Here is a 370,914-nt window from a genome sequence, read left to right as displayed (position 1 = left end):
ATGTATGGGCCCGGCTGCAAGTCGTGAGCCCGCACCTTCATCTATCGGGGAACAGCCACCTCCTGCGCTATCGCTGATCGAGGTAACTCGCTCCCGCCATTACCCCATGTTCCTTCACATCCAGCGATTTGCCGGTTAGCGTAGCCGAATGGATGTGCTGGATTGGCTTGCTCGCTGGTATGAGGCGCAATGCGATGGCGACTGGGAGCATGGCGTAGGCCCTTCAATCGGCACCATCGACAACCCCGGATGGTCCGTTAAAATCGACCTGACTGGAACGGATTGCGATGGGCGTGTCCTCGAACGGACCACGCATAACTATGAGCATGAAACCGACTGGTGGACCTGCTGGACGGAAGGCAACGTCTTCAACGGAGCTGGTGGCCCCCTTCACCTTCGATCGCTCTTAGAAGCGTTCCGAGACTGGACCACGAACGTCCGTTAATGGGCGACAGGGGACCCATGAGCGGGACTCGAACCCGCCAAACGCTACGATCGCTCGCTGCGCCCGCTCCGACAGCGTCAGGGCCGCGACGAACTTACCTAATGCACGAACATCCGCAATCGGGAAACGTCTCGCCAGCCTGAACGGCGATAAATGGGCGTTAGCTGCCTCTACCGGCGAGTGCCATTCGTTTGTGACCCGACCTATATCAAATCGTCTCCACGATGACGAAATACTGAAATATTCCGTTTTCTCCACAATCACTTACGACCGAAAAGCTTCTCCAAGTCGCTGCGTCGGAGAAGTACCCAGGTCGGGCGGCCGTGGTTGCACTGGCCGGAATGCGGGGTGACCTCCATTTCGCGGAGCAGCGCGTTCATCTCGGTCACCGACAGGATCCGCCCCGCGCGGACCGATCCGTGGCAGGCCATCGTCCCCGCGACCGCGTCGAGCCGCTCCTTCAGCGACAGCGCCTCGTCGAACGCCGCGAGTTCGTCGGCGAGGTCGGTGACCAGCCCCCTGGGGTCGCTCTGCCCGAGCAACGCCGGCGTCGCGCGGACCAGCATCGCGCGCGGGCCGAAGCGTTCGAGGTCGAGGCCGAATTCCGACAGCTCGGCCGCACGGGCTTCGAGCCGGTCGCAGGCCGGTTCGTCGAGCTCGACGACCTCGGGGATCAGCAGCGCCTGGCTCGCGACCGTCCCGCCGCTGAGCGCCGCGCGCATCCGCTCCAGCACCAGGCGTTCGTGCGCGGCGTGCTGATCGACCAGGATCAGCCCGTCCTCGGCCTCGGCGACGATATAGGTCTTGGCGACCTGGCCGCGGGCGACGCCCAACGGAAAGCTGGTGGCGCCGGGCGGCGGCGACCAGGCCGGCTCGGCGCGGGCCTGCGGCGGCGCCGAGAAGAAGGTCGGGCGGTGATCGCGCACCGATCCACCCAACGCCGTCACCCCAGCGAAGGCTGGGGTCTCTTGAGCGAGGTCGGTCCCTTGCGGCGGGAGACCCCAGCCTTCGCTGGGGTGACGATCCGTTGGCGTTTCCGGCTGCCACATCGCCAGCGCCGCCTCGGGCGCGCGCTGGCTACGATGCCCCGCCCCGTCCAGCGCGCGGCGCAGGCCCGACACGATCAGCCCGCGCACCATCGCCGGATCGCGGAACCGCACCTCGGTCTTGGCTGGATGCACGTTGACGTCGACCTGGTCGCTCGGCACGTCGAGGAACAGTGCCACCACCGCATGCCGATCGCGCGGCAGCATCTCGGCATAGGCGCCGCGGATCGCGCCCATCAGCAACCGGTCCTTCACCGGCCGGCCGTTGACGAACAGATATTGATGGTCGGCGATGCCGCGATTGTAGGTCGGCAGGCTCGCGACCCCGCCCAGCACCAATCCCTCCCGCTCCATGTCGATCGCCACCGAATTGTCGGCGAGCGCCCGGTCGGTCAGCGTCGCGACGCGCCCCGGCCGGTCCTCGACCTGGCTCGCCGCCAGCACCCGCCGTCCGTCATGCTCGACCGTGAACGCGATATCCGGCCGCGCCATCGCCAGCCGGCGCACCGCGTCGAGGCACGCCGCATATTCCGCCCGCGCCGATCGCAGGAACTTCCGCCGCGCCGGCACCCGCGCGAACAGATCCTCGACCATCACCCGCGTCCCCGGCGGCAGCGCGGCCGGCCCCTCGCGCGTCACCACGCCGTTATCCACGGTCCGCGCCCAGCCCTCACTCCCGCGCACCCGGCTCTCGATCGTCAGCCGTGCGACGCTCGCGATCGACGGCAGCGCCTCACCGCGGAATCCGAGCGTTACAACCGATTCGATGGCTTCGTCGGGCAGCTTGGAGGTGGCATGCCGTTCGAGTGCCAGCGCCATGTCGGCGGGAGTCATCCCGCAGCCGTCATCGGCCACTTCGATCCGCAGCGTGCCGCCCTCCGACAGCACCACCGCGATCCGCGTCGCGCCCGCATCCACCGCGTTTTCGACCAGTTCCTTCAACGCGCTGGCGGGTCTTTCCACCACTTCACCGGCCGCGATACGATTGACCAGATGCTCGGGAAGGCGCCGTATTGACATGGGTAATGGTCTAGACCAAGCGACGGCATCCCGCGAGCCGCAAATGCCGAGGACCCGGTGCTTACAAGCCGCGGACCGCGTGATAATCTGCGATGTGCGTCGCCGATACGGTGGCAGGTTACGGGATCTTGATTGAATGGCCTTCTACTCGCGTTTCTTCAAATTCATGAGCCATGACATGGCCATCGATCTCGGTACCGCGAACACCGTCGTCTATGTGCGCGGTCGCGGGATCGTGCTGAACGAGCCGTCGGTGGTCGCGGTCGAGACGATCAACGGCGTCAAGCGCGTCAAGGCGGTCGGCGACGACGCCAAGATGATGATGGGCAAGACCCCCGGCAACATCGAGGCGATCCGTCCCTTACGCGACGGCGTCATCGCCGACATTGACGTCGCCGAGCAGATGATCAAATATTTCATTCAGAAGGTGCACGGCCCGCGCAAGTTCGCGCGCTGGCCCGAGATCGTGATCTGCGTGCCGTCGGGCTCGACCAAGGTCGAACGCCGCGCGATCCGCGATGCCGCGTCGAACGCCGGCGCGTCGCAGGTCTGGCTGATCGAGGAGCCGATGGCCGCCGCGATCGGTGCCGACATGCCCGTCACCGAGCCGATCGGCTCGATGGTCGTCGACATCGGGGGCGGCACCACCGAAGTCGCAGTGCTGTCGCTCCGCGGTCTCGCCTACACCACGAGCGTGCGCGTCGGCGGCGACAAGATGGACGAGGCGATCGTCAGCTATGTCCGCCGCAACCACAACCTGCTGATCGGTGAAGCCACCGCCGAGCGGATCAAGAAGGAAGTCGGGATCGCCAAGCCGCCCGAGGACGGCATCGGCATGATCATCCAGATCAAGGGCCGCGACCTCGTCAACGGCGTGCCCAAGGAAATCCAGATCAACCAGGGCCAGATCGCCGAAGCGCTCAGCGAGCCGGTCGCGACGATCGTGGAAGGCGTCCGCGTCGCGTTGGAGAACACCGCACCTGAGCTGGCCGCCGATATCGTCGACCAGGGCATCGTCCTGACCGGCGGCGGCGCACTGCTGCAGGGGCTGGACGAGGTGCTGCGCGACGAGACCGGGCTTCCGGTGACGGTCGCCGAGGACCCGCTGACCTGCGTCGCGCTCGGCACCGGCCGTGCGCTGGAGGATCCGCTGTTCCGCGGTGTGCTCATGAGCGGCTAAGACACCGCCGATCGGCCTAGAACGAATTGGCATTGCGCCGGTTGGCCTGCGGGGACGGTCCCCGCTCGCTACCGGCGCGCAAGGACGAGGGGACGGGCGCATGGCGCCAACCCGCGACCGCCGCACCGGGTTTTCCCGGCGGCGGCAATATAGTGTGTTCATGGGCTATGTGCTCGCCATCGCGGGCGCGGTGTTGGGCGCGGCCTTGCTCGTCGTGTCGAGCTTCAACCCACCGGCGTTTTCGGCGCTGCGGATGACGGTGGCTGGCGTCACCACGCCGGTCTCGTCGGCGCTGGCCTGGGTCGGGTCGGGCGTCGCCACGGTGCCACAGGCGGTCGGCAGCTATTTCTTCGTCCGGCAGGAAAACGCCACGCTACACGCGGAGGTCGATCGCACCCGCGCGCTGTTGATGAAGGCGCGGACGATCGCCTACGACAATCGCCGGTTGCGCACGCTGCTGGCGGTGCGCGACCGCGCGGTGAATCCGATCGTCACCGCCCGGCTGGTGAGTTCGACCGCCGCGAGCGGGCGCCGCTATGCGCTTCTCAACGCGGGTCGCTGGAGCGGCGTACGCCCTGGCATGCCGGTGCGCGGACCCGATGGGCTGATCGGTCGGATCGTCGAGACCGGCCCCAACGCCGCGCGGGTGCTGTTGTTGACCGATCCCGACAGCATCGTCCCCGTCCGCCGCACCCGCGACGGCCTTCCCGCGATCGTCGCGGGGCGTGGCGACGGCATGGTCGACGTCCGCTCGGTCAACGCGACCAACGTCAAATTTGCCGCGGGCGACCTGTTCGTCTCGTCGGGCATCGGCGGAATCTATGCTCCCGGCGTGCCGGTGGCGCGCGTCATGAAGGCGGGGCAGGATTCGGTCGAGGCGCGCACCTTCGCCAATCCCGACACGCTCGATTTCGCGCTGGTCGAGGGCAGCTTCATGCCGATCCCGCCACGCGCGCCGACGCCGGCACCGGCGCTGCCGTGAACGCGCAACCCAATACCGTCGACTATCGCCCGTTCGCGCCGACGCTGGGCGCCCGCCGCGCGCGCGCGATCGCCGCGGGCACGGTCGTCGCGGGATCGCTCGCGACGATCATCCCGGTGGTCGCGACGATCCCGATCCTGCCACCCTTGGGGCTGGTCATGCTGCTCGCCTGGCGGTTGCTCGCCCGCTTCGCGTTCAAGCCATGGGCGGCAGCGCCGCTCGGATTGTTCGACGATCTGGTCAGCGGTCAGCCGCTCGGCAGTGCGGTCCTGCTATGGTCGCTCAGTTTCCTCGCGATCGACCTGCTCGAACAGCGCCTCGTCTTCCGCGATTACTGGCAGGACTGGCTGATTGCCGGCGGGCTGATCGCCGGCGTCATCATCGGCGGTCGTTTCCTGGCGCTTCCGGTCGGTGCGCATGTCGATACCGTGCTATTGGCGCAGATCATGGTCTCCATCCTGCTCTTCCCCCTCGCCGCAAGGATCGTCGCGCGCGTCGAGCGCAAGCGAGGCGAAGATTGAGCGACCGTAGCCGCGTCGTGACCGAGATGTCGCAGGCGTACAGCTTCTCGCGCCGTGCCTGGTTCCTGGGCGCTGCGCAGGGCGCGGTCGGGCTGATGCTGGCCGGCCGGATGGCGTGGATCTCGGTCGCGCAGAACGAACGCTATACCTCGCTGTCCGAAAGCAACCGCGTCAACATGACGCTGCTGCCGCCGCGGCGCGGCTGGATCGTCGACCGCCACGGCGTGCCGCTGGCGAACAACCGCACCGATTTTCGCGTCGACATCATCCCCGATCGGCTGCGCGACAAGGATCGCGTGCTGGCGCTGCTCGCTCGCCTGCTGCGGCTGCCCCCCGAGGAGATCGAGCGCGTACGGATCGATCTCGACCACGCCTCGGGCCTGCAGCCCGTACAGGTCGCGCAGAACCTCGACTGGGAACGCTTTGCCGCGGTCAGCGTCCGTCTGCCCGAACTGCCCGGGATCGCGCCCACACGGGGCTTCGCGCGCGCCTACCCCGCCGGCGCCGCCGTCGCCCACCTGACCGGCTATGTCGGCGTCCCCAACGTCGAACAATATAAGAAGACGCACGATCCACTGCTCGTCACGCCGGGCTTCAAGCTCGGCAAGGACGGGCTCGAAAAGATGCTCGAGTCCGATCTTCGCGGCGTCCCCGGCGCCAAGCGCGTCGAGGTGACCGCGCGGGGCAAGCTCGTCGCCGAACTCGCGACCCGCCCCGACACCCCCGGTAAGACCGCGCGGCTGACGATCGACGCCGGGCTGCAGGATTATGCCGCGCGACGCCTGGGCACCAATTCGGGCTCCGCGGTGGTGATCGACTGCCGCACCGGCGAGATGCTGGCGATGGTCTCGATGCCCGCCTACGATCCCAACAGCTTTTCCGACGGGATCAGCCATCTCGAATGGCAGATGCTGAGCGACGACGATCACGTGCCGTTGATGAACAAGGTGACGCAGGGGCTATATCCACCTGGCTCGACGGTGAAGCCCATGAACGGCCTCGCGCTGCTCGAAGCCGGCGTCGATCCGCACGCGCGCGTGTCGTGTTCGGGGGCGATGCGCGTCGGCACCGGCGTGTTCCACTGCCACAAGAAGAGCGGGCACGGCGCGCTCGACCTCAAGAACGCGATCATGCAAAGCTGCGACATCTATTTCTACGAGATGATACGCCGCCTGGGCTATGACCGCGTCGCGCCGATCGCGCGGATGGTCGGGCTCGGGCAGAAGTTCGAGCTGCCCTTCTCGACCCAGCGCTTCGGCACCGTTCCCGACAGCGCGTGGAAGCTCAAGAAGTACAAGGATACCTGGACCGTCGCGGATTCGCTCAACGCGTCGATCGGCCAGGGCTATGTGCTCGCCAATCCGCTGCAGCTTGCGGTGATGGCGTCGCGGATCGCCTCGGGCCGTCACCTCCGCCCCAGCATCCTCGCTTCGCAGGTCTTCCACGATGCGCCCGCCTTGCCGCTCCAGTCCGAAAACCTCGCGATCGTCCGCGACGCGATGTTCGGCGTCGTCAACGGCGGCGGCACCGGTGGCGCGGCGCGGATGCTGACCCCGGGCGTGGCGCTGGCGGGCAAGACCGGCACCGCGCAGGTCCGCCGCATCACTATGGCCGAACGCCGCTCGGGCGTGCTCAAGAACGGCCAGTTGCCCTTCAAGTTGCGCGATCACGCCGTGTTCATGGGCTTCGCCCCCGCGGACAACCCGCGATACGCGATCGGGATGGTTTTGGAACACAACGGCCACACCGTGCGCAACCTCGATTCCCCGCTGATCGCGCGCGACATCATGACCTATCTGTTCGACCGCGACCGCGCGATGGCGTCGCTGGCCGAAGGCGAGAAGAGCTGGGGCGGCGACATACCGACGCGCATGGCCGCCACGGCGTCGACGTATCGCGCCGCCCAGGCCCCGCCCCCCGCCGCCAGCGCAACCAAGACCGATGCGCTGGTGCCGAGTGACGCCCCCGCGGTCGAACGCGCCACCGACCAGGCGAACGCGAGCCAGGCCGCGCTCGTCACGCCCGGCAACACCGTCGCCGAAGACGGCACCACGGACCGCGAGCCATGAGTTCCAGACTTGTTCCCGAACCGCTCGCGCGGCTGCCGTGGAAGACGCTGTTGCTGGTCGTCGCGATCGGCCTGTTCGGCCAGGTCGTGCTCTATTCCGCCGCCGGAGGCTCGCTGAAGCCCTGGGCGCTATCGCAAGGTATCCGCTTCTTCGTGTTGCTCGGGGGCGCCATGCTGCTCTCGCGCGTGCCCGAGCGGGTGTGGAAGGACGGCGCGCTGCCGGCCTATGCGATCATCACGCTGTCGCTGCTCGCGGTCGAACTGCTCGGCAAGGTGTCGGGCGGCTCGCAACGCTGGCTCGACCTCGGCTTCATCCGCCTGCAGCCTTCCGAATTCATGAAGCCGGTCATCGTGCTCGCCTGCGCGAAATTCTACGACATGCTGCCGCCGGGCGAAACGCGCCGGTTCAGCGCGATCTGGCCCGCCGCCGCGCTGATCGGCGTGCCCGCGGCGCTGGTGATGCTGCAGCCCGATTTGGGTACCGCGCTGATGATCTGCGCGGGCGGTGCCACCGTGATGTTCCTCGCGGGCATCCCGTTACGGCTGTTCATCGGCGGCGCCTTGGCCTTCTCGGTCGCGACGCCGCTCGCGGTTAATTTCCTGCTCCACGACTACCAGCGCAACCGCGTGCTGATTTTCCTGGATCCCGAAAGCGATCCGCTCGGCACCGGCTATCATATCAGCCAGTCGAAGATCGCGATCGGATCGGGCGGGATCTGGGGCAAGGGCTTTCTGCAAGGCACGCAGAGCCACCTCGACTATCTGCCCGAAGGCCACACCGATTTCGTCTTCGCGACGATGGCGGAGGAATGGGGGTTGGTCGGCGGCTGCCTCCTGATCCTCGCCTTCCTGCTGGTGATCCGCTGGGGGATCGACGTCGGCCAGCGCGCGAAGGGCCGCTTCGCGCGCCTGACCGCCGCGGGCCTTGCGACGACGATCTTCTTCTACGTCGCGATCAATCTGTCGATGGTGATGGGTCTGGCACCGGTGGTCGGCATCCCGCTCCCCTTGGTCAGCTTCGGCAGTTCGGCGCAGATGACGGTGCTGTTGTGCCTGGCGATCCTGATGTCGATCGACCGCCAGAACCGCAAAACGACGGATTGGTGACAAAAAGGGGTTGCACCCGCCGCTCGGCCTGCTAACAGCGCGCTTCCCCGGGAGACGGGGCGCCACACCAGCGGCGCCACCCAGACCGCCCCGGTATGGACGCATAGCTCAGTTGGTAGAGCAGCTGACTCTTAATCAGCGGGTCCTTGGTTCGAGCCCAAGTGCGTCCACCATCCATCACAATGAAAACTAACGACTTTCTTAGTGGCGGAGCTTTGTTCTCCCGACATGTTCCGACAGGGCATTCCGACAAATGCCGTCACAGCACCCCCGCACAATATCGGTGCCGACGCCTTATCGCTCCTCTGAGGCTTCGACGATCGGTGCTTTACGGCAGGCGCTGGGCTGGCATATTGGCGACTATGAGCCGCGCCGATTTCACGCTGACCTACGACGGTCCCGCACTTCAAAACCATGAAATGGATGTGCGTGAGTTAGCACCGGCGATGCTTGGTGTTGGCGAGTTGTTCGATGCTATGAACCTCCTCCTCAACGGCGAGACTGCCGAGGTGAAGGTGAATGTTCGAGCTCACGAACCCGGCTGCTTCAGCGTGGTTTTTGATATCGTTCAGGGCTGGAAAGACGGTGCCATCGCGCTTCTCTCTGGCGACCTGGTTACATCCGCGATCAATCTGAAAGAGCTACTGCTTGGCGGCGCAGGGCTAATTTGGTGGATACGAAAGCACCGAGGGAAGACCCCCGATAAGGTTGAGCGGCTTTCCGGCAACATGATCCGCGTCACTTACGGGGATGAGTCGTTCGATGTGCCGCTTGAACTGCTGCGCCTGTATCAGGACCTCGCCGTTCGCTCAGCGCTTGAGAAGGTCGTACACAAACCGCTTCAGGCGCCCGGGATCACCTTGGTAGAATTCGGAGCGCGTAGTCTACCAGATCAGCGGGTTACCGACGATGACGCGGAGGCGTTTCGAACACCAGAAATTCCAGAACGTATACTTGTGAAGGATGTTCGGGAAGCCGCGTTCTCGATCGTCTCGCTCGCCTTTAAAGAAGACAATAAATGGCGCCTTCATGACGGCTCCAACGCGGTAAGCGCTGTCATCCGCGATGAGGAGTTCTTGGCACGCGTCGATCGGAACCAGATACGTTTTGCGAAAGGCGACGTTCTAATCTGCGAGGTCGAGTTCACCCAGAAGCAAACGGCCAAGGGCCTAGTTACTGAAAATATCGTGACGAAAGTTAAGCAGCACATAGCGGCTCCCCGTCAACTTAGCCTGCTGCCTGATCGCTATTTGGACGACCACAACTTACCCTGAGGGCGCATCTCAAGGACGCACAATATCGATCAGATGAGCGCGCCGCGCCACACCGATCCGTCGAGCCTTCTCGGCATTCGCCTTGTTGTAGATCCGGGTAACCGCCAGCGTCTTGTGCCCCGACACCGCGCGCACGTCGTCCTCACCAGCATTGCCGATCTCGGTGATACCGCCATGCCGGAACCCGGTGAACGTCATCGTCTTCGGTAAGCCGGCCTCGTCGCAGATCCTGCGATGCACCGACGACATGCGGCGTTCCTTGTACTTCTGCCCGCTGCGCTCCTCGAGCACGATCACCTCCGCATTGGCGGCGACTACCTCGCGCGATCGGGCAAGCTCCTCCTCCAGCTCAGGATAAAGCGACACCGTTTCGGGTTTCCCGTCCTCACCTGGCACGACGATCGACAGCGGCAACGTGACCGGATTGCCCGTCTTCGACTGAACAAGGCTGATGTCTTCGCCGGGCCGGTAGCCGGCCCACTCGATGCCGCGGTGCTCCTTGCCGTCCGGATCTTCGAACCCGAAGGCATCCCACACGCGCTGGCAGCATTCGAAGCATAGCGCGGCCGCGGTCGCCATCGACTGGAACCCAAGCTTGCGTGCTGTCTCGCGGTAGAGGTCGTACTCCGCCCGGCTGGTCGCGCGGTTGCCCTTACCGGCCGTGCTGGACAGCCCCATGCCCTTGAACGGGTTCTCCTTCACGCCGGTGACGCGGTGGTGACGCGCTGCCCAGGTCCAGACGAGCCTGCAGACCTGCATGGCGTAGGCCGCCTGTCGGTCGCCCTTCTCCTTCAGCTTCTGATAAAGCTTGTCAGCGACCGTCGCGTCGACCTTGGATGCCATGCGCTTCCCGAGCGGCGGCTGGCCGGCCTTCGTCTCGAACGCGACGAGCATGTCCATCAGCGCCTTGTAGTCCTTGCGCGTCTTCGCGGTGTTCTTGGTGAAGCGCTCTTGCTCGCGGTACCACTGGAACAGCCACGCGACGCTGCCCTCGACGATGCGGGCCTGCCCCATCTCGCCAGTCCGCCATTCACGCAGCGCTTCGTTCAGTGCGTCCCCCTTCGCGTGCGCCTGGGACAAGTCGGTGCCGAGCGGGGTGGATATAACCGGGCACGCCTGCCCGTGCCGCATGGCCGGGGTCAGTTTCCCCGTCTTCGGATCCTTCGTCGGTCGCGCCCACGGCGGCAGCTCGAAGTAATAGCCCGTCTTGCCGCCTGCGAGCTTCATCGGCCGGACGTATGCCGGCAGCCGCGCGATCGCCATTAGTCGAACTCAATCGGGCTATCGTCCGCCGTAGCGCCGGAGAACAGGCTTTGCACGGCTGCGTCCAGCGATGAGCGGGCGGCGATTGCGGCGCCACGGGGACCACGCAGGCAGAAGCGAACGGTACCACGACGCTCCCACTCGCGCAGCTGAGCCTCGGCAACGCCGGTGTACGCCAGCGCCATCTCGCGGGTCATCGCTACAGGCCAGTCGGGCAGCCGTTCCAGAGCAAGGCCCATCAGCAAAAGCTCCTGTATGTTGGGCCGCGGACAAAGAGGCCAACTGGGGCATCTCGGGCTGACCCGCGCGCTCGCTGGGCTATCACGAGACCCACAGCGCGTCAGGAGCCTCAATGCCGTTCCACCGGTGATCCAGCCACGATGAGGCCCGTGCGCCGTTCGCGGTTTCAAAGAGGCTGAAGACCGCGTGCATCGCCTCGTTGCCCCCCAGGATCGCTAGCGTTTCGCCAATGACCCACGCGGCATAGTTGATACCGGTCGCGCCATCGTCGACGCTCTCCAGCCGGCTGCGCATCGGTTGAGCGAGAAGCTCACTGACATGGACTGCTCGAAGGGGTGCGACGGGCTTCTCTGCCTGCAACTGCATCGCGCGGTGGAAGAGCTTTCCTAGCCGGTCAGCGATCGCTCGGGCCTGTTCGGAGTTGAAGGTCATGCCGCGATCCTCGCTGGCGCGCCGGGAAAGGGCACGACCCGTTCGCCGCCGTCACCGTCAGGGCCAGGATGCCCCTGCCCTTCCCAGTCGCCGCAGAACCGCGTCTCGTGGGTGGTCGGGAACATCGAGACCGGAAAGGCGGAGTTGCCTTGGACGACGATCGGAGCGTGCGCCTGGCAGGTGCCGGTATCGGCAGGCGCCGACGGGTCTCGGCTTGCGTTCGACAGCCGGGGGCCCATCCGCTTCCACCAAACGCAGGTCGCGCAATTCTGCCCGGGATGATCCATCAGCATGGCACCGCTCCCTGATATTCGCCGCACGCGTGAGCGCGGTGGACGTTGGGGAACAGCGACGCGATGTGACCACTGTTGCTGCGCGTCATCCGTGGTGGCCAGCGCCGGCAGATGCCAACCTGACCGAGCGGCTCAGCCACTGGCTGAACGGTCGCATCGCACGCGGATTTCGCGGTGAAGTGGGTACAGGACGAGCAGGTCATGCCCCCTGCTCCGCGAGGTTCACGCCGCCGATGCGGGCGAGGTCTTCGATCGCGCCCCAGGCCATGCGGTCGTACATTCCTGACAGGCGCAAGCCGTCGATGAACTTGGGGTCAGCCGTGTTCGAGATCGCGAGATCTGACCAGTCCGCGCCGACCTGGTGCATGAAGGCAACGCGGAGCTTCGCCAACACGCCTTCAATCGTTGTCGCCCTGGCGTTCAGCAGAGTCATCTCGGCAGCGTCGGCCCGATCAAAATAGGCGTCTTCCTGATCCTGCGTCAGATCAACATTGGCGGTCGTCTCGAACTCCAGCCGTCGACTCGCGAAGGCCGCCAGCATCTCGGCGTCGGTCTGCAGGAAGGCGCCGTGCCGCCCGAACCGGCGAGCATCGCACATCATCTGCTCGATCACCGCGTCGGCATCCTTCAACTGTCGGTCCTGCTCCGCCGAGAATATCTTGAGCTTGATCGCCAACTCGCTCGGCCCCGGCGCGGGCGCTAGGTAGAGGCGAAGCTTGGCCTCGTGTTCCTGCATGCACAGGTCGTCATAGCGGCTCTCGATCTCCGGGTAGTCGACAGCCTCGATCTCAGCGCTGGCCGCAGCGTCGCTCCTGAAGTCGTAGCCGTCGGGCCACTTGTCGCGAACGGCGCGGAAACGCGCGTCGGCGGGTTTGACCATCTCCGAATAGAAGCGGTCCCGATCGCTTCGCACGTCCTCATATCGCGCGTACGCACGCTGCCACTGGATCAGCGGCCCCCGCATGTAACGGTTGTAGCCCTCCATGCTGACCACCGTACTGCCGCCTCGGTCGGTACTGTCCTCGCCGCGGGCGAAGCTGAACGCGCTCGTGATCGCGCCGCCGATCGGCAGTGAGAACGCGCCCTTCGACTTCGACAACGCCCAGGCCCGGGTGCTCAACTCGCCCAACAGGCCGGCGATTGGGCAGAATGACGATAGGTCGGCACTAAGCCCCTTGGCCAAGGCCTCCAGCGGAAAGCCGTTTTCGGCGCTTTCGATCTCGAACGGGCCGAAGCCCGAGCAGTCTGCGGCCTCGATGCCCGCAAGGAGCGCGCGGAACATCATATCGTGCGCGTTCTCTGTAGGGGCGGCCGCTACCGCACGGAGCGCTAGTTCGCTCGCTTTGCAGCGTATCGCACCCTCCTCGTCGCTCTCATAGAACGACGAAGCGTGCGAGGCCGTCTCACCCCATCGGAGGAACGCGGTGTACATGCGCGGACACAGCAGCTCCCGTGCCTTCTCGATCAGCGAGCAGGTCATGCTCTGGATCAGCTCGACGTCGACGGACGCATGGATCGCCAGCTCGTCGAGCGTGGCGTTGGGCGTTTCCGCCGGCAGCTTCGCCATCGCGTCGCTAACGGCGACCGCCGCTTCGCCAGCGATGAAGGCGACCCGAATGTTGGGGCGCGGGGTCAGCGCCGTCGTGGACGTGAAATCGATGTGCTTGAGCTGGGTTGCCATGTGCGTTCTCCTACGAGGGCGCAGGAGTGCGGCAGAGGCTGGCGAACCGAGCGTGCTTTACGGGCCTGCACAGCTTCTTCGGCCCGCAGGCGATCAGCTGATATACGCCATGTACGCTTTTGGTTATACGCTAGTCAAGCGTTCTAGCGTATTTGATCGACGGCATGAGGTCTGCATGGGAGAGAATGGGATTTACAGATATGACCTCGCCGCGTGGAATGACGATCCGCGCCTTGGGACTGAACTGATCGATCTGAATTTCCTCGTCATGAAGAAGATACAGGCGGCCGAGAATCATTCCCCCGTCGAGGTAGCCTTCATTGATTACGCTAACCAAGACATCATCACCCGGCTTAGCGGGCGTTGAGCGGTCGAAAAATAGTACTTCCCCCTCTTCATAGCGCGGCCACATGTTACCGACAGTTACGTAAAATGCGCTTACACGCTTTGCCTGAATGCGCTGATTCGAATCCCAGTACGCTGTCTCAAGAGGCTGATCATACATAACAAAAAGAGGCACTTCCAAGCCGGTCTCGGACCTAACAGTAGAGTCAATCCGCCGAGTCTTATGCAGTATAACGTACTTACTCGCCTCGTAGTTATGGTGAGATAGATCAGCCAACATTTTATCTAGAACCGTCCCAACATCTGCCAGGGCCAGTATCTCGTGTTCCTCGATTGCCGGCTCTCCCAAACCGACGAACGCCTTCGCCAATCTGTCAGCGACGCTGCGTTGCAGCCGATCAGGTGCATAGCTGCCCCTAAACAGCTTCTGTATTGAAGATGCTCCTTGATACCCTGCTTTATCGGCGATCTGAGCGAGCGAAAGCCCGCTTCGCGCCTTCAGCGAGATCAATCGGTGGCCGATGGTAGGTTCCGTAGACACGATAACTCCTAGAGAGCCTTGACCGCCATACGCTTCGAGGCGTACGTATAGCGTATGGAAGCAAGATCGATAATTAGGCTGTTCGGCGGCATTCGTCCAATGGCGCGAGCGCTGAGGCATCGGTCTCCGACGACCGTACAGGGGTGGAGAAACCGAAACCTTATACCTGCGAAGCATCAAGCTCACGTACTGGCACGCGCAAAAACTGCGGGCCTTCCGCTGATCGCGGCCGACATTATCCCCGATGTAGATTTCGGCGATGAGCACGTCCCCGGGTCCGGGACGTGACTTGCGGCGTGACCCGGCCCCTGCCTTCGGACGGCATCAAACTGTCGCCATTCACGCTCGATCAGGAAGCGCGGGTGCGCGAGATCGTCACGCAGATGGACGGCCAGCTGCTCGATAGTCGACTTCCGCAAACGCTGCGCGACGAAGCGATAGCTATCGTCGAGAGAGAAGGTCCTCAACGCCCTGCCAGAACGACTCCAGCCGGTCCTGTATCTCGTGAATAGTTTCCTCAACATGCGGGCCGGCGTCGGCAGCTGGGTTTCGGAGCATGGATCCGATGTCTTCCCGCTGTTCATGGGACAACCTTCGCGCCGTCTCGACCGGGTTCGGCGTGCCGTTGGCTATGAAATTCGACCACAAGTTCGTTGTGACGGCCCGCAGCGCGATCATATCCAACTCGAGCTTTGCCAAGCGATCTTCCATTATTCACCCCTTCGTGCGCGTCTCGACAACCGCACGATAGCCGGAAGGGGTCGGGTCGCAAGCCCGACCCCGGAGGGGCGATAATGCTGACTTCAGTCATTCGACGGCACCGTGGATCGAACGACGTCCACGATGTGGTCCATCAGCTCGTAAGCGGGTCCGTCGAGCATAATGCAGTTCAACTCCTCGAAGTTGTCGAGGAAGCGCCGGATCACGTCGTTCGGCACGTCGGCGAACCGCATCGCATCGACCATCGCGGCGATCATGTTCGCCACTGCCATCAGCGTGATCCGGTTGTCCTGCCGAGCGCGTTTGTCTTTCACCATGCTGAGGCTTTTGCCGCATGAACGCACCGTACATCCACGGACGCCGCCGCACGTTCTCCGCGTCTGCCGCGGTCGATACACAGAACGCCGTCATCACCTCGATCAAGACCGAGGATGCCGCGACCTGGACCGACATCGGCCGGGTGTTCGGCAAGTCCGACGATCGCGCCGCGGCGTATGCGAACACTGCCTCCCCTATCGACCTGCCGACGTTCCTCGCCGGCTGCCACGAATGGGGCGGACGGTTCGCGGATCCGCTGCTCGCGCTGGCTGGCGGGCGCTGGGCCGATGCCGGTGCCGTCTGCAGCGGTGACGAAGCTGCAGCGCTGACGATCGCGAACCTACTACCAGCGATTATCGCGATCGAGGCGGATCAGGTCACCGAACCGCGCGAGCTGATGCCGCACGAAGTCCTGATCCGCCGCGTGAATGCACTGACGTGCGTCTGGCTCGAAATGATCGCCGCCGAGAAGGGACGTGCACAGTGAGCCGGTCGGTCGAACGCGCCGAGCGTGACGCCGCCTTCCGTCGCGCGGTCGACGAGGCGAAGCAGCGCTACAACATCAGCGACATCGTTGCCCGCACCCGCAAGGTCACCCGGGCCGGCAAGAACGAGAAGCGGGCGCTGTGTGCCTTCCACAACGAACGCACGCCCTCAATGCAGCTGAACGACGCCAAGGGCACCTATCACTGCTTCGGCTGCGGGGCGTCCGGCGACCTCGTCAGCTACGTCATGAAGACCGAGGGCATCGGCTTCATGGACGCGTTGCGCTGGCTAGGTGCAGCGAGCCTGCCGGGCGTGGATCCGGCGCAGCGGGCAAAGGCGGCAGCGGAGGACGAGGCCGATCGTCAACGCGCCATCGATCGCGCACGCGACGTCTGGGTGAAGGCCCGCCCTGCCCCCGGCACCCCGGCCGAGGTTTATCTCCGCAGCCGCGGCATCACGATGTTGATCCCGCACACGATCCGCTTCGCGATGACACCAGCCTGGTACGATGACGACAGCGGCGAATGCGGCCCCGATCTGCCCGCGTTGGTGGGTGCGGTCGTGGACGGCAACGACCAGCTGATCGGCCTGCAGCGCATCTTCCTGAGCGACGGGGGCCGCCAGAAAGCGCGGATGGACAAACCCAAGCGCAGCCTCGGGCGCGTGAAGGGCGGCGCTCTCCGGATCAATTCCGATGCCGACAGCGTCGATCACGAGCTTATCCTGACTGAGGGGCCGGAAGACGGCCTGAGCATCGCGCAGGAACTCGGCGCCGAGGTATGGGTCACACTCGGCACCGCAATGATGCCGCACATCGATTACCCGCCGCGGATCATCACGATCCTCATCGCCGGGCAGAACGATGCAGCCGGCCGGACTGCGGTCGCCGCTGCCGAGGAAGATTTGCTCGAACGCGGCTTCGATACCCGCACGATGTGGCCCGCTGACGGGTTCAAGGACTGGAACGACCAGCTCCGAGGCGTCCGCGCATGAGCGGCTCGTTCCAGGAGCAGTTCGCAAAAGCGGAGCCTGCAAGCCCGCTGTACAACGTCGAGGCCGAGCTTGCCTTCCTTGGCGACCTGCTGGCGAACAACCGCCTGATCGACGAGGTCGCGGATCGGTGCCGGCCGGGCGACTTCTCGGTACCGCTTTACGGCCGGATCTACGGCAAGGTGCTGGAGCAGTCGTCCGCTGGCGGCGCGGTCGATGCGGTCACGCTCGCCCCGCACTTCACCGACGATGGCGACTGGCCCCGCGCCTATGCGAAACTGGCGGCCGCCGACCTGAACGCCGGTCCGCGGGCACGCACCAAGGCCTATTTCGAACAGATCACGATGCTGTCGAGCCGGCGCCGCATGGTCGCCGGGCTGCAGGACGTCATGGCCTCGGCGCGCGACCTGACCGTGACGCGGGAGGAGCTGGTCGCCAACGCGGACGAGGCCGTCGCTGAACTCGCCGAACAGACGATCACCGCGCAGGCCTCTGTCGGCGACTATGCGCAGATCGTCATCGACAGCTTCGGCAAGCCAGTCGTGGGCGTGCGTTGCGGGACGATCGGCTCGCTCGACGGTGTAATCGGGGTGCTGCGCCCGTCGAACATGATCGTGGTCGGTGGTCGCCCGGGCATGGGCAAGACATCGCTGGTCACGTCCTACTCGATCGGCGCGGCCGGCCTCGGGCACGGCGTCCTGATCTTCTCGCTCGAGATGAGCGCGGATGAACTGACGCGCCGCATGATCGCCGACATGACGTTCACGACGCGTGGCGGTGTGCCTTACGAGCATGTCCGCGACGGCACGGTGCGGCCGTACGAAATGGATGCCGTCATGTCCGCCAAGACGCGGTTCGACGAGCTGCCGATCGAGATCAACGAAACCTCGGGGCTGACGCTCGCCAAGCTGATCCGCCAGGCGCGCACGCACAAGCGTCGGCTGGCCGCCAATGGGCAGAAGCTCGAACTGGTCGTGGTCGATTACCTCCAGCTGATGGCGCACAGCCGCAAGGGCATGTCGCCATACGAGCATGCAAGCGAGGTGAGCGTCGGGCTCAAGCAGTTCGCCAAGTCCGAAGGGCTCGCCGTCATGGCCGTCGCGCAGTTGAGCCGGGACGTCGAAAAGCGTCCGGACAAGCGGCCGATGCCGTCGGACCTGCGCGACAGTGGGCAGATCGAGCAGGACGCCGACGTGATCCTCTTCGTCTACCGCGAGGAGGAATACCTCAAGCGGCAGGAGCCCGACGACCAGTTCGGGCCAAAATACGAAGCCTGGCGCACGGACATGGAAGCCGTGCGCAACAAGGTCGAGTTCCTCGTCCCCAAACGCCGCAGCGGCCCGTCAGGCAAAGCCCTGGGCTGGTTCTTCGGCGCGAACTCCGCGGTGCGCGGCAGCGAATTCTACAGTTCCAGAGAGGGTGCATAATGGCGCGTATTCGATCGATCCATCCCGGCCTCTGGACCGACGAGACCTATGTCTCGCTGTCGCCCTTTGCCCGGCTCCTGTTCCTCGGCATCTGGAACGAGTGCGACGACATGGGGTCGTTCGAGTGGTCGCCGGTGAAGCTCAAGATGCGGCTGTTGCCGGCCGACAGCGTCGACGTTGTGGCTATGCTCGAGGAACTGACCGAGGCACGTTGCATCATGGCCTACGAAGCCGGGAGCAAGCGCTACGGCGCGGTTCGGAATTTCTGCCAGTACCAGCGTCCCAAGAAGCCGAATTCCGTGCACCCCCAGACGGACGCGGTTCGGAACTGGGTGAACGTCAAAGCCCGTTCAGCACGCGATGGTGGGGAACTAGGTACCGCATCAGACTCCTTGGGTGGGGAACTGACACCCCCTTCAGCGCCATCTAGTGGGGAACTGCACCCGCCTTCAACTAGGTCGAGTGGGGAACCGGTGGGGAAGCGGTTCCCCACCGGTGGGGAAAAGTCTCGCCAGAGGAAGGAGGGAGGAGATAGTTCCGTTACTAACGTAACGGGCGCAGCCGCGCCGCCTGCGGATCCGAAGAAGGCGATGTTCGACGCTGGCGTGGCCCTGCTGGGAGAGGCAGGACTGGCGCAGAAAGCCGCCCGGGCCCTGATCGCGAAGTGGCTCCACGGCCATGGCGACGTGGCGACAATGGCGGCGTTGGCCAGCGCCGCCGGCCGGGCTGACCCGGTGTCGTGGATCGAGGGGCGCTTGCGGACTAAAGTGGCGTCGGACGACGAGGCGTCCGCTGCGAGCCGTGCGACCGCCGAGCGATACCGGCGGATGGCGATCCCAGGCCCGCCCACCGAAGCCGAGCCGTTGCGGGCACTGGCATGATCGCGATCGCCAATGCCCGTGCTGGGGTTCGCTTACGGGGCGCTGTCGGGCCGTTCGTCGGAGCCGCCGATCGAAAGGCTGTCCGCCGCGTCGTCGAAATCACGAGCTTCGCCCGGGATCGAGTCCGGGGTGTCATCGCTGGCCGCGTCGGTATCCTCAATGCTGGTACCGCCCGGGGAGAGCCCTTCCTCGGTTTCGATGTTTCCATCGACGTACGGCTCGCCCGTCGTCTCGCGTTCGATGTCGGTGCTCGGGTCGGTCGGCATGGCATGCTCCTGTCGTTGCTCGCGCCCAACGCACTGGCCGTTCATTCGAGCCGGCTGGACGAGGAACCCGAGTACCAATCGGCTTTCGTTCCATCTATGTTCCGCAAAACCGGTAAGCAGGCGATAATGAGAATACCCCGAGCAGCAGCGGAGCGCGTCCCGGCCGGCGCGCGGATCGTGAACATCGAGCGGATGTCGCGGGCGTTCGTGAAGTACCACCTGGACGACGGCCGCGCGTTGCACCGCTTCACGCGGGAAGAACCGCATGCGACCCCGCATGATCACCCCTGGTCGTTCGAGACCGAGATCCTCGATGGCGGTTACGTGGAGGAGGTCTTCACGTTCGACGAGCATGGCTGGCGCGGAACGCTGATGCACCGGCTTCCTGGCGAGACCTACCGCGTCGATGCGACGCACATCCATCGCATTGTGGAGCTACCGTCGGGCGAATGCTGGACCTTAGTTCGGGCTGGCCATCACGAGCGCCACACGCGGTTCTGGCGGTTCGGCGACATCGTTCAATCGCGGGCATGGCATGAGAGGAGGTGGACGCAACATGAGTAAGCAGAGCACTGCGCGCGCGGCGAAGGCGAGCACGAAGATCAAGCGGGTGCCGAAGTCGCCGGCCGCGCGGATGGCAGAAGCTGTGACGGCGAAGGGCGAGGCGATCGGGGCGCCTGCGATCCAGGTTGCCCGCGGCATGCACGCTATCGTCGATGTGCCGCTGCGCGACGCGGGCCGTGTGGTGACCGAGCATACGCTGATCAACAGGGGTGGCACGCCGATCGCCCGCTGGAAGGCGGCCAAGCTGCTGTCCGATAGGCAAGTCGCAGCCATCGACCACTGCGAAGCGCTATGGGCGCGCCTGGGCGGCAAGGCTCTGGTGATGGATCTGTCTCGGATACCGGGCCGAGGGAACGGTAAGGGCAACGGCTGGTCAGAACAGGAGGCGCTCGACGACCTGAAGCGGATCAAGGGCTACTTCCCCGCGAAATGGTGGTGCGTGTTCGAGAACGTCTGCCGGTTCGACGAGGCTGCCGGGTTCGCGGGGTCGGCGCTGACCGAGTGCCGTAACGATCAGGTCACGGCCGCGCGCACTACGGTGCAGTTCGTGGCGGACATCATCGCGATGAAAGAGCGATTGAGCAGTTGACGCCACCACCCCCGCAAGGTATGCAAATGACCAGTTGTTAGAGCCGCGCCCGCAAGGGTCTGCGGCTCTCTTCGTATGTGGAGCGGGAGGGCGTCATGTGACCGCGCCCGTGATCACCGAACGACTTCGCGGGCGGGCTGGCCAGCAACAGCGCAAGCGCCGCCTCGCGCGCACCTCCGGCTTGTGCGAGCGGTGCCAGTCTCGCGGCCGCGTCACGATTGCCACCGTCGTCGACCACATCGAACCGCTCGCGCTTGGTGGCAGCGACGAGGACGAGAACACCCGCAACCTGTGTGACCCCTGCCACCTTGAGGTGACAGCAGAGCAGTTCGGCCACGAGAAGCGGGTGGGCTTCGCCGCAGATGGCCTCCCTACTGACCCAGATCACCCTTGGCGCCGCGCTGCGGGTTGAACAGGAAGGGAACATTTGTATGGTGAGCAGGTGATTTTGTTTGAATTCACCTGTCCACACTGCGGGCGTGCTGCTTCGAGGAACTACCGCGGCAGTGGGCCCCGACCGTCTCTTTGTAGCAACGCCTGCAAGGTAGCGGCCTGGAAGGTGCGCCATCCTGACCACAGGGTGGCTGAGCTGACAGCGCTGCGAGAGAAGTCTGCAGCTGAAGCTGCTGCGCGATCGTGCAGTTGCGGGCTGCCGCTGTCGCTTCACCAACGCAAATGGTGCAGTATCAAATGCAGACGATCTAACCAGGTGGCCGCTAAGTCTTGCCGGTCGTGTGGTATCGAGATCGCCAAGAACGCTCAACGCTGTGATTCCTGCCGTTCCATCAGTGCTTCCATCAACCGGTTGAAGCGTCGGCGTTCCCCATCGGCGCGGGCCGCGAAGTCAATGCGCAAAGCACTCCAGCGCGGGTCAGTAGCGGGCGCAGAGCGGTTTGATCCAGTCGCGGTTCTCTCTCGCGACCGGTGGAAATGCCATCTCTGCGGGCGTGCGACGCCACAGAGGCTGCGGGGCACGTACGATGATAGGGCTCCCGAGCTCGACCACATCGTGCCACTTGCTCGCGGCGGCAAGCACACCATGGCAAACACCGCATGTGCGTGCCGGAGGTGCAACATCGTGAAGGGCGCGCGGCCCTTGGGGCAGCTTCGGCTCCTCGGCTGATCACGCCGACCTAAGCCTACCTTGGGGGGGTAGGTTAAAGTCTGCGGGGATGCCGACGGCCACCGACGTCAACATCGACTTTCATTGCTAATACAGGATTTGCTCCATGGCCCGTCGCCAGCGCATCGACAGCGCGGCCGGGGCGGTGGCGACGATGGCCGCGGCCGCGCGCGACCTCTCGCCGCCCGATCATCTTCGCATCCGGAAAGGCGATATGCCGTTCTGGGACAGCGTGATCTCGGAGAAGCCGAAGTCCGAGTGGACCGAGTCCGATTTGATCGTCGCAGCCAACCTGGCGCGCGCCATGGCGGATGCTGAGCGGGTCGCCGGTTACGCGGTGGTCGGCGGCGGGAACATCAACCAAAAGAAATTGCTCGAGACGATCGAGGTCAGCGATAAGCTCGCGCGCCGGATTGTAACGCTGCGCCGAGCGTTGGGCTTGGATAACCGGGCGAAGAACGGCGAGCAGCGCGACGTCACCAAGCGCCGCGGCCACGCCGACGAAATCGAGCGAGGCCACAACCCGATGGCGAACGACGGGGACAGCCTCCTGGCGAGGCCTGCCGGTAGCGCGTGACCCGCGGCGAACGCGTCATCGCGTTCATTCATCGATATTGCATGGTTCCCGAGGGCAAGCTGGTCGGCAAGCCGATCCGCCTCGAAGAGTTTCAGCAGCGTTTCATCTTGGAGGTTTACGACAACCCGGTCGGCACGACCGAGGGCATTCTCTCGATCGCGAGGAAGAACGGCAAATCCGGTCTGATCGCCGCCATCCTGCTCGCGCATATCGCCGGGCCGGAAGCGCGGTTGAACAGCCAGATCGTCAGCGGCGCGCGGTCGCGGGACCAAGCGGCTCTGGTGTTCAACCTTGCCGCCAAAATGGTGAAGATGTCGCCGGATCTGGACAAGCTTGTCCGCATCGTGCCTTCGGGCAAGAGGCTGATCGGGCTGGCGCTCAACGTCGAATACCGCGCGCTCGCTGCGGAGGGCTCAACCTCCCACGGTCTCTCGCCGGTGCTCGCCATCCTCGACGAGCTCGGCCAAGTCCGCGGCGATCACGACGACTTCGTCGAGGCGATCGAGACGGCGAGCGGCGCATACGACGACGCGCTGCGGCTGATCATCTCGACGCAGGCGCCGACCGATGCCGACATGCTGTCGGTGAAGATCGATGACGCGCGGCGCTCGAAGGATCCGAAGATCGTCTGCCACGTCTACGAGGCACCGGCGGACTGCGATGTTCTTGACCCGGATGCTCACCGAGCCGCAAATCCGGCTCTCGGTACGTTCCGCTCGCATAGTGAATTGCTCGCGGCTGCCGAGAAGGCGTCCCGCATGCCGTCCGCTGAGAACGGATTCCGGAACCTCTACCTCAACCAGCGCGTAAACCGGTTCTCGCCGTTCCTGGCGCCGGGAGTCTGGCTCGCCTGCAATGGCGCGACCGAGGATGAGGCGTTCGCCAAGGGCATCGTGTTCGGCGGCCTCGACCTCGCCGAGACGACCGACCTTTGCGCGTTCGTGCTGATCGCGTTCTGGATGGGCAAGTGGCACGTGCGATGCTGGTTCTGGAAACCGGCGGCCACCCTCGAGGATCACGCAAAGCGGGACCGGGTGCCATACGGGCGCTGGGCGAAAGAGGGGTTGCTCGAAACAACCCCGGGCGTCGCGGTCGATTACGAGTTTGTAGCGTTGAAGATCGCCGAGATCACGAACGGCATGAACGTCGGGCGCATCGGGTTCGATCGCTACCGGTTCAAGACGCTCGAAGTGCAGATGCAGAAGCTGGGCATCACCCTGCCCTTCGAGCCGTTCGGTCAAGGCCATGTGTCGATGGCGCCGGCGATGGACTCAACAGAGATCGCGTTCCTGAACGGACAGGTGCTGCACGGCGCACACCCTGTCCTGACCATGTGCGCCGCGAACGCGGTCGTCGAGAAGAACGCGGCGGGCGACCGGAAACTGAACAAGGCGAAGTCGACCGGCCGTATCGACGGCATGGTTGCTCTCGTGATGGCGATGGGGGTTGCGATGCTAAACAACCCCGGTGAGACCGTCGATGACTGGCTTGCGAGCCTCGCCGCATGACGCGTCGCTTCACGATCGAGTATGGCAACGGCGTGGCCGAAGCCGAGCGGGCAATGGCTTCGGAAGGGAAAGACATCTTGCCGTGGCGCGGCGGGGCAGCGTCGACGGAAAACGGCTCTAATTTCGTCACCAATCAGGTGACCGTTGCCGATATGCGAGACGCCGCGTTAAGCGGTGGGCAAAGCGCTCTCGGTCTCTCGGCAACCTGGGCTTGCATCAACCTGCTTGCAGGTACGATCGCGAGCCTGCCCCTAATGGTCTATCAGACCGACCGCGCTGGGATTCGCTCGGTTGCCCGGCAGCATCCGCTCTATTTCGTCCTCCACGATTCGCCCAATTACGATCAAACGGCCGTGGATTTCTGGGAGTACATGGCGGCTGGGATCGAGTTGCAGGGCAACGCCTACGCCACGATCGAAAAGCGCTTTAACGGCGACGTGTTCTCTCTGACGCCGATCCGGCCGGACTGCGTGACCGCGCGCCGGCTGTCGTCCGGCGCGATCGAGTACGAGTGGACTGTCGCTGGCGTGCGCCAGGTAAAGGCTGGCGATACAGTGCTGCATATTCGCGGCCCGCTCGGCGACGCCCTATCGGGAATGTCGACTCTGTCCGCATGCCGCGGCGCATTCGACGGCGCACTGTCAGCGGATAGCGCTGCGTCGACAATGTTCAGGAACGCTGCGCTACCGAGCGGGGTCCTCAAGAGCGACAAGGATCTCAATGCCGAACAGCGTCGGCTTGCGGAAGCGCTGCTGCAGGAAAAGTTCGTTGGCGCGCTGAATGCCGGCCGCCCGATGCTGCTCGATAAATCGCTGTCCTGGCAGCAGCTGACGATGAGCCCAGGCGATGTTCAGATGCTCGAAAGCCGCGGCTTCAGCGTCGAGGAGATCGCCCGCGTGTTCGGCGTACCTCCTCACATGATCGGGCACACAGCGAACAGCACGTCGTGGGGTACCGGCCTTGAGCAGCAGACGCTCGGCTTCGTGAAGTTCTCGCTGCGGCGCCGGCTGAAGCGGATCGAGCAAGCTCTCGAAAAGCAGCTTCTGACCGCCCGCGATCGGGCAAGCGGCATAACGATTGAGTTCAACCTTGAGGGGCTGCTGCGCGGCGACAGCGCTGGTCGCTCCGCCTTCTACAAGTCCGGCCTTGGCGACGGATGGCTGACGATCAACGAGGTTCGCCGGCTTGAGAACATGCCACCAGTTCCGGGCGGCGACGTGCCGCGGATGCAGATGCAGAACGTACCGATCACCGAAGCCGGGCAAGATCCTGCGGGAGCAACAACATGAACGCTTTCGACTATAACCTCGAGGTCAAGGCGATTGCCGATGACGGTGAGATCGAAGGCCTCGCCATTTCCGTCGGCACGCTCGACGAAGGCAAGGACATCGTGGCGCCAGGCGCAGTCACCCGCGCGCTGGCTGGGCGCAAGTCGCTACCGATGCTGCTGTTCCACGACCACAAGCGGCCTGTCGGCGTGTGGAACACCTTCCGCGAGACGAGCGATGGCTTGGAGGTGAAGGGCCGGTTCTCATCCAGCCAGGCGGGGCGCGAGGCGCGCGAGGACGCACGCAGCGGCGCGCTCGGCGGACTATCGATGGGGTTCCGCACGCTTCGCCACAAGTTCGAAGGCAAGGCCCGGCACCTCCTCGACTTCGCACTCGACGAGATTTCGCTTGTGACCGTGCCGATGAATCGGCTGACGCTGGTCTCGTCCGTCAAAGATATCACGGGGCTCGGCGACCTGCCGAGCCTCCCACAATTTGAGGACTTCCTGCGCGAGGCAGGGTTCTCGAAGACGCAGGCCTCCGCGATCGCGGGCAAAGGCTTGGCCTCTCTGCTCCGGGGTGAGCCCGGCAGTGAACCCGCGGCCGAATATCTGGCCGCACTCGGGGCGCAGCTTCGCGCCTGATCTCACCCCTTTGGGAGTAACGACATGACCACCGAAACCAAGACGGTCGCCGAGCTGGCGAACGAGACCAAGACGCTTGTCGAGCGCAAGTTCGACGAAGTGAAGGCTATCGCCGAGCGCGCCCTCGGCATGGCCGAGAAGGGCGAGACGATGAGCGCGGCCGACAAGGCTACCGCCGACGAAGCCCTGACCACGGCCAACGAGGTCAAGAGCCTGCTGACCGAGCTCGAGCAGCGCGTCGCCGCAGGCAAGGCGGACGAGGCTGTGCGCCAGAGTGCGGGCGAGCGCTTCGTCAGCGCAGACGAGTTCAAGTCGTTCGCAGGTCAGACCCGTCCCCGTGGTCGCGCGATCGTGGAGGTGAAGGATATCACCTCGCTCACCACGGATGCTGCAGGTTCGGCTGGCGGTCTGGTAGCCCCAGACCATCGTGGTCTGCAGGTTGAACTTCGCCAGCGCCGTCTGACGATCCGTGCGCTGCTGGCCCCTGGTCAGACCACCAGCAACCAGATCGAATATGATCGGGAGAAGCTCTTTACCAACGCCGCAGCGCCGGTCGCCGAGGGCGCGCTCAAGCCTCAGTCGGAACTGCAGTTCGACGATGCCACCGCCAATGTCCGAACGATCGCCCACTGGATGCGCGCGTCGGTTCAGATCCTGGCTGATGCCGCGGGCCTCCGATCGATCATCGATCAGCGTCTTCGTTATGGCTTGGCATTCGCCGAGGAACAGCAGCTTCTCAACGGCTCCGGCACCGGTCAGAACCTTCTCGGCCTTGTCACCGCAGCCACGGCGTACGCGGCGCAGGGCGGCCTGGCGGCAACGACACAGGTCGACACCGTCCGCCTGATGATCCTTCAGGTCGCTCTCGCTGAATACCCGGCGAATGGCGTGGTGATGAACCCGATCGACATGGCCGCGATCGAAATCTCCAAGGATGCCGCCGGCGGCTACATTCTGGGAAATCCACAGGGTACGATTCAGAAGACCCTCTGGGGTCTGCCGGTCGTGGAGACGCAGGCAATCGGTGTCGATAAGGCACTGGTCGGCGCCTTTGATCTCGCCGCGCAAATCTTCGACCGTCAGGATGCAACGATCGAGGTGTCGACCGAGGACCAGGACAACTTCGTTCGGAACAAGGTCACGGTCCGCGCAGAGGAGCGGTTGGCTATGGCGATCTATCGCCCGCAGGCGATCGTTTATGGCGACCTCGGCCGCGTTGCCGGCTGATTGTCTCGGGGGCGGTTCGCCGCCCCCGTTTTCGCGAACACCGTCCGCGACGTTCACGAAAACGAAGGAGGCCGTAATGAAAATCAATGCCATTCTGCTGAAGCCGCTAGACGGTTTAGCACCGGGTTCGCCTCGGCAGTTCGATAAGGTGGACTTCGATCGCCTCAAAGATCTGAGCGCAGTTCGCGAGGCGGGCGATGCCGATGCCCTCGCAGATGCGAGTGACGAGGATGCGCAGTTGCTCGAGCAGTTGCGAGATCCGGCGAAGGGCGCTGCCATCATCGCCAGCATGAAGGCGGCGTTCAAGGACCTCCAGTCCAAGAACGAGTTCATCAACGACGGGATGACCACTATGCGGCAGTCGCTCCAGGAAGCCGAGAGCGCTCGTGATGCGGCAATCACCGAGCGCGACGCTGCAATCGTGGATCGGGACGCTGCCCGCAAAACCGCCGAAGAGCTGAAGTCTCAGATTGCCGCGATGCCGCAGCCGGGTACCAAGTCCGAGCAGGCGCCGGCAAACAAGATGGCCAGCGCTCCGCATAACAAAACCGCCAAGCCATAACCCCTTCGCCGTCGGCTGCCCCCTTGCCGACGGCGGACCCCTTTCAAGCGAGGTGATGTATGGCAGAGCCGATCACGCTCGCTGAAGCGAAACAGCACCTCGACGTCGTTCGTGACGACCAGGACGGCATGATCGCCAACATGATCACCGCTGCGCGCGAGTGGGTCGAGAACTATACCGGGCTGTCGTTCAATGGCGATGCGGTGACGCAGACATTCCGGTGCTTCCGCGGTGGAATCGCGCTGCTGGTCTGGCCTGCCGACGACAATGCCGAGGTGACGGTCGCATATCTCAACAGCGCAGGCGAGCCCGTCGAGGTAACCGGCGCCCGGCTATGGCGAGCCGCTAAACCGGCGCGGCTACTTCCTCCCCTGGGTGGGACATGGCCCACCGATGCGGACGGATCAATAGCGGTGACCGTCACTGGCGTCCCGTTCTCGCTGAAGGCAGCCATGCTGCTGCTCATCGGCGACCTCTATGGGCAGCGGGAAGAAACTGCGGTTGGCGTCAGCGTCCAGGCAACCGGCGCCGTCGTCAATCTCTGCCATCCCTATCGTATGCCGGTGATCGGCTGATGCGCGCGGGCCGCCTCGACCGCCAGATCGGCATCTGCAAATACGGGATCGTCACGAACGAAGGCGGCGACGATGTCGAGGGCTTCGCTCCCGCGCTCGCCGTTGCAGCCGGGATCAAGCACCTCCCCGGCGCCGAGCGGCTGCAGTCCGCGGAGAACGCCGCGATGGCGCCGACCGTGTTCTTGATCCGGTGGTCGCCCGACCTCGACCCAGACGCGCCGACCGGGATCAACCCGAAAGACCGGATCGAATATCCCGTTGCGTCCGGTCGCTTTTTGAACGTCACAAGCGCAATTGAACTGGGACGGCGCGATACGATCGAGATCGCGGCAACCGGGGCGGCAGACTGATGGCAAATCGCACTGTCAAGGTTGAGGGACTCCAAGAGCTTGAGGCAGCCCTCGCTGACCTGCCCAAGGCTACGGGCAAGGCGGTCCTGCGGCGTGTTGCACGACAGGCGCTGGTTCCCTTCGACGCAGCGTGGCGGCGCAACGCCAACGCGCATCGCCTGACGGGTTCTCTTGAGGAAAGCGGGGGCATCGGCACCAAGCTGACGAAGCGGCAAGCGCGGTTGAACAAAAAGCGCGAGGGCAAGGCCAGCATCGAGATGCACGCCGGGCCGAACGATCCTGCTGCTATCCCTTCCGAGTACGGGACAGTCGACCAACCGGCTCGCGCGTTTGGCCGGCCGGCCTGGGCGACGACCCAGGATGAGGTGCTGGACATCGTGAAAGCCGAGCTCGGCCAAGCGATCGCTGCAGCAGCGTCGCGCATCGCGCGCAAGAACGCGAAGCTCCCGGCGAAAGGCTGATCCATGTCGATGACCGCTGACCTGCGCGATCGGTTCAAGGCGGCCGGCGTGGCTGGCGGCAGGGTCTATCGGGACGTTCGCCCGCAAGGCTCCGCCATGCCCGCCGTCCGGATGCAGCAGGTCAGCGATATCGTCGGCGATCTGATGAAGGGCGAGAGCCTGCTGCGCGAGACTCTGATCCAAGTCGATGCCTTTGCATCCAGCAGGTCGGAAGCCGACGCGATCGCGGAAGCCATCGCTGCGGCACGCCCGGCGAAAGAAGTCGTAGGCGGCACCGACTTCCGCCGGATCTTCATCGACGGTGGCGACACCGACAGCGAAACCCCGGCTTCCGGCGGCACCATCTACCGAACCCGCATCGATCTCTTGGTGTGGCACCGACCAGCAAGACAGGAGGACTGACCATGGCAGACGTTCCAGCCGTACAGAATATCGAAGACGCGGACCTGGGCGATGGCTCGGAGTTCTGGCTGGCTGCCGCCAACGGCGACCTGCACGAACTCGCGATGGTCACCGAAGTGCCCATGCCGCAGGAAGAGACGGACCTGATCGAGGTCACGCACATGAAGTCGCCCAACCGGCGCAAGGAGTACATCTCCGGCTGGAAGGATGGCAGCGAGAGCGACGTCGTGATGAACTATGTCCCCGGCTCGCCGACCGACATCCTGATCCGCGAGGCACGCGACGCCGGCGATCGCCGCGCGTATCGCGTCGTCCTGCCGACGGCGGACGGAACCTGGGAGATCACCGGCTTCGTCATCGTGCGTGCCTATGCGCCGAGCAACCCGCTGAACGATCGCCGCACGGCCACGATGACGGTCAAGTTCACCGGCGTCGAGACTCAGGTGGCGGGGTCGTAAGATGGCGACGCCGAATGGGGTGGTGACCTTCGAGGTCGACGGCGAAGCCCACACGCTGCGCTATGGGATCAACGAGCTATGTCGGCTCGAGGACCGCCTGCAGATGGACGTGACCGGGCTGGCTGCAAAGATGGCGGCGGGGCTGAATATGCGGACGCTGCGTACGATGTTCGCCTGCGGCATGCCGGGCGACGTTACCGACGACGACGCGGGCGCGTTCATCGACGGGGTCGGGCTTCAGCGAGCTGGCGAGCTGGTCGGCGAGGCGATGCAAGCGGCGTTCCCGAGTGCGGAGGGAAAGGCCCAGAAGCCGGTGAGGCCGGCGAAAGTGGCGGCTGGGACTGGCTCGACCTCCTAAGCCAGTGGTGCCGGGAAGGCTTCGATCCTGAAGCGTTCTGGCGCCAGACGCCGCGGACATTCCACGCGGCCATGAAAGGGCGGGGTGACGCAGCCCAAGCCCGGCACGACGAAGCGATCGCACTTGCCTGGCACGTCGAGGCCATTGGCCGGTCCGACCCGAAGAAGCCCCTGCAGTCCCTCAAGAGCCTTCTGGCTCGCCGGGCGGCTCCAGCAAAACCGCAGTCCAGCGTTGAGATGCTTGCGGTCTTTCGGACCTTCCAAGCAGCGGGCGCGCCGATGACAATACGGAGGGTCGCATAGCATGGCAGCAGCAGCGATCGGCGCCCTCAGGGTCACGCTCGGAATCGACACGGCCGCGTTCAATGATGGACTGAACATCGCCCAGAAGCGCATGACCGCGACGGGCAAGAACTTCCAAGCGATCGGCGGAAAGATTGCCACTGCCGGCGCGGGCATGACGGCGGCTATCAGCCTGCCATTCGCCGCGCTGGTGAAGTCCTCGATCCCGGCTGCTGTAGAAAGCCAGCAGGCGCTTGCCCAGGTCACCGCTGCGGTCGCGAGCATGGGGGCTGCATCGGGGCGCAGCGTCGCGCAGCTGCAGGAGCAAGCCGGCGCGCTGCAGAGCCTGTCGAACTTCGATGACGATGACATCCTGAAGTCCGTGACAGCCAACATGCTGACCTTCGGCAACGTCTCTGGTGAAGCGTTCGATCGTGCACAGCTCGCCGCGATCAACCTCTCCGCGCGCATGGGCACTGACCTACAGTCCGCAGCCCTCATGGTCGGCAAGGCACTCAACGATCCGGTCAAGGGCCTGAGCGCTCTGGGCCGCGCCGGGATCCAGTTCACGGCGGACCAGAAAGAGCAGATCAAGGCCATGGTCGCGGGCGGCAATGCTGCTGGCGCGCAGGCGATCATGCTGCGCGAGCTCGAGCGCCAGTTCGGCGGCGCCGCGAAGGCGCAGCGCGATGCCACGCCAGACGCCGCGATGCAGGAGCAGTGGCGCACGCTTCAGGAGAACATCGGCGCCGTCGCGCTCAAGGTAATGCCGCCTCTATTGAGTGCTGTGACTTCGCTTGCCACCGCGTTCAATAATGTCGACCCGACCGTTCAGACCTTCATCATCGGCGCCGTCGCGGTCGCCGCTGCGCTGGGTCCTATCACCGTCGGCATCGGCGGCATGGTTTCCGCGTTCGGCTTGGTGCTACCCGCGCTTGCGCCGGTCGCGACATTCCTGACCGCGGTTCTCATTCCCGCGGCGATTGCGACGGCGCCGGTATGGGCCCCGATCGCGCTGGCGGTAGGCGCAGCTGCGGGAGCGTTCGCGTTGCTGGTCAAATATCAACCGCAGATCGATGCCTTCGGTGTTGCCGTCGTGACCAGGATGAAGGCCCTCTACGATGGCGTGAAGACCTGGCTCTTTGACAAGCTCAACGTGATCTTCGACAGCGTCCGCGCGAAAGTCTCGGGTGTCGGTGACGCCTTCTACAAGCTGTGGGATCGGGTCGTCGGCCACTCGTATGTGCCGGACATGGTCGATGCGATTAGCAATCACTTCGAACGTCTCGACGACGTCATGGTCAACCCGGCGAGCGAGGCTGCGGCAGCGACCGCGGATGCGTTCAAATATATGGGCGAAGGCATCAACCGCAGCCTGGCCAACAGCATCGTCAACATGCGCGGCGCGAAGGACATCCTCAAGGGCGTCCTCAGCGAGATCAGCCGCGCGCTGGAAGAAGTGCTCGTCCAGAAAATGGGCGGCGGCACTGGCGGGCTGGGGGGAGCTATCGGCAAGATTTTGGGCGGCATTCTCGGCGGTCAGACCGGTTCGCAGTCCGTGGATATGTCGGGCTGGGGCGACCCGGGGACCATCCCTATGGATACAACGGGCAGCGGGGTGCAGCTGCCGGGGTTCGCCACGGGAGGATCGTTCCAAGTCCGTGGGATGAGCGGGGCGGACAAGAACATTCTGCAGCTGAATGGCCAGCCCATCGCGCGAGTATCGCATGGCGAGACTGTCGGCATCGGCCGCGGCGGCAGCGTCCCAAACGTGACGCAGCATATCACGATTCCTGGCGGGGTCGACCTGATGACGAGAACCGAAGGGTACCGCGTCGCCGGCGCCGTCAAGGATGCGACGATGATGGCTATCGCAGATCAGCAGCGCCGCCGTGGTTGATATCGCATGGCCCGCCGACCTCGCTCCGTATCGGGTGATGTTCTACCTGCAGCCGCACGTCGGCGGATCGGAAAGCCCGTTCAGTCGCACGACCAAACGCTACGGATTGTCCGCGCCGCGGTGGGTCGCCAGGCTGACTTTTCGCGGGGGCTATGACGGGATTCCGGCGCTCCATGAGCCGGGCGGCTTTGGCCCGCGGTTGGACTCCCTGATCGCCGACCTCGACGGCGGGCTCAACGTTGCCGTGTTTCACGACTTTCGCCGCCCCCGCCCTGCGCGCCCGGTTACGGCCGCACAGGCGTTGACGTTCGATGCAGCCGCAACAGGCGCGACCAGCGTCACGGTCCGCGGGTTCGCTCCGTACGCGATCGCCTTGAGCGCGGGCGATTATGTCGGGGGCGACGGTCGTCCGCACCTCACGTCGCTCGCAAACACGCTGTCTGCGGGCGGGACCGTCAACGGCGCGGGCGCGATCATGGCCGACGCCACGGGTGCAGCCGTAATCGGCGTGCGTCCACACATATCGGCCCCCATCGCTGCTGGCGCGATGCTGCAGTGGCCGGTCACCGGCCGGTTCGAGCTGACCAGCGAGGATGCGGGCCAGAACGAGACCGAGGTCGGCGCGCTGACAGAATACACGCTGGATTTTGTGGAGAAGCTATTGTGAGCATCCGCGACCTTCCTCCCGTTCTGGAAGAGGAGTTCGCGCGGGACTCTTTGCGTCCGTTCATCGGGGTGCATATCGACCTTCCCGACCCGGTCTTCGCTGTCACCGGCAATGCGACGATCCGTTACGCCGGGGAGGAGTGGACTGCGATCGGCGGGCTCGGCGCGATCGACACCGTCGGCGAAGGGACGGACGGTTCCGCGGTGGGCGTGAAAGCCACGCTATATCAGGTCCCGGCAGAATTCCGCGACGATGTCGCCGACCAGGCAGTGCGCGGCTGCCTCTACGAGCTCTATGTTGGCGCCCTCGATCCGACGTTCAGCGAGGTGCTGGGCTTCAAGCAAATCTGGAAGGGTCGCCTCGACTCCTACGACATCACCGACGCCGGCGATTCGATCACGGTGAGCGCCGGCGGTGAGAGCCGAATGCGCGACCAGCGGCGTCCCGCAATCCGGCGCTTCACCGACTGGTGGCAGCAGCGGCGCCACCCCGGCGACATCACGTTCCAGTACGTCGCGCGCATGGTCGAGGTTCCTATCCTGTGGGCCAAGGCGAAACAGGCGGCCGTCCTGTGACGAGTCCAGATTGGGCCCTGCACTGCGGCGACGGGTGGCGGGAGCATGTTCTCGCCACGTCCGGCTTCGATATTTGCTCAATTGTCGGGCCATCCCCGCGGCGGACGCGCGACTGGGTCGCGATGATGCGCGGTCTAAACGCACGGGGAATGTCCGGCGTGATCAGCGCCGTCCATGGTCCGCCGAGATCCACCCGGCAAGCGATGCGCGGCGACATCGTCCGGCGTGGGTGGGCGATCGGCGTGTGCCGCGGCGACAAGGCCGAGTTCTTCGGGGGGCGGATGGTCTCGATGGCTGATGCCGATGAAGCTTGGCCCCATGCCGTGAAACCTGCGCGGCATGGGTAAGGTGCTGAAGATCGTCGCGGTGATCGCGGTTGCCGCGGCGATCGCCTATTTCGCGCCAACGATCGCGGCCGCCTTCCTTGCTTCGACGGCAACGGCGGCGACCACGGCGGCGGTGACCGCGGCCGTCGCGGCGACGCTCGCGATCGCGGCGAGCGCGGCGATGACGCTGCTTGCTGGGCGGCCGTCGACATCGGCAGCGACGCCGGGCGTGTTCCGGCAGGCGCTCTCGAACAGCTTCATCATCTACGGAAAGCGCCGCGTCGGGGGTCTGCTGATCTTCTTCCACCCGATTGGGAAGGATTACCGTTATTTCGTGGTCGCTGTTGCGGGGCATCGCTGCAGGGGCGTCACGCGCTGGTATCTGGGGGACGAAGAAGTCTCGGTAGATGGGGCCGGGAAGGTCACGACTGGCACCTATGCGAACAACGCTTGGCTGTGGTTCGCGCGCGGCACCGAGGACCAGGTCGCGAACGCCACGTTTGTCGCCGAGACGCAGGGGAAGTGGACCGCCAATCACCGCGGCCGCGGTACGGCGCTGATCTATGCCAAGTTCAAGATGGTCGATGCGGTCGTGCAGGCTGGCATGCCGAACATCACTGCGGAGGTCGAGGGCAAGGACGACATCCTCGACTATCGCACGGACACTCGCGGCTACACGCGCAACGCCGCGCTGATCTTCTACGACTGGATGCTCCTGCCCCGCGAGGAGGGGGGCTTTGGCGCGTACCAAGACGAGATCGACGAGGACTGGGTCGCCGCGCAGGCGAACGTCTGCGACGAGGTATGCGCGCTTCCCGGGGGCGGGACTGAGGCAAGGTACGAACTCGACTGCTACATCACCACCGGCGCGGCGCCAAGCGAGGTGCGCGACACGCTCGTGACCTGTTGCGCAGGGTCTTTCACATATTCGGGCGGTAAGATGCTGATGCACCCCGGCTATTACGTGCCGCCCTCGGCGACGCTGTCCGAGCGCGACCTAGCCGGCGCGATCAACGTCCCTGCCCTGCTCGCCGGCGACCAGATCGCGACGGAAATGACCGGGACCTACATCGACCCGGATAATCTGTACCAGCCGCGCGACGTGCCCACCCGGTTCATTGATAGCGACGAGGTCCGCCAATCCTCGATCGACTTGCCGCACATAACCAGCGGGACGCGCGGGCAGCGGATCCTCGAGATCGCGCTGCGCAAGTCGCAGGCGGAACGGCGCGTCATCTGGCCGATGAACATCGTCGGTATCGGGATCGCCACTCTCGATACCGTGCAGTTGGCGACCGCGCGCTATGGCCTCTCGAACTATTCGTTTCAGGTGGTGAGCTGGGGGCTGTCGCAGGACTTCTCGGTCGTGCTGCAGCTCGAAGAGACCAGCCCCGACATATTCGAGTTCACCACGGATATGTATCGAACCGTCGGCAATACTGGCGTGCTGGTCTCCGCTGATCCGATAGACGGCAACGCGGACTATGCCGCCACGGCGGGCAGTGCCGCCTCAGCTGATACCGCTGCAGCTGCCGACACATCGGGCGCAGTGAGCAACGGCACGATTACCTACACCCCGGCGCAGATCAAGGCGCTGGAAGACCGCATCGCGGCGCTCGAGCCCTAAAACCGGAGAATGTGAATGGGTATTGCAGCACGCCTGCCGTTCGCGGCGCGGCGCAACGAAGCGCGCGGTTGGACGATGCAGTTCGTCGGCGTCGACTGGAGCGCATCGTCATTTCGCGCGCAGGTCCGCTTGAGGGGGGATACGCCGGGCCCGCCGCAGATCGCGCTCGGAAACGTTACGGTTGCGAACACCGAGGGTCTGCGCGTTGTCGGGGTGGCCTACGATGCAGGTCTGCCCACGACGACGGTCGCGGGCTATCTCTCCAAGGAGACGATGAGCAGCGCTGCCAAGCTGCCCTATGGCGGCGAGGCGGGAGACGATAGCCTCTTCGAGTGGGGCGTCCAAATCGACGGGATCACTCGGATCGTCGGTCCGTTCTGGGCCGTTGCCTCACCGATCGACAGCGATTTGGCTCCGCTCGCGCGTCCGTCCTCGGGCGGTACGAACACCACTGCGCCGGGGAGCTTTTCGAACGTCGCGCTTACAATCGCGCAAGAAGATGTTGTGCGCGTCAGTATCGATGGCGCCGAGCTGCTGACGCCGTACCTGGTCGCGGCCGAAAGCCTGTCGCAAATCGCCACTGACGCGCGGATCGCAGCCGAGGCGATCGCGAAGTACCGCGTCAGCGCGGCTGCCGGACAGGCGGACCCGACGATCCCGGTCAACGAGGGGTTCTCGGTTTCCGATGGCGTCGGCGGGTTCATCTACTACCGCAAGACTGCGGGGCAGCCGGTCGAGATCGGCCGTAGCGTCAGCCTTGCGGCGATCGCCGATACTATCGCGAATAACCGGCGCGCGGTATTCACCACCGCGGATCAGCCGGGCCTTCTCGAAAGCGAGATCGGTGATCAGTGGCTGTCGCCTAGTGGCACGATCTACGCCCGCAATGCGGGCAACGGTATCACGATCAGCGGTCATGTCCTGATGATCGGCGGGCGCGTCCCTGTCCTGCCTTGGTCCCGCGCCCAGAGTCAGCCGCTTGAGACGATCAACGCACGCCTTGATGCCATTGAAAACGGAGCTTCCTGATGCCTTACGACACGTCCCCCACCATCTATAACCCGGTCGCAGGCGATAACGGCCCTGGTATCCGCGCGCTGATCACGTCGGGCAAGCGATGGATCCAGATCAATGCCCCCGCGATGACCCTCGACACGCGGATCGACATGCTCGACGCGGACGGCAACCCCTCGGATTATCTGTGGATCGAACCCGCCCCCAGCATCGACAAGGTCATTATCGACACCACCGGCATCGGTCGTGATCCGGTACAGCCGACCAACCCGAGCTATGCGGGGTTCGAATACAACGGCAAGTTCACACCCGCCGGGTATCTGTCGGCGGATGTCGCTACCGGCGACCTTTCCATGACGGTCAACAACGGCGCCCTCTATGCGGTGGGCGCCTGGGTATTCTTGTCCGACGCATCGACGAACCCTGGCGTGACGCTCCAGCCGCTCGATGGCACCGTGGAGATAATGCAGGTCGCCGGCAAGACGGGCAATGTCCTGACCGTCGACCGCCCGTTCAAGCGTGCGCATGTCGCCAACACGATCGCTGCGCTGACCACCCCGATCCGCGGGCTGAAGTTTTCAAACCTGATCTTCACCGGCAATTCGAAGGGCGGCATCCACGCGCACTGCTCGTTTGGCGGCTTCTTCGACAACATCACGACGCAGGACTGGCGGGGCGGCTACATGCTCCTGCTGGACCTTGGCGGTCGCGACAACACGGTCGCCGACTGCTTCTGCACCGGCACCGAGGCCGGGGGACCGGACGACCTGGAAAAGACGACGTGGGGCGTGGCGCTGGAAGGGCAGGACAGCAGCAAGACGTACCGCTCGGGCGGCACGCTGTGCGGCACCGGCCTGACGATGAACGCCTGCATCGACACGGTGTCGTACGACTCCATCGCCTACCAGTGCAACGTAAACGTCGGCATCTACACCTCGAGCATCCGCACGTATTTCATTCAGCCTCAGACGACGAACTTCATTGCGCTCGACACGTATGTCGAAGCGGAGTCCGCGACGCAGGATTGCGCGATCATCGGTCGGAAAGAGTATTCGGTCCCAGCGATCGAGGGTGAGCAGCAATTCCTGGACCCCCGCGATCTCCCCGTCGACGGTCTCGCTGCGACCGATCGCGTGCTGGCCTTTGATGAGAACGGGCTCGGCAAGCAGGTTCCGAAAAACCGGCTCGTGACGGTCGAGGCAGACGGCACCTATTCTGCCGAGGTCTTCGAGATAAAGAGTGTCAACGACGTCGGTGGGAACCTCCGGGCGAGCAATACCGGTCATAGCTGGCTGGTCGGGATGCTTGGCGTAGCTGGCGCCAACGATTTCGTCATCTACGACCTGACGCGCGGGGTGCAGCCGTTGCTGATCGACGGAACGACGGGCGCCATCAAGATTGCGGTGACTTTCCAGGCGCTAAACGGTGGGGTGACCGACCTTGGCGCCAGCACGACGCCGTGGAAGGACGCCTATCTGAACGGCTTCTGCTACACCGGGACCGGCGTGAAGGTCGCAACCTTGCAGGTTCTGGGCGCGCGCAAGGGGGGCTGGGCGGTGGACACCGGCACCGCGAAACGCACCACCAACGCGACCTATGCCGCGGGGGCGACCCTGACGTTCAGCGCAGCCTATGTGCAGTCTGAGCAGACAGCGGTTGCGACCCGGCTGGCCGAGGTTGAGGCGGCCCTTCAGAGCGCCACGCAGACGATCAAGGCGATGAAAGACGACCTGCATTCCAGCGCCGGTCATGGGCTGTTCGGCGCGTGACCGCCCTCCGCGTCGCTTTTCACGAAACCTCCGCATGGACCACCGGGAGATTGCACATGGATAACGGTGTGTCTGCGAGCGCTGCCGCCCCCGCCGAAGGGGCGTGATCTAAACCCTTCCATCTTCGGAGGCATCAATGATCGACAGCAACTTCGCGGCGCCCGCCGCGCAGGGAGACGAAGCATGACTTCGACCGCAACCATCAATTACATCGGCGACGCGATCAGCGCGGCGTCGAATGCCGGCGCGCTGGCACCCCCGTCGCTGGCGGACAATCCAGGGCTGCTGGCGTGGAACCTGTTCGTCATGACCGCGGCTGCGTGCCTTGGGCTGATGATGGCGGGCAAGCAGGCTCGCCGTCTCTGGGCGACGCGTCGCATCGATCACCCGACCGATCCAGTTTCGATCTATCGCATCATGATCCTGCTCGCGGGCTGTGCGGTTGCTAGTCGAGGGTTCGCTGAAGCGGTCAGCCTCTGGTCGTGGAGTTCGGGCGATGCCGACACCGTCGCGCGCGTTGCGCAGCTGAAGCGCTGGCTCGACCCGATTTCGGTCGGTTGCGGCTTCGCCTGGATGGCGCTGCACGTTCTCGCCGAACCTGTGATCGAGTTCCAGCTGCGCAGGCATCCTCTCCCGGTCGACATGTGGTCGCGCTGGCCCGAATTGCGGCGGCCCGTGATGGTCCTCGGCGTCTCCCTCCTGATGGCGGCAGCGGCCGTAGGTTTGCGGTAGTGCGCGAGGGCGCCGTCGCTGCCGCCCCGGGGCTGTCCGTCCCGGTGATTTGGTCGTTCCTCGGCTACTCTTTCCCCGCGGGCTCCATGGTCGTGGGTCTGCTTTTCTGCCTCATGGTTCGCCTGTTCATCACCCTCGACACGCCCGGCCCGAAGCGCTGGCTTCTCGACGGCATCGTGACCGGTATCGCGCTGCTCACCACGGCCGTTTGGATCGCAGAGCATCAGGTTGATCTATTTGCTGCGCTCGGCACTGGCGGCGGCTGCGGGGCGGTCGGTGCGGGTATCATCAGCTTCTTCAAGCGGCGCGGGCAGAGCGCGATCGACGCGCTCGAGGCGGCCTTGCCCGGCAAGCCCGCGGTCCCGCCTGAGATTACTGCCGCCCTGCGTGAGCTCGACAAGCTGAAATAACGGCCCGCCCTGGGTGCGATCCAAGAGCGGGCCGGGCGACACACGTTGGGAGCGCGTCGCGCCCGTCTGACAACACAGCCACGCCGCAATAGTTCAATCTGAATAAAATTGTGACGACAGCGCGAAAGCTGCCGCGCGGCGCCAACTCGACGACTTGAAAAAAATGGCCCGCCCCGTCGAGGGGGGGTAGGCGAGGCGGGCCAGTTCAGGAGTGGCAAGGGGAATACCTGCCACGCTTGAACGTACCGAGTCGCCGCGATCCTGCTTTAACTTGAAGTAACGATATGACGAACGGCATCAGAGCCGGCGTTGCTTGGCCATGTGCCTGCGAATAGCAAGCCTCCAGCTGCAACAAGTAGCGAAACGCCCCGATCGCTCCGTGTGACACTCGTGTGTCGCGATCGGGGCGCCGAGCGAGCGTCAGGCCTGCTCTTCGCGCCCCCCGGCAACACAGACTATTCCAACTTCGGAGAAAGACAATGACGAAGGCATCGATGCCGGCGTGGCTTAGTCATGCCACGTCCCTTATCGGGACTCGCGAAGCTGCAGGCGCGGCGAACAGCGCGACTATCATGGGCTGGGCGAAGAAGCTCGGCACCAAGGTGCTGGGCATGGTCTACAACGCGGACAGTGTGCCGTGGTGCGGGCTGTTCGTCGCCACCTGCCTTGCTGAAGATGGCGTTCCGGCCGCGCCGATCGCGGTGCGCGCGAAAGCATGGGCAACGTGGGGGCTGCCGCTGCCGGCCGACCATCTTGCGCCCGGTTGCGTCCTGGTCTTCGAACGGCCCGGTGGCGGTCACGTCGGCTTCTACGTCGGCGAAGATAAGGCCAGCTACCACGTCCTGGGCGGCAACCAAGGGGACAGGGTCAGCATCATGCGACTGGAAAAGTCGCGGTGCGTCGCTCGGCGCTGGCCGTTCGGCCGTCCGATCATCGGAAAGCCGAAGATGATGACCGCGATCGCGGGCGTCCCCTCATCTTCGAACGAAGCATGACCCGGGCGGCAGGCTTCGCGCTGCTGCGCCGGTTCTGGTGGGCAGTGCCTATGATCGGCCTGCTCGTCGCGCTCCATTTCACCCGAGAGACGCTCGCCGATCGGACAGCGACGCTGAAGAGCGAGCGGAGCGCCTGGACCACGGAGATCGCCAAGGCGGACGCGCTACGCGTCGAAACGGAGAAGCGCTTCGCGACCCAGCAAAGCACGGCACTGACGACCTTCGCGGACCGCCTCGCGAACCGAGAACCCATCATCCTTCGATCCACTGACACCGTGAGGACCTATGCGCAAACTAATGCTGGCCGTGCTGCCTGCCTTCCTGCTGACCGCGTGCGCGGCATCGACGCGCTCGACGCTGAGCTATTCGCCGACGATCCCGACCGTGCCGGTGGAGGCGACCAAGCCGTGCACGGCAACGCCAGTACGCCGGCAGGCGGACGGTAGCGCCAATGCGGCGGATGCCGAGGGATCAATTCGAGATGCCCGAGCCGATCTCACCCTTTGTGACGTGCGCCGCGCCCTAGCCGTCGACGCTTGGCCCCGCTGACCTCCGCTATCCTTGGAAGGAATCAAATGTCCCGTTCTCGATACCCGCGGGTCTTCGGCTCGCCGGCCGCCAAAGCGCAATCTCGTGCCGCGGTTGCGGCAACGCCCACGCCGACCCCCGCCGCATCGCCGACCAACGTCGCATCACAGCCGGAGAATAAGTAATGGCTCGCTCACGTTACCCTCGCGTATTCGGCTCGGCCGCGGCTATGGCAGCGTCTCGCGCGGCTTTCGTCGCTACTGGCGGTGTCGATCTAACGCCCAGCCCAACGCCGACACCCGCTCCTACGCCCGCCAAGGGAGCGCCCGCGACGGTTCAATACGCTGGTGACAATGCGGTGCTGAGCAACTCAACCAGCTTTAGCGGCTGGGGCGGCAATGACGGTTTCTCCCAGATCAGCTGGGTCCGTACGAGCGCCTTCCACGAGATGAAGACGGTTGGCTTCCTGTTGGGTAACGGCCAGCTGAGCCCTGGAGATCCGTACGAACTGACCAGTTACGGCAAGGTGGACTACCGAGCTGGCGCGCTCATCATCAACGGTATCAATGTGCCCGTCGCGCTGACCACCGGCACCACGCAGTTTGGCGACGAAGTCCTGCTACAGACATCGCTTGTCCCGGCGAGCTCGTTCGGACCCTATGTTAGCCTGCCGCCTGCCACGCCCGTCGGCATCGCTATACTGGTAGCGAACGTCAACAACACGCGCGGCTGCTTCTCGACGTACCTGACCGGCCAGAGCAAGCAAAAGCTTGCTGGCACCGAGGACGGCAAGGGGCGCTCGTTCCTCTTTCCGTCCGCTAGCAACGCCGGCTACAGCATCGCCAACGCGAAGGCGTACAGCTCGCTGCCGGTCCCGACGGGTGCGACCGAGGTCAAGATCAACGGCACGTTCTTCATGGGCCTCGTCGGCGAGGCCGTGGCCTGGTCGCAAACGGCAGCCAGCAGCGGCATGATGGTCGCTGACAGCATCGGCGCCAACGGGATCGGCAACTACCTGTACGGTTGGAACACCGATCGCCCGTTCCCCGGCATTCAGACCTATGCTTCCTCGTCGCGCGGCTTCCAATGGCAGGATAACAAAGGCGTCTCGGTGCTTCGTGAGAAACTTGCCGCCTATGCCGACCGCATCGACTTTGAATATGGTGCGAATGATTTCCACGGCGAGCTTGGTGAGGCGAGCCTGAAGGCAAGCCTGACCGCGTGCGTAAACAAGCTGCGACCGAAGGGCCCGCGATTCTTTTATGCCATGCAGGCCCTGCCCCGGGTCAACAACGTGCCTATCCTGTCGGCGAGTGTGACCGGCACTACCTGCACGCTGACCGTACCGGCCGACGTGGTGCAGCGCATGGCAGTCGGGATGACGATGAACGTCAGCACCTACACGACCATCGCCGCCAGCGTGCCATATGCGGTCGACAACGTTGCGATCAGCGCGATCAATATCGCGGGTAACACCGTCAGTTACGACAAGCCGGCGAATACGCCGACTGCACCTTTCACGGTTGGCGGGACGTACGGCAATCCGACGCTCTACAACATCAGCGACAACTTCAAGTCCGACGTGTTTATGTTCCCCGATAGCGCCGACTTCATGCCGGGCGGCGCGCGCCTGTCGTACAATTCGACTGGTCTCGACGGGCTGATCGCTTCAGGCGTTATCGACGGCAAGATCGACACTTCAGCCGTCGTCCATCCGACTCGGCCGACCATGTGGAAGTCTAACTATACGGTCCCGGGGCTGAACGGTGACGGCGTCGTACGCTACATGTGCGGTGATGGCACCCATCCGAACGCCTTCGCCATGGATGCCGCCATGTCGATCGAGCGGTCGAATATCGCGACGCGGCTGGGCGGGTCGTCGCAGGATTTGCCGGAAAACATCGTTCCACCAACGTACACGTCGTCTGGCGCCTATGAAGTAGGTCAGACCCTAACCGGCACGAACGGTAGTTGGTCGCTCAACCCGACGGCCTTCGTTTATACGCATCGCCGCACGAACGATTCGGGCTCGACGTTCACCGACATCGCGGGCTCGACCAGCATCAGCCGCATCTCGTCGGCAGCCGATGCGGGCAACCAGCTACAGTTCGGTGCCAAAGCGGCTGGCGCGACGGATTATGCTTGGTCGGATCTGACGCCTGTGATTGCGGCGTCGGCGAAGCCGCTGCCCGTCTTTGCGACCCCGCCAAGCATCGCGACCGACGGCAGCCCGCAAGCCGGTGAGACCGTCACACTGGTCGGACCCACGGGCACCTTCGACGGCTATGTGCTCAACCTTCGCCGGGAGGGCGTGAACGACACCGCGACGGTTGCGGCCGGGCCTTACGTCCTCAAGTCGACCGACGTTCTGACGACCTTCGAACTGCGCGCTGTAGCTACCCGCGACGGCGTTTCGGCCGCATCGGTCTCGGCGAACATTGGGCCAATCCAGGTCGCGGCAGGCGGCGCAACCGTCGCCTTCGTAGACACGTTCGTAGAGACCGCGAACAAGGCGCTAAACGCCCACGTTCCGGACAGCGGAGGGTCATGGCGCAAGGCTCCCCAGTTCATGCCCGACGGTACGACCTCGCTCTGGGGGGCGTCGGGTACGTACGCCGTGATTAGTGGCACGCAGGAGCTTTCGCTTAGCGGCGTGACGATCCCACATCTGGCAAGCGTCGTGCCCACGAGCGCTAACTTCGACCTCGAAACCGTCTTCATTTGGAAGTCGGCGGTAGTTTCGCGTTGGCGGATGATCTTCGGTCTTCGTGCCGAAGCCACCAGCAAGGAATATTACGCGGTCGAGTACAACTACAGCACGAAGAAGTGGGGGATTACCCGCACCGACGTCGCGGGCACTGCGACGATTCTCGCTACCACCGTCGATACCTTCATCCCGACCGTGGGGCAGGCATATGCCTGGAAGCAGGAGACCCGCGGCGCCACTACTACCTTCTTCGTCGATGGCGTCGCGGTCTGCTCGGTGACCGATGCAGCGTGGTCGCCGGTGGGCCTGCCTGTAGGCCTCTACACCGGCACCAACAACGGGCAGTTCAAAAGCCTTTTTCGGCTTACCAACCGTTGAGGAACCGAAAGTCCGCCTTGGCCTAATTAGTGCGGCGAGGTCGAATTAGCCGCACGATTGGCCTCGATTTTCTTCTGTCGAGCATCGCGATACGCGGCTGCCTTCTGCTTCTTGGCCGCCTTCTGAACACCTTGCTGGGCATGATAAGCGTTGGCTTTCGCCACCCGCCGTTCGCGAGCTTCTGATGCAACGCGCTTTTCTTCGAGGTTGCGGGCCTTCGACGCACGTTGCTGAGCACGTATAGCCTCTACCTTTGTCGCCGCTCCAGCGTTTGCTGGGGCATTTTGCGCAATGGCGGGCGATATTGAAAGCAGCATCGTGGCAGCAATAAGAAGGGTTCGACGCATATAGTTCTCCGCATGTTGAGAGACATTAACGCGGTGCAGACTATGCCGATCCGATGAACACAGCCTGACGACGTTCTCAGTCGTTCGCGGTGTCACCTACACTGACGGAAAGGACGTGGATTACACGGCATTGCGCACCACGATCCCAAGGCGCCACTATAACACCATCCGACCACACAGCAGTCTGGGCTATCGACCTCCGGCGCCAGCCGCGGCGACACCACCATTGCCGGCCTCCGGCTCCGCTTCGCTCCACCTACGCTCGGCAATGGCGGCGGAGACCACAATGCACTAACTAACTGCCCGGACCACCCCGTGGGGGCTACTCACTGGCTACCGGAGATAATTGCCACATACTTGTATCATTTTGAAACGGTCACCCAGAATCTGAATGACTACAGAAGGGCAAGCCGACGCTTACCCTTCTGTAGCATCATTATCGATTTCAATTCGTCGTAAGAGTTATCGAGTAGGAAAATGTGTCGCCGGTTTCCTTAATTGAAAAGCTATATCGTAGCTTTACCCTTTGGCCGCGCGTCAACCCAGACGTAAGCTCAAAACCTACCACTTGCCCCGCTGAGACAACTGCGCCGTTTTTGAGATTCCGAATCGACACAGCAACTGACGACCCCGGGGTTAAGTTCTCCGCCTTAACATCTTGTATCGTAAAGTCACCGCCACCAGCGGCAAGACTAAACTTCCCGATGGTGTAGGGTGTGCAATTTGTTCCTAGGCAAATCAGCGATGTATTTTCAGCAGCGGTGTAGGGTAGTTTTGCCAGCCGGCTTTCATTAGTAAAGCTGTCAGTGGTGTAAAGTGCTAGTATTGGGGAGACTGACGTAACCGCCGTAATGGCTACGGTATCAGGGACGCTGTCGACAACGCCATCATTAACGATCAGCGTGGCAACGTAGGTACCCGCCAAATCGGCAGTAAAGTTGGTAGCTGCCAGCCTCGTCGTTGTTAACGACGCAGTGCTTCCGGCCGGCTTCGACGTCAGATTCCAAGCGTACCTGAGAGGGTTTCCGTTGGCGTCACTGCTACTAATTCCGTCCAGCGCAACAGTAGATTGGGTGACTACGGTCTTATCTTTTCCAGCATTAGCAACAGGCACGGAGTTTGAACTACTCGACGTGATTGTCACGCTATCGACGGCGCTTTGCTCATAGCCATCGTTGACAATAAGCCTTAGAACGTACTTGCCAGCTACATCCGGAGTAAAGGTTGGGTTGGCGATGTTTCTATTAGACAAAGTAGCTTGGCTACCAGTGGGCTGAGAATATAAGAACCACAAATAGATTAGGCCATGCCGATCGGCATCGCTACTGGCGCTACCATCAAGCGTTACTGGAACACCATTACTGACATTTTGATTCGGGCCAGCGTTAGCTACCGGAACGGCGTTGACAACCGTAGCAGTGATAGTGGCATCGGCAGGCGCGCTATCAATCTTCCCATCGTTAACGATCAGAGTGGCGACATACGTCCCGGTAACATCCGCCGTGAAAGTTGGCTTCGCGTCTGTAGAAGACGATAATACCGCACCGCTACCCGTTGGTCGTGACTTAAACGACCATTTGTATGTCAGCGGATCGCCATCGGCATCAACGCTATCGCTAGCGTCTAGGGTTACGAATGCCGTCGTTAATACGTTCTGATTGCGGCCCCGATTAGCCACCGGCGTAGCGTTGATTGGAGCGGGCGCAGGGGCCGGGGTCGGCGTCGGCGTTGGGGCTGTAACTATTGGTATATCTGCGCTGCTAGTACTGTCTCCGCCACCGCATCCTGTGAGCAGGATAGCCAGCGACAAACCGCCGGATAAAACATGGTTTTTTGCTCTTAACATACTTAACGCCCCCCTAATAGAAGCCGCCCTGTATCGGATCGCCTGGAGGTCCGATAGCGCACAAATCCTGTTCCCAGCACGCACCCGGTGCGAGTTCAGCTAATGCTCAAGCGGCCTTGCCAAGCGCATCCGCTTAGCGAGCCGCAATCAAATTAATGACCATCCTCGCCGGCCACAGGCGAGCGGGGGTTCCGTGCCATGGACACGGTAACCGACCGAAGTAAGCTCCGTCACGCAGGACTGACTAGGCGCGCTCCAAGCAAGTTGCGGTCAACGGCGCTCGACCCACTAATCTCGCACCCCCGTCGGCTTCCCGAAGTAAGCCGACAGCGTATCGTGACCGCGCTCGGTGAGGGCACGCGAAACGCCATCGCTCATGAAATTGACGAGGTAGCCGGGCCGGCGGCTCGCTATCCGCCGAAGACCCGTAGCCTTGCGCCGCGTTCCCCTTTCGTTCCACATGAGCGGATGCGGAAGCACGACCGAATCATCGTCGATCTATCGATGCAGATCCTGCGCGAGGCGGTCGCTCGGTCGAAAGCCGAAACCGTCGCGACCACGGAAGTGCGCTTGGCGCTACGCTGCCTCCTACCTTACTGCCGCGAGCGCTGGCCGTTGATTAATTTCTGGCACGGGGCAGCGCGGCCGGATCACTCCCGGTTCGCGAACGTCCACCCTTGTTTCAATGGGATATGGCGACAGCTGAAAGACGCCAGCGCCTACGACGGACCGGCGTTCTAGGCTCGCTGCGTCGTAGTGGTGGAGATTGCTCCCCGCGGGTAAGCCTTGAAGCTATAACCAAGCTTCGACACGTGAGACCTGATCGCGCATTGGGTACGCCCCAGCGTCAACGCTAGCATCGGAGCGCGCGCGCCCTTGCGCAGCATGCGTTTTAGCTTGGCGTCATCCTCGGCGGTCCATATGCGCGGCCCAATCACGTGCCATTCTCCGAAGAGTTCGTGTGGAAGTCGGAAGTTGGTCCTGTCCTGCCGCTGGAACAAGGTGGAACGGTTGGGTTAGTTAGCCGATTGCCCGTTTTTGCCTACAATCGCATCGACAGCAGCCGCAATCCGGCGCCAGTCCTCGACGGCCGCGCGGTGTTCAACCACGTCACCTAGCTGCGAAATGATATAGTCGGCCGCGCCCGCACCGTGCTGCTCGACGATCTCGGCGGCAGTTTGCCAGATCGCGCGTTCGGGTAGGCGCATGGCCTCAGTCACTGCTTGGGAAGTCCTCGGCGAAGCTGATCAGCGCGTCGAGGTCGTCCGCAGTGAGGCCGCTTTCCTCGTCGATCGTCTCGCCGTGGTTCCAGGTCGCACGGAGGGCCTTCAGCCGGGCGACAGCGTCGTTGAGGTCGGGTGCCCGATCAGCCATCGTTAGTCCTTCGCAGTGATCGGCACGGACGCACGACCATAGCGGCGCGCTGCCTCGTCGATGCTCAGCGTTTCGATCTGCCTCTGCTGCCGGGTCGCATACAGATGACGCAGGATCAGCCCGAGGTCATCCTCTGTAAGGTCGTAGCCTTCTTCGATCTCCACGCCTTCGCGGAGCGACTCGACCCAAGCCGCGAGCCGGTTGCACGCGGCGCCCAGGGCGGGGTCCGCGGAGTCGTCAAAAGGAGCCATCTGAGGAGCCTATGCTCACCCGCGCGATTCGGGCAAGGTGACTCCATGGACGAGCTGACTACCTCCATCGTCGGGATCGACTTCCCCCACCCCGACAAGAGCCAGAGCAACAGGCGCATGGAGATCATGCTCTGCGCGCCCGGCGACCCGGTTGAGCTGCGCCCCGAAACCAAGAACGAGCACGACAGCAACGCGATTTCCGTATGGTCCGAGCGCGGGGTGCAGATAGGCTATATCAGCGCCGAGCGGGCGCCGCTGTTCGGGAAGCGGATGCAGGTCGGCGAGGTCGCGGCGGTGTTCCAGGGGCTGGTGCATAGCGGGGCCTATATCCGACTGCGGTTCGGAGGCGGGCTCCGCACCCTGCCCCCAGCACGGGTCGAGCAGCAGCGGGCGCCGCCCGCCCCGCGGTCAATGCGCGCTGGGACGCGACCGGTGTTCGATCCGCACGCGTTTTATCCGGACGAAGAAGGTCCAGAGTTCGGAGCCTAATCAGTACAGCTTCATAGGAAGACCATGGAAACCTAGCGCATGAAGGGAAGGAGCAGCAGCGTCCAGAGGGCGAGACTGACCGGCAGCACCATTACGACCCCCCAGTTCAGCTTCGCGTGATTCATCCGAGGCGAAGAATGCATTTGCGTGGCCATCAGCTCTCTCCTTCTGGCCGGGCTTTGCTCCGGTCCTGTCATTGACTGTCCTATAATGAGACATAACGCCTGTTTTTGCGTCTAATCAACGGGCAGGACACACTTTTTTACAACCGACATGTCCGATTGATGGAACCATTTCAGGGGCGCCCCCCCTCGGCCATGCCGGCTGCTGACTTGGTAGGTGAGCAGCGCTACGTTACTCCCCGCTGGCGCGTTCTATCTGGACAAGGAAGGGCCGGAGTTTGAGGCTTAACGGCTGCCAATTTGAACGCCAAGACGGGTGTGGACGTCACTGTTGCCTACCAAGACCGCCCAGCCATTACCTTCCAGGCGTTCGACCGCAGACCATCCGTCCGGCGAAAGTGCGTTCACCCGAGCAAGTTCAATCCCCGATGCAGCAATGGTACTGATTGCAAAGCCGTCTTGGTTACGGTGAAACAGCGCGAAGTCATCCGGGGCGCCGAAAGCAATGTGTAGGTCGGAGAACTTATCTTGAAACGCGGGCCATTCAGACATTTGCATTTCTTTGATGACGAACATGGGTGGTCCTTCGTGTAGTTCGTCTGCAGTTGAGCGCTTTTCGACTTCTATGTCACGAGGTTTGCCGCTCACTGCGGCGGTGGTCGGACGATCATGCGCGGTCGTCGAACGTAGGGCCGCGCGGCCGCACTATTCTGACATCGCTGAGGCCCACCTGCTGAACGCCGCGACGGCCGCGCAGCTGACCCTTTTTCGCACGGGCTGCCGTTCCGACAAAGGAGCGGCCGCCGAGGTGGAGCGACTGGGGTATGAAACGTGAACTTGTCGGAAAACGCGTTGAAATCAAACAGGTTCCCGCTGACTCTTAATCAGCGGGTCCTTGGTTCGAGCCCAAGTGCGTCCACCATTTTATCTTTGCGAATTAAGAACATGGGTTATCCTGGGCGGCGTCGGTCAGCTAAGGTTTGTCGCTGGGTAACCTCTGGGTAGCAACCTCTCGCGAGCTTTTTTGCGTCCGGGCGGCCCAACGGCGCCCGGAACATTTCGGGTCCGCCGGTGCAGAAGTCGAAGCCAGCGGGCGTTTCCGCCCGCTGGCTGACGTCCTCAGATTTGCGCCAAGCCTCCATCGGTGAACAGCTCGCTGCCCGTCATGAAGCTGCTATCCGGCGATGCGAGGAAAGCCGCCGCCGCCGCAACTTCCGACGGCGCGCCGACATGCCCGATCGGCGTGGTAGACCCCATCTCGATCATCGCGTCGCGACCAACGACCTCAGCCGCCAATTCGGTCAGCGTCGGTCCAGGGGATAGGACGTTGACGCGGATACCCGTGCCGCGCAGATCCTGCGCCCAGCTTCGCGCGAGGTTGCGAACAGCCGCCTTCGACGCGCTGTAGATGCTGAACGCGGGCGTTCCCATCACGCCGGTGGTCGAACCCGTGAGAATGATCGAACCACCCTCGCCCATCAGCTTCAGGCCCTTCTGCACGGTGAAGATCGTGCCCTTCACGTTGATGTCGAAGGTCGCGTCGTAATGCTCCGGCGTGATCTCGGTTAGCGGCACCAGCGCACCGGTCCCGGCATTGGCGAACAGGATATCGAGCGTGCCGCGCTCCTGCTTCACCGTATCGAACAGCCGATCGAGATCCGCGGCATCGGTTACCGATCCCGCCACCGCACGCGCATTGGCGCCGAGCGTGGCCACGGCCGCGTCCAGCTTTTCCGGCCGTCGGCCGAAGATGTAGACGAACGCGCCTTCCTCGATGAAGCGCTTCGCGGACGCCAAGCCAATGCCCGTGCCGCCGCCGGTGATGATCGCGGTCTTGCCTTGTAGTCGGTTCATACATGCCTCCAGTTGTTGGTTGCATGAAACTGGCGCGGGACCTACCTATCGACAAGTATGCACCTTTAGGTAAGTATCTAGAATGTCCACTGAGCTTCGACCCATCGCCGCCGAGCCTGCCCCGGTTGCGCCCGCCTTCACCTGCGGCCTCGACGCGACGCTGAAGATCATTTCCGGCAAATGGAAGCCGCTCGTCCTGTATTTCCTGTTGCGCGGGCCGACGCGCTACGGCGAGCTCAAGCGCGCCGTGCGCGACGTCAGCGACAAGGTGCTGATCCAACAATTGAAGGAGTTGGCAGCCGACGGCGTATTGCGCAGAAACGACTACAAGGAGGTGCCGCCACGCGTCGATTACACGCTGACGCCGCTTGGCCAGAGCCTCGCCCAGGCGCTCGAGCCGTTGTGCACCTGGGGCACCGAGAACATGGCCGAGATGCAGAAGATCTTCGTCGAGCGCGATGACTGGATTCGCCAGAAGCACGCCTAACTGCCGTCGGGCAGACCAGCGAGACGACGTTGCGGATACGTCGCCAAGCCGCGCTGAGCGGCCTGATCTTCCGATCCTAGATCGGGGAGCGTGGCTCGTCTGGCAAATGACATCAACCGGACACATGTTCTGGTGTAAGGTGCACACGTGACGCGATGCGTCGAAGTGGAGATAGCCATGTCGCTCGTCGTAAACGGAAAAGCCTTCGCAGGACCGGTCGATCCGCGGGTGTCGCTGCTGGATCATCTGCGCGAGACGCTGCACCTGACCGGCACTAAGAAGGGCTGTAACCAGGGCGCATGCGGGGCGTGCACCGTGCTGGTCGACGGCGAGCGCATTCTCTCGTGCCTGGCCCTCGCGGTGCAGTATGACGGCCGGCAGATCACGACGATCGAGGGCCTGGCCGAGGCCGGGACGCTGCACCCGTTGCAGACGGCGTTCATCGAGCATGACGGCTTCCAGTGCGGCTATTGCACGCCGGGGCAGATCTGTTCGGCGATCGGCATGGCGGCGGAGGCGCGTCGGGGCGTACCCAGCCATGTCAGCGCCGACCTCGCCGCCGACGTGATCCTGACCCGCGACGAGATCCAGGAGCGGATGAGCGGCAATCTGTGCCGCTGTGGCGCGCATAACGGGATCATCGATGCGATCCGGGCGACCTTCGAGCCGGAGATGGCCGCATGACCCCCTTCAGCTACGCGCGCGCCGATACGGTGGCGGATGCCGTGCATCTCGGCGCGGGGGCGGCCACGGCCTTCCTCGGCGGCGGTACCAACATTGTCGACCTGATGCGCGAGACGGTCGCGCGTCCGGAGCGGCTGGTGGACGTGACCGGCCTGTCCAAAGCGATCACCGCGACGGCGGATGGCGGGCTGCTGATCGGCGCGGCCGCGTCCAATACCGCGGTGGCCGAGCATCACGCGGTGCGGACGCGCTACCCGATGCTGTCGCGCGCCATATTGGCGGGCGCATCGGCACAAATCCGCAACATGGCGACGGTGGGCGGCAATGTGCTGCAGCGCACGCGGTGCACCTATTTCTACGACACCGAAGGGTCGCGCTGCAACAAGCGCGCCCCCGGCACGGGATGCGATGCGCGTGACGGTTTCAACCGCATCCACGCGGTCCTGGGCGCATCCGATTCCTGCGTCGCGACGCACCCGTCCGACATGGGCGTCGCGCTGACCGCGCTGGAGGCGATCGTCCATGTCGAGGGACGCGACGGTACCCGGACGCTGCCGTTCGGCGACCTTCACCGCCTGCCCGGCGACCGGCCTGACCTGGACACGGTGCTAGCGCCGGGCGAGCTGATCACGGCGATCGCGCTGCCGCCCCTCGGGTTCGCGGCGCAGTCGACCTATCGCAAGGTTCGCGATCGGGCGAGCTATGCCTTCGCGCTGATCTCGGTCGGGGCCGCGCTGGAGATGGATGGCGACCGGATCGGCGACGTCCGGATCGCGTTCGGTGGCGTCGCGCACAAGCCGTGGCGCGCGATCAAGGCGGAGGCCGCCTTGCGCGGCGGCCCCGCTACCGACGCCGCCTTCCGTGCGGCAGCGGCCGCGGAATTCGCGGACGCCCGCCCGCTGCGCGACAATGTGTTCAAGCCCGCGCTGGCGGCACGAACATTGGCCGCGGTGCTGGCCGACCTCGCACAGGGACATGTGGCATGAGCATCCTCGACACCGCGAAGCAGACGGCGCAGGGCCTGGCCCAGGGCGCGATGCAGAAGCTCGTGCCGCTCGCGCCCGACAGCTCGATCCCCGGCGGTCGCCCCGATCCCCTGATCGCGCACAAGCACGGGCTGATCGGTACGCCTGTGTCGCGGCGCGACGGCGCGCTCAAGGTGATCGGCGAAGCCGCCTTCGCCGCGGAATTCCGGTTCGAGCGCATGACCTATGCGGCGCTCGCCTACGCGACGATCCCGCGCGGACGGATCAGCGCGATCGACAGTGCGGCGGCCGAGGCCGCGGCGGGCGTCGTGCTGGTGATGACGCACCGGAACGCGCCGCGGATGAACACGCCGGGCGTGTTCGGCTCCTCGCCCACCGCGGTCGGGCCCGCCGACCTGCCGATCCTTCAGGATGACCGCATCCACTGGAACGGCCAGCCGATCGCCTGCGTCCTGGCCGAGACGCAGGAACAGGCCGATCACGCTGTGTCGCTGCTCCGCTTCACCTATGCGGAGGAGCCGTCGACCACGAGCCTGGCGGATGCGAAGGCGAACGGCATCGAACAGGGCCTGTTCATGGGCCAGAAGCTGCTGAACGAGATCGGCGATGCCGAAACGGCGCTCGCGGCGGCGCCTCATGTGGTCGATCAGACCTATCGTACGCCGCGCCACAACCATAATCCGATCGAACCGCATGCCGCGACGATCGCGTGGGTCGACGGCGAGCTGGTGATCCACGACGCGAGCCAGATGGTCACCGCGCAGGCGCAGACGATCGGCGAGGTCTTCGATCTCCAACCCGGTCAGGTCCGTCTGACCTCGCCCTATGTGGGTGGCGGCTTCGGCTGCAAGGGCCTGTGGGACCATCAGATCATCGGTGCCGCCGCCGCGAAGCTGGCGGAGCGACCGGTGCGCATCGCACTGTCGCGCGAAGGGGTGTACCGCGTCGTCGGCGGACGAACCCTGACCGAGCAGCGCGTCGCGATCGGCGCCACCGCGGATGGCCGGTTCGATGCGCTGATCCATACCGGCCTGTCGGTCATGACCCCGCACAACAACATGCCCGAGCCGGTCATCCTCGGCACCCGCGCGGCCTATGCCTGCCCCAACATCACGCTGCAGGTGGAGGTGGCGAAGATGAACATGCTCGCCAACACCTTCATGCGCGCGCCGGGCGAGGCGGTCGGCACCTTCGCGCTGGAATGCGCGATCGACGAACTCGCGACCGACCTGGGGATCGACCCGGTCGAGCTGCGGATCCGCAACGAGCCGGACAAGGACCCGACATCGGGCCTGCCCTTCTCCTCGCGACATATCGTCGAGGCTTGGCGCAACGGCGCCGATCGCTTCGGCTGGTCCGATCGCAGCGCCACCCCCGGCGCACGCCAAGACGGCGAGTGGCAGGTCGGCATGGGCTGTGCGACCGGCACCTATCCCTATTACCGGATGCCAGGCGCACAGGCGCGCATCACGCTCAGCCGCGACGGTGACGCGGTCCGCGCCAAGATCGAAGTCGCGGCCGCCGAAATGGGGATGGGCACCGCGACCACCACCGCCATCGTCGGCGCAGAGCGTCTCGCACTGCCGATGGACCAGATCGAGGTCGGCTACGGCGATTCATCGATCCCCGGCGCGATCATGGCGGGCGGATCGCAGCAGACGGCGGCGATCGGCGCCGCCGTCATCGCCGCGCACAATGCGCTGGTGGCAGATCTGCTCAAGCTCGCCGGCAATGATTCCCCGCTTGCCGGCCTGTCGGCGGACGAGGTGGGCAGCGAGGACGGCGGGCTGGCGAAGCTCGACGATCCAACCCGCCGGGAAAGCTACGCGTCGATCCTGTCGCGGGCCCAGCGCGACACCGTCACGGTGACAGAGGCGGCCTCCCCGCCGCTCGAGCTGATGCACTGGTCGATGCACTCGCACAGCGCGATCTTCTGCGAGGTTCGCGTCAACGCGGTGACCGGCGAAACCCGGGTCAGCCGCATCCTCGGCTCGTTCGATTGCGGCCGCATCCTCAACCCCAAGACGGCCCGGAGCCAGTTCCGCGGCGGGATCATCATGGGCCTGGGCATGGCGCTGATGGAAGAGACGCAGTTCGACGAGCGCAACGGCCGCATCATGAACCCTAGTCTGGCCGAATATCATATGCCGGTGCACCTCGACGTGCCCGAGATCGATGTCGTGTGGACCGACATCGCGGATCCCCACACGCCGATGGGCGCGCATGGGATCGGCGAGATCGGCATCACCGGCGTGGCGGCGGCCGTCGCCAATGCGGTCTACAACGCCACCGGCAAGCGGGTTCGCGATCTGCCGATCACGCTCGACAAGCTGATGTAGCCCGATTGAATTGCGGCATACGGGCGCCGTGACGCGGGTGCGGTCGTTCGCCCCTGTTTTCAGCACGCCAAGTTCGGTCGTCCATTCATGTCGGCGCCGAGCATCGTCTGGAAGTTCCGTGGGTTGCACGCTCACAATGCGATCTTGGAACCCGCCAGCACGCCTTCCATGCGCGCGTCCACTTCCCGCTTCGTCTCCCTCTAGGATGGCAAGGTATCGAGCAGCCGCTGCTGCCACGCCGCAAGGTTCGGATATTCGGCGAACGGCACCTTGGTGCGCGCCGATTGCGAAAACGGCGCCGCAATGTCGATGTCGGCCAAGGTCAGATGATCACCGACGATGAACTGCCGATCGGCCAAATGCGCGTCCAATACCTTGGCGACGGCGCGGATATTGGAGATTGCCAGTTCGACGATGCTGGGATTCTCTGGCTTGTCCATCAGCCGGTTGGCGACACGCTGGTTGAAAAGAGTGGTCGCGAAGATGCGCCACTGCTCGCCCGACCAGAACATCCACTGCAAGATCTGATGACGTTCGGCTTGGCTGATGCCGCCGCCCACGCGATAGCGGGAAATATCGGAGCAACCTGACGGCGCGATCACAGGGTCGGCGCCGATGACAGGCGTCGTCCACAAGGGGTGCCCCGTGAAACGCTATGCCTTCCTCCTCCCGCTCGCGCTCGCCGCGCCTGCGATCGCCCAACAATGGCCCGACGGGCCGCCGCCACCCGCCGAGTTCATCGCAGCGCGCGAGCATGAACGTGACGATCTGGCGCTCGTTCTCGGGCTCAGCCCGCAGCAACGCCCGGCGCTTGCAAGCTTCCTCGCAGCGGAGGCGCCGCCCGAACAGCCGATGACCCGCCCCGATCCGACGCAAGGTTTCGAACAGCGGCTGGCGGACCGCGAACAACATCTGCACGCGCGCGAGGCGGACGAGGGCAAGCGCATCGCGGCGGCCCGCACATTCTATGCCGCGCTCGACAGCCGGCAGCGGCTGGTGTTCGAGGCGGTGATGCGGCTGCGTGGCCGACTAGGCGGCCCGCGTCCGCATGGGCCGCCCCCCGGCCACGGTCCGGATCAAGACTGAAACCCGCGGCGCGGCGTGATTGCACCACGCCGCGCTACGCCTGGGCGTCAAGCCGCGACGACCTCGGGCAGGAAGACATAGCCGTTGCCGCGCACCGTCCGGATCAGCTCGGCGCGGTCATAGTCGAGCAGCTTACGGCGTAGCCGGCTGATGTTGACGTCGATCGTCCGGCCCCGCGACGTGCTCTCCTCGCGCCCGGAATGCTCGATCATCGCTTCGCGCGAGTGGATCGTCTGCGGCTGGCTGACAAAGGCGCTGAGCAACCTGAACTCGCCGTCGGTCAGCCGAACCATCGCACCGTCGGGCGCATGCAGCACGCGCATGCGGACGTTGAGCGTCCAGCCGGCGAACGCATAGGTTTCGACCTGCATCGGCACTGTGGGCGCGGCCGCGGCCACCTCGCCGGCGCCGAGCCCCCCGCCCCGCCGCCGCAGTACCGAGCGGATCCGCGCGAGGATTTCGCGCGGGCTCGACGGCTTGGTCACATAATCGTCGGCGCCCAGCTCGAGCGCGACGACCCGGTCGACCTCGCCCGCCAGCGCGGAGAACATGATCACGCCGGGTGCGTCCCCCGTCTGCGGCAGCGAGCGCAGGACCGACAGGCCGTCCTCGCCGGGCATCATCATGTCGAGCACGATCAGGTCGCACGGCCTCTGCCTGAGCCGTGCCCGCAGCGCCGCGCCGCTGTCGACCGCTTCCGCGCGCAGGCCGTGATCGACGAGGAACTCGGTGAGCAGTTCGCGCAAGCTCGGATCATCGTCGACGATGATGATCCTTGCGCTTTCGGCGGCGACCGGATCGCCACGGTAACGGGGCGTGACGGGTTCGGACGCGCTGGTCTGGTTACTGATCATGTCCGGGTCATGCACCGCGTGTCTTTCCGTAATATGTCCGGACATCGCCATGCAGGGCGGGCCACGCAGGACGGGCCAGGGAGCGCGGAAACCCGATGCCGTCGTACGATCCCGAAACATCGCGCACACATTGCTGTGATAGGACAGCCCAATGAACAGCCCGATTCCCGATGTGACCGGCACGACCCTGCTCGTCGTCGACGACGACCATGCGATCCGCAGCCTGCTGGCCGAAAGCCTCGGCATGCATGGCTACCACGTCCGGACCGCCGCGAGCGCGCAGGAAATGGACACGGTGCTGGCGCACCATCCGGTGTCGTTGATCCTGCTCGACGTGATGATGCCCGGCGAGGATGGGCTCGCCGCGTGCCGGCGCCTCAGCACCAAGAGCGGTCCGCCGGTGGTGATGCTCAGCGCGCTCGGCGACGAACCCGATCGCATCTTGGGACTCGAAATCGGCGCGAGCCATTATCTGTCCAAACCCTGCAGCCCGCGCGAGATCCTCGCGACGGTCCGCGCCGCGCTGCGCGAACGCCGCGGGCCTGGCGAGCGCGAGGCGCAGGTCTTCGCGTTTCTCGACTGGCGCGTCGATTTCAGCGCGCATGAGCTGCTCGATGGCGACGGCACCCTGATCGACCTGACCGACGGCGAGTTCGCGGTGCTGCGCGCCTTTGTCGAGCGGCCGCGTCGCGTCCTCGCGCGCGACGCGCTGCTCGAAGCCGCGCGCGGCCCTGATACCGACGCGTTCGACCGCGCGATCGACGTCCAGGTCAGCCGGCTTCGGCGCAAGCTGCGGTCGCGCGGCGACGAGATCATCCGCACGATCCGCAACGAAGGCTATTTCTTCGTACCACGCGTGGTCCGCACGTGATCCGGGCACGCTCCTGGCCACTGTTCCTGCGCATCTTCGCGCTGATGCTGCTGACCGTGGTGCTGGTCCAGCTGCTCAATTTCGCAGCGGTGGTGCTGATGCCGCCGCCGACGCCGGCGATCTATTCCACCAACCGCATCGCCACCGTGCTGCGATCGGGCACCGACCCGACCGGTCTGCTCGTCGTGACGCTGTCGCACGAAGCGCCACGCGCCGCGGACGATCCGCGCGACCACCGGCTGGCCAAGATGATCGCCGCCGATCTGGCCGTACCCGCGACCACGGTGACGGTCGAAGGACGTCGCTATGGTCCGCCACGGACGGTCGGCGCGTTCCGCCCGCCGATGCCGATGCCCATGCCGATGCCCGGACCGCAAAAGTCGTTCGCGCTCGACAACGGGCTGTTCGGGTCGTTCTCGGTTGCACTGAAGGTCGCACCAGGCACGTGGCGCGTGGTGCGACCGGCGGGCGGCATAACCGGCCCGTGGCGGTTGCGGATCATCCTGTGGTTTCTGGTCGCGATCGCGGTGGCGGCGCCGATCGCCTGGGCGCTCGCGCGGCACGTGGCCAAGCCGATCGGGGTGTTCGCCGCCGCCGCCGACCGGCTCGGGCGCGATCCGCGTGCCGAACCCGTGCCGGTGCGCGGCCCCCCCGAGATCGCCGAGGCGGCCAACGCGTTCAACGTCATGCAGGGCCGGCTCAACCGCTATGTCGAGGATCGCACGACGCTGATCGCGGCGGTCGCCCACGATCTCCGGACGCCGCTGATGCGCCTCTCGCTGCGGCTCGAAAAGGCGCCCGATGCGATCCGAGTCGCGAGCGAGGAGGACATCCAGGAGATGAGCCACCGGATCGGCGCGGCGATGGCGTTCGTCCGCGACATGACGCGCCATGCGAGCCGTCAGCGCCTCGACCTGCGCTCGCTCGCCGAAAGCATCACCGACGATTTCGCCGACCGCGGCGCGCAGGTGACCCTGGCGCCGGGCACGCCACTGACGATGGAAGGCGACGGCCCCGCGCTGAAGGCGGTGCTCGCCAATCTGGTCGACAATGCGATCAAATATGCCGGCAACGCCGCGGTACGCTTGTCGCGCGCCGACGGCTTCGTGATCATCGAAGTCGCGGACGACGGCCCCGGTCTGGACCAATCCGACCTCGACAAGGCGTTCGAGCCCTTCTTCCGCGCCGAGCGATCGCGCAACCGCGACACCGGCGGCATCGGCCTGGGCCTCGCCAGCGTCCGCGCCGTCGCGCGCGCCCATGGCGGCGACGCCGAAATCGAGAACCGGCCGGAGGGCGGGCTGCTCGCCCGCGTCACCCTCCCCGGCTGATGACCTAACCCAGCATTCCCGACACGATCCACCGTCGGCTGTGCGCGGACTTGATGAGCGCCGCGCCGCAGCACCGGCACGCCGACCGCTGGATCACCTGCCCCGCCACATCCCGATGCCGCGACCGCGGCAGATGCCGCCCCAACGCGCAATCGATCGTTCGTGCTGTCGGCATCCGGCGCTCCCCTGCTTGGTCGCAGGAGGCTTGGCAGGCGAAGTTGTCCGCCGTGTTTCCGAACGCGAAACCCCCGCCGGCGATGATCGACGATGGACGAAGACGTGCCTTGCCCGTTTGCGGCGCCCCTCCCCAAAAGCGGAAGGGCAAGGAGGGTGGATTGCAGACGGTCCGCTTTCGGGCCAAGCCACGCAAAATTAAGCAGGATCAAGGGCAGGGGATGTTCATCCGTTTGAGAGATGCCCTTCTGTGGGCAAGCGCGATTAGCCTCTATCGTCAGAAGCGCTTTGATAAGGCTATCGTCCGACTAAGCAATATGTCGAAAGGTAGCAGGAATTACTTTGAATATAATGCATTGTTTGCTACAGTAAGCCTCATACTTGGACGCAGAGATGAAGCGCAGCGCCTATTCGTCGTTGCCCTTCAAAATAGTAAGCCCCGAAATCCATCGCATGGAGAATACATCGAAATCTATTGTCAATACTACTTGAACTCGATCAACGGCAACGAGGGGGCTAAGGTCATATCTTTGGAGAAGGCGTTGCGCACGCGTGCGCCGTCGCTAATCCGTGGGTGGCTTCCCCTCTCTTAATACAAGTTTGATCGGCTGGTTTCAGGTTCTTCTTGCGGCGTCGGCAACGACCACTTCTGGGCGCTAGCGGCCATCCTCACGCTTCAAGTCGGCCAGCAGGCCAACAAGCTGCTGCCTCCGTGAGGGTGCGTAATCAGGGTACTTTTCGCGAATGTCGTCGTCGTCAGCCCAATAGCTCAGCCCATGCCATGCTCTACGTTCAGCACCTCGCAACCCGGCAGGATCCGCGATCGCGGCGTCAAGGTCGCCGTTCGTCACGTCGCTGCCAACGATAACGCGCTGAAGGCAGTCGATTAGGAACGTGCGAGCATCGGTCATGTCCAGCAACGTGCCTCAACGCCGACGGCCCGGCAATCTCCGCTATCGGGATCAGGAAACAACCCAGCTAGGCCCGGGTATGGGCGTTAGCCGTAACTTCACGCTGTCCTACACGCACGCGTTGCGCCAAGCCGGTGCCATGGCCCACCGCATGCCCCCTTCCCTGCCCGACCCATCGCCCCCGCAGCGTCGGCTGGGGACGCAATCGGGGGGGGGGGCGCAGCGTGAAGTTCCTCAACTTCCGATTTACCCCCTGCCGCGACCCGGGGCGTGCGACGACGTGCCGCCGACCCCGCGCCGCGGACACGCGGAGAGCTGCGGGGTGGACCCCGCCGCTCTCGGCCTCAGAACTTGACGCTCGTGCTCATGAAGAACGCGCGGCCGTACGGGTCGTAGGTCGACGGATAGGTGTTCGCCTGCTCCTGGTTGTCGCCCAGGATTGGCGGCCTCTTGTCGAACAGGTTGTTGACGCCGAACGACCAGGTGAAGCCCGGCTTCACCTCGAACGCCGCGGTCAGATCGAAGTAATTGTACGCCTTGATCTTTTCGACCGCATAGGTGGTCGTGCTGTCGTCGTCGTTCACCGCCGACAGGTGGCGATACAGCACCGACACCGTCATCGGCCCGGTCGCATAGGTCGCGCGGCCCGACAGCCGCCACTTCGAATACGGATTGCCGCAGGTCACGCCGAACTTGCCCGCGCAGTTGAGCGTCAGGTCGGGGATCGCCGCCACCGGGTTATAGTCGAACGCGATCAGCCGCGTGCCGCTGAAGCGCAGGTCGAGCCGGCTGGTGTCGTTGCCGAACGCGCCGAAGCCGAGTGCGGTGGTGTAGCGCGCCTCGAAGTCGACCCCGCGGGTCTTGACGCCGCCGGTGTTGGACAGCGCGTTCTCCGCATCGGTGATCGCATAGCTGTTGGCGTCGCGCGGCAGCGACGAGCAATAGCTGGTGTTGTACGGCGTGTAGTTGTTGGTCGCATCGCCGAAGCACGCGCGGATCAGGTTCGCGGTACCCGCGGTCGAGATATAGTTGGCGATGCTGATCTTGTAGTAATCCGCGGTGAACGAGAAGCCGCGCAGGAAGCTCGGCTGCAGCACGATGCCCGCCGTATAGGTGTCGGACGTCTCCTCGCGCAGGTTCGGGTTGCCGCCGTTGATCGTCTGGATCTGCGTGCTGCCGCCGTCATAGGCGGTGCCGAGCAGCGCCGCGGGTACCCCCGACGCGAGGCAGCTGGCGTTGAGGTTGGTGTTGGTGACGGCCACTGCGGTCGTGCACGGATCGGTCGCGGTCGGGAAATCCTGCGACGCCCCGCTGTACAGGTCGTTGACCGTCGGTGCCCGCACCGCGCGCGAATATTGCCCGCGGAAGCTGAAGTCGCGGATCGGCGACCAGACCGCGCCGCCCGAATAGGTGTTCACCGACTTCGCCGCGGTCGAATAATAGCTGTAGCGATACGCGCCGTTCAGTTCGAGCCGGTGGAAGAACGGCTTGTCCGCCAGCAACGGCACAGCGACCTCGGTATAAGCCTCCTTAACGTCATATCCGCCGCCGAGCCCTTCGCCGCCGTTGAAGCCGACGACGTCGCCGCTGCTCAGCGCGAAGTCCGGATTATAGCTGCCGTGTTCCTTGCGATATTCAGTACCGAACACGATCCCGACGGGTCCTGCACCCAGATCGAACAGGCTCCTGTTCGAGATCGACGCGCTCGCGACCTGTTCGCTGATCGTGCTGGTGTTCTGCGTCGGGATCGAGATGAACGACGCGGCCGCATCGCTGATGTTGCCCGCGCCGAAAATGTTCAACGGCACGCAGCCGTTGCTGGTGTCCGAGCAGACCAGGTTGCCGCTGGCATCATAGGTGGTCCTGAGCGCCTGCAGCACGCGGCTGCGCGAGACGTTGCCGGTCTGTGTCTCGACCGACCGTGTCTTTGAATAGCTGTAATAGGCGTCGTAGTTCCAGCCGCCGCCGATATCGCCATTGGCGCCGAGCAACGCGCGATAGGCGGTATTGTCGGTACTGGAGATGCGTGCGCCGACCTCGGTCAGGCGGCGATAGATGGTCGAGGTGACGTAGCCGTCGCCGTCGGTGTCGAGGCCGCCGAGCAGCGCGCGCGAGCTGGGCGACAGGAACGAGGAATCAGCGTCGAGCTGTACCGATCCGGTGAACGGCGTCGGCGCGAGCTGGTTCTTGACGCGGTTGTTGATCAGCTGCCCCTCGGCATAGACGTTGAACGCGCTGCTCACCTCGTAGTTGGTCTGCGCGCTCATCAAGAAACGCTTCTGCGGGACCTGCAGGTAATTGGAGGGCGCATAGTTGTAGGCGTCGGTCGCCGAACTGTACGGCGTGTAGCTGCCGTCGGTCTCGAACTTGCGATTGACGCCACCGATCGCGAAGCGCGTGCCCTCGATCGATCCCGATCCGCCCGCGATCAGCCCGCCCGCCCCGTCGTCGACCAGCGCCTGGCGCGAATAGTCGCGGCTGCCCTGCAGGATGCCGTCGCGCTTGGTATAGTCGAAATAGAGCGTCGCATTGCCGCGACCGTCGGCGAAATTGCCGCCGAGCAGGATGTTGCTGTTGAACGTCCCGCCGTCGCCCTGCTCGTTGATGCGATAATTGGCATTGACCTGAACGCCGGTGAAATCCTTCTTCATCACGAAATTGACGACACCCGCAACCGCATCGGACCCGTACACCGCGGACCGGCCACCGGTGACGATATCGACGCGCTCGATCAGCCCGGCCGGAATGGTGTTGAGATCGACGATCTGGCTCGAATCATAGGCGACGTACCGACGGCCATTGACCAGCACGAGCGTCCGCGTCGAACCCAACCCGCGCAAATCCGCGGTCGCCACGCCGCCGCCCGGGTTGTTGGATGCGCTGGTGACGCTGGGGACGAGCTGCGGCAGGTCCTTGACGATATTCTCGACGTTGACCTGGCCCGACAGCGCGATCTCCTGCGAGCTCACCACCGAGATCGGCGACGCCTGATCGAGCTGCAGCCCGCCGAGGCGCGATCCCGTGACCACGATCGCGTCGTCTGCAGCGGGGGCCGCCTGATCCTGCGCGCCGACCGGCGTCGGATCGGTCTGCGCGAGCGCCGGCGCAGCCACGCCGAGCAAAAGCGTAGACGCCAAAAGACGCGTTCGAAAATCGAGATGCATGCGCTTACTCCCTGAGCCACAACCGTCAGTATTGCGGTCGATGAATGCGATACGGATCGGGTCCGTCGCTCAGGTCTGCAGTCGAGCCGGGCGTTCGACAATCGTTAATACGTCATGGAAATGTCATCATCTAACCCTGTTGTATAGTCGACACTCTTTGATACCGATTATATCCCAACGGTGACTTTCACGCGCTAAAAGGAAGCGGCGCTGTATCACCCGAACGCGACCCGCAGCGTCTTCGGGCGGATCGCGCCGGCCGGCGGCACGAATGGCGAGACGAGCGTGCCGCGCGAACGCGGCTGGAGCCCGAACGCGATGGTCCAGCGCTGGCGGATGGCGGAGTAGCCGCTCCCGTCGCTCATTGGAACGTCGCCCCCGCCGCGAGCGCCTTGGTCGGGCTGAGCCCCTGCTGTTCGAGGAACTGGTTGAGACCCGCCACCAGGTCCTGCGCCGCCGCACTGGTGAGGACGATACGGCCGACGACGACCCGGTCCACCGACGGTGGCTGGCGCGCATGATCGCACCGCGCGCTTTCGAGCGTCAGCACGATCACGCCGTTGAGGTTCGCCAGTCCCGCAAAGCCGGTCGCGAAGATCTCCGGCGCGAACGGGTTGTCGATCAGCGCGGGCAAGGCTGGTGCAGGATCGGGTTCGGACGCTGGAACGCCCTTGATGGCGACACGCATATGCTACTCCTTCACGCAGGTGCGCACGGCAGGGTGGTGCGCGGCATCCTCCCTGATCGCGCCGAATGTCCGGGACATTTCCCCCGATCCACTGCGCAGACACATCGAAGCTCCGCCCGCCGCCGTGTGTCCGCACTGCCATGCGACGGACATACGGGAACATTCCAGGGAAACATCGCGCCGCGAAGGGCCTCCGCTCACCCCGGAGACGCAGGCATGACATTCGACTTCAGCGCTGGACCCATGGCGCTCGCCATGATCGGCCTCGCCGCCCCGGCACAGGCCGCGCCGCCGACGACGGGCACCGAGGCCGCAGCGCGCGTCATCAAGACCCTGCGCGTCGAAGGCGCACAGCGGATCGAGCCCGAAACGGCGCTCAGCTACACCAAGCTACGCGTTGGCATCGCTTATACGACAGAGACGCTCGACCAGGCGCTGAAGGACCTACAGGCCAGCGATCTGTTCACGGATTATGCGATTTCGGGTGTGGCGGACGGCAACATCGTGCTGCGCGTCCGCGAGAATCCGATCATCAACCGCGTGATCCTGGAGGGCAACAAGGCGCTGAAAGTCGACAAGATCACGAAAGAGATCAAGCTCGCCCCGCGCCAGATCTTCACGCGCACCGCGGTGCGTCAGGATATCGCCCGGATCATCGAACTGTATCGCCGCCAGGGGCGTTTCGCCGCGGCGGTCGATCCCAAGATGGTCACCCTCGACCAGAACCGCGTCGACGTGGTGTTCGAGATCAACGAGGGGCCGAAGTCAAAGGTCCGCCAGATCAACATCATCGGCAACACGGTGTTCTCCGCCGACGCAATTCGCGGGCAGATGGCGACCAAACAGGCGCGCGCGTTCCGATTGCTGTCGTCGGCAACCAGCTATGATCAGGATCGGCTGAGCTACGACCAGCAGAAGCTGCGCCAATTCTACCTGACGCAGGGCTACGCCGATTTCCGCGTGACCTCTGCGGTCGCCGAACTCACGCCGGACAAGCGCGACTTCATTATCACCTATGTCGTCGAGGAGGGGAAACGCTACAAGTTCGGCGACGTCACGGTGGACAGCCAAATCCGCGAGTTCGACAACACCAAGCTCGCCGCGACCCTGCCGCTCAAGAAGGGCGACTGGTACAACGCCAAGCTAGTCGAGGACTCGGTCGACTCGCTGAGCCAGACCGCGGGGCTGTTCGGCTACGCCTTCACCGAGGTGAACCCGGAATTCCAGAAAGACGCCGATACCCTGACGATGGGGATCAACTTTAACATCGCCGAAGCCAAGCGCACCTTTGTCGAGCGCATCGAGATCAACGGCAACACGCAGACCCAAGACAAGGTCGTCCGCCGCGAATTCCGCGTCGCGGAGGGTGACGCGTTCAACAGCTTCCAGGTCAAGCGCTCGCAAGATCGGATCAACAGCCTCGGCTATTTCCAGGACAAGATGGAGATCAAGCAGACCCCCGGATCGGCGCCCGACCGCGTCGTTCTCGACCTGCCGCTGCAGGAGAAGTCCTCAGGCGAGCTCCAGCTGTCCGCGGGCTATTCGAGCCTGGAGAAAATGATCCTCTCGGCCAACATCACGCAGCGCAATTTCCGCGGGATGGGTCAGGAGCTGCGCGCCGGGATCAATTATTCGAGCTATTCCAAGTCGGTCAATCTTGGCTTTACCGAGCCCTATCTGTTCGACAAGAACATCGCCCTCGGCGGCGACATCTTCCGCCGCGACTATAGCTCGTACAGCAGCACCGGCGACACCGACAGCAACACTTACGAACAAATCTCGACCGGCTTCCAGCTGCGCGCGGCGGTCCCCCTCAACGAATATTGGTCGGCGACCACGCGCTATGGCTTGTCCTATGACCAGGTGACGCTCGACCCCGACACCTATTACACCAACGGCACCTGCGACGCGGCGCTGGCGGGCCAGTATCTGTGCGACGCGGTCGGCAACCGCTGGACGTCGTCGATCGGCTATTCGCTGGTCTATGACAGCACCAACAGCCGGTTACGACCGACCAAGGGCAGCAAATTTTCGCTGAGCCAGGATTTCGCGGGGCTCGGCGGCGACACCAAATATCTGCGCACCACCGCCAACGCGTCCAAATATTTCGATCTCGGATCGAACTTCATCGCGACCGCGCATGCCGAAGGCGGTTACATCAAGGGCCTCGGTCAGGACGTGCGGCTGACCGATCGCTTCTATCTGGGTGACCCCCAAATGCGTGGATTCGATATCCGCGGCGTGGGCCCCCGTGTCACGCGGACCTATTACGACACCTCTACGATCCCCGCGACGCTGTCAGCCGACAGCAGCAGCAACACCCAGACCGCGCTCGGCGGCACCGCCTATTACCAGGCGCGGCTGGAGCTCGAACTGCCGATGGGGTCGGGCGCGCGCGAGTTGGGATTGAAGCCTTCGATCTATATGGACGTCGGTGCGGTGTTCGGCGGCACGTCGCCGACGCTGACCGACACCTGCGCCACGGCGATCGCGGCGGGTACGGCGTGCGTCGCGGGCACCCGGCAATACACCAACAGCGCGGGCGAATTGCTGTACCTGGACAGCACCGGCGCCAGCACGACCGTCAATACCGGCACTGCCTACACCTATTCCCTCGGGACATACCGCGAGACCTATTCGGGCAATTCGCCAAGCCCGCGCCTGTCGGTCGGCATCGGGGTCAACTGGACCTCGCCGTTCGGCCCGCTGCGGCTCGACCTGGCGAAGGCGCTACTGAAGGAACCTGGCGACGACAGCAAACTGATTACCTTTAACATCGGCACGCAGTTCTGATCGCGTCACTGATACAAAGCCGGACATATCGCAGACATGGCCCACGTCCACCGGCCCCACCCGAGCGGCGTGCAGGACGCCGCGTTATTCGGGGCAAGTTACATGGGCATAGTATCGTTCAAGCGGGCGCTTTGGGGCTGCTCCTTGTGCATCGTGGCGTCGCCGGCGTCCGCGCAATCGACCAGCACGCGCGACTTTGACGAGATCGTGATTACCGGCAAGACCGCCGACGCCGGGGTGGGCGGGGTGGTGTTGCCGGCCACGTCCAAGGCCAAGGTCGCGCTCGACGCCACCTTCATCCAGCACGAGACGCCGGGCCAGTCGATCAACGACACGATCAACATGCTGCCGGGCGTCAGCTTCCAGAACAACGATCCCTATGGCTCGGCCGGCGGCACGCTCAGCATCCGCGGTTTCGACGGCAGCCGCGTGTCGCAGATGTGGGACGGCTTCCCGCTCAACGACACCGGTAACTACGCCATCTATTCGAACCAGCAGCTCGATCCCGAACTGATCGGCCAGGTCACCGTCAGCCTGGGCTCGACCGACGTCGACAGCCCCAGCGCGTCGGCCACCGGATCGACGGTCAACTACACCACCCGCATCCCGTCCGAGGATTTCCATGTCAACGTCGCGGGTTCGGCCGGCGACTATGATTTCATGCGCGTCTTCGGCGTCGTCGACACCGGCGTGTTCACCAAGTTCGGCACGCGCGCGTTCATATCGGCGAGCAAGTCGACCAACGACGTCGTCTTCACCGACGCCGGCAAGATCGACAAGACGCAGATCAATGCCAAAATCTATCAGCCGATCGGCAGCAACGGCGACTTCATCTCGCTCGCCGGCCATTACAACCGCAACATCAACAACTTCTTCGGCTCGGTTCCGCTCAGCAACACCGGCGTCAACGTCGGCACGGGCTCGGGCAACCGCTTCCCGCAGACCAAGGACGAGCGCTTCTACGATGTCGGCAACTGCGTCAGCAGCGCCGGCGTGGCGTGCGGCCTGACCGCCTATGACTATCGCTACAACCCGTCCAAGACCGCGAACCTGCGGCTCAATTCGCGCTTCACGCTTTCCGACAAGCTGACCGCGACGGTCGACGCGGCCTATTCCCATACGCTGGCCAATGGCGGCGGCACCGCGACTGCACAGGAGGGCTCGACCACGATCGGCGGGCAGTCGGTCGCCGGCTATGTCGGCAGCACGCCCTATTTCGGTGGCGTCGACCTCAACGGTGACGGCGACACCCGCGACGCGGTCATCGTCAGCGCGCCGAGCACGACCGAGACCAACCGCTATCTCCTCAACCTCGGCCTGCGCTACGACTTCAGCGATACGCAGACCGTTCGGGTCGGCTACAGCCTCGATTACGGCCGCCATCGCCAAACCGGCGAGCTGACCACGATCAACGCCAATGGCCTGGCGACGACACCGTTCCCCAGCACCGACGCGCTGCTCGATGCCACCGGCACGGCGCTGCAGAAGCGCGACCGCTTCTCCAAGGCGATCCTCAACCAGGGGTTCGGCGAATATCGCGGGCGCTTCTTCGACAGCAAGCTGACCGTGACGGGCGGCGTGCGCGTTCCGTTCTTCAAGCGCGACCTGACCAATTATTGCTTCACGACCAGCGCATCGGGTGCGCTGATCTGTTCGGGCCAGAACGCAGCGACCGACGCGATCATCGCCGCCGCCTACCCGAACTATCAGGGCCCGCAAAACCGCGTCTTCGACTATAGCCGAGTCCTGCCGAGCGCCGGCGTGGTTTATCAGATCGCCGCCCCCTTCGCGATCTTCGGCAATTATTCGAAGGGCATGCAGGTGCCGGGCACCGACAATCTCTACAATGCCTTTTATTATGCGCCGGGCACGACCGGCGCCAAGGCGGCGAGCCCCGAGACCACCGACAATTTCGATCTCGGCCTGCGCTATCAACAGGGCCGGTTCCAGGCCCAGGCCTCGGGCTGGTACACGGTGTTCCACGACCGCCTGGCCTCGTCCTACGATCTCGAGACCAACACGACGATCTACCGCAACCTCGGCACCGTCCACAAATACGGTGTCGACGGGAGCATCAGCTACCGCCCCGTCGACCAGCTGACGCTCTACGCGTTCGGCTCGTACCTGAAGTCGAAGATCCTCGACGACGTCCAGGCGACGGCGACAACCACCTACCTCACCGCCGGCAAGCGCGAAGCGGGCGCCCCCAACTACACCTTCGGCGGCCGCGCCGAGGGCGATGCCGGCCCGGTCCGGATCGGCATCGAGGCCAAGCGCACAGGTGCACGCTACGTCAACGATCAGAACCTGCCGGTCGTGATCGGCGGCGTGCAGGTCTATGGGGCGAAGGCGCCGGCCTATACGCTCGTCAATCTCGACGCACGCGTGTCGCTCAAGCCGCTCGGCCTGAACGACCAGACCTTCCTGCAGCTGAACGTCACCAACCTGTTCGACAAACTCTATGTCGGCGGCTTCAGCGGCACCAGCGCGACCAACGCGCTGACCTATGCGCAGATCGGCGCGCCGCGCGCGGTGTCGGCGACCTTCAACATGGGGTTCTAACGCCACGGGGGGTGGCGATGCCGCCCCTCGTTTCCATCGGTCGTCGCGTCACATCATCCGGGGGCGGTTCTCAACGCACCGCGGGAAGATGACGATCGAGCCAGGTGGCGAACAGCTGCGACCATTGGCCGCACGGCTGGTCCGGCCGCCCGAGGCCGAAGCCGTGACCACCCTCTTCGAACAGATGGAGTTCGACCGGGCGTTTGGCCGCCTGCAGCGCGCGGAGCATGATCATGCTGTTCTCGACCGGCACCGCGCCGTCGTCGAGCGCGTGGACGAGGAAGATCGGTGGCGTCTGCGCGGTCACGTGTTGCGCCGGCGAACGGCGCGCGATCAGATCGGCCGTCGGCGCCGGTCCCAAGAGGCGAAGCGCGGACTCGGGATGCGTGACCGGCGCGGTAACGCTGATCACCGGATAGATCAGCCCCATCGCTGCAGGCCGCGCGGCCAGCGCATCGGTGGCGTCGCGCGGTCGATACACCGGCTCAGCGAACGCCGTCGCCAGCGACGCGCCAAGATGCCCGCCCGCCGAGAAGCCGACCGCCGCGACGGCCTCCGGATCAAAGCCGTACCGCTTGGCATTCGCCCGAATGACGCGCACCGCGCGCTGCGCATCCTGTAGCGGCACATCGTCGCGCCCGACCCAGCCTTCGTCGGGCAGGCGATAGGTCAGCACGAACACGGTGTACCCGCGCGCGGTCATCGCTCGCGCGATATCGACGCCTTCGTTGAGGATCGAGACGAACGTGTAGGCGCCGCCGGGAATCGACAGCAGCGCGCGGCCGTTGGGCTTCTCCGGCCGGAACACGCGCAGCATCGGCCGGTCGATATTGCGGACCCAGGGAGCAGGATAACCGGCGGGAAGCGGCTTGGCGCGGAAGCCGCCGGTCGGCGGTCCATCGGGCCATAGAGGCAGGTGTTCTGCATCCGTCCAAGCGGCCGGGATCGGCGGCAGCGTGGGTAGTTGCTGCGCGCTCGCGGCGACCCCCAGGCTCGCCAGACCCGTTGCGCCGGCGATAAACGACCGGCGGCCGATCCGCGTGTCGGAGCTTGGAAAATCGGTCATGCGCTACCTTCGCTTGTTCTCCGGGTCAGCGACCGTGACGCGCAACCGGCTGCGGAGCAAGCCTTCGCCCCTAACCGGCTACAATCGATCGCGCGGCGAACGCATTGCAGCGCTGTGGCCAATCTCAGTCGCTGAGCCGCGATCGCGTCAGCGAGATGGTGACGATGAGGCCGGCGTCGCTCCAGTCATAGTGGATCGTTCCGCCCAGGCTTGCAACGCTGCGTCGCACCAGCTCGCTGCCGTAGCCGCTGGGTCCGCCGGGTGCTTCGACCTCGGGCCCGCCGCGTTCCAGCCAGGTCACGACGATGCTGTCGCCGCTGGTCTCGCTGCTGACGTCCAGCGTGCCTGCCGGCGCGGACAACGCGCCGTACTTCATCGAATTGGTCGCAAGCTCGTGAATGACCAGCGCCAGCCCCGTCGCCGAGGTCTCGCCGACGCCGATGCGCTCGACTGCAACCCGGATCCGTCCCTTGAATGCGCCGAGGTCGTCATAGGGCGCCAACAGGATCGACAGGAGATCGCCGAGCAGTGCCGCGCCGCCTTGCCCCGACGAAAGCGGACGAACCAGGTCGTGCGCGCGGCCGAGCGCCGCCAGCCGGCCCGTCAGATCGCGCGCCATCTCACCAATACTGTCGGCCGATCGCGAGGTGAGCGCGGTCAGTCCCGACGCGATGCCCAGCAGGTTCTTGACGCGGTGGCTCATTTCGCCGGCCAGCAGCTCATTGCCCTCCTCGGCCTGCTTGCGACCGGTCACGTCAAGGAAGATGCCGAACATGGTCCGATCGACGATCCCGCTGTCGTCGCCTTTCCCACGCGCCGCGATCCACCGAACCTCGTCGCCGACGAGGATGCGGAAATCGGTTTCATAGGCGCCGAGCATCGCGCGCGTCGCGGCGAACGCGTGGCGCACGCGATCCCGATCGGCGGGGTGGATATGCGACGATAGTTCTTCGAACGTCACCGAATCGCTCGGCGCGATCCCCCACAGTTCAAACCCGCGCTCGTCCATCACCAGTGTGTCGTCGTCGACGTTCCACGCCCACAAGGACGCACCGGCCGCCGTGACGGCGAGCCGCATGTGATCCGCCGGCCATTCCGAGGTCTGCGGTTGCTTGCCGGTCATGCGATCCATTCCCTTGTTCGACTGGTCTCGGCTACGTGGCGCCGTCGTGCCGCGTTGGCAACGTCTCGCGGCAATCCGCATCCGTTGCAAAGCGCGTTCCCGTCGCGCCGGCCAGTCGAATGATCAGTGGCGGCAGCCGCCGCGCTCCCCGGTGCCGGGGCGACGTCGACCTTCAGCGTGCATCGACAGCGCCTCCCTCCCCTGCACGATCGCTTCGAGAAGGTCGCAGGCTGACGGGCGATACCCGCCTCACACCATTAGATGCCCGTCGCGTAAAGCGCGTGATGCGTCAGAATGAAGAGCGTCCGCCCGTCGCTTCCGCCAACCACGAGTTGCAGCGGCCGATCGGGGACGTCGATGCGACGGAGTAGCGCACCATCGGAGGCGTAGACGAAGACCTGCCCGTTGGCGACGTACAGCCGGCCCGCTGCGTCGCGCGCCACGCTCTCGCCGCCGCGCTCGGCGACGACTTTAAGGTCGGTAACCCGGCCATGATCGCCGACCACACCGCTATCGGTGCGGTTCTCCGATTCGTTGGTGAGGACGACGCGGTCGCCAGGTTTCGCCGCGACGAAACCATGCGCGTCGAGCGTGTCCGACCAACGCCAACCCTGGTGATCGTCCGGCCCCTGATTCCACACGCGGAACGCGGGCAGCGCCAGCGAACCGTCGGGCGAGACATAATCCTGCGGCTTGGCCTCACCCATCTTCTGGGTGAAGAAATCCGCCATCGTCGGAAACTGATAGGTCGTTGGGTCGATGCGATCGGCGAATTCGCCGTTCGCCCACACGTTCACCGGCAGCACCGTCGCCGCAGTGCGCCGCGGTTTCGACGGTGTCGGTAGAATGACTGACACTTCATCGGGTTTGGCCGGGTCGATGCTGAACACGGTGCCGTCGCGCCCTGCCGACGACAGGACCAGCAGCTTGCCCGAACGGTCGACCGCCAGATTGACCGCGTCGAGCGGCGCATCGGCGACGATCGACAGCCCCTCCGCCTTCGACCAGCCATGGATGCGCTGGAACTCGCGGTCGATGAAGTACAGCTTGCCCGCCGCATCGACAGCGCCGCCCGCGATCGAATAAAAGCCGTCCGCGAGTTTTTCGACCCCTGCCGATACCGGAACGCCCGACCGCGTTGCCGCTACTGCTGGTGCCGCCGGCACATCGAGTCTCGCAAATTCGCGCTCGCGCACTTGCTGTTGGCGCGTCACGTCGAGGATCGCATTCTCGAACGGGTATTTGCTGGCGCGCAGATATGTGCCGCAGCCCTTCGCGTCGCAACTCGCGAAGCCGCTCTCGGCGTTCACATGAACGTTGCGGAAACGGATGTCGCCCGACGCGTAGAGCTTGATCGCGGCATCCATCGGTTTCGCCGAGCGCGTCACGCGGTAGCCGTGATAGTTGGCGAACAGGATGTTGCGGGAATGGCGCATTTCGGTCGAGATCGCGTTGACGCCATCGCGCACCTCCTGCTCGGTCTGCGGCGCCAGGAACTCCCAATTCTCGACATGGTCGAGTACGATTTCGGCGCGATAATGATGCTCCGCCGACAGCTGGTACACATGCCCAGGCGTCTTGGTGTTCGACACGTAGAAGCCGGCCGATGCCAGCGTGTTGGGCGACCACAGTGCCGCGAAAGTGCCGCCGCCGCCATCGGTCACCCAGATGCTCGGATATTGCCCGTCGAAGCGCGCGCGCGGATCGCCGAAGCCGATCGGGCTGCCCTTGGTCAGCACGGTGCCGCCGCCGCCCTGGATCTTGACGTCGTTGACCATCGACGCCGCGCCCGCCTTCCACAGCAGCGCGGTCGCGCGCGGGTTCACCCCACCGGTCCACAGCCCGAGTCCGGAGACGATTGCGTCGCCGCCCTTGGCGCTTTGCAGCAACGCCTTGGCGCCGCCGACGCCCATATAGGCAGGCGTCTCGTCGGGTAGATAGAGGTGCGTCAGGCTCGGATGCAGCGCGATCAGCACGCTGTCGGGGCGAAGCTTCAGCGTATCGGTGACGCGGTAGCGACCGGTCGGCAGGTAGAGCACGCGGTGCGTGTCGATCGCGCGCTGCAGCGCGGCGGTATCGTCGGTGGCGTCGTCGCCCTTGACGCCCAGGCTGCGGACGTCGACCCAGTCGCGCACCGGCGGCAAGGCGCGGATCGCCGGCTTGGGGCGTACCGGCAGGCGGCCGAGTGGCGCCATCGCAATGTCGGTGGCATAATCGCCGATCGTACCGAGACCGGTGAGTTTCAGGCCGTAGGAAAAGTCGCTGACACGGTAGCGCGCGCCTGCCCCCGCGATCGTCTTGCCGCTGTCGCGGAAGCGCACGAAGGTCGGGGTGTTTGCCGCGACCGCATTGTCGAACCCGATCTGCGTGAAGACGCTGTTTTCCGCCGACACGACGACGCCGGCTTGGGCGATATTCTCGAACCGGACGTCCTTGCCCCAGAGCGAGTCGGAATAGCCGCGATCGATCTCGATCCCGACCGGCGCGTTGCGGAACGCGACGTTGACCAGCGTCAGGTCGACCTCATGCTCGCGGATCGCCGCATCGCGCTGGCCGTCAAAGTCGGAGTCGATCAGCGTGAACTGCCACGCCGGCGAGGTCTTTTCCGAGACGATGCCGTAGCGGCCACCGAAGAACTTCAGGTCCTCGAATTCATTGCCCGCCTGATAGACGCCCGCGAGCCCCGAGCCGATATGGAAGTCGGCGTGGCGGATATAGCCGTGCTGCGCGACGCGAAACCGCACCGCCACGGCGCCGGCATTCCCCGCGCCGATGCGGAAATCGACGTTCGACAGCGCCGAGTAGAAGGTGCTCGAGGTCGCGTCGAAGATGCTCGGGTCGAACGGCACGCTGGTGGGTGGCGGCACGGGAGCCTTGCCGACGCGGTACTGGTCCTCGCCGGTGAAGCTGACCATCGCAGCGACGCCCGATCCGAACCCCGCGCTGTTGTCGCCGAGCGCGATCTCCGGGCGGGTCGGCCCGACTCCGAAGATCCGCACCGCGGAACGCACGAAGATGGTGCGGCTGATCCGGTAGCGGCCTGATGGCAGGAACACCACACCGCCATGCCCGCCCGCCGACGCCGCATCGATCGCCTGCTGGATCGCGGCGCTGTCGTCGGCACGGCCGTCGCCAACGCCCTTGACCGTCACGGCACGAGGGTCGCTGGGCGCTGTGCGATAGACCGATGTCGAGGCGGCGAACGCCGGCACGGGCAACAGCAACGCTGCGCCGCCCAGCAACCATGATGCGCGCATCACTGCGCCTGCAACGACAGCGTCTCCGCGACGATCGCGGCCTGCGTCCGGTTGTGGACGTTCAGTTTGCGCATCAACGCGGTCATATGGACCTTCACGGTCGCCTCGGCGATGCCGAGATCGTAGGCGATCTGCTTGTTGAGCAGTCCCGAATGCACTCCCCGCAGCACCTTGATCTGGGTCGGCGTCAGCCGCGGCGGGGCCAGCGCTGGCGCTTGCGCGGGCAGCGATCGGCTGGCCTCCGATCCAATCCGTTCCCCGGTTCCTCCCATGGTCATCCTCCTCTGTTCCGAGTGGTCGCGTAGAGCGACGCGGGCCTCTGGATATATTGGTCCACTGACCCGGTTGGTCCGGATTCGGTTGGACAGGTTTTGAGTATGGCGCGCCGGTTCAGGGCCAATCAAGCCATTTCTGTTGCGATAGTGAAAAAACCTGTCGTACAGATACAGCCGTGGAACCGGGCGGCGCACGCGTCGCCGGAGTGAGAGGATGCCCATGGCGATCGAGGAGCGGCTCGCGGATCGCGCCTATACGGCGATCGTCCGCATCATCACCGAGAACGATCTCGCGATCGGCGACCGATTACCCGCCGAAGCGCAGCTGGCGACGATGTTCGGCATGTCGCGCACCATCGTCCGCGAGGCGCTGGCACGGCTCGCCTCCGACGGCATCACGCAGGCGCGGCGCGGCGCCGGCTCCTATGTCAAACGCCGCCCGTCCGAACGACTCGGCACGCACATGTCGATGGACGCGTTGGCGACTACGCTCGGCACTTATGAGGTTCGGTTCGTGCTCGAGGCGGAGGCTGCGCGGCTCGCTGCCCAGCGCCGATCGCACCACCAGATGGACGTGATCGAACGGGCGCTGGAGGCGTTGCGCGCCGCGCTGCTGTCGAACGCGCCGGCGCATGACGAGGATTGGCGGCTCCACCGCGCCATCGTCGACGCGACCGCCAATGCGGCCTTCCTGCTCGTGATCGACCAACTGGAAGACGCAGTGATGGGCATTCTGCGCGCCGGAGTCGACATCTCCCGGTCGCGCCCGCCCGAGGCGATCAAGGCAATGATGGACGAGCATGACGCGATCGTCGAAGCGATCCGCGCGCAAGATGCCGACGGCGCGGCGCTGGCGATGCGCTGGCACCTGTCGCAGGGGCGCAAGCGGCTGATGCCGTAATACCGTCGCGCTCAGGACGCGACGGTCGGGCACACCCAGGCAAGCACGTCCGCGCACAACGCTTCGGGCGTGTCCGCGCCATGCAACGTCAGCGCGCACTCGTTCGCCGCCGGTCGCTCGAGCGTCGCCAACTGGCTGTCGAGCAGGCTCGCCGGCATGAAATGCCCTGCCCGCGTCGCCAAACGCTGCGCGAGTTCGTATGGCGCGGCATCCAGCAGCACGAACCACAAGGGCACGTCGGCGGCCGTCTGCAAACGTTCGCGGTAGCTGCGCTTCAGCGCCGAGCAGGTCGCAACCGCGATGCCGCCCTTCCCAGCCGCGCCGATCGCCGCGCCCAGCCGATCGAGCCACGGCCAGCGGTCCGCGTCGTCGAGCGCCAGCCCAGCCTTCATCTTCGCAACGCTTTCGGCTGCGTGATAGTCGTCGCCCTCGATCGCGGGACATTGGAGATGCTGGGCGAGGTGGGCCGCGAGCGTCGACTTGCCGCTGCCGCTGACACCCATCACGACGATCGCGCGCCCGCCGATCTTGTTCCGTCCTGCCTTCACCGATGCCCCTCGACCTTCGCTACGGCCGGGTGGCCGTCTCGCGCTGCGCCGCTATCGGGCGTCGCATGCAGAATGGCCACTACGACCTTTGTCGCTGTCGCCGGGGCCTGTGCCCTTGCACACGCCATAACAGCGGCCTGAACGCGGGCGCCGAATGCGACGATGGTCGTATATGATAACGTGACCAGACTTGGGTAGAACGCGTCAACGAACGACGCGCGGCTGGCCGGCCTCCTTGGCGGACTGCGTGCAAACGGGGATGGACGATGGGCATACGAGTCGGAATTCTGCACGCGGCGGCACCAAGCCTGGCGGTTCTCGCCTTCGCCATGGCCTGCGCGCCAGCGACGGCGCAGACCGCACCATCGCCCGCTCCCGAACCCGTCGCGCCTCAGCCGCAATCGCCTACCGAGGACCGCGCGGCGGCGGCGCCCGACATCGTCGTCACCGGCACGCGCATCACCTCCAGTGGGTTCAATGCACCGACCCCGACGACGGTGATCGGCGAGGAGCAGATCCTCAAGAACGCCCAGCCCAACATCTTCACCGCGATCGCGCAGTTGCCGGCGCTACAGGGCTCGACCGGCACCTCGACGGGCACGTTCAGCACGTCGAGCGGCACCCAGGGTCTCAGTTCCTTCTCGTTGCGCGGTCTCGGCCCGATCCGCACGCTCACCCTCCTCGACGGGCAGCGCGTCGTCGGCGCGAACGTCACCGGCGTGCCCGACATCAGCATGTTCCCGCAGCTGCTGGTCAAGCGCGTCGACGTCGTCACCGGCGGCGCGTCGGCGTCCTATGGATCGGACGCAGTCGGCGGGGTGGTCAACTTCATCACCGATACGCGGTTCAAGGGCTTCAAGGCGAACGTCCAGGGCGGCATCACCAACTATGGCGACGACCAGCAGGCGCTGGTCCAGGCGGCGTTCGGCACCGCGCTGCTCAACGACCGGCTGCACCTGATCGTCAGCGGCGAATATGATCATGAGGACGGCGTCGGCCCGGGCGATTTCGGCACCGATCTCGCCGGCGGCCGAAACTGGTACCGCGCGTCGACGCTGGTCAACACCGGCCAGGCCAATAACGGCCTGCCGCAGTTCAACTATCGCGACTATGCGCAGCCTTACCAATATGCGCTTAACGGGCTGATCAACAACGGCCCGCTGCAGGGCATCGCGTTCGACCGGAACGGTGCGCCGTTCAACTTCAACTATGGGTCCGGCGGCCGACCGACGGGAACCGGCGGGGTGACCGGCTGCTACCCCGGCAACAGCTTCTGCGTCGGCGGCGACCTGTCGGGGGCGCCCGGCTCGGGCGCGTCGCTGAAATCGTCGATCGAGCGGCTCAACGGCTTCGGGCGCATCGGCTTCGATTTCGCGCCCGACAACGAAGCCTATGTCACGGTCAATCTGGCGCAGGTGAAGACCAGCAACCAGCCGAGTCCCGGCTATAATCGCCCCAATCTGACCGTGCAGTGCGCCAATCCCTATCTGCCGCAGCTGATCCGCGATCGCTGCGCGACCGCAGGCATTACTCAGTTCAATTTCGGTACCAGCAACGGCAATTTCCCCGATCCGCTGGTCCAAACCGACCGGCGCCAATATCGCTTCGTCGGCGGACTGAAGGGGCGGTTCGATCTCGGCGGCACCCCTTGGAACTACGACGCCTATTACGAGCACGGCATCACGCTCGCGCATATCGACGTCGACAACACCGTACTGCAGAACCGCTATGTCGCGGCGACCAATGCGATCACGCTCAACGGCGCGATCGTCTGCGCCGACGCCGCCGCCCGCGCAGCCGGGTGCCAGCCGATCAACATCTTCGGCGGCGCGCAGCCGTCGTCGGCGGCGCTGGCCTATGTCACCCCCACCAATGGCCCGCTTCAGCGCACCAAGCTGACGCAGGACGTCGCCAGTCTCAACGTCTCGGGCGAACCGCTCGATCTGTGGGCGGGGCCGCTCGCAATCGCGTTCGGCGGCGAATATCGCCGCGAATATTACCGCGTCCACGGTGACCCCTATGGCGCCGGCGTCACCGCGGTCAGCCCGAACAGCGCCGCCTATCCGGCGGATCCGTTGCTCAATTCGGCGCTCGGCAGCAACTGGGCTGCCGGCAACTACAAGAACGGCACCGGCAAATACGAAGTGTACGAAGGGTTCCTCGAGGCCAATCTGCCGCTGTTCAAAGGCGACGGGATCGGCAGCGCAAACCTCAACGGCGCAGGGCGCGTGACGCATTACAGCACGTCGGGGACGATCTGGGCGTGGAAGGTCGGCGGGACCTGGGACACGCCGTTCGACGGGATCCGCCTGCGTGCGGTTACCTCGCGCGACGTCCGTGCCCCCAATTTGTCCGAGCTGTTCGCCGCGCCGACCGTTACGACGCTACCGAACTTCACCAACCCCTTCCCCCCGGGCGGCGGCGTCCAGGCGTTCCAGAACACGGTCGGCAACCCTGACCTGAAACCGGAAGTCGCGCGCAATACCGAGGCCGGGATCGTCCTTTCGCATCCCTCGTGGCTGCCCGGCCTGGGGCTGTCGTTCGACTATTACAGCATCAAGCTGAGCGGCGTGGTGTCGACTCTGTCGGCGGACCAGATCGTCCGGTTCTGCTTCGAGGGCAATCAGGCGTTCTGCGGCGGCTTCGTGCTCAACAGCCCGACCCAGGGCGGCAATTTCATCAACGTCCAGCCGTTCAACCTCGCATCGTGGAAGACCAGCGGGTTCGACATCGAGGCGAGCTACGCGTGGAAGGCGCCGCTGGGCCTGCCCGGCACCTTCACCCTCCGCGCGCTCGGCACCCATGTCCGGGAGTTCCTCGTCAAGGCGGGGATCGCCGGGGTCGCGACGGTCGATCAGGCGGGCGCCAACACCGGCAACACGCCCGACTGGAAATGGCTGGCGACGCAAAGCTACGACACGGACGTCTTCAGCCTCAACCTCCAGGAACGCTGGTTCTCGGACGGCGTGTTCGGCAATCAATATGTCGTCTGCACCACCGCGTGTCCGGCGTCGACCGCCAACAACCCGACGATCGACTACAACAAGATGAAGGGGGCGTTCTATCTCGACCTTGGCGGATCGGTGACTCTCAACCGACAGGTCACCATGTTCTTCAAGGTCGACAACCTCTTAGACCATGATCCGACGCCTTCGCCGCAGACCAATACCGGGCTCGACGTCAATCCGGCCCTCTACGACACGCTCGGCCGAATCTATCGACTCGGGCTGCGTGCCCGCTTCTGATGAACGCGCTGGGTTAATCGCGAAAACACTGTCTTCGGTACAAGAATCTGTAAAGAGTATTGGACAGTGACGTATAACGAGTGGCAAAAGGCGCGCTACAACGACGGTTAGTCGAGAGGAGCAAGGCATGGATTCGGCATCGGTACACAGGTTTGGTACGATTGTTTCCCTGGCGGCGGCATCCGCACTGGCGTTGACGGCGTGTTCGAAACAAGCCGCAGACGAACCCAAGACCGCAGAGACCACCGCTGCGGCGCCTGAGGCCGCGACGCCCGCCGCGGCTCCGACCGCCGTGGCCGCGGCGGCACCCGCTGCGGACAATGTCGATACGATCAGCGGCGTAAAGTACGCGAGCTACACCGGGGATGCCGCCAAGGGCAAAACCGCGTTCATCACCTGCCAGACCTGCCACGCGATCGATGCGGGCGTGAACAAGATCGGCCCGTCGCTGCACGCCGTGGTCGGGCGCAAGGCCGGCACGATCGCCGGGTTCAACTATTCGACCGCGAACAAGAACAGCGGGATCACCTGGACCGAAGAAAAGCTGTTCCAGTATCTCGAATCGCCGCAACGCGTCGTTCCCGGCACGAAGATGGTCTTCCCGGGCATCCCCGATCCGCAGAAGCGTGCGGACGTGATCGCGTATCTGAAGTCAAACGCCTAACTTAGGGACCCGGCGGCGACGTCCGCCGGGTCATCGTTTCGTCCGCGCCAAATCGGCAAGGTGGACCGGAAACGACAAGAGCAGCGGCAGCGCGATCCAGGGCCACGCAAGCCCGATCAGCGCAGCGCGCACCGCAATCAGCATGAGCACGCCCGGACCGAGACGCAACACGGCGTCGATCGCGCGCCATCCCATGGCGATCAACGCCACGAACTCCACGCCGATCACCAGCAGCACGATGTCTACCGCATGCCCGCTGGCAAATAGCCAGGTCAGGAAAACGGCCCGTTCAGTTGGACGATGGTGACGTTCAGATATCCGGCGAACGCGACCCATGCCAGATAGGGCAGCAACAGCAGCGCCGCAGTTCGCGACCGCCGGCCGCCTATCGCCACGAGCGCCGCGACCGACAGCCACAGCGCGACGACCTCTATCGCGGCCCAGTCGGGCCGGTGAAGGCGAAAGAACAACAGACTCCACAGGATGTTGAGGAACCCATTGAGCGCGAACAGGCCGAGCAGCCATTCGCGCTCCCGCCACGACGGCGCGGCGAGCCAGGCGGCGACCCCTGCGAGTGCGGTGAACGCATAGATCGCGGTCCAGGCGACTCCGTACGCAGCGTCGGGCGGTGCCCAGTCTGGCTTGACGAGCGCCTGATACCAGGCACCGGTATCGGTGATCGTCGCTCCGAGCAGCGCGACGATGCCGGCCAGCATCGCAGCGATGAAGATCGGGAAGATCCAGACTCGGGTCATGCGGCAGTCTGCAACAAATGCCGCATGTCCTTGACGAAGATGCGGGCATAGGCGAGCGGCCGGGCGTAGATCAGCCGCTTGTTCATATAGGCGTGCCAGGTCAGATGCTGGACGTCACGGTCGGCACACATCGCCACGAACCGCTCGCGTCGGCGGTCGTTGCGATACCAGAAATACTGCATGACCCGCAGGATCCCGAAAACCAGTCCGTGCGCGCGCATGAACGTCCGCCGCGCCTGGCGCAACGCACGCGGATTGCCGGTCACCAGGAAAGCTTCAGCGGCGTCGGCTGTGTGGCTAGCAGACACCATTGCGTAATAAATCCCTTCGCCAGAGGCCGGCGCGACCACCCCCGCGGCATCGCCGGTGACGAGCACGTCGCGCCCATTGTCCCACCGCCGCCGCGGCCGCAGCGGGATCGGTGCGCCTTCGCATCGGACGGTTTCGCACGCCGCAAGTCCGACTTGCTCGCGCAGCCGTGCGGTTGCGTCGCGCAACCCAAAGCCCTTGTCCGCACTGCCGACTCCGACGCTCGCGGTGTCGCCATGCGGGAAGATCCATGCATAGAAATCGGGCGACAGCGCACCCTGATAGAACACCTCGCACCGATAGCGCTCGACGGCTGGCGGCAGGCGGATCACCTCATGATAGGCGAACACGCACGGCATCCTTTCGCCTGCGCCCAGGGCGGCACTGGCCACGCGCGAGTTAGCGCCGTCCGCCCCGATCACGCAGCGCGCGCGGACACGGTGTTCGGTACCGCCGCGCGTTTCGGTATAGCAAACCAGCGCACAGCCATCCGCGTCGCGTGCGATACGCTCGAACAGCCCGGTGCGTCGCTCGGCGCCGGCCAACGCCGCGCGCGTGCGCAGCCATTCGTCGAACGATTCGCGGTCGACCATCCCGACAAAGCCACCCTGTCCGCTCGGATCGACCGGCATGTCAACCGTGCGGTTGGACGGCGCGACCATCCGCGCGGACGTCGCCCGGCCGACGATCAGGTCATCGGGGATCGCAAAGTCGCGGATCAGCCGCGGCGGGATCGCGCCGCCGCACGGCTTGATCCGGCCCCCGCGATCGAGCAGCAACACCGATCGTCCGCCGCGCGCGAGTTCGGTCGCCACGGTCGCACCCGCGGGGCCACCGCCGACCACGACGCAATCATAGGTCACGTCGTCACCGTTCGCGCCCGCATCGCACCGCGGTCGCGCGCAGGGGCGCGCAACGCGAGCGCCGCGGCGGCGAGGAACAGCAGCGATTCCACCAGGAACACGATCGTGAAGGTCGCGCCGGTCGATCCGATCCAGGCGCGGCCAAGATCGACGCCAACCGCGCCGATCAGCCCGCCGAGGCCGAATGCGATCGCCTGCGCCGCGCCCCACACCCCCATCCGCATGCCTTCGCGCCCGCCCCCGCCGACGCCGCCACGCTCGCCGCCCCCCGCCAGCGCCATCATCGTGCCGATCGCCGCTACCGCGAACACGCCATTGGCGAAACCCAGCAGCGCGACGTTGGCGGCAATCGGCCACCCCGCGCCCATCTGCGCCGCGAACGCCAACCCCGCGAGAGCGCAGGCCGAGCCGATGCAGCCACCGACGATCCAGTAGCGCAACCGTGCCGCGGCGCGGCCGCCGAACGCGCTGCCACCGATCCCGGCGAGGATCATCCCCGCCAGTACGCCGCCATGCTGGACGCCGGACAACTGGGTCGACTGGCCCGGCGTGAAGCCGAACATCAACCCGGCAAAGGGTTCGAGGATCAGGTCCTGCATCGAATAGGCGAGCATCGAGAGGAACACGAACGCCGTGAAGCGCCGCGCCTCGGGGTCCGTGAGCATCGCGCGCAGTGCAATGCCGAACGACTCCTGATGCGGTCCGTGTTCGGGCATGGCCATGCGTGGCGCGCGCCCCTCGACGCCCCAGACCGCGAGCGTCGCGACGAGGACCGCGGCGCCCGCCACGCCGCCCGCGACGATCGCCAGACGCCGCAGCGAAAACGGGTCGATCAGCGCCCCCGCCACGCCCGCGGTGATCGCGATCCCCGCGACCATCATGATCCAGGTGATCGCTGCCGCCGCCGCCCGGCGTTCGGGTGCGACCCGCGTCGCCAACAGCGCGAGCAACGACGTTCCCGCCGCGCCGACACCCGCGCCGATCATCGCATAGCCGAGGATCGCCAGCGGAATCCCGACGACCGACCCCGCCGCCAGCAGCGCAACCGCATCGACCGCCAGCAGCGCGCCGAGCGCGAGCGTGCCCATCCCGATCACGATCCACGGGGTCCGCCGCCGGCCCCGATCCGATCCATGCCCCCATGCCGGCCGCGTCAGTTGCACCGCATAATGCCACGCGACCAATCCGGCGGGCAGCGCCGCCGGCAGCGCATATTCGACCACCATCACGCGGTTCAGAAGCGATGTCGCCAGCATCACGATCGCGCCGATCGCGCTCTGCACCAGACCCAGTCGGGCGATACCGAGCCATCCGAGGGGGGTATCGGTCACAGCCCGGCCACGCCGCCCAGCCCGAACGCCGACGCCAGCATGCCGAGCACATACAGCGTCGTACCCGTCGCATTGTACCAGGGCGTATTGCCCAGCGGGTCGCGCAACAGCCGCCGCATCAACATGAGCTGCCCCACCAACATCAGCCCGACGACGCCCCCAATGAGCCGGTGGTCCCAGTGCACGAGCAACAGGATCACCGCGACCTGTGGTAGAGCCATCACGATGCACGCGACTCGCGCGGCGCGATCGACCCCCAGCACAACCGGCAACGACCGCAGCCCCATCGCGCGATCGCCCTCGACCGCCTTGAAATCGTTCAGCGTCATGATGCCGTGTGCGCCGAGACTGTAGAGCGCGAGGACGATCAGAACCGACGTGCCCGGCCACGCGCCGGCCATCACCGCCGCGCCGGTAAACCAGGTCAGCCCCTCATAGGTCAGCGCGACGACCGCGGGGCCCCATAGACCGCTGACCTTGAACCGGAACGGCGGCGCGCTGTAGCCCCACGCGCACAGCAGCCCGAGACCGGTGGCACCGAACACCAGCGGGCCGGTCGCCCAGGCGACAATCAGCGACAGCACCGTCCCCGCGATGGCGATCCACAACCCCCAATGGCCGGCAATGCGCCCCGACGGGATCGGCCGGTCGGGCTGGTTGATCGAATCGACATGCCGATCGAACCAGTCGTTGACGGCCTGGCTGGTGCCACAGACCAGCGGCCCTGTCAGAAGCACGCCGGCTATGAGGAACGGCCAGCGCTCGGTGATCGGCACGCCCGACGAGACCACGCCGCACATGAACGCCCAGATCGGCGGGAACCAGGTGATCGGCTTGAGCAGTTCGAGGACATCGCGGGCCGCAGGCAGCGGCGCGACGATACCGGGAGCTGACGACCGATCCATACATCAAAGCTAAGACACGACACTGTCGGGCGTCAAATAAATTAGACGGTTTCCCGAATTGGCAACGCGGTTAAGCGGTTGGCGCGTCCGCTCAGCCTTCGCCCGAGACCAGATTGCCCAGGCCGTGCCGGTGCAATTTCGAGTATAGGCTCTGACGGCTGACCCCCAGCACCTCCGCCGCGGATGCGCGGTTGTCGGAGGTGTAGGCGAGCGCCGCTTCGATGCAGAGGCGTTCGATCAAGTCGGTACTCTCGCGGACGATATCCTTGAGCGACATCCGCCCGACCAGTTCCGTCAGCTGTTCGACCGATCGTGGCGTGCCGCTCACCGCGATCGGTGCCTCGCGCAGCCGTCGGCCGACATGGCGGATCGTGAAGCCGTAGCAGTCGCTGCCCGCCATCGGCGCCACCACGCCAGATACCTCGATCTCAGCCTGGGCGCCGGCGGTTCCGCGCAGGATCGTCGCGACGTTGCGGACCGATCCGTGCTCACGCAACTGCGCGACGATCAGTTCGAGGTCGATCCCCGGACGCCCGAGCCACGCGCTCAGCCGGGCACCGACGACGCGGTCCACCGAGGGCATTTCCGCCAACTCGACAAACGCTGCATTGGCGGTGAGGATGGTCAGCTCGCGGTCGACGAGGACGAACGAATCGGGCATCCGCTCGACGACGTCGCTGAGCGTCGCGTCGTAGCGATGACCCGCCACGGCCTGCTGCCCCGCGCTGAGCTGAAGGATCAGCAACGGCTGCCGCGCCTGTCGAAACAAGCGTGCCGATATCCTGACCTGGTCCGCGTTTTCGGCCAGCCGGACGGTAATCGGCGCGAGATCGTCGGCCGCTTCCGCGGCGCCCAGATAGGCGACCAAATTGTCGCGGTCGCGCGCGTCAACGGTCGACGCGACCGGGGCACTTACCAACGTTCCCTCGGCGGCGTCCAACAGGCGGTGCGCCGCCGGATTGGCTTCGCGAATACGACGCGTGTCGGCATCGACGATCAGGACGGCATCGGACGCCATGTCGAACAGCAACCGATATCGCGTCTCGGCCTGACGCAGGCGGATATAGTCGCGTTCGAGCGACTGCTGCGTCTGCAACAACCGCTGCTGCATCGCGGCAGCCCCGCGCATGTCGCGGCCGACGGCGATCAACCGGTCGCCATCGCCAAACGTCATGATCAGATACCGGACGGGCACATCGCCACCGGCCGCGGCGTGGTTGACCTGCCGCCATCTCGGCGCCTCGGCGGATTGGGCGTCCGAAAGCATGCTGCTGACCTTCGTGCGACTCTCGCTGGTCATGGTATCGGCCCATGCTTCACCGATCCACCCGGTGAAGCCATGATTGGCGAGTTCGCCCTGCGATACCGCGACATCGATAATCGTGCCGTCGGTGCTTAGAATGAACGTCACGTCACCGACTGCGGCGAGTAACGATGCAGCCGCGCTCGCCGAGAGCGCACCGGGCACGGTATCACTCCTGGTAAAGCCCGTTCTAGCGGACGAGGCGATCAGCGTGTTCATCGACGGTCGTCGCGCTCCAATATAGTCTGGTTAGCTGGAGACCGCCGACTCCCATTCGCGCTGGCGGACGAGCGTTCCGGCAATCTCAAGCGCAAGTCTTGCATCGGGCGCCGTTCCGTCGGCACCGACCTGGACGGCCAGTTCGGGGCTCCTACTGAAAATCCTGCCTCCGACCATGATGCAAACCTGCGGGTTCGGAGAAACGTTCCGCAGTGCAACAATGAGCGACGTGAGCGGGCCGATATGGGAGTCGCGACTGATCGTCAATCCGATCATGTCGAACCAGCCGTCGGCGGCCGATTGGAGCAGATCCGCGCCCTCGGCGCTGTCGATCCGATCCGTCAGCCACCCGGCCCGGCGGAACACTTCATCGATAACCACCGTACCGAAGCTGTGCTGGTCGCCCGGCATCGACGCGAACAACGCGCGATGCCGGCGGCCCGCGCTGACGCCGTCCGACGGCGCGCGGCTCGCGATATGGTGGACGACCTCTTGCAGCCGCCAGAGCCCCATCGTCACGTCGACGAAGTCGCAGCGATCATCCTCCCAGAACTCGCCGAGCAAGCGTGCGGTCGGCGCAAGGAGATCGACCATCACGGTTTCGGCGGTCACGCCGCGCTCGAGGATATGCTCGACATGCGCCAGCAACGCATCCGCGTCGATCTGCATCACCAGCGGCGCCAGTGCCTCGATATCGCTGTCGTTGATCAAATGCGTCTCGCGCGCCGACCAGCCGTCGTTGCCGCCCACCGCATGTGCGGCCATCAGCCTGGGAATAATCTCGCCTTCAATCAACGCCGAGAGCGACCGCGCATAGTCCTGCGCACCGCGCCGTTGGAAGGCGGAACGATTTGTCTGATTATTCGAAGAGTTACGCGCAAGGCGGGAGTCGCCGAACTGTTCGGTGTCGCTTGCCCATTGGGTCATCGCAGCCATTACCAGCTCTCCCCAGCCTGGTCGACACACGCATATTTACTGGTCGGTCCGACAGTTATTCTGGAACCGGCGACTCGCAACGTATCCGGGTAGAACCGATCTGGCAACCATCGACCGACGCCCCGAAAGCACGGCCTGTGTCACCCGTCATGGACGTCAAATAATATTGACACTCTGCAATCGCTGGGCTTACTCTTCGGTCAATTAATCGAGCAGGCGGAAAGCGATGCGGGTGGGGAATGCTTCCTTCGCGGAAAGACAGAACGGGGCGCCGCCGCTCTATACGCCTGAGCAACGCCGCCGCCGCGATTCGTCCCGCTGGACGTTGGTCCAGGGCATTCTCGCACCGATCCAGTTCCTGATCTTCCTGGTCAGTCTCGTGCTCGTGCTGCGCTATCTGGCCACCGGCGACGGCGCGGGCGCGGCGACGGTCTCGATCGTCATCAAGACCATCGCGCTCTACGCGATCATGATCACCGGATCGATCTGGGAGAAGATCGTGTTCGACCGGTGGCTGTTCGCGCCCGCCTTCTATTGGGAAGACGTGTTCAGCATGCTCGTGCTGGCGCTGCACACCGCCTATCTGATCGCGCTGATCGGCGACCTCGGCAGCGAGCATGGACGGATGCTGCTCGCGCTCGCCGCCTATGCGAGTTACGCCATCAACGCCACGCAGTTCCTGATCAAGCTACGTGCCGCGCGGCTGCAGGCGGCGGCACCCGGCATGGCGGTGGCAGGGTGACCCCGGCGCTGCCCGCCGCGCTCGGGTGCGATGCCCCCGTGCTGCGCGAACGCGGGCAGCGCGAGGTATTTTGCGGGCTCACCGGGATCATCTGGTTGCACCGGAAGGTGCAGGACGCGTTCTTCCTCGTCGTCGGGTCGCGGACCTGCGCACATCTGCTGCAATCCGCAGCCGGCGTGATGGTGTTCGCCGAACCCCGCTTCGCCACCGCGATCATCGAGGAACGCGACCTTGCTGGCATGGCCGACTGCAACGAAGAGCTCGACCGCGTCGTCGACCGACTGCTCGCCCGCCGGCCCGAGATCAAGCTCCTGTTCCTGGTCGGCTCGTGCCCGTCGGAGGTGATCAAGCTCGACCTGTCGCGCGCCGCCGCACGGCTTTCGGTCAAGCATGCCGGCACGACCAAGATCCTCAATTATTCGGGCAGCGGGATCGAGACCACCTTTACCGAAGGCGAGGACGCCTGCCTCGCCGCGCTGGTCGCGGATGCGACCGCGGACACCAGCGGCGTGCCCAGCCTGATGATCGTCGGCGCGCTGCCCGACGTCGTCGAGGACCAGTTCCTGCGGCTGTTTGCCGAACTCGGCATCGGCCCGGTCCACAGCCTGCCCGCGCGGCGTGCCGCAGCGATGCCGCCGGTCGGACCGCAGACCCGTTTCCTGCTCGCCCAACCTTTCCTCGGCGAAACCGCGCGTGCGCTCGAGGATCGCGGCGCGACCCGGCTCGATGCGCTGTTTCCGTTCGGCGCGGAGGGCACCACGCACTGGCTGCACGCCGCCGCACAGGCGTTCGACATCGACGAGATGCACTTCCGCCGCACCATCGCGCCGGGCCGCGAGCGCGCCAAGTGCGCAATCGAACACAGCCGCACCCGGCTCGAGGGCAAACGCATCACCTTCCTGCCCGATTCGCAGCTCGAGATTCCGCTGGCGCGGTTCCTCGCCACCGAGCTCGGGATGCAGCCGGTCGAGGTCGGGACACCCTATCTCCACCGCCGCCACCTCGCGCATGAACTGGCACTGCTGCCGCCGGAGACGCTGCTCAGCGAGGGCCAGGACGTCGACAAGCAGCTCGACCGCGTTCGCGCTGCACGTCCCGATCTCACCGTCTGCGGCTTGGGCCTCGCCAATCCGCTCGAGGCGGAGGGGCTGACCACCAAATGGGCGATCGAGCTCGTCTTCTCGCCGATCCACGGCTTCGACCAGGCCGGCGATCTCGCCGAACTCTTTGCGCGCCCGCTGCGGCGGCGCGATGTGTTGAGGGTCTGATGCAGCTGACCGTCTGGACCTATGAGGGGCCACCCCATGTCGGCGCGATGCGGATCGCCACCGCGATGGAGGGCGTGCATTACGTGCTCCACGCGCCGCAGGGCGACACCTATGCCGACCTGCTGTTCACAATGATCGAGCGCCGCGACAAGCGCCCGCCGGTCACGTACACCACGTTCCAGGCGCGCGATCTGGGCAAGGATACCGCCGAACTGTTCCAGCAGGCGGCGCGAGACGCCTATGCGCGGTTCCAGCCGCAGGCGATGCTGGTCGGCGCATCGTGCACCGCCGAGCTGATCCAGGACGATCCCGCCGGCATGGCCCAAGCGATGGCGCTCCCCTGCCCAGTCATCCCGCTCGAGCTGCCCAGCTACCAGCGCAAGGAGAACTGGGGCGCGGCCGAAACCTTCTACCAACTCGTCCGCACCCTCGCCGACAAGACCGCCCGCCCCGCTCCGCGCGAAGGGCGTCGCGCGCGCGCCAATCTGCTCGGTCCGACGGCATTGGGCTTCCGTCACCGCGACGACGTGATCGAGATCACCCGGCTGCTCGATACGCTGGGCGTCGATGTCCATATGGTCGCGCCGCTCGGTTCATCGCCCGCGGACATCGCGACGATCGGCGCGGCGGATTTCAACGTCCTGCTCTACCCCGAAATCGGCGACACCGCTGTGCGCTGGTTGGAGAAGACCTTCGGCCAGAAGACCGTTCGCACCGTGCCGATCGGGCATGCCGCGACGCGCGACTTCATCGCCGAAGTCGCCGCGCTGGCCGGTGTCGATCCAGCCCCCGCGCTCGACACGTCCAACCTGCCCTGGTGGAGCCGTTCGGTCGATTCGACCTACCTCACCGGCAAACGCGTGTTCATCTTCGGTGACGCGACTCATGCGATCGCCGCGGCACGTGTCGCGCGGGACGAACTCGGCTTCGAAGTGGTCGGGCTGGGCTGCTACAACCGCGAATTCGCCCGCGATGTCCGCGACGCCGCGGCGCTCTATGGCGTCGAGCCGCTGATCACCGACGATTATCTCGCGGTCGAGGAGGCGATCCAGGCGCTGCATCCCGAACTCGTGCTGGGGACGCAGATGGAGCGCCACATCGCCAAGCGGTTGCGCATCCCCTGCGCGGTGATCTCGGCGCCGGTCCACGTGCAGGATTTCCCCGCGCGCTACAGCCCGCAAATGGGGTTCGAGGGCGCCAACGTGCTGTTCGACACCTGGGTGCATCCGCTGGTGATGGGGCTGGAGGAGCATCTGCTGACGATGTTCCGCGACGATTTCGAATTCAGCGATGCCGCCGGGGCGAGCCATCTCGGCCACGGCTCTTCCCCTCTCCCGGTTTCGGGGGGGGGCGAGGGTGGGCTCAGCGCCGCCTCGACCGATGCCGTCGAGGAAAGCGTAAGCCCGCCCCCCGGCCCCCTCCCGCACGCGGCAGGGGGCGTGTGGTCGCCCGAAGCCGAGCGCGAGCTTTTGAAAATCCCGTTCTTCGTGCGCGGCAAGGCGCGCCGCAACACCGAGAAGTTCGCGGCCGAGCGCCAGCTCGCGACGATCACGCTGGACACCCTCTACGACGCAAAGGCGCATCATGCCCGCTAGCGCACCCCCACCGGCCCCGCTTCATGTCGTGATCGTCACGCTCGACAACCATTTGTCGGGCGCAGTCGAGCGCGCGGCCGCACGGTTCGCCGCCGACTCCTCGGGGATTACGGTCGGCTTCCACGCCGCCGCCGACTGGGACCGCGAACCCGGCGCGCTCGATCGCTGCACCGCCGACATCGCGCGCGGCGACATCGTCATCGCGACGATGTTGTTTCTGGACGATCACATCCGTGCCGTCCTCCCCGCGCTTACCGCGCGCCGCGAAGACTGCGCGGCGATGGTCGGGCTGATGTCGAGCAGCGAAGTCGTCAAGCTGACCCGGCTCGGCGACTATCGCATGGATCGGCCCGCAAAGGGCCCGCTCGCGCTGCTGAAACGGATGCGCGGATCGACCAAGCCAGGCGCATCGTCGGGCGCGGGGCAGATGAAGATGCTGCGGCGGCTGCCCAAGATGCTGAAGTTCATCCCCGGCGCCGCACAGGACGTCCGCGCCTATTTCCTGACGCTGCAATATTGGCTGGCGGGCAGCGACGACAATGTCGTCGGGATGATCCAGGCGCTCGCGAGCCGCTATGCCGGCCATGCCACCCGCCCCGATGCGCCGCACGATTATCCCGATGTCGGCGTTTACCACCCCGCGCTCGCGGGCCGCATGGCCGAGCAGGTCGACGCGCTCCCGCGCAACGACGGCGCGCGGGGTACGGTCGGCGTGCTGATGCTGCGCTCCTACCTGCTCGGCCGGGACACGGGGCATTATGACGGGGTGATCGCCGCACTGGAGGCCAAGGGCCTGCGCGTGATCCCCGCGTTCGCGAGCGGGCTCGATTCGCGCCCAGCGATCGAGCGGTTCTTCATGGCCGACGGCAAACCGGTCGTCGACGCGGTCATCTCGCTCACCGGGTTCAGCCTGGTCGGCGGCCCCGCGTACAACGACGCCGAAGCTGCAGAGGCGGTGCTCGCGCAACTCGACGTACCCTATGTCGCGGCTCACCCGATCGAGTTCCAGTCGCTGCAGCAATGGGGCGCGAGCCGGCAGGGCCTGTTGCCGATCGAGGCGACGATGATGGTCGCGATCCCCGAACTCGACGGCGCGATCCTGCCCAGCGTGTTCGGCGGCCGCGCCGACGGATCGGAGCCATGCACCGGGTGCGGACGTCACTGCACCTTCCCGCAATCGGGGCTGACACGCGAGATGCAGTCCTGCCCGGAACGCGCCGAAGCGCTGGCGGCCAAGGTCGCCCGGCTCGTCGACCTGCGACGCTCCGCCCGCGCCGATCGGAAAGTCGCGGTCGTGCTGTTCAACTTCCCTCCCAATGCCGGCGCGACCGGCACCGCGGCGCATCTTGCGGTGTGGGAGTCGCTTCAGGCGACGCTCGCGAAGCTGGCCGCCGAAGGCTATGACGTCGACGTGCCCGCCGACGTCGACGCGCTGCGCGACGCGGTGCTGCACGGCAACGCCGCGCGCTACGGCGCCGACGCCAATGTCCATGCGCGCGTCTCCGCGGACGATCATGTCCGTCGCGAACCCCACCTCGCCGCGATCGAGGCGCAATGGGGTCCGGCACCCGGCAAGCAGCAGAGCGACGGCGGGTCGATCCAGGTCCTCGGCGCGCGGTTCGGCAACGTCTTCATCGGCATCCAGCCCGCGTTCGGCTATGAAGGCGATCCGATGCGGCTGCTGTTCGAAGGCCGATTCACCCCGACGCACGCGTTCAGCGCCTTTTATCGCTGGCTCCGCGAGGATTTCGCGGCGGACGCGGTGCTGCATTTCGGCACGCATGGTGCGCTCGAATTCATGCCAGGCAAACAGGCCGGGCTCAGCGCCGATTGCTGGCCGGAACGGCTGATCGGCGACGTTCCCAACCTCTATCTCTACGCCGCCAACAACCCGTCCGAGGGGCTGATCGCCAAGCGCCGTTCGGGCGCGACGTTGATCAGCTATCTGACGCCGCCGCTCGCCGAAGCCGGACTGTACAAGGGGCTGACCAACCTCAAGGCGTTGCTCGAACGCTGGCGGTCGTCGCCCTCGGACACGGAGCGCGCGACGCTGGAGCCGATGATCCGCGAGGCGGCCGAGGCGCTCGATATGGTGCCGTCGCACCACGAAGAACGCGTTCCGGAGTTGGCTTCCACGCAGACACTGTCGACGATCGGGCCACGCCACGCCGCCGAAGCACAGAACGCTTGGGACCTTACCGCCCTGTCGGCACGACTCTACGAAGTCGAACGCGAACTCATCCCGCAAGGTCTGCACGTGCTCGGCGACCCGCTGACCGAAGAGACGCTCGCGCAGCTGATCGCGGCGGGTGCCGACCCCCTGCTCACCCCCGCCAATGCCGAGCTCGACGCGCTCGTTCACGCGCTCGACGCGCGCTACGTCCGCCCCGCGCCCGGCGGCGACGTGCTGCGCAACCCCAAGGTGCTGCCGACCGGCCGCAACGTCCACGGCTTCGATCCTTTCCGCATCCCCGGCAGCTTCGCGGTCGCACAGGGCACCGCGCAGGCCGAGGCGCTGATCGCGCGCCACCTCGCGAGCGGCGCGGCGTTCCCCGAAACGCTAGCGATGGTGCTGTGGGGCACCGACAACCTCAAATCCGAAGGCACGCAGGTCGCGCAGGTGCTCGCGCTGATCGGCGCGCGGCCGCGCTTCGATGGCTATGGCCGGCTGTCGGGCGCGGAACTCATACCGCTCGACGAACTGGGGCGGCCGCGGATCGACGTGGTGGTGACTCTGTCGGGGATCTTCCGCGACCTGCTGCCGCTCCAGACCAGGATGATGGCCGAGGCAGCGTGGCTCGCCGCGAATGCCGACGAACCGCTCGACCTGAATTTCGTGCGCAAGCACAGCCTGGCGCATGTGGAGCAGCATGGCTGCGATCTCGAAACCGCAGCACTGCGGATCTTCTCCAACGCCGAGGGCGCGTATGGCGCCAACGTCAACCTGCTGATCGACAATGGCGCATGGACCGATCCCGACGAGATCGCCGAGGTGTTCGAACGGCAAAAGGGCTATGCCTATGGCCGCAGCGGCAGCCCGGCGCGACACCCCGACCTGTTCAAGGCCGCGCTCGCGGGGGTCGATCTCGCCTGCCAGAACCTCGATTCGGTCGAACTCGGCGTTACCGATATCGACCAATATGTCGACGCGCTGGGCGGGATCAGCCGCGCGATCACGCGCGCACGCGGCACCGCAGCCCCGGTTTACATCCTCGACGCGACGCAAGGGCGAACCAAGGTCCGCACGCTCGGCGAACAGGTCGATCTCGAAACGCGCACGCGGATGCTTAACCCGCTCTGGTACGAAGGCATGCTCAAGCATGGCTTCGAAGGCGTCCGCAATATCGAGGCGCACGTCACCAACACGGTCGGCTGGTCGGCGACGACCGGCGATGTCAGCCCCTGGGTCTATCAGCGGATCAGCGAGACGTTCGTGCTCGATCCGGCGATGCGCGATCGGCTCGCGACACTCAACCCCAAGGCGTCCGCACGCGTCGCCAACCGGCTGATCGAGGCAAGCGATCGGCAATTCTGGACACCCGATGCAGACACGCTCGCCGCGCTGCACGCCGCCAGCGACGAGCTCGAGGATCGTCTCGAGGGCGTGATCGCAGTGGCCGCATGAGGAACATATAATGGCTTTGCTCGATCCCCCCGTCCGCACCCGCGACAGGCTTGGCCTAGACGGCGATGGCAGCGTTCAGGTGCAGCTCGACCCGGCCGATCGCATCGGCAATGCGAAGGTGTTCGCGGTCTATGGCAAGGGCGGGATCGGCAAGTCGACCACCTCGTCCAACCTGTCCGCCGCCTTCTCGCTGCTCGGCAAGCGGGTGCTACAGATCGGCTGCGACCCCAAACACGACAGCACTTTCACGCTGACCAAGAAGCTGATGCCGACGGTCATCGACGTGCTCGAAACGGTCCAATTCCACGCCGAGGAACTGCGCCCCGAAGACTATATGTTCGAAGGGTTCAACGGCGTGATGTGCGTCGAGGCCGGCGGTCCGCCGGCGGGCACCGGCTGCGGCGGCTATGTCGTCGGGCAGACGGTCAAGCTGCTGAAACAGCATCATCTGCTCGAAGAGACCGACGTCGTGCTGTTCGACGTGCTGGGCGACGTGGTGTGCGGCGGGTTCGCCGCGCCGCTCCAGCATGCCGAGCGCGCGGTGGTGGTCGCGTCGAACGACTTCGACAGCATCTTCGCGATGAACCGCATCGTCGCGGCGATCAAGGCGAAGGCGAAGAATTACGACGTGCGGATGGCCGGCGTGATCGCCAACCGATCGGCCGCGACCGACGAGATCGACCGGTTCAACGCCGCCACCGGCTTGAAGACGTTGGCGCATTTCCCCGATCTCGATGCGATCCGCCGCAGCCGCCTCAAGAAATGCACGTTGTTCGAGATGGAACAGACCCCCGAGGTCGCGGCGGTCTGCGAGGAATATAAGCGTCTCGCCGCAACGATGTGGGCGGGACTGCCCGCGCTCCAAGCCGAGCCGATGAAGGACCGCGACATCTTCGAATTCCTGGGGTTCGAGTAAGATGACGACGGCCACCTACGCCCGGTTCCGGTCCGACCTCGAGACCTATTTCGACCGTACCGCGTCGAAGACCTGGGAACAGTTGACCTCGGACGCGCCGGTCAGCGGCATCCGCGCCACCGTCCGCGCCGGGCGTGATCGGATGCGCGACACGCTGCTCTCCTGGCTCCCGGCCGATCTCACTGGCCGTCGGTTGCTCGACGCCGGCTGCGGTACCGGCGCGCTGGCGGTCGAGGCAGCACGACGGGGAGCCGAAGTGGTCGCGATCGACGTCGCCGGCAGCCTCGTCGATATCGCGCGGACGCGTGCGCCCAAGGGGCTCGCGATCGACTGGCGCGTCGGCGACATGCGCGACCCTGCGCTCGGCCGGTTCGACCATGTCGTGGCGATGGACTCGCTGATCCATTACCCCGCGTCTGATATCGTCGATGTCGTTGGCACGTTGGCCGATCGCACCGGCGGATCGATCGCATTCACCTTCGCGCCGCAGACGCCGCTGCTGATGGCGATGCTCGGTGCCGGACGGCTGTTCCCGCGGAGCGACCGATCGCCGGCGATCCTCCCGGTCCGCGACGCCCGGCTGCGCACGCTGATCCAGGCCGCGCTGCCCGATGCACGCCTCGGGCGCGACCAGCGTATCTCGGCGAGCTTCTACACCAGCCACGCGCTCGAGGTGCTTCCCGGGTGAGCGACCTGACCGCCCTGAAGGCCTCGCTGGCCCCACGTGCCAAGACGGAGCCCGCCTCGCCCAAGCTCGTCGCGCTGCGCACCGGCACGTTCTGGAACCGGCTCGGCAGCCGTTTCCTGCCCTTCGCCGATGCCGCGACCGAGAATCTGCCGCTCGGCCGCATCCTCCGCCTGTCGCTGTTCCAGGTCTCGGTGGGCATGGCCGCGGTGCTGCTGACCGGCACGCTCAACCGCGTGATGATCGTCGAGCTCCGCATGTCGGCCAGCCTGGTCGCCGCAATGGTATCGCTGCCGTTGCTGTTCGCGCCGTTGCGCGCGCTGATCGGCTTCAAATCGGATCACCACGCGTCGGTGCTGGGCTGGAAGCGCGTCCCCTATATCTGGTTCGGCACGCTGTTGCAGTTCGGCGGGCTGGCGATCCTGCCGTTCGCGCTGCTGGTGATGACCGGCGGCGGGACCGGCCCGGCCTGGGCCGGCCAGATCGGCGCGGCGGTCGGGTTCCTGCTCGTCGGCGCGGGGATGCACACGACGCAGACCGCGGGGCTCGCGCTCGCGACCGATCTCGCGCCCGACGATGCGCGCCCGCGTGTGGTCGCCCTGTTGTACGTGATGCTGCTCGCCGGAATGATGGTCAGCGCGATCGTGATCGGTCGCCTGCTCGCCGATTTCACCCCGACCAAGCTGGTGCAGATCGTCCAGGGCGCGGCGATGCTGACGATGGCGCTGAACCTCATCGCGCTGTGGAAGCAGGAGGCGCGCAATCGCAACCCGGAAGCAGCGCGCGCCCCCGCCCCCGCATTCGGTGACGCCTGGGCGCAGTTCATCGCCCGCCCGCGGACGATGCGGCTGCTGGTCGCTGTCGGGCTCGGCGCCGCGGCGTTCAGCATGCAGGACGTTCTGCTCGAACCCTATGGCGGGCAGATCCTCGGGCTGTCGGTCGGCGCGACGACCTCGCTGACGGCCCTGTGGGCGGTCGGGATGCTGAGTGGCTTCGCGCTGGCGGCGCAGCGGCTCGCAGACGGCGACGATCCGCACCGTCTCGCCGGGTTCGGTGGGGTGTTGGGAATCGCCGCGTTCCTGTGCGTAATCTTCGCGGGTGCGCTGCCCGCGGTCACCCTGCTCGCGATCGGCGCGACGCTGATCGGGTTCGGTGGCGGGCTGTTCTCGGTCGGCACGCTGACCGCGGCGATGGCGATCGCCGATGAGGAGCGCCTGGCCGGACGCACCGGTCTGGCGCTCGGCGCCTGGGGCGCGGTGCAGGCGACCTGCGCGGGCCTGGCGATCGCGCTGGGCGCGTTCGCGCGCGATATCGTGTCGACCGCCGCGGTGGCGCGCGATCTCGGCGCGACGCTGGCCAGCCCGCTGACCGGCTACGCCTTTGTCTACTGCGTCGAGATTCTGCTGCTGCTCGGCATGCTCGTCGCGCTCGGCCCGCTCGTTCGCGGCAGCGAACCGCGTGCTCCAGTATCGCCGGTGCGGTCGCGCTTCGGCCTCAGCGACTTTCCGATCTGAAAGGGACCATCATGAACCCGCAAATCACGCCCGGCATTGATGTCGCCCTGTTGGTCTTCTGGGCGTTCGTGCTCTTCTTCATCTGCCTCGTCTTCTATCTGCGGCGCGAGGATCGCCGCGAGGGCTATCCGCTCGAGGACGAGACCACCGGGCGGCTCGATACCGTCGGGGGTCCGCTGCACACCGCGTCGCCCAAATCCTTCCTGCTGCCGTTCGGCCACGGCCGCGTGTTCGTACCACGCGCGGAAGATCGCGAGCCGGTCGACATCGCCGCGCGGCGCACCGATCGCTTCGCCGGCGCGCCTTACGCTCCCACCGGCAACCCACTCGCCGACGGGATCGGACCGGCGGCCTGGGCCAATCGCGCCAAACGCCCCGATATCGATATGGAGGGCCATCCCCGCATCGTGCCACTCTCCGCGGCGGCCGATTACACAGTCGCCGCTGGTGATCCCGATCTGCTCGGCTGGCCGGTCGTCGGCGCGGACGGCGCGGTCGCGGGAACGGTGGAGACGCTGTGGATCGATCGTGCAGATCGGCTGATCCGCTATCTGCAGGTCGATGTCGGCGCGGGGTCGGTACTCGCGCCGATGATGATGGCGACGGTCGAGCGTGGCGCCCGGCGCGTCGTCATCGATGCGCTGCTCGCCAGCCAGTTCGCCGGCGCGCCGCGGATCGAGGCCAGCGACCAGATCACCTTGTACGAGGAGGAGCGCGTGCAGGCCTATTTCGGCGGTGGCTATCTCTACGCCACGCCCGACCGGCAGGAGCCATGGCTGTGACGGAATATGACAATGAGCCGATTCCCGGGCTTCCCGGGCTGCTGCCCCCGGGCGAACGCATCCTCTGGCAGGGTCGGCCCGACCGCCAGGCGCTCGCGCGCGCGGCATTCCATACCCGGTTGGTGACGGTCTATTTCGCGCTGCTCGCGCTCTGGGCGCTGTCGAGCGCTGCGTTGCAAGGGATCCGTTCCCCGGCCGATCTGACCGGCACCGCGATGACGATCATCGCTGGGATCGTCGGCGTCGCGCTGCTCCATCTGCTCGCCTGGGGGACCGCGCGGACGACGATCTACACGCTGACCAACCGCCGCATCGTACTGCGGATCGGCATGGCGCTTCCCAAATGCATCAACCTGCCGCTCGCGCAGATCGGCTCGGTCGACCTCGCGATGCGCGCTGACGGACTGGGCGATGTCGCGTTGGCGATCACGGGGCGGCAGCAACTCGGCTATATCGCGGTGTGGCCGCATGCCCGGCCGTGGAAGGTCGCGGCGCCGCAGCCGATGCTCCGCGCGCTGCCCGACGCCGCCGATGTGGCCGCGCTCGTCGCGCGCACCTGTCTCGACGTCCAGGCCGACGGGGTGCTGACCCAACCCGACCCCATCGCGGCGCCGTCACCCGTCTTTGCCGGAGCGCAGGCGGCATGAGCGGCACGCACACCGATATGTTGCCGCGCGGGACGCTGATCAGCGCAGGCGCGCTCGTGCTGTTCGCGCTCGCCGCCACCACGATCGTGCGGATCGCCGATATCCCCCCCGCCGCCTCGCCCACATTGCTGCGCGAACGGGCGCATATCACGCCGGTGCGGTCGCGTGCCCTGCGCTTCATCGACCGCGCCGATGGCGCCGTCGTGATCGCGGACGTCGGCGGCGCAACCGCGTCGGTGATCGCACCCGGCCAAGAGACCGGCTTCATCCGCGGCGTGATGCGCGGATTGGCGCGCGAGCGGCGGGCGCGCGGCATCGGCGACGGTCCACCGTTCACGCTCACGCTGTGGCGCGACGGCGAGCTGTCGCTGGTCGATACCGCCACCGGTCGCGCGATCGAGCTAACGGCCTTCGGCACGACCAACCGCGCGACCTTCGCCGCGCTGCTCGATGCGAAGGGACCGACCGCATGACCGCGCTGCTCCGCACCCGGTTCGACACGCCCTGCCGTATCCAGATCGAGCATAGCGACGAATTCCTCTGTGCGCATGTCGAGCTCGCCGGCGACGTCGCTATCGGCCCGGGTGACCGTGTCCGCGTCCACGGCGCACCGATCCGCGTGGCGTTCGGCGAACGTCGCGTGGTCGAACGGCTCGCCACGGTCGAGCGTGCCGGGCTTGCCGGGCGGCTGTGGACCAAGTTCGCCGGGCATTTCGCGATGGCCGAACTTTACGAGGTCAGCTTTTCGGATCGGACGACAGTATGAACGCGATCACGCCTTTTACCGCCGACACGCTAGCCATCGCGCGTCAGGATACCGTGCTGTCGCCGCGCTTCTACACCACCGATTTCGCGGCGATGGACCGTATCGACGTTGGCCCGGTCCGCGCCGAATGGGATGCGCTAATCGGCGAAATGGCCGCCGATCCCAACCGCCTGCACTTCAAGCGCACCGACGCGTTCGACGGCGTGATCGAAAGCCTGCCGGGGGATCTGCGCGCCGAATTCACCGACTTCCTCGTCAGTTCGCTCACTGCCGAGTTCTCGGGTTGCATCCTCTACGCCGAGATCGCCAAGCGCGTCACCAACCCCGACATCAAGCAGCTGTTCAAGCTGATGAGCCGGGACGAAAGCCGTCATGCGGGTTTCATCAATGACACGCTGAAGGATGCCGGCATTGGCGTCGACCTCGGCTTCCTCACGCGGACCAAGAAATATACCTATTTCCGCCCGAAATTCATCTTCTACGCGACCTATCTCAGCGAGAAGATCGGCTATGCGCGCTACATCACGATCTACCGCCATCTCGCGGCGCACCCGGAGCTTCGCTTCCATCCGATCTTCGACTGGTTCGAACTCTGGTGCAACGACGAGTTCCGCCACGGCGATGCCTTCGCGATCCTGATGCGGACCGATCCGAAGCTGCTGCGCGGAGTAAACGCGCTGTGGATCCGCTTCTTCCTCGTCGCGGTCTATGCGACGATGTACGTCCGTGATCACAACCGCCCGGCGTTCCACAAGGCGCTCGGCATCGACCCGACCGACTATGACGCGCGCGTCTTCACGGTCTGCTCGGCGATCACGCGGCAGGTCTTCCCGGTGGTGCTCGATACCGATGCGCCGCGTTTCCGCGCCGGGCTGGAACGGATGCGCCGCATCGCCGGCGGGATCGACGCGGCCAAGGCGCAAGGCGGGATCGTCGGCGCGGTCAAACGGATCGGGCTGATCGGCGCGGCCGCGGCCAGTTTCGCCTGGCTGTACCTCACCCCGGTCAAGCGCAACACCGCCCCCGCTTCGGTCCGCCTGGTCCCGGCTTGGTGACTCTTCCCCCGCTCCTCTTCGCGCTGTTGATGTGGTTCATCGGAACCGCGGCGGTGGTCTGGCTGGACAGCCGGCCGGCGCACACGTTTCGGACCAGCCTGATCCTCGCCGGCACTGTGGCGATCGCCGCGATCGGACTGGTCTGGGCGAAGGCCGGCGATACCAGCGCGAGCGGCGCCTATGTCGGGTTCGGCGCGGCGATCGTGATCTGGGGCTGGCACGAAATGAGTTTCCTGATGGGGCATGTCGCCGGACCCAACCGCGCCGAATGTCCGTCGGACGCGGTCGGCTGGGCACGCTTCAAGGCGGCGACCGCGACCGTGATCCACCACGAGCTCGCGATCGCGGCGACCGCGATCCTGTTGTTCGCTGTGACCTGGGGCCAGCCCAACCAGGCCGCGCCGCTCACCTTCTTGCTGCTGTTCGTGTTGCGTGTGTCGGCGAAGTTCAACCTGTATCTGGGCGTACCCAACCTCAGCGACGAGGTGTTTCCGGCGCATCTGACCTATCTGAAAAGCTATTTCCGCACGCGCCGCATGAATGCCCTGTTCCCGTTCTCGATCCTGCTCAGCAGCGGCATTGCCGTTTGGGCGTGGACGGCGGCGGAAGCCGCGCCGGCGGGCAGCGGTGCGTCGGCGAGCGCCACCTTGCTCGCTGGGCTCGCGGTGCTCGGCGTCGTCGAGCATCTGTTCCTGGTCCTGCCGCTCCGCGACGCGAAAATGTGGCGCTGGGCTTCTTCATCCACACGAGCGGCCAAAGCCGCCATCACCGACTGACGGGGAGTTTGCATGAATTACGAGGCATTTTTCGAATCCGAGCTGACCACGCTCAAGGATGACGGCCGCTACCGGGTTTTTGCCGAACTCGAGCGAAAGGCCGGTGCCTTCCCCGCGGCCGAGCAGTTCCTCGGCGAACAGACCCGCCCAGTCACCGTATGGTGTTCGAACGACTATCTCGGCATGGGTCAGCATCCGGACGTGCTCGACGCGATGCACGCAACGCTCGACCGGTGCGGCGCGGGCGCGGGCGGCACCCGCAACATTTCGGGCACCACGCACAGTCATGTCCAACTCGAGGCCGAACTCGCCGATCTGCACGGTAAGGAAGCGGCGTTGCTGTTCACCTCGGGCTATGTCTCGAACTGGGCGGCGCTCGGCACGCTCGGCGCGCGGCTACCCGGCTGCGTGATCCTGTCCGACGCGCTCAACCACGCCTCGATGATCGAAGGCATCCGTCACAGTCGGGCCGAGGTGCAGCAGTTCACGCACAATTCGCCCGAGGATCTCGACCGGCGATTGGCGTCACTCGATCCCGCATGTCCCAAGCTGGTGGCGTTCGAAAGCGTCTATTCGATGGACGGCGACATCGCGCCGATCGCCGAGATCCTCGACGTCTGCGAAGCGCACGGCGCGATGTCGTATCTCGACGAGGTCCACGGCGTCGGCCTGTACGGCCCGCGCGGCGGCGGCATCGCCGAGCGCGAGGGGCTGATGGACCGCGTGACCGTGATCGAGGGGACGCTGGGCAAAGCGTTCGGCGTGATGGGCGGGTATATCGCCGCGTCGGCCGCGCTGTGCGACTTCGTCCGCAGCTTCGCCAGCGGCTTCATCTTCACCACCGCGCTCCCGCCCGCGCTCGCCGCAGGCGCCACCGCGAGCATCCGGCATCTGAAGACCAGCCAGATCGAACGGACCCGCCAGCGCGACCGCGTCGCGAAAGTCCGGCGCCAGCTCGACGCGATGGGCATCCCGACGCTCGACAATACCAGTCACATCATCCCGATCATGGTGGGCGATGCGCACAAGTGCAAACGGATCAGCGACTGGCTGCTCGAACATCACGGCATCTATGTCCAGCCGATCAATTATCCGACGGTCCCCGTCGGCACCGAACGGCTGCGGCTGACCCCGTCGCCGGTCCATACCGATGACGACATCGACAAGCTGGTCCGCGCGCTGAGCGAAATCTGGTCGCAATGCGAACTCGCCCGCCGCGCGATGGCGGCCTGAACGGGGGTCGACGCACCCGTCGTCGACGCCCCTTCCAGCGGGCAAGGGCTCGCACCCGATCCTCATGCGGACGGGTGCGATGCACCAGGGGCTTAACAGGTGGCAGCAACGGACCTCTTCGCCTTCACCCAAGACGAACGCGGACCTCGGCCCCTCGCGGCGCGCTAGTGCCCGATCAGCCGGTGCAATCGCCATCGGCCGTGTGCGACCACCGCGACCACCACCGGCACCGTCGCCGCGACCGCGAGATCGTGGCGAACGCCCGGCAACGCGGACAGAAGATACCCGACCAGCGCGACGAGATAGTAGCTGATCGCGACGACGGACAATCCCTCGACCGTCTGCTGCAGCCGCAGCTGCACCTTGGCGCGCGCATCCATCGAGAGCAGCAGGTCGCGATTCTGCTTCGACAGCGCGATATCGATCCGCGTGCGAAGCAATTCGCTGGTCCAGGCGGCGCGCTGCGACAGATCCTCCAGCCGCGCGGAAAAGGAATCGCAGGTCCTGACCGCGGGCGCCAGCCGCCGCTCTGTGAAGTCACCAAGCGTCTGGTATCCGCGCACCGCGCCGATCCTCAAACTGGCCAGCCGGTCGGTGCTAAGCTGTGCATAGGCCCGCGTCGCGCTCATCCGGTAGCGCGTCTCCGCGACCAGTTGCGCCAGCTGCGCCGACAGGAAGGTCAGTTCGTCGAGCAGCTGGTCGTCTTGTGACGTACGTTCCGACACGGCGAGCGTGAGCTGCGCGAGCCGCGTCTCCAGCGCGCTGACACTCGGGGTCAGGCGCTGTGCGAGCGGCAGGCCGAGCAAGGCCATGTTGCGGTAATTGCCCAGCTCCTGCAGCCGAATGACGAGCTGCGATGGTTCGTCCCGCTCGAGACCGCGATCCTGCACCAGCAATCGTCCATAGCCATCGCCGTTTAACCGGAAATCGGAGACGATCCGCGCGGTCCCGTCGGCGACGTCGCACAGGATCGTCGCCTCGGGCGAGAACCAGGCTGCGATCTCGGTCGGTAGCGGATCGGTGACGTCGCGGCTGACCGCGATCTGCGTAGCGCGGATGACGCTGCCCGGCATCTCCGCCAGCAGCGTCGGCAGGATGGGATCGAACACGGCGGGATCGAACGGCGCGTCGAAGGCGCCGGGGCGCAGCAGCGTATAGGTGGCGAATTCGGTGTGCCGCTCCCAGACGAGCGTCATCGCGTCGAACGCGATGACGCCGTATTTCTCCGCGATCGGCACGATGACGCGCGCCGCCTCAGCCAAGCCGATGACGTGCCGCCGCGCCGCTTCCGCGGCCTCTTCCTCCAGCACGGTGACGATCTGGACCAGCCGGCACGGCGCCGCGAACCGTGGCAGCCGCCGCAGGTGCATTTCCTCCGACAGCGCCGCCCGCAACGCGTGATTGCGGATCGTCACGTCGCGAGACACGCGGAGAACCCGGTCCGCGCCGCGATCGGCGCGGCCGGGGTCATTTGTTGTCGGTCATCGTCGCAGGCTTCGCAAAGGCGGCAGGCACCGCGGTGGCCGCGCCCGCGCCACCCTCCGGAATCGCCGCCGGCATCGCGCCACCCCACAGGATCGGCGCCTGTGCGATCATGCTCACCCCGCCCAGCGGCTTCGAAAGCCCCTGGTGGCAGGTCGTGCAATTGACCTTGTACGGGTCACCGTGCGGGCCCTTGCGGTTCGCCGGGAACACCGCCTGCAACGAGCTGATATAGTTCGTGTTGATGTCGCGGACCATGCGGATGCCGTAATAGGCGGTCCCGCGCTGCGCCCGGCTGAGGTTCCAGGCGCGGAACGACTGGCTGTTGTGGCAATAGGTGCAGTTCACCCCCAGCGCGGTGCTGACGTGCATCATCAGGCCATAGGATTGCTCGGCCGCCTTGATCGACACGATATGATCCGCGTTCGGAAACGCGCTGGCGCTCGCGACCCGCACCTGCGCGCGTCCGTTCAGATATTGCGCGAACGGGTCATAGGGCAGCGACGAATAGCCGACATTCTGGTTCGGCGAGTTCTGGCCGTGCTTGTTACGCAGGATCGTGTTGGGTTCCACCGTCCCCTCGGCATTCGCCCATTTATACTCGGGCACCGCATTGCCGCGGTGGCAGGTATAGCAGGTCACGCCGGTCTGCTTGACGTGGCTTGCCCAGCGCGAATTGATGGTCTGCGTCATCTGCAGCATCCGCCGCGCGACGACCTTGGTGTATTTCTCGTCGGACGCCATGTTCTCGGGGTTGTGGCAGTAATTGCACCCCTGTTCGGGCGGTGCGACCCACTGGTTCATCTCCGCCATCAGATGGTCGAACCGCTCCTTGCTGAGCCCCGCCACCACCTTGACGTTCTGGTAGCTCTGCCCCGCGGTCGGGCCGCCATCGGGTGGCAGCGGATACGGCGCCGGCGGGATCACGGCGGCCTTCGCGATGCTGCTGACATCGACGATCTGCTCGAGTCCGGTGCCGCGATACCCGGTCTGTGTCGACTGTTTGGCGCCTAGCTCGCAGCCTGCGAGCATGATGGCGCCGCTCAACGTGGCGATCGTCGCGACGCGGTTCATTGCGATGCTCCCGGCAGAGACGCCGGGTCGATCACGCCGGTGCTCGGGTAACTGGGTGCATAACCGTGCAGGATCGCCCAGAGATACCAATTGTCGACCACCGTGCCCGTCAGCAGGATGCCGATCGCGCCGGTCAAGGGCGTCAGCACCGCGAACCACCAGGCCCAGCGATGGATCGATTCGGCGGTCGCGTTGAACCCCATCGTCCAGCGCCAGAACAACGCACCGCGTTCGAACGCGGTGCCCCGATCGACGATTTGTTCGATCTCGCGTTCGCTGCCGTAGCGGCCGGTGGCGAGCACCGTCGCGCCGTGCATCGCGAACAGCATCGTCGATCCATAGAGGAAGACAATCGAGAGGCAGTGGAACGGGTTGTAGAACAGATTGCCGTAGCGGATCGAGAACGCCGCGGTCCAGTCGAGGTGCGGGAAGATGCCGAACGGCACCGCCTCGGCCCAGCTGCGCATCAGCATCGGCCGGATGAAGCCGAGCGTGATGATCAGGAAGATCCCCGCACCGAACGCCCACGCGACATGGGTCCCCATGCCGAGCGCACGCGCCCGCGCAAAGGTGCGGACCCACCACAGGATCAGCGCGCTGGTCATGAAGAAGCCCGCCATCTGCCACCAGCCGCCCTGCGCGAGCGGGACGAGCATCTGGAAGCCCCATTGCGGGCCCGGCGGCTCGAGCGCGAGCCAGGGGAGCTGCCGGACGAACTGGATCGGATCCCAGCCGACGCTCGCGAACATGTTGAGCCCGATGATCTCGAACGCGGTGAACGCGCAGATCAGCGACGCGATACCCAGCTTGCCGAGATAGATCGGCCCGATCTGCGCTGCGCCGAGCTTGCCCGCCCAGTAGTTGTAGCTGCCGTTGCCGATCCGGCGGAAGCTGCCCGGGGGCAGTAGCGGCCCCGATTCGAGCGGCCCCCGCAGCTGCACTTGCGTGAAGATGTTTTGATAGCGTGCCATCGTACCCCCCTCAGGACCAGATCGGCAGGTTGAGCCACCAGGTCCACCATTCGGGCCAGCCGCGCGTCCACAGCGGCCCCGAGATGATGATGCAGATCGCGCTCCAGAACCCGGCACTGAGCGCCAGGAACAGCCCGAGCCGGTGGATGCCCAACGTCCCGATCGAATAGCCGATCGTGTCGCGGAAGAACGCGTCTTCATATTCGGGCGACTTGACCGTCTCGCCTGGCCCGGGATTGACCGCCGACAGCACCAGCGCGCCGTGGAAGGCGAGCGCGCCGCCGGTGGTGAAGAAGAAGCTCACCGCGATCATGTGCGCGGGATTGTAGTGGAAATGCAGATATTGGTAGCCGGTGTTCGACACCCAATCGAGATGGCTGAAGATGCCGTAGGGGAAGCCGAACCCCCAGGCGCCGAGCATCCATGGGCGGATCACCACCAGCGACACATAGGCGAAGATCGCGAAGCCATAGGCGAAGGGCACGTGATACCCCATCCCCAGCTTTCGGCAGATCTCGACCTGCCGCAGCGCCCAGGACACGAACGCGCCGATCGCGCAGATCGTGATGACCTGGTAGAATCCCCCTTCGCGGAGCGGTGCCAGACCGAGGCCATAGCTGATATCGGGCGGCGCGATGCTGATCAGCCACGGGTTCCAGCTGTTACCCAAAGACGCGTCGTAGAAGATCAGCGCGGTGCCGAGCGACGCGCAGATCGCGGTCATTACGCCGAAAAACCCGACGTAGAAGGGACCGACCCAGAAATCGAACAGGTCGCCGCCGATCAGCGTGCCCCCTCGCACCCGATATTTTCGCTCGAAGCTCAGCAGCGCCATGGCATCTCTCCGCCGCCCGGCACATACCAGGGGCTCTCAGGTCGTTGTCGGGGGGCGAGACCCAACGATCTCGCCCGCCCGTAGCCGCGTCCGCAGCGGTTCAGGGGCCGCCGGGCGTCGCCGGCGCGGTCGCCGTCGTCGTCTTGTGCGGGCCATCGAGCCAGTTGAACCGGTCGGTGCTGAGCAGGATGAAGTGGATCAGCAGTGCAAGCACCAGCAGGAAGATGAACAGCGCGGTGAGTGAACGCCGCGGGTCGAAGATCAGCCAGATTCTCCACATGATGTGGTTCCTCTCTTTATAAAGAATTAGGGGTCGAGACAGCCGGACTTAAAGCCAGGGCCGCCAGTTCCAGACCAAGAAGTGCGCGACGATCGCGACCACCGTGAAGATCAGGAAGCTCATGATGAAGAGCTTGTGAAATTCCTTGGCCTCTTCGGGCGTGAGATAGGTTCCCGGCCCCATCTTCTCGTCTCTTTCTCTCAGGTCGCTCATGTCTACGTCTCCCTTGTTCCCGGCGAGGACAGGAGCGTAAAACACCGCTCCCTGCATCCGCGCGGGCCGAATGCCCGCGTGGATATGGTGGCCCGCAGCGATCGGCTGGCGATCGCGCGGAAAAGGCGTGCCGCGGTCACGATCCGCGGCTTTCGAGAATGGCGAGCGCGAGGCGCTCGGGGGTGACCGACGCCTCGCCGGCCCGGCGCGCGTCGCGCTCGGCGGCGTCGCGGATGCGCTTGGCCATCGAGATCCGCACCAGCACCGGCGCGCGCTCGACCTCGGCGTCGAATTTGGTCTTGGCCTCGTCGTCCCACGCGACCTCACGCTCGATCCGTGCCGGAGTCGCCTCGGCCTGGTCGAGCTGACCGGCGAGCGGCAGGATGTGGAAGAGCGCGTCGAACAGCGCGTTGCACACTTCCTGGATCAGATAGGTCGCACCCGCATAACCCATGAACGGCGTGCCGGTATGGCGGCGGATGATCGCGCCGGGGAAACTCGCGGGGATATACACCCCGCGGGCGCCCGCTTCGGCCATGTACATGCGTTCGTTGAAGCTGCCGAACACGATGAGCGGCGGGTTGGTCTTGATCGCGTCGATCACCGCCTGGTTGTCGGGCTTGACCCCGGCGGTGCGGGAGAAGGCGAAATGACAGGGCAGGCCCATGTCGGTCTCAAGGAAATTGCGGATGCCGCGTGCGTAGGTGTCGGTCGCGACGATCCCGAAGCTCGCGGTGCCGAAGAAATCCTGCGTGACCGAGCGCCACAGGTCCCAGATCGGCTTGATCGTCGTATGTTTCTCGCGTTCGATGAACGGTTCGGGGTCGAGCCCGAGCAGTTCGCCCAATTTGCGCAGGAACAGGGTGGTGCTCTCGAGCCCGATCGGCGCCTGCAGATACGGGCGCTCCAGTGCCTCGCACAGTCCGCGCCCGAACTCGCGGTACAGGCAGACATTGACGCGCGCGTCGGCGAGTTTGCGGACATCGGCGAGATGGCTGCCGAGCGGGAACACCATGCCGATTTCGGCGCCGATGCCCTCGACCAGCCGCCGAATCTCGGCGAGATCGGACGGCATGTTGAACGTACCGTACATCGGGCCGATCAAATTGACCTTGGGCCGCTCGCCGTCCTTCAGCTCGCGCAACGGCGGGACCTTTTTCGGCCCGAACTGCGTCCACAGCCATGTCAGCGCGCGGTCGCCCGATTGCCATTGATCCTCGTCGATCGTGCGCGGCAGGAAGCGCTGGATGTTGGTGCCCTCGGGCGTCACCCCGCCACCGATCATCTCGGCGATCGATCCGGTGACGACGACTGCAGGCAGATCGGGATCGAGCGTCGCCCAGGCGCGCTTCATCGCGCCCTCGGTGCCGTCGCGGCCGAGCTCCTGCTCGCCGAGACCCGTGACGACGATCGGCAGTTCGTGCGGCGGCAGCGCGTCGGTATAATGCAGCACCGACGTGACCGGCAGGTTCTCGCACCCGACCGGGCCGTCGATGATGACCTGCAGCCCCTTGATCGCGGTGAACGCGTAGACTGCGCCCCAATAGCCGCCGGCGCGGTCATGATCGAGGACGAGAGTCATGTCCCCACGCTCTCTTCCGCCTTGGCGGCGGCGATACGCTTGGCGGCATATTTCGCCTTGAACTCGGGCCGATCGACCGGTGTGTGATCCCACACACCGGCCGTGGACCCCGCCCCAACGCCGTCGAAAAATGTGCTCATCCGATCGAACCGCGCCTGATTGGCGAGCGCCGCATTGACCACCAGCGCCAGGCTCCCCGCCCCCGCCGGCCCCATCAGCGGACGCGCCGAGATCAGGTTCGTGAAGTAGAGTGCCGGAATAGCCTTCTGCTTGGCATACTGGACCACCGGCGTCGTGCCGATCGCCAGATCGGGACCGAATTCGTCGACCGCCGCCAGATCCTGTTCCAGGCTCGCGCGATACTGGACGCGAACGCCGTGCGCTTCGAGCCAGTCGCGGTCCGGGTCCGACCACACCGTCCGCGGGCAGGCGGTACCGACATAGGGCACATCGGCGCCGCTCTCGATCAGCAGCCGCGCGACCAGCAGTTCGGAGCCTTCATAGCCCGACACCGTAATCCGCCCGGTTATGGGTCGGGCGGCGAGCGCGCCGCGGATCGCCGGGACGAAGCGGTTCTTGGCCGCATCGACCTTTGCTTGAGCGATACCGCATGCCGCGCCGATCGCGTCGAGCCACGCCGCCGTCCCCTCCGCGCCGACCGGCGCCGAACCCACCACCGTCCGCCCCGCCGCTTCGAACTCGCGGATGCTGGCGGTGTAGAACGGATGGATCGCCGCCACCGCGGCGCAATCGAGTGCGCTGTACAGCTCGCGCCATTCGCGCGTCGGGACGACCGGACCCGCCGCAAGACCCAGCGGTTCGAGCAAGAGCCCGATACCCGGCGGGTCCGCAGGGAACATCTCGCCGAGCAGCGTGACGGTCGGACGATCGGGGCGCTGTTTGGGTGCCGCGACCGGACCGGTCTCGGCCTCCTTGCGCGCATAGGATAGCATCGCGCCGGCCAGCACGTCCTTCGCCTCCGCATGCGTCGGCACGCCGAACCCGGGTACGTCGATGCCGATCACGCGGACGCCGTTGATCTGGTCGGGCAGCAGCTGCAGCGGCACTCCGCTGGCGGTCGGCACGCACAGGTTGGTGACGACGATCGTGTCGTACAGCGCCGGATCGGCGATCTGATGCACCGCGTCGCGAATGTCTTCGAACAGCTTGCCCGTGACCAACGTCTCCGACGAGAAGGGCACATAGCCGACGCTGCGTTTGGCGCCGTAGAAATGCGACGTGAAGGTCAGCCCGTAGACGCAGCAGGCCGAGCCCGACAGGATCGTCGCGGTACGCCGCATCCGCAGCCCGACGCGCAAGGAGCCGAACGCCGGACACATGGATTGCGGCTGGTCGTGCGGGCCCTTGGGATAATCGGCGTCGTAGCGCGCGAGCACGTCGGATTTGCCGGCCAGCTCCGCGGCTTCGCGCAGTGTCGCGCCGTTCGAACACCCACCTGCTTCTGCGCCGACGACCGATGGCGTCAGGTCGATCCGGTCGCGATCGCGGATGGGTGTGTCGACCTCCACGATCAGACCGCGTCGTACACGATTTCGAGGGTCGGCTTGGGCACATAGGCCACGCCGCGCATGTCCGCCTGGGTCGCCGGCCGGAGCGTATAATCCGCCCCAGTGATGTCGGCCGAGAACAGCGCCAGCAACCCGTCCTGATCGAGGGGCGTCGGCCGCAGCGGCGGCGCGGTCGCGACATTCTCGGCGAGTTCCTCGAACAGGCTCGCCCATTGGCTGTCGGGCTTGCCGATGATCTGGTAGTTCGCGCTCTTCTTGCGGATATCCTCGTTGGCGGGGATCGCGCAGAGCACCGGGATGCCGACGGCTTCGGCAAAGGCGTTCGCTTCGCCGGTGCCGTCATCCTTGTTGAGGATCATGCCCGCTACGCCGACATTGCCGCCCATCTTGCGGAAATATTCGACCGCCTTGCAGACGTTGTTCGCGACATAGAGAGACTGCAGGTCGTTCGACGCGACGACGATCACCTTCTGGCACATGTCGCGCGCGATCGGCAGGCCGAAGCCGCCGCACACCACGTCACCCAGGAAATCGAGCAGGACGTAGTCGAAGCCCCATTCGTGGAAGCCGAGCTTCTCGAGCGTCTCGAACCCGTGGATGATCCCGCGACCGCCGCAGCCGCGGCCGACCTCGGGCCCGCCCAGCTCCATCGCGAACACCCCGTCGCGCTGGAAGCAGACATCCTCGATGCCGATCTCTTCGCCGGCCAGCTTCTTCTTCGAACTCGTCTCGATGATCGTCGGGGTCGATTTGCCGCCGAACAGCAGCGATGTCGTGTCGCTCTTCGGATCGCAACCGATCAGCAGCACGCGCTTGCCGTGCTGCGCCATCATGTAGCTGAGATTGGCCAGCGCGAAGGATTTGCCGCTGCCGCCCTTGCCGTAGATCGCGATGATCTGCGTGTCCTTGGTGATCGGCCCCGTATGAACCGGATCCGGCTCGGCGTGCGCCTCGTCGCGCAGCGGTCCTGGATCGAACAAGCTCATAGCGCCCTCCAGTCGAGAACCATTTTCAGACAGGCGGGATCGGTAAAGGCCTGCGGATAGGCGTCGGCGGCCTGCACCGCGGGCCGCGCGTGGCTGATCAGCCCGTCGAGATCCAGCAGTCCGGCATCGATCAGGCTGAGCGTGGCCGTAATGTCTGCAGGGGTGAATTCAGCGGAGATGCGCATCCGTGCCTCGCGCATGAACGCGGTCGGAAATGCGAACGACAGACGGTCGTAAAAGCCCGCCAGCACGAGCTGTCCGCCCTTGGCGAGCCGTCCGAACGCCGTGTCGAGGATATCGCCCGCACCGCTCGCGTCGCAGATCACCCTATAATCGCGCCGCGCGTCGTCCGACGGATCGACAACGTCATAGCCGAAGCCGTCGCGCCGATCCGGGTTGGTTTCCCACACCGTCGGAACGCCGCCACCCAGCGCGATCGCGATCCGGGCGATCAGACGCCCGAGGATGCCGTGGCCGACGATCAGATCGGGTACGCCGCCAATCTCGATCGCGTGGTGCGCGGTCGCCGCCAGCGCGATCAACACGCCGTTGCGCCCCAGCGCGGCGTCGATCGGCACCGCGCGCGCCCCCGGCAGGATCACGCGGCGGGCGCTTCCCCCGAACAATCCGCGCGCCCCGACATAGCAATTGGCGCCGGGTACGAAGACCCATTCGCCGATCCGCCCGCGCGCGTCGGCGCCGGCATCGACGATCCGCCCGACCGACTCATAGCCGGGCACCAGCGGATACCCCATGCCCGGAAATTCCGGCATGCGCCCGGTCCACAGCAGCTTCTCGGTGCCCGAGCTGATCCCGCTCCAGTCGACCTCGACGCAGACATCGGCGTGGGTCATCGGGTTGAGCGCCAACGACCGCAGCGCGAGCCGTTCCGGTGCTTCCAAGATGACCGCCACTGCGTCCATGCGCTCGTCCCCTACGACGTCGGATCCTGATGACCCTTGAGGCGTAACCTGATCCAGACACTTTAGATTGTCAACCTGAATGGACAGTTCACCGTGTCGCGATAATGGCCCGGGTGGTCAGCGGCATCGCCGTGCGCAGCACGCGCGACTGGGAAAAGCCCGCGCGCCGCAGCATCGCGCAGATTTCCGCGGCACTGCGCGGCCGGCCCGATCCCATCGCCAGCAGATAGAATCCGAAATAGGCATCGCCCGCCGACTCCGCGCCGCGCGTCTGCGCCATCGGTTCCGCGATGAACACCCGCCCGCCAGCCGGCAGCGCGGCGTGGATGCGCGCGAGCAACGCCAGCGCCGGGGCATCGTGGTGATCGTGCAGCACCCGGATCAGCGTGATCAGATCGTATCCGCCGGGCAGCGAATCGGCGAGGAAATCCCCCCCCACCAGCGTCGTCCGATCGATCAGACCCGCCGCGGCCAATTGCGGCCCCGCCCGCGCCACGACCGCGGGAAGATCGAACAGCCCGAGGGAGAGGCCCGGCACCGCCGTACCCACCGCACGGAGGAACGCCCCCTCGCCGCCGCCGACATCGAGCATACGCCGATGGCGGTGGAACGCGTAGGACGCGATCGCCTGGTCGGCGACCAGCGGCTGCGACGCCGCCATCAGCGCGGAATAGTCGGCAACGTCCGGCTGTTCGCCCTGCCCCGCCGATTCGGCGTACGGCCAATGCCGCGAGAGCGCACCGCCACCGCCGCCGCGCCGGAGCAACGACACCGGGTCCGCCAGATCGGCATAGAGCAGGTGATGATGCGCGATCATGTCGCAGATCCCGCGATTGCCGAGCAGCGCCGCGCCGTCGCCGCCGAGCGTCCAGTCGCGCCCCAGCGGTTCGACCAGCTTCAACGCCGCCGCCCCGCGCAACAGCCGCTCGGCCCCCGCCAAGGGCAGATCGAGCCGCGCCGCGATCGTCACCGTATCGCGCGGGCCGTCCGCCAGCAGCGCCAGCAATCCGGTTTCGACGCAGGCGAACAGGATCTGCGAATAGGTGAAGCCCGCGACCAGATCGAACAGTCCGCGCGCCCGCCGCCGCGCGATCGGCCGCGTGAGCGGAAAGCGCTGCGCGAACCGCTGGAACCGGGGGGACATGAGCGTGCGGTTGCGCCACCCCCGCCAATGGGCCCGCCACCCGGTTGCTGCGTGATCGAACAGATTCATGTGTCAACATTTGTGGACAGGTGTTAGCATCGCGTCAATCGGAGGATGCCCGTGGCGAACGACGGCGTGGTGGTGATCGGAGCGGGCGTCGGCGGATTGGTCAGTGCCGCGCTGCTCGCCGCTCGCGGTCACGCGGTCACGCTGGTCGAGGCGCAGGCCGGCCCGGGCGGTAAACTCCGCGATATCGCCGTCGAGGGCGCGGCGATCGATGCCGGCCCGACCGTCTTCACGTTGCGCCACATTTTCGACGAGGTCTTCGCCGCCTGTGGCGATTCGCTCGACCGCCATCTGACCCTGCACCCCGCGGCGACGCTGGCGCGCCACGCCTGGGGCGATGCGCGGCTCGATCTGTTCGCCGACCCGGCGGCCAGCGAAGCGGCGATCGGCGACTTCACCGGCGCCGCCGACGCGCGCGGCTACCGCGATTTCCGGCAGGAGGCGAAGCGGCTGTTCGACTCGCTCGACCGGCCGTTCCTGCGCGGCACCCGACCCGATCCGCTGACGCTCGGCTGGCGGATGGGCGTGCGCGGGTTTGCCGACTATCGGACGCTCCGGCCCTTTACCTCGATGTGGCGCGCGCTCGGCGGCTATTTCCGCGATCCGCGGCTGCAGCAGCTGTTCGGCCGCTACGCCACCTATTGCGGGTCGTCGCCCTTTGCCTGTCCCGCCACGCTGATGCTGATCGCGCATGCTGAGGCGAGCGGGGTGTGGCTGATCGAAGGCGGGATGCACCGTCTCGCGATCGCGCTGGAGGCGCTGGGCCGGCAGAACGGCGTCCGCTTCCGCTACGGCGCACCTGTGCGATCGATCGAGATCGCGAGCGGCCGTGCGACCGGGGTTGTGCTCGACAGCGGCGAACGCCTCTCCGCCTCCGCCGTCGTCTGCAATGCCGACCCCGCCGCAATCGCGTCCGGGCGCTTCGGTGCCGCGGCCCGTCGCGCGGTATCGTCCGTCCCCCGCCCCCGCAGATCGCTCAGCGCGATGGTCTGGACCGGTCACGCCCGCGCCGCCGGCTTTCCGCTGCTGCGCCACAACGTGTTCTTCTCGCGCGACTATCCATCAGAGTTCGCGGCCCTCGCCGCCGGCCGGCTCGCCGACTCGCCCAGCGTCTATGTCTGCGCGCAGGACCGCGCCGACGGCGACCACGCGCCGCGCGACCGCGAGCGCGTCCAGATCATCGTCAACGCGCCGCCCGTCGGCGACGGCACAGGCTTCACCCAAGGGGAGATCGCAACATGCACACGGCGAATGCTGGAGGGCGTTTCGCGGGCGGGGCTTTCGCTGGATCTGGCGCCCTCGACGATACTGACGACGCCTACCGACTTCGACAGGCTGTTTCCGTCGACGGGTGGGGCCCTTTATGGACCGGCCTCGCACGGGTGGGCGGCGTCCTTCCGCCGCCAGGGCAGCCGGACGCGGATCGCTGGGCTCTATTGCGCGGGCGGGAGCACGCACCCCGGCGCGGGCGTCCCGATGGCGGCGCTTTCCGGCCGGCTAGCCGTCGACTGCCTGCTCAGGGACCGCGTTTCGACGTCCGTGTCGATGCCGGCGGTTATGCCTGGTGGTATGTCGACGCGACCAGCGAGGACGGTGCCCACGGGCTGACGATCATCGCGTTCATCGGCAGCGTCTTCTCGCCCTATTACAAGCTCAGCGGCCGCGGGAACCCCGAAAACCACTGCGCGATCAACGTCTCGTTGACCGGCCCGCGCGGCAGCGCCTGGGCGATGACCGAACGGCCCGCGCACCGCGTCCACCGCGGCAAGGATCACTTCGTCGTCGGCCCCAGCGGCGTCCGTTGGGACGGCGATACGCTGGTGATCGAGATCGCCGAGATCTCCGCCCCCCTGCCCTACAAGGTGCGCGGCACGGTGCGCGTCCGGCCCGAGATGATCGGCACCACCGCCTTCGCGCTCGACCCCGCCGGCCGGCACCGCTGGCATCCGGTCGCGCCGCGCGCGCATGTCGAGGTCAAGATGACGCATCCCGGCGTGCGCTGGTCCGGCCCCGGCTATTTCGATTCGAATTTCGGCGACGAGCCGCTCGAGGCCGGGTTCGACGACTGGCACTGGTCGCGCGCGCACCTCAGGTCCGACGTCGCGGTGCTGTACGAGGGCCGGCGGCGCGACGGCACGCCGTTCGATCTGGCGCTCAAGTTCGACGCACAGGGCCGCTGGCACGACGTCGTCCAGCCCGCCCCCGCGCGGCTGCCGCGCACCGGCTGGCTGATCGATCGCGCGACCCGGGCGGATCCGGGGCATGATCCGCGCGTGATCAAGACCTGGATCGACGCGCCCTTCTACGCGCGCTCGGCGCTATCGACTCGGCTGTTCGGCGAGGATGTCCGTGCGGTCCACGAAAGCCTGGCGCTCGGCCGCTTCCGCTCACCGATCGTCCAGTCGATGCTCCCCTACCGGATGCCCCGCGCGGTCTGGTGAGGTGCGATCAGTTGAGGAGTCGTCCGCCTCGGCCGCACGCTGCCGGTCGCGCGCGATCTCGCGGTTGACCGATATCAGCTGCCACACGCAGAACAGCACCACGGGAATGCCTGCGATCGCCAGGTCGAACAGGCTGAAATAGTCGCGCATCATCGCTCTCCCGCGAACCCCTGGATGATCCCGGCGACCAGCTCGGGCTGTTCCTCATGCGCCAGATGCCCGAGCCCCGCGAGCGTCTCGATCCGCGCCCCGCCGATCATCGCCGCCGCTTCGCGCGCATTCGACAGCGGGATCGCCGTGTCCGCGGTGCCGTGGACCAGCAGCAGCCGCGTCTGAACCCGCGCCAGATCGCGCTGCAACGCCGGCAGATCCCAATCCGCCATCATTCCGATCGCACCGGCGCAATGCGCCGAGGTCGCGAACAGCATCTCGTACCACCGCGCGCCCTCGGCATCGATCCGCGACCCGGTGCTGCGCTGGAGGAACCGCGCGGTCTCGCCAGGCACCCGCGCCATCCGCGTGAACAGATGCGGCGCGAACGGATTGACGAACAGCGCCTTTGCCAGCGTCGGGAACAACCGCGCCGCGAGCCCCGGAAACGGAAGCAGCGCCGCGCTCAGCCCGACGATCGCGTCCGGCGTCGCGCGACCGTCCAGCGTCATGCGGATCGCGATCGCCGCCCCCGCCGAATGCCCGACGATGATGGTCGGTGCGATCTTCAGCGCCTGCAACAACGTGCCCGTAGCGCGCGCCATCGCGGTCATCGACAGCCCGTCGACCGGGCGCCCGGTGGTGAAGCCGTGTCCCGGCAGGTCGACCGCGACGACGCGGAACTGCGCCGCGAGCAACGGCGCCAGCGCGCGCCAGCTGTGGGTCGCCGCGCCCGTCCCGTGCAGCAGCAGGAGCACGGGCGCATCCGCAGGCCCGAAGCTCTGGACATGCCAGCGCATCCGTCCGCTCGTGACGAAGCTGCTCTGCGCGCGGTTGGGCCAGCCGCGGCCCTCGATCGCCCAGCGCGGCGCGCTCATGCCGGCTGCACCGCACGCACCGCGGCGTGCATCGTCGCCGCGTCGGCCCGCGGCAGCGGCAGGTAGCGCGCGCCCATCGCGGTCGCCAGCGCCGCACCCTCGGGCCCCGGTCGCGCCGAAATATCGACGAACGCGCCGGCGATTCCCGCCAGCCCGATCGCCTTCGCGGCGTTGGTCGCGTCCGCGGTAGCAGCCGATCGGACCGCGCGCCCATCGGCGGCGATGTTCGCCCGGCCGTCGGTCAGCATCACGACGAACGGAGTCCGCCCACGCTTGCGCTCGGTCTCGGCGAGATCGTGCGCCGCGCGGAACCCCGCGGCGAGCGGCGTACCACCGCCACCGGGCAATTCGGCCAATGATCGCCGCGCGCGTGCCAACGACCGCGTCGGTGGCAGCAGCAGCTCGGCGACGGTCCCGCGAAACGCGATCAGCGCCACCTGCGCGCGCTTCACATAGGCGTCGGCCAGCAGCAATTCGACCGCACCCTTCGCCTCCGCTAGCCGCGCCAGCGCCGACGATCCCGACGCATCGACCGCGAAGATCGTCACCGCCTCCGCGCGCGTCTCGAACCGGCGGATGCGCAGATCGTCGCGGCGGATCGTCACGCGGCCCTCACCGCTCTGGCCCTGCGCGGCGCGCAGTTTCTGCCACGGTGCCGCGGCGCGCAGCGTATCGATCAGACTAAGGCGTCGCCCGCCGCCCGGCATCCCGGCGCGCGCCGCCATCGGCCGGCCGCGGACGCCCGATTTGCGCCGCTCGCCCGCACCACGCGCGTCGCTCGCGCTCGCCCGTCGCGCGCCGCCCTCCGCGATCCGCGCGAGCACGTCCTTCGGCAGCGCCGCGAGCACCGCGGCGAGCACCATGTCCTCGATCGGGCCGGTTTCGCTCTGCTCCTGGTCGCCGGCATCCCCGTCCGAAGGCGGCGGCGGTGGCGGCGGTGGGGCCCCCTCGGCATCGTCGGCAGCCGGCAACCGGGTCGCCCGCGGCGCCAGGACGAGCCGCGCCGCCAACAGGATATCCGCCTCGACCACGCCATCCCGTCCCGCCAGCCGGGCCGCCGCCCGCGCCGCACGGAGCGCGAACTGCGGCGCGCGTGCCGAGTCGATGCCAAGTGCGCCGGCGATGGAAACCAGCGTGGTGATCGGATCGCTGTTGTCGCCCATCCCGTTCCCCGGCGAAGGCCGGGGCCCAGTTGGGAAGGCTGGTGTAGCGAAGGCTCGTCCTTCGTCACCATCGTCCCCCACCTGGGCCCCGGCCTTCGCCGGGGAGCCGCCTCGCGCCGCCTCACTCCACCGCACACCACCCAGATCCACGCAGAACGCCAATCGCTCCGCCAACCCCGCCGGCGCGCGCTCTTCCGCCTCGATCCCGTCATCCAGCGCCACCAGCGCGAACCGCGCCTCGGCGCGCACCGTCACGCCGTCCCGCTCGGCCACCACTGCGCCGGTATCGATCACCGCCGCCAGCCGCCCCGCGACTGCGTCCGACAGCCGCTCGGCCATCGGCACGACGACGACACCGCCATCCGCCTCTGCCAGCAACCCCGTCCGCGACACCGCGGACCCGCGCGCCAAGGTTGCCGCAAGATCGATCCCGCCGAGCAACCGGTCATCGTCGATATGCGCGGGCATCCGCCGCATCGGTGCGTTCGGGGGCAATCCCGCGCGCAGTTCGGCGATCACCGCGTCGCGCAATTCGCCCCCGCCGCGAAGCACCATGCCCCCCAGCAATGGGTCGATCGCGCACAGCCGTGCCGCCATCAGCGCGTCGGCAAGCGGGTCGGGCGTGTCTTCGCCCGCACCGGTCACGCCGCCAGTTCCTCCAACGCGCGCTCGATCCGCACCGTCGACCCGGTCTCGTCGAGCACGCTACGTCGCAACCGGTGGCGCAGCGCTAGCGGCGCGACGCTAGCGATCTGCGCCTCGCTCACCACCGTTTGGCCCTCGAGCGCCGCCAGCGCACGCGCCGATCGCATCAGCGTCAGCTCGCCGCGCAGTCCATCCGCGCCGACCGCCATGCACAGCCGCGACGCGAAGGTCAGCACAGCATCCGGCACCACCACCCCCGCCAGCGCGGCGCGCCCCGCCGCGATCCGCTTCAGCGTCTTTCGCTCGGCCTTGCTCCAGGTCTCTGCAAACGCCGCCGGTTCGCGCTCGAACGCGTCGCAGCGCTTCAGGATCTCGACCCGCTGCGCGAGATCCTGCGGCGTGCGCACATCGACCGACAGCCCGAACCGGTCGAGCAATTGCGGCCGGAGTTCGCCCTCTTCGGGGTTGCCGCTGCCGACCAGCACGAACCGCGCCGGATGCCGCACGCTCAGCCCCTCGCGCTCGACGACGTTCTCGCCCGAGGCCGCGACGTCGAGCAGAAGGTCGACGATATGGTCCTCGAGCAGATTGACCTCGTCGATATACAGGAACCCGCCATTGGCGCGCGCGAGCAGCCCCGGCTCGAACGCCTTCACGCCGGCGCCCAGCGCGCGTTCCAGGTCGAGCGCGCCGACCACGCGGTCCTCGGTCGCGCCGAGCGGCAGGTCGACGAACGGCACCGCCACCTTGCCCGTCCGCGGCGTGCCGTCCTGATAGCCCGCCGCGCTCGCTGCGATCGGTGGCAGCAGTGCCGCGAGCGCGCGCACCGCGGTCGACTTGCCCGTGCCCCGGTCGCCGAACACCATCACCCCGCCGATTCGCGCGTCGACCGCGGCGATCAGAAGCGCGCGCTTCATCTCGTCCTGACCAACGATCGCCGAAAAGGGGAACGACATTCGCACGCGCCATGTGTAACACGCGTTGGACACACGACAAGATGGACAATGCCATGTGGATGCCGATCTTCGTCGCAGCGGGCGTTGCAGTGGCCTTGGGGGGAGTCGGGGGGCTGATGACGCCGATCGGTCCGTGGTACCGCGATCTTCGCAAACCCAAACTGCAGCCGCCCAACTGGCTGTTCGGCCCCGCCTGGACGTTGATCCTCGGGCTCGCCGCCTGGTCGGCGGTGCGCGCCTGGAACGCCGCGCCCGACGACGCGACGCGCACCAAGGTGATCATCCTGTTCTCGGTCAACGCGCTGTTCCACCTCCTGTGGAGCCCGCTCTTCTTCCGCGCGCAGCGACCCGACTGGGCGTTGGTCGAGGTCGTGTTCCTGTGGGGATCGCTGGTCGCGCTGGTCGTCGAGCTATGGCCGATCTCGCAGTTCGCCAGCCTGTTGATCGTGCCCTATCTTCTCTGGGTCAGCTTCGCCGCATGGCTGAATAGCGCGATCGTCCGGCTCAACCGCCCCTTCGCCTGAATTTGGTTCCGTCGCCCAAGCGGCGTATACTGTGCGAATACAAGAAGGAACGGCACACGACTCGATCTGGAGAGCTGATGATGGCGACACTTCCGGACACTGTATCCCTCCCCGCGACCGAACTCCCCGAGATCCGGCGAATTGGGACAAGCGACCTGAACTGGGCGCTCGCGGAGGGATGGAAGGATTTCCTAACCAAGCGCGGCGACTTGATCGTCATCGGCCTGCTCTATCCGGTCATCTGCCTGGTCGCGGCCTATGTGACGTTCAACGACCCGCTTCTCCCGCTGTTCTTTCCGCTGGTCGCCGGTCTGTCGATCCTCGGCCCCGCCGCCGCCTCGGGCTTCTACGAACTCGCGCGTCGCCGCGAAGAGGGTCGCGACGCCAGCTGGTGGCATTTCCTCGATCCGCTCAACGGCCGCAGCCGGTTGCCTTTAGCCCTCCTCACCGCCGGGCTCGCGGTGCTGATGATCGGCTGGCTGATCGCCGCCTACGCGGTCTACGACCTCACCTTCGGCGCCAGCGCACCGTTGCAGATCGGCGACGTGTTCGGTCGCCTCTTCACGACGCGCGAAGGCTGGATGCTGATCCTGCTCGGCAATCTGGCCGGCGCGCCGTTCGCGATCGCGACTCTCGTGTTCGCGCTCGTGTCGTTCCCGATGGTCGTCGACCAGCCCGTCGACGCCGGCCTCGCGATCCGCACCTCGCTCGCCGCCGCGCGCAAGAACCCGCGCGAGACGTTCGGCTGGGGCGTGCGCGTCGTCGGCCTGCTGCTCCTTGGGCTGATCCCGCTCGCGATCGGCCTCGCGGTCGTGCTGCCCTGGCTCGGCTATGCGACCTGGCACCTCTACACCCGGCTGGTCGTCCGGCCCTAGGTCGAGATCGTCACCTTGGCGTAACGCGGGTTGAGCAGGTGCGTGACGAGCAGCGCCAGCAGATACGCCACGCCGCAGGCGATGAAGAACGGCTCGTAACTCCCGACCCGGTCCAGCAGCACACCGAGCGACTTCGAGGCGATGAACCCGCCCGCCGCGCCCGCGAACCCGCCGAGCCCGATCAACGTGCCCTGCGCATAGCGCGGGAACAGATCGCCCGGCAGCGCGAACAGGTTCGTCGAGAACCCCTGATGCGCCGCGCACGCCAGCCCGATGAACGCGACCGCGATCCACACGTTGCTCGCCTGCGCCGCGAACATCACCGGCAAGGCGAACAGCGCACAGGCGAACATCGCCCGCTTGCGCGCCCGCCCCGCCGCGACCCCGCGCTTCAGCAGGTGCGACGAATACCAGCCGCCCGCGATCGCCCCGACATCCGCGAGCATGTAGATCGCGACCAGCGGCGGCCCGAAATTCTTGAGGTCATAACCGTAGCGGGTGTGGAAGAAGTCCGGCAGCCAGAACAGGAAGGTCCACCACACCGGATCGATCAGGAACCGCCCCGACATATACGCCCAGGTCTGGCGATGCCGCACCACGCGCGCGAACCCGGCGCGGCCCACATCCTCCTGCGCCTCGGCCTCGATATAGGCGCGTTCCTCGGCGCTGATCCGCGGATGCTCGGCCGGCTTGCGGTAGAACCGCCACCACGCCGCCAACCAGATCAGGTTGAACACGCCGGTGACCAGGAACGCCCAGCGCCAGTCGAGCAACAGCCCCGCGACCAGGAACGACACCAGCAGCGGCGTCACGATCGCGCCGACATTGGCGCCGGCGTTGAAGACGCCGATCGCCAGCGCGCGCTCCGACTTCGGAAACCATTGCGACGCCGCGGCAAGCGCGGACGGATAGGTCCCCGCCTCGCCCAGCGCGAGCGGGATGCGCGCGATCGCGAACCCGGTGGTCGTCGTCACCAGCACTTGCGCGAAATGGCCGAGCGTCCACATCCCCATCGCGAGCATGTACCCTAGCCGCGGACCGATCCGATCGATCAGCCAGCCGAACGCCAGGAAGCCGACGCCGTAGCAGACCTGGAAATAACCGGTGACGTCACCGTATCCCGAATTGGTCCAGCCATAGAGCGCGGTCAGCTGCGGCTTGAGCACGCCCAGCACCAGCCGATCGATGTACGACAGCACCACCGCCGCGAACAGCAGCCCGCAGATCACCCAGCGGATCCGCCCGCGGGGCCGGGTCACCGCCTGGAGGGCCGCCTCGCCCCCGGCATGCGCGGCGTCGGTGGTGCTCACCAGCTGTGCATCGTGCCGTCTTCCAGCCGGTTCACCGGCAGGTAGGCACGCGTGTAATCATAGCCCTTGGCGAGCTCTTCATCGATATCGACGCCCAGCCCCGGCGCGTCGCCCGGATGCATCATGCCGCGCTCGAAGCGATAGCTGTGCGGGAAGACCGCATCGGTCTCGGGCGTGTGCCGCATATATTCCTGGACCCCGAAATTCGGAACGCTGAGATCGAAATGCAGCGCCGCCGCCATGCATACCGGCGACAGATCGGTCGCGCCATGGCAACCGGTGCGGATCTGATAGAGATCGGCCAGCGCCGCGATCCGGCGCAGATGCGTGATCCCGCCGGCATGCACCACGGTCGCGCGGATATAGTCGATCAGCTGGTTCTGGATCAGCTCCTTGGCGTCCCAGATCGAATTGAAGATCTCGCCGACCGCGATCGGCGTGGTGGTGTGCTGGCGGATCAGCCGGAACGCCTCCTGGTTCTCCGCCGGGGTCGGATCCTCCAACCAGAACGGACGATACGGCTCCAGATCCTTGCCCAGCCGCCCCGCCTCGATCGGCGTCAACCGGTGGTGGATGTCGTGCATCAGGTGGACGTCCCACCCCAAAGCCTCGCGCGCTGCCTCGAACAGTTCAGGCACGACCCGCAGATATTTCTCGGTCGACCACACCGCCTCGGTCGGCAGATCCGAATCGGCGGGCTCGTAGAAATTGGGGTCCTTCGACACGCCATAGGTCGATGCGATCCCAGGCACGCCGCATTGCAGCCGGATCGCCTTATAGCCCTCAGCCTGGTATTTCAGCGCCGCCGCGATCGTGTCCTCGATCGACACGCCGTTGGCATGACCATAGACCATCACCGCATCCCGGCTCGCGCCGCCGAGCAGCTGGTACACCGGCAGCCCGGCGATCTTGCCCTTGATGTCCCACAACGCGGTGTCGACCGCGGCGATCGCCGACATCGTCACCGGCCCGCGCCGCCAGTATGCGCCCTTGTAGAGATACTGCCAGATATCCTCGATCCGGTGCGCGTCGCGCCCGATCAGGCACGGCACGACATGCTCGCTCAGATAGCTGGCGACGCTCAGCTCGCGGCCGTTGAGCGTCGCGTCGCCGACCCCGGTGGTGCCGTCGTCGCAGATGATCTTCAGCGTGACGAAATTGCGCCCGGGACAGGTGATGATGACGCGGGCGTCGACGATCTTCGGCATGGTCGGGCCCTCAGACGATATCGAGAATGGCGGTTTTCAGGGTCGCGGAGTCCGGCCCGACCATGATGTGGAACTGCCCCGGCTCGACCGTTTCCCGCATATCGATGTCCCACAGCGCGAACGCATCCGGCCCCAGCGTGAAGGTCACCGTCCGCCGCTCGCCCGGCGCCAGCGTGACCCGCTCGAACCCCTTCAATTCCATCACCGGCCGTGCGACCGACGCCACGAGGTCGTGGACGTACAGCTGCACGACCTCATCGCCCGCCCGCGCGCCGACATTGGCGACATCGACCGCAACGGTCACCGATCCGGCGCGACCGATGCTCGCCGCCGACAGCCGCGGCGCGCCGATCTCGAACTTGGTGTAACTGAGCCCGTGCCCGAACGGGAACAGCGGCGTCGTCTCGGAGAACAGGTAACCGCGCTGCGTCGACGGCTTGCGGTTGTAATAGAACGGCACCTGCCCGACTTCGCGCACCACCGTCACCGGCAGCTTGGCGCCGGGATTGATCCGCCCGAACAGCGCCTCCGCCATCGCGGTGCCGCCCTCCTGTCCCGGATACCAGCATTCGAGGATCGCGTTGGCGTTCGCGACGACATTGGGCCAGCTCGGCGGGCGGCCGTTGATCGCCGCGACGATGATCGGCTTGCCCAGCGCCTTCAGCGCATCGAACAGCGCATTCTGTTCGCCGAGCAGGTCCAGCGTCGTGCGGTCACCGAGATGCGTCTTGGCGAATCCCTCGCGGCTGGTCTGTTCGGTATCGCCGATCGCCAGGATGATCGTATCGGCGCCGCGCGCTAGCTCGACCGCCTCGGCGATCAGCGCGCGATTGCGCACCGGATCGCCCAGCAGCACCTCGTCCGCTGCTCGGTCCTCACTCTGCGTGATGAACACGCCCTGCGCATGGACGATCTGCGCATTGTTGCCGACCAGCGCGCGCACCCCTTCGAGCAGCGACACGGTCTGCCGCGGCGGCGCCGAATAGCCGCCCAGCCGCGCGACTGCGGCGTTGGGCCCGATCACGGCGATCCTGCCCTTCACCGCCAACGGCAGGGTGCCGTCATTGGTCAGCAGGCACATCGATTTCCGCGCGGCATCCAGCGCCAGCGCCCGCGCTTCGGCATTGCCCGTCAGCCGCGCCGCCACCCGTGCGTCCACCATCGACTGTTCGAACAGTCCGGCGCGGAACTTCAATGCCAGGATCCGCGCGCACGCCGCATCGACCGCCGCAATCGGCACCGTCCCAGCGCGCACCTGCGCCGGCAACGTGCGATAGGCGATGCCGTCGGGCAGCACACTGTCGACGCCGGCATGCAGTGCCATCCGCGCCGCCTCGTTCACGTCGCGCGCGACATGGTGGATCGTGGCCAGTTCCTCGACCGCGCCGTAATCGCTGACGACCGCGCCCTTGAACCCCCATTCGCCGCGCAGCACCTCGCCGAGCAGCCAGTGGTTGGCGTGGCTCGGCACGCCGTCGATCTCGTTGTACGACGGCATCACCGCGCCGATCCCGGTCCGCGTCACGACGGCGCGGAACGGCGGGAAGAAGCTTTCGCGCAGCTCGCGCTCGCCGATCGGTGCAGGCCCGATATTGTTGCCGGCCTGCGGCTGCCCGTGCCCGGTCATGTGCTTCAGCGTCGCGAACACTTTCCCCGGCTGCAACGTCCCGCTGTCGCCCTGCAGCCCCTCGACCGCGGCGACGCCCATCTCGCCGCACAGATACGGGTCCTCGCCGAACGTCTCCTCGATCCGGCCCCAGCGCGGATCGCGCGCGATGTCGACGACGGGCGACAGCGCCAGATGGCTGCCATGCGCGCGCACCTCGCGGCCGATCACAGACTGGCCGCGCCGCATCAGGTCGCGGTCGAACGCCCCCGCCATGCCGATCGCCTGCGGGAACATCGTCGCGTCGGGCGCCATATAGCCGTGCAGCGATTCCTCGTGGAAGATCACCGGGATGCCTAACCGCGTGCTGTCGCGCGCCCAGCGCTGCACCGCGTTGACGAACGCGATCGTCCCCGCCGATCCGCGGAACCGCGCGCCGGTGCCGCCCGCCACGGCGTCCACCGACGGGGCGCCGCGCAGATCGGACGGCCGCGTGACCTGCCCGAACCCCGCCGGATACGCCGCGCTCGCCTTGACCGGATCGAACTCGACGCCGCCGGTGCGCATGACATCGGCTTTGGTGCCCCAGAGCGAAATCGTCTGCGCGACCTTTTCTTCCAGCGTCATCCGCGCCATCAGGTCGCGGACCCGCAGGTCGACCGGCGCGCTCGGATCACGGTAGATTTCCCGCGGTGTCGCGGCGTGCACGACGCCCGGTGTCAGCGCCATGGCGGACGCGGAACCGAGCCAGCGCAGCACGTCGCGCCGGGTCGTCGCGAGTCCATCGTGTGAAGTAGCCGGCACCCCAATCTCCCCTCGTGCAGCGCGGCATTGCTGTTGATGCCGTCGTCGTGATAGCGATAACATGTCGGACGAACGATCGCGTTGTCAATGCGAAGCCGACGCGGAGGATGGCATGATGCCGGCACTACGCCAATGGATCGCCGCGGCCGCGGCCGGGATCGTGCTGACGGGGACGGGCGCGGCGCGGGCCGAGGACGGCTACGACCTGTGGATGCGGTACCGACCCGTCGCCGCCACGCAGGCCTCGGCGTCTCGAATTCATGCCGGCGCGATCGACATGCGCGGCGATTCGCCGACGCTGAAGGTCGCCGCCGCCGAACTTCGCCGCGGCATCGCTGGCCTTTCGGCGCGCGCGGGCGCTCCCTCCGTCAGCGGATCGGCGATCGTGCTGGCCACCGGCGCTGACCATGGCGTCGCGGCCCTGCGCCTACCGCTCGCCCCGCTCGGCGACGAAGGCTATCTGATCCGCTCGGTGACGCTCGGCGGCCGCCCCGTCACGCTCGTCACCGCGAACACCGATCGCGGCATCCTCTACGGCAGCTTCGCGCTGCTTCGCCATCTCCAGACCGGCGGCAGCCTCGACCGCGTCGATCTCACCTCCACGCCGCGCGTGAAGCTGCGCGTGCTCAACCATTGGGATAATCTCGATGGCGTGGTCGAGCGCGGTTATGCCGGCCAGTCGCTGTGGGACTGGTGGCCGCTCCCCGATTTCCGCGACCCGCGCTACACCGATTACGCGCGCGCCAACGCCTCGCTCGGGATCAACGGCACCGTCCTCAACAACGTCAACGCCAAGGCGGACAGCCTGAGCGCGCCGTACGTCGCCAAGGCTGCGGCGCTCGCCGACGTGTTCCGGCCCTATGGGATCAAGGTCTATCTGTCTGCGCGCTTCTCCGCACCGATCGAACTCGGCGCACTGAAATCCGCCGACCCGCTCGACCCGAAAGTCGCCGCCTGGTGGAAGGCCAAAAGCGACGAGATCTACCGCGCCATCCCCGATTTCGGCGGCTTCCTGGTCAAGGCGAACAGCGAAGGCCAGCCGGGCCCGCGCGACTATCACCGCACGCACGCCGACGGCGCCAACATGCTCGCCGCCGCAGTCCGCCCGCATGGCGGCATCGTGATGTGGCGCGCGTTCGTCTATGCCGAGACCGACCCCGAGGACCGCGCGAAGCAGGCCTATACCGAATTCAAGCCGCTCGACGGCAAGTTCGCGGCGAACGTCATCGTCCAGGTGAAAAACGGCGCCATCGACTTCCAGCCCCGCGAACCCTTCCACCCCCTCTTCGGCGCGATGCCCAAGACCCCGTTGATGATCGAATTTCAGATCACCAAGGAATATCTCGGCTTCGCCACCCACCTCGCCTATCTCGGGCCACTGTTCGCCGAGACGTTAGCGGCTGACACCATGGCCAGGGGGGCGGGATCGACCGTCGCCAGGCAGCTGTCGGGAATCGCCGGCGTCGCCAATATCGGCCGCGACCGCGACTGGGCGGGCTCCACCTTCAACCAGGCGAACTGGTACGCGTTCGGCCGCATGGCCTGGGATCCGACGCTCAAGGCCGACGCGGTCGCGCGCGAATGGGCGGCAATGACCTTCTCGCCCGCGCTCGTCACGCCCGTCGTCGCGATGATGATGGGCTCGCGGGAAGCCGTGGTCGATTACATGACCCCGCTCGGCCTCGCGCACCTGATGGCGACAGGCCATCACTACGGCCCCGGCCCCTGGATCGCGGACCTCGCCCGCCCCGAATGGAACCCGGTCTATTACCACAAGGCCGACGCCGCCGGCATCGGCTTCGACCGCACCGCCACCGGCAGCAACGCGGTCGCGCAATACGCGCCTGGCGTCGCGCGCGTGTTCGCCGATCCGTCCACCACGCCCGAGCGCGACCTCCTCTGGTTCCATCACGTCGCTTGGACGCGGTCGATGAGCTCGGGTCGCACGCTGTGGGCCGAAATGGTGAATCGCTACGATGCTGGGATCGCCTATGTCGCCGGGATGCGCAGCGACTGGGACGCGTTGCGCCCGCAGGTCGATGCCGAGCGCTGGACCAAGACCGCCACCTATCTCGCGGTCCAGGAGCGCGAGGCGCGGTGGTGGCGCGATGCGAGCCTCGCCTATTGGATGTCGATCAACGGTCTCGCGCTGCCCGCGGGCGCCGCTCGTCCGGCGCACGATCTGGCGTGGTACAAGGCGCAGAGCTATCCGCATGCGCCGGGCAATCCGAAATGACCTTACCACCACCGCCCCCTTGCGAATGGGGCGTCAGCAGCGCTACTGGTAGCGCTAACGACAACGATAACGGGCGGGGATCATGAGGCACTGGCCGACGGCAGCGGCTCTGGCGGGCTTGCTGGTTGCGGGCGCGGATGCGCGCCAGAGCCCGGCTGCGCCGCCCCACTGGATCGCGAGCTGGGGATCCTCGCAGATGATCCCCGAGGGCGAGAACGTACTTCCCGCCGACCGCGCGAGCGCGGTGACTTTGCGTCAGATCGTGCGGTTGTCGGCGGGCGGTGACCGCGTCCGCATCCGCCTGTCCAACGCGTTCGGCATCCGCCCGCTGCCGATCGGCGCCGCGCATCTCGCGCGGGCAGCAGCGCCCGGGACGCCCCGGATCGATGGCGGCACCCGGCTGACCTTTGCCGGCCGTGCCGACGCGGTGATCCCCGCCGGTGCCGAACTCTACTCCGACCCGGTCACGATGGCCGTCACCCCGGGTCAGGACATCGCGGTCAGCCTGTATCTGCCCGAAGCCGCCACACCGCAGACCGGCCACCCCGGCGCTCGCGCCACCAGTTTCACGCTGAAGGGCGATCACGTCGCCGACGCCACCCTGACCGGCGCCGGCCCCACCACGCGCTGGTATGCGCTCGCCGATATCGAGGTCGTCGCACCGGCCAGCGCCGGGACGATCGTCGCGATCGGGGACTCGATCACCGACGGCTATGGTGTGAAGCCCGAGCGCAACACCCGCTGGACCGACGTCCTCGCCGAGCGCCTGCGCGGCAGTGCCGCGACGCGCGCGATCGGCGTCGTCAATGCCGGGATCGGCGGCAACCGTATGCTGCTCGACGGGCTCGGCCCCAACATGCTCGCGCGTTTCGACCGCGACGTGATCGCGCGCAGCGGCGTGCGCTGGACGATCGTGCTCGAGGGGATCAACGATCTTGGCGTGCTGACCCGCGAGGCCCGCGCGACGCCCGCGCAGCATGCGGCGCTGGTCGCCCAGCTCAAGGCCGGCTTCACCCAGGTCGTCGCGCGCGCGCATGCGCATGGCATCAAGGTGATCGGCGGTACCGTGATACCGTTCGGCGGCAACGATTACTATCATCCCGGCGCCGAGACCGAAGCAGACCGGCAGGCGGTCAACGCGTTCATTCGCACCTCGGGCGTGTTCGACTCGGTGATCGATTTCGATCGGATCATGCGCGATCCCGCGCATCCCGACCGGCTGACGCCCGCCTATGATTCGGGCGATCACCTGCATCCGTCCGAAGCGGGGTATCGCGTCATGGGCACCGCGGTCCCGCTGACGCTGTTCGCGCGCGGCGGCACTCCCGTAATCGGAGCGAGCGCACGCGTGCCCGTGGTCCCGCAGCCCGACACGCGGCCGGCGATCGCGCTGACCTTCGACGATATCCCCGCGCACGGCCCGCTCGCCCCCGGCCAGTCGCGCACGGACGTCATCCGCGGCATCGCCAGCGCACTCGCGGCAGCCAAGGCACCCGCCTTCGGCTTCCTCAACGCCGGCTTCGGCCTCGACACGCCCGACGATTCGGCGCGCGCGATCGCGGCGTGGCGCGCCGCGGGCCTACCGCTCGGCAACCACACTTATGCGCACGGCAATCTCGACGCGACCGGCGCCGCCGGCTTTGCCGCCGAGGTCACGCGCAACGAAGCGCCGCTCGCCGCCGCCGCCAAGGGCACCGACTGGCACTGGTTCCGCTACCCGTTCCTGTCGGAGGGCAGCACGCCCGCAGTCCGCGAGGCCGTGCGTGCGACGCTGAAAGCCCGCGGCTACCGCGTCGCCGCGGTGACGATGAGCTTCAACGATTTCAACTGGAACCCGGTCTACGCGGCCTGCGCCGCCAAACGCGACACCGCGGCGATCACCCGGCTCGAAACCTCTTTTCTGTCCGCCGCCCGCACCGCGGCGGAAGCAACGCGCGCGCGCGCCAAGACGCAATTGGGCCGCGACATCCCTTACGTGCTTCTTATGCACGTCGGATCGTTCGACGCGCACATGATGCCGCGCCTCCTCGACCTCTACCGGTCGATGGGCTTCCGCTTCGTGACGCTGGCAGACGCCGAGTCCGACCCCTATTATGCCGCCGCGACCGATCTGTCGCGGCCCGGGCCGACGCCGTCGCTGGCCGGCCCGCCTGCCACCCCCGCCCCCGCCGGTCCACCCGCCGGCCTGTGCGCCTGAACGGAGCAACAACGTGACCCACATCTTCGACCCCGCCGACGCGCTCGGCACCGACTGGCGCAAGGGCCGCTGGATCGGCCGCATCGACCGCGGCGACGGCCCCACCCCGGTGCTGATCGCCGATGGCATCGTCATCGACATGGCGATGGTCGCGCCGACCGTGGCCGAACTCGTCGCGATCGGCGCGCTCGATCCGCAGGCCGGTGAACCGATCGGTGATCTGGCGGAGCTCGGTCTGTCGACCGAAGCCACGCCGCGGCTGCTCAGCCCGATCGACTTCCAGTCGGTGAAGGCGGCCGGCGTCACCTTCGCCGTCTCCGCGCTGGAACGCGTGATCGAGGAGCGCGCGCGCGGCGACGCCGGCGCTGCCGCAGAGGTCCGCGCGCGTATCGAGGACCGCATCGGCGGCGGCATGGCGCGCGTCGTGCCCGGGACCGACGAGGCCGCGGCACTCAAGGCGGCGCTGATCGACGAAGGTCTCTGGTCGCAATATCTAGAGGTCGCGATCGGCCCCGATGCCGAGATCTTCACCAAGGCCGCCCCGCTTTCGACCGTCGGCTGGGGTGCCGAGATCGGCATCCGCTCCGATTCGACCTGGAACAACCCCGAGCCCGAAATCGTCCTGCTGGTCGATCCTGACGGCAAGGCGATCGGCGCGACGATCGGCAACGACGTCAACCTCCGCGATTTCGAGGGCCGCTCGGCGCTTCTGCTCGGCAAGGCCAAGGACAACAACGCGTCCTGCTCGCTCGGCGCGTTCATCCGGCTGTTCGACGACGGCTTCACGATGGACGACGTCCGCCGCGCCGAAGTCGCGCTGCGGATCGAGGGCACCGACGGCTATATCCTCGACGGCAGCAGCTCGATGAGCCAGATCAGCCGCGATCCCGAGGAACTCGTCCGCCAGGCGATCAGCGAGCATCAATATCCCGACGGCTTCGTGCTGTTCCTCGGCACGTTGTTCGCCCCCACCAAGGATCGCGACGATCCCGGCCGCGGCTTCACCCACAAGGTCGGCGACACCGTATCGATCGGCGCGCCCGGGCTTGGCCGGCTGATCAACACCGTGACCACCTCGAAGGCGGCCGCGCCCTGGACGTTCGGCGCGGTCGCGCTGATCCGCAACCTCGCCGCGCGCGGCCTGCTGTCCGCATGACCCTGGAGACCCAAGTGACCGCCATCTATCCCTCGCTGCGCGACAAGCGCGTCATCATCACCGGCGGCGGATCGGGGATCGGCGCCGGCATGGTCGAGGGCTTCGTCGCGCAGGGCGCGCAGGTCGCGTTCGTCGACGTTGCCGAAGCCGATAGCCACGCGCTCATTCAACGCATCTCGACCGGCGCGCGCCATGCGCCGATCTTCCAGCGGCTCGACCTCACCGATCTCGACGCGCTCGGCACCACCTTCGCCGACCTGATCGGCAAGCTCGGCGGCGTCGACGTCCTGATCAACAACGCCGCCAACGACGATCGCCATACCATCGCGGAGGTCACGCCCGCCTATTGGGACCAGCGGATGAACGTCAATCTGCGCCACCTGTTCTTTGCAGCCCAGGCGGTGGTACCGACGATGAAGGCGGCCGGCGGCGGCGTGATCGTCAATTTCGGGTCGATCAGCTGGCACCTCGCGCTCGCCGACCTGATCCTCTACCAGACCGCCAAGGCCGCGATCGAGGGCTTGACGCGCAGCCTCGCCCGCGATCTCGGCCGCGACAAGATCCGCGTCAACGCGATCATCCCCGGCAACGTCCAGACCGCGCGCCAGGAGAAATGGTACACGCCCGAGGGCGAGGCCGAGATCGTCAAGGCGCAGTGCCTCGATGGCCGGATCCAGCCCGCGGATATCGCCGCGATGGCGCTGTTCCTTGCGTCGGACGATGCGCGGATGTGCACCGGGCACAATTACTGGGTCGATGCCGGCTGGCGGTGACTCGATTGGCGGGGGGACGATCGGCCACGCCGATTGCACCCCCCGCCCCCTTGGCCTATAGGCCGCGCCTATCCCGGCCCCGGCTCCGCTATCTCCCGCGGCTGTCCGGGGCCGCTCACTTTCAGGGGACCCGCTTATGGCTCGCCGCCGCCAAATCTACGAGGGCAAGGCCAAGATCCTGTACGAGGGTCCCGAACCCGGCACGCTCATCCAGTATTTCAAGGATGACGCCACCGCGTTCAACGCGCAGAAGAAGGGCACGATCAACGGCAAGGGGGTGCTCAACAACCGCATCTCCGAACATATCTTCACGTTGCTCGATCATATCGGCGTGCCGACGCACTTCATCCGCCGTCTCAACATGCGCGAGCAACTCATTCGCCAGGTCGAGATCGTGCCGATCGAAGTCGTCGTCCGCAACGTCGCGGCGGGCTCGCTGTCGACGCGCCTCGGGATCGAGGAAGGCACCAAGCTGCCGCGCACGATCATCGAATATTACTACAAGGACGACGCGCTCGGCGATCCGATGATCTCCGACGAGCATATCGCCGCGTTCGGCTGGGCCAGCCAGGAGGAGATGCACGACATCGCAGACCTCGCGATCCGTGTGAACGACTTCCTTTCGGGCCTGTTCGCCGGGGTCGGTATCCGCCTGGTCGACTTCAAGCTCGAATTCGGCCGCATCTTCGACAACGACTATGGTCGCATCATCCTCGCGGACGAAATTTCCCCGGACGGCTGCCGGCTGTGGGACATGGAGACCAACGAGAAGATGGACAAGGACCGCTTCCGGCGGGATCTGGGCGGCGAAGTCGAGGCTTATCAAGAGGTTGCACGCCGTCTTGGCCTGTTGCCCGAAGGTGGGGACAATTCGGTGCTCGACCTCGAAAAGCACCGCAAGAACCGGGGCAAGTAAATGAAACTCAAGGTTTTTGTTACACTCAAGCCCGGCGTCCTCGACCCCCAGGGCCGCGCGATTCACCACGCGCTCGGTTCGCTCGGCTTTGCCGGCGTCCACGATGTCCGCCAGGGCAAGCTGATCGAACTCGAGGTGGCCGACGATACCGACGACGCGGCGATCGATTCGATGTGCCGCAAGCTGCTCGCCAACACGGTGATCGAGAATTACCGGGTCGAGCGCGCATGAAGACCGCGGTCGTCGTCTTCCCGGGGTCCAACTGCGACCGCGACATCGCGGTGGCACTGGCATCGGTGACGGGCGTCAAGCCGGTGATGGTCTGGCACGGCGATACCGAACTGCCCGCAGACATCGGCGTCGTCGCGGTCCCCGGCGGCTTCTCCTATGGCGACTATCTGCGCTCGGGCGCGATCGCGGCGCGCTCGCCGATCATGCGCGCGGTGGTCGAGGCCGCGGACAAGGGCCTGCCGGTGCTCGGCATCTGCAACGGCTTTCAGGTGCTGACTGAGGCGGGGCTGCTGCCCGGCGCGTTGATGCGCAACCAAGGACTGAACTTCGTCTGCCGCGACGTCGCGCTGACCGTCGAGGACACCGGATCGGTCTTTACGGCGCGCTACGCCGCGGGAGAGCGGATCGTCGTCCCCGTCGCGCATCATGACGGCAATTACTTCGCCGACGCCGAGACGCTCGACCGTCTCGAGGGCGAAGGCCGCGTCGCGTTCCGCTACGCAAACGGCGTCAACGGATCGGCCCGCTCGATTGCGGGTCTGGTCAACGATGCGGGCAACGTGCTGGGCATGATGCCGCACCCCGAGCGCCGGGTCGAAGCCGCGCATGGCGGTACCGATGGGCGTCGCCTGTTCGAAGGTTTGCTGGAGACCGTCGGCGCCTGATCGCGACGAACGGCGGACGCTGCTCTACAGCTTCCGCCGCTGTCCGTACGCGATCCGCGCCCGCCTCGCGATTGCTGTGAGCGGGGTCAAGGTCGACACCGTCGAGGTCGCGCTTCGCGACAAGCCCGCCGCGTTGCGGACCGCGTCTCCCAAGGCGACCGTCCCGGTACTCGTCATCGACGACGGCCAGGTCATCGAACAAAGCCTCGACATCATGCGGTGGGCACTGACGCAGGCCGATCCCGAAGCCTGGCTGGATGGCGACGACGCGGCACTGATCGCCACCAACGACGGCGCGTTCAAACACCATCTCGATCGCTACAAATACGCAGCTCCTGCCGACCGCGACGGGCATCGTGACGCCGCAGCCGCACTTCTCGCCCCGTTGGAGACCCGGCTATCTTGCCACGCCAACCTTGCGGGCGATCGTCGCACGCTCGTCGACATGGCACTCCTACCCTTCGTACGGCAGTTCGCACAGGTCGACAGCGCGGCGTTCGCCGCATTGCCTCTCCCCGGCCTCCACCGCTGGCTCGCGCGGCACCTGGCCTCACCGCTGTTCGAGCAGGTCATGGCACGTCCCGCAGCTTCGGCCCATCCGACGCCACGGTGACCCTGGCGCATTGGACCGGCGGTCGCTCTGGACCCGCCCGCGTGCGCGCTACATCGGACCGGGGATGCCGGGGGGCTGGAGCGAAGACCTGTGTTCAAGACGATGTGGAATATGCCCGCCAAGCTGTTGCGGACTAACGACGATGCCGATGACGCGCCGGTCGCCACCGGGTCGCTGGAAGACATGATCAAGACCGCCGAAGCGATGGGTGCGGAGGAAGCGCAGGGCCTGATCATCGCCTGCGTTGGCCGTGATCGGCCGATCACTTGGCCCGAAATTCGGGATCTCCGCCACGCCACGGCCGACGCGGCAGAGGAACCGCAGCCCGCTTCCGTCGATTATTAGCCAACGGTCCGGCCCGGACCGACATAAGGATCGACCATGACCGAAGCGACCTGGGGCGACGCCACCAAAACTCCCGATATCGAATGGACGATGAGCGCGTCACTCGCCAACGTCGTCCGCGGCGGTGAAGACGTTCCCGAAGTGACAAATCTGCAAGCTGCGGTTCGCGCATGGACCACGCTCGATCCCGCCCACCGTGATCAGGCGGTTCTAACGCCGGAACGCCCGATCCTGTTGGACGGTGCGTCCGTGCCCGTGTTTCACGGCGAAGCCATCGCCGTGCTGGTCGAACGCCTTCCGGGTTAAGGTCGCAACCGTTCGGTGATGCGCGCGAGCAGGCCGGGACGGCGCGCCTGCTGATCATGGAACCGTGCGCGATCGGCAGCCGCACGGCGATAGAGCGCATCCAGCCGCGCCTCACCATACATGTCGGAAAGGCGTGGCGGTGAATGATCCAGACGTGCAGGCATTTCCATGTTTCCTGGTTAGGACGCTCGATCGAAAACGGATGAAACCGCAACCGATCGTCAAAGGAACACGGTTCACCCCCCTTTCGTTCCGGCCATTGCGGTAAACGGAGCGTAAATAGTTTGCGAGAGCCCCGCCCGACCTAACGGAGTTTGTCTCCGTCGAGATGTAGGTCGCTCCGCATCTCATCGGGGGTTCCAACCGCGCTCTCGTGCGCGCTGGCCGTTGCGGACGTCGGCAGCAACGAGTCGAGCCGGCGGCGCAGCGACGCCTCGAAATCCTCCTGCGCCCGCGTCGTGGTCCGCGTGACGATGATGTCCTTGGCGATCGCGTCCTTGATGCGGGCAACCGCGGGATCGTCGATCACTCCGGCCTTGAGCAATTCGGCACACAGCTGCACGAACCCGACCGCGGTCGCGTGCGCGCGCAGTCCCACCAGGCCCAGCGTGTCGTGAAGCTTGCGGGCGTCGGCCTTGTCGTCCCAGTTGGTCATCGTCTCTCTCCACGCGGTAAGCCGCTTGTCGTTTCGCGGACTGGCATTGGCTTTACGCCTCGGCTAGGCACCCGTCATGGGCGAAATCGATAGGCTGGTTCCATCGGGAATCATTGAACAATGGGTCTATCACTTGCGACGCCAGCGCGCGCGCGCGGCCGACGCAATCTGGCTGATCGATCAGGGTTACACGATCCACGACGGCAAGAACGGCGTACCAACCTGCGACGCGACCGCACGCGTCCGCGCCGAGCATGAAACCGTGATCTGCGAAGTGAACGCGCTGTTGAAGCTGTATGACGGCATCAACCTGGGGCAGGACATCGGCGAGACAGTGTGAGCATGATGCGCCAGGCCGCGACACTGCTGACCATCGACACGACCCGGCAAGGTCTGGTCGACGTCAGCGGCCGGATCACCGGCTGGGTTGCAGCACAGGGGTTCGAGACCGGCCTGCTGACGGTATTCTGCCAGCACACCTCGGCATCGCTGCTGATCCGGGAAAACGCCGCGCGCGAAGTCCGGACCGATCTGGAGGCCTATTTCGCGCGGATCGCGCCCGAATCGCCCGGCTACGCGCATGACGACGAGGGTCCGGACGACATGCCCGCGCATCTGCGGACCGCGCTGACCCATGTCCAGCTCACGATCCCGCTCGTCGGCGGCGCGCTCGCGCTCGGCACGTGGCAGGGCATCTACCTGTTCGAACACCGCCGCCGACCGCATCGCCGGACGCTGGCTCTGCATCTAATCGGTGAATGATTCTTTCTGAACGGGAGCAAACCTGTTCATCAACCGTTCCACCATTGACGGCTAATACAAGGCGTTTCGCCGCATTCGCCGCGAACGGAGACGACACCCATGTTCACCAATTTTGGTCGCAAGGTCGCGCTGGCAGCGCTGGCGTCCGGCACCTTGCTGGTCGCGGGCTGCGCGACGGAGACCACTTATCGCCCCGCCACCGGCCAGGGCTTCTCGCGTACCGGCTACAGCGATCGCCGGATCGAGGCGAACCGCTTCCTGGTCAGCTTCGCCGGCAACAGCGTCACCTCGCGCGACACGGTCGAGCGGTACCTGTTCTTCCGCGCCGCAGAGCTCACGCTGCAGAACGGCTTCGACTATTTCCTGATGGCAGACCGCGACACCAACCTGCAGTCGCGTACCTATTCGACTCCGGGCCTCGGCGGCGGCTTTGGTGGCGGGCTCGGCTATGGCGGGTTCGGCGGGTACTGGGGTCCTTCGTGGCGCTATCGTGGCGCGGGCTTCGGCTGGCGCAGCTGGGATCCCTATTTCGGCGGCGGCTTCGGTGGCGGCCCATGGGGCAACGACTTCGATATCCGCACGATCGATCGCTACGAGGCAACTGCCGAGATCGTGATGCGCAAGGGTCCGATCCCACGCGACAACATCCGCGCGTTCAACGCGAAGGCGGTGGTCGACAATATCGGGCCGAGCATCGTGCTACCGAAAGAGCGGCCGTAAAACCCCTGTCATGCTGAACTCGTTTCAGCATCCACCGTGTCACGAGCGATATCGCCCGAGGACAGGTGGACCCTGAAACGAGTTCAGGGTGACGAAACAGAGAAGGCCGGGCGCCCTATCGGGTGCCCGGCCTTTTTCATGTCACACCGCGCCGTGGCAGTATTTGTATTTCTGGCCCGACCCGCACGGGCACGGCGCGTTGCGGCTGACGACGCCGGCCCATTCCGCCGGGTCCGTCCCGAAATCGCCCTGCGGCTGCGGGATCTGCAGCGGCGGCATCTGCGACGTGATGTGGCCCATCGTCCCCCCGTCGACATCGTTGGTGTCGTCCATCCCCGTGAACGGGTCGAAATGCGTGGTGATGAAGTCGGGCAGCTCGGGCAGGCCGACCGGTGCCTCCATCTGGAACGACGCGTGTGCGATAGTCTTCGTCACTTCCTCGCGGATCGCCTCGAGCATCCGCTGGAACAGGCTGAACGCCTCCTGCTTATACTCGTTGATCGGCGTCTTCTGTGCGTACGCCCGCAGATGGACGACCTGGCGCAGCGCGTCGAGCGTCGCCAGATGCTCCTTCCAGTGATGGTCCAGATTCTGCAGCAGGATTGATTTCTCGACCGAGGTCCAGGTCTCGGGATCGAGCGACGCCGCCTTCTCCGCGACCATCGCATCCGCTGCTTCGAGCACGCGTGCCTCGACGACCTCGGGATCGATCGACTCTTCCTTCAGCCACTCGTCGACCGGCGGCTCGAGGTTGAGGATGTCGGCAAGCCGCTCCTTCATCCCCGCGATGTTCCACTGCTCGGGATAGGAGTTGGGCGGGCACGCCTCGCCGACGATGACGTTGACCGTCTCCGCGCGCATATCGACCACCACGTCGCCTACCGTCTCGGCATCCATGATGTCCGAGCGCTGCTCGTAGATCACCTTGCGCTGTTCGTTCATCACGTCGTCATATTCGACGACCTGCTTGCGGATGTCGTAGTTGCGCGCCTCGACCTTCTTCTGCGCGGTCTCGATCGCCTTGGACAGCCACTTGCTGCCGATCGCCTCGCCATCCTCGATATTGTTGCGCATCATCTTGGCGAACAGCGTGTCCGGGCCGAAGATACGCAGCAGATCGTCGTCGAGGCTGAGATAGAATCGCGACAAGCCCGGATCGCCCTGACGACCCGAACGCCCGCGCAGCTGGTTGTCGATGCGCCGGCTCTCGTGGCGCTCGGTGCCGAGCACGAACAGGCCACCGGCGGCGAGCACTTCCTGCTTCTCCGCCTCGATCTCCTCGTCGATCCGCGCCGCGACTGCAGCATAGTCGGGCGTGCCCTCGATCAGGTCGGGATGCTCGTCGAGCATGCGGAATTCGAGGTTCCCGCCCAGTTTGATGTCTGTACCGCGGCCCGCCATGTTGGTCGCGATCGTCACCGCCGACTTGCGCCCGGCCTGCGCGACGATGTGCGCCTCCATCTCGTGGAAGCGCGCGTTCAGCACCTTGTGCTCGACCTGCTCGCCGACCAGGAACTCGCTCAGCAGCTCGGACTTCTCGATCGACACCGTACCGACCAGCACCGGCTGGCCGAGGTCTGCGTGATGCTTGATCTTCTTGGCGATCGCGCGGAACTTGTCCGCGGTGTCCTTGTAGAACTCGTCCTCCTCGTCGACGCGCTTTACCGGCACGTTGGTCGGGATGGTGACGACGTTGATCTTGTAGATGTCGTAGAATTCCGCCGCCTCGGTCGCCGCGGTGCCGGTCATGCCGCCGATCTTGGGGTACATGCGGAAATAGTTCTGGAAGGTGATAGAGGCCATCGTCTGGTTCTCGGGCTCGATCGCGACGCCTTCCTTGGCCTCGACCGCCTGGTGCAGGCCGTCCGACCAGCGCCGGCCGTCCATCATGCGGCCGGTGAACTCGTCGATGATGATGACCTTGCCGTCCTTGACGATGTAGTCGATGTCCGACTTGAACATCACGATCGCGCGCAGCGCCTGGTTCAGGTGATGCACGACCTGCGTGTTCTCGAAGTCGTAGAGGTTCTGGCCCTCGAGCAGCCCTGCCGCCTCGAGCATCCGCTCGACCTTCTCGGTGCCGTCCTCGGTCAGGATGATCGTCTTCTGCTTCTCGTCCTTGTCGTAATCGCCGGGTTCGAGCTGCTTCACGACCGCGTCGACCTGGATATACAGCTCGGACTTGTCGTCGGTCGGGCCCGAGATGATCAGCGGCGTCCGTGCCTCGTCGATCAGCACCGAATCGACCTCGTCGACCACCGCGAATGCGAACGGGCGCTGCGTCATCGACGCGCGTTCGTACTTCATGTTGTCGCGCAGGTAATCGAAGCCGAACTCGTTGTTGGTGCCGTAGGTGATGTCGGCGGCATAGGCGGCGCGGCGCTGCTCGTCCGACAGGTTGGGGATGATGATCCCGATCGTCATGCCCAGGAAGGTGTAGACCTGCCCCATCCACTCGGCGTCGCGCGCGGCGAGATAATCATTGACCGTGACAACGTGGACGCCGTCGCCGGGCAGCGCGTTGAGATAGGTCGCGAGCGTGGCGACGAGCGTCTTGCCTTCGCCGGTCCGCATCTCGGCGATCTCGCCGCGGTGGAGGACGATGCCGCCGATCATCTGCACGTCGTAATGCCGCTGGCCGAGCACGCGTTTGGCCGCCTCGCGCACCGTGGCGAAGGCTTCGGGGAGCAGGTCGTCGAGAGTCGCGCCGTTCGCGAGCCGCTCGCGGAACTTCACGGTCTGCGCGGACAGCTCCTCGTCGGACATCGCGACGAGCGTAGGCTCGAACCCGGCGATCTGCGCGAGGATCGGGTTGAGCGACTTGACGTAGCGGTCGTTGGACGAACCGAACAAGGATTTGGCGAGGCCACCGAACATGGGCAATTTCCTGATATGCAAGGGCGCGGCCGCGGCGTCGGGCCTGCGCGAGAGACGATAAGGGACGGTCGCGGACGCGCTATTCGCGCCGGCGGGTCGTCCAGATCGCGATGGTCTTGAGCACCGGCACCGACATCGCGGTCGCATCCGCCAGCGATGCGAGCGAGGCCAGCGGCGCGGCCGGCCGCTGCGTCGCGCTGGCGATCGCCGCCTGTCCCGCCTGCGCGGCGACCATCGCCTGCGCGACCGCCTGCGGCGCATCCGCCCGACGCACGCCCGGCACCGCGCCGGTCAGCGCGGACAGAAGTGCAGACAGGAGAAGCAGCAGGTTCAAATACGGGTCCGATGCAGATTGCCTGCGCGGACATAGGGAGTAGCGCGGGGATCGTCCAACCGAAAAGGCGGCGCGGTGAATGGAGGGGCTTAGTAATCAAGCGGGATGGCTTCGGTACAAACCCCACCCCGGCGAAGGCCGGGGCCCAGTTGGGAAGGTCGTCGTAACGGAGCGCTGACCGTCGTCACGACTGTTCCCCAACTGGGCCCCGGCCTTCGCCGGGGTGGGTCGTGAAGGCAAACAGTTCGCGCCTCGCATCGTCGTTGCCGGGCACCGAACCCGTTTGCCTTAGCGCCGGCCCGCGCTAACACCCCCAGCAAATCCGGAGCCTACACCATGTCAGACCGTTCGCCGCTCGCCCTCCCCTTCCCGCCAGCCCCCGCCATTGCCGGCGCCACCCCGCACGTCGCCCGCGCGCACTACAAAGCCTGGGACCGCTGCGACCTGACCTTCGTCACGCTCGACCCCGGCACGACGGTCGCCGGCGTGCTCACGCAGAGCAAATGCCCGTCCCCCGAGGTCGAATGGTGCCGCGCCGCGCTCACCCTCGGCACCGCGCGCGCGCTGGTGGTCAACGCGGGCAACTCGAACGCCTTCACCGGCAACCGCGGTCGCGCCGCGGTCGAAGCGATCGCCGCGCGCACCGCCGCGCATCTCGGCTGCCAGCCCTCCGACATATTCGTCGCATCGACCGGCGTGATCGGCGTGCCGCTCCCGATCGACAAGGCCGAAGCCGGGCTCGACGCCGCCTTCGCCGCGACGCCCTGCAGCTGGGAAGACGCCGCCACGACGATCATGACCACCGACACCTTCACCAAGGGCGCGGTGACGACCGCCGTGATCGGCGACCGGACCGTCACGCTGGTCGGCGTCATAAAGGGATCGGGGATGATCGCCCCCGACATGGCGACGATGCTCGGCTTCATCTTCACCGACGCCGCGGTCGAGCCCGCGTTCCTGCAAGCCGCGCTGTCCGCCGCCAACGCGCCGAGCTTCTCGTGCATCACCGTCGACAGCGACACCTCGACCAGCGACACCGTGTTGGCGTTCGCGACCGGCAAGGCCGGCAACGTCGCGCTCGCCGACGACGAGAGCGTCGGTGCCGACGCCTTCCGCGCGGCGCTGGCCGATTTGTGCCATCAGCTGGCGATGCTCGTCGTCCGCGACGGCGAAGGCGCACAGAAGCTCATCGAAATCCGCGTCACCGGCGCCGAAAGCGACCGCAGCGCACACCGCATCGCCAAGAGCATCGCCGACTCCCCCCTCGTCAAGACTGCGATCGCCGGCGAGGACGCCAATTGGGGCCGCGTCGTCATGGCCGTCGGCAAGGCGGGCGAACCCGCCGAACGCGACCTGCTCGCGATCCGCTTCGGCGAAACCCAGGTCGCCGAGGGTGGCCTGGCGGTCACCGGTTATGACGAGGCACCCGTCGCGGCGCATCTTAAAGGTCAGGAGATCGAAGTCGGCGTCGATCTCGGCCTAGGCGAGGGCCGCGCGACCGTCTGGACGTGCGACCTGACGCATGGCTACATCTCGATCAACGCCGACTATCGAAGCTAGTCCTGCGGGTTCAGTGGTCCCAGATCCTCGATGGAAAGCAGCTCGTCGAGCACGATCAAGCCGGGGCTCATACCGAGATGCCCGTAACCGGCAAGCGTGGGACGGTTCATGTCACGCGCTTGTCGGCCGACAAATCTCACCTTGTACCCGTGTCCATAGACATACCCTCGTCCAGTAAAGCCGGGCCGTTCGAAAGATTTCAATGGGTTCTCGGTGTTGAACCACGGATAGGCATGTCGGGGATCGACGGCACTGAGCGTGGTCGCGCCTTCGACGAACGCCTGTCCTTCGAAGTAATCGACCCATATGCCCTCATAGGTCCGAGGCGGTTGCAGATCGACACAGAAGCGATCCCCCAACCCGACGATCACTTTGGTGTCGCCATGCATCTCGACCCGATGGCACGGATTGGGGGGCACAGACGGCGGCGGCGCTGCCGCCTGTAGCAGCAGCGCCAGTAGCATTAGGCCAGCTCACCCTCGAGCCAGGCCTTCAACCGGCCCTTGGGCTCGGCACCGACCTTGGTCGCGGCGGGGGCGCCGCCCTTGAACAGGATCATCGTCGGTATCCCGCGGACGCCGTACTTGCCCGGCGCGTCGGGATTCTCGTCGATGTTGAGCTTGGCGATCGTCACCTTCTCACCCAGCTCTTCCGAAATCTCTTCGAGACTCGGCCCGATCATCTTGCACGGGCCGCACCATTCGGCCCAAAAATCGACCAGCACGGGACCGTCGGCGTTGAGCACGTCGGTCGCAAAGCTGGCATCGGTAATCTGCTTGGTCGCCATTCGAATTCTCCTTGGTTGTACGCAATCTAGGGGCCGGGTGTCCGCTGCTCAACCACCGAGCCGCTAGCTTTGCTCCGCCTCGCGATAGTGCGGCTTGTGCGCCGCAAGCAGATCGGCCGGCAGGTCGAGCAAGATCGGCCCCGCCGTATACAGCAACGCCGCCTGGATCGCCCGGTCCGGAAAGATCACCGCCAGCGCCGCGACATAGGCCGCCATCTGTCGCACGTGGTAGTCGGGCAGCTCGGACAGGTCGCGGGGTGCACGGCGCCCGGTCTTGAAGTCGATCACGCGCACCCGGCTCGTCTCGATCAGCAGCCGGTCGACCGTCCCTGACACCACCGTCCCGTCGCCGAGCGTCGCCGCGATCGGCGCCTCCGCCAGCGCGTCGGCGCCGAACAGCGCGGCAAAGCGCGGATCGGCGAGCACCGCGATCACGCTGCCGGCGATGTCCGCGCGCGCCGCGGCATCGGCGACGCCGCCGGCCTGCGCCAGCCAGCGGTCCGCCGCCGCCGGCCGGTCGGCCGCAGCCGTCGCGGGCAAGCGCTCGAACAGCGCATGGATCAGCCGGCCGCGTTCTGCCGCGGCGCGCATCGCGGGGGTCGGCGGCGGATCGGACACCGCATCCTCGCCCAATGCAGATGGCGACAGCGGGCGCGGCGGCCGTGCTTCCTGCGGCGCCGGGCGACGCGCCCAGTCCGGCAGCGCCGCTGCGTCGTCTCTAACGGCCCGGCGCCCGGGCTTTGCGACGATCTCGGGCTGCGCCTCGCTGCCAACAAAGGTCCGCTCTGCATCGCCAGCCGACAGCCCCAACGCGGTGAACGCGCGATCGGCGGCGGCATACCAGCTCGACTCCGGCGGCAAGCCCTTCGCACGCGGCCCCAGCGCGCCGGCAATCACCAGCCGCTCCTCGGCGCGGGTCGCCGCGACGTAGAACAACCGCCAATGCTCCTCCAGCTCGCGCCGTTCGGCCGCGCTAGTTACGGCGTCGAGCGGTCCGCCCCGCTCCGCGCTGCGCGGCCGGAACACCGGGATCGGCGCGTCACCCGGCTCGGGCGACCATTTCAGGATCGATCGCGGCGCCGCGGTCGGGTCCGCGGTCGCATCGGCCAGGATCACCAGCGGTGCCTGCAGCCCCTTGGCCCCGTGCGCGGTCATCACCCGCACCGCGTCGAGCGGCGCGGACGGATCGCGCACGATCTCGACATCGCCGCGGTCGAACCAGTCGAGGAAGCGCTGCAGCGACGGCGTCGTCGTGCTCTCGAACGTCAGCGCGGCGTTGAGCAGTTCCTCGATCGGATCGCGCGCCTCGGTCCCCAGCCGCCGGATCAGTTTCCGACGCCCGTCGAGCGGCCCCGACAGCAGCTCTTCGAGAAACTGGTAGGGCGTGGCGATATCGGCGCGCGCGAGCATCGCCAGCAACGGCGCCAACCGTTCCGCCGGCTGCGTGCGCCCCAGATGCCGCCACAGCGGCCCCGCCTCGCGCGGCGCGGCGTGCATCAAATCGTCCTGCGTCCACCCGATCAGCGGCGACACCAGCAGCGACGCCAGGCTCAGATCGTCCTCGGGCTGCAGCACGAAGCGGATCGCCGCGAGCAGATCCTGCACCGCCAGCGGCGCGTTCAACCGCAACCGGTCGACCCCCGCGACCGGCACCCCTTCCGCATACAGCCGCGCGACGATCAGCGAGGCGAGGTCGCCGCGCCGCTTGACGAGGATCATCACATCCTCGGGCCGCAGCGGCCGGCCCTTGCTCTCGAGCATCAGCCCGCCGTCGATCCAGCGCTTCACCGCGCGCGCGATATCGACCGCGAGCTTGCGCACCGCATCGTCGACCCAGCCCTCCTCGTCCTCCTCGCTCCCGCCCGCCGAGATCGCGGGCCAGATCGTCACGCTGCCGGGGCCCGGCACTTCGCTCGCATGGCGCTCGACCGGGCCGTCGATGCCGAGACCGGGCTCGCCGATCGCCTCGATCGCAGCATCGACGAATTCGAGTACGGTCCGCGTCGATCGGAACGAATGCGTCAGCGACAACCGCGCGAGCGGCAGGCCGCGTTCGTCGATCGGCCAGTCGTCATCCCCCTCGGCTTCGCGCGCGCGCTGGCTGAAATAATTCTCGGCCGCCTGGAAATTGAGTGGGTCAGTGCCCTGAAACCCGAAGATCGCCTGCTTGTAATCGCCGACCGTGAACAGCGTTCGCGTCGCCGGTGCGTGGATGCCGCGCCCGACGAAGAACTCGTCCGACAGCGCGCGCACGATCCGCCACTGGTGGCCGTTGGTATCCTGCGCCTCGTCGATCAGCAGATGCTCGGTGGCCTGATCGAGCTTGTAGCGCACCCATTCGCCGATCCCGGGCTGATCGAGCAGCGCCACGGTGGTGGCGATCAGATCGTCGAAATCCACCGCCCCCGCGCGCCGCTTGGCCAGCGCGTAAGCCCGCGCATAATCGCGCCCGACCTCCAGCGCATCGGCCAGCAGATCGGCATAGGCGGCGCGCTCGATCATCGACAACACGTCGGAACACGCCGCCCCCAGGTCGGCGGCGAGCACTTCATAGTCCGGATCGGCGTCGATCAGCTTCTTCGACGCTTTCCGCGGTTCGCCCTTGCCCGTCAGCACCACGCTGGCGAGGTCCTTCAGCGCGGCGGTGCGATCCTCGGCGGCGAGCCAGCGTTCGACCGTCGCGGCATGCCCCTGCCCCGTCGCGGTGCCCCAGGCGCGGTTCGCGGCCGCGATCCGCCCGATCGCGTCGAGATCGAGCGCGTCGCACCATGCCGCCGCCGCTTCGTCGATCGGCCCGGCGGGCAGCTCGAGCGCGCGCCGCAGCCACGGCTGGATCCCGCTCGGCAGCGCCTCCAGAGCCGGCAACGCACGCGCGCAGGCGAGCAGGAACCCCTCCGCGCCCCCCTCGCCCATCCGCAGGCTCAGCCGCCCGACGATCTCGATGGGTCGTTCTCGCCCGTCGCGCTCGGCATCCGCCAGCAACCCGGCGAGTGCCTCGCGCGCCAGCCCCGCCTCCTCGCGCGCTTCCAACGGTCGGAACCCGGGAGTCAGCCCCGCCTCGACCGGGAACGCCGCGAGCAATCCCTGGCAGAATCCGTGGATCGTCTGGATCCGCAAGCCCCCTCCCGGCGCGTCGAGCACTTTCGCGAACAGCGTCCGCGCGTAATCCTGCTGCTCGGGCGTCCCGCGCTCGCCCAGCGCGGTGAGATCCTGGAACAGTGCCGGCCCCGGCATCCGCACCCACGCCGCGAGCCGCCCGTTGATCCGCTGCGCCATCTCGGCTGCACCTGCCTTGGTAAAGGTCAGGCACAGGATCGCGCTCGGATCGACGCCGCGCAGCAACAGCCGGAACACCCGCGCCGCCAGCACCTGCGTCTTGCCCGTCCCCGCCGACGCCGACAGCCAGACATGCGCGGCAGGGTTGCTCGCATCGGCCTGCGCGCCCTTCAGCCGTGGCAGCGTGGCCAGCGTCTCAGCGGTCACGGCCATACCATTCGTCGCGGCGCATCAGCTGGTCATACTCGGCATAGGGGGCATATTCGGGGACGAGCTTGGCGGTGAACGCCGCATCGCCGGTCAGCCAATTGCCCGCGACCTCGGTGAAATTGTGCGCGGCGACGGCGGTGAACTCGGCGGTGGGGATCCGCTCGCGCTTGCCGTCGGGGTCGACCGGGGTCGCGATATAGCCGAAGCCGTCCTTGGCCTTGCCGAGCGACCAATATTCGAACGCGCCCGCGGTCCCGCGGACATCCGCGAACCCGCCCCGCTCCGCGATCAGCCCGAGCAGCCCGAGCTGCAAACTGTACCCGGCGCGCACCGCGGTGGCCGACGGCGGCTTGCCGGTCTTGTAGTCGATCACCGCGATCCGGCCGTCAGGCAGCGTGTCGACGCGGTCGTAGCGGCCCGACAGCTTCACGCCGGCGATCTCGATCGCACCCTTGCCCTCGGCGCTGGCGATGCTGCGGCCCTCATCGGCCTGTGTGCCGACCGCGCCCGCAATCCAGTCGATCGCCTCCAGCAGCCGCGGCTGCCACAGCGCGCGCATCATCGGGTGGGTCCGCTCGTCGGCGAGCATCGCCACCGCGCGCGGCCGGAGCCGGTCGAGCGCGCAGGCATCGAGCTTCCACCATTGCTCGAGAATGTCGTGCACCGCGGTGCCGCGCCACGCCGCGCTCGGATCGGCATCGACCGGGTCGAGCGGCATCAGCCCCAGCACGCGCCGCGCATAGAAAGCGTAGGGATCGGCCTTCAGCCGGTCGACCTCGGTCACCGAAATCGCCTTCGGCCGCAGCAGCGCGGGCGGCGACGGCGCCGGGCGGTCAGCGGGCTCATGCACTCCCGGCGCATCGAGCGAGCGCGTCCAGCCCTCCAGCGCGGTCGCGCGCTCGAACCGGTCACCCGCCAGCGCCTGCAGCCGCAGCCACAGCCGCGAGGCGAGCGCTGGCGACTTCGCATCGCGCCGCGCGCGCGTGACGATCGCGCGCGGCGCGCCCAGCCCTTGCGCGAAATCATGCGCGGCAGTGCCGACGCCGCGCTCCAGCCCCGGCAGCCCGAGCTCGGCGCGGATCCGCGGCGCCAGCCACGGGTCGGGCGCGGGCCGTCCGGGCCAGACGCCTTCGTTGAGCCCGCCCAGCACCATCAGGTCGGCAGTCTGCAACCGCGCCTCGATCAGGCCATAGATGGCGAGCCGCGGATGCCCCCCCGGCGGCGGCCGCACCGCAACCTCGTCGAGCAAGGTGCGCAGCAATTGCGGCAGGTCCACCGGATCGACCAGCGGCGGCCCGAGCGGCGCTTCGAGTTCGAGATCGGCCAGGAACTGCGCCGCAGCGCGCCCTGCGGGACCCGACCAGAGCGCGTCGCCGCACAGCGAGGCGGCGGTTTCGCGGAGCGATGCCAGCAAATCCCCCAGCGGCTGCGGACCGCGTTCGAACGTAGCGGATATCAACGTCAGTAGTTCGGAACTGCCCTCCCACCAGGTCGCAGCGGTTCCCCGGCGAAGGCCGGGGCCCAGTTGCGCAGGTCCCCCAACTGGGCCCCGGCCTTCGCCCGGGAACCGCTTACCCAGATGCTCCGTGATCCCCTGCAACCCCGCCGCCGGCCGCGGCCCCCGCAGCGCCCGATCCAACGCCCGCGCCCCATCCAGCCAAGCCAGCCGCTCCTCCCCATTCCGCACCAGCGGATGCTTGAGCAACGCCAGCAGCGCCAGCGGCGCAAACCGCTGCGCCGCCGCCTCGGCCAGCGCGAGCAGCAACGTCCCCGGCGGCAGGATCGCCAGCGGCCGCCCCGCGGAATCATCGATCGTGATCCCCCAGCGCCCCAGATGCGCCGCCACGCGTCGCGCCAGCGCGCGGTCGGGCGTCACCAGCGCCGCGGTCTTGCCCGGGTCCTCCAGCGCCCCGCGCAGCGCCAGCGCGATCGCCTGCGCCTCCTCCGCCGGGGTCGCCAGCTCCGCGACCGTCACGCCGGTCAGCCGCCGATCCTCCGCGCCTATCCGCGTCCACTTCCCCGTAAAGTCCGCCGGCGCCAGCGCATTGGCGATCGCGCGACCGCGCACCGCGCCGGCGTCATGCCCCCCGCCCTCGCGCCACGTCACCACCTCGCCGCGCGCGACGCCCATGCGTTCGAGCAACAGCTTCATGTGGAACTGCGGATGCGTCTCGATCGAGCGCCGCGTCAGCCCCGCCGCGTTCGGCGCATGCGGCCCCAGCGCCTCCCATTCCTCGTCGGGCAGCGCGAGATCGAGCCCCGCGAACGCCACCATCCCGCGCGGCATGTCGGCCACGCAGCGCAGCAGCCGCGCCACCGCGGGCGCCGAATCGGTGACCCCCGCGGCGCAGACCAGCCCGGCGGGCGGCGCGCTCCGCCAGCGCCGCTCGAGCCGGTCGAGCAACAGCGCCCGCCTGGTCGCCGCATCGATCCGCCCGATCCGCGCCAGTTCGGCCGGCCAGCGTTCGAGCACGACCTCGAAGGTCGACAGCGCACGCCGCCAATGTTCGGTGAGCTCGGGCCCCAGATCGATCGCGCGCAACCGCGCCGGCGCGACCTCCTCGACCAGCAGCTGATCCAGCGTATGCGCCAACTCCCCTGCCAGCCGCACCGCCTCCGCGGTGTCGATCGGCTGACCCGCACGCGCGCGCTCCTCGGCGACCAGCCGCGCGAGGATCATACGGCGCTGATAGGGCGGCACCGCGGGCAGCGGCGGATCGTCGGCGGGGTCGAGTGCCGCCCCGACGCTCTCGCCCAGATCCGGATCGCCCAGCGGCACCAGCCGCGGCAGCACCAGCCCGCCGCCGCTCGCGCGCACGAACGCATCGGTCACCGCGCGCACCGCACGGTTGTTGGGCAGCAGCACCAGCGCGCGGGCCAGCGCCAGCGGGTCGGCCCCTGCGCGCCGGATCAACCCCGCCACCAGCGCATCGGCAAACGCCCGGTGCGCCGGGATCGTGCAGAGCGCGGGTCCGCGCCCTACGGCCCCGGCTTCAGCCATCGGCGAGCATCGCCTCGGTCTTGGGGATCGCCCCCGGGGTGCCGACGTCGAACCATAGCCCCTGATGCACCTGGCCGAACGCACGACCCGCCGCGATCGCGCGGTCCCAGAACAGGTTGGTCGAGAACGGCCCCTCGGGCCAGTCGACGATCACCCGCGGATGGAGGATCTGGATCCCGGTATAGGCGAACGGCGCGACCCGACCGGGCTTGCGTCGCCCGGTGATCCGCCCCGCCGCATCGAGATAGAAGTCGCCGACGCCGCCATGATTATGCGCGCGCGCCAGCGGGACCATCAGCAGCAGCGCGTCCATCGTCGCATCGTCCCAGCGCGACGCCAGCAGCCGGATCGCGTCGACCGGCCCGTCGATCCACAGATTGTCGCTGTTGACCACCAGCACCGGCGCGTCGCCGAGCAGGTCGCGCGCCTTCACCAGCCCCCCGCCGGTTTCCATCAGCCGCCCGCGCTCGTCCGACATCACGACCTCGATGTCGTCGAACCGGCCGGTCAGATGCGCCTGAAGCGTGTCGGCGAGGTAATGGACGTTGACCACCGCGCGCGCGATCCCCGCCGCGCGCAACCGATCGAACACGTGATCGATCAACGCCTTGCCGGCCACCTCGACCAAGGGCTTCGGCCGCGTCGCGGTCAGCGGCCGCATCCGCTTACCGAGCCCGGCCGCCATCACCATCGCGGTCCGCGGCACGTCGCCCGCGGGAATCGGGCGGATCTTATGCTGCAAGCTCATGCCGACAATACCAGCGGGTCGCCACGCAGCGCGGCGGGCACGTTCGCGTCGAACCAGCGCGCGACCGGCGCCATCACCGGCTGCGCCAGATCACGCTCCAGATATGCCCAGACCCGCGGACACAACGTCGGATAGCGCGGCTTACCGTCGCGCTTCCACAGCCGCGTGAAGATACCGAGGATCTTCGCGTTCCGCTGCGCGCCGAGCACATGATAGGCGCGCAGGAAATCCTCGTCCGCATCGGTCGCGGCCCGATAGCGCGCCAGCATCGCCGCCTCGACCGCCGGGTCGACATCGCGCCGTGCGTCCTGCAACAGCGAGACGAGATCGTACGCCGGGTGGCCCGCCAGCGCGTCCTGGAAATCGAGCAGCCCCAGCGACCGCTCCGGCCCCACCAGCATCAGATTCTCGGCATGATAATCGCGGAGTACCGTCACCGGCTCGGCGGCGATCGCGTGATCGAGCACCGCGTCCCACGCCGCGTCCCAGCCGTTCCTATCGGGCTCGATCCCGACCGCAGGGCAATACCAGTCGACGAACAGCGCCGCCTCGCGCGTCAGCACCGCACGGTTGTACGGCTTGAGCGGCCCCGCCGCATGGCGACGCAGATCGACCAGCAGGTCGACCGCGGGTGCGTAGAGCGACAGCTCATCCTCGGGCGCCGCGTCTGCCGCTTCACGCAGCCGGTCGTCGCCGAAATCCTCGAGCAGCACGAGCCCCTGGTCGAGATCCGCGGCCAGGATCGATGGCGCCGCAAAGCCGCGCGCGACCAGCCATTCGGCGACCGCGATGAACGGCCGCGGATCCTCGTGCGGCGGCGGCGCATCCATCAGGATCGCCCGCCGGTCGTCGGCGACCGCGCGGAAATAGCGGCGGAACGACGCGTCGCCCGCCACCGGCAGGATCTGCGCATCGGCCCAGCCGTTGGCGTCGAGAAAAGCGGCGGCGCCGGGCGGCGGGATCATGTCGGCCATCGCCGCTCCCAACCCGTCGGCACCCGCGCTGTCAAGCCGCGTCCACCGTCCGGCGTGATCGTCAGGGTCAGCGCCAGTGCATGTGGCCAATAGTCCGGCCCGGCGCGCTCGGGCCATTCGACGAGTAGCAGCGAGTCGGACGCCGCCTCGTCGAGCCCGAGTTCCTCGATCTCGTGCGCGTCATCGATGCGGTAGAGATCGACATGCAGCACCGGCATCCGCACTTCCGGCGGCGCATAGGGCTGCACGATCGCAAAGCTCGGCGACGGCGCCTCGCCCGCCAGCCCGAGCGCCGCAAGCAGGCCGCGCGCGATGCTGGTCTTGCCCGCGCCAAGCGTGCCCTCCAGCGTGATCACATCGCCCGGCCGAACAAGTGTCGCGAGATGCGCACCGAACGCCTCGGTCGCCTGCGGATCGGCCAACCGTATCATGCGCCCCCACCCTCCCCGTGCTCCTGCGAAAGCAGGAGCCCAGGGTTACAAGGGCCAACGCATGCGACTCCTGGACTCCTGCTTTCGCAGGAGAACCGCACGCGTATCGACGCCACCCTCATCGCCGCGGCAACTCGACCGTGATCAGCGTCCCCGCCCCCGGCTCGGACACCAATTCGATCGTCCCGCCATGCGCCTCGACGAACTGCTTCGCCAGCGGCAGCCCCAATCCCAGCGCGCGGTCGCCGATCGGCTTCGACTCCGCGAACCGATCGAACGCGTGGAGCACCGCCTCGGCGTCCATCCCCGGCCCGTCGTCCGACACCACGATCCGCGCCGCGGTCGCGTTGCCGTCGGTGTGGAGCAGCACCCGCCCGCCATCGGGCGTCGCCGCTACCGCATGCCGCAACAGATGCTCGACCACCTCCTTCAACCGCCGCTCGTCGCCGCTCACCCGCCCCGTCGAGCGCGCCACCTCCACCGCGAAGTCGAGTTTGCGCCGCTTGGCGGACGGCATGATCGTCTCCGCCGCCGCGCGCACCGTCGTCGCGAGGTCGATATCGGCGCGTATCAGCGCCCCACCGTCCGCCGCGTCGCGCGTCAGGTCGAGCACGTCGTCGACCAGCAACCCCAGCCGCTCGACCGATTCGAGGATCGCCTCGACATAGCTCGACGCCTGCTTGGTCATCTTGCCCGCATAGCCACCGTGCAGCATCTCGGCGAACCCGCTGATCGAGGTCAGCGGCGTGCGCAACTCATAGCTCATGTTCGCGACGAACGCGGTCTTCACCCGGTCGGCGGCCTCCAGCACCTCGGCCCGCTCGCGCAAGCTCTCCTCGGCCCGCAGACTGGCGGTGATGTCGAGCATCGTGAACAGCGCGTTGCCGTCGGGCAGCGGCACGCCCGCGAACTCGAAATGCCGCCCGTCGGCGAACGCCACCCGGCCGCCGCGCTGCTGGCGCCCGGCGGTCGCCGAATGGACCAGCTCGGGGAACAACGCGGCATCGGCCGGCGTGACCAGCTTCGATGCCGCCGCCGCCGCGAACGCGTCAACGCGCGGGTGCGCCGCCAGGAATTCCTCCTCTAGCCCCCACACCGCGCGGAACCGGTTGTTCCACAATTGCAGGCGCCCATCGGCGGCGAATACGCCCAACGCCTCGAACAGATTGTCGAACGTCGCCGTCCGGACGCGCAGCAACGTGTCGCGCGCGCTCGCCAATTGCACCTGCTCCGTGCGATCCTCGAAGATCAGGAGCAGCCCCCCATCCGGCAACGCCTGCGCGACGACGCGCAGGTGCGTCCCCCCGCGCAGATGCCAATTCTCCTCGATCGCGCCGCTCGTCTGGACGAACCAGCCGCGGCGTTCGGCCTTCCAGCTGGGGAAGTCGCGCACCTCGGGCAACCGTTCGGCCTCGCGCATTCGCTCGAGAACGCGGTCGAATTCGGGCCGGTCGGCGAGCCATTCGGGGCGCATCGCGAACATCCGCCGGAACGGCTGGTTGCAGAACACCAGCCCGCGGTCGCCCCCGAACTGCGCCACCCCCGCCGACAGCCGGTCGAGCATCGCGCGCTGCGCCTCGGCAAAGCGCTTGGCGCCCGATCGCGCCTGTTCCAACTCCTCGATATCGACCGCGAACCCGGCGACGCCGCCGGTCGGCAGCGGCACGTCGTAGATTTCGAGCGAGCGCCTGGCGCCGTCGATCGTCGCCGGCAGCACCTGGTGATGCGGCCGTCCCGCCTCGCGCGCCGCCGCGGCCCCGGCCAGCGGCCCGCCGCGGCCCGATCCCTCGACCAGCTCGAGCCCGCGCGCGACGACGTCCGCCGCGCTACGCCCCTCGACCGCCTCCACATAGGCCGAATTGACCATCGTCAGCCGCAGATCGGGCGCGCGGTACCACATCGGCATCGGCGCCGCCTCGATCAGCCCGGTCAGCGCGTCATACGCCGACCCCAGCCGCGTGGTCTCGCCGCTCAACCGCGCGATCTCGGCTTCGCTGTCGGTCGCATCGAACGCCCACAGCAGCACCGCCCCGCTCGCACCCATCGTCCCCGGCGCGCGCGCGCCGCGCAGCGTGATGGCGCGCGTCGATCCCACCGGCCGCACCGCGCGCACGAACCCGCGGCCCGATCGCTGCGCCACGCTGACCGCCGCGGTCACCGCGGCAGCATCCTCCGCCGACAGTCCCGAGTCCTCGCCCGCGAGTTCCGCCAGCGACCGCGCCGGCGTCGCCAGCCCCAGCCAGTCCGCCATCCGCTGCGCCATCTCGACCCGCCCGTCGCCGCGCACGATCGTGACCAACGCAGGCGACGCCTCGACCAGCGCGGTCAACTGCGCGTTGGCGTCGAGCGCAGCCTGCGCCGCGGCCTTGGCGCGCAGCCCGACAAACGCCAGCACCGCGCCCCCGACGACCAGCGCGAACAGCACCACCCCCGCGACGATCGCGGCACCGGTCCCCAGGACCATCATCAAACACCCGCCTCCGGCTTCATTCGCCCTGTCTAGGCGCAAGCCCCCCGCGCGGGGAAGCCATCGCACGCGAAAAGGGCGGGCCCGGCAAACCCGGACCCGCCCATTTCGCGAATGTCACATGCTGTGACGCCGAACGCTTACAGCTTCACGGTCGCGCCGATGTACATGAAGCGACCGACATTGTCGTAGATCGCGTCGGCGCCATTGCCGAGCAGTCCGTAGGGCGGACGCTTGTCGGTGAGGTTGTCGACGCCGCCATAGAAGGTCATCCGCTTGTCGACATCAACCGACGCGCGCAGCGCGTGATAGACGACCGACGGGTAGTAGACGCGATCGGCATAGTTGGGATCGAGTGCCGGAACGCCGTTGGTGTCGTGTTGGGCTTCCCAGTCGGTGATCGACTGGCGACCGATGTAGCGCAGCTGATAGCCGAGCGTGACGGGACCGCGGGTGTAATCCGCCGATGCGTTGAAGCTGTAGACCGGGTCACCCAGTTCACCCTTCACACGCTCCTTTTGCGCCGGGTTGTCGAGGTACGGATAGTCCGTCCGGTCGCGAACCCAGGTGCCGATGAAGCGCAGTGCCAGCTTGTCGTCGCCGAACACGCGATGATTGTACGACACGTCCAGATCGATCCCCTTCGCCCGTAGCGCGGCGAAGTTCACCGTGCTCTGCAGCAGCGCAGTCTGCGCGAACTCACCGTTCGCCTGGCGCGGGTTGATCAGGCCGCAGAACTGGTTGGTCAGCGACGCCGCGTCGTAGCAGGCATCGAGGATGGTCTGCGCGTCGACTGCGGCAATGACGTTGCTGATCTTGATGTCATAGTAATCCGCGGTGATCGCCAGGCCAGGGATGAACGACGGCTGGACGACGACGCCATAGGTCCAGCTGCGCGACGTCTCCGCCCCCAGGTTCGGGTTGCCGCCCGACAGGAATTCGGTGCTGCCGCCACGCGCCGCGTTGTTGATGAAGTTCGCGGGGACGCCTGCCGCGGCGCAGTTTGCAACGCGGGTGGAGCGGCCTGTGTTGATGAAATTCACGTCACACGGATCGTTGAGCAGATCGAAGTTCTGCGATGGCGACGAATAGAGATCGCTCAGCGTCGGCGCGCGGACGGCCTTCGCGTAGCTCACACGGAACTTGATGTCGCGCACCGGCGCATACAGCGCGCCCGCGTTCCACGTCCAAACCGTGCCGGCCGAACCCTTGTAATCCGCGACGCGGACCGCGGCGTTGGCGGTCAGCTCCTCGGCGAACCGCATGCCCTTCAGCAGCGGCAGGTTGATCTCGCCATAGGCTTCCTTCACCGCGAACGAAGGCGGGTTGAAATCGGGGATCGCGTTCAGGAAGGTCTGGCCCGACTTGACCAGTTCGTCATAGGCGTAGGACGCGGTCTCGCGCCGATATTCGCCACCCAGTGCGAACTGCACCGGGCCACCCGGCAACTCGAACAGCTGCGAGCTGTCGCCGACGACGTTTGCGGTCACATCGAATTCGGTCGCCTTGCCGGTGCGATGCGAGGTCGTGTTGATATAGTTCAGCGCGGCCTGGTTCAGGACGCCGTCGCCGAGCACGTTCAGCGGAACGCAGTTCGGATCGGTAACGGTCGTCTGGTTGATCCGGCAGACGATCGTGCCCGCGCCGTTCCGCACCGTGTCGACCGCGTTGTAGAAATTCTGGTTGATACGGTTGTTGTAGAAGCTCGAACGCGTCCGGAACTCGCCATAGTTGACCGAGAAATCGTACTTCCAGTCGTCGTTGAACGTGCCTTCCGCACCGCCGACGATCCGGTAGGTGTCGCGGCGATCATATTCGTCGCGCGTGCCGAAATCGTTGTTGTTGCGGTTGAGACGGAAGAACTGCGCTCCAGCGGGCAGCAGCGACCGGATCGTCGCGGCGTCGCCCGGCTGCAGATACGGGTTGTCGAACGAGATCGGAATCCCGATCGTCTGGCGGCTGAAGCCACCGATCGCTGCGCGGCGGATCGGATTGCCATCTGCGTCCTCGTCGGCAACCGTGCCCTGCTCGCCACCCTGTGCGAAGGTCGGCGTACCCTGGTTAAAGCTCTCGACGCGAACGAACTTCGCCTCGATGAACGGCTTGAACGCGTCGGAAACGTCGTAATGGCCAAGCAGGTTCGCGACGTAGCGCTTAAGCGACGGCTGCAGCGTACCGCGGTCGTTGAGGATACCACCGTCGCCGCCGCTGTTGTTGTTCGAGCCTGCCGGACGGAAATCGGTGCCGTAGTTATACTCGTACAGCGCCCCGTTCGGGTTGAAGCCGAACACGCGCGGATAGCCGTTGGCCAGGCAACCGGCGGCGACCGATGCCGAGTTGCACGCGCCGATACCCGCGCCGTTATAGGCGATGAAGTTGCCGCCGTTGTCGTAGCCGAAGCTGTGGACGTTGTTCAGGAAGGTCCGGTTCGGAATCGTGTTGTCGAGCGACGGGCTGTCGACCAGCTGGAACTGATTACGGCCGGTATAGGCACCGGTCAGCTCCGGACGATCCGAGAACGTGACCAGGTCCGACTGGTTGTATTCCAGGTTCAGCGCGATGTTGCCGCGCCCGTCGGCGAAATTCTTGCCGAAGGTGCCGCTCAGCCGATAGGTGCCGTGGTCACCCTTGTCGCTGACGCCGCTCTGCGCGTTAAGCGACAAACCTTCGAAGTTGCGCTTCAGCACGAAGTTTACGACGCCCGCCATCGCGTCCGAACCGTACACCGCGGACTGGCCACCGGTGACGACGTCGACGCGGTCGATCAGATCGGTCGGGATGGTGTTGGTGTCGACCAGGAAGTCACCTTCGGACGAGGTGATGTGACGACGGCCGTTGACCAGCACCAGCGTGCGCGTCACGCCCAGCCCGCGCAGATCGAGGAAGTTGAGCCCCGACGTGCCGATATACTGGGTCGAGCTCGCCTGGCTGTAGGTCGAGCGCAGCGACGGCAGGTCGTTGAGCACGTCGCCAACGGTAACTGCACCGGTACGCGTCAGATCGGCCATGGTCAGCGTGGTGACGGGGGCAGGCGAATCAAGCGTCGGCCGCGCGATGCGCGAACCCGTCACGACGATCTCGCCGCCCGCGTCGGGTGCTTCGGTTTGTGCGACAGCACCGGTCGTCGTGGTCGAACCGATTGCGGGATCCTGCTCGCCACCGGGAGCCTGGGTCTGGGCGTCGACCGGCGCGGCGGTCTGTGCGGCCGCCGGAGCAAGCGATGCGAGAACGAACGCCGCGGACGACGCGGTAACGAACAGTCCGGACTTACGGACGGAAATGCCAACCATGTTTATGTAACCCTCTGAACCACCAGCTTTGATGGCGCCGGAAGGACACCTTTCCTGTCTGGTTTGCAATGACTCGGATTAAATATTGCAGGGATGTGTCATTGTTGCATCACACGAGTGGGCAGAAAGGACCGCTTAGGATCGGCAAGGCGCTCCTTCAGCACGAAAAAAGGGCCGCGCCTACCTTCCGGTAGACGCGGCCCTTTCGCGCGACGATCGCGTTAGCGATCAGTAGCGGTAATGATCCGGCTTGAACGGGCCTTCGACCGGCACGCCGATGTAACCGGCCTGCTTCGACGTCAGCTGCGACAGCTTCACGCCCAGCTTCTCGAGATGCAGCATCGCCACCTTCTCGTCGAGATGCTTCGGCAGGACGTAGACTTCGTTCTTGTAGTTCTCGCCCTTGGTCCACAGCTCGATCTGCGCCAGCGTCTGGTTGGTGAACGACGCCGACATCACGAACGACGGATGGCCCGTCGCGCAACCCAGGTTCACCAGGCGACCCTTCGCCAGGATGATGATCTGCTTGCCGTCGGGGAACTTCACCAGGTCGGTGCCCGGCTTCACTTCGGACCACTCATAGTTCGACAGCGCGGCGATCTGGATCTCCGAGTCGAAGTGGCCGATGTTGCAGACGATCGACATCGGCTTCATCGCCTTCATGTGATCGGCGGTAATGACGTCGGCGTTGCCGGTCGCGGTCACGAAGATGTCGGCGCGGCTGACCGCCTCCTCCATCGTCACGACCTCGAAGCCCTCCATCGCCGCCTGCAGCGCGCAGATCGGATCGACTTCGGTGACCATCACGCGCGCGCCGCCGTTGCGGAGCGACTGGGCCGAACCCTTGCCGACGTCACCGAAGCCGGCGACGACCGCGACCTTGCCGGCGAGCATCACGTCGGTGGCGCGACGGATCGCGTCGACCAGCGATTCCTTGCAGCCGTACAGGTTGTCGAACTTCGACTTGGTGACCGAGTCGTTGACGTTGATCGCCGGGAACGGCAGCTCGCCCTTCTTGGCGATCTCGTACAGGCGGTGGACGCCCGTGGTGGTCTCTTCCGAAACGCCCTTCAGGTTCTTGACCGTTTCGGTGAGGTAGCCGGGCTTCTTCGCGACGAACGCCTTCAGCGCGCGCTGCATCTCGACCTCTTCCTCATTCTCGGGCTCGGGCATCGTGTGACCGGCCTCGAGCTTGGCGCCCCACAGCGCGAACATCGTCGCGTCGCCGCCGTCGTCGAGGATGATGTTCGAGGTCTGGCCCTCGACCTCACCGTCCCAGGTGAAGATGTCGCCGACATAGTTCCAATAGTCTGCGAGGCTCTCGCCCTTGATCGCGAACACGGGCACGCCGGTCGCGGCGATCGCGGCGGCGGCGTGGTCCTGCGTCGAGAAGATGTTGCAGGTCGCCCAGCGGACATCGGCGCCGAGCGCGGTCAGCGTCTCGATCAGCACCGCGGTCTGGATCGTCATGTGCAGCGAACCGGTGATCCGCGCGCCCTTCAGCGGCTGCGACGGACCGAATTCGGTGCGGAGCGACATCAGGCCGGGCATTTCGGTCTCGGCGATGTTGATCTCGGCGCGGCCGAATTCGGCCAGGCTGATGTCGGCGACGACGTAATCGGTCTTCGCAGGTGCAAGGGTGGTGGCCACGATGGGTCTCCTGGAATTCATTATCGGCGAGCCTCATGCCCGTGCCGGATGCCGCGTCCCTTAGGCGAAGGGACGCTCCAGATCAAATATAAAGATATCTTTATATCTCAGTTCTCCCGCCAAAGTGGGAGCCCAAGAGTTCCAAAAGCGGCGCGGCGTAACCCTGGCGCCCCGCCTTCGCGGGAGAACGGTCAGGCCGTCCCGGTCTGCGCCACTAGCAACCGCGGATCGACCCCGGCCGCTGCAAACGCATGCGTCCAGCGGTCCTCGGCATCGGTATCGAACAACAGTTCGGTATCCCCCGCGACATTGAACCATCCGGGCCGCGCGAGTTCGCCCTCCAGCTGCCCCGAGTCCCATCCGGCATAGCCCAGCGCGACAACCCAGTCGCTCGGGCCGTTGCCTTCCGCAATCGCGCGCAGCACGTCGACCGTGCTCGACAAGGCCCAGCGCCCGGCGACGTCGGTCGTCCCCTGCCCCGCCCAGTCGCGCGAATGCACGACGAACCCGCGTCGCGGATCGACCGGCCCGCCAAAATGCACCGGCGCATTGGGAGCGTCGCCCGGCGCGATTTCGAACTGGTCCAGCAAGTCGTGGAACCCCAGGCCCTCGATCGTCGCGCCGATGCCGATCCCGATCGCGCCGGTCGCGTCATGACTGCACATGGCGATCACCGCGCGCGCGAACCGCGGGTCACTCATCCCCGGCATCGCCAGCAGGAACTGTCCCGACAGATAGATCGCGTTGTCCATCCCCGGCATATAGCCTGCCGCGCCCGCACCCGCCACGCTTGAAATATCCACGCGGCGCGCCGAGGTACGGTGCCGCCGCCGGCAACCGCGCGGCGAACAGGAGAATTTCCATGACGATCAGCGTCGGCGACCGGCTTCCCAACACCATCCTAATCAAAGCGACCGCGGACGGCCCCGACCAGGTCGATACCGACGCGTTCTTCAAGGGCCGCAAGGTCGCTCTCTTCGCGGTCCCCGGCGCGTTCACGCCGACCTGCTCCGCCAAGCATCTCCCCGGTTTCGTCGAGAAGACCGCCGAGCTGAAAGCCAAGGGCGTCGACGAAATCGCCTGCACCTCGGTCAACGATCCGTTCGTTATGGGCGCGTGGAGCAAATCGGCGGATGCGGGCGACATCACGATGCTCGCCGACGGCAATGGCGAATTCGCGAAGGCGGTCGGGCTCGACTTCGACGGCTCGCAGTTCGGCATGGGCACGCGCAGCCAGCGCTACTCGATGCTGGTCAACGACGGCGTGGTCGAACAGCTGAACGTCGAAGCCCCCGGCGAGTTCAAGGTCTCGAGCGCCGAGCACCTGCTCAGCGAGATCTAACCAAATCCTCCCCGCCACGGGGAGGTGGCAGCCATAGGCTGACGGAGGGGGCGCTCGGCACACGCAGCGCTCGCGGCGAGCCCCCTCCACCAGCTTCGCTGGTCCCCCTCTCCGTGCCGGGGAGGAGACGCCCGTCTTGCCACCGCAACATCCCCCGCATAACACTGCCCGATGACAATCGCATCCGACCTCGTCGCCGAACTCGACCGCCTCTACCGCGCCTCCGTCGCGCGTCTCCAGACCGCACTGGCCGCCTATATCGCCGACGGCACCATCCCCGATCCCGCCGCGCGGACCGACGGGTCGTTCGCCTATCCCGAAATCCGGCTCACCTATGCCGGCGGCGTCGATCGCCCCACCCCGCTGCGCTCGTTCGGCCGTCTCGTCACGCCGGGCGACTACCGCATAAGCGTCACCAAGCCCGCTTTGTTCGCCGACTACATCACCGAACAGCTGACCCTGCTGATCGAGGATTACGACGTCACCGTCGAAGCCGTCGAAGGCCGGCAGGAAATCCCGTTTCCCTACGTCATCGATCCCGGCCACGCGCTCAGCCTCGACGAAGTGTCCGCAACCGAACTCGCACGCTTCTTCCCCGCCACCGAGCTCGCGCATATCGGTGACGAAATCGCGGACGGCCTGTGGGTCGCGCACGACGAGACCCGCCCGCTCGCGCTGTTCGACGGGCTGCGTACCGATTTCAGCCTCGCCCGCCTGCGCCACTATATGGGCACCCCCGCCGAACATGCACAGCGGTTCGTCCTGTTCACCAACTACCACCGCTATGTCGATGAATTCGTTCGCTGGGCCGGGTCGCAGCTTGGCGAGGGGAGCCGCTTCACCAGCCTGTCGGGCGCCGGCGGCATCACCATCACGAGCGGAGACGACATCGACAAGATCGTCAGCGACAGCGCGTGGCGTCGGCACCAGATGCCCGCCTATCACCTGATGGCCGACGACCGCACCGGCATTACCTTGGTGAATATCGGCGTCGGCCCATCCAACGCGAAGACGATCTGCGATCACCTGGCCGTGCTGCGTCCCGAGGCATGGCTGATGATCGGCCATTGCGGCGGCCTGCGCCCCAGCCAGCGGATCGGCGACTATGTCCTCGCGCACGCCTATCTGCGCGACGACCATGTCCTCGACGACGTGCTGCCCCCCGAGATTCCGGTCCCGGCGATCGCCGAAGTCCAGGTCGCGATGGCCAAGGCCGCCGAGATCGTCTCCGGCCAATCGGGCGAGGAGCTCAAGCGCCGCCTGCGCACCGGCACGATCGTGACCACCGACGACCGCAACTGGGAACTCCGCTATTCCAAATCGGCGCTCCGCTTCTCGCTCTCCCGCGCCGTCGGCATCGACATGGAATCCGCGACGATCGCGGCGCAGGGCTATCGCTTCCGCGTCCCCTACGGCACGCTGCTCTGCGTCTCCGACAAGCCGTTGCACGGCGAGTTGAAGCTCCCAGGCCAGGCCAACCGCTTCTACGAACGCGCGATCAGCGAGCATCTGCGGATCGGTATCGAGACCTGCGAACAGCTCCGCCGCGAAGGCGCGAAGCTGCACAGCCGCAAACTCCGCGCATTCGACGAGCCCCCGTTCCGGTAAACCGTGGTACCGTCATCGGCATCGGGCGGCTAACCAGTTGACGGCGGAGCGGATCGGGGGATGATGCGCGCTGCACCCGGACTCATCTCGCAGGAGCATTTCATGGCCGATACGCCCGAGACGCCGACTCCCGACGCCCCGAAACCGCGTCGGCGCGCGGCGCGCAAGACGCCCACCCCAAAGCCGCCCAAGGCCGTGCCCGTGGCGACGAAACCTCCCGCGGACACCAGCGTCGCGCCCTCCAAGGGCGCGACCGCCAAACCCGTCGAAGCGGCGGCGAAACCCGCGGCACCCAAGGCCGTCAAGCCGCGATCGTCCAAACGCGGCGCGCCTCGCGTCAAGCCCGCGGCCGCGCGCAAGACGCCGGTCAAGACTCCGCTGGAGCGCGCCACCGACAAGATCGGCGGCAAATGGGGTGCTGCGGTGGTAGCGGGCGGCGTCGCTGCGGTCGGGGCCGCGGCGGTCGGCGCGCTCCTGGCTCTGCGTGGCAGCACGCCCAAGGCCCCGAAACAGCCGTTCGAATCCGAACCCAAGGGCGCGCACCAGGCGGACGGCACCGACTCCTCGGCCTCGTTCGAAGCCGGCATCGCCGACGAAGGCACGATCCCCGAATAACGCATGGTCTGACGCGAAGGCGGGAGTCCGGGAGCCGCAGGCGCTCACTGTCAGGGCCGGACAACGTCCAAAACCGTTCGTGCTGAGCGAAGTCGAAGCACTATGCCGCAACCGCGATGTCTGGCTGCGACAGGTCCCCTTCGACTACGCTCGGGACGAACGGGAAGAGGGCATGCCCCCTCCCCCTCGGCGAACAGCCGCTACCGCTCTAGCCGAAACGTCACCGTCAACGTCACGTCCGTCGAGACCGTATCCGCCGTCGCGTTCATCGGCAGTCCGAACGACTTCAACATCTGCCCGATATAATCCACCGACCCGATATCCTGCCGCTCGCTGATCGCCGCCAGCGTCACGCGACCGAGCCCCAGCGGCCCGGCATAGGCATCCGCCTCGGTGCGCGCCTTGGCCAGGGCCTGTTGTTTCGCCGTCCGCTTTGGGCCGGCATCATCGATCAGCACGGGCGTCACCAGATCCGACGGCTTCGCATCCGCTGCCTTCAACGCCGCAATCACGCGCGTCGCGGTCGCGCGGTCCGGTGCGTCGAACGACAGACCGGCGTTGGCGCCGACTTTCGGGCCGGTCGGCGCGTCGACCTTCCCGGCTGCAGCTTTGTCGTCCTTCGACGAACCCAGCAGCGCGGTGAGATCGCTATTGCATTCGCTCGCGGTCCGCGTCGCCATCAGGCCCGCCACCATCGAGGTCAGCGACGGCTTCTCCATCCCCTACGCCTTCCGCGCTCCGATCGCCGTCACCGACTGATCGATCGCCGCGGTCTTCTGCGCGAGCAGCCGGTCCGCCTCGGCCTGCGTCGCGGCACAGGCCAGCACATTGCCCGACACGCGATACGCGGTCGCCGGGGTCTCGACATGCCCCGAGGCGACGATCTCGACCGTCACCGGCGTCGCACTCGCCGCGGCCATCCCCGCCACGGCCAAAGACCCCATTACCATCCCTGCGGCCTCCCTTTGTTCTGAACGTCGAGCCACGCCTTCAGCGGCGCGAAATACTCGACCAGCGCCTTGCCCGACATCTCGCGGCTGCCGGTGAACACCTGCAACGCGTCCGGCCAGGGCTTGGACTGCCCCATGCTCAGCATGGCATTCAGCTTGGTCCCGACCGCCTTGTCGTCGAAGAACGAGCAGCGATGCAGCGGCCCCTTCCACCCGGCCTGGTCGCACGCCGCCTTGTAGAACTGGAACTGCAGCACCCGCGCCAGGAAGTAGCGCGTGTACGGCACCGCCGCCGGGATATGATATTTGGCGCCCGCATCAAACTTGGTCTCGTCGCGCGCGACCGGCGGGACGATCCCCTGATACTGCAGCCGCAGCTTGTCCCATCCGGCCTGATAGCCCGTCGTCGGGATCTGGCCCGAGAACACGCCCCAGCGCCATTTGTCGACCATCAGCCCGAACGGCAGGAACGCGACCTTGTCCATCGCCTGGCGCAGCAGCAGCCCGATATCCTTGTCCGGGGTCGGCACCTTGGTCTGGTCGAGCAACCCGATCTTGACCAGATAGTCCGGCGTGATCGACAGCGCCACGGTATCGCCGATCGCCTCATGGAAGCCGTCATTGGCGCCGTTCTTGTAGAGGAAGGGCTGCTTGTTATAGGCGCGCTGGTAATAGTTGTGGCCGAGCTCGTGATGGATCGTCACGAAGTCGTCGGCGTTCACCTTCGTGCACATCTTGATCCGCAGGTCGTCGACGGCATCGACGTCCCAGGCCGAGGCATGGCAGATGACCTCGCGGTCCGCCGGCTTGGTGATCTGCGACCGTTCCCAGAACGTGCCGGGCAGCGCCGGGAAGCCGAGCGACGAGTAGAACGCCTCGCCCTGCTTCACCATCTTCACCGGTTCATAGCCCTTGGCCTTGAGCAGGTCGCCGACGTCATAGCCGACATTGCCCGCACCCGCAGGCGCGACGATGTCGTAGATATTGCCCCATTCCTGCGCCCACATATTGCCGAGCAGGTCGCTGCGGATCGGCCCGGTCTTCGATTGCACCGCGTCGCCGTACTTCGCGTTCAGCTTCCACCGGGCATAGGTGTGCAGCGCCTTGTACAGCGGCTCGACCTCGAGCCAGATCTTGTCGGTCAACGCCGCGAACGCCGCCGGGTCCATGTCATAGCCGGAGCGCCACAGCGCCCCGACATCCTTGTAACCCAGCTCGCGCGCGCCTTCGTTGGAGATCGCGGTCATCTTGGCATAATCGCCGCGCATCGGGGCGCCGACGTTATCGTTCCAGCTGATCCACATCTCCTTCAGCTTGGCGGGATCGCGGCTCTCGCCCATCGCCGCCTCGATGTCGGACCCGTTGATCGGCTTGCCGTCGAGCGTGCCCTTGCCTTTGCCATAGGCCGACGACATTTTCGTCGTCAGCGTCGCCAGTTCGTCCGACGCACCCGGGCGCGTCGGCGCGGGCAAGGTCAGCCCGCCGCGCAGCAGGTTCAGCTTGCGCTTGGTGTCATAGGACAGCCCCGGCAGGTTGGCGTATTTCGCCGCACCCAGCGCGTACTTCACCGCCAGATCGGTCGACTTCGCCCCCGACTTGGCCGCCAGTGCATCGGTATCGTCGGTGATGTAGGTCGCGTTGACCCACGCCATCCGCGCCGCATCGACACCGTCCGCAGCCAGCGTCTTCTCGGCCTCGGCGACATAAGCGTCGGCCTCGGCAACCGTCGGCTTGGTCTGCGCGGACACGGCGGAAGCGCCGAGCATCGCGCAGGCGAGCGCGATCGTCGAAACGGTGAAACGAACCATCATTATCCCCTTATAATATCTTCAGAGTGCGGCGCCCGCATGACGCGGTCAAGCCGCGAGAAAGTCCGCGATCGCCTGCCCGAGCTCGGGCTTCACGACCGCGCTCATATGCCCGCCCGGCGTCTCGACATAGCGCCCGTCGGGCAGCGCATCGGCCAGCTCCTTCGCCGATCCATTGTCGAAATCCTCCGCGCCGCACACCACGAGCGTCGGCTGCGCAAAGCCCTTCACGGTTTCCAGCGGGGTATCCGCGAACGTCTCCAATATGCCGAGCAACGCGACCGGATCGCCCCCGGTGGTCTTCAGGAACGCTTCGACCAGCCATTCGGGCGTCCCGCGGACATGCTCGCCGAGCCGGGTCAGGATATTGCGGAAATGCCCGCTGCGCCGGTTGGTCTCGGTCAGCCCCTCCAGCCCCATGCCCGAAAAGATCACCCGCCGCGGGCTGGCGCCAGTCGCCAGCATCCGCGACGTCGTCCGCGCGCCCAGCGAATAGCCGCCCAGATCATAATCGGTCAGCCCCAGATGCGCGACCAGCGCATGCCCGTCGCGGGTCAGCGCATCCTTTGGATACGCCGCCGCGTCGTGCGGCCGGTCGCTGTCGCCATGTGCGCGCAGGTCCGGCATGATGACCCGGAACCCCTTGGCCGCGACCTTGGCGGCATGGCCATATCTGATCCAGTTGGTCTTCGCATCGGACAGATAACCATGGATCAGCACCACCGGCCGCCCCGTGCCGATCTCGTGCCAGGCGATCCGGGTGCCGTCGAAACTGTCGAAATACTCAGTCGGGTAGTCTGCCACGGGTTTCGATCCACTTGGCCACGATGGGCGCGTTGTCCTCGGTGCGTGTCGTGGGCAGGCCGGTCGTGTCAAGCCAGGCGGCATGCCAGCTCTCGACCCCCGAATGGCTGACCGGCACGAAGCGCGACGGATCGTCGAAGCTGCCGACGGTCAGGTCCATGCCCGCCGCGTCGGGCCGCTCATAGGTCAGCGGCGTCCCGCACGCCGAACAGAAGCCGCGATCGGCGAAGGGCGAGGACGCGTAGCGATCCGGCTCGCGCGTCGTCCAGGTCAGCGCGCTTTTCGCGACGCCCTTGAACGCGATCGACACGCCACCGGTCGCGCGCTGGCACATCCGGCAATGGCAGAGATAGGCGCTGTCGTCGTCGATCTCCACGGCATAGCGCACCCGCCCGCACTGGCACCCGCCTTCCATGGTCGTCATTGCCACCCCTCCCGCGCTCCGTCACCCCGGACTTGTTCCGGGGTCCATCCACCGTGCCGCACATTCGATAGCTGAGAGTTTGCCAACCGGTGGATGCCGGAACAAGTCCGGCATGACGAAAGATTACCCCAGCGCCGTCTTCAACAACTCGTTCACCACCGCCGGGTTCGCCTTGCCACCCATCGCCTTCATCGTCTGCCCGACGAAGAACCCGAACAGCTTGTCCTTGCCGCCGCGATAATCCGCCACCTTGTCGGCGTTCGCCGCCATCACCTCGGCGATCACCTTCTCGATCGCGCCGGTATCGCTGGTCTGCTTGAGCCCACGATCCTCGACCACCTTGGCGGCACCGTCGCCGGTCTCGAGCATCACCTCAAATACCTGCTTGGCGAGACTCCCCGACAGAGTCCCGTCGGCGACCAGCGCCAGCAATTCCGCTGCCTGCGCCGGGCTGACCGGCGAATCCTCGATGCTCCGTCCCAGCCGGTTGAGCGCACCGAACAGCTCCGAATTTACCCAGTTCGCCGCCGCCACCGGCTTCGCACCGGTATCGAGCAGGGCATCGAACCACCGCGCCGCCTCGACCTCCGCGGTCAGCACCGCGGCGGCATAGGGCGTGATCCCGAGCGACTCATACCGGCGACGCTTGGCGTCGGGCAGCTCGGGCAGGCTCGCACGGCATTCCTCGAGAAACGCGTCGTCGAGTTCCAACGGCAACAGATCGGGATCGGGGAAGTAGCGGTAATCATGCGCATCTTCCTTCGACCGCATCGACCGCGTCTCGTTGCGGTCGGGATCGTAGAGCCGCGTTTCCTGCTGGATCTTGCCACCAGCCTCGAGCACCTCGACCTGCCGCTTGGCCTCCTGCTCGACCACCGCCATCACGAAGCGCACCGAATTGACGTTCTTGGTCTCGGTCCGCGTGCCCAGTTCGTCGCCGGCCTTGCGCACGCTGACATTGACGTCGGCGCGCATCGATCCCTCTTCCATATTGCCGTCACAACTACCGACATAGCGCAGGATCGATCGGAGCTTGCGCAGATAAGCCCCTGCTTCAGCAGGAGAAGCCAGGTCCGGCTTGCTGACGATCTCCATCAGCGCAACGCCCGACCGGTTGAGATCGACGTACGACTGGGTCGGATGCTGGTCGTGCATCAGCTTGCCCGCGTCCTGCTCGACATGGATCCGCTCCACCCCGATCCGCTTGCCGGCCGCATCGGGGTTCTTGTCGTCCAAGCTGATGTCGATCGCGCCCTCGCCGACCAGCGGGTGGTACAGCTGGCTGATCTGATAGCCCTGCGGCAGATCGGCGTAGAAATAGTTCTTGCGGTCGAACCGCGACCACCGGTTGATCTGCGCCTCGATCGCCATGCCGGTACGCACCGCCTGGCGGATGCATTCGCGGTTCGGCACCGGCAGCATCCCCGGCATCGCCGCGTCGACCAGGCTCACCTGCGTGTTCGGCTCCGCGCCGAACGCGGTCGCCGCGCCCGAGAACAGCTTGGCGTTCGACGTCACCTGCGCATGGACTTCCAGGCCGACCACGACCTCCCATTCGCCGGTTTCGCCTGTGATGCGGTAGTCGCTCATATCCGGTTCCGATGATGAATATAGTTGATCGCGGTCAGGACCGCGTTGCTGCCCAGCAGGCCGACGACCCAGCAGGCCGACAGGATGCGAAGGATCGCGCCTTCGAACCCCATCGCAATCGCCTCGTGGTGCGCCGCCGCCGCGGCAACGCCGGCAAAAAGCAGGAAGGTCGCGCCCAGCCGATAATCGCCGCGCAGGATCACGCTGTTGCCGACGCACAGGCACAGGATGAACACTGCAAGCCCCAGGAAGAACCACGCCAATGCGCGCTGGTCGAACGGGTGGTTGTCGATCTCCGACAGCGACACCCCGACATAGGCACTCAGGATCGCCCCGAACGCCACATTCAACGCGGTCTGCGCCTCGCGCAGGACCTCGACGTTGCGAGCGGCGAAGGCACGATTGCCTACCACCAGACGTCCGGCCGCGCGACGAAGCCGGCGCGTTCCTCGATCGCCAACCCGGCGTTGAGCACGCCCTGCTCGTCGAGCGGCTTGCCGATGATCTGGAGCCCCAGCGGCAGGCCGTGGTGATCGAGGCCACCCGGCACCGACATCGCCGGCAGGCCCGCCAGCGACGACGGCACGGTGAACACGTCGTTGAGGTACATCGCGATCGGATCGTCCGACTTCTCGCCCAGCGCGAACGCCGCCGACGGCGCGGTCGGGGTGAGCAGCACGTCGCACTTCGCCCAGGCCTGTTCGAAATCGCGCGCGATCAGCGTCCGGATCTTCTGCGCCTGCGTGTAATAGGCGTCGTAGAAGCCGGCCGAGAGCACATAGGTGCCAATCATGATCCGCCGCTTCACCTCGGGGCCAAAGCCATCGGCGCGGGTCGCCGCATACATGTCCTGCAGTCCCGCCCCCGCGGGCAGGTCGCGGATGCCGTAGCGCACGCCGTCATAGCGCGCGAGGTTCGACGACGCCTCGGCCGGCGCGATAATGTAATAGGCCGGCAGCGCATATTTGGTGTGCGGCAGCGAGACCTCGACGATCTCCGCCCCCGCATCCCTCAGCCAGGCGATGCCCTGCTGCCACAATGCCTCGATCTCCTCGGGCATGTTGTCGACCCGATATTCCTTGGGAATACCGACCCGCAAACCCTTGAGATCGCTGGAGAGTCCAGCTTCCCATACCGGCACATCAAGCTTTAGCGACGTCGCGTCCTTGGCATCGAACCCGGCCATCGCCCCGAGCATGATGGCGCAATCGCGCACGTCGCGCGCCATCGGGCCGGCCTGGTCGAGGCTCGACGCGAACGCGATCGTTCCCCAGCGCGAGCATCGGCCGTAAGTCGGCTTGATGCCGGAGATGCCCGTGAACGCGGCGGGCTGGCGGATCGACCCGCCGGTATCGGTGCCAGTCGCGCCCGGACACAGCCGTGCCGCCACCGCCGCCGACGACCCGCCCGACGAACCGCCAGGCGCCAGGGCCGCGTTGCCGCCATCGCTCCGCCGCCACGGCGAGATCACGTTGCCGAACGCGCTGGTCTCGTTCGACGAGCCCATCGCGAACTGGTCCATGTTCAACTTGCCGAGCATCCCCGCGCCCGCAGCCCACAGATTGCCAGAAACGGTCGACTCATAGGTCGGCGTGAAGCCTTCGAGGATATGGCTCGCCGCGGTCGTCGGCACGCCCGCGGTGCAGAACAGATCCTTCATGCCGATCGGCACGCCGGCCAGCGGCTTCAACGTCTCGCCCGCAGCCCGCGCCGCATCGGCGGCATCGGCTGCCGCCAGCGCATGCTCCGGCGTCTCGACAAGAAACGCGTTCAACGCCTTGGCAGCGCTGACTTTTGCGACGAACGCTTCGGCCACGTCGCGGGCCTTGAACGCGCCATCGCGGACGCCGTCGCGGATCCCTGCGATCCCCAAGTCGGTAAGCTCGGTCATTATTCGATCACCTTTGGCACGGCGAAGAAGCCGTGTTCGGCCACCGGCGCATTGGCCAGAACCTGCTCGCGAATGCCGCCATCGGTGACGACATCGTCGCGCAGGCGCAGCGTGTTGTGGATGACCGCGGTCATCGGCTCGACGCCGGTCGTATCGACCTCGCCCAGCATCTCGATCCAGTGGAGGATGTTGTCGAGTTCGGGCGCCATGATCGCGGCGTCCTCCTCGGTGATCGCGATGCGGGCTAGGCTCGCGATCCGTTTCACGGTTGCGGTATCGACTGACATGCCGCCCGGCTAGCACCGCCGCCCGCGCAGGCGCAACGCTTTTGGCGCGCGGCTCTCATCGCCACGGCCCGTTCTCCCGCGAAAGCGGGAGTCCAGGAGTCTCGGACGCCGTCCCCGGCGACCCTGGGCTCCCGCTTTCGCGGGAGAACCGCGTACGGTGCGTGCGATGGGGGGCAACGACGATTGCAACGCTCCCACGCTTGCGGCACGGAATACCGACAGCATCCGAAAGTCCCGCTTGGCCCGCAAATTCCTCTATATCGTCGCGACGCTGATCGTCCTCGCGATCGCCGCCGCCTTCGCCTATCGCCTGTTCGGCACGCAGTTGATGCGGATGGCGATGGTCCCGGGCGAGGCGTTCCGCGACCAGCCCAGGGTCGCCGCGGCGATCTACGAACGCCCGGTGATGTGGCTGGCGCGCCCCGACAAGCTCGGCAACCCCGCGCTATGGACGCCCGCCGGCTACACCCCCGGCAAACCCGGCACCGGCGCGGCGATCTTCTTCATCCACCCGACCTCGTACATCAGCCGCGATCACTGGAACGCGCCGATCGACGATCCCGAAACCAATTCCCGCGCCGAGCTTTTCCTCCGCGGCCAGGCGAGCGCGTTTAACGCCGCCGGCGACATCTGGGCGCCGCGCTACCGCCAGGCGACGTTCGGCGCGTTCTTCACTAGCGTCGCCGACAGCGAACGCGCCTTGCAGCTCGCTTACAGCGACGTCACCGCCGCATTCGACGTCTTCCTCAAACAGGCCGGCAATCGCCCGATCATCCTCGCCGGCCACAGCCAGGGCGCGCTGCACCTGACCCGCCTGCTGCGCGACCGCGTCGCCACCGATCCGAAACTCGCGCGGCGCATCGTCGCCGCCTATGTCGTCGGCTGGCCAGTCTCGCGCGTCACCGATCTCGCCCGCCTGGGCCTGCCCGAATGCCGCCAACCCGCGCAGACCCGGTGCATCCTCTCATGGCAGAGTTTCGCCGAGCCCGCCGACCCGTCGCTGGTCGTCGACGCGTACGACAAGACCACCGGCTTCGACGGCCGCCCGCGCGATCACACCCCGATGGTCTGCACCAACCCGATCCTCGGCCGCCCCGACACGCCGGCACCGGCGTCGCTGAACCTCGGTACGCTCTATCCCTCGAAGGACCTCGGCACCGCGCAGATCGTGCCCGGCCGCGTGCCCGCCCGCTGCATCGACCGCGGGTTCCTCGCGATTGGCGAGGCGCCCGATGTCGGACCCTATGTCCTCCCCGGCAACAATTATCACGTCTACGATTACAGCCTGTTCTGGGCGAACGTCCGCGCCGACGCCGACCGCCGACTGGCGGCTTTCCGATGATCACGCTGTCCTCCGCGCAATTCCGCAACGCGCTGCCGAACGGCGGTCGGCTGATCGGTCTCGACGTCGGCACCAAGACGATCGGCACCGCGCTCTGCGACGCCGGCTGGAGCTTCGCCAGCCCCGCCACGCTCGTCCGCCGCACCAAGTTCCAGAAGGACAAGGCGGCGCTGGTCGATCTGATCGCCAAACAGGCGGTCGTCGGCCTGGTCATCGGCCTGCCGATCAATCTCGACGGCAGCGAAAGCCCCCGGTCGCAGTCGACCCGCGCCTTCGCGCAGAACCTCAAGGACCTGAGCTATCCCATTCTGTTATGGGACGAACGCTGGTCGACCGTCGCGGCCGAGCGCGTGCTGATCGAACAGGATTTTAGTCGGGCCAAGCGCGCCGACCTCATCGACAACCATGCCGCCGCGCATATCCTGCAGGCGGCGATCGACGCGCTCGTATCGGTCCAGATCTAGCGCGCCACCCGGTACAGCGCCGACCGACCGTCGGTCCACGCCAGCCGCAGGTCCGACGCCCTGGCCGCGCCAGGCGGAAAACCGATCGTCCACACATAGTCGAAGGCCGCGCGCGGGAAGCGCGCGATCGCCACCGCGAAGTTGGAGCCGATATCGGCGCACCGCGCGGGCAGCACCTGCTGCGACGGGTCGACGAGATACGGCGCGGCTTGCGTATGGCGGATCCGCAGCAACTGCTGTCCCGGCAGCGCCCATTGCCCGTTCACGAACGCGTCCCGGCGCACCACCGCGATGCTGCCGAGCTGGTCGCGCCGCAAGTCCGACCACGCGTCCGGGCACGGCCTGGCGATCAACGACAGCACTGCCGCACCGCGCGGGATCGACTCGACCGCCGCCAGCTCGCGCTGCTGCTCGGCGGACCGCTCGGCGAAGCTCACGGTCCCGCCGAGCAGCCGAACTATCAGCACCGCCAGCCCGACCGCTGCGAGCGTCCGGCCGAACCGCAGCTCGCCCCGCGCCGGCGCGATCGCGACGATCGCGAGCATGACCGCGGCGGGCGCCATCCGCATGTCGACATAGGCCCCGCCCATCAGCAGTCGCGGCAACGCGACGAACGCCGCCAGGCACAGCATCGCGGGCCATCCGAGCATCGGCGCGAAGCCGAGCGCGCGACTACGCGCGCCGACGTACAAAATGCCCAGCAACGGCACGAGCGAGAGCAGATCGAACCACTGCCAGCGATCGCGCAGCATCGCTGTGACCCACAGGATCTTGACCGGAATGTTGAACCAGTCGTCCGCGCCCAGCGCCGCCCCGCCGCCGCCCAGCATGAAGACGATCGGCACCGTCAGCGACGCGCATTGCGCACCCGCGCCGAGCACAGCCGCCCCCCAACTGCTGCCACGCGCGCGCAACCGCGCCAGTTCCGCGCCGCCCGCCATCAGCCCGAACATCCCCCATCCGAAGCTGTGCGCGATCCACAGCACGCACGCGATCGGCACGAACACCGCGGCGCGCACCGCGAACCGTTCCTGCCGCCCGAGCCGCACCCACAGCGCGAAGGCGCAGAACGCCAACCCCTGCGACAGCGCGAAATTGACGAAGCCGAACTGGAACGGCCAGGCATAGACCAGCGGCAGCGCGAACAGCGCGGTCGGGGGAACGCGCCCATGGACCTCGCGCGCCATCCACAGCAGCCCGCCCGCGGTCATCACCGGGATCGCGATCACCGCCACTTTGGTCGCGGGCTCGAGCCCCAGGATCGCCGCCAGTGCAGGGACGAGCAGGTCCATCCCCAGATTGGGGATCAGCGCCCAGTGATAGTCGTAATAGCGCTGTAGATCGGCCGATCCGGCGAGCGCGGTCGCGATATGCCAACGCGCCATATGCCCGGGCAGGTCGGAAAGCGGCGGCAGCGCGGGCCATAGCAACGGCACCGCGCAGGCGAGCGCCAGCGCCACCGACACCCATTGCCGTTCCCACCAGTTCGATTCTGTCTGCACGCCGTCCCCCTGTCGTAGCCACCCTGCCACCCACCGCCTAACGACGGGTTAACCACGCGGCACGCTTGCCCGTCGCGCGCGCGGCCGCTACCGCGCCATTTTGATGCGCATGTCCGACCACCGCCCCGCCACCCTGATCAAGGGCGGCGCCGTCTTCCCGCACCGGCATCTGACCGGGATCGACGGGCTCCAGCCGCACGAGATCGCGTTCCTTCTCGACGAAGCCGAGACCTGGGTCGAGGCGAACCGCACGCACGCCACCCCCGACAAGCGCCTCGCCGGCCTCACCCAGATCAACGCCTTTTTCGAGAATTCCACGCGGACTCTCCTGTCGTTCGAGATCGCCGGCAAGCGGCTCGGCGCCGACGTCGTCAACATGCACACCGCGCAGTCGAGCGTGAAGAAGGGCGAGACGCTGATCGACACCGCGATGACACTCAACGCGATGCGCGCCGACGTCATCGTCATCCGCCATATGAGCTCGGGCGCGGTCCGCCTGATCGCGGGCAAGGTCGACTGCCCGGTGCTCAACGCGGGCGACGGCCGCCACGAACACCCCACGCAAGCGCTGCTCGACGCGCTGACGATCCGCCGCCGCAAGGGCAGCATCGCCGGCCAGCGCGTCGTGATCTGCGGCGATCTGCTCCACAGCCGCGTCGCGCGCTCGAACATCCTCGCGCTGACCGCGCTCGCCGCGGAGGTGCGCGTCTGCGCCCCCTCGACGCTGATGCCCCCCGCGATCGAGCGAATGGGCGTCACCCCGTTCACCGACTTCGACAAGGCGCTCGACGGCGCCGACGTGGTGATGATGCTCCGCCTGCAGAACGAGCGGATGGACGGCGCCTATGTCCCCTCCACGCGCGAATACCGCCTCCGCTATGGCCTGACGCTCGATCGCCTCGCGCGCGCCGCACCCGATGCGCTGGTAATGCACCCCGGCCCGATGAACCGCGGTGTCGAGATCGATTCCGCGGTCGCCGACCATGCCCGCTCGGCGATCACCGAACAGGTCGAGATGGGGGTCGCGGTCCGCATGGCCTGCCTCGACGTGCTGACCCGCAGGGCCCGCGGCGTGGAGGGCTGGGCATGATCCGCGCCTTCCTCGATGCAGAACTCGTCTGCCCCGTCGCCGGCGTGTCGCGCGGCGGCATCCTCGTCCGAGACGGCGTGATCGTCGCCACCGGGCTGTTCGACGTCCCCGCCGACGCCGAAACGATCGATTGCGGCGGCAAGACGCTCGCACCCGGCATCGTCGATCTCGGCGTGTTCGCGATCGACCGCGCGGCGTTCCGCGCCGGCGGCATCGTCCGCGTCGGGGTGATGCCCGATCAGTCGCCGGTGCTCGACGACCCCGGAATCGTCCAGCGCGCCGCGCTGATCGGCAAGCCCGATCTCTGGATCCACCCGATCGCCGCCGCCACCCGCGGTCTGGAGGGCCGCGACCTCGCCGAAATGGCGATCTGCCTGTCCGCCGGCGCGCGCGCGGTCGGCACCGGGCGCGGCTGGATCGCCGATTCGGGGGTGATGCACCGCGTGCTCGCCTATGCGCGCGACCTCGACGTCGCGGTGGTGGCTCACGCCGAAGATGGCGGGCTGACTGCCGGCGCGGTCGCGACGTCGGGCGAGACCGCCACACGGCTCGGCCTGCCCGCCGCCCCCGCGATCGCCGAAGCGCTGGCGATCGCCCGCGACCTGATGCTGGCGGAGGAGACCGGCGCCCGCCTCCATATCCGCCAGGTGACCACCGCCGCCGGTCTCGACCTGATCCGCGCGGCCAAGCGGCGCGGCGTCGCGGTCACCTGCGGCATCACCCCGGCCTATCTGCACCTGTCCGACATCGCGGTCAGCGATTTCCGTACCTTCGCGCATCTCTCGCCGCCGCTGCGCGGCGAAGACGATCGCCGCGCCGCTGTCGCCGCGATCGCCGACGGCACCATCGACGTGCTGGGCTCGGGCCACGACCCGCACGGCCCCGAGGCGAAGCGCCTGCCCTTCGCCGATTCGAACGCCGGCATGGCGGGTGCCGAAACCCTGCTGTCGCTCGCGCTGATGCTGGTCCGCGACGAGGCGATCACCCTGCCCCGGCTGTTCGCGCTGCTCGCGCGCAATCCGGCGCTGGTGCTCGGGCTCGACACCGGCACGCTGGAGGTCGGCAAGCCCGCTGACCTGCTGCTCTACGACGCGCAGGCGCCTTGGCAGATCGTCGGCGACGCGTTCAAGGCAAAGGCCGGCAACACCCCGTTCGACGGCCTGCCGGTGCAGGGCAAGGTTCTGCGCTTGTGGAAGGGCGGCCGCGAGGTCGCCTAGGCGGTCAGCGCGCCGCCAGCTGCATCCCCGGCTTGCGCAACCACTGCGCCATCTGGTCGCCCGCGCCCATCCGGACGAAGCAATCGCCGCCCTTGGCGCGGTACTGGCGGCACACCGAATCGGCATCGGCCCGGCTGAACCCGCCCACCGATAGGCGGTAGAATTCGTCGCCCTTCGTGCGGAACGTCATGCCATTGGGCGAATGACCGGCAAACTGCGCGAACCGGCGCGTCGCACGGCCCCACGCGTCCTTCGCTACCCCGGCATTCTCGAACGCGCCGAGCTGGACGTACCAGGTCCCGGTCGCCGGCTTGCGCCGCGCGGCAGCGAACATCGACGCCTGCTGCGCCAGCGCGACCTTCGTCACGCCCGACGGACGCAGCAGCATCGTCGGCACCGCCTGGACGACTTCCTGTCGCGGTCCGAACGTCACCTTGGAAAAGCCCGCCGCAGCGGGCGCCTCGGACGCAACGACCGGCGCCGGCACGATCAGCGGCTCCGCCGCCGCCATCGCGACGGGGGCTACATCCGGCGCGACCTGGACCGGCGCGTTGAGCGCGAGTGCGACCGGCCGCCCGCCATCCTGCACCGCGCGCACGCCGAGCAACCCGGCCACCTGGTCCGACGCCGTCGCCGGCTGGGCAAAGCGCGCCCATTGCTCGAGTCGCGCGTCGACATCCGCCGGCGCCATGTCCGCGGCCGCAACGACGCGGGCCGACGGCCACTGCCCCGTCAGCGCAAAGCTCAGCGCCAAATTCTGCCGGATCTTGGGCGTACTCTCGGTCGATCGCGCCAGCGCGGTCAGCACCGCAATGCCCCCCGCGGTATCGCCCGCCAGCGACAGCGCGAGCCCGCGGTCGCCCGCCGGAATCACCGCCTGATACGTCGCCAGAGTCGCGCGCGCGCCCTGCCAGTCGCCGGTCGCGACCTGCGCCAGCGCCAGGTTCAACGCCGCCTTGCCGTTGCTCGGCGACAGCGCCAGCACGTCGGCATAGGCCTGCGCCGCCGAGGTGAAGCGGCCGCCCTGCATATAGCTTTGCGCGAGCAACTGCCGATACTCGGTCGATCGCGGCATCGCCGCGACGGCGCTTTCGGCAAAGCCGATCGCCTGCGCGTCCTGGTGCTTGGCCAGCGCGGTCTGTGCGCGACCCGCGTCGCGTGCCGCGCTCGTTTCCGCGACCGCGCCCGCGCGATCGCTGGCGGAAGCGACGCCCCCGCCGTTCGCCGCACACCCGACCATCGGTCCGCCCAGCACCAGCGCCGAGACCGCCGAAATCACAATCTTGTTCGTCTTCATCGGAAAAATCCTCATGTCTCCGAAACCGCGGGCTCCGCCGGGGGCAGCTGCGCGACGAGCGCATCCACCTCGGGCAACGACAGCAGAAAGGCATCCAGCGCCTGCGATACCAGCGCCTGCGATGAGCGCTTGGTGAGCGCGCTCGCCAGCCGCAGCTTCAGATGGCGGTCGGCATCCAGGCGCAGCGTGAACGCGGCCTTGCGCCCCTTGGTCTGCGTGGCGCTTTCGCGACCGATCCGCGCCGCGGTAGCGACCGAGACGGGACTGACCGCGACCTGGCGGACGGGATTCGCAGTGCGTTCGATCTCGGTCGCCAGCGCCGCGCGCTCGACCAGTACCGGCGGAACCGGCGCGGCCGACCGTTCGGCCCCCATGTCGTTCCACCCAAGATCGTCGCCCGGACCGTACGCACTGCCGAGTGCTTGCGGGCGCATCGCCGGGCGTGCGGAACCCTTGCGCGCGAGCAACGCCGATGTCAGCGACGCCATGGGTTTGGGCTCGCTCATCACACCACCCGGCGTCCGAAGCCGCCCGGCGCGCCGCGCTGCCCCATCGCCGTGGCGGCGGGCACGCTGAACACGGTGCGGCGAAAATTCTTCTCCAACCGATCGCAGACATAGGTCCACAGCGCCTCGATCTCGGCGGTGCCCTTGCTCCTGGCGTCGATCTCCATGACCGTGCGGCCGTCGATCATCGACGCGGCGAAGTCGGTGCGCTGGTGGACCGTGATCGGCGCGACGGTGCCGTGCTGCGACAGCGCAACGATCGCGTCGGAGGTGATCCGCGCGTTGGGCGTCGCCGCATTGACGACGAAGATCAGCGGCTTGCCCGCGCGCTCGCACAGGTCGACCGTGGCGCCGACCGCGCGCAAATCGTGCGGGCTCGGCCGCGTCGGCACGACGATCAGTTCGGCGACCGCGATCACGCTCTGGATCGCGACGGTGATCGCCGGCGGCGTGTCGATCATCGCCAGCTTGAAACCCTGTTGGCGCAGAACCTCGAGATCGGCGGCAAGCCGCGCGACGCTGGTCTGTGCGAACGCCGGCGTCTCCGCGGTCCGCTCGTTCCACCAGTCGGACAGCGATCCCTGCGGGTCGATATCGATCAGCACGACCGGGCCCTGTCCGGCACGCTCCGCCTGCACCGCCAGATGGCCGCACAACGTGGTCTTGCCCGACCCTCCTTTCTGCGATGCCAACGCCAGAACGCGCATAGTGCCCCAAACTCCCCTCGATCGATCAGGGGAATGCCATGCGCAGGTCTAAGGACTGGTTAACGCCGCGGGCCCGGCAAACATGGTAAATGAATCCGTGCCTTCTCCTTTGCGTTCAGGCGCCAAGCCCGGCATGATGCGGCGATAGACGGTTTTTGGGGTGGACGATGCGGAAGCGGATTTTGGGCGCGGTGGCGCTCGGACTGATGAGCGCAGCGATGCCGGCCGGCGCCGACGTCAAGGCCGGCGTCGACGCCTGGGCCAAGGGCGACTTTACCAAGGCCATCGCCGAATGGCGCCCTCTCGCCGTCGCCGGTGACGCCGATGCGCAGTTCAATCTAGCACAGGCCTACAAGCTCGGGCGCGGCGTTCCGGTCGATCCCGCGCTCGCCGAAAGCTGGTTCCGCAAGGCCGCGCTGCAGGGCCATGAACAGGCGCAGGACAATTACGGGCTGGCGCTGTTCCAGTCGAACAAGAAGGCCGATGCGCTGCCCTGGCTCGAAAAGTCCGCCGCGCGCGGCGAACCGCGTACCCAGCTCGTGCTCGGCACGATGCTGTTCAACGGCGACGGCGTCGCGCGCGATTACCCGCGGGCCTATGCGCTGATGACACGCGCATCGGAATCCGGTCTGCCCTCGGCATCGCAGACTCTGGCGCAGATGGACCAGTATATTTCCCCCGCCGACCGCGAGAAGGGCACCGCGCTCGCCCGCCAATATGCGGCGCAGACGCAGGTCCCGTCCGCTGCACGCGACGCCGGCGGTCGACGCTCGACCGTTTCGGACGTGCGCACGACCCCGGCGCCGCGTCCGACGACGGCGCAGAACAGCGGACTTCCAATCCGGGTGCCACCGCCGTCCCACCCGGCGCCTAGCGCGAAACCGGCCCCCGCTCCGAAGCCTGCGCCCAAGCCGGCACCCAAACCCGCCGTCGCGTCGGGCAAATGGCGCATCCAGCTCGGCGCGTTCGCCGATCAGGGCAACGCCCAGTCGCTCTGGACGCGCGTTCGCGGCAAGCTCGGCGGCGCACAGCCCTATTACGTCAAGGCCGGCTCGGTCACTCGCCTGCAGGCCGGGGGCTTTGCGTCGAAGGTCGCCGCGACCCGCGCCTGCGCCAACGCCGGCACACCCTGCGTCGTCGTCGCCCCCTGACTCGCGGCGGTCCGTAGTCCCGCTCTACGCGGGGGACCGCGCTACAATCATTCGAGCACCCACTCGCTACGCGCGATCCCCTGCGCGTAGAGCAACGCGGTCAGGTCGCCATGATCGACCCGCGCCGCCGCGGCCTCGGCGACGATCGGCTTGGCGTGATACGCCACCCCCAGACCCGCCGCGCGGATCATCGCCAGGTCGTTCGCACCGTCGCCGACCGCCAGCGTCGCCTCGATCGCGATGTCGCGCGCCGCCACCGCCGCCTCGAGCGTCGCCAGCTTGGTGTCCGACCCGACGATCGGCTTTGCGACCGTGCCCGCCAGCCGGCCGTCCGCAATCCGAAGCACATTCGCAATCGCACGATCGAAGCCGATCTCCTTGGCCACCGGGTCAGCGAACCGCGTGAACCCGCCCGACACCAGGATCGTCACGCATCCCCGCGCCCGCATCGTTCGCACCAGCGCCTTCGCACCCGGCATGATCGTCACCCGCTCGGCCAGGCACCGCGCGATGTCGCGCTCGTCGAGCCCCTTCAGCAACGCCACCCGCGCATCCAGCGCCGCCTCGAAATCCAGTTCGCCGCGCATCGCGCGTTCGGTGATCTCGGCGATCTGCGGCTTGATCCCGGCATAATCGGCGAGTTCGTCGATGCATTCGACCGTGATCATCGTCGAATCCATGTCCGCGATCAGCAGTGCCTTGGTCCGCGAGAAGCTCGGCTGCACCACCACGTCGGTTCCCGCGAACGCGCCCTCCAGCGCGACCCGAGCCGCATCGGGCGCCATGCCGAAGATAAGATCTGCCGCGACGCCTTCGTCGATCCACCCCTGGGCGCCCGGCGCGCAACCCGCCGCGGCGAGCCGGTCCATCGCGCTGGAAATATCGCCCGCGTCAAGCGAACCGGATGCTATCAACGTCGCGATGAACATGGTTTTCTCCGACCGTCCCAGGGTCGCGCTCATCGCAGGGCCGACCGCGAGCGGCAAGTCTGCGCTCGCGATCGACCTCGCCCGCGCCCACGACGGCGTAGTCATCAATGCGGACTCCGCGCAGGTCTATGCCGACCTCCGCATCCTGACTGCGCGCCCCTCGCCGCAGGAGGAGGCCGAAGCCCCGCACACCCTGTTCGGCCATATCGACGCTGCCGACACCCGATACTCCGCCGCCCGCTGGGCCGGCGAAGCGCGCGCCGCGATCGACGCCGCGCTCACCCAAGGCAAGCTCCCGATCCTCGTCGGCGGCACCGGCCTGTATCTGCGCACGCTGATCGACGGCATCGCGCCCGTGCCGGAGATCGATCCAGAAATCCGCGCCACCGTCCGCGCGCTACCGGTGGCCGAAGCGCACGTCGCCCTCACCGTCGAAGACCCAGCCGCCGCCACCCGCCTGACCGCCAACGACACCACCCGCGTCGCCCGCGCGCTGGAGGTGGTCCGCGCCACCGGCCGCACCTTGGCCGACTGGCAATCCGCCCTCACCGGCGGCATCGGCGACCGCATCGAGCTGCGCGCCGCCATCCTGCTGCCCGACCGCGCCTGGCTGTTCGACCGCATCGACGCGCGCGCCACCACGATGCTCGACACCGGCGCGATCGACGAAGTCGCAGCGTTGCTCGCCCGCGCCGACCTGCCCGCCGAAGCGCCCATCCGCCGGACGATCGGCGTCCCCGAAGTCGCCGCGCTCCTGGCGGGCACCACCGACCGCGAAGCCGCGATTGAGGCCCTCCGCCTCGTCACCCGCCGCTACGCCAAGCGCCAGTACACTTGGTTCCGCAACCAGCCCCCGCCCGCCTGGCACCGCCTCACCGACCCGACGCAGCTGCAGCAATTCGCAACTAAATTACATTAGCCAGCCTTGACGCGCATTATAGATACGGGTAGCCGCAGCGACCGCAGGGCTGTAAGGACAGCCGACACCATTTGAAGGACGCATGACATGGCCGAGAAAAGCGGAGCCGATATCCTGGTCGAGGCGCTGGGCGATCTCGGCGTGGAGGTCGTCTTCGGCTATCCCGGCGGCGCCGTCCTGCCGATCTACGACGCGCTGTTCCGCGCCAATGCCAACGGCTCGCGGATCAAGCACATCCTGGTGCGCCACGAACAGGCTGCCACGCATGCGGCGGAGGGCTATGCCCGCTCGACCGGCAAGCCCGGCGTGGTGCTCGTCACCTCGGGCCCCGGCGCGACCAACGCGGTCACCGGCATCACCGACGCACTGATGGATTCGATTCCCATGGTGGTGATCACCGGCCAGGTCCCGACCGGCCTGATCGGTACCGACGCGTTCCAGGAGGCCGACACGGTGGGCATCACGCGCCACTGCTCGAAGCATAATTATCTCGTGAAGGACCCGGCCAAGCTCGGCAACGTCATCCACGAGGCGTTCCACATCGCCACCTCGGGTCGCCCCGGCCCGGTCGTCGTCGACATCCCCAAGGACGTCCAGGTCGCGACCGCGCGCTACGCCAAGCCGGGGCCCATCCAGCACAAGACCTATCGCCCGCAGGTGAAGGCCGACCAGGCGCAGATCGAACAGCTCGTCGATATGCTCGCGGCCGCCGAACGCCCGATCCTCTACACCGGCGGCGGCATCATCAATTCGGGTCCGGCGGCGTCGCAGCTGCTGCGCGAACTCGTCCGCATCACCGGCGCGCCGGTGACATCGACGCTGATGGGTCTAGGCGCCTATCCGGCGAGCGGCGAGCGCTGGCTCGGCATGCTCGGCATGCACGGCACCTATGAAGCCAATATGGCGATGAACCAGGCGGACCTCGTCGTCGCGCTCGGCAGCCGTTTCGACGACCGCGTGACGGGCCGCCTCGACGCGTTCAGCCCGAACTCGCGGAAGGTGCATATCGACATCGACCGCTCGTCGGTGAACAAGACGGTGCGCGTCGACCTCGCGATCATCGCCGATGTCGGCCATGCGCTCGAGGACATGGTGCGGATCTGGAAGGCGCGCCAGCATCCCAAGCCCGACATCGCCGAATGGAACCAGCGCATCGCCGGCTGGCGCGACCGCAAATGCCTCGACTTCCCGGAGACCGCCGAGGAGATCGCACCGCAGCGCGCCATCCGCGCGCTGTGGGAGGCGACGCACGCCCGCAACCCGATCATCACCACCGAGGTCGGCCAGCACCAGATGTGGGCGGCGCTCTATTACGGGTTCGAACTGCCCAACAAATGGCTGACCAGCGGCGGTCTCGGCACGATGGGCTACGGCCTGCCCGCCGCGATCGGCGCGCAGCTCGGCAACCCCAATGCGTTGGTCATCGACATCGCCGGCGAAGCCTCGATCCAGATGAACATCCAGGAGCTCGCCACCGCCGCGCAATACAGCCTGCCGGTCAAGATCTTCATCCTCAACAACGAATATATGGGGATGGTCCGCCAGTGGCAGGAACTCACCTATGAGAGCCGCTATTCGGAGAGTTACAGCGATTCCCTCCCGGACTTCGTGAAGCTCGGCGAGGCCTATGGCTGGAAGGGCATCCGCATCGAGACAAACGACGAGCTCGACGCCGGCATCGCCGCGATGCTCGATCATGACGGCCCGGTGATCGTCGACTGCCGCGTCGCGAAGCTCGCCAACTGCTTCCCGATGATTCCGTCGGGCGCGGCGCATACCGACATGATCCTGCAGGCCAACGAAGTCTCGGGCACGATGGACGACGAAGCGAAGGCGCTGGTTTAATGACGGCAATTGCTCCCCTCCCTGAAAGGGAGGGGCCGGGGGTGGGTCGACGCCCGCGCTACGGCCAGCCTGGTGTATCCAGTCACCGTACCACCCGGACCATACCCACCCCCAACCCCTCCCTTCCAGGGAGGGGAGGAAGATAAGATGCACATCACCACCGCCCCCACCGAGCGTCACACGCTCGCCGTCGTCGTCGACAACGAACCCGGCATCCTCGCCCGGATCGCCGGCCTGTTCACCGCGCGCGGCTACAATATCGAGAGCCTGACGGTCAGCGAGATCACCGCCGACAAGTCGGTCAGCCGGATCACCATCGTCACCTCGGCCTCGGCCGCGACGATGGAGCAGATCCTCGCCCAGCTCGACCGCCTTATCCCGGTGCACAGCGTCACCGATCTCACCGCACTCGGCCCCCATGTCGAACGCGAACTCGCGCTCGTGAAGGTCCGCGGCACCGGCGACCACCGGATCGAGGCGCTCCGCCTCGCCGACGTCTACCGCGCCCGCGTGGTCGACGCGACGACGTCGAGCTTCGTGTTCGAGGTCACCGGCGGCCGCGAGAAGATCGACACCTTCGTCAGCCTGATGGCCGAAGTCGGCCTGATCGAAGTCGCCAGAACCGGCATCGTCGCGATCGCACGCGGCAAAGAGGCGGCGTAAACCCATCCCCCCACCCCCCGTCACCCCGGACTTGATCCGGGGTCCCGCTGTCTTTTCGGCGGGAGAAGCGGGACCCCGGGTCGAGCCCGGGGTGACGAAAGAAGGAAGACCAGAATGCGTGTCTATTACGATCGCGACGCCGATCTGAACCTCATCACCGACAAGAAGATCGCGATCGTCGGCTATGGCAGCCAAGGCCACGCCCACGCGCAGAACCTGCGCGATTCCGGCGTCAAGGACGTCGCGATCGCGCTGCGCGAAGGCTCGGCCACCGCCAAGAAGGCGATCGACGCCGGCTTCGCGGTCAAGTCCAACAAGGAAGCCGCCGCCTGGGCCGACATCGTCATGATCCTCGCCCCCGACGAGCATCAGGCCGCGCTGTACGCCGACGACCTGCACGACAACCTCAAGCAGGGCGCGACCATCGCGTTCGCGCACGGCCTCAACGTGCATTTCGGCCTGATCGAGCCGCGCGCCGATCTCGACGTGATCATGATCGCGCCCAAGGGCCCCGGCCACACCGTGCGCAGCGAATATGTCCGCGGCGGCGGCGTCCCCTGCCTGATCGCGATCCACCAGGACAAGAGCGGCAACGCGCACGACATCGGTCTCGCTTATGCCAGCGGTGTCGGCGGCGGTCGTTCGGGCATCATCGAGACCAATTTCCGCGAGGAATGCGAGACCGACCTGTTCGGCGAGCAGGCTGTGCTCTGCGGCGGCATCACCCACCTGATCCAGGCCGGGTTCGAGACGCTGACCGAAGCTGGCTACGCGCCCGAAATGGCCTATTTCGAATGTCTGCACGAGACCAAGCTGATCGTCGACCTGCTCTATGAGGGCGGGATCGCCAACATGCGCTACTCGATCAGCAACACCGCCGAATATGGCGACATCACCACCGGCCCGCGGATCATCACCGAGGAAACCAAGAAGGAAATGAAGCGCGTCCTCGCCGACATCCAGTCGGGGCGCTTCGTGAAGAACTTCATCCTCGACAACCGCGCCGGCCAGCCCGAGCTGAAGGCCGCGCGGAAACAGGCGCTGGCGCATCCGATCGAGAAGACCGGGTCCGAACTGCGCGCGATGATGCCGTGGATCGGGAAGAACGCCTTGGTCGATAAAGCGAAGAACTGAGTCGCAGCGCGGGAAGCGCGCAAGCGCAACCTCGCGCAAGACCGGCCGGCGCGACGGAGCCCGCCCACAGGGCGCGGCTTCGCCGCGTCCGACGGGCGGGCGGAGACGTAAGCGCAACGCCCGCCCCTCCCGTTCCCCGCGCAGGCGGGGGTCCAGAAGCCACGAGCGGCGCCCGCCACCCTGGACTCCCGCCTTCGCGGGAGAACAGCAGTTGCCGACCATCAAAATTCGTCACCCCAGCGAAGGCTGGGGTCTCCCGGTTAGCGCACACCCCGTCACCGCAAACCCCACCCCGGCGAAGGCCGGGGCCCAATTGGGAACGCCGGTTACTGACCGCGGTCCTTCGTAACATCGACCTTCCCAATTGGGCCCCGGCCTCCGCCGGGGTGGTATACAGCGCCGCAGATCCCCGCTGCCCTCCACGCTCCGCCTATGCCAGCCTTCGCGAAGGACCGCAGCACCGCCGCCCTCGCACCCGGTCCGCCCCCGCGCTCGGCCGCCCGGAAAAGCGATTTCGAACGAGACGTAGCATGAAGTTCGACAACTTCCGCGCGACCGACTCGGCCGATCCGAAACGCTCCGTTGCCACATCGACGTTTGACGCTCGCCCCCCGCTCGGCCAGCATGATCTCCATCAACAGGGAGACTCCAAATGCGCCTGATCCTCGCCACCGTCCTCGCCGTCACCGCCGCCCCGCTTCTCGCCCAGACCGTCCCCGGCACCGCCGACAAATCGCGCGTCGCCGCCGGCACCTATGCCGTCGACCCCAACCACACCCAGGTCACCTGGCAGGTGAACCATATGGGGTTCTCGATGCTCGAGGGTCAGCTCGGCGCGTCGGGCGGCAGCATCACGGTCGATCCCGCCAAGCCCAACGCCACCAAGGTCGAGGTCGACTTCGCGATCGACCAGCTGTCGGTCACCGCAGCCCCCTTCGCGAACCACCTGAAGTCGAAGGACTTCTTCGACGCCGCCACCTATCCGACCGCCAAGTTCGTCTCGACCAAGGTCGTCGCGACCGGCGACAAGGCGACGATCACCGGCAACCTGACGCTGAAGGGCGTCACCAAGCCGGTTACCCTCGCCGCGACCTTCGTCGGGGCCGGCGCCAACCCGATGAACAAGAAGCTGAACTTCGGCTTCCGCGCGACGACCTCGATCAAGCGTAGCGACTTCAACCTGGGCGCCTATGCCCCGGTCGTGTCGGACCGGGTCGACCTGACGATAAACGCGGCGTTCGCCGCGCAATAAGCTTTCGTTCCCCCGCGAAAGCGGGGCTCCAGGGGTCGCGAGCGCCTGCGCGCGTGACCCTGGGCTCCCGCCTTCGCGGGAGAACAACGAACTAGACAACCCCCGCGCCACCGCGATAGGGGTTTGCGCAGATGACGCGTCCGCTGCTCTCGCTACGACTTACGCGCCCTTAGGCGCGTCACCGTTTCGCGCGCCCGCTATGGCGCGCCCCGCGCCTAAGGGCTGACCACCACTCCCGAATACGAGAGACCGGCCATGCTGCGCGACCCATCGACCAAATACCGACCCTTCCCGCAAATAGACCTGCCCGACCGCCAATGGCCGTCGAAGATGATCACCCAGCCCCCGCGCTGGCTTTCGACCGATCTGCGCGACGGCAACCAGGCGCTCATCGACCCGATGGACGCCGAGAAGAAGACCCGCTTCTTCGACCTGCTGATCAAGGTCGGGCTGAAGGAGATCGAGGTCGGCTTTCCGTCCGCCGGCGCAACCGAATTCGATTTCATCTCCGGCCTCGTCCAGACCGGCCGCATCCCCGACGACGTCCTGATCCAGGTCCTGACGCAGTCGCGCCGCGACCTGATCGAAACGAGCTTCGCCAGCCTGAAGGGCGCCAAGGCGGCGATCGTCCATCTCTACAATGCGGTCTCGCCCGCCTGGCGCAAGATCGTGTTCGGTATGGACCGCGCGCAGGTGAAGCAGATCGCGATCGACGGCGCCAAGGTGCTCCGCGACGAGGCCGCCAGGCAGCCAGATACGCAGTGGCATTTCGAATACAGCCCCGAGACCTTCTCGACCGCCGAACTCGATTTCTCGGTCGAGGTCTGCGAGGCGGTGATGGACATCCTGCTGCCCACGCCCGAGCATCCGCTGATCCTCAACCTGCCAGCAACAGTCGAGGCGGCCAGCCCCAATGTCTATGCCGACCAGATCGAATGGTTCGGCCGGCATATCCGCAACCGCAACTCGGTCGTGATCAGCCTCCACCCGCACAACGACCGGGGCACCGGCGTCGCCGCCGCCGAGCTCGGCCTGATGGCCGGCGCCGACCGCGTCGAGGGCTGCCTGCTCGGCAATGGCGAACGCACCGGCAACTGCGACCTCGTGACCGTCGCGCTCAACATGTACACCCACGGCGTGGACCCCAAGATCCACTTTGACGACATCGACGAGATCATCAACACCGTCACCTATTGCAACCAGCTGCCGGTCCACCCGCGCCATCCCTATGCCGGCGACCTCGTCTTCACAGCGTTCTCCGGGTCACATCAGGACGCCATCAAGAAGGGCTTCGCAGCGCAGGAGACGAAGAACGACCCGATGTGGGAAGTGCCGTATCTGCCCATCGATCCTGCCGATCTCGGCCGCAGCTACGAGGCGGTGATCCGCGTCAATTCGCAGTCGGGCAAGGGCGGCGTCGCCTGGGTGATCGAACAGGACAAGGGGCTGAAGCTGCCGAAGCGCCTCCAGGCCGATTTCAGCCGCCACACCCAGGCGCTCGCCGACCGCACCAGCAAGGAGCTCGACGCCGCCGACATCTGGGGCCTGTTCGAGCAGACCTACCTCCCACAACCCACCGACCGCTTCGTCCTGCGCGACTATGAGGAACGCGGCCAGGCCGGCCAGCGCGTCTTCGTCGGTCGCGTCGCGGTCGACGGCGAAGAGCGCTCGATCTCGGGCCGGGGCAACGGCCTGATCTCCGGCGTGGTCGCCGCGCTCGGCGAGAGCACCGGCCCGAACCTCGACGTGGTGGACTACAACGAACACGCGATCGGCCACGGCGCCGACGCGCAGGCCGCCGCCTATGTCGAATGTCGCACCGCGGACGGCCGTACCGTCTTCGGCGTCGGGATAGACGGCGACATCGCCACCGCCTCGGTCCGCGCCGTCCTTAGCGCCGCCAACCGCACTCTTCCGTCATCGTGACGAAAGTCAGGATCCAGGGTTACGAACGTCAATACCCGTAACCCTGGATCCCGGGTCAAGCCCGGGATGACGGGGCGGTTCGGACGATCTCGCACCCGACCCCGGCATCGGGATACACATCGGTCTTCATCGTCCGCACCCTGATCCGCCGCACCCGAGCATCCGCAAGGCACAGCGCCGCGATCGCCTCACAGAGCGTCTCCTGCAACGCGAACCGCCGCTCCGCCAGCGCCAGTACCCCCGACCGCACGAAGTCGTAATCCAGCACCTGATCGATCGCATCTTCGAAAAGCGCCTCCGGATACGCCACGGTCATTTCGACCGACACGACCACCGGTTGCGGCTCAACCTCGTGCGGATGGATCCCCAGCCGGATCATCACGCGCAGCGAGTCGAGGATCGTCGTGAACTCAGCCATGCCGCGCCTCGAACATCACGTCGCGCGGGCTCGCCATGAACCGCTGCCCGCAATCGACGAACAGGTTCTGCCCGGTCACACCGCGGGCGCCGATCAGATACGCGACCGTGTCGGCGACCGCATCCACCCCGACGGGCCGCTCGAGCAAATTGCGGCACGCCACCGCGGCGAACTCCGCCTCGGTCTGGTCGCCGCTCGGCAGCGTCAGCCCCGGCGACACCGCGTTCACCCGCACCCGCGGCCCCAGCGCCTGCGCCATCATCCGCGTCGCGCCGTCAAGCGCGACCTTCGCGCAGGTGTACGAGAAAAAGTCGGGGTTCAAATTCGCGACCTTCTGATCGAGGATATTGACGACGCTCGCATCCGCCACATCGTCCTGTCCCGCCAATGCCGCCGCGAGCGCCGCGGGCGCGCCGCAATTGATCGCCGCCAGCTCCATGAACAGCACCGAATCGAACGCCTCGGGCCGGTCGAACGCAAATCGGGACGCCGAGTTGACCAGTCCGTCGATCGGCCCACCGATCGCCGCTCGCGCCTGCGCGAACAGATCGGCGACGCCGTCCAGATCCTGCAGATCGCCGACGATCGTCGCCGCGCGTCCCCCGGTGGACACCACATCCTCCGCCAGCGCGGTCGCCGCCGCGTCGTCATGCCCGGAGTGGATCACCACCGCATGTCCGTCCGCCGCCAGCCGCCGGACGATCGCGCGGCCCAGCCGTCGCGCGCCGCCCGTCACCAGGACGGTTCGCGTCAAGCGCGCCGGCCCATCAGCGCGAGCACTTCCTTGCGGCTGCGCTCGTCGTCGCGGAACACCCCCATCATCCGGCTCGTCGTCATCGTCACGCCGGGGGTGCGCACACCCCGCGCGGTCATGCACGCATGGCTCGCCTCGATCACCACCGCGACGCCCAGCGGCTTGAGGTTCTCCCAGATGCAGTCGGCGACCTCAGCGGTCAGCCGCTCCTGCACCTGCAGCCGCCGTGCGAAGCCGTGCAGCACGCGCGCGAGCTTCGAGATGCCGACGACATGGTTGCGCGGCAGATAGGCGATGTGCGCCTTGCCGATGATCGGTGCCATATGATGTTCGCAGTGCGACTGGAACGGAATGTCGCGCAGCAGCACGATCTCGTCGTAACCGCCAACCTCCTCGAACACGCGGGCGAGATGCTGTGCCGGATCGTCGTCATAGCCCGCGCAATATTCCTTCCACGCGCGCGCCACCCGGCGCGGCGTGTCGCGCAGGCCCTCCCGCGTGGGATCGTCGCCCGCCCAGCGGATCAGCGTTCGGATCGCGTCCGCGACGTCGCTCGGCACGGCGATCTTGCCGTCGGTATCGATCGTATCGCCGGAATCGGGCGAAGCGGTATGGGACATAGGCAACTCCGGATCGGCTTAGGTCAGCCGCTCGGCGTGCCAGCGGACGTGATCGGCCATGAAGGTCGAGATGAAATTATAGCTGTGATCATAGCCCGCCTGCATCCGCAACGTCAGGTCTATTCCCGCCTCAGCACAGGCGGTCGCCAGCAATTCGGGCTTCAACTGTTCGGTCAGAAAGCCGTCGGCTTGCCCTTGGTCGATCAGCAATTCGCGAACCCGCGCGCCGCCGTCGATCAGCGCGCAGGCGTCATACGCTGCCCATGCCGTCCGGTCCGTCCCCAGATAGCCCGACAGCGCCTTCTCGCCCCACGCGCAGTGAAGCGGCGAAACGATCGGCGCGAACGCCGACACGCTGCGGAACCGGTCGGGATTGCGCAGCGCGATCGTCAGCGCGCCGTGTCCGCCCATCGAATGCCCGGTGATCCCCTGCCGCGTCATGTCGACCGGAAACTCCGCGGCTACAATCGCGGGCAGCTCGTCCTCGATATAGCTGCGCATCCGGAAGTTCGCCGCCCAGGGCTCCTCGGTCGCATCGACATAGAAGCCCGCGCCCTGGCCGAAATCATAGGCCTCGTCGTCCGGCACGCCCTCGCCGCGCGGGCTGGTATCGGGTGCGACGAACACGATCCCCGCCTCCGCACACGCACGCCGATACTCGCCCTTGTCCATGACGTTGGCATGCGTGCAGGTCAGTCCCGACAGATACCACAGCACCGGCAACCGCGCGCCGTCGGCATGCGGTGGCACATAGACCGCGAAGGTCATGGTTGTGCCCGAGACGCTGGAGGCGTGACGGTACACGCCCTGTGTACCCTCGAACGCGCGGCTGGTGGAGACGGTCTCGATCGCCATCATGACACCCGGTGCAGCGCGCAGAGCTTGTTGCCAGCGGGATCGCGCAGATACGCCAAGTACAGCCGCCGCCCGCCGCTTGCCTCGCGCACGCCCGGCGGTGCTTCGCAGGCGGTGCCGCCATGCGCCAGCCCGGCGGCGTGCCACGCATCCGCCGCCTCGGTCGACGGTGCGGCAAATCCGAGCGTACCGCCATTGGCGTGCGTCGCAGCCTCTCCGTCGATCGGGCGCGTCAGGAGCAACCGTCCCCCGGCATGCGCGTAGATGACCCGGCCCCAGTCGTCGACGACGCCCGGCGCCACCCCCAGCGCGCCGAGCGCCGCATCGTAGAACGCCTTCGATGCCGCGATATCGTCGGCGCCGAGCATGACATGGCTGAACATCGAATGCCCCTCAGTAGATCACGACGGAGCGGATGCTCTCGCCGGCATGCATCAGGTCGAAGCCCTTGTTGATCTCGTCAAGGGTCAGCCGGTGCGTGATCATCGGATCGATCTGGATCATGCCGTTCATGTACCAGTCGACGATCTTGGGCGTATCGGTCCGCCCGCGTGCGCCGCCGAACGCGGTGCCGCGCCAGTTGCGTCCCGTGACCAGCTGGAACGGCCGCGTGGAAATCTCTTTGCCCGCCTCGGCCACGCCGATCACGATCGAGGTGCCCCAGCCGCGATGGCAGCATTCGAGCGCCTGTCGCATCACAATCGTGTTGCCCGTCGCGTCGAAGCTGTAGTCCGCGCCCCCATCGGTCAGCGCGACGATATGCGCGACGATATCGCCGACTTCCTTCGGGTTGGCGAAGTGGGTCATGCCAAAGCGACGACCCCAGTCCTCACGGTCGGGATTGATATCGACCCCGACGATCATCGCCGCACCCGCGAGCTTAGCGCCCTGAATCACGTTCAGCCCGATCCCCCCGAGCCCGAACACCACCACGGTGTCGCCCGGCTGGACCTTCGCGGTATGCACCACCGCGCCGACTCCGGTGGTCACGCCGCAACCGATATAGCAGCTCGTGTCGAACGGCGCGTCGGTACGGATCTTGGCGACCGCGATCTCGGGCAGCACGGTGAAGTTCGAGAAGGTCGAGCAGCCCATGTAGTGGAAGATCGGCTGGCCCTTGTAACTGAACCGCGTCGTCCCGTCGGGCATCAGCCCTTTTCCTTGCGTCGCGCGGATCGCGGTGCACAGGTTGGTCTTGCCGCTCAGGCACGACTTACACTGGCGGCATTCGGGCGTGTAGAGCGGGATGACATGATCGCCGACCGCGACGCTGGTCACGCCTGCGCCGATCTCGCGCACGATCCCCGCGCCTTCGTGCCCGAGCACGCTCGGGAACAGCCCTTCCGAATCAAGTCCGTCGAGCGTGTACGCGTCGGTGTGGCAGATCCCGGTGGCCATGATTTCGACCAGAACCTCCCCCGCCTTGGGCCCTTCCAGGTCGAGCTCGACGATTTCGAGCGGTTTTTTTGCTTCGAAAGCAACGGCTGCACGGGTTTTCATGAGGTCGGGTCTCCTGGCTTTGCGCCTGATGCCGCCTACCCGTGCGTTCTGCAACCGTGCCATCCGCGCAATCAAACCCGGTCTTGGCACTTTCAGTAATGAGTTCAAGGAGATGACCCGATGACCAAGGCAAAGGACGACGAACCCAAAAAGGGCGACACGGTGACCTGGAACAGCCACGGCGGCACCGCGCACGGCAAGGTCGTGAAGAAGCAGACCAGCGATACCACGATCAAGAACCACACCGTCCGCGCCTCGAAGGACGACCCACAGTTCATCGTAGAGAGTGACAAGGGCGGCAAGGCAGCGCACAAGGCGGCGGCGCTCAACAAGGCGTAACCATACGCGCCCGTGCGAAGGGGCATGCGGCGCGAACAGGAAGGACTGCTTATGGCTACAGCTCCCAAGACCGGCGGCATCCATGCCCCCGTCCAGCCCTCACCCGAACTCGCCGAGATCGTCGGCAAGGACAAGCTGCCCCGCAGCGAGGTGATCAGCAAGGTGTGGGTCTACATCAAGGAGCACAACCTCCAGAATCCCGAGAACAAGCGCGAGATTCTGGCGGACGAGAAGCTGAAGAAGGTCTTCGGCCGCGACAAGTGCACGATGTTCGAGATGAACAAGTACATCTCGCAGCACGTCAAGGCGTAAGCCTGCATACGTCGCAAGCGGCGGCGGCGCTCTGCGTGACGCCGCCGCTTGATCGACCCACCCGGCCGGACTAGACCCGCCGGTGGATGCCCCCGTAGCTCAGCCGGATAGAGCGACGGTTTCCTAAACCGTAGGCCGCGTGTTCAAATCTCGCCGGGGGCACCAGCTTTTTGCCTGATTTCGGGCGCTTCGGGCGCTGTGTGACCGCCGAACTGGCGCGCCACCCTTGTACACTTGCTGGTACGTTATGAACGCCGTTGACGACGGCATCACCCGCTGCAAAAAACACGCTTTTCGTTAGCAAGAAGCGCGTCCCGCCGTCCGTGTGACGGGAACAGGGCGGGACGCTAAAGGTACGCGATACTCAGGCGATGCCTCTGCCTGCACTATGCCGACCGCCGCTGAATCGCTTATGAACCGAGTCGTGCCCTGGTAACCGCGTCGATGGGGCAACGACACTATGTTCAGTCATGCACGCCTACCGCTCGGCCCGCCAGGCGCTTAGCGCGCGATCGAACGCCGCCTGCTCGGTATCGAGCATCGTCTGCGCCGCGCGTAACGCCACGTCCTGCTCGCGTTCAAGCGACCGCCGCTCGCGCGCCAGGGCGGCCTCGCGTTCGGCGAGCGCGCGCCGCTGCTTGCCGTGCTCTCGCTGTACCGCCTCCAATGCCGCCTCGGCGTGTTCGACGGCCGTACGCGTTGGCTTTGGCCGCGGTTTGGGCCGGGGTTTAGGGGCCTTGGGCGCCGATTTTGGCTCGTTCGCGGCGTCCGCTGGGATTGGCCGGGTCGGCTTGCGATCGGGCAGCGACGCAATCTGTTCGGCCGCGCTACCACGCGACCGCTTGATCACGACTCCCGGGGCCGCCAGTGGCGCGGCGGTCAATTCGGGATCGGTCACCAGCTCCGCAATTCCCCGCGCGAACAGATCGTGCTCGCTGCCCCAAGCCGCCAGCGCAGCCTTCTGGCTCGGCGCGGCGACATAGGCGTCGTGGAACCCCGCCGCGGTGCGGTACACCTTCAGCTTGGCAGCGCGTGCCATGGTCCGCTAGCGGGCCAGTGCCGGACGCAAGGAATCAAGGCTGGCGACGATCGTATCCGTCATCGGATCGGGGCGGCGGCGTTCCGCTCGTCCGTACGTCGCCCCACCCGCATCAACAGCGCGTCACCGGTGGAATGGCACGGCGGTGCGACAGGACCGGGATGCGCGCCCGCACATCCGCCACCCGCGCCGGATCGATCTCCGCAAATCCCAATCCGGGGGCCTCGCCGAGATCGAGCAGCACATCGCCCCACGGGTCCACCACCAGCGAATGGCCATGCGTTGCGCGGCCGTCGGCATGCACGCCGGTCTGCGCCGCGGCCACCACGAACGCGGCCGATTCGATCGCCCGCGCGCGCAACAGAATCTGCCAGTGCGCCGCACCGGTCGGTCGCGTGAACGCGGCCGGGATGGCCAACACGGTCGCGCCAGCATCGCTCAGCGCCGTGTAGAGCCCGGCAAACCGCAGATCGTAACAGATCGACGTACCGACGATGCCGATCGGCGTGTCCACCGCGACGGCCACGTCGCCGGCCGCATAGGCCGCGGATTCCCGCCAGCTTTCGCCGGACGGCAGGTCGACGTCGAACAGGTGAAGCTTGTCGTATCGCGCGCGGATCATGCCCGCGTCGTCGATCACATAGCCGCGGTTCGCCAGCAGTCCGTCGTCGCGGCGAATCGCGATCGATCCCAGATGAACCCAGATACCGCCCGCCGCCGCCGCAGCCCGGACAGCCGCCAGGACGGGATCGTCATCTTCGCCGAACAGGTTCGGCGCCGCCCGCGTCCGATCACGGTCGATCAGTCCCGCCATCTCCGGCGTGAAGACCATCTGCGCGCCCCCGGCGGCGGCGGCCCCGATCGCGTCGACCAGCGTTGCTGCATTGACGGCGGGATCGATCCCGCTCGTCATCTGGAGCACGCCGATGCGCATCAGCCGAGCAGGGGGACCAGGCCACCCCTAGCGTCGAGCGCGGCCAGATCGTCCGACCCGCCGATGTGCTTCCCGTCGATGAACACCTGGGGCATCGTCATGCGGCCGCCCGACCGCTCGACCATCTCGGCCTTTTTCGGGCCGCCCATGGTGACGTCGAACTGCTCGGGCGTGACGCCCTTCGAAGCAAGAAGCTTCAGTGCACGGGTGCAATAAGGGCAGAACGCTTTGGTATAGATTTCGACTTTGGCCATCGCGCGGAGGTGAGGATTGCCGCCGGGCTTGTCAATCGTCCGTCGCCGAAAGGACGCGCGCCCAGCACAGGATCGTCACCGACGCCGCGCCCGCACGAAGCAGCACGCGGGTGCAGGCGTCCGCCGTTGCGCCGCTGGTGTAGACGTCGTCGACCAGTACCACCGCCCTGCCCCGTAACCTGTCGCGCGCGCCTGCTGTCGTCGCGAAAACGCCCGATACCGTCTTTGCCCGCTGCCGCTTGCCGAGCCCCCGCAGCGGCACCGTCCGCCGCGTCCGAACGAGTACAGTCCGGTCCTCGGGGACGGCCGACAGCCGCGCCAGCGCTTGCGCGATCAGCGCCGCCTGGTTGAATCCGCGGGTCCAGATCCGCCAGCGGTGCAGCGGCACAGGAACCAGCAGATCCGCCTCTGCGGGCATCAGCCGCAGCATGTGCCGCGCCATCGTTTCGGCGAACGCGATCCTTCCACCATATTTCAGCCGCAGCGCCAGGTTTCGCGCAACCGGACCATAGGCCACCGCGGCGCGCGCACCGGCGTGGCGTGGCGGCTCCGCAAGGCACGATGCACATAGCGCACCCTCGCCGCGATCGAACGGGAACGGCACATTGCAGGCCGCGCACCAGGGCGGCCCAAGGAATCGAAGGCTGCTCCAGCACGCGCCACAGAATCGGTGATCGTCCGCGACCGGCACGCCGCACCCCGCACAGCGGGGCGGCAACGCGAGCGCTATCAATCCCTGCAACGGTCGCGCGCGCACCCGGCATTCCCCCTGCTCCGCCTGCAACCCCTTGTCGCCAAAGCCCGCCCGCGGCACAAGCGCACCCGTGGACACCCCCAACATCTTCGACCGCGCCGCTCGCAGGCATCGCCGCGATCGTGCAGTGCCGGATTATGCCGCGCACGACTTCGTCCGCGCGACGATGCTCGACGGGATCGCCGAGCGACTGGACGCCGTCACGCGCGATCTGGGCGATATCCTCGATCTCGGCTGCTTCGACGGTGCGTTCGTTCCGCCGCCCGGCGCGCGCGTCGCCCGGTTCGATCCCGGTTTCGCCTTCGCGAAAGCCGCTGGCGGCGTACAGGGCGACGAAGATCGGCTTCCGTTTGCGGACGCCTCGTTCGACTGTGTGATCAGCGCAGGCGTGCTCGACCAGGTCAACGATCTGCCCGGCGCGCTGGCGCTCATTCGCCGCGTGCTGCGCCCGGATAGCCTGTTCCTCGGCGCGTTCATCGGCGCTGGCAGCCTGCCAGCGCTCCGGTCGGCGCTTCGCGTCGCCGAGAGCGAACGCCCGGTCGCGCGACTCCATCCGCAGATCGACGTGCGCTCGGCGGGCGACCTGCTGATGCGCGCGGGCTTCACGCTGCCGGTCGCCGATGTCGAAACGCTGAACGTCGGCTACCGCGACATCGGGCGGCTGTTCGGCGACCTGCGCGGCATGGCGGCGTCCAACATACTGGTCGGTCGTCATCCGCTGGGAAGGGCGGCGCTCTCCGCGCTCGCCGAAAGCTTCGCCCAGGCGGCGGACGAACGGGGACGGACGCGCGAGCGGTTCGAGATCATCTTCCTGACGGGCTGGTCGCCCGACGACTCGCAACCCAAGCCCGCGCGCCGTGGCAGCGCGGTCGCCTCGCTCGCCGACGCCTTGCGACGCTAGCTGATCAGTCCGTCGCCCTGCGCGTCGCGCGCCAGGATGCGTCCCATTGCGTCGAACAACGCGTCCATCGCCACCGGCTTGAATATGACGTCATCCGCGCCCGCCGCCATGCACCGTTCGCGCAGGTCGGGGGCGATATCGGCGGTAACGACGATGATCGGCACGCTGGCCTTCCGATCGTCTCTGGCACGGATATGTTCGATGGCCGTAATGCCATCCATGCCCGGCATCCGGAGGTCGACGAGCACCATCTCGAAGTCCTGATCGGACAGGATCTGCAGCCCGATCTCCGCGCTTTCCGCTTCGACCATCGTGGCGCCGGCGACGTCCAGCATGTCCTTGACGACACGCCGGTTCATCCGGTCATCCTCGATGAAAAGGACGTTCAACGACCGATCGCAGTACGGTGAGAATACGGTTTCGGATGCGTAATCATATTGGTCGCATACGCCTCATGCAGCCCGAGACACAAGGTCCGGAATTGCATTGTTTTCTGAAACTGAACGAGAAAACATCGCAGCAACCAACGCCGCGCCGGAAACCGGTTTGGCAACGATCCGGTCAACGCCCGTTGCCAAAAGCGCGCGCCGCTCGACGTCATCCGCAACCGGCCACAGCAACGTCAGGTCGACACCCGCCCTAGCGCCGGCACCGGCAATCGCGCGGAGTTCCGCAGTGCTGTCCCCACCCGCGCGCACCGTTGCATCATCGATCAATACGCGTGCAACGCTGCCCCGGTTCAGTCGGTCCAGCGCCTCGGCAGTGGTGCTGGCGAAGACCACCGGACCGCCATGCGGCGCTAACAGCGCACCGAACATGCTCCGCGTGATGGGATTGCGATCGACTACCAGCGTCTCCCATTTCGGGCCGGCGTTTCCCGACTCGGTGGCGGCGGCGGACAGGGTCAGCGGCAGCAGTAGCGTGAAGGTTGCTCCTGCGCCCACGACGCTGCCGACCGAGACATCGCCGCCCATCGCCCGCGCCAGGTTGCGACAGATCGAAAGGCCGAGCCCGGTGCCGCCGAATTGCCGTGTCGTCCCCGCATCCGCCTGACGGAAGGATTCGAAAATCTCCTCCAGCTTGTCGGCGGAAATGCCGATCCCGGAATCGGATACCGCGATCCGCAGCATGGCGTTCTGGAGGACGTCCACCGACAGCGACACCCGCCCCTTCGGCGTGAATTTAAGCGCGTTCGACAGCAGGTTGAAAACGATCTGCCGTACCCGTGTCGCATCGCCGAGGATCAGCGTCGGGCACTCTGCGAGGTCGACGTCGAACGTGAGCCCCTTTGCGCGCGCCTGTTCCTCCCACATCCGCGCCGCGTCGACGATCGTCGCGCGCAAATCGAACGGTGCCGATTCGATGGTGAGATTGCCGGTTTCCATCTTCGCCACGTCGAGAATGTCGTCGACCAGCGCCCGCATCGTCAAACCGGCGCCATGCACCACGTTGAGCCGATCGCGGATCGCAGGTCCAAGCTTCGCATCGGCCAGCATGACCTCGGTCATACCGAGAATTCCGTTCAGCGGCGTGCGGATTTCGTGGCTGGTGGTGGCCAGGAATTCCGTTTTCGCCGCCAGCGCTTTACCGAGCGCGCTGTTGGTGATCGCCAGATCCGCGTTGGCCGCGGCAACCTTGTCGCGGCTCCGGCGAATGGTGAACAGCGCGACTGCCAACATCGCGATGATGACGGCGACCGTGCCGGACGCGCCATAGAAGACATACCGCTGCGTCCGCGCGCGTGCGCGTTCGAACGCGATGCCGCGTTCGAGCTCGTCCGCTTTGAGTTGGCTGATCTTCAGTTCCTGGTTTGCGAAATCAAACCGCGCGCCCATCAGCGCGGTGCTCGAACTGGTTGCAACCTTGGTCGTAGCATCGTCGAGCCGCTTCAGCGCCTGAAGGTGCGCAAGCGCGGACGGCAGATCGCCGACCTTGACGAAAGCGTCGTACGCGGTCCGGTGCGAATCGCGTAGATCGACACCTGTCTTCGTTAAGTCCAGCCCGGCAAACGCTTGCTTAGCAAGCAGTACTGCCCGTGGTAGGTGACGACGTTGCAGTGCGGACTGAGCCGCTAGCGCCACCAGAATACGTCTCAGATTGGCCGAATTGGGGTCGTTTGCGAGGGTGAGGCTCTTAGCAATTCTCCGATCTGCTAAATCTAGCCGCCCCTTAGCGAGGTCGACTCTTATGATATTGGCTAAAATAGACGCCACCACCAACGGACTGTCTAACTTTGTTGCCAGATTCAGAGCATGGTTGAACTGACCAGCTGCTTGGTCGTACTTTGATGTGTCGATATATGCCAGGCCTCGATTATTGTATATCGAAATGGCTAGATTTGGGTCTGACTTATAGACGTCGAGCGCCTGCTGATAATATCGGAGCGCCGTGTTTTGGTCCATTGCCTCTGAGTAGAGAACGGCGATAAAGACGAGCGCCATGGCCTGCCCGCGAGTGTCGCCGATGATCCGGTAGATTTCAAACGCAGCCTGGTAATCACGCAGGGCATCGCCAACGATCCCAGCTGCGCCGTCGATACCGCCACGCGACAGCAGAATATCGGCGTGGAGTTTAGTGCGTGGCGCCAATTTCACGACACTAGCCAGTGCCATGGTGATCGGGGCGCGGGCACGAACCGTATCGTTCGTTCGCAAATAGGCCTCTCCCTGTAACCACGAGGCAGTTGCCTCCGCGACGCCCCGCGCTTTTGGATCGCGAATCGAGCCTGCCAGTCGCTGCGCCTCCTTCGCCATTAATCGCGCGGCATCGGGGTCCGCGAGCATGACGGCCTTCGCATCCGCGATCGTTTGTTCGGCCGTGACCTTAGCGAGTTGCGCAACCGACAGTGAAGGCGCGAAGGCAATCGCGGCGAACGCCAAGTACAAGGCGGACTTAAAATACATCTCTCAGCCCCGGTTCCAGACGGACGCAAGCTGTTTGAACGGGGCGCGGAGATCGCCGGAATCCGGCAGATGCGCGTCGGAATCAAGGAAATGTAAGAGGGCGTCGATGTTGATCGGGCGGCTGATTAGGAAGCCCTGGATCATGTCGCAGCCCATGACCGACAGCAGCGCCATCGCCGCGGGCGTTTCAACCCCCTCGGCGACCACCTCCATCTCCAGCGCATGCGCAAGGTCGATGGTCGACCGCACGATCAATGGATCGCGGTTGGAACTGGTCAGCTGGGTAACGAACAACTTGTCAATCTTGAGCTCGCGCGCAGGCAGCTGTTTGAGATAAGCGAGCGACGACAGGCCGGCACCATAATCGTCGATGGCGATGGTAACGCCAATGTCGGCAAAGACCTTCAGGTGCGCGATCGCGCTTTCCGGGTCTCGGATCACCGACGTTTCTGTAATTTCAAAACCCAGCCGCGCGCCGCTTTCTTCAACGAGTGCACACACCGTGCGGACGAACCGCATGTCGGCCAGGAGCCCGCCCGCGATATTGATGAAAATGCGCAGATCGTGGCCGCGGTCCGCCAGGCGCTTTTGATCGAGGATGGATTGTCGAATCGTCCACAAGGTCAACGGGACGATGTCGCGCGACTGCTCGGCCATGGGAATGAAGTCGCTGGGTAGCACCAGTCCCCGATCCGGGTGCTGCCAGCGTACCAGGGCTTCGACGCTGGTCACCTCCTGCCGGCGCAGATGGACCTTGGGCTGGTACTGAAGAAACAATTCCTCGTTCTCAATCGCGTCGGCCAGGTCACGCGCCAGGGCGATGCGGTCGTCCGAGGCAGTAGCGTTCGCAACATCCCGCGAGACCGCGAATCTTTCGATCCGTGCGTCGGCAAGCGCGCGCTCTGCCTCTTCGACAAGCTGCACATCGTCGCTGTGCCCTGCCGCGGCCGCCGCTGCACCGACCAGCAGCCGAACACGGTGGGATTCGCCATCGATATCGAAGGGAGTTTCGAACGCGAGTTCCAACCCAGCTACCGTCACGTCAAGCGACAGCCGCGCGTCGCTTTCGAACACAATCTCTATCAGGTTGCGGCCAGCTACCATCGTGCGTGCGTCAGGCAGCGCGCCCCGAATTCTCGACGAAATATCGCCAATGATTACGTCTGCACGCTGGCGACCCAGATGGCGGCGGAGAGCAGCGAAATTGGCGATCTCTGCGAGGATCACGAACTGCCAAACCGGTTGGGCGCACGGGGCCGCTATTGTCCCCAAAGCAGCGCCCGCCGACAGGCGATGCGTTTCACCGGGCACGCCCCCGTCCGACAACAGTCCGAAATTCGCGCGCGAAGCCTGCCTCATGCTGTCGGCGATTAACGCGCGTTGCTGAAGATACCCTTAAGGCTCCCTGCTCCAGCGCGAACAGACGTGGTTAACCATTTCATATCAGTATTGTTTAACGAACCGTTAACTGTTAATCGCCGGAGGCATCCGCAAGGGTGTGAAAATAAGGGAGCAAAACATGCTTAAGTTCATTCTGGCTCTTGTCATCGGCGTCGTAATCCGCCCTTGGTGATTGACTAACGTCGGTCCGGTCGATGCCAATTGACGCTAACACCGTCCGTGGCGGCGGCCGGGCCGACACTTGTCGCGAATCGCCACGACGGCGCTTGATAGATCGACCCATTTAGGGCGAATCAGCCGCGGTCATCTTGGTTACTGTTTTGTGACGAGCTTTAGCTGGCGAACTCAGACGGCGGCGAAATCTTAGGAAGCACGCGCTGGCGGTCCTAATGATGACTCAAGTTCAACCTGCCCGACCGACTACCGGAGTTTCGAACCGGTTCAGGGTTCGAAAACCGCATGGCGGCCGGCACGCGACCAAGCCGCAAATCCATGACGTCGAGCGCGTAGTTTTGGTTGGTCCGCCACGGCTTGCGCGCCCCCTGCACGGGCAGCAGCGCCTTTGCCCGTTGAACATAGCCCGACGTAAAGCGGATCAGCGGCTCTGTCCGCATCGCGCTGTCGTCGTTGCGCGGCGTCGCTTGTCGGAGCGTGCGTTTACGCATGATCGTGAGCAGCCGGCAGACATGGATCGCGGTGAGCTCTGCCTTCAGCGTCCACGATGCGTTGGTATAGCCGAACGCGGTCGACAGGTTCGGCACCCCGTCGAACATCATGCCCTTGTATTGCAGCCGTCCGGACAGGACGATCGGTTGCCCGTCCAGACTGAGCCGGATTCCGCCCAGCAGCTGCACGGACAAGCCGGTCGCAGTCACCACGATATCGGCCGCAAGCGCGGCGCCCGACGCTAGGGCAAGCCCACCGCGGGTGAACCGCTCGATCCGGTCGGTAACAACCGAGGCGCGGCCCGCGCGGATCGAGTCGAACAAGTCGCCATCAGGAACCAGGCATATGCGTTGGTCCCACGGATCGTACTGCGGCGTAAAATGCGTCTCGACATCGTAATCAGGCCCGAGCTGCTCGCGCACCATGGCGATAATGCGCTTGCTCACCATCCTCGGTCGCGATCGTGCCAGACGGTAGAGCGCGATCCCCGACAGCACGTTCTTCCAGCGCGTCAGGCGATAGGCCGCGCTCGCCGAAAGCCGTGCAGCGAGCCAGTTGGCGATCCGGTCCTCGGCGGGGCGGGCGACGACGTAGGTCGGCGACCGCTGCACCATCGTCACATGCGCGGCGGTCCTCGCCAGCGCCGGAACCAGCGTCATCGCGGTCGCGCCACTGCCGATAATTACGACCTGCTTGCCCGAGACGTCGAGGTCATCCGGCCAGAACTGCGGATGAACGATCCGCCCGGCAAAGTCCGCGACGCCCGGGAATTCCGGCGTGTAGCCCGACGCATAGTCGTAATAGCCCGCACACATCGACAGGAACGTGCAGGTCATCGTGACGGTCGCGCCATCGGGCCCGGTCGCGCTCACGGTCCATCGCGCATCGTCGGTGGACCATGCCGCCGCGGTTACCTGGTGCCCGAACCGGATCTTGCGGTCGATGCCGTGTGCATGCGCCGCCGCCTCGACATAGGCCTTGATCGCAGCGCCATCCGCGATCGCATTCGGCTTCGTCCAGGGGTGAAACGCGAACCCCAACGTATGCATGTCCGAATCGGACCGTACGCCCGGGTAGCGGAACAAGTCCCACGTCCCGCCCATCGCCGCCCGCCCCTCCAGAATCGCATAGCTGCGGTCCGGGCACCGGGTCTGGAGATGATAGGCCGCGGCGACGCCGGAGATTCCGGCGCCGACCACGATGACGTCGACATGCTCCACGCGCGCGGCTCTTCTACTCAATAATCCTTCGAATAGCGCAGGCTCGCGTTCGATCCGCCGGCACCGCCCGCCGAAGACAACAAGCTCAGCGCCTTGGTCAGCGCAACCTCGAGCTGGGTCGACGTGAAGCCGCGCGCGTCGGTGACGATCTCCACATAGATATTGTCGGTGATGTACTTGCCAGCCGCCAGGCTCGTGCCCTGCCCCGTCGCCTCGTCGGCGCCGACGATCCGCAACCGGTCGAACCCGGTCGCCGAACGCAGCTTACCGAGCGGGTTCAAGCCACCGCCGCCCGACCCGCGTAGCGAATTGAGCGCAGCGGCAAGCTGGATCGCTTCGGTCGCGGACAAGTTGGTGGGGTTCTTGCCGAACAGCAACCTGCTGAGCACCTCGTCCTGCGGCAGGACCGGCGTCGATGTGAAGGCGATCTGCGGGCGCTGGCCGGTGCCGGTGACCAGGATCACCGCAGTGATGCCGTTGACCGTCGTCGTCGCGGTGATGTTGATGTCCGGATCCGTCAGCGCGCCGCCACGGAAGCGGACCGTACCCCGTGTCACCTCGAAACGCTTGCCTGCAAACGAATAGGCGCCCTTCACCACGTCGAGCCCACCGGTGATGACCGGGGCTGCCGACGTCCCGCCGATCCGCATGTCCATCCGCCATTCCGAATCGAGCCCCATGCCCGATACGAACAGCTGGTTCGGCGCGCGGACCCGCAGGTCGAGCTTGAACAGACCGGTCGGTGCCGGCGCCGGACGATCGGTCGGCCGGGGCACGCGAATATCGCTCTTGCGACGAACGCCCGTCAGCTCCGATACCTCGGCCTGACCCTGCCGGATGATCTCGTACCGCGCCTCGGGGATCTGAAGATCGCCCTGGATCAGCCCACCGTTCGGGCCGTTGGTCAGATGGATCGTCCCGGTGGTCGTCGCGCTGATCGCGTCGCTCTTGGCGAGCTGCGCATTGTCGAGCGTCGCACGGATATCGATCGGGAAGCCGCTCGCGGCTGCCAGACCGATCGACCCGGTCGCTTGGACCGTACCGTCGCCGGCCTTGGCGTTCAGCCGCGTGATCTCGAACCGCGCATTGTTGAACCGACCCGCCAGCTGCATCCGCGACAGACGCGTGCCGTAGGTTTCGTTGTCGTAGGTCAGATTGTCGGCGCGGATCAGACCGTTGAGCAGCGGCGCCTGCAGACGCCCCGAGAAATCGGCGGCAATCGCGATCGGTCCCGACAGCTGCTGATTCGGGATCGCCGCAAAGCTGAACAGCACTGCCGACGGCCCATTGTAGCGAATCCCGCCCGACAGCGGCGCCGCCATCAAACGCTGACTCCACGACGCGCCGGCACCCAGCGGCCGCAGGTTGGCGACCATCCGTCCGACGACGGTGGGTCCGCGGCGGACGAGGGCCCGGCCGATTCCGCCGTCGGCGCCAAGCGTGCCGGCGAAGACGATGTCGACCGGGTCCGAAACCGCGGCGAGCCCCGATCGTGTGAAGTTGGTCACGGTCACGCGCGCGTCGGCGACGGGAACGGCGTTCGCGTTGGCCTGTGCGAAGTCGACGCTGCCCGTCGCCTGCCCGCCGATGCCAAGGCTCGGCATCAGCGCGCTCAACACCGACAGGTCGAGCTTGTCGAGCCGCGCCTTGGCATTGATCCCGCGGCCATAACTGCCCGCCAGTCGGACCGATCCGCCATTCGCGCCGCCGAAATCGACGCGCGTCGGCGCCAGCGTGTACACGCCACCCGCCGCACGGATCCGCGCCGGGTTCATCGTGCGGAACGCGATCCCGTTGGCCTGCCCCTGCAGCGCTGCGAGATAGTCGTTCGGGCTCAGTTTGGCGTTGAGCGCGACGCGGAACGGCACGCCGCTCGACCCGGTCGCCACCGCCTGCGCAGTCCCACGCCCGCCGACATAATTGATTTTCGCCCGCGCGGCCGAGAGCACCACTTCACCATAGCGAAGGTCCGCGACCTGCGCGTCCGCGACGATCTGTGGCGTCGGTGTCAGCACCGCACTGGCGGCGATGATCGCGCGTCCGATCGTAAAATCGACCATACCCGGAATCGTCGCGCCATTGGCGCGCGCGGCGACGTCGGCACGCTGATAGCCGCGCTGATTGGCCAGGCGGACATTGCCCGACAGGCCCTGTCCCGCAAACGTCAGCGCGCCAGCAAAAGGCCCGGCCGCAGTCTGGACGACCCGCCCGCGGGCGATGATGCCGGCAAACACGACCCGACGAATGTCGACCGCGAGCTGATTACCCGGCGTTACCAACACATCGGCGGTGAACGGCCCGTAATTGGTCCCGCCACTCGCGGTGACGGCATACGCCCCGCCGCGACCAACGATCCGTGCGTTGAGATTGACGAGCCCGACGCCGACGCCGGGCCGTGGTGCACGCAGGACGACGACCGGCGCGGTCGAACTGCCCGTAACGCGCGCGGAGAGCGGCCCGTAGACGGCCGAATAGGCATCCGCGTTCACCAGCACCGCGCCCGTAGCGGGATCGAACCGGCCATCGCCGCGCGTGATGCGGAATTGTGGCGCGTTCATCCGCAGATTGCGGAACGTGACGATCCCCTCGGGGCTGTACGCGATATCCGACCGGACGATCGCGTTGCCGCCCAGGAAACTGCGCGCGCCTTCGTTGAACAGCTGCGTGGTCTGCGCGACGACACGGCCGACAATGCCGAAGCCACCATTGGGTCCGGTGACCAGCTTGGCGTCCGTGGTCAGGTTCAGGATGCCGATGCCGTCGACGCGGTAATTGTTGACCCGCCCCTTGAGCGCGCCGGTGTACCGACCGGTGGCCATGTTCGCGACGACGATGGCGGTCGCGTCGATCTTGTCGGAGCGGATCCGCAGATTGTCCGACATGATGTTCGGCATTGCGATCGCCAGATCGCCTTGGATTCGGACATTGGTGGTCAGCCCGCCAACGGCGGCGTTGAGCCCGGTGACCCGCGCCGCGCGGGCATTGAGTGGCACCAGAATGCGATCCGCATTCACCCGCGCCAGACCTTCGGCATAGACATTCTCGACCGTGGTCGTGCCAAAGCCGATGGTCGCCGCGCGGACCTTATAGTCGACCGTCGGTGTCGCGAACGCGCCGTCGAGCACGAGCCGCGCGGTGACGTCGCGACCGCGCAGGTTGGGGGCGATCGCACCCGGGGTCAGCAGCTTGGCGTTCACGGCGAAATTGCCAAAACGGCTGCTGGCAAGATCGAGCAGGCCTCCGGCATCGACCGCCAGCGCGTCCGACTTCAGCGTCATCCGCGTATCGGCCTTGCGGTCGTTCAGCGTCGTATCGATCGCAACGTCGAGCTGCGGCGCGGTGAGCCGTTCGACCGGCCCCTCGAGATAGAGGCCAGGCCGCGTCGGCCCACGCACGGTGATATGCCCGTCGGTGGCGGTCAGCGCGAGGTTGGCGAGCTGCCCGCCACCCAGCGTCGCAACAGCGTTACCGCGCCAGGATTTCCAGCTGCCGCGCCCGTCGACGGTCGCGGTCAGCGGTTCCTTCAGCGCACCCATCGTGGCGACCACGCCGCCAACCGGTGCGACCAACCTCGCCCTGACGTCGAGCTTGTTCTCCGCGGGCACCGCGTCGAGCTTCAGCGTCAGCGTGTCGCCGCCGGCGACGCCCGGCCCGATCAACGCAGCCGCGTTTGTCGTCAGCTGTGCGCGCTTGTCGGCAATATGCACCGCGCCGTCGATCTTCACGATATGCGTCGCGCCGGTCACCGGCTTGGCGATCACGAACCGCGCGATCTGCAGGCGGTTCACGTCGATATCGAGATCGGGCAGCAACGGCGCGTTCGGATCGGTCGGTGTCTGGTTCAGCACGGGGCGGCGCTGCAGCGTGACCAGCGAGGTCGACAGCGAGCGCACGTCGACATGGTTGCGCGCAAACGCGAACGGCCGCCAGTCCACGCTCAGCTTGGGGCTTGTCAGGAAGACGCCCTTGGGGTCCGACACGCGAACGTCGCTCAGCGTCATTGCGCCATAGATCGATCCGTCGATCCGGCCGACCTTGATGTTCAGACCCGATTCGGTCGTGTAGCCCCCGATCTGGTCCGCCACGAGCCGCCGGCCGGGATCGGTGTTGATCCCGAACAGCACGATCAGCAGCAGCGCGACGATCGCGAGAACGGCGATGCCGATCCACTTCAGGATCCGCTGCCATAGTGGCGAGTGAACGACGCCGGCCTCGGTCTGGGCCTCGGCCGGATACGTATCTTCGGCCATCAGAATGCTTGCCCGATCGAGATATAGAGGGCGACCTTGCCGTCACCCTTGCGCGGGTTGAGCGGTGTCGCGACGTCGAAGCGCAACGGCCCGAAATTGGTATAGAAGCGCCCGCCGATACCGGCACCAATCTTGAGCGCGCTCATGTTCGGCGTGCTGCTTTCGTAACTGTTGCCGGCATCGACGAACGGCACGATGCCGAAATCGCCGAACCGATAGCGCGCCTCGAGCGCGAATTCGTTGAGGCTGCGACCACCCACCGGGTCGCCGTTCGGATCGAACGGCCCAAGGCGCTGATAGCCATAGCCGCGCACCGATCCGCCGCCACCGCCATACAGGCGTCGCGACGGCGCCAGGTCGTCTCGCGCGATTCCCTGGATCGACGCCGCCTTGGCGCGCCCCGCAATTACCAGGCTCTTAGACACGGGATAGTAGACGGTGCCTTCGATCTGCGCGCGCACATACGGACTGACCGACCCCTGCACCGAGGTTTCGGGGCTGACGTTCAACCGCAGGCGATAGCCCTTGGCAGGGTTGAGCAGACTGTCCGACCGATCGAACAGAACCTGCGTCGGCAGCGCAACGATGCCATAGGTCCGCCGAACGTTTTCGCCTCTGGTAAAGTCGAACACGCTCTCATTCGTGCCGACCAGTTCGCCGCCATAATAATAGGTCAGCGTCTTTTGCCAGATCGGCGTGGAATCGTAGCTCCAGCGAACGCCGAGCGTACCGGTGAACGCGCTATAGGCGTCGTAGCTGCTGTGGTTGGCCGACGCGATGACGTTGAAGGTGCGGTCGCGTTTGCCGGCATTGGCGCGGCGGAAGGTGGCGGACGCCCCCTGCTCCTGGGTGCCGGCGATCACCGAACCGATCAGCGCGCCCTCGGGCGGGAACAGGTTCCGGTGCGTCCAGGTCGCCTCGGCGCGAAAGCCCTGTCCGGTCGAATAGCCGGCGTTGCCTGCCAGCGTGCGTGCCGGCCCCTTCGACTGTCGCACCAGCAGATCGACCGCTTCGGTGCCGTCCGCGTTGACCTGTCCGGTACGGACCGGCTCCACCGACACGGTCGAGAACAGCGCAGTGCTGACCAGCGCATCGCGAAGATCGTCCGCCAGCCGGTTGTCGTAGAGTTCGCCCGCCTCGAACCGCGGGAAGACGTTGAGATGGTCCAGATCGAACACCGCATCGCCTTCGGTACGCAGCCGTCCGAACGACGACCGCGGCCCGGTGTCGACCGGCAACGTATAGGCGCCCGTCGGGGTCTGGTCGTCGAGCAGGATATCGCGGTCGCCGACCTTGACGAACGGGTAGCCGCGCTGCGGCAGGACGAGGCTGAGGTTCGCCTCGGCCCCCTGGATACGCTCGGCCTCGATCGCATCGCCGACTTTCAACGGCAATTGCGTGCGGACGAGATCGGGCGGCGTGGTCGGCCCCGTCTCCACGGTCACGGACGACAGCGTGTAAAGGCGTCCGGGCTGCGCACTGACCGTCGCCTTCAAACGCCCGGGCGTGCCGGGCACGGTCTCGATCGTGGAGATCGCGGCGGCGTCATAATAGCCGATCGACTTCAACAGCCGAACCGCGAGCGCTTCGTCCTCCTTGGCGCGTGCGGAAACCTGCGTGGCGTTCGCCGCCTTGCCGTCGCCTTCGCGAAGCGCGGACAGCGCCTTGTAGCGGGCTTCGAGCCCGTCACCCGCCTTGTCGAGGCCGACGATCGCCGAATCATAGCGGATGTCGGGTGCGTCCGTGTCCTTGATGTCGGCAGCGGTCTGTAGCGGAACGGTGTCGTAGCTGGCGAGCGGGGTCAGCGGCTGGGCGAGCTGCGGATCCTGCGGACCGAGGGGTGGCAGTACGTCGCCGGATGCCGTCGTCGCGGACTGGACCGCCGTGGCGGTCGTCGCTGCCGGTGCGGCTGATGCCGCAGCGCTGGGCATGGCCTCCAACGGAGCGTCCAGGTCGCTCGACAATGGCGGCAGCGCGCTGTCGAACTCGGCCTCGGACACGATAGGGGTGTCCCCGCGCGGATCGGTCGCCTGGCTGGCGGCTGGTCGATCTTCGGGTTTGGGCGCGGTCGGACCCTTGGCCGGTGCAGTGCCCGGTTTTGCAATCTGGGCCGTGGCCGGCGACGACGCCGCTAACGCCAGGGCGAGCCAAACATGCCGGTTAGTCGAAGATGCCACGCTAGACACGATCCCTTGAAACGGGCGCGATCGTGTTCGACACACCCCCATCACCAAGGGCAACGCACGAAATGTCGTTCTAGTTCAACCCCTATTTACCATCAGACGCACCCGATCATGCCCCCGACGGGGACAATGATCGTATCGTGACCGGGGCGGTCGATCCTGAGCGAGGCGGGCATCACCGTCGCTCCCTGTGCCAGATCGCCGCGGGTCGTGATCGTCATGTCCAGCGTCGCCGTCACATCGCCCCCGCGATATTCGGTGACCGCGGCGAACCCGAACCCGCCCGCGCCGGACTGCGCCGTACGCGCATAGTCCTTCGTCTTGCCGTCGACGGCGATTCGCAACTGCGCAGGGTCCGCCCCCGCCATCGCCACCAGCACGCGCGTGCCGGACACGTTCCAAAGATAGGCGGCACACCCCTTGGCCGGCAGCGCTTGCGTGCCGATCGCCCCCAGCGACCCGCTGTCGATCATCGTCGATGGTCCGGCCGCCTGAAGCGCAAGCGCGAAGAGAGTATAGATCATGACGGCAGAGCTATCATGAACAGCCACGCCGGATAAGCCGCGATCGCGAGCAACGTCCCGAACGGCAACGCGGTATCCGCGGCAACCGCCCGCCCCCGCATATGCGCCGACAGCGCCACGCCCAGCCCGACCATGCTTGCGATCAGCAGCACGGCGGGCAGCATGGCCCAGCCGAGCCAGAGCCCGAGCGCACCGAACAATTTGGGATCCCCGCCCCCCATCCCGTCGCGGCCGCGGAGGCGACGATAAGACTGGGCGATCAACCACAGGGACCCGAAACCGATCGCGCCGCCGATCGCACGGTCCGCCAACGCCGGTCCGAACACCAGCCCCGATGCCGCCCCCGTCACCGCCAGCATTCCGGTCAGCCGGTCCGGCAACCAGAAGCACATCGCATCAAGCGCTCCGAGCGCCAGCAACAGCCAACCGAACGCCGCGCCCGCCAGCGCGATCGGCCCGGCGACCATCCAGCCTGCCGCCGCACCGATCACCAGCCCGAGCAGTTCGATTCGCCAATGTGCCTGAGGGATGGCCTGCCCACAGGTTCGACACCGTCCACGCTGTACGAGCGCGCTCACGAGCGGCACGAGTTCCCCCGCCCGCAGCGTCGTTCCGCACGAATCACACGCCGACCGCCCCCGCATCACCGAGCGGTCGCTGCTCCACCGCAACACCAGCGCTGCGACGAAGCTGCCGATGATCGCGCCGAGCAGTCCCAGCCCGAGCGCCCAGACCAGCCGGTCAGACACCGGTCTTGCGGATCAGATAGCGGTAGACGCCGAGCAGGTTGATACCGAACAGCACGGTATTCTGCGTGCCCAGCGCGAAATCCTCGGTCAGCCAGGCACCGGCAAACCAGCAGATCGACGACCCGACGAAAATCACGAATCCCCATCCGGTCACGCGGCGCCCGTAGTCGAGCGATACCATGAACGCGGCGAGCATCCCCGAGATCGACGCGGTCCATTTGAGGACGTTGATGAGGGTTTCCATGACGCGTCCCTAGCGCGTCCGCGCCGGTTTGTAATGGCTGCGACCGGACACGAAAAAGCCGGATCGTTTCCGACCCGGCTTCCCCCGCTTCCTCGCGGAAATTCCTGGTGCACCCAGAGCGATTCGAACGCCCGACCCTCAGATTCGTAGTCTGATGCTCTATCCAGCTGAGCTATGGGTGCAGTGGAGGTGCGCTCTTAGAAGGGGGTTTCGAATCGCGCAAGTGCGTTGCGTCGAAAAGTTGACGCGCATAGGACACGGCGCATGAAACAGACGCTCTCGCTGCTCGCCATTCCGCTCGCCCTCGCCGCGTGCGCGGGCGACACCGGGGTGTATCCATCGCTCGCTGCCCGCCCGGTGGAGAAACTTGGCTTCGGCGAGCCTGAGGTCAAGCCGGTGATCGCGGCGGCCGATCCGGCGCTCGACGTGCAGATCGTGCAGCTGGCGACCCGACTGGACGCGATCGCGACCGGGTTCGCGAAGGACGCGCGCGCGGCCGAAGCCCTTGCCCGGGCCGCGCGCGGCGGTGCGGTCGGCAGCGATCCGTGGCTGACGGCGCAGGTGGCGCTGGCTGGGCTGGACGATTGGCGAGCGCAATCCTCGGCGCTCATCGGCGATATCGAACAGAGCGCAACCGACCGCGCGGCGAAGCTCGAACCGGACTATCCCGCGCTGACGGCATTGCGTGACCGCGCCAGCGCCGAGGCCACGCGGCAAGGCACGACGATCGCGCGGATCCAGGCCACCCTGCCAGCCGCCTAGGTTTTGAGCAGCGGCAGGATCGTCGAATAATCGTCGGTCCAGCCGCCAAAGCCCTTTCTGCCCGTCAGCGGTTGCCAGCCCGGATCGGCTGCGGTCAGCGTCGCGATTGACGCGGGCGTGCGCGACAGCGCGATCCAGTCCGATCCCGACGCATGGTCCCCCTCCAACGTCGACGGACGATAGCGCATCTGCGTTGCCGTCCAGCCGCCCTCGCGCGCTGCCGCCGCGACCACCGGCGTGAGGTTGATGAACCGGTTCGAGATGTGCACCAGCAGCAGGCCGTCGCGCGCCAGGACCCGGCCATAGGTCGCGAACGCCTCGCGCGTCATCAGGTGCATCGGCACCGAATCCGAAGAGAACGCATCGAGCGCGAGCAGGTCGAGGCTGTCAGGGGCCTCGCGACCAAGCGTGATCCGCGCATCCCCCAGCCGGATGACCGGATTGGGCAGACAGGTCTTCAGGAAGCTAAACTGGCCGGTATCGCGCGCGATTCGAACGACGGCCGGATCGATCTCGTAGAAGCGCCATTGCTGGCCCGGCCTCGCGTAACAGGCGAGCGTCCCGGTGCCCAAACCGACGACGCCGACGCGGGCATTCGGGCCGTAGAGCCGATCGAGCGCCGCCATCGCCCGTCCGACGCCCGAACCGCGTGCGTAATAGGTCGTCGGCGTGGTCTCGCGCGCAACCGAGCCGCGAAGCTGGACTCCGTGCACCGTCGTGCCGTGATCGAGCTCGCGTACCCCCGGCTGGTCGCGAATCGTATAGACGCCGAAGTAACTCCGCACGCGCGCGCCGCCCTGCGCCGACAGCGCGATCGCGCGATAGCCGCCGAACAGCATCAGCGCGCCGGCGAGCACCACCACATAGGGTCGGCGCGCACCGATGGTCGCAAAGCCGATCGCCGCGACGACGATGAAAACGAGCCCCTGGCTCTCCTCGCTGAACAGTCCGTTCGGCTGCCCGATCCGCGACCCAAGCATGATCGCGAGGATCAACACGATGACCCCGAGCGCGACTGCCGGTCGCAGCCCGGGCTGGGCCCAGAACGCGCGGACATGCTGAGTCAGGAACATCTGCGGGACCAGCATACCCGCGGCCAGGATCAGCAGCGGATATTCATAGGTCCAGTCGAACACCACGGGCGCCACCAGCGCGGCGAACACCCCGCCCAGCGCACCGCCCGCCGACATCGCAAGGTAGAAGCCGGTGAGGCGATCGGGGGCGGGCCGTATCCGGTAAAGCGCGGTGTGCAACGCAACCGAGATCATGAACAGCAAGGTCAGCGCGATGCCGGCGTTGAGAAACGGGCGCTCGTTATAGCCCCCGATGATCACGCCGCCGAACAGCAGGATCGTGACCGGCGCGATGCGCGTGAGGAAATCGGCGAGGTCGCGGTTGGCGGCGAACGCGACGGTGAAGCTCAGCAGATACAGTCCGAGCGGCAGCACCCACAGCAGCGGCATCGCGACGATGTCGGTGGTGATGTAGGTCGACGTCGCCAGCATCAGCCCTGAGGGCACCAGCGCCAGCGCGATCCAGTGGAGCACGCGCGCCGGCCGTGCGGGCGGGCTGGTCGCGGCCACGTGATCCGCCGCCGCAGTGCGCGGCAACCGCGTCGCGCAGGCGAGCACGAACAGGATCAGCGCGATATAGCCACCGCTCCAGAGCAGGCTCTGGCTGCGTGTCGCCATCAACGGCTCGACCAGAAGCGGATAGGCGATCAGCCCGGCAAAGCTGCCGAGGTTCGACGCCGCGTACAGCGCATAGGGGTCGCCGCCGCCGCTCGCGGCGCTGAACCAGCGCTGGATCAGCGGCGCCTGCGCCGAGACCGCAAAGAACAACGGCCCGATCGACAGCCCGAGCAGCCACGGCACCCAGATTGCGGGGTGGGCGGTCGCGGGCGGGTCCATCGTCATCAACCCGATCGGCAGCCACAGCGCTGCGACGCCGAGCACGCCGAGATGGATCGCCGCCTGCGCGCGCGGCCGGACCCGATCGAGCCAATGCGCATAGGCATAGCCGGCGAGCAGCAGCGCCTGATAGACCAGCATCGCCGAATTCCACACCGCCGGCGCGCCACCAAGCCGCGGCAACGCCATCCGCGCGACCATCGGCTGCACTAGGAACAGCAGGAACGATCCGGTCAGGATCGTCGCGACGAACAGCACGCGGGACCACCGCGGCATCAGTCCGGCACCAGCACTGCGGATGTCAGGCATTCAGCAGCTTTGCCGCATGCGCCGCGTGATAGGTCAGCACCCCCGAACAGCCCGCGCGCTTGAACGCCATCAGCGTCTCCAGCACCATCGCATTGCGGTCCGCGGCGCCGGCCGCAACCGCAGCCTCGATCATCGCGTATTCGCCCGAGACTTGATACGCGAACACCGGCACCTCGAACGCCTGGCGGACGCGGACGACGATGTCGAGATACGGCAAACCGGGCTTGACCATGACGGTATCGGCCCCCTCGGCAAGATCGAGCGCGACCTCGCGCAGCGCCTCCTCGGCGTTGGCACTGTCCATCTGATACGTCTTCTTGTCGCCCTTCAGCAGGCCACGGCTGCCGACCGCATCGCGGAACGGGCCATAGAAGGCGCTGGCGTACTTCGCCGCATAGCTCATGATCTGGACGTTATGGTGCGTACCCGCTTCGAGCGCGGTGCGGATCAGGCCGATGCGGCCGTCCATCATGTCGCTCGGAGCGATGATGTCCGCTCCCGCCGCCGCCTGGTTGAGTGCCTGGTGGACCAGCATGTCGGCCGTCGTATCGTTCACGACATAGCCTGCGTCGTCGACCAGCCCGTCATGGCCATGACTGGTATAGGGGTCGAGCGCGACGTCGGTCAGCACGCCGACCTCGGGCACCGCATCCTTCAGCGCGCGGATCGCCTGGCACATCAGATTGTCGGGGTTGAGTGCCTCGCGGCCGTCTTCGGTGCGGCGGCCGGGTTGCGTGTAGGGGAACAGCGCGAGGCACGGGATGCCCAGATCGCGCGCTTCGCGACCGCGCGCGACGATCTGATCGACCGACCAGCGCGAGACGCCGGGCAGCGCGCCGATCGGTTGCTCGACGCCCTGCCCTTCGCAAACGAACAGCGGCCAGATGAGGTCGGCGGGAGTCAGCACCGTTTCGGCATGGAGCCGCCGGCTCCAGTCCGTCGAACGGGTGCGACGAAGGCGAAGCGCGGGGTAGCTAGCGGACATGGTCAGGCTTTTGCGGGATGCCGAATGGTCATGCAAGTGTTACGCGGCGGCGGTACCGGTGCGAAACCGCGCGTCGTGCGTTAGGGGGCCTATGCCAGACACTCAGATCACGTCCGCCGCGCTCGTCGTCAACGCCAAGTCGCGGAAAGGCCAGGCGTTGTTCGATCGCGCCTGCGCCGCGATGGCGGACCTGCCCTATCCGGTCGACGCGCACGCCGTCGAGGATCCCGACGACCTGGAAGCGACGGTGAAGCGCGCGCTCGCCAAGAAGCCCGATCTGCTGATCCTGGGCGGTGGCGACGGGACGGTCAGCGGACTGGTCGACCTGATGGTCGGTCACGACGTCATCCTGGGGGTGCTGCCGCTCGGTACCGCGAACAGCTTTGCGCGCACGCTCGGCATTCCATTGACCATCGAGGGTGCGGTCGAGGTGATCCGCAACGGTGCGCCGAGACGGATCGATCTCGGCATGATCGACAAGGACTATTTCGCCAATTGCGCCGCGATGGGGATGAGCCCCAAGATCGCCGAGACGGTCCCGCACAACCTGAAGAAGGTGCTCGGCCGCGTCGGTTATCTCGGCTGGGCGGCGTATCAGTTCATGCTCTTCCGCCCGTTCACGCTGATCGTCGGCGAGGGCGACGATGCGGTGCGGATGCGCGTGGTCGAGGTGCGGATTTCGAACGGGCCCTATCATGGCGGCACCGAGCTGGTCGACGCGGCGTCGGTCGATTCGGGCGAGATCGTCGTGCAGGCGGTGATGGGCAAAATGAAGCGACGGCTGGTCAAGAACTGGGTCGCGAGCGTCCTGCGCCACGAATCGCGCCATGAAGAGGTCCGCGACTTCCGCGGCAAGAGTATCCGCGTCGACACCATCCCGCGGCTGCCGATCTCGATCGACGGCGAGGTGCTGGCCAAGACCCCGGTCACCGCGAAGATCGCCGCCGGGATCATCCGCGTGATGGCGCCTCAACCCGAGGGCTGAAGCCGGCCGGCCGGCTCGGTCCCGGCGGGTTCGACGATCGGCTGCGGCGGTTCGCGGCCGGGGACGACCAGCGAGCCTTTTCGCCAATCGCCGTACCGGTAATAGCCGACCGCCATGATCAGATTGGCCACCGATCCGGCGGGGAAGCTCCACCAGATCGCGTCGGAGTCGAGCCAGCGTTGCGCCACGAGCGCGAAGCCGATGCGGACTGGGTACATCGACACGAACAGGAACAGCAGCGGCATCAGCACGGCGCCGTTCGCCCGCACCGTCGAGAACAGCACCATCGTCGCGCCGAACACGATGAAGTTCCAGCTGGCGATCAGCTGGATATGCCGCGCGATCGGCAGCGCGGGGCTGGTGTCGGGCACGAACAGCGTCATCACCGGGCGGTCGAACAGGATGACGGCCAGCACCATGACGCCGGTCAGCGCGATGTTGAAGATCAGGCCGTATTTCGTGATGTCGCCGACCCGGTCCCAGCGCCTCGCGCCGATATTCTGTGCCGCCATCGAACTGACCGCGGCGCCGATCGCCATCGCGGGCATCTGGATATAGGTCCAGAGCTGCTGCGACACGGCATAGGCCGCGGCCGTATCGACGCCGAGGCGGTTGACGAGGCCGACCATCGTCAGCCCGGCGGTCGACATGACCAGCATCTGCGCGCCCATCGGCAGGCCCTTCCGGACGATCGTTCCGGTCAGCGCGGCGGACGGGCGGAGGTAGCGGAGCTCGATGCCGCGGAGGCGGATCGGCAGGTCGCGGGCATAGACATAAACGATGACGCCAAGCAGCGCGACATGGTTGGCGATCAGCGTCGCCGTCGCGGAGCCGGCGATCCCCATCCGCGGGAACGGGCCGATGCCGGCGATGAACAGCGGATTGAGGCCGCTGTCGAGCACGACGCTGAGCACCATGAACCACAGCGGGGTCATCGAATCGCCCGAGCCGCGCAGGCCCATCATGATCAGCACCATCAGCATCGATGCCGGTAGGCCGAGGAAGATGACGCGCAGATAGGCGAGCGCGAGCGGCATCGCGTCGCCGGGGGTGGCGAGCAGATGCAGGATTTCGGGTGCGAAAATCCAGCCGAGCACCGCGATTACCACCGCGCCGCCGAACACCAGCCCGACCGCCGATCCGAACGCCCGGCGCGCGCCGTCCAGGTCGCCGCGACCGAAGCTCTGGCCGACGAGGATCGTCGCGGCCATGCCGAAGCCGAACACTGCGCCGAACATCAGGAACATGATGATGTTCGCGTTGGACGTCGCCGCCAGCGCCCCCTCCCCCAGATAGCGCCCGACCCAGATCGCGTTGATCGAGCCGTTGAGCGACTGGAGGATGTTGGACCCCAGCGTCGGGAGCGCGAAGGCGAGCAGGGTGCGGCCGATATGGCCAGTGGTGAGGTCGCGCTTTGGTGCCACGGGGCGGTCCTGTTGCTGTGCGGGGCCGCGAGTCGGGACGGCGGAAGTTGTCGAAGTTGTCGCTACGTCCGGGCGGGAATGGGGTTCCGGGGGGAGATTGCCGGCAGGGTCGTCGGGGAAGAGGTGGAGCGCATCATGTGGGGATGGTGGCAAATTTGGGGGCTTTAGGACAGGGGAAAATCGCCGTGTTTACCTCAGTCATGCCGGACTTGTTCCGGCATCCATGGTTCCGCACACTCACGGGCGGTTGAGTTCGCGGAACGATGGACCCCGGAACAAGTCCGGGGTGACGGGTGGGAGGACCGACCCCTCCCATCCGTCACCCCAGCGTAGGCTGGGGTCTCCCGTTTGGGGCAACCGCTGCGACACGAACGGGGAGACCCCAGCCTTCGCTGGGGTGACGGTGAGGTGGGAGGGGAGCTTACCCCAGCCGCCCGAGCGCCGCGTGGAGCCGCGTGGCTTCCTCGGCCTTGTCGGCGTGGTCGGCCTTGGCTTTCTCCACCGCTTCGGGCTTGGCGCGTTCGACGAAGCTGGCGTTGCCGAGACGGCCCGACAGCGCGTCGCGCTCCTTCTCCGCGGCAGCGATCGCCTTGGTCAGGCGGGTGCGTTCGGCGTCTAGGTCGATGACGCCTTCGAGCGGCAGGACGAAAGTGGCTTCATCGACCACGACCTGCGCGGCACCGCCCGATGCCTCGCCGTCGGCCTGCGTGACGCGGGCGAGACGCGCGAGCGCGGGTGCCTGGCGTTCGAGCCGCGCCAGCGTCGCCGCGTTCGCGTCGCGGACATGGAGCGGCAGGCGCGCGCCCGGCGGCACGTTCAGTTCGTTGCGCGCGGTGCGGATCTCCTGGACCAGGCGGATCAGCCAGTCGACTTCCCTGCTCGCCTCAGGATCCATCGAGCGCGCGTCGGCCATCGGCCATTGCGCGAGGATCAGGTCATGCTCGCGCTCGCCCATCGCGTGCCACAATTCCTCGGTGATGAACGGCATGAACGGGTGGAGCAGGACCAGGATCTGGTCGAGCACCCAGCCGGCAACGGCCTTGGATTCCTCGTCGATCTGGCCGCGTTCGTCGCCGACCATCTGGGGCTTGATGAGCTCGAGATACCAGTCGCAGAAGCGGCTCCAGACGAACTGGTAGATCGCGTTGGCCGCGCCATCGAAGCGGTAATCGGCAAGCGCGAGGTCGACATTCTGGACGGTCGCGATGGTCTCGGCGATGATCCATTTGTTGACCGCGAGCTCGGCGCGGGGCGCCTCCAGCGTGGTGCTGGCGACGATGCCGTTGGCCTGGGCGAAGCGCGCGGCGTTCCACAGCTTGGTCGCGAAGTTGCGATAGCCCTCGACGCGCTTCTCATCCATCTTGATGTCGCGGCCCTGGCTCTCCATCGCCGCCATGAAGAAGCGCAGCGCGTCGGCGCCGTAGCGGTCGATCAGGCCGAGCGGGTCGACCGTGTTGCCCTTCGACTTCGACATCTTGGCGCCATCGGCCGCGCGGACCAGGCCGTGGAGGTAGAGCGTTCGGAACGGCACATCCTTCATGAAGTGGAGCCCCTGCATCATCATGCGGGCGTTCCAGAAGAACAGGATGTCGAAGCCGGAGATGAGGACGTCGTTGGGGTAGCGGCCGTTTAGCGTGTTCCTAAGCCCCTCCCCTGAAGGGGAGGGGTTGGCTCCATCCCACCCCAGCGTCGCAAACGGCCATAAGGCGCTAGAAAACCACGTGTCCAGCACGTCGGGATCGCGCGTCAGGGTCACCCCCTCGCCTGCCTGGGCCTGCGCTTCGGCCTCGGTTTCCGCAACATAGGCGGTGCCGTCCGGCCCGAACCACGCCGGGATCTGGTGCCCCCACCAGAGCTGCCGCGACACGCACCAGGGCTGGATGTTCTCCATCCAGTTGAAGAAGGTCTTTTCCCAGGTCTTGGGGACGATGTTGATCGCACCGACGCGGACCGCTTCGATCGCCGGCCTCGCGAGCGTGTCGGCGTCGACATACCATTGGTCGGTCAGCCAGGGCTCGATCACCACGCCCGAGCGGTCACCATACGGCGTTTGGATCGTGCGGGGTTCGGCGTCGTGCTCGACGCCCTCCTTGTCGATGTGCGGGATCAGCACGCCGTCGGCCTTGAGCTGCGCGACCACCGCCTTGCGGGCCTCAGCGGTGGTGAGGCCGAGGAACGCGTCGGGGATCAGCCCGTCGGCGACCTGCACGATGCGTGCCTTGGCATCGAGCATGTTGAGCATCTCGCCCGCCTTCATGCCGGCGCGCTTGCCGACCTCGAAGTCGTTGAAGTCGTGGCCGGGCGTGATCTTCACCGCGCCCGAGCCGAGTTCGGGATCGGCATGCTCGTCGGCGACGATCGGGATCGGGCGGCCGGTGATCGGCAGACGGACCATCTTGCCGATCAGCGCGGTGTAGCGCGCGTCAGACGGGTTCACCGCGACCGCCATGTCGGCGAGCATCGTCTCGGGCCGCGTCGTCGCGACCTCGATATGGCCCGACCCGTCTTCGAGCGGATAGCGCAGGTGCCAGAAGCTGCCCTTGATCTCGCGCGTCTCGACCTCGAGGTCGCTGATCGCGGTGCCGAGGCCGGGGTCCCAGTTCACGAGCCGCTTGTCGCGGTAGAGCAGGCCCTGTTCGTGGAGCGCCACGAAGACCTTCACGACGGCCTTCGAAAAGCCCTCGTCCATCGTGAAGCGCTCATTCTCCCAGTCCATCGAGCAGCCGAGGCGGCGCAGCTGCTGCGTGATATCGCCGCCGCTCTCGGCCTTCCACTCCCAGACCTTTGCGACGAACTCGTCGCGGGTGAAATCGGTGCGCTTCTGCTGAACAAGCGCCATCTGCCGCTCGACCACCATCTGCGTGGCGATGCCCGCATGATCGGTCCCGACCACCCACAAAGCATCCTTGCCCTTCAGCCGCGCGTGGCGGGTCAGGATGTCTTGCAGCGTATTGTCGAGCGCGTGGCCGATGTGCAGCGAGCCGGTGACGTTGGGCGGCGGATTGACGATCGTCCAGGGCTCGGCGTGCGGACGGTCGGGCCGGAACGCGCCGGTCGCCTCCCAATGCGCGTACCAGCGCGCTTCGATGGAGGCCGGGTCGAAGGTTTTGGGGAGTTCGCTCATGCCCGCCGCCTTAGCGGGCGGTGGGGCGTGAGGCCAGAGGGGCGAGTGTCACAAACGCCCCGTCATCCTGGGCTCGACCCAAAATCCAGGGTTACAAAACGGAGCGCTTGGGGCTCTGGATCCTGACGTTCGTCAGGATGACGGAAGAAGGTAGGCCTATGCCTGGCCGGTGATCTTCGCGATTTCCTTGGCGACCATGTCCTCGACCATGCCGGGGACGTTGGCGTCGATCCATTCGCGCAGCATCGGGCGGAGCATCTCGCGGACCAGGCTTTCCAGCGTACCGTCGCTCGAAGGCTCGGGCTTCACCATCATCCGCGTCAGCGCTTCCAGCGGCGCGCGCGCGGCGGCGGCGGTCTGGCGCGAGACGATCGGCTCGGCCTCGGACGCGACGGCGACCGGTTCGGGCGCGGGCTTGGCGGCGCGGGGGGGCGTACGGTCGACCATCGGCATCGGATCGCTCAGTTCGAGGATTTCGTCCTCGTCCATATCGTCAAGGTCGATGGGGAGGTCGATCGGCTGCGGAACATGGGGAGTCGCGCGCGAATTGCGACGCTGACGGCCCGGCATCGTGTCGCCTTCCTCGGCGATGATGCGTTTGATCGACGAGAGGATCTCCTCCATCGACGGCTCGGCGCTGATATCCCCCATGCGCAACGTCCCAAATCCCTGGCCAGCGCCCTTATTGGCGGTTCGGCGATGCCTCACCTGTGGTCAGCGCGGGGCTTCTGTCAACCGGGCTGTCGAGCAGAGAGTCCTGCGGCTTGCGCACGACGGCGTCCTGCGCGGGCGTTTGGTCGGTGCGCGTCGCGACCGGTACCGGCTCGCCGTCCCCGCCCCAATCCCAGATCTTGCGGCGCACGCGGTTGTAGTTGGCGACCGGATCGTAGAGCACACCACCGTCGAGACCCAGGTCGCGCGCCTCCGCCTCGCCCATCGCCGCGAGCAGCGCGAAGCCCGCGACATAGGCGTCGCGGCGCGCGGTGACGAGCGTGACCTGCGAGTTGAGCAGCTCCTGTTCGGCATTGAGGATGTCGAGGATGGTGCGCGTGCCGACGCTGTTCTCGGCGCGCACGCCCTCGAGGCTCAGCTTGTTGGCGTTGACCGCGGTCTCCGACGACTGGATGACCTGCTCGGACGAGCGCCACACCGCATAGGCCGATCGGGCCTGCGCGATGACGTTGCGTTCGGTGGCGGTGACGTTCTCGATCGCGCGGGCACGCAGCGCCTCGGCCTGGCGGACCTGCGCTGCCGGACGGCCGCCCTGGAACAGCGGCAGCGTCAGCGACAGCCCGGCCTGCACCGCCTTGTTGGCGTTGGGCGTGCTGCTCGCGCCGATGCCGCCGCCGCTCGGCGGGATCGAGTTCAGATAGTTGGTGTAGCTCGCACCGCCGACCGCGCTGATCTGCGGCAGTCGGCTCGCGCGCGCGACGCCGATGTCATAGCGGGTCGCGTCACGTTCCTTGGCGGCGGCGATCAGCACGGGGTTGTTCTCGATCGCCTCCGTCACCGCCGAGGCCGGGCTGTCGGGCAGATGCGGCAGCGTCGGCGGGGTATCGAGGATCCCCGCCGGGGTGCCGACGAGCCGGACATAGGTTTCCCGGCTCGAGATCAGCTGCGCCTGCGCCGACTGCAGCTGCGCGCGGGCGAGCGCGAGCCGCGCCTCGGACTGGGCGACGTCGGTGCGGGTCAGGTCGCCGACCTGGAACCGGTCGCGGCTGGCCTGCAGATTGACGTCGAGCACGCGGACGTTCTGCGTGTTGAGCCCGACGATCGCCTCGTCGCGGATCACGTCCATGTACGCGGCGACGACGTTGGTGAAGAGGTCCGCCTCGGTCCCGCGCAGCTGCGCCCGCCCCGCTTCGACGCGCGTCTTGGCCGCGGCGACCGAATTGCGGACCTGGCCACCCGAGTACAGCGGCACCGACACGTTGGCGCGCGCGACGCCCTGGCGCGCGGGCGCAAGGAAGTTGTTCGAGGCGTTGACGACGAACTCGCTATAGTCACCGGTCGCGTTGACGGACGGCAACCCCGCCGCGCGCGCGATCGCGACGTTCTCGTCGGTCGCGCGCTGCTGCGCACGCTGCGCGGTGATCGTCGGGTTGGTCGTATAGGCCTTGAGCAGCGCCTCGCGCAGCGTCTCGGCGGATACCGACGTCCCCCAAACGGTCCCCGGCAGGATCAGCGCGCTGGCCAGCAGCGTCCGGCGAATGGCAATGCCCCCCAGCATCGGATCAGAACCGGAACGGTGACGGGCGTTCGAAGCCCGGCAGGATGACGCAGTCGGTATCGACGAACGGAGTCAGCCCGAACCCGCCCTCGGTCCGCCGGCCTGCAGCCAGCCGGACGACGCCCCGCTCGACGATGCCGGCGACGACCCGGCCACCGGGCCGGACCTGCGACACCAATGCGTCGGGCATCTGCTCCAGCGCGCCGTCGACGAACAGCACGTCATAGGGCGCGCCGGCGGCATGGCCCTCGTCCAGCGGTCCCTCGACCAGCTCGACGTTGTCCATGCCGGCGAGCGCGTCGCGCGCCATCGCGGCGAGCGCGGCGTTGCTCTCGACCGCGACGACGTGCGCGACGATCCCGGCCAGCACCGCCGCCGTGTAACCGCTCGCCGCGCCGATCAGCAGCACGCGGTCGGTGGCGGTCAGATACGCCTCGGTCAGCAGACGCCCGGTCGCGATCGGCAGGTTCGCGCTGCGCCCGCCCCCCAGCGGGATCGCGGAGTCGCGGTACGCGAGCGCGCGGACGTCTGCGGGCAGGAACGCCTCGCGGGGCACGCGGGCCATCGCCGCGACGACGCGCTGGTCGCTGACCGCGTTGGGGCGCAACTGGCTCGCGACCATCGCATGGCGCATCGCCTCGAAGCTGGTGCTGTCTGCAGCGACGGAATCTAGGATCGTAGTCATGGGGCCATCCTGTCGCACAACTGTTTTAGTCATGCAATACACTTGTTGATGGTCCGAGGTGTATCGCGGTGCGGCGCGCACGCCAAGCGCGAGACGCGTCGAAATCGGGCGATCGGCGGCAATTCCGCACCAGAGCAAGGTGGTAAGGCGCCCCGCCCGCCCGTGTGACACCGAGATGCCTCGGGCGGAGCGCCGAGGGTGCACGTGGAAAACCCACGGCAACACCTCGGAACCGGCCCTAGCACCGACCGCGCAGCGCCGCGCCGACAATGCGACGTGCTGATGCAGATGGTTGCGAAGCCGCGGCGCCCTCATTAGCGCCACCGTCGTGACCCAATCTGCTTCTGCCGCCTGGACCGTGCCGCGGCCCGGCCTTCGCATCGTCAAACGCGGTGACGTGCCGATCACGCGCGTGCAGGTCTACGGATCGCGGTGCAGTGGGACCAATCTGGTGACGCGGACGATCGAGGCGAATCTGCCGTCGGTGACGATCACCGAGGCGTTCGGGTTCAAACACTGGTTCGTGCCGCGGCAGAGCGTGTTCGAGAAGGATACGCTGGTCGTCGTCGTGGCGCGCGACGCGTTCGACTGGGTGCGCAGCCTGCATCGCCAGCCCTGGCACGCGCACCCCGAATTGAAGGCCCAACCGTTCGACGCGTTCATCCGCAGCGCTTGGCACAGCTATTGGGACGAGCATTTCGGGCATATCGAACCCGGGCATCCGATGCTGGGCACGGAGATGCTGCACGAGCGCGATCCCGAAACCGGCGAGCGATTCGCCAACTGCATCGCCAAGCGCACCGCCAAGCTGCGGCACTGGGCCGCGCTGACGGACCGCGCGCACAATGTCGCGCTGATCGGGTATGATTCGTTCGCGCGCGATCCGGCGGGATTCATGCAGGCGTTGGCCGAGGCGGCGGGGATCGCAGCGCCGGAGACGTTCGCCGCGATTACCAGCTACAAGGGGCAAGGGCACGAACCCTATCGCCCGACGCGATACGCCGATCTGACGGCGGCGGACGCGGCGCATATCGAAGGTTGGCTGGATCCCGAGATCGAAGCCGCGTTCGGGTTGAGCGCGCGGTATGGGGATCGGATCGACCGCTGACCTTGGCTTAACGTCACCCCGGCGGAGGCCGGGGCCCAGTTGGGAAGACCCTAGTAACGGAAGACGATCCGTCGTCACGGGAGTCCCCCAACTGGGCCCCGGCCTTCGCCGGGGTAGTGGTGTCTGAAGGATTCGATAGGAACAAGTTCGGAGTGACGGAGTAGGTGGCGAAACCGTCCGTACTGCCAACGGACCTGGAGCGCATGACCTTGGACGACCGCCAGAAACCGATCACCTTCTTCATCCACCATCAAGGCCGCGGGCATGCGAATCGGGCAATGGCGATCATCCGCGAGCTGCCCGCCGGTCGTCCGGTCACGATCCTGACCGCCAAGCCGTCGCTGTTCGACGGGTTCGATGGCGAGATCACGATCGTCCAACTGCCCGACATGATCGGGGCCCCGGTGCCGACTCCGGGGCTGTTCGCGCAGCCGACCCCGGAGGTGATGCACTGCGTGCCCTTGGGCGTCGCGCGGACGCGCGCGACGATGCGGACGATCATCGACCATCTCGACGACGTCGATCCGGCGCTGTTCGTCGTCGACGTCTCCGCCGAGATCGCGTTGCTCGCGCGGATCGCGAGCGTGCCGGCGATCAGTATCAGGATGCATGGCGATAGGCTCGATCCCGGCCATCTTGGTGCATACCAGGCGAGCGTTGGATTGCTGGCGCCGTTCGAGGAGGCTCTGGAACAGGACGACACGCCCGACTGGGTGCGCGCGAAGACGTGTTACGCGGGCGGGCTCTGCACGACCGTCGACGCGGTGCCGACGCGCGCGGAAGCGCGGGCGAAGCTGGGGCTCGATCCCGACAAGGAGATCGTCGTCGTGCTGACCGGCGGCGGCGGCGCGGGGACGCCCTATGCCCCGCTGACGATGGCGGCGCGCGCGGTGCCCGACGCACTGTGGCTGGTGCTGGGGCCGGTGCATCGTGAGGGGCACGAGACCGATTTCGGCAATCTGGTCGAGCTCGGCTGGGTGCCCGGCGTCACCGACCATATCGCCGCGGCGGACGTGGTCATCGCCTCGGCGGGCGACAATACGGTGCACGAGATCGCCCGTGTCGGCCGACCCTATGTATGTGCGCCCGAATGGCGCTATTTCGGCGAACAGACGCGCAAGGCCGAGCGGTTGGCAGAACTCGGCGCGGCGGTGGCGTTGCCGGCATGGCCGGGTGCGCTGGCGCCTTGGCGTGGGATACTCGATGCGGCCAAGGCGCTCGATCCCGCGGCGCTCGCCGACCTGTACGATGCCGATGCGGCCAGCGTGGCGGCGGCGTATCTGGACGATCTGGCGACGTCGCTGTGGTCAGCTGAATAGAATGGTGTCGGGCATCCGCGACGCGGCGATCTCGCCCGCGTCCGGATGCCGCAGCACGGTGATCGTGTCTGCGTCGATCCGGATCATCCTGCGCTCGACGAACTGACCGAGCCAATAGTCCATGCACCAGCGGCCCCAGGTCGCGCGGAACAAGGTCGCGTTGCGCAGGATCGCGTCGAAATGCTGATAGGGCGGCACATGCACCGCATGATGTTGATGGTAGGCGCGCGCGCCGCCGACCCAGACCATCGGAACGCCTGCGCGTTCGAGCCGTGCGGCGAAGTCGGTCTCCTCCGCGCCGTAACCGACATAGCGCTCATCCATCCCGTCTGCGCGCCGCCAGTCCGCCGCCGACAGCGCGAACGACAGGCCCCAAAGCTCGCCATGGTTCGGCGTCGGGCGGATTTCGTCGGGTGCGATGGCGGGCTTGGCGGGGTGGCGTACGCCGATCGCATCTAGGTGCGGGGCGTCGATACCCCCGGAGGTCGCACCGGCGGGCAGATAGAACACCTCGCCCAGCCGAACCCCCTGCCCCGCCGTGTCCGCATAGCGCGCGATCAAGGTCGGCGACGGGATGCAGTCGACGTCGAGGAACACAAACGTTTCGCCCGAGGCCGCTTCGGCGGCACGATTGCGAGCTGCGGCGAGCGGCATCGGATCGCCCGGGACCATGACGGTCCGCACCGGGAACGGCGTTGCCGGCAGGTCGGCGTGCGGTTCGTCCTGCATATAGGCGATGACCAGCTCGTCCGGCGCCTGCGTCGCGGCATTCAGGCCGGCGATCAGGTTGACGAGATGATCGCGTCGCCCGCGCACGATCGTCAGGACACTGACCGTCACGACGCCTTGGCGCTTGTCCCGCGGAAATGCACCACGCCCTCCAGCACACCGCGCGCATGGTGTCCGACCGCGACGTAGCCGTGCGCGAGGTCGGCGCGCGTGCCGAGATCGTCCGAATAATTGCCCACGATGATCGCGTGGCGCGCAGATCGCAGCATCTCGATATCGTTGCCGCTGTCGCCTGCGACGATCACCTGGCGCGGCGTCAGGCCGAGGCGGCGGCGGACATGCTCGACCGCGGTGCCCTTCGACGCCGCATGCGGCAGCACGTCGAGGTAGCGACCGTGGCTCTGGATGATCGAACAGCTATGCCCGTGCGCTGCGAGCAATGCGCGCACGCGCTCGCCTGCCTGACGGTCGCCGCCGGCGAAATAGCTGAGCTTGAAGCGTCGCTGTTCGAGCGCGGCTTGCGGCATCAGCCGGGCTTGATCGGCGATCAACGCGGCGACCGCATCACGATCCCAGCCCGCTGCGATGATCGCCTCCCATTCGGCGTCGCGATCGTACACCGCGCCGCGATACGCGCGATAATAGATTTCCGAGCCGACCGAGGTGATCAGGATTTCGGGTCGCGGCGCGTCATGCTGACCCAACACCGTCAGCGCGCTGTGGAAGCTGCGCCCGGTCGCGATCGCGAACGCGACGTCGGTCTGCGCGCCGCGCCAGGTCGCGAAATCGCCGACCGATTTCGCACAGCCGAGCAGCGTGCCGTCGATGTCGGAGACGAGCAACAGGTCGGGCTTCGCGGTCGCTGGCGCAACGCCGCCGACAACCTCCGCGAGCAGCTCAGCATAGAGCGCGACGTGGCGATCCCAGTCATAAGCCTTGATCGCGACCGACCCGGCCGCGGCATAGCGATCCCACAACGCGGGATCCGAGAGGATCGCGTCGAGCGCCTGCGTGATCGCATCGGGCGAGCGCGGGTCGACGAGGATGCCGTTGCCGCACGTCTCGACAATGTCGTTGGGCCCACCGCTGTCGGTCGCCACCACCGGAAGCCCGCTGGCCGCCGCTTCGAGCAGCGTCAGCCCGAACGGTTCGTTGAGCGCGGGGTTGGCGAATATCCCGCGATGCGCGCGCGCGTGGGCATAGATCGCGGCGACGTCGTCGGGGCGGTGGCTCTTCGGGTAGGCGACCTTCCCGTAGAGATCATACCGGTCGATCAGCTGCAGCAGCTCGGCCAGATTGTCGCGGATTTCCGGTTCGAGCGTGGTCAGGTCGTCGCGCGTGCCGGCGAGAAGGACGAGGTTCGCCTTGGCCTGCAGCGCCGGCGACTGGCCGTAGGCATGCACCAAAGCCGCCAGGTTCTTCTTCGTCACCGGCCGCGCGATGGCGAGGATGACGGGCTTGGTCGGATCGTCGAGGAAGCGGTCGATCGTCGCCTCGACCCGCGGGTCGCGCGCGCTGTCCGCGAACTGCTTCAGGTCGCTGCCGGGCGCGAAGACGCGGATGCGCCCCGGATCGTACGCGTCATAGCCGGCATATTGCACCTCGGCCTCGTCGCGCGACGAGGCGATGATCGCGGCGGCGTTGGCGATCGCCTCCTCCTCGATCGCGATCCGCCGGTCGAGCCCGTCGGTCTCAGGACAATCACCGTCGAACGCCGCGCGCTTCACGCGACCGAGCGAATGCGCGGTGAAGACATAGGGGATGCCGGTCCGCTTCGACACGCGTGCCGCGACCAGACCCGCATCGGCATAATGCGCGTGGAGCACGTCCGGCCGGCGATCGAGCGCGTCGATATGCGCGACCAGCGCCTCGATCAGGCTGTCATGCTCGGTCCACAGCGCTTCCTTGACCAGATAGTCCGCGGACGCGGTCGCGAGGCGGATGATCCGCGTCGTGCCGTCGATCGTCTCGACCGGTTCGGCATAGCATTCGGCATAGGCGACGTGATGGAAGGCGCGCGTGACGATCTCGATCCGGTCGATCGCCGGATTGCGGCGGCTGGCGGTGACGAGGTCGAGCAGATAGCGGATATGGCCACCGGTATCCGCGGTCAGCCCATATTCCACGTCCGTGGCACGCAGGCAGCCCTGCAACGCGATATGCAGGACGAACACGCAGCCTCCGTTCATGGGAAATTCACGAACGGAACCGCCGCGGGACAGTCGGGGTTCCCTCAAATGACATGAAAAACCAAGCTATTGATGTAGATCATCGCGAATCCGGACCGCCGCTGACGATCGGTTTGCTCACCTGGGCCTACCCGCCCGAGAAAAGCGGCCTGTCGCGCGCGGCGCGCGAGATCGCGCAGGCGCTGGCGCAGGCGGGACACGACGTGCGCGTGTTCACGATGGACCGGCGGGACCGGACAAACGACGGCGCGGTCGAGGTGATCGGCTGCGGCGTGGGCGAGCACTCGGGTCCCGCACGACTGCGCAAGCTGGCCGGGATCGGCCACGCCGTCGGCCCGCTCGCGTTCCTCCGCGCGGTGCGCGCCGAGCATGCGCGGCGGCCATTCGATGTGATCGAGGCGACCAACTGGTACGCGCCCGGGCTCGCGATCGCGCTGCTCGGCCCCGCCCCGCTCGTCACGCGCAACTCGACCCCGGCGGCGACCTCGGCCGCGACCGTCACGTCACTGCGCGACCGGCTCGACCGCGGCGTGGCCATCCTGCTCGAACGTTGGTCGGCGCGCGCCGGGATGCTGATCTCGAACACCGCGCTGCATGCCGAGAAGATCGCCGCGCTGTACCGCGTGCCGCGCGAAGGGCCGCGCCATGCGGTGATCGGCCTCAGCCTGCCCCCGGAGATTACCGCGCGAGGACAGGCGGCGACCTATCCCACCGGTACCCCGGTCGAGCTGCTGTTCGTCGGACGCGACGAGCATCGCAAGGGCTTCGACGCGCTGCTGGGCGCGCTGGCGATCCTGGCTGAAGACGCCGAGGCGGGCACGCTCGATCCCTTCCGCCTGACGATCATTGGGGTCACGGACGACGCGGTCGCGCATCTGCCGCCCGCAGCCCGCGTGCTTGCGCGCTGCTATCACCGCGTCGACGAGCCGCGACTCCACGACCTGCTCGCCGCCACGCACCTCGTCGTCGCGCCATCGCGCTACGAGAGTTTCGGGATCGTCTATCAGGAGGCAATGATGTTCGGGCGGCCGATCGTCGCCTGTGCCGAGGACCCGAGCGCGCGGCTGTTCGTCGGCGGTAGCGGCGCGGGGTTGCTGGCGGCGACGTGCAGCGGGCCCGATCTGGCCGAGCCGTTGCGCCGGCTGATCCAGGATCCGGCCGCGCGCGCCGCGCTGGCCGCGACCAGCCGCGCCGCATCGGGGCAGTTCACGCGCGAGACGCTCGCGACGCAGACCGTGGCCGCCTATCGCACCGCGATCGGATCGAAGGGTTCGAGCAGCCGCGTCTCGTCCTCGGGGCGCCCCGCTCCGGCCGACATGCCCTCGTAGATCCGCGTCCGCGCGCGGACCCGCTCGCCGTCGAGCCGGTGGAGGATCGTGCCGGCCAGCGCGAGCGAGCTTTGGGGGAAAGGAACGACCGGGCGTTCGTGCACGCGGCCCTCGAACCGGATATCGCCGCGCGTCAGCCGGTACTGGATGTCAGGATAGAGCGCCGACTGCGCACCATCGACGATGTTCCGCCGCGGCAGGCCGAGCGCGCGCAGTCCGTCGCGATCGGCCCCCTCCACCAGCCACCCGAGTGCCGCGAGCAACGCCGCATCGGGTCGTTCGTCGGCGTCGAGCTGCAGCACCCAGCGCGTTCCCGCCAGATCCTGCAGCCGGTTGCGCTGCGCCGCGAAATCGCCCTCGAGCGGATGCGCATGGCCCGACACCCACGGCACCCGCGCGACGATCGGCGCGAGGTCGTCGGGCGTGCCATCGATCAGGATCGTGATCCGCGCGAACGGGCCGCGGAGCGTGGTGGCGAGATCGACGACGTCGTCGACATCCGCCGGCCGCGCCATCACCGCGAGGCCGACATCATGCGGAACGCTGGCGGCAAGCGCCGTCGTCGCCACCGCAGGCCGCCCGTCGGGGACGAGCCCCGGCGACACGGCATGGCCAAAGCGCCACGCCGCGTTGCGGAGCCCGGCGCCGTCGAGCCGCCACCCCTCGGGCGGATCGCCCGCGAGGTCGACAGTGCCCGATGCGAGCCGGGTCCTCACCTCGCCTGCCACCCCAAAAAGGTCCGAAAAGTCCCGCACGATCAGCCGGCAATGGCTGCATTCGGGCCAGGCGCGGTCGAGCCAGTCGGCGTTGCCGCAGATCGGGCAGCGAGGGTGCATCAGGCTTCGGTCCAGTCGAACGTCAACGGCGCCTCACGGAAGGCGAAGCGGTCGAGATGGCTCGACACCACGTCGCGCATCCGCGCCACGTCGCCGTCCTCGGGCACGGTCAGCGCGACGTCGAGCGTCTCGCCGTGCGCGCGCAGGTCGAGGACGGCGCCGCCCGGGAAGGCGATGCGGCCTTCCTCGGGGGTGAAGTTGACCTCCATCTTGTGGCTCCAATGCTTGGCGAGCTGCTGGAGGTATTTGCTGGCCGACTGCGTCGGCACGTGCGCGACCGAGACGCTCATTTCAGGCGCTCGATCTTCTGCGCGACCTCGTCGATCAATGCCGTGACCTGATGCAGCGTCTCTTCGCTGACGTCGCCGCGCGCCATGCGATGCTGCAGCACATGACGCAGATTCCCCACCGCGCGGCGGATCGACGCGCTGTCGGTGCGCTCGGACTCGGCATTGAGCGCCGCAAGCCGTGCGAACAGCGCCTCGACGGTCTCCTGCTGCTCGGCGAGCATGGCCTGCCCCTCATCGGTCGCCGCGAAACGCTTCTTGGCGCCTTCGGACTGTTGCTCGGCAATCAGGTTCATCTCGTCGAGCAGGGTCAGCGTGGGATAGACGACGCCCGGGCTCGGCGCATAGGCGCCGCCGGTCATCGCCTCGATCTCGCGGATCAGGTCATAGCCGTGGCGCGGGGTGTCGGCGATCAGCTTCAGCAACACGAGCTTCAGCTCGCCGCCGTCGAACATCCGTCGGCTGCGACCGCCGCCGCCGCCAAAACCCCCGCCGCCAAAGCCGCCACCGAAACCGCGGCCGAAACCGGCGCCGAAATCGCCGCCGAAACCGCGACCGTGCTCGTGCCGGCCGCCATGGCGTTCGCCGCCGCGGATTTCCCAGCTCATCGAAAACGGGCCGCGCTCGAAATGGCCGCCCCGGGGGCCGCATCCGCGGGTGTGTTTGTCAAACATGTGCAGTCCTTTTGTGTATCACGATATCCTGAAGATATATCTTAAAGCGTTCGAGTCAAGATGCAGTGAAGATATATCTCAGCCGTGTCTGGCGCCCGTGGCTGAGGCCTCGCGACGGTGGGCCCCCTCCCCGTTCCGGCGAGAATGCGTATATCCCGCTCATGGTCGACACACTTTTTGACAAGAACGCGCCGCGCCCGCTGGCGGAAGTCTTGCGTCCGCAACATTTGTCCGAGGTGATCGGCCAGGAGCAGCTTCTCGGCCCGAACGCGCCGTTGCGTCGCATGATCGACGGGAAGCGGATGGCGTCTTTCCTGCTCTGGGGTCCACCAGGCGTCGGCAAGACGACGATCGCCCGGTTGATGGCGGACGAGGTCGGATTCAATTTCATCCAGCTTTCGGCGGTGTCGACCGGTATCGCCGACCTGCGCAAGGCGATCGCGACGGCCAGCGCGCTGAGGGGATCCGGCGGACCGCCGACCGTCGCGTTCATCGACGAGCTGCACCGGTTTTCCAGGCCGGTGCAGGACGCGCTGCTGCCCGCGGTCGAAGACGGCACCATCGTCCTGATCGGCGCGACGACGGAAAACCCCAGCTTCAGCGTCGTTTCCGCGCTGTTGTCACGGGTCAAGGTCTACACCTTGAGCCGCCTGTCGCCCGCGGATCTGATGAAGGTGATCGCCCGCGCCGAGACCTATGCGTCGCGGCCGCTACCCTTGACGCCGGATGCGCGCGAGGCCCTGGTCGCGATGGCGGACGGCGATGCACGCTATCTTCTGGGGATGTGCGAAGAGATCCTCTCGCATGAGCAGGATGTCGAAATCGACCGGACCGCGCTTGCGGCGCTGATCCAGCGTCGCGCGCCGCTGTACGACAAGGGCCAGGAAGAACATTTCAACCTGCTCAGCTGCTTTCACAAAAGCTTGCGCGGCAGCGATGTCGACGCCGCGATGTATTGGGCCGCCAGGATGCTGGCCGGCGGGGAAGACCCCGCGGTGATCTTCCGCCGTCTGGCCTGCGCGGCGTCCGAGGACGTGGGGATGGCCGATCCCAACGCCATGGTCCAGGTCGTCACCGCATGGCAGGCGTTCGAACGGGTCGGCCTTCCCGAAGGGCGCTTGTTCCTTGCGCAGGCGATCAGCTACGTCGCCACCGCACCCAAATCGAACGCGTCCCATGTCGCGTTCGATCGCGCCACCGCGCTGGCGCGGAAGACGGGTTCGCTTCCCCCTCCCAAGCACATCCTGAACGCGCCCACGGCGTTGATGAAGGATCTGGGCTACCATGCGGGCTATCAATACGACCATGATCAGCCCGACGCCTTTTCAGGCCAGGAATTCTATCCCGACGAGATCGCGCAAACCCATCCCGATCCCTTGTATGTCCCCAATGAGAGGGGCTTTGAACGCGACATCAAGAAGCGACTGAAGTTCTGGGCGGCGCGCCGGTCTTCCGAACGCTAGGTCGGCAAATATTCGCAGCCGAGCGGAGGGGTTCGGTGGCCGACGCCGGACCGCCGGGCGGTCAAACGTTGTAAATTCGAACTTATGCGGTAACTCTGGCGCGAAGTTCGGGGTCGGCCGTGAAGGCCAGAAGGGTTTGCATGTCGGGTCAGGGGCCTGCGTCACAAGTTTGGCAGCCGGAACATCTTCGCCTCGCCGTCGAGGCAGCCTGTGTCGCTCTGTGGTCGTGGAACGTCGAGACCAACCATTTCACGATGGACGAACAGGCATTCGACCTATGGGGCCTGCCGTGGGCGGCTGCGGTGGGGTTCGAACAATTGTCCGCGCATATCCACCCGGCCGACCGCGACCGGGTCCGCGCCGCGTTCGAGGCGACGCGATCCGTCAAGGGATCGTTCGAAATCGATTTCCGGATCATGGTCAGCGACGTCGTCCGGTGGGTTTCGGCGCGGGGGCAAGGCGCGGACTCGGGCATTCGCGACGACACCATGTTCGGTGTCTTCCTGGACGTCACCGGGCGAAAGCAGGCCGAGGAAGGCAATGAGCTGATGGCCGGCGAGATGAGCCACCGGGTCAAGAACCTGCTGTCGCTGGCACTCGGTCTGACGAATATGACCTACCGCTCCGCCGCGACCACGCGCGAGATGCTGGATGGCATCACTGGCCGGCTTACTGCGTTGGGGCGGGCGCATGACCTGGTCAGGCCTTTGCCCGGCACCCAGGGGCGGTCGGTGCTGCTGGGCGACCTGTTTTCCATCCTCTTGTCCCCCTATGACGATCAGGACGCGTTCTCGGGGCGGATCCGGGTCGCGGTGGCGCGAATGGGCGTCGGGGAAGAGGCCGCGACGACGCTCGCGATGGTGATCCACGAAATGGCGACCAATTCGGTCAAGCACGGCGCACTGTCGTGCAAGGAAGGCGTGCTCAACGTCACGACCGAGGTGGACGACACCTGCGTGGTCCTGACCTGGGCGGAGACCGGCGGTCCGGCGATAGAGGCGGCGCCGGCATTGACGGGTTTCGGCAGCAGGATGGTCGAACGCAGCGTGACGCAGCGCCTGGCCGGTGCGTTGCACTATGACTGGCAGTCGACGGGTCTCGTCGCGACGCTGACGATGCGGAAGGACCGCCTCGCGCTTTGACCGCCGGAGCACGCCTGTGAACGACTGGGATTCGGTCGCCGCCTTTGCCCTGTCGCTGCCGGACACCGAGGCGTCGACTTCGTATGGCCAGCCGGCGATCAAGGTCCGCGGCAAGATGTTCGTCAGCGCGGGGCACGAGGATGGCAGCTTTCACGTCCGCAGCCCGCACGCGGAAAAGGCGGTGCTGATCGAGACCGATCCTGCGACCTTCTGGCAGACGCCGCATTATGCGAGCTGGCCGGGGCTGCTGGTGCGCTACGGCAGTTCGGATCCACACCGCGTGCGGGTCGTGATCGCGCGCGCCTGGTGGGATCAGGCCCCCGCGACTCTCCGCAAAGGCTATGGCGATCGCCCCTGACCGGTTTACCCGCTTCGCCGCGATCGACTGGTCGGGTGCCAAGGGCGCGTCGCACAAGGGGATCGCGCTGGCGGTCTGCGCCACCGGCGACGCGGCGCCCCGACTGATCGCGCCGCCGGGCCGCGCCTGGTCGCGCACCGGCATCCACGACTGGCTGGTCGATCAGGCCGACGACGCCCTGCTCGTCGGGCTCGACCTCTCGGCGGGGTTCCCCTTCCTCGATGCGGGTGCGTATTTTCCGGGGTGGGCGAACAGCCCGGCGGACGCGCGTGGGTTGTGGGCCCTGGTCGATACGCTCGCCGCGGACGATGCGGATTTCGCCGCCGACGGCGTCCTCGCCGATCCGGATATCCGCCGGCATTTCCGCCAGCAGCGCGATTGCGGCGATCTGTTCCCGGGCGGCGCGGGTCGGATGCGCGTGTGCGAACACGGCCAGCGCGCGATGGGGCTGTCGCCCACCAGCGGCTTCAATCTGGTCGGCGCCGCGCAGGTCGGGAAGGCGAGCCTGACGGGCATGCGCGTGCTGCACCGGCTCGGCGGCCGGATCCCGATATGGCCGTTCGACCCCGTCCCCGGCGCCGGCGCCGTGATCGTCGAGATCTATACCACCATCGCCGCGCGCGCAGGCGGGCTCCGCGCCGGCCTCAGCAAGATGCGCGACCCCGCCGCGCTCGATTCGGCGCTGGTCACGCTCGGCGCGCAGCCGCACGTCGCCCTCGCGCGCTACGACGACCACGCCACCGACGCGATCCTGACCGCCGCCTGGCTCCGCGCCAACGCTTTACACCCGAATTTATGGCAACCCCCCGGCCTAACCCCCCCCATCGCACGCACCGAGGGCTGGACATTCGGCGTGCCATCGGTCACCAACCGCCCCGCGCCGGCTTAGCTCAGTTGGTAGAGCACCTGATTTGTAATCAGGGGGTCACGGGTTCGACTCCTGTAGCCGGCACCATTCATGGATGTCGAAGGACGACCAGCGTGGGGGTCGCAATCCCCCCTCACCGCACCCTGACGAACTTGAGCGTCAGGCGATCGCTCTCGCCGATCCGTGCATATTGCGCGCGGTCAACATCCTTCAACTGGTAGGTCGGCGGCAGCGTCCAAACGCCCTCCGGATGATCGTGCGTGTCCTTGGGGTTCGCGTTGATCTGCGATTCGCCGACGAGCCGGAAGCCGGCAGCCTGCGCCAGCCGGACGATCGTCGACCGCTTAATATAACCGCTCGATTTTTCGCGCGCGCTGTCCATATTCTCGGGCAGTCTGTGATCGACCACGCCGAGCACGCCACCCGGCTTCAGCATATCATGAAACGCCTTGAACACGCGGCCGGCCACGGCCGGATCGTCCTGCATCAACAGGTTATGGACGTTGCGGAACGTCAGTACCACGTCGGCGCTCGCCGCGGGCATCGTCGACGCGCCCGTGTTGAAATCGATGGTCTGGACCTGCGTGGCGCCATATTGCGCGGCCTTGCCCGCCAAGCTGGTTCGAACGCGATCGGCCTGCGCGGTCGGCACGGCGGCGACGTAGTGACCGTTCGCCTTCATCATCGGTGCCAGAATCTCGGTGTACCACCCGCCGCCGGGAATGAACTCGACCACGGTCTGGGTCGGCTTCACGCCGAAGAAGGCCAACGTCTCCGCCGGATGCCGATAGACGTCGCGCGCGCGATTGGCGGGGGTCCGAGCGGTGGACGCCACCGCGGCGACGATGTCCTTCGATGGGCGCACGGACTGGGCGGCGCCCGCACTCCCCACAACCGCGATACAGGCCAACGCGATGATCGGTCGAAGCATGATCGAAACTCCTTCTGGGCGACGGTGGCGACCATGCCCGGCAGATCGGGCGCCGACAACGCCTATACCGCAGACGTGCCGAACGGCGCTCGCGCCGCGCGGCCGCCGCCTGCCCGATCACGGCGCGTTCAGGAGGGGTGTAGCCCGGGCTTGCCGCGCTCGGACGTGAAGCTGGCGTGGGTCGACAAGACGCCGCCGCGGGTCGCGACGGTGTCGAGGATCTTGAGATCGCCACGCCACAGATCGCGACCGACGTCGCACAACACGTAGCCGCGTCGATCGACCAGCGCCTTGAGATGGGGATTTTCCGCACGCGACGACCGCGTGTAATCGTCGTCCTCGCCGACCCCGTCCGCGCCCGAGCTGATCGAGGTCGCGAGATATTCGCTCGACACGATCTTGCCGGTGCCGTGATCCTGGATCAGGTCGCCTGCATAATGACGGTGCGCGTCGCCGCTGACCGTCATTACGTTGCCGGGGCAGCGCGCGTCGATATGGCTGAGCAGGCGACGGCGGCTGTTCATATAGCCCGACCATTGGTCCATCGAGAACAGCTGATCGGGCTGACCCGCCTTGTGATAGCCCAGGTTCATCAGGCAAACCTGCTGCGCGATGAGGTTCCAGCGTGCCCTGGACCGGTCGAGGCCCTTGAACAGCCACGCCTCCTGCGCCGCGCCGGTGATCGTGCGGTTCTGGGCAAAGGCGTCGGGGCCCTGCGCGCTGTCGCGGTCGCCATAGACCTGATCGGACCGGTACTGGCGGGTATCGAGGAAGAACGCGTCCATCAGGTCGCCGAAGCGCGCGCCGCGGTACATCTGCATGTGCGATCCGTCGGGCATCGACGAGCGGCGCAGCGGCATATGTTCGTAATAGGCCTGCATCGCCATCGCGCGCCTGGTGCGGAACACGGCGGGCGCGGTATCGTCCTGATCGGTGTCGCCCGCCCAGTTGTTGTCGACCTCGTGGTCGTCGAAGCTGACGAACCACGGTGCGGCGGCGTGCGCGGCCTGCAGGTCGGGGTCGGTCTTGTACTGGGCGTAGCGCTTGCGGTAATCGCCGATCGAATAGATCTCATGACCGAGATGACGGCGGATCAGCGGCTTGGTCTTGGCGTCGCGCGGCGGCTCGCCACGGTCGCCGCCCTCGTAGATGTAATCGCCGTAGTGGAACACGAAGTCGATCGGCTCGGCGGCGATGTGGCGCCACGCGGTGTAATAACCCTGTTCGTATTGCTGGCAGCCGGCGACGGCGAAGCGGACACGGTCGAGCGGCGCGCCCGCCGGCGGAAGGGTGGCGCCGCGCCCGGTGGCGCTGCGCTCCCCGCCGCACGAGAATCGGTACCAATAGGGTCGCGCGGGCGCGAGACCCGCCAGTTCGACATGGACCGAATGCGCCAGTTCAGGATGCGCGATCGCCTCGCCGCGCTGAAGCACCTGGCGGAAATCGGGATCGCCCGCGACTTCCCACCCCACCAGAACCGGCGCCATCATCATGCCGCCATCGGGTTCGAGCGGCAGCGGCGCGAGCCGCGTCCAGATCACGAAGCCTTCCGCATCCGGATCGCCCGACGCTACGCCCAGCGTGAACGGCGGGTTGGGGAAGCGCGGATCGGCGATCAGGTTGCGCGGGCGGATCTCGGCGGCGCTCGCGCGCCACGGCAACAGGCCGGCGGCGGTCAGGCTACCGAGCGCGGAGAGCAGATAGCGGCGATCGACTTCGTACATCGGTGTCACTCCGTTCAGCGCAGCATGAGGTTGTAGAACGTGCCGCGATCATAGTCGTCGATATCGCCGACATAGCGCTGTCGGTCGTCGACCAGAACATCGGGCTGGTCGTTGACCACGTCGGACGCCTGTGTCGACGACCTATGATCGATCGATGACGAGTTTATGTCAGCTTTGCTTGGCTTTCATGACGCCGTACCGTGTTACCCCGCAAAGCGCGTACCGTCCTGACCTTCGGGCGTTTTCTCGGCAAGCAACCAGCGACGCGTATGCAGTCCTGCATCCATGCGCCGAGCTTTGAGCGGGGACGTTCACCAAACTGTCTTACAAATCCAATCCTACCGTCACAAACCGCGCCTAGCGACACCTTCGGCAAGCAGGGGGCTTGCTTCGGGGAACAATCGACATGCTCATTTATTTTGGACGGCCGCGCGCCGCCGTGCGTTCGTTCAAGGTTTTGGCATCGCTGGGCGCCGCGCTCGGCGCGCTCGCGAGCAGCCAGGTCTATGCCCAATCCGCCGGACAGTCCGCCACACCGCCCGCTCCCAGTGCGGAAGCCGCTGACCAAGCGGTGGTGGATAGCGACATCGTCGTCACCGGATCGCGCCCGATCGCCGAATCCGAAGCCTCGGCGCTGGCGATCCAGCGCAAGTCGGATTCGCTGGTCAGCGTCGCCGCATCGGATTCGGTCGGCCGCTTGCCCGACCAGAACATCGCGCAGGCCGCCGGCCGCCTGCCCGGCGTCGCGGTCGAGCGCGATCAGGGACAGGCGCGTTATATCAGCCTGCGCGGCGCGCCGAAGAATTGGACGACGCTGTCGTTCGACGGCATCAACATCGTCAGCCCCGAAGGCCGCGACGCGCGCTTCGATTCGATCCCGTCGGCGATCGCGTCGCAGATCATCGTCTCCAAGGCGGTAACGCCCGAAATGCCCGGCGAAACGGTAGCGGGCAACGTCAACATCATCACGCGGTCAGCGTTCGACTATCCGGGCGCGCACTTCGCAGGCAAGGTCGGCGGCGGCCTGGCCGAACTGGGCAACCGCACGCAGGTCGAGGCGTCGGCGGTCGCATCTGATCGGTTCAACGTCGGCGGCGGCGAACTCGGCGTGCTCGTCGCGGGCAGCTACTATCAGCGCGACATGATCACCGACAATTTCGAGAATGATTACGAGCGCGTCGCGCAGGACACGCGCCCCGGCAGCGGATCGCGCTTCTGGGTCGCCGAGACCGAGAACAAGCTGTACCGCCTGACCCGCAAGAACTGGTCGGTCTCGGGCCGGCTCGACTACAAGCCCGATGCGGACAACACGATCTCGCTGCGGTCGATTTACACGATCTTCACCGACGACGAGGCGCGCGACAACTATCGTTTCGACCTCGACGACCGCCAGTCCGACCTCGTCGCCGGGACGGCGGCGTGCGCGACCACGGTCAACACTGCGCCGACCACCACCGGCTACGCCGACGTCTGCACTGGCAACACCCCGCAAAAGGGCACCATCTACGGCGTCGACATCCGCCAGCGTTCGACGCTGCGCGCGTTCCGCCAGTCGATCTTCACCAACACGCTGGCCGGCGACCATAAGCTCTCCGACGGCTGGGCCCTGAACTGGGCGGCGAACTATACGGAATCGAAGGATGACCGCTCGGTCACCGGCGAAGTCGCGTGGGACAGCCCGAGCACGCGCACGCTGCGCCCGACAGTCAGCTACGACTTCACCGACCCCAATCGCTCGAGCCTTGCGCTGTTCACGACCACGCAGTTGGCGAGCCCCACGCGCTATACCGCGGGCACCGCGGTCACCGCGATCGACACCTTCACCAAGCCGGCGTCGTCGTTCACCGTGCTCGACGCGGTCGACACCACCAAGGCCTATACCGGCAAGATCGTGCTGGCGCGCGAGACCGGCTTCGCGGGCGGCGACGCGGTGTTCAAGGTCGGCGGACAGTTCGACCAGCGCACCAAGACCGCGGACGAGCAGCAGATCCTGCTCACCACCGCCGCGCAGTTCGCGACCATCGGTCTGCCGACGAACTTCAACCAGTTCACCGGCAGCGAGGCGTTCCAGGGCGCACTGCCGATGGGGTACACGTTCCAGTATTTCGATACCGACAAGATGGCGGCGGTGTCGAAGGCCGCGCGCGCGAACTTCGCGTTCACGCCCAACACCGCCAACAATTACGAAGTGCGCGAACAGGTCTTTGCGGGCTTTGCGATGGGCACGGTGCGCTATGACTGGGGCTCGATCCTGGGCGGCGTGCGCGTCGAGCATATCAAGAACACCGGCAAGGCGATCGCCACCGTCGGCACCACCACCGGTCCGGTGCAGGCCGGCTCATCGCAGACGATGGTCTTCCCCAGCCTGCACCTCAATTTCGACGTCGACGACAGCAAGAAGCTGCGGCTGTCGTTCAACTCGGGCGCGGCGCGCGCCGATTACGATCAGCTCCGTCCCAACGTGGTCATCAACGACAGTGCGCAGGCGATTTCCGGCGGCAACCCCGCGGTCAAGCCCGAGCGCGCGTACGGCGTCGATGCCTATTTCGAATGGTATGTCCGTCCACAGGGGTATCTGATGGCCGGGTTGTTCTACAAAAAGATCACGGACGTGCTGTACACGCAGACCCGGACCTTCAACTCGACCGCGCTCGACACCAGCGGTGTCGACCGTTCGGGCTATACGTTCACCGGCATTACCAACGGTGGTGAAGGCCGCCTGTTCGGTGCCGAAGTTGCCGCGCAGTTGCAGCTCGACCCGTGGACGGCCAATCTGGGGCTGCCCGACTGGATGGGCGGGCTCGGACTCTCGTCGAACCTCACGCTGAACGACAGCGAGATCACCAAGCCCGCGATCAACGCGATCCCCGCGCGCAAGATGCGGCTGCCGGGAACGTCGGACGTGGTCTATAATATCGGCGGCTATTACGAGAAATACGGCGTGTCGTTGCGCGTCCAGTATCAGCGCCGCAGCGCCTGGCTCGACAGCGTCGCCGACGACCTGACCGACGCCGGCGACACCTATTGGGCGGCCGACGACGAGATGGACATCTCGGGACGCTATGCGATCACCAAGAATTTCGAGGTCTATTTCGACGTGCAGAACGTGCTCAACCAGCCCGGTCGCCGCTATGCCGATCCGGCCAACCTGCTGACCGCAACGGGCACGCCGACCGAGTCGATCGATACGCAGACGATCGAGTGGGAGCGGTTCGGCCGCCGCTACTCGGGCGGCATCCGGGTGAACTTCTGATGCGTAGGGCTTGCACCACCTTGCTCGCGACGGGCCTGCTCGCGGGCTGCGCGGCCCTCGATCCGGCGTCGGTCGGCACTGCACCGATCGTCACGGGCAGCGTCGTGGCGCGCGGCGAGACGGCCGCGGTCGGGACGCTGAACGCCGACGCTGCGGACGACCCCGCGATCTGGCGCAACCCGCGCGACCCGGCCGCCAGCCTGATCGTGGCGACCGACAAGCGCGCCGGGCTCCACGTCTACGGACTCGACGGCACCGACCGCTCGTTCGTCGCCGAAGGCCGCCTCAACAACGTCGACCTGAAGGACATGGGGGGCGCCGGGATCATCGTCGCCGCGAGCGATCGTGCCGACAAGACCGCGGCGATGCTGGCGCTTTATCGCCTCGACCCCAAGACCGCGCGGCTAACCCCGCTGGGCAAGCTGCCGGTCGGGGTGGGTGAAGCCTATGGCGCGTGCCTCTACCGCGAGGCGGGCAGGCTCTATGCGTTCAATGTCCTCAAGGACGGTACCGTCGTGCAACTCGCAATTCAGCTGACGGGCGCTGCGCCAACGGGTACGGTGGTGCGCACGCTGAAGCTCGCGACCCAGTCCGAGGGCTGCGTCGCCGACGAGCGGACGCACCGCGTGTACATCGCGGAGGAAGACGTCGGCGTCTGGCGGTTTGACTCGCGCGCCGCGGGACCCACCGACGGCCACAAGATGGCCGACGCCGACGGCAAGGCGATCGTCGCCGACACCGAGGGGCTGACGCTGGCCGCCGAGGGACGCGACGGCGGTTATCTGATCGTGTCGAGCCAGGGCGACAACGCGTACGCGGTCTACAGCCTGCGCGACGAACGCTTCGCCGGCCGCTTCCGCATCGCGGCGGGCGCGTTCGGATCGACCGAGGAAACCGACGGGGTGGACATCGCGATCGGCGCGTTCGGGCCGAACTATCCCGGTGGCCTGTTCGTCGCGCAGGACGGCCAGAACGCGCCGCATGGCCAGAACTTCAAGCTCGTCGCGTGGCGCGACATCAAACGCGCGCTGGGACTGCGGTAACGGATCCCGCTTCGCTCGCAACGGCGAAGCGTGGCGGAAAACGCTATCGGGGCGCGTCGTAAGCCGGCATACCGCATCGGCAAACGGAGCATCGACATGTCCATTTCCCTCTACGACGCCGTGGTCCCCTCCAATCTCCAGATCCTCGGCGCGCTGGACCGGATCATGGAAAAGGCCGAAGCGTTCTGCGAGGCGCGCGCCATGGCGCAGGAGGCGCTGATCGACGCGCGCCTCGCGCCGGACATGCAGCCGCTCGGCTACCAGGTGAAGTCCTGTACGGTGCACTCGATCGGCGCGATCAAGAGCGTGCCAACCGGGCGCTTTTCACCGGATTCGAGCGCCTGGCCGACCGATTTCGCGGGGCTTCGGGGGATGCTGCAACACGCGGCCGCCGAACTCTCGGCGCTCGATCGGAACGCGGTCGAAGAGCTCGCCGATGCCGATACGTGCTTCGTGCTCGGAGAGCGGACGCTGCCGTTCACGGGCGCGAACTTCCTGCTCTCGTTCTCGCAGCCCAATTTCTACTTCCATGCGACGACCGCGTACGCGATCCTCCGTGCGCAGGGCGTGGAGCTCGGCAAGCGCGACTTCATAGGGACCCCGCGTATCAAGCGGTAGCTGAGCCCGAATTAGCGCGTTTCATCCACCGCCGAGGACAGCGGTCGTCATCTCCGGCTTCCGGCCTTTCCGGGGCGCGAGCGGCGGACCGCCGCCGTGCGGCTGTTCGCCGAATCCTCCTCGACCAGCTTGCGCCAGCGCTGGAGGCGCGCGGGATCGAGGTCGCCGCGCGCCAGGGCGGCCTGGATGGCGCATCCGGGTTCGTCGGTATGCGTGCAATTCGCGAACCGGCAGTCGCGTGCCACATCGGTGACGTCGTCGAATATCTCGGTCACGCCGGACGCCACTTCAGACATCTGGAGCTCGCGTATCCCGGGCGTGTCGACGAGCCAGCCGCCCCTGCCCGCCCCGATCGCGAGGCGATGCATTTCGCGGACGGTGGTCGTGTGACGGCCCTTGCCGTCATCGGCACGGACCGCCTGGGTAGCGATGCTGTCCGATCCGGTCAGCGTGTTGACCAAAGTGGACTTGCCGACGCCGGACGATCCGACCAGCGCGACGGTCTCCCCGACGCCGCAATAGCCGGCAAGCCGGGCGGCGAGCGTCGGATCGCGACCGTCGACGAGTTCGACGCGCAACCCGGACTGCAGCGCGCGCGCCGCGTCGACGAAGCGTTCGGGCGTGGGCGTCAGGTCGGCCTTCGTCAGGACGAGCACCGGACGAACGCCGACCTCGCGCGCGAGCACCAGATAGCGTTCGATGCGCGCTACGTTGAAATCCTGATCGCAGGACGTGACGACGAACAGCGTGTCGACGTTCGCGGCGAGAAGCTGGGTCCGGCGATCATCGCCGGGCGCAGGCCTTTTGAACAGGCTGCTGCGATCGAGAATGCGCACGAGGCTTCGGCTGTCGCGGTCGATCAGCAGCCAGTCGCCGACGGTGGGGCGATCCTCCGCGCCGCCCGGCACCGGGAGGCTCGACGCGATCGAGTCCGTGAAGCCGTCGCCCGAGACGGTCACCCGTCCGCGATGGACCGACATCACGCGGACGGGCAGGCAGTCATGGTCCTGCTCGGCCGAAACCTGCTCGCTGAACCAGGGTCTCCACCCGAGCTGGGCCAGATCGGGACTGAACGGTTCCATCACAGCATCAGCCGACCTCGGGCTCGCCCGACGGGTCCGCATCGGGCGAGCCATGCTCCGCCGCGCGCTTGTCGGCCTTGGCGAGCGCCTTCTTTGCGGACTCGGCCGCCTTGGTCTTTTCGCGCTCGCGGCGCTCGAAATCATAATTGGGTTTGCGGGGAATGACGGTCGCTCCTGCGCTAGGGGTTTCGGGTCGAGATCGCGCGCGACCTCGACCCGGTTGGCCCCGGCTACACCGATCCGTCGCCCGCGACTAGGCTAGCGCGAACGGTGCGCCGGACGCACGCGCGTCAGGGCCGATCGCGCGTCAGCGGCGCGACTGCGTCCTTGCCGAACTGCATGATCAGTTCGCTGATCTGACGCGCCTGCGCCATGCTGCGCTCGCCCTGCTGACGCAGATAGTCGCCCTGGATCTTGAGGACGTCGGACAGGTCTTTCGCTTCCGCCGCGGCGCGCATCGCCGCGAACGCCTCGCGCGCATTCTTTTCCGCCTGTTCGATCATCGTGATGCCGATCGCCGAACCACCCTTTGCGACCTGTTCGCCGGACGCCTTCATCGCCTCGGCCGCACGCGCGGCGGGGTCGGCGATGCGTTCGGAAAAGGCTTCGCGCGCCTTCGCTGCGCCGTTGCGGATCGCGTCGCCGACCTCCTCGGCCGCGGCGGTGCCGTCATCGATCGCGCTCTTCATACCGTCTGCCATGCTTCAGCTCCTCTCTGCCCCGGCCTTTCGCCGGCGGTAACAGGCGTCATACACCCGGCGGCCGCGATTGCGTATCCGGCTTTCAACCACATCGGTTTCGTCGATTGGCAAACAGCCCTTTTGCGGTCGGGCAAAGCGCGATACGCGCCAAGCCGAACGACCGCGCATCACCGTGCGGCATGATGAGGATAGCAGCATGACCGGTGACAGCATCAAGCAGGTTTCGGACACCGACGAGACCGGCGGGACGAAGGCGGTGCTGGGCGCGCAGACTCTGGAACGCGGGCTCGACCTGCTCGAACGCGTCACGCATGATCCGATGCCGATCCTGGAGCTGATCCGCCAGTCGGGGATGAACCGCGGCGTGGTCTATCGGCTGGTGGCGGCGCTGACCGCGCGCAATTACCTGACTTTGGCCAGCGACGGGCGTTTGCGCGGGGGCAGCAAGCTGCTGCAGCTGGGGCATTCGACGGCGGCCTATACCGACATCGTGACCATCGCCAAACCGCACCTCGATGCGCTTGCGATACAGACCGGGCTCAGCGCGTTCCTGGCGCGCCGCGAGGGCAATTACTCGGTCCATCTGCTGCGCGCGGCAGGCACCGAGCGGCTCGCGGTGACGACCCAGCCGGGGACGCGTCGGCTGCTGCCCGAAACCGGGCTGGGCAAGACGCTGATGTCCGACGACGCGCCGGCCGCCGCGGCGAAGATCGTCAAGCTGGTAGACCCGCGCTACCGCCAGGCGGGGTTGGAGGACCAGCTGGCGCGGGTGCGCGAGGCCGGCGTGCTGCTCCAGATCGGGTCGGCGCCCGACCACATCAACTCGGTCTGCGCGCCGGTGCGCAACGCGACCGGGCAGATCATCGGCGCGATCAACGTCGCCGCCGCCGCGCAATATCTCGACGACGCGACGATGCTGCAGATCCAGCCGCACGTCGCCGAGGCGGCGCGCGCGATCAGCAGCGAACTGGGCGCGTACCCGGCCTCACCGCAATAAGGGAACGCTCCGGCGGAAGGCCAAGGTCCAGCGCATCCTCCAAGCGTCGGCGCGAAACGGGATTGGCCACGCAGCATCTTTGCCGTACTGCGGGCGCTCGGATCGTGGCCCAGGCCGCGGTCCGAATGATTGCGCCGGTGCCCCGCAAGGGGCTTAATTGCGGAATGCGGTGCGGACGGGGTTCCCGTCCAAAGCCGCGGCTGTCCCTGCAACTGTAAGCGGATAGCGAGACGGGCACGTCCGGTGATCACACCGGACAGCCACTGGGTCCACCGACCTGGGAAGGCGCCTGTCGAGCATCGACCCGTGAGCCAGGAGACCTGCCGGCGCTGTCGCTCATGCTGTGGTCCAGGGGATGGCCAGGGCACGGATAGTTTTCCGTTCGAGCGACGAGCAGTGCGGCCGGGGCCGCAGGCGGGAGGCGGTGCAGCCGGACGTTCGCGTCCGTTCGGCTGGGTCGATCCCGGTGTTCGCGCTTGCGAGAATGGCCCCAGTCGCATCGTCCGGACGACGCGGGGGGACTATTCATGAAGACCGTTTTCATTTCGCTGCTGGCACCGATGGTGTTCGGCGCCGCCGCCACGCCTGCGCTCGCGCAGAGCGATCCGACGCTTCCGACCCGCGACGCGGAGGGCAATGTGATCGTCGTCACCGCCTCGCGATCGGGCGACGGCACGCAGATCCGCGACCTGCCCGCGTCGATCACGGTGATCGACGACGAAACGCTGCAACTGCGCCAGACGCGGATCCTGTCGGACGTGCTGCGCAACGTGCCCGGTGTCGCGGTCAACCGCGTCGGCGGGGTCGGCGGGCTGACCCAGGTCCGGATCCGCGGCAGCGAGAGCAACCATGTGCTCGTGCTGATCGACGGCATCGAGGCGTCCGACCCCTATCAGGGCGAATTCGATTTCGGCACGCTGATCGCCGACCAGGCCGCCAAGGTCGAGGTGCTGCGCGGACAGCAGTCCGCATTGTACGGCTCCGACGCGATCGGCGGCGTGATCCAGTACATCACGCTGACCGGTCGCGAGGCGCCGGGCAGCAGCGTGCGCGCCGAGGGCGGATCGTTCGGCACCGCATCGGGCAGCGCGCGCGTGGCGGGCGCCAGCGACACGATCGACTACGCGCTGTCGAGTTCGCTGTACCGCGCCGACGGGACGCCGACCGCGCGCGGCGGCACGCGCGATGTCGGGTCGACCAGCATCGGCGCCAGCGCCAAGGCGAGCTGGACGCCGTCCGCCATGTTCAAGCTGACCGGCGTCGGCCGCTACAGCTATACCGACGCGCTGAGCAACAATACCGCGCTCGACGGTCCGCTGTTCGGCTACACCGTCGACAGCCCGGGGGTGCATTACCGCAACGACGCATTCTACGGTTTGGTGCGCGCGGACCTGACGCTGGCCGACGGCCACTGGACCAACGCGCTGACCGGGCAGTTCGCGGACACGACGCGCAAGAGCTACACCGATGCCGGGCTCGACTTCGGCGACACGGGGCAGCGCTACAAGGGGTCGTTCGAGAGCAGCTATCGGCTCGACACCGGTCGCCTCGTCAGCCGGATCACCGGCGCGGTCGATTTCGAACGCGAGCAGTTCCGCAACACCACGCCGTCCGATTTCGCGTTCCAAGGTCGCCGCTCGACCGAGAATTGGGGGTTCGTCGGGCAATATGAAGGCACGATCGACGCGCTGACCGTCGGCGCCTCCGTGCGGCGCGACGAGAACAACCGGTTCGACGACACCACCACCTATCGGCTGCAGGCCGGATACCGCCTGCCGTTCGGCCTGCGCGCGCGCGGCGCGTACGGTACCGGCGTCAAGAACCCGGGCTATTTCGAGCTCTACGGCTATTCCGACGGCCGCTATATCGGCAACCCGAACCTGAAGCCCGAAAAGTCCAAGGGGTGGGAAGCCGGGCTCGATCAGGAGATTGCGGGCGGCCGTGCGACGATCGGCGCGACCTATTTCGACAGCAAGCTCGAGAACGAAGTCTATACCGACTATCCCGCGCCCGACTATGTCGCGACGCCCGCCAACCGCGACACGCTGTCGCGCCAGCACGGCGTCGAGGTGTTCGCCTCGGCGCGGCCGATCGACCAGCTGCGCTTCGATCTCGCCTATACCTATCTGCACGCGCGCGAGGACGGCACGGTCGAGGTGCGGCGGCCGAAGCATATCGCCAGCGTCAACACGACGGTGTTCAGCGCGGACAAGCGGTTCTCGGGCACGCTGACGGTGCGGTACAACGGGCGCCAGGACGACGTCGCCTATACCGATCCCAGCTATTTGCCGGTACGCGTGTCGCTGCAGGAATATGTGCTGGTCAACCTCAACGCCGACTATCGGCTGAGCGACCGCCTGTCGGTGTTCGGGCGGATCGAGAACCTCGCCAACGAGCAGTATGAGGAGGTGTTCAGCTTCGCGACGCCGGGCCGGGCTGCCTATGGCGGCATCCGGGCGAACTTCTGAAACGGGAGCAGAGTGATGGCGATACGGACCGACGAAGAACACAACGCGAAGATGGCGAAGATGAAGGTCGCGCACGACCGCATCGTCGCAGGCAAGACGCAGGAAAAGGGCCTGCTGATCGTCCATACCGGCACTGGCAAGGGCAAGACCTCGGCGGCGCTCGGCATGGTGGTCCGCGCGATCGGCCACGGCATGCGCGTCGGGGTGGTCCAGTTCGTCAAGGGCGCGTGGGCTACGGGGGAGAAGCCGGTGTTCGACCGCTTCCCCGATCTGGTCGAGTTCAAGCCGATGGGCGAAGGCTTCACCTGGGACACGCAGGACCGCGCGCGCGATATCGCGGTGGCGGGCGAAGGCTGGGACGAGGTCAAGCGGATGATCGCCGATCCCGCCTACAAGATGGTGGTGGCGGACGAGCTCAACATCGTGCTGCGCTACGACTATCTGCCGCTCGACGAGGTGCTGGCGGTGCTCGCCGCCAAGCCGGCCGACAAGCATGTCATCGTCACCGGCCGCAATGCGCCGCAAGCGCTGATCGACATCGCGGATCTGGTCACCGAGATGACGCTGGTGAAGCACCCGTTCCGCGAACAGGGCGTCAAGGCGCAGGCGGGGATCGAATATTGACCTACCGCGCCCGGTCCGCCGCGCGCACCTGCGCCGCCAGCATCGCCACCGCGCGTGGGAAGTCGGGCGTGCCGCAGACCGTCAGCGCCTGCGGGATATAGAGGTGGCGGGATGCGGGCACCGCGGCATCGAGCACCGGATGGTGCAGCGCCGCGGTCCCGCGATCCGACCCGGTCTGCACGCCCGTATCCATCACCAGAAAGGCGGGACGCGCCAATGCCATTTCCTCCAACGATAGCGTCGACAGCGCCGGCCGGCCGAGCTTCGCCGCCAGGTTCACTAGTCCCACGCGGCGCAACATGTCGTCGGTTAGCGTGCCCGATCCCGTCAGATAGCCGCTGCGCTGGTAATAGGCGGCGACCCGCCGGCGCCCCGGCAGCGGGCCGACCGCGGCCAGATCGCGGCGCATTTTCGCGATCAGCCGGCGCCCGCGATCGGGATGGCCGACCGCATCGGCGACCGTCGTGATCGCCTGCTCGATCCCCGGTACGCCGTCGCCCCACGGCAGCGCGACCATCCTGACACCGCGCGCCTTCAGCGGCGCGAGCACCGCGCTGGTCCGGAACGGCGCGCCGATGACGAGATCGGGGCGCAGCGCCATGACCTCCTCCGCGCTGCGGTGCGTGAACGGGAAGGCGCGGGCACGGACCGCGACCGACGACAGCTCCGGATCGCGCGCCCATTCGGTCAGCGCGGCGATCTGGCCGGGGTCGGCGAGCGCGACCAGCAATTGGTCGGCGCACATGTTGAGCGACACCACGCGCTTGGGCATCACGGGCGGACGCGGGGGGGGCGGCGCCGCCCCGAGCAGCGCGAGCGCCGCCACGCCGATCAGACACCTGCCCCGCACTATGTTTCCTCCGTCAACGCCGCTATCGATCCGCACTGCGCCCGGGACATGCCCGTGACGGGCCCGACAGATCCGGACGCCCTAGCCGTGCCGAAATCCGCCCCCGCGCGCAATGCTGCCTGGATGTTTCCGCTGCTGGTGACGGTGTTGCTACTCTCCGGGTTCGCCTCACTGCTGCTCGGTCCCGCCAAATTGTCGCCGACCGCGTTGTGGCAGGCGGTGACCGGTCAGGGTGACCCGATCGTGCGCGCGATCCTGTGGCAATTGCGGTTGCCGCGCGCGGTGCTGGGGTTGCTGATCGGCGCGATGCTGGGTCTGAGCGGGGCGTCGATGCAGGGCTATCTGCGCAACCCCCTCGCCGATCCCGGCGTGCTGGGGGTGTCCGCCGCGGGGGCGCTGGGCGCGGTCGTCGCGATCTACTGGCAGCTGGCGGTGGTTCATCCGGTCGTGCTGCCGCTGCTGGCAATCGTCAGCGCGCTGCTGTCGCTTCTGCCTCTCGCCTGGCTGTCGCGCCGCGGCGAGAGCACGCTGAGCCTGATCCTCGCGGGGATCGCGATCGCGACACTGGCGGGCGCCGGGATCAGCCTTGCGCTGAACCTTGCCCCCAACCCGTTCGCGGCGATGGAAATCACCATCTGGTTGCTCGGCAGCCTTGAGGATCGGTCGTTCGGCGACGTCTGGATCGCGTTGCCTTGCGTCGTGATCGGCGCCGCGCTGCTGCTGTGGGACGCGCGCGCGCTTGACGCGCTGTCGCTCGGCGAGGATGCCGCGCGGACGCTCGGCGTCGATCTGGCGCGCGTCCGGCTGCGACTGATGCTGGGGATCGCGATCGGGGTCGGCGGCGCGGTCGCGGTGGCGGGCAGCATCGGTTTCATCGGGCTGATCGTGCCGCATCTGGTCCGCCCGCTGACCGATCGCAGCCCGTCGGCGGTGCTGATCCCGTCGGCGCTCGCCGGGGCCGCGCTGCTGACCTGCGCCGATCTGGGTACGCGGCTGATCCCGACTGCGACTCCGCTCAAGCTCGGCGTGCTGACCGCATTCCTCGGCGTGCCGGTGTTCATCCATTACCTGCTCAAGGAACGCCGCCTGTGGTGACGCTCGCCGCAGACGGCCTGTCGGTCAGCCTGGGCGGCACACGCGTGCTTGACGACGTGACCGTCTCGCTCGGCGCCGGTGCGTTGATCGGAATCGTCGGCCCCAATGGCGCGGGCAAGTCGACGTTCGCGCGCGCGCTGCTGGGGCTGGTCGGGGTCGATGCAGGTCGGGTCACCGTCGACGGCGCGGATATCGCCGCCCTGCCCCGTGCCGAGCTTGCCCGGCACATCGCCTATCTGCCGCAGACCTATGCGTTGCACTGGTCGTTGTCGGTCGAACGGCTGGTCGGGCTCGGGCGCCTGCCGCATCTAGGCCCGTTCTCGCGGATCGCTGCCGCCGATCAAACCGCGATCGACGCCGCGATGGACGAGACCGGCACCACACATCTTGCCGGCCGCACCGCAACCGACCTGTCGGGTGGCGAGCGGGCGCGCGTGATGCTGGCGCGGGCGCTGGCGACGGGCGCTTCGGCGCTGGTCGCCGACGAACCGCTGACCTCGCTCGATCCCGGCCACCAGCTCGAGGTGATGGCGCTGCTGCAGGCCCGCGCGCGGGCCGGCGCGCTGGTCGTCGTGGTGCTGCACGACCTGGGCATGGCGGCGCGGTTCTGCGATCGGCTGCTGCTGCTGGACCGCGGGCGGTTGCGCGCGGACGGGTCGCCCGGGGACGTACTGACCGATCGGGCCCTCGCCGAGACCTATGCGATCACGGCCTGGCGCGGCGAGATGGCCGGCGAGCCACTCCTCGTGCCGTTCGGGCGCGTGCGGCCAGGGTAGGCCGGCGCAGGACCCAACTTACGCGCTGGGAGTTGGGTCGCTACACCGGATATCCTTCCGACCCTTCCTACCGGAAAGACATCTCATGGCGATCGCGCGACCCCGCGTCGAAAACGGCGGGCTCATCCTGTTCCTTGCGCTCATCACGATCGGGCTCGCGCTGGTCGTGTCGAGCTTCGTCAGTGCCTTGTTATGGGCGGCGCTCGCCGCGTTGCTGTTCCAGCCGCTGTTCCAGCGCCTGCTGACGCGCTGGCCCGACCGCCGCAGCACCGCCGCCGCAGTCACGCTGCTGATCATCACCGTCGCGGTCGTGATCCCGGCGATCATCGTGACCAGCCTGGTCGTCGATCAGGCGGCGGGGGTCTATACCCAGATCCGATCGGGGCAGATCAACTTCGCATCCTATTTCGAACAGGTCCACGACGCGCTGCCGCAGCGGCTGCAGCGCATGCTGGATGGCGCCGGCTTCGGCAGTTTCGAACGGGCGCAGTCGCAGATCTCGCAGACCGTCAGCAATAGCGCGAGCCTGCTCACGCAGCGGGCGCTGTCGATCGGTGCGAACGCGGCGTCGTTCGTGCTTGTGTTCGGCGTCGGGCTCTACGTCACCTATTTCCTGCTGCGCGACGGTGAGCATATCGGCACCGCGGTCGTCCGCGCGCTGCCGCTCGAGCGCAACGTCGCCGAACGCCTTGCCGACAAGTTCGTGATGGTGGTGCGCGCGACGATCAAGGGATCCGGCGTGGTCGCGCTGGTCCAGGGCGCTCTGGGCGCGGTGACGTTCTGGATCGTCGGGCTGCCCGCGGCCTTGCTGTGGGGGATGATCATGGCGATCGCCGCGCTGCTGCCGGCGATCGGGCCGACGATCATCTGGGCGCCGGTGGCGATCTATCTGCTCGCCACCGGCGCGATCTGGCAGGCGGTGGTCGTGATCCTGTCGGGCGTGCTGGTGATCGGCCTTGCGGACAATATCCTGCGGCCGATTCTGGTCGGGCGCGACACCGGGATCCCCGACTGGCTGGTGCTGGTGACGACTCTGGGAGGGATCAACCTTGTCGGGCTTAGCGGCATCGTCGTCGGCCCGCTGGCGGGCGCCTTGTTCATCACCGGCTGGCAGATCCTGACCGAACAGCGCGAAGCCCGCGCCGACGAAGCCCTTCCCCCCATCCGAAGCGACGACCGATGAAGACCGTCACCTTCCCCGGCGGCGAGACCGTCCCCGCACTCGGCCAGGGCAGCTGGATGATGGGCGAACAGCCGGCGCGCCGTCAGGCCGAGATCGCTGCGCTGCGCGCCGGGGTCGAGGCGGGGATGACGCTGATCGATACCGCCGAGATGTACGGCGACGGCGCGTCCGAAACGCTGATCGGCGAAGCGCTCGGTGCGGTACGCGACGATATATTCCTGGTCAGCAAGGCCTATCCGCAAAACGCGTCGCGCGCGCGCCTGGCCGCGGCGTGCGAGGCGAGCCTGAAGCGGCTCGGAACCGACCGGCTCGACCTCTATTTGCTGCACTGGCGTGGATCGGTGCCGCTGGCCGAGACGGTCGAGGCAATGGAAGCCCTCAAGCGCGCGGGCAAGATTCGCCATTGGGGGGTCAGCAACCTCGATACCGACGACATGACCGAGCTGGTCGCCGCGGGCGGAGGGGGCTGTGCGACCGATCAGATCCTCTACAATCTCTCGCGTCGCGGGCCCGAACATGATCTGCTCCCGTGGCTCGCGGTGCGGCAATTGCCGGTGATGGCGTACAGTCCGGTCGAACAGGGGCGGCTGGTAAGCCACCCTGCGCTCGCCCGCGTCGCGAAGGCGATCGGCGCAACTCCGGCGCAGGTGGCGCTCGCCTGGGTGATGCAGCGCGACGACGTCATCGCGATCCCGAAAGCCGGCACCGTCGAGCACGTCCACGAGAACCGGGCCGCCGCCGATCTCGTCCTGTCCGAAAGCGATCTCGCCGCGCTCGACGCCGCGTTCCCGCGCCCGCGCCGCGGGCCGCTGGAGATGCTGTGACGCCGGCCTATCCGACTACGCCGGACGGCCGCTATTTCGTCGTGCGCGGGCGGCTCTGGCGCTGTGCCGACCCGGCGCTGGGCGAGGATCGCCGGGCCGAACTCGTCGCCGCATTGATGCAGGCGCGCCGCGCCGTCGGCGTCGCGCTGCGCGCGGACGATCAATCGGCGTTCAAGATCGCGCGGGCCGACGTCAATCGTGCGAAGATCGCGCTCGGCGAACGCGGTCCGGTGTGGTGGAATGACGGCGCGCCCGACGTCAATCGACACATGGTCGCGAACACGCCCTATGCGGGGTGGTTCGACGCGCTCGGGGGCATCGATCGATGAACATGCTATCCGCACGTGCGGCTTGCCCTTAGACGCGAGGGATGGACCGCGCGGGAGATCGAGGCCGCTACAGGCTGAAGCGCAAGGGCCGGATGCCCGCGTGGATGACAGCGCTGTGGCGGATCGGGCTCGCCGCGGGGCTGATCACGATTGCGCTGCTCGGCCACTGGTTCGACCGCGACGGCCTGCGCGACAATGTCGATGGCGCGATCAGCTTCCTCGACGTGCTGTATTTCACGATGATCACCGTCACCACGGTCGGCTATGGCGACATCGTGCCGGTGACGACGCAGGCGCGAATGTTCGACACCTTCGTGGTGACGCCGGTGCGGCTGTTCGTCTGGATCATCTTTCTGGGGACCGCGTATGACTTCCTGCTCAAGCGCGTCTGGGAGACCTGGCGCATGACCGTGATCCAACGCCACCTGCATCGTCACGTCATCGTCGCGGGCTATGGCACCAGCGGCGCCGAAGCCGTCGAGGAACTGATCAAGCGCGGCGCGGTGCCCGAAACCATCGTCGTGATCGACAGCCGCGCCGCCGCGCTCGAGGCCGCCGAAGCGGACGGTGTGACGGTGATGCAGGCGGACGCGACCCGCAACGCCGCGCTCGAAGCGGCGCAGGTCGCGCGCGCCAGCGCAGTGATCGTCGCCGCCGGCCGCGACGACACCTCGATCCTGATCGCGCTCACCGCGCGCGGACTGGCGCCGGGCGTGCCGATCAGCGTCGTGATCAAATCGCACGACAACGAGGCGATCGCGCGGCAGGCGGGTGCCGACACGGTGATCAACCCGACCAGCCTGGCGGGCGTGCTGCTCGCCGGGTCGACGCACGGCGCGCATATCGCGGCGTATCTCGCCGACCTGGCCTGCGCCGATGGCGAGGTCATCCTCCACGAACGCCCGGTAGCGCCCGACGAAGTCGGTCGCGCGCTGGCCGACATCCGCACGGGCCTGGGCCACCGAATCTACCGCGGCGATCGCGGGTTCGGATTCTGGGAGGCGGAGACACACGTGCTCGAGGCCGGCGACGTCATCGTCGAGGTCGTCCGCCGGGAGGGCGCCGCGTAGCGGAATTTGCCGCGGCGCCGCAACAGCGTGGCACTTCGCGACCGAGCCCGCTAGGCGGACGCATGACCGATCGTCCTGCCGCCGCCGCCCTCCACCGCAACGAGTTCGTCGCGTTCGTCGCCGCGCTGATGGCGGTGAACGCGCTGGGGGTTGATCTGATGCTGCCCGCGCTCGCCGATATCGGGCGCGACCTGGCGGTGTCGGCGGCGAACCACCGGCAATGGGTGATCACCGCCTATATGCTCGGGTTCGGCAGCGGACAGCTGGTCTATGGCCCGCTCGCCGATCGCTTCGGACGCAAGCCGATCCTGCTCGTCTCGCTGGTCGGGTTCGTCGCCGCGAGCATCTTCGCCGCGAGTTCGGCGACCTTCGCCGCGCTGCTCGGCGCGCGGATGTTGCAGGGCCTGATGTCGGCGTCGACGCGGGTACTGGCGGTCGCGATCGTCCGCGACTGCTATTCGGGACGCCAGATGGCGCGGACGCTATCGGTGGCGCAGATGATCTTCTTCCTCGTACCGATCCTCGCGCCGACGCTGGGCCAGGGGCTGCTCGCGTTCGGGCCGTGGCGCTTCATTTTCTACGCGCTCGGCGCCTTTGCGGCGTTGGTACTGGCCTATGTGATCACGCGGCTGCCGGAGACGCTGCCAGTCGAACGCCGCGTGCCGCTGTCGATCGCGTCGCTCAAGAACGGCTACCGCTTGACGCTGACCAACCGCTATTCGGCGGGCTATGCACTGGCGGCGTCGCTGACGTTCGGCGGGATCATCGCGTTCGTCTCGCTGGCGCAGCAGGTGTTCGTCGACGAATTCGGTGCGGGCAAGCATTTCACCTTGCTGTTCGCGTTGTGCGCCTTCTCGATGGGGTGCGCGTCGTTCGCCAACAGTCGACTGGTAGAGCGACTCGGCACCCGGCTGATCTCGCAATCGGCGGTGCTGGCGCTGATTGCGCTGTCGGTCGCGCACCTTGGCGTCATCGTCGCCGGGATCGAATCGCTGCCGAGCTATATCGTGTTCCAGGCGCTCAGCATGACGTGCATCGGGCTGTGCGGGTCGAACTTCGGCGCGATGGCGATGGAGCCGGTCGGGCATATTGCGGGTGCCGCGTCTTCGGTGCAGGGGTTCATCACCAGCGTCGGTGCGGTCCTGGTCGGATCGGCGATCGGCCAATCCTATAACGGCACGACTCTGCCGCTGGCGGTCGGATATCTGGCGATCGGCATCGCGGTGCTCGGCATCGTCTACGTCGTCGAGGGCGGTAAGCTGTTCCAGCCGCGGATGGCGGCATAGAGCGGGCGCCCCGATCGACGGGGCGCCCGTAGTGGTGCGCGGTTACATGCCGCCCATCGTACCCATGCCCTTGCCCGCCTGGAGCTTGGTCGCGGCGGCGAGATGCTGCTTGACGATCGGTACCGCGGTCTTGGCGGTGGCGCGCAACGGCGCCTGGTCGCCGCGCGCGGCATAGCTGGAGTGCAGATCGAGCGCCGCCTGATGCGCCGGCACCTGCTGCCCCAGATACACGCGGTCGAAGTCCGCGGCCGGTGCGTTCTGCAGTTCGGTGATCGACGCGGTTGCACCGGCGTCGAGCGTCGGCGGCGGCGGAGTCAGACCGGCCTTCTTGGCGGCGCGCATCGTCGCGGCCGTGGTCGTCTGGTGATGCTTGATCAGCATCGTCGCGAACTTGCGCACGGCGGGGGTCTGCGACTTCTGCAGCGCGATCTGGCTCGAGTTGATCTCGTACAGATCGCTCCTGCCCGCCGCCATCACATACGGCATCGCCGATGTCTTGGCTTCGGCGGGCGGCGGCGGCGGGGGCGTCTGCGCGACCAGCGGGGTTGCGGTGGCGGCGGCCAGGAACAGGCCAAGATATTTGATCGTCATGTCGGTTCTCCTGAAGATATGTGGTCGATCAGCGTGGGGCATGGCCCGTGACTGCGGCGATCGAGCCGTCGGGGTTCCGGCCCTCGCGGCCGAGCGCTTCGTCCTGTTGCGCCTGCCTGATGGTGTCGCGGTCGCCCTCGCGCGCAGGGGGCATCGCGACATCGGCGATGCCGCTGACGTTGGACGAACCGTGCAGCGCCGCCGCGATCTCGGCGTCAAACTCACCACGCTCGATCGCGGTGCGCATCGCCTGAAGATAATCGGCGAACCGGTCGGCGGGCACGAAGTTGGTCGTGAGGCCACCGATCGTCAGCGGCGCGCCGTTGCGCGTTACCGGCGAGAAGGCGACGTGATCGCCATCGCGCGCGAACCACAGGCCGGTCCGCATGCCCTCGGTCGCCCAGCCCTTTTCGGCCAGATGCAGGTCCTGCAGAACGGCAGCGCGTTCTGCGACGGGATCGGCGGGCGCCTGCGTGCCCATCATGACGGACTTCGCGCCCTTCAAAAGGCCTTCCAGGGTCATGGATCGTCTCCGGATGTCGGGCGAAGGCGGGAGGCGGGTCGCAACCCGCCTCCCGCCGTTGCTCAGCCGATCTGCTGGTTCTGCGCGCCGCTGTCGGGGCGGGCGGGCCCCATCACCGGCTCGTCGCCGAGCGGTTCGTTGCGGAACACGGTGAACTCGCCCTTGCCGTCCATCGTCGGACCCGAGGTCCAGCGACCTTCGGGGAAGGTGCCGTCGACCGAGGTCGCGTAGAAGTTGTAGTTGTTCTGCTGGTCTTCCATGTCCTGCGGGAAGCTGTTGGGGATCGGAAGGTTCATGGCTTCGGCGCCCAGTTCCTCGATCACCGCCAGCCACTGCTGCTGGTGCATCGTGTCGCGCGCGATCATGTAGTGGAGCATCTTCTTCATGCCGTCGTCTTGCGTCGCGTTGAACAGCCGGACTGCGAGCACGCGACCGGTGCTTTCCGCCGCGACGTTGCAGTACATGTCGGCCGCGACGTTGCCGCTGGCGTAGATGTGGCTCATGTTGAACGGCACGCCGTCCGAATCCATCGGCATTGCCGCCAGCCCTGCCGACAGCAAGTTCTTGTGGATGATGCCCTCGATGCTCTGGCGGGGGTTCTCGCCGCCCATCACAGCGCCGACGATGCTGTCCTTGACGCCTTCTTCTTGCAGCGCGGCTGGCGCCTTGTCGAGATTCATCGCGACCGCGGTCGCGAGCATTTCGATATGGCCGATCTCCTCGGTCGCGGTGTGCAGAAGCATGTCGCGGTACTTGGTGGTCGGCGCGCGGTTGCCCCACGCCTGGAAGAAATACTGCATGCAGACGCGGATTTCACCCTCGACGCCGCCGATCGCCTGCTGGAGCATGCGCGCGAATGCCGGATCCGGGTTCGTCACTTGTACCGGATACTGTAATCTCTTGTCATGATAATACATGATTTCGCTCCGCTATTCGTGAACATCGCCGAACGACGATGGCCCCGAAACGCGTCCGATCTCGAATACGTTCAAATGTTATTGCCGCGTTTAATTCAGGTTAAACAGTATTCGCCTGCGCACTATTGGCGCAGCCCTACGCACGATCCGCAATCATATTAACATACCGCAAAGCGACGGGATAAATTACTATATCCAGTCGTTGGCCTGTCAGTTGCGATGAGGATTCCTGCTCGGCCACCCCCGGCAGCGCGCGGCGCACACGGCGTCGATGGAATGCTCCATTCGCTTGCGGAAGGCTGTATTCCTTGAGGATTCACCACCTGAATTGCGGTACCTGCTGCCCGGTCGGCGGCAAGCTGTTCGACGGCTACAGCACCGGCGTGTCGGCGCATCTCGTTTGCCACTGCCTGCTGATCGAGACCAACGACGGTCTCGTCCTGATCGACACCGGATACGGGACGCAGGACAATCGCCGACCGCAGGAACGCCTGTCGAAGTTCTTTATCGCGTTGAACCGTCCGCAGTTGCTGCCGGAGGAGACCGCGCTGGCGCGTGTCCGGCAGTTGGGCTTTCGGCCCGAGGACGTCCGGCATATCGTCGTTACGCATCTCGACTTTGATCATGCGGGCGGAATCGAGGATTTCCCCAACGCGCGGATCCACGTGACCGCGCGCGAGAAGGAAGTCGCCGATGCACGCCGTGGCGGCGCGTTCGTGTCGCGCAAACGCTATCGCCCGCAGCAATGGGATAGTGTGGAGAACTGGTCGCTCTACCCGCTCGGTGGCGGCGAGCGCTGGTTCGGCTTCGACGCAGTCCGCGATCTCGAGGGGCTGCCGCCGGAAATCCTGCTGATCCCGCTCGCGGGCCACACCTGGGGTCATGCCGGCATCGCGATCCAGGACGATGACGGTCGCTGGCTGTTCTACGCCGGCGACGCCTATTTCCATCACGACGAGGTTCGCGGCGAGCGCCGGACCTGTCCGCCCGGGCTCAACACCTATCAGCGGCTAATGCAGGTCGACGCCGAAGCTCGGATGACCAACCAGCGCCGCGTGCGCGCTTTGTCGCTCGACCACGGCGACGCCGTTCGGCTGTTCTGCGCGCACGACCTCGTCGAGTTCGAGGCGTTCGCAACGCCGCTGTCGCGCCCTGCCCGTGCGCTTGGCTAGCACCCCGCGACACGAGTCTTTCATTGTATTTTCAGTATCATGACAAGGAGAAGTATCATGGCTACCTATTCCCCCGACGTCCTGCAGTCGGTCTTCATCACCGGTCTGAAGAACGTGCACGGCGTCGAGCACCAGGCGCTGTCGCTGATCGACCGCCAGCTCGACCATCTGACCAACTATCCCGAGGTCGCGGACATGCTTCGCAAGCATCGCGTCGAGACCGAACAGCAGATCGACCGCGTCCAAGAGATTCTCGCTGGGTTTGGCGAGAGCCATTCGGTGCTGAAGGACGCTGCGCTGTCGCTGACCGGCAACCTGGCTGCAATGGCCCATGTGTTCGCCCCCGACGAGATCCTGAAGAACAGCTTCGCGAACTTCGCGTTCGAGAATTTCGAGGCTGCGAGCTACACCTCGCTGATCACGCTCGCCGATGCGGGCGGCTTCGCTAGCGCGACGCCGCTGCTTCAGACCTCGCTGACTGAAGAGCAGGCGATGGCGGCGTGGATCGAATCGCACAACGCGGCGCTGACGCTGAAATATGTCGAGCGTCGGGCTGCGGGCGAAACCGCCAGCCACTGAGCGTCGTCACGGCGCCGCGGCCCCAAGCCATCCGGCATGGGGGTCGCGGCGCCATCACGAGACCGTAAGCGCGAAACCAGGAGCGTGCCATGTTGGCGATGAATTACCGCGGGCCGTATCGCGTCCGCGTCGATGCGAAACCGATGCCCAAGATCCTGCATCCCGAGGATGCGATCGTCCGCGTGACGCGGTCATGCATCTGCGGATCGGACCTGCATCTCTATCACGGCATGGTCCCCGACACGCGGATCGGCACGACGTTCGGGCATGAATTCTGCGGCACCGTCGAACAGGTCGGGCCCGAGGTGCGCAACCTCAAGATCGGCGATCACGTGCTCGTGCCGTTCAACATCGCGTGCGGCAAATGCCATTTCTGCCAACAGGGGCTGTTCGGCAATTGCCACGAATCCAACGCACAGGCGACCGCGGTTGGCGGCATTTTCGGCTATTCGCACACCGCGGGCGGCTATGATGGCGGCCAGGCGCAATATGTCCGCGTGCCCTATGCGGATGTCGGCCCGATGGTGATCCCCGACTGGATGGACCATGACGACGCTGTGCTGCTGACCGACGTCGTACCGACGGGATACCAAGCCGCCGAAATGGGCGGCATCCAGCGCGGCGATACCGTCGTCGTGTTCGGCGCAGGACCGGTCGGGCTGATGGCGGCACGGTCTGCTTGGCTGTTCGGCGCGGGCCGCGTGATCGTGATCGATCATGTCGAGTATCGGCTGGAGTTCGCGCGCAAATTCGGTCCTGCAGAAGTCTATAATTTCCGCGAGATCGACGACATGGCGGTCTTCATCAAGAAGCAGACCGACTCGCTCGGCGCCGATGTCTGCATCGACGCGGTCGGTGGCGATGCCGCGGGCAGCGCGATCCAGACTTTGTTCGGCACCAAGCTGAAGCTCGAGGCGGGCAACGCGATCGTGCTCCACTGGGCGATCAACTCGGTCAAGAAGGGCGGGATCGTCTCGGTCGTCGGCGTCTATGGCCCGACCGGCAACATGGTGCCGATGGGAAATGTCGTGAATAAGGGCATCACGATCCGCGCCAACCAGGCGTCGGTGAAGCGGTTGCTGCCGCGGCTGATCGAGCATGTCCGCGCCGGGCACATCAACCCCAAGGCGATGATCACCCACCGCGTTCCGCTGGCCGATATCGCGGACGCCTATCATATCTTCTCGGCAAAGCTCGACGGCTGCATCAAGCCCGTGCTGTTGCCGAACGGCGCGTGAAGGAGACCTGGTCGTGAGCAAGGAACTGGTCGATACGGCAAAGATTCCCGGCTGGGGCGTCGATGCCGATCCGGGCAACAACCCGACATATCCGATGCGGCATATCGAAGATCAAAAGGACCGCGGCCTCACGTGGCAGCGTCCGGCGTTGCAGGAACCGAGCGTCGAAATCCTGCGCTCGATCGAACATAACCGGCTGCCCGCCGTGCTGGGTACCTCGACCCCGCCGAGCGGGCTTAGCGGGATGATCCGCCGCTTCGCGTTTCGCCGCAGCGAATCTGACTGGTGGCATTGGCTGTTGCTGATGGGCGCAGACCGGATCAATGTGGTCGAGGGCGTGATCGACGATCTCGGGCATGGGAAAGTGCCTAACATCCCGGCCGAAATGGGCGCGCGTGCCGAATGGCAGCATAACAAGACCGGGCTGGCGAAGAAGGTGGCGGTCGTCGGAGGGCTGTCGCTTGCGGTTTTCCTGCTGTTTCGTGGTCGGGGCGGTCCGGACGCGGCAACCGGTAGCGATCAGAAACTGATCACCGCCGATACCGCGGAAACCGCGCTCGGCGGCGCGCTTCGGCGGCCCTGAGCGCTGTTACTATAACCGTCACCCCAGCGAAGGCTGGGTCTCCTGGGCAGGTCATCCGGCCTGAACCGCGAGATCCCAGTCGTCGCAGGGATGACAGGGGGGGCGGGCCGACGGCTCCCGACTAGAGATCCTCACCTCTGCCGACACCCGGTAGAGGGCGTTATTGCGGCAACAGCCTCGGGAACTCTTCGGGCAGTTCGCGCGCGAGGAAGCCGACGGGGCCGCGATCGGTGGCGACGCGGCGCCCGGCCTGGCCGTGCAGCCACACGCCCCAGCCGCTTGCCACCAGTGGTGCCGCACCGCGCGCGGCGATTCCGGCGATCGCACCAGCTAGCACGTCGCCCGATCCGCCCGTCGCCATACCGATCCCGCCGCCGCCGTAGTGAAGCTGGTCACCGTCGGGCGTCGCGATCACGGTATCGCTCGCCTTCAAGACCGTGATGACGCCGTAGCGCCGGGCGATGTCGTCGGCGATCGCATCGGGATCGGCGTCGACCGCTTCGATATCGAGGCCGGTCAGCGCCGCCATCTCGCCGTGATGCGGGGACGCAATCAGGCGTCCGCGGAACCCCGCCAAGGCCTTGGCATGGTCGCGGATGCAGGGAATCGCTGCAGCGTCGAGGATCAGTACCGTCTGCTCGGTGGCGAGCGCTATCACTAGACGCAGCAGCGGCGCCGCCGCCTCCGGCTTGCTGATCCCCGGGCCGATCACGACCACGTCCGCGCTTTCGACCGACGCTTTCAGCAGCGCGGGCACGCACGGACCGATCTCGCCGTCGTCCTGCACCGGCAGGCCGATGACCGCCGCCTCGGGCACGAGCAGACCCAGCATCGCGGTCGCGCTCTCAACCGTCGCCAACTGCAGCTTGCCCGCCCCGGCGCGGAGCGCGGCTTCGCCGGTCAGGCGAACCGCGCCCGGTACCATCGTCGATCCGCCGATCACCAACACGTGACCGCGGCTGTTCTTGGTGGTGGCGCGGCCATGCACCGGCGCCGGGTTTGCCGCGATCCAGCTGCTGTCGATCTGGACTGGCGCGGTCATGCCCCGACCGCCTTGGTGCCCTCGGGTTCGGCGGTCACCGCGACCGCGCCCTGATCGAGCGGCGTCGTGATATTGTAGCCGACCAGCGCTAGCCCGCCGTCGCGCCCGATCGACGGATCGAACCGGTATTCGGTGATCGAGCAATTCGCGACATCGCCTTGCGCATCGATCGCCACGATTTCCTCCTCGGTCATGTTCTCGATGATGTAGCGCAGGCACAGCACGACGACCTGATGCGCGACGATCATGACGCGGCGCCCGGCGTAGTGCAGTGCAACCGTGTCCATCAGCGAGCGGAGGCGGAAGATCACGTCGCACCAGCTCTCGCCACCGGGCGGGCGGTGGTAGAATTTGCCGAGCAGCCGGCGGAACTCGGCCTGTTGCGGCTCGAGCGTTGCGACCCCCGCGGTGGTCAGGCCGTCGAGGATCCCGAACTCCTTCTCGCGCAGCCGTTCGTCCATGCAGACCGGCCCCTGATCATCGGCGCCGCCGCCGGCATCGCGGAACGCCTGCGCGGTCGCCTTCGCACGCGCATAGGGCGACGCGAGCAACACGTCCGGCCGATCCGCCGCCGACCTGGCTGCGAACCATGCGCCGAGCGCCCGCGCCTGGGCTTCGCCGCGCGGGGACAGCGCGATATCGACGTCGCGCGCGTCGAGTACGATGCGCTCCGCACCCTCCGCATTCGCGGCATCACGCGCGACATTCCCGGCGCTCTCGCCGTGCCGCACGATCCAGAGTCGGCTTGGCCAGCGCGCAGCCGTCACGCCCGGTCGACCCGTGTTCGGGATGATCGCGAGGTCATGGGATGGTTCTCCGTGAGTGTTGCAATCGACGACGGCGGTGATCCGACCGCTCCGGATGCGCAGCGATCGACGAGGGTTGTGAGGCGATAACGGTCCTCCCCTCGCCGCGTTGCAGGACGTTGCTCTGGATCAACATCATCGAGGCCCCCGGCTTTAACGAAAGGGGCTCCGGCCAGTCACCGCGGACGCCTCTCCATAGCGACTGCCCGCCCGCACCGTTCGGCGACGAATTCTGGTGGACATGCGCAAGGACTGGGATACCGTTAGCGCTATCATAATAAGAATATGGAGGATGACTGGTGGACATTACGCGCCGCGACGGATTGGGAATGCTGGCCGGGCTCGCGACCGTGGGCTGTTCGGTCAGTGCCAGATCGCTGGCCCGATCTTCACCCACCGCGCCACGCGGGGCGGCCGCGGGGCTGAATGCGCTGGCGGCCACCAAGGGCATGCGACTGGGCTCCTGCTTCGGATTCGGCCAGCCCGGTGCGGATCGCGGATCGTTTGCGAACCCGGCCTATGCAGCGCTGCTGAAGCGCGACTGCGGGCTGCTCGTCGGCGAGAACGAGATGAAGTGGCAGGCGCTCCGCCCCAGCGCGACGCGTTTCGACTTCGCGCGGTTCGACGCGATGATGGCGTGGGCGACCGCCAACGCGATGCCGGTGCGCGGCCACAATCTATTGTGGCACCAGCCGAAATGGATGCCGCGCTGGGAAGAGACGCATGATTTCGGCGCAACCCCGGCGCGCGCCGCGGCGCGGCTGCTGGTCGATCACATCACGACGGTCTGCCGCCGCTACGGCACGCGGATCGGGAGCTACGACGTCGTCAACGAGGCGGTGAACCCTGCGGACGGAACGCTGTACCAGACCGCGCTGTCGCGGGCGATGGGGGGCCCCGAGCCGACCCTCGACCTCGCGTTCCGCACTGCGCGCACGGTCGCCCCGCACGCGCAGCTGGTCTATAACGACTATATGAGCTGGGAACCCGGCAACGCCACGCACCGCGCCGGCGTGCTAAGGCTGCTCGAGGGGTTCAAGGCGCGCGGAGTCCCGGTCGATGCGCTCGGCGTGCAGTCGCACCTGATCACGCAGGGGACGGATACGCGCGCGACGATCGCCGCGCTAAATGGCGACTGGCGCCGCTTTCTCGATGCGGTGACGGGAATGGGCTACGGGCTGGTCATCACCGAGCTCGACGTGCGCGACAACGGGCTGCCCGCGGATATCGCGGTCCGCGACCAGGGCGTCGCCGATTTCACCCGCGGCTATCTCGACCTGATGTTCGCCTATCCCGCGGTGCGCGACGTGCTGCTATGGGGGATGACCGATCGGTACAGCTGGATCGAGGGTTTCGAGCCGCGGAAGGACAAGGCGCGGCGCCGCCCGTGCCCCTATGACGCGGTGTTCAAGCCCAAGCCGATGCATGCCGCAATCGCTGCGGCGTTGACGGCAGCGCCTGCGCGCGCATGAATTCACCCCGCCCCGCCTTGCCGCCAGAGCAAGGGGGGCCAACACAGGAGAGGAAGAATGAAGGGTTTGTTGATCGCGGGCGCAATGCTCGCAAACGCCACCATAGCCGCCGCTCAGACCGCGCCGGCGCCGGCGCCGGCTCCCGCAGCCCCTGCGACGAAAGCCGCGCCGAACGTGCTCGACCGCGCGGTCAATACGCCGGGCACGAACTGGTCGATCTACGGCGCGGGGCAGACGTCCAAACTCGGCACGACGCAGGGCGTGCCGGGCAACCAGGCGATGCGGGTCACGGTGGCCGCCAAGGGCGCGAACGCATGGGACGTCGGCGCCCAGTCACCGATCCAGAAGGCGATCGGCGCGGGTGACGCAATCCTCGTCGCGGTCTATCTGCGCGCACCGCAGCTGAAGGACGGCGAGACCACGTCGATCCCGTTCCTCGGCGCCAACGAGAAGGCGGCACCATACGCAATGGTGATCGGCAGCCCGGTGATTATCACCAACAGCTGGAAACTCTATTACGCGTCGGGCAAGACCACGCGGGCGTTCGCCGCCGACACGGCCAACGTCGCCGTGCATCTGGCCGCGGCCAAGCATGTCGTCGAACTGGGGCCCGTGTTCGTGCTCGACTTCGGACCCGATTACGATCCCGCCAAGCTGCCCAGAAACTAACGGTGCGCGGCGTCACTGGCCCCGCCTGCCTTGTCATCCGGGCCCGGGGCTCCCGCTCCCGCGGTCCAGCAGCGGGACCGCGGATCACGTCCGGGGTAACGACGGACATCATGGCCTACCCTTACCATCATCACGCCGCAGAAAGCTCCTCCTGATGCCCTTCCCCCTTCTCCTCGCCGCCGCGGTGATCAATCTCAACCAGCTCGGTTTCCGCCCGGATGACCCCAAGCACGCGATCGTCGCGGATGCGGCGACGCGCCCGCTCGACTGGGTCGTGGTCGACGACGTCGGCAAGACCGTATTGTCGGGGCGGACGACCGTCGGCGGCGACGATGTCGCGTCGGGCGACCATGTCCATGTCGTCAGCTTCACGGCGCTCACCCGCCCAGGAACCTACCGCCTGCGTGTCGACGGAACGGACAGCGGCCGCTTCCGCGTCGGTCGCGACGTCTATGCGCCGCTCGCGAAGAGCGCGCTCAACTTCTTCTATCAGCAGCGCGCCGGCACGCCGATCGAGGCGCGCTGGGCGGGAGCGCGCTGGGCGCGCGCCGCGGGCCACCCGCACGAAATCGCGGCCTGTTTCTCGGGGGCTGACGAAAAGGGCAATGTCTGGCCCGGCTGCCCGTACACGCTCGACGTCACCGGCGGCTGGTACGACGCCGGTGATCAGGGTAAATATGTCGTCAACGCCGGCATCGCGGTGTGGACGCTGCAGAATCTGTACGAGACCAAGCTTGCCCGCCGGGTGTTCGCCGATGGTCAGGCGCGGCTGCCCGAGGCCGGCAACGGCCGTGACGATCTGCTCGACGAGGCGCGCTGGGAGGTCGAATGGATGCTGCGGATGCAGGTCCCCGCGGGCACGCGGCTGTCGCTCCCGGTCGGCCCGCACGATCGCTCGGATAAGCTGACGCTGACCCCGGTCGACGCCGGCGGCATGGCGCATCACAAGGTGGCCGACGCGCACTGGACCGCGCTGCCGACCGCGCCCGCGGACGACAAGGAGCCGCGGCTGCTCTACCCGCCCTCGACCGCGGCGACCCTCAACCTCGCCGCGGTCGCCGCGCAGGCCGCGCGGCTGTGGAAGCCGATCGATCCTGCGTTCGCCACGCGCTGCCTCGCCGCCGCGCGCGCCGCCTGGGATGCCGCACAGCGCAACCCCGCGGTCTTTGCGGCGCAGGGCTTCACCGGCAGCGGCGGATACGGCGACGACACGCTCGACGACGAACGCGCCTGGGCCGCCGCCGAACTGTTCGCGACCACCGGCGAGCCCGCCTATCGCGCCTTGCTGCCGACTGGGCCGACCGGCGAACCTGGATGGGGCAGCGTCGCGCCGCTCGGCACGGTCACGCTTGCGACCGCAAGCGGAGTCCCGACCATGATCCGCGACGGCGCACGCGCGGCGATCGTCGCCGCGGCCGACGGGTTCCTCGCAGAAACCCCGCGCACCGGCTACCGCATCCCCTATGCGTCGCAGCGCTATGGCTGGGGGTCGAACTCCAACATCCTCAACCGCGCGATGCTGCTGGGCCTCGCGCAGCGCTTCACCGGCGATGCGCGCTACCGCGCCAGCGTGGTCGACGCCGCCGACTATGTTCTCGGCCGCAACCCGCTCGGGCAATCCTATGTGTCGGGCACCGGGTGGAAGCCGCTGACCAACCCGCATCACCGCTTCTGGGCGCACCAGCTGGCGGCCGCCTCGCCCCCGCCACCGCCGGGCGTGCTGTCGGGCGGACCCAACAGCAGCGCGATGGTCGATCCGATCGCGCTGAAGCTGAAGGGAAAATGCGCGCCGCAACGCTGCTGGGCGGACGACATCAACGCCTATGCGCTGAACGAGGTCGCGATCAACTGGAACGCGCCTCTGGTCTGGGTCGCCGCCTATCTGGACGGCGACTGACGTTCAGCGCCGCTGCAGCGACTTCAGCAGATAGCCGCGGATGCGTTCGGTGCGCTCGGGGCTGGCGGGTCCCAGCACGCCGCGTGCGGGCACGGGCAAGTGGTCGCCCGCCGCGGTCGCCTCGTCACCGAACACATAATGGTCGAACCACGCGCGCCAGCCCGCTTTCTCAGCCGCGGGCCGGTCGCGGACCGCCATCATCGCGTGCACCATCGCATGGAACGCCGACACGGTCGGATCGAACGCCCACCAGTAGTTGCACAACACGTTGAGAGTCCCGAACGCCTGGACGTGGTGCCACCAGATCGCCGGGATGAAGATCGCGTCGCCCGGCCCCAGATCGGCGACCAGCGCATGGCCAAGCGCTTCGGCATAGCGCGGATAGCGGTCGAGATCGGGGGCGAGCGGGTCCACCATGCTCGACGGCGGGCCCGCCAGCGTCCGGTCGAGCGGGCCGAGATACAGGTTGCCGACCTGTTCGGGCGGGAACAGCGTGAAGCGGCGCTGCCCGGCAACCACGCACGCCAGGTTGGTCGATCCGTCGTAATGCGTCGCGGTCTGTGATCCGTTGCCGATCCACAGCCGCGGCGTCGCATCCCCCATCGGCAGGTCGAGCGGGTTCGCCGCCGCCCAGCCGGGCAGATGCTCGGGTGCGGTGGCGGCGTTCGCGTAGAGGATATGCCGCTCACGTTCCGGCACCGTGGAGAGCCGCAGCAGCTCGCTCAGCAACATGCCCAGCGGGGCCTGTTCGCGGTGGAAGTTGAACCCCTCCAGATTGTCACCGCGATAGAAGAATTTCCCGCCGAATTCGGGGCCGCCGATCAGCACCTCCATCGGCTTGCCGCCGTCGCCGAGGCTCGCGAGATACGCGGCGGTGGCGCGGTCGCCGGCCAGCCCGGCGCGCACGCTGGCCCAGTGCGCAACCTGCCCGCGCAGCACGATCGGTGTATCGCGTGGCGCGATGTCGGCCGCGAACGTCGCGGCGTCGACAGCGTCGCGTTCCGCGACGCGCGCATCGGTAGCGGCGGGATGATCGATCTTCATGCCAGCGGGATATCGCAGCCCGCGGCCCCACGCCATATCGCGCTTCTCCACCGATCCCGAATCATCGTCAAAGCCCGATCTCATCGAGTGCCGAAGTTAGTTCTTCGCTTATCGCTGCGTTTTCTTTCGGCGTGAGCCGGTTCAGCACCGTTTTGACGCGCTGCTGCCCGACCTGCAGCGTCTTGTGCCGGACCTCGCGGATCTGGTTGGTCCGCCACGACCGGCTTTCGCCGAGAAGCGCGGCCCATTTGGCCTCCTCAGCCGCCAGGATCGCCAGCGCGAGCCGCAAGCCGTCGCGGCGGCCGCGGGCATAGTCGTCGGATGCGTCGGACGTCCCGGTTTTGCTTGCCATGGCGCCGCATAGCGAACCTGCTCCCCGCATCGCAAACCCTATCGCGTGCCGTCGCGCACCGTCTCCATCGCCACGAAGGTCGACGTGCTGGCCACGTGCGGCAACGCGGAGATCTTTTCGCCGAGCACGAACCGGTAGCGGCGGATGTCGGAGGTGCGGACTTTCAACAGATAATCGAAGCTGCTCGCGATCATGTGGCATTCCTCGACCTCCGGAATGCGCCGGACGGCGGCGTTGAAATCGCGCAGCGCCTGCTCTCGCGTGTCCGACAGCTTGACCTCGGTGAAGGCGACGTGATCGAGCCCGAGCCGTTCGGGATCGATGACCGCCCGGAACCCGCGGATGACGCCGGTATCGATCAAGCGCTTCAGGCGAACCTGCGTCGGCGTTTTCGACAGGCCGACCCGTTCGGCAAGCTCGGTGACGGTGATCCGTCCCTCGTCGGCGAGCACCGTCAGGATAGCACGGTCGAACCGGTCGATTTCACTACCAGTGACGTCATTCGTGGAGTTTTTGTCTACCATGGCGGCGCATATACCGCAGGATTCCACTCCATGCCGCCATTATCGGTCGGATCGACTTGCACCGACGTGATATCGCGTTGCCATGACATCGCCCCTGCCCTTCGCCGGCTTCGCCCCCGCGCTGCGTCCCGCAACCGACATGCGTGCCGCGATCACCGCCGCCGCTCGGGTCCCCGAGCCCGTCTGTGTGCCGGAACTGGTCGCCGCGGCGACCCTGCCCCCCGGGACGACAAGCGCGGCGGCCGAGACCGCGCGCGGCCTGATCGAGCGGCTTCGCGCGAAAAAGTCGCGCGGTGGCGTCCAGGCGCTGGTGCAGGAATATGCGCTCAACAGCGAGGAAGGCGTCGCGTTGATGTGCCTCGCCGAGGCGCTGCTGCGCATCCCCGACACCGCGACGCGCGATGCGCTGATCCGCGACAAGATCGCTGGCGGCGACTGGGCCGCGCATCTCGGCGACGGCCGCTCGCTGTTCGTCAACGCCGCGACCTGGGGGCTGATCGTCACCGGCAAGCTGACCGCCAGCGCCGATGATCGCGGGCTGTCCAAGGCGCTCACCCGGATGGCGGCGCGGCTCGGCGAACCCGTGATCCGCCGCGGAGTCGATCTGGCGATGCGGATGATGGGCGAACAGTTCGTCACCGGCCAGACGATCGACGAAGCACTCGCGCGCGCCAAACCGCGCGAGGACCGCGGCTTCGGCTTCTCGTACGACATGCTCGGCGAGGCGGCGACCACCGCCGCGGACGCCGATCGCTATTATGCGGATTACACGCAGGCGATCCACGCGATCGGCAAGGCGGCGGCACGCCGCGGACCCTATGCGGGGCCCGGCATCTCGATCAAGCTGTCCGCGCTGCATCCGCGCTATTCCCGCGCCCAGGCGGCACGGGTGATGACCGAGCTGCTGCCGCGCGTCCAGGCGCTCGCGGCGCTCGCGCGCGGCTATGACATCGGCTTCAACATCGACGCTGAAGAGGCGGACCGGCTCGAGCTTTCGCTCGACCTGCTCCAGTCGCTCGCAGAGGATCCGGCGCTAGAGGACTGGGACGGCCTCGGTTTCGTCGTGCAGGCATACGGCAAGCGCTGCCCGCTGGTGATCGATTTCGTCATCGACCTCGCACGCCGGACGGGCCGCCGGATCATGGTCCGTCTGGTCAAGGGCGCCTATTGGGATGCCGAGATCAAGCGCGCGCAGGTCGACGGACTGAGCGACTATCCGGTCTATACGCGGAAAATCTACACCGACATCGCGTACATCGCCTGCGCGCGAAAACTGCTCGCCGGGCGCGATGCGGTGTTCCCGCAATTCGCGACGCACAACGCGCAGACGCTGGCGACGATCTACCAGATGGCGGGGCCCGACTTCGCGTTCGGCGACTATGAGTTCCAGTGCCTCCACGGCATGGGCGAACCGCTCTACGACGAGGTCGTCGGCGCCGACAAGCTCGACCGCCCGTGCCGCGTCTACGCGCCGGTCGGCACGCACGAGACCCTGCTCGCCTATCTCGTCCGGCGCCTGCTCGAGAACGGCGCGAATTCCTCCTTCGTCAACCGCATCGCCGATCCGGCCGTGCCGGTCGCGGAGCTGATCGCCGACCCGGTCGCGATCGTCGCGGCGATGCCCGTCCCCGGCGCGCCGCATGAGGCGATCGCGCTGCCCGCCGCCATCTATGGCGCGCGACGCAACTCGACCGGGCTCGATCTGAGCGACGAGGCGACGCTGGCGATGCTGGCCGGCGCGCTCGACGAGAGCACACAGCGCGACTGGACCGCCGGGTCCGCCCCCGGCGACGCACAGCCGGTCCGCAACCCCGCCGACCGCCGCGACATCGTCGGCCATGTCATCGACATGAGCGAAGACGGCGCGCGCGAGGCGGCGCGACGCGCCCGTGCAGCGTTCGATGCGTGGCGCCTGGTGCCGCCCGGCACGCGCGCCGCGGTGCTCGATCGCGCCGCCGACCTGCTCGAGGGTCGCATGCCGATGCTGCTCGGGCTGATCATCCGCGAGGCCGGCAAGTCCGCCGCCAACGCCGTCGCCGAAGTGCGCGAGGCGGTCGATTTCCTGCGCTATTACGCCGCCGAAGCCCGGCGGACGATGGATACCGGGACGCGCGCGCTCGGCCCCGTGGTCTGCATCAGCCCGTGGAACTTCCCGCTCGCCATCTTCACCGGGCAGGCGGCGGCGGCGCTGGTCGCGGGCAACACCGTGCTTGCCAAGCCCGCCGAGGAAACCCCGCTGATTGCCGCCGAAGCGGTTCGCATCCTCCACCAGGCGGGGATCCCGAAGGATGTCGTGCAACTCGTCACCGGCGCAGGGGCGATCGGCGCCGCGCTGGTCGGCGCGCCCGAGACCGCGGGGGTGATCTTCACCGGCTCGACCGACGTCGCGCGGCTGATCCAGCGGCAGCTCGCCGGCCGCCTCTCCGCCGATGGCACGCCGATCCCGCTGATCGCCGAGACCGGCGGGCAGAACGCGATGATCGTCGATTCCTCCGCGCTGACCGAACAGGTTGTCGCCGATGTGATCGCTTCCGCATTCGACAGCGCAGGCCAACGCTGTTCCGCGCTCCGCCTGCTGTGCCTGCAGGAGGACGTCGCCGACCGCACGCTCGCGATGCTCAAGGGCGCGATGCAGGAGCTCGCCGTCGGCCGTACCGATCGCCTCGCGGTCGATATCGGCCCCGTGATTACCGCCGAAGCGCGCGACGGCATCGAGGCGCATATCGCCGGGATGCACGCCGCCGGCCGTACCGTCGACCGGCTCACGCTTGGGGAGGATACCCAGCACGGCACCTTCGTCGCGCCGACGATCATCGAACTGCGCGACATCGCCGAACTCGACCGCGAAGTGTTCGGCCCGGTGCTGCACGTCGTCCGCTACCGCAGCGGCGAGATGGACGCGCTGGTCGGCGCGATCAACGCCACCGGCTATGGCCTGACCTTCGGCCTGCATACCCGGCTCGACGACACCATCGCGCGGGTCTCGCAGCGCATCGAGGCGGGCAATCTCTACATCAACCGCAACGTCATCGGCGCGGTCGTCGGCGTGCAGCCATTCGGCGGGCGCGGCATGTCCGGCACCGGACCCAAGGCCGGTGGCCCGCTGTATCTCACCAAGCTGGTCGCCAATCCGGAACCGGAGCTGCCGTCGTCGTCCGCCGTGGAGGACCCGGCGTTGAAATCGTATCTGACCTGGCTGGAGGCGCAGCGCGATCTCGCCGCGGTCCGCGCGTTGCAGGACATCGGTGAGCATTCGAAGCTCGGCCACGAGATCACGCTTCCCGGCCCGGTCGGCGAGCGCAACCTCTACGCGTTTCGCCCGCGCGGGCGGGTGGCGCTGTCGGCGCAGACGGTGACGGGTCTGCGGATCCAGCTCGGCACCCTCCTCGCGACCGGGAATGACGCGGTGGTCGCGACCGCGGTGTCGGGCACGATCCGCGACCTGCCCGACGCCGTCCGCGCGCGCGTGGTGATCGCGGAGGATCCGCTCCGCCATGACGGGATCGCCGCCGCCTTGGTCGAGGGCAGTGCAGAGCGTATCGCGGACGCGTCGCGCATGCTTGCCGAGCGGCCCGGCGCCATCGTCTCGCTGCAGTCAGCCTCTGTGGATGCGTTGCTGACGGGCGATGGCTATTGCCTCGACTGGCTGCTCGAAGAAGTGTCGACGTCGATCAACACCACCGCGGCGGGCGGCAATGCAAGCCTGATGGCGATCGCCTGAGCCCATCCTTCGAAATCAGGCGGACCCAAGCACGGGGTCGCGACGTTCAAGCGGCTCCCAAAATCGGATCGGATCGTATGCGTTTACTTGTCGCAGAAAGCGAACCCCCAGAGGCGCGCGAAAAGCGCCGCGACAGCGTCGGCCGGAGCTCGGGCGAGACCTATATCGACATGCTCGGCGAGCTGGTGCCGGGCGCGTCGTGCGACCGGGTCAAGCCCGCAGATGCGGATGGCGAACCGATGGATAGGGCCGCGATCGAACGCTACGACGCGGTGTTCCTGAGCGGTTCGCCGTTGCATGTGTACGAGGATACGCCGCAGGTCGCGCGCGAGATCCACTTCATGCGAGAGGTGTTCGCGTCCGGCACGCCGTCGTTCGGGTCGTGCGCCGGGCTTCAGGTCGCCGCCGCGGCCGCCGGCGGCAAGGTCGGTGCGATGGGCCACCGGCGCGAGATGGGGTTCGCGCGTAGGATCGTAGCGACCACGGCAGGCCGCGACCATCCGTTGCTCCGCGGTCGTCCCGCCGCGTTCGACGCGCCCGCGGTGCACAGCGACGAAGTCATGACGTTGCCGCCGGGCGCGATCCTGCTCGCCGGCAACGCGGTGACCGCCGTGCAGGCCGCCGAGATCCGCTTCGACCGCGGCGTCTTCTGGGGGGTGCAATATCATCCCGAGCTGTCGCTGCACGAAGTGGCGGCGGCGCTGCGCCGCGAGGCGGACGACCTGCTCGACCACGGCTTGGCGCGTTCGCGGGGCGACATCGAGCGTATCGCCGCAATGGTCGACGCGCTCGACCGCGAGCCCAACCGCGCCGATCTCGCCTGGCAGCTGGGGCTCGACGCCGAAGTCACCGACATTGCGCGCCGCCGGACCGAGCTCAGCAACTTCCTCTGCCATCTGGTCGAGCCGACGATGGCGGACCGCGGCCGCGCGTCACGCGCGGGACTGGACACGCTTGCGGCGTAACGGCGCGTCGCCTTGGCGGTTCAGGCTTCGGCATCCTCGACCGGTGACTCGATCGCCCAATAGGTCGCGTAGCGTTCATGCGCGATGCGATGATAAGGGATCAGGCGGACCGGCCGGTTTGCCGCCGACGTGACGGTGAAGTCCAACGGACCGCCGCTCGGGCGGATGCGCTGCGCGATCGTATCGGGGCGCCCGGCCAGCGTCGGTACGGCAAAACGCTGCGCGTTATAGTCGCCATATTTGCGCTCGTTGACGACGATGTCGGCGACGGGGGCAAGGCCGTCGCGACCGAGCTCGCCCGCCAGCACCAGCGGACCATAGGTGAACGCGACGATATCGGGCGCCGCGGGCGCGCTTTCCGCCGCGACCTCCATCGCCAGCCGCAACTCCACCGCATCCCCGGTTCGCCACGTCCGAGCGAGCGTGAGGTATCGCCCCGGATCGGACGACCGCATCGCCTCGACGCCGTTGACCAGCACCACCGCGGTGCGGCTCCATTGCGGATGACGCAGCTTGAGGGTCGCGCGGGTCGGCCGCTCCAGCGTCCAGCGCAGCGTCGTGGTCGGCGCGTCGGGGAAGGTCGTGGTCTGCGTCAGCAACGCACCCTTGTCCTTCCAGCGCACAGAGGAAGGCACGAACAGGTTCACGTACAGCGAGTCATCGTCGTGGAAGTAGATCGAGTCGCGATATTTGACGTGGTTTTCCATGCCGGTGCCGGTGCAGCACCAGAACGAATCTTCGGGCGTGTGATAGAGCTTCATGTAGCCCGGCCGCCCACCTTGGAAATAGGTCGCCATGCCGCTGTCCGGGTCCTGCGACGCCAGGATGCCGTTGTAGAGCGTGCGTTCGTAGTAATCGGCATAGGCGGCCTGCGGATCGTTCAGGAACAGCGCGCGGGTCAGCTTGAGCATGTTGTGCTGGCAGCACGTCTCCGACCCCTTCGCGGAGAACACGTGATCGGCGAAGTTCGCCATCGGGAAGAAATGCTCGTTGTCGCCGTGCCCGCCGGTGGCGAACGACCGGGTCAGCGCGACGGTCTTCCAGAAGAAAGCCGCCGCGGCGTGATATTCTGGTTTGCCAGTGATCTCCCACACCCGTTGGAAGCCAACGAACTTGGGCACCTGCGTGTTGGCATGCATGCCGTCCAACGTGTCGCGGCCGTCGGCCAGCGGCGCCATGATCGCCTTGTGCGAGAAGCGCTCGGCGAGCTGGCGATAGTCGGCGTTGCCGGTCATGGCGTGGAGATCGGCGAACACCTCGTTCATCCCGCCATGTTCGGTGGCGAGCATCGTCTCGAACTGCGCGTCGCTCAACGGCCGCGTCGCCACCACCGCCCAGTCGGCGAACCGAAGCAGAACCGCTCGCGACGCGGCACTGTCGGTCAACAGCACCGCGTCGCGCAGGCCGGCATAGATTTTGTGCAAAGTGTACCAGGGCACACCGGTGATTTTGTCACCGCGCAGATGTGCCGCGACCAGCGCCGGCCCATCCGGGAACGCACAGACCAGACCCGACTTGGCGGCCGCCTGGCACGTCGCCAGCTCGCGCGCGATATAGTCGATCCGCGCCTTGAACCGCGGATCATGCGTCGAACGCCACGCCAGCGCGCAGGCGGACAGGTAGTGACCCAGCGTATGGCCGTGGCAGTTGATGTCGGCCCACAACTGCTCCGATTCCCAACCGCCATAGACCGGCGCCTTGGGCGTCAAACCGGCGTTCACGCGGAAATTGTGGAGCATCCGATCGGGCTGCAAGCGCAGCAGATACGCCTCAGTCTTGCGCTGCGCGTGCAGGAAGGGACCACCGTCCAGCGAGACATCGGCCATGTCGAACGCGCGCAGTGTCGCAGTCGGGCGGTCCGCCGCACCGTCTGGCGTGCGCGCGTAGAGAGTAGTCGGCGCGACGATGGTGGACCCGGCCAACAACGCGCCAGCGCCAGCGCTGGCCAGGAGTTCGCGACGGGAATGTCGAGCATCAGGGCGTTTGGTCATATGATCTCGCCATATCCTGTCTGAGTTGGATCGTGATCCCTGGCCTGTTGGCGGCCGTGGCGGTTGCACTGCACAACAGCGCCGCGACGATCGTCCACGTCATCGGCCGCTCAGCGCAGATCGAGTACCAGCACCGACTTCGCCGGTAGCGTTAGCGTGAGCGTCCCGCCTGCCACCTGCGCGCCGGTGAACGGCTGCGGCGTCACCACGTCCGGCGCGTCGAAGCTGTTGTGCGCGTCCATCGCCGTGCCGGTGATGATCCGCCCGGCGGCCTGCGTCGCCTGCAACCCGGTCATCGCCACCGTCACCGGCATCGCGCGATTGGGGTCGAGGTTGACCAATGCGACATGCACCTGCCCCGCCGCATCGCGCACCGCCGACGCGCTGACTGCCGGCACCGCCACCTCGTCCTTGTGATACCAGGGCGAGGTCAGCGTGATCGGCAGCGAGGTCGCCCCCTGCCACGGCTTGTAGAGGTCATAGACCCAATAGGTCGGCGTCTTCACCATCCGCGCGCCGTCGGTCAGCAGCATCGCCTGAAGCACGTTCACCATCTGTGCGATCGCCGCCATCTTCACCCGGTCGGCATGATGCGCGAAAATGTTGATGTTGAGCCCGGCGACCACCGCGTCGCGCAGCGAATTCTGCTGTTCGAGGAAACCGGGGTTGGTGCCCGGCGTCGGATCATACCACGTGCCCCATTCGTCGACCGCGAGCATCACGCGCTTGGCGGGGTCGTATTTGTCCATGATCGCCGAATGCTTGGTGATGAAGGTCTCCATCTCCAGCGTGTGTGACATCGTCGTCGCCCATTCGCGCTCGGGGAAGCCCAGGGCCGCGCCCTTGTCGCTCCAGTTCTTGTCGCGGGGCCGCGTGTAGTAATGCAGCGCCAGCCCGTCGATATTCTTGCCGGCGATACGCATCAGCGCATCGGTCCATTCATAGTTCGAATCGCTCGGGCCGCTCGCGATCTTGAGCATCGTGCCGTTCGCCGACTTGGCGAACTGCGCGTATCGGTTGGTCAGGTCGGCGGCATATTCGGCGCGCATGTTGCCGCCGCAGCCCCATAATTCGTTGCCGATGCCGAGATACTGGACCTTCCACGGCGCGGCATGACCGTTGCGCTCGCGCTCCTTGGCGAGCACCGTCGTGCCCTTGGCGGCGGTCATGTATTCGACCCACTGCGCAGTCTCGGCGGGCGGCGCGCTGCCGACGTTCGCCGAGACATAGGTGCTGGCGCCCAGTCGCTCCATCAGCCCGAAATATTCATGCGTGCCAAAGCTGTTGTCCTCGTTGACGCCGCCCCAGTTGGTGTTGACCTTGGTCGGTCGGCTCTTGGTCGCGCCGATGCCGTCGCGCCAATGATATTCGTCGGCGAAGCAGCCGCCGGGCCAGCGTACCATCGGCACGTTCACGGCCTTCAACGCCGCGATCACGTCGCTGCGGTAGCCGCCGTCGTTCGGAATGCGCGATCCCTTGCCGACCCAGATGCCGCCGTAAATGCCGTGGCCGAGATGCTCGGCGAACTGGCCGAAGACGTCGCGGTGGATGACGGAACCGGGCTTGTCGGCGCTGAGCGTCGCGGTGACCGCAGGCGCGGCGGCCTCTTGCGCCATCCCCGGTGCGCCGAGCGCCGTTCCCGCCAGCATAAGCGGCGCGAGCCGGAGCAGGCGCGGCATGCGCCCCCATGACGGAACGGACTTTGGCTGCGCGTTGCGATTCCCCACGGTCATGCTCTCCTGCTCGCGCGCTTGTGCGCGGTCATTGTCGTCAATGACTTGTAGGAGTAGTTAAAACCGCGCCCGCGTCAACCGGCGTCCGGTTCGGCGTGATCCGTTCGACACGGCGGCCCCACGCGATTTTCGTAATCGACCCCGCGAGCAGGTGGCGCGACCGAATGTTAGCGCTATAACGAATGGGAATCGGGCGATGAAACCATGCTCGGACGCACCAGAGAGGACCCACATGGCGGCAAAATCCGCAATCTGCCTGATCGCATCGCTGCTCGCGAGCGCGGCCCCGTCGACGGCCCAGACCGTCGCGCCCGTCGCGCCCGTCGCGCCGGAGCTGACGTTGAACGCCGCCGGCTATTACGAAGCGCCAGCCGCCAATGTCCTCGTCTTTTCAAACTGGTATGACGGGCTGTTCGCGGATTCGAAGATCAGCGGCGTCGAGATCATCCAGCAGGGCGCGCGTATCGCGACCAATGGCGATGTCCGCCTGTCCTCGACTCCGGGCCAATGGGACGCGATCGGTCGACTGGTCGACCGCAAGGTCGATGCCGCCACCGGTGCGATTACGGTGACGCTCGAATATCCCGCCTACAACTGGACCTATCGGGTGCGGTCCGAAAAGCGGGGCGGTGCGGTCGCGGTCTCGGTCCTGCTCGATCAGCCGGTGCCCGCCGCGCTCGCGGGCAAGGCGGGATTCAACATGGAATTCCTGCCGGCAGCCTATTTCCACCACAGCTATATGGCGGACGGCAACACCGGCACCTTCCCGATCTACCCCGCCGACGCGATGACGATGACGTCCGAGCGCAACGCCGCCAGCGGCCGCGCCGAGGGGCCGGGTGCCGAACCGACCGCCATCGCCAAGGGTAGCCGCTTCGTGCTCGCGCCAGAGGATCCCGCGCGCCGGGTGACAATTCGGTCGACCGCCGAAATGCAGCTGTTCGACGGCCGCAACCAGGCGCAGAATGGCTGGTTCGTACTCCGCTCGCTGCTGCCCGCGGGCAAGACCGGCACCGTGCTGGAATGGACGATCCAGCCCAACAGCGTCCCCGGTTGGCTGCGCGCGCCGGTGATCGCGCATTCGCAGCTCGGCTACACCCCCGCCGCGCGGAAAGTCGCGACGATCGAGCTCGACCGCAACGATCGCCGCGTGCAGCCCGCGCGACTGCTCCGCGTCGGTGAGGACGGCAGCATGACCCCGGTCAGGACCGCGCCGGCGAAGCGCTGGGGCGACTATCTCCGCTACAGCTATATGCAGCTCGATTTCAGCGCGGTCCGGACGCCCGGCACCTATCTGCTCGAATATGGCCAGACCCGCACCGCGCCGTTCCGGATCGCGGCGGACGCCTATGCCGGCGCGTGGCATCCGACGCTCGACGTCTATTTCCCGGTCGCGATGGACCATATGTTCGTTAACGAAGGCTACCGCGTATGGCACGGCGACGCGCACCGCGACGATGCGCGCCAGGCGCCGGTCAACCACGAGCATATCGATCTCTATGCGCAGGGGCCGACCACCGACACCAAGTTCAAACCGGGCGAGCATATTCCCGGCCTCGCGGTCGGGGGCTGGTTCGATGCGGGCGATTACGACATCCGCACCCAGTCGCAATATCAGGTGATCCGTTCGCTGGTCGACAGCTGGGAAGGCTGGCACCCAATGCGCGACACCACGTCGATCGACTGGGCGCGCAAGAAGACCGAGATGCACGTGCCCGACGGCACGCCCGATCTACTCCAGCAGATCCGCCACGGCACGCTGCAGCTGGTCGCGCAGTTCGACGCGGTCGGCCATGCGATCCACGGCATCGTCGAACCCGACGTCGCGCAGTACACGCATCTGGGCGATGCTTCGACCAAGACCGACGGCCTGATCTACGATCCCGCGCTGAAGCTCGGGGAAGAGCGTGACGGCCGCAGCGGGACGCCCGACGATCGCTGGGCGTTCACGACCAAGGCATCCGCGCTCAACTACGGCTCGATCGCCGGTCTTGCCTCGGCATCGCGCGCACTGGCGCAGATCGACGCTGCGCTGTCGAAGAAGGCACTCGCCATCGCCACGCGTACCTGGGCCGAAGAACAGTCCCATGCGCCCGACACCTACCAGCATGGCAACACCACGGGCGGGCCGCTGGAGGCGGAGAAATTCTCGGCGGCGGTCGAGCTGCTGCGCTCGACGCGCGATCCGCAATACGTGGCCGCGGTCCAGGCACTCTGGCCAGCGATGGAAAAGAGCTTCGCGTCCAATCTGCGCGATGCGGTCGCCGCGATCCCGTTCATGCCGGCGAGCTACCGCGAGGCGATTATCCCCGCTGTCCGCGCCTATGCCGCCGCGACCGAGACCGCCGCCAAGGCCAACCCGTTCGGCGTGCCGATCACCACCGGCGGCTGGGCGGGCAGTGGCACCGTGCTGGCGACCGCGCTCAACGCCTATACGCTGCACAAGGCGTTCCCGGAGATCATGTCCGCCGAGCCGGTGTTCCGCGGGCTCGAATTCCTGCTCGGCCATCATCCCGCGTCCGACGTGTCGTTCGTCTCCGGGGTCGGCACGGTGTCGAAGGAAGTCGCCTACGGCAACAACCGTGCCGACTTCTCGTTCATCGCAGGCGGCGTTGTGCCGGGCGTGCTGGTCATCAAGCCAGACTTCCCCGAGAACCATGAGGACTGGCCGTTCTTCTGGGGCGAGAACGAATATGTCATCCCGGAGGGCGCGATGTGGATCGAACTCGCGCAAGCGGCGCAGGAACTCGCCGGGATGCCGGCACAAGGAGTGCCGCCAAATGAAGACGATCGTCGGAACCGCCGCACTTGGCCTGCGGGGTCTCGCAACGGCCGCTTCGGCCAGTGACGGACCGCGCTTCAGCCGTTTCAGTTACGATGGCCATGCGCAGGAACAGGTGAAAGTCGGCCAGGGCCAGTACCGCAACCCGATCCTGTCGGGCTATTACCCCGACCCATCGGTGACGCGTCGGAGACGACTATTATCTCGTGCTGTCGTCGTTCGCGCACTACCCGGGGCTGCCGATCTTCACGTCGAAGGACCTGGTGAACTGGACTCAGATCGGCAACGCGATCGACCGGCCCGAACAGCTCGACTTCACCGGCATGCGCACGTCGCAGGCGGTGTTCGCGCCCGACATCTCGGTCCACGACGGCACCTTCTACATCGTCAACACCTGCGTCGAGTGCAAAGGCAATTTCGTCATCACCGCGAAGGACCCGGCGGGCCCCTGGTCGAACCCGATCTGGCTGCCGTTCGAGGGGATCGATCCGTCGATCTACTGCGAGGGCGACAAGGCCTATATCGTCAACAACCGCGCCCCGAACGAGACCCCGCGCTACGACGGCCACCGCGCGATCTGGATCCAGGAATATGACTGGCGTGCCGGCAAGATGGTCGGCGAGAGCACGCAGCTGATCAACGGCGGCGTCGACCTGTCGAAGAAGCCGGTCTGGATCGAAGGCCCGCACATCTTCCGCAAGGACGGGTACTATTACCTCACCGCCGCGGAAGGCGGGACCAGCGTCAACCATTCGCAGGTCGTGCTGCGGTCGAAGACGTTGCTCGGGCCCTATATCCCCTATGCCGACAACCCGATCCTGACGCAGCGCGACCTCGACCCCGCGCGGCCCAACCCGATCACCTCGTCGGGTCATGCGACGTTGGTCCAGACGCAGACCGGCGACTGGTACGCGACCTTCCTCGCGGTGCGGCCCTATGAAGGCGACTATTACAATATCGGCCGCGAGACGTTCCTGCTGCCGGTGACGTGGAAGGACGGCTGGCCGATCATCTTGCCCAAGGGCCAGGCGATCCCGTTCGTCGGTGCCAAGCCGAAACTGCCCGCGGGCGCGCCGGGCCCGATCCCGACCAGTGGTGATTTCCGCTATGTCGACGCATTCGACGGCGCAAAGCTCGGGCTGCAATGGGTCGGTGTGCGCACGCCCAAATCGCCGGTGTACCGGCTCGATCGCGGCGACCTCGTCCTGAACCGCGGCACGCCGATCGGCGATCTGTCGGGGGCGCCCGCCTTTGTGGGACGGCGGCAGCAGCATCACGTCGCAACGATGTCGACCACGGTGCGCTTCACGCCCGATCGGGACGGCGACCGTGCCGGACTCGCAGCGGTGCAGAGCGACGCGAACTATCTGTTCTTCGGCGTCACGCGGATTGCAGGCAAGCCGGTGATCGCGCTCTACACCACCAACCAAGGCAAGGAGCAGCTGGTCGCATCGGCGCCGGCCACCGGCGCCGGACCCGTCACGCTGACGATCCGCGCGACCGGCGGGACGATGGCGTTCGATTACCAGAACGGGCGCGGCAAGACGACATTGGCGAAGGACGTCGATGCGCGGTTCCTCAGCACCAAGACCGCCGGGGGGTTCGTCGGTACGCTGGTCGGCCCCTATGCCTGGGTCCGATGATCCGCGCTCGCCATAGCGCACGGCGTGACGCGGCGACTTTCGACATTCCACCAGTGATGGACCGCTGTTAGTCTCCCTTCTGGGGAGCGCGCGCATGAAGAAGCCAGTGTCGGATCAGGTTCCGTTGCCGGGAGCCCCACCCGAGGTCCCTCGCGTGCCCCGTGGCACCGGACGACGCCTCCACGGCGCGATCGCGCACAAGCTCGGCACGGCGATCCTGTCGGGCGAATATGTCCCCGGCGACACGCTTTCGGGCGAAGTGGCGTTTTCCGAAGCGCTCGACGTATCGCGCACCGCCTACCGTGAAGCCGTGCAGGTGCTCGCTGCGAAGGGGCTGGTCGAAAGCCGACCGAAGACGGGAACGCGTGTGTTGCCGCGCGACCGATGGAACCTGCTCGACCCCGACGTGCTCGCCTGGGCCTTTGCCGGCGAGCCCGACATCCATCTGGTTCGCGGGCTGTTCGAACTGCGCGCGATCGTCGAGCCCGCCGCCGCTGCGCTGGCGGCCGAACGCCGCGACCGTGCCGATCTGGCCGCGATGAAGGATGCACTGGCGGCAATGCGTCACCACACCCTCGCGACGGAGGCTGGGCGCGCGGCGGACCGCGAGTTTCACAATGCGGTGCTGCACGCGACGCGCAACGACGCGTTGATCGTGCTGAGCGCCAGCATCGGTGCCGCGGTGAGCTGGACCACGCAGTTCAAACAGCGCGCGCGGGCGCTGCCACGCAACCCGATCCCGGATCATGTCCGGGTCTACGAGGCGATCGCCGCTGGGGATGCAATGGCGGCGAGTGCGGCGATGCGGATGCTCGTCGATCTCGCGCTCGACGATACCCGGCTGGCGATGACCCGCTAGCTCAGCGCGGCATCCTGCCGCGAGCCCTTGCAGGATGGTAGCGCTATCGATATCGTCGAGCAAAAGAACGATACGATGGGAGAGCGATGATGGAATTCGGGTTCCGCATGAACGCAGTTCGTCGGTGGGTGGGGCACCCGCTTTTGTGCCTGTCCGGCCTCGCGATCGGTATCGCAGCGCCGGCTCTGGCGCAGACCGACGCGATGGCCCCGATCGCCACGCCGGCGCAACCCGGCGCGATCGCGCTCGGGACCGGCAAACTGCCCGGCGCGACCGTATCCGAAGCCTGGCACAGCCAATATGGCAGCGTCTTCACGCGCAACGTCACCGATGCGACTTTGACCCCCTTCCTGCCCGATCCGGCGAAGGCCAACGGCACCGCGGTGATCGTCGCGCCGGGCGGCGGGTTCCGTACGCTGTCGATGGAGAATGAAGGCTGGGACGTGGCACGCGCGCTCGCCGCCAAGGGGGTCGCCGCATTCGTGCTCAAATACCGGCTGAACCAGACGCCGCAGGATCTCGCGACGTTCGCGAAGCCCGCTCCGCAGGGCGCGCCGATGCCGCGGCCTGATCCCGCCGCGATGATGGCGGGGCTCGCGCCGCAAATCGCAGATGCCCGCGCGGCCTTTGCACTGGTGCGCAAGCGGGCGGGCGAATGGCATGTCGACCCCAGCCGCATCGGCATGGTCGGCTTTTCGGCGGGCGCGATGCTGACGATGGCGACGACGATGGCTGGCCAGGACGCCAAGCCGGCGTTCATCGGCAACATCTACGGCCCGCTGGCCGCGATGACGGTGCCGGCCGACGCGCCGCCGATGTTCGTCGCACTGGCGGCCGACGATCCGTTGTTCGGCAATGGCGGGTTCGGGCTGATCGACAGCTGGCGCGCCGCCAAGCGCCCGGTCGAGTTCCACCTGTTCGAACAGGGCGGCCACGGTTTTGGTATGTACCCCAAGACCACCACCAGCACCGGCTGGTTCGATGAATTCGCGCGCTGGATGACGATGCACGGCTGGATCAAGCCGGCGCAGTAACGCCTGATACGCTTGGCCGCCGGACGGCTGCGCCCATGGGCGGGAACGGTCGGCGGTAGCCCCGCGACGCGGATGATGGACCTTATATCGCTGGGCGTCCGCGCCTAGATGACGGTCCATGACCAGGATCCTTCTCGCAGGCGCCACCGGTATGGTCGGCTCGGCGGCGCTGGCGCTGCTGCTGGCGGACGACCGTGTGACGCGCGTGGTGGCGCCGACGCGCCTGGCGCTGCCGCATCACGCTAAACTGCTCAATCCGATCATGGACAGCAGCGGCATTCCCGAAGAGGCGGAGTGGTGGGCGGTCGACGGCACGATCTGCGCGCTGGGGACGACACGCGCCAAGACCCCCTCGCCCGCCGCCTATCGTGCGATCGACCATGACTATCCGTTGGCGATCGCGGCACAGGTTCGCAGACACGGCGCGACGCGGTTCGCGCTGACTTCGTCGATGGGTGCGGATCCGCGATCGCGGTTCCGATATCCCCGCATCAAGGGCGAACTCGAGGACGCGATCGACTTGCTCGACTTCGCGTCGCTGACGATCGTGCGACCGGGCGTCCTGGGGGGCGATCGCCACGAGTACCGGGCGGGCGAACGGATGATCGGTGCTCTGCTGCGGATCGCTGCGCCGATCCTGCCAACCGCCGCGCGGGTCAGCCCCGCGGCGACCGTCGCCGCCCTGCTAGTCGAGGGGGCGCTCACCGGAACGCCGGGTCGGCACGTCGTCGGGTCCGCGGCGATCGCCCGCGCGAGCGCCGCTGCAGGAAGCCGGCCGAGGTGACGCAAATCGGCTGACCCGGTTCAGCCCTGCGCGACAGGCACCGCGGCCGTGTCGTCGTTGGATTCCGACGACCCCAACGCCTCGATCAGCATGGTCCGGACGTCGACGCGCGCCTTTAACCGGGCGGCGAGCAGCGCGGTGCCGCTGATCTTGCGCTGGACGAACAGCGTGTCGACCGGGGGCACGTGCCAGGTGTCGCGGTCGGCGGCGATCGCCAGCCCCTCGTCGCGCAGCACGCCGACAAAGGCGCGATCGCCGAAGTCGAACGGCCCGCTGCGGTTGAGCTCGACGAGGATAACGTCGATCATCCGATCGATCAGCGCACGGTGCCTCGCGACGGCCGCTTCGCCGAGGAAGCCGACCGCGATTGCCGCCTCGCGCACCGCGTCGCGACTGCCCGACAGCCCGGCGAGCAGCAACCGGCGATACCCGTCGACGGTCACCGGTTCGACCACGCGGCTGGCCCCGAAATCGAGCAGCACGAGTTTGCCGGTCGCGGGCTGATAGCGGTAATTGGCGAAATTGGGATCGGTCTGCATCAGCGCGAACCCGAACAGCTCGCGCAACACCAGCGCGATCAGCGACTGCATCGCTGCGTCGCGGATGTCCTGCTCGGCGTCGACCAGCGTCTCGATCGCCACGCCCTCGACGAAGCTCATCGCCAGCACGTTTGCGCCGCTGAACTCGCGGTCGAAGGTCGGCACGACATAGGACGAGCTGTCCGCCAGCAACGCGCCGAACCGGACGAGCTGTTCGCCCTCGCGGACATAGTCGGCTTCCTCGTGCAGCTGGCGTTTGGCCTCGGCGAGCAGCGCGGCGATATCGAGCGTCTTGGGCAGCACGCCGGAGACGCGCAGCAGCGTCGCGACATTGTCGACATCCGCGTCGATGCTTTCGCGGACGCCCGGATACTGGACCTTGATCGCGAGGTCGCGGCCGTCATGCGTGCGGGCGCGGTGGACCTGCCCGATCGAGGCGGCGGCGAGCGGGCTCGCATCGAACCGCGCGAAGCGACGCCGCCAATCCTTGCCCCAGTCGCGCGCCAGCACCTGCTGCAGCTGCGCCGGCGGCATATGATGCGCGCGGTCGCGCAGCCTGGCAAGGATCTGTGTCAGCTCGGTCGGTAGGAAGTCGCCGGAATCCATCGAGATCATCTGCCCGAGCTTCATCGCGGCGCCGCGCAGGTGCGACAATTGGTCGGCGACGCGGCCGACATTGGCGGGCGTCAGCAACAGCTCGCTCATCCGCGGCCGCTGGCCAGTGGCGATCCGCCGCGCGCCCTCGGCGACCACCCCGCCCGCGACTCCGCCTGCGAGCCGGCCGAACACGCCCAGCCGGGAGAGCCGCCCGCTCGGGACGGCCCGGCCGCGAGAATCGGCGTCGCGTGAATTCGAATCGTCGGTCATGCGAGCGCGCCTAGCACAAACCGCTGCCTGGAACGCGCCCGAACGATGACATCGCGGCGGCTGACCTACAACCTGCGCGGCGCATTCCCATCACTGTTCCGCTAGGAGCCCGCTATCCGGACGTCACCGCGCCGAGGAACCGTCTCTGCACCGAAGAACAAGGTGATTTCGCGGCTTGAGGTCACACGCGTCGCGACCGGCGAGGTCGTCACGCTGCTGCGCCTCGTCCGTACGAAGAAAGCACCTATTCCGCGGGCCTTCGCTTCCCGTTCTGAGCCGTGCCAGCGACGCGCGCTAGGGGTTATCCCCTATAGCGGTGCGGACGCCCGCGGCGCACGAGCCCGGCAGCCGGTCACGGGATCGGCGAGCTTTCCGCACACGGGCGGCGCGGGAGCGTCTCCGGTGGTGGCGGGACGTGGGCGGAGAACGCGTGTGCAAAGTCCCCTTTCGACCGAGCAGGTATCGGCGCTGCACGCTTATTGGCGCGCCGCCAATTACCTGTCGGTCGGACAAATCTACCTGCGCGACAACCCGCTGCTGGAGCAACCGCTGACCCTTGCGCACGTCAAGCGGCGCCTGCTCGGCCATTGGGGAACAACGCCGGGAATCAACTTCACCTATGTCCATCTCAACCGGCTGATCGTCGAACATGATCTGGACATGATCTATGTGATCGGACCGGGGCACGGCGGCCCCGGCCTGGTAGCGAACGCGTATCTCGAAGGGTCGTATACCGAGCATTATCCCGCGATCGAGCGGAACCGGAGCGGCATGGAGCGCCTGTTCCGGCAATTCTCGTGGCCCGGCGGGATTCCGAGCCATGTTTCGCCCGAAACGCCCGGATCGATCCATGAAGGCGGCGAGCTCGGCTATTCGCTGGCGCACGCCTATGGTGCGGCGTTCGACAACCCCGACCTGATCGTCGCGTGCATCGTCGGCGACGGCGAGGCCGAGACCGGCCCCCTCGCCGCCAGCTGGCACAGCAACAAGTTCGTCAATCCCGCGCGCGACGGGGCGGTGCTGCCGATCCTGCATCTCAACGGGTTCAAGATCGCCAATCCGACCATCCTGGCGCGGATCGGGCACGACGAGCTGACGCACCTGCTGCGCGGCTATGGCCATGAACCCTATTTCGTGGAGGGCGACGATCCCGAACGGCTGCACCACGCGATGGCGGCGACGCTGGAATCCGTGCTGCGCGACATCCGGGCGATCCAGGCCGATGCGCGCGCCGCGGGGGACCGTCCGGTCCGGCCGCGCTGGCCGATGATTGTGCTCAAGACCCCAAAGGGCTGGACCGGACCGAAGATCGTCGACGGTCTGCCGGTCGAGGGAACGTGGCGCGCGCACCAGGTGCCGATCGCCGACTTCGCCAAGCCCGAGCATCTGCAGCAGCTCGAAGACTGGATGCAGAGCTATCGCCCGGCCGAGCTGTTCGACGCCGACGGCAAGGTTCGCGACGCAATCTCCGACCTCGCCCCGACCGGGCACCGGCGGATGAGTTCCAACCCGCATGCCAATGGCGGCATCCTGCTGACCCCGCTGGCGCTGCCCGACTTTCGCGACTTCGCGGTGCCGGTCACCGCGCCGGGCGCGGTCGAGGCCGAGGCGACGCGCGTGCTCGGCCAGTATCTGCGCGAGGTGATGCGGCTCAATCTCGACCAGCAGAATTTCCGCGTGTTCGGCCCCGACGAAACCGCGTCCAACCGGCTCGACGCGGTCTATGACGTGTCGGGCAAGGCGTGGATGGCCGAGATCGAACCGGTCGACCTGAACCTGAACGCGACCGGCCGGGTGATGGAAGTGCTCAGCGAGCATCTGTGCCAGGGCTGGCTAGAAGGCTATCTGCTGACCGGCCGCCACGGCTTCTTCTCCTGCTACGAAGCGTTCGCGCACATCGTCGATTCGATGCTCAACCAGCATGCCAAATGGCTCAAGGTCAGCCGGGCGATCCCGTGGCGCCGGCCGATCGCGTCGCTCAACTATCTGCTGACCTCGCATGTCTGGCGGCAGGATCACAACGGCCTGTCGCACCAGGATCCGGGGTTCATCGACCAGGTCGCCAACAAGACATCGGATATCGCGCGGGTCTATCTGCCGCCCGATGCCAACTGCCTGTTGTCGGTTGCCGAGCACTGCCTGCGCAGCCGCGACTATGTGAACCTGATCATCGCGGGCAAGCAGCCCGAATGGCAGTGGCTCGGGATCGACGCGGCGGTGCAGCATTGCGCCGCGGGCGCCGGAATCTGGCACTGGGCGGGGGTCGACGACGCGGATCCCGACGTGGTGATCGCCTGCGCCGGCGACGTCCCGACGATCGAGGCGCTCGCCGCGGTGATGCTGTTGCGCGACTATGTGCCCGACATCCGCATCCGCTTCGTCAACGTCGTCGACCTGATGGTGCTCGAGCCGCCGCACGCGCATCCGCACGGCCTCGCCGATCATGCCTTTGATGCACTGTTCACGACCGACAAGCCGGTCGTCTTCGCGTTCCACGGCTTTCCCGCGTTGATCCACGCGCTGACCTATCGCCGGACCAACCACGACAATATCCATGTTCGCGGCTACAAGCAGGAGGGCACGACGACGACGCCGTTCGACATGGTCGTGCTCAACGATCTCGATCGTTACCGGCTTGCGCTCGACGCGATCGAACGCATCCCGCGCTTGGCGGATCAGGTGCCGGTAGCGCGCAACCGCTATTGGGCGACGATCGAGCGGCACAAATTGTACATCGCCGAACATGGCGAGGACCTGCCAGAGATCCGCGACTGGCGCTGGTCGGCGTGACGGGTGCGCCGCCAACGATCGTCCTGACGTTCAATGGGGGCTCGTCCTCGCTCAAATTCGGACTGTTCGACGTCAGCGACGACACCGCGACACCGCTGCTGACCGGCCAGATCGAGACGCTCGGCGGAGACGCCGTGCAGCTGCGCGCGACCGACGCGCGGGGGCAGAGCCTGGCCGATCACCGGCTGGAGGACGCCGCGCCGTCGACATGGACCCAGCACGTCGTCGACCTGCTCGACCGCGCCGCGTTGCCGGACGCGCAGGTGATCGGGCATCGGCTGGTTCACGGCGGTCCGCATCTGTCGGCGCCGGTGCGCATCGACGACGCGGTGCTGCACCGACTGGAGGCGGCACGGGGCTTCGCGCCGCTGCATATCCCCGAGGCGCTGGCGACGATCCGCGCCGCGCAAGCGCACTTTCCCGATCGCCCGCAAGTGGCGTGTTTCGACACGCACTTCCACGCAGCCATGCCGGCGGTCGCGAAGACGCTGCCGATCCCCGCGATGCTGCGCGACACGGGTCTGCACCGATACGGCTTCCACGGCCTGTCCTGCGAATCGATCGTCCGCCAGCTCGGTGCCGACCTGCCCGAGCGGCTGATCATCGCGCATCTTGGCAACGGGGCGAGCGTTACTGCGGTGCGCGGCGGCCGGTCGGTCGATACCAGCATGGGGCTCACCCCGACCGGCGGGATCATCATGGGGCGGCGCAGCGGGGACCTGGATCCGGGGCTGCTGCTGCATCTGATGCGCGAACATGGCTACACCGCCGAGACGCTCGAGACGCTGCTCGATCATCAGAGCGGCCTGCTTGGGATTTCCGGGATCGACAGCGATATGCGTCGCCTCAAGGAGGCCGCGCCGACGCATGCGGAAGCACGGCTGGCGATCGCGATGTTCTGCCGCGCGCTCGGTAAGACGATCGCGGCGATGGCGCATGTGCTGAGCGGCGTCGACCTGATCGTCTTTTCCGGTGGGATCGGCGAGCATGATCCGGGCGTCCGCGCGACCGTGGGCGCGGATCTCGCCTGGGCCGGCGTCACGATCGACGCGGCGCGCAACCGCGGCGGCGAGGGACGGATCAGCGCCGATCATTCCGTCGTCACGGTGCGGATCGTCCCCGCGCAGGAGGACGCCGAAATCGCCCGCCATGCCGCGCGCGTGATGACGTGCGCTGCCGAACGGATCGCATCGTGATCGCCGCCGCCCCTGCCCCCGCGGACGTCGCCGGGCTGAGCGCCGCGGAGGCCACCGCCCGGCTGGCGGCCGACGGCCCGAACGAGATCACGCGCGCGACGCGGCGGTCGCCGTTCCGCATCGCGGTCGAGGTGCTGCGCGAACCGATGCTTGCGCTGCTGCTCGGCGGGGGGCTGCTGTACCTGCTGGTCGGCAATCTGACCGAAGGGCTCGTGCTGTTCGCGTTCGCGAGCTTCTCGGTCGTGGTAACGATCGTCCAGGAAAGCCGCACCGAACATGTTCTAGAAGGGTTGCGCGACCTGTCCGCCCCCCGAGCGCTCGTCGTCAGGGACGGCGTGCGCGTACGCATAGCCGGGCGCGACGTGGTCGCCGGCGATATCCTGGTGCTCGACCAGGGCGACCGGGTCGCGGCCGACGCGGTTCTCCTCGAGGCCGAGGATCTGCAGGCGGACGAATCGCTGCTGACCGGCGAATCGATGCCGGTGCGCAAGACTGCCGCGCCGCAGACGGACCTGCCGGTCGCGGCGCCCGGGGGCGAGGACCAGCCGTTCGTCTATGCCGGGTCGATGGTCGCGCGAGGCTCCGGGATCGCGCGCGTGATCGCCACGGGCCCTCGCAGCCGGCTGGGCGCGATCGGGCGGATGATCGCGGACCTCGATCTGGAGCCGCCGCGGCTGCGACGCGAGACCGGCATGATCGTGCGGCTGTGCGCGTTCGGCGGACTGGCGATCGCGACATTGGTGGTGATCGGATACGGCCTGACGCGCGGCGATTGGGTGGCCGCGCTGCTTGCGGGGATCGCGATCGGCATGTCGTTGCTGCCCGAGGAATTTCCGGTGGTGCTGACCGTGTTCCTGGCGATGGGCGCGTGGCGGATCGGGCGCGTCGGGGTGCTCACGCGCCGCGCCGCCGCGATTGAAACGCTGGGCTCCGCGACGATCCTGTGCGTCGACAAGACCGGCACGCTCACCGAAAACCGGATGGCGCTGGTCGCGCTGTGGCGCCCTTCGGGGGAAACCGCGACGCTCGACGGACCGCGCGGCATCACCGCGCCGTTCCAGCAACTGGTCCGCCACGCGATCCTCGCCAGCGCCCCCACGCCGGTCGACCCGATGGAGATCGCGCTCTACGCTGCCGCCGCCGACATCGGCGCGGACGGCACCCGTACATTGGTCCACACCTATGGATTGCGGCCCGAACTGCTCGCGATGGCGAACGTCTGGGACACCGCCGAGCCCGACCTGCGGATCGCCGCCAAGGGCGCGCCCGAAGCCATCGCCGCCTTGTGCCACCTGACGTCCGCCGAAGCGACGGCGATGGATGCGGCCGTGGCGGCGATGGCCGCGCGCGGCATCCGCGTGCTCGGCGTCGCGCAGGCATCGACCAACGACCGTACCCCTGCCGCCTCGCAACGCGCCTACGCCTTCACGTTGCTGGGGCTGGTCGGGCTGGCGGATCCCCTGCGGCCGAGCGTTCCGGCCGCGGTCGCCGAGTGCCGTTCGGCGGGAGTCCGGGTGGTGATGATCACCGGCGACCATGTCGCGACCGCGCGCGCGATCGCGCACCAGGCCGGCATCGCCGACGGTGCGGTGCTGACCGGCCCGGATCTGGAGGCGCTCGACGATGCCGCGCTGATCGCGCGACTGGAGGACGTCACCGTCTTCGCGCGCGTCCAGCCCGAACAGAAGCTGCGCATCGTCACCGCGCTCAAGGCGCGCGGCGATGTCGTCGCGATGACCGGCGACGGGGTCAACGACGCGCCGTCGCTCAAGGCCGCGCATATCGGCATCGCGATGGGCAAGCGCGGCACCGACGTCGCGCGCGAAGCCGCCGCAATCGTGCTGCTCGGGGACGATTTCGGTTCGATCGTCGCGGCGATCCGACTGGGCCGCCGGATCTACGACAATATCCGCAAGGCGATGGAATTCATCTTCGCGGTGCACGTGCCGATCGCCGGGCTGGCGCTGTTGCCGCTCGCATTCGGCCGGCCGCTGCTGCTTGGTCCGATCCACATCGCGCTGATCGAAATGATCATCGACCCGGTCTGCGCGCTGGTGTTCGAGGCGGAGCGCGAGGAAGCCGATATCATGCAGCGCCCGCCGCGAGACCCCGAGGCCAAGCTGTTCAACTGGCGGATGATCGGCTGGAGCGTGTTCCAGGGCGGGCTCGCCTTTGCCGTCGTCGCGGTGGTCTGGGGCGGCGCACTCCGGCTCGGCTATGCGGAGGACGCGGTGCGCGCGCTGGCCTTCTACGCGCTGATCGCGCAGATCGTCGCGCTCATCCTGGTCAATCGGGCGTTCGACAGTTCGCTGATTCACGCGCTGTGGGGCGGCAATCTGGTGCTGCGCTATATCCTTGCGGCCGTTGCCGCGATGCTCGCGTTGGTCGCGACCGTGGCGCCGCTGCGTCGGCTGCTCGACTTCGCGCCGCTCGATATTGCCGCGCTGGCGGCGGCGCTCGGATCCGGCGGTCTGCTTCTCGTTGGTCTCGAGACTTTGAAGAGGGTCGCAGGCACGCGACATGGCGGAACGGACCGCTATAGTCCCCAGGTGCAGTGAGGACCCGATCGCATGCGGAATTGCTTATGACGCTTCTGCTCGAACTCGCGGTCGCCACGGTGATGGTGGCGTTGACCGTCGGGCTGCACCTGATCGGAATCGCGGCGTTGCTGGTCGTCCTGCGTCATCATCGCGCGCGGACCGGCCCGGGTAGCACCATCGTGCGCGACGGCATGGGCATCGTCGCGGCGGCGGCCGGGCTGTTCGCGCTCCATGCGATCGAGATCTGGGCCTATGCGCTGTTGTACATCGCCATCCACGCCCTCCCCGATTTCGAGACGGCGCTGTATTTTTCCACCACGACCTATGCGACGATCGGCTATGGCGACGTCGTGTTGCCGCGCGGCTGGCGGATCCTCGGCGCGATCGAGGGCGCAAACGGTCTGATCCTGCTGGGGTGGTCGACCGCCTTCTTCGTCGCGGTGGTTAGCCGGATCCGGTTTCTGGAAATCGAAATGGGTACCCCGAGTTGAGTTCGACGCACTCGCCGGCCGCGCCGTTTGCGCTGTTCGTCAACAGCACCACCGACCGCGCCTTGTTCCTGCTCGACTGCGACGGCGTCGTCACGACCTGGAATCAGGGGGCCGAGCTTCTCACCGACTGGCGCGCGGACGAGATCATCGGCCAGCCGATCGATCGCCTGTATCCGCCGATGGACGTCCGGCGCCGGGTGCCAGCCGCCGATCTCGCCGCCGCGCGCGCCGAATCCACGGTCCGGCACGAGGCGTGGCGGATCCGGCGCGACGGGTCGGAATTTCTGGCGGATTCGACCCTGGTCGCGCTGCGCGATGCCGACGGCACGCTGCAGGGCTATGGTCAGAGCGTCTATGACGTCACCACGCGGAAAGCCGCCGAGGGCGCGCTCGCCGACAGCGAGCGGCACGTCCGCTCGATCCTGGCGACGATCCCCGATGCGATGATCGTGATCGACGAACGCGGCACGATGCTGTCCTTCAGCACCGCCGCCGAGCATCTGTTCGGCTATGACGAAGCCGATGTCGTGGGGCGGAATGTCAGCATGCTGATGCCGAGCCCCGATCGCGACCGGCACGACAGCTACATGGATCATTATCTCACCACCGGCGACCGGCGGATCATCGGCATCGGCCGGGTGGTGGTCGGCGCGCGGCGCGACGGCAGCGAATTTCCGATGGAACTCTCGGTCGGGGAAGCCAGCAGCAAGGGGCGGCGGATCTTCACCGGGTTCATCCGCGACTTGACCGAGCAACGCCGGAGCGAGCTGCGGCTGAAGGAGCTGCAGTCCGAGCTGATCCACGTCTCACGGCTGAGCGCGATGGGCACGATGGCCTCAACTCTGGCGCACGAACTCAACCAGCCGCTGACCGCGATCGCCAACTACATGGAAGCCAGCCGCGACCTGCTGCAAGCGCCCGACGGGGACAGCCTGACGCATGTCCGGCAAGCGGTCGCGGAATCGGCGCGCGAAGCGCTGCGGGCCGGCGAGATCGTCCGCAAACTGCGCGATTTCGTGACCCGCGGCGAGGTCGACCGATGCGCGGTGGATCTGAAGACCTTGATCGAGGAAGCCTGTTCGCTGGCGCTGGTCGGCGCGCAGGAACGCGGCGTGCGGGCGTTCTTCGCCTTCGAAAGCGGCGCGACTCACGGTCTGGTCGACCGGGTGCAGATCCAGCAGGTCGTCGTGAACCTGGTCCGCAACGCGGTCGATGCGATGTCGGGATCGCGCGTTCGCGACGTCACCGTCTCGGCGCGGGACGTCGATGGCGAGATGGTCGATATCGCGGTCGCCGACACCGGGCCCGGCATCGACCCTTCCCTGCTCCCACGGCTGTTCGCGGCGTTTGCCACGACCAAGGAACGCGGCATGGGGCTTGGGCTGTCGATCTGCCGCACGATCGTCGAGGCGCATGGCGGCCGGATCTGGGCAGAGCCACGTCCCGGCGGTGGCAGCGTGTTCCACTTCACGGTTCCGCGATCCACCGCGGACGCATAGCGCGCGGGCCAACGGACGATGCGACCACCCCGGACCTTTACGTAACGACCTGCGGCGGCGGTGCTGGCAGAACGGCGTTTTGCGACACGTGGTACCGATGACCGAGCCCCTTCCCCCCGCCCCCGTTCGCCGCCCTCGCGTGGTGCTGATCGACGACGACGCGGGGGTGCGCCGGTCGCTCCAGCTGCTGCTGCACTGGCGTGGGTTCGACGTGCGGTCGTTCGGCACCGCAGCGCCGGTGCTGAGCGCGCATGCGGCGGACGACACCGACGTGCTGATCACCGACTATCTTCTGCCCGATAGCGACGGCATCGCGGTGCTGGAAACGCTGCGGGGTCGCGGCTGGCGCGGCCGTGCGATCCTGATCACCGCGTTCCCCTCGGCAGCGCTGATCGAACGGGCACGCGCGAGCGGTTTCGTCGCGTTACTCGAAAAACCGATTCAACAGCATGCGGTAATCGCCACGATCGGCGTACTGCCGCGGACTCCGTAACACTACCGATGTCGAGCGCCCGCCGCGCGGCTTAGCATGGCAACACTCACCAGGAGGTTGTCATGAAGAACATTCTGCTGCTCGCGCACGACGATTCCGGGCAGGAAGCCAGGTTCCAGGCTGCCGTCGACGTCTGCCGCGCCGTCCGCGGTCATCTCGTCTGTCTCGACGTAACGATCATGCCGACCTTTGCAGGTGGAGAATATGCCGCCGGGTTCGGCGGCGCAGCGCTGCTCGCCGAGGAGATCGACAGCGAAACCGTCAACCGCGCGCGACTGGACGGCCGCCTTCAGCACGAGGACGTGCCGTGGAACTGGATCGAAGCCACCGGCGACCTAGTCGCCTGCATCAAGGACGCCGCCGGACTCGCCGACCTGATCGTCGTCAATCGGCAGCTCGACGACTTTGCGGTGCCCGACATGCGCGGAGTCGCGGGCGAACTGGTGCTCAAGGCGGGCCGGCCGATCCTGGCAGTGCCGCCGACGCTCAAGCGGTTCGACCTGTCGCGCGCGCTGGTCGCCTGGAACGGGTCTGCCGCGGCCGAGGTGGCACTGCGCGCCGCGGTGCCGCTGCTGCGGCTGTCGGATGTGGTGACGCTGATCGAAGTCGACGACCGTTCGGTCCGCACACCCGCCGAGAACGCCGCAGCCTATCTGTCGCGCGAAGGGGTCGCGGCGACCGTCGACCGCGTCACGCCCGTGGGCAGGGAGCACGCCGCGGATGTGATCGTGCGGCACGCCGCGCACGGGCATGCGGGCTACATCGTGATGGGCGGTTTCGGCCACCCCCGCTTCGTCGAAGCGCTGATCGGCGGGACGACGCGCCACCTGCTGACGCACAGCCCCGTGCCGCTGTTCCTCGCGCACTGAGAACAGGCAGGCGGCGCCGGCGGGCAATTCCACGCGACACAATACAGGAGGCGGAGATGGTGGCATGGCGATCGGTGATGTACCCTCGGACCGCGGCTTTGCGATGAGTGGGGATCGACAGATGCCGGACAGGGTCGCGACCATCGGCCCACGCGCGCTCTCTCATGTCATCGTGCTGGGCCACCCGGACCCGACCAGCTTCAGCCATGCGGTGGCCGAAGCGTATCGCGACGCGGTACTCGCATGTGGGCAAAGCGCGATCATCCGCGATCTCTATGCGATGCGGTTCGACCCGCTGCTGCAATCGAGCGAGCGCCCCGGACGGCGCGACTATGCGCCGGGAGGCGATATCGTCCCGGAGCTCGACCTTGTCCGCGACGCCACCGTCATCACGCTGGTCTACCCACTCTGGTACGGACTGCCGCCCGCGATCATCAAGGGTTATGTTGACCGCGTGCTCGGCGCAGGGTTTTCGGCGCGCGACATCGTCTCCGGAGCGTCGCACCGGCTCCTGCAGGGCAAGCGCCTGACGAGCTTCAGTTCGTCGGCGTCGACCCGTCCCTGGCTTGAGGAACATGGCCAATGGGCGTCACTCCGCCAGGCGCTCGACACCTATCTCGCCACGATCTTTTCGCTCGAAGAAGGCGGCCATGTCCATTTCGACTCGATCGTCGAGGACGTGTCCGCCGAGTATGTCGGGCAGTGTCTGGCCGACGTCGAGCAGGCCGCGCGCCAGACCTGTGCCGCGGTGCTCAGCGAATGGCACGCGCGCGAGAAATATGCGCTGTTGAGCGCGCGGTCGCTCTGATCCGGACCTGCTGTCGGCGGCCTGCGACGGCCGCCTGCTCCGTGGCGCAACGCCGCCACGGAACGCTTTGGACTATCGCCGCGGGGGCGCGTAATAGGAGAGGCGCAGGACAAAGCTCCGGATTGGTGGCACGACGGGGGTGGCACTATCGGGACAATGGCCGGCTGCGTCGCGGGGACTTTTGACGCCCGCTATCGAGACCAGGGGCGGAGTTGGCAGATGGACGATCGCAGGCTGATCCATATCATCGACGACGACGACGCCATCCGGCGCTCGGCGAGCTTCATGCTCAAGACGTCGGGATTTGCGGTCGAGACCTGGCCTTCGGGCGTGGCGTTCCTGAAGGACGCGCGCCATGCCGAAACCGGCTGCGTGCTTCTCGACGTCCGGATGCCCGACATGGACGGGCTGGACGTCCAACAGGCGATGAACGATCGCGGCATTGCGATGCCCGTGATCATCTTGACCGGGCACGGCGATATCGCGATCGCGGTCCGCGCGATGAAGGCCGGTGCGGTCGAGTTCATCGAAAAGCCGTTCGAAAAGGCAGTTCTGCTCGCCGCGATCGCGACCGCGTTCGAGCGCCTGGACCGCGCCGAATCCCAAGCCATGCGGGCGGCGGGCGCCGCGCTGGCGATCGCGGGGCTGACCGTTCGCGAACGCGAGGTCCTCGACGGTCTCGCGCGCGGATTGCCCAACAAGACCATCGCCTATGATTTCGGCATCTCGCCGCGCACGGTCGAGGTCCACCGCGCCAATATCATGACCAAGCTTCACGCGCGCAGTCTGTCCGACGTGCTTCGTACCGCATTCGCCGCGGGCCTTGGAAAGGTCGACGCCTAGGCTCGGGGAAGATACGTATTCTGTACATGGCGGCCGCCGGGCAGGCTGCCGCAATGAGCACGAGGAACCTGGTCGTCGACGGCCATCCCGATCCCGACCGTGACCGCTGCGTCGCTGCATCGGCAGACCCGCGCGGCGGTTTTCGTGCCTTCCTGAAGCTGCTCGGGCCCGGCCTGGTCACGGGGGCCGCGGACGACGATCCCAGCGGGATCGGCACGCACAGCCAGGTCGGTGCCGCGTTCGGCTATGGCCTCGCGTGGACCTTCGTCCTCAGCTTTCCGCTGATGGTCGCGATCCAGCAGATCGCCGCCGAGATCGGCCGAATCACCGGCGCCGGTATCGCGCGCAACCTGCGACGGCATTATCCGCGGCCGATCCTGTGGTTCATGGTTTCGCTGCTGATCGTCGCGAACGTGATCAATTTGGGCGCGGACCTCGGCGCGATGGGGGCCGCGTTGGCGCTGCTCGGCGGCGGGAACGGTGCGCTCTACACACTCCTGTTCGGCATCCTGTGCATCGTGTTGGAGGTCGCGCTCAGCTACCCGCGCTATGCCGCGATCCTCAAATGGACCTGCCTGTCGCTGTTCACCTATGTCGCGGTCGTCGCGGTGGCGCAGGTGCCGTGGTCGCACGCGCTGCGCGCGCTGGTGGTGCCCGAATTGCAGTTCAACGCCGCCTACGCGACCGCGGTGGTCGCGATCCTGGGCACGACGATCAGCCCCTATCTGTTCTTCTGGCAGGCCGGTCAGGAGATCGAGGAGCAACACCGCCACCACGCCAAGCCCCTGTGCCTGACCGCGAAGACCGCCGGTCCCGAACTCCGCCGCATCCGCCTCGACACGCTTGTCGGCATGGGGTTCAGCACCGTCATCTCGCTCGCGATCGTGTTCGCGACCGCGGCGACGCTGCATGCCAGCGGGGTGCGCGACATCACGACATCAGCGCAGGCCGCCGAAGCGCTGCGGCCGATCGCGGGCGACTTCGCCTTCGCGATGTTCGCGGCCGGGATCATCGGCACGGGCTTGCTGGCGGTCCCGGTGCTCGCCGGATCTGCCGCCTATGCGGTGACGGAAATGGCCGGAATCGCCGGTAGCCTCGACGCCAAGCCGCTGTCGGCGCGGCTGTTCTACGGGACCATCGCAGCGACGACGCTGGCCGGCGCATCGTTGAACGGAATCGGGATCGATCCGGCCAAGGCATTGTACTGGGCAGCGGTCGTCAACGGTGTTCTGGCGGGCCCGTTGATGGTGGTCATGATGCTGATCGCGCGCAACCGCCGCGCTATGGGGCAGCTGACGATATCGCGGACGCAAACCGTATCGGGATGGGCCGCGACGGTGGTGATGATCGCGGCGTCGGCGCTGTTCCTCGGGTTCGTCGTCACCCAAGCGCGCTGACCGCGCCGGCTTGCTAGCGCGGGTAGCCGATCGACGCCGCGGCGTTCGGCGCGTCGCGCAGTTGCAGCAACAGCCGCCCCGAGGGCGCCCGCGGCACGGGAATCGTCGTGCCCGCGAAACCATCCGGCACCCCGATAGCAGGCACGCCCGATGCGCCGGTCGATACGCTTTGCAGCAGGAACAGATCGCCGCCGCTCAGTACGCAGGACTCGCCGGCGCAGGCGAAGGCGGTCAGCGTCGGCAGGCGGACCAGCGTCGCCAGCGGCATCCAGTCGCCGGCAACCCCGTTCTCGACGACCCGATAGGTCAGCGGACCGTGCGCCGAACCGCCGAGCGCCTCCTCGGGCACGAACGTGGCGATCGCCACCGCGGTATCCTGGAGCCGGACCGGCAGCGTCTTGGCCACGGCCGGGTCGAGCGCGCGAATCTCGACCTTGGTGTCCGCGGTGAACCGGGTTCCACCCTGTGCGCGGATCGAAAAGCTGAGCTTGGCGGAGTTCGGCACGGCATCGGGCGCGCCGAGCGAGATCGGGACAGCGACCGCGCCTGCGGGCTCGACCGATTTGGCGATCAAGCTCGCGGCCGGGCGGGCGGCGGCGATCCTGGTCTTCAGCGGCACCGTCCGCCCGTCGGCCAACGTCACCGTCGCCTGATCCTGCTGCCCCGGCCGCAACGCGCCCACCGCGCCCTCGTCGGTGGTCATCACGAGCCGATCCGCCAGCCCGGCGCGCCCCAACGTCTGCGGCCGGAACGTCACGCCGCCAAGCGTCAGCGTCGCGACCTGATCCAGCCGCGTGCCGACCAGCACGCCCTCGCGGTCGCCGGCATGCAGATCGAAGCTCGTCAGGCGGCTGCCCTCGGACAGCGCCCGCAGCGTCAGCCGCTGCGGCTGGTCCGCGCCGTAGCTGCGCACCAGCAGCGTGACCGGACCCGGCGCGATACCGGTCAGGGGCACCTTGAGCGCCAGGCGATCGCCCTCCTGCTCGGCGATCGTCATCGGGGTGCGCGCGCCGTCGCGCTCCAGCGATACCTCGGCCACGCAGGCCGCGGCGCCGCCGACCAGCGTGACCGGGGTGTCACGGCCGACCACCAGCGGCGTCGTGTCCGCGAGACGCCATGCCGCGTCTGTCGTGCCCGCCAGCCGGAAACTCGGCCCCTCGAACGGGGTGAAGCCCCATAGCCCGTGCAGCGTTCCCGTCGCGCCCGGCCCAAGCGTCGCCGGCGTCGCCATCGTCGCGACGACATAGCCCCCTTGCGCCGCGTCCGCGACGACGGGGAATTCCAGCGTCTGCCCGTCCTTGCCACGCACGCGCAGCGCGACCTGCCGGGCGTAATCGGTCGCGAACAGCAGCGGGGCGCCCGCCACCGCAAGCAGCAGGTTCGGCGTATAGGCGCATAGCGCGCGGCGCTCGGTCGCCTCGACCGGCGGCAACGCGGGCGGTGCCACCGGGGGCAGAGCGGCGACGAGCACCGATTGCGGCTTGCGGAACGACGGCACCGTGTTGAGCAGCAACTCTGTGGTCGCGCCGCGCTGAACGCTTAGCGCGGGGATGAACTGCAGCTGCGCCGACTGGAACGCGCCGAGGATCCGCGCGAGATCACGGACCACGCCGATATACGGGCTGTAATAGCCATAGCCGCCCTGCGGCGTGCCGCTCAGCTGAAGCGCGATATCGGCGGGCGCCCCCGCCAGCGTTTGCGCGATCGAATTGGTCTGGCTGTCGGCGAAGACCGCCACGTTGCTACCCTGAGTCAGGCAGCCAGCGCGCGTGTCGGGCTGGCGTTGCAGGCAGGCCGGATCGGGCTTCACCCCGAGCGTCGTGGCCAGCTGCGGCGAGACGGCCGCTGCGCCGGCGGCATCGCGCTGGCGCAGCGCCTCGGCGAATGCGCTGAGCCGGGCGCTGCCGAGCATCGCCTGGTTGAGCTCCTGCGACGCGCGCACGAACGCCCCCGGCTTGCCGCGAATGGCGCCGGAAACCGCATCGACCGCGCCCTTCGTATCGGGCACCAGCAATGCCAGGACTTGCTGCGCGCCCTCGGGCACGACCGCGACGATGGTCGCCTTTTTCGGTTTCCAGCTCTCCGCCTCGAACAGCCAGTCCTTTGGCGGCGGGTTGGTGGCGCCGCGCAGGAACGCGAGCACGAGCCGGTAGCGCGCGCCCTGCTGGCGCGGCAGCTCGACCGCGACCGTGATCCGGTCGCCGGTCGCGAGATCGGGCACCTGCGACAGCGGCAGGGTCACGCCACCGCGTGCCACCGACGCACGCAGCACCGGTCCGGCGAGGTCGAAATCGCTGGCGGCTGCGGGCGACGCGACTGCGACCGAAACTGCGACCGCCACCGTAGCGAGGCGCGCGACACCGGCGCGCGACAACCAGCGATGGATGGCCGGGGAGATCAGGGAAATGTCCACGCGGTCCGTCTAGTCGCCTTTGCAGCCGTCGCAAACTCCGTGGCCGGAGTCGGCACCGCTCCTACGACGCGCGAGGGCATCGGAAAGCGGCGTCAGGCCTCCGCCAACCGCTTTCGGAACAGCGACTTGATCAGCCGATCCTCGAGGATCCGCCCGATGACATACAGCGCGGCGAAGATCCCGGCGAAGACATAGGCGGGCGTCGGCGACGGCTTCTTGTCCTCGTCCTTGTCCTTTTTCTTGCCCGGCGGATCGGGTTCGGGCGCGCCCAGCGCCTTGTCGATCGGGTTGAGCGGCACGACCTTCTTTTTCTTCGCCTCTGCGGCCTTCTTGGACTTTTCGCTCGCCTCGGGGGGCTTCTGATGCTTGCCGATCTCGATCGTCAGCTGCGCGATGCCGAGGAACAGCAGCGGCGCCAGGAAACAGAACAACAGCGCCCGGCTGAACAGAGTGTAGCGCAGCACCGCTCCGGCGACGCCGTTCTCGATTCGAAGCACGCCGTGGTCGAAGATCGCCATCCGGTCCTGCGCGGCCTGGTCCTTCTTCTCGAACGTCAGCATTCCGTCGGCGCGTTCGTGTCTCGTGCCGGTCTCGCGGAACAGCGGATCGAGCCGGTCGAAGGCCTCTTCACGCGACTGCCCTGCCGCCAGCGGCACGCTGCCCCGGACGTGCCAGATCCAGTCGATAAGGTTTGGCGTCATGCGGTCACTTTCGGGGGCGCCATGCGGTCGCGCGGACCGTAGGATGGGCAGACGATGGGATGCACGTGGGGCGGCGCCGGTCACTCGGCAGGTACCGCCGCGCCCATAGGCTGCCGCGAAAACCGCTCCCTCAGCGCCTTCCAGGCTTCGGTGAAGGGATAGGTCATCGTCTCGCGCACCGACATACGGCGCCCGCCCTCCATCCCCAGCAGTTCGGCCTCGCCATCGACGCAGGTGCCGAACAGCCGGTCGATGATAACCCAAGTGTTCGAATAGTTGCTGCGGCTTGCCTCATAGTCGCGCGAGTGATGGACGCTGTGATGCTCGGTGGTGTTGAACAGGAAGCGCCACCAGCGCGGCGAGTTGAAACGGACGTTGATGTGCTGATAGGTGCCGACCGCCAGACCGAAGCTGCCCGCGAGCAGCGCGGCGCGGGGCACGAAATCGAAGAAGCCGCCCACGCCGAGCCCGATCAGGAACAGCTCGACCGGATTGCCCACCGCGCCCTTGTTGACGTTCAACTGGGTGATGTAGTGGTGCGGCGCATGGGTCAGCCACAGCGGATGCCAGTTGTGCATCCCGCGGTGCATCCAATATTGCCCGAAATCGAACAGTAGCGAGATCGTCAGCGCCTGGACGAGCAACGGCAGCCCGGTGAACCAGGCGAACTTCTCCCAGGCGAGCGCGTGCTGGACGGCCTCGATGATCGCGCCGTCGCCGACATAGCTGTCGATCAACCGGATCACGGTGAAACCCAGCCCGACATAGAAGAGGTCGGTGGTCACCTCCTTCCAGGTCAGCCGCCAGCTTTCGTGGCGCGGGGTCAGCCATTCGAGCCCGAGTAGCAACGCCCTGAAGCCGATGCCGATGCCGATCGCGGTCGAGGCCTTGGCGATCGAATTGGGCGCGTAGAACCAGAACGCGATTAGCGCGAACAGCATCGTCGGCTGGAACCAGGTAAAGAACGCCACCTTCAGCGGGCTGCCCTCGACCTTGGGGATGTTTTCCCAACCCACGGTGACGGGGGAGTCCGCCCCGATTATCCTGTTTCCTACGCGAACGCCTGCCATCTTGTCCCCGCGAAGTCTGTGTCGCGGTACAAAATGGCCCAAATTGCTGCGCAGCGTCATACGTCATCGGACGTATACGGCAGGCGCGTTGCGCGCCGGGGGTGCGCGGCTAAGGTATGCGGCTTGAGCGTCCTGGAGTTGGTTATTTGGTTCACCGCGCGATCTTGCCCGACACGACATTCGCCAGCCGCGTCGACTGGAACCTGCTGCGCACCTTCGTCGAGATCGTCCGCGCGGGGGGGATCGGCGCCGCCGCGCGCAAGCTGAACAAGCAGCAGCCGAGCATCAGCGCCGCGTTGAAACGGCTGGAGGAGCAGGTCGGCGTCCAGTTGCTCAACCGATCGTCGGTCGGCGTCGAGATGACTCCGGCGGGCAACGCGGTGCTGGGCCTATGCGAGGAGATGCTCGAAGCCGCGCGGATGGTGCCGCACCAGGTCGCGCAGGCGACCAAGCGCATCGAGGGCATCGTCCGAATCCAGCTGATCTCGGCGGTGACGTCACCCGAATTCGACGAGGCGATCGCTAGTTTCCACCGCCGCAACCCCAATATCCATATCGAGATCCGCGTGTCGCCGTGGCGCGCGGTGCTCGACGCGCTGGAACATGGCGAGGCCGAGATCGGCGTCGGCTATGACAGCAACGCGCGTAGTAGCCTGGTCTACGAACCGCTGTTCGTGGAACACCAGCAGATCTACTGCGCGCGCAGCCATCCGCTGTTCGGGCACCGCGTAGCGCGGCTGGGCGAGCTGAAGGACGAGGGGTTCGTGCTGACCGGCGAAGACGAGCTCGACACGATCACGCGGCTGCGCCGGCGCTATCGGCTCGGCACGAGAACGACCGGTCATGCCGAGGATATCAACGAGGCGATCCGGTTGATCACGCTGGGTGTCGGGATCGGCTTTCTACCCGTCCTCGCCGCGGCCGATGCGGTGGCGAAGGGGCGGCTGTGGCCCCTGCTCCACGGCGATGACGAGCCTGCCTATGACATCTTCCTACTCGCGCGCGCGGACCCGTCGCGCGACACCGCGACGCAACTCTTCCTCGACGAAGTCACCCGCAGGCATAGGGCGCAACGCAGGGCATAGATTTTATCTATGTCTTTCATCAGAATTTTGTCTCTTCATCGATGATTCCTGCCACGGCAACGTCCGTCACAGAGGTCGCGGCCTGATCTGCCCTGCCGATAAACCCGTCTACGCGGGGGTATCGGACGCGCATTCAGGGACGTGCCCGAGTGATTAAGGGGCTTGCGTGATGGTGTCTCGACGGTGGCTAAACGGCGTTGCAGCGGCCGCGGTCCTGCTCGCGCTCGGCGGGTGCGGCAGCGGCAAGCCCGCCGGATCGGCGACCAGCGCCGAGGGCGCGAAGACCGAGTTCGCGATCGGCTGGTCGATCTATACCGGGTGGATGCCTTGGGCGTACGCACAGCAGTCCGGCATCGTGAAGAAATGGGCCGACAAATACGGCATCCAGATCCGCCTGGTGCAGGTCAACGACTATGTCGAATCGGTGAACCAATATGCCGCCGGCAAGCTCGACGGCGTGGTCTGCACGACGATGGACGCGCTGACGATCCCGGCGGCGGGCGGCAAGGACACCACGGTCCTGCTGATCGGCGACTATTCCGACGGCAATGACGGCGTCGTGCTCAAGAACGGCCGGACGATGGCCGATATCAAGGGCCGCTCGGTCAAGCTCGTCGAGCTGTCGGTGTCGCATTTCCTGCTCGCGCGCGGGCTCGAAAAGAGCGGCATGAAGCTCGCCGACGTGAAGACGGTGAACACGGGCGACGCCGATATCGTCGGCGCGTTCGCCGCGCCCGGTGTCGACGCCGTCGCGACGTGGAACCCGCAGCTGTCGACGATCCGCGCCACCCCGGGCGCGACGATGGTGTTCGACAGTTCGAAGATCCCGAACGAGATCCTCGATACGCTGAACGTCAGCACCGCTACGCTCAAGGCCAACCCCAATCTCGGCAAAGCGCTGGCGGGGATCTGGTACGAGACGATGGCGATCATGACACGCCAGGATGCGGCCGGAGCCGCAGCCCGCGCGGCGATGGCCAAGGCCGCGGGCGCGACCGCGGCGAGCTTCGACGACCAGCTCAAGACGACGCATCTCTACGCGCGTGCACAGGATGCGGCGGCCTATGCGCAGAACCCGGACCTGGTCACGGTCACCGACCGGGTCCGCCAGTTCAGCTTCGCGCACGGCCTGTTCGGCGCCGGCGCCAAATCGGCCGACGAGATCGGCATCAGCTTCGCCGGCGGCAAGACGCTGGGCAATCCCAAGAACGTGAAGCTGCGGTTCGACCCGAGCTACATGACGATGGCGGCGGACGGAAAACTATAGCCGCGCGACACGACGACGAACGGACAACGTCGGGGCGCCCGCTCGGACGAATGGAGCAGCCTGCCCGCGGGCCTGCGCAATCTGGGGACGAGATGACGCTGCTGCCATCCTTTGCCAACGCACGCCGGGCTCGGCGTCGGTGACCCGCCTCGTCGACATCCGCCCGCGGCCCGGCGCACGCATGCTGCTCGGCGCGCTGCCGATCCTGGCTCTCCTGCTCGTCTATCTGCTTGCGTCCGAAGCGCGCCATTTCGAGAACCCGGCCGACAAGGTCCTGCCGACGTTCGGCGCGATGGCGCAGGCGATCCATGACTTTACCACCGATCGCGATCCGTCCACCGACCGCATCGTGCTCGTCGCCGATACGCTCGCGAGCCTGTATCGCCTGGGGATCGGGCTCGCGATCGCCACCGCGTCGGCGCTGATCCTGGGCCTGCTGCTCGGTGTCGTACCGCTCGCCCGTGCGGTGCTCGGCCCGCTGGTTGCGATCATCGCGGTGATCCCGCCGGTCGCGGTGCTGCCGATCCTGTTCATCGTCCTCGGGCTCGACGAGGCGTCGAAGATCGCGCTGATCGCGATCGGCATTGCACCGTTCATGACGCGCGACCTGACCAGCTTCGTCGCCAGCCTGCCGGTCGAACAGTTCGCCAAGGCGCAGACACTTGGCGCCAACAGCTGGCAGACGGCCATCCGCGTCGCGCTGCCCCAGCTGATGCCCCGGCTGATCGAGGCGCTGCGGCTGTCGATGGGCCCCGCCTGGGTGTTCCTGATCGCGGCCGAGGCGGTCGCCGCCGATGTCGGGCTCGGCTACCGCATCTTCCTGGTCCGGCGCTATTTCGCGATGGACATCATCCTGCCGTACGTCGCCTGGATCTCGCTGCTCGCCATCCTTTGCGATGCGCTGCTGCTGTTCGTCAGCCGGCGCGCCTTTCCCTGGGCGCATGGAGCGGGCCGATGACCCCGCTGCTGCAGCTCCGCAACATCTGGGTCGAATACGGCGACAAGATCGTGCTCGAACGCGTCTCGCTCGCCATCGCCGAACGCAGCTTCGTCGCGGTCGTCGGCCCGTCGGGCGCGGGCAAAAGCACGTTCCTCCGTCTGATCCTCGGCCAAGAAGCGCCGACGCGCGGCCAGTTGCTGCTCGACGGCAAGCCGATGCGCGCCGAATGCGGCGCCGATCGCGGCGTCGTGTTCCAGCGTTATTCGGTGTTTCCGCACCTCAGTGCGCTGCGCAACGTGATGTTCGGGATCGAGTGTGGGCAGGCGCCCTTCGCCGCGCGGCTGTTCGGCGCGGCGCGGCGTGCGGCCCGCGACACCGCGGTCGAGATGCTCACCGCAGTCGGGCTCGAACACAGCCTCGACGTCTACCCCGCGCAGATGTCGGGCGGGATGCAGCAGCGGCTGGCCATCGCGCAGGCGCTGGTCAAGCATCCCCGCATCCTTCTCCTCGACGAGCCGTTCGGCGCGCTTGATCCCGGCATCCGCCTCGACATGCACGCGCTCATCACGCGGCTATGGGCGGAGCACGGCCTGACCATCGTCATGGTGACGCACGATATCGGCGAGGCGTTCAAGCTCGGCACGCGCGTGCTCGCCTTCGACAAGCGCCGCCACGATCCGCACGCGCCGCACCGCTTCGGCGCGGCCGTCACCTATGACCTGCCGCTCGACCGCAAGACCGCCCCGCCCGCGGCGCTGGTCGAGGCGCTCGGCGGCGATCTTTCACAGCGAGACTTAGCATGACGAACACCGCCGATCCGACCGGAGCCCGCGACCATGCCCGCGCCATGATGGGTACGCGCGTGGTATCGATGCCCACCCTCCCCGCCGCCGCGGACGACGCGCCCGGCGATGTGGTATGGGAGGAGACGATCGCGCCCGCAGGCTATGCCTCGCGCCGTATCGCGCGCGGAACGCGGCTGCGCCTGGTTGATCTCGCCGGCGATGCCTGTGCGTCGATGCTGGTCTTCAACGCCGAAACGCCGACCGAGCGGCTCAACGTCGCCGACACGCTGAAGGTGCAGTGGAACGGCTATCTCGGCACCGGCCGGCTGCTGCTGTCCGACATGGGCCGCGTCATGATGACCATTCTCGAAGACGAAGCCGGCACGCACGACGCATTCTGCGGCGCGTCCAACGAGGCGTCGAACGCGCGCGCCTATGGGAACGGCAAGAATTACGGCGCGCAGCCCAATGCGCGCGATCGCTTCATGCTCGGCGTCGCCAAGCACGGGCTCAACCGCAAGGACGTCCACCCGTGCGTGAACTGGTTCAAGGGCGTCCGCATCGCCGAGGACGGCACGACCGAACCGCAGATCGGCCCCTTCGCCCCCGGCCGCACGCTACTGCTGCGCGCGGAAATGGACCTGATCGTCGTGATCGCCAACTGCCCCCACGTGCTCGACGCGCGGCCCGACTACACCGTCACGCCGCTTCGCGCGACCGCGTGGCGCGGGAGCCCGGCGGCGGAGGACGACCCGATCCGCACCGCCACGCCGGAGGGCCTGCGCGCCTTCCTCAACACCGAAGATCTGTATGCGCGCTGAGAAGATGATCGATATGACCACCATCCGCCTCGACGAAACCGTCCCCGCCCGCGCGCCTTGGATGCATCGCATCGCGGCCGGCGAGACGCTGCGCATCGTCGATCTCGAAGGCAATCAGGCGGTGGATTTCCTGATCTACGTCGCCGCCGATGATTCCGAGCGCTACAGTGCGCAGGACACGATCGCCGCGCAGCGCAACCTGTTCCTGCGCACCGGCGCGGTGCTGCTGTCCAACGAAGGCCGGCCGATGATGACGATCACCGCCACCAACGTCGCCTATCACGACACGATCGGCGGCGCATGTTCGTGCGAATCCAACACGTTGCGGTACGGCCATCACACCAAGGCCCAGCATAGCTGCGTCGATAATTTCCTCGACGCCAATGTCCGCGCCGGCCGCGGCAAGCGCGACATGGTGTCGAACATCAACTTCTTCATGAACGTGCCCGTCGAGGCCGACGGCACGCTCGGCATCGTCGACGGCATTTCCGCACCCGGCCTGACCGTCGATCTGCGCGCGGAGATGGACGTAATCGTCGTCGTCTCCAACTGCCCGCAGATCAACAATCCGTGCAACGGCTTCAACCCGACGCCCGTGCGCATGCTGGTGTCCGCATGATGTTCACCAAAGTCCTGATCGCCAATCGCGGCGCGATCGCCTGCCGCATCATCCGAACATTGAAGGCGATGGGTGTCGGATCAGTCGCCGTGTTCAGCGATGCCGATGCCGGCTCCGCGCATGTCGCGCAGGCCGACGAGGCGGTCCGCATCGGCCCCGCGCCGGCCGCAGAGAGCTATCTCAACGTCGAGGCGATCCTCGCTGCGGCGGAAACGACCGGAGCGCAGGCGATCCACCCCGGCTATGGCTTCCTGTCGGAGAACACCGCCTTCGCCGAAGCGTGCGCCGCGCGCGGAATCGCGTTCATCGGACCTACCCCCGACAACATCCGCGCGTTCGGCCTGAAGCACACCGCGCGCGACCTCGCCGCCGCGCAGGGCGTGCCGCTCGCCCCCGGCACCGACCTGCTCCGTGACGAAGCCGCTGCGGTCGAGGCCGCCGCGACGATCGGCTACCCCGTCATCCTGAAGGCGACCGCCGGCGGCGGCGGCATCGGCATGAAAGTATGCGCGGACGAGGCCGATATCCGCGAGGGCTTCGCCACCGTCGCGCGGCTCGGCGCGGGGAATTTCGGCGACGGCGGCGTGTTCCTCGAACGCTATGTCGCACGCGCGCGGCATATCGAGGTGCAGGTGTTCGGCGACGGCGCCGGCGATGTCGTCGCACTCGGCGAGCGCGACTGCTCGCTCCAGCGCCGCAACCAGAAGGTGGTTGAGGAAACCCCCGCCCCGCTGCTCCCCGCCGCGACGCGCCAGGCGCTGATCGACGCCGCTGTCCGCCTTACCAGCGCCGCGAACTATCGCTCGGCAGGCACGGTCGAGTTCCTCTACGATCCCGAACGCGACGACTTCTTCTTCCTAGAGGTCAACACCCGGCTGCAGGTCGAACACGGCATCACCGAGCAGGTGACCGGCGTCGACCTGGTCGCCTGGATGGTGCGCGGCGCGGCCGGCGACTTCACCTTCCTCGACGGCTTCGAGGCCAGGCCCGTAGGCGCGTCGATCCAGGTCCGTCTCTATGCCGAGGATCCCGCGCACGACTATCGGCCGAGCTCGGGCCGGCTCGTCGGCGTGTCCTTCCCTGAAGGCCCGCGCGTCGACAGCTGGATCGCCGCGGGCACCGAAGTCTCCGCCTGGTACGATCCGATGCTCGCCAAGCTGATCGTCACCGCCCCCACCCGCGACGCTGCGGTGGCGGCGATCCAGGACGCGCTCGACCACACGATGATCGCCGGGATCGAGACCAACCTCGACTGGCTGCGGACCGTGGTGAGCTCCGACGTCTTCACCAGCGGCGAAGTGTCGACTCGAGCCCTAACCGACATCGCCTACACCCCGCGGACGATCCGCGTGCTCGCCGGCGGTGCCTCGACCACGGTGCAGGATTATCCCGGCCGCCTGGGCCTCTGGGATGTCGGCGTGCCGCCCTCGGGACCGATGGACGCGCTGGCCTTCCGCCTCGGCAACCGCCTGCTCGGCAACGACGAAGGCACCGCCGGTCTCGAGATCACCGCCGCCGGGCCGACCCTCTACTTCAACATCGCGACCCGTCTGTGCCTGACCGGCGCCGATTTCGGTGCGACGCTCGACGGCGAGCCGGTCGCCACCTACGCTCCCGTCGACATCGCAGCCGGCCAGACGCTCAAGATCGGCCGCGTCGCCGGCGGCGGCATGCGTGGCTATATCGCGGTCGGGGGCGGGGTCGACGTGCCGCTGTTCCTCGGCAGCCGCAGCGCCTTCACGCTCGGCGAGTTCGGCGGCCATGCTGGCCGCGCGGTGATGACCGGCGACACGCTCCACCTCGGCCGCACGGACGTTGCTTCGGTATCGGCAATACTCGCCCCCGACGACCAGCCCGCGATCACGCGCGACTGGAAGTTGGCCGTGCTCTACGGCCCGCACGGCGCCCCCGATTTCTTCACCGCCGATGACATCGCGATGCTGCGCGAGACCGCGTGGAAGGTGCATTACAACTCCAACCGCACCGGCGTGCGACTGCTCGGTCCCAAGCCGCATTGGGCGCGCCAGGACGGCGGCGAGGCGGGGCTCCATCCGTCGAACATCCACGACAACGCCTATGCGATCGGCGCGGTCGACTTCACCGGCGACATGCCGATCATCCTCGGCCCCGACGGCCCGTCGCTCGGCGGCTTCGTCTGCCCGTTCGTGGTCGCGCAGGCGGATCTGTGGAAGGTCGGCCAGCTCGCACCCGGCGACACCGTCCGCTTCGCACCGATCGACAACGCGACGGCGGTCGCTGCAGAGGTGGCGCAGGACCGGCTCGTCGCGACGCTATCCGCTGCGCCCGCCCCGGCCCCGCTGGAGCATCTCGGCTCGCCGATCTTGCGCGCGATCGACGCGCAGGGCGTCCGTCCAGCCGTCATCTATCGCCAGCAGGGCGACCGCAACCTGCTCGTCGAGTACGGCCCGATCATGCTCGACCTTGAGCTGCGGCTGCGCGTCCACGCGCTGATGCTCGAGATCGACACGATGGGCCTGCCCGGCATCATCGACGTGACGCCCGGCATCCGCTCGCTGCAGATCCACTATGATAGCCGCCAGTTAAGCCAGGCCGCCTTGCTCGACGCACTAGCCGCCGCCGAAGAGCGACTGGGCGGGCTCGACGATTTCGAGATTCCCTCGCGCGTGATCCATCTGCCGTTGTCGTGGAAAGACCCGGCGATCTACCAGACGATCGACAAATATATGGAGTCGGTCCGCGACGACGCGCCCTGGTGCCCCGACAATATCGAGTTCATCCGCCGCGTAAACGGGCTGAACAGCATCGACGATGTCCAGCGGATCGTGTTCGACGCCGAGTATCTCGTAATGGGTCTCGGCGACGTCTATCTCGGTGCGCCAGTCGCGACGCCGATCGACCCGCGCCACCGCCTCGTCACCACCAAATACAACCCGGCGCGCACCTGGACCCCGCCCAACGTCGTCGGCATCGGCGGGGCGTATATGTGCATTTACGGCATGGAAGGGCCCGGCGGCTACCAGCTGTTCGGCCGCACCATCCAGGTGTGGAATGCGTGGCGCCAGACCGACGCGTTCCGCGACGGCAAGCCGTGGCTGCTGCGCTTCTTCGACCGCATCCGCTTCTTCCCCGTCAGCCATGACGAGCTGACCGAATGGCGCCGCGACTTCCCGCTCGGCAGGCGGGCGATCCGGATCGAGGAGGAGGTGTTCCGCCTTTCCGACTACCGCGCCTTCCTCGCCGACAACGCCGCGTCGATCACCGCCTTCCAGGCGCAGCGCCAGGCCGCCTTCGACGAGGAGCGCGCCGACTGGGAACGCAATGGCGAGTTCGACCGGGTCGCGGCGTTGACCGAGGAGGCAGGCGCGGGTGCCGAGACCGCCGACATCGACCTGCCCGACGGCTGCGAACTGGTCGAGGCGCCGCTTGGCGGCAGCCTGTGGAAGCTGCTGGTCGCCGAAGGGGCAAGCGTGACGGCGGGCGACACGATCGGCATCATCGAGGCGATGAAGATGGAATCGCCGGTGCTGAGCCCCGTCACCGGCATCGTCCGCCGCGTTTATGTGCAGGAGCGGCAACCGCTTTCACCCGGCGGCGCGATGCTTGCGGTGGAGGTCGCGTGATGGACGTGCCGTTCGAAGTCGGCTCTATCGCCGCCGCCGTCGGCGCCGGGCGCACCGATGCGGTGACCGTCGCCCGCGACGCGCTCGCCCGGATCGACGCTTATGCCGCGATCCAGCCCGCGGTTTGGATCACCCGTATCGCCGGCGCAGACGTCCTGGAAGCGGCACGACGCGTTGATGCCCGCATCGCTGCTGGCGAGACATTGCCGCTCGGCGGCGTGCCGTTCGCGATCAAGGATAACATCGATCTGGCGGGCGTCCCGACCACCGCGGCCTGCCCAGACTTCGCCTATACGCCGGCCGTATCCGCAACGGTGGTGGATCGCCTCGTCGCGGCGGGTGCGGTCCCGATGGGCAAGACCAATCTCGATCAGTTCGCGACCGGGCTCAACGGCACGCGCAGCCCGTACGGCGCGCCCGCCTGCGTCTTCAACCGCGCCTATGTCAGCGGCGGATCGAGCTCGGGTTCCGCGGTAGCGGTAGCGGCGGGACTCGTCGCGTTCGCGCTCGGCACCGACACCGCCGGATCGGGCCGCGTGCCTGCCGCGTTCAACGGCCTGGTAGGCATGAAACCCACCAAGGGACGCTGGAGCACCGCCGGTCTCGTCCCCGCCTGCCGCACGATCGACTGCATCACCGTGCTGACCCACAGCATCGCCGACGCGCGAGCGGTCGACGCGGTGGTCGCGGGCTTCGACGCCGCGGACGCCTATTCCCGTCGCTGCGAGGATCGTCCCGTCGCGCCGCGCCGGATCGGTGTGCCCCAGCCGGACCAGCGGCTCTTCCTCGGGGACGCGACGTCCGAGCGCCTCTACGATCAGGCGCTGACGACGCTCGCCAAGGGCGCGGAACTCGTGGAGATCGACATGACGCCGCTCCGCGAGGCGGCGATGCTGCTCTATGGCGGCCCGTGGGTGGCAGAGCGCACTGCCGCTGCCCTGCCATTGCTCGATACGAACCCCGAGGCGATCAACGCGACCGTCCGCGCGATCATGAAAGACGGGCGTTCCGTCAGCGGCGTCGATGTGTTCGAAGGCCAATACCACCTCGCCGCACTGCAACGCATCGCCGACGCGATGTGGCAGGACATCGACCTGCTTGCGCTGCCGACCACGCCGACGATCTATCGCATCGCCGAGATGCGCGCTGCGCCGATCGCGCTCAACAGCAACCTCGGCGTCTACACCAATTTCGTGAACCTGCTCGACATGGCCGCGCTCGCGCTACCCGCGGGCTTTCGCGACAACCGCACCGGCTTCGGCATCACGCTGATCGGCCCCGCCTGGACCGACCAGGGCCTGCTCGATGCGGGCGAGACGTATCTCGCCGCCGCCGCGCTTCCCCCTTCCCCGCCCCTGACCATCGAGGACCCTATGGACACCGTGAAGCTCGCCGTCGTCGGCGCCCATCTCGAAGGCATGCCGCTCCATTGGCAGCTCACCTCGCGCGACGCGCGGTTCGTCAGTGCCACCACCACCGCGCCGTCCTATACGCTGTACGCGATGGCCAATTCGACCCCGCCCAAACCCGCGCTGATCCACGCCGGCGACGCTGGCGGCGCCGCGATCGCGGTCGAGGTCTATGAGCTCGATGTCGCGGCGTTCGGCAGCTTCGTGGCGGAGGTGCCCGCCCCGCTCGCGATCGGCTCGGTCACGCTTGCCGACGGATCGACCGTCAAGGGCTTCGTCGCCGAACCGCGCGCGATCACCGGCGCCGAGAACATTACCGCGCTCGGCGGCTGGCGCGCCTATATCGACACGCTGCAACGTCCGGGCGGATCATGACCGCATCGCAGTCGATCGACATCGCCGACCTGCAGCGCGCCAAGGCGACCGCAGAGGCCGCCAACGAGGCGAAGACGCGCTATCTCGTCGCGGTGAGCCACGAGATCCGGTCGCCGCTGAACGTCATCTACGGCTATGCGCAGCTGCTGGAGCGCGACGACACGTTGTCGGGCGCGCAGGTCGGCACGATCATCCGGCGCTCCGCCGAGCATGTCACCAATCTGGTCGAAGGGCTGCTCGAAATCTCGCGGATCGAGAGCGGCGTGCTGACGATCCGGTCGGACCTGATCGACATTCGCGGGCTGCTCGATCACGTCGTCGCCATGTTCCGCGCGCAGGCGGCCGCCAAGGGCCTCGCGCTGACGCTCGACGTCGAGGACCGGCTGCCGGTGCAGGTCAAGGCCGACGAGAAGCGGCTGCGCCAGATCCTGATCAACCTCGTCTCCAACGCGGTCAAATACACGCAGGCCGGCAGCGTCGTGGTCACCGTCCGCTATCGCAGCCAGGTCGCCGATATCGAGGTCCGCGATACCGGAATCGGCATCGCCGCAGACGACATCGACCGCGTGTTCGAACCCTTCGAGCGCGGCAGTACGGAGGAAGCACGACGTCAGCCCGGGATCGGCCTGGGTCTCGCGATCACGCGCGTGCTGGCGAGCGTGCTCGGCGGTGACGTCGCCGTAACGAGCACCCCCGGCGTCGGCAGCAGCTTCCGCTTCCGCGTCATGCTCCCCGCGCCGATGGTCGCGGTGCGCGCCACCGCGCAGGGGGCGAAGATCACCGGCTATGCGGGCGCGCGGCGCACCGTTCTGGTGATCGACGACGATCCCGCGCAGCGCACCATCCTGCAGTCGCTGCTCGGCGCGCTGGGCTTCGTCGTCCATACCGCCGCCAATGGAACCGAAGGTCTGGACCTGGCGAAGCGCACCGCGGCCGACATCGTGCTGCTGGACATCCAGATGCCCGGGCTGAGCGGCTGGGACGTCGCCGATCGGCTTCGCGCGGCGCACGGCGCGGCGCTCCGGATCGTGATGGTGTCCGCCGACGCGCACGAATTCCGCGCCGGCGGCGATGGCCAAAGCAGCCACGATGCGTTCATCACCAAGCCGGTCGAACTCGACGCGCTGATCGCGCTGATCGGCACCCAGCTCGACCTGTGTTGGGAGGAGCAGGCGATCGACGCGCCGGAGACGCCGGCGTCATCGGTGCTCCTGCCACCGACGGCGACGCCGTTTCTCGATCGCCTGCGCGACCTCGCCCCGCTCGGGCATGTCCGCGGCCTGGAAACGACGCTCGATGCCTTCGAAAAGGCGGTCCCGGCCGCCGCGCACCTGGTTGCCGTACTGCGGCGCCAGCTCGACGATCTCGACCTCCGTTCGCTGCAGAAGACGATCGATGACGCAGCGCATTGAACCTGCCGACGCCGCCCGGCCGGTCATTCTGGTCGTCGACGACGCGCCCGATGCGTTGCGGTTCCTGACCACGACGATCGAAAGCGCCGGGATGACCGTGCTGATCGCGATCGACGGGCTCGCCGCGCTCACTCTGCTCAAGACCGTCACGCCCGACCTGATCCTGATGGACGCGGTGATGCCCAATCTCGACGGGTTCGAGACCACCCGGCGGATCAAGGCGATCCCCGCGTTTCAGCACCTGCCGATCATCTTCATGACCGGGCTGACCGAGACCGGCGACGTCGTGCGCGGGCTCAACGCCGGGGGAATCGACTTCGTCAGCAAGCCGATCGTTATCGACGAGCTGCTCGCGCGGATCCGCGTTCACCTGACCACCGCGCGAGTCGCGCACGGCAGCCAGCTTGCGCTCGACATGAGCGGGCGGCCCGCGCTGGCGGTCGACGGCGCGGGCGAGCCGCAATGGCTGACCCCGGCGGCGAGCGCGATGCTCGAACGGCTGTTCCCCGGCTGGTCCTGCGCCTCCGCCCGGCTGCCCGAGCCGTTCCTGCAGGCGCTCCGCCTCTTGCAGGCGCGCGCACCGACGCCCGGTGCCTGCATCACCGTGGCCGCCGGCGATCGCACGCTGGAGGCCGGGCTGCTGCGCAACACCGCCGCCGACCAATGGGTGTTCCGCCTGACCGAGCGCCACGAGGGCGAGGAACAGGCGATGCTCGCCGCCCAGCACGGCCTCACCTCGCGCGAGGCCGAGGTGTTGCTGTGGATCAGCCGCGGCAAGCAGAACCGCGAGGTCAGCGCGATCCTGGAGATCAGCCCGCGCACTGTGAACAAGCATCTCGAACAGATTTTCGAGAAGATGGGGGTGGAAAACCGCGCGTCGGCGACGGCGATCGCGGTCACCACGCTGACTCGCTAGCATGGCGGAACCGGCCACCCCGGCAGCGGCGATCCGCGCCGCCCTGGCACGCGGAGATAACGGCGCCGCGCATGCCGCGGCGACCCGCTGGCAGAACGATGCACCGGGCTGCGCCGAAGCGGCGTTCCTCGCCGGGATCAGCGCTGCCGCCCTCGGCAAGGTGCGCATCGCGATCGAGCTGATCGAAGCCGCGGTCGCGCGCGACGGCCACGGCGAATATCGCGCCCAACTCGCGCGGCTCTACACGCTCGTACGACGCGATGCCGATGCCGCCAGGACGCTGGCCACCGCGGAAGCATCACCCCCGACCGACGCACTCGGGCGCGATACGATGGGGTGCGTTTACGCACGGCTCGGCGATCACGCCGCCTCGCTCCCGCATTTCGCCGAAGCAGTGCGGCTCGCGCCCGCGAACACCGCATTCCGCTATAATCAGGCCGCAGCGCTGAGCTTTGTCGGGCGGCAGGACGAGGCGGACCACGCGCTCGAGGCGCTGCTCGCGCTGGCGCCGGACGACGCGCGCGCGCATCATCTGCTCGCCGGGCTGCGCCGTCAGACGCCCGAACGCAACCACATCGACCGCCTGGCCAGCATCCGCAAGACGGCCCGCGCACCGCACGACCGCCTGCTGCTCGGCTATGCGCTCGCCAAGGAGACCGACGACCTCGCCGACCCCCGCGGCGCGTTCGCCATTCTCACCGAAGCCAATGCCGAGCACCGCGCGACCCTCCCCTATCGCTTCGCCGACGACGCCGCCAATTTCGATGCGGTCGAGGCGTGCTGGCCCGCGATCGCCGGCGCGCGCGTCTCCGATCCCTCGCCGGAATCGCCGATCTTCGTCATCGGCATGCCACGCACGGGCACCACGCTGGTCGACCGTATCCTGTCGTCGCACCACGACGTCGAGAGCGCCGGTGAACTCCAGGCGATGCCGCTCGCGGTGAAGGCGGCGGGTGGCACGCGCAGCCGCACCGTCCTCGATCCCGAAACCTTGCGCGCCGCGTCACGGGCGGATCCCGGCGCGATCGGTCGCGACTATCTCGCCCGCGCCGCCGCACACATGCCCGGCGCGCGTCCGCGCTTCGTCGACAAATTCCCCGGCAATTTCGTCTATGTCGGCATGATTGCCCGCGCGCTGCCCAACGCCCGGATCGTCTGCCTGCGCCGCAACCCGATGGACACGATTCTCGCCAATTTCCGCAACCTGTTCGCGATCGGCTCGCGCTATTACGACTATAGCTACGACCTGCTCGACATCGCCGCCTATTACCAACGCTTCGACCAGCTGATGACGCTGTGGCGTCAGGCATTGCCCGGGCGCGTGCTAGACCTCAGCTATGAATCGCTCGTCGACAACCAGCGCGAAGAAACCGCGCGCCTGCTCGCGCATTGCGGGCTGGACTGGTCCGACGCCTGCCTGGATTTCCACGCCAATGCGGCCCCGGTCTCGACCCCGAGCGCGGCGCAGGTCCGCCGCCCGCTGTACCGCGACGCGGTGGATCGGTGGCGGATCCACGCGGATGCCCTGGCACCGGCCCGCGCGTTCCTGATCCGCCACGGCATCGCGGTCGAGTAGCCCACCGCGTACGTCATTCGCACACCTGTGACGGCCGTTCGTCCGGCCTATCCTGCAACCGCAGGTCGGCCATTTGTTCGCCGGCGCCAGCGGATGGAATGCGATGAACACTGTCCTGATGCGTTACGTGCAACCCGTGATGGTCGCCGCGGTCGTGCTGTTCTGGGCGCTCGGCCCGAAGGACTGGATCGCGAGTCCCTGGTCGGTCGTGGTCGCAACCCTGCTGACGACCGCGCTGATCCAGGCGCTCGAATGGGTCAACGAACGCCATGCGAGTTGGCGGCTGACCAAGCGTGAATTCTTCACCGACGTGTTCTACGTGGTCCTCAGCTACACGGTGATTGCCTGGGCGACGCGGACGCTCGCCGATGATCCGCTCGTGGCGCTGAAGCAGTCGCTCGGCATCGCGACGCCGTGGGCGATGCAGATGCCGTTCGTGCTGCAGGTCGCGCTGGTCGTCGTGCTGATCGAGTTCGGGCAATATTGGATGCACCGTCTGATGCACAACCAGGCGTTCTTCTGGTCGACGCACGCGCCGCATCACCACCTGACCCAGCTCAATGCGATGAAGGGCGCGGTCGGCAACCCGATCGAGCTGTTCCTGATCACGCTCAGCGTCGTCGCGCTGCTCGATCTGCCGCAGGCCGCGATCTTCTGCGGGCTCAACATCCTGACGGTGGTGTCGACCTTCGCGCACGCCAACACGCGGTTCGATCCGCCGCGCTGGTATGGCTTCGTCTTCACGACGATCCGCAACCACAGCCTGCACCATTCGACGAGCTATGAAGCGACGCGCTGCAATTTCGGCAATTCGCTGATCCTGCTCGATCGCATCTTCGGCACCTATTGCGAGGGCGAAGCCGAACTGGTCGGTCAGGACGAGCGGCGGCGGCTGTCGGTCCCCGAACAATTCCTGTTCCCCGCACGGCCCCTGATCGACCGGATCAAGGCGCGGCGCGAGCAGTCCGATGTGGAGGCGGCCGTCTGATCCGAACGACCCCTGACCGACCACGACAGCGTTTGGAGACCAGCGTGACATTGAAGACATGGGCTGCCGCCGTGATCGGCAGCTGGATGGCGATGACCCCGGCATTCGCCGAAGCCCCCGCCGAGAAAGTCATGACCGTTCCCGGGTTCGCGGATTTCCTCGCGGTCGACGGCGATACGGTGTGGGCGACCAATGTCGGCCGCGTCGAACGCTGGTCACTCGACGGCAAGCGTGCCCCGGTCGCGATGGCGCATCCGTGCGGCGCGATGGCGATCGCGTTCGACTCCTTGTGGGTCGCGGACTGCAAGGACCTGACCCTCACCCGTATCGACATCAAGACCGCGAAGATCACCGCGGTCGTCGCCACCGGGATCGCCAATCCGAAGGGCGAGCTGAACGTCGTTGCCGGCGCGGGATCGATCTGGGTGGCGAGCGACGCAAAGGGCGCGATCGCCCGCGTCGACCCCGTAACCAATACCGTCACCGCGACGGTCAAGACCAATCCGGACGGCTTCTACCTCACCTTCGGCATGGGATCGCTGTGGGCGGCCAGCGGGACGCAGAACAGCCTGCAAAAGATCGACCCCGCGACCAACAGCGTCGTCGCCACGACCGCACTCGGCCGCGAGCCCGGTTTCCTCACCGCCGGCGAGGGCGCAGTCTGGGTGCAGGAACAGGGCGACGGCACCGTCGCGCGGATCGATCCGGCGACCGGTGCGGTGTCGGGTCGGGTCAAGGTCGACGCGACGCTGAAATATGGCGACATCGACACCGGCGGTGGCAAAGTGTGGCTGCGGACCACGGCGGGCCAGACCTTCGTGGTGATCGACCCCGCGTCGCTCGCGATCACCGCGCGGCTGGGCAAGCCCGCGGGCAGCGGTGCGTTGCGCTATACCGCCGCGGGCGTGTGGACCACCGCGCACGACGCGCACACCATGTCGTGGTGGGCGAAGCCGGAGACGCTCGGGAAGTAGTCGGGCGTGAAATGATCAGTCGGGTCGGGGCGCGACCGGATACACGATGAAATCCGGATGCCGATCGATCGCTGGTGGCGATTCTGCCGACGTGGCTGCCTTGTCCAGTTCCCCGATCGCCGACGGCGGCAGCGCGAGGGCGTGCTCGGACGGATGTGTCGGCGCCTCCATCGGGTAATCCTGCCCCGGCGTCGTCGTCATCTCGATATGCGCGCCGAGCAGTGCGCGAACCGGATGCGTCCTGGCAAACGCCGCCAGCCGATCCGCGCTCGCCCGGAAGGCATCGAAACGGTCGCGCGGGACGTACAGCCGGCCGGGATAGAGCATGTCGCCCGAGAACATCAGCCGCGTGCGCGCGTCATAGACCATGATGTGCGCGGGCTCGTGCCCCGGGGTCGGGACGATCTCGAGCACGCGCCCGCCGAGATCGAACCGGCCGATCTCGCGCCGCCAGTCGCGAATGCCAAAGAACGCGGCGACCTGGTCGGGCTTGAGCCCAACGACGTCGGTATCCGGCCGCGCGCGGAATTCGTCGTCACCACCGTGATGATCGCCGTGGCCATGCGAATGCGCGACGATCAGCCGGATCGGCCGACCGGCATGACGGGCGCGCCAGTCGTCGACCAGCCGGTCGACCGTCGGGCGGATCTTGAGCCCGCCCGCCCCGCTATCGATCAGCAGCGCGCGATCGCCGCCGAACAGCAGATACAGGAACGGCGCTTCGAAATTGGTCTTGACCGACTGGCGGATGACGAAGGTATTGGCATCTATTCGCTGCACCTGCGTCTCGGGCTCGGTCGGCGTCGTGCCGTCGATCCAGTGCGCAAATCGTGGCCCGACGTCGACAGGTGCAGCACCGACGACGCATAGCGCACCGGCGATCAGCGCCGTCGCACGGCACAAGGCAGCGCGGCGCCCGCCACGGAGGAAGTTCGATCGTTTCATACGCAAAGCGTAGGTTGCGCCATCATGGCAACCATACGCCATTTGACGGAGCTGCAGTCGGCACCTCGTCCGCAGCAGCCCCGGCGGGGGTCAGCGCATCGCCAGTTGCATGTCGCGCGCCGGCGCACGCGCCGCGGTAGCCGTGGCGATACGGGTGCGGATATCGGCGATCACGTCTGCGCGGCATCCGCGCGCCTGCGCGCCGAGCGCCAGATGGATCGAACTCAGCCGCTCGCCGCAGACCTTGTTCGCCACCTGATCGACGCGGATCGCCAGGCGCTGCTGGCCATCGACGCTGGCGAGATCAATCCCGTTGAGATCGAGCACGGCGCTGTCGGCGGAAAACGGATTGCTGCCGGGGGCGGCGAAGGCGGGCGTGGCCGCCAGAAGTGCGGCACAGGCCGCCAGACCGATCTTCATTCATCATCTCCTGCATGCGCGGGCCCATCGCTCTGCGGCGATTGGGTTCCAGGAATGTAGGAGTGACGCTGCGCGATCACAAGCGCGCGGTCCGCACCGTCAGCGTGCGCTGACCACCAACGATGCGATCTGGGTTCGCATGCCGAGCGCACCGGGTGGCAACGGCACCATCTCGGTCGCTTCGGTGCCAGCATCGGAATCGGCAAAGACCACCCGTACCGCATAGTCCCGCGCGATCGGCCAGGTCCGCGCGGTCGCCAGCGGGATCGTTGCCTGCCAGGACCGCCCGCCCTCGACGGCGAGCTCACGCCCACCGACCCGGATGGCCGTCGTCGCGCGGAGCCGCTGGCCCGACAGACGCACGCAGCTGTCCGCTCCGCAATGCACCAGCCGCGCCCGGGTTTGCGTCTTTGCCTGCGCGACACCCGTCACCAAGGCGCACGCCAGCCCGACCGATCCGATGCGTGCAAAACGAAGAGCGAAAGCCACCATAGCCGTCGACTAGCGCAGGTCCCGCCCGCGCGGCATTCGCCGTTTGACGTAGGTGCGGCTCTACCCCGGCTTACGTCAAACACCCCATGTCGGTCCGCCCGGAATATCCACACTCTGCATCCAAGCGATCGGCCCCGAACGAGGTGCCGACGCCGACAAGCAGAGCATGGGGAGGCGACGGCGGTTCACAGTATCAAGGGGGCTTACATGGCAGGACGATTTTCGCGCGCAGGTTTGTTGTGCGCGACCGCGCTGGTCGGCGTGACGGGTACGCCCGCGCTGGCACAGGACGCGCAGGACGCACCACCCGCGTCCGCCGCAGAAGCCACCGCCGGCTCCGACCCCAACGAGATCATCGTCACCGGCAGCCGCCGCCGGACCACGCTGCAGGACGCACCGATCAACATCAGCGCGGTCTCGCAGGAAACCATCCAGTCGCAGCGCCTCGACGACATCCGCTCGCTCGCGTCCTTCACGCCCGGCGTCACCGTCGCGGATACCGGCCCAGCCTCGACCGGCGGCATCATCCTGCGCGGAATCGCCTCGGGCGATACCAGCGTGTTCGGCGCCAACAGCGGCGATTCGGTCGGCGTCTATCTCGGCGAAGTGCCGCTCTATCTCGACTTCAAGCTGATCGACATCGAACGCGTCGAAGTGCTGCAGGGGCCGCAGGGCACGCTTTACGGGCTCGGCACGCTCGCCGGCGCGGTGCGCTACATTCCCAACCGCCCGGAGACCGACCGCTTCTCGATGGACGTCCATGGTCGCGGCTATGCGCAATCGCATTCGGACGATTTCGGCGCGGTCGGCGACGTCGCGATCAACATCCCGATCGTCCGCGATCACATCGCGTTTCGCACCTCGACCGGCTATTACGACAATGCCGGCTTTATGGATTACAACTACCTGCTGCAGCAGCCGGGCGTGTCCGACCCGCAGCCCGGCCGTGCGACCGCGACCTCGACCGGATCGCTCGGCACCACCGACGATTATGCCGCCAATTTCAAGCGCAAGGAGGATGTGAACTATGAACACACCTTCACCACGCGCAACCAGCTGCTGCTCGAATACAACCCCAACATCAAAGCGTATCTGACCTACGCGCACCAGACCACAAAGACCGGCGGGCGCCAAGCCAACGGCGCGGGCGTGCTCGACACCGGCAAGTATGAGGCACCGTTCCGTTACCTCGAACCGGTCGACCGCAGCGCCGACCTGTTCTCCGCCGAATTCAACATCGCGCTCGGCAACATTGCGCAGTTGGTCAGCACCACTGCCTATACCAAACAGCATATCAGCAGCGTCGACGACAACACCGATCTGCTGCTCGACCTCGACTACGGATACGAGGCATTCCCGGCGTTCTCGTCCTACGCCAATAACGAGCGCCAATATAAGCAGCTGAACCAGGAGGTGCGCCTCGTCTCGACGCATGGCGGCCCGCTCAGCTGGGTGATCGGCGGCTTCTACAACCGCCTCAAACTCAATACCGACCGCCGCGAATACACGCCGGGATTTGCCGAATTCGCGGGCCTCGATCGACCCGACAATCTGGAATATATCGCCCAGCTCCGCAGCAAGACGGTCGAAAAGGCGGTCTACGGCGAAGCCACGCTGAACCTGACCAGCAAGTGGCAGGTGACCGGCGGCCTGCGCTATTTCAAATATGACTCCACCGTCGCGGGGGGAAGCGCGCTGCCGCTGATCGGCGTCGGCATCGGCGACTTCCCATCGACGACGATCAATCCCGCCCGGGTGCGGACCGGAGAGACCGGCAAGGACGGCTTCGTCTGGAAAGCGAACACGTCGTATAAGTTCAGCAGCGACCTGCTCGCCTATGCCACCTACTCGACCGGGTACCGCGTCGGCGGCGTCAACCAGGTCGTCGAGTGTACGGCGGAGGATCTGGCCAGGGCCGCATCGGGTGGTCAGGTGCTCTGCGCGCTGCCCGACGAGCTGGTCTACGGCCCGGACAAGACGCGCAACGCCGAGATCGGCCTCCGCGCCAGCCTGTTCGACGACCGGCTGCAGCTCACGCTCGACGGCTATCACGTCAAATGGTCGGGTGTGCAGGTGCCGAGCCAGACGCTCAACGGCGCGATCGGCATCACCGTCAACGGCGCCGAGGCGGTGTCGCAGGGGTTCGACGTCCAGGCGACGGTCAAGATCACCCCCAATCTCGCGATCACCGGAACCTATTCCTATGTCGACGCGCATCTGACGGAGGACGTCACCGGACTCGTGGCGAGCCAGGGCGTCCGCGACGACGCCTTCAACGGCGATCGCCTGCCGGGGTCGGCCAAGAACTCGGGCAGCGCACAGCTGCGCTACAGCCATCCGCTCGGCGGCAACCGCAGGATCGATGCGACCTGGGGGACGATCTACCGCGGCGAGATCTATTCGCGCGTCGGGCTGCGCGGCAATGGCGAAGCGATCCCCGGCTATGTGACGCACAGCGCATCGCTCGCCTACGTCACCAAGCCGTTCGAGGTCGGGCTGTTCGCCGATAACATCTTCGACAAATATGCCGTGACCGCGATCAGCAACGACATCTCGTCGTTCAACCAGGTCCGCACCGATGTGGTCGAACGCTATTACTCACGCGGCGTGCTCACGCCCCGCCGCGTCGGCGTCGAGTTCCGCTTCCATTATTGATGGGAAAGGGGGCGCGTTCTCGACGCGTGCCCCCCTTTACACAGCCGTACCCCTGCCCGCCCGGCGGTTCGCCGGCCGCGACTATAGCCTTACCCCAGGACTAGATATGCCCACTCTCATCGTAACGACGCGCGACGGCGAAACCCGGACGCTCACCGCCACCCCCGGATTTTCGGTCATGGAGGTCATTCGCGACAACGGGGTCGACGAACTCCTCGCGCTCTGCGGCGGTTGCCTGTCGTGCGCCACCTGCCACGTCGTCGTCGATCCGACGCAGGCCGCACAGCTGCCGCCGATGACCGCCGAGGAGCGCGATCTGATCGACGGTCTGGACCGCCACCTGCCGACGTCGCGGCTGTCGTGCCAGATCCCGTTCGATGCAACATTGGACGGCCTGCGCGTGACGGTCGGGCCCGAAAGCTGACCTGCACCGAAGCGCGGACCCGCCCTATCCTACGGATCGTCCGCTACGGAGCAGTTCGGTCACGGCCGCCGCCGGAACGGCGCGCCCGAACAGATAGCCCTGGCCATAGGTGCAGCCCAGCTGGGCAAGATACCGCGCTTGTTCCTGTCGTTCGACGCCCTCGGCGACGATCTTCATCTGGAGGCGGTGGGCCAGGCCGATGATCGCCTCGACGATCGCGGCATCGTCGGGATGCTCGCACGCCCGCGACACGAAACTCCGATCGATCTTGATGACGTCGACCGGAAACATCTTGAGGTGGGTGAGCGATGCGTAGCCGGTGCCGAAATCGTCCAGCGCGATCTGCACCCCCGCGTCGTGGAAGATCGCGAGCGTCGTCGCGACCTTGTCGGTATCTCGGCCGAGCAGCACCGTCTCGGTAATCTCGACATCGATCCGCGACGGCGCCACGCCGTGCCGCTCCAGCGGCGCCAACACCCGCTCGACCAGCCGGTCGTGGCGGAAGTCGGCGGGCGACAGGTTGATCGCGATACGGCCGGGATCGAACCCCGCATCGAGCCAGCGCCGCAGGTCGCAGGCGACGGCGTCGATCATCCGGTCGCTCAGCGCAGCGGCCAACCGCAGGTCATCGAACGCCGCGGCAATGGTGTGGGGACCTTGGATACCGAGCGTATCGTGCTGCCACCGCAGCAGCGCTTCGAATCCGACGATCCGACCGTCGTCGAGCGCGATTTTCGGTTGATAGAAGGGAACGACCCGGTCGTCGCGCACGGCGATTCGGGCCACGTTGAGCATCGAGGCGCGTCGCTGCATCCCCGCGCGCATCACCGGTTCGAAAACCGACAGCTCGCCGCGCCGGCCCGCCTTGCCGGCGTACAGCGCGATGTCGGCCGATTTCAGCAGCTCGGCGGCGGTCTCGCCGTCCGCCGGATATAGCGACAGGCCGGCCGTGGCCTGGGTCTCGCAGGCATGCCCCTCATATTCGAAGAGTTCGCCGAGTACCTCGAGCCCCGCGCTGACCCGCTGCGCAAGATCGTCCTGACGCCCGCCCTGCAGCAAGACGGCAAACTCGTCCCCTCCGAGCCGACCCGTCACCACGCACGGCGCAAACGCCCGATCGAGCCGGCCGGCGAAGGTCTTGAGCAGCATGTCGCCGGCGTCGTGGCCGATCGTGTCGTTGATCTCCTTCAACCGATCTACGTCGAGCAGGACGAGCGCAAGACGACTCTCGGGAGTCGCCGAAGCGATCGCCTGCTCGAGATGCTCGGTGAAGAAGGCGCGGTTGGGGATACACGTCAGCGCATCGTGCGTCGCGGTCCAGCGGATCCGGTCCTCCGCGGTCCGCTCGTCGGTAACATCGCGGATCGTGACCAGCACCCGCGTCAGACGTCCTGACGAGGCGTACATCCGCCATCCCGCGGTGCGCATCCACCGTTGCGCGCCATCGTTCGCGCGGCAGATGCGCAGCGTGTCATCGAACCGCATGGTGCTGTCGCCCGCTTGCGCGGCGTCGACCAACGCGATCAACAAATGCCGATCGGCCGGGACGACCAACTCATAGGCCGTGGCGATCTCGGCCGTCGTGTCGACCGGAAGACCCAGCATCGTCTTGAAGTCGTCGGACCATTCGCGCTGGTTTCTGACCGCGTCATAGTCCCAGATGCCGAGTTTCGCGGCCCGCGCCGCAAGCCGGAAGCGCGTCTCGCTTTCGCGCAGCTCGTCCTGCGCCAGCCGTCGATCGTGAATGTCTTCCAGCGTGCCGTACCAGCGGACCACCCGACCCATCGCGTCCGTCCGCGCGGCGGCGCGGGACCGGAACCAGCGAAATGATTCGCTACCGGTCATCAGCCGGTATTCGACATCGACCGGACATCCGGTCGCGATCGATTGCGCCCACTGCCTGCGCGTCTCCGCGACATCGTCAGGGTGCAACGCCGATACCCAGCGTTCGCCGAGCGCGTCCTCCCTTCGCACGCCGGTCACCTCGAACCAGCGTTCGCTGACCTCCAGCACCGCGCCGTCCGGCGCGGCGGTCCAGGTGATCTGCGGGTTCAGTTCGACGGTGTAGCGAAGATGCTCCTCGCTTTCGCGCAGTCGCTGTTCGGCGGTTCGCCGGGCGGTGATATCCGACGCCACGACGATGGTCGATTCGGGTTGGCCGGCAGCGTCGAGCACGAACGACACATGGACCGCACACCACACCACCGACCCATCGGGGCGGACATAGCGTTTCTCGATCTCGAAAGGCTCGGCGGTCGCCAGATGCTCAGTGAACGTTCGGTCGGAACGGTCGACATCGTCAGGGTGCGTGAACTGTTGGAACGGCAGGCCTTCGAGCACCTCGGCGCTGCGGCCGACCAATGCGCAATAGGCCTCGTTGACCACGAGAACGTGAAAGTCGAGGCGCCGGTGCAAGATGCCCACGCGCGCGCGGCCGAGCACCGTCTCCAGTTCGCCGTGGGTCCTGGCGACGGTCCCATATCGCGCGACCGTCGCGATCAATTCCGCGTCAGCGCCGGACAACACCCGGGATTCAGGCGTGCCGTTGGCCAACAGCTCCCGGGTTGGCAAATGCTGCATCGCTAGGCCCCTCCTTGGCAGGCGCCACAAACCCGCGCATGCCGATCCATCGGGCGTGGGGGTTAAGTGCGCCTTAAAACCCCAGATTGGGTTTATCGTAGGTAAGTATCTGAATAGGCGCGCGACGTGACCTAGATTTGCTCTTCATAGCGGAAATACGCGAAGTCTGCGGGAAGTCCTGCCCCCGACAGATCTTGGCAGGCCATTCCGACGAAGCTGCCCGTAAAGTTCGGCAGCCCCGGCAATGTCGCCTCGTCCGACAGGATGCTCGAGTCGAATGTCTCGGGCAACCAGCACCAGTCCTTCGCGTCACTCCGATACGCGAACCGCAGGACTTCATGGTCGACCACGGCGCGCAAGGCGATCGGTCCCGGCCCGATCGGCACCGGTGGAGACAGCAGGCTGCTGCCTTCAGCGACGGGGATCGCCGACAGGACCTGCAGCTGGCGCACCCCATCGTCATCCACCGTGACGTGCAGATAATGGAACTTGGTCGAGTTATAGTAGCAGACCAGCCCCGCGGCCTGTTGGAAATGGCGCGGTTCGAAATCGACCCGCGTCTCGGCCGTGAAGCGAAACGCCTGCTGGCGCCGCGCGATCAGCGCCTGGGTGAAATGGCTGCCGATCGTCTCGCGCCCGTACAGCCGCAAATGGCCGGGCCGCGCCGTCAGGCTGAACAGCTGCGCCGGATATGGCGTACGCAGCCATTGAAAGGCGTCGGGCAACGTCGCCGCATCGAAGTCGCTATGCTCTACGACCGGGGTCTCAGCAGACACCACGCCTTGCGGTGTCGCGTCGCCGTCGAGCGTTCGCAGCCACCCGTCGTCGTCCCAGCGCATCGGCTGGATCGCGGTCTCGCGCCCCAGCACGCAGCGGTCGCTCCTCGGCAGCGGCCGCCCGCAGAGATAGACCATCCAGGTCTCGCCTGCCGGAGTCTCGACTAGGTCACCGTGTCCGGTGCGCTGCAACGCCGCATCGGGTTTCCCCTGCGCGGTCAACACCGGGCCATCGGGGTGCACGTCGTACGGTCCGAACAGCGACCGCGACCGCGCCATCACGACCGCATGGTTCCGCTCGGTCCCGCCCTCGGCGACCATCAGGTGATACCAGCCGCCACGCTTGTAGAGATGCGGCGCTTCGGTGAAGCCCAGTGCAGTGCCCGCGAAAATCCTGTGTCGCTCGCCTATCAGCCCGCCGCTCGACAGGTCGATCTGCTGCACGACGATGCCAGCGAAGCGCCGCCGGTCGGGGCGGTGATCCCAGAGCATGTTGAGCAGCCAGCTTCGCCCGTCGTCATCGTGGAACAGCGCCGGATCGAACCCGCTGCTGTTGAGGAACACCGGATCGGACCAGTCGCCGTCGATCCGGTCGCACGACACGTGGTAATTGTGGAAGTCGCGCAGCGAGGCGCCGCGCGCGCCGTCGACGGTGGTCTGGCCGTACCGCTTGACGTCGGTGAAGACCAAATGGAACCGCCCGTCCGCATGGCTCAGGTCCGCCGCCCAGACCCCGCAGGAATCGGGATTCCCGCGCATGTCGAGCTGGCTCGGCCGGTTGAGCGGCCGCGCGACCAGCCGCCAGTTCGCCAGATCGCGCGAATGGTGAATCTGCACGCCGGGAAACCATTCGAAGGTCGAGGTCGCGATGTAATAATCATCGCCGACGCGCACGATCGACGGGTCGGGGTTGAACCCGCGCAGGATGGGATTGCGCAGGGTGGGACTGGGAGAGGTCATGCCGGCTTTCGTATCAGGGTCCAGAGGAGCGCGGCGCCGAGCAGGTCGAGCAGGCCGAGCAGGATGAAAAAGGGTTGGTAGCCGACGTCCGCGACCAACGACCCGAGCACCAGCGTGAAGATCAACACGCCCAGATTGGCGGCGGTGCCCGATACGCCGGTGGCGGTCGCGACCTGATCCTGCGGGAACAGGTCGGACGCCATGGTAATGACGGTGACCGACAACGTCTGGTGCGCGAACCCGCCCAGGCACAGCAGGGCGATCGCGGCCACGGGGCTGGTGACCGTCCCGACGAACATCATCCCCGTCATCAGCACCGCGCCGAGCGTGAAGGCGCAGCGCCGCGCATCGATCAGCCCGACGCCGCGGCGCTGCAGCCACGCAACGACCGCAGGCCCGAATAGGCACCCCAGATCCGCCGCGAGGAACGGCAGCCATGCAAACAGCGCGATCTGCTTGAGGTCGAACTGGCGGACCTGCACCAGATACAGCGGCATCCACAGCGACAACATCCCCCACACCGGATCGGCGAGGAACCGCGCCGCCGCGATCGCCCACAGGTTCCGCCGGCGCAGGAGCTCGCCGAGCGGCGGGCGTGTGCGCTTGGTGGCCAGCGCAACCTCCTGCCCCTCGACGATATGCGCATGTTCCGCAGCCGAGAGGTGCCGATGGCGCGCGGGCGGCGCGTACCAGGCGAGCCAGCCTATCACCCAGACCAGCCCCAGCCCGCCCGCCACGAAGAACGCCGCGCGCCAGCTATGATTGAACACCGCCCAGGCGACGAGCGGCGGCGCGAACACCGCGCCGAACGACGCGCCGATCTGGTAGATGCCGCCCGCGACGCCGCGCTCACGCGCCGGAAACCATTCGGCGACCAGCTTCATCCCCGCGGGCTGCGCGGATCCCTCGACCAGCCCCAGCGCGCCGCGCAGGCCGGCGAAACCGAGCCATCCGGTCGCAAGGCCATGCCCCATCGTGATCAGAGACCAGAGCGTCACGAACAGCGTGAAGCCGATCTTCAACCCGATGCTGTCGAGGATGTACCCCGCGACCGGCTGGAACATGATCCCGACCTGGAACGCGCCGGTGATCCACGAATATTGCTGCGCACTGATATGCTGTTCGGCCATGATCGCGGGCGCAGCGACCCCCAGCACGCTGCGCGCGAGATAGTTGATGACCATCGCCACCACGAACAGGCCCATGATGGTCCAGCGGATGTTGGAAAAGCGCCGCACTGCTGCCCCCGGTAACGTTATCATCTATGCCTAGGCCGAGACCGTGGTCGGGCGCAAGCGCTGCCCGGTGGTACATCCCAAGGCGGTCGCGCCGTTTGCATCGTCCCGGTAAAGGTCTAGGTCGGCTACGGGATGGACGTAGACGAAAGAACCGGTGTGAGCGAACGCGCGCGGCGCCCCCGCAGTCCCACGATCATCGATGTCGCGGCGGAGGCCGGGGTGTCGCCGATGACCGTGTCGCGCGTGATCAACGGCCGTGCAGGCGTTATCCCCACGACGCGCGCGGCGGTACAGCGCGCGATCGAGACGTTGGGCTATACCCCGAACCTCGCCGCACGCAGTCTGGTGACGTCCGCCGAGCTGAAGATCGGCGTGATCTACGCCAATCCCAGCGCGGCGTTCATGAGCGACTTCCTGACCGGCGTGTTCGAAGAGGCGTCGACCCGCGGCGCGCGGCTGATCCTGCTCAAGGGCGAAGGGGGCCTCCCCCCCGACCAGGCAGCGCTTGAGGACCTGGTCGCGTCCGGTATCTCGGGCATGATCTGCGCGCCGCCGCTCAGCGAGTCGCCCGCGGTGCTGAAGGTTCTGCACAAGGCGCGCGTACCGGTCGCGGCGGTGGGCGCGCACGGCATCGAAAACGCGATTTGCGTGCGGATCGACGACCGGCTTGCAGCCTATGAGATGACCCAACGGCTGATCGCGATGGGCCACCTTCGCCTGGGGTTCGTGGTCGGCAACCCGGATCAGGTCGCGAGCACCGAGCGGCTCGACGGGTTCCTCGCCGCCGCGCGCGAAACCGACGGCGTGACCACGATTGTGGCGCAAGGCGATTTCAGTTTCGCCTCGGGGTTGGCCGCGGGCGATGCGCTGTTGCAGGCAAACCCCGCCCCTACCGCAATCTTCGCGAGCAACGACGACATGGCGGCGGCGGTCGTCTCCGTCGCGCACCGCCGCCACCTCGACGTTCCGCGCGAGCTGACCGTCGTCGGGTTCGACGACACCACCGCGGCGGTGATGTTGTGGCCCCCGCTCACGACCGTCCATCAACCCGTCCGTCGCCTCGCCGCCGAAGCGCTTGCGCTGCTCGTGGCGGAAATCGCAGCGCCCGCGCGCGCGGCGTCGGGACAGTCGGATCACGTGCTCGACCACGTCATCATTGCGCGAGAGTCCACCGCACCCCCGCCGGAGCGGCCGCTTTGACGGCGTAAGGGATATCACGTCGTCAAAGCGGCCTTCGCCGTTATTCCGACGTTAGCGAGACGCGTCCCTCGCGCGTCGGCGCCGCGATTTCGAACGTCATCGTCTTGGCCGCAGTGTCCGCGGTCGCCTGGACCGGCTTGCCAGTCAACGTGACCTTGGCGTTGCCCGACCAGCCGTGGACGGTGATCGCCATCTTGGTCCACCAGGGCTTGAAGCGGCCCTCGCGCGCCGCGAAGTCGATCGTCAGGCCCCGCGGAGTCAGCGTGCAGCGCATCGCCTGCCGCAGATAGCCGCGCCGGGTATAGGCCAGGCTGTGGCCGTCGTCCTCGTACAGCGTGCCGGCGCACTGATCGCCCGGATAGACGTCGATCTGCAGCGGCCCGACCGGGGTCTGCGCGGTGCTCTGTACCAGCGGCTGGCGCGGCAGGATCGTCCCCGCGCGCACGAACACCGGCAGATGATCGAGCCGCGGGGTTTCGCTGACGCGGTCGCCGAGCGTGCGCGCGGTCGGCACCGCCTGCGTCGCCGACTGGATCGGGCCTTCGCTGGTAGTCTCGGGCGTGCCGACGCGCTGGCCGGTCCAGTAATCGTACCAGCCACCCGCGGGCAGGCAGACGTCATAGGTCCGCGGCGATTCGGGGCTGGGCGGCGGTGCAATCAGCAACGACTTGCCCACCGTGAACGCCATCGACTGGTCGCACGACGCGTTTATCGCCGACGGATAGTCGTAGAACACCGGCCGCATGATCGGATCGCCCAGCCGGCTGTTCTGGTCCGCCAGCGCGTAGAAATAGGGCATCAGCCGATAGCGCTCCTCGATGAAGCGGCGGCGGATCGCCAGATGATCGGGGCCGTCGACCCAGGGCTCGACGCGCGGCGTGCCGGTCGCCGAATGGTTGCGGAACACCGGCGTGAACGCGCCGATCTCGGTCCAGCGCGTCAACAGGTCGGGACTCGGACCGCCGGCGAACCCGCTGACGTCGGCGGCGCTGTAGCCGAAGCCTGACAGCCCCAGGTTGATGATCTGCTGGATCGACAGCTTCAGATGATCCCAGGTCGCGCTGTTGTCGCCGGTCCAGGTAACCGCATAGCGCTGCCCACCGGCATAGCTGGCGCGCGTCATCACGAACGGCCGCTCGTCGGGGCGCAGCTTGAGCAGCCCGTCATAGGTCGCGCGAGTGTTCTGCATGCCGTAGACGTTGTGCGCCTCGCGGTGATCGGTGACGCGCGCGGCGAAATCGTCGCTGTCGATGCGGTGGCGAGTGTCGAGCGGCATCGTCTTGGTCGGCGTCTCGAAGATCGCCGGCTCGTTCATGTCGTTCCAGAACCCCGCGATTCCCGCGTCGAGGAAGCCCTTATACTGTTCGCCCCACCAGGTCCGCGCTGCGGTCTTGGTGAAGTCGGGGAACACCGACGGGCCCGGCCAGACCGGCGCGACATAGGGCGTGCCGTCGGCGTTCTTGATGAACGCGTCGGCTTTCATGCCGGTCTGGTAGGGCGCATAGCCCTGTTCGACCGCGGCGATATGCAGATCGGTGATCGCGACCAGCTTGATTCCGTCCGCCTTCATCTCGGAGGCGAGCTTGGGCAGGTCGGGGAAGGTCTTGGCGTCGGTAGTGAACGGCCGGTTGCGATCCTGATAGCCGATGTCGAGCCAGATCACGTCGGTCGGCACGCGGTCGCTGCGCAGCCGTGCGGCGATCTGGCGGACCTCGTCGGCGGTGCCGTAGCTGTAGCGCGACTGCTGATAGCCGAGCGCCCATTTGGGCGCGAGCGGCGCGTGGCCGGTCAGGTCGGCATAACGCCGCGTGACCTCCGCCACTGTCGGCCCGGCGATGAAATAATAGTCGATCGGGCCGTCGGAACCGCCGAACGACAGCGTCTCGGCATCGCGGTGGCCGAAATCGAACCAGGTGCGATAGGTGTTGTCGAGCAGGATGCCGTAGCTGCCGCCGCCTGCGGTGCCGCCCGCGCCGGTTCCGATGAAGAAAGGGATCGACTTGTAGATCGGATCGTCCGCGCTGCTGAACCCGTACGCATCGGTGTTCCAGTCGACGAAGCCGTGGCCGCGCCGGTCCAGCCCCTGCGTCTTGTCGCCCATGCCATAGAAATGCTCGGCGATCGGCAGCGTCTTCCTGATCGTGAACGCCTTGCCGTCGACCGCCGCCGGCGCGGCGTCGGCCGAAATCACCTTGCCGTCGAGAGTCTCGAACGTCACGCCGCCGGTTGGCGCGATGCGCACGCGGACGCTGGCGGTGGTGAAGCCGTCGGGGGCGGCGGTGACCTTGACCGCCTGTTTGCGCAGCGCGGCCGACACCGCCCAGCTCGCATCCTCGGGATAGACACCGTCCTTGGCGACGCGGACGCGGACCAGGCCGTCGGTCAGCGCGGTGAGGCGCATCGCGGTGGCACCGACACGCACGTCGACCCCATCGGCGCGCGGGGTGATCGCCGACGGGGCGGCCGTCTGCGCGAAGGCCGCGGGGACGGCGCACAGGCAGGTCGACGTCGCGAGGAGCAGGGCGAGACGTTTCATGAAGGGTCCTTTGGTTCGGTACGCGCGAGACGGCGGTCGTGCGCGTCGAAATTCAACGCGCAGCGGCTGAGAAAATCGTCGATCCGGGCGGTGTCGATCCGGTCGATATCGGCGCCGGGCGGCACCAGCCGCGCGTCGTCGGGAAAAATGCCGTAGCCGGCCATCAGGCAATGCCAGCTGATCGCGGAATAATAGCGCGCCAGATCGGCACCCTCCACCGCCGCGGCGAGGTCGGCGCCGGTGAACCAGGCGGACATCAGCGTCTTGAGGGATTCCGAGGGCGTGACCGCGCGCGCCGCGGCCCAATAGCCATGCGGATCGTCGTGGCGCTGGTTCAGCCGGTAATGCGCGACGATGTAATCGCGCACGCCGTCGTAGCGCGCGGCGATGCGCGCGTTGAAGTCCGCGCGCGCGTCCGGGGTCAGCCCGTCGCGGTCGACCGTGTCGAGGAACGCCTCGACCGTCGCGATCACCAGATGCAACGCGGTCGCCTCGAGCGGTTCGAGGAACCCTTGCGCGAGCCCAACCGCGAGCGCGTTGTGCGACCAGCTGTCGCGGACCCGCCCGACCCGCATCTTCAGGTGCCGTGCGGTGCCGTCGACGTCGCCCAGATGCGCGCGCAGTTCGGCTTCGGCCTGCTCCGGCGACAGATGGCGGCTCGCATAGACATACCCATTGCCGGTGCGGCTGGTCAGCGGGATGTCCCACGTCCAGCCCGCCGACAGCGCGGTCGCGCGCGTCTGGCTCGGGATCGGTGTGCCGGTCACGCGCGGGGTCGGCATCACCACCGCACTGTCGTTGAACAGCATGTCGCCATAGCCGACGAACGGCACGTCGAGCGCGGCGAAGATCAGGCTGCGAAACCCGCTGCTGTCGACGAACAGGTCGCCGGTGATCCGCGCACCGTCGTCGGTGACCAGCGCGGCGACGTCGCCATCGGCGGCGCGTTCGACCGCGTCCACGCGACCCTGACGGTGGACGACGCCCAGCGTGCCGGTCGCATGCGCGGCGAGGAACGCACCAAGCTTGTACGCGTCGAAATGATAGCCGTAGCTGACCTCGAACGGAAAGTTCGCGGCGGGCTGCGGCGCGCGGTGATCGGCGGCGAGGCGCGCGGGCAGCAGGAAACGGTCCGGGTGCGCATCGACATCGCGTCCGGTCCGCCTGGCGCGCGTGTTGTAGAAGAATTGCGGCGCGGTATGCGCGTCGAGCGCGGTCGGGAACGGGTGGAAATAGCGCTCATAGCCCGCGCGGTCCGACCAGCCTTCGAAGCCGATGCCGAGCTTGTAGGTCGCATCGCACGCCGGCATCCAGTCGTCCTCGGCGATGCCCAGCGTGTCGAAAAAGTCTTTGAGCTGCGGCGTCGATCCCTCGCCGACTCCGACGATGCCGATCTCGGGGCTTTCGACCAGGGTCACGTGCGCGTCGCGCCAACGGTGCGCGATCAGGCACGCGGTCATCCAGCCCGCGGTCCCGCCGCCCAGGATGACGATATCGGTCACAGCTGGCTCACCCGCCCCGAATAGGCCGGCAGCGTCGTGCCATCTGCATCGCCCACGCGCAGGATCGCCTCCCCCTCCACCAGCCATTCCGGCCAGTCGCGCGGGGTGTCCCCCAGATTGAACACGCAAAGCAGCCGTTCGCTTCCAGAGACCCGTTCGAACGCGATCACCGCGTCGTCGCTGTGCACCACGCGCACGCTGCCGTGGCGGAGCGCCGAGTGCGCCGTGCGCGCCGCGATCAACCGCCGGGTCCAGTGCAGCAACGACCCCGCATCAGCCTCCTGGACGTCGACCGCCAGCACCCGGTGGTCGGGCCCGAACGGCAGCCACGGCTTGGTCGCGCCGGAGCCGAAACCCATGTCGGCCGCTGCGCCGATCCACGGCATCGGCGTGCGCGCGCCGTCGCGCGACAGCGTCATCGGCCAGTTGGCGATCGCCTCGGGATCGAGCAGATCGGCGAACGGGATGTCGACCTGGGTCAGCCCGAGCTCCTCGCCCTGATAGACGAAGATGTTGCCGCGTAGCGTGGTCAGCAGCAGCATCTTCATCCGCGCGAACGCATCGCCATGCTCGGGCGCCGTCCAGCGCGACACCGCGCGCGGCGCGTCGTGGTTCTCGAACGCCCAGCTCGGCCAGCCGATGCCGGGCGCGTCGGGCCAGCGACCTAGCGCGTCGGCGATCAGGTCGGGCGTCAGCCGGTCGGCATAGAGGAAGTCGAACCCGTACGCGCTGTTCAGCCGCGTCTCGCCCGCCGTGAACAACTTCATCTCGCGGTCGCTGTCGTCGCCGCCGACTTCGGCGACGGTGAAGCACGCGCCATACTCGTCGAGCAGCGCGCGAATCCGTTCGAGCAGGCCGAGGATGTCGGGATGCCCTTGATTGTACAGCTTCTGCTGGAAATCGAACGGCCGGGTGCGGGCGCGATTGGTCGCGGGTGCGGGCGGATTGTCGGTCAGCGCCGGATCGTGCATCGAGAAGTTCAGCGCATCGAGCCGGAACCCGTCGACGCCGCGGTCGAGCCAGAACCGCGCGGTCGCGAGCAACGCGTCCTGGACGTCCGGATTGTGGCCGTTGACCTGCGGCTGGTCCTTCAGGAAATTGTGCAGATAATATTGCTGGCGCCGCGCGTCCCAGGTCCAGGCCGGGCCGCCGAACACCGACTGCCAGTTCGAGGGCGGGCTGCCGTCGGGCTTGGCGTCGGCCCAGACATACCAGTCGGCCTTGTCGTTGCCGCGCGATGCGCGGCTCTGCCGGAACCAGTCATGCTCGTCGGAGGTGTGCGAATAGACCTGGTCGATGATGACCCGAAGCCCGAGCGCATGCGCGCGCGCGACCAGCGCGTCGAAATCGGCGAGCGTGCCGAAGATCGGGTCGACGTCGCGGTAATCCGACACGTCGTAGCCGAAATCCTTCATCGGCGAGGTGAAGAACGGTGATAGCCAGACCGCATCGACGCCGAGCGATGCGACATAATCGAGATGCGTGGTGATCCCGGCGAGGTCGCCGATCCCGTCGCCGTTAGAGTCGGCGAAGCTGCGGGGATAGATTTGGTAGATAACCGCGCCCTTCCACCAGGGCGTGTCCGTATCCGGGCTGGGGCGCAAATCGGCAGTCGAAGCGGTCATAATACTCATTTGCTGGCAGGGGTCGCGGCGCAGATCGCGTAGCCGAGCGGCGGTAGCGCTACCTTCACCGATTGTGGCGCGGTGACGGTGGCTGAGCAACGTCCGGCCAGGGCAGTGAAGCTGGCGGTGCGCGCGCCGACCTCGACATTGGCGGTGGTGGCAGCGTTCGCGGTGTTGAGCACGACCAGGATCTCATGTCCGTCATCGTCGCCGCGGGTGAAGGCCAGCAGCCCGGGCTTGTCGGACGATGCGCGAACGACGGTGCGACCGTGGCGCAGCTGCGGATAGTCGCGGCGGATCTTCGCGAGCATCGCGATCGTCTGGAAGATCGGGTTGTCGGTGCCGAAATGCGCGGTCGCGGTGGTCGTGGTTGTGCCGATCAGCCGGTTCGCATTGTCGCTCGCGACCTGGCTGGCGAACATGTCCTGCCGCGCATCCTGGTCGCTCGATCCGCCGGTAAAGCCCTGCTCGTCGCCCGAATAAATCGCGGGCACGCCGCGCGCGGTGAGCAACAGGACATGCGCGAGCGTGAGGCGCTGCAGCCGCTCCGCCTCGGTCGCGGTCGGCCAGGCGACGTCGAGCATATGGCCGATCCGCCCCATGTCGTGATTGTCGAGGAAGGTCACCAGCCGCTGCGCCGCCGCGTCGCCACCCTCGTACAGCACGTCGCCGTCGATCAGCTTGGCGAACACGTCGGTGCCCGCCTTGCCCGACAGCATCGCGCGCGCCGCCGACTGGAACGAGAAGTCGAGCACCGCGGGCAGCCTGTCGCGCCGGGTATATTGCGCGGTGTATCCGGGATCGACCGCCTCCGAATAGACTTCGCCGAAGATCGGGAAATTGGGAATGCCGCGCGCCGCGGCGCGGGCCTGCATCGCGGGCACGAACGCCTGCCAGAATTCCGGGTTCACGTGCCGCGCGGTATCGATGCGGAAGCCGTCGATGCCGAAGCGGTCGATCCAGCTGCCGAAGATCGCGATGAACCCCGCAGTCACGCGCGGATCCTCGGTCATCAGATCGTCGAGCCCGGCGAAATCGCCGTAACGCGATGATTCCCCGGCAAAGGTCGAATCGCCGCGATTATGGTAGAACCGCGGGTCGTTGAGCCAGGCGGGGACTTTGACCGTGGCCTCGGCCGGCGCCACGAACGGCGTGTAGGCATAGCCGGGGTCGGTCAGCGTCGCGAAATTCTCGGGCGTCTGCACCGTGTCGCCTGCGAAGCCCGGGTTGATCGGCGTGCCGTTCACTCCGCCGCGGCGCCGATAGGGATAGTCCGCCTTGCTGCGATAGGCGCACGGCTTGCCGACGCATTCGCGGTACTGGATCACGTCGGCGGTATGGTTGGCGACGATGTCCATATACACCTTCATGCCGCGCGCGTGCGCCGCATCAACGAACGCCCCGAAGTCCGCATTGCTGCCGAAATGCGGGTCGACCTGCGTGAAGTCGGTGATCCAATAGCCGTGATACCCGGCGCTCTCGTGCCCAGGCGCGCCCTGCACGGCCTTGTTCTTGAAGATCGGCGCGACCCAGATCGCGGTGACGCCCAGCGACTGGATATAGTCGAGCCGCCGCGTCAGCCCCTTCAGGTCGCCACCGTGATAAAATCCCTTTGCGGTCGGATCATAGCCGGTGGTCCGCCGGTCGCCGGTCAAGCCGCCGCGATCGTTCGACGGATCACCATTGTCGAGCCGGTCGGGCAGGACGAAATAGATGATCTCGTCCTCCGGGGCGCGCGCGCGGACCTGTTCGATCGGCACGGATGCGGACGCAGGCGCGGCGCCGGCGAGCGTCAGCAGCAGCGCAGCGGCGAGGCTCATGCCGTCACCCGCGTCGGCGCGAGGGGGGCCGCGGCGCAATGGCGCGCGATGAAGTCGGCATGGCTTGGCATCTGGGCAACCTCGCGGGCGTTCAGTTTGTCGATCGTGTCCAGGAATTCGGCGAGATCGGTCGCCGGGATCGCATCGGCCATCGGATGGTGCCCCGCGGGCATGACGCCCTGCCCCGCGAACACCTGAAGCCAGCCGACCTCGGTGAACAGTTCCTCATGCTCGCGCGTGATGTGACCGTTGCCGCGCCACAGCGCGATCTTGGCGGCGAGCGTCTCGGGCAATGCCATGTCCCGGCAGCCCTGCCAGAACGGCTCGGCGCGGTCGTTGGCATGATAATGGAGGATGATGAAATCGCGGATGCGTTCATATTCGAAATCGCTCTGGCGGTTATATTCGGCGCGGTCCGCGTCGGAGATCGTGCGTCCGGGCAGCAGCTTCATCAGCCGCGAGATCGCCGACTGGATCAGGTGGATGCTGGTCGATTCGAGCGGTTCCATGAACCCGCCCGCCAGCCCGATCGCGACGACGTTGCGGTTCCACATCTTGCGCCGCTTGCCGGTGCGGAACGTGATCGCGCGGGGCTCGGCCATCGCCTCGCCGTCGAGCCCGGCGAGCAAGGTCGCGGTCGCCTCATCCTCGCTCATATGCGCCGAGGAATAGACGATGCCGTTGCCGGTGCGGTGCTGCAACGGGATGCGCCACTGCCAGCCCGCCGCCTTCGCGGTCGAGCGCGTATAGGGGGTGAAGGCGGTGCTGCGCGCCGAGGGCACCGCGAACGCGCGGTCGCACGGCAGCCAGTGCGTCCAGTCGTCATAGCCCGTCTTCAGCGTCTGCTCGATCAGCAGCCCGCGAAAGCCGGTGCAGTCGATATAGAGATCGGCGGACAGCGTCGTGCCGTCTTCGAGCACCAGCGCGGAGACGTCGCCCTCCCCCGCCTGTTCGACGCGCGCGATCTTGCCCTCGATCCGGTTGACGCCGCGGGTCTCGCTGTAGCGGCGCAGATGGCGCGCATAGAGACCGGCGTCGAAATGGAATGCCGACGGCATGTCGGGCAGCACCCGTGCCGTCCTCGCCGGGCCGCGCTGCATCCGGTCCGCGAGCGCAGCCTGGTTGTTGAGCGAATAGGCGCCGAGATCGCCGGCCGTGCCGAGCGCCTTGGCGCGCAGCCAGTATTGGTGGAACGGCAGCAACCCGACATCGCGCCCGACCGCGCCGAACGCATGCATGTAGCGATGCCCCGGCTTCAGCCAGTCGACGAATTCGATGCCGAGCTTGTACGTCCCTTGTGTCGCCTTCAGGAACGCGTCCTCGTCGAGGCCCAGCGCGTCGTTGAACAGCCGGATCTGCGGGATCGTCGCTTCGCCGACGCCGACCGTGCCGATCTCTTCGGATTCGACCAGGTCGATCTCGAACCCGACCTCCAGGAACCGCGCGAACGTCGCCGCGGCCATCCAGCCGGCGGTACCGCCACCGGCGATGACGATTCGAATAGGATCAGTCATGTCCGCGTCCCGCTTCTTCACGTCCTCGGACACTGTCGCCCGAAGGCGCGGAGGCGGCACACCGCCCCCGCGCCCATCGTCAGAACTTGTAGGTAAGGCCGAGGTAATAATCACGACCATAGCGCTGGTAATCGATCACCTGGCGCGCGTCGCCGTTCTGATAGGTGACGAACGGACGATCGGTCAGGTTCTTCGCCTGCGCCAGGATGCCGAGACCCTTTAGCGGCCCGTCCTGGAAGTCGTAGCCGATCTGCGCGTCGAGGATCGCTTCGGACCTGGCGGTGCGATAGGTCGGCGTCGCCGACAGCCCCGCGACCTCCGCCAGGAACGACGAACGGTAGCGATAGTTGGCGCGCGCCTGGAACCCCCATTTCTCGAAATAGATCGTGCCGCTGCCGGTCCATTTGGACAGGCCCGGCAAGGTGATCGGATCGGGCGAGTTCGCGAACTTGATCGTCGAGTCGGTGAAGTTGCCGCTGACGAACATGCCGAACCCGTCGAGTGCGCTGGTGATCTGCTTGAACGGCAGCGACAGGGTCGCCTCGACGCCCAGCACTTCGCCGCGCCCGGTGTTCGCCGGCGCGCTGACGTTGCCGATGTTCTGTCCGCTCGCGAGCACAATCGCCTGCTGCGCCGGGGTCAACGCCCCCAGCAGCGACGAGAAGTCGAATGCAAAGGTGTTGTTCGGATCGACGAAGTCGGTCAGCCGCTTGAAATAGCCGGATACCGCGACGTAGCCGCCGCCGCCGAAATATTTCTCGGTCGAGATGTCCATGTTGATCGACTTGTACGGGCGCAGCGCGACGTTGCCGCCGGTCGACGAGAACACCGGGAACAGGCCAGCCGGGGTGCGGCCGATATTGGGCAGGTTGATGCTGACGTCCTGCGTTACGCGCTCCTGGTCGAGACGCGGACGGACCATCGTCTGCGACGCGCCCAGCTTCACATAGCCACCGTCGATCAGCTCGACCGACAGCGTTCCCGAGGGGAGGATATCGGTGTATTTCTCGGTCTGGTCTGCGGGTGCGATGGTGACCACGCTGTTCACGACGCTAGCGATCTGCCCGACCGACCGCTGGTTGGAGCGCACGACCTGCACGCCGAGCGCACCCTTCAGCGCCTTGCCGCCGACTTCGCCGTCGATGTTCAGCTTGGCATAGCCGGTATAGACGTTCTCGATCACCCGGTTGTCGCGCACCAGCGCCGACGGGCGGTTGTCGAACGCCGGCGTCAGCGCGTTGGCGTACACGTACAGCGGGTCGTAGGTCAGCATCGCGGGGATGCCGAGATAGTCGAGGCCGATGTTCTTGCCGAGCAGCGCGGCGGTCGGGACCGCCAGGCTCGTCGGGGTGCCGCTGGTCACGGTGCAGCCCGTACCCGCGCCCTTGGGGCACAGGAAATAAGACGTGTAGGCGCTGGTCTTCTCCCGCCGGCTATAGTTGCCGCCGACTTCCCAGCCCTTGACGATGCTGCCGTCGAACTCGCCGTTGAGGCTGGCGCGGAGCGACTTCAGGTCGTCCTTGAAGCTCGGCTGGTTGAGGAAGCCCGCCTGGACCACCGCCGTCGTGCCGTTGTTGCCCCACCCTTGCGGGTCGGTGAGCTTCAGGACGTTGGTGTTGGTGTAATCGAGCGTCGGCACGATCTTGTAGGTGCCGTTGCCGTTCTGCGTCACGGTAACGCGGTCGGCGACGCCACTCTTGCCGAAGCCGGTGCCGGTGTTGGTCTCGAGCAGGAAGTCGGTGCGCGTCGCGCGGCTCCAGCTCGCATCGACGTTGAGGTGGACGTTGTCGCTGAGCTTCAGGTCGTTGTTCCAGCCGAGCGACAGATTCTTCGCCTTGCGCTGGTTATAGTCGTTGCGCTGCACCGCGAACACGTTGGTGAAGGTCGTCGCGGTCGCGAACCCGTCGGCGACCGTCTTGCCGCTCTGCACCGGATCGGAGAAGCCGAGCGGGAATTCGATGCCGCGCAGGAGCTGCGTTTCCTCGAAGTGCGAATAGAGCGCGTCGAAGGTCGAATGGAAATTGTCCGATGGCGCCCATTCGATCGTGGCGACCGCGCCGTAGCGCTTGAGCTCGTTCGACTGGACATAAGGCTTCGCACCGCCGAGCACGAACGGATCGGTGGCGGTGCCGGTGCCGGCATAGCCCCAGGCGTTGTAGCGCTCGTCCTGCGACGGGGTCTGCGTGGCGGACACGCCGATCGCGATGCCCAGCGTGTTGTCGAGGAACTGGTCGACATAGGTCGCCGACGCGCGATAGCCGTAGCGCGACGAATCCGGGTTCAGATTGTCGATGCCGTTCATCTGGCCGCGCGCGCTAACCGCGAAGACCCGGGTGGACTGGTCGAGTGGGCGCAGCATGCGCAGGTCGACCGTGCCCGAAATGCCGGCCGCGATCAGCGACGCGTCGGCCGACTTGTAGACGTTGACCGTCTTGAAGAATTCGGACGGATACTGGTCATATTCGACGCCGCGATTGTCGCCGACGGTGACCTGTTCGCGGCCGTTGAGCAGGGTCGTCGAGAAATCGGGACCGAGGCCGCGGATCGACAGGCGCTGGTCGCGGCCTTCGAGACGCTGCGCGGTCACGCCGGGCAGGCGCGCGAGCGAGTCCGCGATCGACACGTCGGGCAGCTTGCCGACGTCTTCCGCCGAGACCGAGTCGACGATGAGTACCGACTGGCGCTTGATCCTGGCCGAGGAATCGAGGCCGGCGCGGATCCCGGTGACGACGATGGCGTCTTCTTCGGGGGCGGCGGCAACCGGGGCGGCGGGCTGCGGCGTCGGATCGGCCTGCGTCGTGACCGCGTCGGCCTGCACCGCGCCGGTGCTGTTGGCGGTCGGGGTGGACGTCATGTCCTGCGCGAAAACGGCGCCGGGCAGCATCATCGCCGCAACGAGGGTCGAGCCGCTGACGCAGAGCGCAAGACGGGTACGCGCGGGAAGCCCGCGCGGCGTGAACTTGGTCATGATGTTTCCCCTTCGGACGGGGCCGAAACCCCGCGCATCCTCAACAGCTATCGTGTCCCTCGACGTCGTTGGTGCGCGTCGACTGGCCTGGTTCGGCTATATGCCGACCCAAGCGGTTGCAAAAGTAACTAGCATACGTATTCACCACAGATGGTTTGCCGCGGATCAGACTCATCGGTCAGTGCTCGCGGATGCCCGGCACGCGATCCCGACCATGAATAGGCGACCGACTTCGTTCGACATCGCGCAGCTGGCGGGCGTGTCGCAGCCGACCGTGTCGCGTGCGCTGCGCGGGGTGAAGTCGGTCAACGCGCAGACCCGCCAGCGGATCGAGGCGATCGCGCGGACGCTGAACTATGCGGTCGACAAGAACGCGTCGTCGCTGCGCAGCCAGGCCACGCACACGCTGGCGCTGCTGTTCTTCGAGGAACCAGCGGAGGACGATTCGACGATCAACCCGTTCTTCCTGTCGATGCTGGGATCGATCACCCATGCCTGCGCGCGCGCCGGCTACGATTTGCTGATCTCGTTCCAGCAGCTGTCGGGCGATTGGCATGTCGATTACCAGGACAGCCACAAGGCGGACGGCATCATCCTGCTCGGCTATGGCGATTACGAAGCCTATCGCGCGCGGCTCGACCATCTGACCGAGCAGGGCACGCATGTCGTGCGCTGGGGCGCGGTCGGCACCGGGCCCGCGGGGATCACGGTCGGATCGGACAATCGCGGCGGCGGCGAACAGGCGACCACGCATCTGATCGCGCAAGGCAGACGACGGATCGCGTTCATCGGGACCGCCGATGGGCGGTATCCCGAGCTGGAGGACCGGTATCGCGGCTATTGCGACGCGCTGACCGCGGCGGCGATTACGCCCGATCCGCAACTGCAGGTCGACGCGATCACCAGCGAGGAGGCGGGGCAGCAGGCGGTCGCCGAACTCGCGGCCCGCGGCGCGCGCTACGACGCGATCTTCGCGGCGAGCGACAGCATTGCGATCGGCGCGATGCGCGCGCTGGCGGCGATCGGGCGGTCGGTGCCCGGCGACGTCGCGATCGTCGGCTTCGACGACGTCCCCTCGGCGCAGCTGACCAATCCGCCGCTGTCGACCGTCACGCAAGATACCCGCAACGCCGGCGAGACTCTCGTCCGCACGCTGCTGGCACAACTGCGTGGCGAACCCGTCGACGCCGCACCGCTGCCCACACGGCTGGTGGTGCGCGCGAGCAGCGGGGGCCCGACCTAGTCGTCGAACAGGAACAGGTTCAGCGTGAGGCGGCCCACCATCGGATCGGCGCTCAACATCACTTCGGACGGCAGATGGGCGCAGTGCAGCGTGTTCCCGGCATAGACGAGCGCGCGGTTGAACCGTCCCGGCTGAACCGCGATTTGTTCGTACAGCGGCGTATCGCCTGAAATATACGATGCCGCGGGCATGCCGTGCGTCTGCACGCCGTGGTCCAGCGCGGCCTTGAACGTGTCCAGCCGCGTCGCATCGACGCTCTCATACCCCGTTTCACGCTGGCGGTAGAAGGCGGTGCCGCCCTGCTCGCCCTCGCCCAGGAACAGCAGCACCGCGATCCGGCGCGGTTCGACGCCGTCGAAATGCGGCAGCCGCTGGATCGGTGCCAAATCGGCGGGCGCGGTGGTGACCAGCGAATAATAGGCCTCCGACACCGAAGGCGCCGGATCCAGTCCGAAATGCTCGGCGAGCAGCGGTGCTAGCCTGCGCCGCATCGTCTCGGCCAGCCGGGTCGGCACGGCGGCGCGCACGCCGGGATAATGCGGACCGATCGCGCCCATCTTCAGGCTCGCGGCGTCCTCGCACAGCGCGTCCGGATCGCTCCAGAACTCGTCGATGACGATCAGGGGACGCCGCTCGTTGCCTTGGTAATGGATGACGGGGTCGCGCATGCCGGTCTCATGGGCCGCAACGGGCGCGCTTCGCAAGAGTCACGTGCCGCAGCCCAAACCCGCAGCCCCAAGCCGTCATCCGAGCGAAGGCTGGGATCTCCTGCCGCAGGCGCGCCGGCTTACCGCACGAGACCCCTGCCTTCGTCGGGGTGACCGAAGACGGCATTGTATTCGTATGCATCCTTGATCCGACGGCGGCTTGGCGGCACGCACGCAGACAGGATCGCCGCAGCGACAGGCGACCGCAGGAGAGACGCGTTTGACCGAGAAACCAGTCCAGGGCTTTGCCGGCCTGTGGAACATCAGCTTCGGCTTCCTCGGCATCCAGATCGGCTTCGCGCTGCAGAATGCGAATATGAGCCGGATCTTCCAGACGCTCGGCGGGTCGCTCGACGACCTGTCCTATCTGTGGATCGCGGCGCCGCTCACCGGGCTGCTCGTCCAGCCGATCATCGGTCATTACAGCGACCGGACCTGGAGCCGCTTCGGCCGTCGCCGGCCCTATTTCTTTGCAGGCGCGGTGCTCGCTGCGCTCGCGTTGTTCGCGATGCCGGAGGCGCGGGTGCTATGGTTCGCCGCGGTCACGCTCTGGGTGCTCGACGCGTCGATCAACGTGTCGATGGAGCCGTTCCGCGCGTTCGTCGGCGACATGCTGCGCCGCGACCAGCATACCGCGGGCTATGCGCTGCAGACCGCGTTCATCGGCGCGGGCGCGGTGATCGGGTCGATTTTTCCGTATCTGCTGTCACAGGCGGGCGTCTCCGGCGATGCGCTGGCGGGGGTGCCCGATACGGTCCGCTACAGCTTCTGGTGCGGGGGCGCCGCGCTGCTGCTGGCGGTGCTGTGGACCGTCGGCAACGTCCGCGAATACAGCCCGGCGCAGATGGCCGCATTCGGCGAGCGCGAGCAGGATACGGCGCAGCCGGTCCGCGCGCTTGCGGCGCGCGGGTTTGGCAGCAGCCTGGGGTGGATCGCGGCGGGCGCGGCGGTCGTCGTCGCGGTGCCCGAACTCGGCCTGCAAAAGGAAGTGTATCTGCTCGGCGCGTTGCTGATCGCGTACGGCGCCGCGTGCATCGCCGCGATCGCGCTCGCGCGCGGCGGCAACCCGGACAATGCGCTGAGCATGATCGTCGGCGACTTCGCCGGCATGCCCGATGTGATGAAGCGCCTCGCGCTCGTCCAGTTCTTCAGCTGGTCGGCGCTGTTCATCATGTGGATCTACACCACGCCGGTGGTCGCGCAGTATATGTACGGCTCGAGCGAACCGACCAGCGCCGCCTATAATGCCGGCGGGGACTGGGTCGGCGTACTGTTCGCGACCTACAACGCGGTCGCCGCGATTGCCGCGCTGCTCGTCCTGCCGAGGCTCGCCGCACGCATCGGGAAAGTCCGCACGCATGTCGCCTGCCTGCTGTGCGGCGCGGCGGGGTTTGCGAGCTTCCTCGTCGTCCGCGATCCCCGCCTGCTGCTGGTCAGCGAGATCGGCGTCGGGATCGTCTGGGCCTCGATCCTCGCCATGCCCTACGCGATCCTCGCCTCCAGCCTGCCGCAGGCCAAGCTCGGCATCTATATGGGGCTTTTCAACGTCTTCATCGTCCTGCCGCAGTTGCTCGTCGCGACCGTGATGGGATCGGTGCTCAAGGCGTTTTTCCCGACCGCGCCGATCTGGACGATGGCGTTCGCGGCGATCGTCCTCGGGCTTGCCGCGATCGCGATGCTCCGCGTGCCGGAAACCGATCCGTACGCCTGACCGGCGGGGGCCGCGACGGCCGGCGGAGCCAAGCGGGACGATGATGCGTTGGCAGCGGATGATATCGAAGAGAGTACGGAGCGCCCTGCTCCTCTACGCCGCACCATTGTTGACCCTGTCGGCCGAAACGACCACCCATGCGCAGGACCTGGCACCTCCCGATAGCGCCGTCGCACCGGTCGTAGCGAGCGACGCAACCGCCGCCAACGCCACCGACGCCGCGGTAAAGGCGGTCTATTCCAAGGCCGGGAAGACGGCCGTATGGACGGCGGCGGATGCCGACGCGCTCAACCGCGCGCTGGCCGACCGCGCGCGACACGGTCTCGATCGAGTTGTTTTTCTGACGCCCCCGCCTGAGGGCGCGAGTGCAGGCGATCAGGACGTCGCGCTCACCCGCGCTGCACTTGGCTATGCCGGGGCGCTCGCGCACGGTCGGGTCGATCCTGGCACGCTCCACGACGTGTACACGCTGGACCGGCCGAAGACCGATGTCGCTGCCGGTCTGGTCGTCGCGCTGCAGAAAGGGACGCTATCGGCGTGGCTCGACTCGCTCGCGCCGCAAGATTCCGAATACCGGCAGCTGTCCGAATCCTACCTCCAGGTCAGCCAGCGCGCGGCGACCGCACCGCCTGTGCAAGCGATTCCCGCCGGTCTGATCAAGATCGGCAACCGCGATCCACGCGTCCGGGCCGTCCGGGATCAGCTGGCCGAGAGCGGCTATATGACCGGCGATGCGGGCTTGATTGGCGGTGACGCCGCGGGGGCGGTCGCCGCACCGATCTATACCGACGCACTGGCGGACGCCGTGAAGCGCCTGCAGACCGATTACGGCATCGCCGCGGACGGCGTGATCGGGCCCGATACGCTCCGAGTCCTCAACCTCGGCGCAGACGACCGCGCTCGCGCTCTGGCGGTCGCGCTCGAACGCCGGCGCTGGCTGGCGCGCACGACCCCGGCGACGCGTATCGACGTCAACACCGCGGCGTCGGAGCTGCGCTACTACCGCGACGGCGTGCTGGTCGACCGGCGCAAGGTGATCGTCGGCGAACCGGGTCACGAGACTCCGTCCTTGGCATCGCCGATCTATCGGCTGGTTGCCAACCCCACCTGGACCATCCCGAAATCGATCCAGAACGGCGAAATGGCCAATGTCGACGACGCCTATCTCGAGGCGCACGACATGGTCATGCGCGACGGGTGGATCGTCCAGCAACCGGGACCGAGCAACGCGCTCGGCATGGTGAAATTCGACATGGCGAACAACCAGGCGATCTATCTGCACGACACCTCCGCCCCGGCGCTGTTCGATCGAAGCCAGCGCCACCTCAGCCACGGCTGCGTCCGCGTCGACGACGCGCTCGGGTTCGCGCAGATGCTCGCCGACGACGAAGGCGTCTCCGAGCAATGGCAGCAGGCGCAGGCGTCGGGCGAGATGACGTTCGTCCCGCTGCCGAAGCGCATCCCGGTGCGGATGCTGTACCACAACGTCTTCGTCGATGACGGCGGCACGGTCGCCTATCGCACCGATCCCTATGGCTGGAACGCCCCGGTCGCCGGGCAGCTTGGGTTCGGCGCCGCCGCCGCGAAGCGAGCCGCGGCACCGGCCATCGATATCGGGCCTTGAGCCACGGCTATCGGCGCGGAGGCGGGGCGCGGCGCGCTTAGCGGGAAAGGCTAACGTCTCGGCGCGGCCGCCGCTGCCGATTCGGGTATCGGGGGCCCCGCGGGTAACGCTTCTACGTCCCGGAAGCGTGCCTACCGCGTTCTGCACTTCGCTGAAATTTTTAAACTTTTAACCGTTGCCTTGATTCGCCCCGCCGCGCTTAAATGCAAATTAACCTTTTGCCTTCAGATGTTCTTTGGTTAATGGGTTGAGGTCGCACCATGGGCAACGGTCCCGCGGTGTCGCGAACAGGGGACGATGCATGCGGGTGCTGCTGATCGAGGACGAGCCGACCACCGCCAAGGCGATCGAGCTGATGCTCACGACCGAGGGGTTCAACGTCTACATCACCGATCTGGGCGAGGAAGGCCTCGATCTCGGCAAGCTGTACGACTACGATATCATCCTGCTCGATCTCAACCTGCCCGACATGCACGGCTACGACGTTTTGAAGCGCTTGCGCGTCGCGCGCGTCTCGACCCCGGTGCTGATCCTGTCGGGCGTCAACGAGATGGACAGCAAGGTGCGCTCGTTCGGCTTTGGCGCCGACGACTATGTGACCAAGCCGTTCCACCGCGAAGAGCTGGTCGCGCGCATCCACGCCGTTGTCCGCCGTTCGAAGGGCCACAGCCAGTCGGTCATCCGCACCGGCAAGCTCGCGGTCAACCTCGACGCCAAGACGGTCGAAGTCGATGGCAGCCGCGTCCATCTGACCGGCAAGGAATATGCGATGCTCGAGCTGCTGTCGCTGCGCAAGGGCACCACGCTGACCAAGGAAATGTTCCTCAACCACCTCTATGGCGGGATGGACGAGCCCGAGCTGAAGATCATCGACGTCTTCATCTGCAAGCTGCGCAAGAAGCTGAGCCTCGCGTGTGACGGCGAGAATTACATCGAGACCGTCTGGGGCCGCGGCTATGTGCTGCGCGAACCCGACGAGGTGCAGGCCGCCCAGGTCGCCTGACCGGTACCGGCATGTCCGGGCGAAAGGCCGCGGCACCGGGGGGCGCCGCGGCCTTTTTGTGTCAGCCGTCGTCCGCCTGGACCACCACCACGTCGACATCGAGTTCCTCGGCGCCGTCGCCCAGCCGCGATCCCGCGATCGGGGCTGCGCTCGCCGCGTCCAGCCCGATCGCGACGCGGACATAATGTTCCTCGGGCGACAGCCCCGAACAGGGGTCGAAACCGACCCAGCCAAGCCCGTCGACATGCGCCTCCGCCCAGCCATGCGGTGTCGGACGGTGCTCGCCATTGCGGTCGGTATGCAGATAGCCCGAGACGTAGCGCGCCGGCGACCCGAGCGCGCGCGCGGCCACCGCAAACATCTGCGCCATATCGCGCGGGGTCGCGGTGTCGAGCCGGAACGCAGCCGCCGCGGTCCGCCCCGGTTCGGGACGCCGCGAGTCGAACGTGAACCGCGCGTGCAAGGCCGCGTTGAGCCGGTGCAGCGCGCCGACCCGGCTCTGCGCGCCGACCACCGCATCGGTGGCGAAGGCGGCGATCGCAGCATCATGCGGGGTCACATCGGTCGCGCGCAGGAACAGTGCCGGCGGCAGCGGTTCGTGCACGCCGTGGAGCACACCGTCCGAATGGCTGGTCAAAACCTCGCCGTGCACGGTGATCGCGATGCTTTCGACAGGCCCGTCGGCGTAGAGCATCGTCACGACATTGCCAAACCCGTCGCGCCCGGTGCGCAGCCGCGCGTCGCAATCGACATCGATCCGCCACGACGCGACGGTCTGGTCGTGCGAATTCTCGGGCGTCAGCCGCAGCATCTGCACCAACCGCGCCTGCGGCACCGCGAAGCGGTAGACGGTGCGGTGATTGATCGACAGCCGCATCAGAGGAACTTGAACTGGCGGCCGATCGCCGCGTGGAGAAGCCCGTTCTCGTGGATGAAGGCTTGCAGATACTGGTGCAGCCCCGACGCTATCACCTCGCCCGATCGCGTCTTGGCCAGCCGCGCTGCGCGCATCCGCGCCATCCGGTCCGCCTCGCCGTGATGGCCGGTGCGCTTGGCAAGCAGGTTCAACACGTCCACCGTCTCCTCAACCGACGCCGCCAGGCTGCGCGGCAGTTCGGGCCGGGCGATCAGCAGGTCGATCACGTCCGCCGGCCGCAGCCCCTCGGTATAGAGCCACCGATAGGCGGTCACCGCGGACACCGTCTGCAGGATCGTCGTCCACTGGTCGCGATCGATCGCGCCGCCGACCTGCTGCCCTTCGGGAAGCAGGATATGGTATTTGACGTCCAGCAATCGCGCAGTGTTGTCCGCGCGCTCGACCGCCTGCCCCAGCCGGATGAACCAGGTCGTCTGGTTGCGCAGCATGCGGTGCACCGCGCCCTCGAACCCGCGCGTCTCGTTCTTGACCGCCTCGACCAGGTTGAGCGTCTCGGTCGCGCCACGCGGGCTGGCACGGTTCTCGAACAACAGCCAAGCGCGGTTGATCGTCGTCCACGCCTCGCGGGTCAGCGCGGTCCGCACCGCCTTGGCGTTGTTGCGCGCCATGTCGAGGCAGCGGGCGATCGACCCGGGGTGCCGCGCGTCGAGCGTCAGGAACCGCACGACCTGCGCCTGATCGAGCTCGCCGCCGCGATCGGCAAAGGCGGTATCGGTCTCGGTCACCGTGAGCGCAGACAGCCACGCCGCCTCGCCCGCCGGTTGCGACGACAGCACGTCGAGCCGCACGGTCGCTTCGACCAGCCGAGCGATGAAATCCGCGCGCTCGAAATAACGACCCAGCCAGTACAGCGACGATGCTGTGCGCGAGAGCATCAACCGACGTCTCCCAGCGACTGCGTCATTCCACCCATGGTCTGGGTCATCCCGCCACGTGTGGTGCGTTGGGTCTGGTCGGCCATCAGCACGAAACTGTCCTTGGTCCCGCCGCCCTGGCTCGAATTGACCACCAGCGAGCCCTCCTTCAGCGCAACGCGGGTCAGCCCGCCGGGGACGACCTGGACCCCTTTCGCCCCGGATAGCACGAACGGCCGAAAATCGACGTGTCGTGGGCTCAGCCCGCCATCCGCCATCGTCGGCACCGTCGACAGCGCCAGCGTCGGCTGCGCGATGTAGCGCTGCGGCTCGGCGACCAGCGCAGCGCGGAACGTCTCGATTTCCGCCTTGGACGCAGTCGGCCCGACCAGCATGCCGTAACCGCCCGACCCGTCGACCAGCTTCACCACCAGCTCGTCGAGGTGCTCAAGGACATATTTCAGCGACTGCGGCTCGCGGCAGCGCCACGTCTCGACGTTGGGCAGCTTGCAGTCGCCGCCCGAGTAGAATTTCACGATGTCAGGCATGTAACTGTAGATCGCCTTGTCGTCGGCGATGCCATTGCCCGGCGCGTTGAGGATCGCGACATTGCCCGCGGCGTAGGCGGCGATCAGCCCCGGCACGCCGAGCGCGCTGTCCGGGCGAAACACCAACGGATCGAGATAATCGTCGTCGATCCGGCGATAGATCACATCGACGCGCACGCGCCCGGCGATCGTCCGCATCCAGACGATATCGTCGTCGACCACCAGATCGGCCGCCTCGACCAACTCGATCCCCATCGAATCGGCGAGGAAGCTGTGCTCGTAATAGGCCGAATTGTAATGCCCGGGCGTCAGCAGCACGCAGGTCGGGTTGGATCCCGTGCCGTGCGGCGCGACCGACTTCATGGTCTCGAGCAGCAGATCGGGATAGCTATCGACCGCGGCGACGCGGAACTGGCGAAACAGTTCGGGGCACAGCCGCAGCATCGCCTCGCGATTTTCGAGCATGTAGCTGACGCCCGACGGCGTGCGCGCATTGTCCTCCAGCACGAAGAAATCGTCGGGCCCGGTGCGTACCAGATCAATCCCGCAGATGTGCGCCCACACACCGTGGGGGGGCCGCATCCCGGCGATCTCGGGCCGGAACTGCGCGTTGCCGAGCACCAGATCCTCTGGGAGGATGCCCTCCTTCAGAATCCGCCGCTCGCCATAGATATCGTCAAGGAACGCGTTGATCGCCTCGACGCGCTGCACCAACCCCTCGGACAGTCGCTTCCATTCGTCGTGCAGGAACACGCGCGGTACGATGTCGAACGGAATGATGCGCTCGGCGGCTTCTTCCTCGCCGTACACCGCGAAGGTGATGCCCAGCTGGCGAAAGGTGGTTTCAGCCGCCTCCTGCCGCCGCCGCAATTCCGCGTCGGGGGTGTCGTGGATCCACCTGCAAAGCGCCACCAGTTCGGAACGGGCGGTTTCCGCGCCCGGTTTACCCATGATTTCATCGAACGCTTGTGTCACCATCGAAACGATAAAGTCTCCGGTCATGGTTAAGGTTCCATGCTGCACTGCGGAGGGGTGCGGCACAAGGGGGGCACGTACATCGAAAGGCGTCCTGCAGCATTCCGTCACCCCAGCGCAGGCTGGGGTCTCCCGCGGCTATGCGCCACGCCAGCCTCACGAGATCCCAGCCTGCGCGGAGATGACGGGATTTCGGCAGGTCCGGATTACGCCCCCAGCCCCGCCAGCAACCCAGGCGTCAGCACCTGAGGCAAGACCGTCGGCTCTGCCGCCCCCGGCGCATAATAGAGGTACAACGGCACCCCCGCACGGTTATGCGCCTGGATGAACCGCCCCATCACCGGATCGCCATCGGTCCAGTCGCCCACCAGTACCGCAACCCTGTTCTTCGCGAACGCGTCGCGCACGCCGGCGGTCTCGATCGCCGCTTTCTCGTTCACCTTGCACGTCAGGCACCAGTCGGCGGTGAAGTACACGAACACCGGCCGCTTCTCGCCACGCAGCGACGCGAGCTTCGCCTCGCTGAACGCCTCGTCCCCCGCCGTCGCAGTCTTGGACTCGGCCGGTGCGCGCGCGATCAGCACACCGCTTCCGACGAACACCAAGGCCAACGCCGCCAGCGCGCCCCAGCCGAACGCCTTGCCCTTGTGTTGTCTTAGCCCGCCGATCCACAGCACCACCCCGATCGCCAGCACCGCAACCAGCGCCAGCGTCAGCGCCTCCACGCCCGCCTGCTGCCCCAGCACCCAGCCGAGCGCGATCGCGGTCAGGAACATCGGCACCGACAGCACGCGGCGGAACGTCTCCATCCACGCCCCGGGCTTGGGCAGGAACCGCCGCAACGCCGGCACGAACCCGATCGCCAGGAACGGCAGCGCAAGGCCAATCCCCAGCCCCGCGAACACCGCCAACGCCGCAGGCCACGGCAGTACCAGTGCCGCGCCCAACGCCGCGCCCATGAACGGCCCGGTGCACGGCGTTGCGATGAACGCCGCCAGCGCGCCGGTCGCAAAGGCGCCACTCGCGCCGCTTTCGCCCGCGAACCGCGGCGTCGGCACCTCGAACAACCCGCTCAGATTGAACGCGATCGCGACGCTCAGCAGCAGCAGCACGACGATCGCCGCGGGATGCTGCAGCTGGAACGCCCAGCCGACCGCCGACCCGCCCGCCCGCAAGCCGAGAATCGCCGCACCAAGCCCCAGGCACACCAGCACCACGCCCGCGGTATAGGCGAGCGCCTCGCCGCGCGCCTCCTTCTCGCTGGCGCCACCACGCGCGAGGCTCAGCGCCTTCAGGCTGAGGATCGGGAACACGCACGGCATGATGTTGAGGATCAGTCCGCCGAGCACGGCGCCCGCGAACGCGACCAGCGCGGTGATCCAGACGCTCTCGGTCGGCGCCGCCTGGGACAACACCCCGGGCGCGGCCTTGACCGACAGCCCGAGACCGTCGCCGATCCGCAGTACGCCCTCGATCGGCCCGCTCGGCTTGCCCTTGGTCGCGATCGTCAGCGTGTCGCCGGTCCGCGTCACGGTCTGCGGCGCAGCATAGTCGATCGCGCCGACCGTGACCGGAAAGAAGAACGCATCCTTGACCTCGGCGCTCGCCGGGATCGGCACCGCGATCCGTAGGCCGTCGCCGCTGACCGCATAGGTCGCCTGCGCATCGAGCGGCTTGGGGATCGCGCGACGCCAGCCTGCGAATGCATCCGCGGCGGCAGGCGCCCCGTCGCCGACGACCAGATCGAGCGACAACGCCTGTTCCTCGGGAACGCAGATCGTCGCCGAGCAGACCAGATACGACGTCTTCAACCGGATCGGCAGTTTCGTCCCGGCTGCCAGCCCCGCGGGCACCTGGACCGTCACGAGCGGTGCATAGGGCGCTTCATAGACATAGTTCATCAACCCCGCGATCAGCAGAGTCGTCGGCACCGGCCATTCGGGCTCGCCCGCGGTCATCCCTTTGGGCAGCGTCCAATCGAACGTTGCCGGAAACCCCGCATCGCCAGGCACGCGCCAATAGCCGTGCCAGCCCTTTTCCGGCGTCGTCGCGATTGCCAGCGTCAGCGGCGCCCCCGCTTTGGGCGTCGCGCTCTCGGCCACCAGCCGCATCGACAGATGCTGGCTCGACCCGTTGAGCGACTCCGCGAACGCCGGCGCGCAGAGCGCGAGCAGCACCGTCATCAATACGCAACGAAGCGTGCGCATGGCCATTCTTGTTTCGATCATCGCCGCCAGCCATAGCGGCCGCGTTGCCCCCGCTTCAAGGACTGCCCGTGAAAGCATTTATTGCCGCCGCCCTCTTCGCGACCGCTGCGCCCCTCGCCGCCCAGACTGCCCCGGCTCCCGCGCCGGCGGCACCGGCAAAGTCCGCGCCGAAGCTGATCGTGGCGATCTCGGTCGACCAGTTCTCCGCCGACCTGTTCCAGCAATATCGCCAGCATTACACCGGCGGCATCGCGCGGCTGCTCAACGGCGTGGTGTTCCCCAACGGCTATCAGGCGCACGCCGCGACCGAGACCTGCCCGGGGCATTCGACGATCCTCACCGGCATGCGTCCCGCCCACACCGGCATCGTCGCCAACAACTGGGTCGACCAGACCGTCGGTCTCGAGGACAAGATCATCTATTGCGCGGAGGACGAGAGCGTCCCCGGCAGCACGCATGAAAGCTACACCGTCACCGACAAGCATCTGAAGGTGCCGACGCTCGGCGAGATGATGAAGAATGCCGATCCGCGCACCCGCGTCGTCTCGGTCGCGGGCAAGGATCGCGCCGCGGTGATGATGGGCGGCCACAAGGTCGACGAGATCTGGTGGTGGGACGGCAAGACTTATGCGAGCTATGCCGGTCGCGCGGTGCCCCCGGTGGTCCAGCGCACCCGCGACGCGGTCACCGCGATGCTCGCGCAACCCCAGGCGGCGCTGCCCCTGCCCGGCTGGTGCAAGGCGCTCGACCGACCGATCGCGGTCGCGGGCAAGGTCTACGGCCAAGGCCGCTTCGAACGCGCCGCAGGCGATCTGAAGGGCTTCCGCGCCTCTCCTGCCAGCGACGCCGCGGTGTTCGCGATGGCCGCCGGCCTCGTCCAGGACATGAAGCTCGGCCAGGGTCCGCAGACCGACATCATTGCGGTGGGTGCATCTGCGACCGACTATATCGGTCACAGCCTGGGCACACAGGGCACCGAGATGTGCATCCAGATGGACGAGCTCGACCGCACCATCGGTGGGTTCCTCGACGTGCTCGATTCGACCGGCGTCGATTACGAGGTGGTGCTGACCGCCGACCACGGCGCGCACGACATGACCGAACGCCAGCAGCAGCGCGCAATGCCGATGGAGGAGCATATCGCCCCGACCGCGCAGACCAAGCAGGTCGCCGCCGCAATCGCCGCCGACCTGAAACTGAAGGGCCCGGTGCTGCTCTCGGCCGAAGGCGACATCTATGTCGACCGCGACCTGCCCGCCCCGATGCGCGCGAAGGTGCTTGCCGAAGCGACGCGCCGCTACGCCGCGATGCCGCAGGTCGCCGCCGCCTTCCCGCGCAACCAGATCGCCGCGCAGGCGATGCCGACGAGCCCACCCGAAACCTGGACGCTGCTGGAGCGCGCACGCGCATCGTTCGACCCGGCGCGCTCGGGCGACCTGCTGATCCTGCTCAAGCCGCGCGTCACGACGATCGAGAACCCCGGAATCGGCTATGTCGAGACGCACGGCAGCCCGTGGGACTATGACCGCCGCGTGCCGATCCTGTTCTGGCGCAAGGGCATGGCAGGCTTCGAACAGCCGCTATCGGTCGAAACCGTCGACATTGCGCCGACGCTGGCGGCGACGATCGGACTGCCGGTGAAGGGGCTCGACGGACGATGCCTCGACCTGGACGGTGGCGCCGGGACGACCTGTCCGGCGCGCTGACGAACGGACTTGCGCGCCGTGGCGCCAATCCAAAGGGTTGGGAGGCAAAGTCGAGAGGTCCCAAAGCCCGTATTGGGAACGCGCTCTAACGGTGTCAGATCGTCGCCACCGGCCCTGTCCGATCGCCATCCCGCGTGGATGGTGGCTCGCACGGTCCGGGTCGCAGAATTTAGAGGACACCCCAATGACCGATTCCGTACACGATATCGTCGACACCGCGGTTGCCGCGGGCAGCTTCTCGACCCTCGTCGCCGCCGTGACTGCGGCAGGCCTCGTCGACACGCTCAAGGGCGAAGGTCCCTTCACCGTCTTCGCACCGACGGACGCCGCGTTCGCCGCGCTCCCCGCCGGCACGGTAGAGACGCTCGTAAAGCCCGAGAATAAGGATCAGCTGACCGCAATCCTGCTGCTCCACGTTCTGCCCGCCAAGGTCATGGCGGCGGACGTTGCCGGACAGGTGCTCGATCCCGCGACCGCCGGCGGCGCAACCGTTCATGTCGACGGTACCGACGGCGTGACCGTCGACAGCGCCAAGGTGGTGACTGCGGACATCGCTTGCACCAACGGCGTGATCCACGTGATCGACGCCGTTCTTCTGCCCAAGACCTGAGCGGATGGCCGGCGGCGATCGGGGAAGCGACCGTCGCCGGTTCGCTCAGGATTGTGCAAGAGAATGCGAATGAAGATCGCGATCATCGGAGCGGGGATTGCCGGCCTGTCCTGCGCCGAGGCCTTGCAGCGCCAGGGGCACGACATCGCGATGTTCGACAAGGGCCGCGGTGCGGGAGGACGGATGGCAACGCGTCGCGCGGAAACCCCGATCGGCGAGGTCGCGTTCGATCACGGCGCGCAATATTTCACGGCGCGCGATCCCGCTTTTGCCGCGGCGGTGCGAGAATGGGAAGTCGCAGACGTCGTCGCGCCCTGGCCTAGCGCCGGCGAGGCTGCCTGGGTCGGGACGCCGGGCATGAGTTCGGTCGTCGGCACGATGGCGCAGTCCCTGCCCGTACGCTGGAATGCACCGGTCCACGCCATCCGCCGGGTCGGGCCATGCTGGGTGGTCGATCCGGTGTCCGATACGCTGTTCGATGCCGTCGTCGTCGCGACCCCGGCCGAACAGGCCGCGCCGCTGCTGATCGCACACGATCCGGCGATGGCGGCGATGGCGCAGGCCTGTCCCTCCGCACCGTGCTGGACGGCGATGCTAGCGTTCGACCAGCGCCTTCCGCTTGCCGCAGACGTGGTGCGCGACGCCGGCATTTTGAGCTGGGCAGCGCGCAACAACGTCAAGCCCGGCCGCGGCGAGGTCGAGGCGTGGGTCCTCCAAGCAACGCCCGATTGGTCGCGCGAACATCTTGAGGACGATAGCGATGCGGTGGTCGCCACGTTGCTGTCGGCACTCGGCCGGGTGGCGGGCGCCGCGTTACCCGACCCGATCGTGCGCATCGGCCACCGCTGGCGCTACGCGCGCGCCACCGCCACGCGGCACGGCGCGTTGTGGAACGGGAAGACCCGGATTGGCGCGGTCGGAGACTGGCTTCTCGCGCCCAGGGTCGAAAGCGCGTGGCGCTCGGGCCGAATGCTGGCGGAACGGATCGGCGCGCAGACTATATAGGCTGCAGGCTCCCACTAAGCTGCGTTCTTGCTCTGGCGCAAGGGCATCGAGGGCTTTGAACAACCGCTATCGGTCGAAACCTTAGATATCGCGCCGAAGAGCAAAAGCTGCGGTCTATCGGCGACAACTGCGCGCGAGCAGACTGGAATCTTCGCGGCAGCGTAGACCATCGGTGGACATTCGCTAGCGATTGCCCTGCCCAGTTCCGGCTAGCCGTTCATCTTATAAGAGTTTCGTCGGAAGCATGCGTGGCACCGAAATGCCCTGGACTGATTTTTGTTCTGTGGCGTTCGGCGGCATTGGTTCTGCAATGAGCGTCATTTGACGATCTGTAACGCCGCGAGCCGTAACGTGAGCAGTCGGGAAAATGTCGCCGCAGGACACAAGTAGCCCGCGCAACCAGGGATCTGCAACGCCGTGAGCGAGACCGCTTGTCCGAGCGTGCGCAGCGTTTCCGGCGACTGTGTGCGGTAGGATACCCGCACGAAGCGAACGCCCGTGCGTGTGTCACGCACGCGTTCGAGGAGCAGCGCGCCGCCGGGTGGGACGTCGTTGGTCGCATAGCCCGGCGCCTTCAGATCGACGCGGAGTGCTGCGGCGAGCGCGGTGACGTTGGTGTCATGCCCCATGAAGACCGTCAGCCGCGGCCCTTTGGATGAGAGGGCCGACAGCACCTCCCGGCCGAGGACAGCGGCCTGGTGCGCGGCCATGTACGACGGATGCGTGTAGACGGCGAACAGCGCGGCGTGGAGCGCGCCGAGTTGCTTCAACGTTGCTGGATCGGTCCGGCCCCAGCCAACATTCGCGCGCGGCAGACCTTCGACCTCTTCCAGCAAAAGGACCTGTGCGATGCCGGAGGCGGATCGGATCGGCCCGGCGAGGACAAGGTCGTGGCCGTCGGAACTGGCGCGGATCGAGGGTGCCTGCGCGGGCAAACATTCCCGGGGAGGCTGACTGCAGTCGAGCACCTGATCGAGCCGGGCGAGCGCGGTCGCGTGGCGTCGTACGAGTGCCGCCATACCCCCTGTTTCACGATTGATCGAAACGATCGCGGCCGCCGGATCGAACGCCGTTACCCGTGCTCGCAGCGGTTCGAAGATCGGGTCCGCGGTGCCGACCGGGCGATGCTCGATCGCGAGCGAGCAGCCCGGCGCGAAGCCCGCCGCATAGGCCTCGCCGCTGGCGATCGTCCGGTCCGAACTGTTGGATCGGATCCGGACTTCTCGCGCCGCACATCCGTCCGCCTTCATCAGCCCACGCGCCGCAAGCATCTGTCGATCGTAGGCGGCAACCTGTTCGAGCGCTCGCGCGCCATGCGGCGTGATCCGGCTCGGCGCCACTGGCCAGGTCGGCCAGGGTGCACCGGTGCGCGTTCCCGCCGGCACCTCGCCATCGAGCGGTGCGCGGATGCCGTGACGCATCACCAGTACCGCCCGCTCGACGACCAGGGTCTGCTTAGGCGCAGCAACCGCGATGGACCCGACCAGAACCCAGGCAGCGCCTAAGATGCCGGCAAGCGCGACGCGTCCCGATCGGGACTCGCCCCCCGCCCTCATGGCTGCAAGCTGCATCCGCCGGCAACGCGCACCGGGCTGCAGCGTGCCATCACCTTGCCCGGCAGCGTCACCGCGAAGCCGGTGTGAAGCGGATCGGGTGCACCCGGATAATAGTCCGTGCTGACCGCCTGCGCGCCGCTCGCCATCGCCGCGGCGGCCTTGGTGTAATCATGCCGGCGCGCCTCGTCGGTGTTCGCGTCGGTCCGCGTGCGCACGATCACCCCCTCGCGCACCCAGCGCCGGATACGTTCGCCGTCGACCAGCGGATCCTGCACGATCTGGATCGCCGATTCGGGCTGATCGTCGGGATACCAGCCGAACATCGCGCGTCCGGCGAGCGAGGGATGACCGTCCCGGTACGCATCGGACACCGGCTTGCGCACGTCGAACAGGATGAAGATGCGCCCGCGTGCGGCCCCAAGCGTCGGCCAGCCCTGGCGATGGACCGCGTCGCGCAGGCTCGGCGCCGTGCCGCGCACCTCGTCCGGGGTAATCAGCCGGCGCCCCGGCAACACCGACCGGATCTCGCCGTCGAGCGAATCCAGCAGCGCCCGGTCGTCGAGCGGTATCGGTGTGCTGATCCCCGGCCGGTCGGACGGCGTGTCGGCGGCGTTGAGCGTGATCATGATCGGCAGATGCCGGGGATGCGCCCGCGACCAGCGATCCACTTCACCCAGGCATCGCACCAGCGTTACACAGGTGCTGATGTAATCGACATCGGGGATGTGAAAAACCTTGAAGCCGGGCTTCAGCATCCCCGCACGATCGAACCGCGTGGTTTCGCCGGCGGCCTTCGCCCACGCCTCCCCCTTGGGCGACGCATAGCGCCCGCCCGTCGGATCGGCGAAGATGTCGATCTCGATCTGGCGCACGCCGCGATCGAGCTGCTGCGTCAGCGGCAGGTGATAATAGTCCAGCCCTTCCGCCAGCTTGGGCCCGGCAGCACGGATCCTGGCCATCACCGCGGCCGGGATGCGCGCCTTGAAGCTGTTGTGCGATCCGACCACCTGGATGTCGTTCATCGCACGCTGCGCCGTCGCGCCGGTCGACAGCAACGCGGCGGCGGCGAGGAACAGGGCCTTCATCGTCAGAACTCCGCCCGCACGCCGAACAGGATCGTGCGACCGTAATTGTTGATCTCGCCGAACTGCAGTTCCTTCTCGTTGTAGCTGTAGCTGTTGGCGTTCGCGATGTTGATCGCCTCGACGCTGAAGGTCAGCTGGTCGGTCGCCCGGACCGAGACGTTGCCGTCCAGCGATCCGAACGCCGCGACATAGGTCGTCGCCTGGGTCGTGCTGCCGGTGCCCGCCAGATACTTGTCGCGCCAGGTGTACGAAATCCGTGCCGCGAGCGGACCCTTGTCGTAGAAGCCGACCACGTTGAAGCTGTTCTTGGACAACCCGATCAGCTGGTCCTTGATCGGCCGCGCGCCGGCGGTGTAGTTCGCCTGGACCGAGGTGTGGGTGTAGGATGCCTGGACGCCGAGCCCGTCGAACGGGGCCGGCAGGAACGTAAACACCTGGTTGTACGCCGCCTCGGCACCATAGACCTTGGCCTTGCCCCCGTTTACCTGCGTGCTGAGCAATACCGTGCCGCGGCCCGGTATCTCGATGTTGATGTTCTGTGCGGTGATGTAATCGTCCAGCGCCTTGTAGAACAGCGCGCCCGTGAGCGATCCGGAACGGTTGAAATACCATTCGAGCGACCCGTCATACTGCGTTGCGAGGAACGGCTGCAACGCCGGGTTGCCGCCGCTCGCGGTTGCCTGGTCGGTCGAGACGCTGATCTGCGGCGCGCTCTGCGTCACGTTCGGCCGGGTCAGCACCCGGCTTGCCGCCAGGCGCCCGACCAGGTCATGTGTCAGTTCGGCGCGCAGGTTGAAGCTCGGCAACCAGTTGCTGAACGTCTGCGGGAAGCTGGCAGGTGTGGGGACGCTGCCCGTCGTCAGCGTGCCGCTCGCGACCTGGTCGGTGTGGACGTAGCGGACGCCGAGATTGCCGGTGACCGCGACGCTGCCGACGGGGAAGGCATAGTCTGCACGGATATAGCCGCCCGCGGTCTTCTCGGTCACGACATAGGACGCGCGCAGATCTCCCGCCGCCAGCGGGCTGTTGGCAATCGCGTCGGTGAACAGCTTGTCGTAGAAGACGCTGGTGATCGGGACGATCCAGGTGCGCGGATAATTGCCGCCGACGCCCGACAGGAAATCGTCGAACGGAATCTGTTCGAAACCGTTGGGCGCGAAGCTGTTCAGCGCCGTCCCGGCGGCGGGACTGACGGTGAAATCGCGCCGGCGGTAATCGCGCTTGCGCCAGTGATATTCGCCGCCGGCAGCCAGCTTCGTGATTAGGCCGCCCATCTCGTGATCGACGTCGAGCCGGCCGTACCTGTCCCAATCCCGGCTGTTCTTGGGCGCGATATTGAAGGGATAGAGCGTGTAATTGGCCGGGTTGAGCACGTTGACCGGGGTCGTGATCGTCGGTGCCACCTTGTACCCGCCGGATGTGTCATAGCTCAGCGGCGCGAAGAACTGGATGCGGCTACGGACCGTGCCCTCGGCATAGCTCGGGTGATAGCTGTGCGCGTACGACCAGTTGGCGTTGGCGACGACGTTCCACCCCTCGGGTGTCCAGGCCTGTTTCAGGCCCACGGTGATCAGGTCGTGGCGGTTGAGGCTGTATTCGCGCGTGCCCATGAAGCGCACGTCGTTGATTGTCGCGGCGACGACGGTGCTGCCGTCGAGCTTGACCGAGCCGGGCACCAGAACCGGCTTGTGGCCGGCGACGCTGCTGTCGTCGGGATAAATGTCGAGCCCATATTCGTCATACGCGATGTCGAGACGGGTCGCGAGCACGTCCAGCGTCGTTTCGAACTCGGAGCTCGGCTTCCACTGCGCCGAGATCATCCCCGACAGGCGCTTGCGATCCTCGGTTTCGACGGTCGGCCGGGTGCGGCCCGGCGTGTAGAAGCCGGTACCGAGCGCCGACACGAACTTATCGAGATACCAGCCGGTGTTGTAGGCCCGGTCGTTGCGGACCTCCTTGCCCCAATATTGCGCGGCGGCGAGGATGCCAAAGGTGCCGTCGTCGGTCTTGGCGCTGGTCAGCACGGTGGCGTTCGGCTTCACCTTGTCGGTCAGTGTCGTATAAGTGCCGCGCAGGTTGAGCGTCGTCTTGGTACCCACGTCGAGCGGGCGGAACGTCTTCACGTCGATGTTGCCGCCCAGCGCGCCCTCGGTCATGTCCGGGGTCGGCGTCTTGACCACGTCGATCTGCGACACGAACTCGGCCGGCAGCATCTCGAAGCGGAACTGGCGTCCGTTGGCGCCGCCATTCTCGATCAGGTCGTTGATCGCGACCGGGCGACCGTTCAGCAGCGTGCTCAGAAACTGCGGACCCAGACCGCGGACGCTGACATAGAGTCCCTCGCCGCGCGGACGGGTAATCGTCACGCCGGGGACGAGCTGCAGCGCCTCGGCGACGTTCTGGGCGGGAAACTTGCCGATGTCGGTCGCGTTGATCGCGTCCACGCCGTACGCGGCCTGCCGCTTGGTTTCGGTCGCCGCGGCGAGGCTGCGCGCATAGGTGCCGGTCACGACGATTTCATCCCCGGTCTTGGCGTCCGTATCGGCGGCGGATGCCTGCTCGCCCGTGTTGGACGGACTACCATTGACCTGCGCGCTAGCCGGCGAAGCGGTACCCAGCGCGGCGAGCGTGAGCGGCAGCGTCGCCAAAAGCAGGCGCGAATAGTGCAACATGTCGTGTTCTCCCCCCGGACCGTCCGGTCCGACCGAGCGGGGCTCTAGAGAGCGCATGTTGCGCTTTGGCGGCCTGGGCGTTTCGCGAAAGTGACGGTTACATGTCAGAAATATTGCGACGGATATCGTCACAAACTGCCGTGGTGTTCACCGCAAACGGTAGCGCGCCACCGATCCGAACACTGCCAGTTGTACGAACAGAATCGCGAGCGCACCGCGGATTTCGCCCAGCGATGCGCCCATCTGGTTGAGCGGTACGAAGATGTGCGTCGCCGGGGTGACTGGGATCATCCACGCGATCGCCTGGACCCAGCCGGGCATCGCGACCAGCGGCCACGCGAACCCCGACAGGAACACGAACGGAATCGAGGTCGGGATAAGCAGTTTCAGCGCATCGTCGCCGCTTCGCACGAAGCTGCCGACCATCAGCGCGAGCGCGGACACGGTCGCGGCGAACAACGGCACGGTCAGCAGCAGCGCGGGGATGTTGCCGCCGTGCGGAATGTCCTGGAGCCAGTAGATCAGGCCGAAGTAGAACAGCGCGCTGAGCGTGCCGATCGTCGCACACGCGGCCCATACGCCGAGAAACGTTCCGCGCTGCCACCGGCCCGTGCGGCGCCGCTCGGCGATCAGACGCGCCACCGCGAACAGCAGCGTCTGCTGCAGGATAATGTTCGCGACAGCAGGGAAGATATAGTCGCGATAGCCCTCGGTCGTGTTGAACAGCGGGCGGGTGACGACCGGTGTGACCGGGAAGGCTGTGGATCCCGCGAGACCCGATAGCCGCCTCTCGAGCGTCGCACCGATCGCCGTGCCGACCGTCTTTCCGACCGCCTCCGCGCGGAGCAGGTAGGCGCCGTTGAGCCAAACGGCGATGCCGGCGCCGGGCCGCCCCTCAATCAACGACGCGCCGAGATCGTGCGGAATCAACAGGATGCCCTCCGCCCGCCGGTTGCGGACGAGCGCGCGGGCCGCGGCCATGTCCGAAACGTCGGCGGCGATCTCTACCTCGTGCGCCGCGTCGAGGTTGCGGACGATGGCGCGCGACACGGCGCTTCGATCGGCGTCGACCACAGCGATCGGCAGACGCTCGACGACCTGGTGCGCATAGGGCGCGGGATAATAGAAGGCGTAGAACAGTACCGAGACCACTGCGACCGCGACCAGATCGCGCGTCCTGAGAATTTCGAGAAGCGCGCCTTCGAAGGCTTGGCGGAACATCATGCCGATCTGCGCGCCTGCCGGCGCAGCAACAGCGTCGCTCCGCCCCCCGCGACCAGTGCGGCCAGCACCAGGATCGCCGCCTGCCTCGCCCAGATACCGATGTCCACGCCGATCGTCTGATCCATCTCGAGCGTGACGTAATGGGTAAGCGGCAGGATCGCGCTCCAGATCCGCGCGACCGCGACGCCGCCGGTGATCGGCAGCGACGCACCCGAATAGGCGAGCGCGGACCCGGCATAGATCACACTCGCCGACAGGCTGGTGGCGACCTCGCCGGTCAGAGTGACGAGCAACGTCGCGATCGCCGCGGTCGCGATGAAGAGCAACAGGGCGCCGAGCGCGACGAGACCGATTGCGCCGGCAAAGGCGAACCCCTGCCCCAGGGTCAGCCACAGCAGCCACAGGCATAGCCAGAGCGTACCGATCGCGACATGCGGCGCCAGTCGCCCCGCCGCGGCCATCGCCGGTGTGCCGACCCGTGCGGCCCAGGGGCCCATCGACCCGGCGACCAGCTCGCGCCCCAGCGATGCGGCGCACGTCACGGCGATCAGCAGGTGGAGGATCGCCGGACCGATCAGCAGGCCGAGATACCATTCGAGGCTGGCGGACGGATTGCCGAGCAGAGTCACCTGCACACCCGGCAACGGCACCCTGAGTAACGCGATACCCGCGAGGCCGGCGTTCGCGGGCGCCTGTCGCACCAAATCCGCGGTGATCGTCGCCTGGAGGAGCGCAGAGGTCAGCGCACCGGTCGACAGGAAGGCGGTCTGGTAGAATATCTCGATCGTGCGCGGGGTCGCCGCGGTGCGGGCGCCGCCGAGACCCGAGGGCAGCACGACCACCGCAACGGCCCGCTCGCGGCGGATCGCCGAAAATCCCTCCGACAGGCTTGACACGTCATCGACGATGGTCAGCGCATCGACCGCGCCGATCGCGCGGACGATCGACCGCGACGCGGCGCTGCGATCCTGATCGACGATCACCACGCCCAGACCGCGCGGCGAGCCCGGCGACAGCATCCCTCCCATCACGACGAGGCACACCAGCGGCACCAACGTCAGCAGCGCGAGGTCGAATCGGTCGCGCCAGAGATGCGCGAGTTCCGCGGCCAGCGCCTGCCTAAAAGCGCTCATCGCGCCCAGTCGAACAGCACGCTCATCCCCGGGCGCAGATCCGCGACGCGCTCGGCGGGGCGCAGCTGGACACCGAACGCACGGACATCGTAGCCGCTCGACTGGCGCGTCGCCCGCACCGTGGCGAACGCGGCTTCGGGCGCGATATGCGTGATGCGGAACCGGACATCGCGGTTGAGCGCCGGGACATGCCCGACCAGGATCCCGCCCGGGCGGATGCCCGCATACTGGCTTTCGCGCACGGTTATCTCGACGCGCGGATGGTCGATGTCGAGGATCTGATAGGCGGGCAGCACCGGGCTGACGATCTCGCCCGGCTGGAGCAATTTGCGCGAGACCTCGCCGTCGATCGGCGACACCAGCCGGGTCTCGGTCATCAGCGATCGCGCGGTCGACAGCCCTGCCTGCGCGATCCGGACCTGCGCCGCCGCCGCCTGCTTGTCCTCCCGGCGCGGTCCAGTGAGCGCCTTTTCATATTGCAGCCGCGCGGCCTCGGCCGACAGGCGGCTGCTGTCGCGCGCGGCATGCGCCTCGTCGCGCCGCTGGGCGGCGATGACCCCCTCGGCATAGAGCGTGTCGGCGCGGCGGCTCGACGTCGCGGCAAGAACCGCCGCCGCCTGCGCCGACTGCCAGATCGCGCGGAGCGAGCCGACATCCTCGCTGCGCGCCCCCGCCTGCGCCACCGCATCGAGCGCCCGTGCGGTGTCGAGCGCACCCTGCGCCTGACGTTCGGCATTGCCGAGTTCCGGGCTCGACAGCGTCGCGAGCACCTGCCCCGCCTTCACCCGCGCGCCCTCGTCGACAAGCAGTCGGTCGACCCGCGCCAGCGCCTTGGTCGCGACATTGACGCTGTCCGCCTCGACCATGCCCTGGACCTGCTCGGGCCCCGGACGGCTGGCAAGCCACAGCCCGATCCCGACGATGGCCCCCACCACGATCAGGCCGACATAGAGCAGCACGCGCGCACGGCGGGTCGGCGGGGCGGTAGGATCGCTCATCGGTCGGTTCCGTAGGTCAGGCGCTGGTCGGCTTGGGCGAGGTGCGTGCCGAACGCGTCGAGCCGGCTGGACGAGGCGAGCAGTCCGGCCAGCGCAAGGTCATATTCATAGGCGACGGCGATACGTTGGGCCTCGGCGGTATCGAGTGCGGCCTGCGCGGCGATCATCGGAGTCGCGGTCCCCTCGCCTTCGCGAAACGCCACCGCCTGGACGCGGACATTCTCGCGCGCCGCGATCAGGCTGCTGTCGAGCAGGACGAACGAGCGGCGCGCGCCCTCGACGAGATTGTACGCGCGGATCGTCGCGCTGGTGGCGATCCTGCGGGCTTCGGCGGCGGTATCCGCAGCAGCGGCGGCCTGCGCGCGCGCCGCATCTTCGGTGCGCCGACGGTCGATGTTCGAGAGGATGGTGTAGCGAACCCCGACGCCCGCGATCCAGTCCGGCTCGATCGGCAACGCGTTCGAGCGGTTGAGATTGTATTCGCCGAACGCATAAGCCTGCGGCAGGCGGCGCGACCGGGCGAGCGCAACGCCGGCGTCGGCGATCTGTCGCCCGGCATCGGCGGTCCGGGCCTCCGGTGCCGTGCCTTCGCTGCCGAGATAGGTTTCGACCGGCGCAAGCGGACGGGTCTGCACGAACAACGCGGTCGTCGGCACGACCGTGCCGTCGATCTCGAGCAGCCGGGCGAGTTCGTCGCGCGCGGTCGCGCTGGATAGGTCGGCGCGCTGATAGGTGCGCTCGGCAGTGTCGCGCGCGACCTGCACCTCCAGCGTCCGGGCATGCGGAATCACCCCCGCGACCTCCAGCTTGCGTGAATCGGACAGAATCCTGTCGAGCGCATTGCGGCTGCGGCGGGCCGCCTCGAGCAGCCCGGCGGCGGCCTGTTGCCCGAAATAGGCGCGGATCAGGTTGATCCGCGCCAGATCGATCACCTGCGCGCGGCGTCCCTCCGCCATCGCGACGCTGCCTTGCGCAGCGCGCTGGATCGCCGGGATCGCCCCGCCCGTGTAGATCGGCATCGCCGCCTGCACGGTCGGCCGGAACACCTCGTCGCGAAAGCGATAGCTGAGCTGGTCGGGGATCGCATCGAACAGCCCCGGCAGCGCCTGCGACAGCCGTCCTGTGATCTCGCTGGCGATCTGCTGATACGCCGGCGGCACGCTACCGGGAAAGGAGGCCAGGAAATCCTGGGTATTCCCCAGGGCGTCGCCCTTCGCGCCCGCGAGGTCGACCGACAGCGTCTTTTCGTAGACGAGATACTGCGCCGACGCGGTAACGATCGGCCGGTGCAGCGTCCGCAGCGCGTCTGCACCCGCCTTCGCCGCATCGACACCATGATCGGCGGCACTGAGCGCGCGCGACGTCCGGTCGAGCCGCATCTGCGCTGCATCGAAGCTGAGCGCCGTCTGCGCGTTGGCCACCGACGGGAAGGACACCGTCAGCGCGACCGCCATCGCCCAGTGCCGCTTTCTCCCCACTCGCGTCGCCCCCGTCATCCCAGCTTCGCATCGCCTTAGCAGCGCATCTCGCGCGAAGCGACGGACAAGCCGGGCAAATCGTTTGTCGATTCCCGGTTCGCCGCGGTTACAGTTGTCGCCGCCCTACCCCGCCGACGGTCGCCTATCCCAGGATATGTTCTGAAGCGAAGAGCTGGGAGACGAACGCTCGCGGCACTCGCAGAGCAATACGTCCGCCCCCTCCCCGTCATTCTTCTGCTTTAGGTTGAGAGGACCACGCGATCGGCGAGCGTATGATCGGCAGGCGACCGGACCCGTGCCGGACATCCAGCACGGTCTGAGCCCGTCTCCGGAAACCGATCAGGCCGTATTAGAGAGACCAGCCCCCATCAACGGAGATCGCCGCTCCTGTCACCACAGGCAATCTGTGCGCAGTTCAAATTCTGCTTGGCCATGTGAAAATCGAAGGTACCGTCCGCTACCGCGGCGTGGATGTTGAAGACGCTTTCGTGCTGGCCGAACACACCGAGGTCTGAGACGACCCATAGTCGGTCATTCACGACCCGTGTGCTGCCTGCCGAAACCAGCCGTCGTCTAATAGCGGGCTTGGCAAGCGCATTTTGGTGTGTGGATGTCGTCTGCCGGGGCATGGTCGTCTTCGCGGTCGGCATGGGCCGCCGCATCATGGGGCTTCGCGGGTCGA

The 370,914-nt window shown here is 66.9% G+C and carries 330 protein-coding genes, 5 tRNA genes, 2 pseudogenes and 1 riboswitch; of the genes and pseudogenes, 178 read left to right on the top strand and 159 right to left on the bottom strand.

All coding sequences use genetic code 11. The annotated features are described in order from the left end of the window. Window positions 1-148 precede the first annotated feature (148 nt). On the top strand, window positions 149-445 hold the full coding sequence (locus U1701_RS13330) for an immunity 53 family protein (RefSeq protein ID WP_332783045.1): 297 nt from the start codon (window positions 149-151) through the stop codon (window positions 443-445). Between the two features lie 260 nt (window positions 446-705). Here the strand turns inward: U1701_RS13330 and mutL are convergent, their stop codons facing one another. Next, window positions 706-2,511: a DNA mismatch repair endonuclease MutL gene (gene mutL / locus U1701_RS13325; RefSeq protein ID WP_332783044.1), complete on the bottom strand. Its 1,806-nt coding sequence runs from the start codon at window positions 2,509-2,511 to the stop codon at window positions 706-708. A 136-nt stretch (window positions 2,512-2,647) separates the two neighbouring features. Between mutL and U1701_RS13320 the strand changes: the two genes are divergently transcribed. The 7 genes from U1701_RS13320 to U1701_RS13290 all read left to right on the top strand — a co-directional run bounded on the left by U1701_RS13320 (window position 2,648) and on the right by U1701_RS13290 (window position 9,643). Beyond that, window positions 2,648-3,691 (top strand): rod shape-determining protein, encoded by a 1,044-nt coding sequence (locus U1701_RS13320; RefSeq protein ID WP_332783043.1) that lies wholly within the window; start codon window positions 2,648-2,650, stop codon window positions 3,689-3,691. Window positions 3,692-3,791: 100 nt separating this feature from the next. Next, entirely contained in the window at window positions 3,792-4,673 is an 882-nt protein-coding gene (locus U1701_RS13315; protein ID WP_332783042.1) for a rod shape-determining protein MreC, read from the top strand. After that, complete coding sequence (locus U1701_RS13310; RefSeq protein ID WP_332783041.1) at window positions 4,670-5,194, top strand: rod shape-determining protein MreD; 525 nt, start codon at window positions 4,670-4,672, stop codon at window positions 5,192-5,194. The genes U1701_RS13315 and U1701_RS13310 overlap by 4 nt, the downstream gene beginning before the upstream one ends. A 26-nt stretch (window positions 5,195-5,220) precedes the next feature. Further along, a complete protein-coding gene (gene mrdA / locus U1701_RS13305; RefSeq protein WP_332783063.1) occupies window positions 5,221-7,263 on the top strand; it encodes a penicillin-binding protein 2 in 2,043 nt (680 codons plus the stop codon). After that, window positions 7,260-8,369 carry a rod shape-determining protein RodA gene (rodA, locus tag U1701_RS13300; RefSeq protein ID WP_332783040.1) on the top strand — a complete coding sequence of 370 codons (1,110 nt, stop codon included), beginning with the start codon at window positions 7,260-7,262 and terminating at the stop codon, window positions 8,367-8,369. The genes mrdA and rodA overlap by 4 nt, the downstream gene beginning before the upstream one ends. A gap of 97 nt (window positions 8,370-8,466) precedes the next feature. Beyond that, window positions 8,467-8,542: transfer RNA gene (locus U1701_RS13295), tRNA-Lys, on the top strand. Window positions 8,543-8,731: 189 nt separating this feature from the next. Beyond that, window positions 8,732-9,643, top strand: coding sequence for an LAPAL motif-containing putative phage structural protein (locus U1701_RS13290; RefSeq protein ID WP_332783039.1), 912 nt, complete (start codon window positions 8,732-8,734; stop codon window positions 9,641-9,643). A 9-nt stretch (window positions 9,644-9,652) separates the two neighbouring features. Here U1701_RS13290 and U1701_RS13285 read toward each other — a convergent pair whose 3' ends face one another. The 6 genes from U1701_RS13285 to U1701_RS13260 form a co-directional block, all read right to left on the bottom strand. Next, the gene (locus U1701_RS13285; RefSeq protein ID WP_332783038.1) at window positions 9,653-10,906 is read right to left on the bottom strand and encodes a tyrosine-type recombinase/integrase; all 1,254 of its coding nucleotides are present in this window, start codon (window positions 10,904-10,906) and stop codon (window positions 9,653-9,655) included. After that, complete coding sequence (locus tag U1701_RS13280) at window positions 10,906-11,145, bottom strand: hypothetical protein (RefSeq protein ID WP_332783037.1); 240 nt, start codon at window positions 11,143-11,145, stop codon at window positions 10,906-10,908. The genes U1701_RS13285 and U1701_RS13280 overlap by 1 nt, the downstream gene beginning before the upstream one ends. A gap of 82 nt (window positions 11,146-11,227) precedes the next feature. Continuing rightward, a complete protein-coding gene (locus tag U1701_RS13275) occupies window positions 11,228-11,578 on the bottom strand; it encodes a hypothetical protein (protein WP_332783036.1) in 351 nt (116 codons plus the stop codon). After that, window positions 11,575-11,871: a hypothetical protein gene (locus U1701_RS13270; protein WP_332783035.1), complete on the bottom strand. Its 297-nt coding sequence runs from the start codon at window positions 11,869-11,871 to the stop codon at window positions 11,575-11,577. Before U1701_RS13270 ends, U1701_RS13275 begins: the two co-directional genes overlap by 4 nt. 199 nt (window positions 11,872-12,070) lie before the next feature. Continuing rightward, complete coding sequence (locus tag U1701_RS13265; protein WP_332783034.1) at window positions 12,071-13,552, bottom strand: hypothetical protein; 1,482 nt, start codon at window positions 13,550-13,552, stop codon at window positions 12,071-12,073. A gap of 130 nt (window positions 13,553-13,682) precedes the next feature. Continuing rightward, window positions 13,683-14,438, bottom strand: a complete 756-nt coding sequence (locus U1701_RS13260; RefSeq protein WP_332783033.1) for a LexA family transcriptional regulator — start codon at window positions 14,436-14,438, stop codon at window positions 13,683-13,685. 54 nt (window positions 14,439-14,492) lie between these two features. Here U1701_RS13260 and U1701_RS18745 point away from each other — a divergent pair, with 54 nt between their 5' ends. After that, entirely contained in the window at window positions 14,493-14,726 is a 234-nt protein-coding gene (locus U1701_RS18745) for a carph-isopro domain-containing protein (protein WP_443026052.1), read from the top strand. Window positions 14,727-14,879: 153 nt separating this feature from the next. On the opposite strand, the gene U1701_RS13255 is transcribed toward U1701_RS18745, so the two are convergent. Then, complete coding sequence (locus U1701_RS13255) at window positions 14,880-15,149, bottom strand: hypothetical protein (RefSeq protein WP_332783032.1); 270 nt, start codon at window positions 15,147-15,149, stop codon at window positions 14,880-14,882. 92 nt (window positions 15,150-15,241) lie between these two features. Then, window positions 15,242-15,475 (bottom strand): hypothetical protein, encoded by a 234-nt coding sequence (locus U1701_RS13250; protein WP_332783031.1) that lies wholly within the window; start codon window positions 15,473-15,475, stop codon window positions 15,242-15,244. 17 nt (window positions 15,476-15,492) lie between these two features. On the opposite strand from U1701_RS13250, the gene U1701_RS13245 reads away from it, so the two are divergent. From U1701_RS13245 to U1701_RS13230, 4 genes are read left to right on the top strand one after another with little or no spacing between them, the layout of a single operon-like run. Beyond that, window positions 15,493-15,963 (top strand): hypothetical protein, encoded by a 471-nt coding sequence (locus U1701_RS13245; protein ID WP_332783030.1) that lies wholly within the window; start codon window positions 15,493-15,495, stop codon window positions 15,961-15,963. Next, on the top strand, window positions 15,960-16,955 hold the full coding sequence (locus tag U1701_RS13240) for a DUF7146 domain-containing protein (RefSeq protein WP_332783029.1): 996 nt from the start codon (window positions 15,960-15,962) through the stop codon (window positions 16,953-16,955). The genes U1701_RS13245 and U1701_RS13240 overlap by 4 nt, the downstream gene beginning before the upstream one ends. Further along, entirely contained in the window at window positions 16,952-18,379 is a 1,428-nt protein-coding gene (locus tag U1701_RS13235; protein ID WP_332783028.1) for a replicative DNA helicase, read from the top strand. The genes U1701_RS13240 and U1701_RS13235 overlap by 4 nt, the downstream gene beginning before the upstream one ends. Continuing rightward, the gene (locus U1701_RS13230) at window positions 18,379-19,260 is read left to right on the top strand and encodes a hypothetical protein (RefSeq protein ID WP_332783027.1); all 882 of its coding nucleotides are present in this window, start codon (window positions 18,379-18,381) and stop codon (window positions 19,258-19,260) included. The genes U1701_RS13235 and U1701_RS13230 overlap by 1 nt, the downstream gene beginning before the upstream one ends. 32 nt (window positions 19,261-19,292) lie before the next feature. Here U1701_RS13230 and U1701_RS13225 read toward each other — a convergent pair whose 3' ends face one another. Next, the gene (locus tag U1701_RS13225) at window positions 19,293-19,526 is read right to left on the bottom strand and encodes a hypothetical protein (protein ID WP_332783026.1); all 234 of its coding nucleotides are present in this window, start codon (window positions 19,524-19,526) and stop codon (window positions 19,293-19,295) included. A gap of 3 nt (window positions 19,527-19,529) precedes the next feature. Between U1701_RS13225 and U1701_RS13220 the strand changes: the two genes are divergently transcribed. From U1701_RS13220 to U1701_RS13095, 27 genes are all read left to right on the top strand, one after another. After that, window positions 19,530-20,090: a hypothetical protein gene (locus tag U1701_RS13220; protein ID WP_332783025.1), complete on the top strand. Its 561-nt coding sequence runs from the start codon at window positions 19,530-19,532 to the stop codon at window positions 20,088-20,090. Next, complete coding sequence (locus U1701_RS13215) at window positions 20,083-20,679, top strand: hypothetical protein (RefSeq protein ID WP_332783024.1); 597 nt, start codon at window positions 20,083-20,085, stop codon at window positions 20,677-20,679. The genes U1701_RS13220 and U1701_RS13215 overlap by 8 nt, the downstream gene beginning before the upstream one ends. A 97-nt stretch (window positions 20,680-20,776) precedes the next feature. Then, window positions 20,777-21,091, top strand: coding sequence for an HNH endonuclease (locus U1701_RS13210; protein ID WP_332783023.1), 315 nt, complete (start codon window positions 20,777-20,779; stop codon window positions 21,089-21,091). Between the two features lie 435 nt (window positions 21,092-21,526). Next, window positions 21,527-21,802 (top strand): HNH endonuclease, encoded by a 276-nt coding sequence (locus U1701_RS18740; RefSeq protein WP_443026051.1) that lies wholly within the window; start codon window positions 21,527-21,529, stop codon window positions 21,800-21,802. Window positions 21,803-21,908: 106 nt separating this feature from the next. Next, a complete protein-coding gene (locus U1701_RS13205) occupies window positions 21,909-22,379 on the top strand; it encodes a phage terminase small subunit, hendrixvirinae-type (protein ID WP_332783022.1) in 471 nt (156 codons plus the stop codon). Window positions 22,380-22,420: 41 nt separating this feature from the next. After that, the gene (locus tag U1701_RS13200; protein WP_332783021.1) at window positions 22,421-23,887 is read left to right on the top strand and encodes a terminase large subunit; all 1,467 of its coding nucleotides are present in this window, start codon (window positions 22,421-22,423) and stop codon (window positions 23,885-23,887) included. Beyond that, window positions 23,884-25,176 (top strand): phage portal protein, encoded by a 1,293-nt coding sequence (locus U1701_RS13195; RefSeq protein WP_332783020.1) that lies wholly within the window; start codon window positions 23,884-23,886, stop codon window positions 25,174-25,176. The genes U1701_RS13200 and U1701_RS13195 overlap by 4 nt, the downstream gene beginning before the upstream one ends. Then, the gene (locus U1701_RS13190) at window positions 25,173-25,799 is read left to right on the top strand and encodes an HK97 family phage prohead protease (protein WP_332783019.1); all 627 of its coding nucleotides are present in this window, start codon (window positions 25,173-25,175) and stop codon (window positions 25,797-25,799) included. The genes U1701_RS13195 and U1701_RS13190 overlap by 4 nt, the downstream gene beginning before the upstream one ends. A 24-nt stretch (window positions 25,800-25,823) precedes the next feature. Then, the gene (locus U1701_RS13185; protein WP_332783018.1) at window positions 25,824-27,026 is read left to right on the top strand and encodes a phage major capsid protein; all 1,203 of its coding nucleotides are present in this window, start codon (window positions 25,824-25,826) and stop codon (window positions 27,024-27,026) included. Window positions 27,027-27,102: 76 nt separating this feature from the next. Further along, window positions 27,103-27,588 (top strand): hypothetical protein, encoded by a 486-nt coding sequence (locus tag U1701_RS13180; RefSeq protein WP_332783017.1) that lies wholly within the window; start codon window positions 27,103-27,105, stop codon window positions 27,586-27,588. 59 nt (window positions 27,589-27,647) lie between these two features. Then, complete coding sequence (locus tag U1701_RS13175; protein WP_332783016.1) at window positions 27,648-28,163, top strand: head-tail connector protein; 516 nt, start codon at window positions 27,648-27,650, stop codon at window positions 28,161-28,163. After that, window positions 28,163-28,513 carry a head-tail adaptor protein gene (locus tag U1701_RS13170; RefSeq protein ID WP_332783015.1) on the top strand — a complete coding sequence of 117 codons (351 nt, stop codon included), beginning with the start codon at window positions 28,163-28,165 and terminating at the stop codon, window positions 28,511-28,513. The genes U1701_RS13175 and U1701_RS13170 overlap by 1 nt, the downstream gene beginning before the upstream one ends. Beyond that, entirely contained in the window at window positions 28,513-28,974 is a 462-nt protein-coding gene (locus tag U1701_RS13165; RefSeq protein ID WP_332783014.1) for a hypothetical protein, read from the top strand. The genes U1701_RS13170 and U1701_RS13165 overlap by 1 nt, the downstream gene beginning before the upstream one ends. A 9-nt stretch (window positions 28,975-28,983) precedes the next feature. Then, window positions 28,984-29,376: a tail completion protein gp17 gene (gene gp17, locus U1701_RS13160; protein ID WP_332783013.1), complete on the top strand. Its 393-nt coding sequence runs from the start codon at window positions 28,984-28,986 to the stop codon at window positions 29,374-29,376. A 2-nt stretch (window positions 29,377-29,378) separates the two neighbouring features. Next, window positions 29,379-29,834, top strand: coding sequence for a phage tail tube protein (locus U1701_RS13155; RefSeq protein ID WP_332783012.1), 456 nt, complete (start codon window positions 29,379-29,381; stop codon window positions 29,832-29,834). Between the two features lies 1 nt (window position 29,835). Further along, window positions 29,836-30,192: a hypothetical protein gene (locus U1701_RS13150; RefSeq protein WP_332783011.1), complete on the top strand. Its 357-nt coding sequence runs from the start codon at window positions 29,836-29,838 to the stop codon at window positions 30,190-30,192. Window positions 30,193-30,495: 303 nt separating this feature from the next. Continuing rightward, complete coding sequence (locus U1701_RS13145) at window positions 30,496-32,373, top strand: phage tail length tape measure family protein (RefSeq protein ID WP_332783010.1); 1,878 nt, start codon at window positions 30,496-30,498, stop codon at window positions 32,371-32,373. After that, the gene (locus U1701_RS13140; protein WP_332783009.1) at window positions 32,366-33,040 is read left to right on the top strand and encodes a hypothetical protein; all 675 of its coding nucleotides are present in this window, start codon (window positions 32,366-32,368) and stop codon (window positions 33,038-33,040) included. The genes U1701_RS13145 and U1701_RS13140 overlap by 8 nt, the downstream gene beginning before the upstream one ends. Further along, complete coding sequence (locus tag U1701_RS13135) at window positions 33,037-33,615, top strand: hypothetical protein (protein ID WP_332783008.1); 579 nt, start codon at window positions 33,037-33,039, stop codon at window positions 33,613-33,615. The genes U1701_RS13140 and U1701_RS13135 overlap by 4 nt, the downstream gene beginning before the upstream one ends. Window positions 33,616-33,954: 339 nt before the next feature. Next, window positions 33,955-35,568, top strand: coding sequence for a phage tail protein (locus tag U1701_RS13130; protein WP_332783007.1), 1,614 nt, complete (start codon window positions 33,955-33,957; stop codon window positions 35,566-35,568). Between the two features lie 75 nt (window positions 35,569-35,643). Continuing rightward, complete coding sequence (locus tag U1701_RS13125) at window positions 35,644-36,597, top strand: hypothetical protein (RefSeq protein WP_332783006.1); 954 nt, start codon at window positions 35,644-35,646, stop codon at window positions 36,595-36,597. Further along, window positions 36,597-38,351: a hypothetical protein gene (locus U1701_RS13120; protein ID WP_332783005.1), complete on the top strand. Its 1,755-nt coding sequence runs from the start codon at window positions 36,597-36,599 to the stop codon at window positions 38,349-38,351. The genes U1701_RS13125 and U1701_RS13120 overlap by 1 nt, the downstream gene beginning before the upstream one ends. A gap of 183 nt (window positions 38,352-38,534) precedes the next feature. Continuing rightward, window positions 38,535-39,083, top strand: a complete 549-nt coding sequence (locus U1701_RS13115) for a hypothetical protein (protein ID WP_332783004.1) — start codon at window positions 38,535-38,537, stop codon at window positions 39,081-39,083. Continuing rightward, the gene (locus tag U1701_RS13110) at window positions 39,083-39,493 is read left to right on the top strand and encodes a hypothetical protein (RefSeq protein WP_332783003.1); all 411 of its coding nucleotides are present in this window, start codon (window positions 39,083-39,085) and stop codon (window positions 39,491-39,493) included. Before U1701_RS13115 ends, U1701_RS13110 begins: the two co-directional genes overlap by 1 nt. A gap of 479 nt (window positions 39,494-39,972) precedes the next feature. Further along, a complete protein-coding gene (locus tag U1701_RS13105) occupies window positions 39,973-40,488 on the top strand; it encodes a TIGR02594 family protein (RefSeq protein ID WP_332783002.1) in 516 nt (171 codons plus the stop codon). Continuing rightward, on the top strand, window positions 40,485-40,934 hold the full coding sequence (locus U1701_RS13100; protein ID WP_332783001.1) for a hypothetical protein: 450 nt from the start codon (window positions 40,485-40,487) through the stop codon (window positions 40,932-40,934). The genes U1701_RS13105 and U1701_RS13100 overlap by 4 nt, the downstream gene beginning before the upstream one ends. 440 nt (window positions 40,935-41,374) lie before the next feature. Then, window positions 41,375-44,101: a hypothetical protein gene (locus U1701_RS13095; RefSeq protein ID WP_332783000.1), complete on the top strand. Its 2,727-nt coding sequence runs from the start codon at window positions 41,375-41,377 to the stop codon at window positions 44,099-44,101. A gap of 26 nt (window positions 44,102-44,127) precedes the next feature. On the opposite strand, the gene U1701_RS13090 is transcribed toward U1701_RS13095, so the two are convergent. Continuing rightward, window positions 44,128-44,448 carry a hypothetical protein gene (locus tag U1701_RS13090; protein WP_332782999.1) on the bottom strand — a complete coding sequence of 107 codons (321 nt, stop codon included), beginning with the start codon at window positions 44,446-44,448 and terminating at the stop codon, window positions 44,128-44,130. Window positions 44,449-44,596: 148 nt separating this feature from the next. Between U1701_RS13090 and U1701_RS13085 the strand changes: the two are divergent. Continuing rightward, a pseudogene (locus U1701_RS13085) lies at window positions 44,597-44,743 on the top strand (IS3 family transposase); the annotation flags it as partial. A gap of 150 nt (window positions 44,744-44,893) precedes the next feature. Here U1701_RS13085 and U1701_RS13080 read toward each other — a convergent pair. Next, a complete protein-coding gene (locus U1701_RS13080; protein WP_332782998.1) occupies window positions 44,894-46,126 on the bottom strand; it encodes a PKD domain-containing protein in 1,233 nt (410 codons plus the stop codon). Between the two features lie 504 nt (window positions 46,127-46,630). Here U1701_RS13080 and U1701_RS13075 point away from each other — a divergent pair. After that, on the top strand, window positions 46,631-47,035 hold the full coding sequence (locus tag U1701_RS13075; RefSeq protein ID WP_332782997.1) for a hypothetical protein: 405 nt from the start codon (window positions 46,631-46,633) through the stop codon (window positions 47,033-47,035). Between the two features lie 275 nt (window positions 47,036-47,310). Here U1701_RS13075 and U1701_RS13070 read toward each other — a convergent pair whose 3' ends face one another. Genes U1701_RS13070 through U1701_RS13060 form a run of 3 tightly spaced genes read right to left on the bottom strand, consistent with a single transcriptional unit; the run spans window position 47,311 to window position 47,919 of the window. Further along, window positions 47,311-47,502 (bottom strand): hypothetical protein, encoded by a 192-nt coding sequence (locus U1701_RS13070; RefSeq protein ID WP_332782996.1) that lies wholly within the window; start codon window positions 47,500-47,502, stop codon window positions 47,311-47,313. 4 nt (window positions 47,503-47,506) lie between these two features. Further along, the gene (locus U1701_RS13065; RefSeq protein ID WP_332782995.1) at window positions 47,507-47,668 is read right to left on the bottom strand and encodes a hypothetical protein; all 162 of its coding nucleotides are present in this window, start codon (window positions 47,666-47,668) and stop codon (window positions 47,507-47,509) included. A gap of 2 nt (window positions 47,669-47,670) precedes the next feature. Then, window positions 47,671-47,919, bottom strand: a complete 249-nt coding sequence (locus U1701_RS13060; protein ID WP_332782994.1) for a hypothetical protein — start codon at window positions 47,917-47,919, stop codon at window positions 47,671-47,673. 45 nt (window positions 47,920-47,964) lie between these two features. On the opposite strand from U1701_RS13060, the gene U1701_RS13055 reads away from it, so the two are divergent. Beyond that, window positions 47,965-48,408, top strand: a complete 444-nt coding sequence (locus tag U1701_RS13055; protein ID WP_332782993.1) for an HIRAN domain-containing protein — start codon at window positions 47,965-47,967, stop codon at window positions 48,406-48,408. Between the two features lie 32 nt (window positions 48,409-48,440). Here the strand turns inward: U1701_RS13055 and U1701_RS13050 are convergent, their stop codons facing one another. Both U1701_RS13050 and U1701_RS13045 read right to left on the bottom strand, forming a co-directional pair. Beyond that, on the bottom strand, window positions 48,441-48,563 hold the full coding sequence (locus U1701_RS13050) for a hypothetical protein (RefSeq protein WP_332782992.1): 123 nt from the start codon (window positions 48,561-48,563) through the stop codon (window positions 48,441-48,443). A 252-nt stretch (window positions 48,564-48,815) separates the two neighbouring features. Then, entirely contained in the window at window positions 48,816-49,106 is a 291-nt protein-coding gene (locus tag U1701_RS13045) for a hypothetical protein (protein ID WP_332782991.1), read from the bottom strand. A 266-nt stretch (window positions 49,107-49,372) separates the two neighbouring features. Here U1701_RS13045 and U1701_RS13040 point away from each other — a divergent pair. After that, a tRNA-Lys gene (locus U1701_RS13040) sits at window positions 49,373-49,452 on the top strand. Between the two features lie 197 nt (window positions 49,453-49,649). Here the strand turns inward: U1701_RS13040 and U1701_RS13035 are convergent. Next, window positions 49,650-50,384, bottom strand: a complete 735-nt coding sequence (locus U1701_RS13035) for an SDR family NAD(P)-dependent oxidoreductase (RefSeq protein WP_332782990.1) — start codon at window positions 50,382-50,384, stop codon at window positions 49,650-49,652. 82 nt (window positions 50,385-50,466) lie between these two features. Between U1701_RS13035 and U1701_RS13030 the strand changes: the two genes are divergently transcribed. The 4 genes from U1701_RS13030 (at window position 50,467) to U1701_RS13015 (ending at window position 54,880) form a co-directional block, all read left to right on the top strand. Next, on the top strand, window positions 50,467-50,871 hold the full coding sequence (locus tag U1701_RS13030) for a winged helix-turn-helix transcriptional regulator (protein ID WP_332782989.1): 405 nt from the start codon (window positions 50,467-50,469) through the stop codon (window positions 50,869-50,871). 177 nt (window positions 50,872-51,048) lie between these two features. After that, complete coding sequence (locus U1701_RS13025; protein ID WP_332782988.1) at window positions 51,049-51,555, top strand: 2Fe-2S iron-sulfur cluster-binding protein; 507 nt, start codon at window positions 51,049-51,051, stop codon at window positions 51,553-51,555. Next, complete coding sequence (locus tag U1701_RS13020) at window positions 51,552-52,541, top strand: FAD binding domain-containing protein (RefSeq protein ID WP_332782987.1); 990 nt, start codon at window positions 51,552-51,554, stop codon at window positions 52,539-52,541. The genes U1701_RS13025 and U1701_RS13020 overlap by 4 nt, the downstream gene beginning before the upstream one ends. Further along, the gene (locus tag U1701_RS13015; protein ID WP_332782986.1) at window positions 52,538-54,880 is read left to right on the top strand and encodes a xanthine dehydrogenase family protein molybdopterin-binding subunit; all 2,343 of its coding nucleotides are present in this window, start codon (window positions 52,538-52,540) and stop codon (window positions 54,878-54,880) included. Before U1701_RS13020 ends, U1701_RS13015 begins: the two co-directional genes overlap by 4 nt. Before the next feature lie 200 nt (window positions 54,881-55,080). Here U1701_RS13015 and U1701_RS13010 read toward each other — a convergent pair whose 3' ends face one another. Beyond that, window positions 55,081-55,515 carry a glutathione S-transferase family protein gene (locus U1701_RS13010; RefSeq protein WP_332782985.1) on the bottom strand — a complete coding sequence of 145 codons (435 nt, stop codon included), beginning with the start codon at window positions 55,513-55,515 and terminating at the stop codon, window positions 55,081-55,083. Between the two features lie 10 nt (window positions 55,516-55,525). Here U1701_RS13010 and U1701_RS13005 point away from each other — a divergent pair, with 10 nt between their 5' ends. Further along, window positions 55,526-55,966 carry a Spy/CpxP family protein refolding chaperone gene (locus U1701_RS13005; RefSeq protein ID WP_332782984.1) on the top strand — a complete coding sequence of 147 codons (441 nt, stop codon included), beginning with the start codon at window positions 55,526-55,528 and terminating at the stop codon, window positions 55,964-55,966. 47 nt (window positions 55,967-56,013) lie between these two features. Here the strand turns inward: U1701_RS13005 and U1701_RS13000 are convergent, their stop codons facing one another. Then, window positions 56,014-56,820 carry a response regulator gene (locus U1701_RS13000; protein WP_332782983.1) on the bottom strand — a complete coding sequence of 269 codons (807 nt, stop codon included), beginning with the start codon at window positions 56,818-56,820 and terminating at the stop codon, window positions 56,014-56,016. A gap of 151 nt (window positions 56,821-56,971) precedes the next feature. Here U1701_RS13000 and U1701_RS12995 point away from each other — a divergent pair, with 151 nt between their 5' ends. The 3 genes from U1701_RS12995 (at window position 56,972) to U1701_RS12985 (ending at window position 59,789) form a co-directional block, all read left to right on the top strand. Then, window positions 56,972-57,691: a response regulator gene (locus U1701_RS12995; protein WP_332782982.1), complete on the top strand. Its 720-nt coding sequence runs from the start codon at window positions 56,972-56,974 to the stop codon at window positions 57,689-57,691. Beyond that, window positions 57,688-59,022 (top strand): sensor histidine kinase, encoded by a 1,335-nt coding sequence (locus U1701_RS12990; protein ID WP_332782981.1) that lies wholly within the window; start codon window positions 57,688-57,690, stop codon window positions 59,020-59,022. The genes U1701_RS12995 and U1701_RS12990 overlap by 4 nt, the downstream gene beginning before the upstream one ends. A 335-nt stretch (window positions 59,023-59,357) precedes the next feature. Further along, complete coding sequence (locus U1701_RS12985; protein WP_332782980.1) at window positions 59,358-59,789, top strand: tetratricopeptide repeat protein; 432 nt, start codon at window positions 59,358-59,360, stop codon at window positions 59,787-59,789. A 63-nt stretch (window positions 59,790-59,852) separates the two neighbouring features. On the opposite strand, the gene U1701_RS12980 is transcribed toward U1701_RS12985, so the two are convergent. The 4 genes from U1701_RS12980 to U1701_RS12965 form a co-directional block, all read right to left on the bottom strand. Next, entirely contained in the window at window positions 59,853-60,107 is a 255-nt protein-coding gene (locus U1701_RS12980) for a hypothetical protein (RefSeq protein WP_332782979.1), read from the bottom strand. 344 nt (window positions 60,108-60,451) lie between these two features. Beyond that, window positions 60,452-63,244 (bottom strand): TonB-dependent receptor, encoded by a 2,793-nt coding sequence (locus U1701_RS12975; RefSeq protein ID WP_332782978.1) that lies wholly within the window; start codon window positions 63,242-63,244, stop codon window positions 60,452-60,454. Between the two features lie 242 nt (window positions 63,245-63,486). Then, complete coding sequence (locus U1701_RS12970; protein WP_332782977.1) at window positions 63,487-63,636, bottom strand: hypothetical protein; 150 nt, start codon at window positions 63,634-63,636, stop codon at window positions 63,487-63,489. Next, a complete protein-coding gene (locus U1701_RS12965) occupies window positions 63,633-63,959 on the bottom strand; it encodes a hypothetical protein (RefSeq protein WP_332782976.1) in 327 nt (108 codons plus the stop codon). The genes U1701_RS12970 and U1701_RS12965 overlap by 4 nt, the downstream gene beginning before the upstream one ends. Before the next feature lie 216 nt (window positions 63,960-64,175). Here U1701_RS12965 and bamA point away from each other — a divergent pair, with 216 nt between their 5' ends. Both bamA and U1701_RS12955 read left to right on the top strand, forming a co-directional pair. After that, entirely contained in the window at window positions 64,176-66,752 is a 2,577-nt protein-coding gene (gene bamA / locus U1701_RS12960) for an outer membrane protein assembly factor BamA (protein ID WP_443026050.1), read from the top strand. A gap of 102 nt (window positions 66,753-66,854) precedes the next feature. After that, window positions 66,855-69,314, top strand: coding sequence for a TonB-dependent receptor (locus tag U1701_RS12955; protein WP_332783061.1), 2,460 nt, complete (start codon window positions 66,855-66,857; stop codon window positions 69,312-69,314). A 70-nt stretch (window positions 69,315-69,384) separates the two neighbouring features. Here U1701_RS12955 and U1701_RS12950 read toward each other — a convergent pair whose 3' ends face one another. The 4 genes from U1701_RS12950 to U1701_RS12935 form a co-directional block, all read right to left on the bottom strand. Further along, window positions 69,385-70,380, bottom strand: a complete 996-nt coding sequence (locus U1701_RS12950; protein WP_332782975.1) for an alpha/beta hydrolase — start codon at window positions 70,378-70,380, stop codon at window positions 69,385-69,387. A 124-nt stretch (window positions 70,381-70,504) separates the two neighbouring features. After that, complete coding sequence (locus U1701_RS12945; protein ID WP_332782974.1) at window positions 70,505-71,503, bottom strand: sensor histidine kinase; 999 nt, start codon at window positions 71,501-71,503, stop codon at window positions 70,505-70,507. Between the two features lie 257 nt (window positions 71,504-71,760). Then, a complete protein-coding gene (locus U1701_RS12940) occupies window positions 71,761-74,760 on the bottom strand; it encodes a glycosyl hydrolase family 28-related protein (RefSeq protein WP_332782973.1) in 3,000 nt (999 codons plus the stop codon). Next, on the bottom strand, window positions 74,760-75,032 hold the full coding sequence (locus U1701_RS12935; RefSeq protein ID WP_332782972.1) for a helix-turn-helix domain-containing protein: 273 nt from the start codon (window positions 75,030-75,032) through the stop codon (window positions 74,760-74,762). The genes U1701_RS12940 and U1701_RS12935 overlap by 1 nt, the downstream gene beginning before the upstream one ends. 217 nt (window positions 75,033-75,249) lie before the next feature. Between U1701_RS12935 and U1701_RS12930 the strand changes: the two genes are divergently transcribed. Further along, window positions 75,250-75,936, top strand: a complete 687-nt coding sequence (locus U1701_RS12930) for a FadR/GntR family transcriptional regulator (protein WP_332782971.1) — start codon at window positions 75,250-75,252, stop codon at window positions 75,934-75,936. An 11-nt stretch (window positions 75,937-75,947) separates the two neighbouring features. Here the strand turns inward: U1701_RS12930 and U1701_RS12925 are convergent, their stop codons facing one another. Beyond that, window positions 75,948-76,439 carry a gluconokinase gene (locus U1701_RS12925; protein ID WP_332783060.1) on the bottom strand — a complete coding sequence of 164 codons (492 nt, stop codon included), beginning with the start codon at window positions 76,437-76,439 and terminating at the stop codon, window positions 75,948-75,950. Window positions 76,440-76,750: 311 nt separating this feature from the next. On the opposite strand from U1701_RS12925, the gene U1701_RS12920 reads away from it, so the two are divergent. Both U1701_RS12920 and U1701_RS12915 read left to right on the top strand, forming a co-directional pair. Then, a complete protein-coding gene (locus tag U1701_RS12920) occupies window positions 76,751-79,729 on the top strand; it encodes a TonB-dependent receptor domain-containing protein (RefSeq protein ID WP_332782970.1) in 2,979 nt (992 codons plus the stop codon). A gap of 127 nt (window positions 79,730-79,856) precedes the next feature. Beyond that, window positions 79,857-80,393 carry a c-type cytochrome gene (locus tag U1701_RS12915; protein WP_332782969.1) on the top strand — a complete coding sequence of 179 codons (537 nt, stop codon included), beginning with the start codon at window positions 79,857-79,859 and terminating at the stop codon, window positions 80,391-80,393. 30 nt (window positions 80,394-80,423) lie between these two features. Here the strand turns inward: U1701_RS12915 and U1701_RS12910 are convergent, their stop codons facing one another. The 7 genes from U1701_RS12910 to U1701_RS12880 form a co-directional block, all read right to left on the bottom strand. Then, window positions 80,424-80,630, bottom strand: coding sequence for a hypothetical protein (locus U1701_RS12910; RefSeq protein WP_332782968.1), 207 nt, complete (start codon window positions 80,628-80,630; stop codon window positions 80,424-80,426). A gap of 35 nt (window positions 80,631-80,665) precedes the next feature. Continuing rightward, window positions 80,666-81,148 carry a TspO/MBR family protein gene (locus U1701_RS12905; protein WP_332782967.1) on the bottom strand — a complete coding sequence of 161 codons (483 nt, stop codon included), beginning with the start codon at window positions 81,146-81,148 and terminating at the stop codon, window positions 80,666-80,668. After that, window positions 81,145-82,320 carry a geranylgeranyl diphosphate reductase gene (locus tag U1701_RS12900; RefSeq protein ID WP_332782966.1) on the bottom strand — a complete coding sequence of 392 codons (1,176 nt, stop codon included), beginning with the start codon at window positions 82,318-82,320 and terminating at the stop codon, window positions 81,145-81,147. The genes U1701_RS12905 and U1701_RS12900 overlap by 4 nt, the downstream gene beginning before the upstream one ends. Beyond that, window positions 82,317-83,651, bottom strand: a complete 1,335-nt coding sequence (locus tag U1701_RS12895; protein ID WP_332782965.1) for a BCD family MFS transporter — start codon at window positions 83,649-83,651, stop codon at window positions 82,317-82,319. Before U1701_RS12895 ends, U1701_RS12900 begins: the two co-directional genes overlap by 4 nt. After that, window positions 83,648-84,556: a chlorophyll synthase ChlG gene (gene chlG / locus U1701_RS12890; RefSeq protein ID WP_332782964.1), complete on the bottom strand. Its 909-nt coding sequence runs from the start codon at window positions 84,554-84,556 to the stop codon at window positions 83,648-83,650. Before chlG ends, U1701_RS12895 begins: the two co-directional genes overlap by 4 nt. 91 nt (window positions 84,557-84,647) lie before the next feature. Further along, window positions 84,648-86,078, bottom strand: coding sequence for a transcriptional regulator PpsR (gene ppsR / locus U1701_RS12885; RefSeq protein ID WP_332782963.1), 1,431 nt, complete (start codon window positions 86,076-86,078; stop codon window positions 84,648-84,650). A 30-nt stretch (window positions 86,079-86,108) separates the two neighbouring features. Next, the gene (locus U1701_RS12880; protein ID WP_332782962.1) at window positions 86,109-87,014 is read right to left on the bottom strand and encodes a cobalamin B12-binding domain-containing protein; all 906 of its coding nucleotides are present in this window, start codon (window positions 87,012-87,014) and stop codon (window positions 86,109-86,111) included. 232 nt (window positions 87,015-87,246) lie between these two features. Here U1701_RS12880 and bchF point away from each other — a divergent pair, with 232 nt between their 5' ends. The 14 genes from bchF to hemA are packed head-to-tail and all read left to right on the top strand — an operon-like array spanning window position 87,247 to window position 102,618. Next, window positions 87,247-87,756: a 2-vinyl bacteriochlorophyllide hydratase gene (gene bchF, locus U1701_RS12875; protein ID WP_332782961.1), complete on the top strand. Its 510-nt coding sequence runs from the start codon at window positions 87,247-87,249 to the stop codon at window positions 87,754-87,756. Further along, window positions 87,753-89,024, top strand: a complete 1,272-nt coding sequence (locus tag U1701_RS12870) for a ferredoxin:protochlorophyllide reductase (ATP-dependent) subunit N (RefSeq protein WP_332782960.1) — start codon at window positions 87,753-87,755, stop codon at window positions 89,022-89,024. The genes bchF and U1701_RS12870 overlap by 4 nt, the downstream gene beginning before the upstream one ends. After that, window positions 89,024-90,619: a ferredoxin:protochlorophyllide reductase (ATP-dependent) subunit B gene (gene bchB / locus U1701_RS12865; protein WP_332782959.1), complete on the top strand. Its 1,596-nt coding sequence runs from the start codon at window positions 89,024-89,026 to the stop codon at window positions 90,617-90,619. Before U1701_RS12870 ends, bchB begins: the two co-directional genes overlap by 1 nt. Continuing rightward, a complete protein-coding gene (locus U1701_RS12860) occupies window positions 90,609-94,244 on the top strand; it encodes a magnesium chelatase subunit H (RefSeq protein ID WP_332782958.1) in 3,636 nt (1,211 codons plus the stop codon). The genes bchB and U1701_RS12860 overlap by 11 nt, the downstream gene beginning before the upstream one ends. Before the next feature lie 10 nt (window positions 94,245-94,254). Beyond that, the gene (bchL, locus tag U1701_RS12855; RefSeq protein WP_332782957.1) at window positions 94,255-95,160 is read left to right on the top strand and encodes a ferredoxin:protochlorophyllide reductase (ATP-dependent) iron-sulfur ATP-binding protein; all 906 of its coding nucleotides are present in this window, start codon (window positions 94,255-94,257) and stop codon (window positions 95,158-95,160) included. Window position 95,161: 1 nt separating this feature from the next. Continuing rightward, window positions 95,162-95,848, top strand: coding sequence for a magnesium protoporphyrin IX methyltransferase (gene bchM, locus U1701_RS12850; protein ID WP_332782956.1), 687 nt, complete (start codon window positions 95,162-95,164; stop codon window positions 95,846-95,848). Continuing rightward, window positions 95,845-97,359 (top strand): BCD family MFS transporter, encoded by a 1,515-nt coding sequence (locus U1701_RS12845; RefSeq protein WP_332782955.1) that lies wholly within the window; start codon window positions 95,845-95,847, stop codon window positions 97,357-97,359. Before bchM ends, U1701_RS12845 begins: the two co-directional genes overlap by 4 nt. Before the next feature lie 11 nt (window positions 97,360-97,370). After that, a complete protein-coding gene (gene puhA, locus U1701_RS12840) occupies window positions 97,371-98,141 on the top strand; it encodes a photosynthetic reaction center subunit H (RefSeq protein WP_332782954.1) in 771 nt (256 codons plus the stop codon). Beyond that, on the top strand, window positions 98,132-98,788 hold the full coding sequence (gene puhB, locus U1701_RS12835; protein ID WP_332782953.1) for a photosynthetic complex putative assembly protein PuhB: 657 nt from the start codon (window positions 98,132-98,134) through the stop codon (window positions 98,786-98,788). The genes puhA and puhB overlap by 10 nt, the downstream gene beginning before the upstream one ends. Next, window positions 98,785-99,261 carry a photosynthetic complex assembly protein PuhC gene (puhC, locus tag U1701_RS12830; protein ID WP_332782952.1) on the top strand — a complete coding sequence of 159 codons (477 nt, stop codon included), beginning with the start codon at window positions 98,785-98,787 and terminating at the stop codon, window positions 99,259-99,261. Before puhB ends, puhC begins: the two co-directional genes overlap by 4 nt. Continuing rightward, window positions 99,258-99,554 (top strand): O2-dependent cyclase accessory protein, encoded by a 297-nt coding sequence (locus U1701_RS12825; protein ID WP_332782951.1) that lies wholly within the window; start codon window positions 99,258-99,260, stop codon window positions 99,552-99,554. Before puhC ends, U1701_RS12825 begins: the two co-directional genes overlap by 4 nt. Beyond that, entirely contained in the window at window positions 99,551-100,609 is a 1,059-nt protein-coding gene (gene acsF, locus U1701_RS12820) for a magnesium-protoporphyrin IX monomethyl ester (oxidative) cyclase (RefSeq protein WP_332782950.1), read from the top strand. The genes U1701_RS12825 and acsF overlap by 4 nt, the downstream gene beginning before the upstream one ends. Further along, complete coding sequence (gene puhE, locus U1701_RS12815) at window positions 100,606-101,385, top strand: putative photosynthetic complex assembly protein PuhE (protein WP_332782949.1); 780 nt, start codon at window positions 100,606-100,608, stop codon at window positions 101,383-101,385. The genes acsF and puhE overlap by 4 nt, the downstream gene beginning before the upstream one ends. A 12-nt stretch (window positions 101,386-101,397) precedes the next feature. Continuing rightward, entirely contained in the window at window positions 101,398-102,618 is a 1,221-nt protein-coding gene (gene hemA, locus U1701_RS12810; RefSeq protein WP_332782948.1) for a 5-aminolevulinate synthase, read from the top strand. A gap of 164 nt (window positions 102,619-102,782) precedes the next feature. Here the strand turns inward: hemA and U1701_RS12805 are convergent, their stop codons facing one another. The 11 genes from U1701_RS12805 to U1701_RS12755 form a co-directional block, all read right to left on the bottom strand. Continuing rightward, window positions 102,783-104,045: a DUF3422 family protein gene (locus U1701_RS12805; protein ID WP_332782947.1), complete on the bottom strand. Its 1,263-nt coding sequence runs from the start codon at window positions 104,043-104,045 to the stop codon at window positions 102,783-102,785. 40 nt (window positions 104,046-104,085) lie between these two features. Beyond that, entirely contained in the window at window positions 104,086-105,174 is a 1,089-nt protein-coding gene (gene pufC, locus U1701_RS12800; RefSeq protein WP_332782946.1) for a photosynthetic reaction center cytochrome PufC, read from the bottom strand. Beyond that, window positions 105,171-106,145 carry a photosynthetic reaction center subunit M gene (pufM, locus tag U1701_RS12795; RefSeq protein ID WP_332782945.1) on the bottom strand — a complete coding sequence of 325 codons (975 nt, stop codon included), beginning with the start codon at window positions 106,143-106,145 and terminating at the stop codon, window positions 105,171-105,173. Before pufM ends, pufC begins: the two co-directional genes overlap by 4 nt. A gap of 10 nt (window positions 106,146-106,155) precedes the next feature. Next, on the bottom strand, window positions 106,156-106,980 hold the full coding sequence (gene pufL / locus U1701_RS12790; RefSeq protein ID WP_332782944.1) for a photosynthetic reaction center subunit L: 825 nt from the start codon (window positions 106,978-106,980) through the stop codon (window positions 106,156-106,158). 100 nt (window positions 106,981-107,080) lie between these two features. Further along, window positions 107,081-107,260, bottom strand: a complete 180-nt coding sequence (pufA, locus tag U1701_RS12785; RefSeq protein ID WP_332782943.1) for a light-harvesting antenna LH1, alpha subunit — start codon at window positions 107,258-107,260, stop codon at window positions 107,081-107,083. Window positions 107,261-107,308: 48 nt separating this feature from the next. Further along, window positions 107,309-107,473 carry a light-harvesting antenna LH1, beta subunit gene (pufB, locus tag U1701_RS12780; protein ID WP_332782942.1) on the bottom strand — a complete coding sequence of 55 codons (165 nt, stop codon included), beginning with the start codon at window positions 107,471-107,473 and terminating at the stop codon, window positions 107,309-107,311. 136 nt (window positions 107,474-107,609) lie between these two features. Beyond that, window positions 107,610-109,055: a chlorophyllide a reductase subunit Z gene (bchZ, locus tag U1701_RS12775; protein WP_332782941.1), complete on the bottom strand. Its 1,446-nt coding sequence runs from the start codon at window positions 109,053-109,055 to the stop codon at window positions 107,610-107,612. Continuing rightward, window positions 109,052-110,584 (bottom strand): chlorophyllide a reductase subunit Y, encoded by a 1,533-nt coding sequence (gene bchY, locus U1701_RS12770; protein WP_443026049.1) that lies wholly within the window; start codon window positions 110,582-110,584, stop codon window positions 109,052-109,054. The genes bchZ and bchY overlap by 4 nt, the downstream gene beginning before the upstream one ends. A 2-nt stretch (window positions 110,585-110,586) precedes the next feature. After that, complete coding sequence (locus U1701_RS12765; protein ID WP_332782940.1) at window positions 110,587-111,570, bottom strand: chlorophyllide a reductase iron protein subunit X; 984 nt, start codon at window positions 111,568-111,570, stop codon at window positions 110,587-110,589. Further along, complete coding sequence (gene bchC, locus U1701_RS12760) at window positions 111,567-112,493, bottom strand: chlorophyll synthesis pathway protein BchC (RefSeq protein WP_332782939.1); 927 nt, start codon at window positions 112,491-112,493, stop codon at window positions 111,567-111,569. Before bchC ends, U1701_RS12765 begins: the two co-directional genes overlap by 4 nt. Before the next feature lie 88 nt (window positions 112,494-112,581). Continuing rightward, entirely contained in the window at window positions 112,582-113,637 is a 1,056-nt protein-coding gene (locus tag U1701_RS12755) for a methyltransferase (protein WP_332782938.1), read from the bottom strand. A gap of 120 nt (window positions 113,638-113,757) precedes the next feature. On the opposite strand from U1701_RS12755, the gene crtD reads away from it, so the two are divergent. Then, on the top strand, window positions 113,758-115,311 hold the full coding sequence (crtD, locus tag U1701_RS12750; protein WP_332782937.1) for a 1-hydroxycarotenoid 3,4-desaturase CrtD: 1,554 nt from the start codon (window positions 113,758-113,760) through the stop codon (window positions 115,309-115,311). After that, window positions 115,212-116,144: a carotenoid 1,2-hydratase family protein gene (locus U1701_RS12745; protein ID WP_503676862.1), complete on the top strand. Its 933-nt coding sequence runs from the start codon at window positions 115,212-115,214 to the stop codon at window positions 116,142-116,144. Before crtD ends, U1701_RS12745 begins: the two co-directional genes overlap by 100 nt. On the opposite strand, the gene U1701_RS12740 is transcribed toward U1701_RS12745, so the two are convergent. The 4 genes from U1701_RS12740 to U1701_RS12725 are packed head-to-tail and all read right to left on the bottom strand — an operon-like array spanning window position 116,091 to window position 119,936. Further along, window positions 116,091-116,294 (bottom strand): hypothetical protein, encoded by a 204-nt coding sequence (locus tag U1701_RS12740; protein WP_332782936.1) that lies wholly within the window; start codon window positions 116,292-116,294, stop codon window positions 116,091-116,093. The genes U1701_RS12745 and U1701_RS12740 overlap by 54 nt on opposite strands. Continuing rightward, window positions 116,294-117,172, bottom strand: coding sequence for an alpha/beta fold hydrolase BchO (bchO, locus tag U1701_RS12735; RefSeq protein WP_332782935.1), 879 nt, complete (start codon window positions 117,170-117,172; stop codon window positions 116,294-116,296). The genes U1701_RS12740 and bchO overlap by 1 nt, the downstream gene beginning before the upstream one ends. Next, a complete protein-coding gene (locus U1701_RS12730; protein ID WP_332782934.1) occupies window positions 117,169-118,980 on the bottom strand; it encodes a magnesium chelatase subunit D in 1,812 nt (603 codons plus the stop codon). Before U1701_RS12730 ends, bchO begins: the two co-directional genes overlap by 4 nt. Further along, window positions 118,977-119,936 carry a magnesium chelatase ATPase subunit I gene (locus tag U1701_RS12725; RefSeq protein ID WP_443026048.1) on the bottom strand — a complete coding sequence of 320 codons (960 nt, stop codon included), beginning with the start codon at window positions 119,934-119,936 and terminating at the stop codon, window positions 118,977-118,979. The genes U1701_RS12730 and U1701_RS12725 overlap by 4 nt, the downstream gene beginning before the upstream one ends. A 53-nt stretch (window positions 119,937-119,989) precedes the next feature. Here U1701_RS12725 and U1701_RS12720 point away from each other — a divergent pair, with 53 nt between their 5' ends. Together U1701_RS12720 and U1701_RS12715 are read left to right on the top strand one after the other, a co-directional pair. Continuing rightward, window positions 119,990-120,460 carry a TspO/MBR family protein gene (locus U1701_RS12720; RefSeq protein WP_332782932.1) on the top strand — a complete coding sequence of 157 codons (471 nt, stop codon included), beginning with the start codon at window positions 119,990-119,992 and terminating at the stop codon, window positions 120,458-120,460. Between the two features lie 77 nt (window positions 120,461-120,537). Then, window positions 120,538-121,335: a DUF2189 domain-containing protein gene (locus U1701_RS12715; RefSeq protein ID WP_443026047.1), complete on the top strand. Its 798-nt coding sequence runs from the start codon at window positions 120,538-120,540 to the stop codon at window positions 121,333-121,335. Here the strand turns inward: U1701_RS12715 and U1701_RS12710 are convergent. Genes U1701_RS12710 through U1701_RS12700 form a run of 3 tightly spaced genes read right to left on the bottom strand, consistent with a single transcriptional unit; the run spans window position 121,332 to window position 126,188 of the window. Next, window positions 121,332-122,645 carry an MFS transporter gene (locus tag U1701_RS12710; RefSeq protein WP_332782930.1) on the bottom strand — a complete coding sequence of 438 codons (1,314 nt, stop codon included), beginning with the start codon at window positions 122,643-122,645 and terminating at the stop codon, window positions 121,332-121,334. The two genes, U1701_RS12715 and U1701_RS12710, sit on opposite strands and share 4 nt — an antisense overlap. Continuing rightward, on the bottom strand, window positions 122,642-123,853 hold the full coding sequence (gene manD / locus U1701_RS12705; RefSeq protein WP_332782929.1) for a D-mannonate dehydratase ManD: 1,212 nt from the start codon (window positions 123,851-123,853) through the stop codon (window positions 122,642-122,644). The genes U1701_RS12710 and manD overlap by 4 nt, the downstream gene beginning before the upstream one ends. Before the next feature lie 10 nt (window positions 123,854-123,863). Then, the gene (locus U1701_RS12700) at window positions 123,864-126,188 is read right to left on the bottom strand and encodes a glycoside hydrolase family 3 N-terminal domain-containing protein (protein WP_332783057.1); all 2,325 of its coding nucleotides are present in this window, start codon (window positions 126,186-126,188) and stop codon (window positions 123,864-123,866) included. A 187-nt stretch (window positions 126,189-126,375) separates the two neighbouring features. Here U1701_RS12700 and U1701_RS12695 point away from each other — a divergent pair, with 187 nt between their 5' ends. The 10 genes from U1701_RS12695 to U1701_RS12650 all read left to right on the top strand — a co-directional run bounded on the left by U1701_RS12695 (window position 126,376) and on the right by U1701_RS12650 (window position 135,701). Beyond that, on the top strand, window positions 126,376-128,499 hold the full coding sequence (locus U1701_RS12695; protein ID WP_332782928.1) for an alpha-glucuronidase family glycosyl hydrolase: 2,124 nt from the start codon (window positions 126,376-126,378) through the stop codon (window positions 128,497-128,499). An 82-nt stretch (window positions 128,500-128,581) separates the two neighbouring features. Then, a complete protein-coding gene (locus U1701_RS12690; RefSeq protein WP_332782927.1) occupies window positions 128,582-130,696 on the top strand; it encodes a GDSL-type esterase/lipase family protein in 2,115 nt (704 codons plus the stop codon). Between the two features lie 22 nt (window positions 130,697-130,718). Then, entirely contained in the window at window positions 130,719-131,852 is a 1,134-nt protein-coding gene (locus tag U1701_RS12685; protein ID WP_332783056.1) for a fumarylacetoacetate hydrolase family protein, read from the top strand. After that, entirely contained in the window at window positions 131,849-132,625 is a 777-nt protein-coding gene (xylB, locus tag U1701_RS12680; RefSeq protein WP_332782926.1) for a D-xylose 1-dehydrogenase, read from the top strand. The genes U1701_RS12685 and xylB overlap by 4 nt, the downstream gene beginning before the upstream one ends. A 136-nt stretch (window positions 132,626-132,761) precedes the next feature. Next, on the top strand, window positions 132,762-133,541 hold the full coding sequence (gene purC / locus U1701_RS12675; protein WP_332782925.1) for a phosphoribosylaminoimidazolesuccinocarboxamide synthase: 780 nt from the start codon (window positions 132,762-132,764) through the stop codon (window positions 133,539-133,541). After that, entirely contained in the window at window positions 133,542-133,772 is a 231-nt protein-coding gene (purS, locus tag U1701_RS12670) for a phosphoribosylformylglycinamidine synthase subunit PurS (protein WP_332782924.1), read from the top strand. Then, a complete protein-coding gene (gene purQ / locus U1701_RS12665; protein ID WP_332782923.1) occupies window positions 133,769-134,437 on the top strand; it encodes a phosphoribosylformylglycinamidine synthase subunit PurQ in 669 nt (222 codons plus the stop codon). Before purS ends, purQ begins: the two co-directional genes overlap by 4 nt. Next, complete coding sequence (locus U1701_RS12660; protein ID WP_332782922.1) at window positions 134,379-135,050, top strand: glutathione S-transferase; 672 nt, start codon at window positions 134,379-134,381, stop codon at window positions 135,048-135,050. Before purQ ends, U1701_RS12660 begins: the two co-directional genes overlap by 59 nt. Before the next feature lie 90 nt (window positions 135,051-135,140). Continuing rightward, window positions 135,141-135,395, top strand: a complete 255-nt coding sequence (locus U1701_RS12655; protein ID WP_332782921.1) for a hypothetical protein — start codon at window positions 135,141-135,143, stop codon at window positions 135,393-135,395. A gap of 36 nt (window positions 135,396-135,431) precedes the next feature. After that, complete coding sequence (locus U1701_RS12650; protein ID WP_332782920.1) at window positions 135,432-135,701, top strand: hypothetical protein; 270 nt, start codon at window positions 135,432-135,434, stop codon at window positions 135,699-135,701. Here the strand turns inward: U1701_RS12650 and U1701_RS12645 are convergent. Then, a complete protein-coding gene (locus U1701_RS12645) occupies window positions 135,698-135,871 on the bottom strand; it encodes a hypothetical protein (protein ID WP_332782919.1) in 174 nt (57 codons plus the stop codon). The two genes, U1701_RS12650 and U1701_RS12645, sit on opposite strands and share 4 nt — an antisense overlap. Before the next feature lie 134 nt (window positions 135,872-136,005). Next, window positions 136,006-136,356 carry a hypothetical protein gene (locus U1701_RS12640; protein WP_332782918.1) on the bottom strand — a complete coding sequence of 117 codons (351 nt, stop codon included), beginning with the start codon at window positions 136,354-136,356 and terminating at the stop codon, window positions 136,006-136,008. Between the two features lie 76 nt (window positions 136,357-136,432). On the opposite strand from U1701_RS12640, the gene U1701_RS12635 reads away from it, so the two are divergent. From U1701_RS12635 to U1701_RS12625, 3 genes are all read left to right on the top strand, one after another. Then, window positions 136,433-136,696: a hypothetical protein gene (locus U1701_RS12635; protein ID WP_332782917.1), complete on the top strand. Its 264-nt coding sequence runs from the start codon at window positions 136,433-136,435 to the stop codon at window positions 136,694-136,696. Window positions 136,697-136,701: 5 nt separating this feature from the next. Further along, a complete protein-coding gene (locus U1701_RS12630) occupies window positions 136,702-137,118 on the top strand; it encodes a secondary thiamine-phosphate synthase enzyme YjbQ (protein ID WP_332783055.1) in 417 nt (138 codons plus the stop codon). A 99-nt stretch (window positions 137,119-137,217) separates the two neighbouring features. Then, a complete protein-coding gene (locus tag U1701_RS12625; RefSeq protein ID WP_332782916.1) occupies window positions 137,218-137,838 on the top strand; it encodes a CC0125/CC1285 family lipoprotein in 621 nt (206 codons plus the stop codon). A gap of 141 nt (window positions 137,839-137,979) precedes the next feature. On the opposite strand, the gene secA is transcribed toward U1701_RS12625, so the two are convergent. Beyond that, window positions 137,980-140,715 (bottom strand): preprotein translocase subunit SecA, encoded by a 2,736-nt coding sequence (secA, locus tag U1701_RS12620; RefSeq protein ID WP_332782915.1) that lies wholly within the window; start codon window positions 140,713-140,715, stop codon window positions 137,980-137,982. A 79-nt stretch (window positions 140,716-140,794) separates the two neighbouring features. Then, window positions 140,795-141,049, bottom strand: coding sequence for a hypothetical protein (locus U1701_RS12615; RefSeq protein ID WP_332782914.1), 255 nt, complete (start codon window positions 141,047-141,049; stop codon window positions 140,795-140,797). Window positions 141,050-141,385: 336 nt separating this feature from the next. Here U1701_RS12615 and argJ point away from each other — a divergent pair, with 336 nt between their 5' ends. Beyond that, entirely contained in the window at window positions 141,386-142,609 is a 1,224-nt protein-coding gene (argJ, locus tag U1701_RS12610; protein ID WP_332782913.1) for a bifunctional glutamate N-acetyltransferase/amino-acid acetyltransferase ArgJ, read from the top strand. On the opposite strand, the gene U1701_RS12605 is transcribed toward argJ, so the two are convergent. The 11 genes from U1701_RS12605 to U1701_RS12555 form a co-directional block, all read right to left on the bottom strand. Then, window positions 142,606-143,073 (bottom strand): hypothetical protein, encoded by a 468-nt coding sequence (locus U1701_RS12605; protein WP_332782912.1) that lies wholly within the window; start codon window positions 143,071-143,073, stop codon window positions 142,606-142,608. The genes argJ and U1701_RS12605 overlap by 4 nt on opposite strands. Continuing rightward, window positions 143,073-143,396, bottom strand: coding sequence for a thioredoxin TrxA (gene trxA / locus U1701_RS12600; RefSeq protein WP_332782911.1), 324 nt, complete (start codon window positions 143,394-143,396; stop codon window positions 143,073-143,075). Before trxA ends, U1701_RS12605 begins: the two co-directional genes overlap by 1 nt. Window positions 143,397-143,459: 63 nt before the next feature. Then, complete coding sequence (addA, locus tag U1701_RS12595) at window positions 143,460-146,885, bottom strand: double-strand break repair helicase AddA (RefSeq protein ID WP_332782910.1); 3,426 nt, start codon at window positions 146,883-146,885, stop codon at window positions 143,460-143,462. After that, entirely contained in the window at window positions 146,869-149,883 is a 3,015-nt protein-coding gene (gene addB, locus U1701_RS12590) for a double-strand break repair protein AddB (protein ID WP_332782909.1), read from the bottom strand. The genes addA and addB overlap by 17 nt, the downstream gene beginning before the upstream one ends. Further along, complete coding sequence (locus tag U1701_RS12585; RefSeq protein WP_332782908.1) at window positions 149,876-150,631, bottom strand: nucleotidyltransferase family protein; 756 nt, start codon at window positions 150,629-150,631, stop codon at window positions 149,876-149,878. The genes addB and U1701_RS12585 overlap by 8 nt, the downstream gene beginning before the upstream one ends. Then, entirely contained in the window at window positions 150,628-151,596 is a 969-nt protein-coding gene (locus tag U1701_RS12580; protein WP_332783054.1) for an aminoglycoside phosphotransferase family protein, read from the bottom strand. The genes U1701_RS12585 and U1701_RS12580 overlap by 4 nt, the downstream gene beginning before the upstream one ends. Further along, a complete protein-coding gene (gene tsaE, locus U1701_RS12575) occupies window positions 151,593-152,036 on the bottom strand; it encodes a tRNA (adenosine(37)-N6)-threonylcarbamoyltransferase complex ATPase subunit type 1 TsaE (protein ID WP_332782907.1) in 444 nt (147 codons plus the stop codon). The genes U1701_RS12580 and tsaE overlap by 4 nt, the downstream gene beginning before the upstream one ends. A gap of 118 nt (window positions 152,037-152,154) precedes the next feature. After that, entirely contained in the window at window positions 152,155-154,503 is a 2,349-nt protein-coding gene (locus U1701_RS12570; RefSeq protein ID WP_332782906.1) for a sensor histidine kinase, read from the bottom strand. 140 nt (window positions 154,504-154,643) lie between these two features. Further along, a complete protein-coding gene (locus U1701_RS12565; RefSeq protein WP_332782905.1) occupies window positions 154,644-157,793 on the bottom strand; it encodes a TonB-dependent receptor domain-containing protein in 3,150 nt (1,049 codons plus the stop codon). A gap of 228 nt (window positions 157,794-158,021) precedes the next feature. Further along, window positions 158,022-159,464: an adenosylhomocysteinase gene (ahcY, locus tag U1701_RS12560; RefSeq protein WP_332782904.1), complete on the bottom strand. Its 1,443-nt coding sequence runs from the start codon at window positions 159,462-159,464 to the stop codon at window positions 158,022-158,024. Between the two features lie 170 nt (window positions 159,465-159,634). Continuing rightward, window positions 159,635-160,195, bottom strand: a complete 561-nt coding sequence (locus tag U1701_RS12555; protein WP_332783053.1) for a YqgE/AlgH family protein — start codon at window positions 160,193-160,195, stop codon at window positions 159,635-159,637. A gap of 110 nt (window positions 160,196-160,305) precedes the next feature. Here U1701_RS12555 and U1701_RS12550 point away from each other — a divergent pair, with 110 nt between their 5' ends. The 3 genes from U1701_RS12550 (at window position 160,306) to U1701_RS12540 (ending at window position 163,008) form a co-directional block, all read left to right on the top strand. Further along, window positions 160,306-160,785 carry a peroxiredoxin gene (locus U1701_RS12550; RefSeq protein ID WP_332782903.1) on the top strand — a complete coding sequence of 160 codons (480 nt, stop codon included), beginning with the start codon at window positions 160,306-160,308 and terminating at the stop codon, window positions 160,783-160,785. A gap of 171 nt (window positions 160,786-160,956) precedes the next feature. Then, window positions 160,957-162,393 carry an AMP nucleosidase gene (locus U1701_RS12545; protein ID WP_332782902.1) on the top strand — a complete coding sequence of 479 codons (1,437 nt, stop codon included), beginning with the start codon at window positions 160,957-160,959 and terminating at the stop codon, window positions 162,391-162,393. A 102-nt stretch (window positions 162,394-162,495) separates the two neighbouring features. Beyond that, window positions 162,496-163,008 carry a hypothetical protein gene (locus tag U1701_RS12540; RefSeq protein WP_332782901.1) on the top strand — a complete coding sequence of 171 codons (513 nt, stop codon included), beginning with the start codon at window positions 162,496-162,498 and terminating at the stop codon, window positions 163,006-163,008. Between the two features lie 200 nt (window positions 163,009-163,208). Here the strand turns inward: U1701_RS12540 and U1701_RS12535 are convergent, their stop codons facing one another. The 9 genes from U1701_RS12535 to gatC form a co-directional block, all read right to left on the bottom strand. Next, window positions 163,209-163,727 (bottom strand): SIMPL domain-containing protein, encoded by a 519-nt coding sequence (locus U1701_RS12535; protein ID WP_332782900.1) that lies wholly within the window; start codon window positions 163,725-163,727, stop codon window positions 163,209-163,211. Window positions 163,728-163,730: 3 nt separating this feature from the next. Next, window positions 163,731-163,952, bottom strand: coding sequence for a hypothetical protein (locus tag U1701_RS12530; protein WP_332782899.1), 222 nt, complete (start codon window positions 163,950-163,952; stop codon window positions 163,731-163,733). Next, window positions 163,952-165,766 carry a M2 family metallopeptidase gene (locus U1701_RS12525; RefSeq protein ID WP_332782898.1) on the bottom strand — a complete coding sequence of 605 codons (1,815 nt, stop codon included), beginning with the start codon at window positions 165,764-165,766 and terminating at the stop codon, window positions 163,952-163,954. Before U1701_RS12525 ends, U1701_RS12530 begins: the two co-directional genes overlap by 1 nt. Before the next feature lie 48 nt (window positions 165,767-165,814). Beyond that, on the bottom strand, window positions 165,815-166,570 hold the full coding sequence (locus tag U1701_RS12520; protein ID WP_332782897.1) for an alpha/beta fold hydrolase: 756 nt from the start codon (window positions 166,568-166,570) through the stop codon (window positions 165,815-165,817). After that, a complete protein-coding gene (locus U1701_RS12515) occupies window positions 166,551-166,994 on the bottom strand; it encodes a GFA family protein (RefSeq protein ID WP_332782896.1) in 444 nt (147 codons plus the stop codon). Before U1701_RS12515 ends, U1701_RS12520 begins: the two co-directional genes overlap by 20 nt. Window positions 166,995-167,117: 123 nt before the next feature. Continuing rightward, window positions 167,118-168,584, bottom strand: coding sequence for an Asp-tRNA(Asn)/Glu-tRNA(Gln) amidotransferase subunit GatB (gatB, locus tag U1701_RS12510; RefSeq protein WP_332782895.1), 1,467 nt, complete (start codon window positions 168,582-168,584; stop codon window positions 167,118-167,120). Next, entirely contained in the window at window positions 168,581-168,997 is a 417-nt protein-coding gene (locus U1701_RS12505; RefSeq protein WP_332782894.1) for a hypothetical protein, read from the bottom strand. The genes gatB and U1701_RS12505 overlap by 4 nt, the downstream gene beginning before the upstream one ends. Beyond that, the gene (gene gatA / locus U1701_RS12500; RefSeq protein WP_332782893.1) at window positions 168,991-170,475 is read right to left on the bottom strand and encodes an Asp-tRNA(Asn)/Glu-tRNA(Gln) amidotransferase subunit GatA; all 1,485 of its coding nucleotides are present in this window, start codon (window positions 170,473-170,475) and stop codon (window positions 168,991-168,993) included. The genes U1701_RS12505 and gatA overlap by 7 nt, the downstream gene beginning before the upstream one ends. Then, a complete protein-coding gene (gene gatC, locus U1701_RS12495) occupies window positions 170,475-170,762 on the bottom strand; it encodes an Asp-tRNA(Asn)/Glu-tRNA(Gln) amidotransferase subunit GatC (RefSeq protein ID WP_332782892.1) in 288 nt (95 codons plus the stop codon). The genes gatA and gatC overlap by 1 nt, the downstream gene beginning before the upstream one ends. Before the next feature lie 238 nt (window positions 170,763-171,000). Between gatC and U1701_RS12490 the strand changes: the two genes are divergently transcribed. After that, entirely contained in the window at window positions 171,001-172,104 is a 1,104-nt protein-coding gene (locus U1701_RS12490) for a DUF3089 domain-containing protein (protein ID WP_332782891.1), read from the top strand. Continuing rightward, window positions 172,101-172,568: a Holliday junction resolvase RuvX gene (ruvX, locus tag U1701_RS12485; RefSeq protein ID WP_332782890.1), complete on the top strand. Its 468-nt coding sequence runs from the start codon at window positions 172,101-172,103 to the stop codon at window positions 172,566-172,568. The genes U1701_RS12490 and ruvX overlap by 4 nt, the downstream gene beginning before the upstream one ends. Here the strand turns inward: ruvX and U1701_RS12480 are convergent. Continuing rightward, on the bottom strand, window positions 172,565-174,070 hold the full coding sequence (locus U1701_RS12480; protein WP_332782889.1) for a hypothetical protein: 1,506 nt from the start codon (window positions 174,068-174,070) through the stop codon (window positions 172,565-172,567). The genes ruvX and U1701_RS12480 overlap by 4 nt on opposite strands. Window positions 174,071-174,173: 103 nt before the next feature. On the opposite strand from U1701_RS12480, the gene U1701_RS12475 reads away from it, so the two are divergent. Both U1701_RS12475 and U1701_RS12470 read left to right on the top strand, forming a co-directional pair. Beyond that, complete coding sequence (locus U1701_RS12475) at window positions 174,174-175,160, top strand: aspartate carbamoyltransferase catalytic subunit (protein ID WP_332782888.1); 987 nt, start codon at window positions 174,174-174,176, stop codon at window positions 175,158-175,160. After that, window positions 175,157-176,377: a dihydroorotase gene (locus U1701_RS12470; RefSeq protein ID WP_332782887.1), complete on the top strand. Its 1,221-nt coding sequence runs from the start codon at window positions 175,157-175,159 to the stop codon at window positions 176,375-176,377. Before U1701_RS12475 ends, U1701_RS12470 begins: the two co-directional genes overlap by 4 nt. 4 nt (window positions 176,378-176,381) lie before the next feature. Here the strand turns inward: U1701_RS12470 and U1701_RS12465 are convergent, their stop codons facing one another. The 3 genes from U1701_RS12465 to U1701_RS12455 are packed head-to-tail and all read right to left on the bottom strand — an operon-like array spanning window position 176,382 to window position 178,887. Continuing rightward, the gene (locus tag U1701_RS12465; protein ID WP_332782886.1) at window positions 176,382-177,674 is read right to left on the bottom strand and encodes an SPOR domain-containing protein; all 1,293 of its coding nucleotides are present in this window, start codon (window positions 177,672-177,674) and stop codon (window positions 176,382-176,384) included. Between the two features lie 11 nt (window positions 177,675-177,685). Beyond that, entirely contained in the window at window positions 177,686-178,180 is a 495-nt protein-coding gene (locus U1701_RS12460) for a hypothetical protein (protein WP_332782885.1), read from the bottom strand. Continuing rightward, on the bottom strand, window positions 178,180-178,887 hold the full coding sequence (locus U1701_RS12455) for an AAA family ATPase (protein ID WP_332782884.1): 708 nt from the start codon (window positions 178,885-178,887) through the stop codon (window positions 178,180-178,182). Before U1701_RS12455 ends, U1701_RS12460 begins: the two co-directional genes overlap by 1 nt. A 167-nt stretch (window positions 178,888-179,054) precedes the next feature. Here U1701_RS12455 and U1701_RS12450 point away from each other — a divergent pair, with 167 nt between their 5' ends. Further along, window positions 179,055-180,038 carry an SPOR domain-containing protein gene (locus tag U1701_RS12450; RefSeq protein ID WP_332782883.1) on the top strand — a complete coding sequence of 328 codons (984 nt, stop codon included), beginning with the start codon at window positions 179,055-179,057 and terminating at the stop codon, window positions 180,036-180,038. A gap of 47 nt (window positions 180,039-180,085) precedes the next feature. Here U1701_RS12450 and serB read toward each other — a convergent pair whose 3' ends face one another. Then, window positions 180,086-180,967, bottom strand: coding sequence for a phosphoserine phosphatase SerB (gene serB / locus U1701_RS12445; RefSeq protein WP_332782882.1), 882 nt, complete (start codon window positions 180,965-180,967; stop codon window positions 180,086-180,088). Between serB and miaA the strand changes: the two genes are divergently transcribed. The 7 genes from miaA (at window position 180,960) to leuA (ending at window position 188,706) form a co-directional block, all read left to right on the top strand. Then, complete coding sequence (gene miaA, locus U1701_RS12440) at window positions 180,960-181,886, top strand: tRNA (adenosine(37)-N6)-dimethylallyltransferase MiaA (protein WP_332782881.1); 927 nt, start codon at window positions 180,960-180,962, stop codon at window positions 181,884-181,886. The two genes, serB and miaA, sit on opposite strands and share 8 nt — an antisense overlap. Window positions 181,887-181,973: 87 nt before the next feature. Continuing rightward, on the top strand, window positions 181,974-183,731 hold the full coding sequence (locus U1701_RS12435) for an acetolactate synthase 3 large subunit (RefSeq protein WP_332782880.1): 1,758 nt from the start codon (window positions 181,974-181,976) through the stop codon (window positions 183,729-183,731). A 147-nt stretch (window positions 183,732-183,878) separates the two neighbouring features. After that, window positions 183,879-184,394: an acetolactate synthase small subunit gene (gene ilvN, locus U1701_RS12430; RefSeq protein ID WP_332782879.1), complete on the top strand. Its 516-nt coding sequence runs from the start codon at window positions 183,879-183,881 to the stop codon at window positions 184,392-184,394. 114 nt (window positions 184,395-184,508) lie between these two features. Further along, window positions 184,509-185,528, top strand: coding sequence for a ketol-acid reductoisomerase (ilvC, locus tag U1701_RS12425; protein WP_131585675.1), 1,020 nt, complete (start codon window positions 184,509-184,511; stop codon window positions 185,526-185,528). Window positions 185,529-186,058: 530 nt separating this feature from the next. After that, on the top strand, window positions 186,059-186,190 hold the full coding sequence (locus tag U1701_RS12420) for a hypothetical protein (RefSeq protein WP_332782878.1): 132 nt from the start codon (window positions 186,059-186,061) through the stop codon (window positions 186,188-186,190). Next, on the top strand, window positions 186,181-186,780 hold the full coding sequence (locus tag U1701_RS12415; protein ID WP_332782877.1) for a YceI family protein: 600 nt from the start codon (window positions 186,181-186,183) through the stop codon (window positions 186,778-186,780). The genes U1701_RS12420 and U1701_RS12415 overlap by 10 nt, the downstream gene beginning before the upstream one ends. A gap of 255 nt (window positions 186,781-187,035) precedes the next feature. Then, window positions 187,036-188,706, top strand: coding sequence for a 2-isopropylmalate synthase (gene leuA / locus U1701_RS12410; RefSeq protein ID WP_332782876.1), 1,671 nt, complete (start codon window positions 187,036-187,038; stop codon window positions 188,704-188,706). Window positions 188,707-188,761: 55 nt separating this feature from the next. Here the strand turns inward: leuA and U1701_RS12405 are convergent, their stop codons facing one another. Genes U1701_RS12405 through U1701_RS12380 form a run of 6 tightly spaced genes read right to left on the bottom strand, consistent with a single transcriptional unit; the run spans window position 188,762 to window position 192,853 of the window. Continuing rightward, window positions 188,762-189,124, bottom strand: coding sequence for a dihydroneopterin aldolase (locus U1701_RS12405; protein ID WP_332782875.1), 363 nt, complete (start codon window positions 189,122-189,124; stop codon window positions 188,762-188,764). Further along, window positions 189,117-189,878, bottom strand: a complete 762-nt coding sequence (locus U1701_RS12400) for an SDR family NAD(P)-dependent oxidoreductase (RefSeq protein ID WP_332782874.1) — start codon at window positions 189,876-189,878, stop codon at window positions 189,117-189,119. Before U1701_RS12400 ends, U1701_RS12405 begins: the two co-directional genes overlap by 8 nt. Beyond that, a complete protein-coding gene (gene folE, locus U1701_RS12395; RefSeq protein ID WP_332782873.1) occupies window positions 189,875-190,498 on the bottom strand; it encodes a GTP cyclohydrolase I FolE in 624 nt (207 codons plus the stop codon). The genes U1701_RS12400 and folE overlap by 4 nt, the downstream gene beginning before the upstream one ends. A gap of 18 nt (window positions 190,499-190,516) precedes the next feature. After that, the gene (gene fghA / locus U1701_RS12390; protein ID WP_332782872.1) at window positions 190,517-191,353 is read right to left on the bottom strand and encodes an S-formylglutathione hydrolase; all 837 of its coding nucleotides are present in this window, start codon (window positions 191,351-191,353) and stop codon (window positions 190,517-190,519) included. After that, window positions 191,353-191,736 carry a VOC family protein gene (locus U1701_RS12385; RefSeq protein WP_332782871.1) on the bottom strand — a complete coding sequence of 128 codons (384 nt, stop codon included), beginning with the start codon at window positions 191,734-191,736 and terminating at the stop codon, window positions 191,353-191,355. The genes fghA and U1701_RS12385 overlap by 1 nt, the downstream gene beginning before the upstream one ends. A gap of 10 nt (window positions 191,737-191,746) precedes the next feature. Further along, window positions 191,747-192,853: an S-(hydroxymethyl)glutathione dehydrogenase/class III alcohol dehydrogenase gene (locus U1701_RS12380; RefSeq protein WP_332782870.1), complete on the bottom strand. Its 1,107-nt coding sequence runs from the start codon at window positions 192,851-192,853 to the stop codon at window positions 191,747-191,749. A gap of 120 nt (window positions 192,854-192,973) precedes the next feature. On the opposite strand from U1701_RS12380, the gene U1701_RS12375 reads away from it, so the two are divergent. From U1701_RS12375 to U1701_RS12365, 3 genes are all read left to right on the top strand, one after another. Next, the gene (locus tag U1701_RS12375) at window positions 192,974-193,192 is read left to right on the top strand and encodes a hypervirulence associated TUDOR domain-containing protein (protein ID WP_332782869.1); all 219 of its coding nucleotides are present in this window, start codon (window positions 192,974-192,976) and stop codon (window positions 193,190-193,192) included. A 51-nt stretch (window positions 193,193-193,243) separates the two neighbouring features. Then, window positions 193,244-193,504 (top strand): SWIB/MDM2 domain-containing protein, encoded by a 261-nt coding sequence (locus U1701_RS12370; RefSeq protein ID WP_332782868.1) that lies wholly within the window; start codon window positions 193,244-193,246, stop codon window positions 193,502-193,504. 88 nt (window positions 193,505-193,592) lie between these two features. Further along, window positions 193,593-193,669, top strand: a tRNA-Arg gene (locus U1701_RS12365). 313 nt (window positions 193,670-193,982) lie between these two features. Here the strand turns inward: U1701_RS12365 and U1701_RS12360 are convergent. The 4 genes from U1701_RS12360 to U1701_RS12345 all read right to left on the bottom strand — a co-directional run bounded on the left by U1701_RS12360 (window position 193,983) and on the right by U1701_RS12345 (window position 196,515). Next, complete coding sequence (locus tag U1701_RS12360) at window positions 193,983-194,543, bottom strand: hypothetical protein (protein ID WP_332782867.1); 561 nt, start codon at window positions 194,541-194,543, stop codon at window positions 193,983-193,985. A 112-nt stretch (window positions 194,544-194,655) separates the two neighbouring features. Continuing rightward, on the bottom strand, window positions 194,656-195,477 hold the full coding sequence (locus U1701_RS12355) for a carbon-nitrogen hydrolase family protein (RefSeq protein ID WP_332782866.1): 822 nt from the start codon (window positions 195,475-195,477) through the stop codon (window positions 194,656-194,658). Beyond that, entirely contained in the window at window positions 195,477-195,731 is a 255-nt protein-coding gene (grxC, locus tag U1701_RS12350) for a glutaredoxin 3 (RefSeq protein WP_332782865.1), read from the bottom strand. Before grxC ends, U1701_RS12355 begins: the two co-directional genes overlap by 1 nt. Before the next feature lie 31 nt (window positions 195,732-195,762). Then, on the bottom strand, window positions 195,763-196,515 hold the full coding sequence (locus U1701_RS12345; protein ID WP_443026054.1) for a ComF family protein: 753 nt from the start codon (window positions 196,513-196,515) through the stop codon (window positions 195,763-195,765). A 40-nt stretch (window positions 196,516-196,555) separates the two neighbouring features. Here U1701_RS12345 and U1701_RS12340 point away from each other — a divergent pair, with 40 nt between their 5' ends. Next, window positions 196,556-197,386 carry a class I SAM-dependent methyltransferase gene (locus tag U1701_RS12340; protein WP_332782864.1) on the top strand — a complete coding sequence of 277 codons (831 nt, stop codon included), beginning with the start codon at window positions 196,556-196,558 and terminating at the stop codon, window positions 197,384-197,386. Here the strand turns inward: U1701_RS12340 and U1701_RS12335 are convergent. The 10 genes from U1701_RS12335 to U1701_RS12290 form a co-directional block, all read right to left on the bottom strand. Further along, window positions 197,383-197,775, bottom strand: coding sequence for a response regulator (locus U1701_RS12335; RefSeq protein WP_332782863.1), 393 nt, complete (start codon window positions 197,773-197,775; stop codon window positions 197,383-197,385). The genes U1701_RS12340 and U1701_RS12335 overlap by 4 nt on opposite strands. Window positions 197,776-197,838: 63 nt before the next feature. Next, window positions 197,839-200,265 carry a sensor histidine kinase gene (locus U1701_RS12330; RefSeq protein ID WP_332782862.1) on the bottom strand — a complete coding sequence of 809 codons (2,427 nt, stop codon included), beginning with the start codon at window positions 200,263-200,265 and terminating at the stop codon, window positions 197,839-197,841. Window positions 200,266-200,292: 27 nt separating this feature from the next. Next, window positions 200,293-201,648 carry an EAL domain-containing protein gene (locus tag U1701_RS12325; RefSeq protein ID WP_332782861.1) on the bottom strand — a complete coding sequence of 452 codons (1,356 nt, stop codon included), beginning with the start codon at window positions 201,646-201,648 and terminating at the stop codon, window positions 200,293-200,295. Window positions 201,649-202,076: 428 nt separating this feature from the next. Next, window positions 202,077-203,597, bottom strand: coding sequence for a flavin-containing monooxygenase (locus U1701_RS12320; protein WP_332782860.1), 1,521 nt, complete (start codon window positions 203,595-203,597; stop codon window positions 202,077-202,079). Beyond that, window positions 203,594-207,826 carry a translocation/assembly module TamB domain-containing protein gene (locus U1701_RS12315; RefSeq protein ID WP_332782859.1) on the bottom strand — a complete coding sequence of 1,411 codons (4,233 nt, stop codon included), beginning with the start codon at window positions 207,824-207,826 and terminating at the stop codon, window positions 203,594-203,596. Before U1701_RS12315 ends, U1701_RS12320 begins: the two co-directional genes overlap by 4 nt. After that, window positions 207,826-210,003 carry an autotransporter assembly complex protein TamA gene (locus U1701_RS12310; RefSeq protein ID WP_332782858.1) on the bottom strand — a complete coding sequence of 726 codons (2,178 nt, stop codon included), beginning with the start codon at window positions 210,001-210,003 and terminating at the stop codon, window positions 207,826-207,828. The genes U1701_RS12315 and U1701_RS12310 overlap by 1 nt, the downstream gene beginning before the upstream one ends. 101 nt (window positions 210,004-210,104) lie before the next feature. Continuing rightward, window positions 210,105-210,533, bottom strand: a complete 429-nt coding sequence (locus U1701_RS12305; protein WP_332782857.1) for a hypothetical protein — start codon at window positions 210,531-210,533, stop codon at window positions 210,105-210,107. Then, window positions 210,530-211,282, bottom strand: coding sequence for a prepilin peptidase (locus U1701_RS12300; RefSeq protein WP_332782856.1), 753 nt, complete (start codon window positions 211,280-211,282; stop codon window positions 210,530-210,532). Before U1701_RS12300 ends, U1701_RS12305 begins: the two co-directional genes overlap by 4 nt. Continuing rightward, window positions 211,275-211,526 (bottom strand): hypothetical protein, encoded by a 252-nt coding sequence (locus U1701_RS12295; RefSeq protein ID WP_332782855.1) that lies wholly within the window; start codon window positions 211,524-211,526, stop codon window positions 211,275-211,277. The genes U1701_RS12300 and U1701_RS12295 overlap by 8 nt, the downstream gene beginning before the upstream one ends. 105 nt (window positions 211,527-211,631) lie before the next feature. Beyond that, window positions 211,632-211,708, bottom strand: a tRNA-Arg gene (locus U1701_RS12290). An 82-nt stretch (window positions 211,709-211,790) separates the two neighbouring features. On the opposite strand from U1701_RS12290, the gene U1701_RS12285 reads away from it, so the two are divergent. Beyond that, window positions 211,791-212,288, top strand: a complete 498-nt coding sequence (locus U1701_RS12285) for a hypothetical protein (RefSeq protein ID WP_332782854.1) — start codon at window positions 211,791-211,793, stop codon at window positions 212,286-212,288. Here the strand turns inward: U1701_RS12285 and U1701_RS12280 are convergent. Together U1701_RS12280 and hemB are read right to left on the bottom strand one after the other, a co-directional pair. Further along, on the bottom strand, window positions 212,285-214,507 hold the full coding sequence (locus U1701_RS12280; RefSeq protein ID WP_332782853.1) for a spermidine synthase: 2,223 nt from the start codon (window positions 214,505-214,507) through the stop codon (window positions 212,285-212,287). The two genes, U1701_RS12285 and U1701_RS12280, sit on opposite strands and share 4 nt — an antisense overlap. Further along, window positions 214,500-215,492: a porphobilinogen synthase gene (gene hemB, locus U1701_RS12275; RefSeq protein WP_332782852.1), complete on the bottom strand. Its 993-nt coding sequence runs from the start codon at window positions 215,490-215,492 to the stop codon at window positions 214,500-214,502. The genes U1701_RS12280 and hemB overlap by 8 nt, the downstream gene beginning before the upstream one ends. A 91-nt stretch (window positions 215,493-215,583) precedes the next feature. On the opposite strand from hemB, the gene U1701_RS12270 reads away from it, so the two are divergent. Beyond that, window positions 215,584-216,477, top strand: coding sequence for a diacylglycerol/lipid kinase family protein (locus U1701_RS12270; protein WP_332782851.1), 894 nt, complete (start codon window positions 215,584-215,586; stop codon window positions 216,475-216,477). Here the strand turns inward: U1701_RS12270 and U1701_RS12265 are convergent. The 5 genes from U1701_RS12265 to U1701_RS12245 all read right to left on the bottom strand — a co-directional run bounded on the left by U1701_RS12265 (window position 216,462) and on the right by U1701_RS12245 (window position 223,940). Next, a complete protein-coding gene (locus U1701_RS12265) occupies window positions 216,462-217,901 on the bottom strand; it encodes an MATE family efflux transporter (protein WP_332782850.1) in 1,440 nt (479 codons plus the stop codon). The genes U1701_RS12270 and U1701_RS12265 overlap by 16 nt on opposite strands. 421 nt (window positions 217,902-218,322) lie before the next feature. After that, on the bottom strand, window positions 218,323-221,025 hold the full coding sequence (locus U1701_RS12260; RefSeq protein WP_332782849.1) for a valine--tRNA ligase: 2,703 nt from the start codon (window positions 221,023-221,025) through the stop codon (window positions 218,323-218,325). Between the two features lie 156 nt (window positions 221,026-221,181). After that, window positions 221,182-221,676: a DUF2497 domain-containing protein gene (locus tag U1701_RS12255; protein ID WP_332782848.1), complete on the bottom strand. Its 495-nt coding sequence runs from the start codon at window positions 221,674-221,676 to the stop codon at window positions 221,182-221,184. A 31-nt stretch (window positions 221,677-221,707) separates the two neighbouring features. Then, window positions 221,708-223,255, bottom strand: a complete 1,548-nt coding sequence (locus U1701_RS12250) for a TolC family outer membrane protein (protein ID WP_332782847.1) — start codon at window positions 223,253-223,255, stop codon at window positions 221,708-221,710. Window positions 223,256-223,259: 4 nt separating this feature from the next. After that, window positions 223,260-223,940 (bottom strand): protein-L-isoaspartate O-methyltransferase family protein, encoded by a 681-nt coding sequence (locus U1701_RS12245; protein ID WP_332782846.1) that lies wholly within the window; start codon window positions 223,938-223,940, stop codon window positions 223,260-223,262. Between the two features lie 328 nt (window positions 223,941-224,268). On the opposite strand from U1701_RS12245, the gene U1701_RS12240 reads away from it, so the two are divergent. Next, window positions 224,269-225,048, top strand: a complete 780-nt coding sequence (locus U1701_RS12240) for a hypothetical protein (protein ID WP_332782845.1) — start codon at window positions 224,269-224,271, stop codon at window positions 225,046-225,048. 203 nt (window positions 225,049-225,251) lie between these two features. Beyond that, complete coding sequence (locus U1701_RS12235) at window positions 225,252-226,367, top strand: glycosyltransferase (protein WP_332782844.1); 1,116 nt, start codon at window positions 225,252-225,254, stop codon at window positions 226,365-226,367. On the opposite strand, the gene U1701_RS12230 is transcribed toward U1701_RS12235, so the two are convergent. Both U1701_RS12230 and U1701_RS12225 read right to left on the bottom strand, forming a co-directional pair. Further along, window positions 226,356-227,207, bottom strand: coding sequence for a glycosyltransferase family 2 protein (locus U1701_RS12230; protein WP_332782843.1), 852 nt, complete (start codon window positions 227,205-227,207; stop codon window positions 226,356-226,358). The genes U1701_RS12235 and U1701_RS12230 overlap by 12 nt on opposite strands. Further along, entirely contained in the window at window positions 227,204-229,270 is a 2,067-nt protein-coding gene (locus tag U1701_RS12225) for an HAD-IIB family hydrolase (protein ID WP_332782842.1), read from the bottom strand. Before U1701_RS12225 ends, U1701_RS12230 begins: the two co-directional genes overlap by 4 nt. A 68-nt stretch (window positions 229,271-229,338) precedes the next feature. On the opposite strand from U1701_RS12225, the gene U1701_RS12220 reads away from it, so the two are divergent. Continuing rightward, complete coding sequence (locus U1701_RS12220) at window positions 229,339-230,613, top strand: glycosyltransferase family 4 protein (protein WP_332782841.1); 1,275 nt, start codon at window positions 229,339-229,341, stop codon at window positions 230,611-230,613. Here U1701_RS12220 and U1701_RS12215 read toward each other — a convergent pair. The 3 genes from U1701_RS12215 to U1701_RS12205 are packed head-to-tail and all read right to left on the bottom strand — an operon-like array spanning window position 230,529 to window position 232,410. Next, window positions 230,529-231,449, bottom strand: a complete 921-nt coding sequence (locus tag U1701_RS12215; RefSeq protein ID WP_332782840.1) for a glycosyltransferase family protein — start codon at window positions 231,447-231,449, stop codon at window positions 230,529-230,531. The genes U1701_RS12220 and U1701_RS12215 overlap by 85 nt on opposite strands. Next, window positions 231,449-231,739: a DUF2218 domain-containing protein gene (locus U1701_RS12210; RefSeq protein WP_332782839.1), complete on the bottom strand. Its 291-nt coding sequence runs from the start codon at window positions 231,737-231,739 to the stop codon at window positions 231,449-231,451. Before U1701_RS12210 ends, U1701_RS12215 begins: the two co-directional genes overlap by 1 nt. Continuing rightward, window positions 231,736-232,410, bottom strand: a complete 675-nt coding sequence (locus U1701_RS12205; protein ID WP_443026046.1) for a PadR family transcriptional regulator — start codon at window positions 232,408-232,410, stop codon at window positions 231,736-231,738. The genes U1701_RS12210 and U1701_RS12205 overlap by 4 nt, the downstream gene beginning before the upstream one ends. Before the next feature lie 161 nt (window positions 232,411-232,571). Between U1701_RS12205 and U1701_RS12200 the strand changes: the two genes are divergently transcribed. From U1701_RS12200 to U1701_RS12180, 5 genes are all read left to right on the top strand, one after another. Continuing rightward, window positions 232,572-233,873, top strand: coding sequence for a replication-associated recombination protein A (locus U1701_RS12200; protein ID WP_332782838.1), 1,302 nt, complete (start codon window positions 232,572-232,574; stop codon window positions 233,871-233,873). Between the two features lie 254 nt (window positions 233,874-234,127). Beyond that, entirely contained in the window at window positions 234,128-235,015 is an 888-nt protein-coding gene (locus U1701_RS12195) for a sensor histidine kinase (protein WP_332782837.1), read from the top strand. 16 nt (window positions 235,016-235,031) lie between these two features. Beyond that, window positions 235,032-235,373 (top strand): MmcQ/YjbR family DNA-binding protein, encoded by a 342-nt coding sequence (locus U1701_RS12190; protein WP_332782836.1) that lies wholly within the window; start codon window positions 235,032-235,034, stop codon window positions 235,371-235,373. Further along, the gene (locus U1701_RS12185) at window positions 235,357-236,262 is read left to right on the top strand and encodes a hypothetical protein (protein ID WP_332782835.1); all 906 of its coding nucleotides are present in this window, start codon (window positions 235,357-235,359) and stop codon (window positions 236,260-236,262) included. Before U1701_RS12190 ends, U1701_RS12185 begins: the two co-directional genes overlap by 17 nt. Next, window positions 236,253-236,328, top strand: a tRNA-Thr gene (locus tag U1701_RS12180). The genes U1701_RS12185 and U1701_RS12180 overlap by 10 nt, the downstream gene beginning before the upstream one ends. 46 nt (window positions 236,329-236,374) lie before the next feature. Here the strand turns inward: U1701_RS12180 and U1701_RS12175 are convergent. Beyond that, on the bottom strand, window positions 236,375-237,172 hold the full coding sequence (locus U1701_RS12175) for a class I SAM-dependent methyltransferase (protein ID WP_332782834.1): 798 nt from the start codon (window positions 237,170-237,172) through the stop codon (window positions 236,375-236,377). A 128-nt stretch (window positions 237,173-237,300) separates the two neighbouring features. Beyond that, a complete protein-coding gene (locus tag U1701_RS12170; protein WP_332782833.1) occupies window positions 237,301-238,896 on the bottom strand; it encodes an alkaline phosphatase D family protein in 1,596 nt (531 codons plus the stop codon). A gap of 406 nt (window positions 238,897-239,302) precedes the next feature. On the opposite strand from U1701_RS12170, the gene U1701_RS12165 reads away from it, so the two are divergent. The 3 genes from U1701_RS12165 to U1701_RS12155 are packed head-to-tail and all read left to right on the top strand — an operon-like array spanning window position 239,303 to window position 243,810. Continuing rightward, entirely contained in the window at window positions 239,303-242,149 is a 2,847-nt protein-coding gene (locus U1701_RS12165) for a TonB-dependent receptor (protein WP_332782832.1), read from the top strand. Beyond that, window positions 242,149-243,192 (top strand): phytase, encoded by a 1,044-nt coding sequence (locus U1701_RS12160; protein WP_332782831.1) that lies wholly within the window; start codon window positions 242,149-242,151, stop codon window positions 243,190-243,192. Before U1701_RS12165 ends, U1701_RS12160 begins: the two co-directional genes overlap by 1 nt. Window positions 243,193-243,222: 30 nt before the next feature. After that, window positions 243,223-243,810 (top strand): DUF1993 domain-containing protein, encoded by a 588-nt coding sequence (locus tag U1701_RS12155; RefSeq protein WP_332782830.1) that lies wholly within the window; start codon window positions 243,223-243,225, stop codon window positions 243,808-243,810. A 47-nt stretch (window positions 243,811-243,857) separates the two neighbouring features. On the opposite strand, the gene rsgA is transcribed toward U1701_RS12155, so the two are convergent. Beyond that, window positions 243,858-244,892: a ribosome small subunit-dependent GTPase A gene (rsgA, locus tag U1701_RS12150; RefSeq protein WP_332782829.1), complete on the bottom strand. Its 1,035-nt coding sequence runs from the start codon at window positions 244,890-244,892 to the stop codon at window positions 243,858-243,860. A gap of 290 nt (window positions 244,893-245,182) precedes the next feature. Beyond that, complete coding sequence (locus U1701_RS12145; RefSeq protein ID WP_332782828.1) at window positions 245,183-245,593, bottom strand: phasin family protein; 411 nt, start codon at window positions 245,591-245,593, stop codon at window positions 245,183-245,185. Window positions 245,594-245,789: 196 nt separating this feature from the next. On the opposite strand from U1701_RS12145, the gene U1701_RS12140 reads away from it, so the two are divergent. The 3 genes from U1701_RS12140 to cobO all read left to right on the top strand — a co-directional run bounded on the left by U1701_RS12140 (window position 245,790) and on the right by cobO (window position 249,682). After that, the gene (locus tag U1701_RS12140; RefSeq protein ID WP_332782827.1) at window positions 245,790-246,590 is read left to right on the top strand and encodes an IclR family transcriptional regulator; all 801 of its coding nucleotides are present in this window, start codon (window positions 245,790-245,792) and stop codon (window positions 246,588-246,590) included. 118 nt (window positions 246,591-246,708) lie between these two features. Then, a riboswitch (cobalamin riboswitch) is annotated at window positions 246,709-246,932 on the top strand. A 185-nt stretch (window positions 246,933-247,117) separates the two neighbouring features. Beyond that, a complete protein-coding gene (locus tag U1701_RS12135) occupies window positions 247,118-249,058 on the top strand; it encodes a TonB-dependent receptor plug domain-containing protein (RefSeq protein ID WP_332782826.1) in 1,941 nt (646 codons plus the stop codon). Between the two features lie 15 nt (window positions 249,059-249,073). Next, window positions 249,074-249,682, top strand: coding sequence for a cob(I)yrinic acid a,c-diamide adenosyltransferase (gene cobO / locus U1701_RS12130; protein ID WP_332782825.1), 609 nt, complete (start codon window positions 249,074-249,076; stop codon window positions 249,680-249,682). Window position 249,683: 1 nt separating this feature from the next. Here the strand turns inward: cobO and U1701_RS12125 are convergent, their stop codons facing one another. Then, the gene (locus U1701_RS12125; RefSeq protein ID WP_332782824.1) at window positions 249,684-250,532 is read right to left on the bottom strand and encodes an ABC transporter substrate-binding protein; all 849 of its coding nucleotides are present in this window, start codon (window positions 250,530-250,532) and stop codon (window positions 249,684-249,686) included. Window positions 250,533-250,655: 123 nt separating this feature from the next. Between U1701_RS12125 and U1701_RS12120 the strand changes: the two genes are divergently transcribed. The 7 genes from U1701_RS12120 (at window position 250,656) to U1701_RS12090 (ending at window position 257,095) form a co-directional block, all read left to right on the top strand. After that, complete coding sequence (locus U1701_RS12120; RefSeq protein WP_332783050.1) at window positions 250,656-251,627, top strand: FecCD family ABC transporter permease; 972 nt, start codon at window positions 250,656-250,658, stop codon at window positions 251,625-251,627. Continuing rightward, the gene (locus U1701_RS12115; RefSeq protein WP_332782823.1) at window positions 251,621-252,403 is read left to right on the top strand and encodes an ABC transporter ATP-binding protein; all 783 of its coding nucleotides are present in this window, start codon (window positions 251,621-251,623) and stop codon (window positions 252,401-252,403) included. The genes U1701_RS12120 and U1701_RS12115 overlap by 7 nt, the downstream gene beginning before the upstream one ends. An 85-nt stretch (window positions 252,404-252,488) precedes the next feature. Continuing rightward, a complete protein-coding gene (locus tag U1701_RS12110) occupies window positions 252,489-253,586 on the top strand; it encodes an AI-2E family transporter (protein WP_332782822.1) in 1,098 nt (365 codons plus the stop codon). After that, window positions 253,583-254,410, top strand: coding sequence for an aldo/keto reductase (locus tag U1701_RS12105; protein ID WP_332782821.1), 828 nt, complete (start codon window positions 253,583-253,585; stop codon window positions 254,408-254,410). The genes U1701_RS12110 and U1701_RS12105 overlap by 4 nt, the downstream gene beginning before the upstream one ends. Then, complete coding sequence (locus U1701_RS12100) at window positions 254,407-254,739, top strand: hypothetical protein (RefSeq protein ID WP_332782820.1); 333 nt, start codon at window positions 254,407-254,409, stop codon at window positions 254,737-254,739. Before U1701_RS12105 ends, U1701_RS12100 begins: the two co-directional genes overlap by 4 nt. A gap of 41 nt (window positions 254,740-254,780) precedes the next feature. Then, window positions 254,781-255,809: a potassium channel family protein gene (locus U1701_RS12095; protein WP_332782819.1), complete on the top strand. Its 1,029-nt coding sequence runs from the start codon at window positions 254,781-254,783 to the stop codon at window positions 255,807-255,809. A 62-nt stretch (window positions 255,810-255,871) separates the two neighbouring features. Further along, window positions 255,872-257,095, top strand: a complete 1,224-nt coding sequence (locus tag U1701_RS12090; protein WP_332782818.1) for a multidrug effflux MFS transporter — start codon at window positions 255,872-255,874, stop codon at window positions 257,093-257,095. A gap of 42 nt (window positions 257,096-257,137) precedes the next feature. Here the strand turns inward: U1701_RS12090 and U1701_RS12085 are convergent, their stop codons facing one another. The 3 genes from U1701_RS12085 to U1701_RS12075 all read right to left on the bottom strand — a co-directional run bounded on the left by U1701_RS12085 (window position 257,138) and on the right by U1701_RS12075 (window position 259,126). Continuing rightward, window positions 257,138-257,686, bottom strand: a complete 549-nt coding sequence (locus U1701_RS12085) for a DUF4142 domain-containing protein (RefSeq protein ID WP_332782817.1) — start codon at window positions 257,684-257,686, stop codon at window positions 257,138-257,140. Window positions 257,687-257,714: 28 nt separating this feature from the next. Next, a complete protein-coding gene (locus U1701_RS12080; RefSeq protein WP_332782816.1) occupies window positions 257,715-258,209 on the bottom strand; it encodes a hypothetical protein in 495 nt (164 codons plus the stop codon). 62 nt (window positions 258,210-258,271) lie between these two features. Further along, window positions 258,272-259,126, bottom strand: a complete 855-nt coding sequence (locus tag U1701_RS12075) for a manganese catalase family protein (RefSeq protein WP_332782815.1) — start codon at window positions 259,124-259,126, stop codon at window positions 258,272-258,274. Between the two features lie 308 nt (window positions 259,127-259,434). On the opposite strand from U1701_RS12075, the gene U1701_RS12070 reads away from it, so the two are divergent. The 4 genes from U1701_RS12070 (at window position 259,435) to U1701_RS12055 (ending at window position 262,698) form a co-directional block, all read left to right on the top strand. Further along, window positions 259,435-260,298, top strand: a complete 864-nt coding sequence (locus tag U1701_RS12070; RefSeq protein WP_332782814.1) for an MBL fold metallo-hydrolase — start codon at window positions 259,435-259,437, stop codon at window positions 260,296-260,298. A gap of 57 nt (window positions 260,299-260,355) precedes the next feature. Beyond that, window positions 260,356-260,877, top strand: a complete 522-nt coding sequence (locus U1701_RS12065; protein WP_332782813.1) for a ferritin-like domain-containing protein — start codon at window positions 260,356-260,358, stop codon at window positions 260,875-260,877. Window positions 260,878-260,966: 89 nt separating this feature from the next. Further along, entirely contained in the window at window positions 260,967-262,115 is a 1,149-nt protein-coding gene (locus U1701_RS12060; RefSeq protein ID WP_332782812.1) for a zinc-dependent alcohol dehydrogenase, read from the top strand. Window positions 262,116-262,128: 13 nt separating this feature from the next. After that, on the top strand, window positions 262,129-262,698 hold the full coding sequence (locus tag U1701_RS12055; protein ID WP_332782811.1) for a hypothetical protein: 570 nt from the start codon (window positions 262,129-262,131) through the stop codon (window positions 262,696-262,698). Window positions 262,699-262,858: 160 nt separating this feature from the next. Here the strand turns inward: U1701_RS12055 and U1701_RS12050 are convergent, their stop codons facing one another. Next, a complete protein-coding gene (locus U1701_RS12050) occupies window positions 262,859-263,740 on the bottom strand; it encodes an NAD(P)H-hydrate dehydratase (protein ID WP_332782810.1) in 882 nt (293 codons plus the stop codon). Continuing rightward, a complete protein-coding gene (locus tag U1701_RS12045; RefSeq protein ID WP_332782809.1) occupies window positions 263,737-264,507 on the bottom strand; it encodes a histidine phosphatase family protein in 771 nt (256 codons plus the stop codon). The genes U1701_RS12050 and U1701_RS12045 overlap by 4 nt, the downstream gene beginning before the upstream one ends. 338 nt (window positions 264,508-264,845) lie before the next feature. On the opposite strand from U1701_RS12045, the gene U1701_RS12040 reads away from it, so the two are divergent. The 3 genes from U1701_RS12040 to U1701_RS12030 all read left to right on the top strand — a co-directional run bounded on the left by U1701_RS12040 (window position 264,846) and on the right by U1701_RS12030 (window position 268,584). Beyond that, window positions 264,846-266,018 carry an endo-1,4-beta-xylanase gene (locus U1701_RS12040; protein WP_332782808.1) on the top strand — a complete coding sequence of 391 codons (1,173 nt, stop codon included), beginning with the start codon at window positions 264,846-264,848 and terminating at the stop codon, window positions 266,016-266,018. A 57-nt stretch (window positions 266,019-266,075) separates the two neighbouring features. Continuing rightward, window positions 266,076-266,687: a hypothetical protein gene (locus tag U1701_RS12035; RefSeq protein WP_332782807.1), complete on the top strand. Its 612-nt coding sequence runs from the start codon at window positions 266,076-266,078 to the stop codon at window positions 266,685-266,687. A gap of 154 nt (window positions 266,688-266,841) precedes the next feature. Next, window positions 266,842-268,584 (top strand): glycoside hydrolase family 9 protein, encoded by a 1,743-nt coding sequence (locus U1701_RS12030; protein ID WP_332782806.1) that lies wholly within the window; start codon window positions 266,842-266,844, stop codon window positions 268,582-268,584. A gap of 3 nt (window positions 268,585-268,587) precedes the next feature. On the opposite strand, the gene U1701_RS12025 is transcribed toward U1701_RS12030, so the two are convergent. The 3 genes from U1701_RS12025 to U1701_RS12015 form a co-directional block, all read right to left on the bottom strand. Further along, window positions 268,588-269,628 carry a cupin-like domain-containing protein gene (locus tag U1701_RS12025; protein WP_332782805.1) on the bottom strand — a complete coding sequence of 347 codons (1,041 nt, stop codon included), beginning with the start codon at window positions 269,626-269,628 and terminating at the stop codon, window positions 268,588-268,590. Window positions 269,629-269,695: 67 nt separating this feature from the next. Beyond that, window positions 269,696-269,980: a hypothetical protein gene (locus U1701_RS12020; RefSeq protein ID WP_332782804.1), complete on the bottom strand. Its 285-nt coding sequence runs from the start codon at window positions 269,978-269,980 to the stop codon at window positions 269,696-269,698. A gap of 38 nt (window positions 269,981-270,018) precedes the next feature. Then, window positions 270,019-270,504, bottom strand: a complete 486-nt coding sequence (locus tag U1701_RS12015; RefSeq protein ID WP_332782803.1) for an Lrp/AsnC family transcriptional regulator — start codon at window positions 270,502-270,504, stop codon at window positions 270,019-270,021. An 82-nt stretch (window positions 270,505-270,586) separates the two neighbouring features. Between U1701_RS12015 and putA the strand changes: the two genes are divergently transcribed. Together putA and U1701_RS12005 are read left to right on the top strand one after the other, a co-directional pair. Beyond that, window positions 270,587-274,225, top strand: coding sequence for a trifunctional transcriptional regulator/proline dehydrogenase/L-glutamate gamma-semialdehyde dehydrogenase (gene putA, locus U1701_RS12010; protein ID WP_332782802.1), 3,639 nt, complete (start codon window positions 270,587-270,589; stop codon window positions 274,223-274,225). 77 nt (window positions 274,226-274,302) lie between these two features. Then, on the top strand, window positions 274,303-275,190 hold the full coding sequence (locus U1701_RS12005) for a type 1 glutamine amidotransferase (protein ID WP_332782801.1): 888 nt from the start codon (window positions 274,303-274,305) through the stop codon (window positions 275,188-275,190). Between the two features lie 20 nt (window positions 275,191-275,210). Here U1701_RS12005 and U1701_RS12000 read toward each other — a convergent pair whose 3' ends face one another. After that, the gene (locus tag U1701_RS12000; RefSeq protein ID WP_332782800.1) at window positions 275,211-277,181 is read right to left on the bottom strand and encodes a glycoside hydrolase family 127 protein; all 1,971 of its coding nucleotides are present in this window, start codon (window positions 277,179-277,181) and stop codon (window positions 275,211-275,213) included. A gap of 110 nt (window positions 277,182-277,291) precedes the next feature. After that, entirely contained in the window at window positions 277,292-278,860 is a 1,569-nt protein-coding gene (locus tag U1701_RS11995) for an alpha-N-arabinofuranosidase (protein ID WP_332782799.1), read from the bottom strand. 286 nt (window positions 278,861-279,146) lie between these two features. On the opposite strand from U1701_RS11995, the gene U1701_RS11990 reads away from it, so the two are divergent. The 5 genes and pseudogenes from U1701_RS11990 to U1701_RS11970 all read left to right on the top strand — a co-directional run bounded on the left by U1701_RS11990 (window position 279,147) and on the right by U1701_RS11970 (window position 286,016). Continuing rightward, window positions 279,147-281,762: a glycoside hydrolase family 9 protein gene (locus tag U1701_RS11990; protein WP_332782798.1), complete on the top strand. Its 2,616-nt coding sequence runs from the start codon at window positions 279,147-279,149 to the stop codon at window positions 281,760-281,762. Beyond that, a pseudogene (locus U1701_RS11985) lies at window positions 281,695-283,339 on the top strand (glycoside hydrolase family 43 protein). Before U1701_RS11990 ends, U1701_RS11985 begins: the two are co-directional and overlap by 68 nt. A 94-nt stretch (window positions 283,340-283,433) precedes the next feature. Further along, entirely contained in the window at window positions 283,434-284,198 is a 765-nt protein-coding gene (locus tag U1701_RS11980) for a FadR/GntR family transcriptional regulator (protein ID WP_332782797.1), read from the top strand. A gap of 107 nt (window positions 284,199-284,305) precedes the next feature. Next, on the top strand, window positions 284,306-285,232 hold the full coding sequence (locus U1701_RS11975) for an alpha/beta hydrolase (protein WP_332782796.1): 927 nt from the start codon (window positions 284,306-284,308) through the stop codon (window positions 285,230-285,232). Between the two features lie 118 nt (window positions 285,233-285,350). Beyond that, a complete protein-coding gene (locus U1701_RS11970; RefSeq protein ID WP_332782795.1) occupies window positions 285,351-286,016 on the top strand; it encodes a Rossmann-fold NAD(P)-binding domain-containing protein in 666 nt (221 codons plus the stop codon). A gap of 20 nt (window positions 286,017-286,036) precedes the next feature. Here the strand turns inward: U1701_RS11970 and U1701_RS11965 are convergent, their stop codons facing one another. Next, complete coding sequence (locus tag U1701_RS11965; protein WP_332782794.1) at window positions 286,037-287,422, bottom strand: ABC1 kinase family protein; 1,386 nt, start codon at window positions 287,420-287,422, stop codon at window positions 286,037-286,039. Between the two features lie 405 nt (window positions 287,423-287,827). Between U1701_RS11965 and U1701_RS11960 the strand changes: the two genes are divergently transcribed. The 10 genes from U1701_RS11960 to U1701_RS11915 all read left to right on the top strand — a co-directional run bounded on the left by U1701_RS11960 (window position 287,828) and on the right by U1701_RS11915 (window position 300,348). After that, window positions 287,828-290,212: a phosphoketolase family protein gene (locus U1701_RS11960; RefSeq protein WP_443026053.1), complete on the top strand. Its 2,385-nt coding sequence runs from the start codon at window positions 287,828-287,830 to the stop codon at window positions 290,210-290,212. Then, window positions 290,209-291,408: an acetate/propionate family kinase gene (locus U1701_RS11955; protein ID WP_332782792.1), complete on the top strand. Its 1,200-nt coding sequence runs from the start codon at window positions 290,209-290,211 to the stop codon at window positions 291,406-291,408. Before U1701_RS11960 ends, U1701_RS11955 begins: the two co-directional genes overlap by 4 nt. Further along, window positions 291,405-293,966 carry a cation-translocating P-type ATPase gene (locus U1701_RS11950; protein ID WP_332782791.1) on the top strand — a complete coding sequence of 854 codons (2,562 nt, stop codon included), beginning with the start codon at window positions 291,405-291,407 and terminating at the stop codon, window positions 293,964-293,966. Before U1701_RS11955 ends, U1701_RS11950 begins: the two co-directional genes overlap by 4 nt. A gap of 26 nt (window positions 293,967-293,992) precedes the next feature. Beyond that, a complete protein-coding gene (locus tag U1701_RS11945; RefSeq protein ID WP_332782790.1) occupies window positions 293,993-294,439 on the top strand; it encodes a potassium channel family protein in 447 nt (148 codons plus the stop codon). Then, window positions 294,436-295,938 carry a PAS domain-containing sensor histidine kinase gene (locus tag U1701_RS11940; protein ID WP_332782789.1) on the top strand — a complete coding sequence of 501 codons (1,503 nt, stop codon included), beginning with the start codon at window positions 294,436-294,438 and terminating at the stop codon, window positions 295,936-295,938. Before U1701_RS11945 ends, U1701_RS11940 begins: the two co-directional genes overlap by 4 nt. Before the next feature lie 97 nt (window positions 295,939-296,035). Further along, a complete protein-coding gene (locus tag U1701_RS11935) occupies window positions 296,036-296,431 on the top strand; it encodes a response regulator (RefSeq protein ID WP_332782788.1) in 396 nt (131 codons plus the stop codon). 62 nt (window positions 296,432-296,493) lie between these two features. Further along, window positions 296,494-297,300 (top strand): universal stress protein, encoded by an 807-nt coding sequence (locus U1701_RS11930; protein ID WP_332782787.1) that lies wholly within the window; start codon window positions 296,494-296,496, stop codon window positions 297,298-297,300. Between the two features lie 121 nt (window positions 297,301-297,421). Further along, window positions 297,422-298,108: an NAD(P)H-dependent oxidoreductase gene (locus tag U1701_RS11925; protein WP_332782786.1), complete on the top strand. Its 687-nt coding sequence runs from the start codon at window positions 297,422-297,424 to the stop codon at window positions 298,106-298,108. Between the two features lie 219 nt (window positions 298,109-298,327). Continuing rightward, window positions 298,328-298,951 carry a response regulator transcription factor gene (locus tag U1701_RS11920; RefSeq protein WP_332782785.1) on the top strand — a complete coding sequence of 208 codons (624 nt, stop codon included), beginning with the start codon at window positions 298,328-298,330 and terminating at the stop codon, window positions 298,949-298,951. Window positions 298,952-299,004: 53 nt separating this feature from the next. After that, window positions 299,005-300,348 carry an NRAMP family divalent metal transporter gene (locus tag U1701_RS11915; protein WP_332782784.1) on the top strand — a complete coding sequence of 448 codons (1,344 nt, stop codon included), beginning with the start codon at window positions 299,005-299,007 and terminating at the stop codon, window positions 300,346-300,348. Window positions 300,349-300,361: 13 nt separating this feature from the next. On the opposite strand, the gene U1701_RS11910 is transcribed toward U1701_RS11915, so the two are convergent. The 3 genes from U1701_RS11910 to U1701_RS11900 form a co-directional block, all read right to left on the bottom strand. Continuing rightward, window positions 300,362-302,761, bottom strand: a complete 2,400-nt coding sequence (locus U1701_RS11910; protein ID WP_332782783.1) for a hypothetical protein — start codon at window positions 302,759-302,761, stop codon at window positions 300,362-300,364. 92 nt (window positions 302,762-302,853) lie between these two features. Continuing rightward, window positions 302,854-303,462, bottom strand: a complete 609-nt coding sequence (locus U1701_RS11905; RefSeq protein ID WP_332782782.1) for a hypothetical protein — start codon at window positions 303,460-303,462, stop codon at window positions 302,854-302,856. Window positions 303,463-303,542: 80 nt separating this feature from the next. Beyond that, window positions 303,543-304,532 carry a sterol desaturase family protein gene (locus U1701_RS11900; RefSeq protein WP_332782781.1) on the bottom strand — a complete coding sequence of 330 codons (990 nt, stop codon included), beginning with the start codon at window positions 304,530-304,532 and terminating at the stop codon, window positions 303,543-303,545. A 116-nt stretch (window positions 304,533-304,648) separates the two neighbouring features. Between U1701_RS11900 and U1701_RS11895 the strand changes: the two genes are divergently transcribed. The 13 genes from U1701_RS11895 to U1701_RS11835 all read left to right on the top strand — a co-directional run bounded on the left by U1701_RS11895 (window position 304,649) and on the right by U1701_RS11835 (window position 321,301). Beyond that, on the top strand, window positions 304,649-305,617 hold the full coding sequence (locus tag U1701_RS11895; RefSeq protein ID WP_443026044.1) for a LysR family transcriptional regulator: 969 nt from the start codon (window positions 304,649-304,651) through the stop codon (window positions 305,615-305,617). A 169-nt stretch (window positions 305,618-305,786) separates the two neighbouring features. Further along, window positions 305,787-306,884 carry a putative urea ABC transporter substrate-binding protein gene (locus U1701_RS11890; protein WP_332783049.1) on the top strand — a complete coding sequence of 366 codons (1,098 nt, stop codon included), beginning with the start codon at window positions 305,787-305,789 and terminating at the stop codon, window positions 306,882-306,884. A gap of 181 nt (window positions 306,885-307,065) precedes the next feature. Then, complete coding sequence (locus tag U1701_RS11885) at window positions 307,066-307,842, top strand: ABC transporter permease (RefSeq protein WP_332783048.1); 777 nt, start codon at window positions 307,066-307,068, stop codon at window positions 307,840-307,842. Beyond that, the gene (locus tag U1701_RS11880; RefSeq protein ID WP_332782779.1) at window positions 307,839-308,627 is read left to right on the top strand and encodes an ATP-binding cassette domain-containing protein; all 789 of its coding nucleotides are present in this window, start codon (window positions 307,839-307,841) and stop codon (window positions 308,625-308,627) included. The genes U1701_RS11885 and U1701_RS11880 overlap by 4 nt, the downstream gene beginning before the upstream one ends. Then, the gene (locus U1701_RS11875) at window positions 308,624-309,430 is read left to right on the top strand and encodes an urea amidolyase associated protein UAAP1 (RefSeq protein WP_332782778.1); all 807 of its coding nucleotides are present in this window, start codon (window positions 308,624-308,626) and stop codon (window positions 309,428-309,430) included. Before U1701_RS11880 ends, U1701_RS11875 begins: the two co-directional genes overlap by 4 nt. Window positions 309,431-309,434: 4 nt before the next feature. Then, window positions 309,435-310,049, top strand: coding sequence for an urea amidolyase associated protein UAAP2 (locus U1701_RS11870; protein ID WP_332782777.1), 615 nt, complete (start codon window positions 309,435-309,437; stop codon window positions 310,047-310,049). Continuing rightward, the gene (gene uca / locus U1701_RS11865) at window positions 310,046-313,651 is read left to right on the top strand and encodes an urea carboxylase (protein WP_332782776.1); all 3,606 of its coding nucleotides are present in this window, start codon (window positions 310,046-310,048) and stop codon (window positions 313,649-313,651) included. Before U1701_RS11870 ends, uca begins: the two co-directional genes overlap by 4 nt. Further along, on the top strand, window positions 313,651-315,435 hold the full coding sequence (gene atzF, locus U1701_RS11860; RefSeq protein ID WP_332782775.1) for an allophanate hydrolase: 1,785 nt from the start codon (window positions 313,651-313,653) through the stop codon (window positions 315,433-315,435). The genes uca and atzF overlap by 1 nt, the downstream gene beginning before the upstream one ends. Beyond that, window positions 315,432-316,847 carry an ATP-binding response regulator gene (locus U1701_RS11855; protein ID WP_332782774.1) on the top strand — a complete coding sequence of 472 codons (1,416 nt, stop codon included), beginning with the start codon at window positions 315,432-315,434 and terminating at the stop codon, window positions 316,845-316,847. Before atzF ends, U1701_RS11855 begins: the two co-directional genes overlap by 4 nt. Beyond that, window positions 316,831-317,763, top strand: coding sequence for a response regulator (locus U1701_RS11850; RefSeq protein WP_332782773.1), 933 nt, complete (start codon window positions 316,831-316,833; stop codon window positions 317,761-317,763). Before U1701_RS11855 ends, U1701_RS11850 begins: the two co-directional genes overlap by 17 nt. A 1-nt stretch (window position 317,764) precedes the next feature. After that, window positions 317,765-319,339, top strand: coding sequence for a tetratricopeptide repeat-containing sulfotransferase family protein (locus tag U1701_RS11845; protein WP_332782772.1), 1,575 nt, complete (start codon window positions 317,765-317,767; stop codon window positions 319,337-319,339). A gap of 118 nt (window positions 319,340-319,457) precedes the next feature. After that, complete coding sequence (locus U1701_RS11840; RefSeq protein WP_332782771.1) at window positions 319,458-320,327, top strand: sterol desaturase family protein; 870 nt, start codon at window positions 319,458-319,460, stop codon at window positions 320,325-320,327. Window positions 320,328-320,413: 86 nt separating this feature from the next. Continuing rightward, window positions 320,414-321,301 carry a Vgb family protein gene (locus U1701_RS11835; protein WP_332783047.1) on the top strand — a complete coding sequence of 296 codons (888 nt, stop codon included), beginning with the start codon at window positions 320,414-320,416 and terminating at the stop codon, window positions 321,299-321,301. Window positions 321,302-321,316: 15 nt separating this feature from the next. Here the strand turns inward: U1701_RS11835 and U1701_RS11830 are convergent, their stop codons facing one another. The 3 genes from U1701_RS11830 to U1701_RS11820 all read right to left on the bottom strand — a co-directional run bounded on the left by U1701_RS11830 (window position 321,317) and on the right by U1701_RS11820 (window position 323,155). Next, window positions 321,317-322,246 (bottom strand): MBL fold metallo-hydrolase, encoded by a 930-nt coding sequence (locus U1701_RS11830; RefSeq protein WP_332782770.1) that lies wholly within the window; start codon window positions 322,244-322,246, stop codon window positions 321,317-321,319. A 90-nt stretch (window positions 322,247-322,336) separates the two neighbouring features. Further along, the gene (locus U1701_RS11825; RefSeq protein ID WP_332782769.1) at window positions 322,337-322,666 is read right to left on the bottom strand and encodes a UrcA family protein; all 330 of its coding nucleotides are present in this window, start codon (window positions 322,664-322,666) and stop codon (window positions 322,337-322,339) included. A 99-nt stretch (window positions 322,667-322,765) separates the two neighbouring features. After that, entirely contained in the window at window positions 322,766-323,155 is a 390-nt protein-coding gene (locus U1701_RS11820) for a hypothetical protein (protein WP_332782768.1), read from the bottom strand. 210 nt (window positions 323,156-323,365) lie between these two features. Between U1701_RS11820 and U1701_RS11815 the strand changes: the two genes are divergently transcribed. Both U1701_RS11815 and U1701_RS11810 read left to right on the top strand, forming a co-directional pair. Then, a complete protein-coding gene (locus U1701_RS11815; RefSeq protein ID WP_332782767.1) occupies window positions 323,366-325,813 on the top strand; it encodes a TonB-dependent receptor in 2,448 nt (815 codons plus the stop codon). A gap of 106 nt (window positions 325,814-325,919) precedes the next feature. Beyond that, entirely contained in the window at window positions 325,920-326,237 is a 318-nt protein-coding gene (locus U1701_RS11810; protein ID WP_332782766.1) for a 2Fe-2S iron-sulfur cluster-binding protein, read from the top strand. 24 nt (window positions 326,238-326,261) lie between these two features. Here the strand turns inward: U1701_RS11810 and U1701_RS11805 are convergent, their stop codons facing one another. From U1701_RS11805 to U1701_RS11795, 3 genes are all read right to left on the bottom strand, one after another. After that, entirely contained in the window at window positions 326,262-328,817 is a 2,556-nt protein-coding gene (locus U1701_RS11805; protein ID WP_332782765.1) for a sensor domain-containing protein, read from the bottom strand. 131 nt (window positions 328,818-328,948) lie between these two features. Next, window positions 328,949-330,553 (bottom strand): glycoside hydrolase family 43 protein, encoded by a 1,605-nt coding sequence (locus tag U1701_RS11800; RefSeq protein WP_332782764.1) that lies wholly within the window; start codon window positions 330,551-330,553, stop codon window positions 328,949-328,951. Continuing rightward, entirely contained in the window at window positions 330,550-331,791 is a 1,242-nt protein-coding gene (locus U1701_RS11795) for an MFS transporter (RefSeq protein ID WP_332782763.1), read from the bottom strand. The genes U1701_RS11800 and U1701_RS11795 overlap by 4 nt, the downstream gene beginning before the upstream one ends. Window positions 331,792-331,947: 156 nt before the next feature. Between U1701_RS11795 and U1701_RS11790 the strand changes: the two genes are divergently transcribed. Beyond that, complete coding sequence (locus U1701_RS11790) at window positions 331,948-332,991, top strand: LacI family DNA-binding transcriptional regulator (RefSeq protein WP_332782762.1); 1,044 nt, start codon at window positions 331,948-331,950, stop codon at window positions 332,989-332,991. A 40-nt stretch (window positions 332,992-333,031) separates the two neighbouring features. Here the strand turns inward: U1701_RS11790 and U1701_RS11785 are convergent, their stop codons facing one another. The 6 genes from U1701_RS11785 to U1701_RS11760 form a co-directional block, all read right to left on the bottom strand. Continuing rightward, window positions 333,032-335,527, bottom strand: a complete 2,496-nt coding sequence (locus U1701_RS11785; protein WP_332782761.1) for a glycoside hydrolase family 31 protein — start codon at window positions 335,525-335,527, stop codon at window positions 333,032-333,034. Then, window positions 335,524-337,029, bottom strand: a complete 1,506-nt coding sequence (locus U1701_RS11780; RefSeq protein WP_332782760.1) for a tryptophan halogenase family protein — start codon at window positions 337,027-337,029, stop codon at window positions 335,524-335,526. The genes U1701_RS11785 and U1701_RS11780 overlap by 4 nt, the downstream gene beginning before the upstream one ends. After that, window positions 337,026-338,654, bottom strand: coding sequence for an alpha-amylase family glycosyl hydrolase (locus U1701_RS11775; protein WP_443026043.1), 1,629 nt, complete (start codon window positions 338,652-338,654; stop codon window positions 337,026-337,028). Before U1701_RS11775 ends, U1701_RS11780 begins: the two co-directional genes overlap by 4 nt. A gap of 5 nt (window positions 338,655-338,659) precedes the next feature. Then, window positions 338,660-340,474: an alpha-amylase family glycosyl hydrolase gene (locus tag U1701_RS11770; RefSeq protein WP_332782758.1), complete on the bottom strand. Its 1,815-nt coding sequence runs from the start codon at window positions 340,472-340,474 to the stop codon at window positions 338,660-338,662. After that, on the bottom strand, window positions 340,471-341,988 hold the full coding sequence (locus tag U1701_RS11765; RefSeq protein ID WP_332782757.1) for a tryptophan halogenase family protein: 1,518 nt from the start codon (window positions 341,986-341,988) through the stop codon (window positions 340,471-340,473). The genes U1701_RS11770 and U1701_RS11765 overlap by 4 nt, the downstream gene beginning before the upstream one ends. 79 nt (window positions 341,989-342,067) lie before the next feature. Then, a complete protein-coding gene (locus tag U1701_RS11760) occupies window positions 342,068-344,956 on the bottom strand; it encodes a TonB-dependent receptor (protein ID WP_332782756.1) in 2,889 nt (962 codons plus the stop codon). A gap of 214 nt (window positions 344,957-345,170) precedes the next feature. On the opposite strand from U1701_RS11760, the gene U1701_RS11755 reads away from it, so the two are divergent. After that, window positions 345,171-346,199 carry a LacI family DNA-binding transcriptional regulator gene (locus U1701_RS11755; protein WP_332782755.1) on the top strand — a complete coding sequence of 343 codons (1,029 nt, stop codon included), beginning with the start codon at window positions 345,171-345,173 and terminating at the stop codon, window positions 346,197-346,199. On the opposite strand, the gene U1701_RS11750 is transcribed toward U1701_RS11755, so the two are convergent. Then, window positions 346,196-346,867: a DUF6445 family protein gene (locus U1701_RS11750; protein WP_332782754.1), complete on the bottom strand. Its 672-nt coding sequence runs from the start codon at window positions 346,865-346,867 to the stop codon at window positions 346,196-346,198. The two genes, U1701_RS11755 and U1701_RS11750, sit on opposite strands and share 4 nt — an antisense overlap. 259 nt (window positions 346,868-347,126) lie before the next feature. Between U1701_RS11750 and U1701_RS11745 the strand changes: the two genes are divergently transcribed. The 3 genes from U1701_RS11745 (at window position 347,127) to ctrA (ending at window position 351,244) form a co-directional block, all read left to right on the top strand. After that, window positions 347,127-348,617, top strand: coding sequence for an MFS transporter (locus U1701_RS11745; protein ID WP_332782753.1), 1,491 nt, complete (start codon window positions 347,127-347,129; stop codon window positions 348,615-348,617). Between the two features lie 106 nt (window positions 348,618-348,723). Next, the gene (locus tag U1701_RS11740; protein ID WP_332782752.1) at window positions 348,724-350,241 is read left to right on the top strand and encodes a L,D-transpeptidase family protein; all 1,518 of its coding nucleotides are present in this window, start codon (window positions 348,724-348,726) and stop codon (window positions 350,239-350,241) included. A gap of 301 nt (window positions 350,242-350,542) precedes the next feature. Continuing rightward, a complete protein-coding gene (gene ctrA / locus U1701_RS11735) occupies window positions 350,543-351,244 on the top strand; it encodes a response regulator transcription factor CtrA (RefSeq protein WP_332782751.1) in 702 nt (233 codons plus the stop codon). Between the two features lie 61 nt (window positions 351,245-351,305). Here ctrA and U1701_RS11730 read toward each other — a convergent pair whose 3' ends face one another. The 4 genes from U1701_RS11730 to U1701_RS11715 form a co-directional block, all read right to left on the bottom strand. Continuing rightward, on the bottom strand, window positions 351,306-352,121 hold the full coding sequence (locus U1701_RS11730; RefSeq protein WP_332782750.1) for a transglutaminase family protein: 816 nt from the start codon (window positions 352,119-352,121) through the stop codon (window positions 351,306-351,308). Beyond that, window positions 352,121-353,056, bottom strand: coding sequence for an alpha-E domain-containing protein (locus U1701_RS11725; protein ID WP_332782749.1), 936 nt, complete (start codon window positions 353,054-353,056; stop codon window positions 352,121-352,123). Before U1701_RS11725 ends, U1701_RS11730 begins: the two co-directional genes overlap by 1 nt. Continuing rightward, window positions 353,056-354,561 carry a circularly permuted type 2 ATP-grasp protein gene (locus tag U1701_RS11720; RefSeq protein ID WP_332783046.1) on the bottom strand — a complete coding sequence of 502 codons (1,506 nt, stop codon included), beginning with the start codon at window positions 354,559-354,561 and terminating at the stop codon, window positions 353,056-353,058. Before U1701_RS11720 ends, U1701_RS11725 begins: the two co-directional genes overlap by 1 nt. Before the next feature lie 203 nt (window positions 354,562-354,764). After that, window positions 354,765-356,765 (bottom strand): protein-disulfide reductase DsbD family protein, encoded by a 2,001-nt coding sequence (locus tag U1701_RS11715; RefSeq protein ID WP_332782748.1) that lies wholly within the window; start codon window positions 356,763-356,765, stop codon window positions 354,765-354,767. Between the two features lie 68 nt (window positions 356,766-356,833). Here U1701_RS11715 and U1701_RS11710 point away from each other — a divergent pair, with 68 nt between their 5' ends. The 3 genes from U1701_RS11710 (at window position 356,834) to U1701_RS11700 (ending at window position 360,086) form a co-directional block, all read left to right on the top strand. Next, complete coding sequence (locus U1701_RS11710) at window positions 356,834-358,471, top strand: alkaline phosphatase family protein (RefSeq protein ID WP_332782747.1); 1,638 nt, start codon at window positions 356,834-356,836, stop codon at window positions 358,469-358,471. Window positions 358,472-358,655: 184 nt separating this feature from the next. Beyond that, entirely contained in the window at window positions 358,656-359,081 is a 426-nt protein-coding gene (locus U1701_RS11705) for a fasciclin domain-containing protein (RefSeq protein ID WP_332782746.1), read from the top strand. A 69-nt stretch (window positions 359,082-359,150) separates the two neighbouring features. Next, window positions 359,151-360,086 carry an NAD(P)/FAD-dependent oxidoreductase gene (locus U1701_RS11700; protein WP_332782745.1) on the top strand — a complete coding sequence of 312 codons (936 nt, stop codon included), beginning with the start codon at window positions 359,151-359,153 and terminating at the stop codon, window positions 360,084-360,086. A 317-nt stretch (window positions 360,087-360,403) separates the two neighbouring features. On the opposite strand, the gene U1701_RS11695 is transcribed toward U1701_RS11700, so the two are convergent. The 8 genes from U1701_RS11695 to U1701_RS18735 all read right to left on the bottom strand — a co-directional run. Next, a complete protein-coding gene (locus tag U1701_RS11695; RefSeq protein ID WP_332782744.1) occupies window positions 360,404-361,642 on the bottom strand; it encodes a histidine-type phosphatase in 1,239 nt (412 codons plus the stop codon). Further along, the gene (locus U1701_RS11690; RefSeq protein WP_332782743.1) at window positions 361,639-362,727 is read right to left on the bottom strand and encodes a Ca2+-dependent phosphoinositide-specific phospholipase C; all 1,089 of its coding nucleotides are present in this window, start codon (window positions 362,725-362,727) and stop codon (window positions 361,639-361,641) included. The genes U1701_RS11695 and U1701_RS11690 overlap by 4 nt, the downstream gene beginning before the upstream one ends. A 2-nt stretch (window positions 362,728-362,729) precedes the next feature. Next, the gene (locus U1701_RS11685) at window positions 362,730-365,399 is read right to left on the bottom strand and encodes a TonB-dependent receptor (RefSeq protein ID WP_332782742.1); all 2,670 of its coding nucleotides are present in this window, start codon (window positions 365,397-365,399) and stop codon (window positions 362,730-362,732) included. A 147-nt stretch (window positions 365,400-365,546) separates the two neighbouring features. Next, window positions 365,547-366,620: an ABC transporter permease gene (locus tag U1701_RS11680; protein WP_332782741.1), complete on the bottom strand. Its 1,074-nt coding sequence runs from the start codon at window positions 366,618-366,620 to the stop codon at window positions 365,547-365,549. Next, window positions 366,620-367,756 carry an ABC transporter permease gene (locus U1701_RS11675; RefSeq protein WP_332782740.1) on the bottom strand — a complete coding sequence of 379 codons (1,137 nt, stop codon included), beginning with the start codon at window positions 367,754-367,756 and terminating at the stop codon, window positions 366,620-366,622. Before U1701_RS11675 ends, U1701_RS11680 begins: the two co-directional genes overlap by 1 nt. Then, on the bottom strand, window positions 367,753-368,754 hold the full coding sequence (locus U1701_RS11670; RefSeq protein WP_332782739.1) for an HlyD family secretion protein: 1,002 nt from the start codon (window positions 368,752-368,754) through the stop codon (window positions 367,753-367,755). Before U1701_RS11670 ends, U1701_RS11675 begins: the two co-directional genes overlap by 4 nt. Next, on the bottom strand, window positions 368,751-370,232 hold the full coding sequence (locus U1701_RS11665; RefSeq protein WP_332782738.1) for a TolC family protein: 1,482 nt from the start codon (window positions 370,230-370,232) through the stop codon (window positions 368,751-368,753). The genes U1701_RS11670 and U1701_RS11665 overlap by 4 nt, the downstream gene beginning before the upstream one ends. Before the next feature lie 368 nt (window positions 370,233-370,600). Further along, window positions 370,601-370,914, bottom strand: a 314-nt coding sequence (locus U1701_RS18735; RefSeq protein ID WP_443026042.1) for a hypothetical protein, incomplete at its 5' end; no start/stop codon positions are given.

The sequence above is a fragment of the Sphingomonas rhamnosi genome (genome assembly GCF_036663615.1).
In the GTDB taxonomy this organism is placed as follows: domain Bacteria; phylum Pseudomonadota; class Alphaproteobacteria; order Sphingomonadales; family Sphingomonadaceae; genus Sphingomonas.
Note: the sequence above shows the minus strand (reverse complement) of the source record. Positions and strands in the feature narration are given on the sequence as shown.

Bases quoted from the DNA above. Each gene is read 5' to 3' on its own strand.
- bamA (WP_443026050.1), top strand. From the start codon at position 64,176: ATGACATTCGACTTCAGCGCTGGACCCATGGCGCTCGCCATGATCGGC.
- U1701_RS11805 (WP_332782765.1), bottom strand. From the start codon at position 328,817: ATGCAGCATTTGCCAACCCGGGAGCTGTTGGCCAACGGCACGCCTGAA.
- U1701_RS11680 (WP_332782741.1), bottom strand. From the start codon at position 366,620: ATGTTCCGCCAAGCCTTCGAAGGCGCGCTTCTCGAAATTCTCAGGACG.
- U1701_RS12025 (WP_332782805.1), bottom strand. From the start codon at position 269,628: ATGAAGATCGATCATCCCGCCGCTACCGATGCGCGCGTCGCGGAACGC.
- U1701_RS12530 (WP_332782899.1), bottom strand. From the start codon at position 163,952: ATGGGGTCTTTGGCCGTGGCGGGGATGGCCGCGGCGAGTGCGACGCCG.
- U1701_RS12145 (WP_332782828.1), bottom strand. From the start codon at position 245,593: ATGGCAGACGGTATGAAGAGCGCGATCGATGACGGCACCGCCGCGGCC.
- U1701_RS12635 (WP_332782917.1), top strand. From the start codon at position 136,433: ATGGGCGAAATCGATAGGCTGGTTCCATCGGGAATCATTGAACAATGG.
- U1701_RS12965 (WP_332782976.1), bottom strand. From the start codon at position 63,959: ATGCGTGTCGCCATCAAGGGCGTTCCAGCGTCCGAACCCGATCCTGCA.
- U1701_RS11760 (WP_332782756.1), bottom strand. From the start codon at position 344,956: ATGACCAAGTTCACGCCGCGCGGGCTTCCCGCGCGTACCCGTCTTGCG.
- U1701_RS11880 (WP_332782779.1), top strand. From the start codon at position 307,839: ATGACCCCGCTGCTGCAGCTCCGCAACATCTGGGTCGAATACGGCGAC.
- U1701_RS12035 (WP_332782807.1), top strand. From the start codon at position 266,076: ATGAAGGGTTTGTTGATCGCGGGCGCAATGCTCGCAAACGCCACCATA.
- ppsR (WP_332782963.1), bottom strand. From the start codon at position 86,078: ATGAACACGCTGATCGCCTCGTCCGCTAGAACGGGCTTTACCAGGAGT.
- xylB (WP_332782926.1), top strand. From the start codon at position 131,849: ATGACCCTGGAGACCCAAGTGACCGCCATCTATCCCTCGCTGCGCGAC.
- fghA (WP_332782872.1), bottom strand. From the start codon at position 191,353: ATGGCGATCGAGACCGTCTCCACCAGCCGCGCGTTCGAGGGTACACAG.
- leuA (WP_332782876.1), top strand. From the start codon at position 187,036: ATGCTGCGCGACCCATCGACCAAATACCGACCCTTCCCGCAAATAGAC.
- U1701_RS12880 (WP_332782962.1), bottom strand. From the start codon at position 87,014: ATGGCTGCGATGACCCAATGGGCAAGCGACACCGAACAGTTCGGCGAC.
- puhC (WP_332782952.1), top strand. From the start codon at position 98,785: ATGAGCGGCACGCACACCGATATGTTGCCGCGCGGGACGCTGATCAGC.
- secA (WP_332782915.1), bottom strand. From the start codon at position 140,715: ATGTTCGGTGGCCTCGCCAAATCCTTGTTCGGTTCGTCCAACGACCGC.
- U1701_RS13025 (WP_332782988.1), top strand. From the start codon at position 51,049: ATGTCGCTCGTCGTAAACGGAAAAGCCTTCGCAGGACCGGTCGATCCG.
- U1701_RS11840 (WP_332782771.1), top strand. From the start codon at position 319,458: ATGCGTTACGTGCAACCCGTGATGGTCGCCGCGGTCGTGCTGTTCTGG.
- U1701_RS12375 (WP_332782869.1), top strand. From the start codon at position 192,974: ATGACCAAGGCAAAGGACGACGAACCCAAAAAGGGCGACACGGTGACC.
- U1701_RS12080 (WP_332782816.1), bottom strand. From the start codon at position 258,209: ATGACCCTGGAAGGCCTTTTGAAGGGCGCGAAGTCCGTCATGATGGGC.
- grxC (WP_332782865.1), bottom strand. From the start codon at position 195,731: ATGGCCAAAGTCGAAATCTATACCAAAGCGTTCTGCCCTTATTGCACC.
- U1701_RS11870 (WP_332782777.1), top strand. From the start codon at position 309,435: ATGATCGATATGACCACCATCCGCCTCGACGAAACCGTCCCCGCCCGC.
- U1701_RS13100 (WP_332783001.1), top strand. From the start codon at position 40,485: ATGACCCGGGCGGCAGGCTTCGCGCTGCTGCGCCGGTTCTGGTGGGCA.
- U1701_RS12185 (WP_332782835.1), top strand. From the start codon at position 235,357: ATGGCGATCGCCCCTGACCGGTTTACCCGCTTCGCCGCGATCGACTGG.
- U1701_RS13030 (WP_332782989.1), top strand. From the start codon at position 50,467: ATGTCCACTGAGCTTCGACCCATCGCCGCCGAGCCTGCCCCGGTTGCG.
- U1701_RS13285 (WP_332783038.1), bottom strand. From the start codon at position 10,906: ATGGCGATCGCGCGGCTGCCGGCATACGTCCGGCCGATGAAGCTCGCA.
- U1701_RS11845 (WP_332782772.1), top strand. From the start codon at position 317,765: ATGGCGGAACCGGCCACCCCGGCAGCGGCGATCCGCGCCGCCCTGGCA.
- U1701_RS12580 (WP_332783054.1), bottom strand. From the start codon at position 151,596: ATGATCCCGCCGCCCGGCGCCGCCGCTTTTCTCGACGCCAACGGCTGG.
- U1701_RS12470 (WP_332782887.1), top strand. From the start codon at position 175,157: ATGATCCGCGCCTTCCTCGATGCAGAACTCGTCTGCCCCGTCGCCGGC.
- pufB (WP_332782942.1), bottom strand. From the start codon at position 107,473: ATGAGCGACCTGAGAGAAAGAGACGAGAAGATGGGGCCGGGAACCTAT.
- U1701_RS12000 (WP_332782800.1), bottom strand. From the start codon at position 277,181: ATGACCAAACGCCCTGATGCTCGACATTCCCGTCGCGAACTCCTGGCC.
- U1701_RS13315 (WP_332783042.1), top strand. From the start codon at position 3,792: ATGGCGCCAACCCGCGACCGCCGCACCGGGTTTTCCCGGCGGCGGCAA.
- pufA (WP_332782943.1), bottom strand. From the start codon at position 107,260: ATGTGGAGAATCTGGCTGATCTTCGACCCGCGGCGTTCACTCACCGCG.
- U1701_RS12625 (WP_332782916.1), top strand. From the start codon at position 137,218: ATGTTCACCAATTTTGGTCGCAAGGTCGCGCTGGCAGCGCTGGCGTCC.
- mutL (WP_332783044.1), bottom strand. From the start codon at position 2,511: ATGTCAATACGGCGCCTTCCCGAGCATCTGGTCAATCGTATCGCGGCC.
- U1701_RS11815 (WP_332782767.1), top strand. From the start codon at position 323,366: ATGGCAGGACGATTTTCGCGCGCAGGTTTGTTGTGCGCGACCGCGCTG.
- bchL (WP_332782957.1), top strand. From the start codon at position 94,255: ATGGCTTTGCTCGATCCCCCCGTCCGCACCCGCGACAGGCTTGGCCTA.
- U1701_RS12405 (WP_332782875.1), bottom strand. From the start codon at position 189,124: ATGGCTGAGTTCACGACGATCCTCGACTCGCTGCGCGTGATGATCCGG.
- U1701_RS13185 (WP_332783018.1), top strand. From the start codon at position 25,824: ATGACCACCGAAACCAAGACGGTCGCCGAGCTGGCGAACGAGACCAAG.
- U1701_RS12245 (WP_332782846.1), bottom strand. From the start codon at position 223,940: ATGACTACGATCCTAGATTCCGTCGCTGCAGACAGCACCAGCTTCGAG.
- U1701_RS13105 (WP_332783002.1), top strand. From the start codon at position 39,973: ATGACGAAGGCATCGATGCCGGCGTGGCTTAGTCATGCCACGTCCCTT.
- U1701_RS12690 (WP_332782927.1), top strand. From the start codon at position 128,582: ATGAGGCACTGGCCGACGGCAGCGGCTCTGGCGGGCTTGCTGGTTGCG.
- U1701_RS12825 (WP_332782951.1), top strand. From the start codon at position 99,258: ATGACCGCGCTGCTCCGCACCCGGTTCGACACGCCCTGCCGTATCCAG.
- U1701_RS12540 (WP_332782901.1), top strand. From the start codon at position 162,496: ATGGCCGATACGCCCGAGACGCCGACTCCCGACGCCCCGAAACCGCGT.
- U1701_RS12285 (WP_332782854.1), top strand. From the start codon at position 211,791: ATGAAACAGACGCTCTCGCTGCTCGCCATTCCGCTCGCCCTCGCCGCG.
- tsaE (WP_332782907.1), bottom strand. From the start codon at position 152,036: ATGATACGGTTGGCCGATCCGCAGGCGACCGAGGCGTTCGGTGCGCAT.
- U1701_RS13205 (WP_332783022.1), top strand. From the start codon at position 21,909: ATGGCCCGTCGCCAGCGCATCGACAGCGCGGCCGGGGCGGTGGCGACG.
- U1701_RS13015 (WP_332782986.1), top strand. From the start codon at position 52,538: ATGAGCATCCTCGACACCGCGAAGCAGACGGCGCAGGGCCTGGCCCAG.
- U1701_RS13330 (WP_332783045.1), top strand. From the start codon at position 149: ATGGATGTGCTGGATTGGCTTGCTCGCTGGTATGAGGCGCAATGCGAT.
- U1701_RS12650 (WP_332782920.1), top strand. From the start codon at position 135,432: ATGACCGAAGCGACCTGGGGCGACGCCACCAAAACTCCCGATATCGAA.
- U1701_RS12075 (WP_332782815.1), bottom strand. From the start codon at position 259,126: ATGTATTATCATGACAAGAGATTACAGTATCCGGTACAAGTGACGAAC.
- U1701_RS13220 (WP_332783025.1), top strand. From the start codon at position 19,530: ATGCTCCTGTCGTTGCTCGCGCCCAACGCACTGGCCGTTCATTCGAGC.
- U1701_RS11905 (WP_332782782.1), bottom strand. From the start codon at position 303,462: ATGACGCCAAACCTTATCGACTGGATCTGGCACGTCCGGGGCAGCGTG.
- U1701_RS12535 (WP_332782900.1), bottom strand. From the start codon at position 163,727: ATGGAGAAGCCGTCGCTGACCTCGATGGTGGCGGGCCTGATGGCGACG.
- U1701_RS13065 (WP_332782995.1), bottom strand. From the start codon at position 47,668: ATGGCTGATCGGGCACCCGACCTCAACGACGCTGTCGCCCGGCTGAAG.
- U1701_RS13165 (WP_332783014.1), top strand. From the start codon at position 28,513: ATGGCAAATCGCACTGTCAAGGTTGAGGGACTCCAAGAGCTTGAGGCA.
- U1701_RS11895 (WP_443026044.1), top strand. From the start codon at position 304,649: ATGCGGCTTGAGCGTCCTGGAGTTGGTTATTTGGTTCACCGCGCGATC.
- U1701_RS12065 (WP_332782813.1), top strand. From the start codon at position 260,356: ATGGCTACCTATTCCCCCGACGTCCTGCAGTCGGTCTTCATCACCGGT.
- U1701_RS13120 (WP_332783005.1), top strand. From the start codon at position 36,597: ATGCCTTACGACACGTCCCCCACCATCTATAACCCGGTCGCAGGCGAT.
- U1701_RS12355 (WP_332782866.1), bottom strand. From the start codon at position 195,477: ATGCGCATCGGCGTGCTCCAGATGACGAGCGGGATCGATCCCGCCGTC.
- U1701_RS11715 (WP_332782748.1), bottom strand. From the start codon at position 356,765: ATGCGCACGCTTCGTTGCGTATTGATGACGGTGCTGCTCGCGCTCTGC.
- U1701_RS12700 (WP_332783057.1), bottom strand. From the start codon at position 126,188: ATGGCGCTGACACCGGGCGTCGTGCACGCCGCGACACCGCGGGAAATC.
- U1701_RS12215 (WP_332782840.1), bottom strand. From the start codon at position 231,449: ATGCACCCTCGCTGCCCGATCTGCGGCAACGCCGACTGGCTCGACCGC.
- U1701_RS12585 (WP_332782908.1), bottom strand. From the start codon at position 150,631: ATGAGCTTGCAGCATAAGATCCGCCCGATTCCCGCGGGCGACGTGCCG.
- U1701_RS12380 (WP_332782870.1), bottom strand. From the start codon at position 192,853: ATGAAAACCCGTGCAGCCGTTGCTTTCGAAGCAAAAAAACCGCTCGAA.
- ahcY (WP_332782904.1), bottom strand. From the start codon at position 159,464: ATGAATTCCAGGAGACCCATCGTGGCCACCACCCTTGCACCTGCGAAG.
- U1701_RS12200 (WP_332782838.1), top strand. From the start codon at position 232,572: ATGGTCGACACACTTTTTGACAAGAACGCGCCGCGCCCGCTGGCGGAA.
- U1701_RS12005 (WP_332782801.1), top strand. From the start codon at position 274,303: ATGCGTTTACTTGTCGCAGAAAGCGAACCCCCAGAGGCGCGCGAAAAG.
- hemA (WP_332782948.1), top strand. From the start codon at position 101,398: ATGAATTACGAGGCATTTTTCGAATCCGAGCTGACCACGCTCAAGGAT.
- U1701_RS12175 (WP_332782834.1), bottom strand. From the start codon at position 237,172: ATGCTTCGACCGATCATCGCGTTGGCCTGTATCGCGGTTGTGGGGAGT.
- U1701_RS12210 (WP_332782839.1), bottom strand. From the start codon at position 231,739: ATGAGCGTCTCGGTCGCGCACGTGCCGACGCAGTCGGCCAGCAAATAC.
- argJ (WP_332782913.1), top strand. From the start codon at position 141,386: ATGTCAGACCGTTCGCCGCTCGCCCTCCCCTTCCCGCCAGCCCCCGCC.
- U1701_RS12715 (WP_443026047.1), top strand. From the start codon at position 120,538: ATGATGGCGACACTTCCGGACACTGTATCCCTCCCCGCGACCGAACTC.
- U1701_RS12645 (WP_332782919.1), bottom strand. From the start codon at position 135,871: ATGGAAATGCCTGCACGTCTGGATCATTCACCGCCACGCCTTTCCGAC.
- U1701_RS12090 (WP_332782818.1), top strand. From the start codon at position 255,872: ATGACCGATCGTCCTGCCGCCGCCGCCCTCCACCGCAACGAGTTCGTC.
- U1701_RS12660 (WP_332782922.1), top strand. From the start codon at position 134,379: ATGGCGGTACCGATGGGCGTCGCCTGTTCGAAGGTTTGCTGGAGACCG.
- pufL (WP_332782944.1), bottom strand. From the start codon at position 106,980: ATGGCGCTGCTGAGCTTCGAGCGAAAATATCGGGTGCGAGGGGGCACG.
- gatB (WP_332782895.1), bottom strand. From the start codon at position 168,584: ATGAGCGACTACCGCATCACAGGCGAAACCGGCGAATGGGAGGTCGTG.
- U1701_RS11800 (WP_332782764.1), bottom strand. From the start codon at position 330,553: ATGACCTCTCCCAGTCCCACCCTGCGCAATCCCATCCTGCGCGGGTTC.
- U1701_RS11690 (WP_332782743.1), bottom strand. From the start codon at position 362,727: ATGAAGGCCCTGTTCCTCGCCGCCGCCGCGTTGCTGTCGACCGGCGCG.
- U1701_RS13250 (WP_332783031.1), bottom strand. From the start codon at position 15,475: ATGGTGAAAGACAAACGCGCTCGGCAGGACAACCGGATCACGCTGATG.
- U1701_RS12235 (WP_332782844.1), top strand. From the start codon at position 225,252: ATGACCTTGGACGACCGCCAGAAACCGATCACCTTCTTCATCCACCAT.
- U1701_RS12725 (WP_443026048.1), bottom strand. From the start codon at position 119,936: ATGTCGTTCCCCTTTTCGGCGATCGTTGGTCAGGACGAGATGAAGCGC.
- U1701_RS13150 (WP_332783011.1), top strand. From the start codon at position 29,836: ATGGCGACGCCGAATGGGGTGGTGACCTTCGAGGTCGACGGCGAAGCC.
- atzF (WP_332782775.1), top strand. From the start codon at position 313,651: ATGGACGTGCCGTTCGAAGTCGGCTCTATCGCCGCCGCCGTCGGCGCC.
- U1701_RS13290 (WP_332783039.1), top strand. From the start codon at position 8,732: ATGAGCCGCGCCGATTTCACGCTGACCTACGACGGTCCCGCACTTCAA.
- chlG (WP_332782964.1), bottom strand. From the start codon at position 84,556: ATGGATCGGTCGTCAGCTCCCGGTATCGTCGCGCCGCTGCCTGCGGCC.
- U1701_RS12195 (WP_332782837.1), top strand. From the start codon at position 234,128: ATGGACGAACAGGCATTCGACCTATGGGGCCTGCCGTGGGCGGCTGCG.
- U1701_RS12545 (WP_332782902.1), top strand. From the start codon at position 160,957: ATGACAATCGCATCCGACCTCGTCGCCGAACTCGACCGCCTCTACCGC.
- U1701_RS12550 (WP_332782903.1), top strand. From the start codon at position 160,306: ATGACGATCAGCGTCGGCGACCGGCTTCCCAACACCATCCTAATCAAA.
- U1701_RS12360 (WP_332782867.1), bottom strand. From the start codon at position 194,543: ATGGCACGCGCTGCCAAGCTGAAGGTGTACCGCACCGCGGCGGGGTTC.
- bchC (WP_332782939.1), bottom strand. From the start codon at position 112,493: ATGGACGCAGTGGCGGTCATCTTGGAAGCACCGGAACGGCTCGCGCTG.
- U1701_RS12925 (WP_332783060.1), bottom strand. From the start codon at position 76,439: ATGGGTGTCAGCGGCAGCGGCAAGTCGACGCTCGCGGCCCACCTCGCC.
- U1701_RS12930 (WP_332782971.1), top strand. From the start codon at position 75,250: ATGCCCATGGCGATCGAGGAGCGGCTCGCGGATCGCGCCTATACGGCG.
- U1701_RS13115 (WP_332783004.1), top strand. From the start codon at position 38,535: ATGACTTCGACCGCAACCATCAATTACATCGGCGACGCGATCAGCGCG.
- U1701_RS11920 (WP_332782785.1), top strand. From the start codon at position 298,328: ATGGACGATCGCAGGCTGATCCATATCATCGACGACGACGACGCCATC.
- U1701_RS13180 (WP_332783017.1), top strand. From the start codon at position 27,103: ATGAAAATCAATGCCATTCTGCTGAAGCCGCTAGACGGTTTAGCACCG.
- U1701_RS12015 (WP_332782803.1), bottom strand. From the start codon at position 270,504: ATGGTAGACAAAAACTCCACGAATGACGTCACTGGTAGTGAAATCGAC.
- ilvN (WP_332782879.1), top strand. From the start codon at position 183,879: ATGCACATCACCACCGCCCCCACCGAGCGTCACACGCTCGCCGTCGTC.
- U1701_RS13275 (WP_332783036.1), bottom strand. From the start codon at position 11,578: ATGACCTTCAACTCCGAACAGGCCCGAGCGATCGCTGACCGGCTAGGA.
- U1701_RS12160 (WP_332782831.1), top strand. From the start codon at position 242,149: ATGCGTAGGGCTTGCACCACCTTGCTCGCGACGGGCCTGCTCGCGGGC.
- U1701_RS12525 (WP_332782898.1), bottom strand. From the start codon at position 165,766: ATGGTTCGTTTCACCGTTTCGACGATCGCGCTCGCCTGCGCGATGCTC.
- U1701_RS12935 (WP_332782972.1), bottom strand. From the start codon at position 75,032: ATGGGAGGAACCGGGGAACGGATTGGATCGGAGGCCAGCCGATCGCTG.
- puhA (WP_332782954.1), top strand. From the start codon at position 97,371: ATGAACCCGCAAATCACGCCCGGCATTGATGTCGCCCTGTTGGTCTTC.
- U1701_RS13170 (WP_332783015.1), top strand. From the start codon at position 28,163: ATGCGCGCGGGCCGCCTCGACCGCCAGATCGGCATCTGCAAATACGGG.
- cobO (WP_332782825.1), top strand. From the start codon at position 249,074: ATGGCGATACGGACCGACGAAGAACACAACGCGAAGATGGCGAAGATG.
- U1701_RS13255 (WP_332783032.1), bottom strand. From the start codon at position 15,149: ATGGAAGATCGCTTGGCAAAGCTCGAGTTGGATATGATCGCGCTGCGG.
- U1701_RS12605 (WP_332782912.1), bottom strand. From the start codon at position 143,073: ATGCTACTGGCGCTGCTGCTACAGGCGGCAGCGCCGCCGCCGTCTGTG.
- U1701_RS12255 (WP_332782848.1), bottom strand. From the start codon at position 221,676: ATGGGGGATATCAGCGCCGAGCCGTCGATGGAGGAGATCCTCTCGTCG.
- U1701_RS11890 (WP_332783049.1), top strand. From the start codon at position 305,787: ATGGTGTCTCGACGGTGGCTAAACGGCGTTGCAGCGGCCGCGGTCCTG.
- U1701_RS12565 (WP_332782905.1), bottom strand. From the start codon at position 157,793: ATGGTTGGCATTTCCGTCCGTAAGTCCGGACTGTTCGTTACCGCGTCG.
- addA (WP_332782910.1), bottom strand. From the start codon at position 146,885: ATGGCCGTGACCGCTGAGACGCTGGCCACGCTGCCACGGCTGAAGGGC.
- U1701_RS12020 (WP_332782804.1), bottom strand. From the start codon at position 269,980: ATGGCAAGCAAAACCGGGACGTCCGACGCATCCGACGACTATGCCCGC.
- U1701_RS12630 (WP_332783055.1), top strand. From the start codon at position 136,702: ATGCGCCAGGCCGCGACACTGCTGACCATCGACACGACCCGGCAAGGT.
- U1701_RS12170 (WP_332782833.1), bottom strand. From the start codon at position 238,896: ATGTACGAAGTCGATCGCCGCTATCTGCTCTCCGCGCTCGGTAGCCTG.
- U1701_RS11875 (WP_332782778.1), top strand. From the start codon at position 308,624: ATGACGAACACCGCCGATCCGACCGGAGCCCGCGACCATGCCCGCGCC.
- putA (WP_332782802.1), top strand. From the start codon at position 270,587: ATGACATCGCCCCTGCCCTTCGCCGGCTTCGCCCCCGCGCTGCGTCCC.
- U1701_RS11755 (WP_332782755.1), top strand. From the start codon at position 345,171: ATGAATAGGCGACCGACTTCGTTCGACATCGCGCAGCTGGCGGGCGTG.
- U1701_RS11990 (WP_332782798.1), top strand. From the start codon at position 279,147: ATGGCGGCAAAATCCGCAATCTGCCTGATCGCATCGCTGCTCGCGAGC.
- U1701_RS13070 (WP_332782996.1), bottom strand. From the start codon at position 47,502: ATGCGCCTACCCGAACGCGCGATCTGGCAAACTGCCGCCGAGATCGTC.
- rsgA (WP_332782829.1), bottom strand. From the start codon at position 244,892: ATGGAACCGTTCAGTCCCGATCTGGCCCAGCTCGGGTGGAGACCCTGG.
- U1701_RS12260 (WP_332782849.1), bottom strand. From the start codon at position 221,025: ATGAGCGAACTCCCCAAAACCTTCGACCCGGCCTCCATCGAAGCGCGC.
- U1701_RS12475 (WP_332782888.1), top strand. From the start codon at position 174,174: ATGCGCATGTCCGACCACCGCCCCGCCACCCTGATCAAGGGCGGCGCC.
- U1701_RS12140 (WP_332782827.1), top strand. From the start codon at position 245,790: ATGACCGGTGACAGCATCAAGCAGGTTTCGGACACCGACGAGACCGGC.
- trxA (WP_332782911.1), bottom strand. From the start codon at position 143,396: ATGGCGACCAAGCAGATTACCGATGCCAGCTTTGCGACCGACGTGCTC.
- U1701_RS12220 (WP_332782841.1), top strand. From the start codon at position 229,339: ATGAAAAACCAAGCTATTGATGTAGATCATCGCGAATCCGGACCGCCG.
- U1701_RS11685 (WP_332782742.1), bottom strand. From the start codon at position 365,399: ATGTTGCACTATTCGCGCCTGCTTTTGGCGACGCTGCCGCTCACGCTC.
- U1701_RS11885 (WP_332783048.1), top strand. From the start codon at position 307,066: ATGCTGCTCGGCGCGCTGCCGATCCTGGCTCTCCTGCTCGTCTATCTG.
- U1701_RS11770 (WP_332782758.1), bottom strand. From the start codon at position 340,474: ATGAGCCTCGCCGCTGCGCTGCTGCTGACGCTCGCCGGCGCCGCGCCT.
- acsF (WP_332782950.1), top strand. From the start codon at position 99,551: ATGAACGCGATCACGCCTTTTACCGCCGACACGCTAGCCATCGCGCGT.
- U1701_RS13125 (WP_332783006.1), top strand. From the start codon at position 35,644: ATGCAGTTCGTCGGCGTCGACTGGAGCGCATCGTCATTTCGCGCGCAG.
- U1701_RS11835 (WP_332783047.1), top strand. From the start codon at position 320,414: ATGGCGATGACCCCGGCATTCGCCGAAGCCCCCGCCGAGAAAGTCATG.
- U1701_RS11970 (WP_332782795.1), top strand. From the start codon at position 285,351: ATGACCAGGATCCTTCTCGCAGGCGCCACCGGTATGGTCGGCTCGGCG.
- U1701_RS12420 (WP_332782878.1), top strand. From the start codon at position 186,059: ATGAAGTTCGACAACTTCCGCGCGACCGACTCGGCCGATCCGAAACGC.
- manD (WP_332782929.1), bottom strand. From the start codon at position 123,853: ATGCCGAAGATCGTCGACGCCCGCGTCATCATCACCTGTCCCGGGCGC.
- U1701_RS11765 (WP_332782757.1), bottom strand. From the start codon at position 341,988: ATGACTGATCCTATTCGAATCGTCATCGCCGGTGGCGGTACCGCCGGC.
- U1701_RS13190 (WP_332783019.1), top strand. From the start codon at position 25,173: ATGAACGCTTTCGACTATAACCTCGAGGTCAAGGCGATTGCCGATGAC.
- U1701_RS11935 (WP_332782788.1), top strand. From the start codon at position 296,036: ATGACCGAGCCCCTTCCCCCCGCCCCCGTTCGCCGCCCTCGCGTGGTG.
- U1701_RS12270 (WP_332782851.1), top strand. From the start codon at position 215,584: ATGCCAGACACTCAGATCACGTCCGCCGCGCTCGTCGTCAACGCCAAG.
- U1701_RS13265 (WP_332783034.1), bottom strand. From the start codon at position 13,552: ATGGCAACCCAGCTCAAGCACATCGATTTCACGTCCACGACGGCGCTG.
- U1701_RS12740 (WP_332782936.1), bottom strand. From the start codon at position 116,294: ATGCGCGACTATTTCAGCCTGTTCGACCTGGCGATCGCAGGCATTCCC.
- U1701_RS12695 (WP_332782928.1), top strand. From the start codon at position 126,376: ATGATGCCGGCACTACGCCAATGGATCGCCGCGGCCGCGGCCGGGATC.
- gatA (WP_332782893.1), bottom strand. From the start codon at position 170,475: ATGACCGAGCTTACCGACTTGGGGATCGCAGGGATCCGCGACGGCGTC.
- purS (WP_332782924.1), top strand. From the start codon at position 133,542: ATGAAACTCAAGGTTTTTGTTACACTCAAGCCCGGCGTCCTCGACCCC.
- U1701_RS13175 (WP_332783016.1), top strand. From the start codon at position 27,648: ATGGCAGAGCCGATCACGCTCGCTGAAGCGAAACAGCACCTCGACGTC.
- U1701_RS12370 (WP_332782868.1), top strand. From the start codon at position 193,244: ATGGCTACAGCTCCCAAGACCGGCGGCATCCATGCCCCCGTCCAGCCC.
- U1701_RS12280 (WP_332782853.1), bottom strand. From the start codon at position 214,507: ATGCCTGACATCCGCAGTGCTGGTGCCGGACTGATGCCGCGGTGGTCC.
- U1701_RS12315 (WP_332782859.1), bottom strand. From the start codon at position 207,826: ATGGCCGAAGATACGTATCCGGCCGAGGCCCAGACCGAGGCCGGCGTC.
- U1701_RS12135 (WP_332782826.1), top strand. From the start codon at position 247,118: ATGAAGACCGTTTTCATTTCGCTGCTGGCACCGATGGTGTTCGGCGCC.
- bchZ (WP_332782941.1), bottom strand. From the start codon at position 109,055: ATGACTCTCGTCCTCGATCATGACCGCGCCGGCGGCTATTGGGGCGCA.
- U1701_RS12555 (WP_332783053.1), bottom strand. From the start codon at position 160,195: ATGGACAACGCGATCTATCTGTCGGGACAGTTCCTGCTGGCGATGCCG.
- U1701_RS11750 (WP_332782754.1), bottom strand. From the start codon at position 346,867: ATGCGCGACCCCGTCATCCATTACCAAGGCAACGAGCGGCGTCCCCTG.
- U1701_RS12060 (WP_332782812.1), top strand. From the start codon at position 260,967: ATGTTGGCGATGAATTACCGCGGGCCGTATCGCGTCCGCGTCGATGCG.
- U1701_RS13055 (WP_332782993.1), top strand. From the start codon at position 47,965: ATGGACGAGCTGACTACCTCCATCGTCGGGATCGACTTCCCCCACCCC.
- U1701_RS13060 (WP_332782994.1), bottom strand. From the start codon at position 47,919: ATGGCTCCTTTTGACGACTCCGCGGACCCCGCCCTGGGCGCCGCGTGC.
- U1701_RS11705 (WP_332782746.1), top strand. From the start codon at position 358,656: ATGACCGATTCCGTACACGATATCGTCGACACCGCGGTTGCCGCGGGC.
- U1701_RS11925 (WP_332782786.1), top strand. From the start codon at position 297,422: ATGCCGGACAGGGTCGCGACCATCGGCCCACGCGCGCTCTCTCATGTC.
- U1701_RS11930 (WP_332782787.1), top strand. From the start codon at position 296,494: ATGAAGAACATTCTGCTGCTCGCGCACGACGATTCCGGGCAGGAAGCC.
- U1701_RS13225 (WP_332783026.1), bottom strand. From the start codon at position 19,526: ATGCCGACCGACCCGAGCACCGACATCGAACGCGAGACGACGGGCGAG.
- U1701_RS12905 (WP_332782967.1), bottom strand. From the start codon at position 81,148: ATGACCCGAGTCTGGATCTTCCCGATCTTCATCGCTGCGATGCTGGCC.
- U1701_RS12570 (WP_332782906.1), bottom strand. From the start codon at position 154,503: ATGATGGTCCTGGGGACCGGTGCCGCGATCGTCGCGGGGGTGGTGCTG.
- U1701_RS12325 (WP_332782861.1), bottom strand. From the start codon at position 201,648: ATGAGGCAGGCTTCGCGCGCGAATTTCGGACTGTTGTCGGACGGGGGC.
- U1701_RS11915 (WP_332782784.1), top strand. From the start codon at position 299,005: ATGAGCACGAGGAACCTGGTCGTCGACGGCCATCCCGATCCCGACCGT.
- U1701_RS12095 (WP_332782819.1), top strand. From the start codon at position 254,781: ATGGACCGCGCGGGAGATCGAGGCCGCTACAGGCTGAAGCGCAAGGGC.
- U1701_RS11900 (WP_332782781.1), bottom strand. From the start codon at position 304,532: ATGGCAGGCGTTCGCGTAGGAAACAGGATAATCGGGGCGGACTCCCCC.
- U1701_RS11975 (WP_332782796.1), top strand. From the start codon at position 284,306: ATGAACGCAGTTCGTCGGTGGGTGGGGCACCCGCTTTTGTGCCTGTCC.
- U1701_RS13245 (WP_332783030.1), top strand. From the start codon at position 15,493: ATGAACGCACCGTACATCCACGGACGCCGCCGCACGTTCTCCGCGTCT.
- U1701_RS12305 (WP_332782857.1), bottom strand. From the start codon at position 210,533: ATGATCTATACTCTCTTCGCGCTTGCGCTTCAGGCGGCCGGACCATCG.
- ruvX (WP_332782890.1), top strand. From the start codon at position 172,101: ATGATCACGCTGTCCTCCGCGCAATTCCGCAACGCGCTGCCGAACGGC.
- U1701_RS12920 (WP_332782970.1), top strand. From the start codon at position 76,751: ATGGGCATACGAGTCGGAATTCTGCACGCGGCGGCACCAAGCCTGGCG.
- U1701_RS18740 (WP_443026051.1), top strand. From the start codon at position 21,527: ATGCGCAAAGCACTCCAGCGCGGGTCAGTAGCGGGCGCAGAGCGGTTT.
- U1701_RS12640 (WP_332782918.1), bottom strand. From the start codon at position 136,356: ATGACCAACTGGGACGACAAGGCCGACGCCCGCAAGCTTCACGACACG.
- ilvC (WP_131585675.1), top strand. From the start codon at position 184,509: ATGCGTGTCTATTACGATCGCGACGCCGATCTGAACCTCATCACCGAC.
- U1701_RS12940 (WP_332782973.1), bottom strand. From the start codon at position 74,760: ATGCGCGCATCATGGTTGCTGGGCGGCGCAGCGTTGCTGTTGCCCGTG.
- U1701_RS11965 (WP_332782794.1), bottom strand. From the start codon at position 287,422: ATGACCGACGATTCGAATTCACGCGACGCCGATTCTCGCGGCCGGGCC.
- U1701_RS11855 (WP_332782774.1), top strand. From the start codon at position 315,432: ATGACCGCATCGCAGTCGATCGACATCGCCGACCTGCAGCGCGCCAAG.
- uca (WP_332782776.1), top strand. From the start codon at position 310,046: ATGATGTTCACCAAAGTCCTGATCGCCAATCGCGGCGCGATCGCCTGC.
- U1701_RS11945 (WP_332782790.1), top strand. From the start codon at position 293,993: ATGACGCTTCTGCTCGAACTCGCGGTCGCCACGGTGATGGTGGCGTTG.
- U1701_RS12720 (WP_332782932.1), top strand. From the start codon at position 119,990: ATGTGGATGCCGATCTTCGTCGCAGCGGGCGTTGCAGTGGCCTTGGGG.
- U1701_RS13130 (WP_332783007.1), top strand. From the start codon at position 33,955: ATGGGTAAGGTGCTGAAGATCGTCGCGGTGATCGCGGTTGCCGCGGCG.
- U1701_RS12250 (WP_332782847.1), bottom strand. From the start codon at position 223,255: ATGCTGGGGGGCATTGCCATTCGCCGGACGCTGCTGGCCAGCGCGCTG.
- U1701_RS11730 (WP_332782750.1), bottom strand. From the start codon at position 352,121: ATGCGGCTGTCGATCAATCACCGCACCGTCTACCGCTTCGCGGTGCCG.
- addB (WP_332782909.1), bottom strand. From the start codon at position 149,883: ATGGCTGAAGCCGGGGCCGTAGGGCGCGGACCCGCGCTCTGCACGATC.
- puhB (WP_332782953.1), top strand. From the start codon at position 98,132: ATGGCTGTGACGGAATATGACAATGAGCCGATTCCCGGGCTTCCCGGG.
- U1701_RS18745 (WP_443026052.1), top strand. From the start codon at position 14,493: ATGGAAGCAAGATCGATAATTAGGCTGTTCGGCGGCATTCGTCCAATG.
- U1701_RS13155 (WP_332783012.1), top strand. From the start codon at position 29,379: ATGGCAGACGTTCCAGCCGTACAGAATATCGAAGACGCGGACCTGGGC.
- U1701_RS13000 (WP_332782983.1), bottom strand. From the start codon at position 56,820: ATGATCAGTAACCAGACCAGCGCGTCCGAACCCGTCACGCCCCGTTAC.
- U1701_RS11675 (WP_332782740.1), bottom strand. From the start codon at position 367,756: ATGAGCGCTTTTAGGCAGGCGCTGGCCGCGGAACTCGCGCATCTCTGG.
- bchM (WP_332782956.1), top strand. From the start codon at position 95,162: ATGACGACGGCCACCTACGCCCGGTTCCGGTCCGACCTCGAGACCTAT.
- mrdA (WP_332783063.1), top strand. From the start codon at position 5,221: ATGTCGCAGGCGTACAGCTTCTCGCGCCGTGCCTGGTTCCTGGGCGCT.
- U1701_RS13050 (WP_332782992.1), bottom strand. From the start codon at position 48,563: ATGGCCACGCAAATGCATTCTTCGCCTCGGATGAATCACGCGAAGCTG.
- U1701_RS12030 (WP_332782806.1), top strand. From the start codon at position 266,842: ATGCCCTTCCCCCTTCTCCTCGCCGCCGCGGTGATCAATCTCAACCAG.
- U1701_RS12205 (WP_443026046.1), bottom strand. From the start codon at position 232,410: ATGTTTGACAAACACACCCGCGGATGCGGCCCCCGGGGCGGCCATTTC.
- U1701_RS12110 (WP_332782822.1), top strand. From the start codon at position 252,489: ATGGCGATCGCGCGACCCCGCGTCGAAAACGGCGGGCTCATCCTGTTC.
- U1701_RS12105 (WP_332782821.1), top strand. From the start codon at position 253,583: ATGAAGACCGTCACCTTCCCCGGCGGCGAGACCGTCCCCGCACTCGGC.
- U1701_RS12050 (WP_332782810.1), bottom strand. From the start codon at position 263,740: ATGACCGCGCCAGTCCAGATCGACAGCAGCTGGATCGCGGCAAACCCG.
- U1701_RS11720 (WP_332783046.1), bottom strand. From the start codon at position 354,561: ATGGTGACACAAGCGTTCGATGAAATCATGGGTAAACCGGGCGCGGAA.
- U1701_RS12465 (WP_332782886.1), bottom strand. From the start codon at position 177,674: ATGAAGACGAACAAGATTGTGATTTCGGCGGTCTCGGCGCTGGTGCTG.
- U1701_RS13090 (WP_332782999.1), bottom strand. From the start codon at position 44,448: ATGCGTCGAACCCTTCTTATTGCTGCCACGATGCTGCTTTCAATATCG.
- U1701_RS13215 (WP_332783024.1), top strand. From the start codon at position 20,083: ATGAGTAAGCAGAGCACTGCGCGCGCGGCGAAGGCGAGCACGAAGATC.
- U1701_RS12765 (WP_332782940.1), bottom strand. From the start codon at position 111,570: ATGAGCTTGTTCGATCCAGGACCGCTGCGCGACGAGGCGCACGCCGAG.
- U1701_RS11725 (WP_332782749.1), bottom strand. From the start codon at position 353,056: ATGCTCTCGCGCACAGCATCGTCGCTGTACTGGCTGGGTCGTTATTTC.
- U1701_RS12995 (WP_332782982.1), top strand. From the start codon at position 56,972: ATGAACAGCCCGATTCCCGATGTGACCGGCACGACCCTGCTCGTCGTC.
- U1701_RS12980 (WP_332782979.1), bottom strand. From the start codon at position 60,107: ATGACCGATGCTCGCACGTTCCTAATCGACTGCCTTCAGCGCGTTATC.
- U1701_RS12385 (WP_332782871.1), bottom strand. From the start codon at position 191,736: ATGTTCAGCCATGTCATGCTCGGCGCCGACGATATCGCGGCATCGAAG.
- U1701_RS13020 (WP_332782987.1), top strand. From the start codon at position 51,552: ATGACCCCCTTCAGCTACGCGCGCGCCGATACGGTGGCGGATGCCGTG.
- U1701_RS12415 (WP_332782877.1), top strand. From the start codon at position 186,181: ATGCGCCTGATCCTCGCCACCGTCCTCGCCGTCACCGCCGCCCCGCTT.
- U1701_RS13045 (WP_332782991.1), bottom strand. From the start codon at position 49,106: ATGTTCGTCATCAAAGAAATGCAAATGTCTGAATGGCCCGCGTTTCAA.
- U1701_RS12755 (WP_332782938.1), bottom strand. From the start codon at position 113,637: ATGTCCCCCCGGTTCCAGCGGTTCGCGCAGCGCTTTCCGCTCACGCGG.
- U1701_RS12970 (WP_332782977.1), bottom strand. From the start codon at position 63,636: ATGAGCGACGGGAGCGGCTACTCCGCCATCCGCCAGCGCTGGACCATC.
- U1701_RS12435 (WP_332782880.1), top strand. From the start codon at position 181,974: ATGGCCGAGAAAAGCGGAGCCGATATCCTGGTCGAGGCGCTGGGCGAT.
- pufC (WP_332782946.1), bottom strand. From the start codon at position 105,174: ATGAACCGCGTCGCGACGATCGCCACGTTGAGCGGCGCCATCATGCTC.
- U1701_RS12120 (WP_332783050.1), top strand. From the start codon at position 250,656: ATGTTTCCGCTGCTGGTGACGGTGTTGCTACTCTCCGGGTTCGCCTCA.
- U1701_RS11785 (WP_332782761.1), bottom strand. From the start codon at position 335,527: ATGAAACGTCTCGCCCTGCTCCTCGCGACGTCGACCTGCCTGTGCGCC.
- U1701_RS13320 (WP_332783043.1), top strand. From the start codon at position 2,648: ATGGCCTTCTACTCGCGTTTCTTCAAATTCATGAGCCATGACATGGCC.
- U1701_RS13200 (WP_332783021.1), top strand. From the start codon at position 22,421: ATGGTTCCCGAGGGCAAGCTGGTCGGCAAGCCGATCCGCCTCGAAGAG.
- U1701_RS13195 (WP_332783020.1), top strand. From the start codon at position 23,884: ATGACGCGTCGCTTCACGATCGAGTATGGCAACGGCGTGGCCGAAGCC.
- U1701_RS11850 (WP_332782773.1), top strand. From the start codon at position 316,831: ATGACGCAGCGCATTGAACCTGCCGACGCCGCCCGGCCGGTCATTCTG.
- hemB (WP_332782852.1), bottom strand. From the start codon at position 215,492: ATGTCCGCTAGCTACCCCGCGCTTCGCCTTCGTCGCACCCGTTCGACG.
- U1701_RS12860 (WP_332782958.1), top strand. From the start codon at position 90,609: ATGCCCGCTAGCGCACCCCCACCGGCCCCGCTTCATGTCGTGATCGTC.
- U1701_RS12295 (WP_332782855.1), bottom strand. From the start codon at position 211,526: ATGGAAACCCTCATCAACGTCCTCAAATGGACCGCGTCGATCTCGGGG.
- purC (WP_332782925.1), top strand. From the start codon at position 132,762: ATGGCTCGCCGCCGCCAAATCTACGAGGGCAAGGCCAAGATCCTGTAC.
- serB (WP_332782882.1), bottom strand. From the start codon at position 180,967: ATGTTCATCGCGACGTTGATAGCATCCGGTTCGCTTGACGCGGGCGAT.
- U1701_RS12085 (WP_332782817.1), bottom strand. From the start codon at position 257,686: ATGACGATCAAATATCTTGGCCTGTTCCTGGCCGCCGCCACCGCAACC.
- U1701_RS12915 (WP_332782969.1), top strand. From the start codon at position 79,857: ATGGATTCGGCATCGGTACACAGGTTTGGTACGATTGTTTCCCTGGCG.
- gp17 (WP_332783013.1), top strand. From the start codon at position 28,984: ATGACCGCTGACCTGCGCGATCGGTTCAAGGCGGCCGGCGTGGCTGGC.
- U1701_RS12165 (WP_332782832.1), top strand. From the start codon at position 239,303: ATGCTCATTTATTTTGGACGGCCGCGCGCCGCCGTGCGTTCGTTCAAG.
- U1701_RS12450 (WP_332782883.1), top strand. From the start codon at position 179,055: ATGCGGAAGCGGATTTTGGGCGCGGTGGCGCTCGGACTGATGAGCGCA.
- U1701_RS13235 (WP_332783028.1), top strand. From the start codon at position 16,952: ATGAGCGGCTCGTTCCAGGAGCAGTTCGCAAAAGCGGAGCCTGCAAGC.
- U1701_RS13280 (WP_332783037.1), bottom strand. From the start codon at position 11,145: ATGGGCCTTGCTCTGGAACGGCTGCCCGACTGGCCTGTAGCGATGACC.
- U1701_RS13230 (WP_332783027.1), top strand. From the start codon at position 18,379: ATGGCGCGTATTCGATCGATCCATCCCGGCCTCTGGACCGACGAGACC.
- U1701_RS12455 (WP_332782884.1), bottom strand. From the start codon at position 178,887: ATGCGCGTTCTGGCGTTGGCATCGCAGAAAGGAGGGTCGGGCAAGACC.
- U1701_RS12945 (WP_332782974.1), bottom strand. From the start codon at position 71,503: ATGACCGGCAAGCAACCGCAGACCTCGGAATGGCCGGCGGATCACATG.
- U1701_RS11810 (WP_332782766.1), top strand. From the start codon at position 325,920: ATGCCCACTCTCATCGTAACGACGCGCGACGGCGAAACCCGGACGCTC.
- U1701_RS11695 (WP_332782744.1), bottom strand. From the start codon at position 361,642: ATGAGGGCGGGGGGCGAGTCCCGATCGGGACGCGTCGCGCTTGCCGGC.
- U1701_RS13145 (WP_332783010.1), top strand. From the start codon at position 30,496: ATGGCAGCAGCAGCGATCGGCGCCCTCAGGGTCACGCTCGGAATCGAC.
- U1701_RS13035 (WP_332782990.1), bottom strand. From the start codon at position 50,384: ATGAACCGACTACAAGGCAAGACCGCGATCATCACCGGCGGCGGCACG.
- U1701_RS12515 (WP_332782896.1), bottom strand. From the start codon at position 166,994: ATGACGACCATGGAAGGCGGGTGCCAGTGCGGGCGGGTGCGCTATGCC.
- gatC (WP_332782892.1), bottom strand. From the start codon at position 170,762: ATGTCAGTCGATACCGCAACCGTGAAACGGATCGCGAGCCTAGCCCGC.
- folE (WP_332782873.1), bottom strand. From the start codon at position 190,498: ATGTCCCATACCGCTTCGCCCGATTCCGGCGATACGATCGATACCGAC.
- U1701_RS11995 (WP_332782799.1), bottom strand. From the start codon at position 278,860: ATGCCGCGCCTGCTCCGGCTCGCGCCGCTTATGCTGGCGGGAACGGCG.
- U1701_RS11700 (WP_332782745.1), top strand. From the start codon at position 359,151: ATGAAGATCGCGATCATCGGAGCGGGGATTGCCGGCCTGTCCTGCGCC.
- U1701_RS11980 (WP_332782797.1), top strand. From the start codon at position 283,434: ATGAAGAAGCCAGTGTCGGATCAGGTTCCGTTGCCGGGAGCCCCACCC.
- U1701_RS11775 (WP_443026043.1), bottom strand. From the start codon at position 338,654: ATGACCGCTTCGACTGCCGATTTGCGCCCCAGCCCGGATACGGACACG.
- U1701_RS12460 (WP_332782885.1), bottom strand. From the start codon at position 178,180: ATGAGCGAGCCCAAACCCATGGCGTCGCTGACATCGGCGTTGCTCGCG.
- bchB (WP_332782959.1), top strand. From the start codon at position 89,024: ATGCAGCTGACCGTCTGGACCTATGAGGGGCCACCCCATGTCGGCGCG.
- U1701_RS11825 (WP_332782769.1), bottom strand. From the start codon at position 322,666: ATGAAGATCGGTCTGGCGGCCTGTGCCGCACTTCTGGCGGCCACGCCC.
- U1701_RS11670 (WP_332782739.1), bottom strand. From the start codon at position 368,754: ATGAGCGATCCTACCGCCCCGCCGACCCGCCGTGCGCGCGTGCTGCTC.
- pufM (WP_332782945.1), bottom strand. From the start codon at position 106,145: ATGGCACGCTATCAAAACATCTTCACGCAAGTGCAGCTGCGGGGGCCG.
- U1701_RS11830 (WP_332782770.1), bottom strand. From the start codon at position 322,246: ATGAAACGATCGAACTTCCTCCGTGGCGGGCGCCGCGCTGCCTTGTGC.
- bchO (WP_332782935.1), bottom strand. From the start codon at position 117,172: ATGAGCGCGCCGCGCTGGGCGATCGAGGGCCGCGGCTGGCCCAACCGC.
- U1701_RS13270 (WP_332783035.1), bottom strand. From the start codon at position 11,871: ATGCTGATGGATCATCCCGGGCAGAATTGCGCGACCTGCGTTTGGTGG.
- U1701_RS12950 (WP_332782975.1), bottom strand. From the start codon at position 70,380: ATGACCGATTTTCCAAGCTCCGACACGCGGATCGGCCGCCGGTCGTTT.
- rodA (WP_332783040.1), top strand. From the start codon at position 7,260: ATGAGTTCCAGACTTGTTCCCGAACCGCTCGCGCGGCTGCCGTGGAAG.
- miaA (WP_332782881.1), top strand. From the start codon at position 180,960: ATGAACATGGTTTTCTCCGACCGTCCCAGGGTCGCGCTCATCGCAGGG.
- ctrA (WP_332782751.1), top strand. From the start codon at position 350,543: ATGCGGGTGCTGCTGATCGAGGACGAGCCGACCACCGCCAAGGCGATC.
- U1701_RS12955 (WP_332783061.1), top strand. From the start codon at position 66,855: ATGGGCATAGTATCGTTCAAGCGGGCGCTTTGGGGCTGCTCCTTGTGC.
- purQ (WP_332782923.1), top strand. From the start codon at position 133,769: ATGAAGACCGCGGTCGTCGTCTTCCCGGGGTCCAACTGCGACCGCGAC.